Source organism: Haloferax massiliensis (genome assembly GCF_001368915.1).
In the GTDB taxonomy this organism is placed as follows: domain Archaea; phylum Halobacteriota; class Halobacteria; order Halobacteriales; family Haloferacaceae; genus Haloferax; species Haloferax massiliensis.
Genome location: NZ_CSTE01000001.1, coordinates 137,364 through 588,719 on the forward strand (window position 1 = coordinate 137,364; position 451,356 = coordinate 588,719).

The 451,356-nt window shown below is 64.2% G+C and carries 421 protein-coding genes, 7 tRNA genes, 1 other RNA gene and 14 pseudogenes (1 of these 443 cut by a window edge); 230 read left to right on the top strand and 213 right to left on the bottom strand.

Annotation, left to right across the window (positions count from 1 at the left end; translation table 11 throughout):
* A pseudogene (locus tag BN996_RS00650) lies at nt 1-146 on the top strand (integrase core domain-containing protein); the annotation flags it as partial.
* Between the two features lie 135 nt (nt 147-281).
* Here the strand turns inward: BN996_RS00650 and BN996_RS00655 are convergent.
* The 4 genes and pseudogenes from BN996_RS00655 to BN996_RS00665 all read right to left on the bottom strand — a co-directional run bounded on the left by BN996_RS00655 (nt 282) and on the right by BN996_RS00665 (nt 2,858).
* Nucleotides 282-674, bottom strand: coding sequence for a hypothetical protein (locus tag BN996_RS00655; protein ID WP_089776738.1), 393 nt, complete (start codon nt 672-674; stop codon nt 282-284).
* Between the two features lie 76 nt (nt 675-750).
* Complete coding sequence (locus BN996_RS19900; RefSeq protein ID WP_167344080.1) at nt 751-900, bottom strand: DUF7535 family protein; 150 nt, start codon at nt 898-900, stop codon at nt 751-753.
* A gap of 107 nt (nt 901-1,007) precedes the next feature.
* The gene (locus BN996_RS00660; protein WP_089776739.1) at nt 1,008-2,216 is read right to left on the bottom strand and encodes an MFS transporter; all 1,209 of its coding nucleotides are present in this window, start codon (nt 2,214-2,216) and stop codon (nt 1,008-1,010) included.
* A gap of 83 nt (nt 2,217-2,299) precedes the next feature.
* Nucleotides 2,300-2,858 (bottom strand): annotated as a pseudogene (locus BN996_RS00665) (NAD(P)H-binding protein).
* A 195-nt stretch (nt 2,859-3,053) separates the two neighbouring features.
* Between BN996_RS00665 and BN996_RS00670 the strand changes: the two are divergent.
* From BN996_RS00670 to BN996_RS00680, 3 genes are all read left to right on the top strand, one after another.
* Nucleotides 3,054-4,067, top strand: coding sequence for an NADP-dependent oxidoreductase (locus tag BN996_RS00670; RefSeq protein ID WP_089776740.1), 1,014 nt, complete (start codon nt 3,054-3,056; stop codon nt 4,065-4,067).
* 159 nt (nt 4,068-4,226) lie between these two features.
* On the top strand, nt 4,227-5,438 hold the full coding sequence (locus tag BN996_RS00675) for an ABC transporter substrate-binding protein (RefSeq protein ID WP_089776741.1): 1,212 nt from the start codon (nt 4,227-4,229) through the stop codon (nt 5,436-5,438).
* Between the two features lie 84 nt (nt 5,439-5,522).
* Nucleotides 5,523-6,737 carry an ABC transporter substrate-binding protein gene (locus tag BN996_RS00680; protein ID WP_089776742.1) on the top strand — a complete coding sequence of 405 codons (1,215 nt, stop codon included), beginning with the start codon at nt 5,523-5,525 and terminating at the stop codon, nt 6,735-6,737.
* Between the two features lie 389 nt (nt 6,738-7,126).
* On the opposite strand, the pseudogene BN996_RS00685 reads toward BN996_RS00680, so the two are convergent.
* Together BN996_RS00685 and BN996_RS00690 are read right to left on the bottom strand one after the other, a co-directional pair.
* Nucleotides 7,127-7,345 (bottom strand): annotated as a pseudogene (locus BN996_RS00685) (inorganic phosphate transporter); the annotation flags it as partial.
* 842 nt (nt 7,346-8,187) lie between these two features.
* Entirely contained in the window at nt 8,188-9,855 is a 1,668-nt protein-coding gene (locus tag BN996_RS00690; protein ID WP_089777278.1) for a histidine kinase N-terminal 7TM domain-containing protein, read from the bottom strand.
* 473 nt (nt 9,856-10,328) lie between these two features.
* Here BN996_RS00690 and BN996_RS00695 point away from each other — a divergent pair, with 473 nt between their 5' ends.
* On the top strand, nt 10,329-11,129 hold the full coding sequence (locus BN996_RS00695) for a UbiA family prenyltransferase (RefSeq protein WP_089777279.1): 801 nt from the start codon (nt 10,329-10,331) through the stop codon (nt 11,127-11,129).
* 30 nt (nt 11,130-11,159) lie between these two features.
* Here BN996_RS00695 and BN996_RS00700 read toward each other — a convergent pair whose 3' ends face one another.
* The 4 genes from BN996_RS00700 to BN996_RS00715 all read right to left on the bottom strand — a co-directional run bounded on the left by BN996_RS00700 (nt 11,160) and on the right by BN996_RS00715 (nt 17,539).
* Nucleotides 11,160-12,302, bottom strand: a complete 1,143-nt coding sequence (locus BN996_RS00700) for an ABC transporter permease (RefSeq protein ID WP_042664973.1) — start codon at nt 12,300-12,302, stop codon at nt 11,160-11,162.
* Nucleotides 12,299-12,976, bottom strand: coding sequence for an ABC transporter ATP-binding protein (locus BN996_RS00705; RefSeq protein WP_042664976.1), 678 nt, complete (start codon nt 12,974-12,976; stop codon nt 12,299-12,301). Before BN996_RS00705 ends, BN996_RS00700 begins: the two co-directional genes overlap by 4 nt.
* A 1-nt stretch (nt 12,977) precedes the next feature.
* Nucleotides 12,978-14,168 (bottom strand): COG1361 family protein, encoded by a 1,191-nt coding sequence (locus BN996_RS00710; protein WP_089776743.1) that lies wholly within the window; start codon nt 14,166-14,168, stop codon nt 12,978-12,980.
* 308 nt (nt 14,169-14,476) lie between these two features.
* Nucleotides 14,477-17,539: a right-handed parallel beta-helix repeat-containing protein gene (locus BN996_RS00715; RefSeq protein ID WP_089777280.1), complete on the bottom strand. Its 3,063-nt coding sequence runs from the start codon at nt 17,537-17,539 to the stop codon at nt 14,477-14,479.
* A 394-nt stretch (nt 17,540-17,933) separates the two neighbouring features.
* Here BN996_RS00715 and BN996_RS00720 point away from each other — a divergent pair, with 394 nt between their 5' ends.
* Entirely contained in the window at nt 17,934-19,493 is a 1,560-nt protein-coding gene (locus BN996_RS00720) for a COG1361 S-layer family protein (protein ID WP_089776744.1), read from the top strand.
* Between the two features lie 28 nt (nt 19,494-19,521).
* Nucleotides 19,522-21,774 carry an efflux RND transporter permease subunit gene (locus tag BN996_RS00725; protein ID WP_089776745.1) on the top strand — a complete coding sequence of 751 codons (2,253 nt, stop codon included), beginning with the start codon at nt 19,522-19,524 and terminating at the stop codon, nt 21,772-21,774.
* A gap of 137 nt (nt 21,775-21,911) precedes the next feature.
* On the opposite strand, the gene BN996_RS00730 is transcribed toward BN996_RS00725, so the two are convergent.
* Nucleotides 21,912-23,489 (bottom strand): hypothetical protein, encoded by a 1,578-nt coding sequence (locus BN996_RS00730; protein ID WP_089776746.1) that lies wholly within the window; start codon nt 23,487-23,489, stop codon nt 21,912-21,914.
* 509 nt (nt 23,490-23,998) lie between these two features.
* Between BN996_RS00730 and BN996_RS00735 the strand changes: the two genes are divergently transcribed.
* Complete coding sequence (locus BN996_RS00735; RefSeq protein WP_089776747.1) at nt 23,999-24,754, top strand: TrmB family transcriptional regulator; 756 nt, start codon at nt 23,999-24,001, stop codon at nt 24,752-24,754.
* Nucleotides 24,755-25,021: 267 nt separating this feature from the next.
* Here the strand turns inward: BN996_RS00735 and csg are convergent, their stop codons facing one another.
* Together csg and BN996_RS00745 are read right to left on the bottom strand one after the other, a co-directional pair.
* The gene (gene csg / locus BN996_RS00740; RefSeq protein WP_089776748.1) at nt 25,022-27,493 is read right to left on the bottom strand and encodes an HVO_2072 family ArtA-dependent S-layer glycoprotein; all 2,472 of its coding nucleotides are present in this window, start codon (nt 27,491-27,493) and stop codon (nt 25,022-25,024) included.
* A 607-nt stretch (nt 27,494-28,100) separates the two neighbouring features.
* On the bottom strand, nt 28,101-29,702 hold the full coding sequence (locus BN996_RS00745; protein ID WP_226908689.1) for a DUF7827 domain-containing protein: 1,602 nt from the start codon (nt 29,700-29,702) through the stop codon (nt 28,101-28,103).
* A gap of 466 nt (nt 29,703-30,168) precedes the next feature.
* On the opposite strand from BN996_RS00745, the gene BN996_RS00750 reads away from it, so the two are divergent.
* From BN996_RS00750 to BN996_RS00765, 4 genes are all read left to right on the top strand, one after another.
* The gene (locus BN996_RS00750) at nt 30,169-31,695 is read left to right on the top strand and encodes an NEW3 domain-containing protein (protein WP_089777281.1); all 1,527 of its coding nucleotides are present in this window, start codon (nt 30,169-30,171) and stop codon (nt 31,693-31,695) included.
* A gap of 3 nt (nt 31,696-31,698) precedes the next feature.
* Complete coding sequence (locus BN996_RS00755) at nt 31,699-34,218, top strand: efflux RND transporter permease subunit (RefSeq protein WP_089776749.1); 2,520 nt, start codon at nt 31,699-31,701, stop codon at nt 34,216-34,218.
* Between the two features lie 175 nt (nt 34,219-34,393).
* Nucleotides 34,394-35,500, top strand: coding sequence for a tubulin/FtsZ family protein (locus BN996_RS00760; RefSeq protein ID WP_089776750.1), 1,107 nt, complete (start codon nt 34,394-34,396; stop codon nt 35,498-35,500).
* Nucleotides 35,501-35,700: 200 nt separating this feature from the next.
* Nucleotides 35,701-36,321, top strand: coding sequence for a TetR/AcrR family transcriptional regulator (locus BN996_RS00765; RefSeq protein WP_089776751.1), 621 nt, complete (start codon nt 35,701-35,703; stop codon nt 36,319-36,321).
* A gap of 647 nt (nt 36,322-36,968) precedes the next feature.
* Here BN996_RS00765 and BN996_RS00770 read toward each other — a convergent pair.
* Nucleotides 36,969-37,283 (bottom strand): hypothetical protein, encoded by a 315-nt coding sequence (locus tag BN996_RS00770; protein ID WP_089776752.1) that lies wholly within the window; start codon nt 37,281-37,283, stop codon nt 36,969-36,971.
* 93 nt (nt 37,284-37,376) lie between these two features.
* Between BN996_RS00770 and BN996_RS00775 the strand changes: the two genes are divergently transcribed.
* Complete coding sequence (locus BN996_RS00775) at nt 37,377-37,718, top strand: hypothetical protein (RefSeq protein WP_089776753.1); 342 nt, start codon at nt 37,377-37,379, stop codon at nt 37,716-37,718.
* 178 nt (nt 37,719-37,896) lie between these two features.
* Here the strand turns inward: BN996_RS00775 and BN996_RS00780 are convergent, their stop codons facing one another.
* From BN996_RS00780 to BN996_RS00795, 4 genes are all read right to left on the bottom strand, one after another.
* On the bottom strand, nt 37,897-38,181 hold the full coding sequence (locus BN996_RS00780; RefSeq protein ID WP_089776754.1) for a type II toxin-antitoxin system RelE family toxin: 285 nt from the start codon (nt 38,179-38,181) through the stop codon (nt 37,897-37,899).
* Nucleotides 38,174-38,458: a ribbon-helix-helix domain-containing protein gene (locus BN996_RS00785; protein WP_089776755.1), complete on the bottom strand. Its 285-nt coding sequence runs from the start codon at nt 38,456-38,458 to the stop codon at nt 38,174-38,176. The genes BN996_RS00780 and BN996_RS00785 overlap by 8 nt, the downstream gene beginning before the upstream one ends.
* Nucleotides 38,459-38,688: 230 nt before the next feature.
* On the bottom strand, nt 38,689-39,663 hold the full coding sequence (locus tag BN996_RS00790) for a COG1361 family protein (RefSeq protein ID WP_089776756.1): 975 nt from the start codon (nt 39,661-39,663) through the stop codon (nt 38,689-38,691).
* Between the two features lie 393 nt (nt 39,664-40,056).
* Nucleotides 40,057-40,341: a hypothetical protein gene (locus tag BN996_RS00795; RefSeq protein WP_042665003.1), complete on the bottom strand. Its 285-nt coding sequence runs from the start codon at nt 40,339-40,341 to the stop codon at nt 40,057-40,059.
* 205 nt (nt 40,342-40,546) lie between these two features.
* Between BN996_RS00795 and BN996_RS00800 the strand changes: the two genes are divergently transcribed.
* From BN996_RS00800 to agl6, 4 genes are all read left to right on the top strand, one after another.
* Nucleotides 40,547-40,963: a hypothetical protein gene (locus BN996_RS00800; protein WP_042665006.1), complete on the top strand. Its 417-nt coding sequence runs from the start codon at nt 40,547-40,549 to the stop codon at nt 40,961-40,963.
* A 284-nt stretch (nt 40,964-41,247) separates the two neighbouring features.
* Complete coding sequence (locus BN996_RS19905; RefSeq protein ID WP_167344081.1) at nt 41,248-41,406, top strand: hypothetical protein; 159 nt, start codon at nt 41,248-41,250, stop codon at nt 41,404-41,406.
* A 715-nt stretch (nt 41,407-42,121) separates the two neighbouring features.
* Nucleotides 42,122-42,595, top strand: a complete 474-nt coding sequence (locus BN996_RS00805; protein ID WP_089776757.1) for a type IV pilin domain-containing protein — start codon at nt 42,122-42,124, stop codon at nt 42,593-42,595.
* A gap of 314 nt (nt 42,596-42,909) precedes the next feature.
* Nucleotides 42,910-44,151, top strand: coding sequence for a low-salt glycan biosynthesis hexosyltransferase Agl6 (gene agl6, locus BN996_RS00810; protein ID WP_089776758.1), 1,242 nt, complete (start codon nt 42,910-42,912; stop codon nt 44,149-44,151).
* A 66-nt stretch (nt 44,152-44,217) separates the two neighbouring features.
* Here agl6 and agl8 read toward each other — a convergent pair whose 3' ends face one another.
* Both agl8 and rfbB read right to left on the bottom strand, forming a co-directional pair.
* On the bottom strand, nt 44,218-44,688 hold the full coding sequence (agl8, locus tag BN996_RS00815; protein WP_089776759.1) for a low-salt glycan biosynthesis hydrolase Agl8: 471 nt from the start codon (nt 44,686-44,688) through the stop codon (nt 44,218-44,220).
* Nucleotides 44,689-45,621, bottom strand: coding sequence for a dTDP-glucose 4,6-dehydratase (gene rfbB, locus BN996_RS00820; protein ID WP_089776760.1), 933 nt, complete (start codon nt 45,619-45,621; stop codon nt 44,689-44,691).
* Nucleotides 45,622-45,674: 53 nt separating this feature from the next.
* Here rfbB and rfbD point away from each other — a divergent pair, with 53 nt between their 5' ends.
* The gene (rfbD, locus tag BN996_RS00825) at nt 45,675-46,577 is read left to right on the top strand and encodes a dTDP-4-dehydrorhamnose reductase (protein ID WP_089776761.1); all 903 of its coding nucleotides are present in this window, start codon (nt 45,675-45,677) and stop codon (nt 46,575-46,577) included.
* On the opposite strand, the gene BN996_RS00830 is transcribed toward rfbD, so the two are convergent.
* Both BN996_RS00830 and BN996_RS00835 read right to left on the bottom strand, forming a co-directional pair.
* The gene (locus BN996_RS00830) at nt 46,565-46,744 is read right to left on the bottom strand and encodes a hypothetical protein (RefSeq protein ID WP_004041942.1); all 180 of its coding nucleotides are present in this window, start codon (nt 46,742-46,744) and stop codon (nt 46,565-46,567) included. The two genes, rfbD and BN996_RS00830, sit on opposite strands and share 13 nt — an antisense overlap.
* 2 nt (nt 46,745-46,746) lie before the next feature.
* Nucleotides 46,747-47,820 (bottom strand): glucose-1-phosphate thymidylyltransferase, encoded by a 1,074-nt coding sequence (locus BN996_RS00835; RefSeq protein WP_089776762.1) that lies wholly within the window; start codon nt 47,818-47,820, stop codon nt 46,747-46,749.
* Nucleotides 47,821-47,933: 113 nt separating this feature from the next.
* Here BN996_RS00835 and BN996_RS00840 point away from each other — a divergent pair, with 113 nt between their 5' ends.
* On the top strand, nt 47,934-49,262 hold the full coding sequence (locus BN996_RS00840) for a sulfatase-like hydrolase/transferase (protein ID WP_089776763.1): 1,329 nt from the start codon (nt 47,934-47,936) through the stop codon (nt 49,260-49,262).
* A 2-nt stretch (nt 49,263-49,264) separates the two neighbouring features.
* Here the strand turns inward: BN996_RS00840 and BN996_RS00845 are convergent, their stop codons facing one another.
* Nucleotides 49,265-49,735: a dTDP-4-dehydrorhamnose 3,5-epimerase family protein gene (locus BN996_RS00845; RefSeq protein WP_089776764.1), complete on the bottom strand. Its 471-nt coding sequence runs from the start codon at nt 49,733-49,735 to the stop codon at nt 49,265-49,267.
* Nucleotides 49,736-49,838: 103 nt separating this feature from the next.
* On the opposite strand from BN996_RS00845, the gene BN996_RS00850 reads away from it, so the two are divergent.
* From BN996_RS00850 to BN996_RS00865, 4 genes are all read left to right on the top strand, one after another.
* Nucleotides 49,839-51,356 (top strand): flippase, encoded by a 1,518-nt coding sequence (locus BN996_RS00850; RefSeq protein WP_089776765.1) that lies wholly within the window; start codon nt 49,839-49,841, stop codon nt 51,354-51,356.
* A complete protein-coding gene (locus BN996_RS00855) occupies nt 51,353-52,696 on the top strand; it encodes a sulfatase (RefSeq protein ID WP_089776766.1) in 1,344 nt (447 codons plus the stop codon). The genes BN996_RS00850 and BN996_RS00855 overlap by 4 nt, the downstream gene beginning before the upstream one ends.
* Before the next feature lie 62 nt (nt 52,697-52,758).
* Nucleotides 52,759-54,414, top strand: a complete 1,656-nt coding sequence (locus BN996_RS19635) for a hypothetical protein (RefSeq protein ID WP_139043083.1) — start codon at nt 52,759-52,761, stop codon at nt 54,412-54,414.
* Between the two features lie 407 nt (nt 54,415-54,821).
* Nucleotides 54,822-55,796, top strand: coding sequence for a glycosyltransferase (locus BN996_RS00865; RefSeq protein WP_089776768.1), 975 nt, complete (start codon nt 54,822-54,824; stop codon nt 55,794-55,796).
* A 10-nt stretch (nt 55,797-55,806) separates the two neighbouring features.
* Here the strand turns inward: BN996_RS00865 and BN996_RS00870 are convergent, their stop codons facing one another.
* The 6 genes from BN996_RS00870 to BN996_RS20765 form a co-directional block, all read right to left on the bottom strand.
* Nucleotides 55,807-56,970 (bottom strand): glycosyltransferase family 4 protein, encoded by a 1,164-nt coding sequence (locus tag BN996_RS00870; RefSeq protein WP_089776769.1) that lies wholly within the window; start codon nt 56,968-56,970, stop codon nt 55,807-55,809.
* A gap of 1 nt (nt 56,971) precedes the next feature.
* Nucleotides 56,972-58,306, bottom strand: a complete 1,335-nt coding sequence (locus tag BN996_RS00875) for a sulfatase (protein WP_089776770.1) — start codon at nt 58,304-58,306, stop codon at nt 56,972-56,974.
* A gap of 50 nt (nt 58,307-58,356) precedes the next feature.
* Nucleotides 58,357-59,538: a glycosyltransferase family 4 protein gene (locus BN996_RS00880; protein WP_089776771.1), complete on the bottom strand. Its 1,182-nt coding sequence runs from the start codon at nt 59,536-59,538 to the stop codon at nt 58,357-58,359.
* Between the two features lies 1 nt (nt 59,539).
* On the bottom strand, nt 59,540-60,460 hold the full coding sequence (locus BN996_RS00885) for a hypothetical protein (protein WP_209446876.1): 921 nt from the start codon (nt 60,458-60,460) through the stop codon (nt 59,540-59,542).
* Nucleotides 60,460-61,329, bottom strand: a complete 870-nt coding sequence (locus BN996_RS00890) for a glycosyltransferase family 2 protein (protein ID WP_167344082.1) — start codon at nt 61,327-61,329, stop codon at nt 60,460-60,462. Before BN996_RS00890 ends, BN996_RS00885 begins: the two co-directional genes overlap by 1 nt.
* Nucleotides 61,330-61,513: 184 nt before the next feature.
* The gene (locus BN996_RS20765; protein ID WP_089776773.1) at nt 61,514-61,753 is read right to left on the bottom strand and encodes a MarR family transcriptional regulator; all 240 of its coding nucleotides are present in this window, start codon (nt 61,751-61,753) and stop codon (nt 61,514-61,516) included.
* Between the two features lie 268 nt (nt 61,754-62,021).
* Between BN996_RS20765 and BN996_RS00900 the strand changes: the two genes are divergently transcribed.
* The 4 genes from BN996_RS00900 (at nt 62,022) to BN996_RS00915 (ending at nt 65,784) form a co-directional block, all read left to right on the top strand.
* Nucleotides 62,022-62,888 carry a hypothetical protein gene (locus BN996_RS00900; protein WP_089776774.1) on the top strand — a complete coding sequence of 289 codons (867 nt, stop codon included), beginning with the start codon at nt 62,022-62,024 and terminating at the stop codon, nt 62,886-62,888.
* A gap of 266 nt (nt 62,889-63,154) precedes the next feature.
* Nucleotides 63,155-63,625, top strand: coding sequence for a DUF8168 family protein (locus BN996_RS20410; RefSeq protein WP_226908664.1), 471 nt, complete (start codon nt 63,155-63,157; stop codon nt 63,623-63,625).
* Between the two features lie 32 nt (nt 63,626-63,657).
* Complete coding sequence (locus tag BN996_RS00910; RefSeq protein ID WP_226908665.1) at nt 63,658-64,509, top strand: hypothetical protein; 852 nt, start codon at nt 63,658-63,660, stop codon at nt 64,507-64,509.
* 603 nt (nt 64,510-65,112) lie between these two features.
* Nucleotides 65,113-65,784 (top strand): acyltransferase, encoded by a 672-nt coding sequence (locus BN996_RS00915; RefSeq protein ID WP_209446877.1) that lies wholly within the window; start codon nt 65,113-65,115, stop codon nt 65,782-65,784.
* 1,195 nt (nt 65,785-66,979) lie between these two features.
* Here BN996_RS00915 and BN996_RS00920 read toward each other — a convergent pair.
* Together BN996_RS00920 and BN996_RS00930 are read right to left on the bottom strand one after the other, a co-directional pair.
* Entirely contained in the window at nt 66,980-67,393 is a 414-nt protein-coding gene (locus BN996_RS00920) for a hypothetical protein (RefSeq protein WP_226908666.1), read from the bottom strand.
* A 606-nt stretch (nt 67,394-67,999) separates the two neighbouring features.
* Nucleotides 68,000-69,196 carry a Cdc6/Cdc18 family protein gene (locus BN996_RS00930; RefSeq protein ID WP_089776777.1) on the bottom strand — a complete coding sequence of 399 codons (1,197 nt, stop codon included), beginning with the start codon at nt 69,194-69,196 and terminating at the stop codon, nt 68,000-68,002.
* A gap of 404 nt (nt 69,197-69,600) precedes the next feature.
* Between BN996_RS00930 and BN996_RS00935 the strand changes: the two are divergent.
* Nucleotides 69,601-69,873: pseudogene (locus BN996_RS00935) on the top strand (hypothetical protein); the annotation flags it as partial.
* Between the two features lie 337 nt (nt 69,874-70,210).
* Nucleotides 70,211-70,645, top strand: a complete 435-nt coding sequence (locus BN996_RS00940) for a GNAT family N-acetyltransferase (protein ID WP_089776778.1) — start codon at nt 70,211-70,213, stop codon at nt 70,643-70,645.
* Nucleotides 70,646-70,724: 79 nt separating this feature from the next.
* Here the strand turns inward: BN996_RS00940 and BN996_RS00945 are convergent, their stop codons facing one another.
* Nucleotides 70,725-71,336 (bottom strand): HD domain-containing protein, encoded by a 612-nt coding sequence (locus BN996_RS00945; RefSeq protein ID WP_089776779.1) that lies wholly within the window; start codon nt 71,334-71,336, stop codon nt 70,725-70,727.
* 107 nt (nt 71,337-71,443) lie between these two features.
* Complete coding sequence (locus BN996_RS00950) at nt 71,444-71,608, bottom strand: hypothetical protein (protein WP_226908667.1); 165 nt, start codon at nt 71,606-71,608, stop codon at nt 71,444-71,446.
* A gap of 480 nt (nt 71,609-72,088) precedes the next feature.
* Between BN996_RS00950 and BN996_RS20415 the strand changes: the two genes are divergently transcribed.
* The 6 genes from BN996_RS20415 to BN996_RS00980 are packed head-to-tail and all read left to right on the top strand — an operon-like array spanning nt 72,089 to nt 79,304.
* On the top strand, nt 72,089-72,418 hold the full coding sequence (locus BN996_RS20415; protein WP_394326162.1) for a DUF7985 family protein: 330 nt from the start codon (nt 72,089-72,091) through the stop codon (nt 72,416-72,418).
* 26 nt (nt 72,419-72,444) lie between these two features.
* Entirely contained in the window at nt 72,445-74,181 is a 1,737-nt protein-coding gene (locus tag BN996_RS00960) for a DUF8186 domain-containing protein (protein WP_167344083.1), read from the top strand.
* On the top strand, nt 74,178-75,020 hold the full coding sequence (locus BN996_RS00965) for a hypothetical protein (RefSeq protein WP_089776781.1): 843 nt from the start codon (nt 74,178-74,180) through the stop codon (nt 75,018-75,020). The genes BN996_RS00960 and BN996_RS00965 overlap by 4 nt, the downstream gene beginning before the upstream one ends.
* A gap of 2 nt (nt 75,021-75,022) precedes the next feature.
* Complete coding sequence (locus BN996_RS00970; RefSeq protein ID WP_089776782.1) at nt 75,023-76,084, top strand: TrbL/VirB6 family protein; 1,062 nt, start codon at nt 75,023-75,025, stop codon at nt 76,082-76,084.
* A gap of 6 nt (nt 76,085-76,090) precedes the next feature.
* Nucleotides 76,091-77,206 (top strand): TraC-like domain-containing protein, encoded by a 1,116-nt coding sequence (locus tag BN996_RS00975; RefSeq protein WP_089776783.1) that lies wholly within the window; start codon nt 76,091-76,093, stop codon nt 77,204-77,206.
* Nucleotides 77,199-79,304, top strand: coding sequence for a VirB4 family type IV secretion system protein (locus tag BN996_RS00980; protein WP_089776784.1), 2,106 nt, complete (start codon nt 77,199-77,201; stop codon nt 79,302-79,304). The genes BN996_RS00975 and BN996_RS00980 overlap by 8 nt, the downstream gene beginning before the upstream one ends.
* 187 nt (nt 79,305-79,491) lie before the next feature.
* Here BN996_RS00980 and BN996_RS00985 read toward each other — a convergent pair whose 3' ends face one another.
* Nucleotides 79,492-80,676, bottom strand: coding sequence for a glycosyltransferase (locus BN996_RS00985; protein WP_089776785.1), 1,185 nt, complete (start codon nt 80,674-80,676; stop codon nt 79,492-79,494).
* 604 nt (nt 80,677-81,280) lie between these two features.
* Between BN996_RS00985 and BN996_RS00990 the strand changes: the two genes are divergently transcribed.
* Nucleotides 81,281-81,355: transfer RNA gene (locus BN996_RS00990), tRNA-Met, on the top strand.
* Nucleotides 81,356-81,621: 266 nt separating this feature from the next.
* On the opposite strand, the gene BN996_RS00995 is transcribed toward BN996_RS00990, so the two are convergent.
* Nucleotides 81,622-82,344 (bottom strand): hypothetical protein, encoded by a 723-nt coding sequence (locus BN996_RS00995; RefSeq protein WP_089777287.1) that lies wholly within the window; start codon nt 82,342-82,344, stop codon nt 81,622-81,624.
* A gap of 582 nt (nt 82,345-82,926) precedes the next feature.
* Between BN996_RS00995 and BN996_RS01000 the strand changes: the two genes are divergently transcribed.
* The 3 genes from BN996_RS01000 to BN996_RS01015 all read left to right on the top strand — a co-directional run bounded on the left by BN996_RS01000 (nt 82,927) and on the right by BN996_RS01015 (nt 89,387).
* Complete coding sequence (locus BN996_RS01000) at nt 82,927-83,709, top strand: FkbM family methyltransferase (RefSeq protein ID WP_089776786.1); 783 nt, start codon at nt 82,927-82,929, stop codon at nt 83,707-83,709.
* Nucleotides 83,710-84,040: 331 nt separating this feature from the next.
* Nucleotides 84,041-84,910, top strand: a complete 870-nt coding sequence (locus BN996_RS01005; protein ID WP_089776787.1) for a restriction endonuclease — start codon at nt 84,041-84,043, stop codon at nt 84,908-84,910.
* A gap of 946 nt (nt 84,911-85,856) precedes the next feature.
* Nucleotides 85,857-89,387: a type IV secretory system conjugative DNA transfer family protein gene (locus BN996_RS01015; protein WP_139043101.1), complete on the top strand. Its 3,531-nt coding sequence runs from the start codon at nt 85,857-85,859 to the stop codon at nt 89,385-89,387.
* A 47-nt stretch (nt 89,388-89,434) separates the two neighbouring features.
* Here BN996_RS01015 and BN996_RS01020 read toward each other — a convergent pair whose 3' ends face one another.
* Nucleotides 89,435-90,676 (bottom strand): phage NrS-1 polymerase family protein, encoded by a 1,242-nt coding sequence (locus BN996_RS01020; protein ID WP_089776788.1) that lies wholly within the window; start codon nt 90,674-90,676, stop codon nt 89,435-89,437.
* Nucleotides 90,677-92,255: 1,579 nt separating this feature from the next.
* On the opposite strand from BN996_RS01020, the gene BN996_RS01025 reads away from it, so the two are divergent.
* The 3 genes from BN996_RS01025 to BN996_RS01035 all read left to right on the top strand — a co-directional run bounded on the left by BN996_RS01025 (nt 92,256) and on the right by BN996_RS01035 (nt 95,339).
* Nucleotides 92,256-92,636: a hypothetical protein gene (locus BN996_RS01025; RefSeq protein WP_089776789.1), complete on the top strand. Its 381-nt coding sequence runs from the start codon at nt 92,256-92,258 to the stop codon at nt 92,634-92,636.
* Between the two features lie 103 nt (nt 92,637-92,739).
* Entirely contained in the window at nt 92,740-93,528 is a 789-nt protein-coding gene (locus BN996_RS01030; RefSeq protein WP_226908670.1) for a helix-turn-helix transcriptional regulator, read from the top strand.
* 101 nt (nt 93,529-93,629) lie between these two features.
* Nucleotides 93,630-95,339 carry an NAD(P)/FAD-dependent oxidoreductase gene (locus BN996_RS01035; RefSeq protein WP_226908671.1) on the top strand — a complete coding sequence of 570 codons (1,710 nt, stop codon included), beginning with the start codon at nt 93,630-93,632 and terminating at the stop codon, nt 95,337-95,339.
* 59 nt (nt 95,340-95,398) lie between these two features.
* Here BN996_RS01035 and BN996_RS01040 read toward each other — a convergent pair whose 3' ends face one another.
* The 5 genes and pseudogenes from BN996_RS01040 to BN996_RS01060 form a co-directional block, all read right to left on the bottom strand.
* A complete protein-coding gene (locus tag BN996_RS01040) occupies nt 95,399-95,950 on the bottom strand; it encodes a hypothetical protein (protein WP_089776792.1) in 552 nt (183 codons plus the stop codon).
* A gap of 106 nt (nt 95,951-96,056) precedes the next feature.
* Nucleotides 96,057-96,338, bottom strand: a complete 282-nt coding sequence (locus BN996_RS01045) for a DUF8000 family membrane protein (protein WP_320055248.1) — start codon at nt 96,336-96,338, stop codon at nt 96,057-96,059.
* A gap of 357 nt (nt 96,339-96,695) precedes the next feature.
* Nucleotides 96,696-96,986, bottom strand: a pseudogene (locus BN996_RS01050) (NAD-dependent epimerase/dehydratase family protein); the annotation flags it as partial.
* 69 nt (nt 96,987-97,055) lie between these two features.
* On the bottom strand, nt 97,056-97,487 hold the full coding sequence (locus tag BN996_RS20330; RefSeq protein WP_042665032.1) for a hypothetical protein: 432 nt from the start codon (nt 97,485-97,487) through the stop codon (nt 97,056-97,058).
* Nucleotides 97,488-97,534: 47 nt separating this feature from the next.
* Complete coding sequence (locus BN996_RS01060) at nt 97,535-98,683, bottom strand: C39 family peptidase (RefSeq protein WP_209446878.1); 1,149 nt, start codon at nt 98,681-98,683, stop codon at nt 97,535-97,537.
* Between the two features lie 309 nt (nt 98,684-98,992).
* Between BN996_RS01060 and BN996_RS01065 the strand changes: the two genes are divergently transcribed.
* Nucleotides 98,993-99,805, top strand: coding sequence for a helix-turn-helix transcriptional regulator (locus BN996_RS01065; RefSeq protein ID WP_089776794.1), 813 nt, complete (start codon nt 98,993-98,995; stop codon nt 99,803-99,805).
* A gap of 27 nt (nt 99,806-99,832) precedes the next feature.
* On the opposite strand, the gene BN996_RS01070 is transcribed toward BN996_RS01065, so the two are convergent.
* Nucleotides 99,833-100,747: an NAD-dependent epimerase/dehydratase family protein gene (locus BN996_RS01070; RefSeq protein WP_089776795.1), complete on the bottom strand. Its 915-nt coding sequence runs from the start codon at nt 100,745-100,747 to the stop codon at nt 99,833-99,835.
* 718 nt (nt 100,748-101,465) lie between these two features.
* Between BN996_RS01070 and BN996_RS01075 the strand changes: the two genes are divergently transcribed.
* On the top strand, nt 101,466-102,458 hold the full coding sequence (locus tag BN996_RS01075; protein WP_226908673.1) for an ABC transporter substrate-binding protein: 993 nt from the start codon (nt 101,466-101,468) through the stop codon (nt 102,456-102,458).
* A gap of 1,071 nt (nt 102,459-103,529) precedes the next feature.
* Here the strand turns inward: BN996_RS01075 and BN996_RS01085 are convergent.
* Nucleotides 103,530-103,847 (bottom strand): hypothetical protein, encoded by a 318-nt coding sequence (locus tag BN996_RS01085; protein ID WP_089776797.1) that lies wholly within the window; start codon nt 103,845-103,847, stop codon nt 103,530-103,532.
* Between the two features lie 330 nt (nt 103,848-104,177).
* Here BN996_RS01085 and BN996_RS19915 point away from each other — a divergent pair, with 330 nt between their 5' ends.
* The 3 genes from BN996_RS19915 (at nt 104,178) to BN996_RS01095 (ending at nt 105,592) form a co-directional block, all read left to right on the top strand.
* A complete protein-coding gene (locus BN996_RS19915) occupies nt 104,178-104,354 on the top strand; it encodes a hypothetical protein (RefSeq protein ID WP_167344086.1) in 177 nt (58 codons plus the stop codon).
* A gap of 297 nt (nt 104,355-104,651) precedes the next feature.
* Nucleotides 104,652-104,930, top strand: coding sequence for an SHOCT domain-containing protein (locus tag BN996_RS01090; protein WP_226908674.1), 279 nt, complete (start codon nt 104,652-104,654; stop codon nt 104,928-104,930).
* A 386-nt stretch (nt 104,931-105,316) separates the two neighbouring features.
* Nucleotides 105,317-105,592: a hypothetical protein gene (locus tag BN996_RS01095; protein WP_089776799.1), complete on the top strand. Its 276-nt coding sequence runs from the start codon at nt 105,317-105,319 to the stop codon at nt 105,590-105,592.
* 69 nt (nt 105,593-105,661) lie between these two features.
* Here BN996_RS01095 and BN996_RS01100 read toward each other — a convergent pair whose 3' ends face one another.
* Entirely contained in the window at nt 105,662-109,588 is a 3,927-nt protein-coding gene (locus BN996_RS01100; RefSeq protein WP_089776800.1) for a heparinase II/III domain-containing protein, read from the bottom strand.
* A 132-nt stretch (nt 109,589-109,720) separates the two neighbouring features.
* On the bottom strand, nt 109,721-110,893 hold the full coding sequence (locus BN996_RS01105) for a PQQ-binding-like beta-propeller repeat protein (protein ID WP_139043086.1): 1,173 nt from the start codon (nt 110,891-110,893) through the stop codon (nt 109,721-109,723).
* A gap of 648 nt (nt 110,894-111,541) precedes the next feature.
* On the opposite strand from BN996_RS01105, the gene BN996_RS01110 reads away from it, so the two are divergent.
* Together BN996_RS01110 and lrp are read left to right on the top strand one after the other, a co-directional pair.
* On the top strand, nt 111,542-112,339 hold the full coding sequence (locus tag BN996_RS01110) for a M14 family metallopeptidase (protein ID WP_226908675.1): 798 nt from the start codon (nt 111,542-111,544) through the stop codon (nt 112,337-112,339).
* A gap of 185 nt (nt 112,340-112,524) precedes the next feature.
* Entirely contained in the window at nt 112,525-112,986 is a 462-nt protein-coding gene (lrp, locus tag BN996_RS01115) for an HTH-type transcriptional regulator Lrp (RefSeq protein ID WP_089776802.1), read from the top strand.
* 9 nt (nt 112,987-112,995) lie between these two features.
* Here lrp and BN996_RS01120 read toward each other — a convergent pair whose 3' ends face one another.
* The gene (locus BN996_RS01120; RefSeq protein WP_089776803.1) at nt 112,996-114,945 is read right to left on the bottom strand and encodes a PAS domain S-box protein; all 1,950 of its coding nucleotides are present in this window, start codon (nt 114,943-114,945) and stop codon (nt 112,996-112,998) included.
* A 254-nt stretch (nt 114,946-115,199) separates the two neighbouring features.
* Between BN996_RS01120 and BN996_RS01125 the strand changes: the two genes are divergently transcribed.
* Nucleotides 115,200-115,592, top strand: coding sequence for a hypothetical protein (locus tag BN996_RS01125; protein ID WP_042665133.1), 393 nt, complete (start codon nt 115,200-115,202; stop codon nt 115,590-115,592).
* 315 nt (nt 115,593-115,907) lie between these two features.
* Here the strand turns inward: BN996_RS01125 and BN996_RS01135 are convergent, their stop codons facing one another.
* Nucleotides 115,908-117,080: a PAS domain-containing protein gene (locus BN996_RS01135; RefSeq protein ID WP_089776804.1), complete on the bottom strand. Its 1,173-nt coding sequence runs from the start codon at nt 117,078-117,080 to the stop codon at nt 115,908-115,910.
* Between the two features lie 187 nt (nt 117,081-117,267).
* On the opposite strand from BN996_RS01135, the gene BN996_RS01140 reads away from it, so the two are divergent.
* The 6 genes from BN996_RS01140 (at nt 117,268) to BN996_RS01165 (ending at nt 125,198) form a co-directional block, all read left to right on the top strand.
* Nucleotides 117,268-118,650: a DUF8073 domain-containing protein gene (locus BN996_RS01140; protein ID WP_089776805.1), complete on the top strand. Its 1,383-nt coding sequence runs from the start codon at nt 117,268-117,270 to the stop codon at nt 118,648-118,650.
* A 783-nt stretch (nt 118,651-119,433) separates the two neighbouring features.
* The gene (locus tag BN996_RS01145; protein ID WP_226908676.1) at nt 119,434-122,139 is read left to right on the top strand and encodes a 5'-nucleotidase C-terminal domain-containing protein; all 2,706 of its coding nucleotides are present in this window, start codon (nt 119,434-119,436) and stop codon (nt 122,137-122,139) included.
* A complete protein-coding gene (locus BN996_RS01150; RefSeq protein WP_089776806.1) occupies nt 122,132-122,995 on the top strand; it encodes a hypothetical protein in 864 nt (287 codons plus the stop codon). The genes BN996_RS01145 and BN996_RS01150 overlap by 8 nt, the downstream gene beginning before the upstream one ends.
* A 64-nt stretch (nt 122,996-123,059) precedes the next feature.
* A complete protein-coding gene (locus BN996_RS01155) occupies nt 123,060-123,665 on the top strand; it encodes an acetyltransferase (protein ID WP_089776807.1) in 606 nt (201 codons plus the stop codon).
* Between the two features lie 272 nt (nt 123,666-123,937).
* Nucleotides 123,938-124,138, top strand: coding sequence for a hypothetical protein (locus BN996_RS01160; protein ID WP_089776808.1), 201 nt, complete (start codon nt 123,938-123,940; stop codon nt 124,136-124,138).
* A 256-nt stretch (nt 124,139-124,394) separates the two neighbouring features.
* A complete protein-coding gene (locus tag BN996_RS01165) occupies nt 124,395-125,198 on the top strand; it encodes a DUF502 domain-containing protein (RefSeq protein ID WP_089777289.1) in 804 nt (267 codons plus the stop codon).
* A 51-nt stretch (nt 125,199-125,249) separates the two neighbouring features.
* Here the strand turns inward: BN996_RS01165 and BN996_RS01170 are convergent, their stop codons facing one another.
* Complete coding sequence (locus BN996_RS01170) at nt 125,250-125,480, bottom strand: hypothetical protein (RefSeq protein ID WP_089776809.1); 231 nt, start codon at nt 125,478-125,480, stop codon at nt 125,250-125,252.
* Nucleotides 125,481-125,915: 435 nt separating this feature from the next.
* On the opposite strand from BN996_RS01170, the gene BN996_RS01175 reads away from it, so the two are divergent.
* The 5 genes from BN996_RS01175 (at nt 125,916) to BN996_RS01195 (ending at nt 130,461) form a co-directional block, all read left to right on the top strand.
* Complete coding sequence (locus BN996_RS01175; RefSeq protein ID WP_089776810.1) at nt 125,916-126,188, top strand: PRC-barrel domain-containing protein; 273 nt, start codon at nt 125,916-125,918, stop codon at nt 126,186-126,188.
* 278 nt (nt 126,189-126,466) lie between these two features.
* Nucleotides 126,467-126,826: a hypothetical protein gene (locus BN996_RS01180; protein ID WP_089776811.1), complete on the top strand. Its 360-nt coding sequence runs from the start codon at nt 126,467-126,469 to the stop codon at nt 126,824-126,826.
* 102 nt (nt 126,827-126,928) lie between these two features.
* The gene (locus BN996_RS01185) at nt 126,929-128,311 is read left to right on the top strand and encodes a pentapeptide repeat-containing protein (protein WP_089776812.1); all 1,383 of its coding nucleotides are present in this window, start codon (nt 126,929-126,931) and stop codon (nt 128,309-128,311) included.
* Between the two features lie 83 nt (nt 128,312-128,394).
* Nucleotides 128,395-129,294, top strand: coding sequence for a cell division protein CdpA domain-containing protein (locus BN996_RS01190; RefSeq protein ID WP_089776813.1), 900 nt, complete (start codon nt 128,395-128,397; stop codon nt 129,292-129,294).
* Between the two features lie 123 nt (nt 129,295-129,417).
* Complete coding sequence (locus tag BN996_RS01195) at nt 129,418-130,461, top strand: disk-shape morphogenesis protein volactin (protein ID WP_449271624.1); 1,044 nt, start codon at nt 129,418-129,420, stop codon at nt 130,459-130,461.
* 73 nt (nt 130,462-130,534) lie between these two features.
* On the opposite strand, the gene BN996_RS01200 is transcribed toward BN996_RS01195, so the two are convergent.
* Nucleotides 130,535-130,987, bottom strand: coding sequence for a zinc finger domain-containing protein (locus tag BN996_RS01200; protein WP_089776814.1), 453 nt, complete (start codon nt 130,985-130,987; stop codon nt 130,535-130,537).
* A 122-nt stretch (nt 130,988-131,109) separates the two neighbouring features.
* Between BN996_RS01200 and BN996_RS01205 the strand changes: the two genes are divergently transcribed.
* Both BN996_RS01205 and BN996_RS01210 read left to right on the top strand, forming a co-directional pair.
* Nucleotides 131,110-132,294, top strand: a complete 1,185-nt coding sequence (locus BN996_RS01205; protein WP_089776815.1) for a tubulin/FtsZ family protein — start codon at nt 131,110-131,112, stop codon at nt 132,292-132,294.
* 142 nt (nt 132,295-132,436) lie between these two features.
* Nucleotides 132,437-132,832: a histidine kinase gene (locus BN996_RS01210; RefSeq protein ID WP_089776816.1), complete on the top strand. Its 396-nt coding sequence runs from the start codon at nt 132,437-132,439 to the stop codon at nt 132,830-132,832.
* A 14-nt stretch (nt 132,833-132,846) separates the two neighbouring features.
* Here BN996_RS01210 and BN996_RS19650 read toward each other — a convergent pair whose 3' ends face one another.
* The 6 genes from BN996_RS19650 to BN996_RS01235 all read right to left on the bottom strand — a co-directional run bounded on the left by BN996_RS19650 (nt 132,847) and on the right by BN996_RS01235 (nt 137,413).
* Nucleotides 132,847-133,077 (bottom strand): hypothetical protein, encoded by a 231-nt coding sequence (locus tag BN996_RS19650; RefSeq protein WP_139043087.1) that lies wholly within the window; start codon nt 133,075-133,077, stop codon nt 132,847-132,849.
* Nucleotides 133,078-133,694: 617 nt separating this feature from the next.
* Nucleotides 133,695-134,084, bottom strand: coding sequence for a DUF7971 family protein (locus tag BN996_RS01215; RefSeq protein ID WP_089776817.1), 390 nt, complete (start codon nt 134,082-134,084; stop codon nt 133,695-133,697).
* Nucleotides 134,085-134,270: 186 nt separating this feature from the next.
* On the bottom strand, nt 134,271-134,579 hold the full coding sequence (locus tag BN996_RS01220; RefSeq protein WP_089776818.1) for a helix-turn-helix domain-containing protein: 309 nt from the start codon (nt 134,577-134,579) through the stop codon (nt 134,271-134,273).
* A gap of 102 nt (nt 134,580-134,681) precedes the next feature.
* Nucleotides 134,682-134,951, bottom strand: coding sequence for a DUF8103 family protein (locus tag BN996_RS01225; RefSeq protein WP_089776819.1), 270 nt, complete (start codon nt 134,949-134,951; stop codon nt 134,682-134,684).
* 226 nt (nt 134,952-135,177) lie between these two features.
* A complete protein-coding gene (gene arcS / locus BN996_RS01230; RefSeq protein WP_089776820.1) occupies nt 135,178-136,935 on the bottom strand; it encodes an archaeosine synthase in 1,758 nt (585 codons plus the stop codon).
* A 118-nt stretch (nt 136,936-137,053) separates the two neighbouring features.
* Nucleotides 137,054-137,413, bottom strand: coding sequence for a hypothetical protein (locus BN996_RS01235; protein WP_089776821.1), 360 nt, complete (start codon nt 137,411-137,413; stop codon nt 137,054-137,056).
* Between the two features lie 131 nt (nt 137,414-137,544).
* Between BN996_RS01235 and BN996_RS01240 the strand changes: the two genes are divergently transcribed.
* Nucleotides 137,545-138,006 (top strand): pyridoxamine 5'-phosphate oxidase family protein, encoded by a 462-nt coding sequence (locus BN996_RS01240; protein WP_089776822.1) that lies wholly within the window; start codon nt 137,545-137,547, stop codon nt 138,004-138,006.
* 102 nt (nt 138,007-138,108) lie between these two features.
* On the opposite strand, the gene BN996_RS01245 is transcribed toward BN996_RS01240, so the two are convergent.
* Nucleotides 138,109-140,124: a DUF7282 domain-containing protein gene (locus BN996_RS01245; protein ID WP_193310924.1), complete on the bottom strand. Its 2,016-nt coding sequence runs from the start codon at nt 140,122-140,124 to the stop codon at nt 138,109-138,111.
* 243 nt (nt 140,125-140,367) lie between these two features.
* Here BN996_RS01245 and epsC point away from each other — a divergent pair, with 243 nt between their 5' ends.
* Nucleotides 140,368-141,231 (top strand): serine O-acetyltransferase EpsC, encoded by an 864-nt coding sequence (gene epsC, locus BN996_RS01250; protein ID WP_089776824.1) that lies wholly within the window; start codon nt 140,368-140,370, stop codon nt 141,229-141,231.
* A gap of 18 nt (nt 141,232-141,249) precedes the next feature.
* On the opposite strand, the gene BN996_RS01255 is transcribed toward epsC, so the two are convergent.
* The 5 genes from BN996_RS01255 to tgtA form a co-directional block, all read right to left on the bottom strand.
* Nucleotides 141,250-142,857 carry an ABC transporter substrate-binding protein gene (locus BN996_RS01255; RefSeq protein ID WP_089776825.1) on the bottom strand — a complete coding sequence of 536 codons (1,608 nt, stop codon included), beginning with the start codon at nt 142,855-142,857 and terminating at the stop codon, nt 141,250-141,252.
* Between the two features lie 13 nt (nt 142,858-142,870).
* The gene (locus tag BN996_RS01260; RefSeq protein WP_089776826.1) at nt 142,871-144,178 is read right to left on the bottom strand and encodes an APC family permease; all 1,308 of its coding nucleotides are present in this window, start codon (nt 144,176-144,178) and stop codon (nt 142,871-142,873) included.
* A gap of 113 nt (nt 144,179-144,291) precedes the next feature.
* The gene (locus BN996_RS01265; RefSeq protein WP_007276061.1) at nt 144,292-144,597 is read right to left on the bottom strand and encodes a DUF8036 family membrane protein; all 306 of its coding nucleotides are present in this window, start codon (nt 144,595-144,597) and stop codon (nt 144,292-144,294) included.
* A 79-nt stretch (nt 144,598-144,676) separates the two neighbouring features.
* Nucleotides 144,677-144,952, bottom strand: a complete 276-nt coding sequence (locus tag BN996_RS01270; RefSeq protein WP_004041883.1) for a winged helix-turn-helix domain-containing protein — start codon at nt 144,950-144,952, stop codon at nt 144,677-144,679.
* 103 nt (nt 144,953-145,055) lie between these two features.
* Nucleotides 145,056-146,615, bottom strand: coding sequence for a tRNA guanosine(15) transglycosylase TgtA (tgtA, locus tag BN996_RS01275; protein WP_042662635.1), 1,560 nt, complete (start codon nt 146,613-146,615; stop codon nt 145,056-145,058).
* 186 nt (nt 146,616-146,801) lie between these two features.
* Between tgtA and BN996_RS01280 the strand changes: the two genes are divergently transcribed.
* Both BN996_RS01280 and BN996_RS01285 read left to right on the top strand, forming a co-directional pair.
* Nucleotides 146,802-147,083: a hypothetical protein gene (locus tag BN996_RS01280; protein WP_089776827.1), complete on the top strand. Its 282-nt coding sequence runs from the start codon at nt 146,802-146,804 to the stop codon at nt 147,081-147,083.
* Nucleotides 147,080-148,600, top strand: a complete 1,521-nt coding sequence (locus tag BN996_RS01285; protein WP_089776828.1) for a methyl-accepting chemotaxis protein — start codon at nt 147,080-147,082, stop codon at nt 148,598-148,600. Before BN996_RS01280 ends, BN996_RS01285 begins: the two co-directional genes overlap by 4 nt.
* 86 nt (nt 148,601-148,686) lie before the next feature.
* Here BN996_RS01285 and BN996_RS01290 read toward each other — a convergent pair whose 3' ends face one another.
* From BN996_RS01290 to BN996_RS01305, 4 genes are all read right to left on the bottom strand, one after another.
* Entirely contained in the window at nt 148,687-150,558 is a 1,872-nt protein-coding gene (locus BN996_RS01290; protein ID WP_139043088.1) for an SLC13 family permease, read from the bottom strand.
* Nucleotides 150,559-150,606: 48 nt separating this feature from the next.
* Nucleotides 150,607-151,380: a CPBP family intramembrane glutamic endopeptidase gene (locus BN996_RS01295; protein ID WP_042662638.1), complete on the bottom strand. Its 774-nt coding sequence runs from the start codon at nt 151,378-151,380 to the stop codon at nt 150,607-150,609.
* Between the two features lie 92 nt (nt 151,381-151,472).
* A complete protein-coding gene (locus BN996_RS01300) occupies nt 151,473-152,021 on the bottom strand; it encodes an NUDIX domain-containing protein (RefSeq protein ID WP_089776829.1) in 549 nt (182 codons plus the stop codon).
* Nucleotides 152,022-152,066: 45 nt separating this feature from the next.
* Nucleotides 152,067-152,798: a profilin-fold protein gene (locus tag BN996_RS01305; protein ID WP_089776830.1), complete on the bottom strand. Its 732-nt coding sequence runs from the start codon at nt 152,796-152,798 to the stop codon at nt 152,067-152,069.
* Nucleotides 152,799-152,917: 119 nt separating this feature from the next.
* On the opposite strand from BN996_RS01305, the gene BN996_RS01310 reads away from it, so the two are divergent.
* Complete coding sequence (locus BN996_RS01310) at nt 152,918-153,634, top strand: hypothetical protein (protein ID WP_089776831.1); 717 nt, start codon at nt 152,918-152,920, stop codon at nt 153,632-153,634.
* Nucleotides 153,635-153,667: 33 nt separating this feature from the next.
* Here BN996_RS01310 and BN996_RS01315 read toward each other — a convergent pair whose 3' ends face one another.
* Nucleotides 153,668-154,285, bottom strand: coding sequence for a class I SAM-dependent methyltransferase (locus BN996_RS01315; protein WP_089776832.1), 618 nt, complete (start codon nt 154,283-154,285; stop codon nt 153,668-153,670).
* Between the two features lie 252 nt (nt 154,286-154,537).
* Between BN996_RS01315 and BN996_RS01320 the strand changes: the two genes are divergently transcribed.
* On the top strand, nt 154,538-154,732 hold the full coding sequence (locus tag BN996_RS01320) for a cold-shock protein (protein ID WP_004041873.1): 195 nt from the start codon (nt 154,538-154,540) through the stop codon (nt 154,730-154,732).
* Between the two features lie 114 nt (nt 154,733-154,846).
* On the opposite strand, the pseudogene BN996_RS01325 reads toward BN996_RS01320, so the two are convergent.
* From BN996_RS01325 to trmY, 4 genes and pseudogenes are all read right to left on the bottom strand, one after another.
* A pseudogene (locus tag BN996_RS01325) lies at nt 154,847-157,113 on the bottom strand (hypothetical protein).
* A 108-nt stretch (nt 157,114-157,221) separates the two neighbouring features.
* Nucleotides 157,222-158,463 (bottom strand): ABC transporter substrate-binding protein, encoded by a 1,242-nt coding sequence (locus BN996_RS01330; RefSeq protein ID WP_089776833.1) that lies wholly within the window; start codon nt 158,461-158,463, stop codon nt 157,222-157,224.
* A gap of 278 nt (nt 158,464-158,741) precedes the next feature.
* Nucleotides 158,742-158,814, bottom strand: a tRNA-Pro gene (locus tag BN996_RS01335).
* An 84-nt stretch (nt 158,815-158,898) separates the two neighbouring features.
* Nucleotides 158,899-159,495, bottom strand: coding sequence for a tRNA (pseudouridine(54)-N(1))-methyltransferase TrmY (gene trmY, locus BN996_RS01340; protein WP_089776834.1), 597 nt, complete (start codon nt 159,493-159,495; stop codon nt 158,899-158,901).
* A 163-nt stretch (nt 159,496-159,658) separates the two neighbouring features.
* Between trmY and BN996_RS01345 the strand changes: the two genes are divergently transcribed.
* The gene (locus BN996_RS01345; protein ID WP_089776835.1) at nt 159,659-161,557 is read left to right on the top strand and encodes an ABC transporter ATP-binding protein; all 1,899 of its coding nucleotides are present in this window, start codon (nt 159,659-159,661) and stop codon (nt 161,555-161,557) included.
* Between the two features lie 96 nt (nt 161,558-161,653).
* Here the strand turns inward: BN996_RS01345 and BN996_RS01350 are convergent, their stop codons facing one another.
* The 4 genes from BN996_RS01350 to BN996_RS01365 all read right to left on the bottom strand — a co-directional run bounded on the left by BN996_RS01350 (nt 161,654) and on the right by BN996_RS01365 (nt 165,464).
* Nucleotides 161,654-162,709, bottom strand: a complete 1,056-nt coding sequence (locus tag BN996_RS01350) for a hypothetical protein (protein ID WP_089776836.1) — start codon at nt 162,707-162,709, stop codon at nt 161,654-161,656.
* A complete protein-coding gene (locus tag BN996_RS01355; RefSeq protein ID WP_089776837.1) occupies nt 162,696-163,595 on the bottom strand; it encodes a S49 family peptidase in 900 nt (299 codons plus the stop codon). Before BN996_RS01355 ends, BN996_RS01350 begins: the two co-directional genes overlap by 14 nt.
* 142 nt (nt 163,596-163,737) lie before the next feature.
* Nucleotides 163,738-164,514, bottom strand: a complete 777-nt coding sequence (locus tag BN996_RS01360; RefSeq protein ID WP_089776838.1) for an ABC transporter permease — start codon at nt 164,512-164,514, stop codon at nt 163,738-163,740.
* The gene (locus BN996_RS01365; protein ID WP_089776839.1) at nt 164,511-165,464 is read right to left on the bottom strand and encodes an ABC transporter ATP-binding protein; all 954 of its coding nucleotides are present in this window, start codon (nt 165,462-165,464) and stop codon (nt 164,511-164,513) included. The genes BN996_RS01360 and BN996_RS01365 overlap by 4 nt, the downstream gene beginning before the upstream one ends.
* A 348-nt stretch (nt 165,465-165,812) precedes the next feature.
* Here BN996_RS01365 and BN996_RS01370 point away from each other — a divergent pair, with 348 nt between their 5' ends.
* The 5 genes from BN996_RS01370 to BN996_RS01390 all read left to right on the top strand — a co-directional run bounded on the left by BN996_RS01370 (nt 165,813) and on the right by BN996_RS01390 (nt 169,923).
* Entirely contained in the window at nt 165,813-166,067 is a 255-nt protein-coding gene (locus BN996_RS01370; protein WP_007276079.1) for a hypothetical protein, read from the top strand.
* Nucleotides 166,064-167,101 (top strand): isocitrate lyase, encoded by a 1,038-nt coding sequence (aceA, locus tag BN996_RS01375; RefSeq protein ID WP_008577906.1) that lies wholly within the window; start codon nt 166,064-166,066, stop codon nt 167,099-167,101. Before BN996_RS01370 ends, aceA begins: the two co-directional genes overlap by 4 nt.
* The gene (aceB, locus tag BN996_RS01380) at nt 167,094-168,395 is read left to right on the top strand and encodes a malate synthase AceB (protein WP_089776840.1); all 1,302 of its coding nucleotides are present in this window, start codon (nt 167,094-167,096) and stop codon (nt 168,393-168,395) included. Before aceA ends, aceB begins: the two co-directional genes overlap by 8 nt.
* A gap of 210 nt (nt 168,396-168,605) precedes the next feature.
* Nucleotides 168,606-169,187 carry a DUF4112 domain-containing protein gene (locus BN996_RS01385; RefSeq protein ID WP_089776841.1) on the top strand — a complete coding sequence of 194 codons (582 nt, stop codon included), beginning with the start codon at nt 168,606-168,608 and terminating at the stop codon, nt 169,185-169,187.
* Between the two features lie 100 nt (nt 169,188-169,287).
* Nucleotides 169,288-169,923, top strand: coding sequence for a twin-arginine translocation signal domain-containing protein (locus BN996_RS01390; protein WP_089776842.1), 636 nt, complete (start codon nt 169,288-169,290; stop codon nt 169,921-169,923).
* A gap of 138 nt (nt 169,924-170,061) precedes the next feature.
* On the opposite strand, the gene BN996_RS01395 is transcribed toward BN996_RS01390, so the two are convergent.
* The gene (locus BN996_RS01395) at nt 170,062-171,039 is read right to left on the bottom strand and encodes a DMT family transporter (RefSeq protein ID WP_089776843.1); all 978 of its coding nucleotides are present in this window, start codon (nt 171,037-171,039) and stop codon (nt 170,062-170,064) included.
* Between the two features lie 193 nt (nt 171,040-171,232).
* Here BN996_RS01395 and BN996_RS01400 point away from each other — a divergent pair, with 193 nt between their 5' ends.
* Nucleotides 171,233-172,516, top strand: coding sequence for a tRNA pseudouridine(54/55) synthase Pus10 (locus BN996_RS01400; RefSeq protein WP_089776844.1), 1,284 nt, complete (start codon nt 171,233-171,235; stop codon nt 172,514-172,516).
* A gap of 77 nt (nt 172,517-172,593) precedes the next feature.
* Nucleotides 172,594-173,241 (top strand): ribonuclease HII, encoded by a 648-nt coding sequence (rnhB, locus tag BN996_RS01405; RefSeq protein WP_089776845.1) that lies wholly within the window; start codon nt 172,594-172,596, stop codon nt 173,239-173,241.
* 69 nt (nt 173,242-173,310) lie between these two features.
* Here rnhB and BN996_RS01410 read toward each other — a convergent pair whose 3' ends face one another.
* The 3 genes from BN996_RS01410 to secF form a co-directional block, all read right to left on the bottom strand.
* Nucleotides 173,311-173,538 carry a DUF7511 domain-containing protein gene (locus tag BN996_RS01410; protein ID WP_042663510.1) on the bottom strand — a complete coding sequence of 76 codons (228 nt, stop codon included), beginning with the start codon at nt 173,536-173,538 and terminating at the stop codon, nt 173,311-173,313.
* Between the two features lie 295 nt (nt 173,539-173,833).
* Entirely contained in the window at nt 173,834-175,405 is a 1,572-nt protein-coding gene (secD, locus tag BN996_RS01415; protein WP_089776846.1) for a preprotein translocase subunit SecD, read from the bottom strand.
* The gene (secF, locus tag BN996_RS01420; protein ID WP_089776847.1) at nt 175,402-176,265 is read right to left on the bottom strand and encodes a protein translocase subunit SecF; all 864 of its coding nucleotides are present in this window, start codon (nt 176,263-176,265) and stop codon (nt 175,402-175,404) included. Before secF ends, secD begins: the two co-directional genes overlap by 4 nt.
* 127 nt (nt 176,266-176,392) lie before the next feature.
* Here secF and BN996_RS01425 point away from each other — a divergent pair, with 127 nt between their 5' ends.
* Complete coding sequence (locus BN996_RS01425; protein ID WP_089776848.1) at nt 176,393-176,734, top strand: DUF7968 family protein; 342 nt, start codon at nt 176,393-176,395, stop codon at nt 176,732-176,734.
* Between the two features lie 45 nt (nt 176,735-176,779).
* Here the strand turns inward: BN996_RS01425 and BN996_RS01430 are convergent, their stop codons facing one another.
* Nucleotides 176,780-177,277 (bottom strand): DUF5812 family protein, encoded by a 498-nt coding sequence (locus BN996_RS01430; RefSeq protein WP_089776849.1) that lies wholly within the window; start codon nt 177,275-177,277, stop codon nt 176,780-176,782.
* Between the two features lie 112 nt (nt 177,278-177,389).
* Between BN996_RS01430 and BN996_RS01435 the strand changes: the two genes are divergently transcribed.
* The 4 genes and pseudogenes from BN996_RS01435 to BN996_RS01450 all read left to right on the top strand — a co-directional run bounded on the left by BN996_RS01435 (nt 177,390) and on the right by BN996_RS01450 (nt 180,177).
* Nucleotides 177,390-177,989 carry a GNAT family N-acetyltransferase gene (locus tag BN996_RS01435; RefSeq protein ID WP_089776850.1) on the top strand — a complete coding sequence of 200 codons (600 nt, stop codon included), beginning with the start codon at nt 177,390-177,392 and terminating at the stop codon, nt 177,987-177,989.
* 127 nt (nt 177,990-178,116) lie between these two features.
* The gene (locus BN996_RS01440; protein WP_089776851.1) at nt 178,117-178,815 is read left to right on the top strand and encodes a CDP-alcohol phosphatidyltransferase family protein; all 699 of its coding nucleotides are present in this window, start codon (nt 178,117-178,119) and stop codon (nt 178,813-178,815) included.
* Nucleotides 178,812-179,497, top strand: a pseudogene (locus BN996_RS20720) (CehA/McbA family metallohydrolase). The gene BN996_RS01440 and the pseudogene BN996_RS20720 overlap by 4 nt, the downstream one beginning before the upstream one ends.
* Nucleotides 179,494-180,177, top strand: a complete 684-nt coding sequence (locus BN996_RS01450; RefSeq protein WP_089776852.1) for a TVP38/TMEM64 family protein — start codon at nt 179,494-179,496, stop codon at nt 180,175-180,177. Before BN996_RS20720 ends, BN996_RS01450 begins: the two are co-directional and overlap by 4 nt.
* 18 nt (nt 180,178-180,195) lie before the next feature.
* Here BN996_RS01450 and BN996_RS01455 read toward each other — a convergent pair whose 3' ends face one another.
* On the bottom strand, nt 180,196-180,729 hold the full coding sequence (locus BN996_RS01455; RefSeq protein ID WP_089776853.1) for a DUF8056 family protein: 534 nt from the start codon (nt 180,727-180,729) through the stop codon (nt 180,196-180,198).
* A 72-nt stretch (nt 180,730-180,801) separates the two neighbouring features.
* On the opposite strand from BN996_RS01455, the gene BN996_RS01460 reads away from it, so the two are divergent.
* Nucleotides 180,802-182,094, top strand: coding sequence for a glucose-6-phosphate isomerase (locus tag BN996_RS01460; RefSeq protein WP_089776854.1), 1,293 nt, complete (start codon nt 180,802-180,804; stop codon nt 182,092-182,094).
* 328 nt (nt 182,095-182,422) lie between these two features.
* A complete protein-coding gene (locus tag BN996_RS01465; protein ID WP_089776855.1) occupies nt 182,423-183,160 on the top strand; it encodes a CPBP family intramembrane glutamic endopeptidase in 738 nt (245 codons plus the stop codon).
* A gap of 32 nt (nt 183,161-183,192) precedes the next feature.
* Here the strand turns inward: BN996_RS01465 and BN996_RS01470 are convergent, their stop codons facing one another.
* Nucleotides 183,193-183,651, bottom strand: coding sequence for an NOB1 family endonuclease (locus tag BN996_RS01470; RefSeq protein ID WP_004976295.1), 459 nt, complete (start codon nt 183,649-183,651; stop codon nt 183,193-183,195).
* 18 nt (nt 183,652-183,669) lie between these two features.
* The gene (locus BN996_RS01475; RefSeq protein WP_089776856.1) at nt 183,670-183,915 is read right to left on the bottom strand and encodes a PRC-barrel domain-containing protein; all 246 of its coding nucleotides are present in this window, start codon (nt 183,913-183,915) and stop codon (nt 183,670-183,672) included.
* Between the two features lie 197 nt (nt 183,916-184,112).
* Here BN996_RS01475 and infB point away from each other — a divergent pair, with 197 nt between their 5' ends.
* Together infB and BN996_RS01485 are read left to right on the top strand one after the other, a co-directional pair.
* Nucleotides 184,113-185,915: a translation initiation factor IF-2 gene (gene infB, locus BN996_RS01480; RefSeq protein WP_089776857.1), complete on the top strand. Its 1,803-nt coding sequence runs from the start codon at nt 184,113-184,115 to the stop codon at nt 185,913-185,915.
* 116 nt (nt 185,916-186,031) lie between these two features.
* On the top strand, nt 186,032-186,337 hold the full coding sequence (locus BN996_RS01485) for a DUF8015 family protein (protein ID WP_089776858.1): 306 nt from the start codon (nt 186,032-186,034) through the stop codon (nt 186,335-186,337).
* 147 nt (nt 186,338-186,484) lie between these two features.
* On the opposite strand, the gene BN996_RS01490 is transcribed toward BN996_RS01485, so the two are convergent.
* The 5 genes from BN996_RS01490 to BN996_RS01510 form a co-directional block, all read right to left on the bottom strand.
* Nucleotides 186,485-186,868 carry a DUF5811 family protein gene (locus BN996_RS01490; RefSeq protein ID WP_089776859.1) on the bottom strand — a complete coding sequence of 128 codons (384 nt, stop codon included), beginning with the start codon at nt 186,866-186,868 and terminating at the stop codon, nt 186,485-186,487.
* A 130-nt stretch (nt 186,869-186,998) separates the two neighbouring features.
* Entirely contained in the window at nt 186,999-187,844 is an 846-nt protein-coding gene (locus BN996_RS01495; protein WP_089777291.1) for a sensor histidine kinase, read from the bottom strand.
* 90 nt (nt 187,845-187,934) lie between these two features.
* Nucleotides 187,935-188,408, bottom strand: coding sequence for a pyruvoyl-dependent arginine decarboxylase (locus BN996_RS01500; RefSeq protein WP_089776860.1), 474 nt, complete (start codon nt 188,406-188,408; stop codon nt 187,935-187,937).
* 94 nt (nt 188,409-188,502) lie between these two features.
* Nucleotides 188,503-189,741 (bottom strand): proteasome-activating nucleotidase Pan2, encoded by a 1,239-nt coding sequence (gene pan2 / locus BN996_RS01505; RefSeq protein ID WP_089776861.1) that lies wholly within the window; start codon nt 189,739-189,741, stop codon nt 188,503-188,505.
* Between the two features lie 404 nt (nt 189,742-190,145).
* Complete coding sequence (locus tag BN996_RS01510) at nt 190,146-190,619, bottom strand: deoxyuridine 5'-triphosphate nucleotidohydrolase (protein WP_089776862.1); 474 nt, start codon at nt 190,617-190,619, stop codon at nt 190,146-190,148.
* Nucleotides 190,620-190,892: 273 nt separating this feature from the next.
* Between BN996_RS01510 and BN996_RS01515 the strand changes: the two genes are divergently transcribed.
* The 8 genes from BN996_RS01515 (at nt 190,893) to BN996_RS01550 (ending at nt 199,511) form a co-directional block, all read left to right on the top strand.
* Nucleotides 190,893-192,857: an aconitate hydratase gene (locus BN996_RS01515; protein ID WP_089776863.1), complete on the top strand. Its 1,965-nt coding sequence runs from the start codon at nt 190,893-190,895 to the stop codon at nt 192,855-192,857.
* Nucleotides 192,858-193,033: 176 nt separating this feature from the next.
* Entirely contained in the window at nt 193,034-193,507 is a 474-nt protein-coding gene (gene rimI / locus BN996_RS01520; protein ID WP_089776864.1) for a ribosomal protein S18-alanine N-acetyltransferase, read from the top strand.
* 82 nt (nt 193,508-193,589) lie between these two features.
* Entirely contained in the window at nt 193,590-196,799 is a 3,210-nt protein-coding gene (locus tag BN996_RS01525; protein WP_089776865.1) for a GAF domain-containing protein, read from the top strand.
* Nucleotides 196,800-196,960: 161 nt separating this feature from the next.
* Entirely contained in the window at nt 196,961-197,308 is a 348-nt protein-coding gene (locus BN996_RS01530) for a HalOD1 output domain-containing protein (RefSeq protein WP_089776866.1), read from the top strand.
* A 218-nt stretch (nt 197,309-197,526) separates the two neighbouring features.
* Complete coding sequence (locus tag BN996_RS01535) at nt 197,527-198,036, top strand: DUF5810 domain-containing protein (RefSeq protein WP_089776867.1); 510 nt, start codon at nt 197,527-197,529, stop codon at nt 198,034-198,036.
* Between the two features lie 24 nt (nt 198,037-198,060).
* Nucleotides 198,061-198,582: a DUF5809 family protein gene (locus BN996_RS01540; protein WP_089776868.1), complete on the top strand. Its 522-nt coding sequence runs from the start codon at nt 198,061-198,063 to the stop codon at nt 198,580-198,582.
* Complete coding sequence (locus tag BN996_RS01545) at nt 198,579-199,142, top strand: NUDIX hydrolase (RefSeq protein ID WP_089776869.1); 564 nt, start codon at nt 198,579-198,581, stop codon at nt 199,140-199,142. Before BN996_RS01540 ends, BN996_RS01545 begins: the two co-directional genes overlap by 4 nt.
* Nucleotides 199,143-199,511, top strand: coding sequence for a rhodanese-like domain-containing protein (locus BN996_RS01550; protein ID WP_089776870.1), 369 nt, complete (start codon nt 199,143-199,145; stop codon nt 199,509-199,511). It begins immediately after the preceding gene.
* A 119-nt stretch (nt 199,512-199,630) separates the two neighbouring features.
* On the opposite strand, the gene yciH is transcribed toward BN996_RS01550, so the two are convergent.
* The 6 genes and pseudogenes from yciH to BN996_RS01580 all read right to left on the bottom strand — a co-directional run bounded on the left by yciH (nt 199,631) and on the right by BN996_RS01580 (nt 206,056).
* On the bottom strand, nt 199,631-199,924 hold the full coding sequence (gene yciH / locus BN996_RS01555) for a stress response translation initiation inhibitor YciH (protein ID WP_004041826.1): 294 nt from the start codon (nt 199,922-199,924) through the stop codon (nt 199,631-199,633).
* A 66-nt stretch (nt 199,925-199,990) separates the two neighbouring features.
* On the bottom strand, nt 199,991-201,016 hold the full coding sequence (locus tag BN996_RS01560) for a DUF7096 domain-containing protein (RefSeq protein WP_089776871.1): 1,026 nt from the start codon (nt 201,014-201,016) through the stop codon (nt 199,991-199,993).
* A 147-nt stretch (nt 201,017-201,163) separates the two neighbouring features.
* Nucleotides 201,164-202,147 carry a DUF7345 domain-containing protein gene (locus BN996_RS01565; protein ID WP_089776872.1) on the bottom strand — a complete coding sequence of 328 codons (984 nt, stop codon included), beginning with the start codon at nt 202,145-202,147 and terminating at the stop codon, nt 201,164-201,166.
* 52 nt (nt 202,148-202,199) lie between these two features.
* Nucleotides 202,200-204,446 (bottom strand): transglutaminase TgpA family protein, encoded by a 2,247-nt coding sequence (locus BN996_RS01570; RefSeq protein ID WP_089776873.1) that lies wholly within the window; start codon nt 204,444-204,446, stop codon nt 202,200-202,202.
* Nucleotides 204,443-205,094, bottom strand: a pseudogene (locus tag BN996_RS01575) (DUF58 domain-containing protein). The gene BN996_RS01570 and the pseudogene BN996_RS01575 overlap by 4 nt, the downstream one beginning before the upstream one ends.
* Before the next feature lie 5 nt (nt 205,095-205,099).
* Nucleotides 205,100-206,056 (bottom strand): AAA family ATPase, encoded by a 957-nt coding sequence (locus BN996_RS01580; RefSeq protein ID WP_089776874.1) that lies wholly within the window; start codon nt 206,054-206,056, stop codon nt 205,100-205,102.
* Between the two features lie 203 nt (nt 206,057-206,259).
* Between BN996_RS01580 and mutS the strand changes: the two genes are divergently transcribed.
* A complete protein-coding gene (gene mutS, locus BN996_RS01585; protein WP_089776875.1) occupies nt 206,260-209,085 on the top strand; it encodes a DNA mismatch repair protein MutS in 2,826 nt (941 codons plus the stop codon).
* Nucleotides 209,082-210,773: a DNA mismatch repair endonuclease MutL gene (gene mutL, locus BN996_RS01590; protein WP_089776876.1), complete on the top strand. Its 1,692-nt coding sequence runs from the start codon at nt 209,082-209,084 to the stop codon at nt 210,771-210,773. The genes mutS and mutL overlap by 4 nt, the downstream gene beginning before the upstream one ends.
* A 111-nt stretch (nt 210,774-210,884) precedes the next feature.
* Here mutL and BN996_RS01595 read toward each other — a convergent pair whose 3' ends face one another.
* The gene (locus tag BN996_RS01595; protein ID WP_089776877.1) at nt 210,885-211,142 is read right to left on the bottom strand and encodes a DUF7573 domain-containing protein; all 258 of its coding nucleotides are present in this window, start codon (nt 211,140-211,142) and stop codon (nt 210,885-210,887) included.
* A 153-nt stretch (nt 211,143-211,295) separates the two neighbouring features.
* On the opposite strand from BN996_RS01595, the gene BN996_RS01600 reads away from it, so the two are divergent.
* Nucleotides 211,296-211,532, top strand: a complete 237-nt coding sequence (locus BN996_RS01600) for a DUF8024 family protein (RefSeq protein ID WP_089776878.1) — start codon at nt 211,296-211,298, stop codon at nt 211,530-211,532.
* Here the strand turns inward: BN996_RS01600 and BN996_RS01605 are convergent.
* The 3 genes from BN996_RS01605 to BN996_RS01615 form a co-directional block, all read right to left on the bottom strand.
* A complete protein-coding gene (locus tag BN996_RS01605; protein WP_089776879.1) occupies nt 211,486-212,472 on the bottom strand; it encodes a 5,10-methylenetetrahydromethanopterin reductase in 987 nt (328 codons plus the stop codon). The two genes, BN996_RS01600 and BN996_RS01605, sit on opposite strands and share 47 nt — an antisense overlap.
* A gap of 30 nt (nt 212,473-212,502) precedes the next feature.
* Nucleotides 212,503-213,258: a coenzyme F420-0:L-glutamate ligase gene (locus BN996_RS01610; RefSeq protein ID WP_089776880.1), complete on the bottom strand. Its 756-nt coding sequence runs from the start codon at nt 213,256-213,258 to the stop codon at nt 212,503-212,505.
* 120 nt (nt 213,259-213,378) lie between these two features.
* Entirely contained in the window at nt 213,379-213,873 is a 495-nt protein-coding gene (locus tag BN996_RS01615) for a metallophosphoesterase family protein (RefSeq protein ID WP_089776881.1), read from the bottom strand.
* Between the two features lie 60 nt (nt 213,874-213,933).
* Between BN996_RS01615 and BN996_RS01620 the strand changes: the two genes are divergently transcribed.
* Both BN996_RS01620 and ddh read left to right on the top strand, forming a co-directional pair.
* Entirely contained in the window at nt 213,934-215,175 is a 1,242-nt protein-coding gene (locus BN996_RS01620; RefSeq protein WP_089776882.1) for an eIF2B alpha/beta/delta subunit family protein, read from the top strand.
* A 327-nt stretch (nt 215,176-215,502) separates the two neighbouring features.
* Nucleotides 215,503-216,429 (top strand): D-2-hydroxyacid dehydrogenase, encoded by a 927-nt coding sequence (gene ddh, locus BN996_RS01625; RefSeq protein ID WP_089777292.1) that lies wholly within the window; start codon nt 215,503-215,505, stop codon nt 216,427-216,429.
* 51 nt (nt 216,430-216,480) lie between these two features.
* Here the strand turns inward: ddh and engB are convergent, their stop codons facing one another.
* The gene (gene engB / locus BN996_RS01630) at nt 216,481-217,098 is read right to left on the bottom strand and encodes a GTP-binding protein EngB (protein ID WP_089776883.1); all 618 of its coding nucleotides are present in this window, start codon (nt 217,096-217,098) and stop codon (nt 216,481-216,483) included.
* A gap of 143 nt (nt 217,099-217,241) precedes the next feature.
* On the bottom strand, nt 217,242-217,571 hold the full coding sequence (locus BN996_RS01635; RefSeq protein WP_089777293.1) for a DUF7344 domain-containing protein: 330 nt from the start codon (nt 217,569-217,571) through the stop codon (nt 217,242-217,244).
* Nucleotides 217,572-217,953: 382 nt separating this feature from the next.
* On the opposite strand from BN996_RS01635, the gene BN996_RS01640 reads away from it, so the two are divergent.
* From BN996_RS01640 to BN996_RS01655, 4 genes and pseudogenes are all read left to right on the top strand, one after another.
* Nucleotides 217,954-218,616 (top strand): helix-turn-helix domain-containing protein, encoded by a 663-nt coding sequence (locus tag BN996_RS01640; RefSeq protein WP_089776884.1) that lies wholly within the window; start codon nt 217,954-217,956, stop codon nt 218,614-218,616.
* A gap of 87 nt (nt 218,617-218,703) precedes the next feature.
* Nucleotides 218,704-219,426 (top strand): 5-formyltetrahydrofolate cyclo-ligase, encoded by a 723-nt coding sequence (locus BN996_RS01645; RefSeq protein WP_089776885.1) that lies wholly within the window; start codon nt 218,704-218,706, stop codon nt 219,424-219,426.
* 42 nt (nt 219,427-219,468) lie between these two features.
* Complete coding sequence (locus tag BN996_RS01650; protein ID WP_089776886.1) at nt 219,469-220,773, top strand: TIGR00341 family protein; 1,305 nt, start codon at nt 219,469-219,471, stop codon at nt 220,771-220,773.
* A gap of 93 nt (nt 220,774-220,866) precedes the next feature.
* Nucleotides 220,867-221,654: pseudogene (locus BN996_RS01655) on the top strand (SIMPL domain-containing protein).
* A 155-nt stretch (nt 221,655-221,809) separates the two neighbouring features.
* On the opposite strand, the gene BN996_RS01660 reads toward BN996_RS01655, so the two are convergent.
* The gene (locus BN996_RS01660; protein WP_089776887.1) at nt 221,810-222,787 is read right to left on the bottom strand and encodes an NOG1 family protein; all 978 of its coding nucleotides are present in this window, start codon (nt 222,785-222,787) and stop codon (nt 221,810-221,812) included.
* A 205-nt stretch (nt 222,788-222,992) separates the two neighbouring features.
* Here BN996_RS01660 and BN996_RS01665 point away from each other — a divergent pair, with 205 nt between their 5' ends.
* Entirely contained in the window at nt 222,993-223,355 is a 363-nt protein-coding gene (locus BN996_RS01665; protein ID WP_089776888.1) for a DUF5518 domain-containing protein, read from the top strand.
* A gap of 137 nt (nt 223,356-223,492) precedes the next feature.
* Nucleotides 223,493-224,257, top strand: a complete 765-nt coding sequence (locus BN996_RS01670) for a hypothetical protein (RefSeq protein ID WP_089776889.1) — start codon at nt 223,493-223,495, stop codon at nt 224,255-224,257.
* 36 nt (nt 224,258-224,293) lie between these two features.
* Here the strand turns inward: BN996_RS01670 and BN996_RS01675 are convergent, their stop codons facing one another.
* On the bottom strand, nt 224,294-224,788 hold the full coding sequence (locus BN996_RS01675) for a DUF367 family protein (RefSeq protein WP_089776890.1): 495 nt from the start codon (nt 224,786-224,788) through the stop codon (nt 224,294-224,296).
* A gap of 118 nt (nt 224,789-224,906) precedes the next feature.
* Between BN996_RS01675 and BN996_RS01680 the strand changes: the two genes are divergently transcribed.
* Nucleotides 224,907-225,260, top strand: a complete 354-nt coding sequence (locus BN996_RS01680) for a nuclear transport factor 2 family protein (protein WP_089776891.1) — start codon at nt 224,907-224,909, stop codon at nt 225,258-225,260.
* A gap of 67 nt (nt 225,261-225,327) precedes the next feature.
* On the opposite strand, the gene serS is transcribed toward BN996_RS01680, so the two are convergent.
* The 3 genes from serS to BN996_RS01695 all read right to left on the bottom strand — a co-directional run bounded on the left by serS (nt 225,328) and on the right by BN996_RS01695 (nt 228,790).
* Nucleotides 225,328-226,713, bottom strand: coding sequence for a serine--tRNA ligase (gene serS, locus BN996_RS01685; RefSeq protein WP_007276130.1), 1,386 nt, complete (start codon nt 226,711-226,713; stop codon nt 225,328-225,330).
* A gap of 107 nt (nt 226,714-226,820) precedes the next feature.
* Nucleotides 226,821-228,389: an SLC13 family permease gene (locus BN996_RS01690; protein ID WP_042663938.1), complete on the bottom strand. Its 1,569-nt coding sequence runs from the start codon at nt 228,387-228,389 to the stop codon at nt 226,821-226,823.
* Between the two features lie 140 nt (nt 228,390-228,529).
* A complete protein-coding gene (locus tag BN996_RS01695) occupies nt 228,530-228,790 on the bottom strand; it encodes a hypothetical protein (RefSeq protein ID WP_089776892.1) in 261 nt (86 codons plus the stop codon).
* 84 nt (nt 228,791-228,874) lie between these two features.
* Between BN996_RS01695 and BN996_RS01700 the strand changes: the two genes are divergently transcribed.
* The 3 genes from BN996_RS01700 to BN996_RS01710 all read left to right on the top strand — a co-directional run bounded on the left by BN996_RS01700 (nt 228,875) and on the right by BN996_RS01710 (nt 233,920).
* A complete protein-coding gene (locus BN996_RS01700; protein WP_089776893.1) occupies nt 228,875-229,783 on the top strand; it encodes an MBL fold metallo-hydrolase in 909 nt (302 codons plus the stop codon).
* A gap of 99 nt (nt 229,784-229,882) precedes the next feature.
* Nucleotides 229,883-231,883 (top strand): AMP-dependent synthetase/ligase, encoded by a 2,001-nt coding sequence (locus tag BN996_RS01705; RefSeq protein WP_089776894.1) that lies wholly within the window; start codon nt 229,883-229,885, stop codon nt 231,881-231,883.
* A gap of 129 nt (nt 231,884-232,012) precedes the next feature.
* Complete coding sequence (locus BN996_RS01710) at nt 232,013-233,920, top strand: cation:proton antiporter domain-containing protein (protein WP_089776895.1); 1,908 nt, start codon at nt 232,013-232,015, stop codon at nt 233,918-233,920.
* A 52-nt stretch (nt 233,921-233,972) separates the two neighbouring features.
* Here the strand turns inward: BN996_RS01710 and BN996_RS19920 are convergent, their stop codons facing one another.
* The 6 genes from BN996_RS19920 to nasA form a co-directional block, all read right to left on the bottom strand.
* Nucleotides 233,973-234,143: a hypothetical protein gene (locus tag BN996_RS19920; protein WP_007276136.1), complete on the bottom strand. Its 171-nt coding sequence runs from the start codon at nt 234,141-234,143 to the stop codon at nt 233,973-233,975.
* A gap of 249 nt (nt 234,144-234,392) precedes the next feature.
* Complete coding sequence (locus tag BN996_RS01715) at nt 234,393-235,526, bottom strand: thiolase family protein (protein WP_089776896.1); 1,134 nt, start codon at nt 235,524-235,526, stop codon at nt 234,393-234,395.
* 129 nt (nt 235,527-235,655) lie between these two features.
* Nucleotides 235,656-235,841 (bottom strand): hypothetical protein, encoded by a 186-nt coding sequence (locus BN996_RS01720; protein ID WP_042663946.1) that lies wholly within the window; start codon nt 235,839-235,841, stop codon nt 235,656-235,658.
* 2 nt (nt 235,842-235,843) lie between these two features.
* The gene (locus tag BN996_RS01725; protein ID WP_089776897.1) at nt 235,844-237,598 is read right to left on the bottom strand and encodes a nitrite/sulfite reductase; all 1,755 of its coding nucleotides are present in this window, start codon (nt 237,596-237,598) and stop codon (nt 235,844-235,846) included.
* A gap of 264 nt (nt 237,599-237,862) precedes the next feature.
* Complete coding sequence (locus BN996_RS01730) at nt 237,863-238,495, bottom strand: molybdenum cofactor guanylyltransferase (protein WP_042663950.1); 633 nt, start codon at nt 238,493-238,495, stop codon at nt 237,863-237,865.
* Between the two features lie 58 nt (nt 238,496-238,553).
* The gene (nasA, locus tag BN996_RS01735; protein ID WP_089776898.1) at nt 238,554-240,665 is read right to left on the bottom strand and encodes an assimilatory nitrate reductase NasA; all 2,112 of its coding nucleotides are present in this window, start codon (nt 240,663-240,665) and stop codon (nt 238,554-238,556) included.
* A gap of 349 nt (nt 240,666-241,014) precedes the next feature.
* On the opposite strand from nasA, the gene BN996_RS01740 reads away from it, so the two are divergent.
* The 4 genes from BN996_RS01740 to BN996_RS01755 are packed head-to-tail and all read left to right on the top strand — an operon-like array spanning nt 241,015 to nt 244,179.
* Nucleotides 241,015-242,433 carry an ATP-binding protein gene (locus BN996_RS01740; protein ID WP_089776899.1) on the top strand — a complete coding sequence of 473 codons (1,419 nt, stop codon included), beginning with the start codon at nt 241,015-241,017 and terminating at the stop codon, nt 242,431-242,433.
* Nucleotides 242,434-242,483: 50 nt separating this feature from the next.
* Nucleotides 242,484-243,095, top strand: coding sequence for a twin-arginine translocation signal domain-containing protein (locus BN996_RS20430; RefSeq protein ID WP_139043089.1), 612 nt, complete (start codon nt 242,484-242,486; stop codon nt 243,093-243,095).
* A gap of 50 nt (nt 243,096-243,145) precedes the next feature.
* Entirely contained in the window at nt 243,146-243,970 is an 825-nt protein-coding gene (locus BN996_RS01750; RefSeq protein WP_089776901.1) for an MBL fold metallo-hydrolase, read from the top strand.
* Nucleotides 243,967-244,179 (top strand): hypothetical protein, encoded by a 213-nt coding sequence (locus tag BN996_RS01755; RefSeq protein ID WP_089776902.1) that lies wholly within the window; start codon nt 243,967-243,969, stop codon nt 244,177-244,179. The genes BN996_RS01750 and BN996_RS01755 overlap by 4 nt, the downstream gene beginning before the upstream one ends.
* A 28-nt stretch (nt 244,180-244,207) precedes the next feature.
* Here the strand turns inward: BN996_RS01755 and BN996_RS01760 are convergent.
* Nucleotides 244,208-245,223, bottom strand: a pseudogene (locus BN996_RS01760) (DUF5787 family protein).
* A 225-nt stretch (nt 245,224-245,448) separates the two neighbouring features.
* Between BN996_RS01760 and BN996_RS01765 the strand changes: the two are divergent.
* The 12 genes from BN996_RS01765 to BN996_RS19930 all read left to right on the top strand — a co-directional run bounded on the left by BN996_RS01765 (nt 245,449) and on the right by BN996_RS19930 (nt 253,394).
* Nucleotides 245,449-246,156, top strand: coding sequence for a DUF6517 family protein (locus tag BN996_RS01765; RefSeq protein ID WP_089777294.1), 708 nt, complete (start codon nt 245,449-245,451; stop codon nt 246,154-246,156).
* A 237-nt stretch (nt 246,157-246,393) separates the two neighbouring features.
* Entirely contained in the window at nt 246,394-247,629 is a 1,236-nt protein-coding gene (locus tag BN996_RS01770) for a translation initiation factor IF-2 subunit gamma (protein WP_089776903.1), read from the top strand.
* 22 nt (nt 247,630-247,651) lie between these two features.
* Nucleotides 247,652-248,020, top strand: a complete 369-nt coding sequence (locus BN996_RS01775) for a twitching motility protein PilT (RefSeq protein WP_089777295.1) — start codon at nt 247,652-247,654, stop codon at nt 248,018-248,020.
* Nucleotides 248,021-248,027: 7 nt separating this feature from the next.
* Complete coding sequence (locus BN996_RS01780; RefSeq protein WP_004041780.1) at nt 248,028-248,600, top strand: DNA-directed RNA polymerase; 573 nt, start codon at nt 248,028-248,030, stop codon at nt 248,598-248,600.
* The gene (spt4, locus tag BN996_RS01785) at nt 248,600-248,797 is read left to right on the top strand and encodes a transcription elongation factor subunit Spt4 (RefSeq protein ID WP_004041779.1); all 198 of its coding nucleotides are present in this window, start codon (nt 248,600-248,602) and stop codon (nt 248,795-248,797) included. Before BN996_RS01780 ends, spt4 begins: the two co-directional genes overlap by 1 nt.
* 2 nt (nt 248,798-248,799) lie before the next feature.
* Nucleotides 248,800-249,339, top strand: coding sequence for a GTP-dependent dephospho-CoA kinase family protein (locus tag BN996_RS01790; RefSeq protein ID WP_089776904.1), 540 nt, complete (start codon nt 248,800-248,802; stop codon nt 249,337-249,339).
* A 68-nt stretch (nt 249,340-249,407) separates the two neighbouring features.
* A complete protein-coding gene (locus BN996_RS01795) occupies nt 249,408-249,719 on the top strand; it encodes a 30S ribosomal protein S24e (RefSeq protein ID WP_004967452.1) in 312 nt (103 codons plus the stop codon).
* Between the two features lie 33 nt (nt 249,720-249,752).
* Nucleotides 249,753-251,411, top strand: coding sequence for a bifunctional N(6)-L-threonylcarbamoyladenine synthase/serine/threonine protein kinase (locus tag BN996_RS01800; RefSeq protein WP_089776905.1), 1,659 nt, complete (start codon nt 249,753-249,755; stop codon nt 251,409-251,411).
* 63 nt (nt 251,412-251,474) lie between these two features.
* A complete protein-coding gene (locus BN996_RS01805) occupies nt 251,475-251,753 on the top strand; it encodes a DUF5808 domain-containing protein (RefSeq protein WP_007276153.1) in 279 nt (92 codons plus the stop codon).
* 54 nt (nt 251,754-251,807) lie between these two features.
* A complete protein-coding gene (locus BN996_RS01810) occupies nt 251,808-252,446 on the top strand; it encodes a non-canonical purine NTP pyrophosphatase (protein WP_089776906.1) in 639 nt (212 codons plus the stop codon).
* Between the two features lie 148 nt (nt 252,447-252,594).
* On the top strand, nt 252,595-253,002 hold the full coding sequence (locus BN996_RS01815) for an ACT domain-containing protein (RefSeq protein WP_089776907.1): 408 nt from the start codon (nt 252,595-252,597) through the stop codon (nt 253,000-253,002).
* A 218-nt stretch (nt 253,003-253,220) separates the two neighbouring features.
* Nucleotides 253,221-253,394, top strand: coding sequence for a hypothetical protein (locus BN996_RS19930; RefSeq protein ID WP_167344088.1), 174 nt, complete (start codon nt 253,221-253,223; stop codon nt 253,392-253,394).
* 37 nt (nt 253,395-253,431) lie between these two features.
* On the opposite strand, the gene BN996_RS01820 is transcribed toward BN996_RS19930, so the two are convergent.
* Nucleotides 253,432-253,908, bottom strand: a complete 477-nt coding sequence (locus tag BN996_RS01820) for a PIN domain-containing protein (protein WP_089776908.1) — start codon at nt 253,906-253,908, stop codon at nt 253,432-253,434.
* A gap of 231 nt (nt 253,909-254,139) precedes the next feature.
* Between BN996_RS01820 and BN996_RS01825 the strand changes: the two genes are divergently transcribed.
* From BN996_RS01825 to BN996_RS01835, 3 genes are read left to right on the top strand one after another with little or no spacing between them, the layout of a single operon-like run.
* Nucleotides 254,140-255,174, top strand: a complete 1,035-nt coding sequence (locus BN996_RS01825; protein WP_089776909.1) for an ABC transporter substrate-binding protein — start codon at nt 254,140-254,142, stop codon at nt 255,172-255,174.
* Between the two features lie 24 nt (nt 255,175-255,198).
* Entirely contained in the window at nt 255,199-255,897 is a 699-nt protein-coding gene (locus BN996_RS01830; protein ID WP_089776910.1) for an ABC transporter permease, read from the top strand.
* On the top strand, nt 255,894-256,736 hold the full coding sequence (locus BN996_RS01835; RefSeq protein ID WP_193310917.1) for an ABC transporter ATP-binding protein: 843 nt from the start codon (nt 255,894-255,896) through the stop codon (nt 256,734-256,736). The genes BN996_RS01830 and BN996_RS01835 overlap by 4 nt, the downstream gene beginning before the upstream one ends.
* 298 nt (nt 256,737-257,034) lie before the next feature.
* Here the strand turns inward: BN996_RS01835 and BN996_RS01840 are convergent, their stop codons facing one another.
* A complete protein-coding gene (locus BN996_RS01840; RefSeq protein WP_089776911.1) occupies nt 257,035-257,688 on the bottom strand; it encodes a potassium channel family protein in 654 nt (217 codons plus the stop codon).
* 40 nt (nt 257,689-257,728) lie between these two features.
* Nucleotides 257,729-258,346 carry a DUF2238 domain-containing protein gene (locus BN996_RS01845; protein ID WP_089776912.1) on the bottom strand — a complete coding sequence of 206 codons (618 nt, stop codon included), beginning with the start codon at nt 258,344-258,346 and terminating at the stop codon, nt 257,729-257,731.
* Between the two features lie 98 nt (nt 258,347-258,444).
* Here BN996_RS01845 and BN996_RS01850 point away from each other — a divergent pair, with 98 nt between their 5' ends.
* Both BN996_RS01850 and BN996_RS01855 read left to right on the top strand, forming a co-directional pair.
* Nucleotides 258,445-259,056, top strand: coding sequence for a metal-dependent hydrolase (locus BN996_RS01850; protein WP_172795736.1), 612 nt, complete (start codon nt 258,445-258,447; stop codon nt 259,054-259,056).
* A 146-nt stretch (nt 259,057-259,202) separates the two neighbouring features.
* A complete protein-coding gene (locus BN996_RS01855) occupies nt 259,203-259,814 on the top strand; it encodes a class I SAM-dependent methyltransferase (protein ID WP_089776913.1) in 612 nt (203 codons plus the stop codon).
* 32 nt (nt 259,815-259,846) lie between these two features.
* On the opposite strand, the gene BN996_RS01860 is transcribed toward BN996_RS01855, so the two are convergent.
* Nucleotides 259,847-261,169 (bottom strand): MFS transporter, encoded by a 1,323-nt coding sequence (locus BN996_RS01860; RefSeq protein ID WP_089776914.1) that lies wholly within the window; start codon nt 261,167-261,169, stop codon nt 259,847-259,849.
* 152 nt (nt 261,170-261,321) lie between these two features.
* Between BN996_RS01860 and BN996_RS01865 the strand changes: the two genes are divergently transcribed.
* Nucleotides 261,322-262,308 carry a pectinesterase family protein gene (locus tag BN996_RS01865; protein ID WP_089776915.1) on the top strand — a complete coding sequence of 329 codons (987 nt, stop codon included), beginning with the start codon at nt 261,322-261,324 and terminating at the stop codon, nt 262,306-262,308.
* 185 nt (nt 262,309-262,493) lie between these two features.
* On the opposite strand, the gene BN996_RS01870 is transcribed toward BN996_RS01865, so the two are convergent.
* Both BN996_RS01870 and BN996_RS01875 read right to left on the bottom strand, forming a co-directional pair.
* Nucleotides 262,494-262,565 (bottom strand) — tRNA-Thr (locus BN996_RS01870).
* A 78-nt stretch (nt 262,566-262,643) separates the two neighbouring features.
* Nucleotides 262,644-263,321 carry a DUF7114 family protein gene (locus BN996_RS01875; protein ID WP_089776916.1) on the bottom strand — a complete coding sequence of 226 codons (678 nt, stop codon included), beginning with the start codon at nt 263,319-263,321 and terminating at the stop codon, nt 262,644-262,646.
* A 60-nt stretch (nt 263,322-263,381) separates the two neighbouring features.
* Here BN996_RS01875 and BN996_RS01880 point away from each other — a divergent pair, with 60 nt between their 5' ends.
* On the top strand, nt 263,382-264,050 hold the full coding sequence (locus BN996_RS01880; protein WP_089776917.1) for an enoyl-CoA hydratase/isomerase family protein: 669 nt from the start codon (nt 263,382-263,384) through the stop codon (nt 264,048-264,050).
* A gap of 45 nt (nt 264,051-264,095) precedes the next feature.
* Here the strand turns inward: BN996_RS01880 and BN996_RS01885 are convergent, their stop codons facing one another.
* On the bottom strand, nt 264,096-264,926 hold the full coding sequence (locus tag BN996_RS01885) for an NAD+ synthase (protein ID WP_089776918.1): 831 nt from the start codon (nt 264,924-264,926) through the stop codon (nt 264,096-264,098).
* 265 nt (nt 264,927-265,191) lie between these two features.
* Here BN996_RS01885 and BN996_RS01890 point away from each other — a divergent pair.
* Both BN996_RS01890 and BN996_RS01895 read left to right on the top strand, forming a co-directional pair.
* A tRNA-Gly gene (locus BN996_RS01890) sits at nt 265,192-265,262 on the top strand.
* Nucleotides 265,263-265,433: 171 nt separating this feature from the next.
* Nucleotides 265,434-265,613: a hypothetical protein gene (locus tag BN996_RS01895; RefSeq protein WP_089776919.1), complete on the top strand. Its 180-nt coding sequence runs from the start codon at nt 265,434-265,436 to the stop codon at nt 265,611-265,613.
* A gap of 14 nt (nt 265,614-265,627) precedes the next feature.
* On the opposite strand, the gene BN996_RS01900 is transcribed toward BN996_RS01895, so the two are convergent.
* The 3 genes from BN996_RS01900 to BN996_RS01910 all read right to left on the bottom strand — a co-directional run bounded on the left by BN996_RS01900 (nt 265,628) and on the right by BN996_RS01910 (nt 267,186).
* The gene (locus tag BN996_RS01900; RefSeq protein ID WP_004967471.1) at nt 265,628-265,807 is read right to left on the bottom strand and encodes a hypothetical protein; all 180 of its coding nucleotides are present in this window, start codon (nt 265,805-265,807) and stop codon (nt 265,628-265,630) included.
* A 50-nt stretch (nt 265,808-265,857) separates the two neighbouring features.
* Nucleotides 265,858-266,154 (bottom strand): DUF7577 domain-containing protein, encoded by a 297-nt coding sequence (locus BN996_RS01905; protein ID WP_089776920.1) that lies wholly within the window; start codon nt 266,152-266,154, stop codon nt 265,858-265,860.
* A 114-nt stretch (nt 266,155-266,268) separates the two neighbouring features.
* Nucleotides 266,269-267,186: an acyltransferase gene (locus tag BN996_RS01910; protein WP_089776921.1), complete on the bottom strand. Its 918-nt coding sequence runs from the start codon at nt 267,184-267,186 to the stop codon at nt 266,269-266,271.
* A 190-nt stretch (nt 267,187-267,376) separates the two neighbouring features.
* Here BN996_RS01910 and BN996_RS01915 point away from each other — a divergent pair, with 190 nt between their 5' ends.
* The 6 genes from BN996_RS01915 (at nt 267,377) to BN996_RS01935 (ending at nt 272,301) form a co-directional block, all read left to right on the top strand.
* Nucleotides 267,377-268,450 carry an aldo/keto reductase gene (locus tag BN996_RS01915; protein ID WP_089776922.1) on the top strand — a complete coding sequence of 358 codons (1,074 nt, stop codon included), beginning with the start codon at nt 267,377-267,379 and terminating at the stop codon, nt 268,448-268,450.
* Nucleotides 268,450-268,620, top strand: coding sequence for a hypothetical protein (locus tag BN996_RS19935; RefSeq protein ID WP_006601108.1), 171 nt, complete (start codon nt 268,450-268,452; stop codon nt 268,618-268,620). The genes BN996_RS01915 and BN996_RS19935 overlap by 1 nt, the downstream gene beginning before the upstream one ends.
* Nucleotides 268,621-268,804: 184 nt before the next feature.
* On the top strand, nt 268,805-269,287 hold the full coding sequence (locus tag BN996_RS01920; RefSeq protein ID WP_089776923.1) for a hypothetical protein: 483 nt from the start codon (nt 268,805-268,807) through the stop codon (nt 269,285-269,287).
* Between the two features lie 85 nt (nt 269,288-269,372).
* Nucleotides 269,373-271,502 carry an alkaline phosphatase PhoX gene (locus tag BN996_RS01925; protein ID WP_089776924.1) on the top strand — a complete coding sequence of 710 codons (2,130 nt, stop codon included), beginning with the start codon at nt 269,373-269,375 and terminating at the stop codon, nt 271,500-271,502.
* 51 nt (nt 271,503-271,553) lie between these two features.
* Nucleotides 271,554-272,000, top strand: coding sequence for an SHOCT domain-containing protein (locus tag BN996_RS01930; protein ID WP_089776925.1), 447 nt, complete (start codon nt 271,554-271,556; stop codon nt 271,998-272,000).
* A gap of 52 nt (nt 272,001-272,052) precedes the next feature.
* A complete protein-coding gene (locus BN996_RS01935) occupies nt 272,053-272,301 on the top strand; it encodes a DUF8151 family protein (protein ID WP_089776926.1) in 249 nt (82 codons plus the stop codon).
* Between the two features lie 32 nt (nt 272,302-272,333).
* Here the strand turns inward: BN996_RS01935 and BN996_RS01940 are convergent, their stop codons facing one another.
* From BN996_RS01940 to BN996_RS01950, 3 genes are all read right to left on the bottom strand, one after another.
* Entirely contained in the window at nt 272,334-273,854 is a 1,521-nt protein-coding gene (locus BN996_RS01940) for a heme-binding protein (RefSeq protein ID WP_089776927.1), read from the bottom strand.
* Nucleotides 273,855-273,981: 127 nt separating this feature from the next.
* Complete coding sequence (locus BN996_RS01945; protein WP_089776928.1) at nt 273,982-275,766, bottom strand: site-2 protease family protein; 1,785 nt, start codon at nt 275,764-275,766, stop codon at nt 273,982-273,984.
* A gap of 117 nt (nt 275,767-275,883) precedes the next feature.
* Nucleotides 275,884-276,360: a hypothetical protein gene (locus BN996_RS01950; RefSeq protein WP_089776929.1), complete on the bottom strand. Its 477-nt coding sequence runs from the start codon at nt 276,358-276,360 to the stop codon at nt 275,884-275,886.
* Between the two features lie 131 nt (nt 276,361-276,491).
* Between BN996_RS01950 and BN996_RS01955 the strand changes: the two genes are divergently transcribed.
* A complete protein-coding gene (locus BN996_RS01955; RefSeq protein WP_089776930.1) occupies nt 276,492-277,031 on the top strand; it encodes an LURP-one-related family protein in 540 nt (179 codons plus the stop codon).
* Nucleotides 277,032-277,065: 34 nt separating this feature from the next.
* Here the strand turns inward: BN996_RS01955 and lysS are convergent, their stop codons facing one another.
* Both lysS and pyrH read right to left on the bottom strand, forming a co-directional pair.
* A complete protein-coding gene (gene lysS, locus BN996_RS01960) occupies nt 277,066-278,739 on the bottom strand; it encodes a lysine--tRNA ligase (protein ID WP_089776931.1) in 1,674 nt (557 codons plus the stop codon).
* A 1-nt stretch (nt 278,740) separates the two neighbouring features.
* Nucleotides 278,741-279,454: a UMP kinase gene (gene pyrH, locus BN996_RS01965; RefSeq protein ID WP_089776932.1), complete on the bottom strand. Its 714-nt coding sequence runs from the start codon at nt 279,452-279,454 to the stop codon at nt 278,741-278,743.
* Between the two features lie 93 nt (nt 279,455-279,547).
* Here pyrH and BN996_RS01970 point away from each other — a divergent pair, with 93 nt between their 5' ends.
* From BN996_RS01970 to BN996_RS01985, 4 genes are all read left to right on the top strand, one after another.
* Complete coding sequence (locus BN996_RS01970; protein WP_089776933.1) at nt 279,548-279,892, top strand: hypothetical protein; 345 nt, start codon at nt 279,548-279,550, stop codon at nt 279,890-279,892.
* Between the two features lie 24 nt (nt 279,893-279,916).
* Nucleotides 279,917-280,702, top strand: a complete 786-nt coding sequence (locus tag BN996_RS01975; protein WP_089776934.1) for a molybdopterin synthase — start codon at nt 279,917-279,919, stop codon at nt 280,700-280,702.
* Nucleotides 280,703-281,009: 307 nt separating this feature from the next.
* Entirely contained in the window at nt 281,010-281,255 is a 246-nt protein-coding gene (locus BN996_RS01980; protein ID WP_049920675.1) for a DUF7123 family protein, read from the top strand.
* 428 nt (nt 281,256-281,683) lie between these two features.
* Nucleotides 281,684-282,823, top strand: coding sequence for a site-2 protease family protein (locus BN996_RS01985; protein ID WP_089776935.1), 1,140 nt, complete (start codon nt 281,684-281,686; stop codon nt 282,821-282,823).
* A gap of 40 nt (nt 282,824-282,863) precedes the next feature.
* On the opposite strand, the gene thiL is transcribed toward BN996_RS01985, so the two are convergent.
* A complete protein-coding gene (gene thiL / locus BN996_RS01990) occupies nt 282,864-283,751 on the bottom strand; it encodes a thiamine-phosphate kinase (protein WP_089776936.1) in 888 nt (295 codons plus the stop codon).
* 165 nt (nt 283,752-283,916) lie between these two features.
* Here thiL and BN996_RS01995 point away from each other — a divergent pair, with 165 nt between their 5' ends.
* The 10 genes from BN996_RS01995 (at nt 283,917) to BN996_RS02040 (ending at nt 291,630) form a co-directional block, all read left to right on the top strand.
* Nucleotides 283,917-284,945 (top strand): lysylphosphatidylglycerol synthase transmembrane domain-containing protein, encoded by a 1,029-nt coding sequence (locus tag BN996_RS01995; protein WP_089776937.1) that lies wholly within the window; start codon nt 283,917-283,919, stop codon nt 284,943-284,945.
* Nucleotides 284,946-285,059: 114 nt separating this feature from the next.
* Nucleotides 285,060-285,515: a 30S ribosomal protein S19e gene (locus BN996_RS02000; RefSeq protein ID WP_089776938.1), complete on the top strand. Its 456-nt coding sequence runs from the start codon at nt 285,060-285,062 to the stop codon at nt 285,513-285,515.
* A gap of 105 nt (nt 285,516-285,620) precedes the next feature.
* Entirely contained in the window at nt 285,621-285,983 is a 363-nt protein-coding gene (locus BN996_RS02005; protein WP_089776939.1) for a DNA-binding protein, read from the top strand.
* 3 nt (nt 285,984-285,986) lie between these two features.
* Entirely contained in the window at nt 285,987-286,577 is a 591-nt protein-coding gene (locus tag BN996_RS02010; protein WP_089776940.1) for a DUF7411 family protein, read from the top strand.
* Between the two features lie 91 nt (nt 286,578-286,668).
* On the top strand, nt 286,669-287,574 hold the full coding sequence (locus tag BN996_RS02015; RefSeq protein WP_089776941.1) for an EamA family transporter: 906 nt from the start codon (nt 286,669-286,671) through the stop codon (nt 287,572-287,574).
* 54 nt (nt 287,575-287,628) lie between these two features.
* On the top strand, nt 287,629-288,924 hold the full coding sequence (hisS, locus tag BN996_RS02020) for a histidine--tRNA ligase (protein WP_089776942.1): 1,296 nt from the start codon (nt 287,629-287,631) through the stop codon (nt 288,922-288,924).
* Between the two features lie 141 nt (nt 288,925-289,065).
* Nucleotides 289,066-289,512, top strand: a complete 447-nt coding sequence (locus BN996_RS02025; RefSeq protein WP_089776943.1) for a universal stress protein — start codon at nt 289,066-289,068, stop codon at nt 289,510-289,512.
* A 73-nt stretch (nt 289,513-289,585) separates the two neighbouring features.
* Nucleotides 289,586-290,437, top strand: coding sequence for a tRNA pseudouridine(38-40) synthase TruA (gene truA, locus BN996_RS02030; RefSeq protein WP_089776944.1), 852 nt, complete (start codon nt 289,586-289,588; stop codon nt 290,435-290,437).
* Nucleotides 290,438-290,524: 87 nt separating this feature from the next.
* Entirely contained in the window at nt 290,525-291,172 is a 648-nt protein-coding gene (locus BN996_RS02035; protein WP_089776945.1) for an HAD family hydrolase, read from the top strand.
* Nucleotides 291,173-291,306: 134 nt separating this feature from the next.
* Entirely contained in the window at nt 291,307-291,630 is a 324-nt protein-coding gene (locus tag BN996_RS02040) for a hypothetical protein (RefSeq protein ID WP_089776946.1), read from the top strand.
* A 6-nt stretch (nt 291,631-291,636) separates the two neighbouring features.
* On the opposite strand, the gene BN996_RS02045 is transcribed toward BN996_RS02040, so the two are convergent.
* Nucleotides 291,637-292,974: a M28 family metallopeptidase gene (locus BN996_RS02045; RefSeq protein ID WP_089776947.1), complete on the bottom strand. Its 1,338-nt coding sequence runs from the start codon at nt 292,972-292,974 to the stop codon at nt 291,637-291,639.
* Nucleotides 292,975-293,120: 146 nt separating this feature from the next.
* On the opposite strand from BN996_RS02045, the gene BN996_RS19940 reads away from it, so the two are divergent.
* The gene (locus tag BN996_RS19940) at nt 293,121-293,276 is read left to right on the top strand and encodes a DUF7563 family protein (RefSeq protein WP_007276194.1); all 156 of its coding nucleotides are present in this window, start codon (nt 293,121-293,123) and stop codon (nt 293,274-293,276) included.
* 84 nt (nt 293,277-293,360) lie between these two features.
* Nucleotides 293,361-295,160, top strand: coding sequence for an oligoendopeptidase F (gene pepF / locus BN996_RS02050; protein WP_089776948.1), 1,800 nt, complete (start codon nt 293,361-293,363; stop codon nt 295,158-295,160).
* A 21-nt stretch (nt 295,161-295,181) separates the two neighbouring features.
* On the opposite strand, the gene BN996_RS02055 is transcribed toward pepF, so the two are convergent.
* On the bottom strand, nt 295,182-295,793 hold the full coding sequence (locus BN996_RS02055) for a universal stress protein (protein WP_089776949.1): 612 nt from the start codon (nt 295,791-295,793) through the stop codon (nt 295,182-295,184).
* A 144-nt stretch (nt 295,794-295,937) separates the two neighbouring features.
* On the opposite strand from BN996_RS02055, the gene BN996_RS02060 reads away from it, so the two are divergent.
* Genes BN996_RS02060 through BN996_RS02075 form a run of 4 tightly spaced genes read left to right on the top strand, consistent with a single transcriptional unit; the run spans nt 295,938 to nt 299,427 of the window.
* On the top strand, nt 295,938-296,717 hold the full coding sequence (locus BN996_RS02060) for an electron transfer flavoprotein subunit beta/FixA family protein (protein ID WP_089776950.1): 780 nt from the start codon (nt 295,938-295,940) through the stop codon (nt 296,715-296,717).
* A complete protein-coding gene (locus BN996_RS02065) occupies nt 296,718-297,749 on the top strand; it encodes an electron transfer flavoprotein subunit alpha/FixB family protein (protein ID WP_089776951.1) in 1,032 nt (343 codons plus the stop codon).
* Nucleotides 297,746-299,119: an FAD-dependent oxidoreductase gene (locus BN996_RS02070; protein ID WP_089776952.1), complete on the top strand. Its 1,374-nt coding sequence runs from the start codon at nt 297,746-297,748 to the stop codon at nt 299,117-299,119. The genes BN996_RS02065 and BN996_RS02070 overlap by 4 nt, the downstream gene beginning before the upstream one ends.
* Nucleotides 299,116-299,427 carry a ferredoxin family protein gene (locus BN996_RS02075; RefSeq protein WP_004967506.1) on the top strand — a complete coding sequence of 104 codons (312 nt, stop codon included), beginning with the start codon at nt 299,116-299,118 and terminating at the stop codon, nt 299,425-299,427. The genes BN996_RS02070 and BN996_RS02075 overlap by 4 nt, the downstream gene beginning before the upstream one ends.
* Nucleotides 299,428-299,908: 481 nt before the next feature.
* On the opposite strand, the gene BN996_RS02080 is transcribed toward BN996_RS02075, so the two are convergent.
* A tRNA-Lys gene (locus tag BN996_RS02080) sits at nt 299,909-299,982 on the bottom strand.
* An 86-nt stretch (nt 299,983-300,068) separates the two neighbouring features.
* Here BN996_RS02080 and BN996_RS02085 point away from each other — a divergent pair.
* The gene (locus BN996_RS02085; protein ID WP_089776953.1) at nt 300,069-301,313 is read left to right on the top strand and encodes a M20/M25/M40 family metallo-hydrolase; all 1,245 of its coding nucleotides are present in this window, start codon (nt 300,069-300,071) and stop codon (nt 301,311-301,313) included.
* Here the strand turns inward: BN996_RS02085 and BN996_RS02090 are convergent.
* Both BN996_RS02090 and BN996_RS19945 read right to left on the bottom strand, forming a co-directional pair.
* Nucleotides 301,301-301,975 carry a DUF7119 family protein gene (locus BN996_RS02090; RefSeq protein ID WP_089776954.1) on the bottom strand — a complete coding sequence of 225 codons (675 nt, stop codon included), beginning with the start codon at nt 301,973-301,975 and terminating at the stop codon, nt 301,301-301,303. The genes BN996_RS02085 and BN996_RS02090 overlap by 13 nt on opposite strands.
* Nucleotides 301,976-302,076: 101 nt before the next feature.
* On the bottom strand, nt 302,077-302,241 hold the full coding sequence (locus BN996_RS19945) for a hypothetical protein (RefSeq protein ID WP_007275457.1): 165 nt from the start codon (nt 302,239-302,241) through the stop codon (nt 302,077-302,079).
* Nucleotides 302,242-302,544: 303 nt separating this feature from the next.
* Between BN996_RS19945 and BN996_RS02095 the strand changes: the two genes are divergently transcribed.
* From BN996_RS02095 to BN996_RS02115, 5 genes are all read left to right on the top strand, one after another.
* Nucleotides 302,545-302,868 (top strand): DUF8134 family protein, encoded by a 324-nt coding sequence (locus BN996_RS02095; protein ID WP_004041667.1) that lies wholly within the window; start codon nt 302,545-302,547, stop codon nt 302,866-302,868.
* 88 nt (nt 302,869-302,956) lie between these two features.
* Nucleotides 302,957-304,735, top strand: coding sequence for a nitrite/sulfite reductase (locus BN996_RS02100; RefSeq protein WP_089776955.1), 1,779 nt, complete (start codon nt 302,957-302,959; stop codon nt 304,733-304,735).
* A gap of 126 nt (nt 304,736-304,861) precedes the next feature.
* The gene (locus tag BN996_RS02105) at nt 304,862-305,146 is read left to right on the top strand and encodes a DUF6360 family protein (protein WP_008574757.1); all 285 of its coding nucleotides are present in this window, start codon (nt 304,862-304,864) and stop codon (nt 305,144-305,146) included.
* A 319-nt stretch (nt 305,147-305,465) separates the two neighbouring features.
* Nucleotides 305,466-306,386, top strand: a complete 921-nt coding sequence (locus tag BN996_RS02110) for a DMT family transporter (RefSeq protein WP_089776956.1) — start codon at nt 305,466-305,468, stop codon at nt 306,384-306,386.
* A 170-nt stretch (nt 306,387-306,556) separates the two neighbouring features.
* Complete coding sequence (locus BN996_RS02115; RefSeq protein WP_089776957.1) at nt 306,557-306,979, top strand: ester cyclase; 423 nt, start codon at nt 306,557-306,559, stop codon at nt 306,977-306,979.
* Between the two features lie 99 nt (nt 306,980-307,078).
* Here BN996_RS02115 and BN996_RS02120 read toward each other — a convergent pair whose 3' ends face one another.
* A complete protein-coding gene (locus BN996_RS02120) occupies nt 307,079-308,026 on the bottom strand; it encodes a DMT family transporter (protein WP_089776958.1) in 948 nt (315 codons plus the stop codon).
* Between the two features lie 202 nt (nt 308,027-308,228).
* Here BN996_RS02120 and BN996_RS02125 point away from each other — a divergent pair, with 202 nt between their 5' ends.
* Together BN996_RS02125 and BN996_RS02130 are read left to right on the top strand one after the other, a co-directional pair.
* A complete protein-coding gene (locus BN996_RS02125; protein WP_004041677.1) occupies nt 308,229-308,717 on the top strand; it encodes an Lrp/AsnC family transcriptional regulator in 489 nt (162 codons plus the stop codon).
* Nucleotides 308,718-308,761: 44 nt separating this feature from the next.
* A complete protein-coding gene (locus BN996_RS02130; protein WP_089776959.1) occupies nt 308,762-309,037 on the top strand; it encodes a DUF7967 family protein in 276 nt (91 codons plus the stop codon).
* Between the two features lie 13 nt (nt 309,038-309,050).
* Here BN996_RS02130 and BN996_RS02135 read toward each other — a convergent pair whose 3' ends face one another.
* Nucleotides 309,051-311,159, bottom strand: coding sequence for a PAS domain-containing sensor histidine kinase (locus BN996_RS02135; protein ID WP_089776960.1), 2,109 nt, complete (start codon nt 311,157-311,159; stop codon nt 309,051-309,053).
* A gap of 241 nt (nt 311,160-311,400) precedes the next feature.
* Between BN996_RS02135 and BN996_RS02140 the strand changes: the two genes are divergently transcribed.
* Together BN996_RS02140 and BN996_RS19950 are read left to right on the top strand one after the other, a co-directional pair.
* Nucleotides 311,401-311,775: an SHOCT domain-containing protein gene (locus tag BN996_RS02140; protein WP_089777297.1), complete on the top strand. Its 375-nt coding sequence runs from the start codon at nt 311,401-311,403 to the stop codon at nt 311,773-311,775.
* A 136-nt stretch (nt 311,776-311,911) separates the two neighbouring features.
* On the top strand, nt 311,912-312,058 hold the full coding sequence (locus BN996_RS19950; RefSeq protein ID WP_167344089.1) for a hypothetical protein: 147 nt from the start codon (nt 311,912-311,914) through the stop codon (nt 312,056-312,058).
* Between the two features lie 61 nt (nt 312,059-312,119).
* Here BN996_RS19950 and BN996_RS02145 read toward each other — a convergent pair whose 3' ends face one another.
* The gene (locus BN996_RS02145; RefSeq protein WP_089776961.1) at nt 312,120-313,352 is read right to left on the bottom strand and encodes an MBL fold metallo-hydrolase; all 1,233 of its coding nucleotides are present in this window, start codon (nt 313,350-313,352) and stop codon (nt 312,120-312,122) included.
* 101 nt (nt 313,353-313,453) lie between these two features.
* Here BN996_RS02145 and BN996_RS02150 point away from each other — a divergent pair, with 101 nt between their 5' ends.
* A complete protein-coding gene (locus BN996_RS02150; protein WP_193310918.1) occupies nt 313,454-313,834 on the top strand; it encodes a DUF8152 family protein in 381 nt (126 codons plus the stop codon).
* 86 nt (nt 313,835-313,920) lie between these two features.
* Here the strand turns inward: BN996_RS02150 and BN996_RS02155 are convergent, their stop codons facing one another.
* The 4 genes from BN996_RS02155 to rnpB all read right to left on the bottom strand — a co-directional run bounded on the left by BN996_RS02155 (nt 313,921) and on the right by rnpB (nt 317,448).
* The gene (locus BN996_RS02155; RefSeq protein WP_089776962.1) at nt 313,921-315,153 is read right to left on the bottom strand and encodes a digeranylgeranylglycerophospholipid reductase; all 1,233 of its coding nucleotides are present in this window, start codon (nt 315,151-315,153) and stop codon (nt 313,921-313,923) included.
* Between the two features lie 237 nt (nt 315,154-315,390).
* Nucleotides 315,391-315,702: a WNWW family protein gene (locus BN996_RS02160; protein ID WP_058566260.1), complete on the bottom strand. Its 312-nt coding sequence runs from the start codon at nt 315,700-315,702 to the stop codon at nt 315,391-315,393.
* A gap of 105 nt (nt 315,703-315,807) precedes the next feature.
* A complete protein-coding gene (locus BN996_RS02165; RefSeq protein WP_089776963.1) occupies nt 315,808-316,938 on the bottom strand; it encodes a zinc metalloprotease in 1,131 nt (376 codons plus the stop codon).
* 79 nt (nt 316,939-317,017) lie between these two features.
* Nucleotides 317,018-317,448, bottom strand: an RNA gene (gene rnpB, locus BN996_RS02170) — RNase P RNA component.
* A gap of 150 nt (nt 317,449-317,598) precedes the next feature.
* Between rnpB and BN996_RS02175 the strand changes: the two genes are divergently transcribed.
* On the top strand, nt 317,599-318,201 hold the full coding sequence (locus BN996_RS02175) for a TIGR00296 family protein (RefSeq protein WP_004041686.1): 603 nt from the start codon (nt 317,599-317,601) through the stop codon (nt 318,199-318,201).
* An 89-nt stretch (nt 318,202-318,290) separates the two neighbouring features.
* Here the strand turns inward: BN996_RS02175 and BN996_RS02180 are convergent, their stop codons facing one another.
* From BN996_RS02180 to BN996_RS02195, 4 genes are all read right to left on the bottom strand, one after another.
* Nucleotides 318,291-319,448, bottom strand: coding sequence for a nicotinate phosphoribosyltransferase (locus BN996_RS02180; RefSeq protein ID WP_089776964.1), 1,158 nt, complete (start codon nt 319,446-319,448; stop codon nt 318,291-318,293).
* A gap of 77 nt (nt 319,449-319,525) precedes the next feature.
* Nucleotides 319,526-319,846, bottom strand: a complete 321-nt coding sequence (locus tag BN996_RS02185; protein ID WP_089776965.1) for a DUF7979 domain-containing protein — start codon at nt 319,844-319,846, stop codon at nt 319,526-319,528.
* A 37-nt stretch (nt 319,847-319,883) separates the two neighbouring features.
* Entirely contained in the window at nt 319,884-321,311 is a 1,428-nt protein-coding gene (locus BN996_RS02190; RefSeq protein WP_089776966.1) for an Hvo_1808 family surface protein, read from the bottom strand.
* A gap of 45 nt (nt 321,312-321,356) precedes the next feature.
* Nucleotides 321,357-322,790 (bottom strand): Hvo_1808 family surface protein, encoded by a 1,434-nt coding sequence (locus tag BN996_RS02195; protein ID WP_089776967.1) that lies wholly within the window; start codon nt 322,788-322,790, stop codon nt 321,357-321,359.
* Between the two features lie 145 nt (nt 322,791-322,935).
* Between BN996_RS02195 and BN996_RS02200 the strand changes: the two genes are divergently transcribed.
* A complete protein-coding gene (locus tag BN996_RS02200; protein WP_089776968.1) occupies nt 322,936-323,508 on the top strand; it encodes a cysteine hydrolase family protein in 573 nt (190 codons plus the stop codon).
* A gap of 95 nt (nt 323,509-323,603) precedes the next feature.
* Here the strand turns inward: BN996_RS02200 and BN996_RS02205 are convergent, their stop codons facing one another.
* Nucleotides 323,604-324,089 carry a PaaI family thioesterase gene (locus BN996_RS02205; RefSeq protein WP_089776969.1) on the bottom strand — a complete coding sequence of 162 codons (486 nt, stop codon included), beginning with the start codon at nt 324,087-324,089 and terminating at the stop codon, nt 323,604-323,606.
* Nucleotides 324,090-324,293: 204 nt separating this feature from the next.
* Between BN996_RS02205 and BN996_RS02210 the strand changes: the two are divergent.
* Nucleotides 324,294-326,863, top strand: a pseudogene (locus BN996_RS02210) (PAS domain S-box protein).
* Nucleotides 326,864-326,966: 103 nt separating this feature from the next.
* The gene (locus BN996_RS02215) at nt 326,967-328,094 is read left to right on the top strand and encodes a ketohexokinase (protein WP_089776970.1); all 1,128 of its coding nucleotides are present in this window, start codon (nt 326,967-326,969) and stop codon (nt 328,092-328,094) included.
* A 199-nt stretch (nt 328,095-328,293) separates the two neighbouring features.
* On the opposite strand, the gene BN996_RS02220 is transcribed toward BN996_RS02215, so the two are convergent.
* Nucleotides 328,294-328,977, bottom strand: coding sequence for a helix-turn-helix domain-containing protein (locus tag BN996_RS02220; protein WP_089776971.1), 684 nt, complete (start codon nt 328,975-328,977; stop codon nt 328,294-328,296).
* A gap of 221 nt (nt 328,978-329,198) precedes the next feature.
* On the bottom strand, nt 329,199-330,110 hold the full coding sequence (locus BN996_RS02225) for a DUF8155 domain-containing protein (RefSeq protein ID WP_089776972.1): 912 nt from the start codon (nt 330,108-330,110) through the stop codon (nt 329,199-329,201).
* 54 nt (nt 330,111-330,164) lie between these two features.
* Between BN996_RS02225 and BN996_RS02230 the strand changes: the two genes are divergently transcribed.
* Both BN996_RS02230 and BN996_RS02235 read left to right on the top strand, forming a co-directional pair.
* The gene (locus BN996_RS02230) at nt 330,165-330,851 is read left to right on the top strand and encodes a lipoate--protein ligase family protein (protein ID WP_089776973.1); all 687 of its coding nucleotides are present in this window, start codon (nt 330,165-330,167) and stop codon (nt 330,849-330,851) included.
* Between the two features lie 120 nt (nt 330,852-330,971).
* Entirely contained in the window at nt 330,972-332,261 is a 1,290-nt protein-coding gene (locus BN996_RS02235; RefSeq protein ID WP_089776974.1) for a dihydroorotase, read from the top strand.
* Nucleotides 332,262-332,303: 42 nt separating this feature from the next.
* On the opposite strand, the gene BN996_RS02240 is transcribed toward BN996_RS02235, so the two are convergent.
* Nucleotides 332,304-332,756: a hypothetical protein gene (locus BN996_RS02240; RefSeq protein WP_089776975.1), complete on the bottom strand. Its 453-nt coding sequence runs from the start codon at nt 332,754-332,756 to the stop codon at nt 332,304-332,306.
* A gap of 127 nt (nt 332,757-332,883) precedes the next feature.
* On the opposite strand from BN996_RS02240, the gene BN996_RS02245 reads away from it, so the two are divergent.
* Nucleotides 332,884-333,405: a DUF7529 family protein gene (locus BN996_RS02245; protein WP_089776976.1), complete on the top strand. Its 522-nt coding sequence runs from the start codon at nt 332,884-332,886 to the stop codon at nt 333,403-333,405.
* Nucleotides 333,406-333,453: 48 nt separating this feature from the next.
* On the opposite strand, the gene BN996_RS02250 is transcribed toward BN996_RS02245, so the two are convergent.
* Complete coding sequence (locus BN996_RS02250; protein WP_089776977.1) at nt 333,454-334,164, bottom strand: DUF5806 family protein; 711 nt, start codon at nt 334,162-334,164, stop codon at nt 333,454-333,456.
* A gap of 119 nt (nt 334,165-334,283) precedes the next feature.
* On the opposite strand from BN996_RS02250, the gene BN996_RS02255 reads away from it, so the two are divergent.
* Nucleotides 334,284-334,652: a universal stress protein gene (locus BN996_RS02255; protein WP_089776978.1), complete on the top strand. Its 369-nt coding sequence runs from the start codon at nt 334,284-334,286 to the stop codon at nt 334,650-334,652.
* The gene (locus BN996_RS02260) at nt 334,649-335,203 is read left to right on the top strand and encodes a GNAT family N-acetyltransferase (RefSeq protein ID WP_089776979.1); all 555 of its coding nucleotides are present in this window, start codon (nt 334,649-334,651) and stop codon (nt 335,201-335,203) included. The genes BN996_RS02255 and BN996_RS02260 overlap by 4 nt, the downstream gene beginning before the upstream one ends.
* Nucleotides 335,204-335,243: 40 nt before the next feature.
* Here the strand turns inward: BN996_RS02260 and BN996_RS02265 are convergent, their stop codons facing one another.
* A complete protein-coding gene (locus tag BN996_RS02265; RefSeq protein ID WP_089776980.1) occupies nt 335,244-335,699 on the bottom strand; it encodes a universal stress protein in 456 nt (151 codons plus the stop codon).
* Between the two features lie 101 nt (nt 335,700-335,800).
* Here BN996_RS02265 and BN996_RS02270 point away from each other — a divergent pair, with 101 nt between their 5' ends.
* On the top strand, nt 335,801-336,262 hold the full coding sequence (locus BN996_RS02270) for a universal stress protein (RefSeq protein ID WP_187367430.1): 462 nt from the start codon (nt 335,801-335,803) through the stop codon (nt 336,260-336,262).
* A 96-nt stretch (nt 336,263-336,358) separates the two neighbouring features.
* Entirely contained in the window at nt 336,359-337,621 is a 1,263-nt protein-coding gene (locus BN996_RS02275) for a DHH family phosphoesterase (RefSeq protein ID WP_089776982.1), read from the top strand.
* A 59-nt stretch (nt 337,622-337,680) separates the two neighbouring features.
* Here BN996_RS02275 and BN996_RS02280 read toward each other — a convergent pair whose 3' ends face one another.
* From BN996_RS02280 to BN996_RS02290, 3 genes are read right to left on the bottom strand one after another with little or no spacing between them, the layout of a single operon-like run.
* Nucleotides 337,681-338,109 (bottom strand): DUF5807 family protein, encoded by a 429-nt coding sequence (locus BN996_RS02280; protein WP_089776983.1) that lies wholly within the window; start codon nt 338,107-338,109, stop codon nt 337,681-337,683.
* Between the two features lie 54 nt (nt 338,110-338,163).
* Entirely contained in the window at nt 338,164-338,601 is a 438-nt protein-coding gene (locus BN996_RS02285; protein ID WP_089776984.1) for a DUF7112 family protein, read from the bottom strand.
* 24 nt (nt 338,602-338,625) lie between these two features.
* Entirely contained in the window at nt 338,626-339,027 is a 402-nt protein-coding gene (locus BN996_RS02290) for a 30S ribosomal protein S6e (protein ID WP_089776985.1), read from the bottom strand.
* A gap of 154 nt (nt 339,028-339,181) precedes the next feature.
* On the opposite strand from BN996_RS02290, the gene BN996_RS02295 reads away from it, so the two are divergent.
* Nucleotides 339,182-339,484: a rubrerythrin-like domain-containing protein gene (locus tag BN996_RS02295; RefSeq protein WP_089776986.1), complete on the top strand. Its 303-nt coding sequence runs from the start codon at nt 339,182-339,184 to the stop codon at nt 339,482-339,484.
* A gap of 3 nt (nt 339,485-339,487) precedes the next feature.
* Here the strand turns inward: BN996_RS02295 and BN996_RS02300 are convergent, their stop codons facing one another.
* A complete protein-coding gene (locus BN996_RS02300; RefSeq protein WP_089776987.1) occupies nt 339,488-340,006 on the bottom strand; it encodes a high-potential iron-sulfur protein in 519 nt (172 codons plus the stop codon).
* Nucleotides 340,007-340,120: 114 nt separating this feature from the next.
* Complete coding sequence (locus BN996_RS02305) at nt 340,121-341,215, bottom strand: aminopeptidase (RefSeq protein ID WP_089776988.1); 1,095 nt, start codon at nt 341,213-341,215, stop codon at nt 340,121-340,123.
* Nucleotides 341,216-341,356: 141 nt separating this feature from the next.
* On the opposite strand from BN996_RS02305, the gene BN996_RS02310 reads away from it, so the two are divergent.
* The 5 genes from BN996_RS02310 (at nt 341,357) to BN996_RS02330 (ending at nt 345,760) form a co-directional block, all read left to right on the top strand.
* The gene (locus BN996_RS02310; protein ID WP_089776989.1) at nt 341,357-342,229 is read left to right on the top strand and encodes an ATP-grasp domain-containing protein; all 873 of its coding nucleotides are present in this window, start codon (nt 341,357-341,359) and stop codon (nt 342,227-342,229) included.
* A 117-nt stretch (nt 342,230-342,346) separates the two neighbouring features.
* A complete protein-coding gene (gene gnd, locus BN996_RS02315; protein WP_089776990.1) occupies nt 342,347-343,246 on the top strand; it encodes a phosphogluconate dehydrogenase (NAD(+)-dependent, decarboxylating) in 900 nt (299 codons plus the stop codon).
* A 150-nt stretch (nt 343,247-343,396) separates the two neighbouring features.
* Entirely contained in the window at nt 343,397-343,975 is a 579-nt protein-coding gene (locus tag BN996_RS02320; RefSeq protein ID WP_089776991.1) for a 2Fe-2S iron-sulfur cluster-binding protein, read from the top strand.
* Between the two features lie 183 nt (nt 343,976-344,158).
* Entirely contained in the window at nt 344,159-345,625 is a 1,467-nt protein-coding gene (locus tag BN996_RS02325; RefSeq protein WP_310894078.1) for an MATE family efflux transporter, read from the top strand.
* Between the two features lie 62 nt (nt 345,626-345,687).
* Nucleotides 345,688-345,760: transfer RNA gene (locus BN996_RS02330), tRNA-Arg, on the top strand.
* Between the two features lie 297 nt (nt 345,761-346,057).
* Here BN996_RS02330 and BN996_RS02335 read toward each other — a convergent pair.
* Nucleotides 346,058-347,785, bottom strand: coding sequence for an AAA family ATPase (locus BN996_RS02335; protein ID WP_089776992.1), 1,728 nt, complete (start codon nt 347,783-347,785; stop codon nt 346,058-346,060).
* Nucleotides 347,786-348,248: 463 nt separating this feature from the next.
* Between BN996_RS02335 and BN996_RS02345 the strand changes: the two genes are divergently transcribed.
* The 3 genes from BN996_RS02345 to BN996_RS02355 are packed head-to-tail and all read left to right on the top strand — an operon-like array spanning nt 348,249 to nt 351,087.
* Nucleotides 348,249-349,340, top strand: coding sequence for a CRISPR-associated protein Cas4 (locus BN996_RS02345; RefSeq protein WP_209446880.1), 1,092 nt, complete (start codon nt 348,249-348,251; stop codon nt 349,338-349,340).
* Between the two features lie 6 nt (nt 349,341-349,346).
* Nucleotides 349,347-350,156: a transcription initiation factor IIB gene (locus BN996_RS02350; RefSeq protein ID WP_089776994.1), complete on the top strand. Its 810-nt coding sequence runs from the start codon at nt 349,347-349,349 to the stop codon at nt 350,154-350,156.
* Nucleotides 350,149-351,087, top strand: coding sequence for a recombinase family protein (locus tag BN996_RS02355; RefSeq protein ID WP_089776995.1), 939 nt, complete (start codon nt 350,149-350,151; stop codon nt 351,085-351,087). Before BN996_RS02350 ends, BN996_RS02355 begins: the two co-directional genes overlap by 8 nt.
* Nucleotides 351,088-351,104: 17 nt before the next feature.
* Here BN996_RS02355 and BN996_RS02360 read toward each other — a convergent pair whose 3' ends face one another.
* A complete protein-coding gene (locus BN996_RS02360) occupies nt 351,105-352,322 on the bottom strand; it encodes a restriction endonuclease (protein ID WP_089776996.1) in 1,218 nt (405 codons plus the stop codon).
* 429 nt (nt 352,323-352,751) lie between these two features.
* Between BN996_RS02360 and BN996_RS02365 the strand changes: the two genes are divergently transcribed.
* From BN996_RS02365 to BN996_RS02375, 3 genes are read left to right on the top strand one after another with little or no spacing between them, the layout of a single operon-like run.
* A complete protein-coding gene (locus tag BN996_RS02365; protein WP_089776997.1) occupies nt 352,752-354,740 on the top strand; it encodes a type I restriction-modification system subunit M in 1,989 nt (662 codons plus the stop codon).
* Complete coding sequence (locus BN996_RS19955; protein WP_167344090.1) at nt 354,737-356,110, top strand: restriction endonuclease subunit S; 1,374 nt, start codon at nt 354,737-354,739, stop codon at nt 356,108-356,110. The genes BN996_RS02365 and BN996_RS19955 overlap by 4 nt, the downstream gene beginning before the upstream one ends.
* Nucleotides 356,107-359,073: a type I restriction endonuclease subunit R gene (locus tag BN996_RS02375; RefSeq protein ID WP_089776998.1), complete on the top strand. Its 2,967-nt coding sequence runs from the start codon at nt 356,107-356,109 to the stop codon at nt 359,071-359,073. Before BN996_RS19955 ends, BN996_RS02375 begins: the two co-directional genes overlap by 4 nt.
* 52 nt (nt 359,074-359,125) lie before the next feature.
* Here BN996_RS02375 and BN996_RS02380 read toward each other — a convergent pair whose 3' ends face one another.
* Nucleotides 359,126-360,523 carry a recombinase family protein gene (locus BN996_RS02380; protein WP_167344091.1) on the bottom strand — a complete coding sequence of 466 codons (1,398 nt, stop codon included), beginning with the start codon at nt 360,521-360,523 and terminating at the stop codon, nt 359,126-359,128.
* A 279-nt stretch (nt 360,524-360,802) separates the two neighbouring features.
* Between BN996_RS02380 and BN996_RS02385 the strand changes: the two genes are divergently transcribed.
* The 4 genes from BN996_RS02385 to BN996_RS02400 all read left to right on the top strand — a co-directional run bounded on the left by BN996_RS02385 (nt 360,803) and on the right by BN996_RS02400 (nt 364,596).
* On the top strand, nt 360,803-361,441 hold the full coding sequence (locus tag BN996_RS02385) for a DUF8102 family protein (protein ID WP_089777000.1): 639 nt from the start codon (nt 360,803-360,805) through the stop codon (nt 361,439-361,441).
* Between the two features lie 103 nt (nt 361,442-361,544).
* Nucleotides 361,545-362,588, top strand: a complete 1,044-nt coding sequence (locus BN996_RS02390) for an endonuclease NucS domain-containing protein (RefSeq protein WP_089777001.1) — start codon at nt 361,545-361,547, stop codon at nt 362,586-362,588.
* A 97-nt stretch (nt 362,589-362,685) separates the two neighbouring features.
* Nucleotides 362,686-363,852, top strand: a complete 1,167-nt coding sequence (locus BN996_RS02395) for a PD-(D/E)XK nuclease family protein (RefSeq protein ID WP_089777002.1) — start codon at nt 362,686-362,688, stop codon at nt 363,850-363,852.
* Nucleotides 363,853-364,074: 222 nt separating this feature from the next.
* The gene (locus tag BN996_RS02400) at nt 364,075-364,596 is read left to right on the top strand and encodes a hypothetical protein (RefSeq protein WP_089777003.1); all 522 of its coding nucleotides are present in this window, start codon (nt 364,075-364,077) and stop codon (nt 364,594-364,596) included.
* A 166-nt stretch (nt 364,597-364,762) separates the two neighbouring features.
* Here the strand turns inward: BN996_RS02400 and BN996_RS19660 are convergent, their stop codons facing one another.
* Nucleotides 364,763-365,878, bottom strand: a complete 1,116-nt coding sequence (locus tag BN996_RS19660; RefSeq protein ID WP_139043090.1) for a tyrosine-type recombinase/integrase — start codon at nt 365,876-365,878, stop codon at nt 364,763-364,765.
* A 254-nt stretch (nt 365,879-366,132) separates the two neighbouring features.
* On the opposite strand from BN996_RS19660, the gene BN996_RS19665 reads away from it, so the two are divergent.
* Complete coding sequence (locus tag BN996_RS19665) at nt 366,133-366,480, top strand: hypothetical protein (protein WP_139043091.1); 348 nt, start codon at nt 366,133-366,135, stop codon at nt 366,478-366,480.
* A 1,025-nt stretch (nt 366,481-367,505) separates the two neighbouring features.
* On the opposite strand, the gene BN996_RS19670 is transcribed toward BN996_RS19665, so the two are convergent.
* From BN996_RS19670 to BN996_RS02415, 4 genes are all read right to left on the bottom strand, one after another.
* Entirely contained in the window at nt 367,506-368,048 is a 543-nt protein-coding gene (locus tag BN996_RS19670) for a hypothetical protein (protein WP_139043092.1), read from the bottom strand.
* A 355-nt stretch (nt 368,049-368,403) separates the two neighbouring features.
* Complete coding sequence (locus BN996_RS02405) at nt 368,404-369,039, bottom strand: TIR domain-containing protein (RefSeq protein WP_167344092.1); 636 nt, start codon at nt 369,037-369,039, stop codon at nt 368,404-368,406.
* Between the two features lie 4 nt (nt 369,040-369,043).
* On the bottom strand, nt 369,044-369,457 hold the full coding sequence (locus BN996_RS02410; RefSeq protein ID WP_089777005.1) for a hypothetical protein: 414 nt from the start codon (nt 369,455-369,457) through the stop codon (nt 369,044-369,046).
* Nucleotides 369,458-369,479: 22 nt separating this feature from the next.
* The gene (locus BN996_RS02415) at nt 369,480-369,965 is read right to left on the bottom strand and encodes a TIR domain-containing protein (protein ID WP_089777006.1); all 486 of its coding nucleotides are present in this window, start codon (nt 369,963-369,965) and stop codon (nt 369,480-369,482) included.
* Nucleotides 369,966-370,300: 335 nt separating this feature from the next.
* Here BN996_RS02415 and BN996_RS19675 point away from each other — a divergent pair, with 335 nt between their 5' ends.
* Nucleotides 370,301-371,548, top strand: a complete 1,248-nt coding sequence (locus tag BN996_RS19675; protein ID WP_139043093.1) for a hypothetical protein — start codon at nt 370,301-370,303, stop codon at nt 371,546-371,548.
* Nucleotides 371,549-371,641: 93 nt separating this feature from the next.
* Here the strand turns inward: BN996_RS19675 and BN996_RS02420 are convergent, their stop codons facing one another.
* Nucleotides 371,642-372,655, bottom strand: a complete 1,014-nt coding sequence (locus tag BN996_RS02420; protein WP_089777007.1) for a tyrosine-type recombinase/integrase — start codon at nt 372,653-372,655, stop codon at nt 371,642-371,644.
* A gap of 292 nt (nt 372,656-372,947) precedes the next feature.
* Between BN996_RS02420 and BN996_RS02425 the strand changes: the two genes are divergently transcribed.
* From BN996_RS02425 to BN996_RS19685, 5 genes are all read left to right on the top strand, one after another.
* Nucleotides 372,948-373,184 carry a DUF7563 family protein gene (locus BN996_RS02425; protein ID WP_089777301.1) on the top strand — a complete coding sequence of 79 codons (237 nt, stop codon included), beginning with the start codon at nt 372,948-372,950 and terminating at the stop codon, nt 373,182-373,184.
* Between the two features lie 88 nt (nt 373,185-373,272).
* Entirely contained in the window at nt 373,273-374,904 is a 1,632-nt protein-coding gene (locus BN996_RS02430) for a DUF7845 domain-containing protein (RefSeq protein WP_089777008.1), read from the top strand.
* A 433-nt stretch (nt 374,905-375,337) separates the two neighbouring features.
* A complete protein-coding gene (locus tag BN996_RS20335) occupies nt 375,338-375,556 on the top strand; it encodes a hypothetical protein (protein ID WP_139043094.1) in 219 nt (72 codons plus the stop codon).
* Nucleotides 375,557-375,910: 354 nt separating this feature from the next.
* On the top strand, nt 375,911-376,156 hold the full coding sequence (locus tag BN996_RS02435) for a DUF8053 family protein (RefSeq protein ID WP_089777009.1): 246 nt from the start codon (nt 375,911-375,913) through the stop codon (nt 376,154-376,156).
* Between the two features lie 202 nt (nt 376,157-376,358).
* Nucleotides 376,359-376,775 carry a hypothetical protein gene (locus BN996_RS19685; protein WP_139043095.1) on the top strand — a complete coding sequence of 139 codons (417 nt, stop codon included), beginning with the start codon at nt 376,359-376,361 and terminating at the stop codon, nt 376,773-376,775.
* Between the two features lie 312 nt (nt 376,776-377,087).
* On the opposite strand, the gene BN996_RS02440 is transcribed toward BN996_RS19685, so the two are convergent.
* The 5 genes and pseudogenes from BN996_RS02440 to BN996_RS02455 form a co-directional block, all read right to left on the bottom strand.
* Nucleotides 377,088-377,234, bottom strand: coding sequence for an integrase core domain-containing protein (locus tag BN996_RS02440; RefSeq protein WP_089777010.1), 147 nt, complete (start codon nt 377,232-377,234; stop codon nt 377,088-377,090).
* A gap of 11 nt (nt 377,235-377,245) precedes the next feature.
* Nucleotides 377,246-377,925, bottom strand: a pseudogene (locus BN996_RS02445) (IS6 family transposase).
* A 314-nt stretch (nt 377,926-378,239) separates the two neighbouring features.
* A complete protein-coding gene (locus tag BN996_RS02450; protein WP_089777011.1) occupies nt 378,240-378,917 on the bottom strand; it encodes an IS6 family transposase in 678 nt (225 codons plus the stop codon).
* A 178-nt stretch (nt 378,918-379,095) separates the two neighbouring features.
* Nucleotides 379,096-380,046 carry a hypothetical protein gene (locus tag BN996_RS19695; RefSeq protein ID WP_139043096.1) on the bottom strand — a complete coding sequence of 317 codons (951 nt, stop codon included), beginning with the start codon at nt 380,044-380,046 and terminating at the stop codon, nt 379,096-379,098.
* Nucleotides 380,047-380,054: 8 nt separating this feature from the next.
* On the bottom strand, nt 380,055-380,288 hold the full coding sequence (locus BN996_RS02455; protein WP_089777012.1) for a winged-helix domain-containing protein: 234 nt from the start codon (nt 380,286-380,288) through the stop codon (nt 380,055-380,057).
* A 689-nt stretch (nt 380,289-380,977) separates the two neighbouring features.
* On the opposite strand from BN996_RS02455, the gene BN996_RS02465 reads away from it, so the two are divergent.
* Nucleotides 380,978-381,994 (top strand): tyrosine-type recombinase/integrase, encoded by a 1,017-nt coding sequence (locus tag BN996_RS02465; protein ID WP_089777014.1) that lies wholly within the window; start codon nt 380,978-380,980, stop codon nt 381,992-381,994.
* 237 nt (nt 381,995-382,231) lie between these two features.
* Here the strand turns inward: BN996_RS02465 and BN996_RS02470 are convergent, their stop codons facing one another.
* The 5 genes from BN996_RS02470 to katG form a co-directional block, all read right to left on the bottom strand.
* Nucleotides 382,232-383,560, bottom strand: a complete 1,329-nt coding sequence (locus tag BN996_RS02470) for a hypothetical protein (RefSeq protein WP_089777015.1) — start codon at nt 383,558-383,560, stop codon at nt 382,232-382,234.
* A gap of 49 nt (nt 383,561-383,609) precedes the next feature.
* Entirely contained in the window at nt 383,610-384,755 is a 1,146-nt protein-coding gene (locus BN996_RS02475) for a Fic family protein (RefSeq protein WP_089777302.1), read from the bottom strand.
* Between the two features lie 471 nt (nt 384,756-385,226).
* On the bottom strand, nt 385,227-385,586 hold the full coding sequence (locus tag BN996_RS02480; RefSeq protein ID WP_226908679.1) for a hypothetical protein: 360 nt from the start codon (nt 385,584-385,586) through the stop codon (nt 385,227-385,229).
* 85 nt (nt 385,587-385,671) lie between these two features.
* On the bottom strand, nt 385,672-386,187 hold the full coding sequence (locus BN996_RS02485) for a DUF7342 family protein (protein ID WP_193310919.1): 516 nt from the start codon (nt 386,185-386,187) through the stop codon (nt 385,672-385,674).
* Between the two features lie 441 nt (nt 386,188-386,628).
* A complete protein-coding gene (katG, locus tag BN996_RS02490; RefSeq protein ID WP_089777017.1) occupies nt 386,629-388,785 on the bottom strand; it encodes a catalase/peroxidase HPI in 2,157 nt (718 codons plus the stop codon).
* A 347-nt stretch (nt 388,786-389,132) separates the two neighbouring features.
* Here katG and BN996_RS02495 point away from each other — a divergent pair, with 347 nt between their 5' ends.
* Nucleotides 389,133-389,459 carry a hypothetical protein gene (locus tag BN996_RS02495; protein WP_089777018.1) on the top strand — a complete coding sequence of 109 codons (327 nt, stop codon included), beginning with the start codon at nt 389,133-389,135 and terminating at the stop codon, nt 389,457-389,459.
* A gap of 50 nt (nt 389,460-389,509) precedes the next feature.
* Here BN996_RS02495 and BN996_RS02500 read toward each other — a convergent pair whose 3' ends face one another.
* Nucleotides 389,510-390,304, bottom strand: coding sequence for a TrmB family transcriptional regulator (locus tag BN996_RS02500; RefSeq protein ID WP_089777019.1), 795 nt, complete (start codon nt 390,302-390,304; stop codon nt 389,510-389,512).
* A 388-nt stretch (nt 390,305-390,692) separates the two neighbouring features.
* Between BN996_RS02500 and BN996_RS02505 the strand changes: the two genes are divergently transcribed.
* A complete protein-coding gene (locus tag BN996_RS02505; protein ID WP_089777020.1) occupies nt 390,693-391,493 on the top strand; it encodes a TrmB family transcriptional regulator in 801 nt (266 codons plus the stop codon).
* A 176-nt stretch (nt 391,494-391,669) separates the two neighbouring features.
* On the opposite strand, the pseudogene BN996_RS20725 reads toward BN996_RS02505, so the two are convergent.
* The 5 genes and pseudogenes from BN996_RS20725 to BN996_RS02530 form a co-directional block, all read right to left on the bottom strand.
* A pseudogene (locus BN996_RS20725) lies at nt 391,670-392,282 on the bottom strand (aspartate/glutamate racemase family protein).
* Nucleotides 392,282-393,235, bottom strand: coding sequence for a nitroreductase family protein (locus BN996_RS02515; RefSeq protein WP_089777021.1), 954 nt, complete (start codon nt 393,233-393,235; stop codon nt 392,282-392,284). Before BN996_RS02515 ends, BN996_RS20725 begins: the two are co-directional and overlap by 1 nt.
* Nucleotides 393,232-394,179: an aminopeptidase gene (locus BN996_RS02520; RefSeq protein WP_089777022.1), complete on the bottom strand. Its 948-nt coding sequence runs from the start codon at nt 394,177-394,179 to the stop codon at nt 393,232-393,234. The genes BN996_RS02515 and BN996_RS02520 overlap by 4 nt, the downstream gene beginning before the upstream one ends.
* A 1-nt stretch (nt 394,180) precedes the next feature.
* Nucleotides 394,181-394,840, bottom strand: a complete 660-nt coding sequence (locus BN996_RS02525; RefSeq protein ID WP_089777023.1) for an AroM family protein — start codon at nt 394,838-394,840, stop codon at nt 394,181-394,183.
* Between the two features lies 1 nt (nt 394,841).
* A complete protein-coding gene (locus tag BN996_RS02530; RefSeq protein ID WP_226908692.1) occupies nt 394,842-395,498 on the bottom strand; it encodes a DUF1177 domain-containing protein in 657 nt (218 codons plus the stop codon).
* Between BN996_RS02530 and BN996_RS20450 the strand changes: the two genes are divergently transcribed.
* Entirely contained in the window at nt 395,412-395,600 is a 189-nt protein-coding gene (locus tag BN996_RS20450; protein WP_226908681.1) for a hypothetical protein, read from the top strand. The two genes, BN996_RS02530 and BN996_RS20450, sit on opposite strands and share 87 nt — an antisense overlap.
* Nucleotides 395,601-395,610: 10 nt before the next feature.
* Here BN996_RS20450 and BN996_RS02535 read toward each other — a convergent pair whose 3' ends face one another.
* The 8 genes from BN996_RS02535 to BN996_RS02570 all read right to left on the bottom strand — a co-directional run bounded on the left by BN996_RS02535 (nt 395,611) and on the right by BN996_RS02570 (nt 403,179).
* On the bottom strand, nt 395,611-396,180 hold the full coding sequence (locus BN996_RS02535; RefSeq protein ID WP_226908682.1) for an S-methyl thiohydantoin desulfurase domain-containing protein: 570 nt from the start codon (nt 396,178-396,180) through the stop codon (nt 395,611-395,613).
* Nucleotides 396,177-396,539, bottom strand: coding sequence for a hypothetical protein (locus BN996_RS02540; protein WP_089777024.1), 363 nt, complete (start codon nt 396,537-396,539; stop codon nt 396,177-396,179). Before BN996_RS02540 ends, BN996_RS02535 begins: the two co-directional genes overlap by 4 nt.
* Entirely contained in the window at nt 396,536-397,600 is a 1,065-nt protein-coding gene (locus BN996_RS02545; protein WP_089777025.1) for an ABC transporter ATP-binding protein, read from the bottom strand. The genes BN996_RS02540 and BN996_RS02545 overlap by 4 nt, the downstream gene beginning before the upstream one ends.
* Nucleotides 397,597-398,724: an ABC transporter ATP-binding protein gene (locus BN996_RS02550; protein ID WP_089777026.1), complete on the bottom strand. Its 1,128-nt coding sequence runs from the start codon at nt 398,722-398,724 to the stop codon at nt 397,597-397,599. The genes BN996_RS02545 and BN996_RS02550 overlap by 4 nt, the downstream gene beginning before the upstream one ends.
* 1 nt (nt 398,725) lies before the next feature.
* Nucleotides 398,726-399,631 carry an ABC transporter permease gene (locus tag BN996_RS02555; RefSeq protein ID WP_089777027.1) on the bottom strand — a complete coding sequence of 302 codons (906 nt, stop codon included), beginning with the start codon at nt 399,629-399,631 and terminating at the stop codon, nt 398,726-398,728.
* 2 nt (nt 399,632-399,633) lie between these two features.
* Nucleotides 399,634-400,653, bottom strand: a complete 1,020-nt coding sequence (locus tag BN996_RS02560; RefSeq protein ID WP_089777028.1) for an ABC transporter permease — start codon at nt 400,651-400,653, stop codon at nt 399,634-399,636.
* 51 nt (nt 400,654-400,704) lie between these two features.
* Nucleotides 400,705-402,393, bottom strand: coding sequence for an ABC transporter substrate-binding protein (locus tag BN996_RS02565; RefSeq protein WP_089777029.1), 1,689 nt, complete (start codon nt 402,391-402,393; stop codon nt 400,705-400,707).
* A 303-nt stretch (nt 402,394-402,696) separates the two neighbouring features.
* Nucleotides 402,697-403,179, bottom strand: a complete 483-nt coding sequence (locus BN996_RS02570) for a DUF7529 family protein (RefSeq protein WP_089777030.1) — start codon at nt 403,177-403,179, stop codon at nt 402,697-402,699.
* A gap of 192 nt (nt 403,180-403,371) precedes the next feature.
* Between BN996_RS02570 and BN996_RS02575 the strand changes: the two genes are divergently transcribed.
* On the top strand, nt 403,372-403,911 hold the full coding sequence (locus tag BN996_RS02575) for an Lrp/AsnC family transcriptional regulator (RefSeq protein WP_089777031.1): 540 nt from the start codon (nt 403,372-403,374) through the stop codon (nt 403,909-403,911).
* A 342-nt stretch (nt 403,912-404,253) separates the two neighbouring features.
* Here the strand turns inward: BN996_RS02575 and BN996_RS02580 are convergent, their stop codons facing one another.
* Nucleotides 404,254-404,487, bottom strand: coding sequence for a DUF7123 family protein (locus BN996_RS02580; protein ID WP_089777032.1), 234 nt, complete (start codon nt 404,485-404,487; stop codon nt 404,254-404,256).
* Between the two features lie 150 nt (nt 404,488-404,637).
* A complete protein-coding gene (locus tag BN996_RS02585; RefSeq protein ID WP_089777033.1) occupies nt 404,638-404,928 on the bottom strand; it encodes an ArsR/SmtB family transcription factor in 291 nt (96 codons plus the stop codon).
* A gap of 506 nt (nt 404,929-405,434) precedes the next feature.
* Between BN996_RS02585 and BN996_RS02590 the strand changes: the two genes are divergently transcribed.
* From BN996_RS02590 to BN996_RS02600, 3 genes are all read left to right on the top strand, one after another.
* A complete protein-coding gene (locus BN996_RS02590) occupies nt 405,435-406,415 on the top strand; it encodes a DUF7551 domain-containing protein (RefSeq protein ID WP_089777034.1) in 981 nt (326 codons plus the stop codon).
* Nucleotides 406,416-406,570: 155 nt separating this feature from the next.
* Entirely contained in the window at nt 406,571-407,335 is a 765-nt protein-coding gene (gene fer, locus BN996_RS02595) for a ferredoxin Fer (RefSeq protein ID WP_089777035.1), read from the top strand.
* Nucleotides 407,336-407,398: 63 nt separating this feature from the next.
* Entirely contained in the window at nt 407,399-407,872 is a 474-nt protein-coding gene (locus BN996_RS02600; RefSeq protein WP_089777036.1) for an FKBP-type peptidyl-prolyl cis-trans isomerase, read from the top strand.
* A gap of 84 nt (nt 407,873-407,956) precedes the next feature.
* On the opposite strand, the gene BN996_RS02605 is transcribed toward BN996_RS02600, so the two are convergent.
* From BN996_RS02605 to BN996_RS02620, 4 genes are all read right to left on the bottom strand, one after another.
* Complete coding sequence (locus BN996_RS02605; protein WP_193310920.1) at nt 407,957-408,838, bottom strand: ABC transporter ATP-binding protein; 882 nt, start codon at nt 408,836-408,838, stop codon at nt 407,957-407,959.
* On the bottom strand, nt 408,838-409,953 hold the full coding sequence (locus BN996_RS02610; RefSeq protein ID WP_089777037.1) for a FecCD family ABC transporter permease: 1,116 nt from the start codon (nt 409,951-409,953) through the stop codon (nt 408,838-408,840). The genes BN996_RS02605 and BN996_RS02610 overlap by 1 nt, the downstream gene beginning before the upstream one ends.
* A complete protein-coding gene (locus BN996_RS02615) occupies nt 409,950-410,951 on the bottom strand; it encodes an FAD-dependent oxidoreductase (protein WP_089777038.1) in 1,002 nt (333 codons plus the stop codon). Before BN996_RS02615 ends, BN996_RS02610 begins: the two co-directional genes overlap by 4 nt.
* A 229-nt stretch (nt 410,952-411,180) precedes the next feature.
* Entirely contained in the window at nt 411,181-411,717 is a 537-nt protein-coding gene (locus tag BN996_RS02620) for a DoxX family membrane protein (protein ID WP_089777039.1), read from the bottom strand.
* A 123-nt stretch (nt 411,718-411,840) separates the two neighbouring features.
* Here BN996_RS02620 and BN996_RS02625 point away from each other — a divergent pair, with 123 nt between their 5' ends.
* A complete protein-coding gene (locus BN996_RS02625) occupies nt 411,841-412,488 on the top strand; it encodes a GNAT family N-acetyltransferase (RefSeq protein WP_089777040.1) in 648 nt (215 codons plus the stop codon).
* Between the two features lie 21 nt (nt 412,489-412,509).
* Here BN996_RS02625 and BN996_RS02630 read toward each other — a convergent pair whose 3' ends face one another.
* The 3 genes from BN996_RS02630 to BN996_RS02640 form a co-directional block, all read right to left on the bottom strand.
* Nucleotides 412,510-412,869: a DUF8062 family protein gene (locus BN996_RS02630; protein ID WP_089777041.1), complete on the bottom strand. Its 360-nt coding sequence runs from the start codon at nt 412,867-412,869 to the stop codon at nt 412,510-412,512.
* A 110-nt stretch (nt 412,870-412,979) separates the two neighbouring features.
* On the bottom strand, nt 412,980-413,162 hold the full coding sequence (locus BN996_RS02635) for a DUF8073 family membrane protein (RefSeq protein WP_089777042.1): 183 nt from the start codon (nt 413,160-413,162) through the stop codon (nt 412,980-412,982).
* A 136-nt stretch (nt 413,163-413,298) separates the two neighbouring features.
* Complete coding sequence (locus BN996_RS02640; protein ID WP_089777043.1) at nt 413,299-413,496, bottom strand: CopZ family metallochaperone; 198 nt, start codon at nt 413,494-413,496, stop codon at nt 413,299-413,301.
* 131 nt (nt 413,497-413,627) lie between these two features.
* Between BN996_RS02640 and BN996_RS02645 the strand changes: the two genes are divergently transcribed.
* Together BN996_RS02645 and BN996_RS02650 are read left to right on the top strand one after the other, a co-directional pair.
* Entirely contained in the window at nt 413,628-414,227 is a 600-nt protein-coding gene (locus BN996_RS02645) for an AsnC family transcriptional regulator (RefSeq protein ID WP_089777044.1), read from the top strand.
* A 141-nt stretch (nt 414,228-414,368) separates the two neighbouring features.
* Nucleotides 414,369-416,954, top strand: a complete 2,586-nt coding sequence (locus BN996_RS02650) for a heavy metal translocating P-type ATPase (RefSeq protein WP_089777045.1) — start codon at nt 414,369-414,371, stop codon at nt 416,952-416,954.
* Between the two features lie 140 nt (nt 416,955-417,094).
* On the opposite strand, the gene BN996_RS02655 is transcribed toward BN996_RS02650, so the two are convergent.
* The 3 genes from BN996_RS02655 to BN996_RS02670 all read right to left on the bottom strand — a co-directional run bounded on the left by BN996_RS02655 (nt 417,095) and on the right by BN996_RS02670 (nt 419,514).
* Entirely contained in the window at nt 417,095-417,949 is an 855-nt protein-coding gene (locus tag BN996_RS02655) for a hypothetical protein (protein ID WP_089777046.1), read from the bottom strand.
* A gap of 476 nt (nt 417,950-418,425) precedes the next feature.
* Nucleotides 418,426-418,502, bottom strand: a tRNA-Cys gene (locus tag BN996_RS02665).
* A 697-nt stretch (nt 418,503-419,199) separates the two neighbouring features.
* On the bottom strand, nt 419,200-419,514 hold the full coding sequence (locus BN996_RS02670) for a non-histone chromosomal MC1 family protein (protein WP_089777048.1): 315 nt from the start codon (nt 419,512-419,514) through the stop codon (nt 419,200-419,202).
* Nucleotides 419,515-419,751: 237 nt separating this feature from the next.
* Here BN996_RS02670 and BN996_RS02675 point away from each other — a divergent pair, with 237 nt between their 5' ends.
* The 3 genes from BN996_RS02675 to BN996_RS02685 all read left to right on the top strand — a co-directional run bounded on the left by BN996_RS02675 (nt 419,752) and on the right by BN996_RS02685 (nt 422,510).
* Nucleotides 419,752-419,949 carry a hypothetical protein gene (locus BN996_RS02675; protein ID WP_004044784.1) on the top strand — a complete coding sequence of 66 codons (198 nt, stop codon included), beginning with the start codon at nt 419,752-419,754 and terminating at the stop codon, nt 419,947-419,949.
* A gap of 60 nt (nt 419,950-420,009) precedes the next feature.
* Complete coding sequence (locus tag BN996_RS02680; protein WP_089777049.1) at nt 420,010-421,065, top strand: quinone-dependent dihydroorotate dehydrogenase; 1,056 nt, start codon at nt 420,010-420,012, stop codon at nt 421,063-421,065.
* Between the two features lie 98 nt (nt 421,066-421,163).
* Nucleotides 421,164-422,510 (top strand): DUF6498-containing protein, encoded by a 1,347-nt coding sequence (locus BN996_RS02685; protein WP_226908683.1) that lies wholly within the window; start codon nt 421,164-421,166, stop codon nt 422,508-422,510.
* Nucleotides 422,511-422,576: 66 nt separating this feature from the next.
* Here the strand turns inward: BN996_RS02685 and BN996_RS02690 are convergent, their stop codons facing one another.
* From BN996_RS02690 to pheS, 4 genes and pseudogenes are all read right to left on the bottom strand, one after another.
* Nucleotides 422,577-425,189 carry a valine--tRNA ligase gene (locus BN996_RS02690; protein WP_089777050.1) on the bottom strand — a complete coding sequence of 871 codons (2,613 nt, stop codon included), beginning with the start codon at nt 425,187-425,189 and terminating at the stop codon, nt 422,577-422,579.
* Nucleotides 425,190-425,279: 90 nt separating this feature from the next.
* Nucleotides 425,280-426,485 carry a trans-sulfuration enzyme family protein gene (locus BN996_RS02695; protein WP_089777051.1) on the bottom strand — a complete coding sequence of 402 codons (1,206 nt, stop codon included), beginning with the start codon at nt 426,483-426,485 and terminating at the stop codon, nt 425,280-425,282.
* Between the two features lie 455 nt (nt 426,486-426,940).
* The gene (gene pheT, locus BN996_RS02700; RefSeq protein WP_089777052.1) at nt 426,941-428,653 is read right to left on the bottom strand and encodes a phenylalanine--tRNA ligase subunit beta; all 1,713 of its coding nucleotides are present in this window, start codon (nt 428,651-428,653) and stop codon (nt 426,941-426,943) included.
* Nucleotides 428,653-430,132, bottom strand: a pseudogene (pheS, locus tag BN996_RS02705) (phenylalanine--tRNA ligase subunit alpha). Before pheS ends, pheT begins: the two are co-directional and overlap by 1 nt.
* 319 nt (nt 430,133-430,451) lie before the next feature.
* Between pheS and BN996_RS02710 the strand changes: the two are divergent.
* On the top strand, nt 430,452-430,742 hold the full coding sequence (locus tag BN996_RS02710) for a hypothetical protein (protein ID WP_089777053.1): 291 nt from the start codon (nt 430,452-430,454) through the stop codon (nt 430,740-430,742).
* A gap of 17 nt (nt 430,743-430,759) precedes the next feature.
* Here the strand turns inward: BN996_RS02710 and BN996_RS02715 are convergent, their stop codons facing one another.
* Nucleotides 430,760-431,911 (bottom strand): NAD(P)/FAD-dependent oxidoreductase, encoded by a 1,152-nt coding sequence (locus tag BN996_RS02715; protein ID WP_089777054.1) that lies wholly within the window; start codon nt 431,909-431,911, stop codon nt 430,760-430,762.
* A gap of 91 nt (nt 431,912-432,002) precedes the next feature.
* Here BN996_RS02715 and BN996_RS02720 point away from each other — a divergent pair, with 91 nt between their 5' ends.
* Complete coding sequence (locus BN996_RS02720) at nt 432,003-433,031, top strand: ornithine cyclodeaminase family protein (RefSeq protein ID WP_089777055.1); 1,029 nt, start codon at nt 432,003-432,005, stop codon at nt 433,029-433,031.
* A gap of 36 nt (nt 433,032-433,067) precedes the next feature.
* Here the strand turns inward: BN996_RS02720 and BN996_RS02725 are convergent, their stop codons facing one another.
* The 3 genes from BN996_RS02725 to BN996_RS02735 form a co-directional block, all read right to left on the bottom strand.
* A complete protein-coding gene (locus BN996_RS02725) occupies nt 433,068-434,657 on the bottom strand; it encodes a tryptophan--tRNA ligase (protein ID WP_089777056.1) in 1,590 nt (529 codons plus the stop codon).
* Nucleotides 434,654-435,673, bottom strand: coding sequence for a tRNA-intron lyase (gene endA, locus BN996_RS02730; protein WP_089777057.1), 1,020 nt, complete (start codon nt 435,671-435,673; stop codon nt 434,654-434,656). The genes BN996_RS02725 and endA overlap by 4 nt, the downstream gene beginning before the upstream one ends.
* Before the next feature lie 173 nt (nt 435,674-435,846).
* Complete coding sequence (locus BN996_RS02735; RefSeq protein ID WP_089777058.1) at nt 435,847-436,578, bottom strand: Sjogren's syndrome/scleroderma autoantigen 1 family protein; 732 nt, start codon at nt 436,576-436,578, stop codon at nt 435,847-435,849.
* A 115-nt stretch (nt 436,579-436,693) separates the two neighbouring features.
* Between BN996_RS02735 and BN996_RS02740 the strand changes: the two genes are divergently transcribed.
* Nucleotides 436,694-437,344, top strand: a complete 651-nt coding sequence (locus tag BN996_RS02740) for an HAD family hydrolase (RefSeq protein WP_089777059.1) — start codon at nt 436,694-436,696, stop codon at nt 437,342-437,344.
* Nucleotides 437,345-437,394: 50 nt separating this feature from the next.
* On the opposite strand, the gene BN996_RS02745 is transcribed toward BN996_RS02740, so the two are convergent.
* On the bottom strand, nt 437,395-439,734 hold the full coding sequence (locus BN996_RS02745) for a DEAD/DEAH box helicase (RefSeq protein WP_089777060.1): 2,340 nt from the start codon (nt 439,732-439,734) through the stop codon (nt 437,395-437,397).
* Between the two features lie 651 nt (nt 439,735-440,385).
* Here BN996_RS02745 and lipA point away from each other — a divergent pair.
* The 5 genes from lipA to lpdA all read left to right on the top strand — a co-directional run bounded on the left by lipA (nt 440,386) and on the right by lpdA (nt 446,747).
* Nucleotides 440,386-441,321, top strand: a complete 936-nt coding sequence (gene lipA, locus BN996_RS02750; protein WP_089777061.1) for a lipoyl synthase — start codon at nt 440,386-440,388, stop codon at nt 441,319-441,321.
* A 319-nt stretch (nt 441,322-441,640) separates the two neighbouring features.
* Nucleotides 441,641-442,747 carry a pyruvate dehydrogenase (acetyl-transferring) E1 component subunit alpha gene (gene pdhA / locus BN996_RS02755; RefSeq protein WP_089777062.1) on the top strand — a complete coding sequence of 369 codons (1,107 nt, stop codon included), beginning with the start codon at nt 441,641-441,643 and terminating at the stop codon, nt 442,745-442,747.
* Complete coding sequence (locus BN996_RS02760) at nt 442,744-443,727, top strand: alpha-ketoacid dehydrogenase subunit beta (RefSeq protein WP_089777063.1); 984 nt, start codon at nt 442,744-442,746, stop codon at nt 443,725-443,727. The genes pdhA and BN996_RS02760 overlap by 4 nt, the downstream gene beginning before the upstream one ends.
* A 3-nt stretch (nt 443,728-443,730) precedes the next feature.
* Nucleotides 443,731-445,320: a dihydrolipoamide acetyltransferase family protein gene (locus BN996_RS02765; protein WP_089777064.1), complete on the top strand. Its 1,590-nt coding sequence runs from the start codon at nt 443,731-443,733 to the stop codon at nt 445,318-445,320.
* Entirely contained in the window at nt 445,320-446,747 is a 1,428-nt protein-coding gene (gene lpdA, locus BN996_RS02770) for a dihydrolipoyl dehydrogenase (protein ID WP_089777065.1), read from the top strand. The genes BN996_RS02765 and lpdA overlap by 1 nt, the downstream gene beginning before the upstream one ends.
* Before the next feature lie 32 nt (nt 446,748-446,779).
* Here lpdA and BN996_RS02775 read toward each other — a convergent pair whose 3' ends face one another.
* The 4 genes from BN996_RS02775 to serB form a co-directional block, all read right to left on the bottom strand.
* Nucleotides 446,780-446,992 carry a helix-turn-helix transcriptional regulator gene (locus tag BN996_RS02775; protein WP_089777066.1) on the bottom strand — a complete coding sequence of 71 codons (213 nt, stop codon included), beginning with the start codon at nt 446,990-446,992 and terminating at the stop codon, nt 446,780-446,782.
* Nucleotides 446,989-447,405, bottom strand: a complete 417-nt coding sequence (locus BN996_RS02780) for a DUF2178 domain-containing protein (protein WP_089777067.1) — start codon at nt 447,403-447,405, stop codon at nt 446,989-446,991. The genes BN996_RS02775 and BN996_RS02780 overlap by 4 nt, the downstream gene beginning before the upstream one ends.
* Before the next feature lie 197 nt (nt 447,406-447,602).
* On the bottom strand, nt 447,603-447,794 hold the full coding sequence (locus tag BN996_RS02785; RefSeq protein ID WP_089777068.1) for a hypothetical protein: 192 nt from the start codon (nt 447,792-447,794) through the stop codon (nt 447,603-447,605).
* A 51-nt stretch (nt 447,795-447,845) separates the two neighbouring features.
* Nucleotides 447,846-448,493 (bottom strand): phosphoserine phosphatase SerB, encoded by a 648-nt coding sequence (gene serB / locus BN996_RS02790; protein WP_089777069.1) that lies wholly within the window; start codon nt 448,491-448,493, stop codon nt 447,846-447,848.
* Between the two features lie 144 nt (nt 448,494-448,637).
* Between serB and BN996_RS02795 the strand changes: the two genes are divergently transcribed.
* Nucleotides 448,638-449,075: a DUF7522 family protein gene (locus BN996_RS02795; protein ID WP_089777070.1), complete on the top strand. Its 438-nt coding sequence runs from the start codon at nt 448,638-448,640 to the stop codon at nt 449,073-449,075.
* A 33-nt stretch (nt 449,076-449,108) separates the two neighbouring features.
* Here the strand turns inward: BN996_RS02795 and BN996_RS02800 are convergent, their stop codons facing one another.
* Complete coding sequence (locus BN996_RS02800; RefSeq protein WP_089777071.1) at nt 449,109-449,774, bottom strand: DUF7504 family protein; 666 nt, start codon at nt 449,772-449,774, stop codon at nt 449,109-449,111.
* Nucleotides 449,775-449,913: 139 nt separating this feature from the next.
* On the opposite strand from BN996_RS02800, the gene serA reads away from it, so the two are divergent.
* Nucleotides 449,914-451,356, top strand: the 5' portion of a protein-coding gene (gene serA, locus BN996_RS02805; RefSeq protein ID WP_089777072.1) for a phosphoglycerate dehydrogenase. 135 nt of this gene lie beyond the right edge of the window; the window shows 1,443 of its 1,578 coding nt (coding positions 1-1,443); it begins with the start codon at nt 449,914-449,916; the stop codon falls past the right edge of the window.

Below are 451,356 nucleotides of genomic sequence, written 5' to 3' on the forward strand. Positions count from 1 at the left end.
TGCGAGTCGACCGCTTCCATAATTCGTGGGTGGGCAGTCATGGGAGCGTCCGCGAGTGGTTTATACAATTTGCGCAATACTATAACTTCCACCGACCGCATCAATCGCTCGACGGACGAACGCCGGTTGAGGAGGTCACTAACTAGACAGTGCCCAACTATACGAACAGTATCAATTATTACGTATTCAATTGAACATGCATGTGTTTCCGAACATTCCGTTGGTGGGCGAGAGGGAGAGGCCCATGGCGAGTCGGCGGGATCGTGGGCCCGTCTCGACGCTCACGAGAAGGTGATATCGTCACCCTCGAAGTACACCTGGTGGGTGTCGGTGTCCTCAGCAGTTCCGTCGACATCGAGTTCTGTCGTGGCCGACGGTCCATCAGTCACGGCGACCGAGACGGCGTACGTTCCGTCGGTGTCGAACACGTTGTCGATCGACGCGTTCGGACGACCGTGACCCTCGACGACGGGCACGTCGAGACGCGTGGAGACCAGCGTCTCGCCGGTGGCGTCGGTGACAGTCGTCTCGACAGTGATTGGGGCGTCGTTCTGATTAACGAGCACGAGGTCGGGCGCACCGGCGGGTGACGTGCCGAAGCCGGCACATCCCGCGAGCCCGACAATCGCGGCGAGGCCGCAGTAGTGGAGGAGTGTTCGGCGGGGAACGGACATACCAGTCGGTCGGTCGGCCGGGTCGATAAAATTCGTTGTGCCCGATATCCGCCGGTCAACGCGTGGTTCGCCGTCTCTAGTGGAACGCTCTCCACAGCAGACCGAGGAGGATGAACGGCGCGAACGGTATCATGAGCACTGCAATCAAAGCGACGATGAGCGTCCCCATGAGCCCCATCTGGGTGTTCGAGTAGTCGGTTCGAACGGGGTTGACTGCGCGGGCCATACGTAGTCGTCGGTGTGCCTCATACATAAAGTGACTGAATAGTTAATATATAAATAGGCGAGCGAATCGAGGCGTTGGGACGGGTGAGAACAGCGCGGTTCGGAGGCTTACGCCCGAGTCGGCTCCGGCGCTCGAAGCGCCAAGAGCACGCCGATGACGGCGACGCCGCCCGCGGCGAGGAACGCCGGCGTGTACCCCGCGTAGTCGATGATAGCGCCGGCGGCGATGGGCGCGGCGAACGCGCCGAGGAGTCCGACGCTCGTCAGGAGCGAGACGGCCGTCGCCCGCACCGAGGGGGCGACGAGTTCGGCGATGTACGAGAAGATGAGTCCCGTCACGAGCTGGATGGCGAAGCCGACGACGACGACCGCGCCGACGACCGCACCGAGCCGCGAGACGAACGCGAACGCGACGACCGCCGGCGTTGCGACGGCGAACGACGAGACGATGACGCGGCGGCGGCGACCGCCGAACGCGCGGTCGGTCACCACGCCGCTTGTCGACCGCGCGACCGCCCCGATGGCGGGGAACAGCGCGGTCAGGAGGCCGCTCGCGGCCAGCGAAATCGAGAACTCGCTGGCGAGGAAGCTCGGCAGCCACGTGTTGACGAACAGGTACAGCGAGTAGGCGAGAAAGCAGAGCGCGCAGACGGTCCAGACCGCCCGGCTTCCGAACAGTTCGCGGAGCGCCGCCCCGTCGGGGGACGGCGCGTCGACACCGGGGACGCGGCGGCGAGTCGCGGCCGCGAAGAACGCGACCCCGACGACCGCGACCCCGGCGTACAGCGGGAGAATCGCGGGCCACCCGGCGACGTTCGCGATGAGCGGGCTCCCGAACTGTCCGAGGGCGAAGCCGACCGGCGCGCTCGCGGTGAACACGCCGACCGCGGTCGCGCGCTGTCGCGGGGGGACGGCGCTGCCGACGACGTTCGCGCCCGCGTTCCAGAACGTGACGTACGCGAGGCCGCCGAGCACCCGCGAGACGAGGAGCCAGCCGTACGCGCCGGCGGTGGCCGCGTACCAGCCCCAGCCGCCGGCGACGACGAGCGCGACGGTCGCCAGTCCGACCACGCGGCGCACGGAGAATCGGTCGAGGACGACGCCGATGGGGACGCTCGTGACGACCGCCGTCGCGTACATGATGCTCACGAGCCAGCCCGCCGCGCTCGAACTCAGTCCGAGCGAGTCCTGAATGGCCGGAAAGACGCTCGCCGGGGCGATTTCGTAGGCCGCGGCCGCCGTCGAAAGCAGGAAGAACCCGACGACTATCCCCAGCGTCTCGCGTCGCGTGCCCGTCGTGCCGCCATTCGTACTCACGGTTTCGCTAGCTGTTCGGCGAGGGAGTATGAAACCGCCTGATATCGGTCCGGTCCCGCGGTAGCCGCGGGCGCGTCACCGACTCAGTCGTCGCCCCGAAGCGCCCGCTCGATGGGCGTCTCGCCGCCCGTGAGCGTCATCGTCTCGCCGACGGTCCGGTCGATGTCCAGACAGGCGACGACCGTCTGTGCGACGTCCGCCCGCGGAATCTCGGGCGCGTCGCCGCCGAGGCCGTCGACAGCCAGCGAGACGGAGCCGGTCCCGTCCGCGTCGGTGAGCGCCGTGGGGCGGAGAATCGTCGCGTCGAGCGACGACTGTTCGAGGTGGTCGTCGGCGCAGCGCTTGGCGACCAGATCAGGCGTCGACCACCCGCCGAGCGCCCCAGAGGTCGACCGTGAGCGTCTTGTCCGCGCCGGTCGACCCGCCGGAGCCGGCGGTGAAGACGACCGCGTCGGCCCCGGCGAGCGCCGCGTCGAAGTCGCCTTCGAGGTCGCCCAGTCGCGGCTCGCCGCCGCGGTCGCGGACCGCCTCGAACTGCGACTCGTCGCGGACGACGCCGATGGGGTCGTGGCCGGCGTCCGCGAGTCGCGGGAGAAGCTCGCGTCCGATACCGCCGTTCGCGCCGATGACTGCGACCTGCATGGTTCGGCGGTTCGTAACCGGTCCGACGCAATAGGGGCTTGGTTCGGCGAAGGTGTAGCGGTCGTTCGTCGAGGGTGGCGTGAGGGTGGGCCGCGCGACGGGAGCGCCGTCGACCGACGCCCGACGCCAGTCTGTCGAACCGGACGGTGCTGCTGGAACCGACACCGTCCTTGGTCCGCGGGTCCGTGTTCGGGTATGCGCGATTCGAACCGCGAGTGGATTCTCGCCGAGCGACCCGAGGGAGAGCCGGACACGGACAGCTTCGAACTCCGCGAGGGGGAACGACCCGAACCGCGACACGGCGAACTCCTCGTGCGCGTGCGATACCTCTCCGTCGACCCGTACATGCGCGGCCGGATGCGAGACGCGGAGTCGTACGCCGAGCCGTGGAGCGTCGGCGAGCCGATGCAGGGGGCCGTCGTCGGCGAAGTCGTCGAAAGCGAGAGCGACGCCTACGACGCCGGCGACGTCGTGACCGGCAACGGGGCGTGGGCGGACTACAGCATCCTCGACGCCAGCGAGGTCGCGCCCGTCGACCCGTCCGTCGCTGACCTCCCCGCCTATCTGGGCGTGCTCGGAATGCCCGGCCGAACGGCGTACTTCGGCCTGCTCGACGTGGGCGACCCCTCGCCCGGCGAGACGGTCGTGGTGTCCGGGGCCGCCGGCGCGGTCGGCTCCGTCGTCGGCCAGATTGCGAAACTGAACGGCTGTCGCGTCGTCGGCTTCGCCGGCTCCGACGAGAAGGTGTCGTGGCTCACCGACGACCTCGGCTTCGACGCCGCAATCAACTACAAAGCGGTCGACGACTACCGGGCGGCCCTCGACGACGCCGCGCCCGACGGCGTCGACGTCTACTTCGACAACGTCGGCGGCCCCATCACCGACGCGGTGTTCACCAAGCTGAACCTCGACGCCCGCGTCGCGGTCTGCGGGCAGATCGCCCACTACAACGACGAGGGCGTGCCGACCGGCCCGCGGAAGCTCCCGCAGCTCATCGCGCCGCGCGCGAAGGTCCAAGGGCTTCTCATCGGCGACTACGCCACCCGATTCGGACGGGCGAGCGAACGGCTCGGGGCGTGGGTCGCCTCGGGCGACCTCGAACACCGCGAGACCGTCGTCGACGGGTTGGAGAACGCGCCCGACGCGTTCCTCGGCCTGTTCTCCGGCGACAACATCGGCAAGCAGGTCGTCGGCGTGTCCGAACCCTAGCCCGGCTTCGACGCCGGGCGTCGTCGGGTCGACACCCTAAATCTGAGACTCGATACCGAACGCGCGCCGAGCGGCTGCACCGAGTCGGAATCGACACCAGCGCCGGTCACCACCGAGGAACCGAAGTGATTATATTAATTTAGGCTAGCCTAAAAACACATGCCAAGTGATGACGAGGGACGTGAGGGACCGACGCGACGAGACTACGTGAAATACGGTGGCGCAGTTCTCGGGGGCGGGTTACTGGCCGGTTGTTCGCAGCGCGATTCGGCCGCGACGCAGACAGAGACCGCACCGTCGACCGAGACCGCGACGGCGATAGAGACGACCACGCCGGAAGACGCGCCGTACACGGTGACGATGGCTCCCGCCGGCGACGTCGCGTTCGACGCCGTTCCGGAGACGTGGATGGCGTACTACAGCAACTACGGCGACATGGGAATCGCTCTCGGCAAACTCGATTCGCTGCAGGCGCTCGTCTACCGCGACGGCTGGCCGCTGCAGTTCTACGACACGCTTCCCGGCGTCGACGTCTCGTTCGACGGCGTCCGTCAGCTCTCGTCGGGGACGTTCGACAAAGAGGCGTTCTACGAACTCGACGCCGACGTACACCTGCTCGACCCCCACTTCGTCGGTCTGAAACACGACGGCTTTTCGGCCACGGACTTCGACGAAATCGCGTCGAACGTCGGCCCGGTCGTCGGCAACTACATCCGACGGCACGGCGAGGACTGGCACGACTACGAGTACTACTCGCTGTACGAGGCGTTCGAGAAGGTCGCCGACGTATTCCAAGAGCGAGAGCGGTACGAGGGGCTACGGACGGTCCACGACGCGCTCATCGCCGACCTCCAGGCGAGCCTACCCCCGGAGGGCGAACGCCCCGAAATCGGCCTCATCTCGTCGTTCTCCGACTTCTCGGAGGGGTCGCTCGACGCGTACCCCATCGGCGCTGGAAACGGGAAAAAGCAGTACCAAGACCTCGGCATCGTCGACGGGTTCGGTCCCCACATCGACGGGAGTTACGCGAGTTGGGACTACGAGCAGTTGCTCGAAGCCGACCCGGACATCCTGGTCTTCCCGTACGGCTTCGCCAGTCTCTCGCACAGCGAGTTCGAGACGCGGATGGACCGGCTTCGCGACCACCCACTCGGCCAGCGGCTCACCGCGGTGCAAACCGACCGGCTCTACCGCGGCGGCACGTCGTATCAGGGGCCGATTATCAACCTCATCCAGACCGAAATCGTGGCCAAGCAGTTCTACCCCGAGCAGTTCGGCGCGTGGGACGGCATCGAGACGCTTCACGACGAGGACGCACAACTGTTCGACCACCAGCGCGTCGCCGACATCATCCGCGGAGCGGAGTCGTAGGCCGACTGTTCAGATCGTGCTAATCGTTTTTAGTCTCACCTAAATTTCGAAGCAGCTATATCGTTTTAGGTGGGCCTGATTCACATGAGGAACGACGAGAACACGGGGGCGACGCGGAGAGACTACCTGAGGTACGGCGGAGCGCTTCTGGGCGGCGGGGTGCTCGCGGGCTGTGCCGGCCAGTCGGGCGATGCGGCTTCGACGGCGACCGCGACCGAGACGGAAACCACCGAGGCTGCCACGGAGACGCCCGAGTCGAGCTACGCGGCCGAGTTGTCGCCGGTCGGGACGGTCACGCTGGACGAGCCGCCGACGAACGTGTTCACTCATTTCCCGTGGTTCCCGGACATGGCGAGCGCGCTCGGACGGGGCGACACCGTCAACAACCTCTGGTGGGACGGCACCGTCGCGGGGCTGGAGTACTTCACTGCCGGCTTCGACGGCTTCGAAATTGAGTGGGCGGACGCGGCGGGCGAGTACGGCTTCACGAAAGAGCGGCTGTACGAACTCGACAGCGACCTCCATCTCGTCGACCCCGCGTGGGTGACCGCGCAGGACAACTGGAACCGAGCCGACGTCGACGAAGTCGCGGACAACATCGGCCCGTGGTTCGGCAACTACTACAGTAACTTCAACGCCGCGCCCCCGGAGGAGTGGGCCGACGGCTACGAGTACTACGACCTCTGGGAGCTGTTCGAGCGCGTCGCGTCGCTGTACGGCGAGCGCGAGCGCTACGAGGCGCTCCAGTCCGTCCACGACGACCTGCTCGGCACCGTCGAAGACGGCCTTCCGACCGAGTCCGAGCGGCCCACCGCCGCGTACCTCTCCGTCTCGACGGACCTGTCGAGCATCTATCTGCTCCGCCTGAACGCGCCCGGCTACTGGAACTCCCACACCCGGCCGCTCGGCGCGGTCGACGCCTTCGGCGGCGCGGAGTTCACGGGGCCGTTCCAAGAGGTCGACATGGAGGCGCTGTTAGAGGCCGACCCCGACGTGATTCTCGCGTTATGGACCGTCACGGAGACGTTCGACTTCGACGGGCTGAAGCGGAATCTCCGAGACGACCCCGTCGGCCGCGAACTGGCGGCCGTCCAGAACGACCGCGTCTACCCGCAGGGGACGCGGTGGCAGGGGCCGCTGATGAACCTGTTCCAGTTGGAGATGACGGCCAAACAGCTGTATCCCGACCAGTTCGGCGCGTGGCCGACCTACGAGGACGGCGACGACTACCCGGAGTTCGGAGACGACGAGCAGTTGTTCGACCACGGACGGGTCGAAGGGATTGTCACAGACGGCTAACCCGTCACAGCCTGTCGCGTCAGCAGTCCTCCACGAATATTGTTTGAAATATACTATTCTAATCGCCATGAGGAAGGTTGGAATCGGACGAAATTACAGAGTAGTCAGATGCGTCTCAGATTCGAGTAGAACCGATATCAGTACATTATACACGTACAAAACCCACATGAAACATATTTCCGATATTTTTTGACCTATTTACCTTCTGAAGTGCATATAACCATGTAGTTATCAATATTAATTTGGATACTACGAGTGTTCGTGTCGAAATTGTCGAATTTGATTGTTTTTATAATTGTGGTGATTCAACCACTCTACTATTGTCTGTTTTTCACAATATTTATCATCTGTCGACGAGCGTGGTTCGCAAACCGGAAACACGACGAGGTCGTTCCCATCGCCCCGGTGACGTTCGCCCCCTGGAGGGTCGCACCCGCGAGGCCGAGGAGCCCGACGATGAAGCCCGCGCGCATCACCGAAATCGCGTTGGCCCCGACCGCGGGCGCAAACGGCGTCGACCCCGATGACCCGGCTCCGATCGCCCACGCCACGAACAGACTTGCGACTACGGCTATGACGACTGTTGCGAGCCCGCCGAACGCGACCATGTACCAGCCGGGTCTGCCGGCCCGTATTGAACGTACTGTTCGTCGGCGACCTGAATCGGACGCTGACAATTGCGTAATACTGGTATTACTGAATTACCATGGTCGTTCAATACATATCTGTGCTGTCGAACTAAACGCGGGCACGGACCGAACGCCGCGTGGGCGCGAGATTGGGTTACAAATTTATGCGTGTAATTTCTGGTCGCGTACACGCTCATCGCGTCGCGCCTCGCGGGGACGCGTCGACTCCCATCACATATCGCGTACCACAACGGGCGAAAATCATGGACGGATCACCCACATCTATAATCGCAATAAAGTTACTGTTACCCGAATTAGTAATTCGATCGACTATTACTCGCCAATGAATTCGGTTATATTCGAATACATTGTTGTTATTTTAATCTTGTAGCTGGGTATTACTGAATTAACAGGGCTAAAATAGCATTCTTTCTGTAATCTGGACGTCTACGCGGTCGTGTCGCTAATATACAGTTCACATATTTAGAATGTAGGGTAGACCGTAGTTATCCGAAGGAAAGTATAAAATATACAATATGCTCTGCGCCACGGCCGATGCGTCTCGAACGCGACTGTGGCTTTCGGTGCCCCCGCCCGTCGTCGGATTAGCATGCGGTGTTCTGTCATACCAACAGGAATAATATCGCAGTGCGTCCTTGTCTGACTGCGGAACTCCAGCGGGGCCGCCGAATCGAACCGATACGGCGTGAGAGTGTCGTACCGGAGCGTAGCCTGTGTGACGCAGGTTGTGTCTGGCGACCGTACGCACGGTACGCGACTCTCTTCTGCTGTCAGTTCCGACGCGCCGGTCGGAGACATCGTCATCCGCGACCGTCGTCAGTCGCGGGCGAGTCTCCGCCGTCAGCGGCCGAATCCGCTCGGTTCAGTCGAATTCGGACTTGCGTGCCGGACTCGGACGCCCGGACACTAAGCGTCCCGTTCGAACGGGAGACGATCCAGTACACTAACCACAGGCCGATTCCGGAGCCGTGCTCCAGATCCGTTTCTTCTCCGGCCTCTAACACGGCGAATTCGGACGGTGGTAAACCCGGACCGTTATCCTCGACGATGATCGTCGCCGCTGTCGGAGAGAGGTCCGTCGTGACGCGCACGGTGATCGGGTCGTCGCCGGCGTGGTGAGAGACGGCGTTCTCGATCAACTCAGCGAGTGCGAGATCGAACCGAGGATGCGCGTCAACGACGACGTCATCGACGTCAAACGAGACGTGCGTCAGCCACTCGGCCGAGACGCTTTGTTCGACCTTGGATAGATACTCGTCGAGCGGGCGTTGATCCGTCTCGGTATACGACAACACCGTTTCGATCTTCCTCGCTTTCGCCGCCTGTTCGACGACTTTCATGGCGCGCGTATGGATGCGATCTGCCGACTGAGCGGTCTCACCACTCGTCGAGTCTCGAATGATGGCCGCGAACCCCGCAATCACGTTGAGGTCGTTTCGAATGTTATGTCGGAAGATACGCGAAAGGACCTGCTTGAGGAGGTCTAATTCCTCTTCGCGCTCCTTGAGGGCCGTGATGTCGCTCAACACGACGATTTTCCCGGTCACTCCCCGACCGTAGATGATCTCCGATGTCTCAATCGAGAACGTCCGCGTTCCACCGGATATCTCTAATTTGACGACGCCGGAGCCTTGCGCGTCCGCAGACACCGTGGAGCCACAGATGAACTCCTCGATTTTGGTTCCGATGAGACTCTGTTCTGACAGTCGGACCCCGGCTTGATTCGCATCGACGATGTAGCCGGCGGCGTTGACCACGAAGATGGGGTCGGTGATCTCTTCGAACGTCTGCTCGCGAGCGACGGGTACGAATTTCAGTAACCCGTGTTCCCGAATCGAATACGCAAAGAAGAGTCCGGAACACGAGTACAAGACGGACGTAGGGTCGAAATAGATTGGGACGAGCCCCGCGACCTTAACGAGCGTTGAGCCGACGAGCATCGAGAACACGACCAAGAGATAGACTGTCTGTCGACGCTGCGTGCCGTTCGTCCGAAGCAACTCTCCGACGAACATGCCCGCGGCCAGAAACACGAGAAGGTAACCGTATATCTTCGTCACGAGAACCTTCAGGGGGCCGTCGAAAATTGGAAAGTGTAAGATTCCGTCCGCGGTCACGTAGTACGCACTCGTGAACACCAGTTCGTACGGATTGAACCAAGAGAGGATAAATAAGAGTACAATCGGAGTGAACAACGCATAAACGGCGGTTCTGGAGGCCGTTTGTTTGAAAACGAACTCGTAGGCGAGTAAGAAAAGCGTCACTGCGGCGGTCGGAATCATCACCCAGAAGAAATTCGCAACCGCGAGCGTGAGCTGCGGGTCCGGAATGAGGGTAAACGTTGCGAACAGTAACGACCACAGACCCCCGGTTGCCATCGAAAGGATAAACCAGATGACACCCGGTTTGTCACGTTCCTGCCAGAGAAGCTGACAGTTCACGACCGATGGGACCACCCCAAGGTACATCAGAGAGATAGAAATCTCGGGAGTGAGCCATCGGTCAAGCACGTATTCTATACCAGTATTATCGATCTAATTATTCTTTTGGGGCATCTGTAATATAATGCACAATTCCGCATGGAAGGCGTAGTCTAGTTCCGTCAGTACGAAAAGCGGGAAGAGAGGCGGATGGGTTCGCGAAAACGCTCGCAGAGTTGGCCTCGGTGCGGGCACCGGTTCGGTTCGAATCGCAGTTCAGACGGTGGTTCGAATGCGGCGAACGCGGCAGTCGGGCGGCGGCGATGACACCGCTACCGCTCGGGACCGTTCGGAGGGGAAACGACCGCACGGCCGAGCACACGACTTCAGTCGTGGCGGTGACCAAACAAGTATAGTACGAGCGGCGAGATAGTCCTGAGAGATGAACAGTACGGACTGGTTTCAATGGCTCGGACCACAGGTCTGCCGCAACGGTGGCTCTCGGGGGGGAACGCGCTGAGATGAGAGTGGCAGACGCTCGATTCCTGTTTTTTCAATTGAACATCTGGTTGTGTCTGCTATCGGCCGCGATGGTTGCGATCTCGGGAGTCGCGATGGGAGTCGACCCCCGCTCGATCGGAGGCGGGCTCCTGCTCGCACCGCTCCTGTTTTATTTCATATACGTCGAAGACCGACGAGGGGGGACGGCCGAAGACGAGATAAACCAACCGCACCGGACGAGACTCGTGCGACGGTACCAGACGGAGCTACTCGCGACGGAACTGCTCGCGCTACTCGGCTACGAGCTAGTGGTCTGTCTGCTGGTGTTTCAGACGGCGACCGCGAACGTCAGCGATTTACTATTTGCTCAGGTTCCCCTCGTCGTGCTCGGAAGCTACGGCTGGCTGAAGCGCTATCCGACTCTCGATTCCATCGGCGTCGGGTTCACTTGGGCGTTCGTCGCCGTCTTTTCGGTCGTCGCAGCGACACACCAGCAGTATTCACTCGAAGGGGTGGCGGTCTTCTTCGGGTGGTTTCTGATCACCGCCGCCGGGGTCGAGTCCCGCAATATCCAAGATATCACCGGCGATACACGCGCCAACAAAACCACGCTCGCGGGGTACTTGGGGCCCCGAACGGCGTCGCTGTTAGTCCGACTCCTCAAGGCGGGCGGCGTGGTCGTGTTCTGGGTCGTTTCCGGGACGTTCGTCGCCGGGCTCGTTCTCTGTTACTTGCTCGCGCTCTCGGTGTTCCGCCGTCTCACGCGACTACACAGACGGAACGCGTCGTCCGAGACGGGGCAGCACTCCACCCACGGGTGAGGCCGCGGGCGGCGACTCGCGGCAGGCGGGTCAGCCTCGCAACGCGTCGACCGGCCGGTCGTTCGCCGCTTTCCACGCGGGGTAGACCCCGCTGAGGATGCTCGCGACGACGGCGAAGCCGAACCCGTACACCAGATACTGGGCACCGCTCCACTGCAACGCCCCAAGCGGGTTTCCTGTAATCATCTGGAAGATGGCGAGCCCCGCCGCGAGCGAGAGTGCCACGCCGATAAGGCCTCCGAGCGCGCCCATCAGGGCGGCCTCCGTCAGAATCATCCGAAGCACTTCGGAACGCCGAATCCCGACCGCACGGAGGACGCCGATTTCGCCGCGGCGTTCGACAGTGCTCATCAACATCACGTTGAGGATGGCGACGCTCGCGACGACGAGCGAGATGCCGCCGATTGCCAGCAAGGCGAGCGAAAGCGTCTCCAAGAACCCGCCGACTTGGCCTGCGTTGCCGAACGTGTTGATGCTGAGTTCCTCTTCGTCTTCGGTGTTGAAGTACTGGTCTAACTCCCCGCCGATCTCGGTCGCGGTCGAGCTATCCGCGGCGACAATCGTCACGACGTCGTAGTGGTTCTGCTCGGAGAGCGCGGACTCGGGCAACACGAGTTCGCCGCCGCCGAAGCCGAACGCGTTTTCTTCCTCGATTAAGCCCTGCACGCGGTACAGTTGGCCGTCGTATTCGACGGGGTCACCCTCCTCAATCCCGAGGGTGGTCGCGGTGCTGTTGCTGAGCAGTGCGCCGCTCAACAGCCGGGAGGGCGCTTCGCCCGAGGTGAGGTTGTACAGCGCGGCCGCGTTCGTCACCCCGGTGACGCTCACCCGCACCTCCCGTCCATTTCGCGACGAGACCGACGTCGAGTTCGTCTTCTGGGGGACCACCTCCGCGTCGGTCACCAGATTCCGCATCGTATCGACCTGGTCGTCGGTCACCCCGTCCGTGTCGCTGTCCTGACCGGACGTTATCGACACCTCGTTACCGATGCTCCCGAGTTGCGACGTCGCTTGTTGCTGAATCGCGGCTGTCGCCATCCCGAGCGAGCAGATGGAGACCACGCCGATGATGATGCCGAGGGCGGCCAACACCGTCCGCAGTTTGTTCCGGCCGAGGTTTCGCCACGCCATCTGGACGCTGGGGAAGCGCCAGAGGAGGTCGACGACGCTCATCTCTCGACGACCTCTTTGACCACGCCATCGACGAGCCGAACGGAGCTGTCGGTGTACTCCAGCATCTGTTCGTCGTGCGTGACCGCGACAATCGCGACGTTTTCGTCCTCTTTTAAGCGAGTCAGCTCGCTCAGAATCGTCTCTCCGGTGTCTTGGTCGAGGTTCCCCGTCGGCTCGTCGGCGAGGAGGATGTCCGGCTCGTTGATCAGCGCCCGCGCGATGGCGACGCGCTGTCGCTGTCCCCCCGACAGCTGGTCGGGTCTGTGGTCGAGTCGGTCACCGAGACCCACCCGCTGAAGGAGGTCTTGGGCGCGGTCGTGCCGGTCGACAGAGGTGTCCCACATCGACGGAAGCTCGACGTTTTCGGTCGCGGTCAGCATCGGCAACAGATGGAAGTCCTGAAACACGAACCCGATTCCGGACCGCCGCTCTTCGGTCAGTTCGTCCTCGGAGAAGTCGGTCACGTTGCGACCGTCGAGATGGACCGTCCCCTCTGTCGGGGTGTCGAGCAGTCCGATCATGTTCAGCATGGTACTTTTCCCGGACCCCGACGGGCCGATGATCGTCACCATCTCACCGCGTTCGGCGTGAAAGTCGACGTGGTCGAGCGCGGCGATGACCTCCTCGCCGTTCTGGTAGCGTTTCACGACGTCAGTGAGTTCAATGACACTCATGCTAGTGCTGGCGCCAGCGATAGATGCCAACCCCGCCGACCACGACGATCACCAGAACGCCCCCGATGATGGGCAGCGGAAGCTGGGACCCACCTGACGACGACTCGTTCGAACCCGGGCCCTGATCGGACTGGGGACCGCCGGCGACAGGCGCGGTGCCGCTCGCATCGAGTGGCACCTGCTGTGTCGTCGTCACGCGGTCGCCGTCGACGATGTAGGACACCTCGATGGGGACGGAGGTCGGCTCGCCGCTGAGCTGTGCGGTCACGTCGAACGTGGCGAACTCGCTGGCCTCCACGCGCCCGACGAAATAGCCGCCGGACGGCGAGCCGTGGGACACGTTTGCCGTCTCCTTGACGGTCAGTAAGACCGAGCTCGCGTCCGTGTTCCCGACGTTCGCGGCGTCGCCCTGTATCGTGACGGTTCCGGCGCTTCGCGTCGTCTCGATGCTCGTCAGTTGAATCTCGCCGGGAACCGACTCGTCGTCTATCTCCTCCGACAGCGAGCTCGTGTACGTCTCTCCGTCAACGACGTACGTCGCGGTGAACTGCACGACTTGGTCGCTCAGGTCTGCGGTGTCAAACACGACAGAGCGGTTCACGTCCGGGCCGAGGTCCGCGGTGTATTTCCGGGCGACCTCGGAGTCGTTCACCGACGCGACGATTTCGACTTCCGAGAGGTCCGTGTTCCCGTAATTTGTCAGCTCCACTTCGATGGTATCGTTCGTCTGGTCACCCACCGAGAGACCGGCCCGAACGTCTCGCCTGTCGACGTTCACGATGACCGGGTACTCCACGTTAACGACGTTCCCGTTTTCCTGGCGGCCGGAGACGTGGACTCTGAGCTGTTTTTCCCCGGCGCTCGCGAACGTGGTGGACAGCGGCACGTCGACTGACCCACCCGGACCGAGCGTTCCGAGATTGTTCGCTTCGGCGACGATGACGCCTCCCGACCGGAGGGTGACCTCTCTGAGGTCCACGCCGCCGGAACTACTCTCGAAGTTCGAAACGGTCGCTCTGACCGTGACCGACTCACCGACGTATGGATCATCCGGCTCGACCGTCGTCGAGTTAACCACGATTTGACCCGACTGTGCGCTCACCGCCGAAATCCCTCCGACGAGTACGCTCGTGACGGCCAACAGCGTGACCGTCGCCGCGATAGCGGGCCGAACACCGCGTCCGCCGGTCATACGCTCGACCCGGTCGCCGCGCTCGTTTGGCGACCGCTGTCGGTTCGTTCTCGGAGCCGAACCGACCGCGTCACCGGTGTCTGTCTCTTGGAGGGCCGATCGATCAGTGGGACCATCTGGTTGCGTCGCTCCATTTCTACAGAACAAATCAGTGAGCCAAGAATAAATGAGTCTTTTCACTACTTAGACCCAAATCCTCCAGACATGCCGCCGCAGTCGACGGTTCTGACACCCGTGCGTCGGTCTCAACACGCCGTCGACGCCTAGGCGAAAAGACAGAACACCGAACGGTCGTCCCCGACGAGATGTCAGGTCCGAGTCGCGACGAGATACGCGGTGGCGGTGAGTCCGGCCCAGAGTATCCCGGCGACGCCGGCGACGAGCATGAGCCGGTTCGACCCGACGACGCCGGCGACGAGCCAGACCAGAATCCCGAGCCCGGCGAGTAGCTGGACGAACAACCCGCGCATCGGAACGGGCTGGCTTCGAACCGTCCGAACCATTCCATACCCGCCGAAGAAAAGCGCGGCCAAGAAACAGCCACCGCCGAGGATGCCCCACCCGGAGAGCAGTCCGGTCCCAGAGGTCGCCCCCGGCTCACGCTCGGGCAGGGCCGCGGCGGTCTCGGTGGAACTCGCCGACTCCGAGGCGGCCGCGGGTCCCGGGCGAATCCACGCCGTCGCGAATTCGTTGCTGTCGATTCCGAGGCCGTCTTCGACGGAGAGTATGACCGTAAGCGTCTCGTTCGGCATGCGGACGCCGAGTCCGGCGCGCTCCCGTGTCGTGTGGCTCGTCCCGTTAACGACGAAATGGTACTCCGAGACCGAACCGGTCTCCACGGTGCTTTCGCCCCCCGAGAGTTGGATTCGACTCCCCGGGGACGCCGTCGACGGCGCACTGAGCCGCGGGGTCGGCCGTCGGTAACGCTGACCGATCGGGGCGTCCGCGACCGGGATGAAGTCGACCCAGCCGTTGGTTATCGTGATTTCGTCGCCGTCGCCTTCCGGGAGGATAGAAGAGTGATACGGCCCGCTCGCGGCCCCCCAGTAGTTCGACTCCGCGTTGACGGTCCGTATCGAATCGGTGACGATACGCGCCGTCGCGTTCGCCGTGATGAGCCGGGAGATGTTAATCTCCATCCCGGTGTCGTGGCCGTAGACGTCGTTGTTAGCGATTCGGTAGCTGTCGGCGTCCGCCCCGCCGTACGAGAGCTCGACGCCTGTCGGCAGCGTGTCGTCGACGCGGCGGATATCGACCGCACCCTCGGCCGTCGACCGGGTGTGACTCACGCCGTCGGTGCGAAGGACGGCGACCGTGTCGTCCCAGAGCGTTGCGATTTCGATCTGTTGTCGCAGTTGCGGGTTCGCAACGAGTTCCGCGAACGGAGCGTCGACGTCGCTCTGGTCGAGAATCGCACCGCGGGACCCCTCGGCGATGTAGATCCCGGTACCGGGGTCGACACCGGCAACCGGCGGCGGCCGGACGTTCGCATTCGTGTTGAACACGATGTCGTTGTTCCGAACCGTCGCGTTCAGCGTGCCGCGAGCCACGAGTCCGTAGCCGTTCGCGGCGATGACGTTGTCAGACACGTTGAGTTGCCCGCTGTGGGTGAGCGGACTGGAGACGAGGAGCCCGGCACCACCGTTGTTGGCGAGGCGGTTCCCCGCGACGGTGACCCGGTGGACAAGGAGGTCCGAGCGGACCGTCAGTGCGTGGCCGCGGTTGTCGGCAATCGTGTTGTTGGTCGCGACGAAATCGCGGGCCAATGCGCGCACGGACAGGTCGAGGCCGTCGCCGCCGTTCTCGGCGATTCGATTCCGTGACAGCGTGACGTTTCGAACCACGTGGCTGTTGATCGCGACCCCGTCCTCGCTGTTGTTGAGAACTCGGTTCCCTGTCACCCGACCGTTCCTGATAGCCCAATTGGAGAGCGCGACCCCGTGTTGGCCGTTTTCGCTGATCACGTTGTCCGTGAGCCACAGTTCGCCCTCGCTCGTTTCGGACTGGATTTCGAGCCCGTTGCGGTCGTTGTCGACCAACTCGTTCCCGCGGAGCGTCACTCGCGTGACTCCACGGTCTCGCCGTTCCGACTGCCGAACGCGAATCCCCGTCGTCGACCGCGAAATCCGGTTGTCGGTCGCGACCAGCGTCGTCTGTGCCCGCGTCTCGACGTGGATGCCCGCGTCGCCCGCGTGCATGCTGTTACCACGGAAACTGCCTTCGCTCTGGGCGGCCCGTATCGCCACACCGTCTCCCCGCACGTCGGCGAACCGACTGTCGCTGACCCGGATGCCGGTGACGATATCCGCGTCGGCGAACAGCCCCGCGCCGTCGATCGCATCGAACTCGGAGTCGTGGACGGTGATCCCGCGGACGCGCGTGAGGTCGGTCGGCGGCGCGTACGCGAACGGCGTCGTCTCCGCTCCGACGACGTACATCGCGTGGACCCCGTCCGATAGCTGCGGGACTCGGCGGTCGAGCAGACTGACCCCGACCGGGTACACCCCCCGCGTCCGCGGGTTCACGACCCCGTCGAACTCGACGACGAGTCGATCTCGACTCGAAATATACTCCGATTTCGAGAGCGAAATTTCCACGTGACGCCCGCTGACCGACACGTCCGAGACGGCGTCGTCGAACGACTGGTCGATCTCCCCATCGCTGTCGGTGTCGAGGCCAATGCGACCGAGCGACTCGGACCCGACGTTTCTCACCGACCGTGCGCTCGGGTACCGCAGCCGAATCGTCTCCATCGAGACGCCGACGCCGGGGGCGAGTCTGAGCGTGTGCCGTGCGGTCCGGTTCCGGCGTCGGTCCGTCGAGTCGAGTTCGATTTCCTCGACGGCCCCGATCGACGGGCTTGCGCGGATGGCGTGGCCGCCGATCTCGGAGAACGTCGACCGCGTTATCGTCACCGGGGGCGTCGTCGTGCCGTTAGCGGAGATTCCAGCCTCGGCGAAGTTTTGCAGCCGCGAATCGGTGACGGTGACTGACCCCTCGCCGCTCGTGGTCGTAACCCCGCTTCGACCGCCTCGTAACGTCGTATTGCGTAAGGAGAGCGTCGATGACTCCGAGCCGTTGTATCGAATCGTCTCCCACCTTACGTCCCCGGAACTCGCACTCTGCGTGATCAGGACCGGCCGCGTTTCGGTGCCGACCGCGTGCAACGACCCCCGGACCGTCAGCGAGACTCCCTCTGCGAGTTGGACCTCCGTTCCGGGCCGGATGGTGAGCGTCGCGCCGGGTTCGACAGCGACGTCCCGAATGAGTCGATAGGGGCCGCCGTCTTCGGTCCACGTCGCGTCCGACTGGATTGGTGACTCGACGAACGTGACCCCGGACGGTGCCGCCACGGCCGATCCGCTCAACATGGGTGTGAAAAGCGCACAGACGACGACGAGCGCCACGGCCCACGGGGTCAGTTTGTTAGTCACCACGTTTGTCTTACACTCAGATAGGTCAGGATACGGATTTAGCTTTCGCCTTCGCTGAGTTACACGTCGTCGGCCCGAGGCCGATGCCGATACTGCGCCTATTAGTGTCTAGCTATATACAAAATCGATCTTATAGAACGACCGTTCGATAGAGTTTTACGCCTCAACGAATCACCTCTCAGGTGTGAAATCGAACGTCGGAAACAGCGAAGACTCGGTTACTCGACTGACGAGTGGGCAGTTAGAAAATTAACATATTACCACGATGGTACGGAACAAATCAGCGATACTCCTTTGTGTGCTAGTAGTAACGTCAATCGCGGCGGTCCCGGTGTCGGCCGAGAGTTCGGTGTACGGCAATCCGGAACTCTCGCTAAGCGTGTCGGACAACACCTACAGGTCGAGCGAGTCCGCCACGCTGTCGATCGTCGCGAGTAACAACGGACGGCTCGAACAGGGCGGACCGGCGCAGTACGAACAGGAGGTCCAGACTGCGCAGAGCGTCCAGATGAAGGTTCTCGAAGAGCAGATCGACGCGCCGATCGACGTGAAAACGGGGACCGTGACGGCGGGCGCAATCCCGGACTCGGGAACCGGCCGCTTCGATTTCAACATCGAGATCGGTGCCGCCGAGCCGGGAACTTACGAGATTCCCGTCGAGGTACAGTACAAGTACGTCCGGATGGTCACGTACGGCAACGTCGATGGCCCGGAATACGTGTGGCGGACGGTCACGAAAGAGAAGTCGGTGACGGTCGAAGTCGAAGACCGTCCGCAGTTCGAGGTCGTGAACGACGACAACAACGCGGTGTTCGCCGGGGACACCGGCCAGCTTTCGTTCACGCTCGAAAACACGGGGACGCGAACCGCCACGTCGTCGTCGGTCCAGCTCACGACGCAGTCGCCGACGATCTTCTTCGGAACGACGCAGAACCCGCAGTCGTCGACGAGCCTGTACGTTCCGTCGCTCCAACCGGGTGAGCGGGCGAACCTCTCCGTCCAAGTCGGTGCGGCGGGAGAAACCCAAGCCGGGTCGTACCCCGTCAACCTCGCCGTGTCGTACGAGAACCAAAACGGAGTCACCGAGACCTCGGATACGCTGACGACCGGAGTCACGGTCAACCCCGAGCGAACGTTCGAGATCAGAGACATCGAGACGAAACGCTTCAGAGTCGACGAGGGAGAGGCGAAGATCAACGCGCAGGTCGTGAACACGGGCAGCGGCTCCGTGAGCAACGTCGCCGTCCGTATCGGTGACACAGCCGTTGTGACGCCGACGAACGGCGAGTCCGCAATCGGTGACCTCGGACCGGGCGAGTCCCAGCCGGTCTCCTTTACCGTCTCGATTCCGGCGAGCGCCGAGCCGGGGACGAACACGTTCCCGTTCATCGTCGAATACGAGAACCAAGACGGCGACGTGAGAACGACGTCGTCGCCGATTCGCAAGTCGATCTCGATCGGGGCGGAACAGGACCCGTTCACGGTCGTGAACGTCAGTACGGCCGTCTCGCCGGGGACGACCGAGACGGTGGACGTCGAGGTGCAGTACAACGGTGAAGAGCCGATCTCGGCGGCGAACGCCAAGCTCTTCGTGAGCGATCCGATTTCGACGTCCGACGACGGTGCGTATCTCGGCGAGATGCAGCCGGGAGAAACCAAGACGGCGACGTTCACCGTCAGCGCCGGCTCGGAAGCGATCGTCAAAGCCTACGACGCCTCGGTCGAGGTCCGGTACGACGAGGCCGACGGCGACACGAAATACACTGACGGCCTGCCGGTCGGCATTGCCCTGTCCCCGTCGAGCGGTGGACTCCCGATCCCGATGTCGGTAATCGGTGTTCTCGCACTCCTCGGGATCGGAGCGATAGCCGTCGTCTACCGCCGTCGATGACGGATCATGGACGGGACAAGGAGTAACCATGGATAAGCTACGCGAGGTATTCAGCACGGTCGGAAGACAGGTCCAACAGCGACCAGTCGCAGTGCTGCTCCTCGCAGTCCTGCTGATCTTCGGAGCGTTCGGCGGTGCTGCGCAGATCACGAGCGTTACTGGCGACGCTGCATTCGTTGCGGACAACCCAACGTTCGACGCGTTTACGGAATCGTTTGACCGAGGCAGCATTGCCGTTCTCGTACGTGGGGATATTTCGGAACCGCAGACACTCCACGCGATCGACCGCGTCGACCGGCAGATGTCGACGAAGGCGAACGTCCAGACCGTAACGAGTCCGGCAGACCAGGTCCGTCAAGAGTACGGCCGAATCCCCGATTCGGAGGCGAAAATTCGGAGCGTTATCGGATCACCGGACTACACGGTCGTCCAGATCGTCTTCGATACGGGGCTCTCTCAACAGGACGAACGCCCCATCTACACGCAGGCCGTAGAAGCGACTGACTGGGCGGAGTTCCCCGCCGGGACGACGGTAACCGTCACTGGCAGTGCCGCGTTCTCTGCACAGCTTTCGACGCTCATCCAGCAGAGTACACAGCAGTTACTCGGCCTCGCGATCGGGCTCATGGTCGTGGCGCTGTTCTTCTTGTTCCGCGGCGTCCGCCTCCGTCTCCTCCCGATTGTCGCCGTCTTCGTCGGCGTCATCTACACGTTCGGAGCGATCGGATACGCTGGAGTCCCCAACTCGACAATGACCAGCGCGGTCTTCCCCATCTTGATCGGGCTGGGCATCGACTACTCCGTGCAGTTCCACGAGCGGTACGAGGAAGAACTCGAAAACCATCCGCCGCGCGAAGCGCTTCCGCAAGCGCTTGGCGGGATCGGCCCACCGGTCTTCGTCGCTATGCTCGCCGCCGCCCTAGGGTTCGGAGCGACGTGGGTGTCGACGTCGTCGCCGTCGATTATCTGGTTCGCCCAGACCTCGATCTTCGGCGTGCTTCTCACCTTCGTCGCGGGGATTCTCGTTCTCCTCCCGCTTCTCACCCTCTGGGTTCGCCGGCGGGACGACTCGACGGGCGAAACGCCGACCGAAGACGACGCTCCGACGACGGCCGAAACGACGCAGTCCCAAGGCGACTCAGATCGCGTCGGCCTCGTTGGAGAACTGCTCGGCCGTTCGGCGCGGACGCTCGCGAGTCATCCAGTGCTCGTCCTCAGCATCGCGCTGCTGATCGCTCTCGTGGGCTTTCAGGCCGGCGGGTCACTCGACACGCTCGCGGATACGGAAGGGTTCATCCCGCAGGACCTCCCCGCGTACACCGACCTCCAACAGTTCCGCTCTGTCGCCGGGGGCGGTTCGAGCACGAGTTACGACGTGCTCGTGACCGGTACGAATCTCAAACACCCGACAACATTGCAGTGGATGCTTGACTTCGAGCACATCGCAACACAGGCCCCGCTGGTACAAGGCGTCGATTCGCCAGCGACGCTGATTAAACAGCACAACGGGGGCCAAATCCCCCAAACCGAGAGTGGCGTCAAGCGCGTGCTCGAAACCATCCCCGAGAGACAGAAACTCCAGTATTACAACGATGGGCGTGCGCACATCATGGTCTACTCCGCACGGGATATGACCACCCAGCAGGCCCTCTCGTTCCTTGAGAACACGCGCGAGTCGATCGCGTACAGTAGTCCGCCGCCCGGAGTGACGGCGGACATCACGGGAACCGCCGCGATTGCGACGCCCTCCATCGTGGAGCAGATCAACTCACGAAACGTGACGACCGGACTGGGAGTCCTGTTCGTGTTCGTCCTGCTCCTCCTGTACTATCGCAATCTGGTGAAGGCTGTTGCGCCGCTCATCCCGATGGTGTTCGTCATCGGCTGGCAGAACATCTACATGTATCTGCTGAACATCCCGGTTTCGCCACTCGGTGCGAGTCTCGGGGCGATGACTGTCGGGATCGGTGCGGAGTACACCATCATCGTGATGGACCGATACTACCAAGAGAAGCAGCAGGCGGGCGTCAGTCGACTCGATGCCGTTCAGACCGCAGCCACTCGGGTCGGAAAGGCGATCAGCGTGTCGGGAATGACGACTGTGTTCGGCTTTTCGGCGCTGGTGTTGTCGCCGTTCCCGATTCTCAGCGGGTTCGGCTTCCTGACCGTCGGCGTCGTGTTCCTGACCCTCATCGCGTCGCTGGCGACACTCCCCCCGACGCTCGTCCTCTTGGACTCGATCTCCGAGCGCGTGACCGCCATCCGCTCGTCGCGAGTGTGACGCTCCCCCGCGTTTCTTACCATCCCCCGCGCTAACGCGCGAGGGGTTCGCCGTTGAGGTCGGTGACCGACGCCCGGAGGCAACGAACGGGGTGAGAAACGCCAACCCTCACGGAGCATCGGCGATACCCTCTCGGGTCACGTTCCGAGGGACTCGCCTCGCGTAACTGTCGAAATCAGGTTTCTAACCGCCTCGACGAGCGTGTCGATGAGTCCGTCAGACGAGGGCTCCGAGGGGACGCTGGGTAACGGCGTGTTCGTGCGCACCGAGCCGGCTGGAGTCGGCGTCGACGCGTTCGGTTCGTCGGCCGTCGCGTTCGGTGGTGCGACCTGAACCGTCTCGATATGCTCTCTCCCGGTCGAATCGGTCACACGGACCCGAACACGCGCCGGGTACCCGTCCAGTTGGAGCGTTTCGTTGATAGTAACGTCGCTGGCCACGCCCCCACCGTAAATCTGCGCTAAATCGACGGTGTCGCCGGCCGGTCCGACCGTCTCGGCGTACACGCTGGTAACGCGGCCATCGTACACGCGACCCTCGACGTGGACCCGGCCGTCGCTGACCCGAATCGCGTCCGGCTGGAGTTCGATGGCCGGTTGCACGAGCTGCGTGACGTTCACCGCGAGTTCTCGTTTCGTCGCGTTGCCGGTGGCGTCGTCCGCAACGATGGTGATGTTCCGACGGTCTCCCGTGATCGGTATCGTCCTCGTGAACGTGTGTTCGATTGGCCGTGCACCGATTGGCTTCGGTTGGACCTCGTAGTTCAACCCCGAGCCGTCCGCCGAGCCGCGACGAACACCGATCGAGCGGATGCCGACCGCGTCCGTCACCCGAATGGTCAACCGAACCGCCGAGCGTGTTTTGACGAGGCTCTGGTTGAGTATCTCAATCGACGGCGGCGTCTCGTCTTTGACGTAGATGTTGACATTGTACTGACGACGGTGGCCGCGCGAATCGAGCACCGTAATCTTGAGACTGTTTTGGCCAGCGCCCACGCTGTCGTCGAACGGCCCTAGCCGAAGCGGTTTCGAAATCGACGTGTTCGGATCGTCGATCACGACCCGCTTTCGGAAGCCCCAGGGAGTATCGATACCCTGGCCGTGATACCGCAGTTCGATCGACACCTGCTCGACGTCCGAGTGGTCGTAGAGCGTCCCGTCGAGGCTGATTCGAGACCGATTGATCGTATAGTTGTTCTCGGGGGTTTCGTAGATACTGGTGTTGCCCGTCCGGAACGGCGACGTGAACACCAACGCCGGGGCGATCGAATCCTCGATTATCGTTGCCCTGTGGGTCGTGGTTCTCCCGCCCTCCTTTACGAGAACCTCCAGATCGTGCTCGCCAGCGTTCACATCGAGCGTTGACGTTTCCTGGACCGCGGTGCTGTTCGGCGTATATATCCGTCGGCTGTCTCCATCCACGCGGACGACGAGCAGTTCGATTGCCGCTGAACTGTTTGCTCGAACCGTGAGTTCGGGGTTGTCGCCGGTCGTAACCGTGTCCCCGTCGGCCACAGTCCGGTTTTCGATAACCAGCGTCAGACTCGGCTCTGAACGGTCGGTCGAATTGTTCCGTTCGACCTGCTGGTGTGTGTCCGAAACATCGATAGCCACGTCTCCAGTTGTCGTCGATGGCTCCGCCGCGGCGGTTACTCCTGCAGTAAAAGAGAGTATCAGTAGAACTGCGGCCGCCCAACCCACGTGCTTGGAGTCCATGTTCGAATACACTAGCCAGTGGGCGTTTCGAAGATAAATCTACAGACCCAACTATCATCGTTGAAATTCGGAGCAGGACTAACGGAGACGGACCCGAAGATACGGAGCGATACGGTCCCGAAATCGGGAGCCGCCGACCCAAGATGAAGTGGTGCTGGCCTGTCGTTGCGAGTAAGCAAATCGGTGTAGATTACTCGCGTTACAGCCATCAAACAACTGGCCGCGAACACGACTAGTTGGGTCGATCCGGTGACTGCCCATACAGAGGCTGGCTTGACGCCAACCTTTCTTATCCTCAAATCCATCGATACTAATCTATTTCGGTCTCAAGTCGCCTCTCGGGCAGTCCTCTCTGTCGAGGGAGGATTGAACGTCCCGAGATGACGTACGACTAGGTCCGTCTGGCCAAGCACCTTCCGCATCCATGTGGGAGCCCCACGCAACGAAAGAGCGGAATCAAGGGAGACAAATACCCAAACCGCTACCACTCTCCGAGAGGTAGTTCACCCATGAACAACAGCGAAGCGATCGACGCGCTCATCGAGCTCGGTCTGTCTACGTATGAGGCGCGGGTGTTTACCGCACTGATCGAACTCGGTGAGGGAACGGCCCGCGAGGTTGCGAAGACGTCGGACGTCCCCCGTTCGCAGGTGTATACGACGGCAAAAGAACTGCAGTCGCGAGGGTTCATTAGCGTCCAACAGGCGAATCCACAGGTATTCCAACCGATATCGCTGTCCGAGGTCGAGTCGCAACTCAGTCGCGAATTCGCATCCAAGCGTGACACGGCGTTCGACCGGCTCAAGACGCTCGAACGGCAGACCGCACCGGCGGCCGAACAGAACGAAGACGTGTGGACGATCACGGGCACGCCGGCGATCATCGGCCGGGCCAGCCAACTCATCGACGAAGCCGAAACGCGAGTGATCTACGGTGCCGAGAGCCTCGGTCATCCGGATGCCGAACTCCTGAGTACAGTCCGCTCGTGCTGTTCGCGCGACGTCTCGGTACACCTGCTTCAGGATAGCGACCAAGAGATTTCGGACCAGTGGCGAGAGATCGACTGCGTGTCCGCCGTGTCGATCCCACCGCAACAGTCCAAAGGCGACCACGCAGTGCGGCTGTTACTCGTCGATTCGGATAGCTTCCTCCTGAGTGTCCGCAGTAACCGATCGGCACCCGAGATCGCGATTTGGAGCGCAAACACGACGTTCGCCGAGGCGTTCTCACAGCTCCTCACGAGCAGTCTCCCCGTTCCCGAGTGAACAGCTCTCTGTCTTCCGGGCTCGCTTAGGGTGACGCCGCCCGCTGTTCGAGAATGTGCCAGAGCTCTCCGAGTCCTGACTCCGTTCCAGAAGTACGTGAGGACGACCCAGTCGTCGGTCTCCACCGTAGTCTCGGTGGCGACGCTCGTCTGTCAGAAGTGTCTCTTCGGGTTGGTCGGGTAAAATAAAAAGACCGGAACGAATCCGGTTGGTTACTCGTCTGCTGTCGTCACGTCCTCGTCGGAGTGACGAGGCGGGACGGCGGCGTTAGTTCTCGCGGCGGAGTGCGAGAAGGGCCGCGCCGACGAGTGCGACGAGAGCGACTGCGATACCGAAGCCGGGCGTGTTGGAGGACGTGGTGGACGTCTCCTCAGTCGGCTCCTCGGTGGTCTCAGTCGGCTCCGAGGTCGTCGTCGTTTCCGTGGGTTCGTCCGTGGTCGTCGACGTTTCCGTTTCGCCCGAGGACGTCGTCGTGGTGTCCTCACGCTCGGAGACGATTTCGACGTTCACGGTGTCCGTGTTGTCGCCGTCGTCGGCTTCCACGGTGAACGTACCCGTCTCGAAGTCGGTGGTGTCAATTTCGACCATCCACTGGCCGTCGTTGTTCCACTCGTCAGTGTCTTCGAGTGCGACGGACGTGCCGTCTTCACTCGTCACTTCGATGCTGATGGTGTTGTCGTCCGGCTTGAGGTTCGTCGAGCCAGCGATGACCATCGTTTCACCGGTTGCGACCGGGTTGATGCCAGACGCTTCAGCGGCGTCGGGGTAGATCGAGTCGATGGACGTCGAGGACTCGGCCAGACGGAACGTCTCGGTGACGATCAGGTCGTCGCTCGCCGTCTCGTCAACCGTTTCGGAGGCGATGAGCTCGTTGACCTGCTCACCGTTGTTGTTGTTGCTGTCGAGCTGGTCGAGGTAGCCCGTCAGGTCGTCGAGGTTCGCGCCGTTGCTCGGGCCGGACGGCAGCGAGCCGTCACCGACAGCGCCGTCGCGACCGACCGAGAGGATGTGGGCGGTGACCTGGCCCTGCGTGAGGCCGACGGTGATGTCGTCCTCTTCGAAGGTACCGTCGCTGTCAACGCTCACGGACTGGTATTCGACGTTACCGCGCTCGTCGACGAAGATGACGAGGACGGAGTCGGCACCGCTGGCGGTACCGTTAACGTCAGTCGTTCCGGAGTCGACAGGAGCGACCTGGCCGTTGATCGTGGTGAACTGACCGGTCAGACCCTGGTCGACCACACGGATCGAGTTACTGCTGCTCACGCCGCTGGTGAAGTCAGACGTCGTAAGCGCGTCGTCGACGGAACCGTCGTCGTCAGTGTCAGCGTCGGACGCGTCGATGACGCCGATGCGGTAGGTACCCGTCAGCGACAGGATGCTGCTACCGTCGCCGGGGAGGTTCGAGATCGCAACGTCTTCCTCTTCGAACGTGTCGTCAGAGTCGACGTTAATTTCGTTGTCGCCGCCGATTTCGAGGAGCTGCCAGTCGCCATCGTCGCGGACGTAGATTGCGACGCTGTCGGAGCTGGTAGCCGTACCGTTAATGTCGACTTCCGAGCCAACGACGTACTGACCGGTCGGGCTCGAAAGCGATGCACCGCCTTCCTCGACGGTGAGCGTGATGTCGTTCGTCGGGTCTTCGTCGACTGCTTCGGTCGCGTTCACACCGACGTCGTAGACTTCGACGTCGATGTCGCTGTCGTCGAGATACTGCGTTTCGATGCCGCCAACGGCGCTCGCGCCGTCGATTTCGACGATAGCGTACGCGATGTCCGCGTCACTGACGTCCATGGTCGTGGCCGCGGAGGAGTTGTTCACAGCCGTGCTGTTCGCGATGCCGACCTCCGAGGTGTCGCCGATGTTACGGAAGACCGCCTTGGCCTGTTGCGTCGTGACGTCGTTCTGGAGGTCGTTGATGTCGATTGCAACGACGTGCTCGTTGCCGTCGATGCCGTTCGTGACCGTGTACTGAACGTCAGTACCCTGCGTCACGGACTCGCTGTCGAGTTCGATGCCGACCTCGTCCTGCGACGAGATCGTCAGCGTCAGCGTCTCGGACGCCGAGCCGAAGTCGAGGTCCTCAGCGCCTTCGATGGTGATCGTGTACTCGCCAGCGTCCTGACCGGACATGTCGAGCTGGGCACCGTTCTGCGTGCCAGTCGTACCGTCGTCGACGAGACCGTCGGAGCTGGTCAGAACCTCGTTGGTGATGTCAGTTCCGCTCGGGTCTTCAACGGTGACCTCGACCTTCTCGGCCGATTCGTAGTTGTAGTCAGCGTTGACGTAGAGCTCATCAGCGTCGCCCGAGCTGATGGAGGAGCCGGTAACGTCGCCACCGGACGCCGTCACGATTTCGCTGTCCGTGATACGGGGCGTCAGGAGGGTGACGTTGGCAGATCCGCTAGACGATCCGTCAGCGGAGTACGTACCAAGCGGCTGGTCATCCGAGCTCTGCGGGATTGGCGAGGAAAGGTCCAGCGTAACGCCTTCCGCGTTACCTGCCGTACCCGTCAGAAGCGGATTCGAAGCGCCGAGTCCTGCGTCGGTGTTAATCTCCTCACCGAGGAAGACGCGGTCTCCGGATGCAATTGTCTTGTTGAACGCTTCGTTATCTGCGTCGAGATCTCCACGCTCCGCGGCGGCACTTCCGGTCAGCGCGATGGTCCCCGCAAAGACGGAGGTTACCATTAGCGCTGCGAGAAGTATCGCACGCGTTTGGTTTTTGAGCTTTGTCATAGTGTACTTGTAGCGCCAGTATTTTCCACGCACATCGCTATGACGCGGATCCCTACTAGCGGGGGATGGGCAGGGGTACGGTAGAACCATATAAGCGGCCTTGGTAAATGCTTTCTGTTTCTGTTGCTTGATTGGTCACTATTCCCGTTGCCGTCTCGGACTTGGCGTCGGGTCATCCGCGCGCACGTAACGTCATAGTGATAGTGGAGACGGTCGGACCGCTCTGGCCGACCCTCGGGGACGGACGCGCGAGAAAACGGCCTCCAGCAGGCCACTCCCCGACCAAACCCCCAGCAACGACGCTGACTAGCACGGTCGCGATGACGGCAGTCCCATCCTCAGAAGTAGACGAAACGCGGCGAGGAATCACGACCGCCGGGACGAGTCGCTCGGAGCACGGCTCTCAGTCGGGGCCGAACCGCATCTCAGGCGGGCAGTTCGAGGGTAGCAACTGTGGGAACTCAGCGGATCGTGACCACGGCGCTTCGGAAAACAGCCGTCTGAGATTGCCAACTGTTCCGTCGGGTACACGTCCAGACGGGTTGGGCGGGAGTCACCGCGCCCCCACGTCGGGGACGGCGGTTACGCCGCCTGCGAGACTACGTCGTCAGGTTGAGCGTCCGCGGACGAGCCACGACTTCAGTTGTGAGTCGGCGGCAGTACCACGCGGATGAGCGTCATCGCGAGTGGTCACGTTCGGCTCGATTTCGATCTTTTGCGGCCCCGCGACGACCGTGTCGTTGTAGCTGATCGAGACGTTCGCGGCCCCAGCCTTCGCCGGCGTGAAGTTACAGGAGACGACGCCGTTCTGCCCGACGGTCGTCAGACAGCGGGAGAAGTAGGTGGTGCCCTCCTGTGACATCGTGAGGTCGATGTCCATCTTGGTCTGTGGGGCGAGGTTGGTCCGTGCCGAGACGTTAAGCTTCGTGCCGGACATGGTCGCCGTGAGGTTGTCCACCGACGGTTCGGCGACCGTGAACGCCTCGGTCAGTACGACCCGCTCCCCGTCGGCGTGGATTTCGCTGTCGATTACGACGGTCACGTTGTACGTCCCGGTTTCCAAGCGCGTGGAGTCAGCGACGACGTTGAGCGTGTCAGTCTCCGCGTCGTATGCGACGTCGAACACAGTCTGCGGGGAGACGAAGTCCATCTCGGAACTCTCGACGCGGAGGTCGACGCCGGGACCCACGTTACCGAGGGCATTCGACGCGTATTCGAGACGACTGTGGGCGGTCTCCTCTCCGAACGACACCGAAACATCGCTCACACCCTCCGTACGGGGGTTGACGACGTGGTATTCGAACAGCAGCGTCTCGTTGTCCGCGACCGAGACAGGCTCGTCGAATGCGACTGTCAGCCCGCCACTAGACGTGACCTGATACCGATTGACGGCGGTTCTGAGCGACCGGTCGATCTCGCCGTCGGCATCCGTATCAATCCCGATGTGTTCGATCAACTGCGAGCTGTGCAGGGACGGAGACAGCCCCTCGCGATAGTTGATCCGGAGCGTTTGACTCGTGCGGACGTCCGTCTCTGGGGACCACTGTACGACGTGTGTCGTGCGCGCGCCCGTGGACGCGTTCCGCGCGAACACCGGCTGCGTGCCGGGTGCAGGCCGCTGAACGGCGCTTTCGAGCCCGCTCACGTGGTACTGCACGACTGCGTCGTCACCGACCGCGACGACGGGAGCGGACCCACTCCCGCGCGATCGGTCAGCACAGTCGACGTTACCGGGCTGCTGGGTGGCTGGTACCGAACACGCCGCGCTCCCTCGGACCGATGGGGGCTCAATCCAGAGACGGTCCGCAATCCGGGTCTGGCCGGCGGAGGCGATTACGTTGTACCGGCCGGTCGGAAGTGCTTCAGGGGCGGCCGCGTTCGGGCGCGTGAGGACAGAGACAGTGTCGTTTGCGTCCGCCGTCCGGAACGCGGCGTCGGGGGCGTTCGCGTTCGACGTGTCGAACACCACGGTGACAACGCCGTCGCCGGAGCCGTCGGTCGCTAAGACGGTCGCCGAGAAGTCGCCTTCCGCAGACGAGATTTGGAGTCTAGCCTCGTCGGTGTTGTTGAGGACCAGCGTGCGTTTTACGAAGTCGCCTTGCTGTTCGACCCGCTGGGCGTCCGCGAACCGCACCGATTCGTCTGTGGGGTCCAACGCGTGCACAGCGATTGCGCCGCTAGGAACCGCCGTCAGCCCGAGAATCAACAAGAAGATAACAGATAATGTTCGTATCGAGCGGGTCCGTGGACTCATACCCCTGACTATCTGGTCCGGCAGTAAGTACTTTCTGTCACAGTCACCATCCTCAAACGCCTGTAGGTAGCTTTCACGTCAGTTGAGAGTCCAGTTTTGGGTTGCGTGCTGTCACCGGCCGTCACTGCCCTCGATAACCGTCCGTTTGACGTGGTTTCGCCCGTCAAATGGCGGGTTTTCTGTTGACTCACCGACCAGTGTCCACAAAAGATATTAGTTGTGTGTCGCTACTGTTAGTAGAGATGTATACACAGGTGTTGTCCCGAGAGCCTTGCCGAATCAGCGCCCTCCTCCTCACGTCTGAAACGCACTGATGTACAGAGACACGCTTCGTTCTACGCTACTTGCCCTCTGTCTCGTCTTCGTGCTGACTACCTCGTTGGTCACCCCGGTCGTCGCCCAGACCGCCAGTTCGGGGCAGGTGTACGGGTCGCCCGACATCGACGTGTTCACCTCGACGAGCGAGTTCGAGCCCGGGACGCAGTCGCAGCTCCGGCTCACACTCCGAAACAACGGTCAGATCGATCAATCGGGCCCCGAGCGATACGAAAGCCGCGTGACGACCGCCCGCGGCGTCACTGTCGAAGCACAGTCCGGGGACGCGCCCATCGAGATTAACACCGGCACTATCGGGGCCGGAAATGTCGCGACGGGGACTGTCGACCTTTCGCCAATCGATATCACGGTGTCCGAGAATGCAACCCCCGGAACGTATCGGATTCCGATCGAGGTGTCGTACACGTACACGCGACTCGTCGATTACGACCCGTCCGGCGCCGAGTACACGGATAACACGCGAACGAGGACCCACTACGTGACGGTCCGCGTCCGCGACCAGCCGCGGTTCGAAGTCGTCGAGACGTCGTCGACTGCGCAGGTCGGGAACACTGGCGACCTCTCCGTGACGATCGAAAACACCGGCACCCGCGCTGCGAGCGAAGCGAGCGTCACGGCGACCTCGCGGAGCGACGAACTCGTGTTCGGAACGGGTTCGGAGAGTTCGACCGCCCAAGTCGGCCGCTGGGCCGTCGGCGAGCGTCGGACGGTCAACTACACCGTCTCGCTCGCGGAAGACGCCACGGTGCGCGGCTACACGGTCAATCTCGACGTCGACTACACCGACACCGACGGCATCGCTCGAACGTCGCGAACGCTGAACATCGGCGTCACCCCCGCCGAAGAACAGAGCTTCGCCCTCGAAAACGTCTCTACGAACCTCCGCGTCGGCGCGGACGGAACGGTCTCGGGGACGGTCGTCAACAACGGGCCGAAACGCGTCGACGACCCGGTGCTCCGGTTCGGTTCGAGCAATCCGAACATCAACGTCGAGACGTCCGAGTACGCGCTGCCGGACCTCGAACCGGGCGACAGTGCCGCGTTCGAATACGAGGTCGGCGTTAGCGACGCCGCGAGCGCGAACGTCCAACAGCTCAACCTCTCGGTGGAGTACCGCAACAGCCGCGGGAACATTCGAGTCAGCGACGGGCTCACGACCAACGCAGAGATCGCTCCGCATCAGGACCGCTTTATCGTCGAGGTGGTCAACAACACGATCGAAGCCGGAAGTGACAGAGCAGTCCGCGTGCGGGTCACCAACAACGGCGACGAGCCACTCACGAACATCGAAGCCCAGGCGTTCGTCCGAGACCCGCTCAGTAGCGACAACGACGAGGGGATAATCAGCGAGCTCCAGCCGGGCGAATCCGAGGAGTTCACGATTGCGCTGAGCGCCGGGGCCGACGCGCTGCCGAAGCGCTATCCGGTCTCCTTCGACTTCCAGTACGAGATGCCGGACGGAGACACGGAAGTGTCCCAAACGTACACCACGCCGATCGAAGTGACCGAGTCGCAGGGCGGCGGCCTCCCGATTGGGCTGATCGTCGGTGCGGTCGTCGTGATCGGCGTGCTCGGCGTGTTCGGCTGGCGGCGCTTCAACACGGACGAGTAACTAATGGACTTCCAGATCGATTACCAGCACTACATCGACGTTGTCGACGGTTGGATAGTCGACCAACCGAAGACAGTGCTCCTCGCGTTCTTACTGCTTTCGGCGGGGTTTTCCGCCGGGCTTGGACAGTCTGGAACCTCGTCTGGAACCAGTCAGTTTACTGAAGACGTCGCCGCGTATCAGGCGTTCGAGGAGGTCAACGACAACTTCGAGCGGGTGGCGTTCGAAGAAGACACCGGCACGACACAGCTCATTCAATCGGGGACGAACGTCCTGTCGAAGCCCGAGCTACTCCGGATGCTCAGGGCCCAACAGCGGTTGCAAGCCAATCCCGAGCTATCGGTCGTACAGACGACGAGCGTCGCCCGCGCCGTCGCCAGAACGATAGACCCGTCGGCCACGACGCTCGCCGAGGAGATCGACGCCGTCGAGCAGGCGACGCCGACGGAAATCGACCGCGCAGTCCAAGTCGCCGTCGAACAGAACCCCGCGATTCGGTCGAGTCTGAGCGAGGACTTCAACGCGCGTTCCGCGTCTGCGTCCGCGACCATCGGTATTGTCACCCACTCGCTCACCGCGGAGGTGTCCGACTCGGCGGGGACGGGCGGCGAGAGCCCGCTTACGGATATCCAGCGACACGCCGAGTTCATCGTCGGCTCCGTCGGCGGGGATATCCGGGTCTTCGGTAGCGGAATCCTCTCCGAGGAGTTCTCCTCGGTCATCGGCGACTCCCTCGCGCTCGTCGTGCCCGCGGCGGTCGTCCTGATTCTGTTCTTCTTGGTGTTCGCCTACCGCGACCCGATCGACCTCCTCATCGGGGTCGTCTCCCTCGCGATGGCCGTCCTCTGGACGTTCGGCTTCATGGGCTTGGCGGGAATCGCGTTCTCGCAGATGCTGATCGCGGTGCCGCCGCTCCTCCTCGCGGTCGGTATCGACTTCGGCATCCACGCGATCAATCGGTATCGCGAAGAGCGGACCGAGGGCTTCGGAATCCAGGAGTCGATGCGAACGGCGACTGACCAACTCCTCGTCGCGTTCACCATCGTCACGGGGACGACCGTGATCGGCTTCGCGGCCAACGCATCGAGCGACCTCGGGCCGATTCGGGACTTCGGTATCGTCGCGGCCGTCGGAATCGTGTTCACCTTCCTGATCTTCGGCATCTTCCTGCCGGCGGCCAAGGTGTACATGGACCGCCTCCGAGAGCGGGTCGGGTTCCCCGAGTTCGGGTCCGAGCCGCTCGGGGCAGAGGACTCGTTCCTCGGGAAAATCCTCCCCGTCGGGATTCACATCGCCCGCATCGCCCCAAAGGCGTTCCTCGTCGCGTTGCTCGTGAGTACCGCGTGGATGGGGTACTACGGTTCGGGCGTCGATAGTCGCTTCACGCAGGATTCGTTCCTCCCGCCGGAGGACAACCCGGAGTACCTCGAACTGTTCCCCCAACAGCTGCAACCGCGTGACTACACGGTGACGGAGACCACGAACTTCCTCGAAGACAACTTCCAGACCGGTGAGGAAGACGTCACGACGGTTTATGTGGAGGGCTCGCTCACGGACGGTGGTACCTTAGAGTCCATGTGGCGGGCCGGGAACAGCCCCCCCGACAGCTTCGTCGTCGACGACGGCCACGCGCGGGAGACGAGCATCATCACCGTCATCCAGAGCTACGCGGAGCGGGACCCCGAGTTCGCGGCGCTCGTCGCCCGGAACGACCGCGACGCGAACGGGATTCCCGACGACAACCTCAAACAGATCTACGACGCGCTCCTCGCGTCGCCCGCGCGCGGACAGGCGCTCAACTACATCACCGACGATTACACCTCCGCACGCGTCGAGTACGCGGTCGAATCCGACGCCAGCCAAGCCGACGTGACCGAAGACACGCGCGCGGTCGCCGACCGCTACCGCACGGAAGCGACCGCGACCGGCAACGTCGTGATTCTGAAGGCCGTCTCGGACGTCATCGCGCAGTCGGCGTTCATCAGCCTCGTGCTCGCGCTCGGCGGCTCCGCGGTCTTCCTCATCATCATCTACGCCCTGCTGGAAGGCCAGCCCTCGCTCGGGATTGTGAATCTGGTCCCGATCATGGTGACCGTCGCCGGGATCGCCGCGACGATGCGGTATCTCGATATCCCGTTCAACGTGATGACCGGAACGATCCTGTCGATCGGGATCGGCCTCGGTATCGACTACTCGGCGCACCTCGTCCACCGGTTCGCCGAGGAGTACGACGAGGGCACGGACGTCTTCGTCGCGCTGACCGATTCGGTGCGCGGGACCGGTGGCGCGCTCACCGGCAGCATGCTGACGACGGTGACCGGAATCGGCGTGCTCGTCATCGCGATCACGCCGATTCTCGGCCAGTTCGGGCTCCTGACCGGGGTCTCGATTCTGTACTCGTACGTGGCCTCGCTTGTCGTCTTACCGCCGGCGCTCGTCGTCTGGGCGCGCCTCGTCCACGGCGAAAACGCAGAGACGACCGAGCCGGCGGGCGGCCCGGACGGCGCGGGCGGTGCGGTGTGACCCCGACGACGTTCACGCGCTGAAAGCCGTCGGCGGCGTCGCCGTATCGAGACGGAACGGACGCCACACGCGGCCGGCAGACCGCCGGCACGCCGGGGCCTCGAAACGAGGCGTCGGGCACAACCGCGGGAGACCGGGATTTTTTTCGCCTGGTGAGTAACAGACCAGACTATCTATGAACGTGTTCTGCTTCGGAGCAGGGAAGGCTGGGGGGAGAGTCGTCGAACAACTGCTGCAGTACGAGCGCCAGCTGAAGGCGGATTTCATCGTCGGCGCGGCGGCGTGTGACACGACCGCCGCGGACCTCGACGCCTTAGAGCTGGTCCCCGAAGACGCGCGCGTGCTGTTCGGCACGGCCGAAACCAACGGGGAAGGCTTCGAGGGTGACGCCGCCGGTGGTACCGAAGCCGCCAAGAAGGAACACCGGCAGCTCCTCGAACCGACCGACGATGCACCGATCGCAGCGAGCGACGCCTTCGTCGTCTGCGCCGGTCTCGGCGGCGGGACGGGTGGCCCAACTGCCGCGGTCATCGCCGAGCGGCTCTCCGAGATGTACGACCAGCCGGTCTACGGTGTCGGCGTCTTCTCGACGTCGACGACTGACCCACAGCGCGCTTCGAACACGCTGCGGTCGCTCCGCCGACTCGTATCGACCACGGACCACGTCTTCGGGTTCGACACCGCCTCGCGAGTCAAAGAAGAGCCGGTGTCCGACGAGACGTACGACACGCTCAACGCGGAACTCGCGCGCCGCCTCGGCACGCTGTTCGCAGCGGGCGAGGTTACGACCGCCGACGACGTCGGCGAAAGCGTCGTCGATGCCTCCGAGATCATGAACACGCTCCGCGGCGGTGGGCTGGCGACGCTCGGTTATTCCGAACGCCCGCTCCCGCCGCGCGATACGAGCGTTCGCGGGCGTCTCAAGCGTCTCATCGGCGACGACACCGAATCCGTCGACCAGATTGACTCGCTGAACCGGATCACGACACAGACCCGAGAGGCCGTCCGCGGACAGTTGACGCTCCCCTGCGATATCGGGACGGCATCGAGAGGCCTGCTCGTGATTACCGGGCGGCCGGCGTGGCTCAATCGCGATGCGATCAGCCAGAACCAGGGCTGGCTCGAAGACCAGACCGGGAGTTTGGAGGTTCGAAACGGCGACGATCCGCGGCCGGATGCGGACGCGCTCAGCGTGTTGGTCGTCCTCGGCGGGGTCGCCCCGCCCGAGCGGCTGACTGCGCTCCAAGCCGTCGCGGACGGTGACGACACGAACGACGACTGAGGTCGCTCGCCGTCGTTCGGCAGGCGAGTGCATCGGGAACGCCGAGGAGACGAGACGAGACGAGACGAGACGAGACATCGCGGGGCGATACAACCGACGGGTACGCGGTCGACGCGTCTGTCGATCCCGGCCAAAGACACCGTTAAGTACGGTTCGACACTATCTACGCTAGACCCCTCGCGCGGACGACTCCAGAATTCATGACCTACTTCTCGGATTCAGCAGACACAGATCGCCATCAGACACAACAGGCCATCCTCGAAGCGACGCACCAGGTCTTACTTGAGTCCGGTTACAACGGGATTTCCATCTCACGAATCGCCGACCGAGTCGGCATTAGCAAATCGGTCATCTACCATTACTACGACAACAAGGAGTCGTTACTGGCGGAACTCTTAGACGCCGTGCATCGACGGTTCCTCGCGAAGATATTCGAACAGGAGGACACGACGCCCCGCGAAGAGCTCGAACGGTTTCTGACGCTGTTCGTCGCAGCGCCGTCGCTGAGTTGCCAGCCGGAGACCGAACTGACACAGCTCGCGAAGGCGTTCGTCGAACTGCGAACGCAGTCGATTTCGAACCCGGATTATCGCTCGATTTTCACCGAGTCGGAAAACAGGGTCAAACGACGGCTCACAGAGACCATCGAAGCGGGAATCGAACAGGGGGAGTTCAAGCCGGTGGACCCAGAGCGAACGAGCGAACACATCATCACGTTCGTCGCTGGGATCCTGTTTCGGCAAGCGACGACCGACTCGGTCGACAGCGAGGCTCTGTACGACGAGGTCCAACAGTTCCTCGCCGACCGAATCTACGTCTGACGAGCGTCTCAGCGTGATGGCGAACCTGGGTAGCGGGATATGAGGCTCTGTTGAAGTCCTCAGCTACTGATAGTTTTCCGAGGCCGCGCTGAATACAGCGCGCAAGTCGGTCATCATAGCCAGCATCTTCGCACCAAGTGTAGGAGGTTTCAGTTCCTCGATTCGCGTATCCAAGATAGAATATATCTTGCCCAAACCACAGCACCGACGCCTGCCACTAAGATAGCAATTCCAAGGAGAGCCAGCTTAACGGAGGTATTCGGTAGCACATTCTCACTACTTCAGTTTTGATTGTAGGTTTGTTGGTAGAATCGAGTTTGTAGACTCATACCTCAAAATTTTCTCGGAATGGATGTAGATGCCGTGCTGCATACACCCTCTGTCTCGGTCACGAGGATTCTAACAGATGAACGACTAGTGACGTTGGAGAATGCGACGATTTCGGCTCTGTTGAAACCCTCTTGCCGTCTTGCGATTTGTTGAGAGACTAGTTTTCACTGTGATCCACGGAAACTAGCCAGAAGGAGCACTCTCTCCAATGTCAACACTGAAGGATTTCAACAGAGCCACGATTTCTACTACTCGAATAGCTCTGGCTACTCGTTTTTCATAGCCCGACACGACATGATAATGACCTCGGCGACGAATTACCCCCAGTCGTGGTTTTCGATGCCCTCGTAGTGTTTGAGCCGACTGGCGATCTCCCAGGCTTCCCAGCCACACTCGTAGTAGAGGACATCGGCGAGGTTCTCGAAGTTACTCTTGTTGAGTTCGATGCCGCGTTTCCCACGATACGTGATGTAGCGCTCACTCCGGAGGTCGGTGTAGACCTCTCGTGCAGTCGGATAGTCGCCATCGATTGCCGAGAGATTGAGGAGCGCTTCCTCCGTGATCGGTGTGCCCCACTTGTGTTTCGCTATCATCGTCGCCAAGAGGGCACATTTCACCGACGGCTTCTCCATACCCGATGCGTGAACTCACTTCTACATAAAGACTGTTAATGGCCGTTAACACTAGTGGAAACACTTATACACACGACCGGCCTGAACTCTTGTATGAGCATAGAGCACGTGGACGGCGACCGCGCCCAAAAAAAGGAACTCCGAAAGGAGCATCCGAGTGGATGGCTCTACTTGACGCAGCACGACGCTATCCCGATCCTGGTAGACGCGTTGCTCGACCTGCCGCCGAACCGCGAATTCAACAAAACCGAATTCGCGGAGCACGCTGGCGTCACGCGCCAGACCGTCGGTAACTACACGGACCTCCTGCTCGAAGTCGAACTCATCAAGGAGGTCGCGAACACGTCTCCCCGCCGGTATCGGGTTGCCGACAGTAGCGTCGTCCGGGAACTTTACGAGTTGAACAGCGCTCTCAACAACGTCGGCAACGAGTAGGTCGCCCCAGAGGTGGGTGCTTGATAAATCCCCGTCTATCCTCTAATATTCGTTCCGAACGGTGACAGATACACCCTCTAAGTCTTGCACGACTTTTCTGACAGCGTTCGGGGAGGTCTCTGTGGCCGTGTTGAGCTCAAAGCACGAGTCGGTCAGAGATTTCGTCCAGCAAAGAGCCTCAATCGTCGTCGGCAGTGTACGCTCCACCACGACGCTTGATTCGAGCGACAACCATCCGCTGTTCGGATTGACGGAAGGTCACGGCTAAGCGGAACTCACCGATGCGTACCTTCTTGTGCAGACTGTTCTGGAGTGGTTCACCATAGTCCGGTGGATCTCGCCACGGCGAGTCGACAATCTCGTCAAGCTTGTTCAGTATCCGCTCTTGCTCAGATGGAGAAAGAGATGAAAGGTCGTCCTGTGCTGTCGATGTGAGTTCCCATGTCCAGTCGCCCTCACTCATCACTGTCCGTTCCGAACTGCTCGCGGGCTTCGTCGGCATTCATCGTCCGTCCTGCACGGATGTCCTCCTCTGCCTGGAGGAGAGCAATGAGTTCATCGCGGTCGAACGTCGGGAATTCGATCGCGTCTCGGAGGGTGTAACGGATGAATTCGCTTCGGCTGTTGAACCCACGTCCCTGCCATGTGCTGTCTATTTCATCGAGAAACGACTGCGTGACTTTGAAATTCACCGTGACAATCTCGTCATCACCATTTGAACCCGTGGTTGCTTCAGACATACGCAAGTATTACGTTCGTCTTACTAAATCAATTTCGGCGGGTGCTGTCTGCTGCATACACTCTCTGTACGCAGCACGCTCTTTCTGAACAAGTCGAGACGACAGGGGAATGCGTGCATCGCCACGCGTCAGATACGGAGGAGACGATGCGGGCAGACCTGGCTGGGTGAGAGCCGTCTACGTCGAAGCGGCGATACGGCGGGGAGCAGCGGACGGGAGACGGCGGGCGTTTAGTCGTCTCTGACCCACCGGCGGCCGGTGAACAACAGCGCAGTCACCACGAGACCACCGAAGAAGCCACTGAGCAGGAACGTCGATGAGTTCGAGGGGTCCGTACTACCGAGGTTCACGGTGAGTGCGTTCGCGCCCGAGGCGGTTGTCGACGAATCGAACTGGACCGACTGCGTCGCCCGGCCGGTCGTCTCGCCGACGTCGTACGTCGCGGAGACCGTTGCGGTGTCCGACGGGCGCTCGTTGACCTCGACGACGACCGTCTCCGAGGTCGCGGCGGCGACCGACCGAAGCGAGGTCGTCGGCAGTGCCGACCGGTTCGACGCACCCGAAATCACGACGTTGTCGATGGGTGCGTTCCCGTGGTTGGTGACTCGATACCGAACGGCGACCGAGTCGTTTTCCTCGAAGGCGGTCGCGTAGACCGACACGTCGTCCCGGAGCGGCTCGACCTGCATGGTGTCGAACGCGTCGACGGTTTCGCCGTCGTTGTAACGGAGCGTCGCCTTGAGCGCGGTTTCGCCCGCCTCCGACGGTTCGACCGTGAACTCGTAGGTCGTCGAGTTCTCCGCGGCGAGGACCGGCGTGAGCGCGGTCTGAGCCTGCATCCCGCCGGTAACCGAGTCGAGTCGGAGCGACAGGTCCGTCAGCGCCTCGTCGTCGCCGTTCGACACCGTGACCGCCACGGTGGTCTCAGTCTCGGCGACCGCTTGGCGGGTCTCGATTTGGACCCGCGGCGGAACTGTCGTCGACGTGCTCGGTTCCGAGACCGTGACGAACACCGGATGCTTGAGGTGGACGATTTCCGACGTCGCGCCATCGGAGTCGTAATACCGACCGCGGACGTGAACCGTCAGTCGCTTATCACCGGCGGTGGCGAAGCGCGCACTAATCGGCACTTCGGCGGTATCGCCGGCACCGAGAACGCCGATCTGGTTCGCCTCGCTGTGTTTCGTTCCAGAACGGTCCTCCACCGTCACCTCCGTGATTTCGAAACTGCCGCTTCCCGAACTGGAATGACTAATTGTCGGAGTTATTATAATACGGTCGCCGGTTTCCGGTTCGTCGTCGGACACGCTCACCCCGGTTACTGCGGTATGTGCGGGCGACGCCGCCGCACCCCCCACTGCACTTCCAACCGTGAGTAAACAAACAACCGTTACTAATCCAACTAATACACCGTTCTTCGGGTCGAATTTCGATGTCATGCGAATTTTAGGCTCGCCTAAATAGATAAAAATGCGTCGATTTTAGGCCGGCCTAATACGGTGGACAGGGGGAGTCAGCGAGCAGGAACAGGAGTTAATAGTCATCTGACACAATGGGACTGTCCCGCCATCAGCGACGAATTGTGCTAGAAAGATAGCTCAAGGAAAGAGTCGACCAGTTTGCCACTCCCAGACCAGTTCCGACCCCAACCAGACGACCAGCCAGACCGTTGCGAGGACGAAGACGAGGGCGGTAATCGACAACAGGTGGAGCGGCCGCGTGACCGCGAGCAAGAGCGGATAAAACAGAAACAGTACCGCCGCCACCGCGCCGAGGCCGATCAGACTACAGACGTACCGCTCAGTCGCGTCAATCTGTGCGGGCTGGACCACTTGCTGTGTCGGTTGGTCATCGTCAGGCACGCCCCCATGTTGGTTGTACATCTGTTATCCCCCTACATGGATACTACATCAACAATTATTATAAATTTAGCGTCGTGGCGACACGACAGTCGACGAACAGTTGTCTGACGGAATCTTGATTAGAACTGTCCGAGTGGACTGCATGATGCCACTGTCAAATTCGCCGGACGAACCGGCGGCCGATCGGGCACAGTCTGGCTCTCGCGACGGGGTCACACGTCGACGAGTGCTGCAAGCGTCGGCCGGAACGGGGGCGCTCTTGCTCGCGACGGGGACGGCGGCCGCGAACGGCAAAGGCGGCCAAGCGATCGTCAAGGAAGACGAGTACTACCCGGACGAGTCGTTCGTCATCCTCGAAGTTGAGTCGTGCGACAACCAGACGCCTGACGGTTCCTGTCGCGACGATTCGCTTCCGTTCCGGTGTGAGGGTCAAGGCGGACGGTTCCCCCCGGGCAAAGGCGGCGCGCTTCCGTTCCCGTGGTGGAACTTCAAATACGAGAGCGGCCCGCTCGAAGGGGAACTGCTTCGGATCTATACGCGGGACAACAGCATCGACACGGACAGCACCTACCGCTGGACCCGAAAGGAAAAAGACTGCCCCGAGACGCCCGACTACTACCAAGTCGGGTTCGCTCGCGACTAGTACCACGGACCGTTTCATTCGGACACCTTGGACCGAGTCTCATTTCGACTGCCTCAAGCCGACTGGATGTCAGATCTTCGCGTTTTCGTGTAGAAGAAATATCAGCGCCTCGGTTCGAATCAGAGCGCACCGAGAAGACACCACATAAGAGGTAGACGGTCTAGAAACACTTTTTAGATTAGATTAGCTATTAGACATGATGGTTGGGTTGTACGATATCATACGTCGCGGTACTCGGAACGTACCCGGACGGGGAACGACCGATGAGTGGGGACGCCACAGCGATGAGTGAGCAGTCAACGTTCGTCGAACAGACCAAGGTCCACCTGCACAAGGCGCTCGAAACCGAGGACCCCGACGAGAAGAACTTCCACCTCCGGAATGCGCTCCAACTCTGTGCGTGGGACGAGGTGACCGAACGAGCGGAATCGGACGACGACTGACATCTTTCTCACCGCAGCCACATTAAGTCTGTATACCAAGGGACTCCCTTGGACACGGGTCGGTGACCTTACCGTTTTTTCGTCTCCGGTGTGGAAATAGTCGCGTTGGTAGTTCGAACAATAGTGTCAAGAATATAATATAATTCAGATATATATTGTTTCCATACATGAATTACAGTAATCTGAGTCGGTGGTTTTTGTTCTGAGACCGTATGTTGGTCGAGTTATTATGCTTCATAGATTACTTGTTCCAGTTTTTCATATGATTTCGGGATATGAGCTTCCAATATAATGTGACGATATAGACAGCCCCAATTTTACTAGCTGAACAGAATATATCTGAATCTGATTATTTGCGTCCGCGTGGGTGCGCTCACAGCAGCCGGAGCGGCGTCACGGAGGGCCACGGGACAGCCGACCCCGTCACGAACGCCACGGCAGTCCGCGCGCGTCGTTCAGCAACTACTCACTTGAGGCGAGCCAGTTCGGTGGCGAATCGCGATTTTGGCTCCGGCTCCGTGATAGCCACAGACCACTGAGAGAGACTGTCTGCCTGCTGTGACAGTCGCTCAATCTGTCTTTAATAGCACTCCCACCGAATGAATGGGTAAGCCCCACAGGCAGATCGCACACAGTCGACAGGCGTCGCACCCGATTTCGCGGCTCGACCGCCATCGCCCGCCGATCACCCCCTGTCCGGGCACAGGACATTCAAATGCAACTCACAACCCTCTTCAAAGACGAATCCGCTGTCTCACCGGTCATCGGCGTGATTCTGATGGTCGCGATTACCGTCATCCTCGCGGCCGTCATCGGCACGTTCGTTCTCGGCCTCGGCGACCAAGTCGGTGACACGTCCCCACAGGCGAGTTTCAGCTTCGACTTTGACAACGACGTATCCGACACCGACACCGACGCCCAGCTCGTCATCACGCACGAATCCGGGACCAGCATCTCGGCGGACCGCCTCACCGTGTCCGTCGACGGAACCGGCGTCGCCGCCGACACGACCGATGATTACCTGTTCAGCGATGATTTCCCGACGACCGTCGGAGCCGGTAGCTCCGCGACGGTCGTGAAGAACGCAACTGGGGACGCCGTCTGGGAAGGCGAGTCCATCCGCGTCGTCTGGACCTCCGAATCCGGGTCGAACTCCGCCACCCTGCACTCCCAGACCGCACCGCAGTAACCACGCCGTCACCCTTTCTTCGTCGAAGCGATTACGCCCGTTAGAACCTGAGACAGTTCACAGCGTTGTTCTAACACCGATATGGTCGTTATATCTCTTCGAATGGCGTCCGTCCTCCCGTGAAGTACGACCACACAAGTAGCCCATCAGAACACTCTAGAGAGCCTGTAATTCCTAACACACCCTCAGACAGGGAGAGGCCAAATTCTTTATAGGTGTGCTTTCGTCTATCTGATAGTACGCGTCAACTCGGAGTGTGTACGCTTGCCGTCTCTCGCAGGCACACCCAATAGTGACACGGAGGAATCCAGTAAATGAGTACGAGATCCCAACCAGAATCCCCCGTAGACGCTCCACAGGAGGGAGCGACGAACGGGCAGTCTGCCTCGGACATCCGCCTGAGCGGTGACGAGCTACTCCTGTCCGCGGACAGTGATATCGCCCCCACCCTCTCGGTCGTGATGCCCACCCTCAACGAAGAAGGGGGCATCGCCCAGTGTATCGAGTGGGTCAAAGCCGCCCTCGAAGACATGCAGATTTACGGCGAGGTCGTCGTCGCCGATAGCTCGACCGACCGCACGCCCGAGATTGCGGCAGAGAATGGGGCGATCGTCGTCGAGCCCGACGGCAAGGGCTACGGCTACGCGTATTTGTACGCGTTCGAGCGCGTCCGCGGCGACTACATCGCCATGGGCGACGCCGACTGTACCTACGACTTCGAGGAGCTTCCCAAGCTGTTGAATATGGTTCGGTCGGGTGATGCGGATATGGCCATGGGCTCGCGTCTGGAGGGTGAGATTTTGCCCGGCTCGATGCCGCCGCTACACGAACACGTCGGGAATCCATTGTTGACGAAGTTCTTGAACGTGTTTTACGGCGCTGGCGTGAGTGACGCGCATAGTGGAATGCGTGTGTTTACTCGGGACGCCTGGGAGACGATGGACTGCTCGTCGACGGGCATGGAGTTCGCCAGCGAGATGATCATGGAAGCCGGCGCGAAGGACTTGGAGATAGAAGAGAAACCGATTACCTACCATCCCCGAGAGGGCGAGGCGAACTTAGAGAGTTTCCCCGATGGCTGGCGACACGTTCGGTTCATGCTCGTGAACGCGCCGGGGTACCTGTTTTCGGCTCCCGGGTTCGGGCTGTCCGTGATTGGTGTGGCGGCGTTGCTGTTGGCGTGGACTGGGCTGGAGGTCGGGGGCGCGCAGTTCGGGATTCACACCGGGATTGGCGGTGGGTTACTGACGCTCGCTGGCTTCCAGTTGATGCTGTTCGGCGCGTTCTCGACGGCGTCTTCGGACCCGGTCCGTGGTGCGTCGGATCCGTTTACGACCTGGTTCACAGAGCGACTGTCGCTTGAGCGAGGGGCGACGATTGGCTCACTCGTGTTGCTCGGTGGGCTAGCGTACGGTGGGTTCCTCGCGTTTACGTGGGTCACGAGTGGCTTTAGTGCGCTTCCGATTGCGGTTGCCGACGTCGTGGCGACCGTGGCCGTCGTGCTTGGCCTGCAGATGGTGTTTGGGTCGTTCCTGTTGGGCTCTCTTGGGGAATAACTCACCTCCGACTCTTGGTTCTCTCACGCTATCGGCTCTGAGCTGACAAAGAATTGTTTTTCAACCTCAGTCGAGCGCGTCTAGATACCGCTCGACGTAGGGGTGGAGACCTTCGTACGGCGGTTCGAAGACCTTCAGTTGGCTGTGCTGAGTGTCCATTTCGAGGTTGTCGTCGTCAAGCGTCACCTCAAACGCGGTCGCAAGATAATGCTTTGAGTCGATGCCCTCGACGTCCGACGTGTCGTAGAAGTGTTCGAACGTACCGAGTCGTGACTCGATCGTCACGTCCACGCCTAGCTCTTCGTCGGCGACCCGGTGGAGGGCATCCGTCAGCGTCTCGTTTTTGAATACGGTCCCACCGGGGACGAACCACTCACCGCGTGCGGGTTCGTTCTCACGGAGCCCGAGGAGGACACCGCCCTCGTGGCGAATCACGAGGTCGACGGAAACGATCGGAACGTTTGCGACGATTGCCTCCCACTCGTCATCGGGAATCCTCGTGGTTGACTCGTCCGCCTGGTTGCGCTGGTCAGCCATCTATTCTTCGTCACCGAGGTAGTAATCGACACACGCGTCGAGGCCGTCTTCGAAGCTCCACTCGGGCTCCCAGCCGAGTGCTTTCGTCTTCGTCGCGTCGATGGCGTAGCGCTGGTCGTGGCCCGCGCGGTCTTCGACGAATTCGATTTGGTCTTCTGAGCCGCCAACTGCCTCAAGAATCTTCTCCGTCGTTTCGAGGTTCGACAGTTCGACGCCGCTGCCGATGTTGTACACCTCGCCGATATCGCCCTCTCGGAGGACCACATCGAGCGCTGCACAGTTGTCTTCGACGTAAATCCACTCGCGGACGTTCGAGCCGTCGCCGTAGACCGGGAGCGTCTCGCCGTTCGCGGCGCGCTGGATGAACTTCGGAATGAGTTTCTCCGGGTGCTGCCGCGGGCCGAAGTTGTTGCAGGTTCGCGTGATGAGCGTCGGCAGGTCGTGGGTTTCCCGGTAGCTCTGGACGAGCAGGTCCGCACCGGCTTTCGTCGCCGAGTAGGGATTTCGCGGCGCGAGTGGGTCGTCTTCCGTGAACTTCCCGTCGTGAATCTCGCCGTACACCTCGTCGGTCGAAATCTGGAGGAACCGGTCGATGTCCGCATCGAGGGCGGCGTCGAGGAGCGTCTGCGTCCCCTGAACGTTCGTCGAGACGAACGGCTCGGCCCCACCGATGGAGCGGTCGACGTGCGACTCCGCAGCAAAGTTCACGATGACATCGGCATCGGCCACGAGGTCGTCAACGAGCTCGCGGTCTCGGATGTCACCCTCGACGAGCCGATGGTTCGGGTGGCCGAGATAGCCGGCGAGGTTGTCACGTGATCCGGCGTACGTGAGTGCGTCGAGCGTGACGACTGAATCGTCGCCGGTATCGAGCAGATACCGCACGAAGTTCGAACCGATGAATCCGGCACCACCAGTAACGAGTACGTCCATATGCCCCCAACAGAGGCAGCATATATTTACATTTTCATCAACACAACGAGTACATGTACGCATTCGTCATCGGCGCTAACGGCTTGCTTGGGAGTGTCGTGGTCCAGACGCTCCGCGAGCAGGGTCACGAGGTTGTCGGCGGCTATCACTCCAAGGAGCCCGCCTTCGACTGCCCGCTGCATCAAGTCAATATCACAGATACTGAGCGGGTTGTTGCCCTCCTTGATGAGTACGAAGTTGATGTCGTCATCAACTGTGCTGCCTACACTGACGTGGATGGCTGTGAATCGAATCCCGAGTTGGCCATGGCCGTGAACGGAACCGCACCGGGTGACCTCGCGGCCGTGTGTGATGACCGCGAGATTTCGTTCGTTCACTATTCGACGGATTACGTCTTCGACGGTGAGACAGACGGGTTTTACGAAGAAGGTGACGATCCAGCACCGATTCAGGAGTACGGCCGCTCGAAGCTCGCCGGCGAGCATGCTGTTCGTGACGTGAACCCCGATGGGCTCATTCTCCGCTTGTCGTTCGTCTATGGCGCACGCGGTGACACGGGCGACCTCGTCGGCTTTCCTCAGTGGGTCGCCTCGACGCTCGCTGCAGGCGAGACAGTCCCACTGTTCACCGACCAGACGATGACGCCCAGTCGGGCTGGCAACGTCGCCACGACGACGCTGGAACTGCTCGATTCAGGGTCGACAGGAACGTTTCATGTTGCGAGTCAGTCGGCCGTCACGCCCTACGAGTTCGGCGAGGCGATTTGTGGTGTGATTGACGGCGATGCGACACTCATCGAGTCGTCGGTCATGGCTGACCTCGACCGCTCGGCTGCGAGGCCGCGGCGCTCGTGTCTCGACGTGTCGAACGTAGAAGGCGAACTCGGTCGCTCCCAACCGACGTTGGAAACCGACCTCACGGCACTCGAAGCCGCGTTCAGCGATTACAGTTCGTAGCTGGCTTTGTTGTCGAGGAAGTGCTCCTGGTCGGCCTGGTCGAGATCCGTGAAGCGGAGGACGTTCTCACAGCCCAGTCCGGGGCACTTCATCACGCGGTTCGATTCAAGTTCGTTCGCGGAGACGACGGTTCCGCACTGCGTGCAGGCGTGGGTGATGATGTGCATGATTAGAGTTTCAGTTGGGAGTTCTCACCGACGACGAGGCGACGGCCCTCCGGGAGGAAGTCGTCCGCGCTCCCGATGTTCGCGCCCTTGCCGAGGAGGCTGTCGACGATGCGCCCGGAGGTGTTGATGCTCGATTCTCCGATGACGACCGAGTTCTCGATATGGACACCTTCGAGCGTCGAGTTCGGGCCGACGGACGTGTACGGACCAACATAGGTATCCGACTTGATGACTGCGCCATCAGCGATGGAGACCGGACCACGGACGACTGCGCCATCTTCGATGGTCGCTGACTCCGCGAGTTCGATGCGGCCATCGACCGTCGCATCGTCGCTGATGGTTCCCTGTTTCCGGAGCGATTTGTCCTCAAGGACGAGTTGGTTCGCTTCGAGGATGTCTTCTGGCTTGCCGGTGTCTTTCCACCACCCCTCGACGACGTGCGAGTCGATGGCGTAGCCGTCTTCGAGGAGCGACTGAATCGCGTCCGTGATTTCGAGTTCGCCACGCCACGAGGGTTCTAACTTCTCGATGGCGTCGAAGACCGCGGGCGAGAAGACGTACATCCCGATGAGTGCGAGATTCGTCGGCGGCTCGTCCGGCTTCTCGATCAGCTGGGTGACGTTGCCCTGGTCGTCGACGTCCGCAATCCCGAACTGCTGTGGGTTCTCGACTTCTTGGAGCGCGATTCCCGCACCGAAATCACCCGACTCGAAGCTCTCGACGAGGTCGACGACGCCCTCTTTGAGGATGTTGTCGCCGAGGTACATCACGAAGTCGTCGTCACCGACGAAGTCTTTCGCACACCCTGCCGCGTGGGCGAGGCCGAGGGGATTGCCTTGGACGATGTAGGTGATTTCGACGCCGTAGTCAGAGCCATCGCCGAGGAGGTCTTGGATTTCCTCGCGACCTTTGTGGCCGAGAATGACGCCGATTTCGGTGATCCCCGCTTCTTTGAGGTCTTCGACCGCATATTCGAGGACGGGTTTATTCGCGACCGGGACGAGCTGCTTCGGCCCAGTGTGGGTAATGGGCCGGAGACGGGAGCCCGTGCCTCCTGAGAGAAGTACGCCTTTCATGAGTGTGTCTGTGATGTTATCATACTGACTCAAGTATGGTTCGCTTGCTCGAACTAGTTAGTGAAATTAGCTGTAGCAAAATCTTATAAATCTTCCCCAGAAACGAGATTTCAATGATTAAGGAGATTGGGAAGACAGGTCTGGAAAAAGTTCGACAGTTTCGGAGTCGAATGGCGTACGAACTGCGGGGTGGTGGAAGTTCTTCGATGGTCAATGTAGACGCCGAAAAGAACATCCTCGTCATCACTATTGATTGTCTTCGAGATGATCGGCTTTCGGTATCTGGGTATCATCGTGAAACGACTCCCTTTCTCGATTCACTAAGCTCATACACACCAGCAATTGCTGCGGCACCGTGGACATTCAGTTCTGTACCATCTATCCTTACAGGACTCCACCCACACAACCATGGCGCGGCATACCCAGATGACTCCGCCAGAAACCAGGATCTGAGTAATCCCCCGAATGGAATTCAAGACGGTGTCCCCACGCTTGCAGAGTTGCTTGATTCGGTAGGATACGAGACTCGATTTATCACCGCGGTTGGTACCGCAGCAATCCCCATGGAGGGCCGGTTTAAATCTGTAAAACGACGCCATGATGCAGATGCTGAAGATGTTCTCTCAGAGATTCAGCGATGGTGGAATACCACATCTGGCCCGAAGTTCGGTTATGCACAATTGGGAGATCTCCATGAGCCCTTACACGACCCCCCAACCGAGTATTTCGATGAGATACCAGACGTTGACGGGATTGACCGCTGGCGATTCACTTCCGGAGATATTCAGAACGATGAGTTCGAACGATACCGTTCAGCAAGAAGGCTGCTGTACGATACGCTTCTTCGTTACGTCGATGAAGAGATTGAGCGCGTTCTCGGTGGCTTGGCTGAGCTTGATGATACAATCGTCGTCGTAACTAGTGACCACGGAGAGGAGTTTTGGGAGTACAAGTCGTTCGAAGAAGAGCATTTCGAGGACTCCCGAGGTGTTAGCGGTGTTGGCCACGGTCATGCGCTTGTCCCTCCAGTTCTCGAAGTTCCGATTATAACCAACCTTGAATCGATTTTTGGGTCTACGACACGTCGGAGTTCAACAGATATCGTCCCGACAATTCTCTCGGAGATGGATGCCACGGTGAATGTTGAGTTTGACGGAGAACCGTTGCAAGAACCTTCAACTGGAGAGACTGCGTTACTCTCCCAAGAGGTTGCCTACGGTCCGAACCAAATTAGCGTTACTGAGGGCGGTAACCATCTCATCTACGTCCCAACAACAGATAGCTCGGTCCTCATTAACTTTGAAACTGGTGAGCAAATTGATGACCCAGAGATTAAATCACGTCTCATGGGACATGTTCCACGTGAACGTGCCACTGGCTCATCTGTTGAACTATCTGACGACGTCCAAAAGCAGTTGTCCGACCTTGGATACGCTGAGTAGCGTCAGCCGTGAATTTCAGCGTTCCAGTCGTACGGAATCCGGTCGTCGTCGTACGGAATTCGCTCTTCGTCGGGGTCTTCGTAGTCATAGAGGTTCGTCGGGTAGTTGATGAGCAGCGACGGCTCGTCGCCGATAGCCTTGAATCCGTGCCAGCAGTCACCGGGGATGCGGATGACCTGTTGGTTGTGCTCGCCGATGACGAACGTGTCAAGTTCTCCCTGGGTAGGCGAGTCTTCGCGGTCGTCGTAGATGCCTACCGTGATGCGGCCCTTCGGACAGACGAAGTGGTCGATCTGGCCTTCGAGATGGCGATGCCAAGCCCTGACGACGCCGGGGTACGTCATCGAGTAGTAGGACATCTCCGGGTCGATTTCGTATACGTCCCAGTCGCTGCGGAAGACTTCGACCAAGTGGCCCCGCTGGTCGGCGTTGACTTGGAGGTCGCGGACTTCGACGTCGTGAATGTTGGGCATCTACTGTTAATTAGCTTGGTAGTCTATCTTAGTAGTAGCGGTCGTTAGTTGGGATAAAACGGACCACGGACTATTTTATGAAGAGAGACAACCACACAACATAATGGAAAGTGAATCCGAAGGGATTGCAGACATTATCCTGAGTAGTGGTTTATTTGCTTCAAGTGGGATGATATCTCGGTTCTTTGGCTTTTTAGGACACATAGCCATAGTACAGTCACTACCTCCAGATGTATTCGGGAACATAACCATCTCACAAGCAGTTGTCACAACAATCATCCCAATTGCTGTATTTGGGCTCGGAGATGGAATACCACGATTACTCGCAGGGTCAGATTCAGAAGCGTATGATAAAAAAATAATCTCCAGCGGACTTATCTCTGCTTCCGGAATTGGACTCACAGCAAGTATCGTGGTGTTCTTGGGAGCTCCAATAATTGCAGACGGTTTTAATAATCCATCAATCACACCGTATCTATCTATACTTAGTATCCAGATATTCTTTGGAGTCGTTTGGGGGGCTCTACGAGGAACACTCCGTGGCTATCGACTTTCAAAAGCTCTTGCAATCTCTAAAGACATCGCACCAAAAGGAACGGCGTTAATTGTTTTAGGGCTATGCGTCTGGATCTTAGGTCCAGAGACAGGTGCTCTATCGTACTATCTTTCACTACCAATTATTTCAGCAGTTGTCGCTGCGGCGGCTATTTATTACTTAGTTGAATACAAACCCTCTCGACCATCTGCATCCCATACCAAGGAGCTATTCTCTTTTTCCATACCCCTAGCTCTAAGCTCAACATTTGTTATATTAATGCTGAATGCAGACATGCTATTTTTAGGGTACCTTTCTAGTTCGACATCAGTAGGCTACTATCGGTCTGTTCGACCATTCTCACAATTAATTCTTATCGGATTAATGTCATCGGTCACGATTTACATGCCGTTAGTTACCGAATTCTTTGAGAGTGGTAGAAAAGATTCTGTCAGCCGAATATATACAGTCACTACAAAGTGGCTCGCAATTCTAACTTTTCCATTAGTTGGTGTTTTTGTCTTGTTTTCCCCAGAGGTTGTCGTTGGATTCCTTAGTGAAGAATACAAACCAGCAGCTATCGTACTCTCGATACTATCTATCGGGATGTACGGCCGAGTCTTTGTGGGTCCAAATGGAGCAACTACGCAAGCGATTGGCCGTCCTAAAATTGAATTTTACGCCGGAATACTCGGGGTTATAGTCAACATCTGCTTCAATATTGTTTTGATTCCTTCATTTGGGATCGCTGGAGCAGCAATTGCGACCTCAATGGGGTTTACTGCATATAACATTCTTGAGTTGACGATCATCTATCGAGAAATCGGCGCGCACCCATTTTCGATGAATATGGTCAAGCCACTTATCCCTAGTACTATCCTTGGCTTTATCCTGTATTCTATACTCCCAGATGGCCTCTCTCTCCCAGCATTAATTGGCGTCGGAATATTCTGGACACTTTGCCAGGTTCTCTTTGTGGTTGCCACCGATAGTTTTGATAAGATGGATCGGGATATCCTTCTTGAGATGGATTCTGAATTGACAACCAAACTTATTTCCTACATTGACCGGGTTGAAAGATCATGACGAGCGATGTCTTTCTACTGGTATTTGATACTCTTCGTCGCGATTACATTGAACCATACTCTAAGAATGTATCGACGCCAGGGTTCTCCAAACTATTCGCAGATAGTATTGTTCTCGAAAAAGCCTATTCGACAGGATCGTGGACGGTTCCAGCACATGGATCCCTATTCACCGGGAAGTATCCTTCAGAGCATGGTGCAACAGGGCTAACAAAAAAATTGCCAAGGGAACCAAAGACAATAGCAGAAGTCACATCAGACAATGGTTACGAGCCGGTTGCGATCTCAACAAATCCATGGGTAAGTCCTGACTTTGGATTCTATCGTGGGTTTGGTAGTCAGAGTGAGTTCATTTATCCAGAGCTACCTTTTGCCGACGTTGGCTCCCCATGGGACGCAGTTAATGAGAACGATGATCTTCTGCGGAGTTTCTCAAAAGTTCTCCGGTGGAGTACAGAAAAAAACACGACAAAGAGACTAATAAAAGCGATGTACGCATATCTCTTTTTTGATCAAAAAGTTCCAAGTGCAAATGAAGTCACAGATCAATTGACGTCTTCACTTGACTCAGTCTCGGATTCGATGCCTGTATTTGGATTTGTGAATTATATGGATGCACATGAACCATATTTTGACGATGAAAGAGACTCACAGATCAAGTGGAACCTACATTCAGTAGGCAGCTCACCCGAGATTGGGCAGAACACAATACGAGACGGGTACAAATCTTCAGTGGAGTCTCTTGATAATGGAGTTAGTTATCTCGTTGAACAATTGCGTGATCAAGACAGATATGATGATGCTTTAATTATTGGTGTCGCAGACCACGGTCAGAGTCTTGGAGAACATGATTACTGGGGCCATGGAACCTATCTGTATGATGAGCTACTACATGTCCCAGCGTTTGTTAAACCACCTGGAGGGAGTCAATCCGATGAATGGATCAACCAACCATTTTCGATTCGGAGAGTATTTGATCTGGTTTCACAGGCAACTGATGGTGAAATCGATGATTTGAGGCTTTGGCTTCAAAATGCTACTGAAAGAGTTGTTGCAGCAGAATCTACTGGACCACACATGGATATCGAACACACATTAGACGCGGTTTCAGAGGCAGGATATTGGAAATTCTATGGCGGATCATGGAAGGCTTCAAAATATTTAGACGATGGTGAACTAACTATTCACCAAAATCAAGAGGATATACCAAAAGAAGAGATATATGAAGATGTGAATAAATATGTGGATGATAATGATATATCAACCACGAAGATGAGCGATAACAATAGCGGCTTAAGTTCGGATATCGAAAAAAGGTTAGAACATTTAGGGTATAAATGAGACAATGATACAAGTCAGGATGAGCGATTATTGGTTGAGTATTATCCATGACTAATCTGAGTATGAATAAAATCAAAAAATTACAAATCACTGTTGCATGTCTCTCGATTACTACTGTCATTTTAAGTATTCGCCAGAGTTCTCTGGGATTCATAATTCTTGGTGTTGCCGTACTTTTATTCACTACTATCAGAGGGTCTCAAGTCGGTATTGCAGGTTTAGCTATTTCAACAATCTTACTATTTCCGGGAGCTCAAGCGGGTTGGCTCTATCGTCGAGGGAGTCACAACGCAGCATATGTTGCAATGCAGATCCAAGAGAATGGTTGGCCGTTAACAATTGATGTTGTGCGTCGGGCTTTCCCAGCAACTCCGCTTCTCCATATGTTGACTATTGTACTTAGCAAAGTGACAAACTTGTCAATCATGCCAGGCCCGACTGGCCAAACCCTGATTACATATCTGCTATCTATAATACTCCCTGCAATGGCAGTGATCATGGTCGCGGCCATTGCTCACCGATATAGCAAAGCTCCAATTTCATTAGCCCTTCTACCAGTCTTAGCTTGGATCCCAGGATTCATCGACAAAACGGCATTCAATCGACAATCGTTTGGTTTTGTGATATTTCTAATAGTTGCGCTAATTTGTGTGCGGCAGGTCTCTGGATCAAAGGGTTGGCGTTGGAAGATTCTATTAATACTCTCAATTGTAACACTCGTTGGTGGACATCACTTCTCGGCGATAATGGGACTACTCATCATCGCGATCGCAGGAATGACTTCTGTTACTGCAAAATGCCTAGAGACTGGAAAGTTTAAACTAACGTCGGGTTATCAGTTCGGTGTTGTATTCTTGCTTGGCGTATCAGTATTTGCGACGTGGTTTATTATTCAAGGACTAGGGGCTGGACTAATCGTCAGCCTATTAGTTGTTGACCCGTTTACAAGTCCAAATGTTCCGGAGTGGATAATTGAGCAATCAGTCACCCCCTCACAGATTTCTATGATTTTATCAGGGCCGGCACTTTGGTTGTTTCAAGTAGTACTCGCAATTGGGTGCATGAGTTTATTGTATATCGCCATTTCGGATGACAAACAGTTTCGACCAGTTCTTTTTGTTACCTTCGTTGGTGCAACTATTGCGGTTTTAGGTGTCTTATCACGCTTCATCACGGTCAATACGCTTGCACGAATATTCACGTTCTTTGTATTTGTTGGTGGCTGGGCTGCTATAGACGGATATCAACAGATACAAACAGAACATCGCTGGCTCAAGCGACTACCTACTATCGCAGTCACAATACTTCTTGTTATTGGAATAATGTCAGTTCCCATATATTATGTTTCGGATGTTCAACCAACGTATGAGAACAGGGAGACAGACCAACAATATCCCTCACACCTATATGCAACTGGTGACTTTCTATCGGACTATCCTACAGAGAAGTCGCTACTTATTGGTGATGATAATGTTGAACACGTTGTTGGAACACAAGCCTCAATGCCAACAGAGCAACGTGGCGAAACAATTAGCCAAGGCAGAATCCCAGAGGAAGGAGTGTTAGTCCTTCGAGACTATAATAATGAACTATATTTTGGCTCAACTGTTGAATTCAATTACTTTGCAATCAAGATTGGTGACAAATACGAAACCCTGAATAGGAGAAATACGATGATTTATGACAATGGTAATGAATCAATACTCCTGAACAAGTGAGATTTGCTAAACCTGTTGAATTTCGGAACAACGATCCGCAAAATATGAATTAATGGCTCTGTTGAAACCCTCTTTCCGTCTTGCGATTTGTTGAGAGACTAGTTTTCACTGTGACCCACGGAAACTAGCCAGAAAGAGCGCTCTCTCCAATATCAACGCTGAAGGATTTCAACAGAGCCGAATTAATGACTTTAGAACCACGTTTCATTCCTTTCGTAAAAGCGTTCAGAACCTTTTTTCTGTGGGTACTCAGCATTAAAACCAAACATAGAACTCCAAAACCGACGTTATCTAGTGTTTGAATAGCTAATTTCTATCGATCATTGTGATCTGGTTTAGAATCGTAGATCGAGCGCTGTGACAAGTATAATTACCAATGAACGTATCATATCTGGCAAGATCTATCGATGACAGAGTACGATACGTCAATCGTTATCCCGACTTACAATGATGAAGCTACTCTTGCTGCTTGCTTGGAGTCTCTAGAGTCAATGAATTACCCAGGGTCATTCAATACTATTATTGTTGATGGTCACTCGAAAGATGATACAATCAGTATTGCAGAAAAGTACGACTGTGACGTAATATTTGAAGATAAAGGGACAATCAGCTATGCACGCGAACTGGGGGTGGAAAAATCAGATAGTGAATTTGTTGCATTCACCGACGCTGACTGTGTTGTCCCCGAAAATTGGCTCTCAACACTAATTAATCACTTTGACGACAATGGTAAAGTGGCTGCTGTTGGTGGGCCAAACATCACTCCAGAAGATGATTCTACTTTTGCGAAGTCAGTTGGTGATGTCCTTTCCTTGTTGAGTGGTGCTGGTGCAAGATATGGATTTGAAGGTAAAGAGACACGCGAGATCTATCATAACCCAACATGCAATGTTGTCTATCGTCGCGAGGTGATTGAAGAAGTTGGTGGGTTCAATCACGATCTTATCACCGTTGACGACGAAGAGATGGACTACAGAATTCGAGAACAGGACTACAAAATACTCTACACCCCAGAAGCCGAAGTTCTTCACTATCGACGACCGAGTTGGAAGTCGTTTACGAAGATGGGGTATCGGTATGGACTTGGCCGGGCACAAGCGACAAAGTTACATCCAGAGATGGGCGAGTGGTTCCATTTTGCTCCATCATCGATAATTCTTCTTCTAGCTCTCTTTCTTGGAAATGCTGTTAGATCACGCTCTTGGGTTAAGAGATTCGCTGGAACACTATCCCTCGGGGTTATGGGGATAGTCAGTATGAGTGTATTCCTCTCAGCGAAACGTAACCGATGGACTCAACTCCCGGTTTACGTAATACTAATCTCGATCTGGTTCTGGTCTTGGGGGGTTGGGTTTATCAAGGGTCTCTGCCAGAATACGTGAAAATTTGTTCTTAGACGAGTCTCCCTATGAGTCTATCATATTCTTCAAAAAGATTACCCCAGTCATATTGTTTTCCTAGCTCTTGTGCATTTGACCCTAAATCATCCCGAAGTGATTTAGAAGTAGTGAGCTGCTCAATTGCTTCAATGATTCCCGCAGTTGAGTCTCTAACGAGCGCTGTCTCCCCATCTTCAACACTAAGACCTTGAATACCAACAGAAGTAGTCACAATGGGAAGACCTGCTGCCATGTAATCTAACATCTTCAATTTCGTTCCAGAACCCATAGAGAGAGGGCAAAGGGCGATGTCAGCATACCCGAGACACGCACCAAGATCATCAACAAACCCAGGAGTCAACACATTGGGCTGATCCGTCGATGGGGGATTTCGACCGATCAACAGGAATTGCATCTCTGGATACGTTGGTGCAATTTCGTTAATTATTATCTGTGCAGCATCTTTGTTTGGGTCGTAGTCATACGCCCCAACGAAAACGCAAGATTGCTTCGAGGTGTCCAGACCACCAATGCTTGGATGTTGAGTAGATGACTTCTCTGTCCCAATTTTTGAGTAGTCAGTTCCATTCGGGATAACAGAGTATGTCGTTGAAGACAGATCAAACGACTCGCAATCAGATTCAGACATAAAAACGACAGCATCTGCATTGTCAATCATCCGTTGTTCGAATTCTTGATGACGGTCGACAATCGAATCTCGAACTAATTTGGGGATACTCCTTCCATCTAAGAACTGCTCGACGACTCGAAATTCGGCATTATGTTTGTTGATTAGAAACGGAGCATCAGATCTGCGCGCAATCGTAAGGGCAGCAGGCGATAGCTGTGGACACTCACTAACTACTAAATCTGGCTCAAGTCCTTTTGAGTTAATTGCATCAAGACATCTTTCCAAGAATATCTCGTTCAATATATCTATTCTAGCCGCCATTAGAAGTGTCCAGAAATAAATTCGGCTCACTTTCGAATTGAGCCATGGGGTAGCTATGTCGAGTGTTTCAACTGTCTCTTCCGGCGGCGTATCACCATCCCAAGGTGCTGCTACCCACGAAGTACCGAGTTCAGCGAATTTTTTTCCGCATTCCCAAACTCGCCGATCTGCCCCACTTCCGGGAGGATACGGTGGCTTCCTGTGTAATTGAAGAATATCTACCATTCTATAAATATCCCAAATCTTCAAGCCGGCCTTCAACGTCCTCGCCTAAGTCATCATCAATTAATTCGGAGTCAACATCTAATTCAGATAGCCGTTTCTCAGCTATCGATTGAACCAGCTCTCCACCGGCATCTGTAGGTGTTTCCGTGATTTGATCGCTAGTGATCTCAAATAATCTTTTTTCACCACGGATTTGATCAAGTTCGAACAACCACTTATCGGACCGAACACCGATGACTGCGTCTCCTTCGACTTGATGTTCTGCAATGATATACTCCCTATTTTCTTGGCTAGGTATGATTCCTTCATATGCCTCAGGAGCATCAACCTCGACAGAGTCGAAGATAATGCCGGGAATATCCATCAGACTAATCAGATCAGTTGTAGTCTCACGCAATTTAGCAGGACCATTTGCAACAAGGAGTGGAACCTGTAGTAGTTCGTCATACATCCGCTCTGGTTTTCCATAGAGGTCATGATCACCAAACAACTCGCCATGATCTGAAGTGTAAATAATAAGAGTATCTTCAAGTTGCCCCATCTGTTTCAGTTTATCAAGTATACGTTTGATCTGCTCATCCGTGTACTTGATAGCAGCACGATACAGTCGTTCTAGAGCATCCAACTCTTCAGTACCAAGTGAGTCCGGGGAACGAATTAATGCAGAGTACCACTCTGAAACTTCTTCCTGTGTGACATTTTTGACCCCAAACTCTGTGCGGTATTTCTCTGGAGGATAGCATGGATGGTGAACATCCATATAATGAGCCCAAGCGAAGAAGTCTGATTCAACATCATCAATCCAAGTAATACAATCGTCCGTTATTACTTCTGCACTAACGTATGGACGTGGTTTTCCACGGAATAGCTGGTAAATGTCCTTAATTCGCTTGGTAAAGTTGACTTTATCGTCAATCTTTCGAAGTTTTGGGTGGTTTACCTCGATTCCGCGTGGAAATATCTTTGTTGCAATGCCCATAAGCGGATTCTGATAATCTTCAAATGTGTCAAATCCGTCATCATAATTGAAGTGGTGGGAAAGGAACGGATTTGATTGAAAACCGGCAGTATGGAATCCATTTTTCTGCATTTCAGTCGCCAGCCGTGGACGATCTTCATTAAGCGGTCCAAGCCCACCGCAAGATAGTGGTAACGTCCCAGTTAGAATACCAGGGAATGAGACTGCTGTGGCAGGTCCCGTCGCAAACGCAGACTCGAAGGAAATTCCTTGTTGAGCCAACTCCGCCGCAGCAGGTGTATTTGTCCAGTCATTATCTAGCGGGAGATAATCTTCCCTGAGCGAGTCCACTGTGATTAGCAGGACGTTCTTGCTCATGTGTAAGTTAGATGTTGTTAGCTATTTATAGAATCTTTCCATTATATGGGTTATACCCAATCCAGTATTGTTTGGCGAAGTTCCGCTGAAATCTGTGACCAGTCATATTTGTTTTTAACAATTTCTTGAGCAGATTCGCCAATCGACTTCTTGAGTTCATCATCTTGATGCAATCGCTGGATTGATGACTGAAACTCTGACAACTCTGAGATAATGATCTCTTCACCATCACTCACGTCAAGTCCACGAACACCAAATGGTGTTGAGATCACTGGAAGTTCCCAATTAAAATAATCGAATAGCTTCACATTCGTTCCTCCGCCAGATTTCATCGGATGAACGGCAAAATCAGCAGCTTGAAAGTACGGCTCGATCTCTTTAACGAAACCGACTTGTTCAACATTGTGGGTTTCTTTGTCGACTTCTTCACAGGCAGTCCCAACTGCGAGAAATTGGATGCTTTCATCATTAACCTCAGCTGCAATATCATGAAGAAACTTGAGTGCCTCAATGTTTGGGGTGTGCTTACTTCCTACGAAGAGAACAAGAGATGTATCTTCTCCAATGTCATGCTGGTTTCGGATAGACTGGCGGTTAGTTGCACTGTCCGTCGGTGAATTATTGGCATATGTTCCGTTTGGAGCAATGAGAATCTCCGCCTCGCTGAACTCTCGGCTATAAATGTCTTTATCTCGTTCTGATGTACAAACGACTAGGTCAGCGTGGTCAACAGCCTTACGTTCGGATTTCTTGACCCACCTATAAAACAATTGGTGTAATGGTGAACCAGACGAAAGAGCAGAGAATCGCTCTGGTTCGTAGTTGTGGCTGGAGTAGACCAATAGGCCATCATCTAAAATAGAATCAACTGCAGAAACTTGCCAAGGTCCTTCAACAAACACAATATCAGCATCATCAACGAGTTGATGTAAGGTCTTAGTTGGTGTAAGTTCAAGTGCTGGTCCAAGAAGGACATATGGAAAGTCGAAGAGAACTGGAAGACTAGCTAGGTCATGGAGAGGGTGATTAACTCTAAGTTCTCGATACGAACCCTCAATTTCAATTGAGGATAGAAACTTGCCTGAGAAGTAGTTACGTGGGTCTCCGCCCTGACAGTAACGTGTGACGTCATCTTTGGAAGAGACGAACGCTGTCATTAGACCATGTTTTCTATGATCTCCACCAGTATTTGGTGGGTGGACACGGTTTGGAACAACTTGAAGAATATTCATCTTAAGATAAGTACCCTAATTGCTTCAGGTGTTCTTCAACGGTTTCGTTATCTACCTCATCGTCACTATGTTTCGTTGAACCTGTAGTGATATCCTTACGTGGTCCATTTTGGTATTCTAACCAAGGAACTTTTGTCAACTCTTCAGTGTAGATTCCTTGTGGATGCCCCCACTCACGAATAGGGATTGGAGATGAGCGTTCATCAAGCATGTTTCCATGATCTGAGGTCACAACCGTTTTACCAGAGAGTTGAGTCAGGAGCTTCTCAACATGCGGTAGAGCAATACGAAGATTACTGCGATAGGCTTCCCTTATTTCCTCTTCACTAACGTCAATCTGACCTCTCATCAAACGCATCCAAAAACCAGGTGTGTCTGGGTCAAATGCGTCATCAATCTCAATGTCTGAATCAATAAACGGATAGTGCGGTTGTATGAAGTGGATTATCAAACGTTTATTTGGATACTGTTTCGATGCTTGAAGGCCACAGTGAACCATACTTTCCGGAAGAACAGTATGATTTTGTTCGTCCCAGAATTCGTCTTCCGACCAAACATTTTCTACATCATAGAACGAGGTATTGAGTGATCCAGAATTATGGTAAAACTGGCCATTTCCAGTTACGTATACCGTGTCTAACATAGATCGATCCGCAAGATTCCCATGAAGAAATTCAACAGTCATTGAGCCAAGAGACTCAACTTCGGATAATTGGCCGGGTAAATTGGACTCCCTCTCAAAAGTGTCGTATCGGCAACCATCGAGAATAATCAGATTGTCCCAGTCTTGGTCCATGAAATTCAGTCCGCGATGATTAAACTCGGTCTCACGTAACTTCGTATGATAGAGCCGATTAATCGCTCTCGCAAATAGCTCTGGGTTAGCAAGGGCAATACCAATCTTCTTTGACATTCCACTCATTACGGGTATCGTCCTCGGCCTTGTTTATTCAATATACCGTCTACAGTACCTTGAGTGAGTCCAATTAGACCATCAATGTTCTGAGATTTCATCACCATCAAAAATTGTACGAATACCCAATTCAGGTATTGCCACACAAAAAGGAAGATAGACATCTCGTGGTTATATTTGTAGTACAGTAACCAACGATTCCGTGCAGTATAATAGGTCAAGGTTCTATTTAGGTCCCCTCCACTACTATTGCTACTTTTGTGATATACCCTACAATTAAGAATGGTCAGCATCCTGAATTTCTCAGATATATCGTATGCAAATGCAACATCTTCACGATATATGAAGTAACGCTCAGGCAATAATCCGTATTCATCAAATACGTCCGTAGAGATGAGAGTACTACACAGCGGGAGGTATTCGTTTTCAACAAACTGTTCTGGTTTTTCTGAGATACATTTATGATGCGTAGAGTGACCAGATCCCCGATCCAGTTCACCTTTAGTGAACCATTCCGTTTCCTTGTCCGGGTACTCAAAGACTTGAGGAGTTATACAACCTACAGATTCCATTTCGAAGTATGGCAGTAGTTTCTCCAAAATTGAGAAATCTTCGATCACGACATCGTTATTCAGAATCCATGTGAAATCTGCCCCATGGTCTACAGCCCAAGAGATGCCCGCATTCATTCCTCCAGAGAATCCACGATTACGATCTAACTCAACAAATACAACCTCAGGAAATGTGTTCTGTAGTCTCAAAAGGGAATCATCAGTAGATCCATTGTCTACAATGACAATATCATGATTTTTATAGGATATTTTCTGCAGAGAGTCTACACAGTCTCGTGTGTCTTCAAAGTTATTCCAATTCAGCACGACCGAGACGACGTGAGAACTACTCATTGGTTAGGTGAAATTAATTCTAATTGGACCCGGCTAATCATGAACTGGCGATACATTCTTCGTGAGAACTGATTCATTGGTCGACATATAAAATGGGTAGGTTGATCACAATTTGTTCTTCTCCAATATTGGTTGGACATAGTTAAATCTCACACTACTACCTTTCCCGCGGATCTTCCACCAACTCATATAACCCACCTCGGTTCAACTGCATAATCCATCCGGCATTCGTCAGATTCCGCAGCGCGTACTCGACTTGACCCTTGTCCAAATCAGAGTGCTCCCGAAGGTACAACGGATTGACTCGACCCCACGGTGCATCAGAACTCCGCCCTTGCTTGAACAGCTCAAGGACAACTTCCTCCCGTTCGTTCGGTTCGTAGCGTTCGTTAACCATGTATGACGCTGTGTTCTGAGTCCGTGAGTATAATACTCAGCAATCTACCATGCAAGCGATCCAATTGTTTGCCAAGCATTTTGCTAAGCAAAAGTACTAAGTAGCCACCGGACGTAGCATCTATCAAGAAGCACGGGTCGCCTCAAAGGAGAGGACGGTGCTGGAGACACCGCCCCGTGCTTCGCCCAAGACGAAGCATGACACACTCACACGGAAGCTCGAAAGAATCTGTCGAACAGTTTGTGCCAACTCAATCGAGGCGGCTGTAATGTCCACTGATATCGACGTAGATCAGATCACGGACGTATTCGTCCGCATTCACGCTGATCTCCTCGTCGTTGGCGACTCGATAATCACCGATCGGCATCACGCTTCCAGCGGGAACTACGAGGACACTGACCCACAGAATCAGATCGGTGGCCTCATTCCAGCCTTCTCACTGTCGGGATGGCTCCGGCATGGGATGGAAGCAGTCATCCAAGAGTACGGCGGCACCGCGTGCCACCCCGGGGAATCGAATGCGAACTTCCGCAAGGAAGCGATCTACAACCGCGACCTCGAATCCGGGTATCACGAGAAGGGTTCATGCGTTGATGACCACGAACACGGCTGCGTTGTCTTCGACCTCTTTGGAGGATTCGGAAACAACCCCGGGAAAGTGATGCGCCGTCCGATTCGATTCTCACCGGTTCGATCCGGCGTCGATTACACGCGTGGCCAGGCCGAGGGACACTATCGTCGCCTCAATAGGAATATTGTCTCACGAAACAGAGACGACCACCGCGACCCGCTCCGGAACACCAAACTCGACGCAGTCGGCAATCTCGATGGTTGCTGGCATCTGTCGTTTCGTGAGACGAAGCCAGAGTTCCTCGGAATTCTGGCTGAGGCCGTCGCGTATCTCGACAATCACAATACTGAGTTCATGCACCAACTCGGTGGGATGCGAAACTTTGGTGGCGGCATCGTCGACACCGAACTTCTGAATCCGCTATACGAAGAACGAGAACTCCGTCGTGTGTTCAACCGGGCGCAAAAGCCCACCAAGGCGATGGGCGGGAAAGACGAGATGTGGGTGGCTGACTACCTCCCGTCGCTACAGTCTGCACTCGCCGAGCGGGTGGAATCGGCATGACCGATGTCCATCTCGCGGCACTTCGACACGACGCTCACAAGTTTACTGGCGAGAGTCACAGACACGCGTCAGCTACCTTCGATGGCGTTCGAGTTAACGAACCAGTCCCACAGGGTGCAGATGCTGATGCGGCAGCTCTCAGTCGACCAACGGGGGACCCGTCACTCACGACACCAACCCATACGTCGCTGTATCGGCTGTCAATTTGTACCGGTGAGACCCCGGTAGAACGGAAGCACATCCCTCGGTCGACGATTCGACAAGATGTGCATGACCTCCTAACTGAGGCCGACTCAGAGCGTGCCCATCAGCGATGGCTTGAAAGCGAGGTTGCGGCCCTGTTCAACGAGAGTTCGTTCTATCCGTATACGAGTCTGAAGTACCACACCCTGTTGACCGCTGCACTCGTGTACAGCTACGAGATAGGATACTCATTCGAGGATCTCGCTCTCATCGTCGACGACCCGACGACAACCATCCCACATCGGACAATCTTCACGAGCGAGCGCTTCAATCTCAGGCTCGCGGCATCACCGAACAGTCGGCCATATGCACCGCTCGGTGACTCTCCACAGCGCTCATGGGCGACTATCTGGCAATCACTCAACGAGCATCCCCTCGAAACGGCTACAAATCGCTGGCAGATGGTGCTCGATTCGAATCTGCGTCGCATCCGATCATGGTCGACGGCGCTGCAGTACATCGAGGACTTCGAAGCATGGGGTGCCCGCCCGTGACGTGGATTCAACAGGTGTGTTGGCGTCTCGAAATGGATTACCTCGGGCACCCCTACTACGTGACAGGGAACGCCATCACCAACGCACTGGCCCAGTCACTTCCACGTGATATCCGGTGCAGTATCCACGCGAGTCACGGGATGTTCGCGCCAGGGCAGTTCGGCGTGTATCCTGACGAACACTCGAAGCTCCGCGCCCATCCTTCGATGGGTGCAGCGCTCCCAGAGGTAGAGGCGTATGATGACCTCTTCCTTCACAGACACCCTGAACAACTGTGGTTGCTTGATTCACGGCCGCGAGACGCGATCAACGCGCACGACCTTCGCAGGCACTCTGGTCACCCGACGTTTGCGTACGAGATGCGTGTCGGCAGAGAATCGGCGTCGTGGACTGATGCTCGAAAAACTACGTGGTTCGTGCATGCGTACCTCCACGCTGCTGAGTCGGGAATCCTCCCACTTGACGACGACATGATCGATGGATTACAGTTTGGTGGGAAACGAAACTACGGCTACGGGGCAACAAGCCTCCACAAGACGCGACTCGTCGACCTCGAACAACTTGACTATTCTCGACTCGAAGGGGCAGACCGGTACCGTATCGATCTCTGTACACCGTTTGTCCTGAGTAGTGACTATCCCGGCACAACTACCGTCAATATCCCGGAGTGGTGGGAGATGTCACAGAAGCTCCGCCATCGCGAGGAGTGTCTCGTCAAGAGCGGCAGTCGGCATCAACTCCAGACGATTGATCACGGACAACAAGTCACATATACTGGTGACTGTCCGGTCGAGACGGCTAAAGCTGGTCTGACTCGCATCGGAACACATTCGAAGTACGGCTTCGGTGAGTTTCGCATTAGGCCGATAACGACAATGTCGTGACCTTGATCCGACCCGTGTACAGCATGACGAACGTCATAAAGCGAATCAAGTAACCCCAAACGACACTTGCGAAGGTTTCGGCATCACCTACGCCGATTTTTCAGACCTGATCGACAATTCCTACAGTAACGTCTGGCTCTAGTAGCCGAATTCTGAATCAACTGCTCCACACCACTCCCAACGAGTGACAAAAGCGACGGGACAACCAACAATGTCTGATGTCCTGACTAGAACGAAACGTGCCGAGTAGTACGATTGGGACAGCGAAACTGGCCAAGCTGAGGCTGCTACGAGCGCACCATTGCCGGACTGAGTGACTCTAAGTAACAAAGTGTTGTATTCAGATTTTGACACTGTTCGCTAGAGAAACAGGAGTACAACGAGTTCCACCGCCAATTTCTTTTTGGACATAGTCAGATGGCTTGGCTAGAATCCTTAGCAGTTATTGTGTTCTGGTCTTGCGGAGTCCATACTAGCGAAGGACTGACCACCAGACGGCTTAGTAATTTCCCGTCTATCGAGTGGTTGAATCTATTGGATGCGAAGTCTGATATAGCATTCCGGTAAACATATCCTGTGAGCCTTAGTGATCTGCATTCTCGGGTGACGAGCGAGAAAGCCAGAAGAATTCTCAAAATTGCTCAAAATCTTGGTCCCTCTGGGCTAATCAAATCAGTCTATAATTCGAAAAAGTATACTGGATCTTTCGCCTCATTAATAACATCAAAGCGAACCACTATAGATGTCGCTGCGGTTTCAAACATCACCGTTAATGGAGTCTGCTTCTATGGTTTGAGCCCATATTCACCAATAACTGCTAACCTCCACCGGTCACTGTTAACTACTTCTAGAGATTCTAAGTTCACCATTGATTCACCAAACACTCCGGTATACATTGGTTCCGGGTCGAAAATCAACGTGAGTGGGAACCTTTCGATAGGAGAAGGATCGCGTATCGGCGATCGCGCAACTATCAATTGTCTTGACAGTATCTCTATAGGGACAGATTGCTCAATTTCGTGGGACGTAGATCTCGCCGATTCAGACTTTCACCCAATTACAATTCAAGGAGATACGAAAAAGATGACAGAACCGATTGAGATTGGTGACCATGTTTGGATTGGGTATGGTGCTTCGATAAAAAAAGGAGTGACAATAGGAGATGGTGCGGTCATCGCTAGCGATAGTGTTGTGACAAGAGATGTCCCAGAGAGATCGTTGGCTGCGGGTGTACCTGCGAAGGTAATTAAAACAGACGTATCTTGGGAAAGATAATCTCAATCGGTAACGTTCTTATCCACTCACTATCGCGTGCACTCGCGGGAGAGACACCATCCACCGAGCCGACGAAACGCGCTGAGCAGTACGATTGGGATAGCGTCGCCGACCAAGCGGAGAAGGCCTACGAGCGCGCAATCAATGGGCGGTGGTAATGTTTCGTTGGAGGCGGGGCGACGCGCGTCCGTGGCTGTGCCTATCGAAGAAACTGACGCCAGCGAGTGTACAGATACATCCCGCCGAAAATGAGGATGACGAGCACCACGAGCCCAGTCACGTGCGTTTCGCGCCCGCCGATGCGAAAGGGAGGTGTTTGGAGGGGTACGCCAGACCACAGTAGAAGGACGGAGAACACAACTAACCGCGTCGAACGTGCACTTAGTTAGTGATTGTGTCCGCGGTATCGTTGCGACCACGTCGTCGATCGGGTCACGCCGAACAGTAACGGGGCCGCATAGACAACAGAGGAGGGAGGTATAACATCCATATGTCCGGTACACCGGTCCGTAGTTTCCGACACTCACTGGGACACCACGAGTCGGACACACCCTTGGTTGTTTTTGGGAATTCTGGTGGCCACATAGTGTGTTGTGTGGATTTTCCGTTAGGACCAAAAGTGAGTGATTGCTGTCTGAAAATGGTAACAGTCAGTTCTAATACTGTTGTATCTGTTGACTAGATATATTATTCAGCATTTGGGTTGGAGAGACGAGAAAACAGTGGTTTGATGTGTCTACCTCCACCCAGTCAGCCGGTGAGCAGTATGTGGGCCTTCGTATTGGTGACGTATCGATCGCTAGTATTTCTAGAAGAGAATCGTCTATCAGAAACCGTTGTTTCGACAGGCTATAGCAGTCTATGCGGTCGTCTCTGCTTCACCAGCGCTCGTTGACGCACTCGTTTTCCGGGTATGTCATGACACAGTACGTCTCCAGAATAGTCAAAAAGCTAGTAGTTACGCGTTAAAATATAGGTTTGCTCTGATAGCGTTTGAGACTCGGTTTATCCACGTCGACAGTCGTGTATTTCAATCCGTTCTGGCAGCCCCACAACCCACACGCGGGACACGCCACGGGCGTCGTCGGTAACTCCTGGCAGGACTCTAAGGCGGCGTGGAGATGCGCTTGCACGTCGGGTTCAGTCGTTCGCGTCAGCGCTTGGGCGAGGTGCATCTGTAGCTCTTCGTGAGCACTCATGCGCGGGGAGTCTCCTTACGCTCTGTATCCACCTGGAGTCCGATGGATGCAAGTTGGCCCATCGAATCCCACCCACGCTTCTGGGAGACGAATGCCTTCCACTCGCGAAGCGGCCGGCCATCGAGTGACTGGTAGTGATCGAGGGTCCGACCATCGAAGACGACGACGGCGTCGGCAGGACGGAAGTAGTGGTGTGTGAAGCCCTCGGCGTCGACACCAAGGGTGAACGAGCGTGCGAGGGCGTCGATGAGTTGGTCGGCTAACGATACGGTACGCTCTTGTGTCGTGGTGTGCGTAGTTGACATTGGCTTTCTTGCTCCAATCGAGAAGCCACCGGTCACGTGTTCTAGCACGTGGCCTTTCTGCGAAAGCCGAACCCGGTACTTCTCAGTTACAACTATGATCTTCACCGACTTAATACTATGCATAATGCCCAGTCAAATTGCATATTTGTAATGCCATGCTTTATAGCATATGCTGGTCGAGTAGAGACTATGAGTGGCTCAAATCTCACTGGGACAGACAAAGCAATTCTCGACGTGCTCAAGCAAGGACGCGATGGCGAGAGTCCGTGGGGAATCGCGACAAAGGGGTATCTTGTCGACGAGACTGGCTACTCACGCAACAGTGTGTATAATCGCCTCGAAGTGCTTGAGGCTCGCGGCTACGTGAAACTGGTCCACGAACCGACTCGGCTCTTTGAATTCGTGAGTGATCCGCGAGAAGAGTGAGCGGAGGTCCTGATTTTGAGACGAGACACACCTCACACCGAGTGACTAATACACGAACAGGATGATGTGAGCAACCAGCCAGACACACCTCGTAACGAGTGAGGATATAATTCGTTTAGGGAGACACACCTCACACCGAGTGACTAATACACGAACAAGGTGATATGAGCAATTAGCCAGACACACCTCGCAACGAGTGACCAACAGTGGTGTTACATAGCTATTGGAGAATCCTACTCAGACACACCTCACAACGAGTGAATCAGAAAAGAGGAGGCCAGGGGGTTACTCACTCAGCGCTTCAACAACCACTTCCGGATCTCCAAGCAGACGATGTTCAAGATAGCTTCCTTCGCCAGGTCCTCCGCCCGTGTGGTTTGACTCTGTAATTCCAAGGAAGGCTTGTTCTTTAAGCAGTCTGTATACTCGATCTTCAGAAAGCGGCGAACTTCCCTCTGTTGAAGCAAGCGAACAATAAGCATCGTAGATATCATGTGTCCGGAATGCGCCCTTCCCAGGGTTCTTGGCGGTGAGCAGTGCCAACGCCCGAAGTATATGTTGTACATGAGGTGTCGATCCAGTAATCAGGCGTTCAAATCGGTTTACCTCTGCTTTGTGGACGGCCTCATCAACGTGAGCTGCCGTCACAGTCTCAAGATTTTGTTTCTCTGCGAGCCGACCTGCCTCGTATAGTGTGTCAACTGCCTTTCTCGCATCCCCGTGTTCTTTTGCTGCGATTGCTGCGACTTTTGGAACCACACCATCAGCCAATACACCGTCACCAAATGCGTCAATACGGTGTTCGAGTATCGCACGAATCTGTGTGGCGTCATACGGGTCGAAAATTAACTCGTTATCTTGGAGGCTCGAATCAAGGCGCTCGTTCAGTCGGTCACGATATTCGATCTTGTTACTGATACAGACTGCACCGATGTGAGACGCTGCTTTCCCACTCTCACGTGCACGTGTGAGGCTTCGAAGTAGTTCATCATCGTCGAGTTTGTCAATCTCATCGAGAATGACAACGAATGCGTCGACATCGTAGTCGTTCAAAATCTCCCACGTAATGTCCCGGTAGTCAGACGCAGAGATACCGATTCGTGGGACGTTGCGGTCAACTCCCAGCGTATCAACCAACTGTCGAGCCATCTCTCTACTTGCCTTCGTCTCTGACTGATAATCTGAACAGTCGACATACGCATACGCAAGTGTCGTGTCGTGCGACTTGGCTTCGATGCGTGCTTCTCGAGTAACGCACCGTGACACGAGTGACTTACCGGTTCCAGTCTTTCCGTAGATGATTGTTGTCTCTGGTGGGCCGCCACGTGTTGCTGGTGCAAGTGCCCCCCCGACAGCAGCAATCTCTTGATCTCGACCAACTACCCGGTCAAGCTCAGGAACGTGCCCAACCCGGAGAAGTTCACGATTTGAGAATATATCTCCGGTCTCAAAAAGCGACGACCGGTCATCAGTATCAACCATGCTTAGTTTCACCAATGCGGTAATGTCTCTTAATACTGCCGGACCTCAAAACGAGTGAGAGACATCAAACACCGATATTCAGATGTTAACGACGATTTCAAGAGTGTTTAAGTATTAGATGTTGTTCATGGACACACTACACACCGAGTGAGTGAGTGAGTGCGTCCGGATAGATGTAGGCCAAACCCAGATGTATCAGCCTCAGATGCAGCATAACAGGATATTCTTCAGGTGGTTTGTCACTCGGTGTGAGGTGTGTCTCCCCTCAGTAAGTGGCGGTGCCATCTACCCGCAGTTAGACATTGATGACACTGAATCGCGGGAAGCAAGAACCAAACTGACGAGGGACATCCTTTCCTACCACTACTCACTCGGTGTGAGGTGTGTCTCTGGTGTGTTTCACAGAGTACGCCACGAACGTCCCTGCAGGCTTCGCACTCGACGCAAGTACGATTCGCACCGTCCTCCACGCAAAGGAAGGCCGAACACCCCATACTCAAACCGTGAGTCGGGTCATGGACTTTCTCGATGACCTTGGCAAAGCGGGTGTGAAGATCGTGAAACGCCGCGGGACCAAACGCGTCATCTTCACCGAGCACGCTGTCTCGGAACTCGCGGCGACAACAACGTCCGCGGGTGGAAGTGGTATCACGGATGTTGTGATGGGGTGGCGCTAACGAGCGTGTGATCAACGGTCGATAGTCGGCCGCACGCCACAGGTCGTCGACACCCACCGCGGGTACAGACGCTCGTTCTAGCAGCGGCACTGAAGAAAGCTCCTCTGTGGACAACGGTAGTGTGAGTGAATAAAACGAGTTTGTGGTGGTGGGTCCATCGAGACAAATCACAACAGGTGTGATTAGTAGGCACTGTTGAATGCCGTAGAACCTGATAGAACCTATGTGACACAGACAGAGCGCATCTCTTGCACGATTGATGGGAGCAAGTCGGGCAGAAAATAAGTCTGCGAGGTTATCACTAAGTCATCTCAGAGAGACATAACGAGCAGAAATCATGGAGACAGAGGTCGTCTATGAAATCGAGAACGCCGAGGAACTTCAGAGGTTATATCAGATGTATGGATGGTGGGAAGACCGTGAGTTGGACGATATTCGCCGGGCAGTAGACCACACCGATGAAGTTGTGAGTATTCGCGAAGTCAAGAGTGGGCAACTTCTTGCTTCGGGACGTGTCTTGACGGACTATATTTACTCTGGAAAGGTTCTTGATGTGATTGTCGATGAATCACATCGGGGCGAAGGGTTAGGAAAGCAGGTTATGCAGGCTATCACATCGCATCCTAAACTAGAAGACGTGGAGGTCTTGACCTTGAACTGCCGAGCCGGATTGGTGCCGTTTTATGAAAATTGTGGCTTTCGCGTCCACGATATGACCACGAAACGGCCTGACGGGACGGAAGAAGACTATCACCTAATGCTGCAATCGTAAACTGCGCCCTCTGTAGATTTTGCTCTGCTGCATACAGGAGTTACACCGAGCAGGGGGGAGTTGCGACTGAAAGATGTATTCAGAGCTGGCAGGGTCGCCCGAGTTCTCGTTCGTACTGCGATTTAATTTCCTCGAACAAGTCCTGGCCGACTTTTGTCTGGAAACGAGGCGCGGCGGTCGCAAAGAACTCGTCCAGATTCTCGAACTCGGCAAAGTGGTCGTTCGCTTCAGCGTCGTCGTACCGACCTTGGCGCTCGTACTTGAGCGCCTGGAGACAATTATCAATCAGATCCATGTCCTTGACGAACTGTGCTGTCGGGGTGTCACGAGCTTCGTACTCTTCCCAAAGCGACAGCAGTTCGGTATCGTTGAAAGGTCCGAGGAGATCGGTTACTGCGCTCCGTTCAGCCGACTCCTTCTCGGATGTGGAGATGGTCTGGCGTCCGTCCTCCGCGCGAGTTGCGATATCACCCGTTCGAGCTTCGCCGAGGTCGTGAATGAGTGCCATCGTCACTGCTTTCTGAGGGTCAACCTCTTGCTGGTCGGCATAGAGCAGACAAAGCGACGCTGTCCCCCACGTGTGGGCTGCGACCGATTCAGGCGAGTCGATATTCCGAAGCACCCACCCTGTCCGAAGTTCATCCTTCAACTCGAACCATTCAAGCAAGGAGTCGAGTTCATTGGTCATCATATCGTGGAGAAGGGAAGTGGCCAGTTCAACTCATCGAGACTAGTCCACCGGATCGCCGACATTCAATCTGAAGTTGCGGGTTTCGGTCTTGAAAACCAATCAATTAGTCACTTGCCGACGAGATAGTCTGCGCCGTCCTCCTGCTCGAATTCGTATTCCGACCGAAAAACCAGATCTGTTGTCGCCCAGATATCGTTGATTCGCTTCTCGATACTCTCAAGAACCATCCGAAGCACGTCATTCGGATCATCTGGATAGACTGCATCAATCACACGCTCTTCTCCTGGCTGGGGTGGTACGTGGTAGTGGTCGCGTGTGTTGTGTATTCACCTTTCGTTCTCGAAAGAAGACACACCACACACCGAGTGAGCAATGCAGCGACAGATGAGCAGGGAACCGACCACACTGAGTAGCAGTGAACGCACGTTCGGCCACTCACGCACAACAGAGTGCTCGCTCGTGATGCGATCTGGGCTTGAAATCAGCAGTAAACTCCTCGTAGGCAAGACAGTCATGAAGAAACGAACTACCAGTGAAATCTAGATATTCTGTAGATATTAGCACCTAAACCACACATTTAGCAATCAAAAGAACTTAATTATCGCCTGAAAGTTGAATGTATAGGAATTGTAGCCCGCTGGCACAATTCACAAGCAACCTACATGTCGAACGAAAAAGACAGCCAACCCAATACAGTAGTCAATCCAGATCACGATTCAGTTCGAGTTGTTTCGTCCGGCCGCCTTGCCGTGATGATTATCTTTGGACTCGTTGTTCTCACACAGCCTGTTGCAGCCCAAGATGGAGTCATCTGCAGTACAAGCAAACTGCCACAGATGCTCGAAGGCTTCTTCCAATTAACCACGGCGCTCGGGCTGATCGGTCTCATCGTTGTCTGGCAAGGAGATTCGCTCTTCCAGATGTTCACGACGAATCACGAGCAGAAAGCCAAACTGAAAGAGCATATGCGGGCGGCGTTGAAGTCTGCAGTCACCCTGCTTGTACTCGGTCCCCTATACACCGTTGCGGGGTCGTTGATGGGACTGCCACTTGCAGAGTGTGTCGATCTCGCGCCCTGGTGAGTGCGGGCTTCACAGTGCCGTCCCACATGCACACTCCCGCGTGGGCTGTCGTCTTCGTTTGCCTCCTTCTCACGAGCGGGCTCACCGGTCTCGTCACAGCCACGCCACCACGCCCGGGGACAGAAGACAATGGCTTGACCGAAAACGAGACGGCTACGCTGTGGTCCGGTGACTCGGACGCGTACATGAACGAGACGACGTATCGCCAGCGCTACGGCGAAAGCCGAACCCCGATCCAGCAACTCGCGAATGGGACAGATATCACGTTCACCCGTCCACCGGCGACCGCGGCAACGTGGACACGCAATGACTTCCGTGACCTGAACGCAGGCAATTCACAGACATCGCTGTATCCAGACCACGCGTCGCTCACAAGTGGACGCTTCATCGACGATGCACACGCGACGTTCTTCGCTGTCCATCCATCGACGCGAGGTCATCTCGAAGCAGGTGAGACGCCACTGTACGTCGCACCCGAGGGGAGCGTTCGTGGATTTGTCGATTACCGTGTTCGGATTCCGAATACGAGTCAGTATAGTAGTTCGTCTGTTCGGTGGTCACTCGTCAATGACGAGATCTCGGAGGTTCGACTGAAATCGGACGATGACGTTATCGTCCGTTCAGGAGGGAGTCACACACCAGTCCTCGCGTACCAACTCGACGAAACGTGGAGCACGACGCTCACCCTCGAAGCCGACATCGATGTCCGACTCAAGAAGACGACGACAACCACAATCGGGAATCGCACTCAGACGGACGTCACGTATCGGACCGAGACGATCACCGTCGCTGATTCACTCGATGTCGAGGTGTACAATCTCCACGCGTCTGCCTACGATGCGGCGTATCCCAATGGCGACACCGGGGTTGCGATTTTCCAGTCTCGGCCGTGGCAAGGCTACACGCTCACCGAAGATGGAGAGTCACGCGTTCGCGGTGTCTGGCGGTTCTACACCGCCCGTGACCCTCGCTGGGACCGGCTCACCCAAGCAACGGCGACAGCTGAGACCGAGATTCACTCCGAGGCACTCCCGGTCTATGTCCACGCATATCCATCACGCATCGGCCCGCGAGCTGAACCAATTCGTGATGGACCGATCATACTCGACTCGTGGGGGAGAAAACGTCCGAGTCCACAGACCACGATACCAGACACGGTCGCTGTCGAGGTCGTCGACCGGGTGTATACGCCTACCTACGGACTTGCAGTCCGCACAGACAACCTCGACCGTGATGCACTCCGTGTGAGCGGTATCGTCCACGGCGTCGACGCGACACCCATCACGTCAACGGTGGGCACTCCTCGTGAACTTCGCGAGAGTCAACTTACCGCCGAAGTGGTCTCGCAGACGACCGACCAGGCGACCATCCACATTGAGCTCCGCGATACCGAGACTGGCTCTCCAATCGACCTCACTGCCGATGACCGACACGGTTCGCTCAATGGTGAGTCTGGAGGCGGCTATCTCACTGTTGCCGACCAGCGTGTTCGGACGAACGAGTCTGGGGTCGCGGTCGTAACTATCGACCAACCCGGAATCTACACGGCACGCTATCATCCCGGCACGTGGTTGGTCGCAAATCCAGCCTATGTGTCCGACACGGCGACGGTGCGATGGCATCCACTCGGCACCCTCGATGGGTGGGTTGGATTGCTCATCGAGGTCGGCTGGCAGTTCATCCCTTTCATTGTCGTGTTCTATGCAGGGAGGCAGATTCTCCAATTCTTCGGGCCACGAGATGATTCTGAACGATATCCATGAACCACAAACAATCACATTTCAATCGACGAACCGTCATCCGAACCGCAGCCGGGCTCTCCGTTGGTGGTCTCGCTGGCTGTCTCAACGGCAGTGGTGAGACTCGTGATGGGACTTCCATCGCGAACGACGATGCTGACGACCAGGGTATCCTGCGTCAGGTTACTGTTGACGGAACCAAACTTGTTGTCGAGCTTGGTTCTGCGGCTGACGTAGAACAGCTCAATCTCATCCAGCCGAACGGCGAGTTATTCGGGACACGGGAGGTTGCGGCCGGCGTTCAGCAGGTCTCATTCGAGATTGGGACTGCGTACAACCCCGGAGATTATCGAATTATCGCCGTTCACGGCGAAAAGACGGTGGCCGAGACGAGTGTGGAGATTCGACCGCAACTCGAAATTGTTGCCGTCGGGCTGTTCAGAAACAACCCAGACAAGCCGTGGGATGCAGTGTATGGGGAGAGTGAGACTAACCGGATACAAAATGCCGAAGCATGTGTCTCTGTCCATAATTCTGGAACAGGACCTGATGCAGCCGTCTCACTCCAATTCTCTGGAGACATCCCAAACCCAATCGAAGACCCACGAAATAGTGGTCTCTACGACGCTGATAAGGTGACTATTCCGCCGAGTGAGACAAGAGATCTGTTCAGCAGTTCTCTACCATTTGGTGCACATGTCGGCAATGACGGCATGGGGTGTATTGTAGAGAAGAACACAGGTGAGTTCTCTGTGCTTGTTGGAAGCCGTGTTTTTGCCAAAAAGATTTCAGAGAGATTCACTGTCGAATACTCTGGTTCCGACGTCATGAGAGACTGCAGTATCACGATTAACAGGAGATAGTCATGGTTGATCTGATAGACGTCGTTTTGGAAGGTTTCAAAGACGTCATTAGCTGGGTTACCAGTTCCTTCATGAAGGGGATTCGGACAGGATATGACACACTTTCTGCTGAGTTATTCGGCACGCCAACTCCAGAAACAAGTGGTGCATTTATCTTCGGTACACCGTCTAACAGTCCTTGGATTCAGATTCGGGAGGCGCTTGTCGGTGGAGAAGTCATGCTCATCGCACTATTGCTCCTCGTGGTGAGTGTCCAAGGTAGACATGCGATCCGAATTTTCAACATAGGAAGTGCGTACGAGAACACTAAGACGAAGAGAAACGCATGGACAGGGGCCATTTTCATTATCCTCTGGTATTGGGTTGCAACTGTATCGTTATTCCTCGTAGACGGATTCACAATCGCTCTTGTTCCCTCACTCGAACGCCTAACTGATGTTTTAGTCAACTTCCTGGGAGTGACCATCACAAACCCAATTCTCGGTCTCCTCCTCGCAGCACTCGGCGGGATCTCAATGTGGGCAATTCAAGCCCTCTTTTTCATCCGCGAAATCTTGCTGTACGTCTACGTCTATGGGATGCCGATTGCCATCGCACTCGGCTATGGAAACATCCCCGTCCTCTCAGACATCGCAACCGGATTCGCAAAGCGATTCGTCCCATTAGTCGTCCTCCCACTCCCCGCAGCAGTCGTGTTCAAAGGCTACGACCTGCTATTCGCCAGTGGGACGTTCTCGCCGGAAACTGCCTTCCTGCAGTATCTCGTCGCCGTCTCACTCCCTGTCATCGCACTCTATCTGACGTGGAAGACGTTCGCCTACGCAACCCCGCTTACTGCGAAAGCCATTGGAACCGCAAGCAGAGGCGCAGTCATCGTCGGAAGTGTCGCCGCAGGCGCGTCCATCGGTGGTGCAGGCGTTGCTACGACCGCCGCCCGCTGGGGCCCAAAAGCCGCTGCTGGCCAAGTAATCGCACAGAAAGCCGCCGCCCGAGCTGAAACCACCACACGCGACACTGCCTCGTACCGCCGTACCGAGAACGACCCACACAACGCCAATCGCTAATTCATCATGTCGACTGATTCAGACGCTGCAGAACGCCGTATCATGGACGAATTCGGAGAAGAAAGCCGTATTCCAGGGCTCAATATCGAAGAAGGGGACGTTGGGGTCCTGATTGCGTTCCCACTTCTCGGATTGTTCATCGCCGGGCTCACTGGACTCGACTCACTCGCAGTCCCACTCATCACAGGTGGTGTTGGACTGGGTGTCGCCGTGATCTATGTCGCACCGGACCACCTCACTGCGTGGGCATGGGCCAAAGACGTGTCTCGATTCGCAACGCGACCGCGTCGAACATTCAGTGCTGGTCCCTCGACAGACACCCAAGAAGCCGTCCGAAACGAGGGTGGCCTCGCGAACTATACACCGTTCAAACCAGATGAACGAACACAGGACCTCACCAACATCGAGCGTGCCTGGCCCGGTGTGGGTGCGATCCAGCGGTCGGATGGCGTGATGGAGGCGTTCATCGAAGTCAATCCCGGGAATATGGACTTCGCCATGTCAGATGACTGGGCGAGCCTCCACGCAGCCGGCGCTGAGTTCGCGAACAAGGAACTCGATTCAAAGCTGAAGTTTCACGCGACGACACGGTCGTTTCCGGTCGAACAGCTCACAGCAAATATCGAACAGCGACTGTCGGATGACGACGTCACCCAAAACCCGGTCTTCCGTGAACTCCTCGAAGAGTACCGCGAGACGCGCCCACAAGCGATGCGAAACCGTGGAACCCAACAGATTCGGTTCTTCATTGGCGTCGAAGTCTCGCCACTCGAAGTCTATGACCGCTTCCGTGACGAACGAACACCCGCAGAAAAACTGACTGGACTCCCCGGAATTGGCTTCCTGTTCAACCCATTCGTCACCCGACGTGAAGACCTCTCAGCGGCCGAAGAGCGTGCGCGAATGCTCGACCGATTAGAGACCCGAATCACGAACATCGAGTCTGGATTCATCCAACAGGCGTCAGGGTGGTCTGCTCGTCGATTGAGCACGGTCGAACTATTCGTGTTGGCGATGGATTTCTGGAACGGCCACGAACACGACTACGACGATCCACGACAGGTCATTCGTGACCAACCGATTATCGGGCGTTCGCGCCGAGAGGATGAGCTCAATGGGTAAGCTCACGCTTCAAATCGAGCGCGAACTCACTCGCCAACTCGTCGAGTGGCTCCACCAGCCAACGTCACCCGAAGGGGCGGCGGTGTACGCTGCGGGCGTACTCCTGTCCATCGTCATTGTCATCGGTGTGCAGAAGCATCGCACTGGTGATGAACCACAAGACCAAGAAGTCGACTTCGCAGATGTCCTCGACGAAGAGACAATCCAAACAGGACACACTGAGGGACAACTCCTCGATGACGTCGCAGAGTCACACAAGACGACGATTGCACCCGCAGCCATTGAATGGGAGACGCGCGCAGCCCGTGTGGGCGAGCAGTGGACTTCCACACTCACGATCACCGACTACCCAGATTACCCGAGCGATGGCTACCTTAGTGATCTGTTCCAGCTAACAGACATCGAGTTCGACCTCACAGCCCACATTCGACCAAAGAACCAGCTACGTGCTCGAAGCGAACTCCAAGAGATCGCTGATGACCTCCAGGTCGATGCCGACCTCGATAAGAGCGTTCGAAGTGGGTATCTCCAACAGCGGGCACACCAGGCTGCGGCGACGTACAATGCTGTCGAGAGTGGGACTCGTGTCTTCGACCAAGCACTGTTCGTCACTGTCCGGGCTGACACACGTGATGAGCTTCACGATGCCGTCCAAAGCGTCAAAAGCACGCTTCGCGATGAGCCGGCGAGTCTCACACCGAAGACTGCGATTTGCAACCAAGACCTCGCACTCCAATCTGCAGCACCGATTGGAGAGAACGTCATTGGTCGCAGCGCAATCGCACTTGGTGGGGCCGTTGGTGCACTCCTCGCCTCACCACACAACGCGACAATTCTCGAAGAAGGGGGCGTCGAATTCGGCATCCACAAAGACACTCACAGCCCGGTCGTTATCGACCCGTTTGCTCGCGAGAACGGCTATGCGATGTTTACTGTGGGCGATACCGGCTCTGGGAAGTCATTTGGCTCAAAACAGAATTTCATCCGGTCAATCGAACAAAGCACAGACCGGATCGGCATCATTCTCGAACCCCTCAACAATTGGGCTGGCGTCGCCGAAGCCTTGGACGCCAAACGGATCACCGTTGGTGGGACACTCGGGTTGAACCCCTTAGAGATCCGCCAGACGCCCGAACACGTCCAGCGAGCACTGGGTGAGGATGCAAGCCCCTTTAACGAGAAACTCGACGACGCAATGAGCTTCCTGACGAACTACTTCGCGCTCCGTGGCATCTCACTTGGTGACCGCCGGACCACCCTCGAACTTGGACTCCAACAGGCCTACGAACGCCGAGGAATCACTGACGAGATCGATACGCATGGAAATCCGAGTCCGACCATTCGAGAGATGATGGACGTCTTCGAAGACATGGTTGCGTCGCCAAGCGAGTTTGTCGTTCGGACGAACGCCGAGGCGAACAAACTACGAGAAGATGCAACGTGGCTCCTTGGACAACTTCGGTTGTTCGAGGAGGGTGGGCGGTACGCAAATCTCGGCCGGCCATCCGAATTCAACATCCGCGACGAGAAGGTCATCTATCTTGACCTGGCTCAACAAGAAGGCAGCGTCAGCAGTAGTACCGCGCTGACGATGCAACTGCTCATTTCCTTGGTGTACGAGCGTGCCAAGGAAACGGACAAAGAAGTCGTGTTCGTCATTGACGAAGCACGGTATATTATGCAGGACGCCGCGAGTCTGGCGTTCTTGGAGACGGTATTCCGTCATCACCGCCATCACGACCTCTCGATTCGACTCGTCACACAGACCGTCGACGAGTTCTTCGAACACACAGAGTCCGAAGCAATTCTCGACCAGTGTGCAGTCAAGCAGTTCCACCACCTTGACGGAATGGACGAAACGTGGGCGACAGAGTTCGGGCTGAACTACGCCCAGATGCGATTCGTCCAAGATGCGATTCCAGGCAATGAGGATGCGGGGTACTCCGAAGCGCTCGTTGGCGTCGACGGTGAGTGGCGTGGGATTCGCGTTGAGGCGATGCCCAAAGAAAAGCGGGTCATTGACTTCGATCCAACGGAGTCGGCTACTGGTTCGCTACCCGGTGGTGAGCGCACTCGTCGAGCGCACAGACGTTCATAGTTGGCACGGACGGCATGATACCCCACCGAGAGGAAAACATCGTCTCCGCCGAGCCGACCGCGAGACGTCGGACCAGTCAACTTCTGAACCAGATTTGTTCAAATTGAAAGGGAACGGGTGGTGCTATCTGGGGACTGCCGGGATATCAGTAATCTCCGATAGCCGGTCGCCGTAGATACAACGTCTCTTATCGGGATTTGTCCACCACAAGCCTGTTAATTATCTTGTGTAGCTCTAATCCATACTGCTCCCATGTCGGCACAATAGATGGGTCAATTGAAGTTGGATCTACTTTCAATAATTTGGGTATCATTTCCACCCATTCATCTATATTTGGTTGGACAACCTCTACGCCTGGTTTCCCTGTTAAAACCTCGTTAACGAATGCGTCAGATGAAACTCCAACCGGGGTACGCATTGCATACGCTTCCAACGGCGTGATGCCATAAGACATCCAGCCCGGACAAGCAAAAACATCCGCAGATTTATAATATGACGGTAGTTTATTCTCTGGGACAAACCCTGCGAATATAACCGAGTCCCGAATTCCCAATTTTTCAGAGAGATTCTCAAGATGTTCACGACGTTCGCCAGTCCCCGCAACAACTAATCCCACGTCATATCCGTCCTGTCGAAGAGAGCCAACAGCCTTGATTAATAAAGAAACTCTTTTGCGTTTATCAAGTCGGCTAACACTTAGTATTGTATAGTCATGATTCGTGAGACTAAGATGTTCAGTCTCCTCGTATTGTGAAATCCATGCCTTGGATACACCAGGGCGCGCGATCAATGAATTAACTGAGTAAAGGTTTTCTAACTCTCTTTGAACTTGATGGGAGCCAGTGATAACTGTCGAACTGGACTGAAGTGCGCGCTTTTCCAGCCATTCATTTACGTATGAATGTAATGTATCCTGAGATGAGGGAGAGAGTTCATCATAGAATTCCCCATGACCTGGCACGGAAGAGATTAGTTCTTGATAGCTCCGAGAATTTGCATGGGGAAGACGATTCGGTTCATCAACAAACCATAGAACTGTACCGTGAACGTGGGGGATATAGGGAGTGTCATCGCCAAAAGGCCTTGTCGCTAAGTAAACTCGTTTGGTAAATGTATGTGTGAGAAAGAGGTCAATATCTTCTTCACTGAGGATTTTTCTAACTGTGAGTATATCGTCTATCAACCCCCCGCTTGTGACAACTATATTAACGCTATGAGGCACGCCATAATCGTCTAAAATTGCTTGGTCATAATCGGCGACAAGGAGAGTAACTCCCCAACCTTCAGAAGATAGATACTGAATTTGTTCACAGACTACTCGTTCAGCACCACCGTGTGTCGAGAGGGAAGGAATAGCGATACACGCTCTCATATACTTAAAGAGATGGTAGTTCGTTAGATAACTTTGGATGTCCTGTGTTCAAACATCACCGAGTACGTGGGGCGATATTGACGACGGACACTTACTCGCACCCCAACGAACGGAGAGCGCTTCGCAGTGCTTGTTCTTGAGTGTCGTGTCGGTGGATCGACATCCGAACAGTCACAACGACGGCGAGCATTTCAATCCGTCGCCAGATGTTGCGACACTTGGAGAGAATATGCGTTTGGAAGTGATTTGAGTACGGCAGCCGACGCGATGTCAGAAGAGCTTACAACTCGATCGAGAATCGACTTCCCCGAGATGCCGACGCTCTCCGACTGATTCAAACAAGAGGCTGAGGAGATGTCATCCGTCTCCTGGGACTGGGAAACGTGAGAAATCAGGCTCTGTTGAAATCCTTCAGCGTTGATATTGGAGAGAGCGCTCTTTCTGGCTAGTTTCCGTGGGTCACAGTGAAAACTAGTCTCTCAACAAATCGCAAGACTGAAACAGGGTTTCAACAGAGCCGTGTGTTTCCAACACGTCCGTCAACGCCCAGACAGACACTGATCCAAACACAAGTCTTACCTCTAGCAATCGGGTATGATGTCGCAGCGGGATGGGATAGCCGGGAGATTCCGCCGGGCTCATAACCCGGAGATCGGTAGTTCAAATCTACCTCCCGCTATGGTTTTGCCGACCGCAACTCCTGAATGGCGAGTCTCTGCTCGGCTTGGTGCGACCCACGAGGTCGGCCACAGAGTACAGTAGAGTTGAACCGGGGAACGTCAGCGACCGGGGTTCAAATCCACCTCACCTCACCTCACCTCACCTCCCCTTCCCTCCCGCTATTGCTCTTGAAATCCCCGCTCCGAAATTGTGGAGTACGTCTCCCGAATGGAATGCTGAAAAGGCGAACTCCAGTTTCGGCGTCGGAAGGTGGTGACTGGCGGTTCAATTATCGGCCAACTCATCGAATCTCTCGGCGACAACCGACCCGACTGCAGACCGCAACGTCGTCCAATCGATGTTGCCGTGGTCAAGTCGGGTGTACTCCTCTCGAACAATCATCTCGAATACACGTGCATGAATTTCGGCAGTCGTGGCTGTCTTTCCGTGCGTTTCGATGGCTTTAATGGCTCGGTTGACTCGTGGCTTGGTTACAAGGCTGTGAGAGACTCCTGTTGGCTCACCGTTGAGTGGCTCGTGGTCAACCTGCTCTTCGACTCGGGTTTCTTCGATGAGTGCGCGTCCACCACCTCGGTTCTCGATTACGATACCTGCGGCGGGTCCATCGTACCATGCAGATTTGGGAATCTCGAAGCGCTCGGGATGGAAGTCCCGGACGTTCACCTCCTTCTGGAAGACGTTCGCTGGCGCGAGGCCCAGACGCTCGAACACCCGTTCGGCTTTGTCGATGGGGAGGAGTCGTTCGTTGGCTTCGTTCCAGACAGCACAGCCAAGAAACGGTGGAATTCGGTCCCAGTCATAGTCGATACCGACGTTGCACGGAGCCACACCAAAGAAGACGTACGCTGACGGGTCGTCGACAGCGTCGTGGAACGCGTCACGGTCGAACTGCTCTCGGACGTGCCGAACAGCGTGTTCGTACGGCGGTGGCACGTCGTCGAAGACTCGGTCTCGGTCTCCGAAGACCAGAAGCCCCGATGGTTTCATCTGAAACCGCAACCGAAGTCCAGCGACGTACTCACGGAGCCACAGGTGCCCGCTCGACAGCAACCCTTCGGGGGCGTCTGCGAGTTGAGGCGTCGATGGATACGGTTTCATGAATAGATACGGCCACCTTCCACCGCGAGACAGATAGTCTTGGTCGTGCCCTGATTCATCTCGTCGATATTCTGAACACGTGGCTGAGTGGTATCTATAGTAAAATTGGAGGCGCTGAAGGGAGTCTAAAGGGGATGTTCTACGACGAATCAGTAAACAACGGGTCACACGTCATCTACGCTGGCACCGCGGAGCGTCCCATCTACTTCGACGAAGGGAACAATCTTGCCCGTGTTGACGGGGGCGAGACTCGCAGCTCGACGGTGGGGATCTGGATTTACTCGACATTGGTGTGATAAAGGACAATTCAACGACAGCCGATAGTATGACTGCGGACCCCTGAAATCGGATCAGAGTACAGACATATTGAAACCGAGGTTAGTGGGTCAACGAGGCAAATCCTGTTCTACAACCCGTAATCAGAAATGATAAAGTGGGGATTTATGTTAATTGCAGGCCCAGTTCGTTTCAATGCAACGGATTATGGACCCTCTCGTGTCCTTGGCTCTATCGCTTAACTATCGGCGTAAACAGGGCAACGAGCTCCCGTTCGATTTTCTCGTGCTCAGACTGCTCTATCGCCTCATCGCGTGTTTCCCTGCTCCGGTACGCATATCAATAGGTGAGCAATCAGTCTCGTATCGCTTCCCAACCATATCCGCTGCTGGGGCAGGACTGCACATCCTTGCGACCGAAAAGCCACTGATTAGGGACGTGGTTCAGTTCATCGAAGAGGATGATGTGTTTTACGACATCGGAGCAAACGTCGGCGTCTTCGCGGCGGCAGTACAGGGGAAGACATACGCCTTCGAGCCTGTTCCCGCCAATATTATGGCGTTGACTCAGAACCTCCAATCGGGACATGGGCAGCTTATCGGCACTGCCCTTTCCGATACGACCAATCTATTGTGGATGAATATGGCGGATATTCGAAACGGTTCACCGACGGCATCCCCTGGCGAAGTCAACGAAGGAGTCGCGCTTGCAGGGATGGCACTAGACGATTTGGATCTTCCTGCGCCGTCAGTGGCGAAGATCGATGTTGAAGGGGCGGAATTGTCCGTCCTTCAAGGCGGTAAGGAGACATTTTCCGGCGATGCCTGCCAGCGGCTCTATATCGAGGTTCACGAAGGTGAGGGGATAAAATATGACGATATCAAAGCTCTCCTCACCGATTATGGCTTTACGGCCTTTGAGATACTGGACGAACGCGGCGAGGAGCTGTTTGTCCGGGCCGAAAAACAATCCCAATGATGGCGTCATATCGTAGGTGATAGTGGGATATACAATCGCGTACCATTCGCAGACACACCATCGACGACTGCCCAACGAACACAGGGTGGGAGTGAAGGGGGCCGCAGCGTCGCGAGCCGAGCCGACGCAAGCACCTCCGGCGCGCAGCGAGGCACAGGCCGCGAGGCTGCGGGGGGCCTTCTATGGAAACAATTCCCTTCGCTTGCTAAATCATATACAGAATGGTATGCGTACGAATGAGTCTTGACCAACCTTTGCGCTCCGACTACTTCTCACTGGGGAGTGGGTGCCCGAGAGAAGGTATTTGAATATTGTTAACGTATGGACAGTTATGGGTGGGGCAATTCACGATATTCGCTCGAAGCTCTACGAATTGGAGTGGCAAGAATTTGAGAGATTCGTCGCTGATCTTTGGACGATAGATGGATGGACAACAGAGGTTACTGGTGGGAATGACGAGGAGGGAGAAGATATCAGGGCGACGAAATCAATCCCATTCGAGATGGAAGTACTAATTCAAACGAAGGCATATAGGGAGGGAAATAAAGTACAGAAGAATCAGGTTGAACAATATGCCCCGTACAGGGGTGCCGAATTCGATCATATGGTGGTCGTGACAAGTAGCTCATTCACCAAGCCAGCAATCAAAAGGTCTCAAGATAACCGCACAAAAATAGTGGACGGAGAATCATTAGCCGAGTATATTCAGTACCTCGATGCGGAAGAACTTCTCGACGACTATCTAAAAGCCGATGATGCGTCACAGCTGAATGTGTCAAAATACATCGTATATGATGAGCACGTCAGGCCATTAAAAGATATCAGGGGAATTGGTCAGAAAAAACAGACTCAATTAAACGATGCTGGCATATACACGGTGACTGAACTCGCCAATCGTGATCCTGCTCAGGTGGCGAGTGAGACACAACTTACAGAAAATAGTTTGAAGAAGTGGGTTAGAGAGGCTGCATTTCAGGACGGGAAGTACGATATCGTTAAAGCCCACTCTCCTCAGGAGGACATACCTGTCGAGGTTATCGATGGTATCGGTGAGAGATATGCGGAGAGATTGGTTGATGCTGGCATTCACACCGTAGCTGACCTTTCAATCGCTAAGCCCGAAGAAGTAGCTGAACGGAGTGACATCTCGGAGAACCATCTCGAAACATGGGGGAAGCTAGCACGGTATCACGAAAGCTGAAACTGTGAGGATTTACACTCCTATGAGATTATATCCTATCCTACCACCGCGGTCCTGTTATCACATCCACACGTAGAGAGAAATTATGTTTAGCGACCGTGATTTTTGCCATTATTCAGCGCACGTCACCGCGAATCTTTATTCATATCTCTCCGATAGTCGATGTGTTCTACTCGGCAACCGTCACCGCACGGTTCACCCGCCTGTTCGAACTCCTTAACACGACCGAGCCTGCGAGGGCGTCGTAACCGACAGCGCGCTTGGTGCTGGCACACCGGAAAGATGCGAGCGATGCGAGCGCGACTGCAAGGAGCAACTCGTCACAACGACGAACGAAGTGAGTCGTGAGTACAGCGGGCACAGGGCGGCGAGCGGAGCGTGCCGTTCGTACTATACCGGGCTACCGACAGCCATCGTCAACCCCACTACAGCCTAAGGGTGGGATTGAAAGGGGCCGGACGCTCGGCGTGCCCCGACAACGCAAGTACCGCAGGAACGAGTCGCGACTGTCGAGCGTCCGGCCCCTTTCAGAGTAACCGCAACTAGACCGTGTCACCGATATCCTGGGTCCAGAGATACACTCACAATGTGGCACGACACACATTCCGATCGAAAAACAACGAAAGCTAACAACGACGTGTTACTACGTTGGGTACCTCGCCAAGCCGCCAGTGTCGGGGGAAGAAACTATCAAGCGTCAAAAAGACGCCAGTCGAGTCACAAACCCAGCAACCGTGTCAGTTAGAAATCGATTGAGAATACAATTATCAAACAAAGATGCAATTCTATCTAGTTTTGTTTCTGAAATCACAGATATAGGAGGAATTATGTCCACTGAGCGAGAGTGAAATTCATTATTTCGTCCACCACCGACCGAACCTTCATCCATCTCTCGCCAACTGCGGATACGTTCGCTTCTTCGACTGTCACTGCACAGTTCACTCGATTGTACTACCTCTTAGCGTCGACACAAACTTCGTCCCCCCTCGAATGGGTACTCGTCACTGACGGAGCAGACACAGGATCCATCGAGTACGTCCTGAGCGTCGACACTGACCTCGCATCGACGATTGAGACGTGGTGTCGAGAACTCGTCCCAAATTCGTTCGACATTTCGACCACAACGACAGACCCACTGTGTTGTCTCTCACCGACTGAGTCTGACGCCACCACCAACCCAGACGATGGGGCCCTCGAATCGTATTCACCACCACGATACCGAGCAGTCGAGTTCGTGGGCGTCACAGACCGACGCGAAGACTGGCAAACCACGCTCACTCGATACGACGAGTTCACCGACAAACACAGCCGTCTTCCACTCGCAACGGTGGTGAGTACGCTTGCGGACGCGTCCGTGCCGATGGCAGTCCAGATACTCGTGAGCCCGTATCCAGACTGGCGACACCACGCCATTGACAGAACACAACGGCTCAAGCAGGGTCGAGATACAGCTGTCCAGCGGTTCTTCGAAGACTGGATTACGACGACTGCCCCCGAGACCAACGTCTCTGACCCAGGGGTTCGCTCGCGCGTGGATGCACTCGACGAAAAAGACGCACAGCACAGTTATGTGGTCACCGCCAGGGCAGTTGCGACAACGACTGATCAGCATGCACAACTTCCCGTCTTCACTCCAATCGCGACTGCGTTTTCACATCTCAATGGCGACCACTACCGAATCGAAGGTCGTACACACCACGGCGACCGCGCAAAATCAATCTGCGAATCACTACGCAATCGGGTCGTGAGTGAGCCAGAACACTCGAAGTTCACTGCCAGACTGCCGTGGACGGAGAATGCCAGTCGTGGACTCGTCATGGATAGCCATGAACTCCCGTTGCTATGTCTAGTAGATGCAGCTACTCTCCCGACAAAAGCCCACCGTGGGCTCGCACCCACACCGACAGACGAACACGGTCTCCCACGCCCACCACGTGACCGGATCGAGCGGTATCGAACAGCGGGGTTCACGCTCGGACATGCACAGACGGCCGACGGCGATGCCGAAGCCGTCCCTATCTCACTGCCGCCAGCACTCCAACCACTCCATCTCGGTCTGTTTGGCCGGACCGGCTCTGGCAAATCATCGAGTCTCGTCGCAGCACTCCTCGCGAATCACGCAGCGACCGATGGCGCAGATATCTTCATCGACCCGAAAGGCGACGGAATGGCCGACGACTATCTCCGAGCACATTATGCGAAATACGGCTCTCTTGACGATGTCTATTATTTCGATTGCACAGAAACACTCCCCGCACTGTCGTTTTTCGATATTCGCGACCAACTCGATGCAGGCGTCGACCGCACGACTGCTGTCGAAGACGTCGTCGACCACTACATCGATATCCTGATCGGCATCATGGGCCGGGAGCGATTCGAACAGGCCGTCCGCTCACCCGACATCATTCGCTACGTTCTCAAAGCGATGTTCGACCCGATTCATGGGTCGAACGCCTTTAGCCATCGTGAGTTCCAAACGGCGGTCGCCAGATTACACGAAACACGCGACCCGCCTCCGGTCGTTGATGAAGACCTCCAAGCGATGCTCGCAGGTGTCGCCGCCAACTCGAAGCGCTCGTTCGACGAGCTGATGCAAGGGGTTGCAAACCGCATCGAGAAGATCCCTATCGATGCACGACTTGCACAGGTATTCAATCACACTCCAGATGACGACAGCGACGATCCGGAATTCGACCTTCCGAGACTCATCGACGAAGACGCAGTCATTATTATCGAGACGGGGGGTCTCAGGCCGGCTTCACAACGCGTCATCACGCTCGTGATTCTGTCGGCGTTGTGGACTGCCCTTCGACGTCGGACCCAGCAGGGTGCCGATGAGACAGCCCACCCACTTGTGAATCTGTATCTCGAAGAAGCCGCGCAGTTATCGACGTCATCGCTCTTGTCAGATCTCCTTGCCCAGTCTCGTTCGTTCAGCCTCTCGATTACCCTGGCGATGCAGTTTCCTGCACAACTCAAAGAGGCCAATCCAGAGGCCTATCGTGAAGTCCTCAATAACGTCTCGACGATTGTCACAGGGAACGTCGCAGTCGACTCGCAGTTCAGTCGGCGATTTGCAACAGCCGACTGTCCCGCAACGGAGGTGCAAACCCGACTGCGCGCGCTTCGTCGTGGCCAGTGGCTCGCGACGCTCCCTGCGGAATTCGGACAGCCAGAGCCACAACCGTTCGTCCTCCAGAGCCCACCACTCCCAGCTGGCCACCCAGAAAGTACTGACCCGTTTTCGCCCGCTCGTGAGACAGCATACGCGGCTGCACTTGAGTTGCGTACGACGCAGACTTCCCACGCGTATGGGCTCGATGTCTCGGGGATTGGCAGTCGGACCACCACAGAAGAGACACAGACGCCACTGGGCCACCGCGAATCAGCACCGCTCGATGAGTCCGCAACGTCGACACACCACGCAACTCCCACGTCCGCACACACACCATCCGAAGACGCACCAACAGAAGCCTATCCACCGCGGAATGCGCCGACACCCGATGCGCGTATCAACTCTGCGCTGCCCTACACGTCGCGTCTTCCCCCAATGGTGGGGTATGACCCCGAAGTTCACGTCGTCGTCTGTGAGGAGTGTTCGACTCGATACGACCCAACACTCACGGGCATCAAAAACGCCGTCCAATGCTGTCACAGCCTCGACGCTGTCGACCGCGATGAAATCCCGATCTCACAACTCCCACTCAAACTCTCGGCAGTCGAACGCGGCAGTAGCGCGTTTACCGACGCCCAACTGCGCTTTCTCCAAGCGGTCTACTCGGCACATCAGCGTCGATTCGACCCGGAATTCGAGTACGATCTCTTGTATGATAGCATGGTTCGCCTCCAAGAATACACCGGCATCAGATATCAGGAAGTCCAAGAACTCATCGATGGTGGGTCGCTCTCGGTCGATTGTACGTATCCACACAAACTCTACACTGTCACGCCCAAGGGCCGTCGTGCGATTGCAGTTCGCCACCGCGAAGGCGTCGCCCACGGTCACGGCCGCGGCGATCTCAGTGAGTCGAGTCTCCACGTCGTCATGGTGGAACTTGGCAGACGATATCTCGAAGCAGAGTTCGTCGAAGACGATGACTCAGCGGCTGTTGAGGCTGTCGCGTACCACGAACATGAAGGCTCGCGTTCGCGTCTCGATGCAGTCTGTCTCGATGAAAATGGTGACATCGCTGTCACACTCGAAGCCGAGCGAGCGAATCACGATATTTTGACTGCGGTCCCCGATGACTATGACAAGATGGCAGCGTGCGATCCCGAAGCAGCGGTGTGGGTCGTGAAGAATCGAAGCGATGCACATGAGGTACTTCGTGCCCTCAACGAGCCAAACGAGGGCTACCCACGCGTCGAAAAGACCTACAGTTCGAATTCGCCGCCATCGTCGTTCCAGATTCACCAACCCGGGTTCACCGAGATGCGTACCTTACAGGAGTTGCAGTCATTACTATCCCAGAATTGAGATAGATCATCACCTGTCTCACAAACGAGAGAACGACTGCGACGTGACTACCGTCTGAACCACCCAAACAGCGACCACCCACGACCACTCTCGTCTGTCTTGTCTACCGCAGCTGCCGCTGCTTCCAGTTCACGTCGCCGTTCGCGTTCGGTTTCCAACTCTGCTTGGAGTCGTTCGTTCTCTGCGAGTACCGATTCGAGGTGGCGCTGAAGCTCTGCGAGCCGGTCGAGATAGTCGGTATCGCGAGACGAGGGTGGGGTTGTACGTTCGGTTGGTGTGGTCGACGTCGGATCGTGTGCTGTCTGGTGGTCTGGACGTCCATTGGTGGTGTCTGTGTGCGACGTTGAACGACCGACTGCAGTCGACCACTGTGAAGGGTCATAAAAATCGGACGTCCTTGATACCGACCGCTCGATGGTCTTTGCTCCGTACGTCGACCCGTCAGCGAAATGGACCTCGTCCCATTTCCTGCGATACAAGCCCGAGTCTCGGAGTAGCCGGTCGATCTGTGCTTCGTCGCCACCTGTCCAAAACGCGAGGATCGAACACAGCGCCATATCGGCTTCTGAGTGGCTGTCATACGCGCTGGTATCACCTTTCCACAGTCGGCTGAATTTCGGCCCGTTGGCTGCGGTCGATGCCCGCTCGACTACGTCCTCGTCGGTGAGGTCGTTTCCTGGCGTGTCGACAGCACTCGATTTCTGCGTCGCGCTGTCTGTGGTCTGTGGGTGTGTGCCACCCTGAGTGTGTTGTGTCTCGAAGTACGCACCGTGGAGTGCGGTGAGTTCGTCCGCTCGGTCGGCAACCGTCGTGGGCGTCTCGTCGACGTGGTCACCAGTCATCGTAAAGAATCGCGAGTCTTCGTAGAGTTCGAGGTCCCCTGTTCGGTTGCCACCTGGCGGCAGTGATCCACGGACGATGATGTGATACCCCGTTCCTGATGGACTGATCTCCGTGTATGACGCCAACTGGTCGATGATCTCTGTGGCCCATGCTTCTGTCTCGCCCGTTCTGCGAGTGCGGCATTTGTCGAGGTCGACACCAACATATGGATCGTCAGTACTGAACACGAAGCCAACACCATCTGCCGCGCCACCCCTTGCATACGCGAGCGCGTCGTCGAACGTCGTCCACGTCGCCGCATCGGTTGCGGAGGCATAGCCGCCGTTCACCGAGACAGGCACCTTCGTTTCGTCTCCACCACGTGTCTGTTTACGCCAGCCCACCCAATGGTCTCGTTCGAGGAGTTTGTCGGGAAGTGTGTCGCGTGTGGGAAGGGGTGGCGTCATCGGTACTCGATGGTCTCGCAGACACGTAGATAGCTATTTCGTGCGGCTACACGGGCGCATCGATTCGCCTGCGTTCCTACACCTGTGTAGAATTAGAAATCCGTCAAGACACACCCTACAGCCCCATTTTTCAGGGGTGTACATCCACGCCGAGTTCCCGCATGGGTGTATGCAAGCGGTGGCTTGATCGGGTGTAGATACACCTGGAGAGCTACTGCCGCGATGTGAGGTGCCTATCGCATCGATCCGTCGATGTCGACGTCTGACGCCGCTCAGACGCGAGATTCACAGTGAGGGGAAATCACCCCATTGTTGACGGTCGCCTCTCACTCACCTGTGTTCGAGCACACGCGAGTCGTCTATTCTCCAGTACACCACAGCATACGGAGGGTGTACCGGCCATTCTCAAATTCTCTGTTGCCGTCGATTGACCGGGGGGCGATGCCTGCTCATCGCTGGTCATGGTCGCTTCCACCCCGAGCGTCGAACGCACTGAAACCCCGTCTTTCGGCCGCTTTGACCTGTCTTTTTTGTGTTCGTCTCGACTTGAAGTGGGGGTCTGGCGTCGCTGGTCAAACGAAGACGTGACGAAGCCGAGAACGGGCCGTCCGTGGGAGTGTCAGCTCTCGCCCGAACCACTACTCGCAGGTTGTGGATGGGGCTACCGTGGCGTCCAGTCACGCCCGTCTGGACGGGGTTACTGGCAGGTCACCCCGGCAGTGAGGATGGAATCGCCGGTGGTCTCGTGTTCTCCCCCGTGGTATCGAGAGGACCGTCGCGGTCGTGTTTGCGATAGTGGAACCATTATTGTGGCCCGTATCCCCCGAGAGCCGTCGTGTTTGGACCCTCGAAGATTGCTGTGTCCCGTGGGTGTCTGTTGGAACGAAGCCACAGTTCCAGATTGTCCGTGACAAGTGTTCGCGCTCGAATCAAACGCACTTCCTCCCGACTCACTCGTGAGTCGAGAGCCAAAGTGGCTCGTCATCACAAACAATCTCCGATCGGTCGAACGACGTTGCTTGTTCATTGAGGAATGTGCTTCCACGCTACCGCTTAAGCGAAGTCGATTGTTGCGGGACAAACGGCGGGGTGTACTCCGATTGACCAGAGGTATAGTGTAACCCACCGACCCACGAACAGCACCGACTGCAACTCACCGCAATGACAACCCGGCCCCCAGACCCGTCCCGAGCGCCACGCCGATTGCAATCCCGAGTGCGAGATTATCCATCACCAAGCCGAGTGCGACGCCAAATCCTGCCCCGATCGCAATCCAGGTTCCCATCGCTGTAGGGTCGATACCTCCATCCCCGTGTTCGTCCGCACGCATGATTTCGTAGTTGCGTCGAACAGCTATAGTCGTGGCCCGCTAGACACCGCCCGCCCGACTGAATTATCACAGTCGTGTAGTTGCCACACCACAGAGCACACAATTCTCGACAACGGAGAGACTAACCACGCGGCGCAACGACCCTCGTACGAGATACCGAGACAACTCTCGTCCCGCGGCTCCGAAGGGAGCCACCCTACGGAACAGTGCCGACTTATTTCACCGTCCGAGTCGACGCACGAGTACGGAATGCCAGGTACTGAATCCCTCGCCAACGCGCTCGGCCGACTCGGGGTATACGCCCTTATCGCCGTCGTCCTCGTCGCGCCTCTCGTCCCGTTTTGGTACGTCGACTCGACGGTAGGCAGAGGCCCCTCTCTTGTCCAGATTGGGGGCGCGCTCCTCGCCGGGTCGCTCATCCTGCTGTGCGGACTCGTCGTCCTCGAACGCTACGCAGGAACCCGCCCGAAAGCCATCGCGTCGTTCAACGGATTCTGCCTCGGTCTCAACGCGGGATTGCTGTGCGGGGAGTGGAGTGGTCTCTCGCAGAACGCGTCGGTGTTCCCCGGACTGGCCGGCGCACTCGTGTGGTCACTCGGCATTCTCGAGATGTACGAACGAGTCAGGTGAGCTGTTCGCTCGGCGTGTCGCCGACAGATGAGTTTCAACCACCCTCGATTCCACAACAGTCTCCGAGAGGTATACTTACGGTTTACAGGTCCGTTCCGAGGACATGGCTCATCACGGCTGGGACTCACGCCAATTACTGGACCAGACACCGCTGCTGGATGCGTCCCGAGATGGACCGGTCGACCGATCGACGTTGCAAGACGAACTCGACATTTCGCGTGCGACGGCCTACCGGTGGACGTCTTCGCTCACCGATGAGGGGTTGCTCGAACAGACACCTACGGGATACCAGACAACTGGAGCCGGCTGTGCTGTGGCCGACGTCGTGTCACGATTCGAGCGGTCGGTCGCGGCGATCGACCGGTTAGAACCCCTCCTCGCCCAGATTTCAGCGCCAGAGTTCACGCGTCACGTCCACCTGTTCGCCGATGCCGATCTCCACGTCGCCACACCGCAAAATCCGAACGCGCCCATCGAACCGTGGCTCGAACACTTCGCGTCGTTCGAACACTCGCGGAGTCTGGTCGTCGCAGGGTGTCCGCCGAAGGTCACAGAACAGGGTATTGAACACGCCCGAAACGATGTCGACTTCGAGGCTATCTGTACGCCGCTGGCGCTCGAAGCCGACCGAAACGCTTCGAAGAACGCGTTCGACACTATTGCGTCGGCTGAAGCGCCCGCGCTGTACACCCACCCCGGACTACCCTTTACCATGGGCATCATCGACGACGTAGTCATCGTCGGCGGTTTCGACGACGAGACAGCCCTCCCGATTGCTTCGGTCACGACCGACGACCCCGAGGCTCGCGAGTGGGCCGTGGATCTCTATCGGCGCTACAAGCGCGATGCGGATCGGCTCGATGTGGCCGAGATGACCGCCGGAGAGCCGTGAACCCAACGGGGGTGACCTGTCTTCAGATTGAATGGAATATCACGAACTGAGACGCCGTCTCAGGGAATGACTATAATCCTGATCTGTCCGTCGAACGAATTATGGAACGGACAGGACAGACCGACGCGGGCAACGGGAATCGACAGCACGGGCGACGAGGCGACCGGGGTGACGGAGAGTCACCGCCGCCGAATTCCTACGATGTCGTCGGCGGCGGCTCGGGGATGTCGGCGTCTCTCACGGCGATGATTCTGGGGAAACACGGCCTCGACGTGGTGATGCTCGAAGCCGGGTCGCATCCGCGGTTCGCCGTCGGCGAGGCGATGCTCCCGCAGAGTTCGATGTGGATGTGGATTCTCGGAGAGTACCACGGCATCCCTGAGATTCAGTATCTCAGCGATACGAACGAAATCGTCGACAACGTCACGTCGTCGTGCGGTATCAAACACTCCATTGGCTTCGCGTATCACGAGCCAGACCGAGGAGTCACAGCGGACCACAGCCACCAGTTGATCCCGCCAAGCCTGCCGTTCTACAGCGAGAGTCATCTCCTGCGCTCAGAGGTCGACCAATATCTGGTCGCGGCCGCCCAGCGGTACGGCGTCGAGTACGTCGACGAGACCGAAATTACCGGCGTGGACATCGGCCGAGACGAGGTATCGGTGACGACCGAGCGGGGTGTCATCGAAGCGGCGTTCTACGTCGACGGGACCGGGGGGAACTCCATCCTCGCGGAGAAGAGGGGATACCGAGAAAACGCCCCGGAGTTGGAGACGGATTCGCGCGCCATCTTCACGCACGTCGGAGGGCTCGCCCCGTTCGACGAGCTACTCGACGAGGCTGCCCGCCCCGGACAGTCTAACCGCCTCCACGACGGGACGCTCCACCACGTGTTCGACGGGGGCTGGATGTGGATTATCCCCTTCGACAACTTCGAGCGCTCCGAGGCGAACAAGGTGAGCGTCGGGTTAGTGCTCGACCGGGCGCAGTACCCCACAGACGAGTCGGTCAGCGCCGAGCGAGAGGCCCGACGAATCATCGCCGAGTTCCCCGATATCGAACGCCACCTCGAATCGGCGACGCCAGTGCGACCGTGGGTCCGAACCGGCAGACTCCAGCGGACCGCCAGTCAGTCCGCCGGCCACAGACACTACCTGACCAACAACACCTACGGCTTCGTCGACCCGCTCTACGCGGTCGGTCTGGTGAACACCCTCGAATCCGTCTTTGTGTCGACCAACGTGCTTCTGGACGCGTTCGAAAACGGCGAGTTTTCGGCGACACGCTTCGCGCCGATCGACGAGATGCATCGCCATCAGCTCGCGACCAACGACCGGGTCATCAGCAACGCCTACAAGTCGATGGGCGATTTCCGGCTCTGGAACGCGTGGACGCAGATGTGGCTGGGACAGGTCCTGTTCCACGACCTGTACATCCAGCGGCATTGCTTCAACTACCTCGCAACAGGGCGACCCGACGAGTTCGACTCGCTCCTCGCGGAACCGTCGCCAGGCGATGGCGCGCCGTTCGTCCCGCAGAAATCCGAGATGCACCGACGGATGGCCGAAATATTAGACGTCTACAGGGCCGGAGACGCGAGTGCTGACGAGGCCGCTGGACTGCTGTTCGCGGAGCTTCGGCAGGCGGACTGGCTCCCGAAGCACATCTACGACTGGGGAGACGAGCGGGCACGGCACGTCGATTTCTCTGACCCAGAGTTAGTGGGAAAACTCATCCAGTGGGGGAAGACCGAATCCCCCGATCAACTCCGAGAGGGACTGTTCGACTTCCCCGTTCCCGAGATGGCGTAGCCGTCGGCTCGAAGTGGGAACTCTCCTTGACCCGTGTGTTTTCGTACCGACCCGGGCGGCTAGCGGGCCAAGTGCCCCCGAGCAACCGCCTCATGGATAAGCCCGCCTCCGACGCCGATCGGGACTGCCACCCAAATCGTCGATGCGACCGCGACGAAACCGATGGCGGCCGCGAAGCCGGCGGCTTCGAGAAGTTGTGCGACTTCGACCTGTCCGGAGACGCCCACCGGGACCACGAGAAAGGCGAACACGACGCAGAGACCGAGAAAGTACGTACCCAGCGTAGTGAGCATGCCCGCGACTGCACCGAAGTGTGGAACGTCGGCGGGGAGCGTCCGCCAGACGGTGACAGCGGAGACGAATGCGGCTGGCACGACGAGCGGGAGTCCGCCCATTCCAAACAGCGCCATGAGCGCCCAGTCAGACCCGCTCGGTGCGCCGAGGGCGAACAGCCCCCACGCGAGGAGGACGAAAACGAGAGTGGCTCCCGCAGCGGTGGTCGCCATCGCGTAGCCCGCGCCGATATCACGCCGGTCCGCCTTCGGCAACCGGTCGGGACCGTATCGCTTGCACGTCGTTTCGACCGCGGTTCGGAACCGTGTGTAGGACATACGACCGTATTCGCGGACCGATACAAAGACGTTTGTTCGTACGGCCTCGGTATAGGCGACGCACGGGCTTCGAGAGCTGTCGCCTCATCCCCATGCCCCCGGCTGTTCACTCCTCGTCGTCCGAACCGGGAAGCCGTCGAACGGCTTTCTCCCACCTGTCGCGGGCGGCCTGGCCGGGGTCAGCGAACGGGTCGTAGGTGATGTCTTCGGCGGTTCCGAGCCGACTGCCTTCGTCCCGTCCGGTCGCGCGCCGCCACAGCGCGACTATCGACGCGAGAGCGACCGCGGCGAACAGCCCGCCCAAGAAGAGATTGACCGGGTACTCGAACGCGGGCACGACGAACACGAGAACCAACGCGAGCGCAGTCAGTTGGAACGCGTACAGCAGGTAGCTGAATCACGTCCCGGAGAGTGAAACCGTTCGACCCATCTCTCGGGAACGTGGGGCTCCACCGCCAAAGTGCTTCACCTGAGCTGGCTCTGGTGGACTCCTCGGGGAGCGTGCGGGCGGAACTGTGCCGAAATGGGGGGCGCAGCCGAATTACGAGAGCCGGGTGAAAAGTAGGTCAATCACCCTCGAAGCAGTGCGTTCTCGGAGACCGGCTCCGGAAACGTCGACTGCGCCGTGTCGGGCGACAACCACCGTCTGACACTTGACTCGTACTGGGGGTTCGATTGTCGACACCGGGCCTCGGTGAGTGAGCTCGGAACCCCCGGTCGAAACACACTAACGCGAGCGCGCTCGTCAGTCGTCGAGGTACGGCTCACAGACCCGCTCGACACCCGCTTCGAACGAAACTTCCGGCTCCCACCCGGTCGCCTCGTGCATCTTCGAGTAGTCCGCTTTCGTGTCGTGGACGTACACCTCGAACGGATTCTCCACGTACACCGGCTCAACGTCCGTCCCGAGCACCTCATTAATCAGCTCGACCATCTCGTTGAACGAGTAGCTCTCGGCAGTCCCGAGGTTGTAGATGCCCTGAAGTCGCTCCTCTGCGGCGAGTTCGGTGCCGCGGACGATGTCGTCGACGTGGGTGATACGCTCGAAACAGCACCTGCTCCGAAAGAAGCCGCAAAGACAAAAAAGCCACATCGAGGAACGCGTCTACTGCGTCGGTGACCGAATAGCCGTGACACCGGTATCAACCAGCACGACGAACCCGAGCAGGGACGCGATGAAGAGCGCGATAATCGGGCCGGCGAACGCACCAGAGCCGCCGTACGTGAACGCCCCGTCGGTCGTGAGGACCGCAGAGACGTTCAGCACAACGATACCGAGTGTGAGGACGCTAAGTCCGCCGGTCAGGTATGAGGCGAGTCGTCGCGGACCCGCGTACACGTGATAGAGTGCGACGGCACCGAGAAGCGTCGGTACCGCCCAAATCCCGAGTGCAATCGCGATACCGGCGGGCGAACCGGCGGCGATACTCGAGAGCTGAACCGGTGGGATGGCGAGCAGCACCACCACGACGAGCAGGGTTGCAACCGAGAGCGCAACCTCGGTCATTCGGATGGAGAGATTGTCATTGAATGACATGTTTTGGCTTGGATGCGGGGATGTAAATTGTTTGTGACGAGTACTGTCTACGCTGGCGTAACTGGCGTCGTGAACCCCGTGAGCCAGTTTTTATGTCGGATCCAACTCGTGCCGCCGTAGGTGTCGTGGCATTTGTAGTAGAAATTGCTCGCGTCATCGTAGCCGACCACGGTTTCGGTATGCCCGACGAGCGAGACATCCAGCGGCATCGTGGACAACAGAAGCGGGTTACCATCGTCGATCTGATTTTTCGTCTGCTCTGGTCGAGTTAGGCCCACATCGACGAAGTTGTTTTCCGGAGATTCGTAGTCGTTGTCACCGCTATCGTACTTTCGAATGCCCCGCGGGATATCGCCGGGGATGGTCAGTCCGCTACCCGCGCCGGGGACGTCCCTTGTACTCATCTTTTGATGAAGGCTATCGATGAGAGCGTCTCGGTCAGAATAGGAGGTTCCTTCGTGGTGGCCGATGGCCATTGATGCCGCAATCGGAGAACAGCCGTCCCACTCATTCCACGAATCATCGGTATCGCCTTCAGTCCAGTTCGGGACTCCAGACACATCTTCGTCCGTGCTTCGCTGGATACCTATCTGGCGGACGTGCTGTTCTGGTGATGCCTCCTGGACCGTACGCCACTCAGTTTTTGCTCCGTGAGTGCTGGACTCAAACCGGTCGATGCCACTTACGGTCGGGAGCGGACGTGCGTGCCCGGTTCGAAGGTCCACGAACCGTGTTTGCTCGTCATCGCCAGCAGTCGGATCCGTCGCTGCGACACCGTACGACATCCCACCCAGATAGAGCAGCGTCTCGTCGAATGTGAGACTGTCGTGAATAGCCGAGTTCGAGAGACGACGCAGGCGTGACTGGGGTGCAGGGCTCGTGCCGTACCCCAACACGGGTGGAAGCTGCTTCCGCGCGGAGATAACGATATGACCCTTCTCGTTCGTAACCGGGAAGACGTATACTGCCGGTTCGAAGTTCGTTGTCGAGTTCTCCGAAACGGGGAGTTTGAACAGCGTTGCGGAGCCAACGTCGGTACGATTCCACTTCTGTAGTTCATCGTCACCCGCAAGCTGTTCGACCTTTGCCTCGGCCATTGCCCGTGCGAGGGACTTCGAAACCCGGTCCGATGACTGTGCTCTCGCTCCCTGCGTGGCGACGATAGAGCCGAGACTCAACGCGCCGAGCGCTTTCATCGCACCCCGCCGTGTAGTCCGAGTCGGCTGTGGTGAGCCGGCAGTACAGTTGGATGCGCTGTTCGGTGAATTTCGATTCGTGTCGTCGTCGTGCGTATCGTCGGTCATGAGGGCTTGCCTCAGTGGAGTTGTTACCATTCATTAACATTACTTCATTTACTGAGAAATAGCATGGAGAAGCTGCATATGATGAGTCGAATAGATAGAGCCTTCGCCTTCTGCACAACTCACCGTCGCAACGCACGGATCGACAGTTGGTTTTAAATGAAGTTAGATTTATTATAGACGGATAACATTTTCTGGACTACGATGGGTAGCCCGTCTCAGACTCTCATTTCGACCCTCCAAACCCGTCACAGCATGCTCGCCGAGTTGTGCACGGCCTCATATACGAAACGTCAGCTCGAAACAACGCTGGATGTTTCGCGATCGACAGTCAATCGTGGTCTTCGAGACCTCCAAGAGGAATCCCTCGCTGAATATGACGGTGGGGAGTGGCAGGCGACTGCGTTCGGACGGCACGCCGTACGCGTCCGTGAGTCATACTTAACAGAATTGGCCTCGTTCGAGGAGGCGGACGTATTTCTCGAACAGTTGGCCCAAGAGGGGGAGCTCGATTACGACTTTCTACGCGGGGTGACAGTACACAAAGCGGAAGCAGCAGCGCCCTGCAAAATACTCGAACAGTACATTACGCAAACGACTCGCGGGACGACAGTTCGAATTATCGCACCTCGTGACGTATTCGGGTGTACGAGAGTCGTGTACAACCGGCTCTGTGAACGCGAACAGTACGGCTTAGAGCTACTGGTTGCTGATGATGTCCTCGAATCATTTCGAGAGGTGTTCCCCGAGTTCACGCAGTCGTTGCTTCGTGATTGTGGTGTGCGATTTCACAGAGCGGCGGTCCCGTTCTCCTTCGGTCTGTGGATCGTTGATGAGACGGCTGCAGGAGTCATCATCTATGGCGATTACGGCATTGCTGGTCTCTTGGTGAACAACTCGCCGCGTTCGGTCGAGTGGGCAAAAAGTCAGTTCCAGACAGTCGAAGCTCACGCGGAGGAAGTCGAACTCGCCCACGTCACAGCCGTGACCGAGGCCGAACCCACGTCAACACGCTAATCCGCATCAACGAGTAGTCCTTTCAGTTCACAGATACGGCTCACAAACCCGCTCGACGCCCTCTTCGAACGAGACTTCGGGATCCCATCCGGTCGCGTCGTGTATCTTCGAGTAGTCCGCTTTCGTGTCGTGAACGTACACCTCGAAGGGGTTCTCGACGTACACGGGCTCGACGTCCGTCCCCAACACCTCGTTTATCATGTCGACCATCTCGTTGAACGAGTAGCTCTCGCTCGTGCCGAGGTTGTAGATGCCCTGCAGCCGGTGGTCGGCGGCGAGTTCGATGCCGCGGACGATGTCGTCGACGTGGGTGAAGTCACGCGTCTGCGACCCGTCACCGAACAGCTCCGGCGACTCGCCGTTCGCAATCTGGTCGGTGAACTGCGCGACCGTATTCGCAAATTCGCCTTTGTGTGCTTCCGCGCCGCCGAAGCCCTGGTACACCGAGAAGAAACGCATCCCGGCCAACTGCATATCGTAGTGGTGGTGGAAGTACTCCGCGTAGCGCTCGCGCCCCAGCTTCGACGCCTCGTACCCCGTCCGGGATTCGACGGGCATATCCTCGGGCGAGGGCTCGGTCCGCGACCCGTAAATCGACGACGTGGTCGCATACACCACGGTGTCGCAGCCGTCCTTTCGCGCCTGTTCGACCGTGTTGACGAAGCCTTCGATGTTCACGCGAGCGCCCTTCGTCGGGTTCTCCTCGTGCATCTTGTACGACGACAGCGCCGCGAGGTGGAACACGGCGTCGACGCCCTCGGTCGGGAGGTCGTCGTCGAGGACGCTCGCGTCGTGGAATTCGACCGCGTCGTCGAGGTTGTCGGGCGTCCCGAGGTAGAGGTCGTCAATCGCAATCACGTCGTTGTCTTCGGCGAGGTGATTTGCGAGGTTCGAACCGATGAAGCCGGCACCGCCAGTAACGAGGACTCGTTTGCCGTCCATATGTCGAAGCTCTCACCGAGTGACAAGAACTTATCGTAGGCGGGAGGGGGATCGGCCCGTACTCGTGCGCGCTCTCCAGCGGTCGGTCGAGTCACCGGACAATCCGAGCCACTCGCTCCGATCGATAGGGTTCACCCACCGGTCGGAACTCACTGAGAAGGTGGGCTTTGCACCGACTTCAAAACCGACGGATCGGTACCGGTCCGTACTACGGTGAGGTCTGCATAGAATGTGAACGCGACGTGGGACGCGTTCGAAGGGGACGACACACCGACGGTTGAGCGATTGGTGAACCGACTGTACTCCCGTGACGGCCTCGTACCGTGGAGACCAGTCGCTGAAGGCCACGTTAGGGAACCAGCGGTCGCCCGGTGTTAGGTATAACAGCCATATCGGTGCCACAGCGAGGCGCTAGCAAACCCATGCAGAATGCTGAGACACCGCCCAACCCGAGTGAACACTTCGATAGCACACTACATTTTGGTCTGCCTAAAAATCGAAGTCATTATTTGGTTTTAGGCCAACCTAAAATGTAGTGGACAAGTACAAGCAACTCACGCGACGGGACTACGTGAAGTACGGGGCTGCGGCAGCGACGGCCGCACTCGCCGGCTGTAGCGGACAGTCGGCGTCCGAACCACCGACAACCGAAGCGAACACGACAGCGACACCAACGGACGACGAGCGTTACGCAGCCACCCTCTCGCCGGCCGGCCGTGTGGAGTTCACCGAGCCTCCGGAGAACGTGTTTACTGTCCTGCTGCACCACGCGGATATGGCGGTCGCACTCGGGCAGGGCGAGTCGCTCAACGGGATGTATAACCCGGAGGGGTTCGGGCAGTTGTACGACCTGCTATTCGAACGACTCCCCGGCGTCTCGGTCGATTGGGCCGGGCTGGTGGATACCTGGAATCCCGACAAGGAGGAGCTCTACGAGCTCGACAGCGATATCCATCTCGAAGACCCGGCGTTGATGGCGACGATGGAGGCGTGGGAGCCCGACGACGTTGCGGAGATTCGGACGGAAGTCGCCCCGTGGTTCGGGAACTCGCTGAGCCGAAACCACAGCGAGCCGCCGGCGAGGTGGGCGGACCAGTACCAGTATCACACGCTCTGGGAGATTTTCGAGCAGGTAGCGGTGGTGTTCCAAGCGCGGGCGCGGTACGAGGCGCTGGCGGAGATTCACAGCGACCTCCTATCGACGATTACGGCCGGCCTCGAAGAGATGGAGGCGCGGCCGTCGACGGCGCGGTTCCTGTGGCGCGGCGGTATCTGGGTGTACCCACTCAACGGCCCCGGGACGGTCCGAGCCCACACGCGCGTGTTCGACGCCGAAGACGCACTCGCCGACGTGCCGAGCGGGACACAAATCGACATGGAAGCGCTCGTCGAAGCCGACCCGGACGTTATCCTCGTCGACGGTGGCCTCGGTCCGGACTGGACGACGACCAAACAGGAACTGTACGACGAGCCGACTGCGCAGGGCCTCTCGGCGGTCGCAAACGACCGTGTCTACCCGATTGGAGTTCGCTACGGCGGCCCGCTCATGAACCTGTTCCAGTTGGAGATGATTGCCAAGCAGCTGTATCCCGAGCAGTTCGGCGCGTGGCCGACCTACGAAGGCGGCCCGTATCCCGACGTTCCGGAAGCCGAGCGACTGTTCGACCGACAGCGCGTGGCTGACATCATCAACGGGGACTTGCAACCGTAGTCGAACACCGGGCTGGTGGATAGCCTCGTCAAACACTGAGCGACGGAGCTCACCAAACGACGAAAGAATACACAGCGTTCATGAGCGACGCCTGTAACCCTCGCAACATGAGTACAGACGCGAGCGCACGCGTGCCACACCTGTTGATGTCGATTGGAGGGTTGGCGCTGGTCATTCAGTCGGTCGTGTTCGAAGGTGCCTTCGGACTGGTGACGAACCCGGGCGTGTCTGGCGGCCTTCAAGACGTGCTGAATGGTGGTCTACTATTTGTATCAACCGTCTGTTCATTCAGTGGTGTATATCTGCAAATCCGAACGTCTCGATAGCGACTCGCCCATCACTCGAACGAAGTATGGACTTGCGGTTTGACGCGCGTTTCGCTCAAATCGGATTCTCAGTGTGGTATCCCCACAGATGGCGTGGCTTCCCCTTGACATCCTCCCCGCCCTGAAGAGCAGGGTTTTACCCTTCAATCTTCCATGAGTAACCCCACGAGCGAATTCAGGCCGGTGATCAGATTTCCGGGGTGAAAATGTTTACTCAGGGTCATATACGAGACCCGCTATGGATTCGCACATGGAGTCTCCAAGCCCTCCGACGGACCTACGGTGGTGTCTCGTTGTTAGCTAGTTCCTAGACCATGATAATTATTGTCTCCCACTACTATCGCCACTGTCACTCGTGGCAGCCGAACTCCTCGCCGCGGTTATCGGCAGTAGTACGTCAACGTTTATGCTCACTTCTCGGTTGCTGTCTATGACGAGTTGACCTGAGCGAGACTGAGACATCCCCTGTCGTGTTGGTGACGAAATGAAGCACGACTCGGGAACCACCACACCCCACTTGGAAAGCGGCAAAATTCTTGACCAATTGCTTATGTGTCGTTCGCACAACGATCTCAATAGGAGACGCACCCGATCCGAACGAGACGGTGCGACCGAACACATGTCTACTGAGGAGAACACACGGAGTGACGACACTCGCGAACAGGTAGCTCAGGCGACACAGATTGCGCGAATACTAACAGGAAGTGTGGTGAGTGCGGTAGCGTTGATAGGTATCGCTGTGACATCACTCACACAGTTCATCCTCGTCGTATTCCTCACAGTGATACTCGGGGCCGGTGTCTATCTGTTGGCTGGAGTGCTTCGTCACGACTGACGAAGCAACACAAACCGACCACTCAGTCACGGACCTCAACGACGGCGAACCAGAGGCCGATGATGACCCCATCGTCGTTGCTTCGACGAGGTCGGCGGCACCGAGCAACGCTCCAACACCGAGGGAGGTGGCGAACACGACCAATCCCGTACAGGCAGCGTACTGCCACTGAGGTAGGTCACTGAGCCAGCGGTCGAGACGCTGAAAGCGGTTCGTCGCCATCGCCATCAGATAACTAACGTGACATGGTAACACCACTAGAAGCCGTTCACGAGGACACCGCACGCGACGAGCGAAACCACTCGACAGCGTCAAGGTCCGTGCCCAACGGTCGGTAGATACGATGTGTGAGCAGGACAGACGGGTCTATCCTCGGAATCGCTCTTGGGACCAGAGTAACCACGCTCATCGTGGGTGAGGCGGTCGCGTCGGCGTGGTTCCCAGCGTGTACGCAATCGCCTTCGAAGTCAAATGGAGTTGGCGACGCGTATCTCGTGGGTCGGAACACAGCGGTCCCGGACACACCACAACTAACAGACTGCTCGCCCACGAGCCAACATGGACCGGACGGACCTGTTCCTCGGATTGATAGTCGTTCTGTTAGCCGCACAGGTATACGAGACGGGCGACAGCCACACGTCGATATTCATCGTGCTCCCCGTGATGGCGATTCTGTACCTGTTTCCGGTGTACCTCGCCGGAGCGGTTCTCATTGAGAACTTCGTCGACGGCTGATTCACAGCACATGGCGGCTTCGAAGGCGCGAGACACAACGCGCACAGCGCATGAAACAGAAACACGCGACTGTCCGTCGTCGCGGATGAGAAACAACAACAGCGAACAGCAGAACCGAATCAGTCCTGCGACTAGAGGGGTCTGTTCGACAGCAGTTCGGACGACTGGACAGGAGCGTTCCCAGCGAGCGACAATCACGACGTGAGTTGATACGGTCTGTGAGTATACCACTACGTAGAGGTGAGAAAGATGATGCAAACGGCGACCGTCATACTCCAATGGGGTGGACACGGTCCGATGGGCCCCCACCGTGGCCACGAGGCTGCCGCGGGGGGCGCGACAGCCGCCGGAAGCATGGGGTTCTGGTGGCTCGCGGTCGGTATCATCCTCCTGGTCGTACTCGTGGGTCTGAGTCTCGTGTACGTCAGTCGCATACGGGCGAGCGGGACCGAGACGACGACCCCGAAGGAAGCCGACAGCGCCATGGAAGACCTTCGAAAGCAGTACGCACGCGGCGAAATCGACGACGAGGAGTTTGCAAACCGGGCGACCACGCTGAATCTGGAGTGGGGATAGGTCGGAGTGGATTGAGTACGAGATGTCCGAACGCGGCACGCTCGTCAGGTCAAGCAGGCGATCTGGGTGTACGCCCCATCACCGTCGTTCTCGGCACGCCCGCGGCCCGTTTTGGTACGTCGGGTCAGCGGTGACCGGACCGATTTCGCTCGCGCACATCGGGGGCGTACTCGTGTGGTCTCTCGGCGTCCTCGCAGCATACGAGCGACTCTGATGAGCAGTCATTCGCGGACAACGGCGGCGACCGGTGCGGGCACGGCGTCGGCGGGCGAGGCCGGTGACGCCGGACACGCCGAACACGGGCTAAACGACGGGTAGTGACGGTCTGTCACGACTTTTCGTGGCCGTAATGAACATATGCCGGCGGGCGAGTGTACCAGTCACGGATGCCGACGCGAGAGCATATCGACCAGAAGCCCACGAGCGAGCAGCGAAGCGAACTCGCTGCACAGGACACCCGCGACGACGACGACCGCGTCGCGACGACGCCCAACGGCGCGTACACCGGCGGCTACGCGTATCACGAACTCGACGGAGACGGCGAAATCGTCTGCGGCGGCCACAGCGAGGGTCACTTCGTCGAGGTCACGCGCGGCGAGGCCAAGCGGACGGGCAAGACGCCCTGCGGGAAGTGCGAGTGGATTCTCGAACTGAAACGCTAGCGCCCGCCACTGCGACGCCCGTCGGCGAAGCGGCGTCCGCGTGCCGGCGAGCGGGCGACCGACGGGTTCCTACCCCGACCACGTGGCGCTCAGCGGGATGACGAACCGCCCGTTTTCTTCGAGGACGTACTCGTAGCCCGCGTCCGGGTTACTCGGGTCGCGGAACTGTTTGACCGTCGTCCGCTCGCCGAGTTTGAGCGTCGCCCCGGCGCTCGTCGCGTCCTCGACGCCGACGATTTCGTACGCGCCGTTTCGGCCGTCGACCGCGTCGGCGTACACCCACGAGCCGACCGCGCTCTCGATGCGCCCGGGGTCGAGCGGCCCGTTCGACACGCTGACGCGCAGTTCGTTGTCGAGCGAGAGGCTTCGAGTGAAGCCGTCGACGGTCCCCTCGATACGCGGCCGTTGGTCGATGAGTCTCTCGCCGTCGGCCGTCAGCGACGACCCGTCGACGAGGTACGCGTGTTCGTGATTCCCCGCGTCGTCGACGGAGTAGACCGCGAACGCGCCGTCGCAGGAGAAGACGCCGTCGACGGTGTGCTGGGTCGGTTCGCCGTCGGGACGAGCGGTCGCACAGAGGACGTAGTCCGTCCGGCCGTCGTTCAGTTCGACTTGCACGGCGCGGGCGGTCGGGTCGTCGCTCTCGACGGGGACGGCGGTCACGTCGGCAATCGCTCGCTCGCCCTCGTACGATTCGATAACTGACCGGAAGACCGAACTGCCGCGTTCGGGCCGTCGGTGGGCGAGGAGGTAGTTCAGCGAGTCCGGGTTGTTCCAGCGCTGTGGCGGGTCGCCGGTGGCGATTGCCACGTCGTCGCACGCCGTCAGCATCGTCAGGCGCATCCGGACGGGGTCGGCGTCGGCCGGACGGACGTCCCAGTAGTCGAGGGCGTTCCACTCGACGCTGAACCGGTCGCCCGGGTCGGGGTCGCGCTCGACCTCCGAGAGGTAGTTGAAGCCGTTACCGACCCGCTCGTCGTACTCCGTCTGCTCCCCGGGGGCGGGCTTCGGAACGTCTCGACCGGCGTACGTCCCCCCGTCTTGCGGCGTGAGGTGCAGCCGCTCGGTCGAGACACCGGACTGTTCTTCGAACTCCGTCCGGAGGAGTTCGACCGCGGTGCCGTCGACGGTGAACCCGTCGAAGTAGAGACTCCCCGTCTGGCGCGTCCCGAGTCCGCCGAAGATGCCGACCCGGTCGTCGGTCGCACTCGGTAACTCGTAGGTCCCCCGTGCGCGGGTCGTACCGTCGGGCGATTCGAGCGCGACGTCGACGGTCGTCCCGTCCGTCGAGACGGTGAGCGAGTACCACGACCCCTTCCTCCAGCCGTCGATTGACGTGGACGCTGCCCACGTGTTGGCCTCGGGGTAGAACAGCCCGAGCCGCGGGTCGTCACCCGAACCGTGGTTGCCGACGCCCGCGCAGACGTGCCGACCGCGCTCGTCTTGGCCGAGGTAGATGGCTTGGACGTGTTGCCAGTAGGCCTCCGTCCCGGTCGGCTGTGCGTTGATAGACACCCGCGCCTCCGCGTCGGACCCCGCGGCGACGGACAGCCCACGGCAGTCGTGCGACTCGTCGGAGGGGTCGAAGACGCGTATCGACCACGACCCGTCGACGGCGGCGTCCCGCGAGGGTTCGATGCCGCCCGCACCGCCGCGGGCGACGAACTCCGAGACGCCGTCTCGAAGGTCGTACGTCACGCGGTCGCCCGGGGTCGGCGGGCCGTGGAAACTGAAGTGGTGGTCGGTCCCGCCGGCGACGGCGAAGAAGTCCACCGCGTACGAGTTCGCCTCGTCGATGGTCACCTGCGCGGTCGTTCTGCGGTATCGGTCGGTCTCCTCGTACACGTCGGCGGCGTCGACGTCGAACAGTTGGACGCGGTCCGTGTGGTCGAACCGCTTCGGGGCGGCGACCCACTGCCGGTCCTGCTGTCGCTCGTTGACGACGACGGTGTTGTGGCTCACCGTGTTGGCGGTCCAGTGCCACCGCTTCGGCCAGTCGCCGGTCTCCTCCGGATAGCCGAGGTCGGGCGAGAGGTTCAGGTCGTGGCCGAACACGCCGAGGTTGAGCGTGTCGCGGTGGCAGTGGCTCGTCCCGTAGCCGTCGTCCGGACCGAACGCGTTCCGCCCGTAGTACGTCCACACCCCGCGCCCCGTCCCGTCGGCGGCCGACCCCGCCCGGAGGGCCGTGAACCCGTAACCCGCGAGCTGTGTGCTTTCGAGGTCCAGCGGCCCGGTCGCGGCCAGCGCCGTCTGGAGCGCGGAGTCGATCTGCTCGGGGTTCCGGTCGAAGATGTCGCCTCGGAGGCCCGCGTCAGAGTTCCCGTTTCGGTGATACAGCCACTTGACGAGGCCTTCGCCCCCGTATTTCACGTACGCCCGAATCAGGGTGGCCGTGGGAATCATGTCGTCGAACCCCGGACTGCCCGTCCCGGCGGTGTCGCCGATACGCGGAACGTACCGATTGAGGAACGTCAGCCGCGACTGAGTCTCGAACGCCTGACTGACGAGCGGAGTGCGATACAGGTCGGCACCGGAATAGCCGTCGTAGCCGTTGAGAACCTCGGCGGTGCCCTCGAACGCCCGAGCGACGAGGCTGTTGTAGTGGACGCTCGCCTCGTTCGAGAAGCCGTCGCGGTCGAAGTCGGCGAGGAGCTTCGACAGCACCTCGCCGCCGGTGAGACGCCAGCGGCCGAACGCCGTGCCGTCGTCTTCCTTTTCGAGCGTTCCCGCTTTGAACAGGAAGTCGAGCGCCTCGTCGGTGTAGCCGTCTCGGTCGTCCTGAACGACCGCCGAGAGCGCCACCGTCTGCTGGTGGCTCCCGAAGTTGCCGCGTATCTGCGCCCGCTTGACGCCGGGGAGCATCTGCCTGATGAACCCCGATTCGATGTTCGACCGGACGGCGTCCGTGGTGTCCTTCGCTGGCAACGAGGGGTACTCGGTCGCCTTCCGGTCGAGAAAGCGCGTGAGTTCGGAATCGACGTCGAGCGCGGGGAAGACGGCGTCGTAGGCCTTCATGACGGCTTTGACCCAGTACGACTCCCAAATCGACCCGATCTGTTTGCCCTGCCCCGTCCCGCCGTGGGTCGGGTTCGGAAGCCCGTTTACCTCCGTGTACCCGCCGTCGTCGAAGTACACCGTCTCCTGCAGGCTCATGTCCGGATACACGTCGGCCAGTCGGTCGAGAAGCACCGCGACGGCGCGTGCGTACCGCTGGTCTTCGGTGTAGAGGTAGGCGTGCGAGAGGTTGTCGAGCATCGAGCGCATGCCGTAGATGACGTTCCAGTGGTGGGCCCACCCGACCGGCGTCCACCGGACGCCGGGGTCGCCGAGGTCGCCGTTCTCGTCGACCCAGCCGAGGCCGTCGTCGACGCCCCACTTCGGACCCATCTCGGGGTGTTCTTCGTTGACGAGGAGCGACCGGTCCGCGAGCGACGGGTCGAACGCGCCCGTCTCGTCGAGGCCGCTCCGGCGATACGCCTCGAAGTCGTTCGTCGGAAGCGTGTACTCGCGGTCGGATATCTTCCACTTTGCACCGGGCTTCGCCGCGTAGGAGGCCCCCGAAGCCGGCGACTTCGGTGCCCAGGCGCTCGACCACGGGTAGCTCCCCGCCGTGCCCTCGGCGAGCCACGCCGTCCGAGGGACGTGCTGTGAGCCGACGTACTCCCAGAGGTCGTCGAGCGAGAACTGGTCCAGGAGTTTGTTTGCGGCCGACACGACGCCGTCGCGTCTCGCCCGCGCCCAGTCGTGCGAGTCGATGTTCTCGCGGGCGGCCCGCCGCTTCCGGTCGGTGTAGAACGTCGCCCGCGTCTTCCGCGACGACGGCGTCGCGGAGGGGAGATAACTCCACAGCAACGCGCCGATGAGGCCGACACTCGACGCTTTCAGGAACCCGCGACGGCTCAGGGGCAACGTGGAGCCCAGATATCCGTCGGTGTCAGACCGCTCTGACGGCGGGTCGTCCGAGTCGGTCGGTGGACCCGGATTCGTGTTAGTCATCGATACATTGTTGTATTCATGAAGTTTAAAACACTTTATACATTTTGATTAAAACTAATAAAATTCTGATTAGAAAAATGTGCCGTGATCTGTGCTTCATTTGCGATAGTCGGTCGTGAGTCCCCACTGCGCCTATTTCGGAAGTCTCACTTTCGCCACGAAGCCGTCGTACTCGTCGCGTCGTTGAGGCGGGTTCCGAGAGCCACAGATGCCGAGGTGTTCCGCGTCCATCGCCGTGATTGCGTGCGGCTGTTCGGCGCGCTCGGTCCCGAACGTGTACGTCCACGTGCGGTTCCCGTTCCCGTCGAGTCCGTTGAGCCACATCTGCGGGCCGACGACGTCGACGCTTCGGGTTCCGACCGCGGCGTAGCCGTCTTCGAGGGCGACGATTCCGTCGGCGGTGAACTCCTGACCGTCCTCGCCGTGGGTCTTCGTCCAGACCGCGTCGCCGTCGGCCGCGGTCTTGACGAACAGCGCGTCGGTGGTGAAGGCGTCCGCTGCCCCCGTCGTCCCCGCGAGGACGTAGCCGCCGTCGACCCGGATGCACTCTTCGAGGCGGTTGTCTTCGTTCGCCGCGTAGGACGTTCGCCACCGCTCGCGTCCCGCCGCGTCGGTTCGCACCATGAGGAACTCGGTGGTGTCGTCGTCGCTCGTGCGCGTCCCCGCGAGCGTGAACCCGTCTTGGGCCCGGGTCACGGACGCGATCTCGGTGCGCGTCCCGCCCGCGTACGTCCGCGTCCAGCGAACCGCGCCGTCGGAGCCGAGTTTCGCCAGCGCGGCGCGGCCGCCGGAGGTTCCGGCGACGACGAACCCGCCGTCGGGCGTCTGGACGACGTCGTTCGCGCGGTCGTCCGCGGTCGAGGAGATCTGAAACCGTTGCGTCCACCGTTCTCGACCGTTCCGGTTGGTCTCGACGACGTACATCTGTTGGGCGCAGCGACCCCGCGTTGCTCCGCACAGCACGTAGCCGTTGGTCGCGGTTCGGGCACCGCCGTACGCGACGTCGAACCCGGCCTGACCGTGGGAGGTCGTCCACCGCGTCTCACCGTCGGCGTCCCAGGTGTACTGCCACGACTCCGCACCGCCGTCGGACGTGGTGGCGAGGCCGAGCGTCGTGACGCCGCCGTCGGGGGTGGAGACGGCCGCTCTGAACTTCTCTCGGCCGGATTTGTCGCCAGTGCGGTACCAGACGACGTTCTCTCGATACTCGCTGAGCGGCGTCGCCTCGGTTGGAGCGGCGTCACCCTCGGTCTGCGTCGGCGTCGCGGTCGCGGTCGTCCCCGCGGACGACAACAGTGCTGCCAAACCGATGCTTCGGAGAACGTCCCGACGGTTCACGGGGAGTCCCGTACGTGCTGCGTTTCTATCTGAGGAGTCTGTCATTGGTCGATGGGGAGGTGGGTGCGTGCGGTGGACCCGAGACTGGGCACGCGATGTGCGCGAGTCGGTCAGCGGCCCATCGCCGCGCGCTCGATACGCTACGTCGTCGGGCCGCCGGCGGCGTCGACTGGGTGCCTCTCCTGCCGCTCACCCGTCCAGGCGGAATCGCGCGGGACGCGCTCATTCTGGACGAGGTGTGCGCTCGGTAGGCAGGGCGCGGATTCGCGATGCTGTTTCCGACATTACACGTCCACGCAATAATTACTACTGGCCAACATGACAAAAGGAATGTGGCGTCGATTAATAATATTTTTCTGATATGTGTGGATAACCATAGTATCGGCCTGTAGTGGGAGATTGTTCGATTTATCGCACAGTACCAGCACCTATTTGTCAGTTCATATTCGTTTATGGAGACAGGTGCCAACACCGTGCACGAGTACCTCAAATCCCTCCGTCAGAATCCAGACAGGTCGGCCAAACGAGTTGCGACTCGCGGGTCGGGGCGAGGGGCGCTCGGCCGTCGCTCGCTTGCGACCGCTGCCGGGGGGACGGCGCTCCTCGGCGCGGCCGATGACGCCGCCGCGGCGTTCTCGCCGGGCGTCGTCGGGACCGCACCGTATCTCCGCGACCGACTCTACCCGACGATGGGCACCGACGAGGAGAACCCCACCCTCGTCGTCTACGTCAACTTCCTGTCGGACTCCTCGCAGTACTTCGTCCAGCACAACCTCGAAGACGTCGTCCGCGAGTACGTCCGGCAAGCCCGGCCCGACCGCGTTCGTCGTCGGCGGCGTCCACGGCGAGGAACCGCAGGGCTACCACGCCGCCGACCAACTCAGACACCTTCGCCCGACCGGCGGCAAACTCGTCGTCGTCCCCCGCGCCAACAGGCCCGCTATCGAAATCGGCGCGCGGTACACCGAAGACGGCGACCTGAACCGCCAGTTCCCCACCGGCTCCGAGCCGACCTCGAAGCTCGCGCGGGCGCTCTGGGACGAACTCCAGTCGCACGACCCCGACGTGGTCGTCGACCTCCACAGCTCCAGCGGCATCTACCGATACGACGGGAAAGTCGGGCAGGCCGTCTTCTCGACGCCTGCCACGCCCGAAAACGCCGGCAACGCCTGCGACTACGTCAACGACTGCTACATCGACCGCTCGGCGTACCCGTCGCACTACGACTTCGACTGGAGCGGTTCGCTCAGCGGGTCGCGACCCCTGTTCGTCCACAAAGCGTACGGCGACTTGCGACTCCCGGGGTATATCGTCGAGACGACCCGCAAGGGGACGACCCTCGAAGACGCCGTGACGTGGGGAGTCGCCGTCGCTCGCTCCCTGCTGTGGCAACACGAAGTCTACCACGGGTGATGTCGCGCCGTGCGCTCGGGTGCGCAGCCAGCGCGTTCGCCGACGGGTACGTCAGCGATTGAACGCGTCCGGCGGAGCGCTCGACGACCGTGCGACCTAGTTTCCGGACGCGACTGGGCGACGATTCACCGAATCGTCAATTTAGACCGGGGGATTAATGACAATCACACGCAAAAGATCCGGAGATGACCTACGAGAACCTCGATTCCGACCTCATCAACGCACTCCTCGAAGACGGGCGGCGCAGTCTCCGGAGCCTCGCCGAAGAACTCGACGTGTCGGTGACGACCGTCTCGAACCACCTGCGAGACCTCGAAGACGAGGGAATCATCGAGGGCTACACGCCCCGCGTCGACTACGACGCGCTCGGCTACGACGTGACCGCCGTCATGCATCTCAAAGTAGAGGGGAGCGCCCTCTCGGAGGTCACCGAACTGCTCGCCGACGAGCCGCAGATGGTCTCGGTGTACGAAGTCACCGGCGACTACGACGTGCTCGCGGTCGGGAAGTTCAGGAACACAGACGACATGAACCGCCAGATCAAGGCGCTGTTGAGCGAGGCCCCGATTCGGGAGTCGAACACGAGCGTCGTCCTCAACGCGGTCTCCGAGAACGGGCAGTTCGACCTCGGCGACAGCGACGCCTGACGCGGCGGCTCAGTCGACGCGGAACTCGAACCGCGCACCGCCTTCGGACCCCTCCGAGACCGTCACCTCCCAGCCGTGTGCGGCCGCGACCTGCGAGATGATGTTCAGTCCGAAGCCGGTCCCCTGCGACGACGTGGTGTAGCCGGCCTCGAACACGGTGTCGCGGTTCTCAGGGGGGATTCCCACGCCGTCGTCTTCGACGAAGAACCCGCGGTCGGTCTCGCCGACGGTGACGGTCACGCCGGCCCCGCGGTCGGGCGAGTCGTCTCGGTCGCCTGTAGAACCGTGTTCTACAGCGTCACCGGACGCAGTCCGGTTGCCCGTGGAACCGTGTTCCACGGCGTCGTCGGGAGAATCCCGACTGCCCGTCGAGCCGTGCTCGACGGCGTTTCGAAACAGGTTTTCGAGGAGTTGCTGGAGTTGGTCGGCGTCGGCGTCGAGGACCAGTTCGGTCTCGACCGAAAGCGTGGCGTCGCCGGTCACCACGTTTCGCCAGCACGCTTGCGCGAGGTCGGACAGCGCGACCGGCTCGATTTCCATGGCGTCGTCGCCGTCGTGGGCGAGCACGAGCAGGTCGCTGATGAGGTCGTCCATGCGTTCCAGCGCGCGGTCGATAGCGTCGACGTGGTCGCTGTCGCAGTCGTCCGCGAGCAGGTCGAGTCGGCCCATCGCGACCTGCAGCGGGTTGCGGAGGTCGTGGCTCACGACGCTCGCGAAGCGGTCGAGCCGCTCGTTTTGCTCGACGAGTTCGACCTCTCGTTGCTTCTGCTCGGTGATGTCCCGAATCATCGCGACGTACAGGTCCTCGCCCGCGACGTTGAGTTGGATGAGGTGGACCTCGGTGGGGAACGTCGTGCCGTCGCGGCGCTGCAGTTCGCCTTCGAACCGATCCGGTTCGTTCGGTGGTAGCTCCCCCCAGAACGACCGCGAACGGGCCGGGTCCGACGAGGGGTCGAGGTCCCAGATGGTCTTGTCGACGAGTTCCGCCTCGCTGTAGCCCAGTTCCTCGCATATCCGCTGGTTCACGTCTCGGATCGTGCCGTCGTCCGTGTGGACGACGACGAGGTCCGGCGAGTGTTCGAACAGGGCTTCGAGCCGCGCGGTGTTCGCCCAGAGGGTCCGCTCGTAGACCTTCCGCGGCGTGACGTCGTCTTGGAAGCCGACGAAGAAGTCGATGTCCCCGTCGTCGTCGAACAGGGGCGCGATGCGCACGCGGTTCCAGAACTGGGTGCCGTCCTTGCGGTAGTTCAGCAGTTCGACCGTCACGTGGTCGCGCCCTTCGACCGCCGCCCGCAGTTCGGCGACGGTGTCTTCGTCGGTCGCCTCGCCCTGTAGGAACCGACAGTTCCGCCCGACTGCTTCCTCGGCGTCGTAGCCCGTGAGCGTCTCGAACGCCTCGTTGGCGTAGACGATGGGGTTGTCCGCCGCGTGGGGGTCGGTGAGGACGATGCCGACGGGCGCTTCGTCCATCGCCCGTGACCTCACCGACAGGCGCGCTTCGAGCGCCTCGCCCGGCGACGCCCGAGCGGACCGGACGCGCTCGACGGCGTTCTCGATGCGGGTGGCGAGGAGTCGGTACTGGGTCGCGTCATCGCCCTTCCGCAGGTACCCGGTCGCGCCCGCGGCGAGCGCCTCGCCAGCTATCTCCTCGCGTCCCCGTTCGGTAAAGAGGATAAACGGCAGTTCGGGGAACTCGTCGCGGACCCGCGACAACACGTCGAGACCGTCGAGGTCGGGCGGGTCGTAGCCGCAGACGACGCAGTCGAACGCCGCGTCACCGCTCCGAATCCGGTCGAGCGCGGCCCGCGGGTCCGACTCGGTATGGACGGTGAATCGCCCGCGCTCGCGTTCCAGTTGCGACGCGACGAGCGCCGCGAAGTCGCGGTCGGCTTCGACGTAGAGGACGTCGATAGACGCCGGCTCCGAGAGTGAACGCGGCGCGTCACGAGATGAGACCATACGCGACGATAGATAACGCCAAGAGACAATAATGGTGATGCCGGGCGAGAACGTGTCGCGTCCTCGGTCGCGTCGGACTCCCCGTCCGGAACGAGAAACGCATCCATCGACGCCGCCGGGGACGGCCACACTGCAACTCGCGCGCGACGGCGAAACAGCGCCCGAATTTCGAAGACGCAACGGCGAGCGGTAAAAACGCATCGGCCGGTTCGTAAACAGAGCCCTTATAATTTTGAGTCCGCTTTCAAACGGTGATGACAGCCCCCGACGAATCCGAACGCAACGCGCCATCGCGGCTCGCCCGCGCCCTCTTCGCGAGCGGCCTCGCAGTCCTGGCGATTCGCAACCTGACCGACCTCGACGGCCGCATCGCCTACGCGGAGGCGAAGGGCGTCCCCGAGGCGGACCGGCTCGTCCCCGCCGCGAGCGGTCTGCTCCTCGGAGGCAGCCTCGGTATCGGCCTCTGGAAGCTCCCCAAACTCGCTTCCGCGAGCGTCGCGGCGTTCTTCGCCGGCGTCACGCCGACGATGCACGACTTCTGGGCCGTCGACGACGACGCCCGCGACGAGGAGCTCACGTCGTTCCTCCAGAACCTGACGCTGTTCGGCGCGGCGCTCGCGTTCTTCAAGCGCGCCTCGGACGAGTAGAGACAGTCCGAACGCGGCCGGCCGGTTTTTTGCGGTCACGTATCGACGGCATACTCGTCGATCTGGTCGACTCCCCGCCAGAGCGCGTACAGATACCACAGTCCGACAACAGTCCAACCAACCGCGACGAGCGGAGAGCCGTGGAACCACCGGTACGCCGCGAAGCCGAACGCGGAGAGGGCGAGGACCTGATAGAGTCGAGCGTGGGCGGACACGGGCGCGGCTAGTACCCGCCGCGACCGTATTTTTTACTCACGCGGGAGGCGGACACCCCACCGTTTCCAGTATATCGTCGGCGGCCGCGACGAAAGCCAATCAGGACGAGAACGCGTCGCCCGCGCCGTCGACGTCGGCCGGGCGGTAGAAGCCGACGACGAACTCGACCGCGCCGTCGTCGTCCCGAATCGGGTGACTATCGAGACGGGCCCGGACGGGCTCGCCGCCGGCGTCGTAGATTCGAATCTCCGTCGAAATCGGCTCGCCGGCGTCGGCGGCCGCCCGAATCGCGGCGACCGTCTCGGGGTCCGTCTCGGGGCCGTAGAGGAACCGACAGTTGCGCCCCGTCACCGACTCGGCGTCGTAGCCCGTGAGCGTCTCGAACGCCTCGTTGGCGTAGACGACGGGGTTGTCGGGCAGCGAGGGGTCGGTGACGACGACGCCGACGCCGACGGCGTCGAGCACCCGGTCTTTCAGTTCGACTTCCGCCCGGAGCGCGTCGACTTCGGTGAGTTCCTGAACGATACAGACGTGTCCCCCGTCGTCCATCTGCGTCAGCACGAGGCGCTCGGGAACCGCCTCGCCGCCCTTGGTGACGCCGGTCGAAAACCCCCGCCACGACCCCTCGGCTTCGAGTTGCGGGAGGATTTCGTCGTGGAACCGCCGGGCCTCGTCGGCCGGGTAGAGGACGTCCCAGTGCTCGCCGATGAGTTCGGCCCGGTCGCGGTCGTAGAGCGCGGCGTACGCCTCGTTGAGGTACTGGTAGACGCCCTCGTCGTCGATGATGCCGATTCCCTCCTCGGCCGATTCGATGGCGAGAAAGCCGCGTCGCATGTGCGTCTCGGCCCAGTACTTCTCGACGAGGTTCGAGACCTTGTTCGCCAAGACGGGGTACTCCTCGGGACCGCCTTTCTGGAGGTACTCGTCGACGCCGGCGGAGATGGCGCGGCTCGCGATCTCCTCGCTCCCCTTGCCGGTGAAGAGGACGAACGGGAGATCGATGCCCCGCTCGCGCGCCGCCGTGAGGAGTTCGAGCCCGTCCATCCCCGGCATGTCGTAGTCGCTGACGACGCAGTCGTACTCCCCGTCGGTGAGTTCGTCGAGCGCCGGTCCCGGCTCGGTGTACGTCTCCGTCTCGACGTCGTCGAGTTCGCGTTCGAGAAAGGTCGCGGACAGCTCCACCATCGCCTCGTTATCGTCGACCAGCAGGATTCGCATCGCACGCCGCTCCGCGCTAAACGGGGCGATACCGTGGAGTGGAGACACGTCCATACGTCTGTGGTGTCGCGTCACAGTGATAAAAACAGCTACGGCGACAGTCACGTCCGACGACAGAACGCCCCAGACCGTCCCGGGGCACTCGCCTCGGAGGCGAGCGGACGTCTGTATAGAATATATATTACTAGATGAGCCCGACGGCAATAAATTATATGCGATGTGACACAGTTGACATCATCATATGGAAGTGGTCAGGAACGTCCGAGAGCTCACGGCGGTTCTCGAACAGTTTACGGAGACGACGGGAGCGGTCTGCGAGCTTGAACTGACGAGCGACGGCGAATCGGCCGCGGACGGTGTCCTGGCTTCGGTTACCGTCGCGTACGACCTCGCGTCCGAGTGCGCGGTCGACCCGAACCGGCTCTCCGTGTCGTCGCCGGCGGCGTCGGTCGCCGACGGCCGGCTTCGACTCGAACTCGACGTGGCGCTCGCGCCCCCGCCGGGCGGAGACGCCGACCCGGAACCGGCGTCGGCCGAGCGCGACTCCGAACGCGACTCCGAGCCGACTGAACTGGTCGCCCGGGCCGACGGCTCCGGGACGCGAAACGCGGCGGTCGACGCGGCTGTCGGACCCGGCGCGTCGCCGCCGACGATGGAGTCCGAAGTCCCGACAGAGAGTGGCGAAACGCCGGAGAGCGACCGGGGTGCATCCGCGTCGGCGGACGACGCCACCGAGGCGGGCGCGGAGACGGAGACGGACGCCAGCACCGGCCCGGACGCCAGCACCGACCCGGACGCCAGCACCGACCCGGACGCCAGCACGGAAACGGAGACCGACGCGGACGCCAGCACCGTGGCGGAGCCAGCGGTGGAGGCGGACGCAAAAGCGGACACAGACGCGGAGCCGGATTCCGACGCGGTACCGGCCCATCACGACCCGGTTCGGCTTCGGGAGGCCTACGAGGCCTGCGAGACGTTCAAGGAGATGACCGCCGCTCTCGGCGTCGACGTGACCCCGCAGACCGTCCGCAACCAGATGATTCAACGCGGGATTCACGAACCGGAGTCCTACGGCCCGTCGACCGAAACGGCGTCTTCGAGCCGAGCGAGCGACGCGGGCGACGAGGCGCGGACCCCGGAGCCGAGCGTCGCCGACGAGGGGGGCGCGGCCGCGCCTGAGCCGTCGGCCGAACCGGGAGGCGAGGACACCGCGGACTCGGCGGGGACGGAGCGTGAGACGCGAGCCGAGGCCGACGCGGAAGTCGGGCCGGCGTCGACTGCGGGGCCGACCGGAGACGCCGGGACCGACGCGGTCGACGCAGACGAGACGCCTGCGGTGACCGAGGACGACTCCGGCGCGAGTGACCTCCCGCCGCTTCCCGCGTCGGTGTCCTCGCTCGACTGCTCGACGGCGGACGTGTGTGCGGCCGTCGCGGGCGCGAAGACGCTGTACGAAGTCGAGCGTCGCCTCGGACTCGACCGCGCCGAGGTCCGCGACGTGCTGACCGCGCTCGACCTCCTCGACCTCGTCACCGGGCGGATGGCCCGACGCGACGCGTCGGCGGCGACCCCCGCCGACGTTCGAACGCGAGCGCGCGCCGCGCTCGACGGCGGGGCCGAGTGAATCGGCCGGGCGAGTATCGGCGCGACGGGAGACGCCCACCGATACGTCGCTCTACCGCGAGCGGCGAGCGAGTCGTCTCCGGATTCATCACATAATTGGAAAGTGATATAACCCGGGAGTTCGGCGGTGGCGTACGTCGCACGTCGAGCGGAAGCGCGCTCATCGAGGTCGGTGTGCGGTCCCGGTAGATACGCCGGTCACGCGGCCAGCACGTTCGACAGGAGACCGAGTGAGCCTGCGAAGGCGTCCGTCTTCCGACGCTGTTTTCGCAGTCGATTCGGACCGCTTCTGCCCCTATCCGCGGATTCGACGGCGAGAAGACGTATTCCGAATTCCCCAACGCCGATTCGTTGAGCAACTGCCGGTGGGTCGGGACCGCGCAGTCGACGCCGGACGTATCCTCGCGAGATTCTCGGGCGAATGCCGGCGCGTCCTCTCCCGACCGAGTCGGGCGGGTCGTCGATTCCCTCTTCGGTGTTTTCTCGATTTACTGATGGTTCTCAGTTATTATAACTCATCTTACTTTCATATTGCCGGACACGTTCCCGGCCGAGTACCGCCGGCGTCCCCCGGCCCCCGTCGCTCGACGTGCGGTGAAGTCGGTGCGTTCGCCCCGCCGGCCCGAAGACGAACCGCAGCGCGTCGGACACGTCAGTATGTTGTAGTATGGTTACCAACATATCAGTCTTACCAGCGGTTATCACATCCGCCTCGGTGCGGGTTGTTGTGTTTGCGCACATGACATCACGGACAGTTTTCAGACGTACTGTAACAGCAATGCTGGTGGTCGTACTCACGACCGCGACGCTCCCCGCCGGTGCGGCGGGCGTCGCGGCCGGAGACGCGAGCGCACTCGATTCGAACGTTCAGTCGGTGGCGAACGCGTCCGTCCCGGCGGACGTGACCACCGCCACGCTCCAGTCGGACGGGGCCGACGGCGACGCCGGTAACGACACCGCTGGCACGAACGCGACGACCATCACGCTCGTCGGCTTCAACGACATCGGCAAGGCGGCCGCTGGCTCCGGTGACGACAAACTCGGCCGGATGATTACACTCATCAATCGCGAGCGGGCGAACGCCTCCGGGCCGGTGTTCGTGGCCGGCGGCGGCGACGAACTCAGCCCGCATGCCCTCCGAAACTACGACGACCTAGAACACGGCTACGAGCCGCCGGTGACAGCGATGAACCTCATCGATCCCGACGCCGAAGTCGTCCAGAATCACGAACTCGACTACGACGAGGACGCGGGGACGAACGACTTCGCCGTCTTCGAGGCCGTTGCCGACGAGTCGACCTACCCGTGGCTCCTCGCCAACGTCGTCGACGAGGAGACGGGCGAGAATCTCCCCGGGACGCAGAACTACACCGTTGTCGAACGCGGCGGTGTCAGGGTCGGCTTCTTCGGGCTGACCGACGAGGCCATCAACGCCAAGACCGACGGCGTCATCGAGCGCAACGGCTACACCGTCGTCGACCCGACGACCGCCGCCCGGCGGACCGTCGACACGCTCCGCAACGAGGAGGACGTCGACGTGGTCGTCGCGCTGGCTCCGGTCGGCATCCCGGACTCGAAGGACCTCGCGCGGAACGTCGACGGCATCGACGCGCTCGTCTCCGGCGACGACCAACGGCGCTACCCGCCGCAGACGACGAACGGCGTCCTCATCGGCGAGACCACCGGCAAGGCAAACGCCATCATGCGGATGGAGCTAACCGTCGATAACGGGAGCGTCACCGACGCCTCCGGCGAACTCGTCGACGTGACGACCGACGTACCGCGCAACGACTCGTGGCAGGCGTACATCAACCCGCTCCGCGAGGAGTACCTCGACACGGAACTCGCAACGGCGGTCATGCCCGAGCACACGGGCGTCGGCTCCAGCTACACCGACGACTCCGCGACGGGCCACCTCGTCACCGACGGCGTCCGCGGCTACACCGGTGCCGACGTGGCCGTGACGAACGCCGGCGGCATCCGCGACACGCTCTATCCGAGCGACTACGCCGCGGGCGAGGAGTTCAACGTCACCCGCGGGATGGTGACCTCGACGCTCTCGTTCGGCAACCACATCGTCGTGGTCGAACTGACCGGCGCGGAGCTCCGCGAGGTCGTCGAGAGCCAGATAACGCCGCTGGAGATGGACAACCAGTACGGCACCCAGACCCAACAGCAGGTCAGCGGCGTCACCTTCGAGTGGGTGCCCCACAGCGATAGCTCGTCGCCCGGCGAGGGCGACGCGACGATTCGCGACCTCACGGTGAACGGCGAACCCGTCAACGACTCGGCGACGTACACGCTGGCGACTAACTCCTACATCGCCGACGGCGGCAGCGGCTACCCGCTCGCCGACAAGCCGCGCGTGGCGGTCTACAACGAGACGACGATGGCCGACGGCGTCATCGGCTACCTGCAGAACCGCGCGACCGTCGCGGCCGCCGAGGTCGACACCGAATCCGACGACCGGATGCGACGGGTCGACACGACGGTCGACGCCGACGCGGTCGACGTGACGAGCGGCGACGGCCGGACGACGGTCACCATCGACGCACCATCGCGCGTGACCGGCGTGAGCGGAACCGCCGCCTTCGCCGACCGAAGCGGCGGCTACGTCGAGGCGACGAACGTCGCCTACGACGGCGCGAGCGGCACCGTCACGGTCTCGGTGCCGACGAGCGACCTCGACGCCTTCGGGACGCCGGTGACCGCGCCGGACTCGGGCGTCGACCTCTACGTCGACTACACCGACAGCGCGTATTCGAGCCGGTACGAGAACTTCGATTCCGCGGTGCTGAACGTCGACCTCGACGGCGAGGCGACGACGCCCGACCCGACGCCCGAACCGACCGACGGCGTCGCGCTCGCGGTCGGCTCGAACGGCCAGTCCGTCCCCCTCGGCGACACCCGGGCGTTCGACATCACCGCGAGTGACGCCGCCAGCGGCGTCGGCGCGTACGAACTGACCCTCGCGGTCGGCGATTCGAGCGTGGCCCGCATCGCGGACGTGCAGTTCCGCGACGACCCCGGATTCTCGGCGGTCAATATCAGCGACGACGGGAGTGAGGTCCGCATCGAGGCCGCCGGCGTCGACGCCGACGACGGCGACGCGAACGGCTCGCAAGTCCTCGCCACCGTGACGGTCAAGGGCGTCGCGCTCGGCGGGTCGACCGCCCTCGAACTGACGCCCGCCGCGACCTACGACCCCAACGGGACGGCCTACGCGGTGTCGCGCATCGACAACCGACCCGTCAACGTCGAACCCGGCGATCTCACCGGCAACGGCTACGCGATGGCCGACCCCGACGGCGACGGCACCTTCGAGGACGTCAACGGCGACGGGAGCGTGGACATCGTCGACGCGCAGGCGCTGTTCGTGAACCGCGACGCCGACGCCGTCCAGGCGAGCACCCCCGCGTTCGACCTCAACGGCGACGGGCGGGTCGACGTGGGCGACGTGCAGTGGCTGTTCGTCACCACGGATGACTGAGGCGAACACGCCCGCGGTCGCGGTGTTCGTGGCGGTCGTCTGTCTCAGCGCCGTCGCGCCGCCCGCGGTCGCCGCGACCGACACGACCGTCGGCTTCGGCACCGACGCGGCGACCGTCGAACCCGACTCGACGCGGACGTTCGACCTCGTCGTCGACAGCGTCGACGGCGGCGTCGGCGCGTACGACCTGACGGTCCGACTCGACGACGACGCCGTCGGCCGCATCGCCGAACTCACCACCCCCGACAACGCCGACCCGCAACTGAGGAACACGTCGTACGACGAGAACGGCACGGTCGCGTCGCTTCGCGTCGTCGGCCTCGACACCGACGACGACGGAACGGTCGCGGTCGCGTCCGTCACCGTCGAGACCGCCGATACCACCGCCGACGGTGCGCTCAACGTGTCCGTGACCAAACTCGGCGACGAGGACGGCAACAACTACTCCGTCACCGGCACGTCCGAACTCGACCTCTCTGTCTCGGAATCGACCGGCGGTGGCGGCGGTGGTGGTGGCGGTGGTGGTGGTGGTGGCGGTGGTGGCGATGACGACGAGTCGGACGACGACACCGACGACGATGCCGACGCGGACGACGACACCGACGACGACACCGACCAGCCCGCGACCACCGAGTCGGCGGCGGAGTCGCCAACGTCCACCGCGTCGCCCGCGAGTCCGACGACGGCCGACGACGGTACGACGACCGCCAGCGCGACAGACACGCAGTCCGCGACCGGGACGACCGAGACTCGGACCACGGCGACCGGGGTCCCCGGCTTCGGCGTCGCGCCCGCGGTCGCCGCAATCGCGGCGCTCCTGCTCGGGGCCGGACGCCGAGTGCGACGCGAGAACTGAGCGAACGCGGGCTCTGCGGAGCCTGTGTCGAATCTTTATCCGTGTGGGCGTCTAGCAGAGAGGTATGAACGGCCCGGACACCGCGGACGAAACGAGCTTCTATCTCGACTACGAGCTGCAGGTCGATGCGACCCGCGACGCCGTAGCGAAGCTCGCTCGTGAGGTCCTCCAGTACGAGTGGGCCGACTACCTCCGCGCGTCGCCGCCGGCGGGCGGCCACGAGTGGCACGCCCTCGACTCGGGGAAGCCGTGGGGGCGCGTCACGCCCACGTCGTGGGAGCGCGGCCGCGACAGCGGCTACGACCTCCACTTCGAGCACTACCCGACGCCGCGCGCCCTCCAACGCGGGCAGTTCCGGCTCGAACTCCACCTCGAAGACGGCGTCCACGGCGACGCCGACTTCTCCGGCGACTCGCCGTACGCGGCGCTCCGCGAGCGACTCGTCGCGGCGCTCGACGAGGCGCGCGGCGAACACGACGACCTCCCTGCCGGCGAGTTCGGCACTGGGCGGACGCTCTGGCGGGTGGACTCGCACTTCCTCGCGGGCGACACCGTCGCCTACTACGAGGCGCTCCGCGAGGCGCTGTCGGCGCACGACCCGTTCGTCGACGCCGTGGCGGCCGTCCTCGACGACGAACTCCCCGAGCGCGACCCGTTCGAACGCGGCTGACGCGGCGGGCGACAACCGACTCACGGTGCGGGCCGAATCGCGCGAGTGCCGACAGACGCGCGGCGACGCCCGGATTCGACCGCGATTGTTCCGCGGCGCAGTCGGCGGACCCCGCGAGGTCCGGCCGAGTCGGAGCCGCGACCGGCAGTTCGAAACCGTCCGGAACGGAAAGTGTACAATCAAACCGTCAATACCCCTATATAGCCACATTCGCTCACCGAATGTCGTGAACTGCGAAAGAACTATACTATTTGACGCCCGCTAGCGAAACGATGGCACAAGCAATCGAGGTCGCCCCGCACGTGATCACGGAGGGGTCGACTATCCGGCATTCGACGCTGTGTACGGAACAGACGGTGGTGGAAATCGAAGACGGGACCGTCCGGACGACGTACGGCGACGAGGAGTTCGTCTACCCGCGCGAACAGCTCGCGCTCGACCTCTCGGTCGGTCGGTTCGAAGTCGTCTCCTGACCCCGCCTTCGGGACGGCACGGGCCACCGTCCCGCCTTGCGTCGTCGCTCACGGTTATACTCGGGCCGGCCCACACGCGGTCCCCGTTTTCGTCGCCCGTGACGGATTCGCCTCGCCTCCGAACGCTCGCGAGCGTCCGCGCCGAAGCGCGTCTCGGAAATCCGGACAGTTCGATTGCCGACACTATTTGTACGAGCCACATGAACCACCGGGCGTGTCCTCCGCTGACCCTCCGCGCTCGCCGGGCACACTCGCCGTGAGCGCCAAAGAGACCGGTCAATCGCTGTACGAACGAGCCTACAACACCCTGCTGACGGGCGTGGCGATCATGATCCCCATCGTCATCACGCTGTACGTCCTGCGCGTCGGCATCGACTTCGTCAGGGACGCCCTCGAACCGTTCATCGACCTGCTTCGCTGGGCGGGCGTCATCAGCCGCTTCGAGAGCGTCGAGTTCATCAGCCTCCTCATCGAACTCGGCGTTTACTCGTTCGTCGTCGACTTCTTCACCGAGTTGGTGGCGCTGCTCGTCCTCTTCGGAATCGTCGCGGTCGTGGGGACCGTCGGCCGCAACCAGTACGGCGAGAAGATCATCGGCGTGTTCGACCTCGTGATTTCGTCGATTCCGGGCGTCGGGACGGTGTACAAGAGCTTCCGCCGCATGGGCGACGTTGTCCTCGACGAGGGGGCAGACGAGTTCCAGGACGTGAAGCTCGTCCAGTGTTTCGACGACGACGTGTACGTGCTGGGCTTCCAGACGGGCGGCTCTCCCGCGACCATCGAGCAGTCCACCGGCCACGGCGAGATGGTCTCGATGTTCCTCCCGCTCGCGCCGAACCCCGTCACCGGCGGCCTGCTCACCTACATCCCCGCCGACGACGTGTACGACATCGACATGACCGTCGAGGAGGGCGTCCGGAGCATCCTCACGAGCGGCGTCGCCACCGACGAGGACTCGGACGCGCTGGGCGTGAACATGTCCGAACTCCGCGGCACCGAGCGGTTACAGGACATCCGCGAATCGATGATTACGACCGACGAGAAGCGGGACGACGACTGACCGCAGAGGTGTCGAAGGGACGAGTCGCGTTTCCGAGGCCGCCCCGGCGACCTACCGCCCGTTTCCTCCGAACTCGGCCGACAGGATACCGGGGAGGTCGGTCAGCCAGCTGACGACCGCGCAGACGACCATCACGCCGACCGCGGCCATGTAGCCCCAGACGGTGACCGCGTCGAGCACGAAGTCGATAGCGACGAATCCCGAGAGGATGACGGCACCGCTGATGGCCGCCGCGACGACGACGGCCAGCGCACCGTACGCCCGTGTCGGATTGTCTACCATATCGAAGGGTGTCGACTCGGCAACAAAAACGTGAGGGCCACCCTCGGCGGCGGGAACGACACCACCGACCGGCGACGACCATCGGTCACCGCGACGAGAGACACCGCGGGCGCTCACGGGAGACTCGTCGGGACGCGAAGATGGTCAGTCGGCCTCGGTAGTGGTGGTGGGTCTACGGAAGGAACACCGAGGCTCGGTTCGTCCTGACCAGATAGATATCTCTTAGGCGCTCCTAAAAAATATATCGGAGGTCACGAATATCAGCCGCATACACGTCGAACGGGGCTGTCCGCGTCGTCGGGCGGGGGACGACCGCGGTGGCGCTGAAACACCACACCACGGTCGGGGGTCGCCGTTCAGCGGTCGGTTGGGAAACGGCGATGTCGTTCCGTTCCGACCGAGGTATTTTTGATTGACACGTCCGATAGCGGAGATATGGGTCCCCAGTTATCGTCGGGCATCGAACCGATTCCGAGCATCGAAGGCCGCCCCGTGTACACCGCCTCGGGCGATCGATTTGGCGAGGCCGTCGACCTCTGTGTCGACCTCGACGACGACCGCGTGACCGCGCTTCTCGTCTCCGTCGAGGACCCGCCCGAGGGGTTGGAGGTCGGTCCGCGCGGCGTCCGAGTTCCGTTCGAGTCCGTGCGCGGGATGGCCGACATCGTCGTCTTGGCGGGCGATCCGGCGCTTGAGGCCACCGACTGACCGCGGCGGCTCCGCGTTCGACCGACCGCGCCGCCGGGCAGACGTTGATATGCTCCGGACGGCGACTGTGCGACGGGCGGTCGCGTCGGTCAGGATGTGGACAGCACGACCGCCCAGTCACGGCGACCCGTCCCGCCTGCTCGCCTCTGACAGGCGGTCGGTGCCCGTCCGTTCGAGTCGCGGGTTGTGAGCCTCGCAACCCGCGCCGATGGCGAAAACTCGTCGTCGGTGAACAACTGTGTAGATACGTTGATACGAGTGGACAGAGTAGGCGGGCTGTGAGTTTCTACGAGTCGATTCACCAGTTCGTCGGCGAGCGCGAGACGCTCCGGTCGGTCAGCCACTACGAGGAGATGACGGTGCTCCTCACCGAGACGCGACTCGTCCAGATTCGACACGACGGCGGGCAGGCGACCCCCGAGCGGGTGCGGGAGATGCGGACGATACAGCTCAACCGCCCCGTCTTCGCCGGCTGTTCCGTCGAACTCGAATCCGACCGCACCGTCGTCGGCTTCCACGACAGCACCGGCGAGACGGTTCGGCTGGTGACGCTCCCCGTCCGCGACTTCGAGTTCGCGGCGACGTTTTCGGCCGTCGTCGGCGACGCCGAAGTCGGCGCGCCGTTCGTCGGGAAGTGACTAACGCGACCGCGGCGAGGACGGCCGCGACCCTGTGGCGGAGCGCGACGCGCACACCTCGTGACAATCTATTTACGTGATAACGACGAACGGTCGAGTAACGTGGAACGCACCGTGCACTGTACCTACGAGCACGTCTTCGACGCCGCCGACGAGACGGGTGCCGACGAGTCGTCATCGGTGTGGCAGTGTCCGCACCCCGCCAGCGGCGGGTCAGACCGCTGTCTCTTCCACCGACCCGCCGAGGAAACCCCCACCGAGGCCGTCACCGAGGCGCTCCGCGAGGCGGTCGAGGACGACGCGCGACCCTCGGCGTTCGTCGGCGCGGCGTTCGAACGCATCGACCTCGCGGGGGTGACGCCGCCGTCCGACGCGTCGCTCGACTTCCGCGGCGCGATGGTGAAATCGGATATCGACCTCCGCGACGCGACGCTCGACGGCGCGCTCCGGCTCGACCGCGTCTCGGTCGGTGGCGCGGTGTGCATGCAGCGTCTCGACGCGTCCGGGGCGGTGAGCTGTCGCCACCTGCAGATTGGCGACCGCTGGGTGCTCTGCGAGGCGCGCTTCGACGAGCGCTTCGACGCGACTGCCTTCAGCGCCGAGACGGTGGTGGCGACGGCGGCGCGCTTCGAGGCCGGGGCGACGTTCAGGAAGGGCGTCGTCGACGACGACGTGTCCGTCGCCAAGGCGAGGTTCGGCGGGCCGGCGTGGTTCTCCCACACTCGACTGGGCGGCCGCCTCGACTTCGGGAACGCCGCGTTCGACCGTCGGCTCTCGCTGGCGCACTGCCGCGTCCGCGGGAGCGTCGTCGCCGCGTCGGCGACCGTCGACGACGGCCTCTCGCTCGAACACCTGACGGTCGAGGGCGAACTCGACGCGACCCGGCTCACGGTCGACGGCGGCATCGACGCGACGACCGCCGCCTTCGGCGGCCGGGTCGACTGCACGGGACTCACCGCCCGCGACGGGGCCGTCGACTTCACCCACTGCGCGTTCGGCGGCCCGGTCTACTTCGACAACGCGACCGTCGAGGGCCGGGCGCTCCGCTTCCGGAGCGCGCGGTTCGAGTCGGGGCCGGCGTCGTTCGTCCGCGTGGCCGTCGACGGGGGGCTCGAACTCTCCGACGCGGTCTGTTCGGCCGAGTCGCCCGTCCGGTTGGTCGAAGCCGCCGTGGGCGAAAGCGTCATCTGCGACCACGCGCGCTTCGGCGACGAACTGTTCTGTTCGGGGGTCCGCGTCGCTCGCGACGTGGACCTCTCGGACTGCACCGTCGGGTCACTCACCTTCGGCGTCGAAATCGGCGGGCGACTGGACTTCGCACACGCCCACGTGACCGATGCGGCGGCGTTCGGCGACACCGTCGTCCACGGCCCCGCCAGATTCACCAGCGCCCGGTTCGACGCGGACCCCACGCTCGCCGAGGCGACCCTCGACGACACGGTCGCCGCCTACGACGTGACCGTCGAGCGCGCCGGCGGGCGGTGACGGGGTCTCGGGCCGGTCGCCGGCGAGGGGACGAGGCCGAACCCGGCGAACATTATATGTCGCGCGGGAGAATGGTCTGAGGTATGTCGAGTGACGGGCAGAACACCCTCATCGCCCTCTACCGACGGTACGTCGACGCCGACCCCGACGAGACGACCGTCTACGCGGGCTTCGCGCTGTTCTTTACGGCTATCGGACTGCTCGCCGTCGCGCTCGCGGCGGTGGTGTGGAGCGGCGGCATCCCGCCCGAGAACATCTTCAAGTACGAACTCCGCGAGGTCGCGGGCGTCACCGGCGCGCTCGGGATTCCCCTCCTCCTCGTCTCCGTCGTGGTCTTGCTCCCCTCGCGGTACCGGTTCCCGAAGCTCCTCGCGGGCGCGGGACTGGTCGTCTGTGCGGTCGCCGTCGTCCAGTTCGTCGGCGCGTACCCCCACAACTGGAACGTCGCCGCGAGCGCCGACCGGAGCGGCCGCATCGTCGGCGTCTACTCGCTCGGCGCGGTGGCGGTCGTCGCCGCCAGCGGCACGTCGCTCGTCGGCTTCCAAATCGCCCGGGCGAAGACGAGCGGCCCCGCCGCGGGCGGGAGCGACGCGGAGTCCGACGCGACCGACGAGGAAGACGAGGAAGCCGTCTCCGCGCAGGTCCGCCGCGACATGGACGAGGCGCTGTCGAACACCGAACTGTCGTGGGGCGGCGTCCGCAAGACCGAGACCACCCGCCTGAAGCTCGACACCTCCGCCGTCGACGACGTGGACCGCGCGAGCTTCGAAAACGCGAAGGCGACCGAGACGCGCGGCGGGGGCGTCGACGACGCGGTCGCCGGGCTCCAGGGGCTCCGCGGCGGCAAGAAGGACACGGCGGTCGGCGACAGCACGGACGACCAGGCCGCCGCGCTGGCCGAACTCCGGAAGCGACAGCAGGCCGACGCCGAACGCGAGGAGTCCGAGGGAGTCGTCGACCGGATTCGCGGACTGTTCTCCTGAGCCGTCGCGGGAGGCCCCGCGGTCGGGGGGTGACGCGGCGTCGGTCCGGCGTTGGATTCATCGGCCGACATGAATGTCAAAACCGCATACAGATTTATGCGACAGCCCTACGACGCGTGAGGTATGGCGAAAGGCCTTGACGTAGGTACCATGAACATCCTGTCGGCGAGTCAGGATGGGAGTGAGACCGTATTTGTCCAGCAGCGAAACTCGTTCGTCGAAATCGACTACAGCGACATGGCGGAGCAGATGCTCTCGCGGAGCGACGTGCTCCACATCCGCAAGGACGACAAGGTGTACGTCGTCGGCGACGACGCGCTCAACTTCGCGAACATCTTCGGCAAGGAGACGCGACGGCCGATGCAACACGGCATCCTCTCCAGCGAGGAGTCCTCCGCGATTCCGATGATCAAGCTCATCATCGAGCAGGTCGTCGGCTCGCCCTCCCGGCCGAACGAGCGCCTGTTCTATTCGAGTCCCGCCGACCCCATCGACTCGGACCTCTCGACGCTGTATCACGACAAGACGCTCGAATCGATGCTCGGCGACATGGGCTACGACCCCGAACCCATCAACGAGGGGATGGCGGTCATCTACAGCGAGCTCGCCGACAACAACTTCACCGGCCTCGGCGTCTCCTTCGGCGCGGGCATGACGAACATCTGCCTGGCGTACTACGCGGTGCCGGTCATGCAGTTCTCCATCGCCCGCGGCGGCGACTGGATCGACCAGCAGACCGCACAGGCCACCGGCACGGCCGTCGACAAGGTCACGTCCATCAAGGAAGACGACTTCCAGCTCGACTTCCGCACCGACGTCGGCGGCGTCGAGGGCGCGCTGTCGATCTACTACGAGAACCTCCTCGACTACGTCATCGAGAACATCGAACGCGAGGTCGACGAGGAGGACATCGAGGAGGGCCTCGACGTGCCCGTCGTCGTCACCGGCGGCACCTCCAGCCCCGACGGCTTCGAGGAGCTGTTCGAACACCACCTCGAAGACTCGACGATTCCGTTCTCGGTCAACGAGGTCCGGAGCATCGACCGACCCCTCTACAGCGTCGCCCGCGGGTCGCTCGTCGCCGCCCGCTCCGAAGAGGAGTCCGACGGGAGCGCCTCCGAACCCGAACCGGAACCCGAAGCGGAAGCCGCGCCGGAATCGAACTGAGCGCCGGCCCGAACCGACGCCCCCGACCGGACAGTACGTCACGACCGAGGTCGACGCGCCGCCGGGAGCGCGCTCACTCGTCCGCGCGGTCCCCGCGGTCGCCGTCCTCCCCGTTTTTCAGTTGTGAGCCACTGGGCTCGCGGTCGGTGGCTTCGTCGTCGGCCTCGTCGTCACCGGCATCAGCCGCGTCGGTAGTCGTGTCGCTGTCGTCCTCGTCGCTCTCTGTGTGGTCCTCGTCGTCCTCTGTGCCGACCTCGTTGCGCTCGGATTCGACCTCGGTGTCGCCGTCGGTCGACTCGCCGCCGTCGGCTCCGCCAGCACCGCCCGCGTTCCCGTCCCGCTCGCGCGCCTCGCCGAGCGCCCGCTCGTGGAAGCGGGCTATCGCGTCGTCCCACGACTCTCGGCTCGGCGCGTCGCGCTCGTGGACCGTCTCGACGCCGACGAAGCCGCATCGCTCGCAGTAGCGCGCCGCGCGGCCGTCGAACGAAAGCGTCGAGAGGGGCTGTGAACACCGCGGACAGGTCATGGCGTCTGCCGATGGTTCTCGCGGGGGTCGTATAGAACTACCCCGTCGGCGGCGCGTCCGAGTCTGGCTGTGACAGTGTACTAACAGAAGATTCACCACTGATGACGTGTCAAAGAGAGACGATGAAGGTCCTCTGCTTCGGCGTGGGGCAAGCGGGTGGAAACGTCCTCGATGCCCTCCTCCGGTACGAACAGCGCACGAACGCCGACTACGTCGTCGACGCGGTCGCGTACAACACCGCGTCGGCCGACCTCCGCGGCCTCGACCTCGTCCCCGAGGAGAACCGCATCCTCTTCGGCGCGGACGAGGTGAGCGGCCACGGCGTCGGCGCGGACAACGAACTCGCCGCGGAACTCGCCGAGCGCGACAGCCGACAGCTCCTGCGGGGCACCGACGGCGCGCCGACCTCCACGGCCGACGCGTTTCTCATCTTCGCGGGTCTCGGCGGCGGCACGGGGAGCGGCGCGGCCCCCGTGCTCGCAAAGCACCTCAACCGCGTCTACGAACAGCCCATCTACGGCGTCGGCGTCCTCCCCGCCGCCGACGAGGGGGCGCTGTACTCGCGCAACGCCGCGCGGTCGCTCAAGGCGTTCGTGGACGTGACCGACCACGTGTTCGCGTTCGACAACGGCGCGTGGGCCGAAAGCGGCGAGGACGTCGCGGCGGCCCACGAGTCGATGAACGAGGAACTCGTGCGCCGCCTCGGCATCCTCTTCGCCTCGGGCGAGGTGGGCGAGTCGGGGACGGTCGGCGAGAGCGTCGTCGACTCCTCGGAGGTCATCAACACCCTCCGCGGCGGCGGCATCTCGACTATCGGCTACGCGGCGAGCGAACTCCCCGAGAGCGGCGACGGCGGCGGGTTCAGCATCTCCGGGCTCTTGGGCGGGGGGTCGTCGTCGGCGGACGAACTCGACTCCATCAACCGCATCACGACCCAGACGCGGAAGGCGGTGCTCGGGCGACTCACGCTCCCGTGCGACGTCGACTCCGCCTCCCGGGGACTGGTCGTCGTCAGCGGCCCGCCCGAGTGGCTCAACCGGAAGGCCATCGAGCGGAGTCGGACGTGGGTCGAAGAGCAGACCGGGAGCATGGAGGTCCGCGGCGGCGACTACCCGCTTCCGGAGTCGAACCACGTCGGCGTGCTTGTCCTCCTCGGCGACGTGTCGCGGAGCGACCGCGTGGCCGAAGTCCGGTCGACCGCCGTCGAGGCCGAGCGGGACCGCCGCGAACGGGAGGCCGGCGACGCCGCCGACAACGGAGACAAAGCGGAGGCCGTCGTCGACGACCGCCTCGACTCCCTGTTCTGAACCGACGACCGACGACTGACGACAACCGGCGACGCCGGCGAGCGGTCCCGCGTGCCACCGCCGGGCGCGACCGCCGTCGGCGGCCGGCGTCGTCTCGGGCCGGAGAAAGTGTCAAATACTCTCTGGGCGAACAGTCTGATGCGTGTCCGAGACAACCATAGCGGCGACGCCGCGCATCCTCGCCTACGGTCCGCCACCGGCGGGTCCGATTGCGACAGACCGCGACGTGGACGTCGAGTTCGTGGGGTCGAGTCGGGAGTTGTTCGAGCGATTGACCGACGGGCCGGTGCATCTCGTCGTCTGCCTCCACGCCCCGCCGGCGTTCGACGGCGTCGAGGCGGTCAAAGGAATCCGCCGGTTCGACGCGACGGTTCCGGTGGTACTGGCGTCGCGGGTCCAGAACACGATGCTCAACCTGCAGGCGATTCAGTCGCAGGTCACCTGGAGCGTCGGTCTCGCGGGTGACGTGCCCGTCGAGGAGGCGCTGTCGGACCTCCTCGTCGATGCGAGCGAGTGGGTAGAGCGGCAGGTTAAGTAGCGAAATCGCGTCCGTCAACCGCGCCCGGGGTCGAACCGCGGTCGGTCGCCACTCGTCGAGGTGTCGATGGATTCTCGCGGCGACTCCTCGCCTTCGTCCGCGCCGACGACGACGCCACGACGGACTGAGAGGGGCTTCGACAGACCAACCACCGGCACCGAAACGCAGAGCCGGCCAAGCTGTAACGACGTTACATTCGTTATACCTTCCGCGATACTGTTCGTCGCGCTGATAATCAGAATCATTTATATATTCGAAGCGATTGTATTCAATCGGATGCAGTACCGTACAGAGTAACCCCTCGGACGCATCCAATTGACCGAACTCATCCCCCTTCCCCCCCTTCCCCATTAGGTTCGGTCACCCTTCACGGGGCGCGACTGACTGTCCTCACTAGCGACTGTCGTCTCCACATCTGTCGGAAAGTCGATGCGGAGTCGCTCGACTTCGAACCGCCAGTCGGTCACACGACCGAGGTGCGAGCGTGCTCGCGGTCCCGCGGCGACTGAACGCGTCGGCTGACTGAACGCGCGCGGTTTCGAGGACACAGCCGACCGGAATATCACTCCATTAATATAGTATTACACTCACAATCCTTCCTATTGGAATCTGAGATCGAATAGTTAATCACGAGTTCGATATTTGACCACCGAGACAGATATTGAACTACTAATCACTCTTCTTTCGGACTTCTCCCGTAATATCACTAACTTCACTCATGCACCAACCTTGTACGTGTCTAGACCAAAGAATGACGGCTCGGGAGCGCGTCCACTGTATTTCATAATTAGCACACAACAGTCGGGGAAAATAGTCGTGTGGTTCGAAAGCAGACCGTCAGTCGGTACCGCGGACGCCTCGGCTACTTGCCGAATCTGATGCCGTCTTCGACCAGTCGGAGGTTCCGTTCCCGGTCGATATGTGGTTTCAACCACTCGTACTCCTCGATTTGGAGGATGAGGTCCGCTTGGAGGTTCCGCCACGCGATGGCGTAGATGGGCGACTGGCCCCACGCGCGGAGTTCGGGGATGAACTCGTCGTAGCGCTCGTAGTGGCCTTCGAGGCGTTCGAGCGCGTCGACGACGTAACCGGCGGCCTCGGATTCCGTGTCGGCGTCCTCGATCGCGCGGTTCAGTCGCGTTTCGAGTCCGTCGACGGCGCGTTGCATGTCCTGTGCCGCCGTGCCGTCCGCCTCCGGGAGCGAGTCGATGATGGGTTTCGGAACGCCGAGCGAGAGTGGTTCGACAGCCATACCTCGAACTGGGCGGCAAAGCGGCAAAAAGGCGGCGGCGACCGCTTCACAGCGCGGGCGGTTTCCGACACCGCGGACCCGTCGAGAACGCGGGGCCGAGCGGCGTCGCCACTCCCCGCGAGGAACAGCGCGCCGGGGTGCCTCCGAAGGCCGTCCCGACCTCCGGTTTCGGCGCGTCGTTCGCCGTTATGCGTCCGTCTCGTCGGTCCGTGCCCTGAGTTCGGAGTCGACGAGGGCGTCGAAGTCGACGCCGTCGGTTCGGTACTGGTCGCGGTTGTCGAGGACGACCAGTCCCTTGTCGGTGATTTCGTACAGCCCGGAGTTCGGCGCGGGGCCGACTCGCGCCAACAGGCCGTAGTCCGCGAGAATCGGCAGTCGCGTGTTGATGTACGAGCGGTTCTTGTCGAGGATATACGAGAGGTTCACGGCGGTGTTTCGCCTCCGATCTGAGAGCGCTTCGAGGATGTCGAAGTCAGTTGGGACGGCCAACTTCATACACGGTTGTTCGTAGCCGCTGTTAAATAAACAACTTATGTGAGAGGGCGTACGGTCCGGTTCGCGCGGCGAGGGACAACGACGCGGCGGCCTCGGGTCGGGTTACCGGTGTTCGAGCGCGTCGCGCGCGAGGCGTAAATCCTCGAGAATTCGCGCGTGTCGGTCGATCGCGTCGTCGATGTGTCGGGCCGTCGCCGCCGTGTCGAGGTCGGCGTCACCGCGGTACTGCACCCGCAACAGGTGTGATTCCAAAGCGCGGGACGTCGAATCGCTCGCCGCCAACAGCGCACGGGTGATCGTCCAGTCTACCGCTCTCTCGTCGGGAAGCTCGTCGAGCTCCGGTCGTTCTCCCTCGTGTCGTTCTGCCATCATTGCCCACCTTGGGCCGGGATGCTACTTAAAGTTGTAGTGACATGATATTTCCGCCATGATCGGGTGCACAGAAATCCGGGTATACGCCCCATTTAGCGGCGTTCAAAGGCTGATTAACCACCGCGGAACGAATCATCAGAGAGATGTGATTTCGAGGGTGTCTTCGGCGTGTCGGGCGGTTTTCGGGCCGAGTCGGAGCCCCCCCCTCTCCGAACCGGGTTCGAAGCTATCGCTCTTCGACGTGCCGAATCTCGACGCCGATGCCGCGCGTGGACTCGACCAGTTCGCGCCCGCCCATCTCCGCGCGGCCGATGGCGAACGCCTTCGGGCCCTCGACGACGACTTCGTCGCCCGGGCGGATGTCCGCGTCGGCGTCGACGACGCCCGGCGCGAGGACCGACCCGTGCGGGACGAACCCGTCGATTTCGACCGTCTTCGTCGGCGCGTCGCTGTCGCGCCACACCTTCGCGCCTTCGAGCGTGAAGGAGAGCACGCCGTACTGCGGGACCATCGTCGCCAACTGCACGCCCGCGTCGTTCCACACCTGTAGCTTGGGGAACCGACTCGTCATCTCCAACTCCACGTCCGCAAAGAGCGCGTCGCCCGCGTCCGGGCCGAGTTGGTAGTCGGCGAGGGCCTTCACGACGTTATGCTCGCGCTCCTCGCGGGTGAACTTGGGTTCGCCGTCGAGCGTCCGCATGAGGTTCCCGATGGACTCCGTCGTCGTCGGGTGCTCGGAGACCGTGAACTCCACGTCGAGGTCGAGGTCGTCCGCGACGCGCTCGACGATTTCCGTGTACGCGCCCGGCGGGACGTGCGCGACGATTCGCGGGTAGTCGTTGCGCTCTAGGTAGCGCCGAAGCACCTCGGCGACGAACGACTTCTCGTCTTCCGACCAGTCGCCCGTGACGACCGAGTCGTAGTGCTGGGCGGGGTAGGTGAGTTCGAGTTCCTGCGGGACGACGCCGATGGGCGAGGTCATCGACACCATGTGCGCGCGGTACTGGACGGCCTCCTGGAACTGCCGGTGGCTCTGGGACTCGCTGTAGGGTTTCTTCGCCGAACACGGCAGGAGCACGAGCGGGTTGTCGAAGCGGTTGCGGTAGCGTTTCGTCACGCGGTCGGCGAACCGCTGAATCTCCACGCGGTCGATGGACTCCTCGGACGCCGCGGTGAGCTCCGAGTCGCGGATGACGGGGACCCGCTCCTCCATGAAGCTGTACTGCTGGTCGAACCGGCGGAACAGGGCGGTCAGCCACTGGTCGTGGCGGGCCTGCCCCTCCACGTAGTCGCGGAGCCGACCGTCGCGGACGCGGCGTCGGACCCGCGCGAGTTCGGCGCGCAGGGCGTTGGCGTTGTGGTCGGCGGCGTCGGCGCGGGTGAACTCCGAGGCGGGCGTCCGGCAGGCCTCGCAGGCGCAGGGGAGTTCGTCGAGGTCTTCGAGGAAGTACTCGCCGTCGCTCGTGAGGTAGAAGCCCTCCAGTCCGCGGGCGCGGGCGAGTTTCTCGTCGACGAGGTCGACGCCCGCGTAGACGAGAAGCGAGACGTTCCGCGGCGTGGCGACGCCCGAGAGCATGAGCGCCGTGTCGGCGGGCAGGTTCTCCTTCGCCTCGATGACGTTGTCGCGGAAGGCGCGCGCGTGGCCGACGAAGCCCTGCGCGTCGGAGAGGACGTAGGCGTCAGCGCCGTAGTCGGCGGCCGTGTCGGCGGTGACGACGGCGGCCGAGGGGAACTCCGCGTCCGGGTAGTCCACGGCGAACGACTCGCGCACTTCGTCGGCGCTCCCGGCGGGGAGCGACCGATGCGGGAGCACGGTCAGCGCGTCGTCGGAGCCGTCGGGGAACTCGCGGTCGGCCGCCCAGAGACTGCCGGCGTCCGCGAGCACGTCGTCCGCGACCGCCGGCGTCGTCACCGGCTCGGAGAGCCGCAACTCCCCGATTCGGGCGGCGCCGTCGCGGGCGTGAACCTCGAAGTAATCGGTCATACCCGCTTTCGGCCCCCGATAGGCAATTAACTTGTCTTCTGCGGGCGCGCCGAAACGGGTGGAACGCGGGGACTCTTCGTAAACGTCGAGTTACGCGAAAAACAGCGGAGACGACGGACTACTCGTTTGACCGACCGTCTTCGACTTCGATGCGCTGGGGTTCCTGCGTTCGCGCGTCGGCGTCCGCGTCGTCACTACCGCCGAGCAGGGACGACTGCAGGTTCTTCGCGAACGACTCGACCTGGTTTCGGAGCGTCTTGACCTCCGTCTCGAACTCCTCGACGGAGCGCTCGACGTAGTGGACTCGCTGAATCGGAATCCGGCGGACGACGTCGTTGCCGCCGGCGTCCTCGTCGAGTTTGACTATCCAGTGGTCCTGAAAGTAGGCGATGTTCTCGTTTTCGACGCGTTTCTCGACGGTTCCCTCGCCGGGGTCGTCGTAGACGATTACCGCCGTACCGAGGTCTGTGTCCGTCATCACGTGGGCTTGTGTCCTGACACCCGTATGTCTGGTGGCACGGCGGACCCGCCGGCGGCCGACTCACCAGTTCGGCGGCTCTACTTCCACCGAGCCTACCGAGTTTAGCCCGTCCCGACCGAACGACCACTATGGACGCCTCCGACCCCTCCGGACCGTGGTCGCGCGACCGCGTCGACCACTTCCTCGCCGACGCGACCGTCCCGGTTCGGCTCTCGTGTCGCACCCCGGCGGACGACCTCTGGATGCTCTCGCTGTGGTACGAGTGGGACCCCGAGGCGGTCGAACTCCGGTGTGCCACCTCTGCCGACGCCGACGTGGTGCGATTCCTCCGCGCCCGCGACGACGTGGCGTTCGAAATCTCGACCAACGACCCGCCGTACCGGGGCGTCCGCGGTCGGGGGACCGCGACCGTCGAACCCGACGCGGAGAAAGACGTTCTGCGACGACTCATCGCGCGCTATCTCGGCGACACCGACTCGGAACTGGCGAAGCGATTGCTCTCGCCCGAGCGCGACGAGGTCGTGATTCGGATTCGTCCCGAGCGGGTGCACACGTGGGACTACGCGGCGCGGATGAAAGAGACGAAATAACCCCGAAGCGGGGCGCGTGCCGCGCGGGGGTGGCTTGTGACCCGCGCGGCGTACGAAAAAGGGTGCCTCTGTGTGGTGGTGGGCCGGTGCGTCGTCAGGGGGTTACCGACGCCGGGCGGCGACGAGCGCCGCCGCGACGAGCGCGACGAGGGCCACGACGAGACCGAAGCCGGGCGCGTCGGTGGACGACTCGGTCGTCGTCTCCATGGACTCGTCCGTCATCTCGGTCGTGGGTTCGTCGGTCATCGAGTCGGTCGGCTCGTCGGTCATCGAGTCGGCCGGCTCGTCGGTCGTCGTCTCGGTCATCGTGCCTTCGACCGTGTAGTCGGCCGTGGTGACGACCGCGCCGCCGGCGGCCACGTAGGGACCGTCGTTCGCGCCCTCGCCGGTCACGAAGTCGTAGGCCTCGTTGCCGTTGGTGTCCATGTGCGCCATCGGAACGATGGTGCCGGACTCCTCGAACGGCGCGTCGAGGGTGATTTCGACGTTCTCGTGGGTGCCGGGTTCGAGGTACGCGGAAGTGCCGCGGACGCTCTCGAAGACCTGGCCCTCGGTGACGGAGGCGTCGTGGACCGTCACGAAGCCGCCGTCGTGGAGCGTGACGGACTCGACGGTGACGGTCGCGCCGTCGCCGGACTGGTCCATCGCGGTCACGACCGCGTTGACCGAGGTGTGGGCGCTGGCGACGACCGCGCCGCCGTCAGCGGTGTACGGGCCGTCCGCGTCGCCCTCGCTGGTCACGAAGTCGTAGGCCTCGTTGTCGTTGGTGTCCATGTGCGCCATGGGAGTGAGCACCTGCGAGGAGCGAATCGGCTCGTCGAGGGTGACTTCGACGTTCTCGTGGACGCCGGCCGGGAGGTACATCGAGGTGCCGACCACGCTGTCGAACACCGCGCCGCCCGACAGCGACGGGTCGTGAATCGTCACGAAGCCGCCCTGCGAGAGTTCGACCCGGTCGACCACGACGGTCGCGCCGTCCGACGATTTCGTCGCGTAGTCGACGCTGGCGGAGACGGTCGCGTCGCCGCTGTCGACGACGGCGCTGCCGTCAGCCGTGTACGGACCGTCGGCCTCGCCTTCCGACTCGGGGAAGGTGTACATTTCGTCGTCATCGGTGTCCATGTGCGCCATCGGGACGACGGTGGTCGTCTCGTTCAACGGCGCGTCGAGGGTGACCCGCACGTCGCGGTGCAGGCCGGGTTCGAGGTACGCGGAGGTGCCGCGGATGCTCTCGAACACCGCGCCCTCGGTGACGGTGCCGTCGTGGACCGTCACGAAGCCGCCGTCAGGCAGGTACGCCGAGTCGACGACCACGGAGTAGCCGCCGGTGGCCTTCGCGGTGTAGTTCACGCTCGCGGTGTCCGAAGGCATTGCCATCGCGGTGTCGACGACGGCGCTCCCGTCAGCCGTGTACGGGCCGTCGGTCTCTCCCCCGGACTCGGGGAACGTGTACGTCTCGTCGCCGTCGGTGTCCATGTGCGCCATCGGGACGAGCGTCGTGTTCTCGGTCACGGGCGCGTCCAGCTCGACGCGGACGTTCTCGTGGACGCCGGCGGGCAGGTACGCGGAGGTGCCGCGGATGCTCTCGAACACCTGGCCCTCGGTGACGGAGGCGTCGTGAATCGTCACGAAGCCGCCCTGCGAGAGTTCGACGCGGTCGACCACGACCGAGTCGCCGGTCGTGGGCTGGTCGGACATCGAGACGGTCGCGCTCGCGTCGACCGTCGCGGTGTCGACGACGGCGCTCCCGTCGGCCGTGTACGGGCCGTCGGCCTCGCCGTTGGCCGCGACGAACGAGTAGACGCGGTCGCCGTCGGTGTCCATGTGGGGCATGGCGACGAACGTGCCGGACTCGTCGATTGGTTCGTCGAGGTGAACGGTCACGTCCTCGTGGGTGCCGGCCGAAAGGTACGCCGACGAGCCGACGACGCTCCCGAGGACGTTCCCGTCCGTGACGGAGGCGTCGTGAATCGTCACGAAGCCGCCCTCGGGGAGCGTGACGGAGTCGACCGTCACGGTCGTCCCGCCCGTCGCTTGGTTCTCGAAGGAGACGGCCGTGGTCTCCTGTTGTGCCGCTGCGGCCGCCGGGATGCCCCCGACGACCACGACGAGTGTCATCAACACTGCGAGTGTGCGTCGCATGTCTCAGACGGGGGCGAATATTTAAAAGAAGATTTTCCGAACTGTCACCCAAATCTCTCCCCGATGTGTCCCCAGTCGCCCGGTTTCGGCGGCCAGAAGTCGCATCGAGCAGTCGGCCGGGGCGAGCGGGAGGCGGCGCGGAGCGCGGCTCGGGGGCGGCGGCGCGGACCCGATAAACGGGGAGTTAAATACCGCTCGTACACCAACTATCGCTATCGGATGTCCTACACCTACTCGGGCGACGCGCATCTCGGGCTCGCGGCGTCCTACCGGGCCGACGACGACCCCTTCCCCACGGACACGTCGCTTTCGTTCCCCCGACAGAACCACCTGCGAGAGGACGTCGACCTCATCAAGCGCCTCCTGTTCCCGCGCTGTTGGAACGCGGGACCGTGGGTCGGTGACGAGGAACTGCTCCGCGACGCCGTCGCCAACTTCGGAGCGCTCTGTCACTCCGGTATCGAGCCCTACACGGACGAGGACCCCGCACCAATCGTTGACGAGGTCGTGAGGAGACTCCCGGATATCCGCGAGACGCTGAAAAAGGACGTGGAGGCGGCGTACAAGGGCGACCCGGCCGCGCGCGGCTACCTCGAAATCATCCGGTCGTACCCCGGCGTGCAAGCCATCGTGGTCCACCGCGTCGCCCACGCCTTCTACGAGGCCGGCGCGCCGGCGTACGCCCGCGAACTCACCGAGTACGCGAAGATGGAGTCGGGCATCGACATCCACCCCGGCGCGACCATCGGCGACTACTTCTTCATCGACCACGGCACCGGCGTCGTCATCGGCGAGACGGCGACCATCGGCGAGTGGGCGCGCATCTATCAGGACGTGACGCTCGGCGCGCTCCACTTCGAGGAGGACGAAGACGACGAGCACTCGCTCAAGAAGGGGTACAAGCGCCACCCCGACATCGGCGACAGCGTCGTCATCGGCGCGGGGACCAAGGTGCTCGGCGCGGTCTCCGTCGGCGACCACGTGAGCATCGGCGCGAACTCGTGGGTCACCGAAGACGTGCCGGACCACACGAGCGTCTACATCTCCGAGCACCCGACCCACGAGCGGAAACACCGCGAGTGAGGCCGCGGCCCGGAAGCGTCAGTCCGTCAGTCCGAGGACGCCCTCTCCCGAGACGAGTCGCGGGTTCTGCGCCGCGAGCGGGTGCGGTTCGAAACCGTCGACGCGCTGTTTGACGCCGAAGGAGTTGTCGAGCGTGAACGCCGGGAGGTGAACCCGGTCTTCGAGGAGCGTCGTGATCGCCTGCTCGTAGTGCGTCTGTCTCTCCTGTCTGTCCGCGGTCGCCCGCGCCTTCGAGATGTGTTCCATCACCGCCTCGTCCCCGTAGAACGTCCCGTTGGTCAACCCCTCCATGTTCTCGTGGAACAGCGGGTACAGGAACGTGTCGGGGTCGGCGAACCCCGACCACGACCCGACGAACATGGCGTACGTCTCCGAGTCGCCGGTCGCGACCTTGTCGCGGTACTCCCGCCAGTGATACGACGTCGTCCGGGCGCGTCGGAAGCCGATGTCCCGCAGTTTGTTGACGAGTTTGGTCCCGATTTTCTGTCGGAGCAGGTCGTGCTTCGGGACGGCGACGTTCGGCGTCCAGTTGTCGATACCCATTCGCTCCAGTTCCGCGTGTAACAGCCGTTTCGCCTTCGTCTCGTTCGCCCCGTGCGGAACGTCCTTCCACGCTTCGAGCGGCATGTCCCACGCCTTCGCGACCCGGTTCGGAACGGGGCTGTGTTGACGGCGACCGGCCGGTTCGACGACGTGTCGGACGAGGTCGTCCATCGAGAACAGGTAGTCGACGGCCTCGCGGGCTTTCGGACTCGCCATCGGACCGGCGCTCGTGTTGAAGCCGACGAAGTGGTAGTTGAAGCTCTCGGTGGAGACCACGTTCGCGTGCGGCATCGCCGCCGTCGCCTCCCACAGTTTCGGCTGGACCCGCTCCACGATGTCGTTTTGCCCCGTCTTGAGGCTCATCGTCCGCGCGAGGCCCGCGTGGTTGCCGATGAAGGTGACCCGTTCGACCGCCGGGTCGGCGGGTCCCCAGACGTCGTCGCGGACCTCGAACACCGCCGAGGCCCCCTCCGTGAACTCGGTGCACTCGTAGGGTCCCGACCCGACGACGGTGTCTGTCCCGAACGCCTCGCGGTCCGCCTCGCGGACGTGTTCGGGGACGATGGGCCGCGTCAGTGAGTGCTCGAAGGCGGGGTACGGGTACCGCAGGTCGAACTCGACGGTGGTTTCGTCGACCGCCGTGGCGTCCGCGACCATCTCGACCGCCCACCGGTTCGGGGTGTCTTCTCTCACCGGTGCCTCGAACGAGTACGCGACGTCCGCGGCGCGGACGGCGCTGCCGTCGTGGAACGTCGCGTCGTCCGCCACCGACACCTCGTAGGTCGTCTCGTCTCGCTTCGTCGGCGCTCCGTCGGCGAGGACGGGGACGAGGTTCAACTCGGCGTCGTACGCGTAGAGGCCCTGAAACGCGGCCGACGCCGCCTGTGCCGACCACGGGTCGTCGAGTTCGACCGGGTCGAGCGACACCGGCGGCAACACCTGTGCGTACCGGAGGTGTCGCCCCGACGACGCGCCGGGAATCGAGTCGGTCGAACAGCCCGCGAGCGCGGTCGCTCCGGCGATGCTTCCGAGTCCCTTCAGCGCGCGACGCCGCGTCAGCCGTCTGGAGTCGTTGTCAGTCATGGTGTCGAAGTTGTCACTCGTTGCCCATCCACGGGAGCGTCTCCGCGACCGGTTCGCGTTCGAAGTAGAGCAGTTCGCTCCCGACGACCAGCACGGAGATGAGACACACGAGGAAGAACGTCCCCGGACTGGTGACGTAGAGGTCGTACAGGAGAAGCGGGAAGAAAAGCGCCGTGCCGACGAGGCCGACGAGGGGAAGCGGCGTGACCAGCCCCTCGATATCGCGCCGGCGGTCGAACGCGAGGTAGCTTATCCCGCCGAAGACGGCGATGAACGCCAGCGAGGCGAACGAGGTGATGCTCCGGAGGCTGCCGTACACCGCGAACGCGGCCGACAGCACCCCGAGGACGACGACGATGGTTTTCGGAACCTCGCCGTCGGTCCCGCCGAACTGGTCGGGTACCAGCCCCATCCCCACGAGACCGCTGGAGAACTGCGCGCCGCTGAACAGCGTCGCGTTGACCGCGCTGGCGGTCGAAAACAGCGCCGAAAGCCCGATGACGAACGCGCCGAACCGGCCCATGAACTCGATGCCGGCGTAGAGCAGCGACGTCTCCGGCGCGACGGCGATGACCGAGAGGTCGAGCAGGCTCACGGTCGTCCACGCGACGAGCATGTAGAGCAGCGTCGCCGCGGGAATCGAGACGTAGATGGCCTTGCGGATGTTCTCGACCGGCTTTTCGAACTGCCCTTGGTCGTACAGCAAGAGCTGCCACCCCTGAAAGGCGACGAACGACATCGCCGCGCCCATAACGGGGCCGAGGCTGGCGAGCTCTCCGAGGCCGAGCGAAATCGTGTGACCGTTGGCCGCGTACCAGACGCCCCAGACGCCGAAGACGCCGATGACGACGATTTTGAAGAACGTGAGCACGTCCTCGGCCTTCCCGGTCTCGGCGGCCCCGAGCAGGTTGAGCCCGACGAAGAGCCCGATGAGAACCACCGACACCACGCTGGCGAGGGGGAACCCCAGCACGTGCAACCGACCGACCATCTCGGAGAAGAACGACGAGAAGGCGTAGGCGTACAGCGCCATCGACCCGATGTAGCCGAACAGGAGCGTCCACCCCGTCATCCCCGCGAGGGTGTCGCTACCGACGAACGCCCGGATGAACGTCGGTGCACCGCCCGTGTCGTCCGCGAGTTCGTTGAGTTTGACGTAACTGTACCCGGCACACATGGCGACGGTTCCAGCGAGGAGAAACGCGAGCCAGGCGACGGACCCGGAGATGGCGACGACGATGCCGAACGCCGAGTAGATGCCGCCGCCGATCATCCCACCGAGAGCCATAGCGACCGCTTCCTTCAGACCGAGACTCCCCATGCCGGGCGGTTCGAACGCGCCACGTCTGAGCCTATTGCCTGCATTTGCAGTGACTCATCGCGCAGCACGCAGATTCGACTGCAATAACGCCGACTCCGGGGAAGAACAAGCCGTCAGTCGAACGTAATCCACGCGAGGAACGCGAGGCCGAGCGTCTCGAAGACGTGTAACAGCATCATCAGCCGCCACGCGATGACGGGGACGTCGGTGCTGAACCACCCCGAGAGCGTCGGGTCGAGGATGTACATGTAGAACGCGAGCGCGTTCTCGGCGAGGAGGAACACCCCGAACACGAGGAGGCCGACGGCGTGTTTGGACCTGAAGGTAAGGTAGTTTCGGGCCCACACCGCCGACAGTGCGAGGAGCACGACGACGTTGACGCCCGAGGAGACCGTCGCGACGTCCACCCAGATACTCATTCGTTCTCCCCTTTCCCCGTCATCCTGATATACGCTTTCCCAAATCTGTCCATAATCACCGCGTCCGTGGCCTGCATGCTCAGTCCATCCGCTCGACGATTGTCTCGACGGTCTCCCAGTTGGCGCGACACCGCGGCGACGGGAGGTAGACCGCGCCGTAGTCGTCGCCGCTGCGCTGGACCACGTCGTTGTCCATGAGCACGTCGAGGTGGTGCCGGACGGTCTTGTAGTCGAGGTCGAGCGTCTCGGCCAACTGGTTGGCGTTTCGGGGCTGTTCCTCGACGGTCTTGAGGATGCGCACACGGTTTTCACCGCCGCGGGTTCCCGTGAGCACGTACCAGAGGACAGCCTCCATCGTGTTCGTTGATACGTCGGGTGAACCTAAGAGCATCGACCGACAGACGCCGACGCGACCGACGAAACCGACGCGACCACCGCAACCGATGCGGCCGACGCGGCTACTCCTCGGTCGACGCCGAACCGTCGTCGCCCTCGACGCGCACGTCGTCACTCTCGGCCGACGCCTCGTCGGCCAACCGCTCGGAAACCGCCGACAGCGACTCCAACTCGACCGATTCGGGAACGCGGGCGAGCGCCGACTCGGGCCAGTCGTCGTGCGCCAGCGTGAACGCCGCGTCGGGGTTCTCCTCGACCAGCCGCGAGACGCCGCGGGCGGCCTGCTCGTAGGCGTCGCGGTCGAGGCGCTCGGGCACCTCGGCGGTGAGCGGATACGTCTCGGAGAGCGCCCGCGGGAACGGGCCGAACGGCGGGACGACCCGCCACGTCGCGTCGAAGTCGTCGCCGGAGGGGGTGCCGCCCTCGGTGAGGAGGACGTGGCCCTCGGCGGTCAGGCGGTCCATGCGGTCGTGGTGGCGCGCGACCTCGGGGCGGTGGGCGCTCTCGTTGGAGGCGTAGAAGAACGCGCCCTTCGAGGCGGGGTCCTCGCGTTCGAGCTGGTCGACGTGGTCGAGGAGGGCCCGGTAGCCGTCGAGCATCGCCGGGTGCGAGCGGGCGCGCTCCTCGACGAGTTCCATGAGGTCGCCGTCGCGGATGGCCTGCTTGATGCGGCGGAGTTCCGCGAACGTGACGTGGAGGTTGTGCTCGGCGAGCAGCTGCTCCTGTCGTTTCGACCCCTTCGCGCGCAGGTCGTCCGGCGAGTACTCCGTGCAGATGGGGCAGGTACACGGGAGGTAGTCGAGGTCTTCGAGGTGTTCGGTGCCGCGGACCGTGAGATAGCGCCCGTCGCGGGCGTAGAGAGCGTAGGCGGCGGAGTCGAACAGGTCACAGCCGAGCGCGACGGCGAGCGCGAGCATCATCGGGTGGCCCGCGCCGAACAGGTGGACCGGGGCGTCGACGCCGAGGCCGCGCTTGGCGGCCGCGACGGCGTCGACCATGTCGTCGTAGCGGTAGGCGTTCATCATCGGCACGACCGCGCCGACGGGGAACACGTCGAGGTCGGTCGCGTCGGCGTGGCGGCCGGCCTCCTCGCGGAGGTCCGGGTAGGTCGACCCCTGAACGGGTGCGTTGACGAGCATCTCGCCCGTGTCGGCCGCCTCGGCGTCGGCGAGGGCCCGTTTCGTGATTTCGAGGTCCGTCTCGGCCTGCTCGCGGGCCACGTCCGGCGGCGTCGGGATGTCGACCGGCGTGGCGATGTCGGTGCCGATGTCCCGCTGGAACTGCAGAATCTCCTCGGTCGTCGTGTCGATTTCGCCGTACTCGGCGAGTTGGAACGACCCCGAGTCGGTCATGATGGCCCCGTGGAAGTCCAGCATCTCGTGGAGACCCACGTCCAGCGCCTCCTCGCGGAGGTGCTCGTTCGTCTTGATGATGTAGGAGTTCGTGATGAGGATGTCCGCGCCGAACTCGGACTCCAGTCGCGCGGGCGAGATCGTGTCGATGTTGGGGTTGACGACCGGCAGGAGCGCCGGCGTCTCGACGGTGACCCCCGCACGGGGGACCGAAAGGCGGCCGATGCGCCCGGCGAGGTCCCCGTCGCGGAGTTCGAAGTGGTCGCGCATGGAGTGGCGTTTCCCGAGCGCGGCGGTAAGAGTTGCGTTCGCGGGGCGGCCGGCCGTCGAAAAATGGACGCGCGAAGATATACCACCGCATTCCTTGAAATGTTCTAGATAATCTACACGAGGAATATCAAACGTGATTTTTTGGACGAACAGTTTACAAAGAGATTGGCTCAACCGAGAAGGTAGATGTTAGCCGACTTATCACCGCTCGAAGTAACCGCGCTCGCCGTCGCGCTCGTCGGGCTCATACCGGTTATCACGCAGTACAGAGAGGAGACCAAACTGTTCGCCGTGGGGTACGTCCTGCTCGTGGTCGGGATGGTCGCGACGAACGTCGAGGCGCTGTTCCTCGGGTCGGTGCTCAACTTCGTCGAGCACGCGTTCGGTATCGGCCTCGCGGGGGTCACGTTCTTCGCGGCGGCGTACCTGCGCCGGAAAAACGTCATCAAGGACGGTGACGCCGCGTGATAATCGACGCGCTGTTCGACGCTATCGGGACCATCGGGTTCATCGGCGCGGCGGTGCTGGCGTGGCTCAACTACCGCGACACCGACGCGGAAGCGTCGTTCTGGCTGACGTACGCGTTCGCCTCCGTGCTGGCGATTCTGTGGATGGTCAGCCTCACGATGGAAAAGCTCGGCTTATACACCGAGATATTCAACCTCGTGACCTCGCCGCTCATGACCGCCACGGTCGCCGTCTTCGCTATCGGCGGCACCGCGACGCTCGCCATCGTCGCGGACATGAAGGAACTCGTCGACGACGCCGACGAACGGCGGCGCGAACTCGACGCGCTCACGACGGACCTCGAACGGCAGGCCGAGAGCTACGGCGACGCGATGCAGACGGCCGCCGACGGCGACCTCACCGTCCGCGTCGACGCCGAGAGCGACAACGACGCGATGCGCCGCATCGGACGGGGCTTCAACGAGATGTTAGAGGCCATCGACTCGGTCATCGTCCAGATACAGACGTTCGCCGAGCAGGTCGACGACGAGAGCTCCGAGGTCACCGCGAGCGCGGACGCCGTGAAGACGACGAGCACCGACGTGGCCAACAGCATCGAGGAGATTTCGGCGGGCAACGAGACCCAACACCGGAACCTCAACGCCGCGGAGTCCGAACTGAGCAACCTCTCTGCGACCATCGAGGAGATCGCCTCCTCCTCCGAGGAGATTGCGCGGCAGTCCCAACAGACCGTCGGACGCGCCAAGGAGAGCCAGGAGGCCGCCGGTTCGACCATCGAGAAGATGGAGCAGTTGGAGTCGCGGTCGACCGAGACCGTAAACGAGGTCGAAGACCTCCAGCAGTCGGTCACCCAGATCAGCGAGGTCGTCGACCTCATCGACGACATCGCCGAGAAGACGAGCATCCTCGCGCTCAACGCGTCCATCGAGGCGGCGGGCGCGGGCGACGCCGGCGAGGGGTTCGCCGTCGTCGCCAGCGAGGTGAAGACGCTCGCCGAAGAGACCGCCGAGGCGACCCAGGAGGTCGACTCGCTCATCCGCGACATCGAGCAGTCGACCGAGAACGTCGCCGAGGACACCTTCGAGACGCAATCCGAGGTCGAATCCAGCCGCGAGACCGTCGGCGAGACGGTCGACGTGCTCGAAGAGATCGTCCACAAAATCGAGGACAGCAACGACTCCATCCAGTCTATCAGCAGCGCCACCGACGAGCAGGCGCAGTCGACCCAGGAGGTCGTCACGATGATGGACGAGATAACGAACCTCAGCGACCAGACGGCGTCCGAGGCGCAGAACGTCTCGGCCGCCGCCGAGGAACAGACCGCCGCGACCCAGCAGATTGCGGCGTCGTCCTCGTCGCTCTCGGAACGCGCACAACAGCTCAAGTCGCTCGTCTCGCAGTTCGAATCCGGGCGTGCGATGGGCGGCACGCCGGGCCGCGAAACGGCGACGCCCGCGGCGTCAACCCCCAACCGAGCGATGCGGGCCGACGGGGCCGGCGACGACCGACCGAACTGACCGACGACCGGCGACCGCGCCGGCGAGCGACCCCGACGAACGTTTTTCCGCCGACTCGCACAACGAGGGTGACGCGCCTACGCGCCCTACGCGCCGACGCCCCAGAAGAAGGCGATGCCGGCCACGGTGACGACCGACAGGAGCAACTGCAAGGGCGCGCCGACGCGGAGGAAGTCCGAGAACGTGTAGCCGCCGGGGCCGTAGACGAACAGGTTCGTCTGGTAGCCGACGGGGGTCATGAAGGCCGTCGAGGCCGCGAACGTCACGGCGAGGACGAACGCGAACGCGTTGGCCCCGATTGATTGGGCGGCGCTGGCGGCGACCGGAATCATGAGCACGACGCTCGCGTTGTTCGAGATGACGCTCGTGAGCAACCCGGTCGCGAGGTAGAACACCCACAGGACGCCGATTGCGGGGAGGAACGTCGCGGTCGAGGCGACGGCGTCACCGAGGAGCGCCGCGGCACCCGTCTGCTGGAGCGCGACGCCCAGCGGGATGACGCCCGCCAGCAGGAAGATGACGTTCCACTCGACCGATTTGTACAGTTCGTTCGGCTTGAGGACGCCGGTGAGAATCATGGCGACGACGCCGCCGAGCGCCGAGACGACGATGGGCAGGACGTTGAACGCCGGGAGCGCGACGACCCCGGCGATGATGGCGACGGCGAACGGCGTCTTCTCGGTTCGGTAGTCGGCGTCCTCGAACTCGTGGGCGACGATGAAGTCCTCGTTTTGGACGAGGCGCGTGAGGCTGTCGGGCGGGGCCTGCACGAGTAACGTGTCGCCGACGCGGATGTCGATGTCCTCGAACCGGTCGCGGACGACCTTCCCGCGGGTCCGGAAGGCGAGCACGTTCGCGTCGTAGCGCTGTCGGAACGTCGAACTGGCGAGGCTCTCGCCGACGAGAAACGAGCCCGAGGGGATGACGACCTCGACCATGACCGGCTCTGCTTCGCCCGGGTGGAGGTCGCTCTCGGAGCGGGGGCCGCCGACGAACGTGAGCCCTTCCGAGCGCATGATTCGTTCGAGCGTCTCCCGGTTCGTGCGGAGGCGGAGCGTGTCGTTCTCGTGAATCTCCTTGCGAGCCAGCGGTTCGAGGAACTGCTCGCCGTAGCGGATGAGCTGTAACACGTCGATGTCGAGGTCGTCGTTCCCGAGGGCCTCCTGAACGGTCTGGCCGATGAGCGACGAGTCCGCGGGGACGACCACGTCGGCGAGGTACTCCTGGAGCGCGTACTCCTCGAGGAGGTCGTCCTCGGCGGGCACCCGCTTCGGGAGCAGGCGGACGCCGACCGTCATGAGGTAGACCGCGCCGACCACGAAGACGATGACGCCGAGCTTGGTGAACTCGAACATGCCGAAGGCGTGGAGGCCGAGGCCCGGCGACTCCCGTCCGAGTTGGGCCGCGATGTCGCTGGCGAGGATGTTCGTCGAGGTCCCGATGACCGTCAGGGTGCCGCCGAGCATCGAGGCGAACGAAAGCGGCATGAGGAGCTTCGACGGCGAGGTCTTGCCCTTGTGCGCGAGGTCCGCGACGACCGGAACGAGGATGGCCACGACCGGCGTGTTGTTGATGAATCCCGACACCGGGCCGGTGACGCTAATCGTCGCGGCGAGCTGCTTCGTTTGGCTGTTGCCGGCGTACTCGGCCATCTTTCGTCCGATGTGTTGGACGATTCCGGTTCGGTTGACGCCAGTGCTCAAGATGAGCATCGCCAACACGGTGATGGTCGCGGGACTGGCGAAGCCCGAGAGCCCCTCCTGCGGGGTGATTTGCGTCCACGGCTCCAACACCATCAGGAGGACCATCACGACGATGGCGGTCACGTCGATGGGGAGCCATTCGGTGGCGAACAAGACGAGAGAGAGGAGGATGAGCGCGAAGACGACGAGCATATCCACCGTGACGGCCGCCGGAACGAGCCCCTGGACGGCCGACACGAGTGTGGAGAAGAACACATCTGACGGAGGGGATAGCGAAGGAAAAAGGCTGGTATCGGCGACGGTTCAGAACAGCAGACCGGACGGAACCCCGCCGGGGTTCATCTCGGTGAGCTTGAACACGAGGTACGCCAGCGAGAACAGCGTCGCGTTGTACGCGCCGTGAATGAGCGCCGGGACGGCGATGTTGTCGGTCAGTTCGTACGCCGTGCCGAAGACGACGCTCGGGAGGAACAGGATGCCGATGGTGACGAGGCGGCCGCCCGCGCCGCCGGTGAGCGCGACGTAGTGGATCGCGGCGAAGATGGCGCTGGCGAGGGCGATGCCCGGAACCGGCCCGAACGACTCGCGGATGCGGTTCTGGACGACCCCGCGGAACAGCAGTTCCTCGCCGGGGCCGATGAGGAGGAACGACGCCGGGACGAGGAGCAACAGCACCTCGGGGTCCTGCGCGGCGATTTCGGTCACCTGGTTCGACCCCGCTTGGACGCCGAACGTCGAGACGAGAAACGCGCCGACGAACGCCGCGGCGAGCGCGGTCACGTAGCCGAGGACGACCGCGACGATGTCGCGGAGCGACGGGACCGAGACGCCGAAGTACGAGCGGTCGAGGCCGCGGTACCGGCTGTAGATGAGGGCGACGCCGCCGAAGGCGATACCCTGCAGGAGGATGAGCGACGTGACGACGAGCGCGAGGGGCGTCAGTTCGACGCCCGCGCTCGCCGCCGCGAACTGCGTGATAAAGACGAGTATCGTGCCGACGACGAGACCGCCGCCGCCGAGGGCGATAGCTGCGAGGAAGGACCGAGCGAGGTCGGGGAGACGCGTCGTAGTAGACACAGGCGACCACTTAGAGCGCCGGCGTCAAAATCCTTCTCGCCTCGGAACGGGGTTCGAGGGGCGAACGCGGGGTGCGCGAGTGACCGGGTGCGCTACTCGCCGGCGAGTTCGTAGTAGAGCACGCCGAGGACCGTCCGCGCGTCGCGGACCTCGCCCGCGAGGACGGCTCGCTTGAGGTCGTCGTAGCCGACCGTCGTCGGGCGGATGCTCTCGTTGAAGTCGAGGTTCTGGTCGGCGCTCGGCTCGCACCCGCGCGCGACGAAGTAGTGGTGGACCGAGTTGGCGATGCCGTTGGTCGGCTCGACGGTCACGAGCGGCCCGACCGTCTCGGCCTCGTGGCCGGTCTCTTCCGCGAGTTCGCGCCGGGCGGCCGCGGCGTAGTCGTCGTCGTCAGGTTCGGTGCCGCCGGCGGGGAGCCCGCGGTTCGTCCGGCCGACCGCCTGTCGCCACTCGTCGATGACGACCACGTCGCCGTCGGGCGTGAAGGGGAGGACGACGACCGCCGCGGGTTCGTCGACGTAGTGGAAGTCCGTCTCGGTCCCGTCGGGGAGCCGAACGTCGTCCATCCGGATGTCGAAGCCGGGACACGAGTAGTCGATGCGCGTGTCGGTGGTCTCCCACGCGAGGTCGTCGTCGCTCATGGCGGTACGTGCCGGCGGCGTTTCCAAAAGCGTCGCGGTGCCCCGCTACCCCGCGTCGTCGAACGAGACCGTCGCGAGGTCGGCTTCGAGGTCCTCGACGTAGTCGTTGTACGCCTCCACGAACGCGGCGAAGTCGCCGGCGAGTTCGCGCACGTCGGGTGCGGCGGGGGGTTCGTACTGCGACAGCAGGTAGATACCTCCCTCGCCGCCGACGCGGAGGTACGACGCCCGCGGGCCGTCCCACTTCAGCTCCCAGCGCGTGCCGCCGACCCGCTGGGTGAAGGTGCCGTACTCGCCGTCGAAGCGGTTGAGTTCGCCGGCCATGGTGTCGGCCACCTCGCGGATGGTCGAGACGAGTTGGTCCCGCTGGGCGACGATTTCCTCGGTCGTCGTCACCGCGGGGAACGCCGTCGGCACGTCGTCGAGGACGCCGTCGAGCGACTCGACGTGGTCGTTGTACGCCTCCACGAACGCCGGGTAGTCCTGCATCGCCGTCGCCAGCGCCTTCGGCTCCGGCGGCTGTTTGGTCGAGACGACGTACGTCTCGCCGCCCGACTTCCCCTTGAACCGGAGGTACTGGAGCGCGCCCGCCTCGTACTTGAGCGTCCACGTCCCGCGGCGCGTCTTGAACGTCTCTTGGCCGTAGTCGCCGCCCTGGAGGATGGCGAGTTCGCGCGCGATGGTCCCTGCGTGGGCCTCGACCGCGGCGACGACCTCGTCGCGGTTGGCCGCGACGTCGTCGACGCTCGTGATATCGAACGAGAGGGCGTCAGTCATGGTCGGAAGGTGGGGGGAAGGGGGGATAAGTGCGTCCGTCGCCGGTTTTATCACCGATAGTATACGTCTCGAATGTGATGAGTCAACACAGGGCAACGATTGGTGGGACAATCGGGGGCATGGCACGGCGGGCGAACCCGGCCTTTGCGGGCGGTATCGTCGCGGTTTCCGTAGTCGCGTTGGGGTACGCGGTCACGGTCGGTTCGCTCCAGCAACACACGTTCGTCCACGTCATGGCGGGCCTGCTGTGGACGGGCACCGACCTGTTCATGGGGGCGATTCTCGGGCCGGTCATCGGCGGGCTGACCGACGAACAGAGCGCCGCGGTGTTCGAGCGCCTCACGCCGAAGACCGCGTTTTTCCTCCCGTCGATGGCGCTCGTCACCATCGCGGGCGGCATCACGCTCGCCCAGCGACTCGGGGTGTTTCCCCACGCCGAACCGTGGCTCGCGCTGTTCACCGCCGCGAACCTGATTCCGACGCTCCTCTTGCTCGGTCGCCGACTGAACGCGTGGCGCGACCGGCGCTGGCAGGTCGTCTTCGCCGTCGCCACCGTCGGGTCCCTCGCGTGGGTCGCGACCACCATCGGCGACTTCCAGATGACGACTCCGGCCATCGTCGTCGCGCTGGCGGTCGTCACCGTCCTCTCGGTGCAGGGCTTCGGCTTCCTGATGCCCGGCGAGATACGGATGTACTTCGAGATGACCTCCGACGACCCGGACCCTGGCGTCATCTCGGCCATCGGAAAACAGAACGCCATGCTCGGCGGCGTGCAGGGAGCGTTTCAACTCGTCCTCATCGCCGACATGGTGTATCTCCGCTACGGCGGCTTCTGAGGTGAAAACGGGGCGGCGGCCGCGCTCGCGGCCTCAGTCGGCCCGCCGGAACACGCGGCGAGTGTCGCGGTCGCCGTGCTCGCAGGCGACCTGCTCGAAGCCGAACTGCGTGAACACGGCCGCCCAGTCGCGGTAGTACAGCGGGAAGTCGTACTCCTCGTCGTTGACGCCGCGGTCCTCGGGCGGGACCGACCGGTCGCCCTCGTTTTCGACGGTGACGACGTAGCTCCCCGCGCTCCGGGCGAGCGCCTCGAACACCCACGCGTCGTCGGGGTGGACGTGCTGGAGCGTCTCGACGGAGTAGACGGCGTCGAACTGGCGGGGTTCGAACTCGTCGACGACCGTCTCGATCGCGTCGGCGTGGAACGTCCCGCAGTCGGCGAGGTCGGGGTAGGCGTCGGCCATCACCTCGAAGCAGTCGGGGTTGATGTCGACGCCGTGGAGGTTCTCGAAGCCGTGTTCGCGGAGGTGCGAGAGGTGTCGGCCGGGGCCGCAACCGAGTTCCAGAATCGACGCCGAGAGGTCGAGACGCTCCTCGAACACCCGTCGAATCGACTCGCTCGTCTCGTTCGACCCGTAGTACGCGTAGTACTCCGGCGAGAACTCTCCCGACCGGTCTGCCCACTTCCGACGAACGTCGTTAGCATCCACGGTGTCGGAGACCGTCCGGCCACGCGTAAAACCTCGTCGGCCGCGCTCGGGCGCCCCCGAAAGCAGAACTGTCGATGCTACAGCTAATCCCGGAATCACCGACGAACCGCTAGGCGAGCTCCGAGAGAACCGACGTACCAGAACATTTGTCTACAAATTCCGATGATTCGGAAACGGATTCAATAAAATAACCCCCGTGACAACACGACCCGCACAAGTCTTATCCGTAAAGGGCGTGTGTGTTCAAAAGCAATGGCGAAAGGAAACGTTGATTTCTTCAACGACACTGGCGGCTACGGTTTCATTTCGACGGACGATGCTGACGACGACGTGTTCTTCCACATGGAAGACATCGGCGGCCCGGACCTCGAAGAAGGCACGGATGTGGAGTTCGACATCGAGCAGGCCCCCAAGGGCCCCCGCGCGACGAACCTCACGCGCCTTTAAACTAATTTAGTACGCCGCGTTTCGCGGCAGAACGATAACTCACATTTTGCGTATATTCGACCGGCGAGCGACGCGTTCGCGGCCGGTCGGCAACGCGAACTATCGACTCACCGCTCAGAGCGCGTCGGCCGCGCGGGCCTGCTCGGAGCGTCGCCGCGCCTGTTCGAGTCGCCGGTCGGTCGCCCGCGAGAGCGACCCCGGAAGCTCCCCGCGAGCCTCGGCCAGCCGTTCGGCCACGCGTTCGAGCCGCGAGGCGACGGTGTCGAGACTCTCGTCCGCCCGTCCGCGGTCGCCTGCGCCAGCCCGCGAACCGCGTTGGCCTGCCCGCCGCCCGTCGCGGTTTCCGTCGAGTCGTTCGGCGTGCCCGCGGCCGCCGAGTCGTCCGAGTCGTCTGAACCGTCCGAGTCATCATCGACGGCCGCGACTGCCGCGGCCGTCTCCGCGGAGATATCCGCGAGGAACGTCGCGAGCGACGCCTTCCCGGTCCGCGGCTCGTCAATGCGGACGCTCGGAATCGACGCGGGCGCGGGGCCGGTGTCGGTGTCCGAGTCGGAGTCAGAATCCGCGTCGTCGCCCGCGGCGCCCGTGTCCGGGTCGGGGTTCACGCGGAACGCGCCGAGTTCGTCGTCGCTGTCGCGGACCTCGACGGTGTACGCGCCGCCGCGGTGGACGTAGACGGCGTCCGGCCCGGACAGCGGCGCGTCGTACAGTCGGCCGGCGAAGTCGTCTTCGAGCGCGAGCGCCGTCAGGTCGCGGTCGGTTCCGTCGGCGTCGACCTCGACTTTCGTCGCCGACTCCCGCGCGACGAGCGGGACTTCGCCGTCCACCCCGGCCGTGACGAGCGTTTCGTCGCCGCCGTCGCCGTCGTCGGCTGATGATTCGGTCTCCGTCGCGGACGCCGAACCGGACCCCGCGTCCCCGACCCGAACCGTCTCGCTGTGCGGTGCCGACCCTGCGCCGTTGACCGTGAGTCGGTGGTCGCCCGCGGGCACGTCCCGGAGGACGCCGAAACCGCCGAACGTCGGCGCGGCCTCGGGGTCGCTCTCCAAGAGGAGCACGGACTCGACGCCCGACTCGCGGGTCGTCACGCCCTCGCCGTCCGGCGCGTCCGCGTCGGTGACGGCCTCCGTCACCCGAACGAAAAGCGTGTTGAGCGCCGACGGCCCGTCGACGACGTCGTACCGCTCGGCGAGGGCGCTCCGGTGGGTCGGGTCGGAGATGTCGGCCGCGGGGTCGGCGTAGCGCGGCTGACTCCACGGCGCGCTCGTCGTCGTGAGATGGCTCGCAATCGCGTCCTCGACGAAGCCCGGGACCGAGAACTCGAAGCTCAGTTGCGGCCCGGTGAACTCAGTAATGTGCTCGACTCCGCCCGCGGGGGCGAGCGCGTACTCGATATCTGCGTCGGCGTCAGCATCGGCTTCAGCGTCGGCGTCGCGGTCGGCGGCCGTCTCGGGCCCGAACACCAGCCCCGTCGACCGCGCCGGGAGGTCCGTCGGCGGCGACGACAGCGCGTCGAACGACCGCACCGTGAGCGCCTCGCTGACGAGGGACTCACGGGTGACCGACGGGAGCCGCTCGTCTTCGTACACCGGCGCGCCGTCGAGTTCCGGGACGACGTAGGGCAGGCGCGCGCCCTCGTCTCGCGGGAGTCCGTAGGCGATGGGTATCTCCGCGGCGTCCTCGATGCGGTCGAACGCCCGGTTGGTGATGTCCGCGAACGTCCCGCCCGTCGGGAGCCGCTGGAACCGGTCGGCGCGGTCGTTGAGCGACAGCGCGCTGGAGTGCGACCCGAGTTCCGACAGCACCCGGGGCGGGCGGGCGGGGTCCGGGTCGAGGAACTCGTTGTTCGGCACCGACCGCGCGTGCGAACTCGCGACGTACAGCTGGGGGACCGGCTCGTCGCCCGCCGTGTCGACGAAGACGTGCAGGACCTCCCAGTCGTGCCAGTGGAAGTTCGTGGTGAACTGGTCGAACACCGAGTAAAACCAGTACTGCACGGCCGTCAGCGACGAGCCCTCGTAGCCGACCACGTTGTAGAACACCGTCGGCTCCGGCGCTCGCTCGCCGGTCTCCCGCTGAGTCGCGTGGTAGCCGTCCAGCGCGTCGAAGCCGTCGACGACCGTCTCGCCGTCTCGGTCGCTCGCGTACGACCGCGGGTCCGTCGGGAACCACGTCTCGTCGGCGTCGAAGTAGAGCGTCGGCGCGAACCGCGCCGCGAGGTCGCGGGCGACGTCGTCGTCGACGCGCTCGGTCGGGGCGGCGGTGTTGGTGGTTTCGGTCGAGTCGCCGCCGAGGGCCGAACAGCCGGCGAGCGACCCGACGCCGGCGCTCCCGAGCGCGGCGAGGAACGCCCGTCGGTCGAACGCGGGTCGGTCCGTCATCTGTCTATCTGGTGGAGTCGAGGACGGGACAAATCTCTTGTGTCGTCCGGCGACGGAGAATGCGGGGCCGGTTGGCGGGGCCGTCGGTGCGGCGTGGGCGACCGCCGCTCAGAAGTCGCCGGTGACGATGTCGGCGACGCGCTGGCGGTCGAACAGCTGTTCGTCTCCCGGGATTTCGGGGTACGGACCCCCGTCCGAGGTCGGCCACTCGCCGAACGCCTCGGGATGGAACTGCTTGGCGCTCATCTCAAGCTGGAAGAGGTTGAGAATCGGCCCCTGATAGCGCGCGCCCTGCGGGTAGACGCGCCCGTTCTGGACCGCCGAAATCTCCGCGGCGACGGGGTCGGCTTCGAGCGTCGCCCGGAGGTCGTTCATGCTGACGCTCGGTTGCATCCCGCTCAGGAAGAGGACCACGTCGGGGTCGGCCTCCAACAGCGCCTCGAAGTCGACGGTCGACCCGGACTCGATGGAGCCCTCGAACGCGTCGTGCGGTTCGAGCGGCCGGATGTGCGAGGTCATGAAGCCGGGGTTGCCGACCGTGTACGCCCACACCTGCTTCTCGATGTCGGACGCGGTGAGCAACGCGACGCTCGGGCGCTCGTCTTCCGGCGGGAGCCCCGCCTCGATTTCGGCGAGCACGTCGTCGCGGACGGCCGCAAGCGCCTCGTAGCGTTCCTCCTCTCTGAGCACCTGCGCGACCTTCTCGAACTGCTCCCACAGCGTGTAGTACTCGTAGTCGCCGGTCCACTCGTCCGTCGGCGACGAATGACGGGCGCTCAGCGAGTTCCCGAACCACGGCGAGACGTTCTCGGCGACCTCCTCGACGTCGCCCATGTCCCACTGTTCGAGTTGGACGACCGACGCGGGGTCGGCCAGATGCACGTCGCTGTCGAGTTCGTAGAGCTTCTCCTTGCTCGTCTCCCACGAGGGGTACAGGTCAGCCCAGTTCACCTCGACGCCGGGGAGCCGCGCCGTGAACTGCTTCCACGTCGCGTCGTAGTACGCCGGCCCGTTGACCGCGTTCACGTCGTCGCCGCGGCCGAGCGCGAACGCCATCCCCGCGTGGTGGGAAAGCCGCGTGAAGATGCTCTGCGGCGGCTCGTCGAACTCGACGGTGCCGACCGGCGACATCGTCACCGAGTACGACGCGTCCGCGGGCGTCTCGGTCTCCGTGTCGGTGGTCGCCTCGGTCGCGGTCTTCGCCGCCGACTCGGTGTCGGCGTCTGCCGTCGACGCCGAATCACTTCCCCCGGTACAGCCGGCGAGCAGGCCGCCGCCGACGGCCGCGCCGCCGTATTTCACGTAGTCGCGCCGCGTCAGTCCCGTCCGTGGCGTCTCGTCGTGCTCCATAGTTTTTAGGCCCACCTAAAATTGATAATTGCTTCGGTTCTCGGGCGACGGCGGGGTCACGAGCGTGACTGGCCGTCTCGTTCGTCGCCTCAGCGGTGCGTCGGTCCCCATCAAATGAGTTAGCTCTGGCTAACTCATCGAAGCGTTTCGGTGTCTCGACTCCGATTCGAACTTCCCTCGCTGTCGCTCGGGCGTTCGAATCTTCAGTCGCCCAGACAACCGCATTCGGAGTGCGAGCGACAGAACAGTCGCTCGCGGTCGTAGAATAGGGGTAGAAATGGGCCGGCTCAGATTCGAACTGAGGTTACGGCCACCCGAAGGCCGAAGGATACCAAGCTACCCCACCGGCCCGCATTTTGAGGCAAGCCACCGTCGCGTTTAACAGTTGTGATTACGGGCCACCGTCAGACGGCGTGACACACCGCCGACCCCGTCTCAGTACCGCGAATACCCCGCGGTGTCGAGGTAGTTGTGCGCGACCGTGATCGAGTGGTCGGCGTGGAGAATCTCCGGGCCGAGGCGGACCCGCTCGTCGGCGGCGGCCGCCAGCGACTCGGCTTCCTCGTCGGTGAAGTCGTGGTGGTCCGAGAGGACGAAAAGCGGGTTCTCGGGGGGATCGACCTGAACGACGGGGTCGCCGTCCTCGTGGAGTTCGACCACGGTCGCGTTGCGGGCGGCCTCCTCCAGCGTCGTCTCGAAGCCCATCCGGCGGATGGAGACCCCCGGCGACGACTCGGCGGGCATGTGGCCGATGGCTTCCTCGCGCTTTTCGAGCGCCTTGCGAATCAGGGCGGCGGTGGAGCGCTCGTCGGGGTTGAGGCGGCGGAGTTCCGACCCCTCGAAGCGGACGGTGTACTCGTCGCCGAGGACGAGGTGGACGCGAACGTCCTCGCGGATGTCGTGCGAGAGGAAGAACGCGGAGTTGACACAGCGACAGAGCACGTCGAGTCGGCCGGCCCCGCCCGCGATGTCGTCGAGCGAGAAGTCGGACGTCGTCGGCGCGTCGTGGCCGATGACGATGAATTGGCGCATACGTCCGACTCGGCGCGTGAGGGTCTTATCGGTGTTCACTCGCGCGGGGGCACGGGAGGCGAGCGCCGGGGCGACCGGGAGGCGCGAATCACCCCGACCGCGCACGTCATACTCGCGGAACGCTTACCTCGGGTAAGTGAGCCTCCAATCCGGGCGCGACCCGATGGTCCGCCTGTTCGCCGAATACGGACGCGAGAACCTCGCGTGGTTCGTCGTCGGGCTACTGGCGAGCGTCCTCGGACGACTCGTCGCTATCGTGCCGGCGCTCGTCCTCGGGGTCGCCATCGACGCGGTGTTCTTCCGGAACACGGCGTACGCCCTGCCGTTGGTCCCGTCGTCGTGGCTCCCGACGACCGTCGCCGAGCAGTTCTGGCTGAGTTTCTGGCTCGTCATCGGGGCGTTCGTCGGCGGCGTCGCGCTCTCGTGGGTGCAGGGGCTCGGCCTCGCGGTCTACTCGAACCGCGTCCAGCACGCCGTCCGCGTCGATACCTACGACGCGCTCCAGCGCCTCGACATGGCCTTCTTCGACGACAAACAGACCGGGCAGGTGCTGTCGATTCTCGACGGCGACGTGCGAAACCTGCGGACGTTCCTCGACAGCACGCTCTCGGGCGGCCTCCAGTTGGTCGTCGCCGTCGTCGGCATCGCGGGCGTGCTGTTCTACCTGAACGCCCAGCTCGCGGTCGTCACGCTCGTGGCCGTCCCGCTTTTGGCCGTCTTCACCGTCTGGTTCATGCGGACGATTCGGCCGCTGTACCGCGCGCTCCGCGAGAGCGTCGGCGCGCTCAACACCCGCATCGAGAACAACGTCTCGGGGATGGAGGTCATCAAGGCCTCGGCGACCGAGGAGTACGAGACCGACCGCGTCGCCGACGCCTCCATGGACTACTACCGGCGCGCCCTCGCGGTCGTCAGGCTCGACTACCTCTACCAGCCGTCGATGGAACTCCTCGCTGGCGTCGCGTTCGCCGCCACGTTCGCCATCGGCGGCGTCTGGCTCATCTTCGGCCCGCCCGCGCCCTTCACCGGCGACCTGCTCGTCGGCGAGTTCGTCACGTTCCTGTTCATGACCCAGCGGTTCATCGACCCGCTGTCCGGCGCGGGCCGCATCGTCAACTCCTACGAGAACGCCCGCGCCTCGGGCGAGCGCATCTTCGGACTGGCCGACCGCGAGGCCGTCGTCCGCGACGCGCCCGACGCCGAGTCCCTTGACGTCGTCGCCGGTCGAATCGAGTTCGACGGCGTGTCGTTCGCCTACGCGACCGGCCGCGAGGTGCTCCGCGACGTCTCGTTCGCGGCCGAGCCGGGCGAAACCGTCGCGCTCGTCGGCCCCACCGGCGCGGGAAAATCCACCGTCGCGAAGCTCCTCCTCAGGCTCTACGAACCCACGAACGGGGCGGTCCGCGTGGACGGCCGCGACGTGCGCGACGTGCGCATCAGAGACCTCCGCGAGGCCATCGGCTACGTGAGTCAGGACGTGTACCTCTTCGACGGCACGGTCAGGGAGAACCTCCTGTACGGGGCGTTCGACGCGACCGAGTCGGAGATGGTCGCGGCCGCGAGAGCCGCCGAGGCCCACGAGTTCGTCTCGCGGCTCCCCGAGGGCTACGACACCCGCATCGGCGAGCGCGGCGTGAAGCTCTCGGGCGGCCAGCGCCAGCGACTCTCCATCGCCCGCGCGATGCTCCAAGACCCGCGGATTCTCGTCCTCGACGAGGCGACCAGCGCCGTCGACACGGAGACCGAACTGCTCATCCAGCGCGCGCTCGACCGGCTCTCGGCGGGCCGGACGACGCTCGTCATCGCCCACCGGCTCTCGACGATTCGCCGCGCCGACGCCATCGTCGTCCTCGACGAGGGCGAGGTCGTCGAGTCCGGAACCCACGACGAACTCGTCGAACTCGGCGGCCTCTACGCGACGCTCTGGGGGATTCAGGCCGGCGACGTGTCGGGCGTCTCCGCGGACATCCTCGCGCGGCTGGTCGAGCGAAGCCGCGCGGCCGACGCGGCCGACTCGGACCGCATCGCCGACAGGGTCGCCGACGGCGGCGACGACGCCTAACGGGGGCTTAGCCGTCGCTCGGAGTCGAGTGAGAAAAAAGTCGAGTCCGGGACGAGAGAGCCGGCCGCCGGCTTCGGTCGCGTCGGGGCGACGCAGTTACGCCGGCGTGGGCGTGGTTCCTTGGGTGGGTGCTGAGCCCGTTGTCGAACCGGGTGCTGACCCCGTCGCTGAACCGGCCGGACCGCCGGCTTCGGGCGTGGCCGGTTCGGGCGCGCCGGCCGCCTTGTCGCCGGAGACGAGGAAGTCCGCGAGGTTGCCGACGAGCACCTCGTTGTCGGCCTCGTAGGCCGACTCGGGCGCGAGGAAGTCGGCGTCGCCGATGGCGACGACCGTCTCGCTCTGGGCGGCGACCGTGTACGGACCCGTCTTCCGAATCGACTCGACGCGGGTCTCGCCGCCGGAGACGAGCGCCGGCGAGACGCCGTCTGCCGAGACCGAAAGCGGCGCGGCGTCGCGGAACACGACCTCGTCGACGCCCTCGGTCAGGGCGGTGTCGCCCTCGGGCGTGGCGTAGACGTTCTCGTAGTTGAGGTAGTAGTCGTGCATGTTGTACAGCGACGAGGAGCCGAACGTGACCCCGTAGTCGGAGGTCAGTCCGGCGTCGCCGCCGGTGGCCCCGGACGATACCGAGACGGTGACGAGCCCGAGGATGCTCGTCGTGCCCGCGGACTGCGGGTCGCCGACGAGGGCGACGCGGCCGCCGGCGTCTTCGAACTTCCGGACACCGGCGAGCTGGCCGCTGGTGTACGGCTGTTCGGGGTTGACGACGACGAAGGCGTCGGCCTGACGGAGCGAGGCGTTGAAGTTCCGCTGGGCGTCCTCACGGGTGAGGTACTTCACCTGGTGGCCGTTGGCGACGAGGGCGTCGACGAGCGGTTGCACGTCGGACTCGCTCACGTCGTTGCCGTGGGCCACGTCGATGAGGACGGTCTTCGGTGCCGCGTTCGAGTCCATCGTCACCTCGCCAGACTCGGGGCCGGGCGTGGCGACGAGTTCGTCCGCGTCGAACGCCTGTTTGGCGGCGTTTTGGGTGTCTGTCGAGTCGCTGCCGCCGAGTTGGACGGCGTAGGGTGCCACCGCGGCCCCGACCAAGATGAGGCCGAGCGCGACCGCGAAGACGACCGTCCCGCTGAGTACGTTACGCTGAGACATTAGCGATCACCTCGTCTTCGTACTGCACCTGTCCGTACACCATCAGGAACTGCGGCGCGCGAACGCCGTCGTAGCCGATGGGACTCTCGTCGATGACGACCGTCGAGTTACCGCTCTGGGAGCTGAGAAGGATGATACCGGACCGGGTCGGCGGGTCCTTCTCGACGACCTCGTAGTTTTCGAGGCCGGCCTCGGAGGCGGCGCGGTCGATGGCCGTCTGGAGCGTGCCGATGTCGTCGGCGTAGCCGTTCTGCGTGGCGCGAGCGCCGGTGTAGACCTTCGCGTAGGCGACCTCCTCGCGCGACAGCGAGAGGTCGTCGCCGCGGTGCTCCATGACGCTGCCGACGAAGGCGTGTTTCAGCGTCTCAATCTGGGCTTCGCGCTGGTCGACGGTCATCGACGCCTTGTCCGGGCCGGTGCGAATCTCGTTGGACGTGCCGCCGATGGGGGCCGACCCGCGGACGCCGACGCTCCCGATGACCGACGAAGGCGTCACGTAGATGCTCTCGGAGGGGAGCATCGTGTAGTACGCCCCTGACGCGCCCGTGCCTTGGACGCTCGAAACGACGGGCATCTCTTGGGCGGTCCGATTGACCGCCATGTACATCCGCTCTGAGGCGGCCGCGGAGCCGCCGGGGCTGTCGACCTTCAGGACGACCGCCTTTACCGATTCGTTCTCTCGCGCTTCGTGGAGGTCCTCTTCCAGCTGGTCAGCTGTGTAGGAGGTGATGGTCCCGTCGACCGAGATGACCGCGACCCTGTCTGGGGTGGGCGCGGCCGCGTCGTAGACGACGGGGGCGAGGAATGCTCCAACCAGGACGGCCGCGACGAGGGCGAGGACCGAGACGGTCCGCGTCGACGCCGCGGAGGAGGGTTTTGATACCATACTGCGGACGAGAGTTCTAGAGCCGGTGTCAAAATAGTTGTCATTGGAAAAGACAGTCTTTCGGACACGACTGTCGGCACGCGTCGGGGTCGTGAGTGAAGCCGCGACGCCGAGACACCGAAAAACGGGAGTCGTGACCGACTCAGTCGGTCAGTCCGTAGCCGCGACGGAACAGCACGACGTTGAGGCCGACGACGGCGAGCGTGAGCGCCGTCAGCACGCCGAGAGACAGGTTCGGGTCCACCTCGGTGACGCCGAGAAAGCCGTAGCGGACGCCGTTGACCATGTACACCATCGGGTTGAGGAGCGACGCCTGCTGGAAGGTCTCGGGAATCTCGTTGAGCGAGTAGAAGACGCCGCCGAAGAACACCAGCGGGCGGAGGATGAACTGGTTCATCATCGTCAGGTCGTCGAAGTCGTCGGCCCAGAGGCCGCCGACCACGCCGAGGCCCGCGAAAAGCAGGGTGATGACGAGCATGAACGCGACCAGATAGAACGGTTGGGCGACGCCGACGGACGTGAAGAACGCGCCGATGAGGGCGACGAGCGCGCCGACGAGCACCCCGCGGGTCGCACTGGAGAGGACGTACGCGCCGACCATCGAGGAGTACGAAAGCGGCGAGGTGAGCGCCTCCTCGATGTAGCGGTTCCAGCGGCCGTGGAAGATGGAAAACGAGGCGTTCTCGAAGGCGTTGGAGACGGCTCCGAGGACGATGAGGCCGGGGAGGATAAACAGGATGTACGGGACGCCCGCGATTTCGTTGATGCGCTCGCCGAGGATGACGCCGAACACGGAGAAGTACAGCACGTTCGTGATAAACGGCGGGACGAACGTGTTTCGCGGACGGCGGACGAACCGGAGCACCTCGCGGCGAAGCAGGGCGTAAAAGCCGGTCACGTCGAGGCTCGCGAGGCTCATTGCTCGACCTCCGCGGTGGCGCGGCCCTCGCCCTGTCTCGTCATCTCGACGAACACCTCTTCGAGCGACGTGCGGGAGATTTCGAGGTCGACGATTTCGTGGCCCTGCCGGTCGAGCGCCTGCACCACGTCGGGGGCGACGAGGCCGCCCTGTTGCGCCGTCACGACGAGGCGAGCCCCATCGAGTTCGACCGCGTCGACGCGGTCGTCGTCGGCGGCGAAGTCGGGCACCGCCGTCGGCGGGTCGCGGAGTTGGACGACGATGTCGTCGGTGCCGCGGTCCATCAGTTCCTCGGGGCTGGCGACCTCGATGACGGAGCCGGAGTCGAGGATGGCGACCTCGTCGCAGAGGCGTTCGGCCTCCTCGATGTAGTGGGTCGTGAGCAGGATGGTCGTCCCGCTGTCGTTGAGGTCGACGATGGTCTCCCAGAGTTCGTGGCGCAGTTGCACGTCGACCCCGGCGGTCGGCTCGTCGAGGATGAGCAGGTCGGGGTCGGTGATGAGCGCCCGCGCGAGCATGAAGCGGCGTTTCATCCCGCCGGAGAGCCAGTCGAAGCGGGTGTCGCGCTTGTCGTAGATGCCGACGCGCTTGAGCACCTCGTCGGCGCGCTCGCGGGCCTCGTCGTGCGGAATCCCGTGGTAGCCCGCCTTGTGTTCGAGCACTTCGCGGATGGGGAAAAAGCGGTCCACGTTGAACTCCTGCGGCGCGAGGCCGATACGGTCGCGGGCCTCGCGGTAGTCGTCTTCCACGTCGTAACCGAAGACGCTCGCTTTCCCGCCGGTCTTGCGGACGAGGCCGACGAGGATGTTGATGAACGTCGTCTTCCCCGCCCCGTTCGGCCCCAACAGCCCGAAGAACGACCCCTCCGGAACGTCGAGGTCGACGCCGTCGAGGGCGCGGACGTCGCCGTAGGACTTCGTCAGGTCGCGTATCTCAATCGCGGATGCCATTCGTTGGTGCGTCGTCGGGCGTGGACGCGATTAAGCGTAGTGTCCGCGGAACGCCCCGTCACGGCGTGGCACGGCCGGTCGCCGGGCGGGGCCGAAGACGCTCTGAGTCCGCACGGAGAGCCCAGATGTGTTACCACGTGTCAAATTAAGGCCTAATATCCGTCCGTACAGAACTAAGTCATTAACTAATATTATCATTATCAATCATTAACTATTAATAGTTCTCGGCAGTCGAACCGGGTGAGGAGACATCCGATGGTAGTATCCGCAGCACACCACGCGACCGACCGCTCGACGACCGCGATACGAACCGACCGCTACCGACCGCCGACACCACCGACGTAACCGATGACAGACCGCGACAACACGACCCGAACCGACACGACGACCCGCACGCCGACCACCCCTCGCTCGACGACGACTCGTCCCCGCGCCGCGCGGCGCTACCCCAACAACGAGGAGAACATGGACGCGCCGCTCGTCCCATTCATCCGACAACCGGGCGAGGACGACGAGATGACGACCATCCGGCGCGAACTCGCCGCGCTCCGCGCCCAACTGAACCGCATCGAGCGAACGATGCAGTCCACCGACACCCAATGAACCCGACCGAACTCGACAGCGACGTCTTCGCACAGGATGTTGACAACCAGAAGGCCCGCGAACTGCGGGAGATGCTGAACACGCAGGACTTCGTGTTCGCGCCCGGCATGTACCACGCGCTCGACGCCCGCCTCGCCGAGATGACGGGCCACGACGCCGCCTACATGTCCGGCTACTCGACGGTCCTCGGGCAGTTCGGCTTCCCCGACTTGGAGATGGTCACGATGACCGAGATGGTCGAGAACGCAAAGCGAATGGTCGAGGCGACGAACCTCCCGGTCATCGCCGACTGCGACACGGGCTACGGCGGCATCCACAACGTCCGCCGCGCCGTCCGCGAGTACGAGAAGGCCGGCGTCGCCGCCGTCCACATCGAAGACCAGACGACGCCCAAGCGCTGTGGCCACATCGCCGGCAAGCAGATCGTCTCCCGCGAGAAGGCCAAGGCTCGCTTCGAGGCGGCCGTCGACGCCAAGCAGTCGGAGGACACGGTCGTCATCGCCCGCACCGACGCCTACGGCTCCTCGAACGGCGACTGGGACGAACACGTCGAGCGGGGCCGCATCTACGCCGACGCCGGCGTCGACATCGTCTGGCCCGAGATGCCGAACCCCTCACGGGAGGACGCCGTCGCCTACGCCGAGGAGATTCACGAGACCCACCCGGACCTGAAGCTCGCGTTCAACTACTCGTCGTCGTTCGCGTGGTCCGAAGAGGAGGACCCGCTGACGTTCCAGGAGCTGGGCGACCTCGGCTACAAGTACATCTTCATCACGCTGTTCGGCCTCCACTCGGGCGCGCACGCCGTCTACGAGGACTTCAAGAAGCTCGCCGAACGGGACGAGGAAGGCCAGTTCGACCTCGAACAGCGCTACCTCGACCACCCGACCGAGAGCCACCACGAGCTGTCGTTCGTCTCGCGGTACCAGGACATCGAGACGCAGTTCGACCCCGAGGCGCGCCGGCGCATCGAGGAGTCCGAAGGGTTCAGCGAGGAGCAGGCCGACCCCATCACGAGCAACGACGATGACTGAGCGCAGACACGACCGCGAGTTCGTGCGGACGTTCTTCACCTCGCCGACGGCCGTCGAGGGCGAAGACGACTCCGCGAAGATGCTCCGACGGGCGGCCGGCCTCCGCGGGATGCAAGCGCCCGACGTGTGGGTCCCCGACAACGAGGACGCCACCGCGCCGTCGATGCGCGACGAGGGTGCCGAGAACATCGTCGAGGTTATCTCCGAACACGGAGCCGACTTCCCCGGCGAGATTCACCCCCGGATGGTCTGGCACCGCGACAGCCCCGAAACCCGGTATCAGGGCTTCCAGCACATGCTCGACGTCACCGACCCCGAGCGGGGCGCGGTCGAGCACATCGACGGCTTCGTCATCCCCGAGGTCGGCGGCATCGACGACTGGAAAAAGGCCGACGAGTGCTTCACCATCGTCGAGAACGAGCACGGACTCGACGAGGGGAGCCTCGCCATGTCGGTCATCATCGAGAGCGGCGCGGCCGAACTCGCCATGGGCGACCTCCGCGACGAGATGGGCAAGCCGACGAACAACCTCGAACGGCTGTTCCTCCTCGTCGACGGCGAGGTCGACTACACGAAGGACATGCGCGCCATGACGCCGACGGGCGAACTCCCGGCGTGGCCGGAGCTTCGACACAACACCTCTCGCGGGGCCAGCGCCGCCGGTTGTATCGCCGTCGACGGACCCTACGACGACATCCGCGACGTGGAGGGCTACCGCGAGCGCATGACCGAGAATCAGGCGAAGGGGATGCTCGGCATCTGGTCGCTCACCCCCGGGCAGGTCGTCGAGGCCAACACATCGCCGCTCCCGCCGAAGACCGGCAGTTGGCTCCTCGACGCGGGCGGCGAGGAGGTCGAACTCGCGTCCGAGGACGGCGTCGAGGTGTACGACGGCGACCGCCTCTCGCTCGAACCCACCGACGGCGGCTACGAACTCCGCGTCGGCGGCGACGCGCGGGAGCTCACCGCGGACGAACTCCGCGAGGAACTGCTGGGCCTGACCTCGTACGTCCCGAGCATGGACGACATCGTCGACTCCATGGAGGAGTTCGAGGCGGCCAAGGAGGCCGGCCGCGGCGCGATCGCCATGACGCAGTCCGCGACGCTCCGCATCGGCGGCACCGAAATGGACATCGCCAAGGACCGCATGTGGGACGAAGCGACCTATCAGGCCGCGATGACGCCCATCAGCCTGTTCCAAGACGTGTACGAACACCGCCCGGACCAACACGAGGAGTTGGAGGAGCGCTACGGCGCGGGCGTCGTCAAGCGCGCGATGGAGGTGGGCCTCTGAGCGCGGGCACCGACCACAGGGGGTCCGCCGTCGGCCCCGCGTCCGGCTTGGTCAGACGACGGCGTCCGGTTTCGTAGCTCTACGACGCGCTCGCCCGAACCGCGGGGGCGACGCGCCTCGCCCTTTTCGGCAGTCCCGCGCGGTCCGCTTCGACTCGACAGGCCTCCGGCCGACGCTATTCTCAAGGTCCGCCCGCGCGAGTTGACACGCGTGAACGATTCGAGGAACACCCCGGCGACGCCCGCGGCGGCGAGCGACGGCGACAGCGGCGCTGACGACCCGCTGAGACCCGACGCAGTCGTCGACTTCGAGTCGGCGGGCGTCGGCGACGAAGAGACCCTCGCGCGGCTCCGCGCGGTGAGCTTCTACCTCGACGAGGCGTTCGAGGTTCCGGGGACGAACTACCGCGTCGGCCTCGACCCGATACTGGGGCTCGTCCCGGGAATCGGCGACGCGACGGCCTCGGCGCTCTCGGCGTACATCCTCGTCGAGGCCGCGATGCTCGGCGTCCCGCGGGCGACGCTCGCGCGGATGCTCGGCAACGTCGTCCTCGACGCGACCGTCGGGTCGCTCCCGCTCGTCGGCGACGTGTTCGACGCGGCGTGGAAGGCGAACGCCCGGAACGTCCGGCTGTTGGAAGCCCGATACGACGACGCCTCTCCCGCGGCCGCGGCGGCCGACCGGCGCTTCCTCTTGGCCGCGGTCGCCGTCATCACTCTCCTACTCGTCGCGCTCGGCGCGGCCACGGTGCTCGTCGCCCTGTGGGTGTTCGGACAAGTTGGACTATTGTAATTACCCGATAGACGAACTGTGGGAACCAGTCGTGTGAGTCGTTATCCATCCCCAAACTGTAAACTACAAGACATATATACTAGCTTGCAAACCGTGGCGTATGGAACGACGTACCTTCCTGAAGAGCGTCGCCGCGACGGGAGCCCTCCTCACCACCGCCGGTTGTATGGGCGGTGGCTCCGAGTCACAGCCGACCGCGGGTAACGAGACGGGTAACGGTACCGGCGGGGAGACGACGACCGAGGCCGAACCGGCCGAGGTTCCGGACCCCGAACTCACCTTCCGCACGAACAGCGGCGTCCTCCGCGTCGTCCACATGGGCGGCGAGAAGATCACCGCCGACGAGACGAGCGAGGTCTACGTCGCCGTCGACGACGAGCGCGCCACGACGTGGGTCGACGACAGCGAAGAGACCGAAGACTTCCCCGTCTCGGTCGGTAACTTCCAGAAAATCGAGTCCGCGGAGACCGGTTCGACGGTCGAAGTCGTCTGGGTCGGCACCGAGGGTGCCGAGGAAGTCCTCGCGACCCACGAAGTCGCCGCCGAGGGGACCGCGACCACGACGACTGCGAACGAGACGACCACAAACGAAACGACGACGAACGGGACGACTACGACGACGTCCACGAACGAGACCGCGATGAACGAGACGGCGACGACGACGACCGCCACCAACGAGACGGTCACGACGTCCGACGAGACGACCACGTCGTCGGGCAACGAGACCAGCAACTGAGCAACGCGACTGACGCCGGCGCGGACACCGGCGTCGGACGCGGCGGGACTTTTTTCGACTCGAACGGGGTTCGATATTCGCGCGGCCACGCCCGAAGCGACGGGACCGCGACCCCCCGCGGGCCGGGGTGGGACGGACTCAGTCGTCGGTCGGCAGGGCGTCCGAGTCGGTCGCCGGTTCGGGCGCGACGAGGCCGGCGCGGACGCCGAAGCGACGAGCCAGCGGGCCGAGCGCGTCGCGCTTCATGAACGCGAAGCCGAGGAGGATGAGCGCGAAGCCGGAGACGGTGACGGGGCCGATGCGCTCGCCGAGGAACGCCCAGCCTGAAACGGCGGCGACGACCGGCGTGACGTAGTTGACGAGGCTGATTTCGACAGCGCCGATGCGGTCGAGCAGGACGAAGTAGGCGATGAAGCCGACGGCGCTGCACAGCACGGCCAAAAAGAGCAGCGCGGCGACGACGAGCGGTGACCACGCCACGCTCGCGAGGCCGGGTTCGCCGAGGACGGGGCTCGTGACGTGGAGCATGCCCGCGCCGAGGAGCATCATCCACGCCTGCATCGCGACGACGGGCGGATTTCCGGGGAGGCGCTTGACGAGCACCGAGCCGAACGCCCACGCCGCGGCGGCGAGAAACAGCAGGACGACGCCGAGGAGTTGGCCGCCGACCGACCCCGAGGCGAGGGCGATGACCACCGTTCCGGCCAGCCCCAGCAGGACGCCGAGGAAGCCGAACGCGTCGAGGCGCTCCTCGGGCAGCATCGGCCACGCGAAAAACGGCGTGAGGACGGGCGCGAGGCTGATGACGATGGCCGAGACGCCGCTCGTCACGTACCGCTGGCCGGAGAACAGAAGCGAGAAGTGCGCGCCGATGAGGAGCGCGCCGCCGACGAAGACGACGAGCCACTCGTCGCGGCCGCGGGGTCGCCAGTCCTCCGCCGCGAGCAGGCCGTAGACGAACAGCACGACGCCGGCCACGTCGTACCGGAGGGCGGCGAACAGCACGGGCGGGAGGGCGTCGAGACCGACCTCGATGGCCATGAAGGAGGTCCCCCAGAGGACCGCGATGGTCGAAAACAGTGCGAGCGTCCGATTCGTTTGCGTATTGAGAGACACGAGATATCGACCGGAGAGCCGGGTGTTGAAGCGGCTACCACGCCGCCGTACATCAAATTTCTCGGAGCCGAGATAGCACTCCACTCGGGACGTGTTGACAAACAGCGCTGTTCTGAGGTCTGTCGCCAAGCCGTGCCGCGACGACCCGACGAACAAAGTAAGCTAGTTACGCGCGCCCCGATAGAGACCGACCATGAGCATCCTTGAGGACGCGCGAGCGCTCGCCGAGAGCGGGCCGGTCTGCGACGCCTGTCTGGGCCGGGCCTTCGCCGAGCGCAGTTTCGGGCTGACGAACGCCGAGCGAGGCAAGTCGCTCCGGGTCGCCGCCGCCCTCGACGACGACGAGCCGTACGAGGCCGTCGAGACCGAGGACTGCTGGGTCTGCGAGGGGGCCTGCGCCGAGTTCGACGACTGGGCGGAACGCTGTGCAGAGGCCATCGAGGACGTTGAGGTCGAGACGTATCAGGTCGGCACCCGCGCGCCGCCGCTCGTCGAGGAGAACGAACTGCTCCTCCGCGAGGGCGCGGGCCTGCCCGAGGACGCCGGCGAACTGTTCAAATCCGAGTTCAACCGCGAGGTCGGAAAGCGGGTGGGCCGGCTCACCGGCACCGAGGTGGACTTCACCCGCCCGGACGTGCAGTTCCTCCTCGACATCGAGGCCGACACCGTCGAGGCGCAGCTCAACTCCGCGTTCGTCTACGGGCGCTACCGGAAGCTCGCCCGCGATATCCCGCAGACCGAGTGGCCATGCCGCGAGTGCGACGGCTCGGGCTACAAGGGCAAAGAGCCGTGCGACTACTGCGGCGGCTCCGGCTACCTCTACGAGGACAGCGTCGAGGGCTTCGTCGCCCCCGTCGTGACGGACGTGATGGACGGCGTCGACGCGAAGTTCCACGGCGCGGGCCGCGAGGACGTGGACGCGCTCATGCTCGGCACCGGCCGGCCGTTCGTGGTCGAAATCATGGAGCCGCGTCGCCGCAGTATCGACGTGGAACAGCTCGAAGGCGACATCAACGCGATGGCCGACGGCGAAATCGAAGTCGAGGGGCTTCGGCTCGCCACCTACGACATGGTCGAGCGCGTGAAGAAACTCGACGCGAGCAAGGAGTACCGCGCCGCCGTCGAGTTCGACGACGACGTGACCGACGAGGACCTGCAGGCCGCGCTTGACGAACTCACCGGCGCGACCATCGAGCAGTACACCCCGCACCGCGTCGACCACCGCCGCGCGAGCATCACCCGCACCCGCCACGTCTACGACGCCACCGGCGACCTCGAAGACGCGCGCCACGCGACCGTCGAAATCCACGGCGAGGGCGGCCTCTACATCAAGGAACTGGTCTCCGGCGACGAGGGCCGAACCAACCCGAGCCTCGCCGGCATCCTCGACACGGGCGCGGTCGTCACCGCGCTCGACGTCATCGCGGTCGAAGGCGAGGACGAACCGTTCGAGGACGACGAGTTCTTCAAGGACTGAAACGAGACCCCGGGACCTCCCACGGGCGTCGTCGCGGACCGCAACCTCTAATTCTCCACCCCAAGACCCGACCAGATATGCACATCGGCGTCGACGAGGCCGGAAAGGGACCCGTGTTGGGTCCGATGGTCGCCACGGCGGTCCGGGCGGACCCCGACGCCCTCCCGGACGGAATCGCCGACTCGAAGCGACTCGCTCCCGAGCGGCGCGAGGAACTCGCCGCGACACTCCGGGAGCGCGACGACATCGACGTCGGCGTCGCGTTCGTCGAACCGGAGACCATCGACGACCCCGAGACGGACATGAACCTGCTGACCGTCCGGGCGCAGGTCGAGGCGGCCGCCGACGTCGCCGTCGAAGCCGACGAGCTCGTCTGCGACGCGGGCGACGTGAACGAGTCCAGATTCGGCCGCCGCGTCCGCGAGGGGCTGGCCGAGTCGGGCGTCGAAGTCGAGGTCCACGCCCAGCACCGCGCGGACGACGAACACGCCATCGTCGGCGCGGCGAGCGTCGTGGCGAAGGTCGAACGCGACCGGCGGGTCGAGGCCATCGCCGACGAGTACGGCGAGGTGGGAAGCGGCTACCCGAGCGACGGAACCACCCGCGAGTTCCTGCGGGAGTACGTCCGCGAACACGGAATCCTGCCGGACTGCGCGCGGAAGTCGTGGTCCACCTGCGCCGACCTCATGGCCGCCCACGAACAGTCGTCGCTGGGGGACTTCTGAGGCGTCGCGGGACCGGCGGTCGAAAAAGTGGAGGGTCGGGGTGGTTCGAAAACGGGTCGCTGAGCGGGGCTACCGCATCTCGGCGAGCGCGACGTACCCGCCTTCCTGCGCGGAGAGCCACGTCGTCAGCAACTCGTCTTCGGAGAGTCCTGCGGGGAAGATGGTGCACTCGTCAGGTGCGTCGTCGTACGGGGCGACGATGGCGACGAACTCCTCGTCGTCCCCGGCGGACCGCCGCGAGGCGTCCGGCCGGGTCGTCGCGTCCGTCTCGTCGTGTCGAACTGTCGTGTCGTCCATGAGTGGAGTGCGTGCACCGTGATTACCGACGGGCGGCGGTTGCTTGGTTGCCGCTTCAAGCAGTGTTTTATAGGCAGTCTATATGATTCTATCGGCGACTACTCCCCGGCGGGGACGATCGAAACCGCCGCCGTCTCTCGATTCTGAAATTGGGAACAGTCGGTCGGGTACGGGGGTATCAACTGCGAGAATCGCCGAGGCTACCCGAGCGTGCGGAATCGGCGGTTCGCAGTGCCCGAGGTCGGAGTCGTACCGGACGGGAGAAAGAGACGCGTCGGCCGGAGTGGGGTCGGCCTCAGCGGTCCTCGGTCAGGAGGAGTCGGAGGATGTCACCGTACGCCGGGCGGGTGACGAGCACGCCGACGATGACGCCGAGGATGGTGAAGATGGCGAAGCCCTGCAGGTCGCCGAGCGAGAGCACGGCGAGCGGGCTCATGGCGATGATGGTCGTCGCGGCGGCCGCGCCGATGACCCAGAAGGCCCGGCGGAACCGCGACTGGAAGACCTTGCGCGAGGTCACGGAGCCCTCGGCCATCACCTCGTCGGCGATGATGATGAGGTCGTCCACCCCGGTCCCGATGACGGCGATGAAGCCGGCGATGACAGAGAGGTCCAGCGGGTAGCCGATGGCGGCGGCGAACCCGAGGAGGATGTACACCTCCGAGAGGCCGGTGACGATCATCGGCAGGGCGACCTGCGGTTTGCCGTAGCGGACGAAGACGACGCCGGCGACCGCGAGCACCGCGATGATACCCGTGATGAGCGAGTCGAACTTGAAGCTCTCACCCTGGCTCGGGGAGATGTACGACGAGGTGCCGCTGTCCTCGCCCGAGAGGTCGAGGCTGGCCGGCAGCGCGCCGGCGCGGAGGTTGATGGCGATTTCCTGTGCCTCGGACGTGTTGCGCGTCTGGAGCTGGAAGCTCGGCGCGCCGGCCCACTCGCCGGCCCGCATGGAGTCCGCGAGTCCGGGGCTCATCCCGAAGGCGTTGACGACCTCGCCGTTGACGACGAGGAGGAGACAGCCCTCGGTCGTGTTCTCGCCGCCGTCTTCCATGTAGGTACACCGCGTCCCGCCGGGTTGGGCGAGGCCGGTATCCTGAACTGCCGTCTGGAACTCCGGTGCGGGCTCGTCGCGGACGGAGACGGGGACGAACGCCCCGCTTCCCGTCTGGGACTCCTGTGCGGTCCCGATGGAGGTGAAGTCGGCCTGCGTCAGGACGGCCTCGCGCGTCTCGTAGGTCCGCGTGCCGTTCTGCGAGGTCGGGTAGTAGATGTCGATCTGGACCGTCCCGCGCTCGCCGACGAGGTCGACGACGTCGGACTGGTCGCGGTTGGGGACCTCGACGAGGACGAAGTGCTCGCCCGTCGCCGTGGTCACCTGCTGGACCGTCCCGCCGGAGAGGCCGGCCTCGTTGATCTTCGACTGGAGGACGCGGACCGTCTCGGCTCGGGTCGTCGCGGTGACGCCGTCTCTGACCTCGCCGTGGCCGTAGCCAGCGGCGTCGAGCGCGGCGCTCAGGTCGTCGGTCGTGACGTTCTCGATGGTCGCTTCGACCGTGTTGGACTCCGCGCCAGTGCGTGCGATGACGTCAGCGGCGTCGGCGCCCGCTATCTGGGCGGCGACCTCCCGTTCGACGACGCGCTCGGAGTCGCCGTTGAACTCGACGTCCTCGGCGGTGACGCCGACGAGCGGCGCGCGAATGCGCGTCCCGCCGTCGAGTTGGAGACCGAACTGGAGGTTCGTCGCGCTGTCGTCCTCGCCGACCGGGGACTGGTTGCCCATCGTCGGCGAGAAGAGGGCGAACGTCGAAAACAGGATGGCCACGACGAGGAAGATGACCCGCCAGTTGTCGCGGAGCGTGCTCATCGGGCCACCCCCTCGAACTTGTACCAGCGAAGGAGGGTCACGTTCAGCATGTAGGTGTTCATCAGGTCGGCGGTGAGACCGAACACGAGGACCGTGCCGATGGCGGCGAGCAGTTGAATCCCGAACAGCGTCGCCGTGATGGTCATGACGATCATCGCCGCGATGGACGTGAGCGTCATGGTCACGCCGGTCCGCATGGCGCGCGCGGTGGACTCGTAGAAGTCACCGGAGCGCCGGAGGACGTGGTTGTTCAGGAGGATGTCCGAGTCCACCGAGTACCCGATGAGCATCAGGAGGGCCGCGACGGTCCCCAGCGACAGTTCGATGCCGAAGAGGTTCATCAGCGCCACCGGGATGACGATGTCGGAGAACGCCGAGAGGACGACCGCGATGGAGGGGACAAAGGAGCGGAACATGGCGAACACGAGGACGCTCATGCCCGCGAAGGCGACCGCGAGGCCGCCGAGGGCGAGCAGTTGCGTCTCGCCGCCGAAGTTGGCCGACACGGCGTCGATAGACCTGACTTCGAAGCCGGCGTCTTCGGCCTGCGTCTGGAGTTCGCTCGACGTCGCGCTCCCCGACTGGAACGTCACGACGTACGTCCCGTCGGCCGCGACGGAGCGAATCGACTCGGGCTGGCTGTCGAAGGCCGCGGCGACCTCGCTTTGCGGGGCATCCGTTGCGATGCGGAGTTCGGTACCGCCGGTGAAGTCGACGCCCGGATTCACCGGCGCACCAGTCGCGACGTACCACCCTCCGATGACCAGTAGGGCCACCGCGAGGACCGCGAGGGGGACGGCCGCGAGTTGGCGATTCGTGTACCGGGTGTAGTCTACCTCCGGTACCGTAAACTCAACCATGGGTTGCGGTCCTGAGCGGTGCGGAATAAGGTTTCTTATCCGCGGACGGTTTCGGCCGCGGCGCGGTCTGGCGAGCGCCCGACGAACCCGCGACAGGCCCATAGTCGTTGGCCGACAATCGTGAACTATGACGACCGACCAGACGGCGACCCGCGTGGTCGTCTCCTTTCCCGACGAACTCAGCGCGTGGGGCCGCGACCAGCTGACCACGGACCATTTCGTGACCTACCTGCGGCGGGTCCACGGGGACGCCGCGCCGGGCGACGAGTGGGAGGAGTTCCTCGACGTGGGCTGTTGCGGCGACGCGCTGACGCTGACGCTCCGCGTGGAGGAACTCGACCCGGCGGGCGCGACCCGCATCGGCGGGGAGACGACGGTCGAGTTCGTCGAGCGCGAGGGGAGCGTCCACGGCGGGTGGTGCGTCCAGAGCGCGGACGGTCCCGTCTCCTCGACCGGAAAACAGCGGTAGCGGGAGCGCGAGAAGACGAGCGGGGGCGAGCAGAAAAGACCCGGCTCAGGGCATGTAGCGGACCGCGACGACGCCCGGTTGCGAGCGGATTTCGACGCGGTTCACGTCGAGTCTGGCGGCCCGCGACAGCAGGCCCTCTCTGTCGTCGAGGATGTCGTCGACGGCCTGTTCGGTCATGTCGTCGGGGACCGACAGGACGTGAATCTCGCCGGTGCCGGCGCGTTCCTCGCGGACGAGTTCGCCGTCGGGGTTGTCGGCGGCGATGTCGCGGGAGTTCGTCGTCGGCGACTCGGTGGAGCGCTCGACGGAGACGGTCCAGCGCGACTCGACTTCGACGAGTTGCCACGAGACGTTCATCGGCGGGTCGGGCGCGACGGTCCCGCGGACGGCTTCGTCCTCGGAGACGCCGGGGTTCGACGAGAGCGCGTGGACCTGCCCGGAGTGAACGTCCTTCAGGACGGCCGACTCCTCGTCGGCGGCGGTGACGAGAAAGGTTCCCGTTCGCTCGGACTCGGACTCGGTCTCGGACTCGGACTCGGTCATCACCCGCTGTAAGCCACCGGGCCTTTTCCCCGTTTCGGGCGCTTCCGGCCGTGTGGCACCGATACCCACGGCGACGGTGGGCTTTTCTCGCGGCGCTCCGACGCGACTGGCGATGCCCGCGCTCTGGCGGTTGACCCGGACCGAGACGGCCCGCCGCGTCTACGACGCGCTCAAGGCCCGCGGACTCACGGCGACGCAGATGGACGAGTACGTCGCGGACGCCGACGCGGCGGACGCCGACCGCGACCCCCCGGGGGGAGTCGAGATTCGCGCGCTCGACCCCGAGGACGCGCGCCGGTTCGAGGCACGCTACGACGCGTTTTCCGAACTTCGAGACGACGAGACGGCGGTGTGCGCGTTCGATGGTGAGGCAGACGAGGAACCTGCGCTCGTCGGCTACCTCTTTCTCGGCGACCCCGGTCTGACGTACCACGTCCGCCCGCTGGAGGCCGACGTGACCGTCCCCGGCGGCTACGTCCGCCGGGTGTTCGTCGCGCCCGAGGCGCGGAACCGCGGCATCGCCACCGCGCTCGTCTCGCGGGCCGTCGCGGTTGCCGCCGGGCAGGGGGCTGAGACGGTCCACGCGCTCGTCGCCCGCGACAACCGACCCTCGCAGTGGACTTTCGGGAGCGTCGGCTTCCGAGTCGCCCGCACCCGAGCGTACTACCGGGTCGGCCCGTGGCGACGCCGGCGCGTCAAACCGCGTCCATAGCGGTACAGAGCGCTCAGTTCCGTCCCGAGCGCTCCGTTCGGGAACCCAGATATATAGATATTTGATTTATATATACTATAGCGATTAAATTTATACTCAATCGGCCGAGTGTGTCGGACAGATAGGCATGACGGACGAACTCAGGTCAGCACTTCGCGGGAGGCTGGACGCGGTCGACGCGCGGGCGAGCGAGGTCGTGCGCTCATCGACGGGGGAGAACATGATTTCGCGGCTCGGAGCCGCGGACTGGTTGAGTCTGGGCGCGCTCTTCTGGGCGTGGGTCGGCGCGATACTGTTCGTGTCGGGCGAGCCGAACTGGGCCATCGTGGCCGTCCTCGCCGGCTTCGCCTTCGACAAGGCCGACGGCTACTACGCCCGCAAAACCGGGACCGCCTCGGCGTTCGGCCGACAGATAGACTCCTTCATCGACATCTTCGCGTACCTCGTGTCGGCGGCGCTCCTGTACCACGTCGCGCTCGCGCCCAACCCGGTCGTGAGCGCCGTCGTCGGCTTCGTCGTCCTCACCTTCGGCGGCCTGCGACTCATCCGCCACAACAGCGAGGGGTTCGGCGACGACTCGGGAACCTCGTACTACCACGGGACGACGGTCGTTCACACGCACCTCGTCGTGCTGGCGAACTACTTCCTCCTCCAGTTCGTCCCGCTGTGGAACGGCTGGGTCGCGGGCGCGACAATCGTGGCGGTCTGCCCGCTCATGACCTCCGACTACAAGGCGTACAAGACCGACGCGGGACACGTCCTCGTCGGCGTCGCCGGCGTCCTGACGGTCGTCGGCTGTCTCGCGCTCGAATTCGGTGTGGTATGAGCGGTCGGACGCGGGACTCGCGAGGGCCGCGAACGCTCGCGGTGGACCTCCACGTCCACACCGACGCCTCCTACGACTGCGAGATGTCGGTCGAAGCGGTGCTGAGCCGCGCGGCGTCGGTGGGCCTCGACGCGGTCGCGCTCACCGACCACGACTCGGTCGGGTCGCTCCCGCGGGCGTTCGACATCGCCCACGAGTACGGCGTCCGGGTCGTCCCCGGCGTCGAGGTCTCGACGGCCGACGGCCACCTCCTCGCGCTCGGCGTCGACGACCCGCCGGCGAGACGGCGCGGGCGGTCCGCGAGTCGGGCGGGCTCGCGGCCGTGCCGCACCCGTTTCAGACGTTCCGGCACGGCGCGTCCCGGCGGGCGATCCGGGACGTCGACGCCATCGAGGTGTACAACGCCCACACGCTCACCGGATTCAGAAACGGGCAGGCGCGGCGCTACGCCCGCCGGCGGGGACTCCCGGGCACGGGCGGGAGCGACGCGCACCGACCCGCGCTGGTCGGACGGGCGTACACGGCCGTCTCGGTCGAGGCGGACGGCGACGTCACGACCGACGCCATCTTGGAGGGGATTCGCGCCGGGCGAACCGTCGCGCGGGGGACGCGAACGACCGCCCGTCAGTACCTGCGGAAGTACGCGCTGAACGCCCGGCTCAAGACCGCCTCGTTCCTGTGACCGGTCGGCTGTTCGACTCGACCGACGCACGGAACGCGGCGCTCGTCAGGCTCGGCGTCGTCGCGGTCGCCTTCGCGGCCGTCGCCGTGGTCGTCGCCGCGTTCGCCCCGCGACTCGCCGACCCGGCGTGGGTCCGCTCGGCCGTCGAATCGACCGGGGCGTTCGCCCCGTTGGTGTTCGTCGGTATCCAGGCGCTTCAGGTGATTCTCGCGCCGATTCCCGGGCAAGCCCTCGCCGCCGTCGGCGGCTACCTCTTCGGGACGGTCGCCGGGACGGCCTACAGCATGGTCGGCGTCGTCGCCGGGAGCGCAATCGTCTTCCTGCTCGCCCGGCGTTTCGGCCGACCCGCGGTCGAGCGCCTCGTCGCCGACGACGCGCTCGCGCGGTTCGACGGCGTCGCCGACCGCCGGGGCGTCGCCGGCCTGTTCGTCCTGTTTCTCCTGCCGGCGTTCCCGGACGACGCGCTCTGCGCGCTCGCCGGGCTCTCGCCGCTTCGACTCCGGACGCTCGTCGTCCTCGTCGCCGTCGGTCGCCTGCCGACGTTCGCCCTCGCGGCGGCCGCCGGGCGGAACGCGGGCGCGGCGAACTACGGGACGGTGGCGCTCCTCGTCGGAGTCGGCGTCGTCGCCTCGGTGGTCGTCTACCGCTACCGGGACGAGTTGGCGGCGAGAGTCGGGTGAGAACGGAGTTAGCGGCGCTTATCGGAGCAGTCGGTGGATTCCGTAGATGCCCGCCGCGCACGCGACCGGGGGGACGAGGCCGTAGACTGCGGGCAGGCCGTAGAGCAGTTGAACGACCGGGACGAGCGCCGAGACGGTCACGGGGCCCACCGTGAACGGCTCGGCCGGCGTCTGAAGCTCCGCGGGAACCGACGCGAGAAGCCCCACGTACACCGACAGCATGAACACGAATCCGGCGAGCGCGAGGCTCAGGTCGTACCGCGGTTTCGACCCGGTGCGGCGGTGTCGGCGGGCGACGAACAGTATCGGGGCGACGAGCGGCGCGACGACGAACAGCCCCACGAGGACGTAGAACGACCGCGAGAGGGTGAGCGACCCGCCGGGGACGCCGGCGGTCGCGCCGATGAGGACCACGAGTCCGAAGGCGACGAACAACGAGACGACGCCTGTCGCCAGCGCACCGACGAGCACGTAGCACTTGAACAGCCACGACTCGCTGTGCCGGAAGGCGTACGGGAACGCGCCGATGACGCCGCCGTAGTCGTCTGCCATCGGTCGCCCTTGGGAGCGGCCGCGATTAAAGCGACCGGTGTCGTTTTGACGCCGGGCGACGCGGCATCCTGTATGCAGGTAGACCTCGGGAACGTCCTCGACACGGCGTCGGCCCACGGCGTCTCGCGCGAGGCGCTCGACCGACTCGACGGCCGCGTCGCGGCCGCCCACGACCGCATCGAACGAGGCCGAGAGGCCGGCGAACACGGCTACGAATCGCTGAACCTTCCGAACAGCACCGACCCCGCGGCGATTCGCGACGCGGTGAGCCGGTTCGACGACCCCTCGGCGGTCGTCACCGTCGGCATCGGCGGGAGCGCCCTCGGCGCGGCCACCCTCACCGACGCGCTCGAAAGCGACGTGGACGCCTACTACCTCGACAACGTCGACCCCGAGGCCGTCGAGCGCCTCCTCGACTCGCTTGACCTCTCGTCGACCGTCGTCAACGTCGTCTCGCGGTCCGGCACGACCGCCGAGACGCTGGCGAACTTCCTCGTCGTCCGGGAGGCGATGGCCGACGCGGGCGTCGACTGGGCCGACCGAACCTTCGTCACGACCGGCGAGGAGGGCAACCTCCGCGACCTCGCCGACAAGCACGACCTCCCGTCGCTCCCCGTCCCGGACGGCGTCCCCGGTCGGTTTTCGGTGCTCTCGACGGTCGGCCTCGCCGCCGCGGCACTCTGCGGTCACGACATCGAGGCGGTCTTGGAGGGCGCGGCCGCACAGGAGGCGCGCCTGTCGGATTCGCTTTTCGACTCGCCGGCGTACGCCTACGGCGCGGTCTCCTACGCGCTCGCCGAGCGCGGCATGCACCAGAACGCGATGATGCCCTACGCGGAATCGCTCGAAACGTTCTCCGAGTGGTTCGCCCAGCTGTGGGCCGAGTCGCTCGGGAAGGACGGCCTCGGCCAGACGCCCCTGCGGGCGCTCGGCGCGACCGACCAGCACTCCCAGCTTCAACTGTACCGCGCCGGCCCGCGCGACAAGCTCGTGACCCTCGTCCGCGCCGCGGAGCGCAAGGACGTCGCCATCCCCGAGACCGACCTCGACGGCCTCGCGTACCTCGGCGGCTCGTCGCTCGGCGACCTGCTCGACGCCGAGTTCGAGGCGACCGAGGCGAGCCTCGCCGCGGCCGGCCGCCCGAGCGTCCGCATCGAACTCGACCGCGTCGACGAGTACGGCCTCGGCGAGCTGCTCTACGCGATGGAGGCCGCCTGCGTCCTCTACGGCGAACTCGCCAGCGTGGACACGTTCGTCCAGCCGGCGGTCGAGTGGGGCAAACGCGCCGCCCGCGGCCTGCTCGGCGGCGGCGACTTCGAGGAAGCGGACGCGGTCGAAGAGAAGTCCCGGCTGGTCGTGGAGTAGTCGGAGCGAGAGGGTCGCGGCGACCGCGGCCGAGAACTAGCTTTTGCGACGACTACCGAACAACCACCCAGCGGCGACTACCGAACAGTCCACGGGGCGGGACTGAAAGGGGCCGCCGCGAGGGCGAACCCCGGGGCGGTGAGGACCGCAGGCCGGAGGCCGAGGACCGCGACGGCCCGCGGGAGCCGTCGTGGCGGGGGCTTTCGAGGTGGTTCCGCAGCCCGGCCCTCCTCTCAAAACGGCGCAAGCGACACAGACTCACGTGACTCCACAGACTGGTGAGAATCGACCCGAATCGGTTATCCGACACCGTTCCGAAGGGGGGACAATGGCACACGACACCGCCCGCTCGTCTGCGAGCCCCGCAGACCACCTCCAGGCGTACGGTGGCATCATCATCGTCGTCGCCCTTTCGCTCCTCGTCGGCGCGACGCTCGGCTCGGTCGCCGCCGGCCTCGCTCGCGGCGTGGTTCCGGGCGACACCGCGCTCATCGGCGCGATACAGACCGCCGGACAGTTCGTCGGCTTCGGCGTCGTCGGCGCGGGCTACCTCTCCATGCGCGACGACTGGGACCTGATTCGGTTCGAGCGACCGACCGCGCGCGACGCCCTGTGGATTGCGGGCGGGTTCGTCGCCGTGATGGGCGTCTACCTCGGCGCGTCGGCGCTGATGTCCGCGCTCGGCATCCAGAGCGGCGACAGCGTCATCGCCCAGCAGGGCCGCGAGAACCCGGTGTACTTCCTGTATCTCACGGTCATCACCATCGTCCTCGTCGGCCCGGCGGAGGAGCTTATTTTCCGCGGCATCGCCTTCGGTGAACTCCGCCGACTCTGGGGTCCCGCGCCCGCGGTCGTCCTGTCCAGTCTGGTGTTCGCGTCGATTCACCTCTGGTCGTTCTCCGGCGAGGGGCTGTACGTCTCGCTGGGGATGGTGTTCGTCCTCGGGAGCGTCCTCGCGCTCGTCTACGAGAAGAGCGGGAACCTGCTGGTCGCCGCGCTGGTCCACGGGCTGTACAACGCGGTCCAGTTCCTCGTGAGCTACGCGCAGGCGACCGGCATGGTCTGAAAAAGGGGAATCGAGCCGCTGAGTCGGCCGGCTTACGCCGGGTTCTTCCGCGACAGCTCCATCCCGCAGATGGGACAGCGCTCTTTGTTCTCGTCGAACTCCCGGCCGCAGCCCTGACACTGGAACTTCCAGCTTCGCTGTTCCGCGATGCCGTCTTGGGCGATGACTTCGACGCCGACGTTGAGCCGCTCGGCGACGTTCTGCATCGCGTAGTCGTCGGTGACGAGCGTCGCGTCGAGTTCGAACGCGGCGGCGATGAGGCGCGTGTCGGTCTCCGAGAGCACGTCGCGGTCGCCGGTCTCGCCCGCGGCGCGGAGCACCTTGTCCACGGTCCCCTGTCCGGGGATGTGGACGTACATTCCCGCGCCTTCGAGGGCGTCGAAGCGGAAGGCGTGCTCGCCGGTGAGTTCTTCCTTGACGAGGGGAATCGAGGCCGTCTCGTCGTCGGTGTGGTACTCGTTGATGAACGCAGAAGCGTCGAGAATCCGCATTGAGAATCTATCCTGAGTCTACCGTTGGACGACGATGTAATCCTTGACCGCCTGCACGCGGTTCACCGGGACTCGGAACCGTCCGCGGTCGTCCCGGTCGAACGAGACGCGACCGGGGGAAATCTGCTCGTTCGGCTGGACGAGCAGGTCGTGAAGCTCGCCCGACTTCAGGTCCATCGTGATGTTGTACAGCATCCCGAGTTCCGTCCCGTCCGAGCCCATGACGGCCTTTCCGGAGAGGTTCTCGGCGAGTATGTCGGCCATACACACCCCTTCCTCGTCGGTTCACATAAACGGCACGGGCACGTCTGACGGGCGGCCGACGGACGCCCGGATTCGCCTGCGGGCCGCGAGAACAGTCGACACGGTGAATCGCGGACTCGTGGGCGCGGGCGTGACGATGGACTTAACTTGAGTCACCGACTCGATTCCGGTAAGAGCTTTCTCCGGGGCGATTCTCCATGTCCGACACTGATTCGACGTCACAATCCGATACGCTTCGCACACCCATCGTGGCCGTCCTCGGCCACGTGGACCACGGGAAGACGAGTCTTCTCGACAAGATTCGCGGCTCCGCCGTCAGCGAGGGCGAAGCCGGCGCCATCACCCAGCACATCGGCGCGACCGCGGTCCCCTTAGACACCGTCTCGCAGATGGCCGGCAGTCTGGTCAAACCCGAGGACTTCGACCTCCCGGGGCTGTTGTTCATCGACACGCCGGGCCACCACTCCTTTAGCACCCTCCGCTCGCGCGGCGGGGCGCTCGCCGACATCGCCATCCTCGTGGTCGACGTGAACGACAGCTTCCAGCCGCAGACCGAGGAGGCCATCGACATCCTCAAGCGGACGGGGACGCCGTTCATCGTGGCCGCGAACAAGATAGACACGACGCCGGGCTGGAACCCCCAAGAGGGGGCCCCCATCCAGAAGACCTACGAGGAGCAGTCCCAGCGCGCCCGCTCGAAACTCGACGAGAAACTGTACGAGATTATCGGCGAACTCTCCGACCGAGGCTTCTCCTCGGACTTCTACTGGCGCGTCCAGAACTTCCAGTCCAACATCGGCGTCGTCCCCGTCTCCGCGCTGACCGGCGAGGGCATCCCCGACCTGCTGGGCGTCCTGATGGGCCTCTCGCAGCGCTACATGAAAGACGAGATGGCCATCGACGTGGCCGGTCCCGGATCCGGGACGGTCCTCGAAGTCAAGGAGGAACGCGGCTTCGGCGCGACCCTCGACGTGGTCCTCTACGACGGGACGATTCGCGCGGGCGACACCGTCGTCGTCGGCGGCGCGAACGACCCCATCGTCACCGAGGTCCGCGCGCTCCTCCAGCCCCGTCCGAACGCCGAGATTCGGACCGAAAAGCGGTTCGACAAGGTCGAGGAGGTCCGCGCCGCGGCCGGCGTGAAAATCGCCGCCCCCGACCTCGAAGACGCGATGGCCGGCGCGCCGGTCCGCGTCGTCGGCGACCGCGACCTCGACGAGGTCGTCCGCGAGGTCGAAGCCGAACTCGCGGATATCGAGGTCACCACCGAAGAGGAGGGCGTCGTCGTCAAGGCCGACACGCTCGGCAGCCTCGAAGCGATGGCGAACGCCTTACAGGAGGCCGAGGTACCCATCCTCCGCGCCGAGGTCGGAGACATCGCTCCGCGCGACGTGGCCGTCGCCTCGACCGCCCGCGAACCCGAGCACAAGGTCATCCTCGGGTTCAACGTGGACGTGCTCTCGAACGCCGAGGCCGAACTCGAAAAGAACGACGTGAAGCTGTTCGAAGACGACGTCATCTATCAGCTCGTCGAGGAGTACGAAGAGCACGTCGAGGAGATGAAACGCGCCCAACAGGAGACGATTCTCGACAAAATCGTCCGCCCGTGTCGCTTCCGCATCCTCCAGGACCACGTCTTCCGGCAGAACAACCCCGCCGTCGTCGGGGTCGAAGTCATGTCCGGGACCATCAAGAACAACATGAACGTCGTGAAGTGGGAAGACGGCGAGGCGAACCGCGTCGGTCAGCTCTCGGGCATCCAAGAAAACGGCGAGGACGTGTCGAGCGCCCGCGCCGGCTCGCGGGTCAGCGTCGCCATCGACGGCCCGACGGTCGGCCGCCAGATAGAGGAGGGTGACGAACTCTGGATCGAACTCCCCGAAAAGCACGCGAAGATTCTCGAACAGGAGCTCCGCGACGACATCCCCACCGACGAACTGGAGGCGCTGTCGGGCTACCTCGAAAAGCACCGCCGCCGCGACCCCTTCTGGGGAAAATAGGCGACTCGTCGCGCCCCGAGTCTTCCGTTGACTCAGCATATCCGTGAGCCGCACGGCCGTCCCGTCGGGCGAAATAGCTAATATTCAGACGTTCGTACCCGTCGCCGAGTGGTATCATGCGCACACGAACACCCCATAGCGACAGCATCGTCACGAAAGCGACGCGGTACGACGCCATCCTCGCGACACTACCGCTCCCGCTCGCCGTCGGGACGGCGGTCGGCGCGCTCTCGCCGCTCCCACTTTCGCTCGTTGTCGGCGCGAGCGGCCTCGTCTCGGCGGCCGTGCTCGCCTACGGGTTGTTCGTTGCGACACCGCGGTCGGCGGCCGGTCCGACGGGCGAGTCGGACGCGTCCGCCGAGACCGACGCGACGCTCATCATCGTGGGCTTCCTGCTGTTCGTCTTTCGACCGCCTCCGTGAAGTGTATTGTTCTCGTTCTGAACTGACGGGAGCGCGGCGCTGAAACGCAGGACGAGGCGACGGGACGGCGGCGAGGAACCGATCGGCAGGTCGCAACGGCGCGTCAGTCGCCACTCGGACCCCGACAGCGATGGGGGTCGGCGCGGGTTACCGCGCGGCGGGCGTGAGGTCGTCGCCGACGGCGCTCATGACCTGAAACGCCGCGGTGGCGGCGAGTCCGCGGGCGACCTCGTTGCGGTCTTCGTCGGTGAGTCCGGCGTCGAGTTCGTCGGCGTCCGGCGAGAAGCCGGCGCTGACGGGGTGGCCGACCGGCGGATGGACGGCCACGGTGGCGAGCGGCCCGTTCATCCCGGTCGAGAGCTCCGACCCGACGGCGAAGCCCTCGGGGAGGTACGACTCCGTCCGCGAGACGATACCGGCGACCGCCCGCCGGAGCGCGTCCATCTGCTCGACGGTCAGTTCTCGGTCGGGCGACGCCTGACCGGCCCCAGTCACGCCGGGAGCGCCCGCATATGGGTTGTTCCCGTTCATCAGTCGTCTGCGATACGGGAAGGACGTGTAAAAAGCCGTCGTCGGTCGGCGGCGCGGTGGCGAATCGAAACTGGGTGACGACGCGGCGACGGCGGGATAACAGCGGGATGACGACCCGGTGACGCCGCCGTCAGGCCGTTCGCGGAAGCGAGACGGTGACGACGGTCCCGTGGGCCTTCGGTGTCGAAATGTCGAGCGACCCGCCGGAGGCGTCGACGATGGCGCGGACCAGCCAGAGGCCGACGCCGCTGGTGTGCGAAAGCGGCGTCTCCGACCCCGAAAGCAGGGCCTCGCGCTCGGCGTCCGGGATGCCGGGACCGTTGTCGGTGACGGTCACGCCGACGACCTCGCCGAGTTGCCAGACGGCGACGTGAATCTTCGGCTCGTCGCAGTCGGCGTGGACGACGGCGTTGTCGAGCAGTTCGGCGATGCTTCGCGGGAGCGCCGGGTGCGCCCGCACGGTGAGCGTCTCCGGCGAGGTGACGGAAACCCGCACCGCAGAATGCTCGATTTCGAGGTCATCGACGGCGTCGGCGACCGCACACGAGAGGTCGACGTCGACCTCGTTCCCCTCCGCGAGTTCGACGGTCCTGAGGAGCGCGACCTCGTCGCTCACCTCCACCAGTCGGTTCGCTCGGTGTCGAATCGCCTCCACGGGGTCGGTGTTCGCGTCCGCGTCGTCCCGCGACTCGACCAGTTCGGCGTAGCCGAGGATGGCGGTGCAGGCGTTCCTGATGTCGTGTCTGAGGATTCGATGGAGGACGCTCGTGTGCGCGAGCGTCGACTCCAGCCGTTTGGAGGTCCGGTTCAGTTCGGTCTGACTCCGGTCGACGAGGGCGTACACCAACAGCGCCGACAGGCCGACGAACAGCCATCCCTTCGCCGTCTGGATGAGCTCGTGGTTCGGAAGCCCCTCCACGAGACTGTCGCTCGTCGCGACCCAGAGGAAGCCGAAGGCGGCGTAGATGAGCGCCACTCGCCACGGGGACAGGTCGAACGGCGCGTCACCACTCATGTCGGAGCAATACTCACAAACGCTGATGAGTCCGTCGGTCAGCGCGGAGTCTCAGAAGACGGATTCGCTCTGCCCGTAGGCCGCGACCGTGACGGCGGTGGTGTAGCCGTCGCCCTCGTGGGTGCCGGTGGTGAGCGCGACCTCCTCGTCGTCGAACGACCACTCGCGGAGGTTTCGGCCCGCGTCGAGGCCGTCGAGGACGGCCGCGCGGACGTCGTCTTCGTCGGTTCCGGACGCCTCGTAGAACAGGCCGGGCCCGGAGCCGGTCGCCCAGCCGAGACCGGCGACCGCCGTCTCGCCGGGCGTCGAAGTCGTCTCGCGGGCCTGCACCACGGTCAGGCGGTTGCCGGCGGGACCGAGGTCGGGGGCCACGTCGACCGCCTCGACGGTCGCGTCGGCGGGGACGACCGACGAGACGGCGACGAGGTTGTAGTTGTGGACGTTGGCGGCGGCGAGCGCGGCGTCGTACGACGCCATCTCGGTGGGGGCGGTGCCGACCCCGCGGACGACGCGAATCGTGTTCATGTCCGAACTCTCGCGGCGGTGGAAAAGGGGGTTACGAATAGCGGCGCTCGAAAGCCAGCGGGGGACGGACGCGCGATACCCCCGGACGGAGCGCTCAGTACTGGTAGTCCGTGAAGCCCGAGATGGGGCCGGTGCCGGACTCATCGACGTTCGAGAGCTTCTCGTGGGCGGCGTCGAAGTCCGCGCTCGCCACCTCGGTCCGCCCCTCGCGGATGGCGAACATACCGGCCTCGGTCGTGAGCGACGCGATGTCCGCGCCGGAGTAGTCGTCGAGTTCCTCTGCGAGCGCGTCGAGGTCCACGTCGTCGGCGACGTTCATGTCGCGGGTGTGGATATCGAGGATGCGGCGGCGGCCCTCGACGGCGGGCTTGGGAACCTCGATGAGGCGGTCGAACCGACCGGGGCGGAGGATGGCCTCGTCGAGCATGTCGAAGCGGTTGGTCGCCGCGATGATGCGGATGTCGCCGCGGTCGTCGAAGCCGTCCATCTCCGAGAGGAGTTGCATCATCGTGCGCTGGACCTCGGCGTCGCCGGAGGTCTTCGAGTCCGTGCGCTTCGAGGCGACGGCGTCGATCTCGTCGATGAAGATGACCACCGGCTCGCGCTCGGCGGCGAGCTTGAACAGGTCGCGGACGAGTCGCGCGCCCTCGCCGATGAACTTCTGGACGAGTTCGGAGCCGGCCATCTTGATGAACGAGGCGTTGGTCTCGTTGGCGACGGCCTTGGCGAGCATCGTCTTCCCGGTGCCCGGCGGGCCGTACAGGAGCACGCCGGACGGCGGGTCGATGCCGACTTCCGCGAACATCTCGGGGTTTTCGAGGGGCTGTTCGACCGCCTCGCGGACCTCGCGGACCTGCTCGTCGATGCCGCCGATGTCGTCGTAGGTGACCGTCGGCGACTCGACGACCTCCATCGCCTGCGCCCGCGCGTCCGTCTCGTCGTCGAGGACGGTCTGGACGGCGAACGAGTCGTTGATGGCGACGCGGTCGCCGGGCTCGATGTCGTCGATGTTCAGGTTCGGTGCGAACTCGGTCAGGACCTCCTGGTTGTTGCCGTGCTGCTTGATGATGACGCCGTCGTCGGTCAGCTCCTCGACCGTGGCGATGTAGTACGAGGCCGTCTTCAGGGCCTCGTTGCGCGCTTTCATCTGGTCGACCTCGTCGACCAACTCGGCGTGGCGGTCGTCGGCGTTCTGGAGCCGCTGGTCGAGTTCGCGGTTGACGTCGACCATGCGTTCGAAGTGCTGGCGGAGTGCAGACAGCCGCTCTGCATCCGACATCTCGGGGTCCAGATCGAGATGAGGACGTTCCGGGAGAGATGGACTCCGTGACATCAGTGATTGGCCACACTTAGGCATGGGCGTAAATGTGCCTTTGGGTCAGAGAACCCGACTGCCGCGCTCGAAGCGGCTTTAGGTGACGGTGCCCCCGTGGCGCTCGCTCGCGGCGGCGAATCGAAAGCCGGCAGCGCGACGCCGCGGCTCACGGGTACGGAGCGTGTTCGCGGGAACGCGCGAAGCGACGAAGACGAAGATGTGGAAGGAGGAAGTTGCGGAGGTTCAGTGTGTACAGGTCGCCCCTCGTTTCGGCCCGACGTGCCCTCCGCGAGAACAGATACGACGCCCACCGACTTGAAAGGAATTCGTCATTGCCGAGAACGTCCCGTGAATCGGGATATCGGTATTCATCCGGTAGCATCCGGCGGGCGACTGCCTCCGAGAGCCGCGGTCGGCGGTCGTCAGCGGGTGCGCTCGCCCTGATAGCTCCCGTCGTAGGTCTCGTCGTGAGTCGCGTCCGCGAGGACGATTTGGGCGACGCGCGCGCCGCGTTCGAGTTCGACCGGGTGGTGGACCTGTAGGAGGCCCTCGCCTTTCCCCTCGTAGCCGGCGTCCCAGACGGCCGTGTTCAGCATACAGGAGTTCCGCATGAGCGACGACCGCGGGTAGATGAAGCCGACGTGGTCCTCGGGGATGCGGACCGTCTCGGCGTACTGGAGGACGTAGCCGCCGGGGCCGAGTCGGTACGTCTCGGTCTCCGGGTCGGCGAAGTCGAGGGCGCGGCGCTCCCCGACGGTCTTGCCCTCGCGGCCGAGTCGGCCCGGTTCGACCTGTTCGAGGACCGCTTCGAGCGTCAGGTCGACGCCGTTGGGTTGGACCTGTTCGGCCGTGACCGGCGAGATGTGCTGTGCGACGAACGAGCCAGCGCGGTGCATATCCGAACCCCGTCCAGCGAGCGCAAAACTGTGCCGAACCTCGGCCGTCGTCACCCCTCACACGACCCCCCCGCGTTCGGGGCCACAACGGGGTCGAAATCGCTCACCGTTTGGGTCGGTGACGACCCCCGCGGTGACCAGTCACATGGGAGAACCAACAAGGAGTTTAATGGCCCTTAGACGCTAGAAACCCCGAGACGGCGCTATCGTTCACGTTCGAAGATAGGGAAGTACGCGGGATTTATATCCGAGGACCATCGACGTTCGGGTGTTATGGGACAGACGCTCACGGAAAAGATTCTCTCGGACCACCTCGTCGAGGGTGACCTCACCCCCGGAGAGGAGATCGGAATCGAAATCGACCAAGTCCTGATGCAGGACACGACCGGGACGATGGTCTGGCTCCAGTTCGAGGCGCTCGACCTCGACGAGGCGCAGACTGAGCTCGCCGCCCAGTACTGCGACCACCAGACCTACCAGTTCGACTTCAAGAACACGGACGACCACCGCTTCCTCCGTTCCGCGGCCGGGACATATGGTGCCCACTTCTCCCGCCCCGGCAACGGTATCTGCCACAACGTCCACAAGGAGAACTTCGCCGCGCCCGGCAAGACGCTCCTCGGCTCGGACTCCCACACGCCGACCCCCGGCGGCCTCGGCCAGCTCGCCATCGGTGCCGGCGGCCTCGACATCGCTGTCGCCATGGGCGGCGGCGCGTACTACGTCGAGATGCCGGAGGTCGTGAACGTCCGCCTCGAAGGCGAACTCCCCGAGTGGTCCTCCGCGAAGGACGTCATCCTCGAAATGCTCCGCCGCGAGACCGTCAAGGGCGGCGTCGGCAAGGTGTTCGAGTACACCGGCCCCGGTGCTGAATCGCTCACCGTGCCCGAGCGAACCACCATCACCAACATGGGGACCGAACTCGGCGCCACCTCGTCGCTGTTCGAGACCGACGAGAAGACCAAAGACTACCTCGAACGCCAGGGTCGCGGCGACGAGTACGTCGAGCTGACGGCCGACGACGACGCCGAGTACGCCGACGAAATCGTCATCGACCTCGGCGACCTCGAACCGCTCATCGCCTGCCCGTCGATGCCCGACAACGTGGTTCCGGTCCGCGAAGTCGCCGGCGAGACGGTCGAGCAGGTCCTCGTCGGTTCCTGTACCAACGGCGGCTACGAGGACGTCCTCCCGGCCGCGAAGATGGTCAAGGACCAGGAGGTCGCAAAGCACCTCGAAATGATCGTCGCGCCCGGTTCGAAGCAGGCCGGCGAGATGCTCGCCCGCGAGGGCTGGACGGCCGAGATGATGGCGGCCGGCGTCAACGTCTCCGAGGCGACCTGTGGCCCGTGTATCGGTATCGGCCACGTCCCCGCCTCCGACTCCGTCTCGCTGCGCACCTTCAACCGCAACTTCGAGGGCCGCTCGGGCATCGAAGACGACAACGTCTACCTCTGCTCGCCGCAGGTCGCCGCCGCCGCGGCGCTCAAGGGCGAAATCGTTGACCCCCGCGACCTCGCCGACGAACTCGGACTCGACGCCCCCGGCGTCGAACTCCCCGACGAGTACGACGGCTCGAAGACGGACCTCATCTACGCCGACGACGCCATCGACGACGAGCTCATCAAGGGCCCGAACATCGGCGAAGTTCCCCTGCAGGACCCCCTCGGCTCGAACATCTCGGGTGAGACCCTCCTGAAGATGGAGGACAACATCACGACCGACCACATCATCCCGGCGACGTCCGACATCCTCAAGTTCCGCTCGAACATCGAGCGCCTCTCGGACTTCACGCTCTCGCGCGTCGACGAGACGTTCGCCCAGCGCGCCAAGGAAGCCGGCACCGGCGTCCTCGTCGCGGGCGAGAACTACGGTCAGGGCTCCTCCCGCGAACACGCCGCGATGTGTCCGATGTACCTCGGCATCGAGGCCGTCCTCGCGCAGTCGTTCGCTCGCATCCACAAGGCGAACCTGTTCAACTTCGGTATCGTCCCCCTCGCCATCGACGAGGAGACGTACGAGCAGATCGAGCAGGGCGACGACGTCGAAATCGTCGACGACGTGGCCGCTGCCGTCGAATCCGGCCAGGAAGAGTTCACCATCCGCGTGAACGACGACTGGGAAGCGACGGCGAACCTGCACGCCTCCGAGCGCGAGCGTCGTATCCTCACCGCCGGCGGCAAGCTCCCCCTCACGAAGCAGCAGGCCGAGGGCGGCGCTGCCCCCGCGGACGACTGAACGCGACCAACCACTTTCTCGCTTTTTCGCCCGGCGAGCGGCGGCCACGGCGGGGGCCGAGGGCCGCGCCGACCGCTCCCGTGAGCGTCCGCTCCGGACCAGCCGCCTCGATGCGTCCGTCACCCCCGCGGCCCCGTGCCGTCGGGCTTTTGCGTGCCAACCACGTAGCGCCGGACGTGACGGCGTTCGACGACGCGGTCGTCAGGCGGGTCGACCGGGCCGACCTCCTCGACGTGCTCCGCATCGAGCGGACCTGTTTCTCCGAGCCGTGGCCGTACTCCGCGTTCGAGATGTTCGTCGACGAGCCGGCGTTCCTCGTCGCCGCCCGCGGGGGCGAGGTGCTCGGCTACGTCGTCGCCGACGTGATGCCGAACCACGGCAACGATATCGGCCACGTCAAGGACCTCGCGGTCCGCCCGGAGGCCCGCGGCGGCGGTCTCGGGCGGCGGTTGCTCCTCCAGTCGCTGACGGCGATGGCCATCGCGGGCGCGGCGGTCGTGAAACTCGAAGTCCGCGTCTCGAACGAACCGGCCATCGGGCTCTACCGGAGCGTCGGCTTCGAACCCGCCCGCCGGGTGCCGAGCTACTACGGCGACGGCGAGGACGCGTACATCATGGTCCTCGACGTGGGCGAGTGGCAAAGCGCCTGACAGGACCGCTCGCGGCCGAACGAGGGCTTATCAAGGCGAGCCACGTACACGAGTTGTGTTACCGCCCCCCACCGTGCTCTGTGTGAGTGACGACGACGAGTTCGCGGCGGCCCTCGACTCGTCGCTGTCGTCGCTCGGCGAAGTGACGGCCGTCCGTCACGTCCGCACCCCCGCCGCGGCGCGCGCGGAACTCGTCTCCGCCTCGGCGGCCGTCTCGTGTGTCGTTCTTACCGCACCCACGGCGGCCGGCGACGAGGAGGCGTTCGTCCGCGACGTCTACGCGCAGGGCCTCGACGTTCCCGTCGTCGTCGCGGCCGCCGACAGCGAGGTCGCGGCGCGCGCGGTCGACGCCGGCGCGACGGACTACGTCGTCCGCGACGACGACCCAGAGACGATGTCGTGGGTGGCCGCCCGCGTCGAGCGGGCGCTCGGCGAGTACACCCTCGCGCAGAACCACAGAGACCGCATCGAGCAACAGCGCGTCGTCTCCGAGGTGGGCACGCGGGCGCTGACCGCCGTCGACCTCGACTCGACGCTCGACCACGCCGCCCGGCGGGTCCGCGACGTGCTCGGGGCGGACTCGGTCACGGTGTTCGAGGGCCTCGACGACGGCGCGTTTCGCGTCGCCGCCGCCGCGGGCTGGTCGGCGAATCGGGGTCGCGGACCCACCGCGACCGAGGGGACGCAGGCGGCCGAGACGTACCGGACCGGGCGCTCGACGCTCGTCGACGACTTCGACGCGGACGGGCGCTTCGAGCACACGGACGGCGCGGGGGCGTCGGTGCCGAAAAGCGGGATGAGCGCGGCCATCCGCGGCGACGGAACCCGGTGGGGAGCCATCGTCGTCCACGCGGTCGCCCGCGGCCGGTTCGCCGACGACGACGTGCTGTTCTTGGAGAACATCGCGGCCGTCGTCGGCGCGGCGACCGAGCGCCACGAACTCAAAAGCGCGCTCTCGGAGGTCTTAGAGCGGATGGACGAGGCGGTGATGGGCTTCGACGCGGACTGGCGCGTCACCTACGTCAACTCGACGGCCGAACACGGGCTCGGCATGTCCGCCGCGTCGGTGCTGGGGACGCGCATCTGGGACTCGGTGCCCGAGGCCGCCGTCTTCCGCAAGGAGTTCGAGCGCGCGATGGAGCGACAGGAGCCCGCGACGTTCGAGACCTACTACGACCGCCTCGAAACGTGGTACGCGGTTCGGGCGTACCCCTCCGAGACGGGACTGTCGGTCTACTTCACCGACATCACGGAGCAGTTGGAACGCGAGGCCGAAGCCGAGCAGTACGGGCGGATGGTCGAGGCCGTCGCCGACGCGGTGTACGCGCTGGACGACGAGGGGCGGTTCGTGGCGGTCAACCCGGCGTTCGAGCGGCTCACCGGCCTCGACCGCGACCGCGTCATCGGGTCGCCGACGGGGCTGCTCGCCGAGAACGCGACCGCGACCGACGGGAGCGACGAGGCGTTCGCGGCCGCGTCGCGGGGAATCGTCGAGTTCGAACTCCGGACGCCCGACGACGAGGTCGTCCGCGTCGAGAACCACCGGACGCCGCTCGTCGTCGGCGGCGAGGAAATCGGCTCCGTCGGCGTCCTCCGCGACGTGACGAAGCGACACCGCTACGAGCGCCTGCTGGCGACGCTCCACGACCGGACCCGCGAGATGATGGGCGCGACCGACAGACAGGCGGTCCTCCGCGCGACCGTCGACGCCTGCGACGAGGTGCTCGGCGACGCCCGGACGGAGCTGTACGTCTTCGACGAGGCGGACACGAGCCTCGTCCGCGTGGGCGCGGCCGGGACCGGGCTCGGCGACAAGCCGTTCGAGGGCGGCCTCGACCGCGGCGGCGTCTGGGACGCGTTCGTCTCCGGCGACGTCCGCGTGGTCGAACTCGCGCCCGACGGGGGCGTCGTCGACGGCGTCGAGCGGGTCATCGCCGCGCCGCTGGGTCGCCACGGCGTGCTCGTCACCGGCCACCCCGGCACCGTCGCGCCGACCGAGGTCGACGTGGAACTCGTGAACCTGCTGTCGGCGACCGTCGAGGAGTTGCTCGACCGCATCGACGCCGAGGCGGAACTGCGCGAGCGCGACCGCCGGCTCGAAGCCCAAAACGAGGCGCTCACGCGTCTCGACCGAATCAACGCGACCATCAGGAACATCAACCGGTCGCTCATCCGCGCGCCGACCCGCGGCGAGGCGCTGTCGGCCGTCGCCGAACAACTCGTCGACGCCGACGGCGTGGCCGTCGTCTGGCACGCCGAGGCCAGCGACGTAGACGAGACGTACCGCCCGCCGAGCGACGCGGTCCACGGCGCGGACACCGCCTACGCCGACCGACTGGGGGAAGTAGCGACCGCGGAGCCGCTGTTTTCGCTGCTCGAAGCCGCCATCGAGAGCCGAGAGATACGGGTGATAGCGGACGTGCTCGACGACCCCGCGTGGGCCGACCACCGCGGCGACGCGCTCAGCTACGGGTTCCGCGCCGTCGCGGTCATCCCCGCGGTCGCCGACGACCGGGTGGAGGCGCTGTTCGTCGTCCACGCGACCGGGTCGGAAGTCGTCGACAACGACGACGGCTTGCTCACTGAACTGGGGGAGACGGTCGGCTACGCGCTCGCGGCCACGGGGCGCGCCGACGCCATGCTGACAGAGCGCCGGACGGACGTGCAGATACGGCTCGGCGGCGACCGACTGTCGCTGTCGCGACTCGCCCGGCGGGTCGGCGACGCGGTGAGCCTCGGCGGCGTCATCCCGCAGTCCGACGGCTCGGTCATCGCGTTCGTCGCCAGCGACGCGGAGCCCGAGGACGTCGTCGCCGCCGGGCGGGACATCGCGACCCGCGTGCGCCACGTCTCGACCGACGACTCGGGGTCGCTGTTCGAACTCCGTCTCCCGCGGGAGTCGCTTTTCGAGACGCTGTACGCCTCGGAGGCGACGCTGCGGGCGCTCGACGCGACGCCGACCCAGACCACGCTCACCGCCGAGGTCCCCGAGCGAATCCGGGTCCGGTCGTTCGTCGACGCGCTCGACGCGAACTACCCCGGGACGGGACTGCTGTCGCGGCGGACCGCCGAGGGAGCCGACTCGCCGCAGACGTTCGCCGCCGAGATGCGAGAGGCGTGGACGAGCCGGCAACACGAGTCGATTCGGGCGGCCCACCTCGCCGGCTTCTACGAGTGGCCGCGCCGCAGCACCGCCGAGACGCTCGCCGAGACGTTCGACATCAGCGCGCCGACCTACCAGTACCACCTGCGCGCGGCCGAGCGAAAGCTGGTCGAACGCGTCTTCGAATGATAACATACCACATAGAATCCAGCGATACCAACTGATTTTCAGTTGAGAATCTAGTCACCTAGAGGTGACGCACGCACCACCACTAGTTGGATAGCAGCGACCGCTATATCCGGGAGCGCCGTCGATACGGCTGTCGGCGAGGTGTCGACGCGAACCGAACCATGGACAAAACTCGCGTGCTACCGGGCAACGATGTGGGATGGAACACGGGGACGACCGACGAGGTCGTCGCCCGACACGATTGGGGCGGCCGAGACACCCTCGCGGTGACCGTCGTCACCGCGACCGCCCAACTGAGAGGCGTGGACGCCATCGACCTCCCACTGCTGTCCGAAGCTATCGACCCCGACGCGCTGTGTCAACTGTTCGACCCGCTGGTGCGGGCACCGGCGACGGACGGCGACACTCGCGGGTCGGTGGCTCCCTCGCGCGGTCACATCGAGTTCCGGTACGCTGCCTGCGACGTGACCCTCTGGGCCGACGGAACGGTCATCGTCACCTCCGCCTGACGCATCGGCACACGAACGAGTCGGAATCACCACCACTACCACCACCGGACGCGGCACCCTACCGCGGTGCCGTGACGGCCGCTCGCCCGCGACCCACCACCACCACCACCACCACCACGCGGGCGACGCGGTCACATTTCTTCGACGACCGACGACGCCGACGTGGCGCGACGCGAGAGTGCGACGGGTTTTGGTACACAGAGCCGCTACCGGAGGGTATGGGATACGCCTGTCCGGTCTGCGACGCGCCGCAACGCGACGAGACGCATCTCGCGAACCACCTCGCGCTACAGGCCATCGTCCACGGCGACGACCACGAGACGTGGCTGGACGAACACGCCCCCGAGTGGGCCGACCTGAACGCCGACTCGCTCGGCCCGCTCGTCTCCGAGCTCGCCGAGGAACGCGAGTTCGACGAGGTGTTCGAGGACACGGTCGACCGCACCGGCGGCCGCGGCCATAGTCACGCGCACGGACAGGGACACGACCACGACATTCCCGACCGAGAGCCGCAACCGTTCGGCGGCTCCGACGGGTCGCAGTCGCTGTCGGGCGACGCCGCGCGCATCTTCGAGGAGGCGCGGTCGCTCACCCGCGAGATGGTCGCGGACGACGGCGAGGGCGGCGAGACCGAGGACGCGCCGCGGGAGGGCGACGCCGACGCCAGCGCCGATGCCGACGACCGCGACGAGGGGACCGAAGACGACGCGGACAGGAAAGAGTCGTAAGTCCGGACCCCGAACCGACTGGCGATGGAAACCCACGGGACGATTGCGCCGGCGTCGCTCGACGAGGCCGAGGCCGCCTTCGACCGCGTCGGACCGACCGCGCAGGTGGTCGTCCGCGAGACGGCCAAGGCGATGGAGTTCGACCGCGAGGAGTACCGCGACCGCGTGACCGGCGACGTGGTCGAGACCGTCCGGAACGCGCTTTTCGCCGAGTCGCTTTCGGTCACGGTCGGCACGCGCGCCGAGTTCGACGACTGGCGCGCGGCCCACGAGGACTACGAACTCGTCGAACTCGGCAATCCGGACGTGGAGCGCGTCGCGTGGCACGCGGTCCCCTTCGCCGAGACGGTGCTGGCGACGACGTTCCAACACGAGGAAGACGCCGCCGTCAGCACCCTCCGACGCAACGCCTTCGGCCGCGTCTACCGCGACGCGCTCCTCGGCGAGGAGTCCGAGGGCGGTGACGATGAGTCGGCCGGAGCCGACGACGACACCGCGACCGACGCCGGCGGACTCGGCGGCGACGCGACCGGAGCGGACCGATGACCGACGACGGCCGCCGACACGAGCGCCTGCCCGACCCCGAGTGGCGCGTGCTGGAATCCGAAGTCGAGTACGACACCGGCTGGTTCACCGGCGGCTACGACCTCGTCGAACAGCCCAACGGGACGACGAAGCGCTACTACTGGGCCGAGTTGGCGACCGCGGTCGTCGTCGTCGCGGTCGCGGACGACCACGTCGTCTTTGTCGAGCAGTACCGGCCGAACATCCGTCAGACCCAACTCGAACTCCCCGCGGGCGTCGTCGAAAAGGGCGAGTCGTTCACCGACGCCGGACTGCGCGAACTCCGCGAGGAGACGGGCTTCGCCGCCGACTCGGCGTCGGTCATCGGCGACGTGTGGTGTTCGACGGGCGTCCTCCGGCACCGCCGCGGCTTCGTCTTCGCCGAGGGCCTCACGCCGGTCGAGCGCGACCTCGACGACAACGAGTTCCTCTCGGTCCGCGCCGTCCCGGTCGAGGAGGCCATCGAGCGGGCGACCGAACCGCCGACGAACGACGCGACCGTCGAGGGCGTCCTCCTCGCCCGCGACGAGGGCCTGCTGTAGATGGTCGACGAAATCGCTCCCGAGACGGTCGCGGCGCTCCTCGACGCCGAGGACCCGCCGCTGGTCGTGGACGTGAGCACGGAAGCCGAGTTCGCGCTCGGGCACGTGCCGGGGAGCATCAACGTCCCGCTTTCGAACCTCGTCTCGCACCTCGACCGCGTCGCGGGCGCGGAGCACGTCGTCACCGTCTGCCCGCGGGGCGAGGCCAGCGTGCAGGCCGTCCGCCTGCTTTCGGCCTACGAGGGGACCGAAGACGCCCGCATCGAGAGCATGGCCGGCGGGCTCGCGGCGTGGGACGGCCCGCTCGAAGAGGGTCTCGACGAGGGACACGGCGACGGCGAAGAAGGCGGCGACGACGAACGTCGCTGAACGGCGGCGTCGCTGGACGGTGACGTGACCGAACAGAGTCGAGCGATTGGCAGACTAACGGCTCGCGCGCGCTGACTCGCTTCGCAAAAATCTCGACGGCGGGCTAATTCAGAGGTCGGTCACGCGACGTTGAACCCCTTTTCGCGGAGGAAGTCCTCCACGCGGCCGCGGTGATTGCCTTGGAGTTCGATGGAATCGTCTTCGACGGTTCCACCGCAAGCGAACTTCGACTTGAGGTCCGACGACAGGCTGTCCATGTCGACGTCCCTCGGGTCGAATCCCTCGATGACTGTAACCTCTTTTCCGTAGCGGCGCTCGTCGATGCGGATGACTATCTCCTGAGACTCTTTCGCCACGTCCTCGCAGACGCAGAGCTCTTCAGGGAGCCCGCACGTCGAGCAGACTTCCGACATTACAGTGTGGACCTACAGGATGGGGATATTAAACAGTATCGGGAGGCGGGGTCGCCGTCCCCGGCCTCAAGCGCCCGAGTCGTCCGCGGACGACGTTTCCGATTCGTCGTCCGTCGTCGCGTCGTCGGGGTTCACAGCGGGGCCGCTCTCGTCGACGTCCCTCGCGCGCTTGTCGTTTCCGGGCGGCGTGTCCGGGGCGTTGCCGCGGTCAGCGCCGTCCGAGGGGCGCTCGGACGCGTCGCCGGTCGCGTCAGTCTCGTTTCCGTCGGTCGCGTTGCCGTTGGGCGCGTTGCCGTTGGGCACGTTGCCGTCGTCGGCGCGAACGTCATCGGCGCGGCCGCTCGCCTCAGAACGCGAGTTTCCCGGGGCGTCACCCCGCCCCGCGTCGTCCGGTTGTCCGCCGCTGTCGGTGTCCGACTCGTTTGCGGCGCGCTCGCGGCCGATTCCCCTCCCGGGGTTCCCCGCGAGTTCGCCGGCGATTTCGGCCACTTCGGGGCCGGTGAGTTCGCTCGCGTTCGTGCGAAGCCTATCGAGTTCGGCCGTCTCGACGCCGCGCGCCGAGAGGTCCTCGGCGGGGACCGTCGAGGCGGCGTCAGTCGTCTGGTTCAGCATACTCCGGGTGCGCTCGATGTCGGCGACCGTCCGAGTCAACAGCACGCGGTACTGTCCCTCAGAGAGCGTCCCGTTGGCGCGCTGGGCTTCGAGGCGGTCCTTACGCTGTTCGAGTTCGGTGAGGCGCTCGCGGACCGTGTCGACCTGCGTGGCGACGACCGCGGCCTTCGAGGCGTTCGAGTTCGCGTTCGCGAAGCGCGTCTCGAAGGCGCGGCGTTCGAGTTCCCCGTCGGTCTCCGAGCCCTGCACGCCGATGACGGCGGACAGGCGCTGACCGGGGAGCGTCTCCGACGACGCGGCGCTGTCGTTGGTCGCGCTGTCGTTCGCGGTCGTCTGTGCAACGGGGGCCGCGACCGACCCATCGGTGACGGCGGCCGTCGTTCCTATCGGTCCGGCCGGGGCGGCGAGAGCGAGCGGTGCGCCCACCGTCGCCAGCAACACGGCGGCGGCGACGACGAGCGCAGCGGTTCGTCGACTCATCACTCCCGCTTTGGAGCCGCGTTCCGATATAAACGTGCGGTCGTACCCGCGAATCAACCCCAGTCAACGGCAGTTTGGGAATCTCGACCGGGTCGCCTCCGTCTGCCGATTAGGGACTTACCACCGGTATAAACAGTCGTAAGAAATTTATACTCCTTTCGGGTCGCCGTCGTCCGCGTCCGCGCCCTCGTCGTCTTCGGGCAGGCGGAGGACGTTCTCGCGGCCGAGGCGGAAGCCCTCGATGGTCCCCTCGTCGCGCATCCCGCGGACGACCTTGCTCGTCTTCGCGTCGGTCCAGTCGAGCGCGCCGGCGACCTCCTGTTGCTTGATGCGGCCCCCGCGGGACTCGATGAGTCGGAGGACGCGCTCTTCGTTGCTGAGGAGTTCCGGCGGCGGACTCGGCTCGTCGCCGCCGTCGCCGCCCGCGTCGGACTCATCGTCGGACGCCGTCGCCGACGTTCCCGGACCGCCAGCGCCGCGTTCGAGGACGACGCTCGGCTCGCCCGAGACGAACTCGGTCTGCGAGCCGCGCCAGATGACCGTGTGCTCGCGCGTCTCGTCGCCCGCGGGCTCGACGGTGGTCGCGTCGTAGTCGTCGGGCCACGAGAGGATGAGCCGGGAGCTACTGTCGAGGAAGAAACCCTCGATGGCGTCGCCGACGACGAGGCGGTCGCCGTCGACCGCCGCGAAGTTGGACCACTCGAAGGAGTAGCTGACGACCCCGAAGCTATCGGGGAGCGACCGCGTCTCCGCCGAGACCGAGACGTTCGTGGCGTTCATCTCCCGGCCGGTGGCGTTCTCGGCGGCCCCGACGGTCGAGGCGATGCGCTCTGCGAACGCCGAGGTGTAGTCGTCGGGGTTGGCCCGCACGTCGTCGCGGAGCGACTGGAAGGCCTCGGTGGTGTTCTCGTCGTCGAGTCGGGTCCAGTACTGAATCTCCCAAGTGGCGTCGCCGCTCTCGGAGACGTCGACGACGATTCGCGTGCTGTCCGGTTCGACGCCCTGTTGGACGAGCGGTTCGACGCCCGGACCGCTCGCGGGGGCCTCCTGTGCGGCCGCGGTCGGCGCGACCACGGCGGCCACGCAGAGAGCGGCACACAGGAGTACGAAGACAGCGTCTCGTGTCGCCATTGACCGTTCGTGCGAGCGCACACAGAAAAAGTGACGCGGTTCTTCGCGCCGCTCAGTCCGTCCAGCGTCTGACGAGCGGCAGACGAGCGCGGACGACGGCGTTCGCCGCGGCCACCGCCTCGTCGGCGTCGGCGCGGGTGACGCCGTCGCCGTACTTCGCGCGCTCGTAGAGTCGGCCGACCTGTCGGGTCCGCTCGTCCACGCCGACCCGGGAGAGCGAATCGAGGTAGGCTCGAACCGTCTCGCCGGGGCGACGCGGCCGGTACTCGCGTTCGAGGGCGAGTTCGAGGCGGTCGTACGCCCGGAACACGTCGTCGGCCGGCGAGTCGGTGCGCCGCTGATACGCCGCGGTCGCAAACCGGAGGTGCGCCGGGAGCCGAGTCCTCCTGACGCCGGCGACGACGCCGAGGAGGCCGACGAGACCGACGAACAGCGTCTCCCGAGACGGCAGCTCGGGGACGAGGCCGCCGCCGTCGTCTTCGGCCGCCCCGTCGCCCGTCGGCGTGACGCCGAGGCGCTCGTCGATGCTCGGCCCCGGCGGGCTGCCGCCGGCGGGCGTCTCGTTCGTCTCGGTCCCGTTTTCGGTCGGCGTCGGAGTGTCGGTCGCGGTCGTCGTGGGCTGTTCGGTCTCGTTCGACTCGGGGCTCGTCTCGTTGGTGTCGATGCCCGTCTGTCCCTCGTCGCGGGCGTCACTGAGACTGCTCGACTCCGCGTCCTGCCGGGGGCCGGCGGGCGTCGGGTCGAAGCGGACCCAGCCGGTGTCCTCGAAGTAGACTTCGACCCACGCGTGGGAGTCGAGGCCGCGGACGACGTAGCGGTCGTCGCCGACCTGCTCGCCGGTGGTGTAACCGGTGACGAACCGCGCGGGAACGCCCTCCGAGCGGAGGAGCACGACCATCGTGGAGGCGTAGTAGGTGCAGTAGCCGGCGTCCATCTCGAAGAGGAACGACTCGGCGATGTCGCCGTCGGGACGGGACACTCGGAGCGAGTACTCCTTGTTGGCTTCGAGCCACTCCTCGACCGCGACGGCCTTGTCGTAGGGCGTCTCCGCGTCGCCCGCTATCTCGGCGGCGCGGTCGCGGACGCGGTCTGACGTGCTGTCGGGGAGCGCGAGATACCGCTCGCGTATCTCGTCGGGGTAGTCGGTGCCGGTCCGCCGGAGCGACGCCGCGGTGTACTGCGGGACGTCGCTCGTGACGTTGTACGTCTCGCCGATTTCGACGGCTCTGTCGGGGCGGAGGTTCCCCTGCTGGGTGACGAGCGTCTCGTTTTCGATGTCGCCGGAGACGGCGACGGGCCGCCACGCCGCGGGCATCGAGTCGAGCGGCGTCGCCGGCGTGACGGTCTGGCGGACCAACCGCGAGGGGCCATCGGGACCGGCCAGCCGGCCGCCCTCGTAGTCGCGGGTGTCGCCGGTCCTGACCCAGCCGTCGCCGGTGTAGCGGTCGAACGTCGCGGTCTGCCAGTAGTCCGGCGACGTGCTCTGGACCTCGAAGCGGACCCGCGGCGAGAGGCTGATGCTCCCGACGACGGAGATGCGGTCGTCCGCGCTCACGAGGCTGGCCTCGACGGTCGGCTGGTCGGCCACGCCCTCGTCGGGGATGACCGGCGACCCGCCCGCGCCGGGGAGGACCGTGACGGTGGCCGAGAGGACGACCATCGCGGCGAGGACGACCGTCAGCACGTCGAGTTGGCCGCCGGCGCTCCCGAAGCGGTCGATGCCGTCGAAGCCGACCGCGGCCATGCCCGCGCCGACGCCGAGGAGCGTGAGCGTCCCCGTGGCGTCGGTGGTGAGGACGAACAGGCCGAGGCCGCTCCCGGCGACCGCGACGGCCGGCGCGATTCGCCCGCGGACCGCGAGGTACCACGCGAGGAACACCGGCCCGGGCGTCACCGCGAGCGCCCACACGTCGGCCGACAGGAGCCGGAGCGCCGACAGGCCGCTGAGGAGCGCGAACGTGTCGGCCAGCAGGCGCTCCGTCGAGAGCAGCGCGAGTTGGCTCTCGGGGAGCGCGAGGAAGTACGCCGCGAAGCCGCCGGCGGCGATGAGGACCGCGAGGCCGAGCGCGTAGCGGGGCCGGAGCGTCCAGCCCACGACGGTGGCGAGGGCGAGGGTCCCCCCGGCGAGGAGGACGAACTGGTCGCGACGGCCCACGACGTCCGTGATGTCGTAGACGACCGCGAGGAACGCGCCGATGAGGACCAGCGAGGCCGCCGCCGCGAGGAGGCCCGCGGGGACGCCGAAGACGGTGCTCGTCGAGCCGGCTGAAGTAGACGACGACTCGCCGGCGACCGTCACGCCGACACCCCCGAGCCGGCACCGCGGGCATCGACGCGAGTCGCCGGGTTCCGGTTCGAGCCACCCGCGGCGTCGCCGTCGGCGCGCAGGCGGTCGAACGTCGTCTCGCGGCCGCCGAGCGCGACGTGCGTCTTTCCGGCGTCGCCGCTGACGACGACCGCGGCGGTCTCGTCGGGCACCGACCCCGAGCGGAGCCGCGAGAGATGTTCGAGGACGCGCCGGCGGTCGCCGGCGGTCGCTTCCACGACTCCCGCGGGCGAGCTGAGGTGGACCGGGACGCCGGCGTCGAGAAGCGCACAGCAGAGCGTCGCGGCCGCCTCCGCCGCGTCGTCCTCGTGGCCGTCGGTCGCGCCGGCCGAGACGCGCACCGCGTCGGCCGTGACCCGGTCGGAATAGGCTTTCACCACGAGGTCGCCGGACTTGGCGCTCGACTTCCAATGGATGTCGCGGAGCGGGTCGCCGGGGACGTACTCGCGGAGGCGGTCGAACTCGGCGCGCTCGTCGGTGCGGCCCGCGTCGGCGAGCGCCGAGGCCGACGGCGACCGGGACGACGACGGCGTTGAGCGCCCGCGGGCCGTAGGCGACGGCGTTGGCGACGCCGACGACCACGACCGCGACGGCGACCCAGCCGCGGAGGGTGAGCTTCATCGGTCTCACTCGACCGCGACGGTGTCGAGCGCCCGCTCGACCACGTCGCGGCCGGAGCGCTCGTCGGTCGTCCGGACGCGGTGGGCCCAGACGCTCCGCACCTCGCGCTGGACGTCGTCGGGGACGACGTAGTCGCGGGCGTCGAGGGCGGCGCGGGCCTGCGCGGCGCGGACGAGCGCGATGGAGCCGCGGGGGCTCACGCCGAGGTCGGCGCGCGCCCGGGTGTCGGCGGCGAGCCGGGAGACGTAGTGGCGGACCGGCTCGCTCACCGTCACGTCGAGGATGCGCTCGCGGGCGTCGCGCACGTCGCCGGCCGACGCGACCGGTTCGAGCGACTCGATGGGGTGGTGGCCCGAGACGCGGCCGAGCAGTTCCGTCTCCTCGGCCTCGTTGGGGTAGCCGAGGTGAATCTTCTTCATGAACCGGTCGAGTTCGGCCAGCGGGAGGTCGTACGTTCGGTCGGGTTCCACGTCGTTCTGCGTGGCGATGACGGTGAAGGGGTCGGGGACGCGGCGGGTGACGCCGTCGACCGTGACCTGTAGCTCCTCCATGACTTCGAGGAGCGCGGCCTGCGTCTTCGGCGGCGCGCGGTTTATCTCGTCGCCGAGGACGACGTTCCCGAAGACGGGGCCCTCGCGGAACTCGAACTCGCTGGTCTGTTGGTTGAACACGTTCACGCCCGTCACGTCCGACGGGAGGAGGTCGGGCGTGAACTGGATGCGCTCGAACGACCCCTCTATCGAGGTGGCGATGGCGCGGGCGAGCATCGTCTTGCCGACGCCCGGCACGTCCTCCAACAGGAGGTGCCCGCGGGCGAACAGCGTCACGATGATGTCTTCGATGGCGTCGTGGTGGCCGACGATGACTCGTTCGACGTTCTCGGAGATTCGTGTCGCGAGGTCCGACACCGCCTCGACCGAGAGCGCGGGGTCGAAGTCGGCGTCTGCATGTGCATCAGTCATTGATATTCCGGATGCCCCGCCGACCGTCCGCACCGCCGACGGGTCTCTGCATGTTAGTATTGCCTCAGTCTACCTAACCTTGCTGGGTGTCCACACTGACCCTGTCGGGCGTACACACGCTCAATCGCGGGGGACGACGGGACGACGGCCGGCGACCGGGGCGTTCCCGGGCGTTTTTATCGCTCGGCGACCCGGGTGTGAGTATGAACGCGGACGCCCAGCGGGAGGCGGTGTACGGCGCGCCGCCGGAGATGCTGGCAGCGCGGGACGACCTGACGCCGATGCTCTCGCAGTACGCCGACCTCTGCGAGGAACACGACGACGCGGTCGTGCTGTTTCAGGTCGGCGACTTCTACGAGGCGTTCTGCGGCGCGGCGGAGGCCGTCGCCCGCACCTGCGAGGTGACGCTGACCCAGCGCGAGGACTCCACCGGGACGTGGCCGATGGCGGGCATCCCCATCGACAACGCCGCGGGCTACCTCGAACGCCTGCTCGACGCCGGCTACCGGGTCGCGCTCGCGGAGCAGGTCGAAGACGCCGAGGAGGCGTCCGGCCTCGTCGACCGCGCGGTCACCCAACTCATCACGCCCGGCACAGTCGTCGACGAGGAACTGCTCGACGCCGGGCGGGCGACCTACCTCGGCGCGGTCGCTCGGGTCGGCGACGGCGAGAGCCGCCACAGCGACGCCGACGCCGCCACCTACGGCCTCGCCGTCGTGGACGTCTCGACCGGCGAGTGCCTCGTCACCGGGGCCGACCGCGCGCTGGCGCTCGAAGAACTGGAGCGCCTCGCGCCCGCCGAACTCGTCGTCGGCCCCGACTGCGACCTCCCGGACCTCCCGTTCGACCCGATGGAGACGCCGTTCGAGCCGGGGGCGTTCGACGCCGACGCGGCCCGCGAGACGCTGTCTGCCTACGCCCCCCGGCCGGACGCCGTGGTCGAGTCGGCCGCCGAACTCCGGGCGGTCGGCGCGGCGCTCGCCTACGCCGAGTACGCACAGGGCGACTCGAAGCTTGAGTACGTCACCCGCGTCACGCGGTTCGACCCGCGCGAGTTCCTCCAGCTCGACGCGACCGCCATCAGAAGCCTCGAACTGTTCGAGTCGCGGAGCGCCCGCGCCGGAAGCACGCTGTTTTCGGTCCTCGACGAGACGGCCTGCGCGCTCGGCCGCCGCCGACTGGAGGCGTGGCTCCGCCGCCCGCTCGTCGACCGCGACCGAATCGAGGCCCGACTGGACGCCGTGGAGGCCCTCTGCGACGACGCGCTGGCCCGCGCCGACCTCCGAGACCACCTCTCGTCGGTGTACGACCTCGAACGGCTGGTCGCCCGCGTCTCCCGCGAGCGCGCCGACGCCCGCGACCTGCGCTCGCTGAAGACGACGCTCGACCGGGTTCCGAAGGTCCGCGAGGCGCTCGCCGGAACCGATTCCGACCTCCTCGCGGACCTCCGCGACTCGCTGGACGAACTCGAAGACGTGCGCGACCTCGTCGGCGACGCGGTCGTCTCGGACCCGCCCCAGGAGATTACCGAGGGCGGCGTCATCGCCGACGGCTTCGACGCCGAACTGGACGACATCCGCGGCACCGCCGAGGCGGGCCGCGAGTGGGTGTCGAACCTCGAAGCCCGCGAGCAGGAGCGCACCGGCATCGACTCGCTGGAGGTCGGCTACAATCAGGTCCACGGCTACTACATCGAGGTGACGAACCCGAACCTCGACCGCGTCCCCGACGACTACCAGCGCCGCCAGACGCTGAAGAACTCGGAGCGGTTCTACACGCCCGAACTGAAGGAGCGCGAAGACGAGATTCTCCGCGCCTCGGACCGCGCCGACGCGCTCGAATACGACCTGTTCTGCGAGGTGCGCGCCGACGTGGCGACCGAGTCCGCCCGGATTCAGGCCGTCGCCGACGCCCTCGCCGACCTCGACGTGCTCCGGACGCTCGCGGACGTGGCGGTCGCGAACGACTACGCCCGCCCCGAGTTCCACGGGGACGCCGCCTCCTCGGTCGGCTCGACCGACGAAGCCGGGGCGACCGGCGAGACCGGCGGCATCCACATCGACGCCGGCAGACACCCCGTCGTCGAGCGCGCACAAGACGAGTTCGTGCCGAACCCCGCGGCCCTCCCGCGGGGGAGCGTCGCGCTCGTCACCGGCCCCAACATGTCCGGGAAATCGACGTACATGCGGCAGGTGGCGCTCGTCTGCGTCCTCGCGCAGGTCGGGAGCTTCGTCCCCGCGAAATCGGCGCAGTTGCCGGTCCTCGACCGCGTGTTCACCCGCATCGGCGCGTCTGACGACATCGCGGGCGGCCAGTCCACGTTCATGCGCGAGATGAGCGAACTGACCGAAATCCTCCACAACGCCACCGGCGACTCGCTCGTCCTCCTCGACGAGGTCGGCCGCGGCACCTCCACCGCCGACGGCCTCGCCATCGCCCGCGCGGCCACCGAGTTCCTCCACGACGAGGTCGGCGCGACGACGCTGTTTGCGACCCACTACCACGACCTCACCGACGCGGCCGACGACCGCGAGGGCGTGTTCAACCTCCACTTCACCGCCGCGCGGCGCGACGGCGAGGTCACGTTCCTCCACAGCGTCGCCGACGGCCCCTCCTCGTCGTCCTACGGGGTCGAAGTGGCGCAGTTGGCCGGCGTACCCGCGAGCGTGGTCAAGCGGGCGCGGAACCTCGTGGACGAACCCGACGCCGACGCCGAGGGCGCGGGCGACGCCGAAGATGACGCCGAGGGCGTCGCCGCCGCGGCGAACGGCGAGGTGGCCGAGGCCGCGGAAGACGGCACGCTCGCCGCCTACGTCGACGGGTTGGAGAACGGCCATGGCGAGAACGAGCACCAGAAGCGGGAGGGCACGGCAACTTCGACGACTGCAACGACCGCGACGGCCGCGGCGGCCGAACCGAACCCCGAACTCGAAGCCGTCGCCGAGGCGCTCCGCGAGGCCGACCTCGTGGACACCACGCCGCTGGAGGCGCTGAACCTCCTGTCGGAGCTCAAAGGAAGACTCGAATGATTCGCCGACTCGACCCGGAGACGCGCTCGAAAATCGCCGCCGGCGAGGTCGTCGCCCGCCCCGCGAGCGTCGTGGTCGAACTCGTGGAAAACGCGCTCGACGCCGGCGCTGAAACCGTCGAAATCGAGGTCGACGGCGACGGGACCGACCGAATCCGCGTCGCCGACGACGGCCGCGGGATGGCCGAGTCGGACGCCGCGCTCGCGGTCGAGCGACACGCGACGAGCAAGCTGTCTGCGGCCGGCGACCTCGAAACGGTCGAGACGCTCGGCTTCCGGGGCGAGGCGCTGCCGAGCATCGCCGCGGCCGCCGCCCGCCTCGAACTGACGACGAACGACGGCGGCCCGCGCGGGACGCGAGTCGTCGTCGACGGCGACGAACAGGCGAGCGACGGCGAGCGCGACAAGACCGTCTCGCCCGCGGGGCGGGCGCGCGGGACGACCGTCGACGTGACCGGCCTGTTTTCCGACCGCCCGGCGCGGAAGAAGTCGCTCGCGTCGCCGAAAGCCGAGTTCGCCCGCGTCTCGGCGGTCGTCGCGCGCTACGCGCTCGCGCGTCCGGACGCGCGGTTCGTCCTGCGACACGACGGCCGCGAGACGCTCACGACGCCCGGGACCGACCGCTTCTCGGACGCGCTCTTGGCGGTGTACGGCCGCGACGCCGCGAGCCACGCCTCGACGTTCGACGCGGTTCGGGAGGTCACCGCGGCCGGCGAGACGGCCGCGGTCGAAGTCGACGGCGCGCTCTGCCACCCCGAGGTGACGCGCTCCCGGCGCGACCACGTCCACGTCTCGGTCAACGGCCGCGCCCTCGCCGAGCCGCGAGTCCGTCGGGCGGTCGCCGACGGGTACGGGACGCTCCTGCCCGACGGGCGCGAACCGGTCGGCGTCGTCCGACTCCGCCTGCCGCCCGCGTGGGTCGACCACAACGTCCACCCCGCGAAGGACGAGGTGGGCTTCAGAGACGCCGAGGTCGTCGCCGAGGCGGTCGAGTCGAGCGTCCGCGACGCGCTGTCGACCGCGGACCTCCGGCGGAGCGGCGAGGTGGCGATGGACCTCGATAGCTCGCTCGCGCCCGTCGAGGCCGCGTCGGTGTTCGACGACCTCCGCGTCATCGGGCGCTTCCGCGGCCTGTACCTGCTGTGCGAGGCCGGCGACGAACTCCTCGTCGTGGACCAGCACGCGGCCCACGAGCGCATCAACTACGAGCGACTCCGCGAGGCCGTCGAGGCGGCGGGCATCGACGCCGTCCCCCTCGACCCGCCCGCGACCGTCTCGCTGTCGCCGACCGACGCGGCGCTCCTCGACGCGAACCGCGACCTCGTCGAGGGACTGGGATTCCGCGTCGCCGAGTTCGGCGACGGGGACGGGGCCGGAACGTACCGCGTCGAAGCGGTCCCGGCACCGCTGGGCCGACCGTTCGCCCCGGACGCGCTCGCGGACGTGGTGGCTGGCGTCGCGTCGGGCGACCACGCCGACCCGCGGGACGAACTGCTGAAAGACCTCGCGTGCCATCCGTCGATTAAAGCGGGCGACGACCTCACCGACGACGAGGCCGCGCGACTAATCGAGCGACTCGGGTCGTGCGAGACGCCCTACACCTGCCCGCACGGCCGACCCACGGTGCTCTCTATCGACGAGGAGACGTTCGTCCGCGGGTTCGGCCGGCGAAGCGGCCGGCTCGGATAGGGCTCGGCGAGAGCAACGTTGCCGAGCCACTCCGATAGAATCGTGCGAAGTGGCGCGATAGCTGGTGGGAAAATAGATACGACGTAGCTACCAGCGTGGCGCGCCCGGCCGCTACCAGTCCTTGCAGTCGAGACAGACGTACTCGTCGCCGTCGAGCCACCGCTTTTGCACCGACTCACCGCACTGGGGGCACGGAGTGGCTTCGGGGGTCCATCGGTACGTGGCGAGCGTGCTCACGTCGGGGGTGTCTGCGGCGGAATCGGCGGGGGCGTCCGCGACATCGGGGCCGTCAGCGTCGGCGTCGGCCGTCGGTTCGTCGGCCGCTCCGTCGTCGCCGCCGGCAAAGTCGTCGAGCGAGCGATTCGGCATGTGTCGGGGTCGGTGCGCGCGGCCCTTATCGGTGCCGACCGAGCGGCGCGGCGGGCGGCCGCCGCGAACCGCGGTCCGGTGCGGGTTTCACCGGTCGAGTGAGCGCCGTGCGAAACCCACACAATCAATACCCCCGAATCCCGACAGTCGCGCATGGCAACACTCACGGACTTCGTCATCGCGGTTCTGCAGAGCCTCGTCGAGTTGGTGTTCAACTTCGCGAGCGTGGCGACGAGCGATATCCTGTCGCCGTTTCTCATCCTCACCGGGGGTGCGGTAATGGCCGTCTCAGTCGGCGCGTTCGCTTACGTCACCCTCGGCGCACTCGGCGCGGAACTCGGCATCATCGGCGTCGGTTCGTCGACCGGTAAGCCGCCGCAGCGAGAGTAATCGCTTCTTCCAGGTCGGGGCCGACCGGCGACCCGACCACGACGCCGTCAGCGTGTTCGAGCACCGCGTCCATCCGGTCGGCCACGTCGTCGGGCGTGCCGGCCATCGAGAAGGCGTCTATCATTTCCGGCGTGACGAGGCCGAACGCCTCGGAGAACGCGCCGGCGGAAATCTTCTCGCCGATGTCGCTCGCGCGGTCGGCGTCGATGCCGTGTCTATCGAGGGCCGGCGGGGCCGCCCCGGCGGTGATAAAGGCGACCGGCGGGCGGGCGGCCTCGCGGGCCGCGTCCGCGTCTTCCGAGACGGAGACGCTGGCGTAGGCGGCGAGCGTGAACTCGCCGCGCGAGTCGGGGCGGTCCTCGACGCCGATATCGACCTGTTCTCTGGCCCACGCGAGGTCGTCGGGGTGCGAGCCGTTGAACAGCAGGCCGTCGGCGTGCTTGCCGGCCATGCGGCACATGTGCGGGCCCTCGCCGCCGACGTACACCGGCACCTCGCCGGGCACGTCGAAGTTGAGGCCGGCGTCGGTCGCCTCGAACGTGCCGTCGTGGCTGACGCGCTCGCCGTCCCAGAGCTTCTGTGCGACCTTGAACGCCTCCAGCACGGAGCGGAGGCCGCGCTCGTCTTCGAGGCCGAGGTTGCGGAGCGTCGAGGGGTCGCCCGGACCGATGCCGAGGAGGCCGCGGCCGCCCGAGGCCTCGGCGACGGTCGCCACCTTGCCGGCGAGCGTCACGGGGTGTAGCTCGTAGGGGTTGGCGACGCCGGGGCCGAGGCGGATGTCGTCCGTCTCGGCCGCAAGTCGCGCGAGGACCGCGAAGGGGTCGCGGTTGTTGTAGTGGCACGAGACGAAAAGAGAGTCGTAGCCCTCGCGTTCCGCCTGCGCGCCCAGTTCGACGAGGTCGTCGACGGGGTGTTCCGGGGTGAGTTCGAGTCCGAGCATGGTGTGAGTGTGAGATGCAGAAATGGGTCGTCAGGGGTCGTAGCGCCACTCGCGGAGCGCCTGTCGCACGAAGTCGCCGTCGATGTCGCGGAAGTGGGCGTCGCTCTCGCCGTGGTCGCCCCACTCGAAGTCGCGGACGACGACGGTGGGCGTGCCGCCGTCGCCCTCGCCCTGCACGAGGTTGGCGGCCGCGGCGAGTTCGTCCACGACGCTCTCGACGGTGACGCCGAGTTCGCGGCCGTCGCGGTCGGCCTCGCCGCGCCAGTCGCGGGAGGCGTTCAGCCCCGCCCAGCCGATGGCGACGCCGCGCTGCCCGTGTCGGAACGGCCGGCCGCAGGTGTCGGTGACGATTACCCGGTCGGCGTCGACGCCGGCGCGGATGCGCTCCGCCGACTCGCTGGGGCGCTTCGGGAGCAACAGCAGGTCGTGGTCGGGGACGTTCGAGCGGTCGATACCGGCGTTGACGCCGACGTGGCCGAACCGCGTCTCCGTCAGGAGGAACGGCTCCGATATGACGAGGTCGACGCTCTCTTCGAGGACCGCCTGCGCGAACCGCGGGTCCTTCTCGTCGCCGGTCAGTTCGGCGAGGCGGGCGGCGAGTTCGCGCGCCCGCGGGCCGGCCGGGAAGTCGTCGAGGTCGGCGAACCGCCCTTCGGCCTTCGAGACGACGGTGGAGGCGACGCAGACCACGTCGTCGGGCCGGAGGTCGACGCGCTCCGAGACGAGGGCGGCGAGGTCGTCGCCCTCGCGGACCTCGGGCACGTCGGGGACGGGAAACAGCTCCATACCGCTTCGGAGGGCGAGGGCGGTGAAAAACGACGGGATGCTGGCGAACCGGGCCGGTATCGCAGGCGAGCGGGGAGGGTCGGTCCGGAGGGAGGACGCGACACGCCGACTGCGCCGGCCTCAGTCGTCGCGGACGACCTCGACAGACAGCGAGCCGTCGGCGACCGTGCCGACCATCATCGTCGCGTCGTCGCCCGGGTTCGCCGCCGTCGCGGTGCCGGGGTTGAGGACGCGGACGCCGTCGACCGTCTCGTCGACCACCTCGTGGATGTGCCCCGCGACGCCGACCGCGCCGTCGCTCGCGGCGTCTCTGACCGCGTCGGCGACGCGGGACTCGTAGCCGGTCCGCGTGCCCGTGCCGTGAGTGACGACGAACGTGAGCCCGCCGACCTCCGCGATATCGACGAACGGGAGGTCGATGGTCGGCGGGTCGACGTTCCCGCGGACGCCGACGAACCGCGCCGAGAGGTCGCGCAGGCGGGCGAGCGTGTCCGGCGAGTCGAAGTCGCCCGCGTGAATCACGAGGTCGGCCTCGCGGACGCGGGCTTCGACCCAGCTCGGAATCCCGTCGGCCCGCCCCGGAACGTGCGTGTCGCTCAGGATAGCGAGTCGCATACCGATACCACGCGACCGGCCTGAATAGTCGTTTTGTCAGTCGCCGACGTAGGTCAGGATATGCCACACGTCGTCACCGTCTTCCTCCGACACGGCGGGCGCGTCCTCCTCGCTCGCCGGAGCGAGGCGGTCGGAACGTATCAGGGCCGCTGGGCCGGCGTCTCCGGCTACGTCGAGGGCGACCCCGCCGACGCCGAGCGCGACGCCCGGCGCGAACTCGCCGAGGAGGTCGGCGTCCGCGAGGCCGACGCCGAGCTCGTCCGTGCCGGAGAACCCCTCGCCGTCGCCGACGAGGGACGCGAGTGGACCGTCCACCCGTTCCTGTTCGACGCGGGGAGCCGCGACGTCGACCCGAACGAGGAACTCGCCGAAGTCGAGTGGGTCCACCCGACCGAGATGCGGGAGCGCGAGACGGTCCCCGGACTGTGGGCGGCCTACCGCCGGGTCGCACCGGGAGTGGAGACCGTCGCCGACGACGAAGCTCACGGGTCGGCGTGGATTTCGCTCCGTGCGCTGGAGGTCCTGCGCGACGCCGCCGTCGAGGCGGACTCGCGGGACGCGCTCGCGTCGGTCGCCCGGCGACTCCGCGACGCCCGCCCGAGCATGGCCGCCGTCGAGAACCGCGTCAACCGCGTCATGGCGGAGTCAGGTCCCGACCCGGAATCGGTCCGCCAACGGGCCGAGGCGGCCATCGACGACGCTGCCGAAGCGGACGGCGCGGCGGCCGCCCGCGCCGCCGAACTCATCGGAGACCGCGGCTACGACCGACTCGCCACGCTCTCGCGGTCGGGTACCGTACTCGCGGCGCTCGAAGCCTCGGCGGTCGCCGAAGCCGCCGTCCTCGTCGCCGAGTCCCGACCGGGCGGCGAGGGCGTCGGCGTCGCGGAGCGTCTCGCCCGTGGCGGTCGGAACGCGACGCTGACCACCGACGCGGCGCTCCCCGGACTCGTCGCGGGCGGCGAAGCCGACGCCGTTTTCCTCGGAGCCGACTCGGTGCTCGCGTCCGGCGGCGTCGTCAACAAGGTCGGAAGCCTCCCCGTCGCGCTCGCGGCCGCCCGCGCCGACGTGCCCGTCTTCGCCGTCTGCGCCCGCGACAAGGTGCGCGGCGACGACCGCTTCGTGGGCGAGAACGCCGGGACGCTGTACGACGGCGAGGCCGCCATCGAGACCGCAAACCCGCTTTTCGAGGTCGTTTCCGCGGACCTACTTTCGGGCGTCGTCACCGAATCCGGCGTGCTGGACGCCGACGGAGTCGAGGCGGTCGCGGCCGAACACGCCGCGTTGGCGGCGCGGGACGACTGAGACGGGAGCAGAGGAACCGGGGCAATGACCGCCGCCCGGCGGGGCGAAAAGGGTGGATTCTTGAGCGTCCGACCCGGACTCCGACTCGGTGGCGATGACGAAGGTTACCCCCACTCAGCCCCTTGTGATGATAGATTTCATCCGAGCCACCAACTACTGACGCCCCATCGCTCGGCCGCTCCGAACCTACGTCGCCCGGAGCGTCGCGTGCGCGCTTCTCGCGGCAGGCCACCCGCTGTGACCGGGCGGGCGCTCGTCGGCCGCCCGAAACCGGACACCCGCGCCGAAGGCGCAACTTCCTTCGTGGGCCGCCGCGACCCCTCGGCCATGCACATCGAACGCATCGCGGTCGACGAGTCGGTCGGTCGCGTGATGCCGCCGGGGCTGTTCGTCGAGGCGCTTTCGGGCCACGGCGTGCCCGTCGAGCGCGTCGGCGACGGCGAGGAGTTCGGACCGGGGGACGCGGTCGCCACGTTCGGCCACAGGGACGCCTTCGTCGACGCCGACTGGGTCCACTGCGTCCGCGCCGGCTACGACGAGTTCCCCGTCGCCGACTACGAGGCGGCCGGCACGGCCCTCACGAACAGCACCGGCGTCCACGGGACCACGGTCGGCGAGACGGTCGTCGCCTACATGCTGACGCTCGCCCGCCGCCTCCACGCCTACCGCGACGCCCAGCGCGACCGCGAGTGGGACCTACCGAGCTACGAGGAGCCGTTCACCCTCGACGGCGAGCGCGTCTGCGTCGTCGGCCTCGGCACCCTCGGGCGGGGCGTCGCCGACCGCGCGGCCGCCCTCGGGATGGACGTCGTCGGCGTCCGGCGCTCCGGTGACCCGGTCGAGCACGTCTCGACGGTGTTCACCCCCGACCGGCTTCACGAGGCCGTCGCCGACGCCCGGTTCGTCGTGCTGGCGATGCCGCTGACCGCGGAGACAGAGGGCATGGTCGCCGCGCCGGAACTCGACGCGATGCGCGAGGACGCCTATCTCGTGAACGTCGCGCGCGGCCCCGTCGTCGACGAGGACGACCTCGTGGCGGCGCTCGACGGCGGCGACATCGCGGGCGCGGCGCTCGACGTGTTCGCCGAGGAACCGCTGCCCGCGGAGTCGTCGCTGTGGGAGTTCGACGAGGTGCTCGTCACGCCGCACGTGAGCGCCGCGACGGGGAAGTACCACGAGGACATCGCGGCGCTCGTGGGAGAGAACGTCGAGAAGATAGCCGCCGGCGACCCGCTCACGAACCGGGTGGCGTGAGGGCGAGGCGGCCCGAGCAGAGACCGGCGCGCCGGCGCGTCAGCGCCTCGCTCAGAGGAACTTGAACAGGTCGTCGCGGCCCTGCTCGTGGAGGTGCGACCGCAGGGCGTCTTCGAGGTGAGAGATGTCGCCGCGCTTGGCCGTGATGGGCGCGATGACGTTCCGCCACTGCTTCCACGGCGGGAACAGCCCGAGGCGGTCACAGAGGTCGTTCAGGCGCTCGTCGCGGTCGTCGACCTTGTCCATCTTGTTGACCGCGACCACGGTCGGGATGTCGAGTTCGTCGAGGAAGAAGAACATCTCCACGTCGTGCGGGATGGAGTCCTCGGTGGTGTGGCGGTCGATGATGTCGATGACGCTTTTCCCGTCGACGACGAGGACCGCCGCGAGGATGTCGTCGGCGTGCTCCTCGATGTACTGGACGACGTCGGTCTTGATGGCCTCGCGGGTGTCGCGGTCGACGCCGGACATGAAGCCGAACCCGGGGAGGTCGGTGAACATGAACTTCTCCGCGTTCCAGTCGAAGTGGTTGGGTTTGCGGGTGACTCCGGGCTTCTTGCCCGTCGTGAACTTGCTGTGACCCGTCAGCTCTCGCATCAGCGTCGACTTCCCCACGTTCGACCGCCCGACGAGGACGATTTCGTCGCGGTCCGGTCGGTCTTCGAACATACCGGTGGTTCGCCACCGCGACGGATAAGGTGGGCGGAACGGGCTCGGCGCTGGCGGCGTCGGTGTCGAAAAAATCACGTCTCCGGGCGAGTCGCCCCCCACGACGACTCACCGACGACGCGAGAATGCGGCGGCCGCGTCAGTCACGGCCACTCGTCCGGTAACTCGCCCGCGTGTTCGTCGAGGAGTCGCAACAGCGGCTCGATTTCGTCGAATCGAGGGCCGCACGCGACGGAACCGCGACGACGGTTCCACTCGACGAAGCCCGCGTCGGCGAGTTTCGGCAGGTGAACGTGGAACAGTTCCACCTTCAGTCGGTCGGGGTCGCGGCCGCCACCAACGGCCGCGTCCCGCGTTGCCGCGTCGAGGCGCGCGCGTCGCCGTCGGCGCAGGCCCAACAGCAACCGCCGCCGATGGACGTTTCCGAGGGCGTCGAACGCCTCGTCGAGGCGGGGAGACGTCGCGGCTACCATCGGCGCGGCCCCCGTCGAATCCGAACGGGTGTCGCGCGACGGGCGCGAGACGCCGAGACGAAGCGCCTCGCGGGAGTCGCCGAACGACCCCGCTCCGGGCACTCGGTGAACACCACCCGATACCGGTACCGTCGAGAGCGCGGTCCGCCAATCACACGACCGTACGCCTCCGCGCCGTCGCGGCGCGGTCGAGCGGCGTACGGCTGTCGATGTCCGTGTGCGTTCACAACTACGTCCCCCGAGAGAGCGTAGCTAGCAAGTCACCATTCCCTTGTTGCTTTCACAGTCCGGCCATTGAAGTAGTGCGTCCGGGGGCCGACGGGTCGTGAGGGGCCGGTCGACACGAGAGTTCAATACGGGGGGTGCTCAATGAGAGCCAGTAATGGCCGTAATCGTCGAGTTGACGATCGACTCGGAGAGCTTCGACCTCGGGAGGGTCACCGCCGTGTCGAACGGCGTCCACATCGAGCTAGAGCGCGTCGTCCCGACCGGCGGTGAGGTCATGCCGTTCTTCTGGGCGCACGGCACCGACTTCGAGGCGTTCGAACGCGCCGTCCGACACAACCGCATCGTCGACGACCTGACGGCGGTCGCCCGCATCGAAGACCGAGTGCTGTACAAGGTCAACTGGGGCGATACCCCGTCGAGTCTGACCCGGATTCTCACCGACAGCGAGGCGACGATTCTCGAAGCCCACGGCAACGACCCGTGGCTGTTCCGCCTCCGGTTCAACGACCACACCGGCCTGACCGCGTTCCACAACCGCTGTCAGGACGAGGGCATCGAGTTCCACGTCGAGCGCATCTACACCCTCTCGGAGGGGGAACCGGGCGTCTACAACTTCGACATCACCAGCGAGCAACAGGAGGCGCTCGTCACCGCCGTCTCGGAGGGCTACTTCGAGGTCCCCCGTCAGACCACGCTCAACGAGGTGGCCGACCGACTCGGTATCAGCCCGCAGGCCGCCTCCGAGCGCGTCCGCCGCGGGGCCGACACCGTCCTGCGGAAGGTGCTGTTGTCGCAGTCGGCGGCCGACTTCTCGTAGCGACTCGCCGCCCGCGCGACGACGGGAACCGCTCGCGGCCCGAACGGGGGAGCTATCCCCCCGGCGCGAGTACGCGACGGCGACGCGATGGACAAAGCGACGCTCCGAACGACGGTGTGGGACGACCTCGAATCGTCGGGCGCGGCCCGGTTCCCCTTCCCGCCGCACGGCCGCATCCCGAACTTCGCCGACGCGACGGCCGCCGCCGAGCGACTGGCGGCGACGCCCGAGTGGGCCGACGCCGACGCGGTGAAAGCCAACCCGGACGCCCCGCAACTCCCCGTCAGGCGGCGGGCGCTCCGCGAGGGCAAGACCGTCTACATGGCCGTCCCGCGGCTCCGCGACGAGGAGTGTTTCTACGAACTGGACCCCGCGCGCATCGACGACGAGGACCTCGACAGCGCGCCGACCGTCTCGCACGTCGAGACCTACGCCGACAAAGTCGGCCCCGACGCCCTCCCGCCCGTCGACCTCGTCGTCTCGGGGTCGGTCGCCGTCTCCGAGGCGGGCGCTCGCGTCGGGAAGGGTGAGGGGTTCAGCGACCTCGAATACGCGGTGTTGCGAGGGCTGGGAGCCGTCTCCGCGGAGACGACCGTGGCGACGACGGTCCACGAGCGGCAGGTCCGCGACGACCTGCCCGAGCCGGACGCCCACGACGTGCCGATGGACCTCGTCGTCACCCCCGAACGACTGGTCCGAACCGAGACCCCGTATCCCCGGCCCGAGGGCATCGACTGGGGCGCGCTCCCCGACGAGCGCCTCGACGAGATGCCCGTCCTCCGGCGGTTGCGCGACGAGTCGAACGAGTAGCCGAGCCCCTGCTTATTTCACCGCCCGGACCGACGTGAGGCCGTGCGACTCGTACAGGTGTTGGTGCCGACCGGCAAGCGCGAGGCCGTCCTGCGGACGCTCGACGAGGAGGGCGTCGACTACGCCGTCTCCGAGGAGACCTCCGGGCGCGACTTCGTCGCCGTCGTCACCTTCCCGGTCCCCAAGGAGGCCGTCGAGCCGGTGTTGGCGCGGCTCCGCGAGGCGGGCGTCGAGCGCGACGCCTACACCGTCGTCGTCGCCGCCGAGACGGTCGCCTCGAAGCGGTTCGACCTGCTGCGCGAGCAGTACGAGGAAGACGAGGAGAACGGCGACCGCATCGCCCGCGAGGAGCTGGCCTCGAAGGCCGCCGACCTCGCGCCGTCGGTGCCGACGTACGTGCTCATGACGGTCATCTCGGCGCTCGTCGCCACCGCGGGCCTGCTCCTCGACTCGCCGGCCGTGGTCGTCGGCTCGATGGTCATCGCCCCGCTCGTCGGCCCCGCGATGTCCGCGAGCGTCGGCACCGTCGTCGACGACGACGAGATGTTCGCCCGCGGCGTTCGCCTGCAGGCACTCGGCGGCGTCCTCGCGGTCGGCGCGGCCGCCGTCTTCGCATTCCTGCTGAAACAGACCGGGGCAGTCCCGCTGTCCCCGGCTGAGGTGCTTTCGATTCCCGAGGTGGACGAGCGCCTCGCGCCCGACGTGCTGTCGCTCGTCATCGCGCTCGGTGCGGGGGCGGCCGGCGCGATTTCCCTCTCCTCCGGCGTTTCGACCGCGCTCGTCGGCGTCATGATAGCCGCCGCGTTGGTCCCGCCGACCGCCGTCGTCGGCATCGGCATCGCGTGGGGCGCGCCCGAGGCCGTCGTCGGCTCGGCCATCCTCGTCCTCGTCAACATCCTCTCGGTCAACTTCGTCGCCATCGGCGTCCTCTGGCAGCAGGGCTACCGGCCGGAGCAGTGGATTCGCCGCGACGAGGCCCGCCGGGCCGCCCTGTTCCGCATCGCCGTCATCGGGGTCGGCCTGCTCGTCCTCTCGTCGTTCCTCGGCGCGGTCACCTACACGACCTACCGGAACGCCGACTTCCAAGGCGACGCGCGCGACGCCATCGAGGACGCCCTCTCGGACACCGACGCCCGACTGCTGTCGATGGACCTGCAGTACGACAGCGGGCCGCTACAGGAGCCGGACGGCGTCGTCGTGACCGAGGGCTACGACCCGACGTCGGACCCGCCGCTGGTCGAACGCGAACTCACGAGACGGGTGAACGCCGTCGCCCCCGAGCCGCTGTCGCCGTGGGCCGCCGGCGAAATCGACGTCGAAGTGCGTTACGTCGCCGTCGCGGAGTAGCGCGCGCCGGGCGCGTCCGTCCCCCGTTTCGAAGGCTACAGTCGCTCTTTGTCTCTAGCGCGGCTTGAATAGCTGAACCGACGTACGGTGGGTATGCAACGACGCACGATTGCTCCGATATTCCTCGTCGGCCTCGTCCTCCTCGCGGGCTGTCTCTCGGCACCCCTGCAGGCGACGACCGACGGCGGCACAGACGCGACGAACGCGACGAACGCGACGACCATCTCCGCGACCGGCACCGGCGAAGTGACCGCCGACGCCGACCTCGCCGTGGTCTCCATCGCCGTGACGACCACCGCCGACTCGGCGGACGAGGCCCGCGGCACCGTCGCCGACGACGCCCCTTATTCACATCTAGCTGCGGCACCGTCGCCGACGACGTGGCCGCCGTCCGCGCCGCCCTCACCGACGCCGGCGTCGCTGAGGACGCCATCCAGACGACCGGCTTCAACATCTACCCCGAGTACGACTACAGCGGTCAGGAGCGCGAACTCCTCGGCTACCGCGCCGCCCACACCCTCCGCGTCGAGGTCGCCCCCGACCGCGCCGGCGAAGTCATCGACCTCGCGGTCGGTGCCGGAGCCAGCGAAATCCGCGGCGTCGCCTTCACGCTCACCGACGAGAAGCGCGCCGAACTCCGCGAGGAGGCCCTGACCCGCGCCGTCGACTCGGCGAAGGCCGACGCCGACGCGGTCGCCAGCGCCTCGGGCCTGACCGTCGCGGGCGTCCACACCGCCACCGTCGGCGGCAGCGCCTCGCCCGGCCCGTACCCGGTCGCCTACGCCGAGGACGCCGCACGCGCCTCGTCCGGTTCGACCGAGCTCTCGCCCGGCCCCGTGACCGTCTCGGCGACCGTCCAGATGGTCTACGAGGCCGAGTAAGCGCCCGCGCCCCGCTGACCGAGACCGGACTCCCGGTCTCGACCACCCCCTCCGCGTTCCCATTTCTCCGAGAACTACCCCGTAGCCGCGGCTCTCCCGTCGAGGCGTTGCGGCAAGACAGAACCGACAGAACCGAAACTCCGCGTCCGCGGCGCTTACTCGTTGCGCGACGGCGGGATGTCGGGTTCGAACCCGATGGCCTCGACCGCGGCGTCGAGGACGGCCTCGACGTTCTCGCCCGTCTCGACGCTCATGTAGAGGTCCGCGTCCATGTCGGTCGAGCGGTCGCTTTTGTTACAGACGGTGAGCACCGGGATGTCGCGCTCTTCGAACCGCGCCTTCACGGCGTCGCGGAGTTCGAGCTGGGACTCGATGGGGTAGCCGCACGCCCCGCTGGCGTCGGCGACGAAGAGGACGGCGTCCGCGAGGTGTTCGAGCGCGCTCACGGCCTGTCGCTCGATGTCGTTGCGCTCGTCTTCCGGGCGGTCGAGCAGCCCCGGCGTGTCGATAATCTGGTAGCGGATGCGGTCGCGGTCGAAGTGCCCGATTTGGACGCCCTTCGTCGTGAAGGGGTAGCGGGCGATTTCGTTCGACGCGCGGGTCACGTCGTTGACGAACGAGGACTTGCCGACGTTCGGGTAGCCGGCGACGACGATTGCCGGCTCGTCCGGACGGATGTCGGGGAGGTCCTTCAGGGCGTCGCGCGCCTCGCCGATGCGGAGCAGGTCGTCTTCGACCTCCTCGACGACGCTCGCCATGCGGGCGAACGCCTGCTTTCGGTGCTTGCGCGCGAGGTCCGCGTCGGTCTTGCGGAGCTTCGGCTGGTACTCGCGGGCGATGTTGTCGACCTGCCGGGAGGCCCACATCACTTCCGAGAGGCTCTTTCGAACCTCGTCCACGTCGACGATGGCGTCGGCGAGCTCGTAGTAGAAGGGGTCGACCGTCTCGAAGTCGGGCCACTCGACGACGACGTTTTCGAGGTTGTCCGAGAGGATGTTCGACGCCGTCTGGAGCATCGACTGCTGAGCCTCCAACTTGTTCTGCTTCGCTCGCCCCGTGCGCGCGGCCCGCGAGAAGGCCTTGTCGATGAGTTCGTCCGACCGGGGCGTGGTCGGGAGAGACTCGAAAATCATTGCAGTCCGCTACATGGCCGAGCCGTAAAAGCGCGTCCGTTTGGGGTTCGGCGCTTCGAGCGGGGGATTCGCCGTGCAGGTCTCCTGCACGGTTCGACCGGAAGCGGAGGGGTCGCGGGCGGCCCGCCCGCAGACGCCGACGGACGAGAGCGGTCAGCCGGCGACCGCCACGAAGTTCTTGCCCGCCCGCGGCCTACCCCGACCCATGACTGACTGGAAAGCTGTCGCCGTCGGCTTCGTCGTCATCGTCGTTGTCGGCACGGGCGGGCTCGCGCTCCCCGTCGTCGGCCAGATCGGCGCGGGCCTGCTCGGCGGCTTCGCGGCGGGCTACCTCGCGGGCGGCACGCTCGGCAACGGCGCGTGGAACGGTCTCGTCGCGGGCTCTATCTCGGGTATCGTCGTGACGCTCCTCGCGGCGCTCCTCGGGGGCCTCGTGGGACTGGCCGGCGGACCGCTGGGCGGACTCCTCGGCGGCGTCGGTGTCCTCGTCGCGGGCGTCGTGCTGACGCTCGTCTTCGCCATCGACAGCGCCATCGCCGGGGCGGTCGGCGCGTGGGTGAAAGGATAGTCCGGTACGCGCCGAACCCGTCGGCCACCGGGGTCGTCGGGGAGCGTTGAAACGGGTTTAGACAGGTGATAAGCCGCGTTTGGACGCGTGAACGGTCACCGGCTTCTAAAGGGGTTGACCCAATACAGTGACCCCATATGGGTGAAAAGAAGACGTACACCCGGCGAAGAGCCCTCCAATCGATTGGCGCCGTCGCCGTCGCCGGTCTCGCTGGCTGTAGCTCCTCCGGCTCCGAAGGCGAAGGCCCGACGACACAGTCGACCGATACGGAGACTCAGACCACGACTGAGGCGACGACCGACGCGCAGACGACGACGAACGAGACGACCGAACAGACACAGGAAAGCACCGAAACCGGACCCGAAGCCGCCGATTTCGTCGAGAATCCCGAGGAGATACATCCGACGCTGGTCGAAGAGACGTCGGTCCCCTCGGACGAGGTACTTCTCGGCTTTCGGCTCGAAGACTCGTCGCTCCCGTTCACGACCGAGGTGTACCGCGCGGCCGACGACGCCGAGGTCCAAGCGACGGAGACCTACGACACGCAGGACCTCTCGGAAGTCGACCTGCTTCCCGACTCCCCGCAGGCGCTCGACACCGTCGATACCGACCGCGAAGACATCCACTACGGGACGACGACCATCGGAGAGCCGCTGAAAGTGACGCTGGTCGCGCGCAACGAGACCGACACCATCGACTGGAGCGCGTGGTCCAGAACCGGCTATCCGTACGACGGCCACAACGAGGACGACCCCGCGCTCGAAGTCGACTGTTACTGCGGCGGGATGAACTACACCGCGCCGAGCGGCGGGACGTGGGCGCGGGTGATTCAGGTGACGCCGACCGAACGCGTCGAGACGGGAACGACAATCGCGCTCAACTGGACGTCGAGCCGACTCTGAAGGGCGACCGAATCGGTTCACCGCCGCTGACTGGGGCTACTCGCGTTCGAGGTACTCCCGTTGAATCTCGACGACTTCGGTCGAGTCCGCGCACTCCGAGTACCGGCGCAGCGGTTCCTCGTTGAGTTCGAGGAACGTGTGGCCCCAGTTGAACTTCGAGAGCACGTCTTCGGCCCGCGTTTTCTCGCCGAAGATGCAGAGCGCGGCGGCTATCGCCTCGACGGTCGTCAACTGCATCGGGTGACCGAAGTTCACGGGGTTGGCGGCGACGAGATACGGGAGCGCGCGGTGCTCGCCGGGCAGCGAGAACATGGCCTCGCCGGCCGACTCCCACGAGCAGTCGAGCGCGACGAGCGCGCTCGTGTCCGCGTCGGCTGGCGACAGCGCCCTGTCGGCGTGGGGGTTGAGCACGACGCCGTAGGGGGTCTCGCGGTCGGAGCCGTGGAGGACGGCCATGTCGAAGCGTTCGAGCTTCTTCGCCGTGCACTTCTTCGGGTCGTCGTCGCCCTCGTATCGAACGTGCAGGTCCACAGCCGGGGTACGCGACTGGCCGAGAAAAGCGTCCCGAACGCGGCGTCGGCGCGCGCGCGACGCGTCACGACCGGCGGGTCGGCGTCGGATTCTTCCCGTCGGCCGACGAAGAAAGCGCGTGCATCCCGACGCGACGTATCTGGCCCGGCAGTACTACACGGCGCTCGACCACCACGGATACGACATGCTTCGGAACCTCCTCGAACCGGGGTTCGTCCAGCACCGCGGCGACATGACGCTCTCGGGGCGCGAGGAGTTCGTCTCGTTCATGCGGGACGACCGGCCGCGGAAGGACACGCGACACGTCATCGATCGCTACATCCAGTCGAAGTCCGACGACGAAATCGTCGTCCGCGGCCATCTCGAAGACCGCGACGGCGACGAGCTGTTCGTCTTCCTCGACCGGTTTCGGGCGCGCGACGGGAAGCTCTCGGAGCTGAAGACGTTCGTCAAGTCGTCGACGGCGAACTGACGGCGCGAGTCGCGGGAGACAAAGAGAGTGAGAAGCGAAAAGCGCGGTGGCGGCGCGGGTCGGTCGCTCAGTCCTTCTTGCCGGCACCGACCGCGGCCTCGCCGACCGGCTCGTGGCCCTCGATGACCTCGCGGCCGCCCATGTAGGGCTGGAGCGGTTCGGGCACGTCGACCGTGCCGTCCTCGTTTTGGTAGTATTCGAGGAGCGCGACCATGACGCGGCCGACGGCCGTGCCCGACGCGTTGAGCGTGTGGAGGTACTCCGCCGACTCGTGGCGCTCGGGGCGGTACCGGAGGCCGGCGCGGCGCGCCTGGAAGTCCTCGAAGTTCGAGGCCGACGACACTTCGAGCCAGCGGCCGCCGAGGTCCTCGGGGCCGTCCTCGGACTCCGTGCCGGGGGCCCACACTTCGAGGTCGTAGGTCTTCGCCGACGCGAAGGTGAGGTCGCCGGTGCAAAGCGAGAGGACGCGGTACGGCAGGCCGAGTCGGTCGAGCACTTCTGCGGCCTCGTCGACGAGCGCTTCGAGCCGGTCGTACGACTCGTCGGGCTCGACGAAGTTGACGAGTTCGACCTTGTTGAACTGGTGGACGCGGACGATGCCGCGGGTCTCGGTGCCGTGTTCGCCCGCCTCACGCCGGAAGTTCGGCGTGTACGCCTGATGCTTCAGCGGGAGGTCGTCCTTCAGCAGAATCTCGTCGCGGTACATGTTCGTGACCGGGACCTCCGCGGTGGGACAGAGCCACAGGTCGTCGTCGTCGTAGTCCTCGGTCTCCGAGCCGCCGATGCGGTAGGCGTCCTCCGCGAACTTCGGGAGCTGGCCGGTGCCCTCCATCGAGGTGGTCTTGACCGGAATCGGCGGGAACAGGTCGACGTACTCCTGTTCGCGGTGCACGTCGAGCATGAACTGCACGAGCGCGTGTTCGAGCATCGCGCCCTCGCCTTTCAGGAAGTAGAAGCCCGAGCCGGTGGTCTTGGCCGCGCGGCCCTCGTCGATGATGTCGAGTTCCTCGCCGAGGTCGTAGTGCGGCGTCACCTCGTCGGGAAGCTCGCGGCGGTCGTCGAAGCCGACGCGGCGGACCTCCTCGTTGTCGGCCTCGTCGGCCCCGACGGGGACCGACTCGTGGGGGAGGTTCGGCAGTTCCATGAGCGCCTCGTCGAGCTCCGCTTCGAGCTCGTCGGCGCGGGCTTCGAGCTCCTGGAGCTCCGTCTTGAGCTCGCCCGAACGGTCGATGGCTTCCTGTGCTTCCTCGTCTTTGCCCTCCTGTTTCAGCTGGCCGATTTTCTGGCTGACCTCGTTGCGCTCGTGGCGGAGGTCGTCGCCTTCAGCCTTCAGCGAGCGCCACTCGTCGTACACGTCGAGGACGCGGTCGATGTCCACGCCCTCCATGTTACGGGCGGCGAGCGCGTCGCGAACTCGCTCCGGTTCGTCGCGGAGCAGTTGCCTGTCAATCATTGGACTGTGGTTTCCGGGCGGGCGGGAAAATCGTATCGCATCGCCGAGGAACGGAGGTCGAGACCGCGCGGAGAGGCGTCGGCGAGCGCCGAACGCAGACGCGCCGACTACCAGAGGAACGCCGGCCAGACGAACTGGAAGAGGAACCAGATGAGAATCGTCAGCACGCCGGTCATCACGACGTTGAGGACGGTCCCCGCCCGCATCATGTGCGACTGCTTGATGTGGCCGCTCCCGAAGACGATGGCGTTCGGGGGCGTCGCCACCGGAAGCGCGAAGGCGAACGAGGCGGCGATGGCCCCGCTGACCGCGAGGAACACCGCCGCGGAGACCTCGGTGAGGCCGAGCGTCGCCGCGAAGATGCTCCCGATGCCGATGAGCACGGGAACGATGATCGTCGCCGTCGCGGTGTTCGAGGTCATCTCCGTGAGGAAGATCACCAGAAGCACGATAGCGCCGACGACGAGGATGATGGGCGCGCCGGTCAGAGAGCCGAAGACGGCCTCGGCGAGCCACCGCGTCGCGCCCGTGGAGGCGAACGCGTCGGCCAGCGAGATGCCGCCGCCGAAGAGGAGAATCGTCCCCCAGTCGATGTCGACCAGTTCGTCCCACTCCATCGTGTCCGCGAGGACGAGCGTCGGGATGGAGACCATCCCGACCATCACGTAGTACAGGAGGCCTTGATGCCCCTCGACGCCGAGGAGCGTCGCCCCCTCGGCGGTCCCGAACAGCGTGTTGAACACCGGGTCCGAGAGGAACAACTCGAACACGGGATCGAGGCCGCCGACGACCCACAGCCCCGCCGTGGCGGCGAAGATGTACGCGACCCGGCGGCCGCGGGTCGAGAGCGCGCCTTGGTCGGCGAGGTACACGCGCGCCTGTTCGCGGGCACCCTCAACATCGTCGACCTCGGGCGGATAGAAGCGGAACGTGAGGAGGTACCAGACGATGGGGAGGGTGATGGCGACGATTGGGAGGCCGACGAGGAGCCACTCGACGAAGCCGATTTCGTAGCCGAGCAGCGCGTTGAGCTGGGTGGCGACGACCGCGTTCGGCGGCGTGCCGATGAGCGTTCCGACCCCGCCGACGCTCGCGGCGTAGGCGGTGCCGAGGAGCGTCGCTATCTGCATGTTCGAGAAGGAGCCCTCGGCGGCGTCGGCCTCGTAGACCTCCTCGCGGCCGAGCACCTGCGCGAGGACGCCGAGCGCGATGGGCGTCATCATCGCCGTCGTCGCGGTGTTCGAGACCCACATCGACAGGAACGCCGTGGCGAGCATGATAGCGAGGATGAGCCGCCGCGGCGACGACCCCATGACGGCCATGAGCCACAGCGCGATGCGGCGGTCGATGTTGTACTTCTGGAGCGCGTTCGCCAGCATGAAGCCGGCGATGAACAGGAAGATGAGGTGGTCGGCGAAGCCGGCGAGCGCCGGGTCGATGTCGCCGTAGACGCCGTAGGCCGTGAGCAACACCGGTATCGACAGCGCCGTCACCGCGAGGGGGAGCGCGCCGGACACCCAGAGGATGCCGGCGAACACCATCGTCGCTAATGCGTACTGCCCCCGCGTCGAAAGCCCCTCCAGCGACGGCCCGAAGGCCAGCGCGAGGGACGCGACGAGGGCGAGCGTGAAGACGGCGAATCGTCCGCGAGCAGTCTTTGTAACACCGCGTATCATTGATACACGGTATCTCTAACGATAGTCTTACTTAATTATTTTCAATACGGTAGCGAATGGCGGTATATCGGTGTCGACAGCCGCGTTCCCGTCGGAATCGGCAGACGGAAGCGAGGGTCCGCGTCGCGTCACGACGCGAGTTAAAAGTGTTCGACGAGCGTGCGGACCTGCTCGTCGTCGAGTTCCGCGGTGTAGAGTGCGAGCAGGGCGCGTCGGCGCGACCGTGAGAGGCCGCGGCTCCCGGATTCGAGCATCGAGATGTGCGCCTGCATGAGGTCGTCGACGGCGCGTTCGACGGCCCGCTGGTTGTAGCCGGCGGCGACTCTAAGCAGTCGCCACGCCATCGGAGAGATGTCCGTGATATCGACATCCGGAAGCGGTTCGCCGCCCTGTTCGGACATGGAGACGGCTTTGCAGTCGCCCGTAATCAACGTGGGGGGTCGGGGCGACCGAACGCTTTTCTCCCCCGGAGACGGGCGTCAACTATGGCTATTGGCGACGTCGAACCCGTCCCGGACAGCACGGACATCTACTACGTCGACAGCGGGATGTACGAGGTGGAGAAGTACGGCTCGGTCTACCTCATCGACGCCGAGAAGCCGGCGCTCGTCGACACCGGCATCGCCGCCGACAGGGAGGCGGTGTTCGGGATGCTCGACGAGGTCGGCGTCGACGACCTCGCGTACATCCTGCCGACGCACGTCCACCTCGACCACGCGGGCGGCGCGGGTTACCTCGCCGAGCGCTACCCCGACGCGACCGTCATGACCCACGAACTCGGCGCGCCGCACCTCGTGGACCCCTCGCGACTCGTCGAGGGCACGAAGGCGGCCGTCGAAGACCAGTGGCGGTTCTACGACGAACCGCTCCCAATCGACGAAGAGCGCGTCGAGGGGCTCACCGACGGCGACGAAATCGACCTCGGCGACCGGACGCTCACGGTCCACCACGCGCCCGGCCACGCGCCGCATCAGGTGATGTTCCACGACGACGGCGACGACGTGCTGTTCGTCGGCGACGCGCTCGGCATCTGGGAGCCGCGGTCGCGGACGCTCCGGCAGACCTCGCCGCCCTCGCAGTTCCACCTCCAGAAGGCGCTCGACGACGTGCGAACCATCGAGGACATCGACCCCGAGACGGTCTGTTTCGGCCACTTCGGCCCGAGACCCTACGACGCCGACCTCGCGGAGGCGTACAAGCGCGTCCTCGTGGAGTGGGTCGAGGCCATCCGACAGAAGCGCGCGGAACTCGGCGACGACGAGGCCGTCATCGACCACTTCGTCGAGCACACACAGATGGACGAGGTGTGGGGCGCGCGGAAGGCCCGCGACGAAGAGCGCCTGAACACCCGCGGCGTGCTCGGCTACCTCGACTACGTCGGCGACGACGAGTGACGCGACCGGGGTCGCAATCAACGTTTCCCCGCGGTATCGCGGGCTTTCAACAGACCGCACGTACATAGTTTTTAGATGTTGAATTATTACTAACAGAACATGGACTGGCGGGACGCGGAGGCGGCGTTCGACGACCCGGTCATCGAGCGGTCGACCCTCCCACGGATGTTCGAGGCGAGCGCGTCGCGGAACGCCTCGCGAGTCGCACAGCGATACAAAGGCGGCGTCTACCGGCGGTCGCTGGTCGCCGAGGGCGTCGTCCCGGCGGCCCCCGACGGCGACTACGCCGACCTGACCTACGAGGAGATGCGGGGCGTCGTCCGCCGCCTCGCGGCCGGGTTCCGCGACCTCGGCATCGAGAGCGGCGACCGGGTCGGCATCCTCTCGCACACGCGCATGGAGTGGGCGCAGACCGACTTCGCGGTCCTCGGCGCGGGCGGCGTCGTCACCACGGTCTACACCTCGTCGTCGGAGCGACAGACGCGGTACCTGCTTTCCGACCCCGGTGCGAACGCCGTCGTCGTCGAGAACCAAGAGCTACTGGAGCGCGTGCTCGCCGTCGAAGACGAGTTGGACCTGCGGTTCATCGTCGTCGTGGACGAGTACGACGGCCACGACGACCGCGAGGACGTGCTGACGCTCGGCGAACTCTACCGCCGCGGCGAGGAAGTGTACGACGAGGCGGCCTCCGAGTCGCGGCTGGACGAACGCGACCCCGACGACCTCGCCAGCCTCATCTACACCTCGGGGACGACGGGCCGGCCGAAGGGTGTCCAACTCACCCACTGGAACTTCCGGTCGAACGTCAACGAGAGCTACCGGCGCTTCGGCCCGCGCCCGGACAAAGGCGACACGCCGGTCATCGACCCCGACTCGGTGACGCTGTCGTTCCTGCCGCTGGCGCACGTCTTCGAGCGCATGGCCGGCCACTTCATGATGTTCGCGGCGGGCGCGACCGTCGCCTACGCCGAGAGCCCCGACACGCTCCGCGAGGACTTCCGACTCGTCCGCCCGACGACCGGGACGAGCGTCCCCCGGGTGTACGAGAAGCTCTACGACGCGATTCGGGCGGAGGCCGGCGAGTCGCCGGCGAAAAAGCGCATCTTCGAGTGGGCGGTCGACGTCGGGCGGGCGTACCACACGACCGACGCGCCGGGCTACCTGCTCACCGCGAAACACCGCCTCGCCGACCGGCTCGTGTTCGCGCAGGTCCGCGAGGCGCTCGGCGACGACCTCGATTTCTTCATCAGCGGCGGCGGGAGCCTCTCGGCCGAGCTGTGCGCGCTCTACCACGCGATGGGCCTCCCGATTTACGAGGGCTACGGCCTCACCGAGACCTCGCCGGTCATCTCGGTCAACCCCCCCGAGGAGCCGAAAATCGGCACCATCGGCTACCCGCTTCGGACCGTCGAGACGAAACTCGACACGACCGTCGTCGGCGACCGACTCGGCGACGCGGGCGGCGAGGTCGGCGAACTGCTCGTCCGCGGCCCGAGCGTCACCCAGGGCTACTGGAACGACCCCGAGGAGACCGAGGCGGCGTTCGTCGAGGACGACGAGGGCGAACGCTGGTTCCGCACCGGCGACGTGGTCGAACGCCGGCCCGACGGCTACATCGCGTTCCGCGAGCGCGCCAAGCAGATTCTCGTCCTCTCGACGGGCAAGAACGTCGCCCCCGGCCCCATCGAGGACGCCTTCGCCTCCTCGCCGGTGGTCGAGCAGTGCATGGTCCTCGGCGACGGCCGCAAGTTCGTCTCGGCGCTCATCGTCCCGAGTTTCGACGGCCTGCGGGAGTGGGCCGCCGAGGAGGGAATCGACCTCCCGGACGAGCCGGCGGCCGTCTGCCGCGACGACCGGGTGTACGAGCGCATCGAGGCCGAGGTGGACGCGGCCAACGAGAACTTCGAGCCCTACGAGCGAATCAAGCAGTTCCGCGTCGTCCCCGAGGAGTTCTCGGAGGGCAACGACCTGATGACGCCGACGATGAAGAAAAAGCGCCGGAACATCCTCGACCGCTACGCCGACGAGGTGTCGCTCATCTACGACGAGGACCGCCGGCCCGGAAAGCGGCGGAGCCGCGGGCGGGACGCGAGCCAGTAAAATCTGACAGACCAAACTTTTACGAGAATTTTCCACCCATTTGTATTCTCAACTCCGCGGAAATACCGCCCGAGATGTATGGTTTTATCTTCCGTCGCCACATGAACCGAATCCATGGAGGCGATATAGGTGGCCGCAGCAGGAGGGGCGAACCTCATCCCGCTCGTCGCCGCGATAATCGGCATCGGCGTGGTCTCGCAGGTGCTTTCGGACCGGTTTCAGGTCCCCAGCGTCGTGTTCCTCATCGCGTCGGGCATCCTGCTCGGCCCGGAGGTCCTCGGCGTCATCTCTCCCGACTCGTTCGGGAACGCACTACAGGCCATCGTCGGTCTCTCGGTCGCTATCATAGTGTTCGAGGGCGCGTTCCACCTTCGAATCGACAAGCTACGGGAAGCGCCGGCCGCGACGTTCCGACTCGTCACCGTCGGGGCGATAATCTCGTTCATCGCGACCGGCGTCGTCGTCCACTACGCGCTCGGCGCGCCGTGGCCGGTGTCGTTCCTCGTGGGCGCGCTCCTCGTCGCGACGGGACCGACGGTCATCGCACCGATTCTCGAAGTCGTCCCGGTCCGCGACCGGGTCGGCGCGGCGCTCGACACGGAGGGTATCGTCAACGACGTGACGGCGGCCATCGTCGCCGTCGTCATCTTCGAGGCCATCCTCGAAGGCGTCAGTAGTCCCGACGCTCTCGTGACGCTGTTCGCCGAGCGACTCGGCGTCGGTGTCGTCGTCGGTGCAATCGTCGCTGGCTCGCTGTACTACGCGCTCCGGTACGTCGACCTCTCACCGGGCAACGCACCACAGAACGCGCGCCTGCTCGTCCTCGCCGGCGCGCTCGTGTCCTACGCGGCCGCCGACTACGTCGCCACGGAGGCCGGCATCGCCGCGGTGGCGACCGCCGGTATCCTCCTCGGCAACGCAGACGTGCCGTACGAAGAGGAGATTTCGGCGTTCAAAGGCGACATCACACTGCTCGTGCTGTCGTTCGTCTTCATCGCCCTCGCGGCGCTGTTGGACTTCCAGAATCTCCTGAACCTCGGCGTCGGCGGCCTCGCCGTCGTTGCCGCCGTCGCACTCGTGATTCGGCCGCTTTTGGTCTTCATCTCGGCGCGCGGCGACCGCTTCACGAAAGGAGAGAAGCTCTTCATGAGCTTCGTCGGCCCGCGCGGTATCATCCCCGCGTCCGTGGCCTCGCTGTTCGCCATCGCCCTGCAGGAGGAGGCGACGCGACTGGCGGCCGACGGACTGACCCAACAGGCCGCCGCGCTGAACGAGAGCGCCTCGATTCTCGTCGGCACGGTCTTCCTCGTCATCCTGACGACCGTCGTCTTCGAGGCCGGCCTCGCTCGCCGAATTGCAGAATACCTCGACGTCATCCCAATGCGTGTACTCATCATCGGAGGCGGGAAAGTGGGCCGTGCGCTCGCCGAACGCCTCGCAGACCGCGGAGAGAACGTGGTCCTCATCGAGCAGGACCAAGAAGTAGTCCAGACAGCCCGAAACATGGGCTTCACCGTCCATCACGGCGATGGAGCCGATACGAGCGTCTTACGCTCCGCGGGGGCCGCCAACGCCAAGTTCGTGGTCGCCGCCACCGGCGACGACGACGTGAACTTGCTCGTCGCGCAGCTGGCGAACTCGAAGTTCGAACCCGAGAGCGTCCTCGCGCGGGCGAACAACCCCGACAACGTCGAGGCGTTCGAAGAACTCGGCGTGCGGACCATCTCGTCCACAATCGCCACGGCGCAGGCGCTCGACAACTACATCGAGCGCCCGTCGATGTCGAACTGGATGGGCGAGATCGGCCGCTCCGGCGACGTCCAGGAGGTCGAGGTCACCGCCGAGCGACTCATCGGGCGGACCATCCGCGAAATCGGTCCCGAACTGCCCGACGGCTGTCTCGTCACGCTCGTCTCGCGGAACGGCGACACGACGGTCCCCAACGCGGAGTACACCCTCCAGGAGGGCGACCGCATCACCATCATCGGCGAGCGCGAGGCCGTCCGGGACGCAGAAGAGTTAGTCAACCCCGAGTAACGGCTCTCGCCGCCCGCCGCGCGGTCGAATTTTTCGCGTCGTCCCCGACCGGTCAGCGCCGCGCCCACCGGACGAACACCGTCCAGTAGCCGACGGTGAGCGCGACGAGGACGTACCAGACGGGCGCGCCGAGGTCGGGGCTCGGAGCGACTCCCGCGGAGGCGACCCCCGCGGCCGCCAGCGCCGCGACGCCCCCCGAGAGAACGGCCGTCGTGAGATTCATCACCGGGATACTCTCGACGACCGAAGTATGAACGTGACGAAAGGCGCACGTATATTCGTGAGCGATAGCCGAGGTCGGCGGTTCGGGGAACCACCGACGCGTGGTCCTCGGATTTCGCTCGCGTCCCACGACGAACCGGGATAAAAACGCGGGGCGACCTTACCGACTGAACTCGATTGCCGCGCCACTGCGTTTTTCCCTCGTTCCGCTCGGCAAAAATCTGGACCAAAAAACAGCCGAACTCTCGCCCTACCTGCTGAACTCGATTGCCGCACCTTGGCCGAAGCCGACGCAGAGCGACGCGAGGCCGCGGTCCACGCCGCGCTTCTGCATCTCGTGGATGAGCGTCACCGGGAGGCGCGCGCCGGACGCCCCGAGGGGGTGGCCGAGGGCGATTGCGCCGCCGTTGACGTTGAGTTCGTCCGCGTCGATACCGAGTTCGCGGCGGGAGTACTCACACTGGCTGGCGAACGCCTCGTTGATTTCGACGAGGCCGTAGTCGTCGATGTCGGTGCCGGCGCGGTCGAGGAGGCCGCGGGTGGCCGGGACCGGGCCGATGCCCATGACCGTCGGGTCGACGCCGGCGACGTTGTTCGTGCCGACCGAGGCGAGCACGTCGAGGCCGCGTTCGTCGGCGAACTCGCGGCTGGTGACGAGGACGGCGGCCGCGCCGTCGGTTATCTGCGAGGAGTTGCCGGCGGTGACCGAGCCGTCGCCCGAGAAGGCGGGGTCGAGGCCGGCGAGCACCTCCATCGAGGTGTCGCGGCGGATGCCCTCGTCTTCGGTGACGACGCCGTCGGCCGTCTCGACCGGGACGATTTCGTCGTCGAAGCGACCCGAGTCGGTCGCGTCGGCGGCGCGCCGGTGGCTCCGGAGCGCGAACTCGTCTTGGGCCTCGCGGGAGACCTCGTACTCCTCGGCGACCTTCTCGGCGGTCATCCCCATCTGGAGTTGGAAGATGTTGTACTGCTCGCTCAGTTCCGGGTGGAGGTGCTCGTAGGAGTCGCCGTCCATCGGCACGCGGGACATGCTCTCGACCCCGCCGGCGACGATGCACTCGCGGTTCCCGGCGGCGACGGCGTCGGACGCGGAGATGATGGCCTGCATCGAGGAGGCGCACCACCGGTTGATGCTCGTCGCGGGCGTCCCCTCGCCGAGTTCCGACAGGAGCGCGACGACGCGGGCGACGTTGTTGTCCTGTTCGGTGCGCTGTTGGGCGACGCCCCACATCAGGTCCTCCACGTCGTCGGGGTCGACGTCGTGTTCGTCGAGGATGTGGTCGATGAGCGTGACCGAGAGGTCCTCGCTTCGAACGTCTTCGAACACGCCGCCCGCCTTGCCGAACGGCGTGCGGTACGCGGCCGCGATGACTGGCTCTGGCATGGCACAGTGTCGGGGTTCGAACACCATAAATAGTTTAGAACTCGCTATTCGTCGTTACGAGTTGTTCGCAGGTCGAAAAACGCCGAGAAAGCGGTGAAAGTGGAGACGACGGCACCGACTCTCGGAACGTCAGGAACGAGTGGCGGAGTCGCTGTCCGGCCGACCGGGGATTCCGCCGGTACCCGCGTCGGCGACCGTTGGCTCCGCCGGGAAGAGTTCCGGCGCGACGTCCGCCGAGGCGTGCTCGAAAGGCGCGTCGTCGACGTCGGTGTCGGCGTCGTCTGCCGGGTCGTCGGATGCGATGCGGTCGGTCATGCTCAGTCGCTCGTGACCGGCTGTTCGGCCTTCGCTTCCTCTTCGGCGAACGGGTACCACGACTGCTTCGCGTCGTGCATGTACGGCGCTTCGAACTCCGTCTCCTCGGGGACGCAGTACTCGGTGACCGCCTCGGTCCCCTCGGCGTCGACCCACTCGCGGAACGTCTGTCCGGGCTCGCGGCGCTCGGCGAACGCCTCCACGAGCGACGCGATTGCGCCCGGAACCTCGTCGGCCGGGATGCGCTGTTGAATCCACTCGACGAACGACGGCTCCTCGCCGATGCCGCCGCCGACGCCGATGTCCATCGCCTCGACCATCTCGCCGTCCTTCTGGGCGCGCATACCGAACAGGCCGATGTCGGCCGTGTTCGCCTGCCCGCAGTCGGCGGTGCAGCCGGAGTAGTGAATCTTCAGTTGGCTCACGTCGTCGGGCACGTCCACGTTGTCGCGGAGCCACCGGAGCATCCGGGCGGTCCGGGCTTTCGTCTCCGTGAGCGCGAGCGAGCAGAACTCCGTGCCGGTGCAGGCGACGGTGCCGCGCTGGAACGGGTTCGGCACGGGCGTGTGCTTGCCGAGGAGCGGCTCTGCGAGCAGGTCGTCGAGCTTCTCCTCCGGCACGTCCATCAGAAGCGGGTTCTGCCGGCGGGTGAGCCGGACCTCGCCGGAGCCGTACTCGTCGGCGATGTCGGCCAGTTCGATGGCGTCCGAGGCCGTGAGCCGGCCGACCGCGACGCTGAGACCGACGTAGTAGTCGCCGTTGGCCTGCTCGTGGACGCCGATGTGGTCGTGTTTCCCCGCGGACTCCGGGCGGCCCGCGTTGTAGGTGTACTCGTCGCGGATGTTCTCGCCCGCAGACCGGAGTTCGAAGTCGACGTACTCCTCCTGGAGCAGGTCGCGAATCTTCTCCGTGCCCCACTCGTCCACGAAGAAGCGACTGCGGGCGCGGGCCCGTACGTCGCGGTTACCGTGTTCGTGGTAGAGTTCGACGAAGCCGCGGACGACCTCGTAGGCGCGGTCCTCGTCGGCGACGAAGATGTCGAGGTCGCGGGCGACGCGCGGCTTGCGGGAGCCGAGGCCGCCGCCGACGCGGACGTTGAAGCCGGTGACCGTCTCGCCGTCGATTTCCTTCTCCGCGGGTTCGAGCCCCACGTCGTTTATCGAGTCCTGCGCGCAGCCCTCGCGGCAGCCGGTGACGCTGATGTTGAACTTCCGCGGCATGTTCGACAGCGCGTCGTTCTCGCGGAGGTCCTCCTGGAAGCGGTCGAGGAGCGGCTGGGACTCGACGAGTTCGTGCTTGTCGCGGCCGGCGACCGGACAGCCGGTGATGTTCCGCATCGTGTCGCCACCCGCGGACCGCGAGGAGACGCCCGCGGCTTCGAGTTTGTCCCAGACCTCGGGGATGTCTTCGAGTTCGAGCCAGTGGAGCTGAATCGACTGGCGCGTCGTCAGGTCGATCCACGCGTCGCCGAACTCGGGGTTCTCGACGGGGCCGGAGGCGTAGTCCCGCGCGACCTCGCCGATAGCCCGGAGCTGTCCCGGTTCGAGGACGCCGTTGGCGTTCGTCAGCCGCATCATGAAATAGGAGTCCTGGCCCGTCCGCTGCTGGAAGACCCCCCAGAACTTGAAGCGGGTGAACCACTTGTCCCGTTCCTCCTCGGGGATGGCGTCGACGCCCTTCTCGGCGAACTCCTCTATCTTCTCGCGGACCGCGTCGCCGTAGAGCTCCGACTTCCACGCTTCCTTCTTACTCGCCATTTCCGACCACCAGTGGGCAATTATCCACTATTCCTGTGCGTTTGTTTGCGAACTTGGTCATGTTTCGTGATAACACGACTCGACAGAGGTTCATAAGAGTATTCGTTGAGAATCTTTAGAAATTGACCCAATAGGGCGCATTCGTCCATTCTATAACCGAATATTCCGAATATAAGGTTGTACTTTGGGCAGATAGTCGAGTGATTATTGGATAACCACAATTGAATATAATGGACGATAATGTGGTATGGGGCTCGAACGCGCTCACCGACGAGCGGCGAGCGCGCGCAAGTCGTCGAAGGAGTTCACGTTGTGAAACGCGTGCGTCCCGGCGTGAGCCTCCACTTCGCGGTCGTCGAGGACCGTGACGTCGAGCGCGGACATCACGGCCTGCAGGCGGTCGTCTCCGGCGCGGATGGTATCGGTGCAGGCGACCTCGCCGGCGCGGCAGTGAACGACCGCGGGGAGCGGTTGGGTCGTCTCCGAGACCCGCGGGACGATGCCAGCGCCGCCCTGCAGGCGGCCGAAGAGGTGCGAGATGAACCCGCTCGGAACCAGCGGCATATCGGTCGGGAGGACCGCCGCGTACTCGGCGCTCGTCGCCCGCAGCGCGGTTCGCAGGCCGAAGACGGGGCCCCGGTCGGGGTGTGCGTCCTCCGCGAACCGGACGTCGAAGTCCAAGAGCGCGCCGGCGAGCGAGTCCCGCTGTTCGGCGCGGCAGTTGACGACGAGTTCGTCGACGACGGGGTCGAGCGAGGCGGCGACCCGGTGAATCATGGGCTGGCCGCCGACGGTGGCCGTCGCCTTGTCGATGCCGTCGAATCTGGTCGAGCGGCCGCCGGCGAGGATGATACCCGCGCGGCCGGTGTCGAGGTGTGGGTGCGACGCGTCGGCCATTCTCAGGCGGCGGTGCGTCCGGGTTCGCGGGGCCGTCCGCCGGCGGCGACGAGCGCCATCAGTCGCTCACCTCGGCCGCGAGGAGGTCGGTGGACGCGGTCGTCTCGGGGTGTTCGAGGCGGACGGCGCACTGCTTGAAGTTCGGTTCGTTCGACTGCGGGTCGACCGCGGGGCTGGTGAGTCGGTTGGTCATGGGATGGTGGATAGAGAGCCAGACGAGGCCCGGCGGGACGGCGTCGTCGGGGTCGAGCGTCGCCGGAACCGACGCCCGGCGGGAGACGACGGTGGTTCGGCGGTCGCCCTCGGGGTCGGCGACCGCGTCGCGGTGCGCGTCGATTGTGTCGGGGTGCGCGCGTGCGACCGGCTCGTCCGGCGTGTCGCTTCGCGTGCGGACGCCGGTGTTGTACCCGTCGGCCTCGCGGCCGGTCGTGAGCGTCAGCGGGTACGACTCGTCGGCGGGTTCGGGGAGCGACGGCCCCGAGAGCGCGCTGAACTGCGCCTTCCCCGACGGCGTCGGGAACGACCACGTCGGGTCGTCGGACTCCTCGGCGGCGTCGTAGTAGCGGTAGCCGCCCTCGCTCGTCGGGTCCGGCGCGGGCCAGCGCACGGCGCGCTCGCCGTCGAGTCGCGTGTACGACAGTCCCGAGCAGTCGGCGTCGGTCCCCTCGGTGAGCGCGGCGAACTCGTCGAACAGGTCGCTCGGCGAGACCGACGGCCTCGGGAGCAGTCCGGGCGCGACGCGGGCGGCCACGTCGGCGATGATGTCGAGGTCCTGCCTGACGCCCGGCGGCGTCTCGGTGGCCGCGCGGACCCGCGAGACCGTCCGCTCCATGTTCATCGTGGTCCCCTCGGACTCTCCCCACGTCGCCGCGGGGAGCACCACGTCGGCGAGTTCGACCGTCTCGGACCGGAAGGCGTCCTGCACGACGAGGAACGAGTCTTCGAGGACCTCGCGGGCGGCCGTCGCGTCCGGGAACCCGGCGAGCGGGTTGGTGGCGACGGTCCAGACGACCGACGGCGACGACTCGAACATGCCGACCGGCCCCGGGCCGCTGTCGTCGGGGAGCCGGGAGACGGGCACGTCCCACGCCTCGGCGACGGTCCGGCGGTGGTCCGGGTGTTCGAACGGTCGGTGGCCGGGCCACGTCCCCTTCGAGGAGACCACGCGGGTGCCCATCGAGTTCGCCTGCCCGGTGAGCGAGAAGGGACCGGACCCGGGGCCGAGGTTCCCGGAGGCGAGACAGAGGTTCACGAGCGCGCCGGCGGTCGCGGTGCCCCGGACGCTCTGGTTGACGCCCATGCCCCAGTAGACGAGCGTGGGCGCGTCGAGGAGCGACGCCAGTTTCTCGACCTCGTCGAGGGTGACGCCGGCGTCCGCCGCCGCCTCCTCGACCGGCGGGAGCTCGTCGACGACGCGGTCGAACCCCTCGGTATGTTCCTCGACGAACGCCTCGTCCACGGAGTCGGTTTCGACGAGGCGTCCGAGAATCGCCTGCGCCAGCGCGAGGTCGCCGCCGGGGTCGATGGCGACGTGGTCGTCGGCGACCGCCGCGGTCTTCGTCTCGACGGGGTCGACGACGACGAGGTCGCCGTCGTCGGCCGACTGGCGTATCCACCGGAACATCACCGGGTGGGCGACCGCCGGGTTCGCCCCCCAGACGAGGTGCGTCTCGGCCTCGGGGATGTCGTCGTAGGTCGGCGGCGGCGCGTCGCTCCCGAAGGCGCGGTAGTAGGCCGTGACGGCGCTCGCCATGCAGAGCGTCGTGTTCGCGTCGTAGTTCCGGGTGCCGATACCGCCGCGGGCGAGCTTTCCGAGGGCGTAAGCGGCCTCGTTCGTCTGTTGGCCGCTCCCGAGGACGGCGACCTCGTCGGGGTCGTCGGCCATCGCGTCGTTGATGGCGTCTCCCGCGCGCGTGAGCGCGTCGGACCACGAGGTCTGCCGGAGTTCTCCGTTCTCCCTGACGAGCGGTCGCGTGAGCCACGACCCGTCCGGGTCTGCCGACTCGCGGATGCCGCGGCCGCAGGCCAGCCCGTTGTTCACGGGGTGCGAGGGGTCGCCCCGGACCGCGTCGAGACCGTACGCCGTGTCCGAGCCGAGGTGGACGTGACCGCAGCCGACCGCACAGCGCATGCAGGTCGTCGGGACTTGTTTCGCCACGCGATTCACCACCTACCGTCCGCGTCGAATGTACCGCATTCGGGCAAGTATCCCGTGCCGTTCGTGAATATCATTTCACTTTCTTGGCTCACAGTGGCGGAAGATAACCATAAAGACCTAATCGTTTACGAAGACATATTTTTCCCAATTGTTCTGAAGAAAGAACCAATATACAATCGAATAGAAGGAATATAATCACGTAATCAATCCGTTTTAGAATATATTTTTGAATTATTTTTCTGGAATTAATATCCGATAGCGGTTCAGCGTCTCGTTCCTTGCCATCGAGCCAGTTCGGTCGCGCGCGGGTCCCGGCGGCGCTCCGACGCTCTTATGCGTCTCCCCGGGCAATTTCTGGGGGATGAGTGAACGGGCGCTCGAGGTTGTCGAGTTTCTGCTGACGGCCCACCTCTACACTGACGACCGAACGCTTGACGAAAACGACCTTCCCCCGCGGTATCGGCGCGTCTTCTGGGCGGACGCCGAGGACGACGGCGACGAGGACGACTCGTCGATGGGCGGCATCGAGCGACCGCTCGTCGTGACCGAGTCCGTCGCGCGGAAGGCGACCGGCGTCGAACACCCCTGGGACGCGATTTCAGACCTCATGTTCACCCAGCGTGAGGAGTTCTCCGGGCGTCTCTCGCTGACCCAACCCGAGATGGCGCTGGAGTGGTTCGTCAAGCGAGCCGACCACGACCGGCTCGTGACGAATCCGACCGTCGCCAAGTCGGTCGAGGACCGCGACGACGTGGACGTGACCCACGCGGACGCGAGGGAACAGACCCGGCCGATTCACGCCGACCGCGTGTGGATAGACAGCCTGCTCGACGAGTACTTCGACGACGAGGACGACGCGGAGATGCTCGACCTCGTGCAGGTCCGCGCGCCCGAGGAAATCGAGATGACCCTCGACGACCTCGTGCTCACGACGGACCAAGAGGGCGAGATTCACAAGCTGATGAAGGCCATCGAGCACCGCGAGTACCTCGCGGACATCGGCCTCCGCGAAATCGGGAAAATACTGTTCGTCGGGCCGCCGGGGACCGGCAAGACCACCGTCTCGCGGGCGCTCGCCCACGAGCTCGGCCTCCCGTTCGTCGAGGTGAAGCTCTCGATGATAACGAGCCAGTACCTCGGCGAGACGGCCAAGAACGTCGAGAAGACCTTCGAGGTCGCAAAGCGGCTGTCGCCGTGTATCCTCTTTATCGACGAGTTCGACTCGGTGGCGAAGACCCGCCGGTCCGACGAGCACGCGGCGCTCAAGCGCGCGGTCAACACGCTGCTCAAGAGCATCGACGACATCTCGCTGATTCGCGACGAGGTCATCCTCATCGGCGCGACCAACCACCCCGACCAGCTCGACTCGGCGGCGTGGCGGCGCTTCGACGAGATCGTCAACTTCCCCAAGCCGGACCGCGGGATGCGCGCCGACATCCTCCGGGTCATCACGAACCGGATGGACATCGACGAGTTCGACCCCTCGGCCATCGCCGACGTGACGGAGGGCCTCACCGGCTCCGACCTCCGACTCGTCCTCCGCGAGGCCGTCCTCGAAGCGCTCACCGAAGAGCGGATGGAACTCACGCAGGAGGACCTGCTTGAGGCCGTCGCCGACTTCGAGGAGCGCGACAACCTGAAGAACCTCGACATGATGTCCGACTCGTCGGAACTCGTCGCGGGGTCGGCGTCCGGAGACGGTCACGACCACAGTCACGACCACGACCACGCGGACGAACACGAGGGCGAGACGCAGAAGGACGCCGGCGCGGCGCAGTAAGGCCGCTTTTCTGACAAAACATTTACTAGTGGACCGCAAACGACGAGCCGATGCCCTCCAGTAGACGCCGATTCGTTCGGACAGTCGCGGCGGGCGGGGGTCTGACGGCGCTCTCCGGATGTACATCGGACCCCAAACCGTCCACCGCGACGCCCCTTCCCGAACCCGAGTCGAACCCTGCGCCCGCCACTGGAGACCCGATTACACTCTCGCGCGACTACCGGGGGTCGTCGAAGTACGACTACTATCCGGATACTTCGGAGGTTCGACGACGCACCGGCTATCGCAAACACGTGAACGAGTCGGGTACGACGAAAGAGCCGGTATACGAGCGCGAACCAGCATCGTCGTGGGTGACGCGAGTCGGCGGGACCGTCGCGGGAGCCGAGGCGATGACGACGGTGCGAGAGCGACTCGGCGTGGAGTCGTTAGATAACATCAGCCGAGGGATTGGATACGACGACGGAGAGGCGAGGCGAGTGATGCTCGGCTACGAGGTGTGGCCGAATCGGAGCGGTGAAACGCGAACGCCGTCCGTCGAATTCGAGGCGCTCGTCTCGGCGGTTCCGCGTACGGTTACTGCAGACTTCCAGTTCGAAGCGACGACGCTCTCGGCGACGTTCCACCCCGTGGTCGAATTCCGGCAGATGTACCGGTCCTGACTCGCCGCGGTCGGCCACGTTTATACCTCGCCGCCCCCGTGGTTGAGTCAATGCGCGTGACCCTCCTCGGGACCGGCGACACGACCGGCACGCCCACCGTCGGGTGCGACTGCGAGACCTGCCTCGCGGCCCGCGAGCGAGGCATCGAGCGGACGCGCTTTTCGGTCCACGTGCAAAACGAGCGGACCGGCGAGTCGCTCCTCGTTGACTTCAGCCCCGACTTCCGCCACCAGTTTCTCACGCAGGAGGTGCCGCTTCCCGACGAGGCGCTCGTCACCCACATCCACTTCGACCACCTCGACGGCCTCGGGAACGTCTACCGCCTCCTCGACGACCTTTCGGTCCACGCCGCCGACGAGGTCGACCCGGTCACAGGCGAGAGCGTCGCCGACGCGATTCGCTCGAAGTTCGACTACCTCGACCGCATCTCGGTCGAAGACCGGACGCCGTTCGAGTCGTTCCGCGCCTGCGGCCTCGACGTGACGCTCGTGCCGGTCGTCCACCCGCCGCTGGTCTGTTACGGCGTCGCCATCGAGGACCCCGAGACGGGCGCGAAGCTCTCGCTTTCGGGCGATTCCACCTACGCCATCCCCGAGGAGTCCCGCGACGTGCTCCGCGACCCGGACCTGCTCCTCGCCGAGGCCATCGTCCCCGCGTCGGTCTGCGAGTACCACCCCATCGGCGGCGACGACTACGACGAAAACGGGGTCGCGCGGACCTTCGGCACGAAGCACATGACCCGCGAGGGGGCCATCGCGCTCGGCGAGGAACTCGACGCCGACGAAACGCGCCTCGTCCACGTGGCGCACTACTACCCCGCCGACGAGGCGTTCGAAGACCCGCTGGCGGTCGACGGCGAGGTGTACGAACTGTGAAGCTCCGAACTATCGCCGAGGACAAGGCGTTCAAGTACCTCGTGGTCGCCGGCTTCGCCGCGGCCGCGACGAACTTCGGCCTAACCTACTTCGATACGGGGCGACTCGACTTCTTCGGGGCCGCCCTGCAGTTCGCCCTCGTCGTCGTCATCGGCGTCGCGCTCGTCACCTACTGGAACTACATGGAGCGGCGGGCTGACGCGGAGTGAGGGTCGCTTCGACGCCCCGGCGTCTCTGTCAGACGAACCGGTCGAGTCCCGACTGTCTGCGGACCGCGCCGGGCGGGTCGGCAATCCAGCCCGTCCGCGACTCGCGGAGGCCGTCGCGGTCCAGTTCGGGCGGGTCGGCCGCCTCGAACGCCGGGCAGTCCGCGCCGCACTCGGAGCCGGGGTCGACCACGCGGCCGAAGTGGGCGCAGACCGGGCGGCCGTCGGCGTCGACGCGGGCGTTGGCACAGCCCGGCAGGTCGTACGCGCGCCATCCCTTTCCGTAGGCGCGCTCGGCGAGTCGGAGGCGGGCGGTTCGCTTTTCGGCGGGCGAGACGAGCGCCACGTCGGTGTGCAGCGAGTGGTATTCGACGGGTTCGACGCCGGTCGAGTCGGGCGAAAGCGGGCGGGGGTCGCGGACGACCTCCCGGTCGCCGGTGTCGGGGTCGAAGCGCCAGACGCCGACCTCCTCGGGGATGCGGTTGAGGTGCGCGCCGGTGACGTAGCTCTCGGTCGTGAGAATCACCTCGTCGAAGACCGCGAGGCTCGCGTCGAGGCGGAGCTGTCGGAGCAGGTCGCCGGGGGTCCCGAGGTCGGGTTTGTTCTCGATGCCGACGAGCCGGGCGAACCAGTCGTCGGGATAGCGGGCGGCGCGGCGGACGTACTCCCTGCTCCGGCGGCGCTCGGACTCGAAAAAGCCGACGTCGACGGCGCGGTCGGTGGCGCGTCGGGCGCGGCCGGGACGGCAGTCGAAGCCGTCGCGCCAGAAGACGGCGCTCCCGGCTCCGACGTCGCTCTCGATGGCTGCCGCGGGAATCGCGCGGTCGGTGATGCGGGCGCGCTCGTCGAATCCCGGCCCCGGGACGAGGCGCGCTCGTCGAATCCCGGCCCCGGGACGACGGCGCACACGTCGATGATGCGGCTCCCCGGCGAGGCGACCGACGCGCCGAGTTGGCGCGCGGGGAGCCAGTCCGTCGTCTGTTCGAGGTGGGCGCAGAGCGCCAGTTCGAAGGCGAACTCCGAGGGCGACGACACCGGTGCGGGCACGTGAGGCGCTCGGAGACGGAGCGGCAAAAAGGTCGCTCCCACGGCCGCCGGGTCGTGTCGGTGTTCTCGCATCTGATTCTCGGGGAGGTACCTATTTGAGACAGAGCGCGGCAGTACTGACCGATGAAGGGGGAAAACAACGAAACCCACAGTATCAGGCGGAGAGCGTACCTCGGTATCGCGGCCAGCGCGGGACTCGCGGGTCTCGCGGGCTGTAGCTCCGGAATGACCGCGAGCGCCGCGCGGGCACCGCCGCAGGTTCCCGAGGCGGCGCTCGAAGCCGGCGGCTGGGAGTACATCGGGGGACACTCTCTTGACCCGGCCTTCGAGCAGTCGATCGGTCCGGCGAGCGTCTCCGCGGCGTTCGAGACGGTCGTCTACGAGGACATGGACCTCTCGGAGGAGCTGAAGGAGAAGACGCTCGGGCAGGCCGAGGGGCAGTTCTCGCTGTTCTTCGCGACGCGCGTGACGCTCGACCCGAGCCTGTCGAACCTCCCGAAGGAGGTCCGGGGGACGGTCGTCGACTTGGTCGAAGACCACGCGCGGAAGAACTACGAGGGACAGTTAGAAGACGTGGACGTCACGGACATCGAACAGACGGGCACGCGGTCGACGACGGTCGACACCGGCGAGTCGGCGCGCGTGACCGAGTACGAGGCCACCATCGCCTTCGACGAGATTACGTTCCCGTTCACCGACGAACGGGAGTTCACCATCGAGGGCCAGGAGTTCGACGTCAGCGGGATGCTGGCCGTCTGGGAACACGACGGGACGATTCTCGTCGCCGGCGGCGCACACCCCGGCGAGAACATCGAACTCAGCGTGACCAAGGAGCCGACCGAGGCCATCGAGGTCTCGGTCGACATCGACCTCGGGCTCACGCCCGACGCCTACCGCGAGGAGCTTCAGTCGCTCGTCGCGGGCGTTGAATAACCGGCGAAGCCGGGGGCCGACAGCGGTTCGAGGGGTTACTCGAATCGGTCCGCGAACCGTCGTGCTGGGGGGCACGACGAACCATTTTTCGGAGCGTCGCCGGGACCGGGAGACGCCGCTGAGTCACCGCGCGCGGTGTGTGACCGCCCGACGCGGCCACAGCGCCGCCGCTCCGAGAACAGCACCTTTATCAGTCGTTCGGAGCCAAGTTCACGCAAGATTACTCTCAGGAGGTCAATGGTGACGAAAAACCCACAACAACCGGAGGTGAACATCGGACTCGTCGGTCACGTCGACCACGGAAAGACGACGCTCGTCCAGGCGTTGTCCGGCTCGTGGACGGACCAGCACTCGGAGGAGATGAAGCGCGGTATCTCCATCCGGCTGGGGTACGCCGACGCGACGTTCCGTCAGATTCCCGGCGCCGACGCGCCGGAGTGTTACACGGTCGAAGAGGAGACCGAAGACGGCGAGGAGACGGACGTACTCCGTACCGTCTCGTTCGTCGACGCGCCCGGCCACGAGACGCTCATGGCGACCATGCTCTCTGGTGCCGCCATCATGGACGGGGCCATCCTGCTCGTGAGCGCGACCGAGGACGTGCCGCAGGCCCAGACGGCCGAGCACCTGATGGCGCTCGATATCATCGGCATCGAGAACATCGTCATCGCGCAGAACAAGGTCGACCTCGTCGACCGCGAGCGCGCCCTCGACAACTACGAACAGATCAAGGAGTTCGTGGAGGGAACGGTGGCCGAGGACGCGCCAATCGTCCCCATCAGCGCCCAACAGGAGGTCAACCTCGACCTCCTCATCGAGGCCATCGAGGAGGAGATTCCGACGCCCGACCGCGACGAGACCGAAGACAGCCGGATGTTCGTCGCGCGCAGTTTCGACATCAACCGCCCGGGGACGACCTGGGAGGGACTCTCGGGCGGCGTCATCGGCGGCAGCGTCGTCGCCGGCAAGCTCGACGAAGGCGACGAACTCGAACTCCGTCCCGGCCGCGAGGTCGACGAGGAGGGCCAGACCGAGTGGCGCTCCATCACGACCGAGGTCCGCTCGCTGCAGGCGGGCGGCAACATGGTCGACGAGGTCCGCCCCGGCGGTCTCTGCGGCGTCGGGACCGGTCTCGACCCGAGCTTCACGAAGGGCGACGCGCTCGCGGGACAGGTCGCCGGCGAGCCCGGCACGCTCCCGCCGACGCGCGAGCAGTTCACCATGGACGTGGAACTGCTCGACCGCGTCGTCGGCGGCGAGGAAGACGAGGGTATCGACGAGATATCCACCGGCGAGCCCCTGATGCTCACCGTCGGCACCGCGACCACGGTCGGCGCGGTGACGAGCGCGCGAAGCGGCGAGGCGGAAGTCTCGCTCAAGCGCCCCGTCTGCGCCGCCGAGGGAGCGAAGATAGCCATCAACCGTCGCGTGGGCGCTCGCTGGCGGCTCATCGGTATCGGGACGCTCAAGTGACGTGACCGCCACCGTAGTCGTCATGGACACGAACGCGCTCATGATGCCGGTCGAACTCGACGTCCGCGTGTTCGACGAACTCGACCGGCTCCTCGCGGCCGACGCGGACCTCGTGGTCCCCACGGCCGTCCTCGACGAGCTGGAGAAGCTCTCGTCGGGCGGCGGGACCGAAGGCGTCGCGGCGAGCGTGGGCGCGGACCTGGCGACCCGGTGCCGAGCGGTCGAAACCGAGGAAACGTACGCCGACGACGCGGTCGTCGAACTCGCCGAATCGGGCGAGGTCGACTACGTCGTCACGAACGACAAGCCCCTCCGTGACCGGGTGCTCGACTGCGGGATTCCCGTCGTCGGCATCCGGGGGCACGCCACGCTGGCAATCACGGAACCTTAACGAAACTATGTACAAACGGGTACGACTCAAAGATACAGTCGAAGTCCCACCCCGACACCTGGGCGACGTGACGCCCGAGCGGGTCAAGCGACTGTTGCAGGACAAGTTGGAAGGACGGATGGACGAGGACGTGGGGAGCGTCGTGAGCGTCGTGAACGTCAACGACATCGGCGAGGGCACCGTGCTGCCCAACCGCCCCGGCGTCTACTACGAGGCCGATTTCGACGCCATCACCTACGACCCCGACATGCAGGAGGTCGTCGACGGCATCGTGGTCGAGGTCGTCGAGTTCGGTGCCTTCGTCGGCATCGGCCCGGTCGACGGGCTGCTGCACGTCTCGCAGATATCCGACGAATACCTCGCCTACGACGGCGAGAACCAGCAGCTCGCGTCGACCGAGTCCAACCAGACGCTCGCCGTCGACGACGAGGTGCGCGCCCGCATCGTCACCAAGAGCATCGACGAGCGCAACCCGCGCGACTCGAAGATCGGCCTCACGGCCAAACAGCCGGGGCTCGGCAAGCACGGCTGGCTCGAATCGAAGCGCCAGCAGAGCGAGGCCTCGGCGGAGGGTAACTGATGGCGAAGCCCCGTCTCGCCTGCCGCGAGTGCCACTTCGTCAACGACCCGGACAAACAGACGTGCGAGAACTGCGGGTCGAGCAGTCTCACCGAGGACTGGGCGGGCTACGTCGTCATCACCCACCCCGAAGACAGCGAAATCGCCACCGAGATGAACGTCACCGAACCCGGCGGCTACGCGCTCAAGGTCCGCTGAGGATGCTCACCCTGCCGGCGGCGCTTCGGGCGGCGTTCAAAGAGCCGTTCGGCCCGGTGTACACCGAGGCCGACGACCTCCTCGCAGACGCATCCAGCGAGGGCGCGGGCGCGCCGCTCGTCGCCGTCGGCGACGTCGTCACCTTCCACCTCCGCCGCGCCGGTCGCCCGCCGGACGTGGCCGTCGTCGACGGCAAAACGAAACGCGAGGCCGTCGGCAAGGAGATTCGGCAGGCGGTCGAGACCGGCCGCCTCGTCGAGGTCGAAAACGAACCGGGAACCGTCTCCGTCGCCCTCGTCGAGGCGCTCGTGGCCGCGCTCGACGACCCCGAGCCGACGACGCTGCTCGTCGCGGGCGAAGAGGACCTCGCCACGCTCCCGGCGGTGCTCGCCGCGCCCGTCGGCTCGACGGTCGTCTACGGCCAACCCGACGAGGGAATGGTCCGCGTCGCCGTCACCGACGCGACCAAGACCGAGATGCGGGACCTCCTCGCGCGGTTCGACGGCGACTTCGACGCCGTCGTCGCCCCCATCGACGCCTGAGACGCGGGCGCGCTCGTCCCTTCGAAATCCTTTTACTTGCTTCGGGGGGAATTACAGGTAACTGAACCATGGATATCGAAATCATCTCCGAGGAGGAGAACCCCATGTTGCACCGGACGGACGTTCGATTCGAGATCGTCCACGAGGAAGCGACGCCGTCTCGTCTGTCGGTCCGCGACTCGCTCGCGGCCAAGTTGAACAAGGACTCCGACGAGGTCGTCGTCCACGAACTCGACACGAAGTTCGGCATGCGCAAGACCGCGGGCTACGCGAAGGTCTACGAGAGCCCCGAGTTCGCGCGCGACGTCGAACAGGACCACATGCTCGAACGCAACAAGATCACCGACGCCGACGCCGAAGTCGAAGCCGAAGAGGCGTAATCCCGGCTTCGAACCGTCGTTTCTTCACACTCGATGCGCATTCTCGGAATCGAAGGTACAGCGTGGGCCGCGAGCGCAGCGGTTTTCGAGACCGACGACCCCGACGCGCTCCGCTCCGGGACCGGGCGGACGCCCGACCCCGCGGCCGACCACGTCTTCATCGAATCTGACCCCTACCAGCCGGACAGCGGCGGCATCCACCCGCGCGAGGCCGCAGAACACATGGGGAGCGCCGTCCCCGAAGTCGTCGAGACCGCGCTCGAACACGCCGCGGCGCGGCACGACGGCGACGGCCCCGTCGTCGACGGCGTCGCCTTCTCCCGCGGCCCCGGTCTCGGGCCGTGTCTCCGCATCGTCGGCACGGCGGCCCGGTCGGTCGCCCAGACGCTCGACGTGCCGTTGCTGGGCGTCAACCACATGGTCGCGCACCTCGAAATCGGTCGCTACCAGTCCGGCTTCGACTCCCCGGTCTGTCTGAACGCCTCGGGCGCGAACGCCCACCTCTTGGGCTACCACAACGGTCGCTACCGCGTCCTCGGCGAGACGATGGACACCGGCGTCGGCAACGCTCTCGACAAGTTCACCCGCCACGTCGGCTGGACCCACCCCGGCGGCCCGAAGGTCGAGGCGGCCGCGGCGGACGGCGACTACGTCGAACTGCCGTACGTCGTCAAGGGGATGGACTTCTCGTTTTCCGGCATCATGAGCGCCGCGAAGGACGAGGCGGACGCGGGCACGCCCGTCCCCGACATCTGCGCCGGCCTCCAGGAGACCGTCTTCGCGATGCTCGCCGAGGTGGCCGAGCGCGCGCTGTCGCTGACGGGGACGGACGAACTCGTCCTCGGCGGCGGCGTGGGCCAGAACGCCCGCCTGCGCGAGATGCTCGCGGAGATGTGCGACCAGCGCGGGGCGAAGTTCTACGCGCCCGAACCGCGGTTCCTCCGCGACAACGCAGGCATGATAGCCGCCCTCGGCGCGCGGATGCTCGCCGCGGGCGACACGCTCGCGGTCGAGGAGTCCACCGTGGACCCGAACTTCCGACCCGACCAAGTGGCCGTGACGTGGCGCGGCGCGGACGAGTCGGTCGCTCGCGCCCACACGGACGACGGCGCGATTCGCGGGGCCGAGGCGACCGTCGATATCGGCTCCGACGAGGTCGTCAAGCGGCGCGTGCCGAAGACGTACCGCCACCCGGAACTGGACGAGAGAATCCGCCGCGAGCGGACCAAAGCCGAGGCGCGGCTGACGAGCGACGCCCGGCGCGCCGGCGTTCGGACGCCCGTCATTCGGGACATCGACCCCGTCGAGGGCGTCATCACGTTCCAGCGGGTCGGCGACGCCGACCTCGCGGAGCGCCTCGACGCCGAGGCCGTCCGCGTCGTCGGCGAGTACCTCGCGCGACTCCACGAGGCCGGTATCGTCCACGGCGACCCGACGACGCGGAACGTCCGGGTCGGAGCGGGGCCGGACGGCGACCCGCGCGTGTACCTCATCGACTTCGGCCTCGGCTTCCACACGGGTCACGTCGAGGACCACGCGATGGACCTCCACGTCTTCGCTCAGAGCGTCGAGGGCACCGCAGACGACGCCGACCCGCTTCTCGACGCGCTCGAAGCGGGCTACGAGGCCGTCGGCTCCGAGGAGGTCATCGCCCGGTTGCGAGAAGTCGAGTCCCGCGGCCGGTACCGATAGTCGGCGCGGACACCTCGCCGGAAGGCCAAAACGATTTATCCCGAGCCGGCGTATTCGTCTCACATGGCAGACAAACCGCAGCGCGGAACGCTTTTCGGCATCCCGTACAACTTCGAGCGACCGAGCGCCGGTCGACTGCTCTCGTCGTACTGGCAGCCCGGCAAGGGCATGCTGGTCGAGAAGCCGTTCGGCATCGGCTACACGCTGAACCTCGCGAGCTGGCGGTCGTGGGTCGTCCTCCTCGTCGCCGGCGGCCTCCTCTGGAACGAGCGCCAGAAGGCGGAGGAGACAGAAGAGGAAGCCGAGGCCGACGACGGCCCCGTCGAAGTCATCGTCGACTGAGGCGAAGCGACCGACACCGACGACTTTTCCACGTCCGCCCGCGGAGGGGCGGGCATGCTCCGATACGTCACCACGAACGCGGGGAAGGTCCGCGAGGCGCTTTCGTACCTCGACGACGACGTGACCCAACTCGACTTCGACTACACCGAGGTACAGGCGTCCGACCTCGGCCCCATCGCGGCCCACGGCGCGCGCGAGGCGTACCGCTACGCCGACGAACCGGTGCTCGTGGACGACGCCGGGCTCTTCATCGACGGCTTCGAGGGCTTCCCGGGCCCGTACTCCTCGTACGTCGAAGACACCCTCGGCGTCGAGGCGGTCCACCGACTGGCCGCGGCCGAACTCGACGAGCCCCGGCGGGCCTCCTTCCGATGTGTCCTCGCGTACTGCGACGGCGAGCCCTTCGAGGCGAGTCCGGACCCGATAGACCGCGACGACCGGACCGTCGCGGCCGCCCGCGGCGCGGAGCAGGACGCGGAGGAGACGGAGGCGCTCCCGGTGAAACTCTTTACGGGGAGCGTCAACGGCCGCATCGTCCCGCCGCGCGGCGAGGGCGGCTTCGGCTACGACCCCATCTTCGAACACGACGGCGCGACGTTCGCGGAGATGAGCGCCGAGGAGAAAAACGGCATCTCCCACCGCGGGCGGGCGTTGGCGAAGTTCGCGACGTGGTTTGCTGAGCGAACGGAGTGAGCGAAGCAAACGTCGTCGGGCGCGAAGCGTCCGACGGAAGTACGCCGAGCGGTAGCGAAGCGTCCGACGGAAGTTCGCTGAACGGGAGCGGCCGGCGACCACCGCCACCGGCCGCTACGTTTACCCCGGCGGAGCGACCCCGAGACGCATGGACCCGAGCGACTTCTTCGAGGGCGGGACCGTGACCGTCTCGGCGGCGACCTACGCGGTCGTCAAGACCGAGCGGGGCGACCCGGACGCCTTCGCGACGATTCGAGACGAGAACGAGACGACCGTCGTTGTCGAGGAGGGACAGGTCGACGAGGCGGCCGCCATCGACGTCGAGCGGGGCTGGAAGCGACTCACCTTCGAGATGGTCCTGCCGTTCGAACTCGTCGGCTTTCTGGCGCGGGTCGCGGGCGCGCTCGCCGAGGAGGACATCTCGATATTCGCGCTGTCGGCGTACTCGACCGACCACGTGCTCGTCCCGGGGGGCGACGTGGCGGCGGCCGCGACGAAACTCGAATCGCTCGGCTGTACCGTCGAGCGCGCCGGGACCGACGGCGACGGGAACTAACGTCGAGACTGGTTTGCGAGCGAACAATTTGATACGTTCGGCGTTGACAGACTAGTCGTGATGTTCCCCGACTACGACGAGCCCCTTCCCCTCGTCACCGACCCCTCCAGCGGTATCGACCGCGCGCGCGCCGCCCGATTGACAGCTGACCCTGGCCCCGTCATTCCCCGCAATCGCGGGGGTCGCCACTCAGGCACGACGGGCGCGTACGGGGACGTATGAACCGAGCGAACGTCGTCGCCGCCGGCGCGGCCAGCGGCTACGGAATCGCCGTCTTCGCCGCCATCGCGGTGTTCTTCGGCGACGCCTCGCAGGGCCTCGGTGTCGCCGTCGCGTTCGGCCTCGTGACCGTCCTCGCCATCTTCGCGGTGACGCGCGTCCTCAACGACTGAGCCGACGGGTGGTCGGCGATCCGGCCGGCGCTGGCGACTACGCCCGCGGGTCGCGGTCCGGGCCGGGGTACGACCCGCCTTCGACTTCGACGTAGAGGCTCTCCGGCGCGAACAGCGACGCGAACGCCTTCGGATGGCGAATACTGACCGGGAAGCGACCGCCGAGCGCCGCGCCCGCCCGCGCCGAACTCAGCCGGTCGTCGAACGTGAGGAGGTGCATCGCGCCGCCGCGGTAGGCCGACGCCAGCGCGGGGTTGTCGCCGTCCGGGTGGGAGACGAGTTCGGCCCACGAGTCGACCTTCTCGCGCCAGTCGGCCGCGAGGTCGGCGTCCGCGAGCGACGAGACGACCGCCTCGGTGTCGTCGAGAAGCGGGTCGCTGGCGACGAGCGTCGTCCACGAGTGCCGCCGGAGGTGGTCGAGCGCCGCTCTCGCGGGACCGTCGGCGAGGAGGTCCGCCGCGAGCACGTCGGCGTCGGCGACGACCCGCGCGGGCGAGGGCTCCGTCTCAGGCATCGTCGCCCCGCCGGGCGCGGAGCGCCTCGGTGACGTCGGCTTCGGTGGTCTCGTAGGCGGCGGCGCGGGCGAAGAGCGATTCCCAACTCATGTGCGCTAGGACGGAGGGGTTCGAAAAGAATCCGACGCAACCGATTTCCGGCTCAGGTCGTTTCAAATCCCCGTGATTGAAATCGGTTGTGGTTACATCACATGGGAAACAGTTATTCCCCGTTCGGCGAACCACAATGCATGGCGATAGAGCGACGGCGCTTCCTACAGGCCGCCGGTGTCGGCGCGGTTCTCGGACTGAGCGGATGCACGGGGAACGCGAGTCCCCCGGAGGCGAACAACGAGACTGCGGAGGGCTCCGGCGGGAGCCGAAGCGAGGGCGAGAGCGGCGCGACCCGGGAGCTGACGCTGGCGACGACGACGAGCACGTACGACACGGGGCTGCTCGACGCCCTGAACCCGGTGTTCGAGGAGCAGTTCAACGCCCGGGTGAAGACCATCTCGCAGGGGACCGGCGCGGCCATCGAGACGGCGCGGAACGGCGACGCGGACGTGATTCTCGTCCACGCCCGCGGCGCTGAAGACGAGTTCCTCCGGGACGGCTACGGCGTCAACCGCCGCGACGTGATGTTCAACGACTTCGTCGTCGTCGGGCCGGCCGACGACCCCGCGGGCATCTCGGGGATGGAGAGCGCGACCGACGCCTTTGCGACCATCGCCGAGGCCGAGGCGACGTTCGTCTCCCGCGGCGACGACTCGGGGACGAACAAGAAGGAACTGCTCATCTGGGAGGCCGCCGGCGTCGAGCCGTCGGGAAGGTGGTACCGCGAAATCGGCAAGGGCATGGGCGACACGCTCGTACAGGCCGACCAGTCGGGCGCGTACACGCTCTCGGACCGCGGGACGTTCCTCGCGACGCAGGACAACGTCGACCTCGAAATCCAGGTGCAGGGGCCGCTCAAGGGCGGACCGACCATCCTGAAGAACCCCTACGGCGTCATCCCCGTGAACCCCGCGAAGTACCCCGACGTGAACTACTCGCTGGCGATGGCCTACGCCGGCTTCCTCACGGGGCCCGAGGGACAGGAGATAATCAGCAACTACACGGCGAACGGGTCCCAGCTGTTCTTCCCCAACGCGCTCTCGGAGGAGCCGCAGTTCGGCCAGTACGTCCCCGAGAACTACGACGGCGGGGAGAACGCCTCGTCGTCGGCGTCGGTGTCCGACGCGCAGTTCGAGTCGTGGGTGGCACAGCACGTCCCCGAGGACTTTTAGTCCGGTCGGACCCCACCACCGACCGTGTTCGGCCTCGGCGACCTGAACCTCACCTACCTCGTCAGCATCACGGCCGTCTCGCTGTACGTGAGCACCGCGGCGGTCGCGCTCAGCGCCGCAATCGGCCTGCCCATCTCGCTTTTGGTCGGCTTTCGCGACTTCACCGGGAAGTCCGCCGTGACCTCGCTCATCTCGACCGGCATGGGCTTTCCGAGCGTCGTCGTGGGGCTCGTCGTGCTCTTGGCGCTCTCCCGGTCGGGGCCGCTGGGGGCGTTCGAACTGCTGTTTACGCCCGAGGCGATGATTCTCTCGCAGACCGTCCTCGCGCTTCCCGTCCTCGTGAGCGTCTCGCTGTCGGCGGTCCAGTCGGTCCCGCAGGACCTCAGAGACGCCGCGTTCGCCGCCGGCGGCACCTCGACTGACGTGGCGCTGTTGGTCGTCCGCGAGGCGCGGTACGGCATCGTCACGGCGCTTCTGGCCGCCTACGGCCGCGCCATCAGCGAGGTCGGCTCCGTGCTCATCGTCGGCGGCAACATCGTCTTCTCGGACAGCACGTCGTTCACCCGGACGCTCACGACGGCCATCACCGTCGAGGCGCGGAAGGGGAACATCGAGACTGGCATCGCCCTCGGAGCCATCCTGCTCGCGCTCGTCCTCGGCGTGAACGCCCTCGGCGCGCGGTTCCGCGACCGGACTCCCGGACGGAACGGGAGGGGACGATGACGGCCGGGCTCCACGGTGGCGGGGAGTCCGACGGGTCCGACTCCACATCGACCGGCGCGCGGCACGGTCGGACTCGGCTCGCGGCCCGCGACCTCAGCCACGGTTTCGGCGACGGCGCGGTGCTGGACGACGTCTCGCTCGCCGTCGAACCGGGCGAAATTCTCGCCGTCGTCGGTCCCTCGGGGACGGGGAAGACGACGCTCTTCCGACTGCTCGCCATGTTCGAGCGTCCCGACGAGGGGACGGTCGAAGTCGGCGGCGACGACGTGTGGGACCTCCCGGAGGCTCGCCGGCTGGCGGTCAGACGCCGGGTCGGGATGGCGTTCCAGACCCGGAGCCTCTTTTCGACGACGGTCGCGGAGAACGTCTCCTACGGGCTCCGCGTCCGCCGACCGTGGTCGGCTCGCGTCCGCGACGCGGTAGCGGGGCTGTTCGGCCGCGACGAGCGCGCAGACACCGTCGGCGACGCCCTTCGGACCGTCGGCATGTTCGACAAGGTCGACCGCGACGCCGGCTCGCTGTCGGCCGGGGAGGCCCAGCGCGTCGCCATCGCTCGCGCGCTCGCGCCCGACCCCGACGTGTTACTGCTGGACGAGCCGACCTCGAACCTCGACCCGCGGAACACCGCCGCCATCGAGTCGGCGATGCGCGCGGCCAGAGACCGCGGCATCGCCGTCGCGCTCGCCACCCACGACATGCAGCAGGCCCGGCGGGTGTCGGACCGGACGGCCGTCATCCTCGGCGGGACGTGCATCGAATCGGGGGCGACCGACGCGGTGTTCGAGTCGCCGGACGACGACCGGGTCCGCCAGTTCGTCGAGGGGAAACTCGTCTACTGAACGCGGGGCGTCAGCCGCGGTCTCGTCACCGGTATAACAGCAGATTTTGCGTGTAGATGGCGTGTGACCCCCGTCTGACGCAGATTTAAGGTTCCCCGTACGTACCCGAGGATGGGGCGCGCATTCGGCCTCAGTTCCCATCCTCCCACCGGCGCGCCCGGCACGAAAACCACCACCACCATCGTCGTTCTGGTTTCCCCCGGTACGACACGCGGCGCCGCCACCACGGCGCTGTTTTCCGAGGTAGACTGCGCCGCAGAGCGGCGTCTCGGCCGCGACGACCGGCGTCTGCGTCGGGTCAGCCGAGCAGTTTCGACCGGACTCGCTCCAGCGCGTTTCGCTCCGTGAGGAGCGCGAGCTGGTCGCCGGGCTCGACGGCAGTCCCGGGAAGCGGAATCGTCATCGGCTCGCGCTCCCGGCCGTGGGCGTAGACGCGACCGTCGGCACCGAGGTCGATGTTGGCGACGTGCTGGCCGACGACGGGCGCGCCGTCGGGGACGGTCACCGTCGTCAGTCGGAGCTGGTCGGTCAGGTCGCCGATGGCGTTGAAGTCGCCGCCGAGAAGCGCCGTCTTCGCGCCGGCCGCGCCGAGGCGTTCGGGGTAGATAATCTCGTCCACGTCGTCGGCGTAGCGCTCGTAAATCTCCTGCCGGTAGTCCTCGCTGATGCGCATGACCGTCCGGCAGTCGAACTCCTTGCCGAGCATGCAGGCCGCGAAGTTGACGTTCGGGTCGCCGGTCAGTCCGCCGACGGCGTCCGCTCCCTCGACGCCCGCCTCCCGCAGCACGCTCTCGGTTCCGCCGTCGCCGAGAACGGCCTCGAACCCCTCGTCGCGGGCGCGGTCGACCTTCTTTTCGTCGTTGTCGACGACCGTCACGTCGTGGCCCTCCTCGCGGAGCACGCGAGCGGTCCGCGAGCCCACACGTCCGTACCCAACGATAACGAGTTTCATGGTAGTAGTATGCACACCGGGTGGCTAAAAGATGGCCCCGTCAGGGTCGGGTCCGTTCGAGTCGCTCCCGAACCGAATCGATGGTGTCGGCGAGCGGCGGCGCTCCGAAGAGGGCGACGAGCACCGCGCCGACCGTGTCGAAGACGAGGTCGACGATGGTGTCGGCGAGTCCGTACTGGACGAGGACGGCCTCAGAGCCGATGGCCTCGGCGGCGAGGCGCGCGCCGAACTCCAGTACCTCCCAGAACACGCCGGCCGCGAGCGTGAAAAGCAGGATGTAGACGAACATGAAACGGTCGGGGAGGTAGACGGCCTCGGTGTACTCGTCGACGGCCCGCGCGGTGACGTAACCGACGGCCGCGACCACGGTCGCCGAGAGCGTGTGGGTGACGTGGTCCCACCAGTCGATGTAGTTGTACGGGCCGAGCATGCCGACGGCGTGGAGCAACACCGCCAGCGCCAACCAGAGGCCGAGAAGCGGGTGGAGCCGAATCTGCCAGTCGCGGCGGAGCACCGCGGGGAGGAACGTCGCGCTCAGCGCGAGCACCGCGTTGACGACGACGCTCAGGTTCCGCGTGTAGACGCCGACGAGGAAGATACACAGGATGACGGCCTGAATCGCCCGCCCCGCCAGTCGCTCGATTCGACGAGAGACCATTGCGGTGCGCTACGACCTGAGCGCCCTAAATTCGAGCGTGTGACTAGCTAGCACGACCACCGACACCGTTTTTCGCCCTGATTGCATACGCTCCACCGATGATGGCCACCACTCACGCCCTCGCGGGTGTCGTTCTCGGCACCGCCGTGTGGGCGCTGGTCCCCGAGGCCGGGATGCTCCCGGTGCTCGCGGCCGCACTCGGCGGCCTGTTCCCCGACTTCGACCTGTACGCGGGCCACCGGAAGACTCTCCACTTCCCCGTGTACTTCAGCGCGCTCGCCGTGCCCGCAGTCGCGGTCGCCGCGCTGAACCCGACCACGACCACGCTCGCGGTCGCGCTGTTCCTCGCGGCGGCCGCGCTCCACTCCGCGTCGGACGTGCTCGGCGGCGGCCTCGAACTCAAGCCGTGGCTCGGCACCTCCGAGCGCGCCGTCTACGACCACTGGAACGGCCGGTGGCTCGCCCCGAAGCGGCTGATTCGCTACGACGGCGCGCCCGAGGACCTCGCGCTGACGCTCGCCTTCGCCGTCCCGCCGGTCCTCGCGTTCGACGGCCTCGCCGAGACGCTCGTCATCGCCGCGGTCGCCGTCTCCGGCGTCTACGTCCTGCTCCGCAAGCCGATGGTCGCCATCGCCGAGACCGCCGTCGCGGCGATACCCGACCACGTCGTCGACTACGTACCGGAGCGGTTCGTCCGCGACCTTCGGTAAGCGGCTCCCCGTTTTCGAGGCGTCTCGACCACCGATTCTCCGTTTTTCAGCGTCGCTTCCGTCTCGAACCGACAGCCCGCGAGCGGGCCGACCGGGACAAGACACTTATCCGGCGACCGCGCGGTCGAACTCACCAGAGTTCCAGAATGACAGACCAACGACGCGCCGTCAGAGACGCGTACGACCGCCTCGCCGACGACTACCGCGACCAGCGGAACGACGACGCGCCCGCGGCGCTCGACGAGCTCGCCGACGCTCTCGACTCGGGCGCGCGGGTCCTCGACGCCGGATGCGGGCAGGGAACGCCCGTGACGGACGCCCTCGCGGCCGACTTCGACGTGGTCGGCGTCGACTTCTCCCGCGAACAACTGCGACTCGCCCGACGGGACGTGCCGGCGGCGAGGTTCGGGCAGGGCGACATGACGGCGCTCCCGGTTCGCTCGGACGCCTTCGACGCCGTCTGCGCGTTCTACTCCGTCATCCACGTCCCAATCGCAGAACACGAACGGGTGTTCGCGGAGTTCGCCCGCGTCCTCCGGCCCGGCGGCACCCTGCTTTCGACCGTCGGCGGCGAGGCGTGGTCCGGGTCGAACCCCGACTGGCTCGACAGCGGCGTCGAGATGCGCTGGAGTTTCCCCGACATCGAGGAGACCTACGAAACGCTCGATTCGACCGGGTTCGCGGTCGAATCCGAGTTCGTCGTGGACGACGAACTCGGGAGTCAGTACCCGTTCGTGTTAGCGCGATACGAGGGCTGAGGCGGTTGCGTTAGCGGGGAGCGACACGTTCCTCAGTCGGTCGGCTCCGCGGTCGCCGACGGGGCCGCGTCGGTCCGGGACTCCCGCCGGTGGAGCAGGTACGCACAGCACACCGCGACGACGCCCGCGGCGGTGGCGATGCCGAACGCGACGCGGTAGCCGGTCGGCGTGTAGACCCGCGCGCCGGCCACCGTCTCGCCCGTCCAGTAGGCGTCGAGGGCGAGGCCCATCACCGCCGGGAGCAGCGCCGCGCCGAAGTAGCCCATGCTGTTTATCGCGCCCGTGGCCGTCGCGCTCGCGGTGGCGTCGTGGCGCTCCTTGGCGACCGTGAAGGCGATGACGGCCCCGCCCATGACGAACAGCGCCGAGAACAGCAGGACGCCGACGAGCAAGAGCGGCGGCGTCACGAGGAGGAAGACGAGTCCGTACGCGAGGGTGAAGATGACACAGGAGGCGACGATGAGTTCGGTGCGGTAGCCGATGCGGTCCGAGAGCGTCCCGAGCACGGGCGACCCGAGGAGGAAGCCGACGTTGCCGACGAAGACGAAAAGCGACGCCGTCCGGACCGACAGGTCGTAGAGGTCGGCGATGTAGGGCACGCCCCACAGGCCGGTGACGGTGAAGTTCGTGCCCAAGACCAGAAACAGCATCGTCCCCATCAGCCACGTCTCGCCCTCGCGGAGGACGCGCCTCGTGTTCTCGATGACCGTCCCGAGTTCGACCGACGACGCGGGCGGACGAACGCCGTCGAGGGGGTCGAACCCGGCGTCTCGCGGCCGGTCGCGGACCGCGAGGTACGTCACGACGGCGAGGCCGACGCCGCCGACGCCGACCGCGAGAAGGACCGAACGCCAGCCGACCGCGTCGATTGCGACCGCGAGCGGCGTCGTCGCGAGCACGCCGCCCATGCCCGCCGCGGCGACGGTCCACCCGGTCATCGTGGCGAACTCGTCCGGCCGGTACCAGTTCGCGAGGAACCGGAGCGTCGCCGTGTAGAGGACGCTTCCACCGAGGCCGAGAAGCGCCCGCGAGGCGAACGCCACCCCGTAGGTCGGCGCGAGCGCGAAGCCGAAGACGCCGAGCGCCATCACGGCGAGTCCGCCGGCGGCGACCCGGCGCGGCCCCGCGCGGTCCACGAGGATGCCCGCCGGGAGCTGCAGGCCGGCGTAGATGTAGAAAAAGGAGGCGTGGAGCATGCCGAGTTCCGCGCCGGTCGTGTCGAACGTCCGCGCGAGGTCGTCGGCGAGGACCGCCGAGGTGACGCGATGGAAACTGACGAGGAGAAACCCCGTCGTCAGGAGCGCCCAGAGCGCCCACCGGACGCGGGTCGGCCCGAACCGCGAAAACCGTGTCATGGCTCAGGCGACAGCGCGTGCGTGTAAATGTCTATCGCGAATATTCGTGTGGGACGGGACGGGCGAGCGGTGGCCCGTTCCCGTCTCCGACTCGACCGTGAGTTCCTCCGCTATCCCCCAAGCGTATATCGGCGGCACGTCACGTACGCGCCATGCTCGCGTCCCTCACCCTCGCGTTGGTCTCGCTCGGCGTCGCCGTCGGGTTGCTCGGCACGCTCGCCGAATCCGACGACCCCGACGAGTACGATTACGTCGTCGCCAAGGACGGCAGCGGCGACTACGAGACGATTCAGGCCGCCATCGACGGCGCGAAGTCGTTCCCGCCGGACCGAATCCGCATCCTCGTCCGAGGCGGCGTGTACGACGAGAAGGTCGAAGTCCACGCGTGGAACCCCGACGTCACCCTCGTCGGCGAGAGCGCCGCAGAGACGGTCATCACCCACGGCGACCACTTCGAGAAAATCGACCGCGGGCGCAACAGCACCTTCTTCACCTACACGCTGAAGGTCCGCGGCAACGACTTCCGCGCCCGAAACCTGACCGTCGAGAACAGCGCCGGCCCGGTCGGACAGGCCGTCGCCCTCCACGTCGACGCCGACCGCGCCGTCTTCGAGAACTGCCGCTTCCTCGGCCACCAAGACACCGTCTACGCGGCCGGCGAGGGCGCGCGTCAGTACTTCTCGAACTGCGACGTCGAGGGGACGACCGACTTCGTCTTCGGCGGTTCGACCGCCGTCTTCGAGGACTGCCGCGTCCACTCGAAAGCCGACTCGTACGTGACGGCGGCCTCAACGCCGGAGAGCGAACCCTTCGGCTTCGTCTTTCTCGACTGCGAACTGACCGCCGACCCCGACGTGTCCGAGGCGTATCTCGGCCGTCCGTGGCGGAATTACGCCCGGACCGCGTTTATCCGCACCCGGATGGGCTCGCACGTGCTCCCCGCCGGCTGGCACAACTGGTCGCGCCCGGAAGCCGAGAAGACGGTCGAATACGCGGAGTACGACAGCCGAGGACCGGGTTCGGAGGGCGAGCGAGTTCCGTGGGCGACGGCGTTGACTGAGGCGGAGGCTGAGCGGTATTCGAAGGCGAACGTGTTGGGTTCGGAGGGTGATGGGGAGTGGTGGGACTGGGAGGAGTGAGAGTGCGAGTGGGGCGGGTCAGTTTCGACCGAAATCCGGCAACTGCTCGGCGACGAGACGCCTCGCTCGGCAGTTGGAGTTCGAGAAGAGCCTAGGCCGGGATTTGAACTCACTCGCAAATCAGAGATTTGCTCGCTGCTCAAATCCGGCTACGGCTTCTGCTCGTCACGTTGTTCCTCACAGAAAGCCTAGGCCGGGATTTGAACCCGGGGTCTCGTCCTTACCAAGGACGCGCTTTACCGCTAAGCTACCCAGGCAGGCATTCCTTGGTTGTCCGGGTTCCTCTTTAGGGGTTTCGATTCGAATCGCCCCGGAACCGTGGTAGCGTATGTCGATTAGCGGTCCGCGGCGGAGGTGACCGCGTCGTCTCCGCCGCCGCCTCGGTAGAGGGCCGCGATGCGCTCGACGGTCCCTTCGGAGACGGTCTCGTCGGCCGGCGGGAAGTCGCCGTCGTGGGTGTCGGCCAGCCCGGCGGCGTACTCCACGAGGGCGGTCGGCGGGGCCGAGCCGACGGCCGTGGTGCCGGCGACGACGGCGAGCGTGCAGATGTTCACTTCGAGTTCGCCGTCGAGGTCCGGGCGTGCCGCCTCGTCTGCCGAGCGGCGGCGGGTCTGGTCGCGGCCGAAGGCGCGGACCGTCTCGACGGCGTGGTCGGCGGCCTCGGTTCGGGCGAGGAGGTAGAAGCCGCGCGAGACGAGCACGTCGGCCGCGAGGATGTCGAGGTCGGCGTCGGTGTCCGCCTCGGGGGAGTCGAGGTGCGTCCACGGCTCGTCGTGGGCGAGCGACCGGGTGAGCCGGAGGCCCTCGTAGATGAGTTGCACTCCGGCCGCGCGAGGGGCCATCGCGTTCAGGTCGACCTTCGGTTCGACGGCCCGCGCGCTCACGAACGTGAGCACTGCCGGCGTCAAGGAGGCGGCGTCGAGGCGTTCGTCCAGCGCCGCGCGGAGGGCCTCGGGCTCGATGTCGGAGAGGGCCTCTCGCGCGGCCTCGCGGGCTCGCACGGCGTCGTCCATCGGCCGAGACTTACGGTTGGGAGGGCAAAGACCTTTGGAAAACCACGGCACAACGGGCGTATGATACGGACGACGGACGACGGCGACCTCCGGGTCGTGACCATCGACCGCCCGGCGCGACGGAACGCCCTCAGACCGGCCGACCTCGACGCGCTCGAAGCCGCGGTCGCCGACGCCGACGCGCCGGTCGTCCTCCTCCGGGGGAGCGGCCCGGCGTTCTGCGCCGGCGCGGACCTCGACAGCGTCGCCGACCTCGACGACCCCGAGGCGTTCGCAAAACGCGGCCAACGCGTCGCCGACGCCATCGAAGCCGCCGAGTCGGTCGTCGTGGCCGGCATCGAACTCGCGCTCGCCTGCGACGTGCGGGTGGCGACCCCGCGTGCGACCCTCGGCGAACCGGGCGTCCGACTCGGCCTGTTCGGCGCGTGGGGCGGGACGGTCCGCCTCCCGCGCGTCGTCGGCGAGGGTCACGCCCTCGAATTCTCGCTTTCGGGCCGCGTCGTCGACGCCGACGAAGCCCTCCGAATGGGTCTCGTCTCCCGAATCGTCGACGACCCGCGCGCGGTCGCGGCCTCGATGGCCGACAACGACCACCGGTCGCTCCGAATCGTCAAGGAGCGACTGCGCGACCGCGGCGACCGGGACGAACGGCTCGAACGGGAAGCCGCCGACTTCGCGGAACTGCATCGGGCGAACGCCGACGACATCGCGGCGGCGCGCGAGAAGTGAGTGTGAGTTCTGCGGGCGGGGCCGGAAGGGCGGTTCAGCGGCCGGTCACACGTCGAGCGCCGACGGCGCGGGCGGCATCGACCGCTTGTGGGCGCTCCCCTCGACGAGGCCGACCACGCGGTCGACCTGTTGTTCGGTCACGTCGAGGTGGCGGACCGTCGCGGACTTCGAGAGCGGGCCGTCCACGTGGAGCGCGAGAATCGCGTCGAGCGCGTCGTAGGTGAGGCCGAGTTCGCCCTCGTCGGTCTGGCCGGACCACATCTCGGCCGACGGCGTCTGCAACACGAGGTCTTCCGGGACGCCGACGTGGGCGGCCAGTTGGCGGACCTGCTGTTTGTAGAGGTTTCCGATGGGGTTGCAGTCGACCGCCTGGTCGCCGTACTTCGTGAAGTAGCCGGTCATCGCCTCGGCGCGGTTGCCCGTCCCGAGCACGATGCGGTTCTCGTGGTTGGCGACGAAGTAGTTGAGGACCGCCCGCGTGCGGACGTAGACGTTTCCGGCGGCCATGCGGTCGTCCGCCGCTTCGGGGAACGTGTCGAAGAAGGTCTCCGCGATGGGCTGAATCTCGACCACGTCGTACTCGATTTCCAGCATCTCGGCGACCCCCTCGGCGTCGCTCATCATGTCCTCAGCGTTTGCCACGCTCGGCATGACGAGGCCGTGGAGGTTCTCCTTCCCGAGCGCTTCGACGGCGAGGAAGGCGGTGAGCGTCGAGTCGATACCACCGGACAGGCCGAGGACGGCCCCGTCTGCGCCGGCGGCCTCGACGGTGTCTTCGATGAAGGTCGTGATGTGTTCGCGGTGCGCTTCGAGTTCCTCGTCGGAAAGCAGGAGGTCGAACGGTGCGTCCTCCGAGAGAACGTCGACGGATGTCATGGAACCCGGTTGGAACCGGGGGCCCAAATAGTCACGTGTCACGCGAAAACAATGGACGGGCGTCCAGTTTCCGCGGGGGTTCGATGGGGTGAAGCGCTACGTTCAAGTGCCCCCGCAGTCTACGAGTTTTTGCTTCGGAAGACGGTTCGAAGCGTAGCGCGCCGATGTGTTGTCGAACGACGTGAGACAACGCGCGGGGCGAACGAATGTGAGCGCCGATGGGTGACTGAACGAAGTGAAGTCAGCCACGGGGCGAATGCAATGAGCGCCGATGGTCCAGTGGTAGGACACGAGCTTCCCAAGCTCGGAGCCCGGGTTCAATTCCCGGTCGGCGCATTTCTACCGAGACAACGAGCGAGCAACCGCTCTGCGTGTTGCTCGTTCTTGTCGAGTGTGTATGCGGCCCGAGGGAATTGAAGCAGCGAGCAACGCGAAGCGTTGCGAGTGAGGTTCAATTCCCGGTCGGCGCACAACCTGTTTTACTGACAGTTGTCCGAACGGGGGCACATGGACATCGAGACGTCCCTCCTGTCGATTCGACGCTGGCTGATGGCACTCGCGCTGTTACTCACGGTTCAGATGTACACCGACGCAGTCGGCTGGAGCGGTCAGCCGGTCCGGCTCGCGCTACTGGGCGCGGGCGTCTACATCGCCATCGCGCTGTTACTCACCTTCTTCGAAGGATAACCCGCCGCGCCGACTCAGAAAAACAGGTTCTGCACGTCGTCGAACTGCGGAGACTCCGAGCGGAACACCGGCTCGCGGGCGGTCTGGCGAATCATCGCGTGGCGTTCGAGGGCCGAGTCGAATTCGAGAATCGCCCGCTCGATGTCGCGGGCGAGCGCGTCGATTTCGCCGTGGAGTTCGTCGTCGTCGGCCATGATACGCGTAGTTAGTCGAGGGCCGGTAAAACGGACTCGGCTGCGGGGCGTCACCGGAGCCGTCGGGTGCAGTTCCAGCAGAGGTCGAACGTGGCGTCGGCCTCGTTTTCGGCCCCGCAGTTCGGACAGATGCGCTCGCCCGTCGGCGTCGTCTGTACGCCAGCCTGCGAGCCGTCGTCGAGCGACGCCGCGATTTCGGGATGGACGTAGCGGTCCGTCCGGGCGGAGTCCCGACCGGTTCCCTCGCCCATCGTCGGCTCGCCGCCGTTGACGAGGTACCGATAGACCAGCAGCTGGAGCAGGGTCAACCCGAGGGCGTAGACGACGATCCAACCCCAGGTGTCCATCATACATTGACTTACGTTAGCATGCTATATCGGTTCTTCGGTCGAACGGGCCTACCGACGCTCTCGACGGCGGTCGCGGGCGATGCCGACGCGGCGGACTCGCGTCGAAAAGGGTTACTCGCGACGGTGGGACTGCACCGGTCCGTCGAGATTCCGGTCGAACTCGTCGAATGCCTCGATGTCGTCCGGGAGTTCGTAGGGTATCTCGCGCTCGTCGGCGCGGCGCTCGCCGCCGGCGTCGAGCGGTTCGGCAACCTCTTCGAAGCCGGGTTTCACCTTCACGCTCTTGGCGGGGGAGCCGACCGCGATGTGGTGGGCGGGCACGTCGCCCTGGACGACCGACCGCGCGCCGACGATGGCGTTCTCGCCGACGGAGACGCCGGCGTTGACCATCGCGTCGTAGGTGACGCGCGCGTCGTCGCCGATGGTCGTGTGGTAGTTCCTGACCTCGGTCTGGTCGACGGTGTCGTGGGAGTGGCTGTAGATGTGGGCGCTGTCGGAGATGGAGACGCGGTCGCCGATGGTGAGTTTCCCGCGGTCGTCGAGGTGGACGTCGTCGTGGATGACCGTGTTGTCGCCGACCGAGATGTTGTGGCCGTAGGAGAACGTGACGCCCTTGAAGATGCGGAGGTTGTCGCCGGCCTCCGCGAACAGGTGGTCGGCGAGCATCTGTCGGAACCGGAGGGCGAACGCGACGTTGTCGGCCATCGGCGTCGCGTCGAACTGCCGCCAGAGCCACTGGAGGTGCTTCGAGCGCTTGAACCGCTCGTCGTCCTTCTCGGCGTAGTACTCGGCTTCGAGCGTCGCGTTACAGGGGTCGTACCCCTGCAACCGAACCCGCGTCGCTGGCGAGACGGGCTTGCCGTTCTGCCAGCGCTCCCACGCCTCGCGGTCGCCGAACAGGTCGATGAGGGTGTCCCGAACGACCGTGCAGGTGTCTTCGTCCGAGGCGAGCCGACCGTCGACCTCGTCGATGAACGCCTGTAAGCCTTCTTCGGCGTCCGCCGGAAGCGAAACGTGGACCTTCGTCATTGCACCGTCGTAAGCCGTCGAGATTCAAAGGGATTCGGTTGTGCGAACCCCACGTCAGGCCTCCTCCGGGCAATACTGGCTGGTTCCGGGCGTTTGCGATGGGTGAAACCGAGCGCCCGCCGGGCCGGGGATTCCCACGAGACAAAAACAAAACACACCCAATAAGTCACCGGGCTTCTAAGGGCCGGACATGCACTACCGCGAACTCGGCACCTCCGGAATCGAAGTCAGCGAGGTCGGCTTCGGTGCGTGGGTCGTCGGGACCGATTGGTGGGGCGACCGCTCGGACGAAGACTCCATCGAGATGCTCCACCACGCCATCGAGCAGGGCATCGACTTCTTCGACACGGGTGACGTGTACGGCCACGGCCACTCCGAGGAGGTCGTCGGCGAGGCGCTTGCCGACTACCGCGACGAGGTCACCGTCGCCACCAAAATCGGCTACGACTTCTACAACAACCCGCAGGCCGGCCACGGCGAACTCCCCAAGGAGATAACCGGCGAGTGGGTCCGCGAGGCGACCGAAAAGAGCCTCGAACGCCTCGACATGGAGTACATCGACCTCCTGCAACTCCACAACGCGAACGTCGACGAGGTCACGCCCGACGTGCTCGAAGCCCTCGACGAACTGAAAGAGGAAGGTCTCATCGAGGCCACCGGCTGGGCGCTCGGCCCCTCCATCGGCTGGCTGGCCGAAGGCGACATGGCCATCGAAGAGGAGTTCGACGCGCTCCAAATCGTCTGGAACGCCTTCGAGCAGGACGTGGGCAACCACTTCCTCGACACCATCCGCGAGACCGGCTCCCCGACGAGCCTCATCGCCCGCGTGCCGCACTCCTCGGGCCTCCTGAACGAGCAGGTCCGCCCCGAGACCGAACTCGGCTCCGGCGACCACCGCGGCTTCCGCCCCGACGAGTGGTACGAGACGGGCTGGGAGAAACTCGAAGCGCTCCGCTTCCTCGAACGCGACGGCGAGCGGACCATGGCGCAGGCGTCCATCGCCTACCTCCTCGGCTACGACGAGACCGCGGCCGTCACGCCGACGTTCCGCACGAAAGACGACATCGACGAGTGGGCGAAGGCCTCCGACGTGCCGAAACTCACCGACGAGGAGCTAACCCGCGTCGAGGAACTGTACGCGGACAACTTCGGCATCGACCGCTTCGACGGCATGGACGCGCTCCGCTCGTCGGTCGACGGCGAGGACATCCGCGCGGCCGGCCTCGACAAGCGCGTCGCGAAGGGCGCGCGCAACGAAGCATAATGGGTCGCCTGAAGACCCTCCTCGGCGTCACCGCGGTCGCCCACGTCGCGCTCGCGTGGCTGGTCAGCCTCGACGCCAAGAAGCGCGGCGACGACGCCGGCCGCTGGATAGCGCTGACGCTCCTCACCGGCGTCGTCGGTGCCGCGAAGTACGTCCGCGACGGCCGCTGACGACGGCGGTCCCGCGGCGACTCGGTCGCGCGTTCGCTCGGTTCGTTTTCCGCCGTTCCGGACGCTCACGAGCCCTCCCTTCCGATATATATCTAACTTATAAGGCTACTACACCCCCGCCGTCGAACCCGACCGGTACGGTCGCCGCGGCGCGCTCGCGCCGGGGCGACGCGCACACCCGAACATGTCGAATTCAGCATCTCCTTCCACCGAGACGCGGTCGGAGCGCGCGTACAGAACCTACCCGCTGGGCGTCCGAATCGTCGAGCACGACGACCCGGACGAGGAGGGCCGACGGTACGGCTTCCGCGCGCCCGACCACGCGGGCCGCGAGTTCGCGGACGCCGACACGGCCGCGCTCTACGCCGACGTCTACTTCGACGTGAACGGCTTCGTCGAGGCCGGCACGGGCGACCGCGGCGTGCCGCCGGAAGTCATTCAAGCGGGCCGCGACACCCTCGCGGCGTACTTCCTGACGCAACCCTACGCCGACGCCGACTGGGTGGCGTCGTTCTACGGGAAAAAGCGGGCGCGAATCGAGCGCTACGTCGCGGCCGTCCGACGGCGCGCCGAGGAGATTCGAGACGGCGTCAAGGCGCTCGAACGCGAGGGGACGTCCGTCGCGGACGACGCGTCCGTCGGAGGCCGAATGGGGACCGATATATAGTCCACACAACGCTCACCCACGGACAATATTACAATAGGTATCCAATACAAAATTAAAGGGCGGGAGAACGGAGTGGTTCGACCGCATGGTGGAGTTTACTCGGCGAACCCTCATGGCATCGTCCGTCGCCGCCGCGCTCGGAGCGAGCGTGGCAGGCGTCGGTCAGGCGGCTGACCCCGACGACCCGAACACGCCGCGCGCACCGCTCGTTCGGGGCGAACTCAAGCGCTTTTCGACGACGGCGTTCGGCGCGGAGGTGACGGGACCGTTCGTCTTCGGCGACGGGACGCTCCTCTACAGTCTCCAGCACCCCGACCGCGAGAACCCCGCGCCCTACGACAAGGCGGCTATCGGCTACTTCTCCGGCTTCCGGTTCTCGTTCGACGGCGAGAGCGGCTTCGACGAACTCCCGACGCCCGAGACGGACGAGGAGCGGCGAACGGTCCGGTCCGCCGCCGGCGACTACGAGATTCTGGCCCGCGAGCGCGACCCCATCAACGGCGGGTCGGAACTCCTCGGCGTCCCGCAGACGCCCGACGGGACGAACATCACGAGCGACCGGTTCAGCGGGTCGAAGTACGCCGACGCGGGCTACACCCCCGACTGCAACCAGTTCGTCGCCACGGACGACGCGGGGACCGAGGGCTACCTGTTCACCAACTGGGAGGCGAGTCCGGGTAACGTCTCGCGGATTCCGCTCAGTCGGGACGACGACGGGTCGTGGACCGCCGACCTCGAAAACGCGCTGAACCTCGCCAACACCGACGCGCTCCGCGACCTCGGCGGGACGCGAATCAACTGCTACGGCGACCTGAGCCCGTGGAACACGATGCTGTCCGCCGAGGAGAACTACGGTCACCCGCGCGTCTCGCTGACCGCGACCGTCGGCGACATCGTCGAGAAGGGGACGGGCAAAGGGCTCCGCGGCGCACACGAGTTCTGGAACCGGCCCAACCCGACCGAGATTCAGGCGGCCGTCGACGACTACTACGGCGACGAGTCGTGGTTCGTCCAGAGCTACTGGGCGGTCGCCGGCGTCGAACTCCTCGCGTACTACCTCGGCGCGGAGCCGGTCGACCAGTCCGGCGACGGCAACGACCTGACGCCCATCGGCGACGTCTACCCGAACCCGTACCGGTACGGCTACATCGTCGACGTCCGCGAACCGGCCGCCGAGACCCCCGAGCCGGTCAAGTACTACGTCATGGGCCGGGCCGCGTGGGAGTGCCCCGACGTGCAGTCCGACGAGCGGACGGTCTACCTCGCCTCCGACGGCGACAGCAAGGGCGTCTACAAGTTCGTCGCCGACGAGCCGATTCCGAGCTACGACGACCCGATGGACCTCGCCGGGACGCTCTACGCGCCGTACGTGACGAACCGCGACGCCGCGGTCGAAGCGCCCCCGGCAGACGTGAACCTCGAAATCGAGTGGGTCGAACTCGGGCACGCGACCAACGCGGAAGTCGCGGCGTGGGTCGCGGAGTACGACGGCATCACGCAGGTCGACTACCTCGAAACCCACACGGACTGGACCGAAGGCGACGAGGTGACGGCGGAACTCCTCGAAGCCGCCGACAGGGCGGTCGTCGAAAACGGCAACCGCGACTACGTCACCGACGAGGAAATCGTCGAGTGGGCCGACCAGTACGAGACGCGCGGCCCCGCCGGCGTGGACGAGGTGCTCAGGCGCGTCCCCTTCATCGAGACCCGCGCGGCCGCCAAGGAAATCGGCGCGACCATCGAGTTCAACAAGGCCGAGGGAATCGACAGCGTCGACGGCGCGGAACCCGGCGACTACGTCTACTTCGGCATCTCCGAACTCAACGACGACATGTCGAACGACGCGGGCGACCTCCAGCTCCAGCGCGTCGACGGGGGCGTCGTCTACCGCGCGGAACTGGAGGCCGATTACGACATCTCGACGCTCGAACCCGTCATCGTCGGCCCCGACGCGAGCGACCCCGCCGCCGTCGCCGACGACGCGCTCATCAACGTCGACAACCTCGACGTGATGGACGACGGCCGCGTGCTCTGTTGCGAGGACGCCGACCAGTTCGGCCGCTCGTACAAAAACGACTGCCTGTACGTCTACACGCCCGAAGACGGCGACCGCGGCCACGGGAACGACCCCGACGGCGACGACGCCGACAACCCGGGTCGAGGCGACGGTGACGGCAATCCGGGACGCGGCAACGGGAACGGAAACAGCAACTAACCCGCCTCGCTCGGACGCGGTTTTTTGTATTTAGAGGGACACGTTCGACCGATGGTCCTCGAACGGTTCGGTTCGGTACTCTCCCGCGAGGCCCGCGTCGTCGCCCGAAGCCCGCCGCTCTTGGGGGCGGTCACCGGGGCGTGGTTGATGCTCATCGCGCTGATGATGGGGCTCGAAGCGCACCTCGCAGTCGTCTGGTTTCTCGTCGTCGCGCCGTCGGTGATGGCGCTGGCGTACGGCGGGCGGCGCGTCCTGCGTCGCGTCCGCGGCGACCCCGACGGCGAGTGGACGCGGGCGTCGGACGGTTCCGGGTACGACCCGGTCGACGACGAGTCTGCCATCGAGCGACTGCGGGAGCGCTACGCCGCCGGCGACCTCTCCGACGAGGAGTTCGAGCGCCGCCTCGCCAGACTTGTCGAGACCGAAGACCTCCTCGCCGGGCCCCGGTCACGGACGCGGGCGACCGACGAGTCGGAACCGACGTTCGAGCGGAACTGAAGCCGATTCGAGACCGAAAAAGCCACAACGCTCGACCGAGTTCGGGACGACCATGCGCAGTTCACTCGTCGACGTGCTCCCGGACCTCCTCGAACTCCTCGTCTTCGGCCTCGGCAGCGCGGGGCTCTCCCTCGCCGGCGCGTACATCGAGCGCTTCGCGTTCGTCACCTTCGAACAGGGCAACGTCGAAATCGCCGCGTGGGCGGTCGTGATGGGCGCGGTGGCGCTGTACTTCGCGTACAACGTCGGCACCGACAAAGTCCGCCCGAAGCTCCGAGACGTTCGCGCCGCGCTCGCGTAGGAGAAAAAACCGCGTTCTGATTTTCGACCGCCTCAGGCGAGGAACACGTGTCGCGGCCGGTCCGCGAGCACGTCGCGGCCCCACTGGACCGTGTCGCGGAACGCGTCGGAGCGGAAGAACTCCATCGCGTCGTCCTGCGAGCGCCACTGGCTGGCGATGAACATGTCGTCTTCGTCCTCGACGTTGACCATCAGGTCCGTGTCGAAGTGGCCGTCCATCTCTTCGAGGAGGCCGCCGACGGTGCCGAACTTCTCGACGAAGTCGCCGCGGTGTTCGGACTTGACGGTGTAGAACATCCCCATCGTGCCGAAGCCGGACTCCTCGCCGGCGCGCTCGACGATGCCGGGAAGCTCCGAGAGGAAGCCCGCGGCGGTCTCGGCGGCCGACGCCGTCTCCCAGATGGAGACGACGGCGACCCGCCCGCGCTCGTTGGCCTCGTAGACGGCCGTCTTGACGTGCGTCGGGTAGTGGTCGAAGTTGCCCCGGAGGCCCTCGACCTCCTCGAACAGCTCGTCGGCGTCGGCCTCGGAGTAGAGGACCGTCGCGTACACGTCCTCGCCGTGGGGCTTGCCGGCGTAGATGTTCAGCTCTTCGAGCTGTCCGCGGATGTCTTCGTCGTCGCCGTCGTCGCCGTGGTGGTGTCCACCGTCGTCGCCGTCGCCGTGGTGGTGGCCGTCACCGCCCTCGCCGCCGTGGTGGCCGCCCTCGCCGCCCTGATGGCCGCCCTCCCCGTGCGCGTGCGCGCCGTGGTGGGACTCGTCTTCGAACTCGCTCGTCGGGACGCCGTCGCCCGCGAGGAACGCGCCGAGGTCGGACGGCGGGAAGCGCCGGCCGACGTAGAACTGGCCGAACTCGCCGTACTTCGAGGACACCTCGTCGAAGCGCATCTCGTAGACGATGTCCTTGATGTCGGTCGGGTCGTCGCCGAACAGCGTGACGCCCCACTCGTAGTCGTCGAAGCCGACCGAGGAGGCGATGACCTGCTTGATCTTCCCGGCGTACTTCCGGCCGGTGTCGCCGTGGGTCGACATCAGCTCGCGGCGCTCGTCGAACGAGAGGTCGTACCAGTTGTGCTCCTCGCCGCGGCGCTTCGACATCGGGTAGAAGGACATGTAGGTGTCCTCGGGGATGTCGGGCTTGAGTTTGCCCTCGATGTAGCGGAGCAGTCCCGTATCGATGTCCTCCTCGTTGCCCTCGAAGTAGTCGTCCGAGACGTAGCCGGACACCTCGGTGACGGAGACGTAGGAGGTCGGCTGTTCGGTGAAGGCCGCGAGCGCGGTCCGCTCGAACTGCCGTTCGGCGCGGGAGACGTCGTCCAGCGTCGGCCGGAAGTGAACGACCACGAAGTCCGCCTTGTGGCCGAGGACGGAGAAGACGGCGGACGCGCCCGCCTCGGCGTCCTCGACCGCCTCGTGGGCGTCGAGGTACGCGACGCCCTCCTCGATTGCGCGGCGGCGCTCGTGTTCGGGCGCGTCACGCCACGCGTCCCAGTCGACGGTTCGGAAGTCGTGCAGCGCGAACCAGCCCTCGTCGGTCTGTGGGGCCTCTACCATACCGTGGCCTAGGGAGTCATCCGGTATTGAAGTTGCGAGTCGTTTTCGCGGTTCGAGAACCGTCGAAGGAAAGCGGGACGGCTCCGGTCGGAGCGGTCAGGAGGGCCGTCGCCCCCGACCGAGGCGCTCAGCCGAGGAGCGTCGGCCCGAATATCATGAGCACGAGCGACGCGAGCATCGTGAGGCCGATGGAGGTCGTGATGGTGCGGACGACGGTGTGGGGGTCGTCGACCGGGAGCCGCGAGACGACGGCCTCGGCCGAGGTCCGCAGGATTCGACCGCCGTCGAGCGGATAACCGGGGATGCAGTTGAAAAGCCCCAGTTGGAGGTTAATCCACGCCGTCCAGAACAGGACGTTGGCGACGATGAAGACGCCGCCGCCGAGGAAGCCGAGCGGGCCGCCGACCTGATAGAAGTTGACGACCTGCCCGGTGAAGCCGGGGAAGTTCGGAATCCCGAGGACGACCGACGCGAGGGGCAACAGCAGCGACACGTAGACGAGTTGGAGGGGCGACCCGGCGAAGGCGGTCGCGAGGCCGCCATCGCCGCCGTCACCGCCGAGAAGCGAGAGGTACGTCCCCGCGGGGTACTCCTGCGTGCCGAAGTCGGTCAGGAGCAGGCCGCTCGTCCCCTGGAAGATGTTGACGCCGAGGAAGCCGTTGCCGTCCTGGTCGTTCGTGCCGAGCGTCACCTGCACCGTCTCGAAGCCGCCGTCGCGGTAGACTTCGACGGCGACGGTCTGGTCGGGGTCGGTCCGGTCGAGCGCCTGCTGAAGCTCCGTCGAGGAGGTGATGCGCTCGCCGTTGAACGACGAGACGATGAGGGGTTGGGTCGTCCCCGTGGCGTTGTACAGCGGGCTGTTCTCGGCGACGTTGGTGATGTAGGCACCCACCGGGATGGTGCGCTCGCCGGCGGAGGTGTCGAGGCGGGCGAACCGCGAGTCGCCGACGGCCGACTCGAAGTCGGCGCGCGTCGAGACGGCGGTCCCGTTGACCGCGGTCACGCGAATCGGGTCGCTGCCGGACTCGACGGTCAGGTTCGCCGGGTTGCCGGCGACGGAGCCGGCGACGACGAGTTCGCGCGTGACCGAGATGGTCCGCTCGCCGTCGAGTTCGACCGACACCGTCTCCGCGTCCGTGCCGAGGAGCGCGGCGTCGAGTTCCCGCGTCGTGTTGACCGGCGTGCCCTCGATGGCGGTCACGCGGTCGCCGCCCGAGATGCCCGCCGCGTCGGCCGGCGACCCGGCGTACGCGCCGGAGACGGCGACGCCGGGCGCGACCGAGATGGAGCCGATGACCGGGCCGAAAAGCAGGGCGAACGCGACGAGCGTGACGGCGAAGTTGTTCGTCACGCCGGCGGCGAACATCCGCGACTTGCCGCCGCGGTCGGCGCGGCGCTGGCTCTCCTCGGAGGGTTCGACGAACGCCCCGACGGGGAGAATCGTCAGGAGGACGACGCCCATCGACTCCACGTCGATGCCCTCGACGCGGCTGAGGACGCCGTGGCCCCCCTCGTGGACGACGAGGCCGACGAGGAGGCCGAAGAGGATTTCCGGCGCGACCGAAAGCGGGAGGAAGTCGTTGACGCCGGGGATGACGAGGAAGTTCTGCGGCTGGTTCACCTGCGTCGGGGCGGGCGGGTTCTGGAGGATGACGACCGCCTGATAGACGAGGAGGACGAACGTCCCGACCATGATGACGAGGGCGATACCGAGGCCGACGTTACTCCACGCCCGCCAGAACCGCTTGGGGGCGGCGATTCTGTCGAGGAGTTCGCGGCCGCGACGGGTGTGGACCGTCGTGAGGGGACCCTGGACGCGGACGTACTCGGGGAGGATACCACGAGCACGCAACAGCGCCGCGAGGAGAGAGTAGGCGATGAAGCCGGCGAGAACCCAAAGCAGCGTGTTCATCGCCCGAAGGGAAGCGGCGCGCGCCAAAAGGCGTTCGGGTTACGATTCCACCGTTCGGGTCACGGTACCGCGTTCGACGAGCGCGAGCGCCGACCCGGCCCGCGACCGAGAGTCGGGTTACTCGTCGTCGTCGTCGCCGGGCGACTCGATTTCGACTTCGACCGCGCCGTCGTCGTCCGCGTCGGTCTCGTCGTCGCTCGCGTCGGCAGTCTCGTCTGCCTCGTCCGTCTCGTCGTCGGAGGCGGCGTCGTCCGTTTCCTCCTCGGGGTCGTGTTCGACGGTGACCGTGGCGTCCTCGTCGTCGGTCGCGTCGTCCGCGCCGGTCTCCTCGTCGGCCGCCGTCTCGCCCTCGGCGGGGTCGTCGGCGAGCGCGATGTCGGTGAAGGAGTCGCCGGACGACGAGCGAAGCCGAGAGACGGCGTAGGCGACGCCCACGAGGAGCAACGCGACGAGGAGCAGACGGCCCCACGAGCGGCCGCCCGAGGAGTCGTCGTCGACGGACGCCTGTTCGGAGTCGGCGTCGAACTCCTCCAGTTCGACGTCGAATTCGTCTTGCGATTCCTCCACGGACCGGATGAAGTCGATGAGAGACATGTGAACTGTGATGCGGCGAGGCCGCGGTAGGCGTCGTTCGCGGGGGAACGAGCCCGTCTCACCGTACGCGCGTCGGGGACATAAGTCGTCCCCCAGAAGGGTTTTAGCCACCCCGGCGACGAACGGGAACCGTGTTCGACAGTTCCCGCTACGAGGTCCGACAGAAGGTGTCCATCAGCAACAAGTACGTCGTCTACGAGGGCGACGACCCCGTCCTCTCGGCGAAGCAAAAGAAGTTCAAACTGAAAGAGGACTTCCGGCTGAACGACCATGACACCGGCGAGGAGCGGTTCCGCGTCAAGGCCGACAGCGTCCTCGACGTGTCGGCGGCCTACGACATCGTCGACAGTCGGACCGGCGAGCGCGTCGGCGCGGTCAAACGCGGCGCGTTCTCGTTCGCCAGACACACCTACCAACTGCTCGGCCCCGACGGCTCGGTCGCGGGGCGAATCGTCGAGGACAGCGTCCCGATGGCGGTCGCCAGACGGCTCGTCACGACGCTCATTCCGTTTTCCTACCGCATCGAGGACGCGACAGGAGCGTCGGTCGGCGCGGTGGACGGGCAGTTCTCGCTCCGGGACAAGTACACCGTCGACGTGGACCGCGAGCGAATCGACCCGCGACTCGCCGTCGTCGGCGCGGTCGTCATAGACGCCATCGAGGAGAACTGACGGTCCGGTGAGGGTGGTGGCGAGGGACGAGGAGTCAGTCTTCGCGGCGGAGTCGCGCGACGACGAAGTCGCGCTCTAGCTCGCCGAGGAACTCGCCGAGTCGCGGTCCCTGTTCGGCGTCGAAAAACAGGCGGTAGCCGGCGGCGAAGAAGTCGCCCATCTCGATGCCGTGGCGGCGCGCGGTCTCGTAGATTTCGCCCTGAATCGCCTCGCCGTCGTGGTTCTCCTCGACAAAGTCCGCCAGTTCGTCGAGCGCGGCCTCGACCGCGGGGTCGAAGTCGAACGCGGGGAGGTCGACCTGCAGGCGGTAGTTGTACTGGTTGTCCATCTTCTCGGCCCAGCGGCGGGCGCGCTCGACCCGGCCGAGCGCCTCCTCGACCGCCTCGTCGGGCGTGTCCTCGTCGAAGAAGCCCTCGTTGCGGGCCATCTTGACGCGCAGGTCCTCGTCGTCGGTCATGCCGAGGACGGCCGCGAACGTGTACGGGAGCCGAACCCGGTCCTCGCGGACCTCGTCGACGACGAACGGGTAGGCGCGCTCGGCGAAGCGGGTCAGGCTCTCGTCGTCGACCTCGCCGAAGTAGGCGCGCTCGAAGCGGTCGAAGTCGTCAACGAGCTGGTCGAGCCGCGTGAGGTCGAGGTCGCGGGCCTTCCGCGGGTTGAGCGCGAAGAAGTACCGGAGCACCTCGGGTTCGAGCAGGTCGAGCATCTCCGCGACGGTGACGATGTTGCCGGCGGACGACGACAGCGCCTCGCCGTTGAGCGTGAACCACTCGTACACCATCGGCACCGGCGGCTCGATTCCGAGGACGTTCTCGGCGATGTCCTTGCCGGAGGGCCACGAGCCCTCGGCGTGGTCCTTGCCGAACGGCTCGAAGTCGACGCCGAGGACCTGCCACTGGCCGGGCCACTCGAAGCGCCACGGGAGCTTGCCCTCGCGGAACGTCGCGGTCCCCTCGTGGCCGCAGCCGTCGATGGTGTTGTCGCCGACGGTCATGTCGGTACAGACGTAGTCGACGGTGCCGGCGTCGAGGTCGATGTCCGTGACCGTCTCCGTGATTTTGCCGCACTCGGCGCAGACGGGGTTGAAGGGGACGTAGTCCTCGTCGACCTTCGACTGGTACTCGCCCAGCACCTCGCGCGCGGTGTCGGCGTGTTCGAGGACGTGTTCGACCACGGGGTCGAAGTCGCCGTTCTCGTACAGTTCGGTGTTGGAAATCATCTCCACCGGGACGCCGAGGCGGTCGGCGTCGGCCTTCAGGAGCGCCGCGAAGTGCGCCGCATAGGACTCGGTCTCGCCGAACGGGTCCGGAATCGACGTGTACGGCTTGCCGAGGTTGCGGCCGAGCGCGCCGGCGTCGACCTCGCCGAGGCCGACGATGTTGCCGTCGGCGTCCGCGAGCTTTCGCGGGAGCTTCCGGAGGGGGTCCTTGTCGTCGCTGGTGAACACCTGCCGGACCTCGTGGCCGCGCTCGCGGAGCACCTCGGCGACGAAGTAGCCGCGCATAATCTCGTTGAAGTTGCCGAGGTGAGCCACGCCGGACGGGGAGACGCCGCCCTTGATTACGACCGGCTCGTCGGGGTCGCGGGCCTCGATTTCGTCGGCGACCTCGTCGGCCCAGAAGCCGTGGTGATTGGCGTCCGCGTCGCCGTCGCCGTCGGTCGCGTCCGCGGCGGGAGCGTCGCCGCGAGAGGGGTCGTTCGTCGCCATCTCAGGGTGCCCAGTAGGTCGGTTCGTCGCCGCCCTCGGGGATGATGTCGGTGCCCGTGTGCTCGCCGCGGAGGACCGCCGGCGTGATGCGGTCGGGGTCCGTGCCGTCGAGGACGATGGTGCGCATCTTCGCGCGCTCGATGAGCTTCGCGGCGAGGAGGTCGACCGGGGCGGACGAGCCGGCGTTCATCTCGATGTCGCCGATGACGTCGACGAGCTCCGCGGCGGTCATCTCCTCGAACTTCGTCGCGTCGGGGTCGGATTTCGGGTCGGCGCTGAACACGCCGTCGACGCTGGTCGCGTAGACGAGCAGGTCGGCGTCGACGTACTCGGCGAGCGCGGCCGCGACGGCGTCCGTGGTCTGGCCGGGCATGACGCCGCCCATCACCGAGATGTCGCCGCGCCGGATGGCGTCGCCGGCGTCCTCGTAGTCGTGGGCGACCTTGGGGTCGACCTGCGAGCCGAGCGCCGCGATGAGCAGGCGGGCGTTGATTCTGGTCACGTCGATGCCGATCTGGTCGAGTTGAACCTCGTTCGCGCCGAGGTCACGGGCCGCGCCGATGTAGTCGCGGGCGACGCCGCCGCCGCCGACGACCGCACCGATTTCGCACCCGTCCCGCGCGAGCGTTTCGACGACGGAGGCGTGACCCTCCACGCGTCGAGCGTCGAGGTCCGGCGCGAGCACGCTTCCGCCGATGGAGATGACGACTCTCATTGCACACGGGTATCCGTGACCGCATCTTAAGGGTTATCAACTGCGAGACGCCCGTGTCGGGGGCTTTAAACCACTCTCGCGGCGACTACGAGTATGCGACTCGTCACCGTGGAGACGGTTACGCTCGTCGTCGTCGGGTGGGTGCTCGCTCTCGGCGCGATGCTCGTCCGCCACCGCCGCGGCGAGGTCGACCGCAGGACCGTCTTCAACTGGGCGCTGGTGGCCTGTTTTTCGGTCGGCTGGGCGCTCTGGCAGTTCGACACGTTGCCCGCGACGGCCGACACGTCCGTCGGCGCGGCGGCCCCGTGGCTGGCGACGCTCCTCGGCCTCGTCGGCGCGGCCGTCGCCGTCCACCTCTACCGAACCCGCCCGCGCCCCGAGGCGCGGGAATCGGAGCCGACACCCGAGTCCGACGAGGCCGGCACGGAGCAATCTTAAACCGGCGCGGGCCGTCCTTCGGGTATGCACGTCCTCGGAATCGTCGGCGCGGGCGCGACGGCGCTCTGCGACCGACTCGCCGCGCAGTTGGACGGCCGCGTCGCCACCGTGGAATCGCTCCCCGAGAGCGCGACCGAACCGGAATCGACAGACGGCGTCGCCGCCGCGTACGGTCTCTCGCCGGACGGTAACTGGGTCGGTACCGGCGACGACCGCGGCCTCGATAGCCTCCTCGACGACCTCTCGGCGGCGTACGACTACGCGCTCCTCTCGGGGTTCCCCGACGCGCGCGTCCCGACTCTCGCGCTCGCCGGAGCCGACGCCGCGAACGTCATCGCGGAGGCCGAAACGGCGGAATCGGCTGACGTGGCGTCGCTCGCCGCCGAAATCGACTCGCGCGAACCGCACGTCACGCTCGAAACGCTGGTCAAGCGCGCGAAGGCCGACCCGCTCGAAGTGTACGCCGGAGCGATTGCGACCTTCACCGGGCGGGTGCGCGCGAAGGAGTCCGAGGGCGACGACCCGACGCTCAGCCTCGAATTCGAGAAGTACGACGGGGTGGCGGAGTCGAAGATGGCCGCGATATCTGAGGAACTGGAGGAGCGCGACGGCGTTCTCCGCGTCCTCATGCACCACCGGGTGGGCGTCGTCGGCGACGGAGAAGACATCGTGTTCGTCGTCGTCCTCGCGGGACACCGCCGAGAGGCGTTCCGGACGGTCGAAGACGGCATCGACCGCCTGAAAGACGAGGTCCCGATATTCAAGAAGGAGACGACCACCGACGAGGAGTTCTGGGTCCACGACCGATGAGGCGGAGCGGATTATCCACGATACGCGGATAGTCGCGACGACGGGGGAATCGGCCGATATTGCGGCATCTATTTCCGCAAAATGAGGCGTCAGACGGGGTGAAACGGCGCGTATTCGACCCAATGTATTCAAGACATTATTTTTAGAAAGAATCCCTCAAAGACGGTTCTAAAAAATCTAAGACGGTCTCAAAGATTCCTAAAACGAACCCTTTTGGTCGATTCAGGCTGAAAGCGGCCGAACTAATTCTAACGGACCTTCCTTTATAACAGGTGATGGGTCGATAGGTGGAAGTGAGGTGTACCAGATGAGCGCAACAGTACCCCCCTCCACCGACAGTAGCTCCAAGGAAGACCGCCTCAAGCAGTACCTGCTCGACCGTGCGAAAGACGGCGAGATGTACTTCAAGAGCAAATTCATCGCCGACGACGTCGGCCTGTCTCCCAAGGAAATCGGCGCCCTGATGGTCAAGCTCCGCGACTCCGCGACGGAGCTGACCATCGAGAAGTGGTCGTACACGAGCGCGACCACGTGGCGCGTCGAGACCGCCTGAGAGCACGCACTGCCCGCCCCGACCGACGCCAGCGCCCAGACGACGCGCACCGCCCGGTCCCCGGACGAACTGACCCCGACCCCGACAGCCCGCGACCCCGCGGTAGCCCCGCCGAGCGCGCTCGGACCCCGCGCCGAGACTCGACTCGACCGCCCGCCGGCCGGCCCCGCTCGGCTCGTGACTCCGACGAGCCGGCCCCCCTCCTCGCGGCGCAGAGTGCCGAACTCCTCGCACCCCGCCGGAGCGGCCTCCACCACACACCCCCGGTGACGGCCCCCCGCCCGCGGCGACGCCCGCACGGTTTCGCAGCGCTTCGTTTTTCAGTGCGACGCAGACGCCCCGAGCGACCGCCTCCCGCGCCGCCGTCGCCGGGTCGGTTCGGAGTCCCGTCACGGGATTTATGCACGTCGCCCGCCTACTGCACGTCGATGGTACAGTCCGAATCGGCGGACGGACCGCCGGTGGAGGCGCTTCGCGCCGTCTTCGACGTTCACGAGGTGCGGTCAGACGGTCGCCGTCGAATCTACTACGGCGAGTCGCTCGTCCCCGAGCAGATGCTCGTCCGCGAAATCTGGCCGTCGTTCCGGGAGGCCGGCTACGACGTGCAGGTGCAGGTCGCGGAACTCGGGGAGACCGACGTGGTCGTCGTCGAACCCGCCTCGCAGGGCATCGAGGGAGTCCCGTGGAAGAACATCACGCTGTTCGCGCTGACGATTCTCTCGACGCTCTTCGTCGGCGCGTACGCGTGGTACTATATCCCGCTTTCCGACATCACCGCGAACCCGCTCGTGATGCTTCGGGCGTGGCCCTTCACCGCCGCCGTCCTCGGCGTCCTGTCGGTCCACGAACTCGGCCACTACGCGGTCGGCCGATACCACGGCGTCAACGTCTCGCTGCCCTACCTCATCCCGTTTATCTTCCCGTTCGGCACGCTCGGTGCCATCATCCGCATGCGCGGGCAGATGCCCGACCGGAAGACGCTGTTCGACATCGGCGTCGCCGGCCCGCTCGCCGGCCTCTGTGCGACGGTCGTCGTCACTATCATCGGCCTCTCGCTCGAACCGATGACCGTCCCGAGCGAGGTCCTCGGCCGGTCCGGGGACATGATCATCTTCAACAACCCGCCGCTCCTCGACGCCATCGCGACCGTGCTCGGTCGTCCAACGGAGTACGCCGACCCCCGGACCGTCGTCCACCCCGTCGTCATCGGCGGCTGGGTCGGGATGTTCTTCACGGTCCTCAACCTGCTCCCGGTCGGCCAACTCGACGGCGGCCACATGGTCCGGGCGATGCTCGGCGAGCGCCAGGAGTCGCTCGCGGCGGCCGTGCCGCTCGTCCTGTTCGGCATCGCCGGCTACCTCCACTACGTCCGCGGCCTCGGCCTCAACCAGTCCGTCGGCCTGTGGTTCTTCTGGGGCCTGATGTCGACGTTCATCGCCTACAACGGCCCGGCGAAACCGATAGACGAGACGCCGCTCGGAACGGGCCGGATGGCCGTCGGCCTCTTTACGTTCGCCCTCGGTGCGGCGTGCTTCCTCCTCGTGCCGATTCAGGTCATTCCGGGATAGCGCGCGGGCGGACTCGACACCGATACCGACCGAAAAACAGCTAGTCGCCGCCGTGGGTGTAGCCGCGGTCCGGAACGGCCTCGCCGTCGGCGACGACGGCCTCGGCGGGTTCCTCGACGACCTTCCCGACCACCGTGAGCGGTACGTCGGTCGCGTCGCGGGCGGCGTCGAGCGCCGGCTCGGGGAGCGTAAAGACGAGTTCGAAGTCCTCGCCGAAGAACGCCGCGAGGTCGCGTCTGTCGTCGGAATCGGTCGCCACCTCGGCGACGCCGTCGTGGACCGGCAGCGCGTCGAAATCGAGTTCGAACCCGCAGTCGCTGGCCTCCGCAAGTTGGTGGACCGACCGGGCGAGGCCGTCGCTCGAATCCATCATCGCCGTGGCAGACCCGCGGAGGGCGACGCCGGCGGCGACGCGGGGCGTGAACCGAAAGAGGTCGTTGGCGCGGTCTGTCTCGCCCGCCTCGAACAGGCGGACGGCGGCGGCGGAGCGGCCGAGTTCGCCCGTGACACAGAGCACGTCGCCCGGGGTCGCGCCAGAGCGGCGAACCGGGTCGTCGGTGCGGCCGATGGCCGTCGTCGCCGTGGTGAACTCCCGGTGGGTGTCGAGGTCGCCGCCGACGTACTCAGCGCCGACCGCCTCGCAGACGTCCCGCGCGCCCCGGACGAAATCGCCGAGTTCCGTCTCGTCGAGTTCGACGGCGGCGTAGGCGGCGACGGCGCAGGTCGCGCTCGCGCCCATCGCGGCCACGTCCGACAGCGACGCGCCGACGGCCCGCCAGCCGGCGGTGTAGCGGGTCGTCCCCGCGGGGAAATCCGTCGTCTCGTGGAGCATGTCGGTCGTGACGACAAGGTCGTCCACGACGGCGGCGTCGTCGCCGGCACCCGGAAGGTCGGCGGCGAGCAGTCTGAGAGCGGCGCGCTCGTCCATGTCTCGGACGTGTCGGGCGACGCGGAAATGTCCACCTATCCGCCGGTGAGCGGCGTCACAGGTTCGGACGACGAGGTGCGGAACGGCGACGGCGTCCGCGACGGACCTGTTTCTCGGCCGTCGAATCCGGTGACTTAATGCCCGTCGTAGACGCATCCCCAGCAAATGGCCCGCGAGAACATCCGCGCGACGGTGCTCGGTTTCGCAGCGGCGATCGTCGTCTTCGCCGTCCTGTTCTACTTCGCGGGCGTGGACGAGCTCATCGACCGGGTGACGATGGCCGATCCGGCCTATCTGGTCGCTATCCTCGCCATCACGCTCGTGTGGCTCATCGCGTGGGGGGCGTCGCTGAAGACCGTGCTCGGCGTGCTCGGCGTGGACATCTCGGCCGTCCGCTCGTTTCTCATCTTCACGGGCGCGACGTTCTCGAACAACATCACCCCGTTCGGACAGGCGGGCGGCGAGCCTGTGACGGCGCTTCTCATCTCTCGGAGCGCCGACACCGAGTACGAGACCGGGTTGGCGGCCATCGCCAGCGTCGACACCCTCAACTTCGTCCCCTCTATCACCATCGCGCTCATCGGGGCGGGCTACTACGCCACGGAGGTGACGCTCGGCCGCAACCTCGAAATCGCGCTCGTCGCCGTGGTCGGCCTCGCCGTCGGCGTGCCGGCGGCCGTCTACGTCGCGTGGAAGCGCCGCTACGACCTCGAACACCGGCTCATCGGCGTCCTGACGCCGGTCATCCGAACCGTCTCGCGGTACGTCCCGCGGATGTCGGTCCCCACGAACGACGGTATCGAGCGCCGCATCAACGGCTTTTTCCGCTCTATCGAGCGCGTCGGGCGAAACCCGCGGGGACTGGCGGTCGCGCTCGGCCTGTCGGGGGTCGGGTGGTTCTGCCAGATGGTCGCGCTCTGGGTGGCGTTCCACGCCATCGGCGCGCCCATCGCCTTCTCCATCGCGCTGTTCGTCGTCCCCATCGGGGCCATCGCCGGCGTGACGCCGCTTCCCGGCGGCGCGGGCGGCATCGAGTGGACGCTCGCCATCCTCGTCGCCGCCGCGAGCCCCGCCGTCTCGTTCGACGTGGCGACCGCGGGCGTCGTCGTCTTCCGCGGGTTCATCTACTGGGTGCCCGTCGTCCTCGGCGGCCTCGTGATGAGCACGGAGAGCGCGCGCGGGTGGCGGTCCTGACGGCGCGATACGGGCTGTCACCCCGGCGCACGCCGGGCGGGGCGCAGGAGCCTCCAACCGCCCGTATCGGGCGAATACGATGCCTTTAAACGCCGCGATTATGAACCAATAGCCATGGTAACCATCTATGACGTCCCGGCGGACGCCCTCATCGAGGAGGTCGCCGGACGACTCGAGGACCGTATCGAGCAACCCGACTGGATGGCCTTCGCGAAGAGCGGCCAGACCCGCGAGCTCCCGCCCCAGCAGGACGACTTCTGGTACGTCCGCGGCGCGAGCCTGCTCCGCAAGGTCGCCATGAACGGCCCCGTCGGCGTCGACCGCCTCTCGACCGAGTACGGCGGCCTCAAGCGCGGCACCAACCGCTACAGCGTCTCCGGTGCGCACAGCGACGCCGGCAGCAAGAACATCATCCGCACGCTCCTCCAGCAGCTCGAAGAGGAGGGCCTCGTCGAGACCGCCAAGGGAGAGGGTCGCCGCATCACCGCCGAGGGGACGAGCTTCCTCGACAACGCCGCGTCCGACGTGCTCTCCGACCTCGACCGTCCGGAACTCGAACGCTACGCGTAGAGCCGCCGACACACACCGAGAGTTCTTCTTCGACGGCGGATTCCCCGAGAGCCGTCTGTATGCGGGTCCGTAATGGTTTTCAGACATCGGACCGTGCGCTAGGGTATGAGTGGCAGTCCCGACGATGAGCGACTGGAGGAGCTTCGAAAGAAGAAGATGCAGGAACTCCAGGAACAGCGGGGCGGCGGACAGGGTTCCGCGGAGCAACAGCAGGCCGAGGAGGCCGCCCAACAGCGCGCCGAACAGCAGAAGCAGGCGCTTCTCAAACAGCATCTGACCGACGAGGCCCGCCAACGGCTCAACGCGGTGCAGATGTCCAAGCCGGAGTTCGCAGAGCAGGCCGAGCGGCAAATCGTCGCCCTCGCCCAGAGCGGGCGCATTCAGGGCCGCATCGACGACGACAAGATGAAGGCGCTCCTGAAGGAGCTGCAGCCCGAGTCGAAGAGCTTCAACATCCGCCGCCGGTAACACGTGGAACTCGCGCTCCTCTACAGCGGCGGCAAGGACTCCTCGCTGGCCGCACTGCTTCTCGACGCCTTCTACGACGTGACGCTCGTGACCGTCCACTTCGGGGTCACGGAAGACTGGACGCACGCCCGCGACGCGGCGGCCGAACTCGGCTACGCCTTCGAGACGCTGGAACTCGACCGCGAGGTCGCGGCGGCGGCGACCGCCCGCATGGTCGAAGACGGTTACCCCCGCGGCGGCATCCAACACGTCCACGAACACGCGCTCGAAGCGGTCTGCGGCCTCGATTTCGACGCCGTCGCCGACGGCACCCGCCGCGACGACCGCGTCCCCTCTATCTCGCGGGCGCAGGCCCAGAGCCTCGAAGACCGCCACGGCGTCGACTACCTCTCGCCGCTTTCGGGGTTCGGCCGCGGCGCGGTCGACCGCCTCGTGGCGTCGCATCTCGACGTCGAAACCGGGCCCTCCGAGGAGATTCCGAAGGCCGACTACGAGGGCGAACTCCGCCACCTCATCGCCGCCGAACACGGGCGGGCGGCGGTCGACGAGGTGTTCCCGGACCACGTCCAGAGCTACGTCCACGGCCGGCGCTGAGGGCGGCCCCCGCGCTCGGCCGCCGGCCCGACCGCCCGTTCCCCCGGCTCGTACCGCGTCGTTTTTCACCCCGCCGCGCGCCGGGTGAGTCATGGACCCCGGCATCGCCTACTCCGTTCTCGCCGCGTTCGTCTGGGGCATCTACATCTTCGCCCTGAAGCGGTACTTCCCGGGCTACTCCGGGGCGGTTCTCACGGTCGTCGTCAACGCCTTCGCCGTCGTCCTGTACCTCCCGGTCACGGCGGTGACGTACGACCCGGATGCGGTCCCCTCGCTCGCCGAACTCGGCGCGACGGGCGTGGGAATCGTCGCCGGCACGGCCGCGCTCGTCGGCGTCGCGCTCATCCTGTTCGTCGACGCCCTCGACGCCGGCGACGTCTCCTACGTCGCGCCCATCAACAAGCTCGTCCCGGTGTTCGTCCTCCCCATCGAAATCCTGTTTCTGAACCAGTTCCTGACGGGGATGCAGGTCCTCGGCGTCGCGGTCGCCACCGTCGCCGTCTACGTCGCGAACTACGAGGGCGGGGCGTTCCTCGACCCGCTTCGGCGCGCGGTCCGGTCGCGGCCCGCCCAACTCGCGCTCGCCAGTGCGGCCTGTTACGCCGTCAGCGACGTGGGAAAGCGCGTGGCGCTCCAGGAACTCGGCATCCCGACGAGCGTGTTCGTCCCGGTGCTTTTCGTCGGCGCGGCGCTCGCCGTCCTCCCGGTCGCGGTCCGCGACTGGCCGGGGGTCCGCGGCGACCTCCCGAAGTTCGCCGCGGCGGGCGCGCTCGTCGCCGTCGGCGAACACGTCACGTCGACCGCCTTCGGACTGGTGCCGGCGAGCATCGCCTCGCCCATCGTCAACATGCAGGCCATCGTCGCCGTCGTCCTCGGCGGGGTCGTCCTCCGGGAGGCCCGGTTCGGCACGCGCCTCGCCGCCGCCGTGCTCGCGGTCGTCGGCGTCTCGCTCATCGCGCTCGGCGACGTGGCGGCGCTCCGCGCCCTCGTCGGGTAGCCGCCCTCGCCCCGAACAACAGGTTTCAAGCGCGACCTTCGCCAACCAACGCGCATGTACGACCGACTCAAGGGATTTCGTGACTTCTACCCCGGCGAGATGTCGGCCCGGCGCGAGGTCGTCGACACCGTCGAGACCGCCGCCGCCCGCTACGGCTTCCGCGAAATCGGAACGCCCCACCTCGAACGGACCCAGATGTACGTCGACAAGTCCGGCGAGGAAATCGTCGAGGAGCTGTACGCCTTCGAGGACAAGGGCGGCCGCGAGGTCGCGCTCACGCCCGAACTGACGCCGACGGTCGCCCGGATGGTCGTCGCCAAGCAGCAGGCGCTGTCGAAGCCCATCAAGTGGGTCTCGACCCGGCCCTTCTGGCGCTACGAGCAGGTCCAGCAGGGTCGCTTCCGCGAGTTCTACCAGACCAACGCCGACATCTTCGGCTCCTCGGAGCCGGAGGCCGACGCCGAGATTCTGGCCTTCTGCGCCGACGCGCTGACCGACCTCGGTCTCACGGGCGACGACTTCGAGTTCCGCGTCTCCCACCGCGACATCCTCGGCGGCCTGCTCCGGTCGTTCGACGCCGACGTGGACGTCGCCGACGCGGTCCGCGCCGTCGACAAGTCCGAGAAGGTCGAACGCGAGGAGTACCTCGGCCTGCTTTCGGACGCCGGCCTCTCGTACGACCAGGCCGGCGAGTTCGCCGACCTCATCGAGCGCGGCGACCTCGACGAAATCGCCGAGTTCGGCGGCGACGACGTCGCGGCCGCGGTCGAGAACCTCCGGAACGTCCTCGCCGCCGCCGACGACTTCGGCGCGGGCGAGTTCTGCGAGGTGTCGTTGACGACCGCCCGCGGGCTGGACTACTACACCGGCGTCGTCTTCGAGTGCTTCGACTCCACGGGCGACGTGTCGCGGGCGACGTTCGGCGGCGGCCGCTACGACGACCTCATCGAGTCGTTCGGCGGCCAGCCCACCCCCGCCGTCGGCGTCGGCATCGGCAACGCGACGCTCCAACTGCTCTGTCAGCGCGCCGGCGTCTGGCCCGAGGAGGAGCTGGCGACCGACTACTACCTCCTCACCGTCGGCGACACCCGCGGCGTCGCCTCAGATATCGCCCGCGACCTCCGCGCGGCGGGCAACGTCGTCGAGGTCGACGTGTCCGACCGGAGCTTCGGCGCGCAGATGTCCTACGCCGACTCCGTCAACGCCGACACGGTCGTCATCGTCGGCGAGCGCGACCTCGAAAACGGCGAGGTGACCGTCAAGGACATGGCGAGCGGCGACCAGACCACCGTCCCCGTCGACGACTTCCCCGGCGACCGCGACGCGCCGACCTACGAGGACTACGAGTAGGCCGCGCCGCGGGTCGCGGGGGCGGACCCGACGCCCGCGCCGGCCAACTCCACTCTCGCGCCGGCCGACCCGCCCCGCGATTCCCGCGCCCCGATACCGGCGCGCGCCCTTTTGTTTCCGCCCGTCGTACGGGCGAGTGACATGTACGACAGGATTCTCGTCCCGCTCGACGGCAGCGCCCCCGGCGACGAGGCGCTCGACCGCGCCATCGACCTCGCCGCGACGGCGGACGCGACGCTCTACGCCCTCTACGTCGTCGACGAGCGGGTGCTCCACGCCACGCAACTCGACGCCGGCGGCCTCGTCCGCGCCTACGAGGAGGAAGGCGAGCGCATCGTCTCTGAGGCCGTCGAGGCCGCTGAGGCGGCCGGTATCGAGGTCGTCACGGCCGTCGAACACGGCTCGCCGCACCGGGCGATTCTCCAGTACGCCGAGGAGATAGACGCCGACCTCATCGTGATGGGCACCCACGGCCGCCGCGGCATCGAGCGCTACCTGCTCGGGAGCGTCACCGAGCGCGTGCTCCGGATGTCCGACGTGCCGGTACTCTCCGTCCGCAGCGAGGACTCGCCGGTCGAAGACGAGTGAGCGAGATGGGGTGAACCGCGCCGCGACGGCGCGGGTGGCGTCGGTTAAGTAGTCCGCCGGGAAAGCACCCGGCATGCGCGCCTTCCGCGTCGCCTACGACGGACGCCCGTACCACGGGTTCCAGCGACAGCCGGACGTGCCGACCGTCGAGGACGCCCTCTTCGACGCCTGCCGCGCGCTCGGCGTCTGCGACGACGACGAGGAGCCGGCCGGCTACGCCGCCGCCGGGCGGACCGACGCGGGCGTCTCCGCGCTCGCCCAGACCGTCGCCTTCGACTGCCCCGACTGGTGTACGCCGCGGGCGCTGAACTCGGAGCTCCCGGGGACGGTCCGGGCGTGGGCCGCCGCCGACGTCCCCGACGACTTCCACGCCCGGCACCGACCGACCCGCCGCGAGTACGTCTACGACCTCCACGCCCCGAGCGACGGCTTCGACGACGACCGGGCGAGAGACGCCTTCGACGCCTGCCGCGGCGAACACGACTTCCACAACCTCACGCCCGACGACCACAGGACGGTCCGGGCCATCGACGGCGACCTGACCCGCGACGGCGACTTCCTCCTCGTGCGCGTCGAGGCCGGCGGCTTCGCCCGCGAACTCGTCCGCCGACTCGTCTCGCTCGTCCGCGCCGTCGGGTCGGGCGCGGCCCCGCCGTCGAAGGTGGACGACGTGCTCGGTCCCGACCACCTCGACGGCCCCGAGGGCGTCCCGCCCGCGCCGCCGACACCCCTGCTCCTCACGGCGGTCGACTACCCGGGAGTCGAGTTCGACGTGGACTCGATGGCCGCCGAGAGCGCCGCCGCGGCCTTCGGCGAGCAGGCCCTCGCGGACCGCATCGGTTGGCGCGTCGGCTCGCGCATCCGCGACGGCGTCCGGCGAGAGGCGGGCGACCGCACCGTCGGCGGCGGCGAAGACCGCAGTTGACGGACGCGCGAGGAGTCAATAGCCCTCCGGAGCGGTCGGGGTCGCACATAGCAACGTTATCGTGACTCGGGCGCGAACCGTTCGACCATGTGCTACGACGCTGTCATCTTCGACAACGACGGCGTGCTGACGAAGCCGACGCTCCTCGAAGTCCAGCGGGAGGCGGTCAGACGGGCGTTCGCCGAGTTCGACGTCGAGCCGACGACCGAGACGGTCGACGGGGTCATCAACGGCGGCCTCACGCGCCTGCGCCGCATCTGTTCTGTCCACGACGTGCCGGTCGACGAGTTCTGGTCGCGCCACGAGACCCACGCCGCGGCGACCCAGCGGACGTGTCTCGAAGACGGGACGAAACCGCTGTACGACGACGTGACCGCCCTCGACGACATCGACCACCCGCTGGCGGTCGTGAGCAACAACCAGCACGCGACCATCGAGCACATCCTCGACGTGTTCGACATCGGCGACCGCTTCGAGGTGGCCTACGGCCGCGACCCGACCGTCGAGGGCGCGCGGGTGAAGAAGCCGGACCCGCACTACATCGAGCGCGCGATGGGCGAACTCGGCGTCGACTCGGCGCTCTACGTCGGCGACAGCAACGTCGACGTGGTCGCGGCCGACCGCGCCGGCATCGACTCGGCGTTCATCCGCCGGCCGCACCGCGACGGCTACCAGTTGGCCGCCGAGCCGACCTACGAACTCGACTCGCTTGACGAACTGCTCGCGGTGTGCTGAGCGCGGGAAGGCGACCTCCGGCCGCCACGGAGCCGCGCCGTGTTCCCACTGCGACCCCGCGCCGCGTGCCCGCCGCTCCCCCGTCCCACGTATCGACCAGTAGACACATCACGCGGCTCGCCGTCTGCTCTCGCATGGACCGGTCCACCGCGTGGGACGCCACCCTCCGCATCGTCTTCGGCCTGTTTATCATCGGCGTCGGCAACGCTGTCGGCGGCTTCCTCGCCAGCCTGACGGGTATCGCCGGCCTCGCGCTCTACCTCCTCATGGCCGTGCCGGCGTTCGTCTACGGGATGTTCTACGTCGTCATCGGGGCCGGGATGGTCGTCGAGGCCGCGACCGAGAGCGCGCTGTCGAAGGCGAATCTGACGGTCGAAGTCGCAGACGGCGAGGCAAACGGGCGCGATGACTCGGACGGCGACCGCGGCGGCGACGCCGACCCCGCCGCGCGCGACTGACCGGCGCTACTCCCAGCCGTCGGGCCAGATGCCCGCGGCCTTCATCCCCGTCTCGAAGTCGGCGTCGCGGAACGCCGCGGCGAGTTCGTCGTCGCCGAGTCGCGGAATCCCCCCGTCGGCGGCCGCCGCCGCGAGTTCGCGGACGACGAGCGCGGCGAGCATCCCGTGTTCGCGGACGTTTCTGTCGTCGACCTTGTCGCGGGTGTCGGCGTGGGTGTGGCCCCAGCCGCGGCCGCGCTCGCCGCTTTCGCTCCGGAGTTGGAGCGCCGGGACGCCGGCGCGGACGAACGGCCACTGGTCGCTGAACGGGTGCGGCTCGGGCTCGATTTCGACCGGGTGGCGCGTCTGGTTGCCGACCCGCGTGGCCACCTCGGCGGTCGCCTCCGAGGTGTGGCTGTGGGCGACGAGGTCGCGGAACCGACCCGCGCCGTCGACGTTGACGACGGCGGCGACGCGGTCGAGGTCGAGGCGGTCTGCGAGGTGTTCGGAGCCGGTCAGACCCAGTTCCTCGGCTCCGACGCCGACGACGCGCACGCCGAGGTCGAGGTCCATCTCGGCGAGCAGTCGCGCCGCGGTGACGACGACCGCGATGCCGCAGCCGTTGTCGAGCGCGCCCTCGGCGATGTCGTGGGCGTCGAAGTGGGCACACAGGAGGAGTTCGCGGTCTGTGTCGGGGCCGACGCGACCCTCGACGTTCCGGCTCTCGCCGGGCGTCGTCTCGGCGTCGACCGCGAGGGTCGCCTTCCCGCCGCGGGCCGCGTAGTCGGTCAGCCACGACCCGGTTTCGGCGCTCACGCCGACCGCGGGGGCGGCGGCCTCCTCGTCGTAGCGGAGCGCCCCGGTCGGGGGGAGTTGCCCGGGGACGTGGTTGACGAAGACGAATCCGACCGCGCCGGACTCGATCGCGTAGTTGAACTTCTCCATCCGGTGGACGAACCGGCCGCCGGCGGGGGTGGTCGCGCTGGCGACGGCGAGCGCGCCGTCCACGTCGGCCGCGTCGATTTCGCTCGGCGTGCCGTAGCCGACGTCGACCAGCGGGCCGGAGACGGTCGCCCGCGGAGCGTACGGGAGCGCGACGGCCTCGAAGCGCCGCTCGTCGGGCGCGGTGAGGTCGAGCGTCGTGTCGCCGCGGGTCCAGCGCGCCATCTCGAAGGGGTCGAACTCGACTCGTCCGACGCCCGCGTCGGTGAAGGCGTCGGCGACGAGCGTACTCGCGCGGCGGTCGCCCGGCCCGCCGGCCATCCGGTCGCCGATGGCGGTCAAATCGGTGAGGAACGCCCACGGGCGGTCGTCGACCCACGTCCGGGCGAACGCCTCGCGGACCGCGGGGGAGAGGTCGTCCATGGGGCATCCACACGCCCGCCGGTCAAAGTGGTTTGCGCCGCCGGACCCCGCCGAGCGAACCCCCCGCGGCCGGGGCCGGAGTCGGTGTCGGATGCCGAAAATCGCCCATAACATCTAACTCAGTTGACGTGGTACGAACGACCGCCATGCCGACATGTCAGAACTGCGATTCTTTCGTCACGGAAGGTTACGTCAGGGTGTTCGCCCCGGAGGGCATGGACGACCCCCGCGTCTGCCCGCACTGCGAGGACTTAGTCCGGGACGGCTCGCAGGTCCGAGAGGCGAGGGCGACCCGCCACTGACCGGGTCGCGGTCGCCCGCTTCGACCCCGCACCGCCCCTCGATTGATAAGGCTTACCAGCCGCGCGCGCGTCAAAGTAGCCGACATGAGTTCGGTTCCCGAGCGGAGCGACATCGACGAGGAGTACAAGTGGGACCTCGACAGCATCTACGCGTCCGACGACGAGTGGGAAGCGGCGTACGAGGACGTCGCAGAGCGCGTCCCCGAACTGGCGAGCTACGAGGGTCGCGCCACCGACAACCCCGAGACGCTCCTCGAACTCTTCGAGACGATGGAGTCCGTGCTCCGCGAGGTGTCGATGGTCGTCTCCTACGCGAACCTCCGTAGCAGTCAGGACACGCGGAATCAGGAGTACCAAGCGCAGGCCGGCCGCGCGGAGGCGCTGGCGTCGAGGGCCCGGAGCGCGGTCAGCTATCTGGACCCCGAACTGCAGGAGCTCGGCCGCGACGGCGTCGACGAGTTCGTCGAGGAGGAACCCGAGCTGGCGGCCTACGAGCACTACTTCGACGACGTGCTCCGGACGAAGGAACACACCCGCTCCGCGGAGGTCGAAGAAGTCCTCGCCGACCTCTCGGACGTGACCGGCGCGTCCAGCGACATCTACTCCATGCTCGCCAACGCCGACCTCGAATTCCCGACCGTCGAAAAGCCCGACGGCACGTCGGTCGAAATCACGCAGGGCAACTTCACGAAGCTCCAGAAACACCCCGACCGCGAGTTCCGCCGGACCGTCCACGAGGAGTTCTACGACCGCTGGGCCGACGTGCGCAACGCCGTCGGCACCTCGCTGAAAAACAGCGTCAAGAAGGACGTGAAGACCGCGCGCATCCGCGGCTACGAGACCGCCCGCGAGTCCGCCCTCGACGGCCCCAACGTCCCCGTGGCGGTGTACGACAACTTACTCGACACCGTCCGCGACAACCTCGACCACCTCCACCGCCACGCCGAGTTGAAGCGGGAGGCCATCGGCGCGGACGAACTCAGGATGTGGGACCTGTACGTCTCGCTCACCGGCGACCACGGCCCCGAGATTCCGTACGAACAGGCGAAGGAGTACATCGTCGAGGCCGTCGAACCGCTCGGCGAGGCCTATCAGGAGCGGATGGCCGAGGGGCTCGACGACCGCTGGGTCGACGTGTACGAGAACCGCGGCAAGCGCTCCGGGGCGTACTCCGCGGGCACCTACGACACCCAGCCGTTCATCATGATGAACTACCAGGACGACCCAGCGTCGATGTTCACGCTCGCCCACGAACTGGGCCACTCGATGCACTCCGAACTCGCCAACGACGCCCAGCCGTGGCACGACGCGAGCTACGACATCTTCACCGCCGAGGTCGCTTCGACGGTCAACGAGACGCTCCTGACCGAGTACCTCTTGGAGAACGTCGACGACGACGAACTCCGGACGCACGTCCTCGACGAGTACCTCGAACGGTTCCGCTCGACGCTGTTCCGCCAGACGATGTTCGCCGACTTCGAACTCCAGATTCACGAGATAATCGAGGACGACGGCGCGCTCACGCCCGACCGCTTCGACGAGCTGTACGGCGACCTGAAGGCGGCGTACTACGAGCCCGCGGCGACCGACGACCGCATCGCCCGCGAGTGGATGCGCATCCCGCACTTCTACTACAACTACTACGTCTACCAGTACGCGACGGGTATCTCGGCGGCGGCGGCCATCGTCGAGCGCATCCGCGAGGAGGGCGAGTCGGCCGCGGCGGACTACCGCGAGGCGCTCGCGCTCGGCGGCAGTGAGTACCCCCTCGACGTGCTCCGGACCGCCGGCGTCGACATGACCGAGCCCGAACCCATCGAGGACGCGATGTCGGTGTACGGCGAGTTCCTCGACGAGGCCGCGACGCTCCTCGACCTCGAATAAACCGAAAATCGCGGCGGCGGCTCAGCCGACCTGCACGAGTTTGGCCTGCCCGGACGCGCTGTTGATGTGGACGTTGTACTCGCCGCGGTCGTCGGCGGCGTGGACGACCCACGCGGACCGCTGTTGAGACGGCGCTTCGATGACGGCGTCGTCGTGGCCGGCGTGCCGGAGCTTTTCGCGCGCGATGCGCTGTGCGTCGAGCGGCGACCGGACGGACTGCTCGCCGTCTCGGAGTCGAATCGTCGTCACCGGGACGCTGGCGAGTCGGCCGACGCGCTCGGCGACGCTCCCGTTCACCAGCCGGTCGACGCCCTCGCGGCCGTGGGTCCCCATCACGATGAGGTCGGCGCGATGCGTGTTGGCGAAGTCGGCGATTGACGCCGCGGGGTCGCCGACGAGGATGCTCGTCTCGATGTCGACGCCGCGCTCCTCGGCGCGTTCGGCCACGTCCGCGAAGGCGCGTTCGCTCCGCGACTGCGAGCGCTCGCCGTCGTCGTCGGTGTCAACGGGCGGTCGGGCGACGTACAGCGCGTGAACGGACGCGCCGACCGCGTCCGCGAGGCGAACCGCGTGACTCGCCGCGTTCATTGACTCCGGGCTGGTGTCGACGGGAACGACGATTTTGGTGTACATTTGTTGGCCCTCCTGAGCCAGGATACGCGGGGAACGGAGTAATATCGCGTATTCGGTTCTTATATTTCGAGAACGACCGGGTCCGTATGTACCCCAGAACGCCCTCTCTCCGGTAAGCGCCGCACGCGACGGCGTCGTCAAATTATGAATGACGGATGGAACATCGTCGTCTGCGTCAAGCAGGTTCCCGATGCGGACGACGTCACGATAGACCCCGACACGGGGACGTTGAACCGCTCCGACGCGCCGGCGGTGCTGAACAAGCCCGACCACAACGCCGTCGAGTCCGCGCTCGCGCTCCGCGACGCCGTCGGCGGGACCGTGACCGCGATCACGATGGGGCCGCCGCCGGCCAGCGCGGTCCTACAGGCGGCCGTCGCCGCGGGCGCGGACGGCGGCGTCCTGCTCACCGACCGGGCGTTCGGCGGCAGCGACACGTGGCCCACGAGCCTCGCGCTCGCGCGGGCGGCCGAGGAACTCGACGCCGACGTGGTCATCTGCGGCGAGGAGAGCACCGACTCCTCGACCGGACAGGTACCGCCGGGCATCGCCGCCCACAACGGCTGGTCGCAACTCACCTACACCGAGTCGCTCGACCCCCGACCCGACGAGGGCGTCCTCGTCGGCACGCGGGACGTCGAAGGCGGCTACGAGCGCGTCGCCGCCGCGCTCCCCGTCGTCGTGGCGATGGTGTTCGGCGCGAACGACCCGCGACCCGCCGGGTTACACCGGAAGATATTCGCCGAGACCGAGTTCGAACCGGTCCAGTGGACCGCCGCCGACCTCGAAATCGAAGACCGGGTCGGCCTCGCCAACTCGCCGACGAAGGTCGGCGGGATGGACACCGCCTCGCCGGTCGAACGCGAGCGGACGCGCGTCGACAGCGTCGAAGCACTCTACGACCACCTCGCGGAGGTGCTCTAGATGAGCGCCGCGAGCGGGCCGGAAATCGACGTCGCCGACTACCGGGACGTCTGGGTGTTCGTCGAACAGCACGAGGGAGAGGCCGCGCCGGTGTCGTGGGAACTCCTCGCGAAGGGGCGCGAACTCGCCGACGAGACGGGCGAATCGCTCGTCGCGCTCGTCGTGGGCGACGGCGTCTCTCACCTCGCCGAGGAGGCGGTGGCCCGCGGGGCCGACCGCGCGCTCCTCGCCGACGACCCGGTGTTCGAACCGTACCGCGCCGACCCCTACGGCGAGCAGTTCCGCGCGCTCGTCGAGGCGCGCAAGCCGAGCATCGTCCTCATCGGCGGGACCCACACCGGCCGCGACTTCGCGGGTCGGGTCGCCGTGCCCGCCCACGCCGGCCTCACGGCCGACTGCACCGAACTCGCCGTCGACGAGGCGGGACTCCTCCTCGCGAGCCGGCCGACGTTCGGCGGGAGCGCGATGGCGACCATCAAGTGCCCCGCCCACCGCCCGCAGATGGCGACGGTCCGCGCCGGCGTGTTCGACGCCGGCGAACCCGCCGACGGAACGGAGAGCGCGGCCGACGCCGTCGAATCGGTCGAGGTCGTCGTCGCCGAGGAAGACACGCTTTCGACCGTTCTCGAACGTGTCGTCGGCGGCGTCGTCGACATCACCGACGCGGACGTCATCGTCGCCGGCGGCGCGGGTTGCGAGGGCGACGTGACGCCGCTCGTCGAACTCGCGGAGGCGCTCGGCGGCGAGGTCGCCGCCACCCGCGCCGCCGTCGAGGAGGGCTGGGTCGAACCCGCGCGGCAGGTCGGCCAGACGGGCAAGACCGTCCGACCGCACCTCTACGTCGCCGCGGGCATCTCGGGTGCCGTCCAACACCTCGAAGGGATGAACGGGAGCGACGTGGTCGTCGCCGTCAACACCGACCCCAACGCGCCCATCTTCGAACACGCCGACTACGGCATCGTCGGCGACCTCCACGAGGTGCTTCCCGCGCTGACTGCGATGGTCCGCGAGAAACGGGAGGTGGCGGTATGAGCAACGAGGCGACCACGGCCGGCGGCCTGCAACGCCCGACGCTCCGGACCGAGACGCCGAACTACGACGACGCGTACGACGCCGTCGTCGTCGGTGCCGGACTGGCCGGGACCGCCGCGGCGCTGACGATGGCCCGCGACGGCCTCGACGTGCTGATGCTCGAACGCGGCCCCGCGGCGGGGACGAAGAACGTCTTCGGCGGCGTGCTCTACACGCCGACGATTCGGGAGTTAGTCGACATCGACGGCGCGCCGCTCGAACGCTACGTCGCCGAGAAGCGCTTCTCGATACTCTCGTCAGAGGGCGACGAGACCGCGGTTTCGATGCGGCCCGGCGCGTGGCGCGACGAGCCCCACAACGACTCCTACACCGTCCTCAGACGGCGGTTCGACGAGTGGTTCGCGAAGCAGGCGGTCGAGGCCGGCGCGACGCTCGTCACCGAGACGACGGTCACGGGCCTCCTCCGCGACGGCGGCGCGGTCGTCGGCGTGACGACCGACCGCCCGGACGGGGAAATTCACGCCCCGGTCGTCGTGCTCGCCGAGGGAGCGAACTCGCTGGTGAGCGAGGGCGCGGACCTCAAGGAACGCCCCGAGCGCGACGCGGTCGCGGTGTCGGTCAAAGAGGTGTTCAAACTCGACCGCGACACCATCGACGACCGCTTCCGGCTCGACGGCGACGCCGGCGCGGCCTACCAGTACTTCGGCGAGGGGGCCGTCGGCGAGGCCGTCGGCGGCGGCTTCGTCTACACGAACAAGCGCTCGGTGAGCGTCGGGGTCGTCTACCGCGTCGAAGACGCCGCGGCCGGCCAGACGCCCGAGGCGACGCTCGACGCCTTCGAGTCGCACCCGGCGGTCGCCCCGCTCATCCGCGGCGGCCGTCGCATCGAGTACAGCGCCCACGTCGTCCCCGAGGGCGGCGCTCGCGCGATGCCCGACCTCGTCCACGACGGGGCGGTCGTCGTCGGCGACGCCGCGGGCCTCGTGTTGAACAGCGGCGTCCACCTCGAAGGGACGAACATGGCCGTCGAGAGCGGCTACCACGCCGGGAAGGCCATCGCGGCCGCGCTGGCGGACGGCCGGAGCGACGCCGAGGCGCTCGCCGCCTACGCGCGCGACCTCGACCAGTCGTTCGTGGTCGAGAACCTCCGGCACTACGACTGGTTCCAGCGGACCATCGCGGCCGACCGACAGTTCCTCTTCGAGGACCTGCCGCGCGCGCTGGCCAGCGCCGAGACGGAGTACTTCAAGATGGACCGCGCGTCGAAAGACGAACACACGGGCGCGGCCCGCGACCACCTCGTCGCCGCCGCCGGCGGCTGGTTCGGCGCGGCGAAACGCGCCTGGCGCTTCCGGAGGATGTTATCATGAGCACCGCACAACCCCACGTTCCCGACGTGAGCATCGAAGACCGTCTGTACACGGTCAAGTACCGCGACGCCGGCGAGTCACACCTCGGCGTCGAGAACCCGGACGTCTGCGCCGACTGCACCACAAACGAGTGCACGTCGGTCTGTCCCGCGGCGGTGTGGACGGTCGACCCCGACGGCGACGGCGTGCCGTCCATCGCCTACGAGAACTGCCTCGAATGCGGGACCTGCCGCTACGGCTGTCCGTACGACAACGTCGAGTGGAGCTACCCGAAGACCGGCGGCGGCGTCGTGTTCAAGCAGGGTTGAGAGAACCGATCCGCTGATTTCGGGGTGTTCGGCTCCCCTACCTTCCCAAACCGAGATATAGTTGGACAACCAATATGTTCTCGGGGACGTGACTGATGTCAGACGAGTGTTTCCGATTGAATCTGGGGGAGCAGACCGGTGTCGACGAAGTGGTACTCGGCTTTCGCAAGGACGGAGCGTTCTACGAATTGCTGACGGTGTCGCCGCCTATCGAAGCCGAGGTTCGGTGCCTGTTGAACGAAATCGCACGGCACGAGAATTAACCAGTCGTTTTCGCGAGTGCGACGGCGCGCGCTGTCGCTCGCTCACGCTGTTGGTCCCGATGAGAACCTACAGAGCCGTCGCTCCGCACGAACTCCGTCGCAGAAACGGGCTGGGAGGGACTCGAACCGAGCCCAGACGTGCTCGCTTCGCTGTGCGCGACTGGTCGGGTTCAATCTCTCGAAGCCGTTTCACTCCTCACGGTTGTTCGGAGTAGAAACGGGCTGGGAGGGACTTGAACCCCCGACCGTCTGGTTAAAAGCCAGACGCTCTGCCTAACTGAGCTACCAGCCCTCGGAGTTTCTTTAAGTGGGGATACTGATAAGCGTTTATTTTCACAGCCCCCGCCTGCTTTGTACCCCGTTGCCGTCTCCCACATCATGGACCTGCGCGACTTCGTGGACACGCTGCTCCGGTTCGAGAGCGTCGCCCGCGCCGAGGCCCCGGCCCAGCAGTGGGTCAGAAACCGGCTGCACGACTTCGAGTTCGACACCTACGAGTGGACCGCCGACCCGGAGCGACTGGCCGAACACCCGTCGTTCCCGGACGACCCCGACGACATCGACACCGCGAACCGCCCGAGCGTCGCCGGCGTGGTCGAGTTCGGCGACCCCGACGCGGGCCGGACTATCGTCCTCAACGGGCACGTCGACGTGGTGCCAGCCGACAGGGGGCTGTGGTCTCACGACCCGTACATCCCCGACTGGAACGACGACGCGGGCACCGTCAGCGCCCGCGGCGCGGCCGACATGAAAGCGGGGCTCGCGGCGTGCGTCTTCGCGGCGCTCGACCTGCGCGACGCCGTCGAGGCGGGCGACCTCGACCTCGACGGGCGGGTCGTCGTCGAGAGCGTCGCCGGCGAGGAAGACGGCGGCATCGGGGCCGCGGCGGCCGCCGTCGACAACCCCTACCCGTTCGAGCGGGACGCCGCGCTCGTCGCCGAGCCGACGCGGCTCAAGCCGGTCGTCGCCACCGAGGGGTCGGTGATGAAGCGGCTCCGACTGACCGGACGCACGGCGCACGCGGCCTCGCGGTGGCGCGGCGTGGACGTCATCGAGAAGTTCGAGGCGATTCGGGGGGCGTTTTTCGACCTCGAAGCGGAGCGGACCGACGCGGTCTCGCACCCGCTTTTCGACTACCCGATACCGTGGCCCGTCTGCGTCGGCCGCGTCGAAGCGGGGTCGTGGGCGTCGAGCGTCGCGGGGACGCTCACCGCGGAGTGGCGACTCGGCGTCGCGCCGGGCGAGACGGTCGCCGAGGTCGAAGCGGCGTTCGACGAGCGGCTGGCGAGCGTCGTCGCCGACGACGAGTGGCTCTCGGCGCACCCGCCGGCGTTCGAGCGGTTTTCGGTGCAGTTCGAACCGGCCGAAATCGACGCCGACGAACCGGTCGTGGAGTCGCTGCGGGCGGCGCTCCGGGCCGACGGCCGCGACGACGAACCGGTCGGCGCGACCTACGGCGCGGACTCGCGGCACTACGTCGAGGCGGGGATTCCGACGGTACTGTTCGGCCCGGGCGACATCGACCACGCGCACTTTCCGGACGAGACCGTCGAGTGGGCGGAAGTCGAGGTCGCTCGGGACGTGATTCGCGAGACGGCGGCGCGGTTCCTTCAGTCGAGGTAGTCGTCGAGGGCGTCGGCGACCACGTCGCCGGGGGCCGAATCTTCGAGCGAGGCGCGGCGGCGGAGTTCGAGGTACACGTCGGCCGGAAGCGTCACGTCGAGCGTGCCGATGTCGACACCGTGGTCCGACAGAGCGTCTACGACGGGCGTGCCGTCGTTGACCTCGCTGGCGAGCCGGCGGACCTCGCGGACGGTCAGCCCGGCGTCGAGCGTCGCCCACGCGAGGTGGAGTCTGGCGTCGCCGGAGACGCGAGCGATGTGCTTTGCGGCCGTGGGCGCGATGCGGCCGCGGGCGACGTGCCGACGGACCGACTGCGGGAGGTCGTGGACGCGGGCCCACTTGCGGATGAAGGAGACGGAGACGTCGCCGCCGGCCCGCTCGGCGGCGCGCTTGTAAGAGCCGACGCCGCGGACGAGCGCGGCGCAGGCGGCCGCGCCGCGGAGCATGAACACGTGGTCGTCGTCGCCGGCGGTGGACTCGGCGAACGAGCGAACCGTTCTGGCGGCCTCGGCGAGGCTGTCGGGGTCGGTGGGGTCGAAGCCGACGGCCTCGCGGGCGCGGTCGCCCGTGACGGCGGGGTCGCCGCGGACGACGGGTTCACCGACCGGTTCGCGTCGGTCGGCCGGAACCTCGGTCGTTCGTCGGCGTTCGTCGTTCGTCATCTACGAATCGATAGCGCGTTCGGGCTTAAAAACGTCCCCCCGAGAGGCGAGATTCGCGCGCGAACGGACCGCAAGCGAACGCGAACGAGAGGACAGAGAGATTACTCCTCGCGGGACTCCGAGAGGTGCGACCAGATTTCGGTACAGCCCGCGCCGTCTTCGAGGTCCTTGAGGTGGGCCGCGGGGTCTTCGTCTTCCGCCTCGGCGGACGGGTCGGCCTCCGCGTCGCGGTCGCGTTCGGGTTCGAGTTCTGCCTCGCCGGTCATGCGTCACCCTCCGTGGACTGTTCGAACAGCTCTGGGGCGACGTCGGCGGAGGCGTGTTGTCGGACGGCGGTGCGGTGGTCACTCATCACCACCACGTACCGGCCGGACCCGCATAAGGGAATCCGCACCTGTAATGTGTACCCCCACTCCCGGCTACCGGAACGGGTTGCCCCTACCTCTGACGGCCGATTTCGGCACAATCGCACGACTACGGTCGAACTACCTCCGAAGCGGGCGTCGCGCTCCCCCGCGGGGATTGCGGGCGCCGTCCCGCATAGGTAGCCGGAGCGCGGAAGGTGAGGTATGAGCGTCTCCCTGCGCGTCCTCGACGACGGGGCGTGGGTCTCCGTGAACGACGCCAGAGAAGTGAGCGTGAGCGAGCTCTGGCGGCTCGACGACCCGTCATTCTGTGGGTGCGAGCTTCCCGACTTCGTCGTCGAGAACGTCCTCGACGTCGGCGCGGACGGCAGAACCGTCTCCGCGAAGGTGTACGGTCAGTGCATCGCCTGCGGCCAGACGGGCGTGCCCGGCTGGGTCCCGGTCGGCAGGCTCCGCGAGGGCGAATTCGTCGATATCGACCGCGAGCGGGTCGTCCTCCCGGTTCGACGCGGCGACGACGACGAGTAGGCAACATTATCCTCTTTTGGGCAGCACCGGGAAGGGTTGACGGTACGCTCGGGGCCTTACGTGGGCACGTATATCGACATTCATACGAATGCCCACGGACGTCGAACGCTGGAAGTCGGAGGTCTACGGTAACGAGATACGAGAGCACCTGCTCGAATTCGCCGAGCAGGGCTGGGACACCATCCCGGAAGACGAGCGAGACGCCTGGTTCGAGCGCTTCAAATGGTGGGGGCTGTACCACCAGCGCAACGGCCAAGAGAGCTACTTCATGATGCGCATCGGGACGCCGAACGGCGTGCTGACGCCCGGTCAGACCGAAGTCGTCGCGGAAGTCGCCGACGAGTACGCCCGCGGCCCGGCCGAAAACCCCATCTTCGGCAACGGCTACGTCGACTGGACGACCCGCCAGTCGATTCAGCTCCACTGGATTAAGCTGGAGGACATCCCGGAAATCTTCGACAAGCTCGAATCGGTCGGTCTGTCGACCCAGCAGGCCTGCGGTGACTCGTGGCGGAACATCGTCGGCTGTCCCGTCGCCGGCAAGGACAAACACGAGCACGTCGACGCGCTTCCCGTCGCGATGGAGCTCAACGAGACGTTCAAGGGGAACGACGACCACTCGAACCTCCCGCGCAAGTGGAAGGTCTCCGTCACCGGCTGCCGCGAGGGCTGCGGACAGGGCGACATCAACGACCTCGCGCTCGAACCCGCAACGAAGGAAATCGACGGCGAGGAGACGAAGGGCTTCAACATCCGCATCGGCGGCGGCCTCTCGCGTAACGAACCGCGGCTCGCCCGCGACATCGACGTGTTCGTGACGCCCGAGCAGGCCCCCGAGGTGTCGGGAGCCATCTCCGCGCTGTTCCGCGAGAACGGCGACCGCGACAACCGCTACAACGCCCGCATCAAGTTCCTGATGGACGAGTGGGGCGCGGAGAAGTTCCGCGACGTCCTCCAAGAGGAGTTCGTCGACTTCGAACTGGAGACCGCCGGCGACGACCTGCGCTCGGAGTACTCCTACAACTCCGGCTACGCCGACGGCGGCCACTCCGACCACGTCGGTATCCACGAGCAGGCCGACGGCAACTACTACGTCGGCCTCAACGTCCTCGTCGGTCGCATGGGCGTCGACGAGACGAAGGAGCTCGCCCGCGTCGCCGACGAGTACGGCTCCGGCGAGATTCGCGTCACCCAGCGCCAGAACGTCATCATCACCGACGTTCCCGAGGAGAAGCTCGACGCGCTGCAGGACGAGGACCTCCTCGACCACTACTCGCCCGACCCCCACCCGTTCATGCGCGGCTCCATCGCCTGTACGGGCACCGAGTTCTGTTCGCTCTCCATCGTGGAGACGAAGAACCGGCAGGTCCGCTACGCCCGCTGGCTCAAGGAGAACGTCGAACTCCCCGCGGGCGTCGAGGACTTCCACATCCACCTCTCGGGCTGTACGGCCTCCTGCGCCCAGCCGCAGATCGCGGACATCAGCCTCCGCGGCATGAAGACCCGCAAAAACGGGGACCCGGTCGAGGCGCTCGACATCGGCCTCGGCGGCGGCCTCGGCGAGAACCCGAACTTCGCCGAGTGGGTCACCCAGCGCGTCCCCGTCGACGAGGTGCCGGGCGCAATCAAGAACCTGCTCGCCAACTTCGAGGAGCGCCGCGAGGGCGACGAGACGTTCCGCGAGTTCGTCGCGCGGACGGACGAAGAGGACCTCGCCGAACTGGTCGAACCCGAGGAGACCAGCTACGAGGACCCGATGATGCACAACACGAAGCGCACGTGGTACCCCTACGCCGACGACGACTCGATGGACGCGAGTCCCGCGCCGACCCGGGCCGACGGCACGCCCATCCCGAGCGACGACTGAGCCGACCGTTTTCGGCCGGTGACCGACCGCGACCGCCGCGTTCGTCGCCGGATTCCGACGCCGGTCCGCGCCGGTGACGACTCCGCCGCGCTACCTATTTACGACGACACCGAACACTACTCACAGATGCCAGACCGAATCCTGAAGGTCAACGCCTACACGACGCTGGACCTCGTCGACGCGTCGGCGACGGGCCACGACTTCGAGGAGTCGGCGTTCGCCGTGTGCAACGTCACCTCGCCGCGGAAGCACCCCGACGAGATTACCCTCGAACTCGAACTCGACTGGACGCAGCTCGACGCGCTCGCGCCGCACGCGGACAAGCTAACGCTGTCGCCCGAGGAGGCCCGGACGCTCGCGGCCGACCTCGAAAAGCACGCCGACCGCGTCGAAGCCGAACAGCGCGACTGACCGCAGTCTCCCGATTTTCGACGACGGTTCGACGGCTCCGAGCGGCGCGGCCGGCCGCGGGAGCCCGGCGGTTCGTGGCAACAACACCCGTGACAACTTCTAACCCAGTTTACTCAACGAATCGTGGTAAACCGTAACTCGAACTGTCTATTCGTACTGCAACGAGACCAATCGTTAGACATATGCCTTCGGAAGTCGCAGGATGTGTTGTGATACAGACGACGCCTCTACGCCGTCCACGCACCGAGCGTCGACCGCACTCCACCTCCCGCGCCCGCCCGGCGAATCGAACGCCGGCCACAGCGCGGGGGGTGGTGGCGTGAGCCGTCACCGGACCCTCGTCCTCTTCGTCGCGGCCGCGGCGCTGTTCGGCACCTCCTTCGTCGGCATCAAGGCCGCCATCGGCTCGGTGCCCCCGGTGCTGTTCGCCGCCTTCCGCGTCGACGTCGCCGCCGTCGTCCTCCTGACGCTCGTCGCCGTCCGCGGCGGTTACTGGCTCCCGCGGACCCGCGCCGACGCCCTCGGCATCCTCGCCAGCGCCGCGTTCGTCCTCGGGGCGAACAACGTGTTCCTGTTCCTCGGCCAGCAGCACGCGACGACCGGCGCGGCGGCGGTCATGTACAGCATCATGCCCGTCGCCTCCCCGGTGTTCGCCGTCCTGCTCCTCGACGACGCGCGCATCTCGGCGGTCGACGCCGCCGGCATCCTGCTCGGACTCGTCGGCGTCGTCGTCATCGTCGGCCCCCAGAGCGTCCTCGGCGGCGGGAGCGTCGGACAGGCGCTCATCGTCTGTTCGGCGCTGTCGGTCGCCTTCGGGACCGTCCTGCTCAAGCGCGTCGGACCCTCTATCGGGACGCTCCCGCAGACCGCGTGGGCGATGGCGGCCGCCGCCGTCGGCATCCACGCCGCGAGCCTCGGTCTCGGCGAGTCGGTCGCGCAGGTCGCGTGGTCGCCGGAACTCGTCGCCGCGATTCTCTACGTCGGCATGCCCGCGACCGCCGCGGCCTACCCGGTCTACTTCGCGCTCCTCGCGGAGGCCGGCCCGGTCCGCGGCAACCTCGTCGCCTACGCGATGCCGGTCGTCGCCACCGTCACCGGCTGGGCGTTCCTCGGCGAGTCCGTCTCGCCGGCGACCGTCCTCGGCTTCGGCGTCATCCTCTCGGGGTTCGTCCTCGTCCAGCGCGACAGCGTGGCCCGGGTGGTCGGTCTCCGGGGGAGCGTCCCCGCCGAAGCGGAGTGAGAGTACTGGCTCTCTGAAATTCTCGGTCGCTGACGGGTTGTCGAGACCCTGCTGAACAGAAGGCGCGTATCGGTCGCCCGCAGTCGAGCGAAGGCGGTTCTCGCAGGTCGGGAGTTACCTGACAACGGTATATCGTTTCGGCACGAAGTATAGGTCGGTCGACTAGAACCATGACCGAGACCACCGTAACCAAACACGAACAGCCCATGAGTGACTACCTCGCGCTGTGGCACGGGGAGTTCTCGAAGATAGACGTGCTCTCCGATTCGTTCGTGGCCTACGAACCGAGCGCTCCGGGCGGCGAAGTGCGCGGGCCGGACGCCTTCGAAGCGTACGTTCGTCAACTTCGAACCGCGTTCCCCGACTTCACGATCACCCCCGAGGCCGCGCTCGAAGGCGAGGAGATAGTCATGACCGAGTGGACGGGGACAGGCACGCACGAAGGGGAGTTCAACGGGCTCCCCCCGACCGGCCGCACGTTCGAACACAGGGGGATGTCGAAGTTCGTCATCGCGGACGGCGAGATACGGGAAGAACGGATGTACTACGACCCGCGGGAGATCGCCGAGCAGCTCGGCTTCCTCGAAGAGTGAGACCGCGGCAGACAGCCACCGGACCCTCTCACTCGGGTGCGCTCCGGGTCAACGGAGTGCAACAGAACGTGAAGCGGAGACGGCAGACCGAAGCCGAACCTACGCGGCGACCCGTCGCCGGACCGCGACGGCGACGGACACCAGCGTCTCCTTTTTCATCGCCGCGAAGCCGAAGAAGATGGCTCCGAAGCCGACGAGCGCCGTCGCGTCGATGACGTGGCCGAGGAGCGCCCAACTCATGAGCGCCGCGACCACGGGTTCGACGTAGCCGATGAGGTTGAGTTCGGTCGGGCCGAGGCGGTCCAACAGTTCGAAGTAGAGGAGGAACGCCACCGCGCCGGAGACGAGCGTCAGGTAGAGGAACGACGCGATGCCGGCGGGGGCGAGTTCGATGGCCGAAAGCGACTCGCCGTTGGCGAGCGCCCAGCCGTGGAGCAGGACGCCGCCGCCGAGCATCGCCCACGCCTGCATCGACTGGACCGGGAGGTCGGTCCGGAGCGGGCGGGTGAGGACCGCGCCGAGCGCGAACGACACCGCGGCGAGGAAGATGAGGACGATGCCGAGCCCCTGCGTCGACCCGGCCGAGCCGGAGAACGCAGAGACGGGGTCGGCGACGAGGACGACGCCGGCGAAGCCGGCGAGCAGTCCGACCGTGGCGGTCCTCCCCAGCGACCCCTCGGTGAGGACGAACGAGGCGAAGACGGCGGTCAGGATAGGCGAGAGGCTGATGATGATGGAGGCCACCGCGCCGGGGACGTGTTCCTGTCCGAGGTACAGCAGGCCGTGGTGGGCGGCGATGATGAACACCGCGCCGATGGCGGTCGCGAGCAGTTCGTCTCTCGTCTCCGGCCGCCAGCGGTCGGTCGAGTAGAGGGCGTACGCCAGCATCACGAGGCCGGCGAGTTCGTAGCGGAGCGCGGCGAAAGAGAGCGTCGGGAAGAACTCCAAGCCGACCTCGATGGCGACGAACGAGGTGCCCCACATCGCCGCGAGCGCGACGAAAAGCAGGGGCGTCGTCGGAATGTTTGTCCAAGTGGTTCGCGTCATAGTCGAATCTGTTTCATCTCTCAGAGACCCACCGTGTTAAAGTCTTCTACAAGAGAACCAGATTGAGTTGGAGTTTAGAATATATTTTCTGTGTTTTACTGTATCAAACGACGTATAATTCGTGATAGTTCGATTGGATTCGAGAGGTGGCGAAAACGGCGGACAGAACAAGGACTTACCTCACCGACCGCAACGGGAGGGTATGGACGAACGCGACGTGCGCCTGTTGAAGGCCATCGCGGACCTCGGGACGGGCAGTCCCGAGAAGCTACACGAAGCGACGGACATCCCCGTGTCGACCATCCACTACCGCCTGAACAACCTGAAGGACGACGGCGTCATCGAAAACGACCTCTACGACATCGACTTAGAGGCGTTCGGACTCGGCGTCACCGTGGTCGTGGAAGTGCTGGCGGACTACAGCGGGTCGTACGAGGAAGTCGGGAACAAACTGCTGGAGATAGAGGGCGTCACACAGCTCTACTTCACGATGGGTGAGACGGACTTCATCGTCGTCGCCCACCTCGCGGACTCCGACCGCGTGGAGCGCCTCATCAGCGACTTCGAGGCGACGCCGGAGGTCGAGCGAACGAACTCGACGTTCGTCATCTCCTCGATGCGCGACAGCCACCGGGCGCTCCAGAGCTACACGCTGGAGACGCTCCTCGACGAGTTGGGCATCGAGGACTGACAGTCGCCCGGGAGCGTATCACGGTTGGTCACGTACTACCGACCATGTCGAACGACGTGCGAACGTGGCTGGTCGAACGGACCTACTCCGACGACGAACAGAACATCATCATCCTCGTGTACGCGACCCCCGACGGGACGCGCTACCACCGGAAGGAGCGCTCGCTGACGAGCTTCGAGTCCGACGTGCGCGACACCTACGCCGCCGTCGACGTGCCCGAAGACGAACTGGGCCGCGTCGGCGACGAGGAGACGAGAGAGGCCTACGCGGCCGCCGCGAGCGAGATGGCCGAGTCCCACGAGCCGACCGACACGGTCTGAGAGGGCGGCCGGCTCAGGCGACCGCCGCGAGCGGGATGGAGACGACGGCCACCGCCCCCATCGGGTCGTTGTCCTCGAAGTGGACCTCGCCGCCGAACGAGTCGACCAGTTGGTTGACGAGGTAGAGTCCGAGGCCGGTGCCGGTGCTCTCCAGTCCCTTTTCGCCCTTGCCGAAGACGACCGACTTCCGCGCGTCGGGGATGCCCGAGCCGTCGTCGGCGATGCGGATGCGCGCCGTCTGGGCGTCGTCGTCCACGGTCGCCGAGACGGTGACGACGGTGTCGTCGGCGTTGTGCTGGACGGCGTTGTTGAGGAGGTTGCCGAGCACCGACGCGATGAGCGGGTTCGCGCGCACCGCCACGTCCGGAATCTCGCCGTCCACCTCGAACGTCGCGCGGGGGAACGCCTCGCGGCGGACTGCGAGTTCGCGCTCGACGGCGTTGGCGAGCGACATCGGGCGAGTCTCGACGCCGCCGCCGCTCATCGTCTCCATGAGGTCGCGGGCGACCTCGGTTATCTCGGTGGTGTGGCGACCCGTCGAGAGGATGCGCGAGAGGATGTCCGCGCCCTCCTCGTCGACGTGCTCTCGGAGGAGCTCCGCCCAGCCGACGACGACGGCCATGTCGTTTCGGATGTCGTGGCGGACGATGCGGTTCAGCGCCTCCAGTTCGGCGTTCATCCGTTCGAGTTCGTCCTCGCGGGTGCGGCGGGCGGTCACGTCCTGAATCGTCCCCCTGAGCGACGACACCCGCCCGTCGCGGATGACGGGTTCGCCGCGGGTGCGGACCCACACCTCCGCCCCTTCGGCGGTGACCAGTCGGAACTCGTCTTCCCACGGGACGCCCTCGGACCGGCAGCGGTCCAGCAGTTCGCGGACCCGGTCTCGCTCCTCGGCGGCGTAGAACTCGACGGCGTCGTCGACCGTCGGCTCGTAGTCGAGCGACACCGCGTGGATGCGCTTGGTCTGGTCAGTCCACGCCAGCGTGGCGGTCACGAGGTCGAGTTCCCAGCCGCCCACCTTCGAGATGCGCTGGGTGCGTTCGAGGAAGTCGCGGCTCCGTTCGAGTTCGTCCTCGCGGAGCTTCTGCTCGGAGAGGCTCTGGAAGACGATGACGTTCCGGTCGCCTTCGAGAGACGTGATGGAGAACCGAACCGGAACGAGTTCGTCGTCGAGCCGGCGAATCGACACCTCGCCTTGCCACTTCCCGTCGGCTTCGAGCGCGGGCGGAATCGTCTCTCTGAGCCGTTCGAGTTCCGCCTCGTCGTGGAGGTTGCCCCAGCCCGTCCCGAGCATCGCCTCGGTGTTCGGGTAGCCGCAGATGTCGGCCGCGGCCTCGTTGACGTACACGTGTCGGTCGTCCTCCGTGATGGTGACCCCGGCGTCGACGGCGTCGACCGCGCCCTGGAACGCTTCGAGGTCGCGCTCTCGGCGGCACTCCGCCGTCACGTCTTCGACCGTCGAGATGAGTCGGTCCCGGCCCGATATCTCGGCGACGGTGAGGCTGACGCGAATCCAAACGGTGTCGCCGGCGGCGTTCTCGATGGGCCACGTGAAAACGGACCCGCCCTCCTCGCGGGCGGTCTCGACCTCGTCGAAGGCGCGCTCGGCGTCGTAGCCGGGGACGTCCGCGGTCACGTGCGTCGGATTCGTGTCGATGACCGACGCGCGGTCGATGCCGAGGATATCCAGGTACTGTTGGTTGATGTCGACGAGTTCGAGCGTTTCGAGGTTTCGAACCGCGAGCCCGACGTTGACGGCCTCGAAGAGCGCGCGGTGGTCGAGCGAGCCGACGGTGTTCCGGGCGGCGTCGTAGACGACGTGCCCGAGGTTGTCGAGGTCGTGTTCGTCGGGGACCGACCGCTCGAACGAGACGAGCGGCACGCCGTCGACGCGGAGCTTCGAGACGAGCGGTCGCCCCTCCGAGTCGGTGGCCTCGGTCGAGACGACGAGGCAGTCGATGCGACTTCGTTCGAGCACCGCGTGAACCGCGCCGGGGCTGTCGGCAGTCGAGACGCGGACCTCGGTCGTCGCGTCGCCGACCGCGGCGGGAAGCTCGGCGGCGAGACGCTCGCGAACGGCGGCGTCCTCGCTGACGACGAGGACGTGCAACCGACCAGGCATACCGGCGAAAAGGACAGCGGGGTTCAAGTATGAACCGGCAGCTGTCGGGAAAAAATCACGACCGGCTGTCCGAGCGAACGCCGTGTCCGACCGCGCCGAAGATTCTAACCTCCGGGCGGCGCAAAGCGTGGAAATCTAATCTTTGACGGCGTTGGAGTCGAAGGCTCGAAGCGACAATCGACCTAAACGTGGAGCGCGTACTGGTATCTATGGGGCGGCCACCGCCGCCTCGGTGAACACCATGACGACGACAAACGACTCGACGCGACTCGCGGGCATCGTCCTGCTCGCGCTGGTCGCGCTGTTCGCGCTCCCCGCCCTCTTCGGGATGGCCGGCCTCGGCGGCGGCATGCCGATGGGGTGGGGCGGCGGCTGGATGCACGACACGTGGATGCACGGCGGGACCGGCGGGACCGTCCCGTGGTGGATGTGGGGGATGGGCCTCCTCGGCCAACTGCTCGTCCTCGCGGTGGTCGTCGCCGGCGGCGTCCTCCTGTTCCGCGCCCTGCGCGACGGGAGCGACAGCGCGCTCGACGAACTCCGCCGGGCCTACGCCCGCGGCGACATCGACGACGAGGAGTTCGACCGCCGCCGCGAGCGACTCGAACGCGACTGACGCGTCGGAAACCGAGACAGTCAGAACGTTGCAGGCGAAACGAAGGGCTTCGACCGGGGGCTATCGCGGGGGTCCTCCCGGGAACCGGACGCGCGCCGACCGCAACGACTATATTTATTTAGGCCAACCTAAAAGTATGAGTTCGGATTCGTCCGGTGGGAAGCTCCGCTCGTTCGTCGGTCGCTTCGGCTCGCGGCGGACCCGCCTCCGCGTGTCCGCGTGCGTCGCCGCGAGTCGGTCGATAGCGGTGCCCGACGACGACGACGCCGACGACCGCGTCTGAGCGTCGAGGGCCGGTGCTCCGTCAGCCGCCGCGGGGCGATTCGCCCCGACCGCCGCGCGGCTCAGACCTCGACCGTCGCCCCGATTGCGGGAGCCGCGGCCTCGTAGCCGTCGGCGCGTAGCTCCTCGGCGAACGCCGCACAGCGGTCGCCGTGGTTCACGAACACCGGCGCGTCGCGGTAGTCGTCGAGGAACGACAGGAGCCCGTGTCGGTCGGCGTGGGCGGAGAAGTCGTACATCTCGGCGCGGGCGGCCACCGGGACGACGCCGCCGTTGAGTTCGCAGCGGCCGCGTTCGACCAGTTCCCTGCCCGGCGTCCCCTCTACCTGATAGCCGGTGAGACAGATTTTGTTCGTCGGGTCGCCCCGTATCTCGGGGATGTACGTCATCGCCGGGCCGCCGGAGAGCATCCCGCTCGTCGTCACGATGACCGAGTTCTGCCGAGCGATGCGCTTTCGCTGGCCGTCCCGGCCCGAGACGATTCGGGCGTTCGACTTCGCCCGCTTGAGCGCCGCCGCGTCGCGGACGTAGTCGGGGTGGTTTCCGAGCATCTTCAGCACGCGTATTCCCATGCCGTCGACGTAGCAGTCGATGTCGTGGGCGTCGAGCACCATGAGAATCTCCTGCGTCCGGCCGATGGCGAACGCGGGGACGACGACGGTGCCGCCCTCCCAGACGGTCGTCCGCACCGATTCGACGAAGCGCTCCTCGACGGTCGCGCGGTCGTCGTGTTCCACGTCGGAGTACGTTGATTCGCAGATGACCACGTCGGCGTCGGGGCGGTCGGTCGTGCCCGAAACCAACCGCTGGTCGTCGGTGTGGAAGTCGGCGGTGTACAGCAGGCGCGTCTCGCCGTCGTCGACGAGGACGTGGGCGCTGCCGGGGATGTGGCCCGCGTTGTAGAACGTGACCTCGTGGCCGGCGGCCTCGAACGCCTCGCCGTAGTCGTGGTGTGCCGACTGCTGGGTCATCCGCCGGACGTGCGTCTCGGTGAACGGGCAGTTGTAGCTCCCGCCGTGGAGTTTGAGCGTGTCGCGCGCGAGGGTCCGGGCGAGTTCGTCGGTCGGCGGCGTCCAGTGGACCGCCGGCCAGTCGTCGCCCGACAGGAGCGAGGGGACCGTCCCGACGTGGTCGAGGTGGCCGTGGGAGACGACGACGGCGTCGGGGTCCACGGAGCCGACGGGGAACTGCGGGGGGTTCCCGGTCAGCATCCCGTAGTCGACCAGCAGCGAGTCGTTGACGAGAATCGCGCTGCGCCCGACCTCCTCGGCCCCGCCGAGGAACTGGAGTTTCATTGCCGGCAGTACCGACCGGAGGGGCTTTTGCTCGTCGGTCCGGCCGGGCCGACGGACTCGCGGGCTCGACGCTTTTCAGGCCGGCCGCCGTCTCCCGAGGCGTGACCGGCTCCGACCCTGACTCCGACGCCGACGGCGACCTCGAATCCGACGCCGAACCCGACCGCGGCGACCTCGACCGACTGGTGACGACGCTCCACGACCGCCTCGCCGCGACGGCGACCCGGCCCGTCCGCGAGGACGCGAGCCGATGGCTCGGCGAGGCGGAGGCGGTCGCGGGCGACCTCGCGGTCGGCCCGCTCCCGGACGACGAGGTGGTCCGGACGCGACTCGGCCACGTCGAACGCCTGCTGTCGAACGTCGACGGAACCGAAGACGAACCGGCGGACGAACACGTGGCATCGGCGCGGGCGGCGCTGGCCGACGCGCTGGCGGCGCTCGGTGGGGATGACGGTGGGAGCGACGACGACAGAACCGGGTGAGCGGCTCGACGAGAGAGACGAGAACGGAGAGAGACGAAGCGGGGACGCGGGGGGACCGAGAGAGACGCGCGTGCCGACCGGCGGCCTCAGTCCGAGAACCAGTCTCGCGCGGTGGACGCGAGGATAGAGAGGTCTTCGAACTTGAGCATGCGGAACATGGCGAGCGGACTGCCGCCGTTCGCGGCGTCCAACTGCTCGTTCGGGAGGCGATGGAGGTCTTCGAGCAGTTTGTCGTAGCGCTCGTTGGAGGCGCGGTAGAGCATCTCCGTCATGAACAGCCGGTTTTTCACCTTCGGCGCGACCCGCTCGTGCCACAGCTGGTCGTAGACGGCGAGCTCGGACGCCGAGGTGTCGCGGTCGGAGTTGGTGAGCGCGCGGTCGGCGGTCGCGGCCGCGACCCGGCCCGAGCGCATGCACTTGTCGATGCCCTCGCCCCACAGCGGGTCGACGGTCGGGACCGTGTCACCGATGGCCATGAAGTTGTCCGTGCTCATGCGACCCGGCAGTTGGATGTGCGCGGAGCCGCGGTGCTGTTTGCCCGCGATGCGCTCCGCGTTCGCGAAGCGCGGGTCGGACTCGGTCCAGTACTGGAGGTAGTCGTCGATGGTGTAGCCCGACTTGGCGTTGTGGCGGTGCCCCTCGTTTTGGATGTAGCAGACGCCGACCTTCGCGGTGTCGCCGCCGGTGTGGAATATCCACGAGTAGCCGCCGGGCGCGATGTCGTGGTCGAGCCGAAGCATCATCGCGTCGGTGAGGTCGCCGTAGCCGTCGGGCGCGAGGTCCATGCCCTCGAACTCGTACTCGATGCCGATGGCCTGCTTCTCGCGGCGGAGGTCGCAGACGTCGAGGGCCTTGGCGAGCGGCGCGCTCGGGCCGGTGGCGTCGATGACGATGTCGGCGTACACCTCCTCGTCGCCGTTGTAGCGGACGCCGACGATTTCGCCGCCCTCCATGACGGGTTTGGAGACGCGTGCGTCGAACAAGTACTCCGCGCCGTCGGCCTCCGCCTCGTCGACGAGCCAGTTCTTGAAGTCGGCGAATTCGAGGACCGCACCGGGCTGATGCCGGTGGTAGTGGTTGTTCGGGGACTCCAGGACGACGTCGTCGGTGAAGTTCATCACGACCTCGTCGGGGATGTTGAACGAGGCCATCGTCGACGGGAACGTCCCGGCGGTCGATTTGTTGCTCCTGGAGGGGAACTCGTCTTCGGACTCGGTTTCGAGGACGCACACGTCGTAGTCTCGGGCGGCGAGGTCTCGTGCCGCCTGTCCACCTGCGGGACCCGCGCCCGCGATAATCACGTCGTAGTTGTCTGTCATTGTAGAGTAGGCATCACCGGTAGGGTTGGTCGTACGCGTTACACACCTCTTCTGTAACAAGCGTGTAATCTGCTTTGGTTTTGAACGGGGGAAAACGCGGGTCGCTCGGCGGGTTCTGACCGCTCAGAAGCGACAGATATCCCCGGGAGGCTGCGGGCGAGCGGGGAGCGTGCCGCGCCGCCGGAGCGCGGCGAAACCGACGACCGACAGGGCCGCAAAGCGGGCGGAGGGCGACGCTCAGGCTTTCGGGATGCGGCGAACTTGGAACTCGCGGTAGCCGCCGTAGGCGGCTTCGAGCGCCCCGAGCCACCAGTTCCAGCGCGTCGCGGGGCCGCCCTCGGGCGCGTCGCGCATGTTGCGCACGATTTCGTCGCCCGTGAGCGGCGCGCCGCGGTCGGCCTCGGCCTGCCCCGAGTCGGCGAGGTCGCGGGCCTGCCGGGCGACGACACGGCGTTCGGCGTCGGTGCCGCCGAACTCGGCGAGCGCGTCGCGGAACGACTCCTCGTCGAACGCGGGGTGGGCGTCGCCGTGCCTGTCGGTGGGAATCACGACAACGTCTACGCGGGCCGTACCAAAGAAGGACTCGGCCGATTCGGGGTGGTCAAGACCGGCGGTTTCGGAAGCGCGCGCCCGACGCGCGACGCGGTGACCGCGCTACGCCCACCACTCGCTCCGCCGCTCTCCGTACGTCGCGTTCCGGAACGGTTCGGGCTTGTCGTCGTCGGCCTCCGCGCCGAGGTAGTGGGCGGTCCAGTAGCCGACGTGCCAGCCGACGGCCTCGGTGTCGAGGTCGACGAGGACGACCCGATACTCGCCGTAGGTCTCTAAGGCGTCGTCGCCGTCGGGGTCGTAGCCGCCGGCGATGGCACAGGAGGCCGCGCCCGCGGCGCACGGCGAGGTGTCCGCGAAGGAGATGCGCACCTCGGCGTCCGCCGGGTCGTCCACGTAGGTGTAGGTGAGGTTGTCGGGCATCCCCGGCGCGCCGTCTTCGAAGTAGTCGAGGGCGTGGCGAATCTGCTCGCGGGCCGCGTCGGGGTCCGAGGCGTTCGCGTCGTCGACGTAGACCGTGAAGTTCGGGTCGTCCCACGGGAACGCCTTCTCGGTCGCGTTCGTCTGCGGGAGCGTGTAGAGGATACCCGTGGCGTTCATCAGCTCCGCGGGCTCGTCGCCGTGAGCGAGTCCGAGGGTGTGACCGAGTTCGTGTTTGACGATGTTCACCGTCGAGTCGTCGCCGTATCCGGTGCGGATGTAGACGGTTTCGGGGCGGTCGATCTGTCGCGCGTCGGTGAGATACGGCGCGCAGCCGGCCGCGTCGTCCTGTCCGCTGCACTCCGGGACGGTGTCGGTAAAGCGGACCACGACGTCCGGGTCGCGGGCGTCGGCGTCGACCTCGTAGTCGACTTCGTACCCGAGGTAGCGCGAGTCGTTCACCTCCCAGTACGCCGTCGCCTCGCTCACGAACGCGGCGTAGTCGCGGTCGTCGTCGGGCGCTTCGACGGCGACCACGACGGGGTCGGACCCCCACGGCCCGTATCCGGACGCGGGCGTGAACGTCGTTGTCGGTTCGGACGTCGGCGACGCGGTGGGCGTGGCGGTCGCGGTCGCGGTCGTGGGGGGAGGCGAAGTCGCCGGTGTCGCGGTCGCAGCGGTCGCCGAGTCGGTGGTCGAGGGCGAGGCCGCGGACGTGGCGGTCGTCGCTGTCGTCGCGTCGTTTCCGGTCGGCACCGGCGCGGCACAGCCGGCGAGGACGACGAGCGCCGCGACGAGGAGAGTCGAACCGCGCATACCGAGACTGCGGTGGCGGACGGTCAAGAGCGTTTCCCGACGCGGCGACCGACGGAGCGGTCGCTCGGGGTTCGAAAGCGGCTGAGAGGAGTAAGCCCCCTTCTGTTCGTCCCAGCATTCGGCTCAGCGTCCGCGTCCTTCTCGGGGCGAGCCCCGAGGGCACGACGGGCGAACCCGACGCGCCGTCCGAACTACCTTCGCGGCGCGGACTTGCACCGGTGAGGATTCGCCGTTCCATCCGTTCTCGACCGTCGGCGATGGCGGAAGCCATCTCTCCCTCTGCGGGTTAACTCCCTCCCCTTACGGGTCGGTTCGCTCGCGGACGGTGAAACCGTCCGCGCCGGCGACGGCGTGGCCGTCGCGCGCGCATCATCGGTCGGGTCGAGCGGTCTCGTTTCTGTTCCAGCGCCAGCCGTCTCCGACTCCGGGCTTGCGCCCGGTCACCCGTTCGGACGGTGGGGGGACTTTCCTCATGCCCGTCTCGGGCACGGGAACTGGGCTCTCTCTGCCGACCTACCCTAGTCCGGTCGGTCGGATAAGCGGTTCGATTAACCGGGTCCTACCGGAGTTTAGCCGCACGTTATATCGCAACGAAACCACATAACAGCGGGATAACATTCGAGGGAAGCGTTGAAGTCACCACAGGACTTGAATGGTAGTATGTCCGAGGCGCAGACCGTACACCTCACCTACGATGATGGGGCGCGGGCGGTCGAACTAGCGCGGGAATCGGTCGAATCGTACGTTCTTCACGGACAGAGAGAACAACCGGGCAGCATGCGCGACGCGTTTTACGCCCGAACCGGGGCGTTCGTTCGCATCAAGTCGACACGGGGGCGGGGTCGACTTCGGGGCTGTGCGGGCGCGTATCGGGGGAAAGACCAACTCGGTCATGCGATCGTCGACGCGGCGATAAAGGCCGCCTCGGGCGACTCGTGCCAGACCGAAATCGAAGCGCCCGAACTCCCGAATCTGAACATCTCTGTTTGTATCGTCAACAATTACACGCTGACTAACGACCCAGTCGCAGACATCGAACTCGGCACCCACGGAATCGCCATCGACGCCGGCGGCACCCACGGCTGGATGTACCCGACGCTGCCCGTCGAACTCGGCTGGTCGAAAGAGGAGTTCCTCACGAACGCCTGCCGCAAAGCCGGCCTGTCGCCGCTGGCGTGGCAGGACGACGACACGATGATTACCCTGTTCGAAGGGCAGGTCTTCCGCGAGCGCGACGACGGCGGGAGCGTCGAAGCGCTGTAAGTCGTCGCGGCGACGACTCGACTCCTTGGGGGGAGAGAACCGAACTGACGAGCGACGGCCCCGAGCGCCGCCGCAGAACGAGAACGCGCTTACTCGTCGCCGAAGCCGACGCGCTCGGCGTCTTCCTTGGCCCGCGTCGCGGCCGCGTCGATGTCGAAGTCGAACGCCGAGACGACCTCGCCGTCTCGGACGAGCGGTTCGAGGAGCGCCTCGCCGTCGGTCGGGCCGGGCCGCCCGCGGAGGCCGACGTGGTGGCCGCCGTCGGCCGTGCGGTAGACCTCTTTGACGCCCGAGAGCTTGCCCCGCTTGGCCGCCGGTTCGCCGTCGACCTCGACGATGTCGAGCGCGAAGTCGACCGGATTGGCGTTCGAGATGTAGCCGCCGACGCCGAATCCCTCGACCACGTCGCGGAGGTGGCGGAGTTCGGCCGGGCCGAGACCGCCGCTCACGAAGATGCCCACGTCCTCGTGGCCGCGGGCGTCGAGCTCCCAGCGGACCTCGCGGACGATGTGGCGGAAGTCGCCCCGCCGCGAGGAGGTGGTGTCGAGGCGGACGCTGTCGAGGTCGTCGCCGAGCGCCTCGACCGCCTGTAGCACCTCCTCGGTCTCGTCGCCGTAGGTGTCACAGAGGGCGACCCGCGGCACGTCCTCGGCGACCGCCTCGTCGAACGCGCGGAACGCCTCGGCCTGATGGCCGCGCCCGAAGGCGATGAGCAGTGCGTGGGGCATCGTCCCCGACGCCTCCTTCCCGAGAATCTCGCCGGCGGCGACGTGCGAGAAGCCGTCGAGGCCGGCCACGAGGGCGCTCCGCTCGACCATCGCGGCGATGGCGGGGTGGACGTGCCGCGCGCCGAACGACAGCACCGTCGAGTCGGGGGCCGCCGAGCGGGCTTCGAGGGCGGCCGTCGCACAGCCCGACGCGTGCGAGAGGAAGCCCAGAAGCGAGGTTTCGAGTCGGGCGAACTCCAGATAGTCGCCCTCGATTCGCATCACGGGGCCGCCGTCGAACAGCGTGCCCTCGGGCATCGCGTCGACGTCGATATCGCGGCCGGAGAGCAGTTCCGCGGCGTCCTTCACGCCGGCGAACAGCTCGAACTCGCCGTCGGGGAACTGGTCGGCCGTCACCTCGGCGACGACGCGGGGGTTCTTGCCCGCGTGCCGGAGGGTCGCCTCGGTCCGCTCGAAGTAGGCGTCGGTCGCGACGCCGTCGCGGATGGCCTCGGGACCGACGATATCGAAGTCACTCATTGGCGCGGATTCCACCCGGCCGATGAAAAAGGTGTATAATCGGTCACGTGCGTCGAAGACGAATTCTCTTCAACGGGTCAGCAGACGGCGACGGCCGCGAAGTAGACCGTCCCGTTCTTCCGGACGTACCCGGTGCCCGGCGACCACGGCCGGTCTTCGAGCGAAATCATCGATTCAGCGGCCAGCGCGTCGTCGAAGGCGGCCCGTTCGGCGGGCGTGAGCGACTCGTAGGCGACTATCTCCGCGTCGGCGGGAACGTCGTCGGCCGGGTCCACGTCGAGTTGCGGCGGGCAACTGTTCGACCACGGAACGAGCGACCCAGTGACGAAGAGGAAGGCCGCGACGGACAGGACGAGCAAGGAGGCGACGAGCGCGAAGCGACCGAGTTGGCTGGGCATACGGAGCAACTGTCAGCCGATTCACAAGTACTTTCCCCTAGCTTCGCTGGTGAACCTCGTCCAACTGTTCCACCGTCGGCGCGTTGACGACGGTGACCGTGTCGCCGTCTCTCGTCACCCGGTAGGCGTCCGCGAAGGGGCCGTCGTCAACGCGGTAGGTGTCCTCGCCCGCGGCCGACGCGTCGAGGGAGAGTCGGAGCGTGTCGTTCACGTACGCCCGCTCGAACTGCTCGGCGTCCGCCTCGGTGTCCCAGACCGTCCGCCAGACGTAGCCGCGCTCGTGGGGGTTCGCCTCGTAGGTCTCGTCCGACGCCGGGCGGTAGGGAACCACCGCGTCGCCGGCCCAGCCCTCGGAGGGGTCGGCCGTGTAGTTGTACGGCGAGTACGCGCCGGGGTCCTGTTGGAGGCTCGCCCGGTCGACGGCGCGGTGCTTCCAGAACGTCGCGAAGATGGACGCCTCGCCGACCGCGTCGGCGACGGGGTCGGTGTCGTAGCGCGTCCACGCGGCCGACGAGCGGTCTTCGACCGTCACCTCGACCGGGCGCTCGTCGGGGTATCGGTTCGGGTGGAGCACCTGCTCGGTCGAGGTGGGGCGGGTCGCGTAGGCGTCGTCGACGGCCGCCCAGCCGCCCCGCTCGCGCAGGTCCGAGACGAACGTCGGCCCCTCGCTGTAGGGCGTGTAGATGACGAGGAAGACCGGATAGTCGACCGCCCCGCCGCCCGACCCACTGCTCGACGGGCGGGAAACGCAGTCCCAGTCGGCCTCGCAGCGGGCCTCGTACAGGCGGTCGACGTAGCGGGCGTCGCCTTCGACCAGCCCGCTGTGGGCGAGTTGGGCGTCCTGCGTCGACGGGGAACCGCCCAGACCGAACTGCTGGTCCTGTGCGGCGTGGACCAGTTCGTGGGCGAGCGTCTGCCGGTCGATGGTCGGTTGGGCGTCGTTGCTCACGACGACGATGCGGTCCTCGGAGGTGGAGTAGTAGCCGAGCACCACGCCGCCGTACAGCTCGTCGAACACCTCGTCGATGGTCCGGTCCTCGCCGACCAGCAACAGCGCCTCCCACACCTGGTCGTTCCAGTCGCCGTGGACCGGGTCGGTCGACTCGTCGGACTCGTTTCGGTACTCGGCGCGCGAGACGACCTCGACCGGCACGGACTCCTCGAATTCGAGTCCGCGGACGACCTCGACGCGGGCCATCGTGCGGGCGACGAACACCTCCATCTCGGAGTCGTTCAGTCCGTCGGACTGGTCGACCGCGATGGACTCGTTGTACCAGTAGCCGTTCTCCCAGCCCAGTCGGTCGGTCGGCGGGTCGTCGGGCCACGACCAGTCGGCGGCCGGGTCCGCGGCCCCGACCGCGGCGTCCGAGTCGTCCCCCGCGGCGCCCGGGTCGGCGACGGGGGCGGCACAGCCGGCGACGACGAGCAGAACTGCAGAGAGAACGGCGGCGAGGCGGCGGTTCATAGCGAGTCCACGGGCGGGAGGGGAAAAAGCGCCTCGGCGTGGGGGTTACGACGCGAGCCCCGGCCGAATCTCGTCCACGTCGGCGGGCGTCGGCCCGTTGACGACGACGACGCGGTCGCCCGTGCGGACGACCCGGAAGGCGTCGTTGAACGGGCCGTCCTCGACGACGTAGACGCCGTCGTCCCGCCGGGCGGCGTCGTGGGCGCTGAGGATGTTCAGGTAGGCGTCGCGGAACTCCCGCGCGTCGCCGTCGGTGTCCCACTCGGTCACCCAGACGTAGCCGTACTCGGTGTCCGCGCCGGCCGCGTTACGGTAGGGGAACAGGCGGTCGTTCGCCCAGCCGTTCGACGGCGCGGCGTCGTAGTTGTACGTGTCGTACCGCGAGTCCGTGTCGAGGATGGACTGGACGCGGACGGTCTCCGCGCCGGACGTGCGGGCCTGATACCAGAACATCGAGAAGATAGACGCCTCGCCGACCGTGTCGGAGCCCTCGACACCCTGGTCGGGGAAGGTGGTCCAGCCGTTCGTCCCCTCGTCGGCGAAGGAGACGGGACGCGGCGACTCGTCGGTCACGTGGATGGTCTGTTCGGTGGACGCCGGCGGGTCGCGCAGGGCGTCGTTGACGGCCGCCCAGCCGCCCCGCTCGTAGAGGTCGTGGACGTACACCGGGCCGTCGGAGTACGGCTGGTAGATGGTGATCAGGACGCCGAGGTTCGGGCTGCCGCCGCGGCTGTTTTCGGTGTCGGGCGTGACGACGCAGTCCCACGTCCCGGCCGCGCACCGCTCGCTGTACTGTCGTTCGACGTAGCTGGCGTCGCCCTCGATGATGCCGTCGGTGGCGAGGTCGCCGTCCTGCGTCTCGCTGCGGAAGCGGGCGTCGGTCAGGTCGAACCGCTGGTCCTGTACGGCGTGGACCAGTTCGTGGACGAGCGTGGCGTTGTCGATGGTCGGCTCGCCCGGTGAGTCGGTGACGACCTTGATTTCGCCGTCGGACGGCGAGTAGAAGCCGAGGACCGAACTCCCGGTCGTCGCCGAGATGGCGTTCGCGCTCGTGGTCGACTCACCGGCGATGAAAAGCGCCTCCCACACTTGGTCGTTCCAGCGGTTGAACTCGGAGTCGGGCGAGCCGGAGCCGCCGGCGTTGGCGCTCCGGTATTCGTCGCGGGAGATGACGCTGACGGGGACGCGCTCGTCGAACTCCAGCTGTCGGATGTGCTCGACGCGGGCCATCCCGCGGGCGACGTACGCTTCCATCTCGGAGTCGTTCAGGCCGTCGGACTGGTCGACCGCGATGGGTTCGTCGTACCAGTAGCCGTTCTCCCAGCCGAGCACGTCCTGGTCGGGGTCGTCGAAGCCGTCTCTGTCCGGGTCGGGGGTCGCGGGCGACGCGTCGCCGCCGGGCGCGGCCGTGGGGGCGGCACAGCCGGCGAGAACCAAGAGCACGGCGGCGAAAACGGCGCGGAGACCGGTGGTTCGCATATCGTACCCTTAGACTCCGGAGTGAAGTACCTTGTCGGGTTCGGGCGTCGAACCGGCGGACCGCGATGCGGTTCGGGCCGGTCGCGTCGGGCGGGTCGAATCTGACCGGCGTACTGTTTTGGTCGTCCCGGCGCAACCCACGCACATGGCACTCGACCCGAAGCGAACCGCGGTGGTCGTCGTCGATATGCAGAACGGCTTTTGTCACCCCGACGGGAGCCTGTTCGCGCCGGGGAGCGAATCCGCGGTCGGCCCCGTCACGGAGCTCGTCGCCGCCGCCCGCGACGCCGGCGCGCGCGTCGTCTACACCCGCGACGTCCACCCGCCGGAGCAGTTCGACGGCAACCACTACTACGACGAGTTCGAGCGCTGGGGGGAACACGTCGTCGAGGGGACGTGGGACGCCGACCTCCACGGCGACCTCGACGTGCGCGACGAGGACCTCGTCGTCGAGAAGCACACCTACGACGCGTTCCACCAAACGCAGTTGGAGGGCTGGCTCGACAGCCACGGCGTGGACGACCTGCTCATCTGCGGCACGCTGGCGAACGTCTGCGTCCTCCACACCGCCGGAAGCGCGGGCCTGCGGGACTACCGACCGATTCTCGTCGCCGACGCGCTCGGCTACATCGAGGAAGGACACAAGGAGTACGCCGTCGATCACGCCGACTGGCTGTTCGGCGAGACGACGACGCTCGCGGACGTGGCGTTCGAGTAGCCGGGGGCGGCAGGACGCGGTCGGACCGCGACCGCTGATTCGGCCCCGGCATCCACCTCAGCCCCGTCCCCGACCCGACCCGACCCGACCGCGGTTCAGTCCCGAAAGAGCCGATACGCGCCCTGTCCGGTTGCGACGGCGTCGTCCCAGTCGCTCGACGGCGACTGTCGGGCGGCCACGTCGGCGTCCTCCTCGGGGTCGGTGCTGACGACGGTGATAGTGCTCACGCCGACCGACCCGCCCGCGCGGACCACCTCCGCGACCGCCGTCAGGTCGCCCGACGCCCGCCGCAGGTAGTTCACGTTGAGGTTGATGGTGGCGACGCCGCCGGCGACCGGGTCGTCGAGCATCGTCCGGAGGGCGATGCCGCCCGCGGTGTCGATGAGCGTCGCCGCGATGCCGCCGTGGATGGTGGGCGGCGACACGGTGTTGGTGAGCTTCTCGTCGTACGGGATGGTCATCACGATGCGGCCGCGCTCGATGGCGTCGACGCTGGTGTCGAGCCACGACAGGTAGCCGTGTTCGTCCTCGATGTGTCGCTGGACGATGGCCGCGGCCTCGGCGGGAAAGTCGTCGGTCATATCACGAACGAGTATGTCAGATAGTATGTAACCGACGGTCGGTGACACCCCGACGGGATTCCCGCGAGCGAAGCGAGCGGGAAGTCGTCGGGGGAATGAGGCCGAGCCGAGTGGACCCGACGGAATTCTCACGGGCGAAGCGAGCGGGAAGTCGTCACACCGGAACCGCGTGAAGTATATACACGTTCCCGGACTGGTACGGGTATGAGCGATTCCCGCGTCGTTCTCGTCGACGAGTGCCCCGACGACCTCGTCGAGGCTGTCGAGCGACGCGGGTTCACAACAGAGTCGTGCGCGGGACCGGACGCAGTGTTCGACGTCCTCGACGGCGGAGTCGGCGGCGTCGTCCTCTGCGGCGACGTCGACACCGGGTTCGTCTCCCGCGTCCGCGGCCGGGCCGGCGTGGTCCCGGTGTTTTTCCTCGTCGGCGACGGGACCGCGAGCGCCGGTGAGTCGGCCCACGGCGGCGGTGCCATCGCCCTCGACGAACCGGAAGTGCCGGCGGCGGCCGACTCGGTCGCCGCGCGAGTCGAACGAGTCATCGAGTTCTCACGGTGGGCGTCGAGCGACCGGAACTCGGACTCGCTGTATCGGACCGTCGTCGAACAGAGCCACGACGCCATCTTCGTCACGCAGGGCGGCGAGTTCCGCTTTTGGAACCGCCGGCTGACCGAACTCACCGGCCTGAGCGACGGTGAACTCGCCGAGACGCCGGTGTTGAGCGTCGTCCACTCCGACGACCGCGAGCGGGCCGCCGCCATCGCCGCGACGCGGCGGCGGGGCGGCGACGCCCCCGTGAGCTACGAGACACGCATCGTCGACGCCGACGGCAATACCCGCGAGTGTTCGGCGAACGTCAGGGAAATCGAGTATCACGGCTCCTACGGGGTCCTCGTCTCGGTGCGCGACGTGACCGAACAGCGGGCCACGGAGGCGCGGTTCCGCGGCCTCGTGGAGCTGGCTCGGGACCTCGTCACCCTCGTCGGGACCGACGGGCGAATCAGGTACCAGAGCCCCTCGGTCGCCGACGTGCTCGGCTTCGAGCCCGGCGAACTGGTCGGGAGGTCCGTCTCCGACCTGATTCACCCCGACGACTGGGAGGACGTCGAGGAGGTTTTCGAGCGCGCGCTCCAGACCGGAGCCGACGGGACCGACCCCGTCCGCTACCGTCACCGGAACGCCGAGGGGTCGTGGACGTGGCTCGAATCCGTGGGGAGCAACCAGACGGATACCTCGGTCGACGGGTTCGTCGTCACCTCGCGGAACGTGACCGAACAGCGGAGCTACGAACAGCGGCTCAAGCGCTACGAGACCATCGTCGAGAGCATCGGACAGGGCGCGTACGTGGTCGACGAGGCGGGTGTCGTCCAGTTCATCAACGAGGCCGCGCTGTCGCGGACGAACATCCCCATGTCGGCGTTCGTCGGCCGGCACGTCTCCGCGCTGTGCGACGCCGGCTATCTCGCCGCCGACCAGTACGAGCGCGCCGAGGCCGCCCTCGACGCCGTCCTCGGCGGCGAGAGCGAGCGCGAGCGCTTCGAAATCGAGCTGTCGCTCCCGGAAGAAGTGTACGTGGTCGAGTTCACCGTCTCGCCCATCGTCGGCGACGACGGCGAGGTCGTGGGCGCGGTCGCCATCTCGACGGACGTCACGGAGCGAAAGCGGTACGAACAGCGGCTCAACGCGCTCCACGCGTCGACCCGACGGCTGACGGGGGCGACGAGCCGCGAGGAGGTCGCCGACATCGTCCGCGAGGCCGCCACCGAAATCCTCGACTACGCGATCAGCGGCGTCCTCCTGTACGACGAGTCGCTGGACGCGCTCGTCCCGGCGGCGTTCACCGACGAGGCGTGGGCGGTGTTCGGCGACGTGCCGCCGATTCCGCGGGGGACCGGCCTGACGTGGGAGGTGTTCGAGCGCGGCGAGCACAACCTCTACCGGGACGTGGACTCGAACCCTCGGCGGGCCGTCCGCGACGCCGGGGTCAGAGAGGAGCTCATCGTCCCGATTCCCGACCACGGCGTGTTCTTCGTCGCCTCGCTCGACGAGGGTGAGCTGGCCGACCAGCGCATCGCGCTGGCGAAGGTGCTGGCCGCGAACACCCGTGCCGTCTTGGACCGGGTCGAACGCGAGCGACTCCTGCGGAAGCGCGAGCGCGAACTCGCCAGCCAGAACGAACAGCTCGAATCGTTCGCGTCGGTCGTCTCCCACGACCTCAAGAACCCGCTCAACGCGGCGATGGGCTATCTCGACCTCGCCCGCGAGCAGTACGGCGGCGACGAGTTGGACCGCGTCGCCGACGCCCACGAGCGGATGGCCGCTATCGTCGAGGACGTGCTGGCGCTCGCGCGGAACGGCCAGATGGTCGAGGCGGCAGAGCGGCTGCCGCTCCGTCCCGTCGCCGAGGCGGCGCGCCGGAGGCGACCCTCGCTGTCGACGGCGACGTCGCGGTCGACGCCCACCGCGGGCGGCTCAGACAGCTCCTCGAAAACCTCTTTTCGAACGCGGTCCGCCACGGCGGCGACGACGTGACCGTCCGCGTCGGCCCCCTCGGCGACCGCGACGGATTCTACGTCGCGGACGACGGTCCGGGGATTCCGCCGGACGAGCGGCCCCGCATCTTCGAGGCGGGCTACACCACGAGCTCCGAGGGGACGGGGTTCGGCCTCAGCGTCGTCATGAGCGTCGTGAACGCCCACGGCTGGAGCGTCTGGTTCGTCGAGAGCGACGACGGCGGCGCGCGCTTCGAAATCACGACGGAGAGCGACCACTGACAACCTCGAACGCCGTCGCCGACGCTCCCGAACACCGCCGACGACGACGGCGTCCGCCTCGGGCGGCAGCAACACCTACCTTCGGGTCGGTCGAACGAGGGATATGGAGACGCCAGACGAGACGACGGTCCGCGCGGTCGAGTCGTGCCGGGGGTCGCTTCCCGAGACCGTCGACGGCGGGCGGGTGCTGTTCGGGTTCGACGGCTACGTCGACCGCGTTCGGGAGTTCGTCTCCGAGCGGCAGTCGGCCGACGCCTACGAGCGGGTGCCGACCCTCGAAGCGTTCGCCGACCGCGTGAACGACTCGGTCGACGCCGAGAGCTCGCTCAGCTTCGAGTGGATTCAAGCCGGCGTCCGCACCGGCGGCCACGTGAGCCACCTCGCGCGCGCCTTCGACCGATTGGGGTTCGACCCCGGAGTCGTCGGCTGCCTCGGCGACCCGGTCGAAGAGCCGTTCGCCGAGGAGTTCGGCCACCTCCCGCTGGAGACCCTCGGGTCGCCCGGCTACACCGACGCCGTCGAGTTCGGCGACGGGAAGCTGATGCTCACCGAAATCGGCGCGCTGATGACGCTCGACTGGGCCGGCATCGAGTCGCGGGTCGGCCTCGACCGGCTGGCCGAACTGGTCGACGGAGCCGAACTCGTCGGGATGGGCTACTGGTCGGAGATGCCCGAGCTACCGGACGTGGCCCGCGGCCTCCGCGAGGAGCTGTGGCCGACGCTCTCGGACCCGCCGGAGACGCTGCTTTTGGACCCCGGCGACCTCAGAAAACGGGAGCCGGCCGTGGTCGCCGCGGGCGTCGAGCAGGTGTCGGCGCTGGACGACGCGGTTCGCGTCGTCGTCTCGGCGAATCGCTACGAGACACGCTACCTCGCGCGGCTGGCGGGCGTCGAGAGCGACGACTTCGGTCGCGAGTCGCGGGCGGCGTTCGACCACCTCGGCGTCAGCCGGTTCGCGGGCCACGGCGTCGACGCGGCGCACCTCGTCGACGACGGGGGGACCGCGACCGTCGGCGTCCCCCGGACGGACGACCCGGTGTTGACGACGAGCGCGGGCGACCACTTCAACGCGGGCCTCGCGCTCGCGCACGTCCTCGGCCTCGGCCGCGCGGAGTCGCTCGTCGCCGGCAACGCGGTCGCTGGACACTTCGTCAGAAACGGGTCGCCGCCGACGTACGACGAACTCCGGGCGTTCGCCTCGGCGTATCTCGATTACTTCGACTCGGATTAAATACCGATTGTCCACACAAGGGTCAGATATATTACTAGAATCGCCGTACCGATATGTGTCGGTAGCACCCCCACACGGGCGCACCGCCGGAGGGTCCGCGTGTCGCCTCCGTCCGGGCGCGGTACCGACCCCACCGTGGCATCCAGCGCCCGGGTGCCACCTCCCCACCACGGTCCCGTTCTGACGCACCGTCGGCTCTTCACTCGGACCGCGGGTCGCGTTCGAGGTCGTCTATCGCCGACCCGACGAGATGTCGGAGCGCTCTGCGAAGCCGCTGTGAGAGCGCCTGCTCGGTGATGCCCAACTGGCTCGCGATGTCGTCGAGGGCAGTCTCTTTCGGCGTCTCGAAGTAGCCCCGTTCGAAGGCGAGTCGAAGCGCGGTCAGTTGCTTCTCCGAGAGGGCGATGTCCGGCGGGTGGCGCTCGTCGAGGCGGGCCGGTTCGACGCGGCGAACGTCGATGTCGATGTCGCGGGAGAGACAGGCGTCGTGGAACCGGGTGGTCAGTTCGTTCGACGGGAAGTACACCGAAAGCGACCAGCCGTAGCTCGTGCCGACCATCCGCCGGACGATGCCGTCGCACTCGTGAATCGCCGAGATGATGTCGCCGTCGCGGGTCGCCCACTCGCAGCGGTAGAGCCGACCCTCGGGGCCGTCGGAAATCGGTTCGAAGCGGTCGATGCTCGCGTGGTCGTCGAGCAGGCCGTCGAGCGCCTCGCGGTCGCTCCCGCGGGCGACGAAGTACGGGACCGGTTCGCCCGTCACCGGGATACCGCCGACGAGCGTGAGTTCGAACTCGGGGTCGTCGAGCGCCACGTCGGAGGACGGCCCGGCCAGCGGGTGTCCGAGTTCGACCTCGTACCCGCTTGCGTGGTCGTCGGTCATCGCGGCGGGAAGCCGACGGCTGCGTCGAAAACCCAACCGACGGCACGCGCTCGTATGTCGAGTCTCACAAACGGAGAAAATTACGGGCGAGCGAAGGATATTTTTTGCGGAGCCTCACCCTTTCATAGTAAAGGCATTTAAAAGTGAGCCCTCAAAATGGAGGGGAGTGTGGTCGCCCCCGGCGGGCGCTCTCGTGTCAGCCGAACATTATTTCTGCGGTATCAGTCGAGTCGAATCGGGTCGGCGCTGGGACGAATCGCGACCGACACCTCGTCGCCGACGGCGAACTCGTGACCGGGGCAGACGACTTTGGTCCCGAAGCCGACGCGAGACGCGAATAGTGACAATCCGGTGACTCGAACGCCGTCGACGAGTACGTCGAAGTCGGTCCACGGAACGTCGCGGCCGGCGGTCCGGCCGACCAGCTCGCCGAGGAGCGACAGCGACTGCCCGCTTTCGACGGGCGAGAGCGTGCCCCCGAACCCGTAGTGAGCGAGGCCGCCGTCGAGGACGACGCCCTCGTCGCTGGCGAGGCCGACGAACTCGTCGGGTCCGACCCCCGCGTCGGCGCGGGCCGGGGCGTCGAGGACGACGAACGTCTCGGCCGTCTCGACGACGGTTCCCGTCCCGTCCCAGTCGAGCGGCGAGACGGTCACGTCGGGCGAGACCGGGAGCGACCCGCGGGCGCGGTGGTGGTTCGCGTCGGCGGCCCGGAAGCCGAGGTGGACGTGGTTCGAGACCCACGGGGCGAAGAACCCCGAGCGGACGAGTCGTCCCAGCGAGTCGCCGACCGCGACCTCGTCGCCCGCGTCGACGCCGGGGTCGACGTGGAGGATGCGCGCGACCAGTCCGTCGCGGGGGTCGTCGTCGGGGTCGCCGAGCCAGTCCAGCCCGGACGCCTCGGCGTCCACGTCCACGAGCACGAGGTACTCGTCGTCGTGGGCGTAGGGCTTGTCGGGCGCGCGGACGGTCCGCGTCTCGCGGACGACGCCCCCGACGGGCGAGCGGGCCACCGGGTCGTCGTCGGCGACGTAGAGGTCGATTGCGCAGCCGCCGTCGTGGGCGGGGTACGGCGAGTTGTAGAGCGAGAAGCGCTCGAAGCGCGAGAGCGTCGACCGCGGCAGTCGCAGCATGGTCGTCGGGACGTGACGGGTGCGCTTAGGTACGTCGGGGTGTTCCTCTCGGGTATGCGCGTCATCCGCGGCCGCGGGCCCGACCGGGAGGCGGACCGGGCGGTCACCGCGGCCATGCTCCGCGAGGCGGGCGAGGCGGGCGAACCGGCGTTCCGCGCGTGGACGCCGCACCGACAGCTCGCGTTCGGCAGGCGCGACACCCGCGCCCCGCGGTACGACGAGGCCGCCGCCGCCGCCGAGGAACGCGGCTTCCCCGCCGTCGAGCGTTCCGTCGGCGGCCGGGCCGTAGCCTACACGGGAACCACCGTCGCGTTCGCCCACGCGCTCCCGCTCGACGACGCCCGGAGCGGTCTCGACGCGCGGTACGAGGCCGGAACGACCGCCGTCGTCCGCGCCCTGCGGAGCCTCGGCGTCCCCGCGCGGCGGGGCGAGCCCTCGCAGTCGTACTGCCCCGGCGACCACTCGGTCCAAGCGGGCGGGAAGCTCTGCGGCCTCGCCCAGCGGGTCCGAAAGGAGAGCGCGCTCGTCTCCGGCGTGGTCGTCGTCGCCGACCGCGACGAGATAGCCGACGTGCTCGCGCCCGTCTACGAGGCCATCGACGTTCCCTTCGACCCGAACTCGGTCGGCAGCGTCGCCGACGCCGGCGGTCCGGGAAGCCCGGACGCGGTCTGCGACGCCCTCGAAACCGTCTTCGTCGGCGACGCGGAGACGCGAGTCGAGGACGCGGCCGACCTCGCGTGAGCGACTCGGGACGGGGCCGACAGCCGGGCGATGCGGCCGGCCGCGACCGCTCCGCGAACCACCGGAGCCATCACTACCCGAACCGCCGGACTTAGCACCCGGCGCGTCGCACCCCCTCGTATGCGAATCGAGAACGCGACGCTGGCCGACGGCCGCGCCGTCGACGTCCGCGTCGAGGACGGGACCGTCGAGGCGGTCGGCGACCTCGACCCCGTCGCCGACGAGGAGACCGTCGACGCCGAAGGGAACCTGCTTCTGCCGGGCGCTATCGACGTGCACGTCCACTTCCGCGAACCGGGCTTCGAGCACAAAGAGACGTGGGAGACGGGCGCGAAAAGCGCCGCCGCGGGGGGCGTGACGACCGTCGCCGACCAGCCGAACACCGACCCGACGACGACCGACGGCGCGGGCTTCGACGCGAAGGCAGAACGCGCCGCGAACGCCTGTATCGACTACGGCATCAACGGCGGCGTCACCGCCGACTGCGACCCCGACAGCCTGTTCGACCGGCCGCTTTTCGCCCTCGGCGAGGTGTTCCTCGCCGACTCGACCGGCGACATGGGCATCGAGGCCGACCTGTTTGCCGAGGCCGCGGAACGCGCCGGCGAGGCGGGCGTTCCCGTCACGGTCCACGCCGAGGACGCCGACCTGTTCGACGAGTCCGCAATCGAGGGCGACCTCGGCGGGGTCGGCCGCGACGCCGACGCCGACGCGTGGAGCGCCTACCGGACCGCCGAGGCCGAGGCGGTCGCCGTCGAGCGCGCCGTCCGCGTCGGCGGCGAGACCGGCGCGCAGATTCACATCGCCCACACGAGCACGCCCGAGGGCGTCGACGCCGCCCGCGACGGCGGCGCGACCTGCGAGGCGACGCCGCACCACCTGTTTCTGTCCCGCGACGACCTCGCCGAACTGGGAACCTACGGCCGGATGAACCCGCCGCTGCGCTCCGCGGAGCGCCGCGAGGCCATGTTCGAGCGCCTCGCCGACGGCCGCATCGACGTGGTCGCCACGGACCACGCGCCGCACACGCGCGAGGAGAAAGAACAGTCGCTTCTCGACGCCCCGAGCGGCGTCCCCGGCGTCGAGACGATGGTTCCCCTGCTTCTCGGCGCGGTCGTCGCCGGCGACCTCACCGCCGAGCGCGTCCGCGACGTGGTCGCCGCGAACCCCGCCGACGTGTTCGACCTGCCGCGCAAGGGCCGAATCGAGGCGGGCGCTGACGCCGACCTCGCGCTCTACGACCTCGACGCCGCCCGCGAGATTCGCGGCGCGGACCTCCACTCGAACTGTGACTGGACCCCGTTCGAGGGCCACACCGGCGTCTTCCCCGAGTGGACGATGCTCCGCGGCGAGTTCGTCTGGGACGGCGAGGGCTTCGGCGCGGTCGCCGGCGAGAACGTCCGCGACTGACCGGAGGCGGGAACCGGCACGGGTCCGAACCAGTCCGAATCGTCAGAACCGCGCGGCCGCGACCTGTGCGCCCTTCCAGCCGACGCCGACGAGCACCGCGAGCGGCGCGGTCAGGACGACGAGCGAGACGGCCGACCCGGCGAGGCCGCCGAGGCCGCCGAGCGCGGACGACAGGATGACGGTCCCGAGGAAGCCGCCCACGGCGAGCGCCGGCGCGACCAGCGCGTAGGCGAACAGCCAGCGCTGTCTGCGAGTGAAGTGGACGCCGTATCCCGGTCCGGGCGGGATGAGCAGGCCGCCCGCGAGGAGGACGAAGCCGACGAGCCCGAACACGAGGAGGAAAAAGCCCGCGAGCCCGTGGGCGAAGCCGTCGCTGCCGGGCGGGGGCGGGGGCATCGTGACGGCGGTCCACCAGACGACCGCGAGGAGGGCGACCCCGGCCCCGGCGACGGGGAGTTGGAGCGAACCGAGGACCGCGCGGAGCGACCATCGCATCGGGCCGACTGTCGGCCGGTGGACAGATAGCTGTACCGCAATCGCCGCCCGGGCGTCGGCTGAGTGGCGGGCGTATCCGATGCAAGCGAATCCTTTTCCCGTCCGACACCCCGAAGGAGTGACACGCATGACCGACGAGCAGACGCCGCCGCGAGGCCGCGGCCCGAACGCGGACGAACCGCACGCACTCACGGGACTGCTGTCGTTCTGGGAGACGGTCGTGGAGGACGCCGAGGCGACCGCGGCCGAGTACGAAGACGAGGGCTGGGAGACGCTCGTGCTCCACCCCGGCGACGTGACGGTGCTGCCGCCGGCGAACCTACCCGACGCGACGGAGCGCGTCGGCTTCGACGTGCTCGTCCCCGGCAGCGAGTTCGACGCGCTGTCGTCGTGGGTCGAGTCGGCCGCGTTCGACCGCTACGACGTCTACCGCGCCCGCGAGGACGACACCGTGTTCGCCGTCTCGGTCGTCCAGGACGCCGCGGCGTCGAAGGCCGTCGTCGTCCCGCTGTACTACGGGCTCGACGAGGTGGACGCGATGGAGACGAAAGCGCGAGAACGGGGCGAACTCCGGCTCTACGTCCGGCCGGTCGAGGCCGACCGACGGGTCGAGTTAGTTCAGTCCGAGCCGGAGCCGCTTTTCCCCTGACTCCGCGTCAGCGCGGAGTCGGCTCTGAACCGACCCCGCCGCGGGGCGTCACTCCTCGTCCGACAGCTCTTCTTGCCGCAGTTCTGTGCTCGCCTCGCGCACCTCGCGCATGACGCTCGAAATGCGCTCTTCGGCTTCGAGTTCCTCTTCGACCGAGAGGTCCACGCCCTCGACTTCGAGCAGGAACTTGGCGATCTCCGTCACCTCGTACATCATCTCGTCGAGTTCCTCGGCCGTGAAGAAGCCCGACATCGCGCCGTAGAGGAACGTCGCGCCCGACTTCCGGACCTTGTCGCGGAACGCAGAACGGGCCTGGTTGACCGCCTGCGGGGTGTAGGTGTCGGTCATGAAGGGGACGAGTTCGGGGAGGTTGTTCCCGATTTTCGTCATCTCGACGCCCGTCTCGGTTCGGAAGTCGGCGCAGAGCCGCGCGATTGCCCACTCGCGGGCCGTCACGTAGGTCCGCTGGCGGAGGAAGTCGTTGACGCGGTCGTACTGCGCGCCGTCGACCTTCTTGAACCGGGCGTACTTCTGGACGTCCTCGGGGACCGCGTCCTCGGCGTCCTCGGCGTCTGGGCCGGAATCGTCTCCGGCCACGTCCGTCGATTCCGCGGCCGCCTCCGAAGTCTCGGGCTCCGCGTCTGCCGGCTCCGTGTCTGCCGCGGCGTCGTCCGCCTCCGCTCGCGCGTCCGCGTCGGGGCGAGCCGTCTCCTCGGCGTCGCTCGCGCCCGTCTCGAACTGGTCGGACTCGTCTGTCATACCGCGGGCTACCGCGGCACGGCCGAAAAGGGTTCCGCGACGTTCGGTCCCCGCCGACGGGGGTGGGGCCTTCCGTTTCCGGGTAAGGGTTTTCTATCGCGCCCGCGAGATTGGGAATCATGAAGGTACTGCTCGGAATCGGTGGCAGCGACGATTCCATCCGGGCGCTCGAAACGACGGTCGAACGGACGGCCGAGGTCGGCGACGATCTCACGGTCGCTATCGTGGAGAACCCGTCGGTCGAGCGCTCGCGCGAGGACATCGAAACGCGCGTGACGGAACTGCTCGGCGAGCGCGGCGTCGACGCGACCGTCCGCCGACTCGACGGCGACCCGGGGAGCGCGCTCGTCGACCTCGCCGAGAACGAGGGGTTCGACCAGTTGGTGCTCGGCGGCGGCGAGACGAGTCCGATGGGGAAGATACAGATCGGCAACATCGCGGAGTTCGTCCTCTTGAACTCCCACGTGACCGTCACTCTGGTACGATGAGCGACCGAACGTTCTCAGACGCCGTCGCCGACCCCTACGACGCGCCGCCGCTGTCGTTCACCGACAGGGAAGACCGCACCATCGAGGTGCGCGCGCACGACGGCTCCGACGAGGAACTGGAAGCGCTCGTCGAGATGTACGACGCGTTCGACCCCTCGGACCGCGCGCAGGGCATCCCGCCGGGCCGCGAGGACCGCATCCGCGACTGGCTGGAGAACATCCTCGACGAGGACTGCCTGAACGTCATCGCGTGGGACGGCGACGAGGTGGCCGGTCACGCGACGCTCGTCCCCGACGGCGACGCCTACGAACTCGCCATCTTCGTCCACCAGACCTACCAGCGCGCCGGCATCGGCACGCGGCTCATCAAGGCGCTGCTCGGCTACGGCCGGGTGTCCGGCGTCGAGAAGGTGTGGCTCACGGTCGAGCGGTGGAACCGCGCGGCGGTCGGCCTCTACCAGACCGTCGGCTTCGAGACGAGCGACGCCGAGAGCTTCGAACTGGAGATGACCATCCGGCTCGCCGAACCGCCGGACCAGGAGGGCGGTTGAGGGCGGCGGCGGGCCGCGACGGCGACCGACGAACCGCGATTCAGACCGAGAGCACGGGCTGGCTGGCGTACAGGAGGACGTACTCGGCGGCCTTGGCGAGCACTTCTCCGGGGTCGCCCGAGACCGGCTCTCGGGGGACGACGATGAAGTCCGCGTCGAGTTCTTCTGCGGTGTCGAGGACGACGCTCCCGGGGTGGCGGAGCTTGCTCGTCCGCGAGAAGCCGTAGGCGACCGAGGTGGTGACGGGAACGTCGGCGGTCTCGGCGAGGGACGACACCGTGTCGGTGACGGCCTTGCTGTCCTCGGCGACGGCGTCCTCGTCGACGACGCCCTGCTCTATGGCGCGGACGACGTCCTCGCCGAGGACGTGGACGGCGTGGACCGCGGCGTCGTACTCGGCCGCGACGGCGGCGGCGTACTCCGCCGCGCGCGTCGCCTCCTCGCTTTGGTCGACCGGCACGAGGACGAGGTCGATAGAGAGCGGGCGCGGTGACATGTCCCCACCTGCGTCGGGGGACGACAAAAAACTCACCCCACGGTCCCGGCGGCCGGCCGCCCCAGACTGGTTTTATGCCGCCGCGCCGTGAACCCGGAGGCATGTTCGACACCATCGTCATCGCCACCGACGGTTCGGCGAGCGTTCGCCGGGCGGTCCGCGTCGCCGTCGACCTCGCAGAGCGGTTCGACGCGTCGGTTCACGCGCTGTACGTCATCGACGCCGGCGACGTGGAGACCGCGCCGGAGCGACTGCGCGAGGAGATGCGCGACGCGCTCACCGAGCGCGGCGAGGAGGCGCTCGCCGAGGTGGAGGCCGCGACCGACCGCGAGGTGACCGTCGCGGTGCGAGAGGGCCGCCCCGCGGCCGAGATTTCGAGCTACGCCCGCGAGGTGGACGCCGACGCCGTCGCCATGGGCACCCGCGGCCGACACGGCGAGAACCGCTTTCTCATCGGGAGCGTCGCCGAGCGCGTCGTCCGGACCTGCCCGGTGCCGGTGTTGACGGTCCGCCAGTTGGAAGCGGGGACGACGGACTCCCTGCTGAGCGACGAGGCCGCCTGAGCGGAGCCGCGGGTCGGTCGCCGGCCCCGGGCGTCCGACGCGGTCGCCGCCGACGGAATCGGGAGGAGTTTTCCCCGTCGCGTCCGAGTTCGGCGTATGGAAGACGAGCTTATCGACAGTTCTCGGCTCTCGCTCCCCCGCAAGTCCGTGCTCCCCGGTGCCGGATTCTTCTACCCCGACGAGTTCGACGAGGAGCGCGCCGAAGAGCGCGCCAAGGAGAAACTCGAAGACGCGTCGGTCGCGGTCGTCACCGACACCGACGCCGACGGCCTCGGCTGTGTCGCCCTCCTCCGGGAGGCCTACGACGCCGCCCTCGACGTGGCCGACTTCGAGGAACGCATCGAGGAGAGACTCGGCGACGAGGACGAAGACGAGGACGACGAGGAACCCGCCCTCGCCGGAGAAGACGAAGAAGAGCGCCCGAAATCGCCGGTCGCGCTGATGGGGTCGAGTCCGTACTCGCTGGAAGACGACCTCCAGCGCGTCGCCGACTACGCCCCCGAGGGCGTCGAGGTGTACGTCTGCGACCTCTGTCCGGACAAGTTCGAGTACGTCGAGGAAGAACTGGCCGCGCTCGTCGAGACGGCGGGCGAGATTCACTGGTACGACCACCACCAGTGGAAGCCGGAGGTCGCCGAGGCGGTCCGCGAGGCCGGCGTCGACCTCGTCGTCGGCGAGTCCGACGAGGAGTGTTCGACCGACGTGACGCTCCGCGAACTCGACTACGAGTTCGACGAGCGGTTTTCGGACCTCGCGGCCGTCACCCGCGACCACGACCTCTGGCTGAACGAAGACGAGCGGAGTCAGGACCTCGCGGACTACGCCTACTGGACCTCGAAAGAGGAGTACGTCGCCGTCGTCGGCGCGTACGGCGCTGACCTCCCGCCGGTCGTCGAGGAGTACATCGCCCACCGCCGCGTCGAAAAGGAGAACCTCATTCAGGCCGCCGTCGACCGCGCCGAACTGAAGACCGTCGGCGACTGGACGGTCGGCGTCACCTACGGCCGCTGCTCGCAGAACGAGGTCGCTGACGCCCTCCGCGAGGCGGGCGCGGACGCGGCGGTCGTCGTCAAGCCCGCCGGGAGCGCCAGCATCCGCGGCTCCGACGACTTCGAGCGGTGTCACGAGGTCGCCGACCTCGTCAACGGCGGCGGCCACCCGAAGGCCGCCGGCTGTAAGCCCGACATCTACGACGACATGCTGGACTACGCCCACCACTGGACGACGCAGGGCGCGACGACGAAGCGCGTCATCCTCCGGGCGTTCGAGCAGGTCGCCGATGCGGTCGAGAAGGAAGAAGCGGAAGCGGAAGCCGCGGCTGACGCGGACGACGACGAAGGCGTCGAGACCGAGCGCTAACGGCGAACGCGACTCGGAAAGCCAATCGGAAAAACCAGCGCCGAACCCGAATCGGGGGGTTACGCGTCGTCGACGACCCAGCGGTCGGAGTACGTCGTGCCGCAGGTACATTTGGCGTAGGCGTGGACCACGTCGCCGTCCTCGTAGATTCCGCCGACCTCCTCGTTTTGCGCCTCGGCGAACGAGAAGATGAACTTCACCTCGTGGTTCTCCTCGGCGGCCGCCTCGGGGCAGGTGCCGCCGCTGAGGTCGTCGTCGATGTCGCCGTCGTTGCCCATGGCGGTCTGGGCGAACTCCATGGCGTCCATGCCCGTGCCGGCCGCGAAGGCGCGGCGGCCGTCGTCGCCGGGGACGACGAGGACGTAGCCGTTGTCGACTTCGACGCCCATGTTCGGGAGTTTGCCCTGGCTGTCGAGGTACTCGTGGGTGAGATAGAGCGCCACGTCGTCGAGGCGCTCGCCTGCGAGGTACTCCGTTACCTTGCTCATACCCCGCCTAGTGCGGTCGGTGCGTAAAAGCGGCGTGTCTCGGAGCGCGACCGGTCACTCGTCGGACAGGCCGAACTGCTCGGCGATGTTCGAAAGCGAGTCGTTCGGGCGCTCGGTGATGCGGTACACCTGTCGGACCCCCGGCACGCGGAGGCCGTACTGGTAGCCGTCGTCCAGTTCGTCGAGTTCGACGGCGTCGCCGTCGGACCGGTCGTGTTCGCGGCACCACTCGACGAGTCGGTTCTCGCCGTCGCTCGGGGTGCGCGCGAGGCGCTTGTTGTCGTACGCGCCGCGAATCACGAGCCCCGAGGCGTCGGCCGAGAGACGGGCGTGATAGGCGGTGCCGCCGAGGTGGAGACGGACGAAGTCGCCGTCTTCGGCGAGCACGTCGTCGGGGACGCGCAGACAGGGGCGGCGGGTCCCGCCGCTGCGGGCGACGTTCGCGCGGAACGTCTGGACCGACGGATGGTCGGAGGGCAGTTGCTCTGGCACGGGAGAGAGAGGAGTGAGACGGCGTTATTCGTCGGCTTCTTCGTCGTCGCCCTCGCCGAAGGCGGCGGCGACGTCGCCCTCGCCGGCGACGACTTTCGCGTTGATCTGGACGGTCTCGCCGGAGACCTCGCGGCCGCGGACGGTGACGCGCTTGCGCTCGCCGTCGCGGGACGGCTTGTAGCCGATTCCGTCTTCGGCGAGGATTTCCTTGAGCGCGCCGCCGGGCACGTCGGGGTGCATCGGTCGGCCGGCCTTGTCCGAACCGCCCGTCAGTTCGATGGTGAACCCGTCGAGACCGACGGCCGCGCCGTCGACCTCGTCACCGAGGTCGCGGCCGAGGAATCGGTTTGCGTCCTGTCCTTCGACGTCGACTTGGTAGGTCGCACCGGTGTCGGGGTCGGCGACGACGACCATGAATTCTGCCATGCGCGGATGAAAACGGTCGCGGATAAAAAGTACGTCGAAAGCGCGTCTCGGGACCGAACCCGCCGAATCGGAGCGAAACCGCCGAATTCGGCGGTGTCAGCGAGAACGGAGTGTACTGGCAAGAGTTAACATCCGACACGACGTACACCGTAGCATGAGCAAGGATATCGCCACGCGTGAGCCTGCAGACCTCGTCAGAGCCAAATCGAGGGCGCTGGTCGGCCCCGAGCCGACGGACCTCGTCGAACGACGCCCGACGGAGTTGGTCGAACGCCGGACCGACGCGCTCGTCGAGCGCCGGACGGAGACGTTAGTCGAGGCCGAACCGACGACGCTCGTCGAGCGCTCGTGGTACGAGTGTACCACCTGCGGCTACCGCTCGGGACACGGCGTCTACGAGCGTGTCTGCCCGCAGTGCGGCGGGTCGCTGAAGAACATCGGCGTGGCTCAGGAGTGAGCCTCAGGCGACGAACGCGGTCTCGCCTCCGTTCTCGCCCTCTTCGGCTTCGGCCTCCTCGATAGACTCCCAGAGCGAACACCAGTCTTCGGGGTCGATGTAACCCTCGACCTTCGCGCAGGCACCGAAGCCGTCGCCGTTCTTGTCGGGGATGTACTCCGCGCAGTTGCCGCAGTTCCGCCCCGCTTCGGTGAGCCCCGCCTCGACGGCGTCGTCCGCCTCTTGGAACTTGACCGCCTCCTTCGTGAACAGGTCGTCGGGGTCCCGCCGCTCGTTCGCCTGCGAGAGCGCGGTCCGGTACGGTTCGGGGACCGGGCCGTGTTCGAACTCCTCCTCGGAGACGCCCTCCGGGCGCTCCTCGTCGTGGTCGTCGTCGGCCGCTTCGGTCGCCGTCGTCGTCTCCGTTTCCGTCTCCGTCTCCTGTTCGCCGCCGCCACCGCCGAGACACCCGGCGATTCCAACCACTGCACCACTCCCCGCCAGTTCGAGGAACCGTCGCCTCGTTCGGACGAATCGTACCATAGCCGGAGCTACGTCGCCGCGCGGTTTTAGTAAGTGTAGAGTTACCACGTGTCGTGGTATCTTAATCGTCTCAACTCCCGCACAGACCGCGTCGGAAAACGGCGCAGAGAGGGCTCAGAACCCGTCTTCCCACCGGAACGTCCCGTTCCGCTGGACGACCTCGCCGTCGACCTCGATGCGCGAGTCCTCGCTCATGTCGGTTATCATGTCCACGTGGACCGCGGACTGGTTGCCGTCTTCGCCCTCGGGGAGGCACGCGCCGTAAGCCCGACCGACCGCGAGGTGGATAGTGTCGCCCATCTTCTCGTCGAAGAGGATGCTGTCGGTGAAGCGGTCGATGCCGCGGTTCATGCCGATACCGAGTTCGCCGAGTCGGCGCGCGCCCTCGTCGGTGTCGAGGATGCCGGCGAGGGCGTCCTCGCCCGCGCCCGCGGAGAAGTCCACGACCTCGCCGTCCTCGAACGTCAGGAGGACGTTCTCGACGCGCTGGCCCTCCAGCGTCATCGGCACGTCGAAGAACACCTCGCCCTCGACGGCGTCTTCGACGGGCGCGGTGAACACTTCGCCCGACGGGAGGTTGTGGGAGTCGTAGGCGACCGAGGCCGCGGAGTTGACGGCGGTCCGGCCCTCGATGGACATCGTGAGGTCGGTGTCCGCCTTGACGATGCGGACCTCGGAGCCGGCGTCGAGCACGTCTTTCATGTTCGCCATCTCCTCGGCGAGTTCCGACCAGTCGCGGAGAATCGCGTCGTAGACGAAGTCGGCGTACTCCTCGAACGACATGCCGGCCTGCTGGGCCGCCGCGCGGGTCGGGTGGACCGTCGACACCCAGTCGGTGTCCATGCGCGCCTCTTTGACCTCGCTCGTGGCGCGGCCGTAGGCCTGCCGCGTCGCGGTCGGCACGTCGGCGGTCGCCGCCGTGTTGCGGGTGCCGCCGAGGAAGAGCACCGAGTCGGCGGCCTCGTAGAGGGCGAGTTCGTGTTCGGGAAGCTCGAAGTCGCCGTCGTGCGCGCGGAGGTACGCCCGCTGGACCTCCTCGGAGGCGTACGTCGTGACGACGTTCGCGCCGCGCTCGCCGAGGGCGTCGGCGACGGCGACCGCGAGGTCGTGGGCCCCCTCGCCGACGGAGACGACCACGTCGTCGCCGGCCTCGATTCGCGCGCTCCAGTCGACGAGCACCGCGGCGTGCTCGTGGATGCGTTCGTCCATACGCGACCCTCGCGCGCGGCGGTAAAAACGTCGGCGTCTGCGGGCGCGAGGCCGGCCGACCGCGGACCCGCCGCCGGCCGGGCCGGAGAGCGGGCCGAGCGTTACAGAACGCTTATCGCCCGATATTTGCCATCATCTCCCGTGACTTCCATCGCACTCGCCACCTCCGAGGACCTCCCCGGACTCGTCGACGACGACGCCCCGTTCCTCGCGGCGCTCCGGGAGCGCGGCGTGACCGCCGAGCCGGTCGTCTGGTCCGACGAATCGGTCGACTGGGACGGATTTGACGCCGTGGTCGTCCGGTCGATTTGGGACTACTACCGCCACCCGAAGGCGTACGCCGCGTGGGTCGACCGCCTGTCAGACGCCGACTGCGCGGTGTGGAACCCGACGGCGACGCTCGACTGGAACAGCCACAAGTTCTACCTGCGTGACCTCGCCGACGCCGGCGTCTCGACCCTGCCGACCGAGTACGTCGAACGCGGCGGCGACGTGGACCTCGAAGCCGTCTTCGAGACGCGAGAGTGGGACGAACTCGTCGTCAAGCCCGCCGTGAGCGCGGGTGCGTTCGAGACGAGACAGCTGAGTCGCGCGGAGGCCGCCGACGCCCAACCGTGGGTGGACGACCTCGTCGCGGAGAAAGACGTGCTGGTGCAGGAGTTCGCGCCGGACATCGAAGACGGCGAGTGGTCGCTCGTCTTCTTCGGCGACGAGTTCAGCCACGCGGTGGTCAAGCGCCCCGAGCCCGGCGACTACCGCGTCCAAGAGAAACACGGCGGGAGCGTCCACGTCGAGGAGCCGAGCGAGACGCTGCTCGACAACGCCCGGCGCGTCGTCGACGCCGTCTCGGCCCGCCTCGGCGGCGACCCGCCGCTGTACGCCCGCGTCGACGGCGTGGAGCGCGACGACGACTTCCTCCTCCTCGAAGTCGAACTCATCGAGCCCGAGCTGTTCTTCCGGACCGACGACGCCGCAGGCGACCGATTGGCCGAGGCGCTGTTGGCGCGGCTCTGAGCGGGCGGTACCGACGGCGGAGGTACGGTCTCGACGGCGAGACGGTTCGGTCCCGGCAGACGGCCGCGCACGCGCCAAACCACAACCACTACCACCCCCCGCGGACGATGCCGACGCATGCAACTAGGCGTCATCGGCCTCGGCCGGATGGGGCGCATCGTGGTCGACCGAGTGCTCGATGCCGGGCACGAGGTCGTGGCCTTCGACCTCTCGGCGGAAGCCGTCGCGGCGGCCGCCGACGCGGGTGCCGAACCCGCGGACAGCGTCGCCGACCTCGCCGACCGACTCGGCGACGACAAGCGAATCTGGCTCATGGTCCCCGCGGGCGACGCGGTGGACGCGACGCTCGACGACCTCGACCCGCATCTCGACGGGGACGACGTGGTCGTCGACGGCGGCAACTCACACTTCGAGGAGTCGGTGCGGCGCGCCGAGGCGTGCTCGGCGGCCTACCTCGACTGCGGGACCTCCGGCGGTCCGGCCGGTGCCGAACTCGGCTTCTCGCTCATGGTCGGCGGCCCCGAGTGGGCCTACGACGAGCTAACCCCCGTCTTCGACGCCGTGGCGACCGGCCCCGCCGGCCACGGCCACATGGGCGAGTCGGGGTCCGGCCACTACGTGAAGATGGTCCACAACGGCGTCGAGTACGCGCTGATGCAGGCGTACGGCGAGGGCTTCGAACTGCTCGCCGAGGGCCGCTACGACCTCGACCTCGAATCGGTCGCCAAGACGTGGAACAACGGCGCGGTCATCCGCTCGTGGCTCCTCGAACTCTGCGAGGAGGCGTTCCGCGAGGAGGGAAGCGACCTCGGCGACGTGGACGACCACGTCGCGGGCGGCTCGACCGGTACGTGGACGGTCCAAGAGGCGCTCGAACAGGAGGTCCCGGTCCCGCTCATCTACCAGTCGCTCGCCGAGCGGTTCGGCTCCCGCGCCGACGACCGCTTCTCCCGCCGCCTCGCCAACCGGCTCCGGTACGGCTTCGGCCGCCACGAGGTCGCGCGGAAAGACGACTGAGGGAACGACGCGTCGGCTTCGGCACAGCGGCCGGGTCCCCTCGATACTGTGGGAACCTCTGCGAGACCCGCGTCTCGGCGGCGAAATCGACCGCCCGCGGGTGCCGCCACAATCACAATTTCCTTAACCCCTCCCTCCATATCCGCCCTTATGGCAGTCATCAGTCTGGTGGGTGTCGGGGCCGGTATGGTCCTGGTACTCCTCGTCGTCGCCCTGCACTACTCGAAGGGCACCGGCTGGGAGCCGACCGCCGACATCACACAGGAGGTCCTCGAACGCCGCGCGGCGACCGTCGCAGAGACCGACTTCCCCGAGCCGATGAACCGCTCTATCGGCGGCGGCGGCGTCGCCGCTGTCGGGGCCGGTGAAGAGGGGGCCGAACTCGAAGGCGAGGAGGCGGAAGAAGAACAGAGTCCCGCCGACATGCCCGAAGACGAAGTCGAGTACTTCGAAGTCGAGTTCGTCAAGCAGGGCGAGACCATCGAACTGGCGAGCAACGAGACGGTGCTCGACCAGGGCGAAGACGCCGGGATGGACCTCCCGTACGCGTGCCGACAGGGCCAGTGTGTCTCCTGTTCCGCGAAGATTACCGACGGCCCCGCCGACGAGTACGTGACTCACTTCAAACAGGAAACCCTCTCAGACGAGGAGATGGACAACGGCTACACGCTCACCTGCGTCGCCTACCCGAAAGCCGACTTCACCATCGAAACCGGCGAAGCGCCGTAACGCGCCGAATCGCAACCACCCACCGTTTCTCGCGACGCCGTCCACCCTCCGAGCCGCGCCCGTCCCGTTTGTGCCCGCCTGTCGGCTCCCGGGTGAAGGGTGTCACTCCCCCTCACTGCCCGCTCGACCGACGACGACGCTAATCGACGGTTTCAAACGGTCTCCGCGAGTCTCACCTGTTCAGTGTCCCTCCCCGAAGGCGGTTCCCTCACCGAAGGCGACCTCAAACGCCCGATGTTCGAACTGGCGTGGCCGATTATCGTCACCGAACTCCTCCAGGTGGCGTACAACCTCGCCGACACCGTCTGGCTCGGCCGACTCTCGACCGACGCCGTCGCCGCCATCAGCCTCGCGTTTCCGCTCATCTTCCTGCTCATCTCCGTCGGCGGCGGCTTCACCGTCGCCGGGAGCACGCTCGTCGCCCAGTACACCGGCGCGAAAAGCGAGGGCTCCGCCGGGACCGTCGCCGGACAGACGCTCACGTTCATCACCGTCATCGCCGTCGTCGTCGGCGTCATCGGCTTTTTCGCCACCGACGCGATGCTCGGCGTCCTCCCGAGTTCGGAGGCGACCGCCGGGCAGGTCATCCCCCTCGCCGGCGACTACATGCGCGTGTTCTTCCTCGGCCTGCCGTTCCTGTTCGGCTTCTTCGTCTTCTCCGCGCTCATGCGCGGCTACGGCAACACCCGCGCCCCGATGGTCGTGATGTTCATCAGCGTCGTCATCAACATCGTCATCGACCCCGTGTTCATCTTCGGGTTCGACGCCAATCCGCTGTTTTCGATGCTCGGATTAGAGGGCGTTCAAGCGAGCCTCTTCACCGCCACGGGCTTTGACGGCTTCAAAGTCGCCGGCGCGGCGTACGCGACGGTCCTCTCTCGCGCCGTCGCCACCGTCATCGGCATCTACGTCATCTTCGGGACGAGCGCCGGCCCCGACGTGCAGCTCGCCGACTTCCGCCCGCAGTTCGAGTACATCAAGAAAATCGTCGATATCGGCGTCCCGAGCGCCATCGAGCAGTCCGCCACCGCCCTCGGCTTCATCACCCTCACCGCGATGGTCGTCACGTTCAAACCCGAAGTCGTCGCCGCGTTCGGCCTCGGCAACCGCCTCACGTCGCTGGTGTTCCTCCCGGCGCTCGGCCTCGGACGGGCGACGAACACCATCGTCGGCCAGAACCTCGGCGCGAAGAAACCGGAGCGCGCCGAGAGCGCCGTCTGGCTCGCCGCCAAGGTCGGCGCGAGCGTCATGCTCGTCACCGGCGTCCTCGCGTACGTCTTCGCCGAACCCGTCGTCGCGTTCTTCCTCCAGACCGGGACGGCCTCGGCCGCCCAAACCATCGATCTCGGCGTCGAGTACATCCGCATCCGCGCGTTCGAGTTCGGCTTCATCGGCGTCCTCCAGGTCGTCCTCGGCGCGTACCGCGGCGCGGGGAACACGAAGACCGCCCTCGGCTTCTCGCTGTTCGCGCTCTGGTTGGGCCGCGTCCCAATCGTCTACCTGCTTTCGTTCCAGTTCGGCTTCGCCGAGACGGGCATCTGGCTCGGGATGGCCGTCGGGCAGATTCTCGGCGCGATTGCGGCCACGGCGTGGTTCACCCGAGGCACGTGGAAACACAGCGTCGTCGACGCCGACGCGACCGGAACGTAATCGGCCGCCGGCACGGGTTCCACAACGGTTTTACGTCGGTACCGTGTAGCTCCCTCCGCTGAGGGCCCGTAGCTCAGTGGACAGAGTGCTTGGTTCCGGACCAAGATGTCGCGGGTTCAAATCCCGTCGGGTCCGTCCCGCTTCGTACCGTTTTGAATTCAACAGACAGCGTTGAGTTCCTTTTATACTAGGTGCCCAGCACGTCGGTGAGTTCGGTACGCTCCGTACCGCGGGTCGTCGCCATCACGCGATTCTGTAGAGTCAAACGCGGGCAAAGTAATTAGTGCTAGGCAAAAGACCGAGGTGCATATCGGAACCGGGTTGCGGGACCAATTGATTGTCAGTAATCTGTGACAACTATATATTGTACTCAATGGCGCTTGAAGGGGCCTCCACCAATAGGTGAGTGAAGTGACAAACCTAAAACAGAACCTAACGAATATCTGGAAGGCCTAGCTCGTCTCGAACATCGTATATTAGATCATACCACAATTCGAAGTCGTCTATGTCTGCGTTTTTATCAACCCATTTTGTGAAGTCATCTTTGGCTGTCCAGACGAGTTCGTAGTGTCTTGTGCCGTCGTTGCGTGTTCCGAACCCCTCTATTACATCATCGCCCTGTTTCTCAGCAAACGCTTCGATGAAATCATCTGGAAATAGGTCTTCCGCCTCAACGTCTTCACCATCTTTTGGACGCCAGCGAGAATATTTGGATATTTCTCGATTATTGTCGAATTGTAGCCTGCTAGTCAGCACTGTATGTGCTTTGTCACCTGGGCCATCATCGTCTAACAGCGCATGGACCGTCTTTTCGCCATCAAAAATCCGGTTTAGAACGACAGTATCTTTGACCACATCTTTGGCCCCCTCGGCACTGACAATATGGATCCCCTCCAGCAAATCACCGTCGGGGTAGCACCGTGCAGCCGACTTCAGATATTTTTCGTCGGTTGTTCCTTCAACTATCAAAATCCCATCACAGGTGTCAGATATAGAGTCAATTATGTCCAAGGCAGTTGGAACCGACCGTGATCCAGTTAGCAGTCGTTTCGCTCTCCTTATCGAGTCCTGCCTGCTTGAACCACTCTCGACTATAGTTTGTCCGACTGAATTTTTGGACACAGTGAACACCCCTGCTTCAGAATCATTTGTGAGCAGGAATGGCGAATGGGTAGTTGCAATCAGACTGATGTCGGACTGGGATGTAAACGACTCAAGTTCATTGGCAAGAGACGCATGCCGTTCAGGATGGAGAAAAGCTTCCGGCTCTTCAATCGCAAAAACGACTGCACGCCGGGATGCATCAGCAATAAACGACATAATCATCTGAATTACTGCGCTCCTTACACCAGTTCCTTTGAGATGGAGAGGAGTCTCAACTGAATCATCCATCTGGATATCTACGTCTGCTAAGGTACTCTCGACGGTTCCGAGCTTTGGAGATAAATTAACGCTCTGGATGCCAGGGATGTGATTAGAAAGCTGTTTAGTGATATATTCATCAACCGAGTCAAGAATGTCTTCCTCCAGATATGTGCGATAGTTTTCTCTATGTGTCTTTGCTGTCTCGATTTCATCTCTGAAACGTTCAGACAGCACTTGGGCAAAGAGTTCGTTGAACCCTCTCTGAAGTAGGCTATCAAGATCCTCTCCGCTCTCGATATCAACTAGACGAACAACCTCATGAAACTGGTTCAGAGCCTTTTCCAACAATTCTTCGTCGCCTTTGCGCGACCCCGCCCCGTTGGCTAAGAACAGCTCTTGACGACTGTCCTTCTCAGTGGTGTGCTTAACGTAAAATCTGACTCTGTCTTGATCCGCGAAGGTTTCAGATTTTGCATCAGGAACCGACCGTTCATATTCATCTACATATCTGAGGAGCGTTTTGTAAGGGCCTCTCTTTCGCTCCATTTCGAAATCTAAGGTGATAGTCGGATACGCCCACTTCTTTTGTTTTGGCATATCCAGTTCAGGGCTGTAATCACGCCGTCCTTCAGGACGAAGGGCTAACTGCAACGCTCGTATGATATTGGATTTCCCGACGTTATTGGGTCCAACAATATAGTTTCCACTTGGGGACAATTCCATCAAGGCGTACTCCTCATCCCCCTCATCGAAAATAGAGCGATAGTTCTTGATACGTATTCGGCTTAATCTCATAGATCGCCTTTCTCCATTCGGGAAGTTGATTATCTCACTAGCTAATAAGTTTCAGGAGAGTTGTCATCAGGAGTCTGCCTTTATTCAAGTTCTTCTTTAGAGGCTTCCCCGCTAAGATAACGCTCACCGAGGTCCGTAATTCGGTACATTGCTTTCGTCTCGTGGACCCGCTCGGCAAGTCCATTTTCCGCTAATACTCGACACCGCTGAGAGACGTACCGATTGTCGTAGTCAATATTGAACGCAATCGTACTGGGATTCGCAGCAATCCCCGACTCCTGGAGTAACTCAAGGATGGCGTCATCAGCCCGAGTCATCCAGCTAACGCGGGGTCTCATCAGGCGGTATCTTTCTAACCAATTACAAAACACCGCCGTTCTGTAATTAGTAAGTGCATATTCGTATTTCAAAAACTACGAATATGCATACATCTATTGCCTTTGTCCCGAATTATCTTGGAAGGATGTTATCCGAAGAAAGCGACATCGTGGACTCAGTCATTGAGAGAGTATCCGCGACCCATTTCCAAGAGTGGAGGAAAGATCAGCGAGTTTCAGAGAATATTCGAGAAGGGCGGGTATGGCTAAACAAGCCTCCAACAGAGAAGCCTCCAGAGCAACACAGCCCGAGTCAACTATACCAATGTCACCGAAAAATCGTCTATAGACAACTGAACACTCCTGAGGAGAGTGGTGATCCGGATGGCATCTTCTGGACTGGCTCGAAATTTGAAGAGGAGGTGGCGATGCCATATCTGCAAGCCGTAGTGAGGGATCTCGCCTACGTCCGGAATTCGATGTGGGTGGACTACACTATCGAAGGAGAGCATGGTGAGATACGAATTCGGGGAGAGACAGATCCAGTCATCGTCAACGCAGAGAGCGAGCCACTACTTCTCACGGAAATCAAGACGAAACAGTCAATCGTCGGTCTCTCGGAACCGAACGACCACCATCTCGCGCAATTATTCGCGTACATGGAAGGGCTCTCCCGGAAGTGGGAGACCGAAATAAGAGATGGGCTGGTAATCTACGGAGACCGGACAACTCTGGCAATCAAGGTGTTCCATATCCAATTCGACGCAGACTGGTGGTATCGTGCCGTGGTCAAATGGGCAAAGACACACACTGAGTACAGACTGAACAGACGACTGCCTCCTCCCGATCCAGAGTTCAATTGGGAGTGCAACTTCTGTTCGTACAAACACCGATGTGGCCAAGCTTCGGACACCATTTTCGCTGATGTTGGTGCTGTTGGATTCCTCCCCTTATTCGACCAATATCCTGAAGAGAAGGTGAAGAAGTATCTCGAAGCTCACGAAGGATCCAAGCTCATTCCGACGCTAGCGCACCAGTTCCCCGACTTAGCGGATCGGTTTGATGTCCACCCGTGGCGCTGTCAGCGCTGTTCTGTGACCCACGCGTTCGAGTCCGTCGGTTGGGATGGAAATACCGAAGAGCCACCAATCTGTCCGACCTGCATCAAGGATGGAATCCCGGTTTCGATGGTAGAGCCAGATCCAGAGAGCCAGCAAGTAGTTACGGAGGACGAGTGACGGGCGATGGCCGAAACTGGGACACGCAAGGCAGAATCAATCAAAAAGAGATGTTGCATTCAGTGTGGCTCGCGTAACCTCGACACGTCTTTTCCAGACTATGATTTCATCTGTGAGTCCTGTGGGTTGGTCGTTAAGGATATCTCAGAGATAGACGCCGTCCAACAACGGCGATTAAGGGCAACTACGGAAGCGGATCTTGAGCAGAACCTCCAGGAGTGGTCGGACTATTCCACGGTGACGAACAGCACTGAGAGCAGAATCGTTCGAGCAATAGAGATCCTCGAAGAAGTTGCTGATTCACTACGTCTCTCAGTTGAATTACGGCAGGAGACAGCAGAGGTATACGGCGAAGCAGCGAAAGCAGGCGCGACTGACGGAAGAGCGACGGAGTTACTCGTAGCATGTTCCATTGTCATCGCCTCCCGAGAGAAGCAAGTCCCTCGCCCTATCGTTAGAGTTGCACGCGCGGTGGGCGTCGATGAAGGCAAACTAAGACGAATAGTACGGGCCGTCCAACCAGAGGTCAAGGGGAAGCAAATTACGTGTCCTCCTGAGGATTACATTGGTTACTTGAGTCGAGAACTGGCGCTCGATGGTTCGGTCCAGAGTTCCGCAGAAGAGATTATTCACGCTGCCAATGAGGACGGGCTGACTACTGGGAAAAGCCCAGCGGGGGTCGCTGGTGCTGCGCTCTATGGTGCAGCGGAAGGGTCGGTGTCGCAACGCGAGGTCGCAGAGGTTGCGGGCGTTTCCAAGGAAACCATTCGATCACGTCTCAAAGAACTCCGCAGCGGAGGTATGTTAGATGGCTGAATTGGCTGAGAATCTTCTGAACCCAGATGCACCTCCGACAGACACCAGGGCTGCTGTTTACGCTCGGACCTCCTCTACGAACCAACGGTTTGGCTACTCAATCGACGAGCAGGTACGCCAGTGCATCGAGCGGTGTGGGCTCATGGGCTGGGAGACAGCCTACCTGTTCAAAGACGAAGCGGAGAGCGGGAAGGACACCGACCGACCGATGTTCCAGCAGATGATGCGGGCTGCGAAGAACAAGTGCTTCGACGTAGTCGTGTTCTGGAAGCTCGACCGTTTCTCCCGTAGTCTCTTGCACGCCGTCGAACTGGAGGCAGAACTGCGAGAGCACGATGTCGCACTTCACAGCGTGACCGAGCAGATCGATACGACAACGTCCGCTGGCCGGTTCAATTTCCGGAACATCGCCAGTGCAGCGGAATTCGAACGGGACATGATTTCAGAACGCACTCAGATGGGGCTGAAGGCACTCGCACTAGAGAAGCGCTGGCCGAACGACCGTCCGCCTGTTGGCTACCGGAAAAATGCCGAAGGCAGGTTAGATATCGACTCCAAAGAGGCAGAGTTGGTCAAGGAGATCTTCAGTCGGTATTTGCATCTCAAATCGATGCCGCAGCTCGCGCACGAACTCAACGATGACGGGCGGACTACAGAGGTGATTAGAGAATGGACTCCGCGAGCAGTGCGAGACGTCCTCACCAACGAACTGTATACGGGTCTCTATTCTGTGGCGGATGTCATTGAATTCGTGCCCGAGTATCGGATCATCTCAAAGGAGCAATTTGAGCAGGTTACCAAGGTTCGTCATCGCTTCAAATCAACCTCTGACTCTCGTCGAAATCCAATGCCTCAGAGTCGAAAAGCGAGGCTCGTCGAGTCGGTTATCAATGAGTACCGGTCGTATCTCGAAGAAGAGAGTTCTGAGTGACACGGCATATTAGTTCGTCATTGAGTAGGGAGGTACCAAATGTAATGGCCATTCCCAATGTGTTTTCCTTTGACTTTCCCCTCATCTTCCAACTCTTTTAATTTCTGAACAAGTGGTTTTGCATTCGTTTCCAAAGCGTTCTGAACTTCAACCGTCCGAAGGGGGTCGGGGCCGAGAAGATCCAGAATTTCGTCCCGGGAAACCTCAGTTTCATAGATTGGATCACCGTCCTCTGTTTCGAGATGAAGACCCGCGTCGTTACCGCGTTTGACTACCTCATCACCGGTCATGAGCAGTAAATTATCGATATTACGAGCTCGTCGTCGGGCGCTTTTTGTAAAAGATGAGGTTGTTGCAATCACGACTTCGTCTGCTTGGTACTCATTGTCTACGAGAAGCCCAGCCATTCTCTGAACAGGCTCAATTCCAATGGATTGGGTACTGTAGCGTTTCGCTTGAATCAGTACGCGGTGACTTTCACCGTCTGCCAAAATGTCAATCCCGTCATCGGCGCTTCGGGGTGTCAGTTCACACTCATACCCCTCTGCCCGCCAAACATCTGCCACATATTCCTCGAAACTAGTTGGCGTTAAAGAAAGTAGGTCAGGTACTGAAACAGCAGGCCGACCCTCTCGTGTTGCTTCTGCAGCGGTATTTTTGTCTTGTTGACTACGTTCATTTGATTGCTGATGGTGTGGAGAATTAACCTCCACTTCTGGACCAAAAATGTCCACAACAGTTTGGATAGTAGTGTTTCTGAACACCGAAGAGAAGGCATGTAATTTGTACTCATATCCATCAGCGTGGATTACTAAACCGGGACTAATGGCAGTGAAGTTTGGATCCTCAAACGGAAATTCGACTACTTGGTCGCCCCCCTCCTGACCAACGAAAATCATCACTCGTTGATCTGTCACGAGTAAGATGCTGCAATAAGCGGAATCTGAGGAAAGGTATCCAGTCCAACCATCGTACATAAGTCCCTCTTGAATTCGACTAAATTCAATCCGCGACAACTTCTCTAACTCCTCTTTTTCTTCGACACGGAATTTCAGTACTCTATCTTCAGCGATTCCGGTGAAATGAGGTTGCTCACCTGATCGAAGATAGTCTACAGGGGGATCACCGTACAACCAATCCTGAGCCAGTGGTGGGACATATCCATTAAAATCACAGCGAAGAGCTGACCCCCATACAACCCCTTCTGCTTGTTCAATCAGGGTGTCAATATCCATAGGTCAAGCATAGCAGTCGTTTGTTATGAACATTTGCGAATTATGCAATCTTTCAACAGATCAATATGAGCGAAGTACCGTGGTTTTCAGGGAAAGAGCAGATCAAATATTGTTGGATACTCTTAGCGCCGCCCAAGACAAGCCGAACCATATCTTGACGTAGGTGTTCTCACTGGGGAACGCAAACTGATATTCAATTTGGTGACTTTTCGTCAATAGTAATCACCGATTTGAGCACCGAATAGTTTGCAAAGTGCACGCTCTGTATTCAGCAGACTTGAGCAAGCCAATCAACATACGAACAACTCATTGAGGGCAACTTCAGATTTCATGTGCCACTCTGTTACGGGTCGGGACAACACCTCGGCCAAGTGGCTGAGTCAAACTCTCCGCACCACTTATGAATCCCAATTACAACTTTTCTCGTAGATGGTCGAGAACTTTAACGAGAAGGCTGATTTCATTTGGTCTATTGCGGACCTTCTCCGGGGCGACTACAAACAGTCCGAGTATCAGAAAGTAATCCTGCCGTTGACTGTCCTCCGACGGCTTGACTGCGTGACTCAGCGGAACAAGGAAGACGTCCTGAAGCGGTACGAACAACTCGAAAAACAAGGAATCCAGAACGTCGCGCCGGCGCTGAAGAAAGCAGCCGGAGAGAAGGTGTACAACACGAGCGAGTTCACCTTCAAGTCGCTGTGTGACGACCCGGACCAGATTGCGAGCAACCTCCAGTACTACATCAACGCTTACGACGAGGAGACGAAGGAGATCTTCGATAAATTCGACTTCGGTCACCAGATCCAGCGCCTCGACGAAGCCGACCTCCTGTATCAGGTCATCCATGAGTTCGCTAAGATGCCGCTTCATCCTGATGAAGTCCCCAACGAGGAGATGGGGTACATCTACGAGGAACTCATCCGAAAGTTCAACGAGCTCAGCAACGAGACCGCCGGGGAGCACTTCACGCCCCGCGAGGTCATCGAGCTGATGGTGAACCTCATCTTCGATGAGGACGACGAGGTTCTAACCGAGGAGGGCGCAGTCCGTACGGTCTACGACCCCGCTTGTGGGACCGGCGGAATGCTCAGCGTTGCAGAAGATCACGTGCGAAGCTTCAATGAAGAATCGAATCTCAAGGTCTTCGGCCAAGAACTCAATCCCGAGAGTTACGCCGTCTGTAATTCAGACATGCTCATCAAGGGCCAAGAGCCGGGGAACATTGCGTATGGGAACTCCTTCACCAACGACGGATTCCCTGATCGAAGGTTTGACTACATGCTGTCGAACCCACCGTTCGGCGTCTCCTGGAAGAAGGTCAAAGATCAAATTGAGCGGGAACACGATAAGCAAGGTTTCGGAGGTCGATTCGGGGCAGGCACGCCTCGTGTCAACGACGGTGCGTTCCTCTTCCTGCAGCACATGATTAGCAAGAGGAAGCCTCCGGAGGATGGGGGTTCCCGGATTGCAATCGTGTTCAACGGCTCGCCTCTATTCAACGGGGGTCCAAACAGCGGTGAATCAGCCATCCGACGATGGATTATTGAGAACGATTGGCTGGAAGGTATCGTTGGGTTGCCGGAGAACTTGTTCTACAACACTGGCATCCGGACGTACATTTGGGTTCTCTCAAACAACAAGCCCGAGCACCGCAAGGGAAAAGTCCAGCTCATCGACGCACGGGACCTGTACGAGGAGATGGACGAGAGTCTCGGAGACAAGCGCCACAGACTCACTGAGGATCACATCAAGGAGATTACTCGTATCTTTGGAGACCTCGAAGCTAACGGACGGTCGAAAGTCGTTGATGGCAAGGAGTTCGGTTACCGACGCATCGTGATCGACCAACCACTTCGGCTTCGGTTCCAAGTCAGCCAGGAACGCATCGCTGCATTAGACGACGAGCGGGCATTCACGAACCGGGATGAGGACATCCAAGAGCGCATCAAAGAAGCGTTGTCAGAGATGGATAAGGAGAAAGTCTGGATGGACCGTGAGTCGTTCCTGAACGACGTCGAGCTCCAGTTGAATATGGCTGGGCTGGATATTCGGAACAGCGTGTACAACGCCATTGAGCGCGTAATGGGTGAAAGTGACCCGGACGCCGAGATTTGTCGTGACGGAAATGGAAACCCAGAGTACGACAGCGACCTACGCGAACGAGAGCGTGTTCCGCTCGGAACGGACCCGCACGACTACTTTGAGGAGGAGGTTGATCCGTATCTGGAGAATGCGTGGATTAATGAGAGCAGCAAGTACCACGATGACCAAGATGGAGAACTTGGTGTTGTAGGCTACGAGATTAACTTTGACCGCTATTTCTACGAATACACACCCCCACGGCCAGTTGACACCATTGATCAGGAGATTAGGGAACTGGAAGGTCGAATTTCAGAGATGCTCCAGGATGTGCTATGAAAATGGAATACAGCGAGGGGGATGAGCTGATTGAGTCAGGAGTAGACTGGATTGGCCAAGTTCCATCACACTGGGATACAGTGAAAGTTCGGTTCGTTGCAAGGCTCGAATCAGGTCATACCCCTAGTCGTTCTGTAGACGAATACTGGGAAAATTGTGACATCCCTTGGGTTACTACTTCAGATATCAAGAAATTCAGAGGTGGACAAAAGCTGTATCTGGAGAATACAGTGAACGAGATTAGCGAGCTAGGGCTAGAGAATTCTGGTGCCCGTCTACTTCCTAAAGGAACTGTCTTTTTGTCGCGCACAGCTTCCGTAGGGTTTGCTGGAATAATGGGACAAGATATGGCAACGTCCCAAGACTTTGCAAACTGGGTGTGTGGGGATGATGTACTCCCAGAATACTTGGTGTACGTCTTCCGCTCAATGGATCAGGAGTTTTCAAGGCTAATGCAGGGGTCTACACACCAAACAATCTATATGCCAGACATTCGGTCTCTTGAAATGCCGCTTCCACCCGTCCCTGAGCAGGAAAGAATTGTCTCTTATTTAAAAGAACATCTCTCTACGATAGATTCAATTCTCAATGACAAAATGGGCCTCGTTGAGAGGTTGGACCAAAAGAGACACGCTGAGATCACAACCGCCATTACAGAGGGTATTCGGCCTGATGCCAAGACGGTTAATACAAACAATGACTGGTTTAGCGAAGTACCTGAGCATTGGGACATCATGCGGCTCAAGCGGTTGCGTAAAAGACACATCCCCATTGTCTATGGAATTGTTCAACCGGGACCTGATCAGGATGAGGGAATTCCATATATTAAAGGAGGTCAGTGTGAACCGGAGAAGTTGGATCCAGAGCTTCTCTCAAAGACGACTCCAGAGATTGCCGAAAAATACGAGCGATCAAGGCTCAATGAAGGCGAGCTAGTTTACGAAATCAGAGGAAGTGTAGGTCGGGTAGTTGAGGTACCTCCAGAATTAGACGGAGCGAATCTGACTCAAGACACTGCCAGAATCTCCCCACGTGAAGGCATTAATACGAAATGGCTATTGTACGCGTTACGTTCACAGCCCTTCTTCCAGCAAATGGAGGTCAATAGACGTGGTGCAACAGTTGAGGGTGTTAATCTGTTTGACCTTCGAAGGGGACTACTCCCTGTTCCGCCAGAAGATGAACAAGTTGAGATAGCTAGCTACCTCTCCGAGGTTGATGAGAACATCAGCAAGGTCAAGAGAGCTGTTGAGCAGAGTATCGATCTCCTCAAAGAAGAACAGCAATCTCTGACGAAAGCAGTTGTGACGGGTGACATTAATGTCGAGAAGGTTCAAAGTAGTGACAAGCCCCGGAACAATCTAGCATGAGTAAGATTCACGACGAAGAGAGCTTTGAAGATTTCATCGCGTCTCATCTCGTACAACACGGTGGCTACGAACAGTTACCGTCCGAGGAGTTTGACCGGGAGCAAGGCATCTTTCCCGACGTTGTCGTGTCCTTCGTCAAGGAAACTCAGCCGGAGAAGTGGGAGAAGCTGGAAACTGCCTACAAGGGGAACGCTCGGAAGCGCTTCTTGCAAGACCTAACGAGCGCGATGGAAGGGCGTGGCACCCTAGAGCTACTCCGCCACGGCCTTCGAACAACTGGGACGAGGATCGACCTCGCGGCGTTCAAGCCGAACACTGGACTGAATCCTGAGGTCCAGGAACGCTATGAGGCGAACCGCCTAGGAGTCAATCAGCAATTCTACTACTCGACGACCGACCCGAAGAAGAGTATCGACCTCGCCTTAAGCGTCAACGGGATTCCGGTGGCCACTGCAGAACTGAAGAACAAGTTCACCGACCAGAGCGTCATCGACGCGAAAGCGCAGTATGAGTCTGACCGCGACCCCGGTGAACCTGTTCTGAAATTCAAACGGGGTGCACTCGTTCATTTCGCCATAGACCAGGATGAGGTCGAGTACACGACCGAACTGAACGGCGACGACACCTACTTCCTCCCGTTCAACAAGGGTCACGACGGCGGGTCCGGGAACCCTCCACGAGAGGACAGCCACCGAACTGCTTACCTCTGGGAAGAAGTGTGGGAGAAGGACAGCTGGATGGACATCCTTCAGCGGTTTATCCACATCGACACCGAAGAAATCCGGAAGGGCGGCGTGAAGGTCGGCGAAGAAGAGACTATCATCTTCCCGCGATACCACCAACTGGAATGCGTCCGTCAGCTCGTGGATGCGTCAAAAGAAAACGGCGCCGGCGAAGACTACCTGATTCAGCACTCGACCGGGAGTGGGAAGAGTAAGTCCATCGCGTGGTTGGTCCACCGACTCGTCTCACTCCACAATGACGCCGATGAAGCAGTCTACGACGGAGTCGTCGTAGTCACGGACCGCACTATCCTCGACGAGCAACTTCGGAACACAATCTACGAATTGGATCACAAGACCGGCGTTGTCCACGCAATAAAGGGTGAGCAAGGTTCGAAGTCCCAAGAACTGGCGGAAGCTATCGAAGCGGGCAAGCCAGTCATCATCACCACGCTTCAGACGTTCCCCCACGTCATCGAACACGCGAAACGGCTCCCCGAACGGGATTACGCTGTGGTCGTGGACGAGGCTCACAGTAGCCAGTCTGGCGAGATGGCCCACGAGATGAAGCAGATACTCTCCGGTATCGACATCGACGAAGACGACGATACTGAGGACCTCATCTTGAAGAGCGCAGAGACGCGGGGAAATCAGGAGAATCTCAGCTTCTTCGCGTTCACCGCGACGCCGAAAGGCAAGACGCTGGAAGCGTTCGGAACAATACCCGAGGGCGGTGACAAGCCCGAGCCGTTCCACCTCTACTCGATGCGCCAAGCCATCGAGGAAGGGTTCATTCTAGACGTCCTGCAGAATTACACGACCTACGAGACGTTCTACAACATTGCGAAGGTCATCGAGGAAGATCCACAGGTCCCGCAGAAGAAGGCAGTCAAGGCGGTGTCCAAGTTCCTGAAGCTTCACCCGCACAACATCGCTCAGAAGGTCGAGATCGTCGTCGAGCACTTCCGCGAACACACACAGCACAAGATCGGCGGGAAGGCGAAGGCGATGATCGTGACGTCCTCACGTGTACACGCAGTTCGATACAAGAAATCGATTGACAAGTACATCGAGAAGAACGGGTACAACCTGAGTGCACTCGTTGCGTTCAGCGGCACCGTCGAGGATGACGGGTTCGAGTACACCGAGCCCGGTATGAACGACGGGATCAAGGAATCTGAGCTTCCCAGTAAGTTCGACACTCCGGAGTATCAGGTTCTCGTCGTCGCCGACAAGTATCAAACTGGATTCGACCAGCCGCTTCTGCACACGATGTATGTGGACAAGAAGCTCTCTGGAATACAGGCTGTCCAGACGCTGTCAAGGTTGAACCGTACGCATCCAGGGAAGGAGGACACGTTCGTACTCGACTTCGAGAATGACCGTGAGGATATCTTCGACGCGTTCCAGCCCTACTACGAGAAGACGACCATCGACGAGACGACCGACCCACAGCACATCTACCAACTGGAGTCCGAGCTGAATGCGTTCCAGATCTACACCAAGCACGAAGTGGACCAGTTTGCAGAGGCGTTCTTCAGCCCCAAGAACAAGGGTACTGAACAGGCGCACGCGAAGCTGAGCAGCCATATTCAGCCAGCACGGGATCGATATATGGTCGCCGATGAGGAAACGCAAGACGAGTTCCGCTCGAAGCTTCGCTCGTTCCTCCGGTTGTACAAGTTTCAGTCGCAGGTCGTCAACTACGCAGACACCACGTTAGAGAAGCTCTACACCTTTGGCCGCTTCCTCTACAAGGAACTCCCACGAGACTCTCGGGAATCGCGGGTGGAATTCAATGATGAACTCGCGCTGCAGTACTACCGTCTAGAAAAATCGGATGAGGGTAGCATCGAACTTGGCTCCGGCGGAGGGAGCGTGTCAGTACCGAATGAAACTGGCACAGGGAGTCAGGAAGACGACGAAGTTGAACTCTCGACTATCGTTGAGAAGATCAACGAAGAACTTGGAACAGACTTCACGCAGGCAGACCAACTCTTCCTCGACCAATTGAAAGAGGACGCTCTGGACGACGACCACCTTCGACGGTCGGCACAGGTCAACAGTAGAGAGAACTTCGCGTTAGAATTCGACGACGCACTGACCGAGATGTTCATTGACCGGATGGACCAGAATCAAGAACTCTTTGCCAAGTTCATGGATAACGACGAAGTCCAAGAAGTCATTACTAATCACTTGCGACGCCAGGTATACGAAGAAAGTCAGGCAGCCAATAGTTGAAGTATTGCTGAAGCTCACTGCTTAGGATGACACGTAACGTCTTCCTCCGTTGTTAGATGTCCTTCAAGTCCAGAAACCTGGAAACTTCATCGATGTTGTCTACAATTTCGTCGAACAATTTTATTTTATAGAACTCTAGGGTGTTGGGGAACGTTTTGTAAGACCCTTTTCGCTCATCGTCCTCGTCCGCTTCCTTCTTCTCCTCGTCGCATTCGAGACATTTGTACCTGACCGCTTTTCTTTTAGAGTTTTTCAGAGGTGACTTGCCGTCGCGGACCATTGCTGAACCGCACTTCGAACAAAGCACAGCAATCTCGGAAGAGCTCTCAACCAGAGGCATAACGCCAAATTCGAATAGCAGAAATTCCAGGTCTAAGACCTCTCCTGGAGAGTTGGTGTTAGAATACCGCTCTCTGACTTTCTCCACTTTTTCATTGACGCGTCTAAACAAATCTTCATCAATGATCTGCAAATCGGGCATGTCTAGCGTGGCTTCCTGACCCTGATCACCGATGCTTTCACCAGATACTGTGGGATTTCCGATATAGAGCGGATCAACCAGCATTGTTTTCAATCGAGAATGGGTCAAAGGCTCATCCAGAACGTTCTCGTACTGCGCGTTGACCTTCTCGATGGTTTCCTTGTATGGCCTATGGATCTCTGCCTTCTCGAATATTCGGAATATTGCTTCTGCAATTGCTACTTCATCCGTATCTTTTTCCAGCAAATCATCTTCGGAGGACTTGTATCCGATTCGGTACTTCCTGAACCAGGTTTCGTAGCTTCCGTCAGTGAAATTCTCAATTTGACCTTTGAGAGTATGCTTGGCTTTGTTTCGGTTTTCAATTTCGCCAGACATGCTTGAGACCCATGTCATCGCCAACCCCTCTAAACGAGTCAAATCAAGCACACCCTCGTCAGTCACAATGGTAATGTCAAATTCCCGTGTGAAAACGTCGAGTAAGAAGATACAGAACGAGTTCCACCGGGCAATTCGATTTATGTCATGAACAAAGAAAAATCGCACCTGTGGATGTTGAACAAGACGAACGACTTCTTCGAGTCCAGCACGGTCTGTTCCCTTGCCGGTCTCAGCTACATCAACAACTGGGTATGAGTACAGAGGGATCTCCATTTCCTCTGCCTGGTCAAGCATTGTCTTCACCCTGGCAATACAACCAGATTCATCTTGGTTGTTTGAACTGAAACGACCATACAATACACCATATTCGGTGTCGATTGGAAGATCCTCGTGAGGAGGAGCAACATCCCACCTGGACAAGTCAATTTTATCGAGAACTTTGTTTGACGGCTGTGGTGCACTTCGCGTAACAGACGATACCTCATCAGACTGTTCGTGCGGTTCCTCGAATTCCTCATAGAAATCCGCCAAGGTCGCTGTCTTGTGTGACGATAGTGCTAACGCCACCGAAGCGACTTGAGCAGCCATTAGAGGTCCCCGTAGGTTCGGGATTGATAAATTCTGGGCCAGCGAATATATAATAGAACGGATACGCGAACGGTAGAGTGTCCGAATCCGATCTTTTATATCAACTTGGTACAAGCGAGCGGCCTTCATCGACTTTGGTTCTGGTTCAGGCATTTGCAACTGAACGAACGTGCGAATCCAGCGTTTCGCTGCTTAGCAGGTTCCTACACTACGTTTTCGGCATTTCAGCGTTTTCCGCCCCGGTTTTATATACCCTGTAAGTCAGCATTTGGATAGCCAATGAGTAATTCAGAAACTCGCGGTATTCTGACCGAGGCGGATAAGGAATGGCTCCGTGGCGAGAAAGAGTACAATCAGCGCCAGACAGAAGCCAAGAGGAGGCGAGATATCCGAGAACGAGTTTCTATGGCGATGGAGGATTTCGAGCTTCTCGCAGAGCACTGGTCACCTTCTGAAATGGAGAAGGTCCTCGAAGATATTGACGGCGAGGCGCGTGCAGAGCAGATGATCACGTTCCTCTACATCGCACTTCAGGAACACGCGTTCGACGTGGAACACATGTTAGAAGAGGATCCAGAGGATCGCTCACTCTCGTTCCAACGAGCCCTGTCAAAGGGAATTCGTAACGGAAAACAGCACTTTGGTGACGACCCGGGCCGCGTGATGGTCGGTTCCAACGTCCACCTGTTCGAGTTCCCGGAAGTTGATGACATCCAAAGTGTGCTTACCACTGAGCAGTGGCGAGAAGACAATCTATTCCATCAAAAGTCAGTCACAGGTAGTGAAGACGAAATTCTACCGAGGGAAGGAGAGGAGGTTGCAGAGAATTATCGAAGGAAGATATATGGAAAAATATGGTCTGATATAACTTCACGAAGAGGATTGATTGATGACGACTTTAAAGAATACGAGTTTTAATCACGTATCCTGATTGAGGAACGTTCTGTTGAACCTCCTCACATAAAGCGTAGTGATGCACCCCCCAACCATTATTTGTAATTGAGTCTACGATTGGGACATCATGCTAAGAGTTGGTGCAGATGAGGGAGGTACGTCTCTCAAACCCGTCTCATTACGCGATAAGGGGTTACATGAAGAAGATCTCCGTGAGTGGATTATCAAGAGTCCGCAGGAAATTCTGGGAGAGGATTATCTGCTGATTGGCCGCGAAGTGACCGTCAAGCACATTGGAGACGCTATCGACCTTCTCGCAATTGATCGGGACGGGAACATCGTCGCTATTGAGCTGAAACGGGGTGCGTTAAAGCCGGAGGTAGACTTTCAGGGCCTCAAGTATGCCGCGTATATTTCCCACTGGGATTACTCGAAGCTGAGAGACCAGTTTGACAAATTCAAGACTACGTCATGGGGTTCTGGCATTTATGATGAAGAGCTAACCTTCACAGAAGCACTTGACGAGTTCTGTAACGAGGACTATACGCTTAATCAAGACCAGCGCATCGTCTTCGTCGGTGAATCAGTTCGTGAACGTCTCGATATCGTTCTTCGGTGGCTCAGTGACCGATCAATCGATATCACGGTTATTGAGTTCCAGTTGCTGGAGGACGATGACCGACTCTATCTTGATGCCGAACAGACGATTCCGACGCCCGAACACACGATTTCGGATGTGAGTCCGGATACGTCAGAAGAACCATGGAAGGAAGACGGTCGAAGTTGGCATCTCAACGAACGGTCCAACGACCAGACTGCGGACTTATTGGAGAGAGTGGCAGCGGCCCTTGAAGAATTGGAGTTTCTGGATGGACCGGGATGGGGACAGAAGCACTACGTCTCCTTCGTCCAGGGACGAAAGCGTAGAATTGCTATTCGGACGAAACGCACCCTCTTTCACGTTGATGTCTACGATGTCGATCCGACCTCTGTAGATATCGAACAGGTTTCGGAGCAGTTGGGTATTCCAATTGAAGCCATTTCCGCCGAAGAAGACTTGCGTAATAGTGGTCGATCCGGCGTACGAATTACGTGCAAGCCAGAGTATGAGGCCAATCTAGACGCATTCGAGAGCACGTTCCGAGGGATCTTTGGTGAAGAAGACGAGTGAACGGGGAGTGACTAATCATCTGCTTCTTTTCTCTTGATTCATGTAGAACGTAGAACCAGCCAAAGCTACATTTGATGTTACAGATACTGTAGTTCTAGTGGATGAAACAGATCACCGAGCGCAACTAGAGGACCTCCAGCGGGAGCTCGACAACATCGAAAGGCCACCCGAAACGACGTTAGAAATCTTGGGCCAATCGAGGGTTGAACAACGGTGGGAAGAACTACTCGTCTATTTCCTCGACTCCACCAACCCACATGGGTTCGACACAGACGTGCTCCGAGCTTTCCTGAGGGCCCTCTACTCACACGGCGACACCTCCATGTCCGGCCCCCTACGGAACTTGGAAAATGTCGAGGTTTCATCGCAGGTGTCCACTGGGAACGGCATTTTTGATATCCTCCTTCGACAACCGGACGAATGGTTCGTCTGTATTGAGCTGAAGGTTGATTCGCCTGAGACCAACGCACAAACGGAGCGATACGCCGAGGCGACGAGGCTCGGTAATCTCGACACGCGCCAACACAGCGGGACTGACGAGTACGTCTACATTGCTCCCGAAGAGGCCCCTGCCTCAGTCTCGGAAGACTTCGTCGATATCTCCTGGGAGCATATCGTCGCGGAACTAGAAACTGTATTGACCGACGGATTCGGAAAATACCCCTCGAAGAGCAGCGCACAGCTGGCGGATTTCATCGATACGATTCAACTCGAACTGAACATGGGCGACATCAACCAGATTTCCGAAGAGACCGTACTGTACACCGAATACGCCGAGACAATCAATCGAGTGCAAGACGCATTCGAACGTGACAAAGAGCGACTCTACAATTCGCTTGAGGAGACGTTCTTCGCGGAGTTCGGCCATGATGAATGGGCCTCGAACACCCGACCGAATACGTATATTCAACTCTACAAGCCGGAGTGGCGAGACATCGGGTCCGGGACTAACATCGAATACGAGCCGCACCTCTCGCTGAATCAGAAACAGCCTACAATCAGACTCCGGCTGGACATCGAGCATACGGGCAAAGACGAAATCCGAGAGAAACTGTCTGCGAGAGTGAGTCAGGAGGCATTCGAGGATGCGGGCTGGGAGTACGTCAACGGGGCATACGCACTCGTTGCGAAGACAGTCTCACTCGATATCGAAAACCCACAGGCGTCGGTTCAAGAAGCGATTGAGGAGCTCCAACAGCTCCATGGTCTGGTGGGTGAGCCTATTGAGGAGATCCTGAACGAATATACAGAATCGCAAGCCTGACTCAATTGAAATCCTCCAAAGCTGCTAGAACTGGCGTGCGTATGCACTCTATATTCAGCACGCCCTCAGAACCCTCACCAATCGCTGTCAGAAATCGCATGACACATACAGAGGGTGAATTCAGTAGCCCAGTTACCTTCGTTTCATCGGTGAGGTGTGCGTTGACCGATAGGAGGGGTCTGTACACCAAACAGTTTATTAAATGAGAACTTTGGTTCCAGCATGGTCATCGAACAACACATCGGTTCAATAATTACTGGTACAGTCGCTCTTGCTGGCGCTGCTCTCGGATATTTGGGTAGTCTAAAGTCCCAACGAATAGCCACAGAGGCGGAGAATAAACGGCGCAGAGCAGACCATCTATTGGAAAAGGAGGCTGAACTGCTGATTCAACTGCTGGAAGATGCAGAACATTGCCATGCCGTAGCACAGGAATACATGAGTAAATCTTCAAACGGTGACTTGAGCGATGAATTTCTCGTAGATGCAAATGACGCACTTGCCTCGTTCGAATCAACCGCCCGACAATCAAAGGTATTCTTGGACCCCGAAAGGCAGGAATCTTTGAATTCACTACTTGGGACATTGAGAACGATGTATATGTACGGCGATGAGCAGCGTAAAGGGCGTCCCCAAATGGCAGAGGAGATACTGAACCGAGAAGGGATAGTGAAAGACTTCAGGGAATTTATCGACTCAATCCAGGCGCTCATTCAGGAACGGACCTCTGAGTTAAATTCCTGAATCTGCATCACCCGTGTGAGTGAGTTTTTGTTTGTTTTTAGCCTGTACTACAGATTTAACATTTCACCACCAGCCGTGAGTCCTATGGCCGAGACGCGCCCTCTATTCAGCATGGCCTCAACAAACTATCAGCAACTGAGGGTTTCAACAGTGCCAGTTGAATCGATTAACTCCCGTATCTTCTCTTATTATCTCTAGACCCGGTCATGCCCTGATATCGAACTCGCAGTTTATCCTTCTCGTCTCGTTCGTCGTAGTGTTGCTCAATGACGTCTTCAGTGACATCACAGCGCTGACTCACGAATGAGCGGGTGACACCTGATTTCAGTTCATGTGTAATATAGCCCCGTCGGAGTGCGTGAGCCGCTTCGCTCGAAGGACACTTGGATTGCTTTCCATGCTCAGTTCCCTCGCAGGTTTCTGGGTCCCGATCATGAGGACATCCCTTTCCGATTGCACACGGACGAGTCCACTTGTACACATAGCGACGGATTGTAGACTTCGAGAGTCGGCCGAACCCGGCAGTCAACATCGGTTGGCGTCCGTATTCGTCTTCTTCCTCTAGACGAGTGGTTTCCAGATAATCGTCGATGACACCGCAACAATCGGAGCCAATTGCGACCAGGCGATCTCCTGCGTCGCCATTCTTCAGAGGCGTCCCCGTTTCCTCGCGGTTACGAATCCGGAGATGCGAGATTTCCGCATCTGGGAAGTAATCGTCCACGTCAAGGCTACGTAGTGTCCCTGTTCGAATCCCCGTCTCGGTCAAGATCGTCCAGATTACGTGTTCGAGTGACGCGTACTCGTACTTTCGGAGATACGAACAGATGTCTGCAGCGACTTCAGGCTCAATAATTGCATCACTGGACTGCCCTCCATTGTTGAGCGAGGGGATTCGAATTTTTTCGTGTAATGCCACATCAACTGCGTCTATCGATTCACAGAAGATGATGAAGAGACGGAGGATTTTGAGTTGCGAACACCAGGTTTCAGTTGCAAGGCTGTTTACCTTGTTACTGGCCTCGTCCCGTCGCCAGATGCGATATCGGTTGAGTTTCCGTCCAGTCAGTTCATTCAGGTTCTCGATGCCCGTTTGAGAGCACCACTTGCAAAAGAACCGAAGAGCAGATTCGTGTTGTCGAATCGAGGATTCACGGAGTTCGTTCTTTCGATCCCGTAAATAGAGGTTAACGGCTGTTTCTGGGGAAATAGGTTCTAACCGCTCAGAGGAGGTTACGGACTCCGAGTTGTAGCGGGACGGTGTGCTACCAGTCTCAGACATACTGCCCTCCAACTTTGTAGACTCGATCGACCTGTTCAGTTTCAGTAGGGTCGAAGTTTTTGTTTTGCATTGCAAGAGATCATACCGGAGAAACCGCAACGGGTGTGATTAGCCCGAATTCGCACACCATTTCGCTTCCAGATTCTCTCAATCGGTGTCTTTTATATACTCCGTAAGGCGAGACCACTGAGAGATAGAATTTGCATATCTGATTTCCCGAAACATTACTGTCCACCGCTAGGAAAATACACGAAATGAGTGAGGAGTCAGAATCCGAGGGCCCCTATCGTCGAATTGCGCTGGTTACAAGCAAGCGTCCCGGGAATCCACTTGCAGGTACTGTTGCTGCTATTTCCACTGGTGTCGAGATCGACTTCGAGTCACCGAAATTTGAATTCCTGATTAGCGAGGCTACCGATCAGTTCGATATTAGCTCGTATGCAACTGAGCTTCGGTTAGGAACCGTCTTTCTCGATGCCGAATCGAGCGAGGTCCTAGGTGTCTCCTGGGAGAGTTCTCCGCGCCCCTACAGCCACGATGATTTAGACGATGTCGTTGAGGACCTTCCTGACGGATTCTCGCCAGTCAGTCTAACCGACTGATATTGTGTTGAAGTCCCCATGGTATCATACCGCTGACGAAGAATAAGAAAAACGCAACGCACGACTCGAAGAAGCTTGTTGACCGAAGCCCAAACATACTGACCGTGTTATCGTCTGAAGTAGTGACTCTTGTTAGCCACGACTTATGAACCCCAATTGGCTGGCAATGTTGGCACCCACAATCACAATCCACAGAATCCCTGTGAATGCATACAGCATCTCTAAAATCTTGAGGTTTGCCGGAAGCCAGAGTTGACGTATCCACACAGGTAGCTCTCTCGGGCCTGTTAGATATGCGGGTGTAGGGGGATGTTTCGACGTGGGTGCTTGGGTCAAATTGAATTCCTGCGAAACCGACTTGGTATTCTTTCCTACACTCGCATTGTGATGGTGGAGTTGTTCGAGGGAGAATCCATCCGAATCTGTTTCAGCGTGGTTCATCCATCTGAACCGGTCCAGGAGTGTCTGATTGGATGTAGAACGCATTTCGGCGTCCAGTCTAGATAGAACAAGGGGACCCCAGAGATACGCTACCTCAGAATCACCATGCTGCACAAGCCGTTGGGAGTAGTTCCGTTCGTAGCTCCAAGCCAAGAGAGCATCATACTCCCTTGGAGTGATAGCCCCGCTATCCAGTGCAGTTCGGTAAGCGTAGTAGTTCGCGGATGCTTCCCGGAACCATTCTAATTCCGGTGTCAAACGAAAACTCTGACGCGTGTGGACATATTCATGACGCCAGGTAAACTCAATTGGACCTCCGATAGACGCATTCTCTTGGATTATTATTTCAGGACCAGCGTTTACACCATGTTCTGTTCCCCTAACATATCCACCCACATCTCCTAAATCACCAGGATAGACAAAAATTCGAACTTGATCGTAAGCTCTCCCCACCGGCAATCGGTACGCCGTCTCTTTCAAGACGTCAAGAATCTGGTCGGGGGGTCTAATGAGGTCTGCGTGCTCGGGAATTACGAGTGTGATTTCCTGGCACCCGGCTTGGACCGACTTAGTTTCATACTCGCCTAAGTATGCGAATCGAGAACCAAGATATCCTTTGTGAGCAGGCTCGAAAGCAACCTGCACTGCCCCCCATATGCGGGCAACGGGACAACCCCCCACTGGTCAGATCGGTTTGTGATATCGACGGAATTCGGTCCTGACGATGTCTGCTGAACGCTGTATTCGATCCAGGGATCCGGAGATCGGTCCCAATTATAGACGCCATCCCACTGTTTGGCGAATCCTTTTGCCGCAGTGACATTCCCAAATTCGCCGAAGCGGAGTTGGATAGTACCGTCCGGGATTGAACGGTCTGAATTTTTGGAGAACTCAATACGAACAGTAGTTCCGTTTGACTTTTCCATCGAGACTTCTCCGATCATCACCGGTGGATTTCCAGAAAGAGTTGTTGTGGCACGAGGTGAAGCAATACAGTTTTTCGGTGCCTTTTCGACCATCTCAATAGAACCTCCAGAAGCCGTACCACTGCTAGTGAGCGGGATTGCGAGTGGTGAGATGAGAATTAGAGACAGAACGAGAAGAATCAGCCTGTCTTGTCTGTCCATCATATTGACGTATTTGAATCATCTGTATTAGATGCTCCTCCATCTATACGTCCGACTGGCCAGAGTGCTTACTAACAGCTCAAAAGTGTCAGATGTGACTGGTTTCGCCCAATTTTACACCACCGACTAAGTTCTCGCACGGAATGCCGAAAAGTCTCGGCAGGTTGGTGCTTGAGCATTGGTTTGAGTCATGCTTGATCGGTGAAGTAGTAGATGAATCCAGAAATTACGAACGCAAGTCGAACGAGGACTACAGAGGCAGGGAAAATCAATTCCTCTTCGGAGGTATCTTCTAACAACCTTCAAAGTCAGTTTCCCCTAGGATCATTTCTCTTCACCCCCTTAGCAAGATACCTTATCGAAATTGGTTTCGGCGAAGTGCATCCCCAATTTCTTTCGCTACCTCTGCCAAAATCATGATCCCACCGGCAGCCATGCCTCCCTTCACAATGAGATCGCCAAGTGTCTCCTTGTCCGGTTTGTGTTCAAGTGTGTCTCGTTTGCTGGCTGGTATCACAGAGGCACTCCCAACGGCTTCTTCAACCCACTCAGACATATTCTCCTTCCCGTTGTTCTCCTTCCACTGGTACGTCGGGAAGATACTCGACAGAGTGGCTTCACCAGAACCGGTGTCAACGTAGTAATGATCCAAAGGATTCTCTCCCCAACTCCCTCGCTTCCCATGTCTGTTCTTTAGTGAGTCGATACGAATACCAAGAATCCCGTTCTCTCGCTCAATGCTTTTCTCAATCTCGTACTGGACGTATGGCCGTTCTGCGGTCTCCTCACCGATAAGGACGGCTGTGACTGTCGTATTCTGGAGTTGACGATCAATCCACCTCTTAATTGCTTTTTCTGATTGGCGCTTCACTTCCTCCTGATCTGCGGCGTCAAAGAATCCGGCAGCCTCTCTGTCAGGATGCGGAATCCAACTGTGTCGGACCTGATTGGCCCTCCAGGCGTCTCGCTGGAAGTGGTAACTAAAAAACACTCGTCTAGCCAAGAGCGGACCCTCCGTTGGTATAAATCGTCACGATGCTGAACCCAATCAGAAGTAACGCAATCACCCCATAAAAAAGGACGAGCGTCGTTGAAAACATCATAGAGACATAGCCGTCAATGTCGTCTTCGAACCGGGACGCGTCGAGATTGAACAAGTGCTCGCGTGATCTTGGTCGGTTCCGACGGACCCAGTTGTACAGTTCTCGGTACTTGCACTCCTGACGGAGGTAGTACGCATCAAGCCCCCAAAATCCGATGAGTGGAAGCACAGCTCCGAACAGTTGGAAGTTGCTGGTCCGGAAGAGCAGCGCCACGACAACCAGCGTGACGGTCCATCCCTTGATTTTGAAAGAGTTCGATGCCTGGCGGTCAATGATGTTCTGAATCATCTCGAACTCTTGGTACATATGCTCGTTAGGGATCGGTTCGTCATCGTCCGGCAATGTTAGCTGCCTCCTCTACCCAGTCGCCGAAGTTGTCATAGCCTCTGTCCAGCACCCAGTCGTAGGTATTGTAAGCGTCCGAGAATCGCCCTCCTGTGTCAGAAAACTGGTGCTGGCTTAATGGATTAATCCCTCGCGTGTCTCGGAGTCCGTTCTTGTCTTTGATGTTGTCAATATAGATTCCGACAAGTCCGTTCCCTTTCTTAACGCTCTCTACGATTTCGTAGTTCACCCATGGCCGTTCCGACGTCTCTTTCCCAATGAGCACTGCCGTTACTGATGTTCCATTCAGTTGGCCGTCTATCCACCGGCGAATTGCAGCGTCTCCTTGCCGCTCGACCTCTTCCCAATCGCTTCCTTCAATGAATCCTGCAGACTCGCGGTTTGGCTGAGTGAGCCAACTGTTTCGTACCTGTCCTGCCCGCCACGCGTCTCGCTTGAAGTGGAAGCTGAAAAAGACCCTCCTGACCATCTATTTCCCTCTTGGTCGTTTACTCATGGAGTTCACATTTCGCCACGGGATGAAGAATGTTAGCAAACTGGAGTGAATGTAAAGATGGACGGATCTATTGGCATCCCTAGTTGGGAGTCTATAAGAAGACATTCTGAATACTGCCCACAGACTGAATATTCAATGAACAGTTACTATTCAACCACCAGTGTCGTCTGACTGAAAGCCAGGGCATTATTGAGTTTGTACCTGGGAAATGGGTTTATGGCATACTCTGCATTTTTGATGAATACATGATTGCTCGAAACCCTCCTGTAAACCCAATCTGTTCTAGAGCACCTTTACCGTCTTCCCAAATGGTTATCCGGAGATACCGTTCTATCGATGGTCAACGCGATCTGCACACGTTCTTTGAAGAAGGCCTATTTTCAAAGCGATTGACGGAATTCAAAGATGAGAATGAAGGTGTACTCGAAAACTTCGAACGTGAAGGTGGACTAGCAGGGGCACTGGCGGCAGAAGCGGGCATGAAAAGACGGCGAAGTGATCAAGAAATCAAGAAAGCAACCGACGATGAATGGCTCGAAGGTCTTGGAGAATACCACAATAACGCTCGAAAGCAACACTTTGCAAACTGTTGGCGGCTAGGAACCGATGAGAAAGATCGAATTTGGAAAACCTACACTAGAGATGAGGACATGGTCCAAGGATGCGCAATCGAGACAACCGTCGGTAAATTCCTCGCCAGTCTCCCGGTTCACCCGCTTAATTCTGAATACGATGAGAGTGATCCAGGCGAGCTCTTTGAGTCTCCAGAATGGAACCTCGCACTTCAAAACCCTAACTGTGACATCAAGGTCGGGACTTGTCGGTATCAAAAGCGCTGGAAAGACGAAAGTTATCAGCCAGGTGGGTGGCCAGCTGCAGTCGCGTTCTTCAAAGGTGAAGACTTTGAGATCGAGAACGAATTCCGTCTGGTCTTCAACCCATACTCCGCAAATAGAATCCTCGACTGCGATCTGAAAGGAATTCCAATAACGCCCGCTCCTGATACAACTGAGAAATGGAAGAAGTTCGTAGCTGCGACAAAATACTTGGCCAATAAAATCATTATGGCTCCAAACTCGGGAGATACCGAACGCGAAAAAGTACTGGACTGGCTAGCCGAATTTGGCCTTGACGTCAATACAAGTTCCTCCTCCGACATTGAGCTAGTTGAATCAAGCGCCTGTACCTCTCAGTGCTCCACACACACGTATCTTGCCGAACTGGGTGGCAACGCCAATTACGACCAATCCGATCAACACTTAAGTGACGTTTCAGATGAGTTTATAGCCAAAAGAGACTGGGATGATTGGCCAATCATCGATATCGTCTTCCTCCATACTGATCAGGCAGGAGGGATTATTGAGGGATACTGGCATCAGAACGATGAATCAGCATTCGAGCTGTCCGAATACGGCCACCCGTTCCAGCGCGTGTGGGTTGCTCGATTCCAGAACCAAGGGAAAAAACGAGAAACGTGGCGGAACGACAACGCCAAAGAATTCGACAATGAACAAGGCCAACGCGCACTATCATTTGCCGACGTAGACGAATGTTGACTCCGAATAGGACGTCATAGAACAGTTTCCATACACCTACTCAGCAACTCAGGCTGAATCAGTCGGTTATACTCTTGGCGGAATTGAGTGACTTTAGACCTGGTTTAGGTACTTCCGGCGTTGCTCCATCTTCTCTCGCCGAGTTCGTCGATCATAATGCTCCGAAAGCACTGCGGATGAAACGTTTGCCCGTGCACTTACCACCCCTTCGGGAACGTCTGAGTTGAGCCAGTGAGTAATCGCACCACGGCGAACTGCATGCGGTGAAAGCGACGACGGACATCCCGACGCTGCACTCCGCTCTGTCGCCGCGTCACACGTGTCGATGCTTCGATCATGTGGACACTCCCTCTTCAGTTCGCACGGTCTCGTGACGGAGTAGATGTAACTCTGGACGGTCGTTAAATGGACGCGACCCTGTGGAGTGGAAACGAGGGGGCTACGCCCGTACTCGTCTGTCGTATCAGGACGGCGTTTCTCCAACCACGCGTCCAAGACCGCACACGTCTCGTCATTTAACGCGATGAATCGCTCACCTTCGAATTTGTTCTTGATAGGCGTTCCCATCTCTGGCCGGTGACAGACTTCCAGCGACATCTCCTGCGGATCGTAGTCATCGACATCAAGCGCTCGGACAGCACCCCTTCGGAGAAGCGCGTGCCAGATGAGAAGCATCGTGACGTGCCGGGCAGAGGCGTACTCGTACGTGGCCAAGTACTCCAGTATCTTCTCCGCGACTTCCGTGTCGAGCATCACATCCCGTGCGTGCTCCCCCTTCGCCAGACTCGGCGAGACCACCTTCGGCCACAGATCGACAGGAACAGCATCGATAGTTCCACACCACCGGATGAACACTCTGAGTGTATCCATCTGGGATTTCTCGCTCGGTGGAGCGAGATTACCGTCTCGACGCCTCCAAAGTCGGTAACGATGCAACGTCCGGCCGGTCAGCTCGTTCATGTTCTCGATGTCTTGTTCATCACACCACCGCACGAAGTGCCCGAGGCGAGACGAGTGTGCGTACTGCGTGGCCTGTGCGAGTTCGCTCTCGCGGTCAGCCAGATACAGTTCAACTGCTTCTTCAGGTCCGATTGGTTCCAGCGGCATGGCTCACGGTTAGTGAATCCCGTGAACAGTGACGCCGATTCAGCGTGAGCCAAATCGCCAGACAGAGGAGGGATTGACACAGTTTTGTCTCGAACCGTACCGAATCCCCGTCGGGTCCGTCCAATTTTTTGGCGTTTTCTATATGTAGAAAACGTCCGACTCACGACTGCTACCGGCTGGTCTCGTCGCGGGTATATATATTCGCGAGCGGGGGCCGAAAAAGAGTCCACCACGAAACGGAACGCGGGTCGCCGTTGTCTTGCGGTCAGGCGGGACAGACGGGGTGGTCAGCATGATGCTGCTCGACTCGGAGAGCCGAAAGAGCAGTTGTCTCAACTGTGGGTCACACGTCACCCGGGACTTCCGCCGCGTCTACGGTGACCGCGAGGACCGCGCCCACCGCTGTCACGAGTGCGATACGCTGGTCCGTCTGCAGCGCGGTTCCGCGGGCGGTCTCGACGTTCCGATTCCGGGCCCGTGGGACGGCGCGCCCGGTCGCCACGGCGGTAATCCGGAGCGGTGGCAATGACGGTTCGCTGTCCGTCCTGCAGCCGCAACAGCGACTGCATCTTCCGCTGTGAGTACTGCGGCCGCGATCTCGCGGAGGAGGACCGGCGGTGAGTTCCGTCGCGAGCGCACCCCACGAGACGCGCGGTGATCTGCTCTACGACGAGTACGGTTCCTCGCCGTACTGGGCGGTTCGCCAGCTGTACAACCACATCGACGGTGGAGTCTCGAAAGTCGAAGTGGAGGTGCCTCGCCTCGAGGACGACGGAACCGAGACGTGGGAAGTCTCGATGGGCTTCCACCAGTCGGGTCTCTCCCCGCGAGAGGCAGACACGGTAAACTCGCTTCTCGAGTACGACATCAACGCCTACGGCGAGGGTGAGCGGAAGCTTCCAGTCTGTGTGCAGCCGCGACTCGCGTGGTCCGACGAGAACCGTCCTGACAGCGTACCTGCGACGCTTGGGCCAGCCACGAACGTCAAACTGCAGAACGTCGTCAATCTCGAGTTAGACGAGATCCCGCACGTCTTCAAGTGGGTGATGCGCCGAGTCTGCGAGAAAGTCGGCTTCGACTGGTCGCGCAAGTACTTCGCCGAGGAGCCACACGAATTCTCGACGATAACCCAGCACGAGCGGTATCTTCGGATCGACCGCGATCAGGCGAAGAAGCTGGTTCGGCGCGACGGCGTCTTCATGCGCTTGTTCATGCTCTCGGCCGACATCGAGGGTTCGCACGTCGTCTACGATTCGAACAACGAGGACGTAGTCGGCTACAACCACCAGCTCCGGCTCGACCGCTCGGCTATTGCTGATCTCTTCCCGAACAGTCAGCACCGCCCTCGAGGGCTTCAACTGAAGCACTACCACCCGCAGTACGTGCGTGAAAGTTCGAACGATGACCCGCTGTACCATCCGAAACTCGGCGCGCTGTACAAGAAGAATCTGAACCGCGATCAAGCGGTCGCGTGGGACGACCGCCACGATCTGGTTGGCGACCTGGAAGAGAAACTACTGAACGTCCTGTCGTGGGCAGATATCCCGACTCGACCCGGTATGTGGTTCGTCTCGGACGACCACTTCAGCGCGGTCGCATCCGACCGGACTATCGCGCTGTGGGACGACCCGACGCCGCAGATCGAAGCGTCTCAGGAGTCGGTCATCATGCGGACGCTCTCGCGGCTCACCGACGCGGACCACGACGTACTCGAGCACTTGGCGCTCACCGACGGCGGAACGAGAGTCGGTGAACTCGAGGACGGAACCGGCTGGTCCTCCACGACGATCTACCGCGTTCTGCAGCGTCTCTCGGGACTCCTCGAGAACGACGGCGGAGTCGTGAAGTGGGTCTCTTCGAAGATCGCGCAGGAAGTGCGCGAGCTGGTGAGCATCGCAGACGACGTGGTGGACTCGGTCGCCGGTCGCATCGAGAACGTGTTGAACGTCGATCCACGCGATCTGGAGCGGTCGGGTCGTGCCCTGCAGAACTGGCTGAACCGCTACGGAGCGGAAGTCGTCGCCGGGATGGACGACCGCAACGACCGCGTGCGGATTCGCATTCGGACGGTACTCACTCGGTCGAAGAACTCCACGGCGACCGGCGAGTACCTGCCCGACGTGCTCGAGGAAGGATACAGCGCGTGGTGCGACGCCGGACTCGACTCTCGGAGATTCCTCAACGCGATTGTGACCTATGACCGGGCGTACGGTCCCGTGCAGAACACGGTCGCTCAGAAGCACCTGTAGCCGGTGGCCTTCTGAGTGGCAACGCTCTCGGTCGGTTCCTTCTTTTATATACTACGTCGCTGTTTTCGGTCGAACCCTGTTTTCGGGTGGAGTCTCGATTCTCCGCGAGCGGCCGCACTCGAGGAGATCGAGCGGGCGCTGTTTCGTCCGGTGGGACAGCCCCCTTAGGGAGTGTGACTAACGTCACAACTTCGAAAAAATAACCCTCCGCCTCCGCAACTCCAGGTGATCCACGCGAAGGTTGGGTGTGAAGTTCTGATTGAATCTCTCTCGTTATTTTCAACACCAGTAGCTAGGAACCTAGTTGGATTTCGACAATCGTCTATTGCCGTATTCGTCGTTTTAGACACCTTCTACCCCAAATATACACTTTCACTTTCACTCCGCACTGCGAACCCTTATGTGCAAACATCGACAACTGACGTTAACCCGTATGACGGACCCTCTCAAGGCTCCGGTTCAGAACGCGTGGGGAGGAGGTGAGACCAAGATGAGAAGATTCAGCAAAGCTAAGCTTCGACGGCTTCAGCGCCAACTTGAGCGGGATATGGAACGTCAGCTCAAGAAGGAACAGCGCAAAGCCGAACGGGAGCTAAAGCGTGAACAGCGTCGCGCTGAGCGCAAGCTCAAGCGACAACTCCGGCGACTATAGCGGCTTACACCTGGTCCCATTTTTCCTCCTGTGGTAAGTGAACTGACTGACAGAAATATCTTTGTCGCATTTCGTCGGAATGTTCCACTTGACCCACGCCGATCTTGCAGCTCCTCGAGCACCTTCACAACCAAAATCGAGTCCTCACGGGGACCGACCACCACCGGAGCCCCGCCAAACCGAACCATACTGTAAGTAATTATACGCCGCCAAGGGGGTGTGTGGTGGTGGCCGTTCCTCGAAGTATACGTGGTCTAGCAATTTCACGTTCTACACCGACCACGGCCTGTATTCGTAATGGGTGACTTAGGAGATAGAACTAAGTAGGATTGGGTGGCCGGTGAGGTGTCAACAATGGTATTCCGAAAGCTCCGAAACCACGACGGCACCCCGCTTGTTGCACTCGACCGCGACGATCTCGTCCTCGACGGCGTCATCCCCGCAAACGAGGAGGATCGAGAAGAGAAGACCATGCACGTCCAACGACTCGGAAGAGAGGTGTATGTTGTTCGGCCAGTTCCCGAAGATGGGCCGATCACGCCGTTGGGGGAGACCGAGCTGGTGCAAGGGCTTGTTGGACAGCAGATACAACAAATGTAGTATAGACTCTAGACTCAAAATCGTATCATGTTCTGCTAGCTCGAATGCTCTGACCCGACCAACCACGTAATCCGCTCTAGTCACTCCTTTCTAGACTAGATCAACTAGTCGTATATCGCGCCTAGAAGCCCCACAGACAAAGATTTAAGCTAATTCCGTTTCATGATCAAATGTAGAATAGAATGTCGAACAATAGCAATCGATGACAAAAATGTCTGCATCTCAAAGAAGAAAGCAATTCCTCAGAACTGTCGAGGACCTTGAACCAATCAATGCTGTCCGAAGCGAAAAGGGAGAAAGGAACGTTTGGCGGCTCAGCACAGATTCTGGTTCAAAACTCCTCTGGATCCACTACAACAAGCACTTCAAGTTCTTCGGTGGTGCATGGACGAAAAACACGAACCTTGCCAAAGGTAATGAGTTGGTCCATGCGTTCATAGGTGGAGGGTCCGGTGAATACTACATCGTGCCGGATGCCGACCTACACTCTGGTGACTTTTCGCTACCAACCCAAAAGAAGGGAGGAGGACACTGGAAACTGGAGAAGGCTTACGGAAAGCCATCAAACGGAACGGTCCTCGAGCAAGGATATACGAACCTTTCACTGCTCTACGAGTAAGGATAGATCCCCCAAATACGCTCGTGAGATGATTTTCTGGTTTCACTCCCCGGGGTCAGGCGTGAATGTATACGACATCCTCGATATATGCACCTCACAGCCGTCAGCGACAGTCAGCGTGCATAGATTCAGACCAGCTCGAGACGGTGGCTGACGTAGTTGGGGTCAAACCATTCGAAGTATAAAAAGAATTCACGCTCTCCCACTCAAAATACACGCAAACCGACCCCCGGTGCATACATCTGTAGATAATACAGGATGCTACTCGATACTATAGTAATTTATCTGTTATTTTATTAATGCCGGCACTGTCTAGTTAGTCGCCTCCTCGACCGGTGTTCGTCCGTCGAGCGCTTGATGCGGTCTTTGAAAGTTGTAGTATTGCACAAATTGTATGAACCACTCGCGGACGCTTCCGTGACTGCCCACCCACGAATTATGGAAGCGGTCGACTCGCATTTTGAGGGTGTCTAGTTAGTGACCTCCTCAACCGGCGTTCGTCCGTCGAGCGATTGATGCGGTCGGTGGAAGTTATAGTATTGCGCAAATTGTATAAACCACTCGCGGACGCTCCCATGACTGCCCACCCACGAATTATGGAAGCGGTCGACTCGCACTTTGAGGGTGTGAAACCACGTTTCGATGAGGTTTCGCTCGACGTAGTCAAGCCGACCGCTCAATCCTAATCGAGAGAGGGCGGTCTGATAGCCGTAGCCATCAACGAGAAACACAGCGTCTGAGAGATCGTGTTTCTCTGAGAGTCGATGGAGGAACGCAGCAGCTGGATCGGTTCCATGCCGTCCAAATAATTCGACATCGAGAATCAGCTTTGTCTCGATGTCTATTGCAGCGTACAACCAAGACCATTCGCCATTGATTTTGACAGCGGTCTCGTCGACTGCAACCCGCTTCGGCTTCGCCTCAGGCGGGTTGTGACCGCTGTCAGCCAGCCGATGTACCCATTGCCAAACAGCTTGATGAGACCGTTCAACGCCGAGCAATCGAAGAATTTCTTTTGTCTCTCTAAGTGAACACCCGGTCGCGTGGAGCTGGAGGCGAACACCCTGACGGGTGTCGCCGTCCGCTCACGCTCCCAAGTTTCTTCTAAATCCGCCGCAAAGCACTCGCTGAGAAGGTCTGCGAGCGTCATGATCAATTCACTCAAGGACCTGCTCGTTCCTCAAACTGGCTTAACTAGACAGTGCCGAGTGGGATTTATTTGTCGGCGAATATTTTATTAGCGATATGGGTCAGTATTTTATTCGAACGACAGAAATTGATAAATCTGAAAGAGAAGAAGTGGTGCGCGAGATCGCGAGAGCAGTCCTGAGTTCAAGCAGACGTGATGTTTCAAAAATCCATATTGAAGCGATGGATGGGCTTGAAAAGAAGGTAGAGTTCAAACGACTCCAGAATATCAAAAATATAGAATATAAAGATAACTATCTGGACGAAAGGCACTGTCTAGTTAGTCGCCTCCTCGACCGGTGTTCGTCCGTCGAGCGCTTGATGCGGTCTTTGAAAGTTGTAGTATTGCACAAATTGTATGAACCACTCGCGGACGCTTCCGTGACTGCCCACCCACGAATTATGGAAGCGGTCGACTCGCATTTTGAGGGTGTGAAACCATTTTTCGATGAGGTTTCGCTCGACGTAGTCCAGCCGACCGCTCAATCCTAATCGAGAGAGGGCAGTCTGATAGCCGTAGCCATCAACGAGAAACACAGCGTCTGAGAGATCGTGTTTCTCGGAAAGTCGATGGAGAAACGCAGCAGCCGGGTCGGTACCATGTCGTCCAAACAATTCGACGTCAAGAATCAGCTTTGTCTCGGTGTCTATTGCAGCGTACAGCCAAGACCACTCACCATTGATTTTGACAGCGGTCTCGTCGACCGCAACCCGCTTCGGCTTCGCCTCAGGCGGGTTGTGACCGCTGTCGGCCAGCCGATGTACCCATTGCCAAACCGCTTGGTGGGAGCGTTCAACGCCGAGTAATCGAAGAATTTCTTTTGTCTCTCTAAGTGAACAACCGGTCGCGTGGAGCTGGACGGCGAACGCCCTGACGGGCGTTGCCGTCCGCTCACGCTCCCAAGTTTCTTCTAAATCCGTCGCAAAGCACTCGCTGAGCAGGTCTGCGAGCATCTTGACCAACTAACTCAACGACCTGCTCGTTCCTCAAACTGGCTTAACTAGACAGTGCCTTAATGCCGTCCGCTCACGCTCCCAAGTTTCTTCTAAATCCGTCGCAAAGCACTCGCTGAGCAGGTCTGCGAGCATCTTGACCAACTAACTCAACGACCTGCTCGTTCCTCAAACTGGCTTAACTAGACAGTGCCTTAATGCCTGTTCTGACCACCCTGACCAACAGTGGCGAACCGACCCCAAAGAGGACGCCTGCAACGATAGTAACCTGAGCAACCCCATACTTGGTGAATAAATTGAGTAAGGGGAACCCGATTGCGGCTTGGTTGTTCTCCCACCAGAGCATTGCGTTGGCTAGAATCAGCAGTATTCCCGGAGCAATAATGACCAGTAAGGGAGCAAGAAGTGGGATTGTTCTAACCAATTCGGGATTGGACCCAGTTATGTGAAAGTCGGGATTCCGTTCGTTGGGGTTTCGTTCTCGTTGGAGACGTTCAACGATGAGTAGTGAAGTCAAGAATGATATTCCGAATACCGACACAATGGTGATTATAAAGTTTAGCTCACCAATATCAGAGGTGGACAATAATCTTCCGCTCGATAAAAACACCAAGCCAATAATTAGAGACACAACTGCTACAGATGCCAAAAAGTAACCCGCATTTATCAGCCGAGATTGCTGGTTCAGCAACTGTGAATTTTTCGACAGATACAATCGGTACTCAGTACCATACTCGTCCTTGCGGAGATTAATTCCATCAGATCTGAACGGCTCGTTTCCTAACAACGGAACTGGGTTATCTGTACTGAGGACCATCCAGAACTTTCCGAGCGCATAAAAGAACAAAAAGAGTGAAACGAAGGAGAAGATCGCACCAACAAGGACGTTTGATTGAGTCTCAAAACCGGCCCCAGAACCCCAAAGCGTGTTGATTATACCAGATATCTCAGGAACACTTAGTACGAGAGATGTCAAAGAAGATAGGACACTAACCCCGGTCGTCACGCCCAAACTGACGATGAGCCTGAGAGCAATCTGTTCATTATGACGGTATTGCTCAAGTTGGCGGTTCAGAACCTCTGCTTGATCTTTTTCGAAGTATACCTGTATGCGGTCGTCCGGGGTCATATGATAGTTCACTCGAGGGAACTAGCGTCAAATTCTCCTGAGAGATACTGGTTTCCGAGATCAGAGATTTTGTAACGACCACGTCGGACTCGATCAACAAAGTCACGATCAGAAAGTTCTCCGAGTCTCCGACTGACCTCAGCTCGACTCTTATCGATATTCTCTGCAATGATAGTCGGTGAGAGAACCAACTCAGATGAGCTGAGGACCTCAAGGATACGCTCATCGATCGGCAACTGCATCCAGTTACCGGGTTTTCGTCTCTCGTTCACCACGGTGGTTCTGATATTTCACCAGTCTACTTATCATGTTTCAATCATAGTATGGTGTTCTAAACCTCACTAGGTAGTGAGAAAGAATTATGGTACACCACTTCGTGAGGTGAGGCACGGAAGCACCTTCGCGAACCTATCGCTCTCCGATAGGTTCTGCAGAAGCGGACCTCGCTGGTAGGACAGCAGGCCCGCGCGGGCTTCCGTGCTGTAGCCACGAAAGCCATGTTCGACTCACTTCCGCGGGCTATTGAACCCCGCGCACGAGCGCACGTACAGTCGCCGAAGAACCGTTTAGTTTCACTCGCAGAAACGCCCGATTTCGGGGGTACGTCCGGCCAATTCGATCACTTTCACTTTCACTCCCCGTACGAGCGGGCGTATTATTACAAAACGGGTGGCCGCCCAACTGTGATGACGACTACGCAGGTCATTTGCGATGAGAACCGGACGGACCGATGGCAGTTCGTGTGTCCGCGAGAACACCGAACGTGGGAAGCGGCGGAAGACCACTTCTGGTGCCAACGGTGCGCGTCCACCAAGGACGTTGACGGCCGGTTCTATCAACTCCGGGATAAGGTGAGCGGTGAGCGACTTTCTCGCGAGGAAGTCGTACTCCAGAGTAACTGCGACGACGACCTCGAGCTGGAGGCCGACGCATGAGCGACGATCTCCAACCACTCTCCCCCGAGGAGGGCGTGGAGATGTACCTCGATCTCCGCGAGGGCGACGTGTCCGAAACGACGCTCATGAACCACGGCTACCGGCTGAACCCGTTCCTCGATTTCTGCGAGGAACACGATATCGACAATCTGAACGACGTGACCGGCCGGACGCTGTACAAGTACTACAGCTACAAGAAGGGCGCAATCAAGCCGGTCACGCTGGACAACTACCTCACGACGCTTCGGGTAGCCCTCGATCTGTGGGCCGACATCGACGCCGTCGAAGAGGGACTTCGCGAGAAGGTGCCGCTTCCGAACCTGAAACCGCAGGACGACGTGCGCGACCGCGTGCTGCGCGGCGACCGCGCGAAAGAGATCCTGAACGGGCTGGACACGTTCAACTACGCCTCTCGGGACCACGTGATCATGCTCATCCTGTGGCACACCGGGATGCGCACCGGCTCAATCTACTCGCTCGACGTGGACGACTATGACCCCGAAGAACCGTGCCTGAAGCTCCGGCACCGTCCCGAGGAGGGAACCCCGCTGAAGAACGAGGAGAACGGCGAACGGGACGTGTCTCTCAGCCACCCCGTCGCCGCAGTCATCGACGATTATCTCGCGAAGAACCACTACGAGGTGACCGACGAGTACGGCCGCGAGCCGCTTATCTCGTCGTCACAGGGTCGGCTCTCGAAGGGCGCGTACAGAACGAGTATCTACGCCGTGACGCGCCCGTGCGAGTGGGGGGCGTGTCCGCACGCAGAAGTAGACCCGGACGACTGCAGACCCGCCGATAGGCGCGATAAGGCGTCTCGTTGTCCTTCGACGGTCTCGCCGCACGACATTCGCCGCGGTGCGATCACCGAGTCGCTGAACGACGGCGTCCCGGTCGAGATCGTGAGTGAGCGGATGAACGTGTCTGTGGACGTGCTCGACAAGCACTACGACAAGCGCACGCACCGTGAGCGGATGGAGGTCCGTCGTCGCGTTCTTCGGGAGGTGCGGTAATAGGATGTCTCCGGAATTTGGGATGCCAGCAGTACATACCACTTACATTCCGCCGGGTCCATGATTTCCTAAAACTGTATATTTGGTGCTCAGAGACTCCAGAAAGCCACTCACCAATCCAACGAACGAGCTGTCCGTGATTTCATTCGGTGCTCAGGCACACCATTTAGCGAACTAGAAGGTATTCGAATACGTCTCGTCCAAATTTTCATCGGGAGATGCAACTGTGCGTCTGGGTTATTCGCCCATCTTCCATTCACAGACCTTGTTCGCACGTTCCGTCACCGGCCATTTCACTCGACAAGCGATGTCGCCAGTACTCGTGTTCTTTGGAACGTCGAAGTAGAGGACACCATTCGTCGTTTCTCCGGGGGCAATCTCACGCGAACCACGAAAGTATGGCATCTCGACCGGTTCACGCAGTCCACGTGCGAACCCACGATTCGAATTCGAATCGACGAACCCGTTGCCTTCGACTTCGAACCAGTCCTTCTCGGGTTCTGAGATGATCGAATCCGTCGGGTTCCACGCAGTTATCTCGAAGACAGCGAACGAGCGTCTGTCGATCGAACGGTTCTCGAAGCCACCTCCGTTTTCCTCGACCCAAACCGTATCACTGACTATCGGTTTGTCTACCCGAAGTTTGACACCGTTCGGTAGCTCGTGAGAGCTTCCAAACTGTGCCTTCGTGGGAACGACGTGAGTCGTTTTCTCGAACGCGGGAGGCACTGCGATTGTTACGTCTTGAACCCCTTTTGCTGGAAGCGTTTTTTCGATCGTCACCGTCTCTCCGGGTTCGACCGTCGCATCGAGTATGCCGCCCGGTGCGTTCGGCACGTTGCTCCGCACGACAGAGAACCGTTGATTGAACAGCCCAGGGTTTCCGCCTGTATTAGTCACCGACACAGAGAACTCTATTTCGCCACCGTTGACGTGTTCTTCCGGGGCGTCGAGCGACGTGACCTCCATGTCCGGGAGTGAACTCGGGTCAACCGACCCTTCCCAATATGCTTCCACGGTAGACGAACGTGAATCGGAGAGTGATAGACGGAAATCCGTCGAGTCAGCCGGGACCTCGAAGAAAACCCAGCCCAGCGCGGTGACGTTAGGATGGGCGTCTTCGACTGTTTCATAAAGTGCCCCACCGAACGGGAACGACAGCGTCGGTTCCCCGCCCGGTTTCCCCTTCGGTTTGAGAGGTCGGTACTGGCTCCCACCGGTGATAAGTGCCAGAGAGTCACGAGAAGGGAGGTCGACGACCGATTCACCCGTATTCGCTGCCCGGACGTCAGCTAAGATCAAAGCGTTACCCTCCTCTGGGCTGATTGTGGTTCCGTCGACCAACCGTGCTGCTCCAGTGAACCGAGCGGATGCAACCACAATGGTAGCACCATCGGGCCGTGAGTACGACTCCCCAACCGGGCGTTGTACTGGTCCACTCGTCGTCGCCTCGGAGGATGGAGATGTGTCCTCCCCGGACGATGCAACGGCCGAATCAGACTTCGTCGTCGTACAACCGGCAGTCGATGCGAGTGCGAGCGAGGTGAGGAACGTTCGACGGTTCATAAACCGGGATGGTCCCGGTTTATGACTTAAACCTTCGCGCCGAAGCGGCCTACTCGAACACGTCGAACACGTCGACCGCCTTGTACTCTTGGCCCCACTCGGCCCCGGTCACTTCTTCGATGAGACCGGCGTCTTCGAGGTTCTCGATGACGTTGTACGCAGTTCCACGTGATACGTCGAGTTCCCGGACGATGTCGTTCGCCGTGAAGTACGGGATTTCGAGCAATTTGCGGGCGAACCGGTCCGTCGACGTGTTTCCGGCGTAGTCCGTCTCGTACCTCGACTGCAGTTCTTTGAGTGCCCACGTGCGGTCGTACGACTCTTCGGCCTGCGACCGGAGCGCTTCGAGGAAGAAGTCGATCCACTCGACCCATTCACCCTGCTCGCTCACGGCGCGCGTCTTCTCGACGTACTCGACCTTGTTCCGGTTGAAGTAGGCACTCGGATAGATGTACGGACTCTCGATGTACCCTTGGTCGACCAGATAGAGGATGATGACGAGTCTGCCGAGACGACCGTTCCCATCCGAAAACGGGTGGACCGTCTCGAAGAAGTAGTGAATAATCGCGGCGTCGACGAGTGGGTGGTACTCACCGTCCGACTCGACGTACTCGACGAGCGAAGACATGAGGTCATCGAGAGACGACGCCGACGGAGGAATAAACGGGTCTTTGACTGGGTTTGGACTATCGAGCCGGACCATGTGGTCACGGAACTCTCCGACGACATCGCCCTCGTTACGGACACCATCGAGGAGCATCTCGTGAAGATGTTTAATCAAATCGAGCGTGAGTTCGCCCCCGCCTTCGACGTGGTCGATACCGTACAGAAGCGCCTCCTCGTAGTTCAGGGCCTCACGCAAGTCCTTGCTTTGTTCCTCTGCATCGGCGCTGTCTTCGTGTTTCGTGTGGAACGCGGCGACGTCCTGATAATCGACTTCTGCGCCCTCGATTCGGGCCGACTCGACTGCCTCGATTCGGATGAGCGTCGTATAGAGGACGGCAGCGAAATCGACCGTCGAACTGATGCCATCGACACGGCCAATCTGGTAGGCTGCGTCGGCGACGAGGTCGTGTGTCTCGTCGGGGAGTTCGATTTTCGGCTCTGGAGGAAGCGGGTCTGGTGAGTAGTACGGACGCGGATGGTACTCGACGTATTTCCCCGGTGCCTCCTTTGGGAGCTTCTTCGTCCGCATTTTCATCCAATACTGGGCGCCAGCATGTATAACTACGGATATACTAATTGAACAAGATTGGGAAACGAGACGCAGCATGTACAGAGCAACCCGGAGAATTTGGAATAGCAGTCAGTGAGCCCAGGTCTCGTGAAACTACTATTTAAACTACTGAACAAGAAAACGTGTTCGAGTCACCGTTGTCTACTAGCAAGGAGACGGTTTGACAACGAATCGGTCTGTCCGGGAGATAAATGCCGACGTTCAGATTTCGAACGGAATGAAGCCAAAAATGAGACCTATTGACCACGCTGAAAATGCGCCGTACAGACCCTCAATCCACTGAAATCTAGACCCCGTCCATTCACCGAACGAAAGCCCATCGGGTCCGTCATTTTCTAAAACGGCATATTCGACACAGAGAGACCCCAGAAGTGCCCTCACCGGTTCAATGAACGAACTGTCCAAGATTTCGTTCGTTCCCAACTCGATCTATTCCATCGTGAGTTCCGGAAGCCGCTCCTGAAACAACCTGTCCAGAACCGTCCACAGAATCTCCGTCGGAATCTGCTTCTCGAACTGAGTCGCCTCGTGGTTGGTCTCTTCTCTATCTGGCAGAGAATACTGGAAGTGAACTGCCCCGAGTTCGGGGTGGTCGTCGTCACGATGCCATCCACAATTGAACCCCGTGTTCGGATCTGCGTAATGTATCCGAAACTGCGACACGTCCCCAACGAATCGCCACTCAACATCGAGCGTCGGCGACTCTGGCCCAGTCGTCGGTACGACTCGATTTGGGTCGACCTCTGCTTGGATGAACTTCTTGACGATGCTATCCGGTTCGTAGGACACCGACGTGACCGCAGGGTGCCTCTGCAAAACGTCCTTCAGCCCTTCGTAGACCGAACTGTCGATAGTTCCTGATAACCCCATTTGGTCACGCGGAGATTGAGTCTCGTTTAGTCGCCCAATCGTACTCGTTGAGCGCCGCTCGAACGACTGGGATGCGGTCGGAGAGGTGTTCCCACTCGCTGGCAACCTCTCGTCTCGTTTCGACTTCGTCGGCGTCGTCGAGGTCCGCGATACTCGCTCGAAGTTCGCCCGGCGTCTCGACCTCGTACGACTGCTTCCAGCCCGTAATCTTGCTCCGCAGCGAATCGAGGGCATTCGTCAGCTCCTCGCGACTGTGTTCTCGCTGGAGTGCCGCGACCTCTCGATAGGTCGCCATAAGCTGGTCGACGCAGTAGAGCGTCTGGTCGCCCTGCTCTATCTTCCTGAGGACGTTGTCCTCGACGAGTTGGTTGAGGTACTTCTGTGCCGTCTTCACGGAGACTTCCGTCTCGTTCGCGACCCACGACGCGGTACGAGGAGTTCGAAGCGTCCGAGCGGCGGCACGGATTCGCTCACCCCGGGTCATCGAAGCGTGGGGGTCGTTCCGGGCTTTGTCGGGCATACTCGGTTCTACGAGACGATGGAACATATATCCACTAGATTGGAAATATAGATTGGGCAAAGGACAGCGTTCGCCTGGCGAACGAAATGAATTCAAAAATACGGTCGACTGCCCCCCGCTGAAAATGCGCCGTACAGACCCTCAATCAACTGAAATCTAGACTCCGTCCATTCACCGCACGAAAGCCCGTCGGGCCCGTTTCGCGGTGGGTCACGTTGAATCCGATGTTGTTTCGTGTCGTACCGAATCTCCATCGGGACCGCAGACTTCTGGAACGTTTTAGAACCAAAGAACGAGCGCGCTAGCCATCCGAACTCGCGGCGAAGAGTCAGCTGTCGGAATTGACAGTCGTTCCGAGGCGTCACAAGAAAACGTGAGAGAAACGGGACCGACACCGCGGTCCGGCTTCGAGAACGCCTCAGCCGAGAGCGGACGGAGCGGTTATTCGAGGTCGAATCGGTCGTGGCTCATGACCTTGTGCCACGTCTCGACGAAGTCCTCGACGAACTCCTCTTCGCCGTCGTCGCCGCCGTACACTTCCGCGATGGCGCGCAGGCGGGAGTTCGAGCCGAAGATGAGGTCGAAGCGGGTGGCCTCCCACTCGACGTCGCCCGTCTCGCGGTCGCGCACCTCGTACAGGTACTCGTCGTCCGAGACCGGCTCCCACTTGTAGTCCATGTCGAGCAGGTTCACGAAGAAGTCGTTCGTGAGCGTCTCGGGTTCGTCGGTGAGGACGCCGAGGTCGGAGTCCTGGTAGTTCGCGCCCAGCGCGCGCATGCCGCCGACGAGGACGGTCATCTCGTGCGCCGAGAGGGCGAGCAGGTCGGCCTTGTCGACGAGCAGGTCCTCGGGTCGCTCCTCGACGTCGTCCGCGATGTAGTTCCGGAAGCCGTCGGCGTCCGGCTTGAGCATCTCGAACGACTCGACGTCGGTCTGTTCCTGCGACGCGTCGGTCCGACCGGGCTCGAACGGAACCTCGACGTCGTAGCCGGCGTCCGCCGCCGCCTGCTCGACGGCCGCAGCGCCGCCCAGCACGATGAGGTCCGCGAGCGAGACGCGGGTGTCGTCGGACTGCGCGTCGTTGAACGACGCCTGAATCGCTTCGAGGGTGCCGAGCACGTCATCGAGCTGGTCGGGCTCGTTGACCTCCCAGCTACGCTGAGGTTCGAGGCGGATGCGCGCGCCGTTCGCGCCGCCGCGCTTGTCGCTGTCGCGGTACGTCGACGCCGCGGCCCACGCGGTCTTGACCAGCTGGGAGACGGAGAGGCCCGAGTCGAGAAGCTCGGCTTTGAGCTCCTCGACGTCCTCGTCGTCGATGAGGTCGTAGTCGGCGTCCGGGATGGGGTCCTGCCACAGCATCGCCTCGTCCGGAACCTCGGGACCGACGAGCCGGGACGGCGGGCCCATGTCGCGGTGGAGGAGCTTGTACCACGCCTTGGCGAACGACTCCTGGAACTCCGCGGGGTCCTCGCGGAACTCTTCGAGCACCGCGCGGAAGTCGGGGTCCTTCTTCAGCGCGATGTCGGTGGTGAGCATCATCGGGTCGACGAACTGGTCGGGGAGGTGCGCGTCCGGAGCCGCGTCCGGAATCTTGTCCGCGGGCGACTCGTCGGCCGGCCGCCACTGCCACGCGCCGCCGGGGCCCTTGTGGGCCTCCCACTCGTAGTCGAGCAGGTTGGCGACGTAGCCCATGTCCCACTGGGTCGGCGCGCTGGTCCACGGACCCTCGATGCCGCTGGTGATGGTGTCGGGGCCCTTCCCGGAGCCGTGGTTGTTCTTCCAGCCGAGACCCTGTTCCTCGATGGGAGCCGCCTCGGGCTCCGCTTCGAGGTTGTCGCCGGAGTCGGCGCCGTGGACCTTCCCGAACGTGTGGCCGCCGGCGATGAGCGCGACGGTCTCCTTGTCGTTCATCGCCATGCCGCTGAACGTCTCGCGGATGTTCTTCGCGGAGCCTTCGAGGTCGGGTTCGCCGTTGGGGCCCTCGGGGTTGACGTAGATGAGGCCCATGACGGTGTTGCCGAGCGGCTCCTTGAGGTTACCCTCCTCGTCGAAGCGCTCGGCGGAGGTCGTCTCCCACTCCTCTTCGGGGCCCCAGCTGGGGGCCTTGTCGCCGACGTAGTCGTCGGCGCGACCGCCCGCGAAGCCGAACGTCTCGAAGCCCATCGATTCGAGGGCCACGTTGCCGGCGAGGACGATGAGGTCGCCCCACGAGAGCTGGTTCCCGTACTTCTTCTTGACGGGCCAGAGGAGGCGTCGCGCCTTGTCGAGGTTCACGTTGTCCGGCCAACTGCTGATCGGCGGGAGGCGCTGGTGTCCGCCGGACGCGCCGCCGCGGCCGTCGTGGGCGCGGTACGTCCCGGCGCTGTGCCACGCCATCCGGATGAAAAGCGGTCCGTAGTGGCCGTAGTCGGCCGGCCACCAGTCCTTCGAGTCGGTCAAGACCTCCTCGATGTCCGCTTTCAGTTGGTCGTAGTCGAGGTTCTGGAACTCCTCGGCGTAGTCGAACTCTTCTCCCATCGGGTCGATCTGTTGGGCGTTCTGGTCGAGGATTTCGAGGTCTAACTGGTCTGGCCACCAGTCATGGTCGGAGCCATTCATACGCCAACAGTTACCGCTTTTGGGTGATAAAATTGACTGATTTTGAATTAAGTCTTGGCTATAGCCAAAGCGATCTTTTTAATTTATGAATAATCCTCGATGAGGACGCTCACGAGGTGCAGATTCTATTTCGAATTCGAGTAGCTAACCGGAGAGAGCGCGCGGTTTATTTCGCGCCCGCGTACACCGGTTATACTGACGCCCCGGTACGGACAAACGGGGTCGGTCAACGCCGGGTCGATTCGGCTAGCACGGGAGGTCCCAGTACTCACTCAGATAATCAAAAAGATAGTAGGTATGAATTTATCTAATATTTAGGTCTGTGACGGTCGTACATATCGCGCACGATGAACGACGAAACACCCGGTCTCTCGTTTGATTCGCAGCTCGCGGCGATACAACACGTCGAACGACGCCAACTGCTTCTCGCGCTTCTCACGGCGACTTCCAGCGGCTCCGCGCTCGACGACGGCCGTGCTCGGCCCGGAACCGATGTTCGGAAACTGAAACTGCAGATGTACCACGTCCACCTCCCGAAGCTCGAACGGATGGGCCTCATCGAGCCGAACGGGAACTGGTACGACATCCGCAGGGGCCCGCACTTCGACGATATCGTGCCGCTGTTGCGCGTCATCGACGACCACGAAAAGAGACTGACGGGCGACGTGCTGTGAGCGTCGTCGAGCGACCCGATGTTCGAACCGACGGCAGCGTCGGTCGCGGATTACTCCGAGTCGCGGCCGAGCAATCCCTGGGACAGCAACCGGCGCGAGATGACGATGAGGCCGTTCTGGAATCCACTACCGAAAATCGCGTGCTCTTCGCCAGTGTCAGGAACGATGGTGCTGACGAGAATCGACGAGCGGTCGACGAGTAAGAGACGACCGATAGCGAGGTTTTCGGCGGCGTTCTCGCCACGGAGCCATTCCAGACCCGAGACGAAGGTCGTCGCGTCCGGGACCGCTTCCCGAACCTGTTGTTGTAGGGGTTCGGTCGCCGCCCCGACGAGCACGTCCACGTCCTCAGCGCGAGCGTTCAGGTCCTTGGCGAGTCGGTCGGTCAGAAGCGAGCTGTCGCCGAGGACGAGGACGATCTCGTCTTTCGCGGTACCGAGGAGTTTGTGCGTCCGGTTTGCGATGGCGTCCGTCCCGGTCATCGCCCAGACCTCCTGTACAGAACTCTCGTCGTCCGAGTCGATTCGTTCGGTACGTTCCAACGCGTTCGTGAGCCGGTCGATTCGGCTCTGATACTGCGCACGGAGCGTCTCGGTCGCTTCCGCGAGCGGAACGGCTCGAAACCGTTGCGGACTCGAATGTTGGACCTCGACGAGCCCCTGTGCTTCCAGCATGCGAACCGCGTCGTAGACGCGGGTCCGCGGTACGTCGGTGATTTCGCTGAGTTGCTTCGCCGTGCCCGTCGAGACGCGAGTGAGTCCGACGAAACACTTTGCCTCGTACTCTTTGAGTCCGAGTTGCTGAAGTACGTCGACAGCGTCCTCTTGTGGATCTTCCGTGCTCATGTGTCCCAACCGGCATTCCGAGTCGTCCCGGCGCTCCACGAAATCTTGTATCGGCAAACAGATAACAATTGTTACTGAATGAGTGAACCGGCTCCGTCGTAGAATAGATATCGTTCGAGTGTCGGCCTGAAAAAGCAATTGAAGAGGGTTTTTGCGAATGAAACTTGTGAGTTTCGTAGTGACATCTGTTTATTCACCCGAGATTCGTTGGACAGCCATCTCTAGTCCATCTCTCATTGATTCACTCAGTTAATCACAAACTACTATATTGTTCCAAGCTAGATACTACCCGCGGCACACAGCGAAGTACTGTGTCCCAACCACAATCGACACGTGCCGCCTCAGCCACTTGTCGTGGCTGAGTTTCGCAGACAACGAGGCACCCATTATGAGTACTGACTCGGGCGACGACTTCCGCTCTGTCGCAATCGAACAACTGAAACAACTCGGCCTCAGCGCGTACGCCGCACGGACCTTCGTCGCGCTCACCAGTCTGGGCATCGGCACGGCAACGGAGATTAGCGAGGTCTCCGAAGTCCCGCGAACTCGGGTGTACGACGCGGTCGACGAGTTACGCGAGCGGGGACTCGTCGACATCCAACAGTCCTCACCGAAGAAGTTCTGGGTGGTGTCCGCGGAGACGACGTGCCAGAAGTTCGAACAGGAGATGAGACAGCGGACCTCCCTTCTGACGACGGCGCTTCAGGAACTCGGAACTGCCCAGCGCAAGCAGGAACAGCGTGGCGTCTGGACGGTTGAAGGCCAGCCTGCCGTCACGGACCGTGTCCTCGAATTCATCGGCGGCGCGGAGGACGAAATCGTCTACATGACCGTCGAGGGACTGCTCACCGAGGACGTCACCGAGGCGCTGGGGGAGGCGGCACGCCGGGGCGTCTCGATTCGGGTGGCGGGAATCTCGCCGGACGTTCAGGGGATGATTCACGACGAAATCCCCGACGCGGAGCTGTTCGACACGCTGTGGATGTGGTCGGACACGCCCGCGGGCCGCCTCATGATGGTCGACGGAGCGCAAACGCTCGTGAGCGTGCTCGTCAACGGCAGAGACGCGGCTCCGTCGAGCCCTCGGTCGGAGACGGCGATCTGGGGGGCCGGCGAGACGAACAGCCTCGTCGCGGTGCTCCGGGCGATATTCACGTGGCGGCTCGAAAACGACGGCCTCGACGACTGAGACGGGGGCCGGCCGACTCTTTGGGCGGTTCGAAACACGGAGACGGAAGCGTTCGAAGTCGGAAGCTCGTTACTTCGGCTCGGTACAATCGACCGACGACTGTCGAGAAAATCGCTCGCGCGTGACCCCGAGCGCGGCGCGAGCGGCGCGGAATGCCGTCGGGGTGGTCCGGCAGCTTACTGCCGTGGTGGACGCGGCGGCGCGACAGCGGTCGTCGCCACCGCGCCCATCGCCACGACAGGGTCGACGATGGGTATCGGAACGTCGGCCCGCACGTCGGGAATCGCGCCCGACGAGGAGATGCCGGTACAGCTCGGCGCGACGACGTCACAGCCGGCGTCGACGAGGCGGTCGACCGCCGCGCGAATCGCCGCCCGCCCGTCGTCGGTCGTGAGGTAGTTCGTCGTCGCCGCGCCCTCGACGACTTCCTCGGCCGCGAGCCGGTCGCCGAGCAGGTCACGAATGGCCGACCCGGCCCCGTTTTCGAGGCCGAGCGTCCCGACGCGCGACCGGGATGTCGAGCGCCTCGTCGAGCGCCTCCACGCCGGGGTCGAGCGCGCAACTGACGCAGAGCGCGTCGACCTCGGTCGCCAGCTCGCGGCCGAGCGCCTCGATGTGCGGGAGTGCGTCGGCCTCGGCGGCCGCGTTCGGAATCCCGTCGGGGTGGTCGGGGATGCACCGCGACAGCGTCGAGACGTGCGGGTAGTGTCGCTCGACGAGTCGTCCGTGGAGAGCGACCTCCTCGGGGTCGTCGAGGGTGAGCACGCGGAGGACGCCGAGTTCGACCATCAGGCGGCACCCCCGCCGTTCCCGTTCCGGTCGGCGTCCGGGTCCGGCGCGCCCGAGTCCGCGTCCGCCGTGTCCGCGTCCGCCGGCTCGTCGATGCCGCGGGCCGCGAAGAAGCCCTGCTGTCGGAGCGCGTCGAGCAGTTCGCCCTCGCGGCGGTTCATGAAGCCGTTCGGCCCCCAGTAGCGTTCGAGCGTCTCCTGCCACTCGCGGCGGTCGTCGCCGTAGACGCTGTCGCCGTACATCTCGTTCATCGCGTCGTAGCAGGCGTCGAGTTGCGCCGCGGTGGGGTCGCGGTAGCCGCCCTCGTGGAGCACCGTGTCGAGCGGAACCCTCGGGGCGTTCTCGGTCGCCTCGCCGTGGCGCGGAACGCCGAGACAGAGGCCGAAAATCGGCAGGACGCCCGCGGGGAGGTCGGCCGTCGCGGCGACCTCGGTGAGGTTGTTCAGGATGTTGCCGATGGGACAGACGCCGTAGCCGCGGCTCTCGGCGGCCAGCATCACGCCCATCGCGGCCAGCGAGGCGTCTATCGACCCCTCCAACAGCCCCATCGCGGGCGTCGTCCGGAACTCCCGGTCGCGGTGCTCCAACAGCAGTCGAATCCGGCGGACGTCGATGCAGACCAGAAGGAACTGGCTCGCCTCCTCGACCTGCACGGTACCGCGGCTACACAGTTCGTGAATCCGCTCGCGGCGGTCGGGGTCGCGTATCCAGACGAAACTGTACATCTGGGTCGTCCCGCTCGTCGGGGCTTTCCGACCCGCGTCGACCATCGCGCGGACCTCGTCGTCGGGAATCTCGGCGTCGGTGTCGAACTGGCGGACCGTCGCGCGGCGCGCCAGCCACGGCGCGAGGTCCGGCACCTCGGCGGCCGCCGCGGCGAGCGCGGGCCGGTCCGTGTGGTCCGTGTAGTCTGTATTCGCGCGGTCACCGGCCGGGGGCGTGCGGTCGCTCACACGCGCACCTCGCCGTCGGCGACGACGACCTCGCCGTCGAGCGAGACCGTCGGTTCGAGGATGACGCCGTCGAGGTGCGAGTCGCAGTCGATGGTGCCGCCGAAGCCGAGGTTGTCGCCGAAGGCGACGTGGCAGGTGCCGTACACCTTCTCGTCTTCGAGGACGGTGCCGATGATGCTCGCCGCCGGGTTCGTCCCGAGACCGAGTTCGCACACCCGGCGGGCGCAGTCGTCGCCGCTCGTCGCGTCGAGGAACTCGTCGGCGGCCGCGCCCTCGACGGACGCGATGCGTCCCCCGTCGAGTTCGACCGTCAGCGGGTCGTCGAGGACGCCGACGCCCGCGAGGCCGCCGTCGAAGACGAGCGTTCCGGTCGCCGTCCCCTCGACCGGCGCGATGTAGCTCTCGCCGGACGGGAGGTTGCCGGAGTCGCCGGAGTCGGCGATGATGCCGTCGCTCGGGATGCCGTCGCGGCCCGAAAGCGACATCGTCGCCGACGCGCCGCCGGCCTCGATGCGGGCCTCGTCGGCCGCGGTGAGCTTCTCCGTGAGCGCCGCCGTCAGGCGCTCGACCTCCTCGTAGTCGGCCGTAATCGCGCCCTCGCTGAACATCTGGTCCGTGATGCCGGGCATCGTGGCGACGCGCGCGCCGGCCTCGGTCGCGGCCTCTCGGGCCCGCGTGTGCGTCAGCGACGCGCTGGTCGGACAGACCACGATGTCCGCCGACTCCATGGCGCGGGCGACCGATTCCGGCGGCTCCATCCCGTTTCGCTCCATCGGCGGAATCTCGAACAGGCCGGACTCCAAGCCGAGGTCGACCCCCGCCTCGAACAGCGGCCGACCGATGTGGTTCGTGTCGGTGTCGGTCACGACGAGGAGCGTCTCGCCGGGACGGGCGTTCATGTTCTCGGCGAGGAGTCGCTTCGCCACGGCGCGGTAGTCGGCCACGTCAGAGCACCTCCTCTGCGGTCTTCGCCAGCACCGACCGCCCGAGCAGGACGCTCGTGTCCGTTATCTCGCGGACGGTCGCCTTCATCTCGGGCGTGTAGCCCATGCAGTCCATCACGATGAGGTCGGCGTCGGTGCCGATGTCGGCCGCGGCGGCCGACACCTCGTCTTCGTCGGCGTACGGCGACCCGGCGGCGGTGACGAGGTCGTAGTCGGCCCACTTCTCGAACGTCATGGCCTCCTGTTCCTCCTTGGGCATGATGACGCCGAGGGTGCCCCCGTCGAGGATGGTCGAAACCCACGCCGAAAGCAGGTCGCTCGGCTCGAAGACGGGGACGCTGACGTCGAACGGCGGAAAGTGACCCGTACAGAGGACGCCGATGGCCGTCACCTCCGATTCGAGGTCGCGAATGCGCGCTCCGAGGAGGTCGACGACCGACTCGCGGTCGACGGTGACGGCCGTCCCGTCGGCGAGTCGGGAGACGTACACCGGCTGTCCCTCGCGCGGGCCGACCGCGGCTTCGACCTCGGCCGCCGAGTCGAACCGGTCGAGTGCGCCGACTTCGACGAGTTCCACCTCGGGCGAGAGCATCGCCGCGATGTCGGGCGTCACGTCGGTCCGGGGGGCCTGCCCGATGGTCACGAGTCCGAGCGTCGACATCTCAGACGCCCTCGCCCAGCGTCTGGAGGCGACCCATCGAACCGTACAGCGACGTGAGGCGGTCGTATTCGGCCTCGTCGTAGAACGACGCGCGGCCGCGAGTGAAGTCCTTGGCCGTCTCGACGACGAACCCGGTCGCGTCGAGCAGGTCGGTGAGGTAGTTCGCGCCGGTCCCGCAGCCGGGGACGGGCGAGACGCTCGTCGTCGCCACGCCCACGACGGGCGCGTCGGTCGCCGTCGCCGGCTGGAGGATGCTGTTGATGTGGTGCACGTCGTTGCCGTAGGGGGTGATGTCCTGCATCGTGAGCGTGAGCGTGCTCGGCGGGCGGCCGGTCGCCCGCTCTTGGATGTCGAGGAGGCTGTCGCTCACCTTGAGCACCCACCCCTCCTTGACCGTGGGCGTGATGGCGAAGCCGCGCTCGCAGTGGACGCGGTTGCCCTTCGTGGCGTCGACGGAGACGACGGCGTCCATCTCCTCGTCCACCTCGTGTTCGTTCATGGTGCTCGTATCGACCGGACTGCCCATGAAGGGCACCGGGTCGTGGGGGGAGGTCGGCGCGTCCGGACAGACGTGCGTGGCGATGCGGACGTCGCCGGCGAGCACGTCGCCGCGGGCGCGCATCTCGCCGAGGTGGAGCGCGACCGCGAGGGCGACGATGGCCCCGTCGGCGTCGGAGACCGGGCCGAGTTCGGCCGGCCGGTCGTGTCGGTGCCCATCAGGTGCGTCGCGCTCGGCGGCTCGCTCGCCTGGTCGAAGTAGACGCTGTCTCTTATCCCCATCTGTGCCGGACGAGCGACGCCGCCGTGCCGAGTTCCGCCTCGACGACCGTCTCCAGTCGGGCCGCGGTGCCCGGCACGCCGCCGACCGCCGCCTGCACCGACTCGGCGTCCTGCGACAGCCCGATAGAGCCCATCGGCCCGGTCGGGTGCGCCCGCCCGTTACAGGCGGCGTCGACGAGCGGGAGCCCGGTCACGGCCGACTGGAGCAGGCCGTTGACGGTGGCGAACCCGCCCATCTCGTTCGTCATCAGCGCGCCGACGGTCGTCCCGTCGGCCGCGAGTCTGTCCACCAGTAGTTCGACCGCGCGCACGTAGTCCGCGGGGTCGACGTGGCTCTCCGTCGCGGCGGGCGCGCCCACGCCGCTGACGGTCAGCACCACGTCCGTCGGGTCGAGGTCGGCGACCGAGACGATTGTCGGCCGGCCGTACTCGACGGCGAGTTCGCCGAACTCGATGCCCTTGGTCAGCGAGCCGCCGCCCCCGCCGCCGAGGACCGCGCCGCCGACCGCGATGTCTTCGACCCATTCCGCCGTTATCGTCCGCGTGTCGTCTGTCGTCATTGGGGTGCCTCGGGGGTGTCTGCGTCGTCGGCCGTCGCGCTGAGGAAGGCGTTCGGCCGCTGTCTGTCGGCGTTGCGAAGCGTCGCGGTCCCCCGCGCCCGGAGTCGCTTCATGCCCGCCGCGAGCAGGTGGTACGTCTGGTCGCGGCCCATCGATTCGAACAGCCCGTCGGACTTCGCGACCGCCGTGGCGCAGACCTCGTCGTCGCGGCACGGCCGGTCGCAGGCCGAACACGCCGGCTGGGCGGCCTTGAACGCCGCCGGGTCCGACGCGCACGACCGGAGCAGTTCGTCGGTCCACGGGCGGTTCCGTCGCGCCCGCCGGAGGGCGGCGAGACGGTCTGTGCGCTCCCCGGTCATTCCCACTCCGCTCCCTCCTCGAACCGGTCGTCGTGGAGGAAACACCGCGCGACCTGGTCCGGGCCGCGCTCGTACAGTTCGGGTTCCTCGACCGCGCAGGCGTCGAACTCGTGGGCGCAGCGCGACCGGAACGCACAGCCGCTGGGCTTTTCTCTCGGGTCCGGCACCTCGCCGTCGAGCGTGATTCGGTCGGGCTTCGCCAGTTCGTCCTCCTCGCTGATGGTCGAGATGGCGGAGAGGAGCGCCCGGCTGTAGGGGTGTTGGGGCGACCCGAACACCGAGTCCACGTCGCCGACCTCGACGAGCCGCCCGAGGTACATGACGCCGATGCGGTCGGCGACGTTCTTCAGGAGCGAGAGGTCGTGGGTGATGAACAGGTAGGTGATGCCGAACTCCGCCTGTATCTCTTCGAGGATGTTGATGATGCGGGCCTGCACGCTCACGTCGAGCGCGCTCGTCGGCTCGTCGAGGACGACGAACTTCGGGTTGAGCGCGACCGCGCGGGCGATGCCGACGCGCTGTTTCTGGCCGCCCGAGAGCTGTCCGGGGTAGCGGTACATGAACTCCCGCGGGAGGTCCACCATGTCCAAGAGTTCCTCGACCCGTTCGAGCCGGGCCTCGGAGTCGCCGTAGTCGTGAATCTTCAGGGGTGCCTCGATGATCGACTTGACGCGGTGGCGGGGGTTGAGGCTCGAAGACGGGTCCTGATGGACGATCTGCATGTTCCGGCGGAACCGCTTGAGCTCGCCGTCGGAGAGGTCGACGACGTTCTGGCCGTCGATTTCGACCCGCCCGCTCGTCGGCTCCGTCAGGCGGAGCATCGACCGGCCGGTCGTCGTCTTGCCGGAGCCGGACTCGCCGACGAGGCCGAACGTCTCGCCCTCCGCGATGGAGAAGCTCACGCCGTCGACGGCGCGGACCTCCCCCGCCTTCTTCTGGAGGATACCCTCGAACAGCGGGAAGTGTTTCTTGAGGTTCTCGACCGTGACCATCGGGTCGTCGAGGTCCCGGTCGCGCTGTGCCGCCGCCGTCGAGTCGGTCGTGTACGCTGAGTCGTTCATTGGTCCGTCCCCCCGTCTGCTGAGACGTCTCCCGGGGCGTCGCCGCCGGCGACCAGCCACGGCGCGGTGCCGATGTCAACCGGGTCGGCGGCGAGCGATTCGTGGCGCTCGCGGGCGGGCGGGCCGTCGAACAGATGGCACGCGGTCGCGTGGTCTGAGCCGGTCTGCCGCGGGTACGGGTACGCGTCGTAACAGGCCGGCTCCGCGTGCGGACAGCGCTCGACGAACCGACAGCCGACCGGCGGGTCCGTGTAGTCGGGCAGGTGCCCTTCGATGCCGTCGCCGATGCCGGTCGACAGCGTCGGGATGCTCTCCAACAGCCCGCGGGTGTAGGGGTGCTGGGGGTTCGCAAACAGGTCGGCGGTCGGCGCTTGCTCGACGATTTCGCCCGCGTACATCACGTTGATGCGGTCGCTGACCTCGCGGGCGACGCCGAGGTCGTGGGTGATGTAGAGGACGCTCGTGTCGCGCTCCTCGACGAGTTCGTCGAGGAGGTCGAGCACCTTCGCCTCGGTCGTCACGTCGAGGGCGGTGCCCGGTTCGTCGGCGATGAGCAGGTCCGGCTCCGACAGGAGCGCGATGGCGATGAGGACGCGCTGGCGCATCCCCCCGGAGAGTTCGACCGGGTAGCTCTCGAAGACGCGCTCGGGGGCCGAGATTTCGACCTCGCCGAGCATCTCGATGGCCCGCTCCCGGTGTTCGGCCTTCGAACCGGTCGACAGCGCGTCGCGGACGAGCTTCGACAGCGACAGCCGCGGCCGCCCCTGCCACTTCAACACGTCCATCATCTGCTCGCCGACCGTCAGGACGGGGTTGAGACTCGTCATCGGGTCCTGCATTATCATGCTCATCTCCTTGCCGCGCCGCGAGTGGCGCTCGGCGTCGGAGAGAGAGAGCACGTCCTCGCCCTTGTAGCGAATCTCGCCCTCGGGGATGGTCGCCGAGGGGAGCAGTCCCATGATGGACTTCACGGTGACGCTCTTGCCACAGCCCGTCTCGCCGACGAGCGCCGCGGTTTCGCCGCGCTCGATGGTGAAATCGATGCCGTTTATCACTTCGGCCGTCCCGTCGTGGGTCTCGAAGTGGACGTGGAGGTTCTTCACCTCCAAGATGGGCTCACCCATCTCAGTCCACCTCCACGTCGAGCACGTCGCGCAGGCCGTCGCCGATGAAGTTGAACCCGAGGACGGCGAAGGAAATCGCCAGTCCGGGGAACACGGCGATCCACCAGAAGCTCGTGACGTAGTTGCGGCCCTGCGCGATCATCGCGCCCCACGTCGGCGTCGGCGGTTGCGCGCCGAGGCCGAGGAACGACAGGCCCGCGCCGACGAGGATGACGAATCCCATGTCGAGGGTCGCCTTGACCGTGATGGGGCTGACGACGTTCGGGAGAATCTCCCTGAACGTCGTCCGCACCCACCCCGAGCCGAGCGCCCGGCTCGACTCGATGAACTCGTCTTCCTTTATCGAGAGCACCTCGCCCTGCACGAGGCGGGCGTACCACGACCACCACGAGAAGGCGATTGCGACCATGACGTTGAACAGCGACGCGCCGGTCGCGGCGACCACCGCCATGGCGAGGAGCGTGGGCGGGATGGCGAGGAAGATGTCCGTCACCCGCATGATGACGGTGTTCGTCGTCCCGCCGAGGTAGCCCGCGATGAGGCCCAGCGTCACGCCGATGGAGATGGCGATAGAGAGGACGATACCGCTCATCAGGAGCGACAGGCGCGCGCCGAACAGGACGCGGCTGAAGATGTCGCGGCCGGTCGTGTCGGTGCCCATCAGGTGCGTCGCGCTCGGCGGCTCGCTCGCCTGGTCGAAGTAGACGCCCGCGCCGGCGTGTTCGGGGAACGGCGCGATGTACGGCGCGAGAAGCGCCGCGATGATGAGCGTCAGAATCATCGCCAGTCCGACGAGCGAGAGCTTGTTGCCCGCGAAGGTGCGGAAGCCGCGTTTGAGCTGTCGAATCCGCTCTTTCCGGGCGGCGCTCTCGGTGTCGAGAAACGGGATGGAGGTCTTCGTGGACACGGCTATCCCTCCTCCAGCCGCACCCGCGGGTCGAGGTAACCGTACAGCAGGTCGACCACGAAGTTGGCGGTCACGAAGCCGATACCGACCACGATGGTGACGCCGACGATGGCGTTGAAGTCCTGATAGAGGATGGCCTGGACGCCGTAGCGCGCCATCCCCGGCCACGCGAAGACGATCTCCACGAGGAACGCGTTCCCGAGGAGGAAGCCGAACGCGAGGCCGACCACCGTGAGTGAACTCGTAAAGGCGTTTTGGAGCATGTACTTGTATTCGATGAGGGCGTTCGGAAGGCCGTAGGCCCGCGCGGCGAGGACGTAGTCCTTGCGCTGTTCGTCGATCATGTCCGAGCGGATGAGCCGCATCACCTGCGCCAGCGTGGCGAGGCCGAGCGCGACGGTCGGCAACAGGAGGTGCGTGGCCGCGTCGAGGAACGTCCCGAACTGGCCGGCGATGAGGCTGTCGACCAGATACAGGCGCGTGACCGCCGGCGGGGGAGCGACGCCGTCGCTGAGTCGCCCCGAGAGGGGCAACAGTCCGAGGCTGACGACGAAGACGATTTGCAGGACGATAGCGACCCAGAACCGCGGCATCGACACGCCGAACAGGGCGGTGATGCGCGAGAGGTGGTCCTGCCAGCGGTCCTTGTTGGTGCCGGCGACGACGCCGAACGGAATCGCCAACAGAACGGCGCAAAACAGCGTGACGACGGTCAGTTCGAGCGTCGCGGGCAGGCGAGCGACGATGTCGGAAAAGACGTTGTTGTTCGTCCGGAGCGACATCCCCCAGTCGCCCTGCACGACGCCGACGAGCCAGTCGACGTACTGCATCGGCAGGGGCTGGTCGAGGCCCATCTCGGCGCGGAGTGCCGCGACTTGCTGGTCAGTTGCTTCCGGTCCGAGCGCCAACCGAACGGGGTCGCCCGGAATCACGCGGGATATCAGGAAGATGAGCACTGACAGCCCGAAGATGACGGGGACCGAGTGGATTGCGCGCCGAACGAGGTAATCTACGTATGACATTGGTGAGTTGGAAAGACGGCCCGAGGCGGGGCGTCGGAAGTCGTCGGGCGGCTACTCCGCGCGACCCTCGCCGCTCCGAGTCATCGAGTGGACGTCCCAGTCGAACGACATCACGCCGCGGTACTGCCAGCCCTCGACGTTCTCGTTGATGCCGATGCGGTACGGCGGGTTGGCGATGTAGACGCTGGGCATGCCCTCGACGATGAGCGCCTGCGCCTCCTCGTACTTCTCCAGCCGGCTCTGGAGGTCGGTGGACTTGCGCGCCTCTTCGAGGGTGGCCGCGATTTCGTCGGTGGAGTACCACGACTGGGAGATGTACGACCCGAACGAGGAGGGGTGGTACATCAGGTAGGTGTGGCTGTCCGGCGACGGCATCTTCGCCGTGTGGAAGATGTTCGTCATGTGGGCGGTCGACTCGGCGCTCGTCGCGCGGTCGGTGAGGCGGGCCCACTGAAGCGGGTTGATTTCGAGGTCGATGCCGAGTTCGTTCAGCCCGGCCTGATTGAGAAGCCCCATCTGGCGCTGGAGCTCGGTGCCGGCGACGACGACGTGTTCGAGGCCGATTTCGTTGATTTCCTCGACGGAGTAGTCCGCCCTGTCGAGGAACTCCTTGGCCTTGTCGAGGTCCTGTTCCATCGGGACGAGGTCGCCGTTGTGGCCCGCCATCTGACGGGGGACCGGCCCGGCCGCGACGCCGCCGCCGCCGATGATGTCGTTGACGGCGCTGTCGTAGTCGAAGGCATAGGCGATGGCCTTCCGGACGTTGATGTCGTCGGTCGGTGCCTTCCGGCAGTTCAGCGGGAAGTGGAACAACTGCAGTTGCGGCACCTCGGGGACGCGGACGTTGGAGTACGAGTCCATCTCGGCGTACGCCTGCGTGCCCATGTACTGGTCGGTCATGTCGCCTTCGCCCTGTTGCATCGTCGTCTTGATGGTGGACTCCTCGGTGATGACCGTCGAGCGGAACGTGTCGAAGCTGTCCTCGCTCCAGCCCTTCCAGTAGTCCTCGTAGGCGGTCGCCTCGATGGAGTTCCCCTGCTCCCAGTCGTCGAGGACGTACGCGCCCGACCCGGCGGAGTTGCTCTGGAGGTAGGCGTTCCCGTAGTCGCCGTCCTGTTCGTTCTCTTGGACGACGGCGCTGTTGACGATGTAGAACTGGACGAACGTCGCCAGCGCCGGCCCGTACGCCTGATTGAACTCGAAGGCGACCGTCTGCTCGTCGCGGACGGAGATGTTCGAGGGGTCGAGGTAGTCGAGCCAGAACGACGAGTAGCCGCGCTGGAGTTCCAGCATCCGGGTGAGCGAGTACGCCACGTCGTCGGCGGTCAGCGGCGTGCCGTCGGAGAACGTCACGTCGTCGCGGAGGGTGAACACCCACGTCTGGCCCTCGTCTTCGGTGTCCCAGCTCTCGGCGATGTGGGCGGTCGGCTGGAGCGTCTCGGCGTCGACCGTGATGAGTTCGTCGTAGAGGTTCTGCGCCGCGAGCCCCTGCGTGTAGTCGACCTGCTCTGCGGGGTCGAGCGTCCCGAACACCTGCCCGGCGATGAAGTGGAAGTCGTTGCCGCCGCTTCCGCCGCTTCCGCCGTCGCTCGTCTGTTCGGTCGCAGTCGAGTCGCTCCCGGAACTCCCGTCGCTCGTCTCGGTCTGCTGGGTCCCCTGACAGCCCGCGAGCGCGACACTCGTCGCGCCCGCACCGATGAGTTTCAGCAGTTTTCTGCGCTCTATGTTGCCGGTTGGCATGGAGGTTTGTGGATACCCCATTCGTATAAAGCTTTCCTAGTGATTGAACATATCGTCTATAAAAGAAGTTGATTCATCTAATTGTAAGTTCGTAATAATATTGGAGAGAACCGAGAACCCACAGATATGGACGAATACACCCCATGAGAAGATATAGAAGCCGATTCGGTCTTGGCTTCCCCGATAGAGATCGAATATGCACAGCTAATCGTGAGAATAGTGGACAGACTCGGCTCGTCAATCACGAGAACGTCGCGGCGAGAGCGGTCGGGGACGAGACGGAATCAGCGACCCCGCGGGCAGTTACTGGGGGAGAAACAGGCCGGGTTCGGTGTGTCGGAACGAACAGCGGCGACTGTTTCCGAGGTCGCTCACCGTCGTCCGAATCTCGGATTCGGTCCGGAGCGTTTCGACGAACGACGAGTCGGTGTCGGCGTCGTAAAACACGGGATAGAGGACCGCTTCCATCGTTTCCTCGGATTTCACGACGACGACGAAGATTCGGACGTTGGTGTCGCGGGCGCGGTAGACCTCGAACTGTTCGAACGCCGCATCAGGGCCAGAAACTGTCGATTCGAGGGCTTCGAGTTCTGAATCCGGAACGAGAAGCCGGAATCCGGAGTCGGCGGCCGCCGCCGCGTCCGTCGTGGAAACGTCTCCCGGGTGAAGGACGAGCGTCTCCCAGCCGGAATCTTCGAGTTCCGCCGAGACCTCGTCGATTTCAGTGAGGATGTCGGCCCAATCTGCGAGGGCCTTGTTCGTTCGATTGATTTTTCCGCGAACCATGTCGTCACCCTCCGTGAACGCGGAGTAAAAGTGTTTGGGGGCCTGAACGCGCGTTCCACCGACGGCCTGCGATTTCGGTCGTCCGCCGCCTTGGCGCGAGTAAACGATTCGTTCACATACTGTATCCAATTCGGAGATTTCGAGGAAACATTCATATATATGAAGCTAAGCGGTATAACCGTGAGACTAGCAATGCCCGATTCGCAGGAGTGGATGGAGGACCCGCGCGTTGTCGAGCTTCTCGAAGACCGGATGGACAAAAAGGACGTCCGCATCTTCCGCGAGTTGAACAAAGACGGGCGTATCTCGGACACGGAGTTGGCCGACCGCGTCGGGCTCTCTCGGACGGCCGCGCGGCGGCGACGGAAGATGCTCCAAGAGGACGGCATTCTCGAAATCTTCGCGCTGTTGGTCTTTCGGGCGGCCAACTATCCCTACGCCGAGGTCCATATCTCCTACGACAGCCACTCCACGAACGACGAGATAACGGCGTTCATCGAGCGGCTCCTCGACGAGGGGTTGGTGTACGAAGTCGCCGAGTGCATCGGCGAGTACGACCTGCTGATTCGCGTCTGGCAGTCCTCCCTGAGTAGCATCAACAGCTACGTCCGCGAACTCCTCCAAGACAGCGACGTGGTCGACACCTACACCATCGTCCCCATCACCGACTCCTACAAGATGTTCCACCGGACGTTCTACAGGCCGGGCGAAGACGCCGACGACGCGTCGTGACCGAGTCGCGGGTCGCCGCGAGCGAGAATTGGGTGTAATCCGAACGGAGTTCGGCCGGAGTTCGGTCGGTGTTGTCCCGAAGTTCGGAAAAGCGCTATTTCACCGTTAGCTCATTCGAAGACGGGGAACAGAACTCCCCTCTCTGTGACGGACCCTGTCGGCGGCGCGCCGCGTCCACCGAGCACCGCCCCTCGGTCGCTCGGTCGGTCGTCGGCCGCCGCGTTCCCCGTCTCCCCGTCGGCCCGGACTTGCACACCGCCTCGGACCCGGTTGCCCTGCCACTTCGGGCCGGAACCCCACCAACATTCTTTTGCGACGCCGTCAGTCGAGCGCCTTCGCAACTCAGTCGGCGGGTTCGACGTACCACGAGGTGCTGCGGGCGTACCCCCACCGCGAGATGTGGAGCGCCTCGGCCTCGCGCTGGAGCAACTCGACGAGCGACCCGATTTCCTTCGAAGACAGTCCGACCTCGTCGGTGATGTGTCTGCTCTTGAAGTAGAACGCGCCCTCCGAGGCGCGCGTCGAGAGGTACTGTTCGAGTCGGTCCCGCTTGGAGGGTGCACTATCGGAACTCATGGCTCGGGGTGCGGGCCGCGAGGTGAAATTCGATTTCCGAACTTACGGCCAATTCGGGGCCAGATGAGGCACAACTCTCACCGAGTTCGCGCCGCGGGCGGGAAAGGAGTTCGAGGCGAAGCGAGGCCGGAGACACCGCGCGGCGTCGCCTCAGTCGCCGTCGTCGAACGCGGTTCGCTCTGCGATGTCGTCTAAGAGGTCGAGGTTGTCGTCCATCTTGGGCGTCAGGAAGAACAGTTTGCCGTACTCCTCACCGCTCGTGGTGAGGACGCCGTTGTCCGTGAGCATCTCCAGGTGGTGCTGGACGGTCTTGTAGTTCAGATCGAGTTCGTTCGAGAGCTGATTCGTGTTCAGCGGCCGCTCGTGCAGTGCGCGAATGATTCTGAGGCGGTTTTTCCCGCCGCGGGTCCCGCCGACGAGCCACCACAACAGCCGCCGCATCTGGGTTCCGGGGCCGCCGTGTCGGTGTTCGTGACGTGCATCTGTCGCCGTCTGCCGCAGCGCCTGCTTGCCCCCGCTGTAGTTCGTCATGGTCGCTCGACCGCCTCGGTCGTCTTCCGGTCGGCCGCGAGCGTGTTCGTCCCACAGTCCGTGAGTTGCATCGTCTACCTAATCTAGTCGCGTTCCCGCGGATAACGATTCGCCGAACTCGACGCAGAGTTGCCCCCGAGAGGGGCACAAATTAGACCCAAATTCGAACCGAAAACGAGCGACTCGGGCGCGTTAGCGCGGGCAGACGGCTGAGAGAGGTCGCGTCGCGGGCGGCCTCTCGAAACAGGGCGCGCCGGGTCGCGGTGCGGAACCGGACGCCGCGGCGAACGGCCCGAACCGTTCCCGACCGACCGCTCGAACCGACACGTTTTAGGTTAGCCTAAACAATGTGTCGAGCGAGCGACGAACGGACCGCGGCGTCGGCGACGGCCCGCGAACCGACGCACTGACACATCATGGTCGGCACGACACTCACCCAGATTCGGACCCACATCGAATCGCTTGCGAGCGACGACGGGAGCTACGAACTCGTCTGCGGACGGACCGGCGAACGCCCCGTTCCGGTGGACGGCCTCCGGTTCGAGGACCGCACGACCGCGGAGGCCGCCGCGCGCGCGGCGAGGAGATATCGCTCCGCCCTCCGGCGGTACGACCCGAACGTCCCGTACTACGACCTCATCGTCTCGGAGCACGAGGAGCGTCCGGGGTTCGGCGGCGCGAGCGCGAGTGCGAACACGGGCGCGACCGCAGAGGGGTGGGCGACCGCCGGGGCGACGCCCGGACTCCCGAAACCCCCCCGCGACCTCGGACCCGACGCGGACGGCCGCGCGGAGTGCGCCGACGGCGGCGACCGCGCCGAGCGGGTCGAGTTCTGTCACCGGGTCGCGGCGGCGGTGTTCGAGGCGCTCGTGGACGCCGGCCACCGGGCGGTCGAGACCGCGGTGATGGACGCGTACTTCGACCTCGCGGAGACGATGGCCAGCGCGGACGACCTCTGTCTGCGCCTGTTGGAGAGCATGGCGACCGCGCTCCACGTCCATCTCGGGTCGGCCGAGCAGGCTGACGTGCTCGAACGCGCCGCCTCGTACCTCGCGTCGCGGCCCGGCTCCACGGGGGCACTGGCGGCGACGCTGGCGGAGATGGAACGGCTCGACCTCGTGGAATCGTACACCTGTTCGCCGTGGCGACCCGGCCCGGACGCGACGACGAGGGCCACGGAACTGACCCTCGAAGGCTACGCCCTCTCGGCGCGCGAGGGCCGGCTCCCGGTGCTGCCGGTCGTCGTCGAACTCTACCGCCGGGCGTCGTCGTGGAAGCCCGTCTCCCTGCACGTCACGCCGACCGAGGGGGGCTGGCACGCGACGCTTTCGGTCTCCGCGACGTCGAACGCGGTCGGACTGGCGAGCGTCCCCATCCACGAGCGCACCGCCGACTGACTCGCGTTCGTCCCGCGCTCGCGCCGAGGCGACCGGCACTGCCGCGGCTCGCGGCCGCGGTCGGCCGAGTGGTCGCACCGCGGTTCGAGGAGTAAACCACGACGAGACGGCCGGTGGCCGTGGATTTATGCTCGCGAGTTCCTACTAGCCCCGATGTGGACTCCCCGTTCGAGACGCTCGACATCGACCCGGACGCAGACGAGGACGAACTCGTCGACGCGTACCGTCGACGGGTGAAGTCGGCCCACCCGGACCACGGCGGGTCGGCGGAGGAATTTCAGGCGGTTCGGACGGCCTACGAGGCGATTCGGGGCGGCTACGAGCCCGGCGACGAACTCGAACCCGTCGAGACGGACGGCCGACGCCCGACCGACGAGGGTGCGGCCCGAAACGGACGGCACGACGCCGGTGCCGCCCGGAACGGCCACGCCGAAAACGGGACCGGCGGCGAGGGCGCTGGCGTCGACGCCGACTCGGAGCCCGAACCCGACCGGCGTGGAGCGCGGGTCGAGTTCCTCGATTACGACGTGCTCACCGACCGCGGCTGGTCGCTCACCGACGACGACCTGTTCGAGAAGGCCGCCGAGAGCGGCCTCGACGGCGACGCCTACGGCGAGGTGTTCGTCGAGCCGCGGACCAACCTCCTGAAAGCGGCCGAGGACGCCGGCCACAGTTGGCCCTTCGCCTGCCGCGGCGGGGCCTGTGCGAACTGCGCGGTGGCGGTCGTCGACGGCGAGGTGAAGATGCCCTCGAACCACATCCTCTCCGAGGAGATGCTGGAGCAGGGCGTCCGGCTGTCGTGTATCAGCCTCCCAGTGACGGACGACCTCCGGGTCGTCTACAACATCGAACACCTCCCCGGACTCGACGAGCTCCGACTCCCCCCGCAGCACGCCCGGAAGATGAGTCCGGGGGACTGACGCGAACCCCCGGTGGGATGCCTCGATGACGACTTTTATGCGCGTCCTCCGCCGACCCCCGCTATGGCAATCGAGTCGGGAGACCGCGTCGCGCTCGCGTACGTCGGACGCTTCGAAGACGGGACCGTCTTCAACACCTCGCGGTACGAGGTGGCGGTCGAACACGGCCTGTTCGAGGCCCAGGAGAAGGACCGCGACGACTACGCCCCCCAGACGTTCGTCGTCGGCGCGGGGCAGATTATTCCGGGGCTCGACGAGGCCGTCGTCGGGATGTCGGCCGGCGAGGAGGCGACCGTGACCGTCCCGCCGGAAGACGCCTACGGCGAGTTCGACCCCGACCGAATCCGAACCTACGACCCCGAGACGTTCGAGGGGATGGTCGGCGACGAGCCCGAGGTCGGCCTCCACGTCCACGCGGAAAACGGGCTACACGGCGACGTTACCGCCGTCCGCGACGACGCGGTCGAAGTCGACTTCAACCACGAACTCGCGGGGAAGACGCTCGTCTTCGACATCGAAATCCTCGCCGTCCAGTAGGGGTTCGGGACCGGGCCGGGTCGGAGCCGTCTCGACCCGTCCGTCGGGCGGGGTCGCGTCCGGACGAGAAAGAGCGTCGACCCGCTACAGCGAGTGCTTCGGGACGATTTCGGGGTCGGGCGTGTAGTTGACCGCGGCCTCGACGCGGAACACGTCGGCGAGGAGCTCCTCGGTGACGACCTCTCGCGGCGGGCCCCAGTCGTACAGTTCGCCGTCCTGCATGGCGACGAGGTAGTCGGCGAAGCGCGCGGCCTGCGCGATGTCGTGGAGGACGACCGCGACCGTCACGCCGCGTTCCTCGTTGAGTTGGCGGACCGTCTCCAGCACGCGGAGCTGGTGGTGCAAGTCGAGGTACGTCGTCGGCTCGTCGAGGAGGAGGACGTCGGTGTCCTGTGCGAGCACCATCGCGATCCACGCGAGCTGGCTCTGTCCGCCCGAGAGGTTACCGATCTGCTTGTCGCGGATGTGCTCGACGCCCGCGAGGTCGATGGCGCGCTCGACCGCCTCGTGGTCGTCGTCGCTGACCTGCTCGAAGAAGCTCCGGTGGGGGTACCGGCCGTGGTAGACGAGGTCCTCGACGGTGAGCGACGTGGGCGAGTCGTGCTGCTGGGAGAGCATCCCCAACTCGCGGGCGAACGCCTTGTCGTCGTACTCGCTGATGGACTTCCCGTCGAGGTAGACGCTCCCGCTGTCGGGGGTGAGCTGTTTGGCGAGCGACTTCAGGAGCGTACTCTTGCCGGAGCCGTTCGGCCCGACGAGCGCCGTGATTTCGCCGCGCGGGATGTCGATGCGGTCGCACTCGACGACCGGGCCCTCGCTCGTCGGGTACGAGAGTTCGAGCGCGTCGCCGGTGACCGCGCTCTCGCGGTCGGTCTCACCTTCGACGCTCGCGTTTCCGCTGTCGTCAGCGGCCGTTTCGCCGTGTTGTGCCATCTGTTGGGGGTTCTCTGATTGCTGGTTCGACATCACACTTCACCGATGTTCTGCTGTTTGCGCATGAGATAGAGGAAGTACGGCCCGCCGACGAGGCCCGTGACGACTCCGACCGGGAGCTGAACCGGATTGAGCGCGAGGCGCGCGCCCACGTCGGCGGCGACCATCAGCGCCGGGCCGGCGAACAGACAGCCGACGACGAGGCGCTTGTAATCGCTTCCGACCACGTTCCGGACGAGGTGCGGGACGACGAGGCCGACGAAGCCGACGATGCCGGCGACGGCGATGCTCGCCGCGGCCGCGAGGACCGCGACGCCCGAGAGGGCGAACCGCACCTTCTCGATGGACATCCCGAGCGAGCGGGCGGTCTGCTCGCCGAGGAGCAGGACGTTGAGCTGCCGAGAGCTCGCGAGCGCGAGGGTGACGGCGATAATCGACCACGGGAGGGCCATGCGGACCTGCTCCCAGTCGGTTCCGGTGAGGGAGCCGGTCGTCCACGCGATGGCCGACTGGACGACGCCGATGTCGTCGACGAAGAAGAACAGCCCCGTCTGGAGGCTCTGGAAGACGGTGCCGACGATGACGCCCGCGAGGACGAGTCTGACCGGCGACGTGCCGTTCTTCCACGCGATGAGGTAGACGAGGACGAACGCGAACATCCCGCCGAGCGCCGCCAGAAGCGGGAGGTACGCCGCGAGCCCCGAGAAGACGACGAGCGTGAGGAGGATGAGCAGTCCCGCCCCCGACGAGACGCCGAGGATGAAGGGACTGGCCAGTTCGTTCCGGGTGACCGCCTGAAAGATAGCGCCGGAAATCGCGAGGTTCGCGCCGACGAGGACGGCGACGAACACCCGCGGCAGTCGGATGTTCCAGACGATGAGCGTCCGGCGACCGAGGTCGGGGAGTTCGCCCCCGAGGAGGAACACCTGCCAGACTTGCGGGTCGAAGATGACCGCGGGGTCGAAGACGGCGCGCCACGCCTCGCCGATGGTCATCGAGAACGCGCCGAAACTGACCTGCACGAGGCCGCCGGCCACGACGACGACGAGGCTGGCGAGACAAAGCGACAGGAGCGAGCCGTCGATCCAGCCGAACAGCCGGGTCAGCGCCGACTCGGACGAGCGCTCTGTCGGCGTCGTCCCGCTCACTGCTCGACACCTCCGAGTTCGCGCCCGTCGAGGTAGTCAGCGAGCGCCTCGTCGGGAAGCGCGTCGAGGACGCGTTCGGTGCCGATTGTCTCGACGAGTCGCCGGATACCGCGGGACTCCGCGGCCTCGACTTCGCGGTCGGTCCGACGGGTGTCGAACGCCCGGTCGATGTAGGACTCGCGGAGTTCCGCGAGGCGCTCGTCGTCGAGGTCGGCGTCGTCCGGCACCTCGCCGTCGAACCACTCGCGCCAGCGGTCGCGGTCGCCCCACTCGCCTTGGAACTCGGTGTCGGCGCGGAGCCAGTCGTAGTGGCGCGCGAGGTCGCCGGGGAAGCCCCGCTCGCGCCGGCGGTCCTCGATGAGACACCGGGCGACGTGACCGCCCTGTCCGGCGGCGATGCCGACCTGCGCGTTCCGAGCGCCCGAGGGCGCGGCGACGTACAGTCCCTCGACGGGGGTCCGCCCGTCGTCGTCGGCGTAGTCGGAATCGAAGTGCTCGTGGACCTCGCCGTGGTGGTCGTGTTCCTCGAACATCGCGTCGTCGTCGTCGAGGCCGCGGAGGTAGTCGCCGTCGTACCACGCGGCGGCGACGACGTGGTCGGCCTCGACCCGGCGACCCTCCTGCGTGCGGACGACGAAGCGGGGGGCGTCGGCGTCGTCCGCGTCCGACTCGGCCTCGCTCGCGTCCGTGACCTCACTCTCGTCGCCCGGTCGCTCGACCGAGACGACCATGTCCGCGACGTAGTCAGCGCCGACCTCGGCGAGGTGTTCGTGCACGAGCGCGGTGAAGGTGTCCACGCCGATTCCGGCGGGGAAGCCGAGGTAGTTTTCGAGGTAGGCACACCGACGCAAGGCCGCGTTGCCCCGGTCGAAAACGACGGTGTCGAGGCCGTACCGCGCGGTGAAGACGGCCGCGGCGCATCCGGAGGGACCCCCGCCGACGACGACCACGTCCGCCGAGTCGAGGTCGGAGTCGGAGTCGGTGCCTCGGGCGGTCACGGCTCAGACCGCCCCCGTGAGAACAGCCCGTCGAAACGCGTGGTCGAAGTCGACTCCGTCTTCGTTCATACGTTTTAGGCGTCCCTAATACAATAAACCACTTTCGGATTTTAGGGACTCCTAAACGTGCCGGCACGCTTCGAAATACCCCGGAGGAAGGCTCACGAACGCGAATATTCGACGATACCGGCCGAGAGAAACGGCGGCGAACGCGGCCGGGGCGTCCCCCTCAACCGAGGAGGTACTTGAGCGCGGGCCGACGGCGGACGAACTCCATCTCTTCGAGGTACGCGTCGAGGCCGAGGATGCGGCCCGCCGCGAGCGCGCCGACGACGAGGAACATCACGAGCCCCAGCAGGTCGCCGTTGACCAGCCCGTGACCCCACTCGGCGTTGCCGAGGTAGAAGAACGTCATGAGGAACGTCCCCCCGGCGGCGGCGAGGCGGACCGCGGCCCCGGTGACGAGCGCGAACCCGATGAGCGTCTCGCCCAGCGGGACCATGAAGTTCGTGAATTCGAGCATCACCGGCGTCTGGCCGACCCACGCGAGGAACGCGTGGACCGGACCGGGTGCGCCGGTGGTGCCGTTGACGAGCCAGCCGCCCGCGTTAAACGGCTCGGCGGCGAGGTACTTCGTCACCCCCGCGTGGAGGAACCAGTACCCCGTGACGAGCCGGGCGAACACGAGCACGTAGCCGGTGACGCCCTCGGCGTAGTCGAACTCCATCCGGTTCCCCAGCATCTCGATTTCGCCGGTTGCGGCCATCGTCTGTCACCTCACATGTGAAGCGTGGGCCGCCGGGAAGGTATAAACCCGGACCGATTTTCGAGTCCTCGGAATCTGGGAATCGGCGACCGCCCTCAAGGGTCGTGGCCACGCGTTCTCGGTATGGCAGAAGCGGACAGTTCAGCCGGTGCCGACGGCACGAGCGGTGCCGACGGCGTCTGGGACGCGAGTCGCTGCGCCGGGACGCCGCACTGTCCCCCGCGGTGCCCGCGGTTCGTCAGCGAGGACGGCCGGGCGCTCGTCGTCCGCCTGTACGACGAAGCCGACCGGGACGCCCTCGGAGAGATGTACCGCGACTACGACCCCGACGCTCGGTCGATGGGACTGCCGCCGGCGGACGAGGCGCACATCGCCGCGTGGCTCTCGACGCTCGTCGAGCGCGGCCGCAACTTCGTCGCCGTCGCCGACGCGGGAATCGTCGGCCACGCCGCGTACGTCGCGAGCGACGACCCGGAGCCGGAGCTTGCGGTGTTCGTCCATCAGGACAGCCACGACCGCGGCATCGGAACCGAACTCTGTCGCCACGCGCTCGCCGACGCCGCGGAGGCCGAACGCGAGGCGCTCGTGTTGCACGTCGCCCCCGAGAATCAGCGGGCCGTCCACGTCTACCGCGTACTCGGATTCGAGGAGGTCCCCACATCGAGTGCGGACACGAAGATGCGTCTCGACCTGGGGTCGCCGGTCCCGCCGGCCGCGCGGCCGACGACCGACGCGGGCGGCGATTACGAACCGACGCGACGGGGCCGGTGACGAACCAGCCGCCGCCGAATCTCACTCGGGCGTGATGACGACCCCGTCGTCGTCCGCGTGGTCCATCGACACCTCGTGTCGCGTGTGGCGGGCGTGCGTGCGGGCCCACCGGCGCGCGCTGGCCTCGGAGAGGAACTGCTCGCCGTCGGGACACCGCCGACAGCTGACGACCCACGGCGAGACGTCGTCCGGGAAGTGGCCGGTGTGGCGGCGGTGGTCGAGCGCGAACTGTTCGACCGACTGGTTTCCCAACTGTAGCTCGTCCAGTTCGTACGAGAGGTCCCACTCCTCGCCGCAGCGCGAACACGAGACGGTCGGCGTGTCGTCTATCGGAGCGGTGGGGGAGTGCGTGCGAAAGTCGTCGTCGCTCGGTGGAGACACAGACTGGATTCGGGCCGCGGCCTCTTGTAACCGCCTACAGCCGAAGTGAAAGACAGATGTGTGACAAGTTTCTGCGGAGCCGGCACAACTCCGACTCGCCGCCCGCCGTCTCACTCCGCGGTCGGCTCCCAGTCTCTGACCAGCGCGACGGCGAAAACGGTTAGTAGGGCGGCGATTCCGGCGTTTCGAGCGAAGTCCCCGGTGTCGCCGGCGGCGAGTCGAACGACGCCGAGCGCGAGGAGGAGCCCGATGGCGAGCGCGAACAGGACGGTCGCCCACGACCGCGCGTGCATGGTCGAGCGTAGCGGGTCGCCGGCTAAAACCGTTCAGGTCGGCGCGTCGAACCGACTTATCGGTCGCGCCGTCCGATTCTTCGAGTCTTCATCGTTCGAGCCCGCTCGCGGGGTCCGGCCCGTCGTCGCCTCGGGTTCAGGCGCTCGCGTCGTAGCCCGCGTCTTCGACGGCCGCGACGAGGGCGTCGGCGTCGGCGTCGCCTTCGACGGTCGCGCGCTCCGCCTCGCGGTCGGCGGTCGCGTCCTCGACGCCGTCGACGCCGGCGAGGGCGTCGGCGACGCGCTGTTCGCAGTGTTCGCAGGTCATCCCGGTGACGGTGAGGGTTGTCGGCATACGGTTCGAGATAGGGGCTTCTCGATTTAGTGGATTTCCCTTTCGTCGGTTCGCCGAACCACCGGTGTCGGCTTTCGAATCCAAAGCCGAACGCGGGGAACACCTATGACATCGCAGTGCTAAACGTGACCATGCGCGCGCTCGACGAAACCGACCTCCACATCCTCGAACTCCTCGCCGAAGACGCCCGCCGACCGTTCAGCGACATCTCCGCCGAAGTCGGACTCTCCGCGCCGGCGGTCTCCGACCGCATCGACCGCCTCAGCGAGGAGGGCATCATCCGCCGCTTCACCGTCGACCTCGACCAGTCGACGCTCTCGGGCGGGACGCCCGTCCTCGTCAGGCTCACCGTCCGCCCGGAGTTCGTCGACGAGGTCCGCGACGCCCTCCGCGCGGCCGACCCGGTCCAACACCTGTTCGTCGCGGCCGACGGGGAAGTGACCGCCCACGCCCGACTCGACGGAGGGTCCGTCCGCGCCCAGTTGGACGAGCTCGTCGACCTCTCGCGGGTCCGCGACTACGAGGTGAGCCTCGTGGAGTCCGCCGAGTGGACGCCGACGGTCAACGGGACCGGCTTCGCCCTCGAATGCGCCGAGTGCGGCAACACGGTGACGAGCGAGGGCGAGAGCGCCCGCATCGGCGGGTCGCTCTACCACTTCTGCTGTTCGTCCTGTCTCGGCCGGTTCGAAGACCGATACGACCGCCTCGAAGCCGGCGCGAACGACGACTGAGCGGGCGGGCGACGGTCGGGCGGTGCTGGCGGCGACCGAGCGTCGAACCCGCCGGTTTCGAATCTAAAGTTCCGCCCCTCTCGGACGTTCGGTTCTGAAGGGGCAACCGAGGTAAGCAAGGGGCACGTACGTCTAGGTGAGATGAGTAGCCGAACGGCCCATTTAGACATCCGCGGAATGAGTTGCGCGAACTGCTCGCGCACCGTCGGCGAGGCGTTGGAGGCGCTCGACGGCGTGACGAGCGCCAGCGTCAACTTCGCCACCGACGAGGGGTCGGTGGAGTACGACCCCGAGGAGGTATCGCTCGGCGAAATATACGACGCCATCGAGGACGCCGGCTACGAGGCGCTCTCGGAGACCCGAACCATCGGCATCACCGGGATGAGCTGTGCGAACTGCGCCGACGCGAACCGGAAGTCCTTGGAGTCGGTTCCGGGCGTCGTCGCCGCCGAAGTCAACTTCGCCACCGACGAGGCGCACGTCACCTACAACCCCGCCGACGCGAGCCTCGACGACATGTATCGGGCGGTCGAAGACGCCGGCTACACGCCGATTCGCGAAGACGACGGCGACGACGAGGGAGACGCAGAGGACGCCCGCGACGCCGCCCGCAACGAGGAGATTCGTCGACAGAAGCGCCTGACGCTGTTCGGCGCGGCGCTGTCGCTCCCGCTTTTGGCGATGCTGGCGGTCGAACTGTTCGGCGGCGGCCTCCCCGAGACGATACCCGGCACCGGCGTCCCGGTCGGCTGGGTCGGCTTCGCGTTCGCCACGCCGGTGCAGGTCTTCCTCGGCCGCGAGTTCTACGAGAACTCCTACACGGCGCTCGTCCGGAACCGCACCGCCAACATGGACGTGCTCATCGCCATGGGGTCGTCCACGGCGTACGTCTACTCGATTGCCGTCCTCAGCGGCCTCCTCGCCGGTAGTCTCTACTTCGACACCGCCGCGCTCATCTTGGTGTTCATCACGCTCGGGAACTACCTCGAAGCGCGCTCGAAGGGACAGGCGTCGGAGGCGCTCCGGACCCTCCTCGAACTCGAAGCCGACACCGCGACGCTCGTCGACGACGACGGGACCGAACGCGAGATTCCCCTCGACGAGGTCGAGGTCGGCGACCGCATGAAGGTCCGCCCCGGCGAGAAGATTCCGACCGACGGCGTCGTCGTCGACGGCGACTCCGCGGTCGACGAGTCCATGGTCACCGGCGAGTCCGTCCCCGTCTCGAAGGCCGAAGGCGACGAGGTCGTCGGCTCGACGGTGAACCAAAACGGCGTCCTCGTGGTCGAAGCGACCAAGGTCGGCTCCGAGACGGCCATCCAGCAGATCGTCTCGCTCGTCAAGGAGGCGCAGGGCCGCCAACCCGAGATTCAGAACCTCGCCGACCGCATCTCGGCGTACTTCGTGCCCGCGGTCATCGCCAACGCCCTCCTGTGGGGCGTCGTCTGGTTCCTCTTCCCCGAGGCGCTTTCCGGCTTCATCCGGTCGCTCCCGCTTTGGGGACTCGTCGCGGGCGGTCCGGTCGCCGCGGGCGGCGCGGTCTCGACGTTCGAGTTCGCCGTCGTCGTCTTCGCCTCAGCCGTGCTCATCGCCTGCCCCTGCGCGCTCGGCCTCGCGACCCCGGCCGCGACGATGGTCGGGACGACAATCGGCGCGCAAAACGGCGTCCTGTTCAAGGGCGGCGACGTGCTCGAACGCGTCAAGGACGTCGAGACGGTCGTCTTCGACAAGACCGGCACGCTCACTAAAGGCGAGATGACGCTGACCGACGTGGTCGCCGTCGGCCCCGCCGCCGACGGCTCCGGCGTCGTCACCGCCGACGACGGGACGCTCGACGAGGACGCCGTGCTCCGGTACGCCGCCTCGGCCGAGCGCAACAGCGAGCACCCGCTGGCCCGCGCCATCGTCTCCGGTGCGGAAGACCGCGGCCTCGACCTCGCGGAGCCGGCGGACTTCGAGAACGTTCCCGGCCACGGGATTCGCGCGACCGTCGAGGGAAAGACCGTCCTCGTCGGCAACCGCAAACTCCTCTCTGAGGCGGGCGTCGACCCCGCGCCGGCCGAAGACGCGCTCCGCGACCTCGAAGGCGAGGGCAAGACCGCGATGCTCGTCGCGGTCGACGGCGACCTCGCGGGCGTCGTCGCCGACGCGGACGAAATCAAGGAGTCGGCCGCCGAGGCCGTCGCCGCGCTCCGCGACCGCGACGTGACCGTCCACATGATTACCGGCGACAACGAGCGCACCGCCCGCGCCGTCGCCGAGCAGGTCGGCATCGACCCCGAGAACGTCAGCGCGGGCGTCCTCCCCGAGGACAAGGCCGACGCGGTCGAGTCTCTGCAGGTCGACGGGACGAGCGTCATGATGGTCGGCGACGGCGTCAACGACGCGCCCGCGCTCGCCGCCGCGTACGTCGGCACGGCGCTCGGCTCCGGCACCGACGTGGCCATCGAGGCCGCCGACGTGACGCTCATGCGCGACGACCCGCTCGACGTGGTGAAGGCCATCCGCATCTCCGCGGGGACGCTCGCCAAAATCAAACAGAACCTGTTCTGGGCGCTCGGCTACAACACCGCGATGATTCCGCTCGCGTCGCTCGGCCTCCTCCAGCCGGTGTTCGCCGCGGGCGCGATGGCGCTGTCGTCGGTGTCCGTCCTCACGAACAGCCTCCTGTTTCGGACCTACACGCCGGACCACGACTACCACTTCCTCGACTTCCTGCGGCGGTAGTCGGTCCGCCGCCTTCGCTTTTCTCCTCGCGATTGCGGCGTTCCAGATACGCGGGTCGCTGTTCAGCTATCGCCAACGGAATGGGAGTCGCGTGGCTCGACGCGGGCAGCGCGCGCGAAAAACGGTGACCGACGTGGCGTTCAGTACCGCGACGGGAGGAACGCCATGCCGATGAGGAGGATGACCGTGGTGAACGAGACGATGGTGACACCCCAGAGGCCGTTTTCCGTCTCGTGGAAGTGCTCGATTTCGGACAGCTGGGTCTGATAGCTGTCGTAGTTCTGCGTCAGGACGAGCGTCTCGCCGTCCGGGAAGTACGCGAGGTACTGCTGTCCGGAGAGAGTCAGGTTCGCCTCGTTGTCGACGGTGACGGTGTTCTCCTCGGGGGCGAACCACTCGACGGTCACGCCGGAAGTCTCGACGGCGGCGACGGTGACTGACTGGTTGTTGTAGTCGAAGGAGTCGCCCTCGGCGACGGTGCGCGTCTCGTTTTCCGGGAAGTACTCGTCGACCGAGACGAGCGTCGAGTCGTTGACGACGACGTACCGCTCGCCGTCACGGGTGACGGTCTCGTTGTCGGCGTTCGAGTCGGCCTGGAGAATCGCCGTCTCGTTGTACAGTTCGACCAGCGTCGCCTCGCTGGGCTCGGAGACGTTGGCGATCTCGACACGGTAGTCCGTGCCGTCGAGCGTGACGGTGCTCTCGTTGTCCCACGTCTCCGTGTAACGGGCCGAATCGTTCACGTACGTGAGCTCGCCGGAACGGACCAGCGTGGTGCCGCCACCGTGGCCGCCCGATTCCTCTTCTTCGGTTATCGACGATACCGTGTACGCCTGGTCGCTACCGGGGACGGAGAACTCGTCTCCCTGTGCCAGCGAGTACTCGGGGTTCTCGAAACTGACCGACGGCGTCGATGCAGTCGCGATGAGCGAGTATGCACCGGCACCGATGACCAGGAAGAACACGACGGAGATGACCGCGGCGCGTCGTTGCATGGTTTCGGCATGGGCCACGCGGCGTATAACGATTACTTTTCCTCGGAGCGTGTCACCGCGTCGCGCGACCGCCGGCGACGACTCTCACCCTCAATACGGCGGGACGGGCGGGCGGTCCCGGTCCCGGAGCGTCGAGACGGGTTGAATCTGTCGGCCCAACGGACGTTCCGCGAGTTACTGACCAGTCGCGCGACAGTACCGCATCGTGATGGATGAGTGATGCGCGCGGGCGACCGCGTCACGTGAAGAACGGACCCACGAACGAGCGGCGGCGCTCGGTGACGACCACGGCCGCCGCAGAGATGACTCTCGGGAAGGTGAACGTGCGATCCGTGGAGACTGCGGTTTCGCCCCCCGACGGGTTCGAGCGCGGAAGACCGCGCCGGACGCACTCGAAGCACAGTCGTGCGATAGCGTCGTCACTCGCTGATTCGATTCCGGGACGCGCGCTCACGGGAGCAACATCCGAAACGAAAAGCCAAGGGCCGGATTTGAACCGGCGGGGGTTCCGCTCTGCAGGCGGATGCGTTGGGCCGAACTCTGCCACCTTGGCGCAGTTACTGGTATCCCGGTCTTGTGCTTAAGCCTGACGGTGTGCGACCTGAGTCGGGCGTTTTCGGTGTCTCGACTCGACGCGGTCGCTCTGAGTGTGTGCGTGCGAGCGGACGTCCGCTCGCTGTAAATGAAAAAAGCCCACTGGACCGAAGTCCAGCGGGCTCTGTATGAGTGGGGGCGGCGAACTGGATTTCCCAGAGGCAGGACGCGTTGAATCGCCCTGCAATCGCGGTGTGTCGTTCGCATTCATCCGAAATGCCTTGGACCACTTAAGGCCGTCGTATCGTGGCGACCCCCGGGAAGGTGTGTCATCCCGGTGAGCGCCTGACGACCTTGGGGTCGGGCGTTCGGTGGAAGCCGTCGGGGGGAGTGCCCCCGTGCGCTTCTTCGCATTAGTCCGAATGGCACGGTTACATAAAAGGCCGTCGAACCGGCGGCGCTTCGTCATGCGGTTTCATGCCGCGATTGCTCATAAGATGATGACAGACTGTCGGCGGGAACGATGACTCTCGAAGGAACAGATATCGCGCGACTGGAGGCCGGTCGGTCATCCCCCGCGTCGTACGTTCGGTCTGACCGGGTGTCGGTCGCGCAAGCAGACGCTGGCGGCGCTGTCTGAAAGGCGTATCGACTGCTCTCTCGGGTTGTGCTGCTACGCGTGCGTACGCACGGTAAGAATGTGAACGTCGGTCGGATTACTCGTCGAGGTGTTCGATCCCCTTCTTTGAGACGTTACCCTTGGTAATCTTCCCCTCCATCCAGCCGGGCTTGTCCTCGGGGGCGCTGCTGTTCCACGCCCACGCGTCGAAGATGTGGACCTTGTCGGTCCCCTTCTCACGAAGTCGAATCTCGACCGCGTCCGACTTCGCCTCGTCCTCGGACCCGGCGGGGTCGAGTCGTCGGGCCGCCTTGAGCGCCGCTTGTCTCGGCATGCTGCCGGAAAACACACTCGTCTCTGTACCGTCCTCCTCTCGGAGCACGAAGTTCCGCTTACCGTCCTCGCGTACCATGATTTTCCACCTCTATGCCAATGAACCACATGGCACATGATAAATATATCGCCGGATTTCGACCGACGACGCCGTGTTGCTTATAAACCCGGCCGATTTGCCGCGCCGGCGACCCCACCGAGGCGGCGGCGAGTTTCGCTGTGAGACGGTCGGGTTGCGGCGAAAATCACCACTCCACGGGCAGACGGAGACAACACTTATGTATCCCCTGCGGCGAACCAACGGATAGACCCCCAGATGGTCCGGAAAAAGAAGCTCAGTCCGAGTGGCGCCAAAGACGAGAACGGCGAGTACCACAACGTCCACGTCAACCTCCACGAAGACGAACTCGCGGTCGCCGGAATGGAGATCGGAGACGAGGTTTTCGTCCGCGTTCGGGACGGCAAAATCATCATCCAGAAAGCGGACCCAGACCAGGTCGAACACGACTTCTGAGCGCGTGACCCGTATCGTCTCGAACCAAGCCGCCGCCAGCGGAAGGCCCGACAGACAGCAATGAACCCCTACCGACTCGCCAAACCGCTCCTGTTTTCGCTCCCACCCGAGACCGCCCACCGGACCATCCACGGACTGCTCGCGACCGCTCGCGGCACCCCCGTCGAACCGCTGTTGGAGCGGCGCTACCGCGTCGACGACTCCCGGCTCGCCACGCGTGCGTTCGGCCTCGACTTCCCGAACCCGGTTGGCGTCGCGGCGGGCTTCGACAAGAACGCCGAGATACCCACCGTCCTCTCGGCGCTCGGCTTCGGCCACGTCGAGGTCGGCGGCGTCACCGCGGAGCCCCAGCCCGGAAACCCGCGCCCGCGCATGTTCCGCCTCCCCGAAGACGAGGCGCTCATCAACCGCATGGGCCTCAACAACGAGGGCGCGGACGCGGTCGGCGAGCGCCTCGCTGCCGGACCGCATCCCGACATCCCGGTCGGCGTCAACCTCGCGCTCTCGGAGGTGACGCCAACCGAGGAGGCCCCCGGCGACTACCGCTACACCTACGAGCGCGTCGCCGACGGCGCGGACTACTTCGTCGTCAACGTCTCGTGTCCCAACAGCGAGGGGTTCCGCGACCTGCAGAACCGCGACTCCCTCGAAGCGATTCTCGGGGCGCTCGTCGACGCCGGTGCCGACCCGCTCCTCGTGAAACTCTCGCCGGACCTCCCGGACCCCGCCGTGGAGGACGCGCTCGAAGTCGTCGACGACCTCGGTCTCGACGGCGTCATCGCCAGCAACACGACCACCTCGCGGCCCGACACCCTTCGGAACCCCAACCGGGCCGAGCGCGGCGGCCTCTCCGGGAAGCCCATCGAGGCCGAGGCAACGAACATGATTCGCTTCATCGCCGAGCGGACCGACGTGCCCGTCGTGGGCGTCGGCGGCGTCTCGGACGCCGAAAGCGCCTACCGGAAGATTCGCGCCGGGGCCGAGATGGTCCAACTCTACACGGGCATGGTGTACGAGGGCCCGTCTATCGCCCGCGACATCAACCGCGGCCTCCTCGACCTGCTCGACCGCGACGGCTTCGACGACGTGGCCGACGCCGTCGGGTCGGGGCTGTAGCGTCGTCCGCGAGACCGCTCACCGCGAGGTGAGAACCGACCGCCCGCGCATCGGTGTCGAACCGAAGACTAATTTTCGAGCCAGTCGCTTGACAAGACGTGCGCCCGCCCTCCACTCGTGACTCCGGCGTGCTCGCGGTCCTCGTCTCGAACGCCGTCGCGCCGCTCGGCGTCCTGTTCCTCGGTTGGGCACCTGCCGCGCTCTTCGGCGTGTTCGTCGCCGAAATCGCCGCCGTGCTGTGGTGGACGCTGGTGAAGATACCCTTCGCCGCCAAACGCCCCAACAACGGCATCGGCGACGGGGACCGACTGTTCGGCCCGTTGCAGGCCAAGCGAGGGTCGGTTTCGCTCCCCGGCCCCCTCCCGGAGTGCTACCCGCGGAACGTCCCCACGTTCCTCATCGCGGCGTTCCTGCTCGTCCCGCTCGAACTCGCCATCGCCTTCGTCGCCTTCGGCCTGATCGACCCGGTCGTCACCGACGAGGTCGCCGGACAGATTCTCCTCGGCGGCACGAGCGTGTTCGTCGGGCGGGGCGTCGAAACGGTCACCGGCTACTTCGCGGCGGGGGGCTACCGCGACCACTCCGCACGGTCGGTGTTGCTTCCCCCGTTCAAACTCCTGTTCGCCGCCGGACTGCTGATGTTCGTCTTCGGGCCGTTCGCGGTCGAACTCGAAAACGACGTGTTCCTCGTGATCCTCGTCGGCCTGAAACTCCTCTACGACCTCCGCGCGCTCCAACTCGAACGCGACGACGAAAAGCGGGGCGTCTTCTACCGCCTCTACGGGAGCGAGGAGACCGAGATAGAACCGGTTCCGGTCGAGGTGCCGGCGGAAGCGCCGACCTATCGAACCACGCCCGCTCGCGCGGTTGCTCTCACCGATGCGGCCTACCAAAGCCTCCGGTACACGGTCACCAGCGGCGTGCTGTGGTGCTACGGCGTCGCCGCCGCCCTCGTCTTCTTCGGCGCGTGGACGTTCGCGCTCGCCCCGCTCGCCCTCGCCGCCGCGTTCGGGACCCTCCGGGGAGCCTCGCGCTATCTGGCCTCCGGTCCCGTCGAGTTCCGGTGCTACGGCGACGTGCTCGTCGCCCACGACGCGCTGTTGGACGAACCCCAAGCTCGGCTCGAACGCGACGCGGTCACGGATGTCGATATCTCTGCGGACGCCGTCGACCGCCTGTTCGGCACGGAGACGGTGCGGTTCGAGACCGGCGTGGACACGAGTCCGGACGTGGGACTCACCGTTCCCGACCCCGAGGAGGCTCGCACCGACGACGCGAACGCGAACCATCCGATGACGGTTCCCCACGTCGAAGACGCGGCCGCGGTGCTGGACGCCTTCGATGGCGGTGAAACCGAGGCTGAAGCTGAGTCGGAGACGGAGACGGAATCTGAGACCGAGACCGAGGCTGAGACCGAGACACCGGTTCCGAGCCGCGACGACTGATGAGCCGCGGGCTGGGCGACCGAGTACCGAGAAAAGAACGCGAACGAAAACGACCGAGTCGCCGCCTCAGTCGGCGTGCTGGACGATGACGATGGCGTCGCCGGCTTCGAGCATGTCGCCCTCGCCGACGTACTCGCGGGACTCCTCGATGGTGAACATCTCGGGGGCGAGTTCGACGCCCGCGACGTGCATCACGCCGTCTTCGACCTCGTAGTCGTCGCTTTCGAGCGCGGCCTCGATGTCCGGGACCTGCGCGCCGTACTCGGGGCCGACGAGCGAGTAGTCGAGGTCGACGCCGGTCACGACCGACTCGATTTCGGGCTCCTCGTCGAGCAGTTCGAGCTCCTCGATGTGCATGACGCCGCTCACGTCTTCTTCGAAGCCGTGGATGTCGCCGTACACTTCGACGAGGTCGACGGAGGCGTTCATCGAGAGCTGGTTGTCGCTTTTGTACTTGCGGAGCGCGCCGACGACGGCCATCGCCGTCTCGCCGGCCGCGACGTCGGCGTCGAGGCCGAGCGGTTCGGGCCACGGCTGGTCGTGGACGCTCGCCTCGTCGTACATGTCGCGCCACAGCTCCTCCGTGACGTGCGCGAGGATGGGCGCGAAGCAGGTCAGGAACCGCTTGTGGGCGGTCTGGAGCGTGTAGGCCGCCGAGGGGTCGTCGCCCTCGCGGACGCGCTGTTTGGCGATTTCGAGGTAGTCGTCGCAGAACGTGTGCCAGAAGAAACTCCGCAGGCGGTCGCGCGCCTTCGAGAACTCGCGGTTCTCCAGTTTCTCCGTGACGAACCCGAGTTCGCGGTCGAGCGACGCCAGAAGCCAGCGGTCGATGGCCTTCAGGTCGTCGTGGTCGAACTCGGCGGGCGCGTCCTCGGTGAGGCTCTCGACGAGCTTCGAGGCGTTCCAGAGCTTCCGCATGAGCTTTTCGCCCGCGACGAGGCCCTTTTCCTGATACGGCAGGTCGTCGCCGACGGCGCTCCCGGCGGCCCAGTAGCGGGCGGCGTCGACCGGGAACTTCTCTAAGACCTCGTCGGGGGAGACGACGTTTCCGACGGACTTCGACATCTTCTCGCGGTTCTCGTCGAGGACCATCCCGTTTATCATGACGCTGTCGAACGGGACCTCGCCGGTGTGCTCGTAGCACTTGACGACCGTGTGGAACAGCCAAAAGGAGATGATGTCGTGGCCCTGCGGGCGCATGTCGAACGGGTAGAGTTCGGGCCGTTCGAGTTCCATCGCCTCCGTCTCGGGGTTCCAGTCCCAGCCGCCGTTGATGAGGGGCGTGAGCGACGAGGTCGCCCACGTGTCGAACACGTCGTCCTCGGCGGCGAACTCGTCGTGGCCGCACTCGGGACAGGCGTCGACCGGCGGGTCGTCCGAGAGCGGGTCGACCGGCAGGTCCTCGCGGTCGGCGACGACGACGTGCTCGCAGTCCTCGCAGTACCAGACGGGGAACGGAATCCCCGAGGAGCGCTGTCGGGAGATGGCCCAGTCCCACTGGAGGCCTTCTATCCAGTTTTTGTACCGCGTGAACATCTTCTCGGGGTACCAGTCCATCTGCTCGCCGGCTTCGAGGTACTCCTCGCGCTTGTCGAGCAGTTTGATGTACCACTGGTCTTTGACGAGGAACTCGACGCTCGTGCCGCACCGCTCGTGGACGTTGACCGTGTGCGTGATGGCGCGCTTGTCGAGGAGCGCCCCGGCGTCGTCGAGGTCGGAGACGATGGCCTCCCGCGCCTCGTCGGCGGAGAGCCCGGCGTAGTCGTCGGCCTCCTCGGTCATCGTGCCGGACTCGTCGATGGCGACGCGGAGCGGCAGGTCGTGGGCCTGATACCACTCGATGTCCGTCTGGTCGCCGAAGGTACAGCACATGACGAGACCCGTGCCGGTCTCCAGGTCGACGCGCTCGTCTTCGAGGATGGGAACCCGCTGTCCGAACAGCGGAACCTCCGCTTCCTGCCCGACGAGGTGCTCGTTGTCGTCGTCGTCCGGGTGGACGAAGACGGCGACGCAGGCGGGGAGCAGTTCGGGTCGCGTCGTGGAGATGACGAACGACTCCTCGGACTCGGCCACGCCGAACTCGATGTCGTGGAAGTGCGAGCCCTGCTCGTCGTCTTCGGTCTCGACCTGCGAGATTGCGGTCTCGCACTCGGGACACCAGATGGCGGGGGCGCGCTGGCGGTACTGCCGACCCTTGTCGTAGAGGTCGACGAAAGAGAGCTGGGAGACGCGCTGGACCTCGGGCGAAATCGTCTGGTACGTCTGGTCCCAGTCGATGGAGATGCCGAGGTTCTGCATCTTCTCCGTGAACTCCCCTTCGTACTCCGCGGTGACCTCGCGGCAGAGCTTCTGGAACTCGCGTCGCTCGTAGTCCTGGTGTTTGATTCCGAGTTCGTCCTCGGTCAGGAGCTCCGACGCGATGCCGTTGTCGTCGTAGCCGAACGGGAAGTACACCTCGTCGCCGCGCATCCGGTTGAACCGAGCGACGAAGTCCTGGAGGGTGAAGCCGTAGACGTGGCCCCAGTGGAGGCTCCCGGACACCGTCGGCGGCGGTGAGTCGATAGAGAAGACGGTGTCGGGGTCTACCGCACGCTCCGGGTACGCGTACAGGTCTTCGTCGACCCACCTCTCTTGCCACTTCGCCTCGACGGTTTCCGGATCGTATTCTCCGCTCGGCATTGCGTTGGCGTACCTACAGCCGGGTGGACTGTTAAACGCCTCGGTTAAGTGCCCGAGGGGACGGAATTCGGCCGCGCGAGCCGTGACTACCTACAGCACAGAAAGCGCCGACGCGAGGTCAGAGCGCAGGTCGTCGACGTGCTCGACGCCCACCGACAGCCGCAACAGCGAGTCCGAGATGCCGAGCGCGTCGCGTTCGGTCTGCGAGAGCGGCGAGTGGGTCATCGTCGCCGGGTGCTCGATGAGGCTCTCGACGCCGCCGAGGCTGACCGCCAGCGGGAACTCCCGGAGTTCGCCGAGGAACTCGGCGGTTCCGTCGAGGTCGGTGTCGAGTTCGAACGACAGCACGCCGCCGAAACCCGACTGCTGACGGGCCGCGAGGTCGTGTTGCGGATGGGACTCCAACCCCGGATACAGCACCCGCGTCACGGCCTCGTGGGAGTCGAGGAACTCGGCGATTTCCATCGCGTTGGCCTCGTGCTGGCGCATCCGTAGCGGGAGCGTCTTGATGCCCCGAAGCGTCAGATAGGAGTCGAACGGCGAGAGCATCGACCCCATCCCGACGCGCTGGAGGAAGGTAATCTCCTCCAGTACGTCCTCGCGGTCGGTGACGACCGCGCCGCCGATGGAGTCGGAGTGGCCGTTGAGATACTTCGTGGTGCTGTGGACGACCACGTCGGCTCCGAGCGACAGCGGGTTCTGGAACTGCGGGCTGAGGAAGGTGTTGTCCACGCCGAAGACCGCGTCGCCCTCGTCGGCGACGGCCGCGATGGCCTCGATGTCGCAGAGGTGCATGAGCGGGTTCGTCGGCGTCTCCATCCAGACGAGCGCCGTCTCCTCGCGCATCGCGGCCGCGACGTTCTCGGGGTCGGTGGCGTCGACGAACGACACGTCCACGTTCAGCCGGTCGGCGAACAGCCGGTTGAGCATCGTCTTCGTCCCGCCGTAGAGGTCCTCGAACGCGACGATGTGGTCGCCCGGCCGGACCACCGCGGTCATCGTCGCGGCGATGGCCGCCGTGCCGGAGACGAACGCCAGCGCGTGGTCCGCGCCTTCGAGCGCCGCGAGCCGGTGTTCCAGCGCGTTCCGCGTCGGGTTCGACAGCCGCGAGTAGAGGTACTCGCCCGCGTCGGGGTCGAGCGTCTCCAAGTCCGCGTCGGGGTCGATGCTCGGCACCGCGTAGGTCGACGAGAGGTGGACCGGAACGACGACGTCCTCGACGCCCGGAGCCGGGGCCTGCCCGCGCTCGCCGTGGGTCACCGCCAGCGTCTCGCGATGTACGTCATAATCATTCATACAAGAAAACCGACGACTCGCGTCCTAAAGGTTTCTATCGGGTTCTGACCAAATGCACGAAAAGAATTACTGTCGGTGTATAATTACCACAGATAATCAGAGGTCGAGTTACAGACCGTCAAAAAATCTGCCGGGAGCCTACGCCAGCGCCGACAGGTCGATGCTCCCACCGTTTTCCGTGACTTGCGCCGCTCGCCCGAGAGAATCTGTGTGGTGACTGACGATGGACGGCGTCCCCCCGCGGCAACGGCCCCACAATGAACTGCGGTTCCCCGATTCTTTTTATACGAAGTTGGCACACCCGGTAAGTGGAGGCGTTGCCTCCGAAGGCACCGACCGATGCTTGGGTAATCAGCCATAAATGCTCATTCGCTTCCGGGTGCCTTCTTCAGTCAACGACACACTGAGCCGCGACGTTGCGCACAGGTTCTACTCAAAAACGAGCGACTCAGTCCCTACGCCAGCGCCGACAGGTCGAATTCGAACGCCGCGACCGGCAGTTCGAGGTCGTGGTCGACGATGACCTTCGGGTGGAGTTCGCCGACGACGCCGACTTCCTCGCCGTCGATGACGACCGCGGCGGTGCGGCCGTCGATGAACGACGGGTGCTCGGTCGCGGGCGTTTCGAGGTCCGCGTCGAAGTCGCGGCAGAGCGCCGCGAGTCGGGCCTTCGCGTCCTCGTAGGTCGCGTCGTGGCGCGCGAGGACGGCCGCGACGTGGCGGGCCTCGGCGACGCGGGTGTTCTCGTCGTCGTCGCGGTGGGCCACGTGGCCGATTTCCGCGAGGTCCTGCGGGTACGCCCGGTGGGTGTTGTTCTCCAGCACCATCGTCAGCGAGGGCAGCACCCACGTCCGGAGCATGGTGTAGTCCTCGCTGTACGGCTCGGTGATGGAGGCGGGTTCGCCGCCGCCGAGGTAGTCTGAACCGACCTCGACGTCCATGCGCTCGTAGTTCTCTTCCTCCGAAATCATGTGGAAGTTGAGCAGGTCCTCGAAGCCGAGGCCGACGAGCGAGGTGCGGACGGCGTCTTCGAGTCGGGAGCGCTCGTGGCGCTGGCCGACCGTCCCCACGTCGGGGTAGCGCGGTTCGAGTTCGTTGAAGCCGTAGGCGCGGCCCACGTCGTCGACGAGGTCGAGCGGGTGGAGCACGTCGACGCGGTACGGCGGAATCGAGACCTCGTAGACGGTCTCCTCACCCAACTCGGCGTCCGCGTCGAGGCCGGAGCGCTCGAACAGGTCGATGACCTCGTCCAGCTCCAACTCGACGCCGAGGACCATCTCGATGCGGTCGTGAGAGACGTGTTTCGTCTCGACTTCGAAGTCGGGCTTCGTGACGGTGCCCGTCTCGTACTGGACCTCGACGTCCTCGATGGTCGCCCCGCGGGCGGCCAGCGCGTAGCAGATGATGTTGCACATCCGGTCGATGGTCCACTGGTCGGTGCCGGTGAGTTCGACGAGCAGGTCGCGGGAGTCCGTCGAGACCTCGGTCCGGCGGCCGTTGATGACCGGCGGGAACGAGAACAGGCCGATTTCGTCGTAGATGGCCGGATAGCGGTCGTACTCGCTCACGAGGTCGGCGTACTTCCGGCCCGTCGCGTGCTGTTCGAGCACCTCGGCGGGCGTGAGTTCGTCGTTGGAGTCGAGCGCGACGAACGTGTCGCCGTCGGGTTCGATGCCCGTGTACGTGATGGAGTTGCCGGAGGCGTTCTCCGAGAGCACGTCGCCTTTCAGCATCGTCAGGTCGTGGATGCCGATGGCTCCCTTGGCGCGCTTGCGGCCCATCGTCGCGTGGAGTTTCTCCTGCAACTGGATGAGCGAGTCGAGCGCCGCGTCGTCCAAGTCGACCCCGCGGACGACCGCGCCCGTGACGTAGGGGCGCTCGTCGGGCACGTCGTCGTCGACGACGAAGGTCCAGTCGGGGTCGTTCGTGTTCGGCACGGAGACGCCGCGGGCGTCGCCGTACTGGTAGCGAAGCGAGCGGGCGACGCCCTCGACCGACAGGCGGTCGAGGCGGTCGGGACCGAACTCCAGTTGGAACGCCCCGTCGTCGGTGACGCCCTCGAACTCCAGTCCGAGCGCGAACAGGTCGTCTTTGAACTCCTCGTTGGACTTGTCTTCGTGGCCGGTCAGGCGGCGCAGTTCGTCGGGTTGAACGTCGACTACGGGCATTACTTGAGCACCTCCGTCTCGCGGAGCAGGTCGAGGTCGCACAGCGTTCCGTGCACGTCGCGGATGTCGTCGAAGCCGTACATGAGCATCAAGAGGCGCTCTAAGGCGAGGCCCCACGCCATCACGTCGCACTCGACGCCGAGCGGGCGAAGCACCTCCTCGCGGAACATGCCGGAGTTACCGATTTCGATGAGTTCGCCCGTCTCGGGGTGTCGGCCGAACAGCTCGAACGACGGCTCCGTGTAGGGGTTGTAGTGCGGCTTGAACTGGATGTCCGTGATGCCGAAGTGGGAGTAGAACTCCTCGAAGGTGCCCATCAGGTCGCGCACCGAGAGGTCCTCGGCCATCACCCAGCCCTCGATCTGGTAGAACTCCAAGAGGTGCGTCGGGTCGAGCGTGTCGTTGCGGTACACCTTCTCGACCGAGAAGTACCGCTGTGGCGGCTCTAACTCACCGACCTCGTGGCCCGAGAGGTAGCGCATCGACAGCGACGTGGTGTGGCCGCGGAGCGCGATGGCCCGCGCGAAGTCCTCGGACCACGGCGAGTGGTAGCCGTCGCCGTCCTCGCCGACGCCGTTGAGATGGGCGTCGCGGACGTTGTCGATGAGGTCCTCGGGGATGTCCTCCATCGGCGGCACGTCGAGGGCGAAGCGGTCCCAGTGGGTGCGCGCCGGGTGGTCCTGCGGCATGAACAGACAGTCGTTAATCCAGAAGTCCGCGTCGGCGTGCGGGCCTTCCATCTCGGCGAAGCCCATGCCGGTGAGCACGTCCTTCACGCGGTCGGCGGTCTGCCGGAGGATGTGCTTTTTGCCGCCGCGGGCCTCGGGCGCGTCGGCCTCGACGTTGTACTCGGTGAACTCCACGTCCTCCCACTCGCCGGAGGTGAGCATCTCGGGGGTGAGGCGGTCGACCGTCTCGGCCGCCTCGACGCCCTCCATCAGCGCCGTGACGCCCTCGTCGGTGAGGGTGACGGCGCGGATGGTGCGCTCGTGGCGGACCACGAGGTTCCGCGATTCGAGCTGGTCGAGCACGTCGGCGGCGACGGACTCGCCCGCGGCGAGGGCCGCGAGCGTCGGGGTCGGCGTCCGCGTCGGGCGCGAGTTCGCCCGAGTCGATGGTCCCGTAGCCCTTGCGCGCGAAGTTCGACAGCGCGATGTCGACCTGCGGGCCGCCGAGGGAGGACGCGCCGATGACCTGCCCCATCGGGACCGCGTCGCCGTCGCCCGCGTCGAGCGCGGCGCGGTAGAGCCGGACCTCGGGGAGGCCCTCGTCGGCGTACTCGACGCCCTCGTCTGTCAGTTCGACGGACTCCTCCGTGGTCTCGGTGACCGAGACGAGTCCCTCGTCGCGGAGGTCGAAGACCGCGCCCGTCACCGTCTCGGGCTTCTGGTCCGTCGCCTCCGCGAGCTGTGCAATCGTTCGTTCGTCCGTGGCGCTCGCGGCGTTCAACACCGCGACCTGTGATTCCGGAAGTCGCATCTGGTTCGTTGTGGCGTTAGCCGTCTGGTGGTCGGTTAGCAGTTTCGAAGCCTCGCCGCGGTGGCGGGGCTGACCGGCGGGGTCGGTTTCGTCCGGCGGGCGCGGTGACGCCCGGCCGGAGTCCGCCGACCTCAGGCGGTCAGAAAGAAAAATCCGAACCCGTCGGTGGTCGGTTCGCTCGCTCGCGCCCCGCGTTTGGGTTCGGATGCCATGTGCGACCGATTGTGAGTGCCGACTAAAAGCGTTGCGCGTCCACTCCGAGTCAATCCGAGCGCAGATACGTTCTTGGTATCGGCCGACCGAGAGACGGCGAAGACGAATGCGAGACCTAGACGCGACTCTCTCCGCGATTCGCCTCGGCCACGAGGCGTCGCTCATCGTCAAACCCCCGCACCGCCCGGACGACAGAGACGACGTCGAGGCCGTCCTCGTCCGGGCCGCGCCGCCCTACGAGTTCGACGACGGGGAACTGACCTACCGCGTGGTCGAAGACGAAGGCGACGGAGAGCGCGCGGGCGCGACCGGCTTTCGCGTCCTCGCGTCGCGCGACGTCGCCGACCCCGTCCGCGAACTCGGCGAACTCCGCGCCGTGGTCGACATGAGCGCGTAACGCGGCGGCGGATTCTCTCAGGCCACGTTCCGCTCGCGGAGCGTCTCGCCCGACTCGAACCGGTCGAGCGACAGCGCCGACACGTCCACCTCGCAGGCGTCCTCGCCGAGGCACAGGTCGGCGACCGCCTCGCCGGTCGCGGGCGCGTGCTGGAAGCCGTGGCCCGAGAAGCCCGCGGCGACGACGAGGCCGGGTTCGGCCTCGTCCAGAATCGCGTGGTGGTCGGGCGTCACGGCGTACAGCCCGGCCCAGCCGTTTCGAATCCGCGTCTCCGGGCCGAAGTAGGCCGCGGCGTCGTCGGCCCGCTCGGTCGCCTCGACCGCCCACTCGACGTCCATCGATTCGTCGAACCGGTCGGGGTCCACGTCGGGGTCCGAGTCGGCGAAGTGCCCGCCGACGATAGCGGTCCCCTCCCGCTCCGGGCGGAAGTACGCCCCCGTGTCGAGGTCGATGGTGAGCGGGGCGTCCGCGGGGAGGTCGCCCTCGGGTTCGACGACGGCTATCTGTCGGCGGCGCGGCGCGATTGGGAGGTCGACGCCGGCGAGGGGACCGTCCGGCGTCTCGGCGCGCCAGCCGCCGGTATCGGAAGCGGTCGCGGCCGCGGCCGCAGTATCGGCCGAACCGTCGTCGGAACCGCCGTCGCCGACGCGAGCGAGGTCGGTCACCGGCGTCTTCGTCCGGATATCGACGCCGGCGGCGCGGACCGCGTCCGCGTAGCCCTGTACCGCCGAGTGCGGGTCGGCGACGCCGTCCGCGGCCGAGAACGTCGCCGCGACGAACGACTCGGTTCGGAGTTCCGGGAGGTACTCGGCGGCCTCCGCGGGCGAGAGGACGCGACTCGGCGCACCGGCCTCGGTCTGCATGGCGACGTTTTCTCTGAACGCCGCGGCGGTCTCCTCGGTCCGGGCGAGAAAGAGGTAGCCCGACCGCCGGTAGTCGATGTCGACGCCGAAGTCGTCCGCGAAGGACTCCCAGACGGGGACGCTGGCGAGCGAGAGTTCGACGTTCACGCGGGTCGAGAACTGCGTCCGGATGCCGCCCGCCGCGCGACCCGTACTGCCGCCGCCGAGCGTCCCCGCCTCGCAGACGGTGACCTCGGCCCCGCGGCCGGCCAGCGCGTGGGCGCACGCGAGTCCGACGACCCCGCCGCCGACGATGAGGACGTGCATGGTCCCGTCTGATTCGCCACCGACATGAGTGTGTCTGTCACATACTGTCGAGGAACAATGTTTTCACGCGGCCGCGGAGAGTAGTCAGGGTATGGTCCGTATCCTCTCCGCCGACGCCGTCGGCGAGTTACTGTCGCTCGCAGAGCTGTTTCCGGTCGTCGAGGAGGCGTTCGTCAAGCAGGGTCGCGGCGAGGTCGAACGCCCCCCGCGACCGCACTTTCCGGTCGGTATCGACATCGACAGAGTTCGGGACGGAAACGGGAACGGCGTCGTTGGGGCGGGCTCGAAGCCGACAGGGCGGGACAGCCCGCTCGGCACCGGCCTCACCATGCCGGCGTACATCCACGGCCGCGAGGTGTACGCGACGAAACTCGCCGCCGTCCACCCGGAGAACGCCGCCCGCGGCCTCCCGACGGTGAACGCGCAGGTCGTCCTCACCGACGCGACGACCGGCCTCCCGCTCGCGCTCCTCGACGGGACCACGGTCACGAGCGCCCGCACGGGCTGTATCGGCGGCCTCGCCGCGGAGTACCTCGCGGCCGACCCGATTCGGCTCGGCGTCCTCGGCGCGGGCACGCAGGCTCGCTGGCAGAGCCGCGCCATCGCCGTCGGCTCCGCGGTCGAGTCGGTCGCGGTCTACTCCCCCAGCGACTCCCGCGAGGCGTGCGCCGCCGACCTCCGCGAGGACGGCCTCCCCGCCGAGGCCGTCGACTCGCCCGAGGCGGCCGTCTCCGGCGCGAACGTCGTCGTCACCGCGACGACCAGCGAGACGCCGGTGTTCGACGGCTCGTGGCTCGACCCCGGAACGCTCGTCGTCGCCGTCGGGGCCTACACGCCCGAGACGCGGGAACTCGACGCCGAGACGTTCGAGCGAGCCGCGCGGGTGTTCGCGGACGTGCCCGAGGAAGTCGCCGACATCGGCGACGTGCGCGGGGCCGGCCTCGACGAGTCCGACCTGATTCCGCTCTCGGCGGTGTTCGAGGGCGACGCCAGCCGCGACGACGCCGACGAGATTCTGGTGGTCGAGAGCGTCGGCTCGGCGGTGCTCGACGCCGCGACCGCCGAGTACCTCTACGAGAAGTCGAGCGCGCGAAGCGTCGGAGAAGAAGTGGGGTTGTGAGCGACCTTGTGGGCGATGGGGAGCGTTTCCGTCCCGCTAGTGCTCGGCGGCGACCCCCCGCCGTTCGGTCTCTAAGTCGATGTCCAGCGAGTCGAGGACTTCCTCGGCCTCCTCGCGCTTTTCGTGGTGGTCTTCGAGGAACTCGCGCATCATCGTCGCCGCCTGCTCCTTGCAGCCGCCGCAGAGGCGCTCGCCGCCGACGCACTCGTCGTAGACCTCCTTGGCGAGTTCGTCGTCGTCGCCCGTCAGCAGGTAGGCGTACAGCTCGTACACCGGACACTTGTCGGCCTCGCCGCCGAGTTCGCGCTGTTCTTCGGCCGTGTCGCGGCCGCCGGTCGTCGCCGACTTCACCTTGTCGTAGCCCTCCTCGGGCGCGTCGAGAAGCGAGATGTGGCTCGCCGGAATCGACGACGACATCTTGCCGCCGGTGAGGCCGGTCATGAAGCGGTGGTAGATGGACGACGGCGGGATGAAGCCGTAGCCGCCGTGGTGGGCCTCGACCTCGCGGGCGAGTTCCTCGGCCTCGTCGACCCCCACGTCGAACGCGTCGATGTGCTGGTCGTACCGGCGCTTTTCGCCCTCGATATCCTCGATGAGTGCCTCGAACGCCTCGTCGGTCGCCTGCCGGGCGAAGAACCGAATCCGCGGGCGGAGCGGTTCCATCCCGGCGTTTTCGAGCTTCTCGACCGCCGACTCGCGGACCGACTCGGCGACGAGCACGCCGGCCGCGTCGAGGTCGGCGTCGGCGAGCCAGTCGGCCGCCTCGCCGCACCGCGGCACGTCGGGGTCCTCGGCGTACTCCTCGCGGGCATCGTGGGCGGCCGCGACCAGCGGGCGCTCGGCGTCCGCGAGTTCGAAGCTCGCGAACGCCTCGGTCACCTTGAAGAATCGCATCCGGGTGGCGAGGTCGCGGGCGAACCGGACGTGCGGGTCCTGGTCCGGGCCGACCGGGATGACCGTCGGCTTGGGGTCGTCCAACTGCGGGTAGAGGATGTCGGCCATCTGCGTGACGACCGACTGCATGTGCGAGACGTTGGTCTCGCCGTCGAAGCCGTAGATGGACTGGAACTCAGAGAAGTTGGCCTTCCCGCCGAGTTCGAACGCGAGCCGCTGGAGGCGGTCGTTGTCCGACTGTCGGTAGAGTTCGCCCTCCTCGGGGTCGAACCCGAGCGCGATGAGCGACAGCAGGTAGTCGCGGCTGTGCTCGTTGATTTCGTCCCACGGGATGCCGCGGGCGGAGTGGGCCTCCATGTCGGCGATGAGGCCGTAGGCGTCGCCGCCCTGCTGTTGATGCCAGATTATCTCGTCGAAGACGAGTTTGTGGCCGATGTGGGGGTCGCCCGTCGGCATGAACCCCGAGAGGACGGCGAAGTCGTCGCCGTTTCGCATGGCGTCGAGGACCGGCCGGTAGTCGCGGTGGCCGAAGATGACCCCGCGGCGCATCAGGTAGTGCGGGTTCGGCACCTCGTCGAGCACCTCGTCGAACTCCTCGATGCCGAACTCCTCGAACAGCTTCCGGTAGTCGGAGACGGTCGACGAGCCCCACGGGTCGAGGGCGACGTCATCTGCTCCCTCTGCTGTGCCTCCATCGGTGCGGATTCGCTCCGCGGGTTCGTCGTCTGTCATGGCGTGAGCCGACTGACCGAAAGCCAGTCTATCTCTCCGTTGTCGTCGGTCAGCGCAAAAACCATTCGCTTGCGGACCCCGCCGGCGAGGCGCACGTCGAGCGAGAGGTCCCGCGGGACGAACGTGTGGTCGGGCGCGACCACGCGCACGAGGAACTCGGAGTGCGAGAGGTCCGACACCGACTCGAACTCCGTGTAGACGCGGAAGTCCGAGCCGAACTTGAAGCCGCTCTTGGGGACCGTCTTGGCCCCCCGGAGCGCGGCGTAGACCGCGAGCCGACGGTCGAACCGGTCGCCCTCCACGTCGCGGCCGCGGGAGACCACGTCGGCCTCGTCGATGGCGAGCGCGTCGGCGCGGGCGAGGTAGGCGGCTTCGAGGAGCGACAGTTGGAGCGGGCCGCTGTCGGCGTTTCTGCCGTACAGGCGCTGGCCGAAGAAGCCGCGCTGGTAGAGGCGGTCGACGCCGTCCCAGACGAGCGCGCGGTCCGAGAGGAGTTCCGCGTCGAGGTCGGCGGGGAGGTCCTCCGCGGCCGTGCCCTCGGGGGCGTAGCCCTCGGTGTCGAAGTAGGTCAGGTCGCCGTCCTCGTCGACGATGGCGAGCACCACCTCCCCGAGCGACGAGACGGGGATGCTCTCGCGCTCGCCGACGACGCGGACGCGGTGTTCGACCTCGCCGTCCCACGGGCCTTTCCCGCGGGGGTAGACGAGGAAGTCAGCGCCCGCGGCGTCGGTGGCGCCGGGCCAGCCCTCGCGAGCCGGCGAGAGGTAGAACCCGCGGTCGCGGAGGTCTTTGTAGACGACGAAGTCGAGGGTGGTCCCGGTGCGCGCGAGGAGTTCGCGCAGGCCCATCCCGTCCACGCCGTCGATGTCGTCCCGCGAGAGCAGGTGGGCGGCTTCGACGGGCGCGACCTCCAAGTCGTCGCCGCCGGTGGGCCTCCCGTAGCCGCGGGAGTCGTGGAACCGCTGTCGAGCGTCGCCCGGGAGGTGGACGACGCCGTCTTCGAGGCGTCCTTGCATACCCGAATCGCGGCGCGGCGACGACAAAGGGTCTGCGATGCCGGCGGCGCGATTCGACGGCGCGTCGGGACGGCCGCCAGCGTCGACCCGTCGCGGCCGCGGTTCCGGACGCGCTCCGCGTGGCCGGCCGTGTCGCCAGCGACGGGGCCACGCCCGTCGCCCCTCGTCTCGGCTCATCGGCCCTCGCAGGTCGAGTCGAGACACCGCCGACCGCGACTCGTCTCGAATATCGGCAGGCCGCAGTCGCAGTCGTCGACGACGACGCCCGCGGGGAGCGAAAACGCCGTCTCGCACTCGGGATAGGCGTCACAGCCGGCGAGCAGGCGGCCGCTCCGCCGGATGGTTCGGAGCGGCGACCCGCAGTCCGGACACGACCACTCGCCGTCGAAGCGGTCTTTCACGCGGTCGTCCAGCGGGTCGCACCGGCGGTCGATACAGACCTCGAACGGCGCGCCGCGCTCGACGCGCATCAGCGGCAGGCCGCAGTCGTCGCACGTCTCGTCGAGGACGGTCGCGCCCGCCGGCAGGCGGTACTCGGTCCCCGAGTCGAGGGCGACGACGGAGCCGTTAGTCCTGACGAGCGGGTCGCCGGTGTCGGGATGCGAGCCGACCGGGACGCCCGCGTCGCTCGCGGGGTACTCGGCGCGGCCGGTCACGTCGTTCGACTCGACGGTGAGGGTCTGGTCGCCGGCGCGGGCCACGAGGCCGAACGACCCCGGCCCGGACTCGACGGTCAGCGAGTCGGCGCGGGTCAGCCACGCGACGGGCTGGTAGCCTCCGGCGTCGTGGACGAGGACGGTTCGGTCGGGCTTGGCAACGACGACGACCCGGCCGCGCTGGGTGCGGTCGCGGGAGCCTTCGAAATTGACGGTGCAGTCGCCGGCGAAGACGCGTATCGAATCCATGCGCCGGGGTGGCTCCGGGTTCGGGTTTGAACCTTTGCGCGAAGGTTCACCGGCCATGCCGCTCAGCCATGCCGCGGCACGAAGCTCTTTGGTCGGCCGCGGCCGAGGGCGAACCATGGACGCGAACGTCGTGCTGTTCGACATGGACGGAGTGTTGGTCGATTCCGAGCAGTACTGGCACGCCTTCGAGGACGAGTGGGTGTTCGCCGACGCCATCGAGTCCGGCGACCCCGACCACGAGGAGATAACGGGGATGAACTTCCGCGAGATATACGACTACCTCGACGCGGAGTACGGGACGACCGTCACGAAAGACGAGTTCATCGCGGCGTACCACGAGAACTCAGAGAGCGTCTACGGCGAGCACGTCGTCCTGATGGACGGCGCCGAGGAGCTGTTTTCGGACCTCCGCGCGGCGGGCAAGAAGGTGGCAATCGTCTCGTCGGCCCCGCGGGACTGGATTTCGACCGTCCGCGAGCGGTTCGGCCTCGACCCCCTCGACCTCGTGCTCTCGGCCGACGACATCGACGACCCCGGTAAGCCCGAACCCCACATCTACGAGCACGCCGCCGCCGAGTTCGGCGTCGCCCCCGAGGACTGCGTCGTCGTCGAGGACTCGATAAACGGCATCGAGGCGGCCGTCCGGTCCGGCGCGTACACCATCGCCTACCGCGGCGGGCAGAACGCCGACCTCGACCTCTCGCGGGCGGACGAAATCGTGACTGGACCGGCGGAGTTGCGGGCGGCGCTGTTGGGCGAGGAGTAAGGGAAACGCGACCAAAAACGACCGAAAAGCGGCTGACTCCGCGGTTTCTGCTATTCGACCCGAACCGTCCGCGACTCCCGAATCGGGAGCAGCGGCAGGTCGGGGAACGTGACCTCCACGACGAACTCCAGTTCGTCGTCCGTCGCGCCGAAGACGCCGACGGGGACGGTCACCTCGTCCGAGAGGTAGCACGTCTTCGCCGACATCTCCACGTCGTTGACGGTGACGCGGATGCCGACCGAGCCGCCGCCGCCGTCGTTCCGCACGCGGATGTCGTGCATGTCGCTCTCGCCGCGGGCGACCGACTCGGGGAAGTCGCCCCAGTCGATTTCGGGCGCGGGGAGGTCCTTCGCGCTCTCGATGACGCGCTCGGCGACGCCCTGCGAGAGGCCCGCGCGGGTGAGTTCCTTCACGCCGGCGTCGACCACGTCGGCCGGGGTCGAGAGGCCGCCGGTGGCGAGCTTTCGCGCGCGGCCGGGTCCGATGCCGTCGACGGCCGTGAGCGCCGCGGCGTCGCTGCTGACGCCGTTGTCGACGCGGGCCTCGACGCGCCTCGCGAGGTTGGCCGCGCGGGCGTCCGCGAAGGTGTCGAGGAACTCGCGGAGCGCGGAGAGCAGTCGGAGCGCGTTCTGCTTGATGACCCACGCGTCGCTCCGGAGTTCGCTCGGCGTCGAGTTCGCCATGCTGGCGTGGAGGATGGCGAGCACCTTCTTCGGACCGTCTTCGAGCGTGGTCGAGACGCCCGTCAGCACGGAATCGACGGCGTCCACCTCGGACTGACGCGCCGACACCTGTCGGAAGTCGGCCGCGCCCGCGACGGTTTCGAGGATGTCGTCGGCGGAGATGCGGTCGCGTTCCGCGAGGTCGGCGAAGCGGGAGGCGGTCCCGAGCCGGAGGTAGTACTTCGAGGTGAGTCGCCCGAGCGGGGTCGCGTCGATGGAGAGGTCGTCGTCCATCTCGACGAAGCCGCGAGAGACGAGGCGGTCGAGCACGTCGCGGACGCGCGAGCGGAGGTCCTCGAAGTCGTAGGCCGCGGGGTTCGACTGCGCCCGCCGGTAGTAGAACGTCGTCTCCAGCCACGACATGACGTCGTCGAGGTCGCGGATGGTCCCCATGGCGATTTCGGCGTTGAGGTGCGAGTCGAGGTCTTCTGCGAGGCGCGACTCGATTTCCTTGCCCTCGCGGAGCAGGCGGCGGTACTTGTTCTGGTCCGAGCGGTCGCAGACGACCCAGCCGTAGCCCACGTCGTCGTAGCCGGGGCGGCCGGCGCGGCCGAGCATCTGGAGGATGTCGAGCGGCGAGATGTCCACCTCGCCTTCGAGCGGGTCGTGGTGTTTCGTGTCGCGGATGACGACGCAGCGGGCGGGGAGGTTCACGCCCCACGCGAGCGTCGAGGTCGAAAACAGGAGCTGAATCTTGCCCTCCTTGAACCACTCCTCGACCGCCTCGCGGTCGTCGCGGGCGAGGCCGGCGTGGTGGAAGCCCACGCCGTCCAAGACGCCCTTTGCGAGCGAGTCGTTGCTCAGCTCCTTGGCCTCGTTGTGGAAGTCGTAGTCGCCGCGCGCGCCGATTGGCACGTCGCGCTTTGCGAGTTCGTCGCGGGCCTTGGCGGCCGCGCGGACGGCGTCCTGCCGCGAGGAGACGAACACGAGCGACTGGCCGCCGTCGCGGATGTGCGGCTCGGCGAGGTCGAACGCCCGGTACAGCCGGCGGTACTTGTCGGCGAAGGAGTTCTCGCCGTGGGTGTAGGTCTTGACGCCCGCGTGGAGGTCGACGGGGCGGTAGTCGTCGCCGAACTCGAAGGTCGTCTCGGCGGGCGCGTCGAGCCACGCCGCCACGTCGTCGATGTTGGGCATGGTCGCCGACAGCGCGACGATGCGGGGGTCGCAGATGCGGCGCATCCGCGAGACGGTGACTTCGAGGACGCCGCCGCGGGTCTCCGAATCCAGCAGGTGGACCTCGTCGATGACGACGCAGTCCACGTCCTCGATGAAGGAGTAGCGCGCCGAGTCGTGCTTGCGGGTCGCGGAGTCGGTCTTCTCGGGCGTCATCACGAGGATGTCGGCGCGGGCGGCCCGTCGGGGGTTCAGGTCGCGCTCGCCGGTGACGACGTACACCGAGTAGCCGAGGTCCTCGAAGCGCTCCCACTCGGTCTCCTTTTCGGTGGTGAGCGCGCGGAGCGGGGCGATGAAAAGCGCCGTACCCTCGTCGCGGAGCGTGCGGCAGATGGCGAGTTCGGCGAGCGCCGTCTTCCCGCTGGCCGTCGGCGCGGAGGCGACGACGTTGTGGTCGGTGTCGAGGATGGCGGGGAGCGCCTCGCGCTGCATCCGGTTGAACTCCTCGAACCCGAAGGCGTCTGCGAACTCGGGGACCGCCTCGGCGACTTTCACTGGGCGCACCTCCGGGTGCGCGCTGGCGTCGGGGACGAGACGAAGACGAGCGTCATACACGAAGCCGAGTCGTCCGTGGGGAAAGGCGTTTCTCCATCCGGCGCGGCGGCTCGCGGATGTCGAACGGCCGGGAAAACGGAGGGACTGAGGTTGGTGGGTGGTGGGGCGTTCCGGCGGAACGCGGCGGAGTGTGGTGGTGGGTGGGAGGGTTGGGGAGGCGGAGTCGGAGACCGAAGCGCCGGCCCGCTTACGCGGCGCCGGCGAGCGCGGCGATGAACGACCAGTTCGTCCCCGCGGTCGCCTCGTGCTTCTTCGATTCGGCCTTCGTCATGTCGCGGCGGTGTTTCCAGTTCATACTCGATAGAAGTCTTTACTCGGATATAAGTTTTTCAGTTATGTGATACATCTAGCACGGTTGTACATGCTGTTTGATGGAAAGTCGTGATATATCCGGACCGGACGTTTCGAATTTCGTGATATAACTGCGTGTTTGAACGATTCTGAACAAGGCGTGATAGCACGGGGCGCACATGCGATGGCTAACGTCTCGGGGACGCGGTTTCGGTTGACTCGGCGGGCGATTCCATCGGCAACCCGACAGACGGCGGACCAATCCTCACGTTTTTGCCCGTCGCCTCGCAAGAACTGCCTATGCGCACGCGGCGGAAGCCAGACTGGTTGAAGATGCGACCGCCATCGGGCCGGCGTTTCACCGATATCAAATCGACGCTCCGGGACCGGAACCTCAACACCGTCTGCGAGGAGGCGAACTGCCCGAACCTCGGAGAGTGTTGGAGCGGCCGCGACGGCCCCGGCACGGCCACGTTCATGCTCATGGGCGACCGGTGCTCGCGCGGGTGTAACTTCTGCGACGTGACGACCGGCGGGATGGAACCGCTGGACCCCGACGAACCGGCGAACGTCGCCGACGCGGTGACCGAAATCGGCCTCGACTACGTCGTGTTGACCTCCGTGGACCGCGACGACCTGCCGGACCAGGGCGCGGCCCACTTCGCCGAGACCATCCGCGAAATCAAGCGCCGCGACCCCGAGGTGCTCGTCGAGGTGCTGATTCCCGACTTCCAGGGCGACCCCGAGCACGTCCGGCAGATAATCGACGCCGGCCCCGACGTCATCGCCCACAACATCGAGACCGTCGAGCGCCTCCAGTGGCCGATTCGGGACCGCCGCGCCGGCTACGAGCAGTCGCTTTCGGTGCTCCAGCAGGTGACAGACGAGTCCGACATCCACACGAAGACCTCCGTCATGCTCGGCCTCGGCGAGCACGCCCACGAGGTCTACCAGACCCTCTCGGACCTCCGCGAGGCCGACGTGGACATCGTCACGTTCGGTCAGTACCTCCAGCCCTCGCGGAGCCACCTCGACGTGTTCGAGTACGTCCACCCCGACGCCTTCGAGACGTGGCGGCGCGTCGCGGAGGACGAACTGGGCTTTCTCTACTGCGCGTCCGGCCCGATGGTCCGGTCGTCGTACAAGGCCGGCGAACTGTTCGTGGACGCGCTCCTCCGCGAGGGGTCGAGCGTCGAGGAGGCGCGGCAGGCCGCCCGCGCGGCCGCCGGACAGTAGGTCGCGGCCGCCGCGCCGACCGACTGCGTCGGCCGCTCCACCCCGTCCGCGCGACCCGGCAGACCGGGTCCGACCCCGCGCCCGCCGCGGACCCGATCTGCAACGCTGTCGATATTTCCGATTATTTCTCGGCGATGTGTGGGTTCACACTAATGAACGTCAGGAAGAATCGTTTAGAAGCGAAGATGTCCAATTTTTACCCCGCGTGAGTTTACATAGCACGATGTGAGGCGCAATATTCCGAGCCAAAGTAAACTATATACGAAAACAATATAACGCCGGCGGGTGTCGATTTTGGCATGAACAGGAGGGTTCTCCCGTGAGCGTGCTTCAACGCGACCCGCAGGACCAGGTACGGGTGCTCGACGAAGACGGGACCGTCGTCGGCGAGGTCCCCGACGTCGACGACGAGACGCTCGTCGAGATGTACCGATACATGCGTCTCGCCCGACACTTCGACACGCGGGCGGTGAGTCTCCAGCGCCAGGGGCGGATGGGGACGTATCCACCGCTGTCCGGACAGGAGGGCGCACAGATCGGGAGCGCAATCGCGCTCGACGAACAGGACTGGATGGTTCCGAGCTATCGCGAACACGGCGCGTCGCTGCTCCGGGGCCTCCCGCTGAAGCAGACGCTTCTGTACTGGATGGGCCACGAGAAGGGCAACGAGATGCCCGAGGGCGTGAACCTCTTTCCGCCCGCGGTCCCCATCGCCTCGCAGATTCCGCACGCGACCGGCGCGGCGTGGGCGAAGAAACTCCGCGGCGAGGAGGACACGGCCGTCATCTGCTACTTCGGCGACGGCGCGACCTCCGAGGGCGACTTCCACGAGGGGCTGAACTTCGCGGGCGTCTTCGACACCCCGAACGTCTTCTTCTGTAACAACAACCAGTGGGCCATCTCGGTGCCGCGGGAGCGACAGACCGCCGCCGAGACGCTCGCCCAGAAGGCGACCGCCTACGGCATCGACGGCGTGCAGGTCGACGGGATGGACCCGCTCGCGGTCTATTCGGTGACGAAGGCGGCGCTCGACAAGGCGAAGAACCCCGGCGAGGGCGAGGGCCGCCCGACGCTCATTGAGGCGGTCCAGTACCGCTTCGGCGCGCACACGACCGCCGACGACCCGACCGTCTACCGCGACGACGAGGAAGTCGAGAAGTGGAAGGCGAAAGACCCGATTCCGCGGCTGGAGTCGTTCCTCCGCGAGACGGGCCGCATCGACGACGAGACCGTCGAGACCATCGAGGAAGACGTGAAACAGCGGGTCGCCGACGCCATCGAGGCGGCCGAGTCCGACCCGCGTCCGGACCCGAGCGAGATGTTCAACTACGCCTACGCCGAGCGGACCCCGGAGATTCAGGCACAGTACGAGGAGTTCGAGGCGCTCCGCGAGAAGTTCGGCGACGAAGGATTCCTCAGAGAATGAGCAGTCAGAACCTCACCATCGTGCAGGCGGTACGGGACGGTCTCTACACCGAGATGAACCTCGACGACGAGGTGCTCGTCATGGGCGAGGACGTCGGCAAGAACGGCGGCGTCTTCCGGGCCACGGAGGGCCTCTGGGACGAGTTCGGCGACGACCGCGTCATCGACACGCCGCTGGCCGAATCGGGAATCGTCGGCACGGCCATCGGCATGGCCGCGATGGGGCTGAAACCGGTCCCGGAGATACAGTTCTCCGGCTTCATGTACCCCGGTTTCGACCAAATCGTGAGCCACATGGGTCGGTTCCGCAACCGCAGCCGCGGCCGCTACACGCTCCCCATGGTGCTCCGCGCGCCCTACGGCGGCGGCATCCGCGCCCCCGAGTCGCACTCGGAGTCCAAGGAGATGTTCTACGCGCACGAGGCCGGCCTGAAGGTCGTCATCCCCTCGACGCCGTACGACACGAAGGGACTGCTCATCTCCGCCATCCGCGACCCCGACCCGGTCATCTTCATGGAGCCGAAGCTCATCTACCGGGCGTTCCGCGGGGAGGTCCCCGAGGAGGACTACACGGTCCCCATCGGCGAGGCCGCGGTCCGCCGCGAGGGGACGGACGTGTCCGTGTTCACCTTCGGCGCGATGACGCGCCCGACGCTCGAAGCCGTCGAGAACCTCGAAGAGGAGGGCATCGACGCAGAGGTCGTGGACATCCGCACCATCTCGCCGCTCGACCGCGAGACCATCGTGGAGTCGTTCAAGAAGACCGGCCGCGCGGTGGTCGTCCACGAGGCTCCGAAGAACGGCGGCCTCGGGGCCGAAATCACGGCGACGGTTCAGGAGGAGGCGCTGCTCTATCAGGAAGCGCCGGTCAAGCGCGTCGCGGGCTACGACGTGCCGTACCCGCTGTACGCGCTGGAGGACTACTACCTCCCCTCGGTCGCCCGCGTCGAAGAAGGTATTCGTGAGGCGGTGAACTTCTGAACGATGGCGCTCAAGGAATTCAAACTCCCCGACGTCGGCGAAGGCGTCGCGGAAGGCGAACTCGTAACGTGGCACGTCGCGCCGGGCGACGAGGTAACCGAAGACCAGGTGCTCGCGGAGGTCGAGACCGACAAGGCGCTCGTCGACGTGCCCTCGCCGTTCAACGGGACGGTCGAGGAACTCCTCGCCGAGGAGGGCGAGGTCGTCCCCGTCGGGGACGTCATCATCACCATCCGGGTCGGTGGCGACGAGGAGGAGGCCGCCGATGCCGCCGGTTCGGACGCCGAGGCCGCCGACGTGGACGCCGAACCGACCGATTCCGAGACGGCCGAGAGCGACGACGCCGGCGCAGGCGAGGACGACGGTTCCAGTTCCGGCGGGCGCGTGTTCGCCCCGCCGAGCGTCCGACGGCTCGCCCGCGAACTCGGCGTCAGTCTCGAATCCGTCGACGGCAGCGGCCCGAGCGGCCGCGTGACCGAGGGCGACGTTCGCGCCGCCGCGGAAGACGCCGGCGACGAGGGCGGCGACGAACCCAGCGGCCCGCGGACCGTCCAGACCAACGGGAAGTCCGCGACCGCGAAGCGCGACGAGGGAACGTCCGGGTCGGCGACCGCGTCGGCCGAGAGCGCCGACCGCGGGCAGACGCTCGCCGCGCCCGCGACCCGCGCGCTGGCCAAGGAGGAGGGCGTGGACATCGACGCCGTCCCCGCGACCGAGATGCGCGACGGCGAGGCGTTCGTCTCGCCCGAGGCCGTCAAAGAGTACGCGCAGGCCCAGCGCGAGGCGCAGGCCGCGGACGCCGAGGCGGTGGCCGCCGAGGCCGACGCCGTCCCCGCGACCGCCGAGGCGACGGGCGAAGCGACGAGTGAATCCGCACCGCCCGAGGCCGGCCCCGGTGCCGGCGAGCGCGTCCCCTACAAGGGCGTCCGCAAGGCCATCGGCGACCAGATGCAGCGGTCGAAGTACACCGCGCCGCACGTCACCCACCACGACGAGGTGGACGTGACGGAGCTCGTCGAACTGCGCGAACAGCTCAAGCCCGTCGCCGAGGAGCGAGGGTCGCGGCTGACCTACATGCCGTTCGTGATGAAGGCCGTCGTCGCGGCGCTGAAGGACTTCCCGTACCTCAACTCGCAACTCGACGAGGAGAACGAGGAAATCGTTCTGCGCGACGAGTACAACATCGGCGTCGCGGCCGCGACCGACGCCGGCCTGCTCGTTCCCGTCGTCCGCGACGCGGACCGCAAGGGCATGCTCGAACTCGCCGACGAGATGAACGAGAAGGTCGAGAAGGCCCGCAACCGCAAAATCGCGCCCGAAGAGATGCGCGGCGGCACCTTCACCATCACCAATATCGGCGGCATCGGCGGCGAGTACGCGACGCCCATCGTCAACTACCCCGAGGTGGCGATTCTCGCGCTCGGAGCCATCAAAGACAAGCCCCGGGTCGTCGACGGTGAGGTCGTGCCGCGTAAAGTCCTCACCCTCTCGCTGTCGTTCGACCACCGCATCGTCGACGGCGCGCAGGGCGCTCGATTCACGAACCGCGTCAAGGAACTGCTCGAAGACCCCAAGCTGCTGGTGTTAGAATAATGGTCGTCGGAGACATCGCAACCGGAACCGAACTGCTCGTCATCGGCGCGGGGCCGGGCGGCTACGTCGCCGCCATCCGCGCCGCACAGAACGGCATCGACACGACGCTCGTCGAGAAGGACGCCTACGGGGGCACCTGCCTCAACTACGGCTGTATCCCCTCGAAGGCGCTCATCACGGGCGCGAACCTCGCCCACGAGGCGGGCAACGCCGAGGAGATGGGCATCCACGCCGACCCCGTCGTCGACATGTCGCAACTGCGCGACTGGAAGAGCGGCGTCGTCGACCAACTCACCGGCGGCGTCGAGAAGCTCTGTAAGGCAAACGGCGTCAATCTCGTCGAGGGGACCGCCCGCTTCAAAGACGAGAACGCCGTCCGCATCGCCCACGGCGGCGAAGGGCAGGGCTCGGAGACCGTCGAGTTCGAACACTGCATCATCGCCACCGGCTCGCGCGTCATCCAGATTCCCGGCTTCGACTTCGGCGACGAGCCGGTGTGGTCGTCGCGGGACGCCCTCGAAGCCGACACCGTCCCGGAGCGACTGGTCGTCGTGGGCGGCGGCTACATCGGGATGGAGCTGTCGACGACGTTCGCCAAGCTCGGCGCGGACGTGACCGTCGTGGAGATGCTCGACGACATCCTGCCGGGCTACGAGTCCGACGTGGCCCGCGTCGTCCGCAAGCGCGCCGAGGACCTCGGCATCGACATGCACTTCGGCGAGGGGGCCAGCGGCTGGCGCGACGAGGACGACGGTATCATGGTGACCACCGAGACCGAAGACGGCGAGGAAAACGAGTACCGCGCCGACAAGGTGCTCGTCGCCGTCGGGCGCTCGCCCGTCACCGACACGATGGACATCGAGAGCGCCGGCCTCGAAGCCGACGACCGCGGGTTCCTCTCGGTCGACGAGTGCCGCCGCACCGACGTCGAGCACATCTACGCCGTCGGCGACGTGGTCGAGGACACGCCGATGCTCGCGCACGTCGCCTCGAAAGAGGGCATCGTCGCCGCCGAGCACGTCGCCGGCGAGCCGGTCGCCTTCGACAGTCAGGCCGTCCCCGCCGCCGTCTTCACCGACCCCGAAATCGGCACGGTCGGCATGACGGAAGCCGACGCCGAGGAAGCCGGCTTTTCGCCCGTCGTCGGGCAGATGCCGTTCCGGGCGTCCGGCCGCGCGCTGACGACGAACCACGCCGACGGCTTCGTCCGCGTCGTCGCCGACGAGGAGTCCGGATTCGTCCTCGGGGCGCAAATCGTCGGCCCCGAGGCCTCGGAGCTAATCGCGGAACTCGCGTTCGCCATCGAGATGGGCGCGACGCTCGAAGACGTGGCGTCGACCATCCACACCCACCCGACGCTCGCGGAAGCGGTCATGGAGGCCGCCGAGAACGCGCTCGGACAGGCGATTCACACGCTGAATCGGTGAGGTGAGGAGCGTCGAAAAGCGGGAGGACTTTTTTACGCGGTCAGGTCGCCGTCGAGCTCCGGGTCGAAGACGTCCTCGACGCGACAGTCGAAGTACGCCGCCAGCTTGAACGCCAGTTCGAGCGAGGGGTCGTACCGCTCGCGCTCGATGGCGTTGATTGTCTGTCGGGTGACGCCGACCGCTTCGGCGAGTTCGCCCTGACTGAGGTCTGCGGCCTCGCGGCGCGTGCGGACCCCGTTTTTCATGTCCGAGCGCGGACCCAGAGGTAGCACAGGGCGAAGAGACCGAACAGTCCGACGAAGCCGTACAGCGCGCCCGAGACGAACGGCGAGACCTCGAACAGCCCGAGCGTCGCGCCGAGTCGGGCGGCGGACGCGCCGAGGACGAGGATTACCGCGGCGACGGTCATGGTGAGCTGACTCGCCCGTCGTTCGAGCGACCGGTCGCGCTCGTCGAACAGCGCGACGTCGGTGCCGCGCCAGACGGCGAGCGCGGCGACGATGCCGAGCCAGTAGACGGCTTCGCCGACCACGGGGTAGTCGAGAAACCGGAGGACGAGGGAGGCGAGCACGCCGACCCCGATGGAGCCGAACAGCAGGCGTCGATACCGCCGTCGTCTGGAGAGCCGAGGCGTCGGTGAGCGTTGGACCTGTGTCATAGTTCTGTGTAAAGCGCCGGGTCGGAGACCGGGTGGAAAGTTCGCTTTACAGTAAAGCATACTTTACACACCGACTTAATCGTTGTCCCGGTTCGGTCGCGTCGCTCCGAGGTTCGCGCGGCCGCAGAGAAGGGCGTCAGCGTCGGTTCAGTTCGAGTCGGGCGGGTTCAGTCCGGGTCGGGTCGGTTCATGGTCGCTCACCCGTCGTCGAACCACCACAGCACCAGCATCGTCCCCACGACCGCCGCGGCCGCGGGAATCGACTCGTCGACGCCGAGCGTGCGGACGTCGAGGAGGACGACGCCCTCGAACAGGGCGGCGAGCGCGAGGGCCACGAAGACGAAGCCCGCCACCCATAGCTCGGGCGTGTTGACGTCGCTGATTGGCATACGCGGGGCTACGGCCCCATATGTGATAAGTGTTAGCAGACCACAAACAGTCTACTCGTCGGCGTCGAGAATCCCGTGGCTCTCGAAGAGCTTTCCGAGTCGGTCCATGGAGGCGACGACGGCGTCGCAGGCCGGGCGGACCGCGTCCTTGGGGACGAAGCCGACCGAGAGGCCGGCGACTTCGAGCATCGGGAGGTCGTTCGCGCCGTCGCCGACCGCGACGGTTCGGTCCATCGGGACCTCGTGTTCGGCGGCGTGATTCTCCAGCGCCGTGTCCTTCGTGCCCTCGATGAGCGACCCCTCCACGTCGCCGGTGAGTCGGCCGCCCTTCACGGGCAGGCGGTTCGAGACGATGTCGTCGACCTCGACGCCCTCCTTTTCGAGCGCGCGCTCGACGCCGCGTTCGAACCCCCCGGTGAAGATGGCGACGTGGTGGCCGTAGTCGCGGAGACGCCGGATGAGGTCGGCCGCGCCGGGGCGGAGTTCGACCTCGCTGTAGGCCTCCTCGGCGAGTTCCTCTTCGAGGCCTTCGAGGAGGCGGGCGCGCGAGCGCAGGCTCTCCGCGTAGCTCATCTCGTCGTTCATGGCCCGCTCGGTGATGTCGGCCATCTCGTCGGCCGTGCCGTTCTTCTTGCCGAGGAGGACCGTCATCTCGGAGTCCGAGAGCGTGCCGTCGAAGTCGAAGGCGATGATGCGCATATCTGCCCGTCGTCGCCGCGGGGTTTCAAAGCTTCCGCGTCGGCAGTTATGCGGCGGGGGAGGGGCGCTGGCGAGCCGCCCCCGGCGGGAAACGGGGGGCGGCCGCGCACAGCTATTTACCCGTCGTCTCCCTGACAAGCACGTATGGACGACCCCCACGACGCCGAACACGAGACGCTCAGCGACGTCGAAGCCGACCTGGCCGACGATTTCGGCGACGAGGGCGACAGCCCGCTCCGACAGTTCGTCCGAAGCCTCCGCGACCTCGACGACGCCGACGTGCGCGCGGTCGGTCAGTACGACGGCGAGGCGTTCGAACTCCTCTACCTCCGCGACGACATCGACGACGCCCTCGACGCCGACGCCCGAACAGAGCGCGTGAAGGCGCTCGTGATGAAGGCGCTCAGCGAACCCGTCAACGAACCCGGACTCGACGACTACGGCCAGTTGAACGCAGTCGTCAGGTGGTTCGACGAAGTCGTCGTCGCCATCTACCCCAACGACGAGTGGTCGGGAGCCATCGCGACGTTCGACCGGGCGAACTCGCCGCTTGTCGACCCCGCGGTGAAACACCTCTCGTGAGGCCGGCCGAGAGACGACGGCCGCGACGCCCGCTCAGATTCGAACCGGCGTCCACGACCGCGGGCCGTCGTCGAGTCCGCGAACCCGGAACTCCGGGTCGCCGTCGGTGTCGCGCGTCTCGACGAAGCCGTCGAACGGCTGTTTGAGGAGCGCGAGTTCGCGCTCGTCGACGAAGCCGGTGTCGAGCGTGAAGACGCCGGTAAACCCCGCCGCGGAGATGCGGCCCGTGATGACGTGCAGGAACTGGAACAGCCGCTTGAGGTCGGTGTACATCACGAGCGTCGAGAGGACGTGCAGGCCGACGCGGGCCGACCGGTTCGCCTCGTGGTGCTCCCGGAGCGACTGAGTCAGGTGGATGCCGATGCCGGTCAGGTCGCCGGGGCTGGAGACGTACCGGAGGTTGCCCGCGTCGGAGCGGTCGCCGAGGAGGTCGGCGACGCTCGTCGTGTCGATGACCTCGAACTGCTCCGGGGGCGACCCACTGATGTACGATAGCTCCTGTGCGATGCTCGGGGCGGGCTTCTTCGTCGTCACGACGACCGTCCCCGCGTCGTCGCGCTCGCCGGGCGCGAGCATCGAGAGCATGAGCCGACGCTTCCGCGTCATCGTCGGGCCGGCGATGAGCACGGACCCGGTGTCCGGAAGCGACACCTCGGGCGACCGCGTCGCCGGCGAAGCGTTCTCGGGACGGAAGACCATCTACCGAATCTACCGGAGTCGTGCAGATAATACTAGTGGGGCGAACGACCGCGCCGCCCGAACCGTGCGAGACAGTCTCAATGTCACGATATCGGCCGTTGTGACAACCCTTAACCCGAATGGGTCTGACGCTACGCGCATGAAGGTACTCGTCACGGACCCGATCGCCGACGCGGGTCTGGATCGGCTACGCGAGGCCGGTTACGAGGTAGAGACCGCGTACGACGTCGAAGGTGACGCCCTGCTCGAAGCCGTCTCCGACGCGAACGGGCTCATCGTCCGCTCCGGAACGCAGGTGACCGCCGAGGTGTTCGAGGCGGCTCCCGACCTCGTCATCGTCGGACGCGCCGGCATCGGCGTCGACAACATCGACATCGACGCCGCGACCCAACACGGCGTCATCGTCGCCAACGCGCCCGAGGGGAACGTCCGCGCCGCCGCCGAGCACACCGTCGCGATGGGCTTCGCCGCCGCGCGCTCGATTCCGCAGGCCCACGCCCGCCTCAAGGACGGCGAGTGGGCCAAGTCCGACTACCTCGGCAACGAGGTCAACGGCAAGACCCTCGGCGTCGTCGGCCTCGGCCGCGTCGGCCAGGAGGTCGCGAAGAAGTTCTCGTCGCTCGGGATGGACATCGTCGCCTACGACCCCTACATCGGCGAGGAGCGCGCCGACCAGCTCGGTGCCGAACTCGTCGAGTTCGACGCCTGTCTCGCCCGCGCCGACTTCCTCACCGTCCACACGCCGCTGACCCCCGAGACGGAGGGGCTCATCTCCACCGACGAACTCGAAACGATGGGGAGCGGCTACCTCATCAACTGCGCCCGCGGCGGCGTCGTCGACGAGGCCGCCCTCGCCGAGGCCGTCGACGCCGGCGTCATCGACGGGGCCGCGGTCGACGTGTTCGCCGACGAACCCGTCTCGCCCGACAACCCGCTTCTCTCCGTCGACGACGTGGTCGTCACGCCGCACCTCGGCGCGTCCACCTCGGCCGCACAGGAGAACGTCGCCGTCTCGACGGCCGACCAAATCGTCGCCGCGTTCCGCGACGAACCCGTCATCAACGCGCTCAACGCGCCGTCGGTCGACGAGAGCGCCTTCCCGCGCATCCAGCCGTACATCGGTCTCGCCGAGACCGCCGGGAAAATCGCCGCTCAACTGCTCGACGGTCGCCTCGGCGAAGTCGAGGTCACCTACACCGGCGACATCGCCGCCGAGGACATCGAACTCGTCACGGCCTCCGCGCTGAAGGGCGTCTTCGCGCCGCTCGAATGGCAGGTCAACGCCGTCAACGCCCCGCAGGTCGCCAAGGAGCGCGGCATCGAGGTCGTCGAGTCGAAGTCCCGCCAGTCGGACGACTTCCAGAGCCTCGTGACCGTCACCGTCCGCAACGGCGACGAGGAGATGACCGTCTCCGGGACGCTTTTCACCGGCGAGGACCCGCGCATCGTCCGCATCAACGGCTACCGGCTGGACGCCATCCCGTACGGCCAGATGCTCGTCGCCCGCAACTACGACAAGCCGGGCGTCATCGGCTTCATCGGGACCGTCCTCGGCGAGAACGACGTGAACATCGCCGGGATG

Excerpts from the sequence above, each read along its gene's own strand:
- BN996_RS02065 (WP_089776951.1), top strand. The coding sequence starts at position 296,718 with ATGAGCGCCGCGAGCGGGCCGGAAATCGACGTCGCCGACTACCGGGAC.
- BN996_RS01390 (WP_089776842.1), top strand. The coding sequence starts at position 169,288 with ATGGAACGACGTACCTTCCTGAAGAGCGTCGCCGCGACGGGAGCCCTC.
- BN996_RS02495 (WP_089777018.1), top strand. The coding sequence starts at position 389,133 with ATGAACGACGAAACACCCGGTCTCTCGTTTGATTCGCAGCTCGCGGCG.
- BN996_RS00700 (WP_042664973.1), bottom strand. The coding sequence starts at position 12,302 with ATGAGCGTCGTCGACCTCCTCTGGCGCTTCCCCAGCGTCCAGATGGCG.
- BN996_RS19695 (WP_139043096.1), bottom strand. The coding sequence starts at position 380,046 with ATGACCCCGGACGACCGCATACAGGTATACTTCGAAAAAGATCAAGCA.
- BN996_RS01665 (WP_089776888.1), top strand. The coding sequence starts at position 222,993 with ATGACTGACTGGAAAGCTGTCGCCGTCGGCTTCGTCGTCATCGTCGTT.
- ddh (WP_089777292.1), top strand. The coding sequence starts at position 215,503 with ATGCACATCGAACGCATCGCGGTCGACGAGTCGGTCGGTCGCGTGATG.
- BN996_RS02560 (WP_089777028.1), bottom strand. The coding sequence starts at position 400,653 with ATGTCATACGTAGATTACCTCGTTCGGCGCGCAATCCACTCGGTCCCC.
- BN996_RS02380 (WP_167344091.1), bottom strand. The coding sequence starts at position 360,523 with ATGGCTGCTCAAGTCGCTTCGGTGGCGTTAGCACTATCGTCACACAAG.
- BN996_RS01800 (WP_089776905.1), top strand. The coding sequence starts at position 249,753 with ATGCGCATTCTCGGAATCGAAGGTACAGCGTGGGCCGCGAGCGCAGCG.
- BN996_RS19915 (WP_167344086.1), top strand. The coding sequence starts at position 104,178 with ATGGACCGGACGGACCTGTTCCTCGGATTGATAGTCGTTCTGTTAGCC.
- BN996_RS00995 (WP_089777287.1), bottom strand. The coding sequence starts at position 82,344 with ATGAAACCATCGGGGCTTCTGGTCTTCGGAGACCGAGACCGAGTCTTC.
- BN996_RS02140 (WP_089777297.1), top strand. The coding sequence starts at position 311,401 with ATGACGACGACAAACGACTCGACGCGACTCGCGGGCATCGTCCTGCTC.
- mutL (WP_089776876.1), top strand. The coding sequence starts at position 209,082 with ATGATTCGCCGACTCGACCCGGAGACGCGCTCGAAAATCGCCGCCGGC.
- BN996_RS01910 (WP_089776921.1), bottom strand. The coding sequence starts at position 267,186 with ATGACGAAGGTCCACGTTTCGCTTCCGGCGGACGCCGAAGAAGGCTTA.
- BN996_RS00945 (WP_089776779.1), bottom strand. The coding sequence starts at position 71,336 with ATGATGACCAATGAACTCGACTCCTTGCTTGAATGGTTCGAGTTGAAG.
- BN996_RS02505 (WP_089777020.1), top strand. The coding sequence starts at position 390,693 with ATGAGTACTGACTCGGGCGACGACTTCCGCTCTGTCGCAATCGAACAA.
- BN996_RS02485 (WP_193310919.1), bottom strand. The coding sequence starts at position 386,187 with ATGCCCGACAAAGCCCGGAACGACCCCCACGCTTCGATGACCCGGGGT.
- BN996_RS01820 (WP_089776908.1), bottom strand. The coding sequence starts at position 253,908 with ATGCCTGAGACGGAGCCCTCGCCCGCGCGGGTCGTCGCCGACGCCGAC.
- BN996_RS00980 (WP_089776784.1), top strand. The coding sequence starts at position 77,199 with ATGGGTAAGCTCACGCTTCAAATCGAGCGCGAACTCACTCGCCAACTC.
- BN996_RS01925 (WP_089776924.1), top strand. The coding sequence starts at position 269,373 with ATGGTGGAGTTTACTCGGCGAACCCTCATGGCATCGTCCGTCGCCGCC.
- BN996_RS00885 (WP_209446876.1), bottom strand. The coding sequence starts at position 60,460 with ATGAGTGGAATGTCAAAGAAGATTGGTATTGCCCTTGCTAACCCAGAG.
- BN996_RS02625 (WP_089777040.1), top strand. The coding sequence starts at position 411,841 with ATGGCAGAAGCGGACAGTTCAGCCGGTGCCGACGGCACGAGCGGTGCC.
- BN996_RS01260 (WP_089776826.1), bottom strand. The coding sequence starts at position 144,178 with ATGGGGAGTCTCGGTCTGAAGGAAGCGGTCGCTATGGCTCTCGGTGGG.
- BN996_RS19950 (WP_167344089.1), top strand. The coding sequence starts at position 311,912 with ATGAGTTCGGATTCGTCCGGTGGGAAGCTCCGCTCGTTCGTCGGTCGC.
- BN996_RS01615 (WP_089776881.1), bottom strand. The coding sequence starts at position 213,873 with ATGCGACTCGCTATCCTGAGCGACACGCACGTTCCGGGGCGGGCCGAC.
- BN996_RS01510 (WP_089776862.1), bottom strand. The coding sequence starts at position 190,619 with ATGCACCGCGCTGGCTCGTTCGTCGCACAGCACATCTCGCCGGTCACG.
- BN996_RS02620 (WP_089777039.1), bottom strand. The coding sequence starts at position 411,717 with ATGGCCGCAACCGGCGAAATCGAGATGCTGGGGAACCGGATGGAGTTC.
- BN996_RS01205 (WP_089776815.1), top strand. The coding sequence starts at position 131,110 with ATGAAGGTCCTCTGCTTCGGCGTGGGGCAAGCGGGTGGAAACGTCCTC.
- BN996_RS00715 (WP_089777280.1), bottom strand. The coding sequence starts at position 17,539 with ATGTTGAGCGGATCGGCCGTGGCGGCACCGTCCGGGGTCACGTTCGTC.
- BN996_RS00735 (WP_089776747.1), top strand. The coding sequence starts at position 23,999 with ATGAACAACAGCGAAGCGATCGACGCGCTCATCGAGCTCGGTCTGTCT.
- BN996_RS02720 (WP_089777055.1), top strand. The coding sequence starts at position 432,003 with ATGGTCCGTATCCTCTCCGCCGACGCCGTCGGCGAGTTACTGTCGCTC.
- BN996_RS02355 (WP_089776995.1), top strand. The coding sequence starts at position 350,149 with ATGGCTGAATTGGCTGAGAATCTTCTGAACCCAGATGCACCTCCGACA.
- BN996_RS02735 (WP_089777058.1), bottom strand. The coding sequence starts at position 436,578 with ATGGATTCGATACGCGTCTTCGCCGGCGACTGCACCGTCAATTTCGAA.
- BN996_RS02535 (WP_226908682.1), bottom strand. The coding sequence starts at position 396,180 with ATGACGACAGACGACACGCGGACGATAACGGCGGAATGGGTCGAAGAC.
- BN996_RS00830 (WP_004041942.1), bottom strand. The coding sequence starts at position 46,744 with ATGCACATCATCACCCACGCCTGCACGCAGTGCGGAACCGTCGTCTCC.
- BN996_RS01135 (WP_089776804.1), bottom strand. The coding sequence starts at position 117,080 with ATGGACGTGTCTCCACTCCACGGTATCGCCCCGTTTAGCGCGGAGCGG.
- BN996_RS01155 (WP_089776807.1), top strand. The coding sequence starts at position 123,060 with ATGAACGGCCCGGACACCGCGGACGAAACGAGCTTCTATCTCGACTAC.
- BN996_RS01515 (WP_089776863.1), top strand. The coding sequence starts at position 190,893 with ATGGGACAGACGCTCACGGAAAAGATTCTCTCGGACCACCTCGTCGAG.
- BN996_RS01815 (WP_089776907.1), top strand. The coding sequence starts at position 252,595 with ATGGACCCGAGCGACTTCTTCGAGGGCGGGACCGTGACCGTCTCGGCG.
- BN996_RS02165 (WP_089776963.1), bottom strand. The coding sequence starts at position 316,938 with ATGCGCGGTTCGACTCTCCTCGTCGCGGCGCTCGTCGTCCTCGCCGGC.
- BN996_RS01090 (WP_226908674.1), top strand. The coding sequence starts at position 104,652 with ATGGGCCCCCACCGTGGCCACGAGGCTGCCGCGGGGGGCGCGACAGCC.
- BN996_RS02120 (WP_089776958.1), bottom strand. The coding sequence starts at position 308,026 with ATGACGCGAACCACTTGGACAAACATTCCGACGACGCCCCTGCTTTTC.
- BN996_RS01175 (WP_089776810.1), top strand. The coding sequence starts at position 125,916 with ATGGGTCCCCAGTTATCGTCGGGCATCGAACCGATTCCGAGCATCGAA.
- BN996_RS01850 (WP_172795736.1), top strand. The coding sequence starts at position 258,445 with ATGATGGCCACCACTCACGCCCTCGCGGGTGTCGTTCTCGGCACCGCC.
- BN996_RS19650 (WP_139043087.1), bottom strand. The coding sequence starts at position 133,077 with ATGATTCTGATTATCAGCGCGACGAACAGTATCGCGGAAGGTATAACG.
- BN996_RS02235 (WP_089776974.1), top strand. The coding sequence starts at position 330,972 with ATGCGAATCGAGAACGCGACGCTGGCCGACGGCCGCGCCGTCGACGTC.
- BN996_RS02130 (WP_089776959.1), top strand. The coding sequence starts at position 308,762 with ATGTCGAACGACGTGCGAACGTGGCTGGTCGAACGGACCTACTCCGAC.
- BN996_RS20765 (WP_089776773.1), bottom strand. The coding sequence starts at position 61,753 with ATGGTTAACGAACGCTACGAACCGAACGAACGGGAGGAAGTTGTCCTT.
- BN996_RS02240 (WP_089776975.1), bottom strand. The coding sequence starts at position 332,756 with ATGCGATGGTCGCTCCGCGCGGTCCTCGGTTCGCTCCAACTCCCCGTC.
- BN996_RS01240 (WP_089776822.1), top strand. The coding sequence starts at position 137,545 with ATGGACGCCTCCGACCCCTCCGGACCGTGGTCGCGCGACCGCGTCGAC.
- BN996_RS02590 (WP_089777034.1), top strand. The coding sequence starts at position 405,435 with ATGGTCGGCACGACACTCACCCAGATTCGGACCCACATCGAATCGCTT.
- lrp (WP_089776802.1), top strand. The coding sequence starts at position 112,525 with ATGACCTACGAGAACCTCGATTCCGACCTCATCAACGCACTCCTCGAA.
- BN996_RS02410 (WP_089777005.1), bottom strand. The coding sequence starts at position 369,457 with ATGTACCAAGAGTTCGAGATGATTCAGAACATCATTGACCGCCAGGCA.
- BN996_RS00850 (WP_089776765.1), top strand. The coding sequence starts at position 49,839 with ATGGAAAGTGAATCCGAAGGGATTGCAGACATTATCCTGAGTAGTGGT.
- BN996_RS01885 (WP_089776918.1), bottom strand. The coding sequence starts at position 264,926 with ATGACATCCGTCGACGTTCTCTCGGAGGACGCACCGTTCGACCTCCTG.
- BN996_RS19905 (WP_167344081.1), top strand. The coding sequence starts at position 41,248 with ATGAGTGAGCAGTCAACGTTCGTCGAACAGACCAAGGTCCACCTGCAC.
- BN996_RS20430 (WP_139043089.1), top strand. The coding sequence starts at position 242,484 with ATGCCCTCCAGTAGACGCCGATTCGTTCGGACAGTCGCGGCGGGCGGG.
- BN996_RS02250 (WP_089776977.1), bottom strand. The coding sequence starts at position 334,164 with ATGACAGACGAGTCCGACCAGTTCGAGACGGGCGCGAGCGACGCCGAG.
- BN996_RS01110 (WP_226908675.1), top strand. The coding sequence starts at position 111,542 with ATGACGCCGCCGCGGCGTTCTCGCCGGGCGTCGTCGGGACCGCACCGT.
- BN996_RS02385 (WP_089777000.1), top strand. The coding sequence starts at position 360,803 with ATGAGTAATTCAGAAACTCGCGGTATTCTGACCGAGGCGGATAAGGAA.
- BN996_RS01330 (WP_089776833.1), bottom strand. The coding sequence starts at position 158,463 with ATGGAGCACGACGAGACGCCACGGACGGGACTGACGCGGCGCGACTAC.
- BN996_RS02500 (WP_089777019.1), bottom strand. The coding sequence starts at position 390,304 with ATGAGCACGGAAGATCCACAAGAGGACGCTGTCGACGTACTTCAGCAA.
- spt4 (WP_004041779.1), top strand. The coding sequence starts at position 248,600 with ATGGCGAAGCCCCGTCTCGCCTGCCGCGAGTGCCACTTCGTCAACGAC.
- BN996_RS01345 (WP_089776835.1), top strand. The coding sequence starts at position 159,659 with ATGGTCCGCCTGTTCGCCGAATACGGACGCGAGAACCTCGCGTGGTTC.
- BN996_RS02185 (WP_089776965.1), bottom strand. The coding sequence starts at position 319,846 with ATGCCCAGCCAACTCGGTCGCTTCGCGCTCGTCGCCTCCTTGCTCGTC.
- BN996_RS00765 (WP_089776751.1), top strand. The coding sequence starts at position 35,701 with ATGACCTACTTCTCGGATTCAGCAGACACAGATCGCCATCAGACACAA.
- BN996_RS02675 (WP_004044784.1), top strand. The coding sequence starts at position 419,752 with ATGGTCCGGAAAAAGAAGCTCAGTCCGAGTGGCGCCAAAGACGAGAAC.
- BN996_RS02200 (WP_089776968.1), top strand. The coding sequence starts at position 322,936 with ATGGCACTCGACCCGAAGCGAACCGCGGTGGTCGTCGTCGATATGCAG.
- BN996_RS01475 (WP_089776856.1), bottom strand. The coding sequence starts at position 183,915 with ATGGCCGACATACTCGCCGAGAACCTCTCCGGAAAGGCCGTCATGGGC.
- BN996_RS19935 (WP_006601108.1), top strand. The coding sequence starts at position 268,450 with ATGGGTCGCCTGAAGACCCTCCTCGGCGTCACCGCGGTCGCCCACGTC.
- arcS (WP_089776820.1), bottom strand. The coding sequence starts at position 136,935 with ATGACCGATTACTTCGAGGTTCACGCCCGCGACGGCGCCGCCCGAATC.
- BN996_RS00875 (WP_089776770.1), bottom strand. The coding sequence starts at position 58,306 with ATGAGCAAGAACGTCCTGCTAATCACAGTGGACTCGCTCAGGGAAGAT.
- BN996_RS02180 (WP_089776964.1), bottom strand. The coding sequence starts at position 319,448 with ATGAGTGACTTCGATATCGTCGGTCCCGAGGCCATCCGCGACGGCGTC.
- BN996_RS02290 (WP_089776985.1), bottom strand. The coding sequence starts at position 339,027 with ATGGCAGAATTCATGGTCGTCGTCGCCGACCCCGACACCGGTGCGACC.
- BN996_RS02605 (WP_193310920.1), bottom strand. The coding sequence starts at position 408,838 with ATGTCGAACCAGCAATCAGAGAACCCCCAACAGATGGCACAACACGGC.
- BN996_RS00870 (WP_089776769.1), bottom strand. The coding sequence starts at position 56,970 with ATGGTAGATATTCTTCAATTACACAGGAAGCCACCGTATCCTCCCGGA.
- BN996_RS01770 (WP_089776903.1), top strand. The coding sequence starts at position 246,394 with ATGGTGACGAAAAACCCACAACAACCGGAGGTGAACATCGGACTCGTC.
- BN996_RS02175 (WP_004041686.1), top strand. The coding sequence starts at position 317,599 with ATGTCCGAGGCGCAGACCGTACACCTCACCTACGATGATGGGGCGCGG.
- BN996_RS02215 (WP_089776970.1), top strand. The coding sequence starts at position 326,967 with ATGGAGACGCCAGACGAGACGACGGTCCGCGCGGTCGAGTCGTGCCGG.
- BN996_RS01880 (WP_089776917.1), top strand. The coding sequence starts at position 263,382 with ATGATACGGACGACGGACGACGGCGACCTCCGGGTCGTGACCATCGAC.
- BN996_RS01920 (WP_089776923.1), top strand. The coding sequence starts at position 268,805 with ATGTCGAATTCAGCATCTCCTTCCACCGAGACGCGGTCGGAGCGCGCG.
- BN996_RS00805 (WP_089776757.1), top strand. The coding sequence starts at position 42,122 with ATGCAACTCACAACCCTCTTCAAAGACGAATCCGCTGTCTCACCGGTC.
- BN996_RS01215 (WP_089776817.1), bottom strand. The coding sequence starts at position 134,084 with ATGGCTGTCGAACCACTCTCGCTCGGCGTTCCGAAACCCATCATCGAC.
- BN996_RS02015 (WP_089776941.1), top strand. The coding sequence starts at position 286,669 with ATGGACCCCGGCATCGCCTACTCCGTTCTCGCCGCGTTCGTCTGGGGC.
- BN996_RS01245 (WP_193310924.1), bottom strand. The coding sequence starts at position 140,124 with ATGACACTCGTCGTGGTCGTCGGGGGCATCCCGGCGGCCGCAGCGGCA.
- lpdA (WP_089777065.1), top strand. The coding sequence starts at position 445,320 with ATGGTCGTCGGAGACATCGCAACCGGAACCGAACTGCTCGTCATCGGC.
- rfbD (WP_089776761.1), top strand. The coding sequence starts at position 45,675 with ATGTACGCATTCGTCATCGGCGCTAACGGCTTGCTTGGGAGTGTCGTG.
- BN996_RS01765 (WP_089777294.1), top strand. The coding sequence starts at position 245,449 with ATGACCGCGAGCGCCGCGCGGGCACCGCCGCAGGTTCCCGAGGCGGCG.
- BN996_RS01645 (WP_089776885.1), top strand. The coding sequence starts at position 218,704 with ATGGACAAAGCGACGCTCCGAACGACGGTGTGGGACGACCTCGAATCG.
- lipA (WP_089777061.1), top strand. The coding sequence starts at position 440,386 with ATGCGCACGCGGCGGAAGCCAGACTGGTTGAAGATGCGACCGCCATCG.
- BN996_RS01040 (WP_089776792.1), bottom strand. The coding sequence starts at position 95,950 with ATGTCCTACACACGGTTCCGAACCGCGGTCGAAACGACGTGCAAGCGA.
- BN996_RS19930 (WP_167344088.1), top strand. The coding sequence starts at position 253,221 with ATGAACCGAGCGAACGTCGTCGCCGCCGGCGCGGCCAGCGGCTACGGA.
- pyrH (WP_089776932.1), bottom strand. The coding sequence starts at position 279,454 with ATGAGAGTCGTCATCTCCATCGGCGGAAGCGTGCTCGCGCCGGACCTC.
- BN996_RS02205 (WP_089776969.1), bottom strand. The coding sequence starts at position 324,089 with ATGACCGACGACTTTCCCGCCGAGGCCGCGGCCATCGTCCAGCGACAC.
- BN996_RS01970 (WP_089776933.1), top strand. The coding sequence starts at position 279,548 with ATGCGACTCGTCACCGTGGAGACGGTTACGCTCGTCGTCGTCGGGTGG.
- BN996_RS02145 (WP_089776961.1), bottom strand. The coding sequence starts at position 313,352 with ATGAAACTCCAGTTCCTCGGCGGGGCCGAGGAGGTCGGGCGCAGCGCG.
- BN996_RS00930 (WP_089776777.1), bottom strand. The coding sequence starts at position 69,196 with ATGGTTGATACTGATGACCGGTCGTCGCTTTTTGAGACCGGAGATATA.
- secF (WP_089776847.1), bottom strand. The coding sequence starts at position 176,265 with ATGGTTGAGTTTACGGTACCGGAGGTAGACTACACCCGGTACACGAAT.
- BN996_RS02640 (WP_089777043.1), bottom strand. The coding sequence starts at position 413,496 with ATGCCGACAACCCTCACCGTCACCGGGATGACCTGCGAACACTGCGAA.
- BN996_RS02265 (WP_089776980.1), bottom strand. The coding sequence starts at position 335,699 with ATGTCACCGCGCCCGCTCTCTATCGACCTCGTCCTCGTGCCGGTCGAC.
- BN996_RS02725 (WP_089777056.1), bottom strand. The coding sequence starts at position 434,657 with ATGACAGACGACGAACCCGCGGAGCGAATCCGCACCGATGGAGGCACA.
- BN996_RS00710 (WP_089776743.1), bottom strand. The coding sequence starts at position 14,168 with ATGACCGGCGGACGCGGTGTTCGGCCCGCTATCGCGGCGACGGTCACG.
- BN996_RS01060 (WP_209446878.1), bottom strand. The coding sequence starts at position 98,683 with ATGAAAGCGCTCGGCGCGTTGAGTCTCGGCTCTATCGTCGCCACGCAG.
- BN996_RS02760 (WP_089777063.1), top strand. The coding sequence starts at position 442,744 with ATGAGCAGTCAGAACCTCACCATCGTGCAGGCGGTACGGGACGGTCTC.
- BN996_RS02715 (WP_089777054.1), bottom strand. The coding sequence starts at position 431,911 with ATGCACGTCCTCATCGTCGGCGGCGGGGTCGTCGGACTCGCGTGCGCC.
- BN996_RS02075 (WP_004967506.1), top strand. The coding sequence starts at position 299,116 with ATGAGCACCGCACAACCCCACGTTCCCGACGTGAGCATCGAAGACCGT.
- BN996_RS01170 (WP_089776809.1), bottom strand. The coding sequence starts at position 125,480 with ATGGTAGACAATCCGACACGGGCGTACGGTGCGCTGGCCGTCGTCGTC.
- BN996_RS01125 (WP_042665133.1), top strand. The coding sequence starts at position 115,200 with ATGACAGCCCCCGACGAATCCGAACGCAACGCGCCATCGCGGCTCGCC.
- BN996_RS02690 (WP_089777050.1), bottom strand. The coding sequence starts at position 425,189 with ATGCCGAGCGGAGAATACGATCCGGAAACCGTCGAGGCGAAGTGGCAA.
- BN996_RS00865 (WP_089776768.1), top strand. The coding sequence starts at position 54,822 with ATGACAGAGTACGATACGTCAATCGTTATCCCGACTTACAATGATGAA.
- BN996_RS01825 (WP_089776909.1), top strand. The coding sequence starts at position 254,140 with ATGGCGATAGAGCGACGGCGCTTCCTACAGGCCGCCGGTGTCGGCGCG.
- BN996_RS02710 (WP_089777053.1), top strand. The coding sequence starts at position 430,452 with ATGCGAGACCTAGACGCGACTCTCTCCGCGATTCGCCTCGGCCACGAG.
- BN996_RS19660 (WP_139043090.1), bottom strand. The coding sequence starts at position 365,878 with ATGTCTGAGACTGGTAGCACACCGTCCCGCTACAACTCGGAGTCCGTA.
- gnd (WP_089776990.1), top strand. The coding sequence starts at position 342,347 with ATGCAACTAGGCGTCATCGGCCTCGGCCGGATGGGGCGCATCGTGGTC.
- BN996_RS02320 (WP_089776991.1), top strand. The coding sequence starts at position 343,397 with ATGGCAGTCATCAGTCTGGTGGGTGTCGGGGCCGGTATGGTCCTGGTA.
- BN996_RS02570 (WP_089777030.1), bottom strand. The coding sequence starts at position 403,179 with ATGGTTCGCGGAAAAATCAATCGAACGAACAAGGCCCTCGCAGATTGG.
- BN996_RS02195 (WP_089776967.1), bottom strand. The coding sequence starts at position 322,790 with ATGCGAACCACCGGTCTCCGCGCCGTTTTCGCCGCCGTGCTCTTGGTT.
- BN996_RS01985 (WP_089776935.1), top strand. The coding sequence starts at position 281,684 with ATGGTACAGTCCGAATCGGCGGACGGACCGCCGGTGGAGGCGCTTCGC.
- BN996_RS01725 (WP_089776897.1), bottom strand. The coding sequence starts at position 237,598 with ATGGCGAGTAAGAAGGAAGCGTGGAAGTCGGAGCTCTACGGCGACGCG.
- agl6 (WP_089776758.1), top strand. The coding sequence starts at position 42,910 with ATGAGTACGAGATCCCAACCAGAATCCCCCGTAGACGCTCCACAGGAG.
- BN996_RS02765 (WP_089777064.1), top strand. The coding sequence starts at position 443,731 with ATGGCGCTCAAGGAATTCAAACTCCCCGACGTCGGCGAAGGCGTCGCG.
- BN996_RS19635 (WP_139043083.1), top strand. The coding sequence starts at position 52,759 with ATGAATAAAATCAAAAAATTACAAATCACTGTTGCATGTCTCTCGATT.
- BN996_RS00755 (WP_089776749.1), top strand. The coding sequence starts at position 31,699 with ATGGACTTCCAGATCGATTACCAGCACTACATCGACGTTGTCGACGGT.
- truA (WP_089776944.1), top strand. The coding sequence starts at position 289,586 with ATGCGCGCCTTCCGCGTCGCCTACGACGGACGCCCGTACCACGGGTTC.
- BN996_RS01915 (WP_089776922.1), top strand. The coding sequence starts at position 267,377 with ATGCACTACCGCGAACTCGGCACCTCCGGAATCGAAGTCAGCGAGGTC.
- BN996_RS02040 (WP_089776946.1), top strand. The coding sequence starts at position 291,307 with ATGGACCGGTCCACCGCGTGGGACGCCACCCTCCGCATCGTCTTCGGC.
- BN996_RS01865 (WP_089776915.1), top strand. The coding sequence starts at position 261,322 with ATGCTCGCGTCCCTCACCCTCGCGTTGGTCTCGCTCGGCGTCGCCGTC.
- BN996_RS19920 (WP_007276136.1), bottom strand. The coding sequence starts at position 234,143 with ATGAATCTCACGACGGCCGTTCTCTCGGGGGGCGTCGCGGCGCTGGCG.
- BN996_RS02190 (WP_089776966.1), bottom strand. The coding sequence starts at position 321,311 with ATGAACCGCCGCCTCGCCGCCGTTCTCTCTGCAGTTCTGCTCGTCGTC.
- BN996_RS01930 (WP_089776925.1), top strand. The coding sequence starts at position 271,554 with ATGGTCCTCGAACGGTTCGGTTCGGTACTCTCCCGCGAGGCCCGCGTC.
- BN996_RS02465 (WP_089777014.1), top strand. The coding sequence starts at position 380,978 with ATGAGCGACGATCTCCAACCACTCTCCCCCGAGGAGGGCGTGGAGATG.
- BN996_RS01635 (WP_089777293.1), bottom strand. The coding sequence starts at position 217,571 with ATGGTAGCCGCGACGTCTCCCCGCCTCGACGAGGCGTTCGACGCCCTC.
- BN996_RS19945 (WP_007275457.1), bottom strand. The coding sequence starts at position 302,241 with ATGACCGGCGAGGCAGAACTCGAACCCGAACGCGACCGCGACGCGGAG.
- BN996_RS01840 (WP_089776911.1), bottom strand. The coding sequence starts at position 257,688 with ATGAAACTCGTTATCGTTGGGTACGGACGTGTGGGCTCGCGGACCGCT.
- BN996_RS00835 (WP_089776762.1), bottom strand. The coding sequence starts at position 47,820 with ATGAAAGGCGTACTTCTCTCAGGAGGCACGGGCTCCCGTCTCCGGCCC.
- rnhB (WP_089776845.1), top strand. The coding sequence starts at position 172,594 with ATGCACATCGGCGTCGACGAGGCCGGAAAGGGACCCGTGTTGGGTCCG.
- BN996_RS01835 (WP_193310917.1), top strand. The coding sequence starts at position 255,894 with ATGACGGCCGGGCTCCACGGTGGCGGGGAGTCCGACGGGTCCGACTCC.
- serS (WP_007276130.1), bottom strand. The coding sequence starts at position 226,713 with ATGATTGACAGGCAACTGCTCCGCGACGAACCGGAGCGAGTTCGCGAC.
- BN996_RS02415 (WP_089777006.1), bottom strand. The coding sequence starts at position 369,965 with ATGGTCAGGAGGGTCTTTTTCAGCTTCCACTTCAAGCGAGACGCGTGG.
- pepF (WP_089776948.1), top strand. The coding sequence starts at position 293,361 with ATGAGTTCGGTTCCCGAGCGGAGCGACATCGACGAGGAGTACAAGTGG.
- BN996_RS02695 (WP_089777051.1), bottom strand. The coding sequence starts at position 426,485 with ATGAATGATTATGACGTACATCGCGAGACGCTGGCGGTGACCCACGGC.
- BN996_RS02295 (WP_089776986.1), top strand. The coding sequence starts at position 339,182 with ATGAGCAAGGATATCGCCACGCGTGAGCCTGCAGACCTCGTCAGAGCC.
- BN996_RS01095 (WP_089776799.1), top strand. The coding sequence starts at position 105,317 with ATGCCGACGCGAGAGCATATCGACCAGAAGCCCACGAGCGAGCAGCGA.
- BN996_RS02435 (WP_089777009.1), top strand. The coding sequence starts at position 375,911 with ATGGTATTCCGAAAGCTCCGAAACCACGACGGCACCCCGCTTGTTGCA.
- BN996_RS01545 (WP_089776869.1), top strand. The coding sequence starts at position 198,579 with ATGACCGACGACGGCCGCCGACACGAGCGCCTGCCCGACCCCGAGTGG.
- BN996_RS00985 (WP_089776785.1), bottom strand. The coding sequence starts at position 80,676 with ATGAGAGCGTGTATCGCTATTCCTTCCCTCTCGACACACGGTGGTGCT.
- BN996_RS19900 (WP_167344080.1), bottom strand. The coding sequence starts at position 900 with ATGGCCCGCGCAGTCAACCCCGTTCGAACCGACTACTCGAACACCCAG.
- BN996_RS01980 (WP_049920675.1), top strand. The coding sequence starts at position 281,010 with ATGAGCGCAACAGTACCCCCCTCCACCGACAGTAGCTCCAAGGAAGAC.
- BN996_RS01150 (WP_089776806.1), top strand. The coding sequence starts at position 122,132 with ATGACTGAGGCGAACACGCCCGCGGTCGCGGTGTTCGTGGCGGTCGTC.
- BN996_RS01195 (WP_449271624.1), top strand. The coding sequence starts at position 129,418 with ATGGCGAAAGGCCTTGACGTAGGTACCATGAACATCCTGTCGGCGAGT.
- BN996_RS02275 (WP_089776982.1), top strand. The coding sequence starts at position 336,359 with ATGGAAGACGAGCTTATCGACAGTTCTCGGCTCTCGCTCCCCCGCAAG.
- BN996_RS00705 (WP_042664976.1), bottom strand. The coding sequence starts at position 12,976 with ATGAGTGTCATTGAACTCACTGACGTCGTGAAACGCTACCAGAACGGC.
- BN996_RS01540 (WP_089776868.1), top strand. The coding sequence starts at position 198,061 with ATGGAAACCCACGGGACGATTGCGCCGGCGTCGCTCGACGAGGCCGAG.
- BN996_RS02245 (WP_089776976.1), top strand. The coding sequence starts at position 332,884 with ATGACCGACGAGCAGACGCCGCCGCGAGGCCGCGGCCCGAACGCGGAC.
- BN996_RS01140 (WP_089776805.1), top strand. The coding sequence starts at position 117,268 with ATGGAAGTGGTCAGGAACGTCCGAGAGCTCACGGCGGTTCTCGAACAG.
- BN996_RS00795 (WP_042665003.1), bottom strand. The coding sequence starts at position 40,341 with ATGTACAACCAACATGGGGGCGTGCCTGACGATGACCAACCGACACAG.
- BN996_RS02390 (WP_089777001.1), top strand. The coding sequence starts at position 361,545 with ATGCTAAGAGTTGGTGCAGATGAGGGAGGTACGTCTCTCAAACCCGTC.
- BN996_RS01490 (WP_089776859.1), bottom strand. The coding sequence starts at position 186,868 with ATGAACGGGAACAACCCATATGCGGGCGCTCCCGGCGTGACTGGGGCC.
- BN996_RS01485 (WP_089776858.1), top strand. The coding sequence starts at position 186,032 with ATGCGCACACGAACACCCCATAGCGACAGCATCGTCACGAAAGCGACG.
- BN996_RS01065 (WP_089776794.1), top strand. The coding sequence starts at position 98,993 with ATGGGTAGCCCGTCTCAGACTCTCATTTCGACCCTCCAAACCCGTCAC.
- BN996_RS02045 (WP_089776947.1), bottom strand. The coding sequence starts at position 292,974 with ATGGACGACCTCTCCCCCGCGGTCCGCGAGGCGTTCGCCCGGACGTGG.
- BN996_RS02795 (WP_089777070.1), top strand. The coding sequence starts at position 448,638 with ATGGACGACCCCCACGACGCCGAACACGAGACGCTCAGCGACGTCGAA.
- BN996_RS01860 (WP_089776914.1), bottom strand. The coding sequence starts at position 261,169 with ATGACACGGTTTTCGCGGTTCGGGCCGACCCGCGTCCGGTGGGCGCTC.
- BN996_RS02525 (WP_089777023.1), bottom strand. The coding sequence starts at position 394,840 with ATGTCGACGCTCGGACTCGTGACCATCGGGCAGGCCCCCCGGACCGAC.
- BN996_RS02055 (WP_089776949.1), bottom strand. The coding sequence starts at position 295,793 with ATGTACACCAAAATCGTCGTTCCCGTCGACACCAGCCCGGAGTCAATG.
- BN996_RS02575 (WP_089777031.1), top strand. The coding sequence starts at position 403,372 with ATGCCCGATTCGCAGGAGTGGATGGAGGACCCGCGCGTTGTCGAGCTT.
- BN996_RS01225 (WP_089776819.1), bottom strand. The coding sequence starts at position 134,951 with ATGATGGCAGAACGACACGAGGGAGAACGACCGGAGCTCGACGAGCTT.
- BN996_RS02115 (WP_089776957.1), top strand. The coding sequence starts at position 306,557 with ATGACCGAGACCACCGTAACCAAACACGAACAGCCCATGAGTGACTAC.
- secD (WP_089776846.1), bottom strand. The coding sequence starts at position 175,405 with ATGAGCACGCTCCGCGACAACTGGCGGGTCATCTTCCTCGTCGTGGCC.
- csg (WP_089776748.1), bottom strand. The coding sequence starts at position 27,493 with ATGACAAAGCTCAAAAACCAAACGCGTGCGATACTTCTCGCAGCGCTA.
- BN996_RS00855 (WP_089776766.1), top strand. The coding sequence starts at position 51,353 with ATGACGAGCGATGTCTTTCTACTGGTATTTGATACTCTTCGTCGCGAT.
- BN996_RS02400 (WP_089777003.1), top strand. The coding sequence starts at position 364,075 with ATGGTCATCGAACAACACATCGGTTCAATAATTACTGGTACAGTCGCT.
- BN996_RS01535 (WP_089776867.1), top strand. The coding sequence starts at position 197,527 with ATGGGATACGCCTGTCCGGTCTGCGACGCGCCGCAACGCGACGAGACG.
- BN996_RS01580 (WP_089776874.1), bottom strand. The coding sequence starts at position 206,056 with ATGACTGATGCACATGCAGACGCCGACTTCGACCCCGCGCTCTCGGTC.
- BN996_RS02005 (WP_089776939.1), top strand. The coding sequence starts at position 285,621 with ATGAGTGGCAGTCCCGACGATGAGCGACTGGAGGAGCTTCGAAAGAAG.
- BN996_RS01030 (WP_226908670.1), top strand. The coding sequence starts at position 92,740 with ATGGCTCATCACGGCTGGGACTCACGCCAATTACTGGACCAGACACCG.
- BN996_RS02680 (WP_089777049.1), top strand. The coding sequence starts at position 420,010 with ATGAACCCCTACCGACTCGCCAAACCGCTCCTGTTTTCGCTCCCACCC.
- BN996_RS01790 (WP_089776904.1), top strand. The coding sequence starts at position 248,800 with ATGCTCACCCTGCCGGCGGCGCTTCGGGCGGCGTTCAAAGAGCCGTTC.
- BN996_RS01750 (WP_089776901.1), top strand. The coding sequence starts at position 243,146 with ATGCGCGTGACCCTCCTCGGGACCGGCGACACGACCGGCACGCCCACC.
- BN996_RS01795 (WP_004967452.1), top strand. The coding sequence starts at position 249,408 with ATGGATATCGAAATCATCTCCGAGGAGGAGAACCCCATGTTGCACCGG.
- BN996_RS01235 (WP_089776821.1), bottom strand. The coding sequence starts at position 137,413 with ATGACGGACACAGACCTCGGTACGGCGGTAATCGTCTACGACGACCCC.
- BN996_RS00900 (WP_089776774.1), top strand. The coding sequence starts at position 62,022 with ATGTCCACTGATATCGACGTAGATCAGATCACGGACGTATTCGTCCGC.
- BN996_RS02800 (WP_089777071.1), bottom strand. The coding sequence starts at position 449,774 with ATGGTCTTCCGTCCCGAGAACGCTTCGCCGGCGACGCGGTCGCCCGAG.
- BN996_RS01895 (WP_089776919.1), top strand. The coding sequence starts at position 265,434 with ATGGACATCGAGACGTCCCTCCTGTCGATTCGACGCTGGCTGATGGCA.
- BN996_RS01350 (WP_089776836.1), bottom strand. The coding sequence starts at position 162,709 with ATGTCTCAGCGTAACGTACTCAGCGGGACGGTCGTCTTCGCGGTCGCG.
- BN996_RS00655 (WP_089776738.1), bottom strand. The coding sequence starts at position 674 with ATGTCCGTTCCCCGCCGAACACTCCTCCACTACTGCGGCCTCGCCGCG.
- BN996_RS02135 (WP_089776960.1), bottom strand. The coding sequence starts at position 311,159 with ATGCCTGGTCGGTTGCACGTCCTCGTCGTCAGCGAGGACGCCGCCGTT.
- BN996_RS02360 (WP_089776996.1), bottom strand. The coding sequence starts at position 352,322 with ATGGATATTGACACCCTGATTGAACAAGCAGAAGGGGTTGTATGGGGG.
- BN996_RS01440 (WP_089776851.1), top strand. The coding sequence starts at position 178,117 with ATGACGGACGAACTCAGGTCAGCACTTCGCGGGAGGCTGGACGCGGTC.
- BN996_RS20415 (WP_394326162.1), top strand. The coding sequence starts at position 72,089 with ATGATTATCTTTGGACTCGTTGTTCTCACACAGCCTGTTGCAGCCCAA.
- BN996_RS02650 (WP_089777045.1), top strand. The coding sequence starts at position 414,369 with ATGAGTAGCCGAACGGCCCATTTAGACATCCGCGGAATGAGTTGCGCG.
- BN996_RS01660 (WP_089776887.1), bottom strand. The coding sequence starts at position 222,787 with ATGATTTTCGAGTCTCTCCCGACCACGCCCCGGTCGGACGAACTCATC.
- BN996_RS01805 (WP_007276153.1), top strand. The coding sequence starts at position 251,475 with ATGGCAGACAAACCGCAGCGCGGAACGCTTTTCGGCATCCCGTACAAC.
- BN996_RS02655 (WP_089777046.1), bottom strand. The coding sequence starts at position 417,949 with ATGCAACGACGCGCCGCGGTCATCTCCGTCGTGTTCTTCCTGGTCATC.
- BN996_RS01360 (WP_089776838.1), bottom strand. The coding sequence starts at position 164,514 with ATGAGCCTCGCGAGCCTCGACGTGACCGGCTTTTACGCCCTGCTTCGC.
- BN996_RS02450 (WP_089777011.1), bottom strand. The coding sequence starts at position 378,917 with ATGCTCGCAGACCTGCTCAGCGAGTGCTTTGCGACGGATTTAGAAGAA.
- lysS (WP_089776931.1), bottom strand. The coding sequence starts at position 278,739 with ATGGCGACGAACGACCCCTCTCGCGGCGACGCTCCCGCCGCGGACGCG.
- BN996_RS01470 (WP_004976295.1), bottom strand. The coding sequence starts at position 183,651 with ATGCGGATTCTCGACGCTTCTGCGTTCATCAACGAGTACCACACCGAC.
- BN996_RS01550 (WP_089776870.1), top strand. The coding sequence starts at position 199,143 with ATGGTCGACGAAATCGCTCCCGAGACGGTCGCGGCGCTCCTCGACGCC.
- BN996_RS01720 (WP_042663946.1), bottom strand. The coding sequence starts at position 235,841 with ATGACCGACCGCATCGCATCCGACGACCCGGCAGACGACGCCGACACC.
- BN996_RS02455 (WP_089777012.1), bottom strand. The coding sequence starts at position 380,288 with ATGCAGTTGCCGATCGATGAGCGTATCCTTGAGGTCCTCAGCTCATCT.
- BN996_RS00940 (WP_089776778.1), top strand. The coding sequence starts at position 70,211 with ATGGAGACAGAGGTCGTCTATGAAATCGAGAACGCCGAGGAACTTCAG.
- aceB (WP_089776840.1), top strand. The coding sequence starts at position 167,094 with ATGACTGAGCGCAGACACGACCGCGAGTTCGTGCGGACGTTCTTCACC.
- BN996_RS02070 (WP_089776952.1), top strand. The coding sequence starts at position 297,746 with ATGAGCAACGAGGCGACCACGGCCGGCGGCCTGCAACGCCCGACGCTC.
- BN996_RS01695 (WP_089776892.1), bottom strand. The coding sequence starts at position 228,790 with ATGTCCGAACAGGGCGGCGAACCGCTTCCGGATGTCGATATCACGGAC.
- BN996_RS01425 (WP_089776848.1), top strand. The coding sequence starts at position 176,393 with ATGACGACCGACCAGACGGCGACCCGCGTGGTCGTCTCCTTTCCCGAC.
- BN996_RS01455 (WP_089776853.1), bottom strand. The coding sequence starts at position 180,729 with ATGGCAGACGACTACGGCGGCGTCATCGGCGCGTTCCCGTACGCCTTC.
- BN996_RS19940 (WP_007276194.1), top strand. The coding sequence starts at position 293,121 with ATGCCGACATGTCAGAACTGCGATTCTTTCGTCACGGAAGGTTACGTC.
- BN996_RS01900 (WP_004967471.1), bottom strand. The coding sequence starts at position 265,807 with ATGGCCGACGACGACGAACTCCACGGCGAAATCGACGCGCTCGCCCGC.
- BN996_RS02035 (WP_089776945.1), top strand. The coding sequence starts at position 290,525 with ATGTGCTACGACGCTGTCATCTTCGACAACGACGGCGTGCTGACGAAG.
- pheT (WP_089777052.1), bottom strand. The coding sequence starts at position 428,653 with ATGCCCGTAGTCGACGTTCAACCCGACGAACTGCGCCGCCTGACCGGC.
- BN996_RS01370 (WP_007276079.1), top strand. The coding sequence starts at position 165,813 with ATGACAGACCGCGACAACACGACCCGAACCGACACGACGACCCGCACG.
- BN996_RS02780 (WP_089777067.1), bottom strand. The coding sequence starts at position 447,405 with ATGACACAGGTCCAACGCTCACCGACGCCTCGGCTCTCCAGACGACGG.
- BN996_RS19665 (WP_139043091.1), top strand. The coding sequence starts at position 366,133 with ATGAGTGAGGAGTCAGAATCCGAGGGCCCCTATCGTCGAATTGCGCTG.
- BN996_RS02420 (WP_089777007.1), bottom strand. The coding sequence starts at position 372,655 with ATGCCGCTGGAACCAATCGGACCTGAAGAAGCAGTTGAACTGTATCTG.
- BN996_RS01845 (WP_089776912.1), bottom strand. The coding sequence starts at position 258,346 with ATGGTCTCTCGTCGAATCGAGCGACTGGCGGGGCGGGCGATTCAGGCC.
- BN996_RS01160 (WP_089776808.1), top strand. The coding sequence starts at position 123,938 with ATGGCACAAGCAATCGAGGTCGCCCCGCACGTGATCACGGAGGGGTCG.
- BN996_RS01190 (WP_089776813.1), top strand. The coding sequence starts at position 128,395 with ATGTCGAGTGACGGGCAGAACACCCTCATCGCCCTCTACCGACGGTAC.
- BN996_RS02345 (WP_209446880.1), top strand. The coding sequence starts at position 348,249 with ATGTTATCCGAAGAAAGCGACATCGTGGACTCAGTCATTGAGAGAGTA.
- BN996_RS01810 (WP_089776906.1), top strand. The coding sequence starts at position 251,808 with ATGCTCCGATACGTCACCACGAACGCGGGGAAGGTCCGCGAGGCGCTT.
- BN996_RS01100 (WP_089776800.1), bottom strand. The coding sequence starts at position 109,588 with ATGACTAACACGAATCCGGGTCCACCGACCGACTCGGACGACCCGCCG.
- BN996_RS19675 (WP_139043093.1), top strand. The coding sequence starts at position 370,301 with ATGGTTATCCGGAGATACCGTTCTATCGATGGTCAACGCGATCTGCAC.
- BN996_RS01005 (WP_089776787.1), top strand. The coding sequence starts at position 84,041 with ATGGGTGGGGCAATTCACGATATTCGCTCGAAGCTCTACGAATTGGAG.
- thiL (WP_089776936.1), bottom strand. The coding sequence starts at position 283,751 with ATGGACGAGCGCGCCGCTCTCAGACTGCTCGCCGCCGACCTTCCGGGT.
- BN996_RS00965 (WP_089776781.1), top strand. The coding sequence starts at position 74,178 with ATGAACCACAAACAATCACATTTCAATCGACGAACCGTCATCCGAACC.
- endA (WP_089777057.1), bottom strand. The coding sequence starts at position 435,673 with ATGCAAGGACGCCTCGAAGACGGCGTCGTCCACCTCCCGGGCGACGCT.
- BN996_RS01035 (WP_226908671.1), top strand. The coding sequence starts at position 93,630 with ATGGAACGGACAGGACAGACCGACGCGGGCAACGGGAATCGACAGCAC.
- BN996_RS01715 (WP_089776896.1), bottom strand. The coding sequence starts at position 235,526 with ATGCCAGAGCCAGTCATCGCGGCCGCGTACCGCACGCCGTTCGGCAAG.
- BN996_RS02740 (WP_089777059.1), top strand. The coding sequence starts at position 436,694 with ATGGACGCGAACGTCGTGCTGTTCGACATGGACGGAGTGTTGGTCGAT.
- BN996_RS02225 (WP_089776972.1), bottom strand. The coding sequence starts at position 330,110 with ATGCTGCGACTGCCGCGGTCGACGCTCTCGCGCTTCGAGCGCTTCTCG.
- BN996_RS01975 (WP_089776934.1), top strand. The coding sequence starts at position 279,917 with ATGCACGTCCTCGGAATCGTCGGCGCGGGCGCGACGGCGCTCTGCGAC.
- BN996_RS01430 (WP_089776849.1), bottom strand. The coding sequence starts at position 177,277 with ATGACCGAGTCCGAGTCCGAGACCGAGTCCGAGTCCGAGCGAACGGGA.
- BN996_RS00975 (WP_089776783.1), top strand. The coding sequence starts at position 76,091 with ATGTCGACTGATTCAGACGCTGCAGAACGCCGTATCATGGACGAATTC.
- BN996_RS02230 (WP_089776973.1), top strand. The coding sequence starts at position 330,165 with ATGCGCGTCATCCGCGGCCGCGGGCCCGACCGGGAGGCGGACCGGGCG.
- epsC (WP_089776824.1), top strand. The coding sequence starts at position 140,368 with ATGTCCTACACCTACTCGGGCGACGCGCATCTCGGGCTCGCGGCGTCC.
- BN996_RS02025 (WP_089776943.1), top strand. The coding sequence starts at position 289,066 with ATGTACGACAGGATTCTCGTCCCGCTCGACGGCAGCGCCCCCGGCGAC.
- BN996_RS01320 (WP_004041873.1), top strand. The coding sequence starts at position 154,538 with ATGGCGAAAGGAAACGTTGATTTCTTCAACGACACTGGCGGCTACGGT.
- BN996_RS01020 (WP_089776788.1), bottom strand. The coding sequence starts at position 90,676 with ATGACGCCACCCCTTCCCACACGCGACACACTTCCCGACAAACTCCTC.
- BN996_RS00760 (WP_089776750.1), top strand. The coding sequence starts at position 34,394 with ATGAACGTGTTCTGCTTCGGAGCAGGGAAGGCTGGGGGGAGAGTCGTC.
- BN996_RS01740 (WP_089776899.1), top strand. The coding sequence starts at position 241,015 with ATGAGTGAACGGGCGCTCGAGGTTGTCGAGTTTCTGCTGACGGCCCAC.
- BN996_RS01705 (WP_089776894.1), top strand. The coding sequence starts at position 229,883 with ATGGACTGGCGGGACGCGGAGGCGGCGTTCGACGACCCGGTCATCGAG.
- BN996_RS00675 (WP_089776741.1), top strand. The coding sequence starts at position 4,227 with ATGCCAAGTGATGACGAGGGACGTGAGGGACCGACGCGACGAGACTAC.
- BN996_RS02255 (WP_089776978.1), top strand. The coding sequence starts at position 334,284 with ATGAAGGTACTGCTCGGAATCGGTGGCAGCGACGATTCCATCCGGGCG.
- BN996_RS02125 (WP_004041677.1), top strand. The coding sequence starts at position 308,229 with ATGGACGAACGCGACGTGCGCCTGTTGAAGGCCATCGCGGACCTCGGG.
- BN996_RS02155 (WP_089776962.1), bottom strand. The coding sequence starts at position 315,153 with ATGACAGACAACTACGACGTGATTATCGCGGGCGCGGGTCCCGCAGGT.
- BN996_RS01855 (WP_089776913.1), top strand. The coding sequence starts at position 259,203 with ATGACAGACCAACGACGCGCCGTCAGAGACGCGTACGACCGCCTCGCC.
- BN996_RS01600 (WP_089776878.1), top strand. The coding sequence starts at position 211,296 with ATGGCAACACTCACGGACTTCGTCATCGCGGTTCTGCAGAGCCTCGTC.
- BN996_RS02670 (WP_089777048.1), bottom strand. The coding sequence starts at position 419,514 with ATGGTACGCGAGGACGGTAAGCGGAACTTCGTGCTCCGAGAGGAGGAC.
- BN996_RS02585 (WP_089777033.1), bottom strand. The coding sequence starts at position 404,928 with ATGCGGCGGCTGTTGTGGTGGCTCGTCGGCGGGACCCGCGGCGGGAAA.
- mutS (WP_089776875.1), top strand. The coding sequence starts at position 206,260 with ATGAACGCGGACGCCCAGCGGGAGGCGGTGTACGGCGCGCCGCCGGAG.
- BN996_RS01610 (WP_089776880.1), bottom strand. The coding sequence starts at position 213,258 with ATGGAGCTGTTTCCCGTCCCCGACGTGCCCGAGGTCCGCGAGGGCGAC.
- BN996_RS01465 (WP_089776855.1), top strand. The coding sequence starts at position 182,423 with ATGGCACACGACACCGCCCGCTCGTCTGCGAGCCCCGCAGACCACCTC.
- BN996_RS02785 (WP_089777068.1), bottom strand. The coding sequence starts at position 447,794 with ATGCCAATCAGCGACGTCAACACGCCCGAGCTATGGGTGGCGGGCTTC.
- rfbB (WP_089776760.1), bottom strand. The coding sequence starts at position 45,621 with ATGGACGTACTCGTTACTGGTGGTGCCGGATTCATCGGTTCGAACTTC.
- BN996_RS01875 (WP_089776916.1), bottom strand. The coding sequence starts at position 263,321 with ATGGACGACGCCGTGCGAGCCCGCGAGGCCGCGCGAGAGGCCCTCTCC.
- BN996_RS01935 (WP_089776926.1), top strand. The coding sequence starts at position 272,053 with ATGCGCAGTTCACTCGTCGACGTGCTCCCGGACCTCCTCGAACTCCTC.
- BN996_RS02085 (WP_089776953.1), top strand. The coding sequence starts at position 300,069 with ATGGACCTGCGCGACTTCGTGGACACGCTGCTCCGGTTCGAGAGCGTC.
- BN996_RS00680 (WP_089776742.1), top strand. The coding sequence starts at position 5,523 with ATGAGGAACGACGAGAACACGGGGGCGACGCGGAGAGACTACCTGAGG.
- BN996_RS02090 (WP_089776954.1), bottom strand. The coding sequence starts at position 301,975 with ATGACGAACGACGAACGCCGACGAACGACCGAGGTTCCGGCCGACCGA.
- BN996_RS02280 (WP_089776983.1), bottom strand. The coding sequence starts at position 338,109 with ATGAGCAAGGTAACGGAGTACCTCGCAGGCGAGCGCCTCGACGACGTG.
- BN996_RS02000 (WP_089776938.1), top strand. The coding sequence starts at position 285,060 with ATGGTAACCATCTATGACGTCCCGGCGGACGCCCTCATCGAGGAGGTC.
- hisS (WP_089776942.1), top strand. The coding sequence starts at position 287,629 with ATGTACGACCGACTCAAGGGATTTCGTGACTTCTACCCCGGCGAGATG.
- BN996_RS01690 (WP_042663938.1), bottom strand. The coding sequence starts at position 228,389 with ATGATACGCGGTGTTACAAAGACTGCTCGCGGACGATTCGCCGTCTTC.
- BN996_RS01670 (WP_089776889.1), top strand. The coding sequence starts at position 223,493 with ATGGGTGAAAAGAAGACGTACACCCGGCGAAGAGCCCTCCAATCGATT.
- tgtA (WP_042662635.1), bottom strand. The coding sequence starts at position 146,615 with ATGCGCGACCACTTCGAACTCCGCGACGGGGACCTCGCCGGGCGCATC.
- BN996_RS02335 (WP_089776992.1), bottom strand. The coding sequence starts at position 347,785 with ATGAGATTAAGCCGAATACGTATCAAGAACTATCGCTCTATTTTCGAT.
- BN996_RS00785 (WP_089776755.1), bottom strand. The coding sequence starts at position 38,458 with ATGTCTGAAGCAACCACGGGTTCAAATGGTGATGACGAGATTGTCACG.
- BN996_RS01605 (WP_089776879.1), bottom strand. The coding sequence starts at position 212,472 with ATGCTCGGACTCGAACTCACCCCGGAACACCCCGTCGACGACCTCGTC.
- BN996_RS19670 (WP_139043092.1), bottom strand. The coding sequence starts at position 368,048 with ATGGACAGACAAGACAGGCTGATTCTTCTCGTTCTGTCTCTAATTCTC.
- BN996_RS02580 (WP_089777032.1), bottom strand. The coding sequence starts at position 404,487 with ATGAGTTCCGATAGTGCACCCTCCAAGCGGGACCGACTCGAACAGTAC.
- BN996_RS00695 (WP_089777279.1), top strand. The coding sequence starts at position 10,329 with ATGAGAGTGGCAGACGCTCGATTCCTGTTTTTTCAATTGAACATCTGG.
- BN996_RS02260 (WP_089776979.1), top strand. The coding sequence starts at position 334,649 with ATGAGCGACCGAACGTTCTCAGACGCCGTCGCCGACCCCTACGACGCG.
- BN996_RS00880 (WP_089776771.1), bottom strand. The coding sequence starts at position 59,538 with ATGAATATTCTTCAAGTTGTTCCAAACCGTGTCCACCCACCAAATACT.
- BN996_RS00970 (WP_089776782.1), top strand. The coding sequence starts at position 75,023 with ATGGTTGATCTGATAGACGTCGTTTTGGAAGGTTTCAAAGACGTCATT.
- BN996_RS02550 (WP_089777026.1), bottom strand. The coding sequence starts at position 398,724 with ATGGGTGAGCCCATCTTGGAGGTGAAGAACCTCCACGTCCACTTCGAG.
- BN996_RS02775 (WP_089777066.1), bottom strand. The coding sequence starts at position 446,992 with ATGAAAAACGGGGTCCGCACGCGCCGCGAGGCCGCAGACCTCAGTCAG.
- BN996_RS01905 (WP_089776920.1), bottom strand. The coding sequence starts at position 266,154 with ATGGACACCTGGGGTTGGATCGTCGTCTACGCCCTCGGGTTGACCCTG.
- BN996_RS01025 (WP_089776789.1), top strand. The coding sequence starts at position 92,256 with ATGCCAGGTACTGAATCCCTCGCCAACGCGCTCGGCCGACTCGGGGTA.
- BN996_RS02365 (WP_089776997.1), top strand. The coding sequence starts at position 352,752 with ATGGTCGAGAACTTTAACGAGAAGGCTGATTTCATTTGGTCTATTGCG.
- BN996_RS01500 (WP_089776860.1), bottom strand. The coding sequence starts at position 188,408 with ATGAACACGATTCGCGTCGTCCGCGGGGTCGGCACCGCCCCCACCGAG.
- BN996_RS01565 (WP_089776872.1), bottom strand. The coding sequence starts at position 202,147 with ATGGCGACACGAGACGCTGTCTTCGTACTCCTGTGTGCCGCTCTCTGC.
- BN996_RS02375 (WP_089776998.1), top strand. The coding sequence starts at position 356,107 with ATGAGTAAGATTCACGACGAAGAGAGCTTTGAAGATTTCATCGCGTCT.
- BN996_RS02350 (WP_089776994.1), top strand. The coding sequence starts at position 349,347 with ATGGCCGAAACTGGGACACGCAAGGCAGAATCAATCAAAAAGAGATGT.
- BN996_RS00670 (WP_089776740.1), top strand. The coding sequence starts at position 3,054 with ATGCGCGATTCGAACCGCGAGTGGATTCTCGCCGAGCGACCCGAGGGA.
- BN996_RS02105 (WP_008574757.1), top strand. The coding sequence starts at position 304,862 with ATGCCAGACCGAATCCTGAAGGTCAACGCCTACACGACGCTGGACCTC.
- BN996_RS02600 (WP_089777036.1), top strand. The coding sequence starts at position 407,399 with ATGGCAATCGAGTCGGGAGACCGCGTCGCGCTCGCGTACGTCGGACGC.
- BN996_RS02545 (WP_089777025.1), bottom strand. The coding sequence starts at position 397,600 with ATGAACGACTCAGCGTACACGACCGACTCGACGGCGGCGGCACAGCGC.
- BN996_RS01270 (WP_004041883.1), bottom strand. The coding sequence starts at position 144,952 with ATGGAGGCTGTCCTCTGGTACGTGCTCACGGGAACCCGCGGCGGTGAA.
- infB (WP_089776857.1), top strand. The coding sequence starts at position 184,113 with ATGTCCGACACTGATTCGACGTCACAATCCGATACGCTTCGCACACCC.
- BN996_RS00730 (WP_089776746.1), bottom strand. The coding sequence starts at position 23,489 with ATGGACTCCAAGCACGTGGGTTGGGCGGCCGCAGTTCTACTGATACTC.
- BN996_RS01595 (WP_089776877.1), bottom strand. The coding sequence starts at position 211,142 with ATGCCGAATCGCTCGCTCGACGACTTTGCCGGCGGCGACGACGGAGCG.
- BN996_RS19955 (WP_167344090.1), top strand. The coding sequence starts at position 354,737 with ATGAAAATGGAATACAGCGAGGGGGATGAGCTGATTGAGTCAGGAGTA.
- BN996_RS01265 (WP_007276061.1), bottom strand. The coding sequence starts at position 144,597 with ATGAGTATCTGGGTGGACGTCGCGACGGTCTCCTCGGGCGTCAACGTC.
- BN996_RS02100 (WP_089776955.1), top strand. The coding sequence starts at position 302,957 with ATGCCCACGGACGTCGAACGCTGGAAGTCGGAGGTCTACGGTAACGAG.
- BN996_RS01220 (WP_089776818.1), bottom strand. The coding sequence starts at position 134,579 with ATGAAGTTGGCCGTCCCAACTGACTTCGACATCCTCGAAGCGCTCTCA.
- BN996_RS01940 (WP_089776927.1), bottom strand. The coding sequence starts at position 273,854 with ATGGTAGAGGCCCCACAGACCGACGAGGGCTGGTTCGCGCTGCACGAC.
- katG (WP_089777017.1), bottom strand. The coding sequence starts at position 388,785 with ATGAATGGCTCCGACCATGACTGGTGGCCAGACCAGTTAGACCTCGAA.
- BN996_RS02300 (WP_089776987.1), bottom strand. The coding sequence starts at position 340,006 with ATGGTACGATTCGTCCGAACGAGGCGACGGTTCCTCGAACTGGCGGGG.
- BN996_RS01950 (WP_089776929.1), bottom strand. The coding sequence starts at position 276,360 with ATGTCTCTCATCGACTTCATCCGGTCCGTGGAGGAATCGCAAGACGAA.
- serB (WP_089777069.1), bottom strand. The coding sequence starts at position 448,493 with ATGCGCATCATCGCCTTCGACTTCGACGGCACGCTCTCGGACTCCGAG.
- BN996_RS01000 (WP_089776786.1), top strand. The coding sequence starts at position 82,927 with ATGCAACGGATTATGGACCCTCTCGTGTCCTTGGCTCTATCGCTTAAC.
- BN996_RS02470 (WP_089777015.1), bottom strand. The coding sequence starts at position 383,560 with ATGAACCGTCGAACGTTCCTCACCTCGCTCGCACTCGCATCGACTGCC.
- BN996_RS02635 (WP_089777042.1), bottom strand. The coding sequence starts at position 413,162 with ATGCACGCGCGGTCGTGGGCGACCGTCCTGTTCGCGCTCGCCATCGGG.
- BN996_RS00910 (WP_226908665.1), top strand. The coding sequence starts at position 63,658 with ATGGATTACCTCGGGCACCCCTACTACGTGACAGGGAACGCCATCACC.
- BN996_RS00725 (WP_089776745.1), top strand. The coding sequence starts at position 19,522 with ATGGATAAGCTACGCGAGGTATTCAGCACGGTCGGAAGACAGGTCCAA.
- BN996_RS02645 (WP_089777044.1), top strand. The coding sequence starts at position 413,628 with ATGCGCGCGCTCGACGAAACCGACCTCCACATCCTCGAACTCCTCGCC.
- BN996_RS01620 (WP_089776882.1), top strand. The coding sequence starts at position 213,934 with ATGCCACACGTCGTCACCGTCTTCCTCCGACACGGCGGGCGCGTCCTC.
- BN996_RS01995 (WP_089776937.1), top strand. The coding sequence starts at position 283,917 with ATGGCCCGCGAGAACATCCGCGCGACGGTGCTCGGTTTCGCAGCGGCG.
- BN996_RS01460 (WP_089776854.1), top strand. The coding sequence starts at position 180,802 with ATGCAGGTAGACCTCGGGAACGTCCTCGACACGGCGTCGGCCCACGGC.
- BN996_RS01070 (WP_089776795.1), bottom strand. The coding sequence starts at position 100,747 with ATGGACGGCAAACGAGTCCTCGTTACTGGCGGTGCCGGCTTCATCGGT.
- BN996_RS01530 (WP_089776866.1), top strand. The coding sequence starts at position 196,961 with ATGGACAAAACTCGCGTGCTACCGGGCAACGATGTGGGATGGAACACG.
- BN996_RS20335 (WP_139043094.1), top strand. The coding sequence starts at position 375,338 with ATGACGGACCCTCTCAAGGCTCCGGTTCAGAACGCGTGGGGAGGAGGT.
- BN996_RS02270 (WP_187367430.1), top strand. The coding sequence starts at position 335,801 with ATGTTCGACACCATCGTCATCGCCACCGACGGTTCGGCGAGCGTTCGC.
- BN996_RS01255 (WP_089776825.1), bottom strand. The coding sequence starts at position 142,857 with ATGACTGACAACGACTCCAGACGGCTGACGCGGCGTCGCGCGCTGAAG.
- BN996_RS00845 (WP_089776764.1), bottom strand. The coding sequence starts at position 49,735 with ATGCCCAACATTCACGACGTCGAAGTCCGCGACCTCCAAGTCAACGCC.
- BN996_RS01780 (WP_004041780.1), top strand. The coding sequence starts at position 248,028 with ATGTACAAACGGGTACGACTCAAAGATACAGTCGAAGTCCCACCCCGA.
- agl8 (WP_089776759.1), bottom strand. The coding sequence starts at position 44,688 with ATGGCTGACCAGCGCAACCAGGCGGACGAGTCAACCACGAGGATTCCC.
- BN996_RS00690 (WP_089777278.1), bottom strand. The coding sequence starts at position 9,855 with ATGTACCTTGGGGTGGTCCCATCGGTCGTGAACTGTCAGCTTCTCTGG.
- BN996_RS20330 (WP_042665032.1), bottom strand. The coding sequence starts at position 97,487 with ATGTCATTCAATGACAATCTCTCCATCCGAATGACCGAGGTTGCGCTC.
- BN996_RS19685 (WP_139043095.1), top strand. The coding sequence starts at position 376,359 with ATGACAAAAATGTCTGCATCTCAAAGAAGAAAGCAATTCCTCAGAACT.
- BN996_RS01945 (WP_089776928.1), bottom strand. The coding sequence starts at position 275,766 with ATGAACACGCTGCTTTGGGTTCTCGCCGGCTTCATCGCCTACTCTCTC.
- BN996_RS00770 (WP_089776752.1), bottom strand. The coding sequence starts at position 37,283 with ATGGAGAAGCCGTCGGTGAAATGTGCCCTCTTGGCGACGATGATAGCG.
- BN996_RS02440 (WP_089777010.1), bottom strand. The coding sequence starts at position 377,234 with ATGCGAGTCGACCGCTTCCATAATTCGTGGGTGGGCAGTCACGGAAGC.
- BN996_RS00840 (WP_089776763.1), top strand. The coding sequence starts at position 47,934 with ATGATTAAGGAGATTGGGAAGACAGGTCTGGAAAAAGTTCGACAGTTT.
- BN996_RS02565 (WP_089777029.1), bottom strand. The coding sequence starts at position 402,393 with ATGCCAACCGGCAACATAGAGCGCAGAAAACTGCTGAAACTCATCGGT.
- BN996_RS01085 (WP_089776797.1), bottom strand. The coding sequence starts at position 103,847 with ATGGCGATGGCGACGAACCGCTTTCAGCGTCTCGACCGCTGGCTCAGT.
- trmY (WP_089776834.1), bottom strand. The coding sequence starts at position 159,495 with ATGCGCCAATTCATCGTCATCGGCCACGACGCGCCGACGACGTCCGAC.
- BN996_RS01120 (WP_089776803.1), bottom strand. The coding sequence starts at position 114,945 with ATGGTCTCATCTCGTGACGCGCCGCGTTCACTCTCGGAGCCGGCGTCT.
- BN996_RS00775 (WP_089776753.1), top strand. The coding sequence starts at position 37,377 with ATGAGCATAGAGCACGTGGACGGCGACCGCGCCCAAAAAAAGGAACTC.
- BN996_RS01280 (WP_089776827.1), top strand. The coding sequence starts at position 146,802 with ATGTTAGCCGACTTATCACCGCTCGAAGTAACCGCGCTCGCCGTCGCG.
- pan2 (WP_089776861.1), bottom strand. The coding sequence starts at position 189,741 with ATGTCACGGAGTCCATCTCTCCCGGAACGTCCTCATCTCGATCTGGAC.
- BN996_RS01305 (WP_089776830.1), bottom strand. The coding sequence starts at position 152,798 with ATGACTGACGCCCTCTCGTTCGATATCACGAGCGTCGACGACGTCGCG.
- BN996_RS02095 (WP_004041667.1), top strand. The coding sequence starts at position 302,545 with ATGAGCGTCTCCCTGCGCGTCCTCGACGACGGGGCGTGGGTCTCCGTG.
- BN996_RS01435 (WP_089776850.1), top strand. The coding sequence starts at position 177,390 with ATGCCCGCGCTCTGGCGGTTGACCCGGACCGAGACGGCCCGCCGCGTC.
- BN996_RS00960 (WP_167344083.1), top strand. The coding sequence starts at position 72,445 with ATGCACACTCCCGCGTGGGCTGTCGTCTTCGTTTGCCTCCTTCTCACG.
- BN996_RS02540 (WP_089777024.1), bottom strand. The coding sequence starts at position 396,539 with ATGACCGGGGAGCGCACAGACCGTCTCGCCGCCCTCCGGCGGGCGCGA.
- BN996_RS01560 (WP_089776871.1), bottom strand. The coding sequence starts at position 201,016 with ATGAGTCGACGAACCGCTGCGCTCGTCGTCGCCGCCGCCGTGTTGCTG.
- engB (WP_089776883.1), bottom strand. The coding sequence starts at position 217,098 with ATGTTCGAAGACCGACCGGACCGCGACGAAATCGTCCTCGTCGGGCGG.
- BN996_RS01730 (WP_042663950.1), bottom strand. The coding sequence starts at position 238,495 with ATGGCCGACGCGTCGCACCCACACCTCGACACCGGCCGCGCGGGTATC.
- BN996_RS01300 (WP_089776829.1), bottom strand. The coding sequence starts at position 152,021 with ATGAGCGACGACGACCTCGCGTGGGAGACCACCGACACGCGCATCGAC.
- BN996_RS01400 (WP_089776844.1), top strand. The coding sequence starts at position 171,233 with ATGAGCATCCTTGAGGACGCGCGAGCGCTCGCCGAGAGCGGGCCGGTC.
- BN996_RS02060 (WP_089776950.1), top strand. The coding sequence starts at position 295,938 with ATGAATGACGGATGGAACATCGTCGTCTGCGTCAAGCAGGTTCCCGAT.
- yciH (WP_004041826.1), bottom strand. The coding sequence starts at position 199,924 with ATGTCGGAAGTCTGCTCGACGTGCGGGCTCCCTGAAGAGCTCTGCGTC.
- BN996_RS01640 (WP_089776884.1), top strand. The coding sequence starts at position 217,954 with ATGGCCGTAATCGTCGAGTTGACGATCGACTCGGAGAGCTTCGACCTC.
- BN996_RS02425 (WP_089777301.1), top strand. The coding sequence starts at position 372,948 with ATGATGCTGCTCGACTCGGAGAGCCGAAAGAGCAGTTGTCTCAACTGT.
- BN996_RS01310 (WP_089776831.1), top strand. The coding sequence starts at position 152,918 with ATGGCACGGCGGGCGAACCCGGCCTTTGCGGGCGGTATCGTCGCGGTT.
- BN996_RS01200 (WP_089776814.1), bottom strand. The coding sequence starts at position 130,987 with ATGACCTGTCCGCGGTGTTCACAGCCCCTCTCGACGCTTTCGTTCGAC.
- BN996_RS01700 (WP_089776893.1), top strand. The coding sequence starts at position 228,875 with ATGGCTATTGGCGACGTCGAACCCGTCCCGGACAGCACGGACATCTAC.
- BN996_RS01365 (WP_089776839.1), bottom strand. The coding sequence starts at position 165,464 with ATGGCATCCGCGATTGAGATACGCGACCTGACGAAGTCCTACGGCGAC.
- BN996_RS02475 (WP_089777302.1), bottom strand. The coding sequence starts at position 384,755 with ATGCGGACGAAGAAGCTCCCAAAGGAGGCACCGGGGAAATACGTCGAG.
- BN996_RS02305 (WP_089776988.1), bottom strand. The coding sequence starts at position 341,215 with ATGGACGAACGCATCCACGAGCACGCCGCGGTGCTCGTCGACTGGAGC.
- BN996_RS02220 (WP_089776971.1), bottom strand. The coding sequence starts at position 328,977 with ATGACCGACGACCACGCAAGCGGGTACGAGGTCGAACTCGGACACCCG.
- aceA (WP_008577906.1), top strand. The coding sequence starts at position 166,064 with ATGAACCCGACCGAACTCGACAGCGACGTCTTCGCACAGGATGTTGAC.
- BN996_RS01355 (WP_089776837.1), bottom strand. The coding sequence starts at position 163,595 with ATGGTATCAAAACCCTCCTCCGCGGCGTCGACGCGGACCGTCTCGGTC.
- BN996_RS01410 (WP_042663510.1), bottom strand. The coding sequence starts at position 173,538 with ATGGACGACACGACAGTTCGACACGACGAGACGGACGCGACGACCCGG.
- BN996_RS00780 (WP_089776754.1), bottom strand. The coding sequence starts at position 38,181 with ATGAGTGAGGGCGACTGGACATGGGAACTCACATCGACAGCACAGGAC.
- BN996_RS01775 (WP_089777295.1), top strand. The coding sequence starts at position 247,652 with ATGGACACGAACGCGCTCATGATGCCGGTCGAACTCGACGTCCGCGTG.